Annotated in this window: 328 protein-coding genes, 2 tRNA genes, 15 pseudogenes and 1 riboswitch; of the genes and pseudogenes, 134 read left to right on the forward strand and 211 right to left on the reverse strand. The window is 52.0% G+C overall.

The window, feature by feature from the left end:
* Positions 1-201: 201 nt before the first annotated feature.
* From J4617_RS05690 to J4617_RS05705, 4 genes are all read right to left on the reverse strand, one after another.
* A complete protein-coding gene (locus J4617_RS05690; protein ID WP_077907195.1) occupies positions 202-1,308 on the reverse strand; it encodes a Gfo/Idh/MocA family oxidoreductase in 1,107 nt (368 codons plus the stop codon).
* A 10-nt stretch (positions 1,309-1,318) separates the two neighbouring features.
* Positions 1,319-2,599, reverse strand: coding sequence for an MFS transporter (locus J4617_RS05695; protein WP_000560758.1), 1,281 nt, complete (start codon positions 2,597-2,599; stop codon positions 1,319-1,321).
* 282 nt (positions 2,600-2,881) lie between these two features.
* Positions 2,882-3,574 carry an oligogalacturonate-specific porin KdgM family protein gene (locus J4617_RS05700; RefSeq protein WP_000700610.1) on the reverse strand — a complete coding sequence of 231 codons (693 nt, stop codon included), beginning with the start codon at positions 3,572-3,574 and terminating at the stop codon, positions 2,882-2,884.
* A 45-nt stretch (positions 3,575-3,619) separates the two neighbouring features.
* Entirely contained in the window at positions 3,620-4,780 is a 1,161-nt protein-coding gene (locus tag J4617_RS05705; RefSeq protein ID WP_000525756.1) for an N-acetylneuraminate epimerase, read from the reverse strand.
* A 505-nt stretch (positions 4,781-5,285) separates the two neighbouring features.
* On the opposite strand from J4617_RS05705, the gene J4617_RS05710 reads away from it, so the two are divergent.
* From J4617_RS05710 to J4617_RS05720, 3 genes are all read left to right on the forward strand, one after another.
* Positions 5,286-5,966: an N-acetylmannosamine-6-phosphate 2-epimerase gene (locus J4617_RS05710; RefSeq protein ID WP_000054241.1), complete on the forward strand. Its 681-nt coding sequence runs from the start codon at positions 5,286-5,288 to the stop codon at positions 5,964-5,966.
* Positions 5,967-6,307: 341 nt separating this feature from the next.
* Positions 6,308-7,804: a sodium:solute symporter gene (locus tag J4617_RS05715; protein ID WP_017465803.1), complete on the forward strand. Its 1,497-nt coding sequence runs from the start codon at positions 6,308-6,310 to the stop codon at positions 7,802-7,804.
* A gap of 285 nt (positions 7,805-8,089) precedes the next feature.
* The gene (locus J4617_RS05720) at positions 8,090-8,971 is read left to right on the forward strand and encodes a MurR/RpiR family transcriptional regulator (protein ID WP_000433673.1); all 882 of its coding nucleotides are present in this window, start codon (positions 8,090-8,092) and stop codon (positions 8,969-8,971) included.
* A gap of 105 nt (positions 8,972-9,076) precedes the next feature.
* Here J4617_RS05720 and phoH read toward each other — a convergent pair whose 3' ends face one another.
* The gene (phoH, locus tag J4617_RS05725) at positions 9,077-9,865 is read right to left on the reverse strand and encodes a phosphate starvation-inducible protein PhoH (RefSeq protein WP_000533527.1); all 789 of its coding nucleotides are present in this window, start codon (positions 9,863-9,865) and stop codon (positions 9,077-9,079) included.
* 892 nt (positions 9,866-10,757) lie between these two features.
* Positions 10,758-12,266, reverse strand: a complete 1,509-nt coding sequence (gene putP / locus J4617_RS05730; RefSeq protein WP_001018463.1) for a sodium/proline symporter PutP — start codon at positions 12,264-12,266, stop codon at positions 10,758-10,760.
* A gap of 421 nt (positions 12,267-12,687) precedes the next feature.
* On the opposite strand from putP, the gene putA reads away from it, so the two are divergent.
* Together putA and J4617_RS05740 are read left to right on the forward strand one after the other, a co-directional pair.
* Complete coding sequence (putA, locus tag J4617_RS05735; protein WP_017465802.1) at positions 12,688-16,650, forward strand: trifunctional transcriptional regulator/proline dehydrogenase/L-glutamate gamma-semialdehyde dehydrogenase; 3,963 nt, start codon at positions 12,688-12,690, stop codon at positions 16,648-16,650.
* Positions 16,651-16,708: 58 nt separating this feature from the next.
* Positions 16,709-17,104: a lysozyme inhibitor LprI family protein gene (locus J4617_RS05740; RefSeq protein ID WP_000821064.1), complete on the forward strand. Its 396-nt coding sequence runs from the start codon at positions 16,709-16,711 to the stop codon at positions 17,102-17,104.
* On the opposite strand, the gene rutR is transcribed toward J4617_RS05740, so the two are convergent.
* On the reverse strand, positions 17,101-17,739 hold the full coding sequence (gene rutR, locus J4617_RS05745) for an HTH-type transcriptional regulator RutR (RefSeq protein WP_017465801.1): 639 nt from the start codon (positions 17,737-17,739) through the stop codon (positions 17,101-17,103). The two genes, J4617_RS05740 and rutR, sit on opposite strands and share 4 nt — an antisense overlap.
* Before the next feature lie 136 nt (positions 17,740-17,875).
* Complete coding sequence (locus J4617_RS05750) at positions 17,876-18,043, reverse strand: general stress protein (protein WP_001273663.1); 168 nt, start codon at positions 18,041-18,043, stop codon at positions 17,876-17,878.
* 384 nt (positions 18,044-18,427) lie between these two features.
* Here J4617_RS05750 and wrbA point away from each other — a divergent pair, with 384 nt between their 5' ends.
* Positions 18,428-19,024: an NAD(P)H:quinone oxidoreductase gene (gene wrbA / locus J4617_RS05755; protein WP_001062898.1), complete on the forward strand. Its 597-nt coding sequence runs from the start codon at positions 18,428-18,430 to the stop codon at positions 19,022-19,024.
* Between the two features lie 20 nt (positions 19,025-19,044).
* Positions 19,045-19,272 (forward strand): YccJ family protein, encoded by a 228-nt coding sequence (locus J4617_RS05760; protein ID WP_001143125.1) that lies wholly within the window; start codon positions 19,045-19,047, stop codon positions 19,270-19,272.
* 33 nt (positions 19,273-19,305) lie between these two features.
* Here the strand turns inward: J4617_RS05760 and agp are convergent, their stop codons facing one another.
* The 5 genes from agp to J4617_RS05785 all read right to left on the reverse strand — a co-directional run bounded on the left by agp (position 19,306) and on the right by J4617_RS05785 (position 24,093).
* Positions 19,306-20,547, reverse strand: a complete 1,242-nt coding sequence (gene agp / locus J4617_RS05765) for a bifunctional glucose-1-phosphatase/inositol phosphatase (RefSeq protein ID WP_017465800.1) — start codon at positions 20,545-20,547, stop codon at positions 19,306-19,308.
* Between the two features lie 132 nt (positions 20,548-20,679).
* Complete coding sequence (locus J4617_RS05770; RefSeq protein WP_000729208.1) at positions 20,680-21,186, reverse strand: protein disulfide oxidoreductase; 507 nt, start codon at positions 21,184-21,186, stop codon at positions 20,680-20,682.
* Positions 21,176-21,799, reverse strand: a complete 624-nt coding sequence (locus J4617_RS05775; RefSeq protein ID WP_000876690.1) for a DsbA family protein — start codon at positions 21,797-21,799, stop codon at positions 21,176-21,178. The genes J4617_RS05770 and J4617_RS05775 overlap by 11 nt, the downstream gene beginning before the upstream one ends.
* Positions 21,796-23,682, reverse strand: a complete 1,887-nt coding sequence (locus J4617_RS05780) for a thioredoxin family protein (RefSeq protein ID WP_000972970.1) — start codon at positions 23,680-23,682, stop codon at positions 21,796-21,798. The genes J4617_RS05775 and J4617_RS05780 overlap by 4 nt, the downstream gene beginning before the upstream one ends.
* A 48-nt stretch (positions 23,683-23,730) precedes the next feature.
* The gene (locus tag J4617_RS05785) at positions 23,731-24,093 is read right to left on the reverse strand and encodes a hypothetical protein (RefSeq protein ID WP_017465799.1); all 363 of its coding nucleotides are present in this window, start codon (positions 24,091-24,093) and stop codon (positions 23,731-23,733) included.
* 235 nt (positions 24,094-24,328) lie between these two features.
* Between J4617_RS05785 and cbpA the strand changes: the two genes are divergently transcribed.
* The 3 genes from cbpA to J4617_RS05800 all read left to right on the forward strand — a co-directional run bounded on the left by cbpA (position 24,329) and on the right by J4617_RS05800 (position 26,570).
* Positions 24,329-25,249: a curved DNA-binding protein gene (gene cbpA / locus J4617_RS05790; protein ID WP_000420603.1), complete on the forward strand. Its 921-nt coding sequence runs from the start codon at positions 24,329-24,331 to the stop codon at positions 25,247-25,249.
* Complete coding sequence (cbpM, locus tag J4617_RS05795) at positions 25,249-25,554, forward strand: chaperone modulator CbpM (RefSeq protein WP_001284251.1); 306 nt, start codon at positions 25,249-25,251, stop codon at positions 25,552-25,554. Before cbpA ends, cbpM begins: the two co-directional genes overlap by 1 nt.
* Before the next feature lie 653 nt (positions 25,555-26,207).
* Entirely contained in the window at positions 26,208-26,570 is a 363-nt protein-coding gene (locus J4617_RS05800; RefSeq protein WP_001537781.1) for an anti-adapter protein IraM, read from the forward strand.
* A 407-nt stretch (positions 26,571-26,977) separates the two neighbouring features.
* On the opposite strand, the gene J4617_RS05805 is transcribed toward J4617_RS05800, so the two are convergent.
* The 9 genes from J4617_RS05805 to hpaG all read right to left on the reverse strand — a co-directional run bounded on the left by J4617_RS05805 (position 26,978) and on the right by hpaG (position 36,029).
* The gene (locus J4617_RS05805; RefSeq protein ID WP_000976562.1) at positions 26,978-27,916 is read right to left on the reverse strand and encodes an MBL fold metallo-hydrolase; all 939 of its coding nucleotides are present in this window, start codon (positions 27,914-27,916) and stop codon (positions 26,978-26,980) included.
* A gap of 13 nt (positions 27,917-27,929) precedes the next feature.
* Positions 27,930-28,826, reverse strand: a complete 897-nt coding sequence (hpaA, locus tag J4617_RS05810) for a 4-hydroxyphenylacetate catabolism regulatory protein HpaA (protein WP_000336602.1) — start codon at positions 28,824-28,826, stop codon at positions 27,930-27,932.
* Positions 28,827-28,835: 9 nt separating this feature from the next.
* Entirely contained in the window at positions 28,836-30,212 is a 1,377-nt protein-coding gene (gene hpaX / locus J4617_RS05815; RefSeq protein ID WP_001285795.1) for a 4-hydroxyphenylacetate permease, read from the reverse strand.
* Positions 30,213-30,283: 71 nt separating this feature from the next.
* Positions 30,284-31,075 (reverse strand): 4-hydroxy-2-oxoheptanedioate aldolase, encoded by a 792-nt coding sequence (gene hpaI, locus J4617_RS05820; protein WP_017465798.1) that lies wholly within the window; start codon positions 31,073-31,075, stop codon positions 30,284-30,286.
* A 10-nt stretch (positions 31,076-31,085) separates the two neighbouring features.
* Positions 31,086-31,889 carry a 2-oxo-hept-4-ene-1,7-dioate hydratase gene (gene hpaH / locus J4617_RS05825; RefSeq protein WP_000884795.1) on the reverse strand — a complete coding sequence of 268 codons (804 nt, stop codon included), beginning with the start codon at positions 31,887-31,889 and terminating at the stop codon, positions 31,086-31,088.
* 144 nt (positions 31,890-32,033) lie between these two features.
* On the reverse strand, positions 32,034-32,414 hold the full coding sequence (locus J4617_RS05830; RefSeq protein WP_001119849.1) for a 5-carboxymethyl-2-hydroxymuconate Delta-isomerase: 381 nt from the start codon (positions 32,412-32,414) through the stop codon (positions 32,034-32,036).
* 9 nt (positions 32,415-32,423) lie between these two features.
* Complete coding sequence (gene hpaD, locus J4617_RS05835; protein ID WP_000516978.1) at positions 32,424-33,275, reverse strand: 3,4-dihydroxyphenylacetate 2,3-dioxygenase; 852 nt, start codon at positions 33,273-33,275, stop codon at positions 32,424-32,426.
* A gap of 1 nt (position 33,276) precedes the next feature.
* A complete protein-coding gene (gene hpaE, locus J4617_RS05840) occupies positions 33,277-34,743 on the reverse strand; it encodes a 5-carboxymethyl-2-hydroxymuconate semialdehyde dehydrogenase (RefSeq protein WP_000723524.1) in 1,467 nt (488 codons plus the stop codon).
* Complete coding sequence (hpaG, locus tag J4617_RS05845; RefSeq protein WP_000679210.1) at positions 34,740-36,029, reverse strand: 4-hydroxyphenylacetate degradation bifunctional isomerase/decarboxylase; 1,290 nt, start codon at positions 36,027-36,029, stop codon at positions 34,740-34,742. The genes hpaE and hpaG overlap by 4 nt, the downstream gene beginning before the upstream one ends.
* Before the next feature lie 274 nt (positions 36,030-36,303).
* Between hpaG and hpaR the strand changes: the two genes are divergently transcribed.
* The 3 genes from hpaR to J4617_RS05860 all read left to right on the forward strand — a co-directional run bounded on the left by hpaR (position 36,304) and on the right by J4617_RS05860 (position 39,054).
* Positions 36,304-36,744, forward strand: coding sequence for a homoprotocatechuate degradation operon regulator HpaR (hpaR, locus tag J4617_RS05850; protein ID WP_000543920.1), 441 nt, complete (start codon positions 36,304-36,306; stop codon positions 36,742-36,744).
* Positions 36,745-36,961: 217 nt separating this feature from the next.
* Positions 36,962-38,524: a 4-hydroxyphenylacetate 3-monooxygenase, oxygenase component gene (gene hpaB / locus J4617_RS05855; protein ID WP_000801496.1), complete on the forward strand. Its 1,563-nt coding sequence runs from the start codon at positions 36,962-36,964 to the stop codon at positions 38,522-38,524.
* 17 nt (positions 38,525-38,541) lie between these two features.
* Positions 38,542-39,054, forward strand: a complete 513-nt coding sequence (locus J4617_RS05860) for a 4-hydroxyphenylacetate 3-monooxygenase reductase subunit (RefSeq protein WP_001195556.1) — start codon at positions 38,542-38,544, stop codon at positions 39,052-39,054.
* A gap of 332 nt (positions 39,055-39,386) precedes the next feature.
* Here J4617_RS05860 and hiuH read toward each other — a convergent pair whose 3' ends face one another.
* A complete protein-coding gene (gene hiuH / locus J4617_RS05865) occupies positions 39,387-39,797 on the reverse strand; it encodes a hydroxyisourate hydrolase (RefSeq protein ID WP_000833182.1) in 411 nt (136 codons plus the stop codon).
* Positions 39,798-39,932: 135 nt separating this feature from the next.
* On the opposite strand from hiuH, the gene hprR reads away from it, so the two are divergent.
* The 4 genes from hprR to J4617_RS05885 all read left to right on the forward strand — a co-directional run bounded on the left by hprR (position 39,933) and on the right by J4617_RS05885 (position 43,831).
* Entirely contained in the window at positions 39,933-40,613 is a 681-nt protein-coding gene (hprR, locus tag J4617_RS05870; protein WP_000698205.1) for a response regulator transcription factor HprR, read from the forward strand.
* Positions 40,606-41,970 carry a heavy metal sensor histidine kinase gene (locus tag J4617_RS05875; protein ID WP_017465797.1) on the forward strand — a complete coding sequence of 455 codons (1,365 nt, stop codon included), beginning with the start codon at positions 40,606-40,608 and terminating at the stop codon, positions 41,968-41,970. Before hprR ends, J4617_RS05875 begins: the two co-directional genes overlap by 8 nt.
* Before the next feature lie 172 nt (positions 41,971-42,142).
* Positions 42,143-43,612 (forward strand): C69 family dipeptidase, encoded by a 1,470-nt coding sequence (locus J4617_RS05880; RefSeq protein ID WP_017465796.1) that lies wholly within the window; start codon positions 42,143-42,145, stop codon positions 43,610-43,612.
* 108 nt (positions 43,613-43,720) lie between these two features.
* Entirely contained in the window at positions 43,721-43,831 is a 111-nt protein-coding gene (locus J4617_RS05885; RefSeq protein WP_000174813.1) for a hypothetical protein, read from the forward strand.
* Here the strand turns inward: J4617_RS05885 and J4617_RS05890 are convergent, their stop codons facing one another.
* Positions 43,832-44,002: a YlcI/YnfO family protein gene (locus J4617_RS05890; protein WP_001111006.1), complete on the reverse strand. Its 171-nt coding sequence runs from the start codon at positions 44,000-44,002 to the stop codon at positions 43,832-43,834. It abuts the gene before it with no gap.
* Positions 44,003-44,333: 331 nt separating this feature from the next.
* On the opposite strand from J4617_RS05890, the gene sopB reads away from it, so the two are divergent.
* Together sopB and sigE are read left to right on the forward strand one after the other, a co-directional pair.
* On the forward strand, positions 44,334-46,019 hold the full coding sequence (gene sopB, locus J4617_RS05895) for an SPI-1 type III secretion system effector inositol phosphate phosphatase SopB (RefSeq protein ID WP_001166946.1): 1,686 nt from the start codon (positions 44,334-44,336) through the stop codon (positions 46,017-46,019).
* A 16-nt stretch (positions 46,020-46,035) separates the two neighbouring features.
* The gene (sigE, locus tag J4617_RS05900) at positions 46,036-46,377 is read left to right on the forward strand and encodes a type III secretion system chaperone SigE (protein WP_000444724.1); all 342 of its coding nucleotides are present in this window, start codon (positions 46,036-46,038) and stop codon (positions 46,375-46,377) included.
* A 9-nt stretch (positions 46,378-46,386) separates the two neighbouring features.
* On the opposite strand, the gene J4617_RS05905 is transcribed toward sigE, so the two are convergent.
* Positions 46,387-46,707, reverse strand: a complete 321-nt coding sequence (locus tag J4617_RS05905; RefSeq protein ID WP_010989012.1) for a membrane protein — start codon at positions 46,705-46,707, stop codon at positions 46,387-46,389.
* A gap of 217 nt (positions 46,708-46,924) precedes the next feature.
* On the opposite strand from J4617_RS05905, the gene pipB reads away from it, so the two are divergent.
* Both pipB and pipA read left to right on the forward strand, forming a co-directional pair.
* Positions 46,925-47,800 (forward strand): SPI-2 type III secretion system effector PipB, encoded by an 876-nt coding sequence (pipB, locus tag J4617_RS05910; RefSeq protein ID WP_001123040.1) that lies wholly within the window; start codon positions 46,925-46,927, stop codon positions 47,798-47,800.
* Positions 47,801-48,021: 221 nt separating this feature from the next.
* A complete protein-coding gene (gene pipA / locus J4617_RS05915) occupies positions 48,022-48,702 on the forward strand; it encodes a type III secretion system effector protease PipA (RefSeq protein ID WP_208290676.1) in 681 nt (226 codons plus the stop codon).
* A gap of 136 nt (positions 48,703-48,838) precedes the next feature.
* Here pipA and J4617_RS05920 read toward each other — a convergent pair.
* A tRNA-Ser gene (locus J4617_RS05920) sits at positions 48,839-48,926 on the reverse strand.
* A 394-nt stretch (positions 48,927-49,320) separates the two neighbouring features.
* Here J4617_RS05920 and yccA point away from each other — a divergent pair.
* Entirely contained in the window at positions 49,321-49,980 is a 660-nt protein-coding gene (yccA, locus tag J4617_RS05925; RefSeq protein WP_000374046.1) for an FtsH protease modulator YccA, read from the forward strand.
* An 86-nt stretch (positions 49,981-50,066) separates the two neighbouring features.
* The gene (gene tusE / locus J4617_RS05930) at positions 50,067-50,396 is read left to right on the forward strand and encodes a sulfurtransferase TusE (protein WP_000904446.1); all 330 of its coding nucleotides are present in this window, start codon (positions 50,067-50,069) and stop codon (positions 50,394-50,396) included.
* On the opposite strand, the gene yccX is transcribed toward tusE, so the two are convergent.
* From yccX to J4617_RS05945, 3 genes are read right to left on the reverse strand one after another with little or no spacing between them, the layout of a single operon-like run.
* Complete coding sequence (gene yccX, locus J4617_RS05935; protein ID WP_000072884.1) at positions 50,393-50,674, reverse strand: acylphosphatase; 282 nt, start codon at positions 50,672-50,674, stop codon at positions 50,393-50,395. The genes tusE and yccX overlap by 4 nt on opposite strands.
* 48 nt (positions 50,675-50,722) lie before the next feature.
* Positions 50,723-51,502: an AraC family transcriptional regulator gene (locus J4617_RS05940; protein WP_017465795.1), complete on the reverse strand. Its 780-nt coding sequence runs from the start codon at positions 51,500-51,502 to the stop codon at positions 50,723-50,725.
* 25 nt (positions 51,503-51,527) lie between these two features.
* Positions 51,528-52,076 (reverse strand): YbhB/YbcL family Raf kinase inhibitor-like protein, encoded by a 549-nt coding sequence (locus J4617_RS05945; protein WP_000859416.1) that lies wholly within the window; start codon positions 52,074-52,076, stop codon positions 51,528-51,530.
* A gap of 214 nt (positions 52,077-52,290) precedes the next feature.
* On the opposite strand from J4617_RS05945, the gene rlmI reads away from it, so the two are divergent.
* Both rlmI and hspQ read left to right on the forward strand, forming a co-directional pair.
* Positions 52,291-53,502 carry a 23S rRNA (cytosine(1962)-C(5))-methyltransferase RlmI gene (rlmI, locus tag J4617_RS05950; RefSeq protein ID WP_000140480.1) on the forward strand — a complete coding sequence of 404 codons (1,212 nt, stop codon included), beginning with the start codon at positions 52,291-52,293 and terminating at the stop codon, positions 53,500-53,502.
* 57 nt (positions 53,503-53,559) lie between these two features.
* A complete protein-coding gene (gene hspQ / locus J4617_RS05955; RefSeq protein WP_000561983.1) occupies positions 53,560-53,877 on the forward strand; it encodes a heat shock protein HspQ in 318 nt (105 codons plus the stop codon).
* Between the two features lie 44 nt (positions 53,878-53,921).
* Here the strand turns inward: hspQ and J4617_RS05960 are convergent, their stop codons facing one another.
* Positions 53,922-54,335 (reverse strand): CoA-binding protein, encoded by a 414-nt coding sequence (locus tag J4617_RS05960; protein ID WP_001537782.1) that lies wholly within the window; start codon positions 54,333-54,335, stop codon positions 53,922-53,924.
* Between the two features lie 173 nt (positions 54,336-54,508).
* Between J4617_RS05960 and J4617_RS05965 the strand changes: the two genes are divergently transcribed.
* A complete protein-coding gene (locus J4617_RS05965) occupies positions 54,509-55,171 on the forward strand; it encodes a DUF2057 family protein (RefSeq protein ID WP_000847719.1) in 663 nt (220 codons plus the stop codon).
* Positions 55,172-55,265: 94 nt separating this feature from the next.
* On the forward strand, positions 55,266-55,724 hold the full coding sequence (gene mgsA, locus J4617_RS05970) for a methylglyoxal synthase (protein ID WP_000424187.1): 459 nt from the start codon (positions 55,266-55,268) through the stop codon (positions 55,722-55,724).
* Positions 55,725-55,759: 35 nt separating this feature from the next.
* Here mgsA and helD read toward each other — a convergent pair whose 3' ends face one another.
* Positions 55,760-57,814, reverse strand: coding sequence for a DNA helicase IV (helD, locus tag J4617_RS05975; RefSeq protein WP_017465794.1), 2,055 nt, complete (start codon positions 57,812-57,814; stop codon positions 55,760-55,762).
* A 123-nt stretch (positions 57,815-57,937) separates the two neighbouring features.
* Between helD and J4617_RS05980 the strand changes: the two genes are divergently transcribed.
* The gene (locus tag J4617_RS05980; protein ID WP_001261222.1) at positions 57,938-58,384 is read left to right on the forward strand and encodes a YccF domain-containing protein; all 447 of its coding nucleotides are present in this window, start codon (positions 57,938-57,940) and stop codon (positions 58,382-58,384) included.
* Between the two features lie 18 nt (positions 58,385-58,402).
* Positions 58,403-60,556 (forward strand): YccS family putative transporter, encoded by a 2,154-nt coding sequence (gene yccS / locus J4617_RS05985; RefSeq protein WP_000950861.1) that lies wholly within the window; start codon positions 58,403-58,405, stop codon positions 60,554-60,556.
* Here yccS and J4617_RS05990 read toward each other — a convergent pair.
* Positions 60,543-61,148 (reverse strand): TfoX/Sxy family DNA transformation protein, encoded by a 606-nt coding sequence (locus tag J4617_RS05990; protein WP_001202375.1) that lies wholly within the window; start codon positions 61,146-61,148, stop codon positions 60,543-60,545. The genes yccS and J4617_RS05990 overlap by 14 nt on opposite strands.
* A 216-nt stretch (positions 61,149-61,364) precedes the next feature.
* Here J4617_RS05990 and sulA point away from each other — a divergent pair, with 216 nt between their 5' ends.
* A complete protein-coding gene (gene sulA / locus J4617_RS05995; protein WP_017465793.1) occupies positions 61,365-61,874 on the forward strand; it encodes an SOS-induced cell division inhibitor SulA in 510 nt (169 codons plus the stop codon).
* Positions 61,875-62,231: 357 nt separating this feature from the next.
* Positions 62,232-63,284 carry a porin OmpA gene (gene ompA, locus J4617_RS06000; protein ID WP_001674965.1) on the forward strand — a complete coding sequence of 351 codons (1,053 nt, stop codon included), beginning with the start codon at positions 62,232-62,234 and terminating at the stop codon, positions 63,282-63,284.
* Between the two features lie 71 nt (positions 63,285-63,355).
* Here the strand turns inward: ompA and matP are convergent, their stop codons facing one another.
* On the reverse strand, positions 63,356-63,808 hold the full coding sequence (matP, locus tag J4617_RS06005) for a macrodomain Ter protein MatP (RefSeq protein WP_017465792.1): 453 nt from the start codon (positions 63,806-63,808) through the stop codon (positions 63,356-63,358).
* Positions 63,809-63,993: 185 nt separating this feature from the next.
* Between matP and J4617_RS06010 the strand changes: the two genes are divergently transcribed.
* Both J4617_RS06010 and fabA read left to right on the forward strand, forming a co-directional pair.
* A complete protein-coding gene (locus J4617_RS06010) occupies positions 63,994-65,754 on the forward strand; it encodes a Lon protease family protein (protein ID WP_017465791.1) in 1,761 nt (586 codons plus the stop codon).
* Positions 65,755-65,822: 68 nt separating this feature from the next.
* Positions 65,823-66,341: a bifunctional 3-hydroxydecanoyl-ACP dehydratase/trans-2-decenoyl-ACP isomerase gene (fabA, locus tag J4617_RS06015; protein ID WP_000227928.1), complete on the forward strand. Its 519-nt coding sequence runs from the start codon at positions 65,823-65,825 to the stop codon at positions 66,339-66,341.
* A 99-nt stretch (positions 66,342-66,440) separates the two neighbouring features.
* Here the strand turns inward: fabA and rmf are convergent, their stop codons facing one another.
* The 6 genes from rmf to rlmKL all read right to left on the reverse strand — a co-directional run bounded on the left by rmf (position 66,441) and on the right by rlmKL (position 74,365).
* Entirely contained in the window at positions 66,441-66,608 is a 168-nt protein-coding gene (gene rmf / locus J4617_RS06020) for a ribosome modulation factor (protein WP_001537784.1), read from the reverse strand.
* 255 nt (positions 66,609-66,863) lie between these two features.
* Complete coding sequence (gene pqiC, locus J4617_RS06025) at positions 66,864-67,427, reverse strand: membrane integrity-associated transporter subunit PqiC (protein WP_000759136.1); 564 nt, start codon at positions 67,425-67,427, stop codon at positions 66,864-66,866.
* The gene (pqiB, locus tag J4617_RS06030) at positions 67,424-69,064 is read right to left on the reverse strand and encodes an intermembrane transport protein PqiB (protein WP_017465790.1); all 1,641 of its coding nucleotides are present in this window, start codon (positions 69,062-69,064) and stop codon (positions 67,424-67,426) included. The genes pqiC and pqiB overlap by 4 nt, the downstream gene beginning before the upstream one ends.
* A gap of 4 nt (positions 69,065-69,068) precedes the next feature.
* Complete coding sequence (pqiA, locus tag J4617_RS06035) at positions 69,069-70,322, reverse strand: membrane integrity-associated transporter subunit PqiA (RefSeq protein ID WP_017465789.1); 1,254 nt, start codon at positions 70,320-70,322, stop codon at positions 69,069-69,071.
* A 14-nt stretch (positions 70,323-70,336) separates the two neighbouring features.
* Positions 70,337-72,244 (reverse strand): ABC transporter ATP-binding protein, encoded by a 1,908-nt coding sequence (locus J4617_RS06040; protein WP_000053044.1) that lies wholly within the window; start codon positions 72,242-72,244, stop codon positions 70,337-70,339.
* Positions 72,245-72,256: 12 nt separating this feature from the next.
* Positions 72,257-74,365, reverse strand: a complete 2,109-nt coding sequence (rlmKL, locus tag J4617_RS06045) for a bifunctional 23S rRNA (guanine(2069)-N(7))-methyltransferase RlmK/23S rRNA (guanine(2445)-N(2))-methyltransferase RlmL (protein WP_001086485.1) — start codon at positions 74,363-74,365, stop codon at positions 72,257-72,259.
* 98 nt (positions 74,366-74,463) lie between these two features.
* Between rlmKL and J4617_RS06050 the strand changes: the two genes are divergently transcribed.
* Positions 74,464-75,573 (forward strand): YcbX family protein, encoded by a 1,110-nt coding sequence (locus J4617_RS06050; protein WP_000224072.1) that lies wholly within the window; start codon positions 74,464-74,466, stop codon positions 75,571-75,573.
* Here the strand turns inward: J4617_RS06050 and zapC are convergent.
* The 3 genes from zapC to pepN all read right to left on the reverse strand — a co-directional run bounded on the left by zapC (position 75,570) and on the right by pepN (position 80,108).
* On the reverse strand, positions 75,570-76,112 hold the full coding sequence (gene zapC / locus J4617_RS06055) for a cell division protein ZapC (protein WP_001220671.1): 543 nt from the start codon (positions 76,110-76,112) through the stop codon (positions 75,570-75,572). The two genes, J4617_RS06050 and zapC, sit on opposite strands and share 4 nt — an antisense overlap.
* 165 nt (positions 76,113-76,277) lie before the next feature.
* Complete coding sequence (pyrD, locus tag J4617_RS06060; protein WP_000291723.1) at positions 76,278-77,288, reverse strand: quinone-dependent dihydroorotate dehydrogenase; 1,011 nt, start codon at positions 77,286-77,288, stop codon at positions 76,278-76,280.
* A gap of 207 nt (positions 77,289-77,495) precedes the next feature.
* Positions 77,496-80,108 carry an aminopeptidase N gene (gene pepN, locus J4617_RS06065; protein WP_000193775.1) on the reverse strand — a complete coding sequence of 871 codons (2,613 nt, stop codon included), beginning with the start codon at positions 80,106-80,108 and terminating at the stop codon, positions 77,496-77,498.
* A 426-nt stretch (positions 80,109-80,534) separates the two neighbouring features.
* Between pepN and J4617_RS06070 the strand changes: the two genes are divergently transcribed.
* Positions 80,535-80,741: a DinI-like family protein gene (locus J4617_RS06070; RefSeq protein ID WP_000497440.1), complete on the forward strand. Its 207-nt coding sequence runs from the start codon at positions 80,535-80,537 to the stop codon at positions 80,739-80,741.
* A 475-nt stretch (positions 80,742-81,216) separates the two neighbouring features.
* On the forward strand, positions 81,217-82,017 hold the full coding sequence (locus tag J4617_RS06075; RefSeq protein WP_001536069.1) for a hypothetical protein: 801 nt from the start codon (positions 81,217-81,219) through the stop codon (positions 82,015-82,017).
* A 28-nt stretch (positions 82,018-82,045) separates the two neighbouring features.
* On the opposite strand, the pseudogene J4617_RS06080 reads toward J4617_RS06075, so the two are convergent.
* Together J4617_RS06080 and J4617_RS22920 are read right to left on the reverse strand one after the other, a co-directional pair.
* A pseudogene (locus tag J4617_RS06080) lies at positions 82,046-82,195 on the reverse strand (helix-turn-helix domain-containing protein); the annotation flags it as partial.
* Positions 82,196-82,496: 301 nt separating this feature from the next.
* Positions 82,497-82,595: pseudogene (locus tag J4617_RS22920) on the reverse strand (DUF4113 domain-containing protein); the annotation flags it as partial.
* 69 nt (positions 82,596-82,664) lie between these two features.
* Between J4617_RS22920 and J4617_RS06085 the strand changes: the two are divergent.
* Positions 82,665-83,435 (forward strand): transporter substrate-binding domain-containing protein, encoded by a 771-nt coding sequence (locus J4617_RS06085; protein ID WP_000758584.1) that lies wholly within the window; start codon positions 82,665-82,667, stop codon positions 83,433-83,435.
* Positions 83,431-83,625: pseudogene (locus tag J4617_RS23185) on the forward strand (phage tail protein); the annotation flags it as partial. The gene J4617_RS06085 and the pseudogene J4617_RS23185, both read left to right, overlap by 5 nt.
* 47 nt (positions 83,626-83,672) lie before the next feature.
* Here J4617_RS23185 and J4617_RS22925 read toward each other — a convergent pair.
* The 32 genes and pseudogenes from J4617_RS22925 to J4617_RS06245 all read right to left on the reverse strand — a co-directional run.
* Positions 83,673-83,812 (reverse strand): annotated as a pseudogene (locus J4617_RS22925) (hypothetical protein); the annotation flags it as partial.
* Between the two features lie 400 nt (positions 83,813-84,212).
* On the reverse strand, positions 84,213-84,794 hold the full coding sequence (locus J4617_RS06095; protein ID WP_000143168.1) for a tail fiber assembly protein: 582 nt from the start codon (positions 84,792-84,794) through the stop codon (positions 84,213-84,215).
* A pseudogene (locus tag J4617_RS22930) lies at positions 84,794-85,666 on the reverse strand (phage tail protein); the annotation flags it as partial. The pseudogene J4617_RS22930 and the gene J4617_RS06095, both read right to left, overlap by 1 nt.
* 568 nt (positions 85,667-86,234) lie before the next feature.
* On the reverse strand, positions 86,235-86,837 hold the full coding sequence (locus J4617_RS06105) for a DUF2612 domain-containing protein (protein WP_001181748.1): 603 nt from the start codon (positions 86,835-86,837) through the stop codon (positions 86,235-86,237).
* Position 86,838: 1 nt separating this feature from the next.
* Positions 86,839-88,080: a baseplate J/gp47 family protein gene (locus tag J4617_RS06110; RefSeq protein ID WP_080069453.1), complete on the reverse strand. Its 1,242-nt coding sequence runs from the start codon at positions 88,078-88,080 to the stop codon at positions 86,839-86,841.
* Positions 88,077-88,433 carry a hypothetical protein gene (locus J4617_RS06115; protein WP_001191865.1) on the reverse strand — a complete coding sequence of 119 codons (357 nt, stop codon included), beginning with the start codon at positions 88,431-88,433 and terminating at the stop codon, positions 88,077-88,079. Before J4617_RS06115 ends, J4617_RS06110 begins: the two co-directional genes overlap by 4 nt.
* 12 nt (positions 88,434-88,445) lie before the next feature.
* Positions 88,446-89,123: a Gp138 family membrane-puncturing spike protein gene (locus J4617_RS06120; RefSeq protein ID WP_001534334.1), complete on the reverse strand. Its 678-nt coding sequence runs from the start codon at positions 89,121-89,123 to the stop codon at positions 88,446-88,448.
* Complete coding sequence (locus J4617_RS06125; protein WP_000122818.1) at positions 89,104-89,973, reverse strand: hypothetical protein; 870 nt, start codon at positions 89,971-89,973, stop codon at positions 89,104-89,106. The genes J4617_RS06120 and J4617_RS06125 overlap by 20 nt, the downstream gene beginning before the upstream one ends.
* Positions 89,970-90,272 (reverse strand): hypothetical protein, encoded by a 303-nt coding sequence (locus J4617_RS06130; RefSeq protein WP_001534376.1) that lies wholly within the window; start codon positions 90,270-90,272, stop codon positions 89,970-89,972. Before J4617_RS06130 ends, J4617_RS06125 begins: the two co-directional genes overlap by 4 nt.
* Positions 90,272-90,982, reverse strand: a complete 711-nt coding sequence (locus J4617_RS06135; protein ID WP_001525483.1) for a phage baseplate protein — start codon at positions 90,980-90,982, stop codon at positions 90,272-90,274. Before J4617_RS06135 ends, J4617_RS06130 begins: the two co-directional genes overlap by 1 nt.
* Positions 90,979-93,150, reverse strand: coding sequence for a transglycosylase SLT domain-containing protein (locus J4617_RS06140; protein ID WP_080069454.1), 2,172 nt, complete (start codon positions 93,148-93,150; stop codon positions 90,979-90,981). The genes J4617_RS06135 and J4617_RS06140 overlap by 4 nt, the downstream gene beginning before the upstream one ends.
* On the reverse strand, positions 93,134-93,316 hold the full coding sequence (locus J4617_RS06145; RefSeq protein WP_000228830.1) for a hypothetical protein: 183 nt from the start codon (positions 93,314-93,316) through the stop codon (positions 93,134-93,136). The genes J4617_RS06140 and J4617_RS06145 overlap by 17 nt, the downstream gene beginning before the upstream one ends.
* 41 nt (positions 93,317-93,357) lie before the next feature.
* Positions 93,358-93,762, reverse strand: coding sequence for a hypothetical protein (locus J4617_RS06150; protein WP_001534365.1), 405 nt, complete (start codon positions 93,760-93,762; stop codon positions 93,358-93,360).
* The gene (locus J4617_RS06155; RefSeq protein WP_000016414.1) at positions 93,762-94,208 is read right to left on the reverse strand and encodes a hypothetical protein; all 447 of its coding nucleotides are present in this window, start codon (positions 94,206-94,208) and stop codon (positions 93,762-93,764) included. Before J4617_RS06155 ends, J4617_RS06150 begins: the two co-directional genes overlap by 1 nt.
* Entirely contained in the window at positions 94,209-95,693 is a 1,485-nt protein-coding gene (locus tag J4617_RS06160) for a DUF3383 domain-containing protein (RefSeq protein ID WP_058656921.1), read from the reverse strand.
* Complete coding sequence (locus J4617_RS06165) at positions 95,674-96,219, reverse strand: hypothetical protein (RefSeq protein ID WP_001525438.1); 546 nt, start codon at positions 96,217-96,219, stop codon at positions 95,674-95,676. The genes J4617_RS06160 and J4617_RS06165 overlap by 20 nt, the downstream gene beginning before the upstream one ends.
* Positions 96,204-96,569, reverse strand: a complete 366-nt coding sequence (locus J4617_RS06170) for a hypothetical protein (protein ID WP_058656918.1) — start codon at positions 96,567-96,569, stop codon at positions 96,204-96,206. Before J4617_RS06170 ends, J4617_RS06165 begins: the two co-directional genes overlap by 16 nt.
* Positions 96,566-97,150 carry a hypothetical protein gene (locus J4617_RS06175; protein WP_001534354.1) on the reverse strand — a complete coding sequence of 195 codons (585 nt, stop codon included), beginning with the start codon at positions 97,148-97,150 and terminating at the stop codon, positions 96,566-96,568. Before J4617_RS06175 ends, J4617_RS06170 begins: the two co-directional genes overlap by 4 nt.
* Positions 97,144-97,599 carry a DUF4054 domain-containing protein gene (locus J4617_RS06180; RefSeq protein WP_000537613.1) on the reverse strand — a complete coding sequence of 152 codons (456 nt, stop codon included), beginning with the start codon at positions 97,597-97,599 and terminating at the stop codon, positions 97,144-97,146. Before J4617_RS06180 ends, J4617_RS06175 begins: the two co-directional genes overlap by 7 nt.
* A 6-nt stretch (positions 97,600-97,605) precedes the next feature.
* Positions 97,606-97,953 carry a hypothetical protein gene (locus J4617_RS06185; protein ID WP_001534319.1) on the reverse strand — a complete coding sequence of 116 codons (348 nt, stop codon included), beginning with the start codon at positions 97,951-97,953 and terminating at the stop codon, positions 97,606-97,608.
* Positions 97,954-97,956: 3 nt separating this feature from the next.
* Positions 97,957-98,985 carry a hypothetical protein gene (locus tag J4617_RS06190; protein ID WP_001031913.1) on the reverse strand — a complete coding sequence of 343 codons (1,029 nt, stop codon included), beginning with the start codon at positions 98,983-98,985 and terminating at the stop codon, positions 97,957-97,959.
* Entirely contained in the window at positions 98,985-99,467 is a 483-nt protein-coding gene (locus J4617_RS06195; RefSeq protein WP_001534373.1) for a hypothetical protein, read from the reverse strand. Before J4617_RS06195 ends, J4617_RS06190 begins: the two co-directional genes overlap by 1 nt.
* A 1-nt stretch (position 99,468) precedes the next feature.
* A complete protein-coding gene (locus J4617_RS06200; protein ID WP_080069455.1) occupies positions 99,469-100,815 on the reverse strand; it encodes a DUF2213 domain-containing protein in 1,347 nt (448 codons plus the stop codon).
* Positions 100,812-101,501, reverse strand: a complete 690-nt coding sequence (locus J4617_RS06205; RefSeq protein WP_080069456.1) for a phage minor head protein — start codon at positions 101,499-101,501, stop codon at positions 100,812-100,814. Before J4617_RS06205 ends, J4617_RS06200 begins: the two co-directional genes overlap by 4 nt.
* A 40-nt stretch (positions 101,502-101,541) precedes the next feature.
* Positions 101,542-103,062, reverse strand: a complete 1,521-nt coding sequence (locus tag J4617_RS06210; RefSeq protein WP_080069457.1) for a DUF1073 domain-containing protein — start codon at positions 103,060-103,062, stop codon at positions 101,542-101,544.
* Complete coding sequence (locus J4617_RS06215; protein WP_080069458.1) at positions 103,062-104,681, reverse strand: TerL protein; 1,620 nt, start codon at positions 104,679-104,681, stop codon at positions 103,062-103,064. Before J4617_RS06215 ends, J4617_RS06210 begins: the two co-directional genes overlap by 1 nt.
* A gap of 2 nt (positions 104,682-104,683) precedes the next feature.
* Complete coding sequence (locus J4617_RS06220) at positions 104,684-105,313, reverse strand: hypothetical protein (protein WP_057515247.1); 630 nt, start codon at positions 105,311-105,313, stop codon at positions 104,684-104,686.
* Positions 105,314-105,416: 103 nt separating this feature from the next.
* Positions 105,417-105,623, reverse strand: coding sequence for a hypothetical protein (locus J4617_RS06225; protein WP_000969110.1), 207 nt, complete (start codon positions 105,621-105,623; stop codon positions 105,417-105,419).
* A gap of 107 nt (positions 105,624-105,730) precedes the next feature.
* Positions 105,731-105,964 (reverse strand): DUF826 domain-containing protein, encoded by a 234-nt coding sequence (locus J4617_RS06230; RefSeq protein WP_242413454.1) that lies wholly within the window; start codon positions 105,962-105,964, stop codon positions 105,731-105,733.
* 168 nt (positions 105,965-106,132) lie between these two features.
* Positions 106,133-106,579, reverse strand: a complete 447-nt coding sequence (locus tag J4617_RS06235) for a lysis protein (protein WP_080069464.1) — start codon at positions 106,577-106,579, stop codon at positions 106,133-106,135.
* A 17-nt stretch (positions 106,580-106,596) separates the two neighbouring features.
* Complete coding sequence (locus J4617_RS06240; RefSeq protein ID WP_000984583.1) at positions 106,597-107,049, reverse strand: glycoside hydrolase family protein; 453 nt, start codon at positions 107,047-107,049, stop codon at positions 106,597-106,599.
* Positions 107,033-107,362 carry a phage holin, lambda family gene (locus tag J4617_RS06245; RefSeq protein ID WP_001574216.1) on the reverse strand — a complete coding sequence of 110 codons (330 nt, stop codon included), beginning with the start codon at positions 107,360-107,362 and terminating at the stop codon, positions 107,033-107,035. Before J4617_RS06245 ends, J4617_RS06240 begins: the two co-directional genes overlap by 17 nt.
* Before the next feature lie 275 nt (positions 107,363-107,637).
* Between J4617_RS06245 and gtgA the strand changes: the two are divergent.
* Positions 107,638-108,324 (forward strand): annotated as a pseudogene (gene gtgA / locus J4617_RS06250) (type III secretion system effector protease GtgA).
* A 360-nt stretch (positions 108,325-108,684) separates the two neighbouring features.
* Complete coding sequence (locus J4617_RS06255) at positions 108,685-109,134, forward strand: hypothetical protein (protein ID WP_000798705.1); 450 nt, start codon at positions 108,685-108,687, stop codon at positions 109,132-109,134.
* 135 nt (positions 109,135-109,269) lie between these two features.
* Here J4617_RS06255 and J4617_RS06260 read toward each other — a convergent pair whose 3' ends face one another.
* The 8 genes from J4617_RS06260 to J4617_RS06290 all read right to left on the reverse strand — a co-directional run bounded on the left by J4617_RS06260 (position 109,270) and on the right by J4617_RS06290 (position 112,779).
* Positions 109,270-109,395 carry a hypothetical protein gene (locus J4617_RS06260; protein WP_001534733.1) on the reverse strand — a complete coding sequence of 42 codons (126 nt, stop codon included), beginning with the start codon at positions 109,393-109,395 and terminating at the stop codon, positions 109,270-109,272.
* 398 nt (positions 109,396-109,793) lie between these two features.
* Positions 109,794-110,591: an antitermination protein gene (locus tag J4617_RS06265; RefSeq protein WP_001047630.1), complete on the reverse strand. Its 798-nt coding sequence runs from the start codon at positions 110,589-110,591 to the stop codon at positions 109,794-109,796.
* Complete coding sequence (locus J4617_RS06270) at positions 110,581-110,727, reverse strand: YlcG family protein (protein WP_001617856.1); 147 nt, start codon at positions 110,725-110,727, stop codon at positions 110,581-110,583. Before J4617_RS06270 ends, J4617_RS06265 begins: the two co-directional genes overlap by 11 nt.
* The gene (locus tag J4617_RS06275; RefSeq protein ID WP_058114797.1) at positions 110,724-111,335 is read right to left on the reverse strand and encodes a recombination protein NinG; all 612 of its coding nucleotides are present in this window, start codon (positions 111,333-111,335) and stop codon (positions 110,724-110,726) included. The genes J4617_RS06270 and J4617_RS06275 overlap by 4 nt, the downstream gene beginning before the upstream one ends.
* Before the next feature lie 2 nt (positions 111,336-111,337).
* Positions 111,338-111,544: a hypothetical protein gene (locus J4617_RS22935; RefSeq protein ID WP_001241019.1), complete on the reverse strand. Its 207-nt coding sequence runs from the start codon at positions 111,542-111,544 to the stop codon at positions 111,338-111,340.
* A complete protein-coding gene (locus tag J4617_RS06280) occupies positions 111,544-112,146 on the reverse strand; it encodes a DUF1367 family protein (protein WP_000929790.1) in 603 nt (200 codons plus the stop codon). Before J4617_RS06280 ends, J4617_RS22935 begins: the two co-directional genes overlap by 1 nt.
* Positions 112,147-112,180: 34 nt before the next feature.
* Positions 112,181-112,429 (reverse strand): hypothetical protein, encoded by a 249-nt coding sequence (locus J4617_RS06285; protein WP_014343878.1) that lies wholly within the window; start codon positions 112,427-112,429, stop codon positions 112,181-112,183.
* A gap of 116 nt (positions 112,430-112,545) precedes the next feature.
* Positions 112,546-112,779 carry a DinI-like family protein gene (locus J4617_RS06290; protein ID WP_021000648.1) on the reverse strand — a complete coding sequence of 78 codons (234 nt, stop codon included), beginning with the start codon at positions 112,777-112,779 and terminating at the stop codon, positions 112,546-112,548.
* A 314-nt stretch (positions 112,780-113,093) separates the two neighbouring features.
* Between J4617_RS06290 and J4617_RS06295 the strand changes: the two genes are divergently transcribed.
* Positions 113,094-114,122 (forward strand): P63C domain-containing protein, encoded by a 1,029-nt coding sequence (locus tag J4617_RS06295; RefSeq protein WP_021000649.1) that lies wholly within the window; start codon positions 113,094-113,096, stop codon positions 114,120-114,122.
* Positions 114,123-114,491: 369 nt separating this feature from the next.
* Here J4617_RS06295 and J4617_RS06300 read toward each other — a convergent pair whose 3' ends face one another.
* The 9 genes and pseudogenes from J4617_RS06300 to J4617_RS06340 all read right to left on the reverse strand — a co-directional run bounded on the left by J4617_RS06300 (position 114,492) and on the right by J4617_RS06340 (position 118,579).
* Positions 114,492-114,782: a hypothetical protein gene (locus tag J4617_RS06300; RefSeq protein WP_021000650.1), complete on the reverse strand. Its 291-nt coding sequence runs from the start codon at positions 114,780-114,782 to the stop codon at positions 114,492-114,494.
* A 41-nt stretch (positions 114,783-114,823) separates the two neighbouring features.
* Positions 114,824-115,023, reverse strand: a pseudogene (locus J4617_RS06305) (DNA polymerase III subunit theta).
* Complete coding sequence (locus J4617_RS06310; RefSeq protein ID WP_080069459.1) at positions 115,020-115,334, reverse strand: hypothetical protein; 315 nt, start codon at positions 115,332-115,334, stop codon at positions 115,020-115,022. Before J4617_RS06310 ends, J4617_RS06305 begins: the two are co-directional and overlap by 4 nt.
* 93 nt (positions 115,335-115,427) lie before the next feature.
* Positions 115,428-115,865, reverse strand: a complete 438-nt coding sequence (locus tag J4617_RS06315) for a DUF551 domain-containing protein (protein WP_243770863.1) — start codon at positions 115,863-115,865, stop codon at positions 115,428-115,430.
* Positions 115,862-116,311: a ParB/RepB/Spo0J family partition protein gene (locus J4617_RS06320; protein WP_021000653.1), complete on the reverse strand. Its 450-nt coding sequence runs from the start codon at positions 116,309-116,311 to the stop codon at positions 115,862-115,864. The genes J4617_RS06315 and J4617_RS06320 overlap by 4 nt, the downstream gene beginning before the upstream one ends.
* Positions 116,308-117,009, reverse strand: a complete 702-nt coding sequence (locus J4617_RS06325) for a replication protein P (RefSeq protein WP_000788825.1) — start codon at positions 117,007-117,009, stop codon at positions 116,308-116,310. The genes J4617_RS06320 and J4617_RS06325 overlap by 4 nt, the downstream gene beginning before the upstream one ends.
* Positions 117,006-117,911: a replication protein gene (locus J4617_RS06330; protein ID WP_000024047.1), complete on the reverse strand. Its 906-nt coding sequence runs from the start codon at positions 117,909-117,911 to the stop codon at positions 117,006-117,008. The genes J4617_RS06325 and J4617_RS06330 overlap by 4 nt, the downstream gene beginning before the upstream one ends.
* Before the next feature lie 91 nt (positions 117,912-118,002).
* A complete protein-coding gene (locus J4617_RS06335) occupies positions 118,003-118,377 on the reverse strand; it encodes a CII family transcriptional regulator (RefSeq protein WP_072075336.1) in 375 nt (124 codons plus the stop codon).
* On the reverse strand, positions 118,337-118,579 hold the full coding sequence (locus tag J4617_RS06340; protein WP_080069461.1) for a YdaS family helix-turn-helix protein: 243 nt from the start codon (positions 118,577-118,579) through the stop codon (positions 118,337-118,339). The genes J4617_RS06335 and J4617_RS06340 overlap by 41 nt, the downstream gene beginning before the upstream one ends.
* A 104-nt stretch (positions 118,580-118,683) precedes the next feature.
* Between J4617_RS06340 and J4617_RS06345 the strand changes: the two genes are divergently transcribed.
* Positions 118,684-119,079 carry a helix-turn-helix domain-containing protein gene (locus tag J4617_RS06345; protein WP_044596226.1) on the forward strand — a complete coding sequence of 132 codons (396 nt, stop codon included), beginning with the start codon at positions 118,684-118,686 and terminating at the stop codon, positions 119,077-119,079.
* A 255-nt stretch (positions 119,080-119,334) separates the two neighbouring features.
* Entirely contained in the window at positions 119,335-119,838 is a 504-nt protein-coding gene (locus J4617_RS06350) for a hypothetical protein (RefSeq protein ID WP_023260980.1), read from the forward strand.
* A 28-nt stretch (positions 119,839-119,866) separates the two neighbouring features.
* On the opposite strand, the gene J4617_RS06355 is transcribed toward J4617_RS06350, so the two are convergent.
* Positions 119,867-120,073, reverse strand: coding sequence for a hypothetical protein (locus J4617_RS06355; RefSeq protein WP_176204251.1), 207 nt, complete (start codon positions 120,071-120,073; stop codon positions 119,867-119,869).
* Positions 120,074-120,337: 264 nt separating this feature from the next.
* Between J4617_RS06355 and J4617_RS22940 the strand changes: the two are divergent.
* The 9 genes and pseudogenes from J4617_RS22940 to pncB all read left to right on the forward strand — a co-directional run.
* Positions 120,338-120,491: pseudogene (locus J4617_RS22940) on the forward strand (hypothetical protein); the annotation flags it as partial.
* Complete coding sequence (locus J4617_RS06360; RefSeq protein WP_000917563.1) at positions 120,484-120,642, forward strand: YdaE family protein; 159 nt, start codon at positions 120,484-120,486, stop codon at positions 120,640-120,642. The pseudogene J4617_RS22940 and the gene J4617_RS06360, both read left to right, overlap by 8 nt.
* A gap of 21 nt (positions 120,643-120,663) precedes the next feature.
* The gene (locus J4617_RS06365; RefSeq protein ID WP_080069462.1) at positions 120,664-121,014 is read left to right on the forward strand and encodes a DNA breaking-rejoining protein; all 351 of its coding nucleotides are present in this window, start codon (positions 120,664-120,666) and stop codon (positions 121,012-121,014) included.
* Positions 121,015-121,140: 126 nt separating this feature from the next.
* Positions 121,141-124,341, forward strand: coding sequence for a RecE family exodeoxyribonuclease (locus J4617_RS06370; RefSeq protein WP_080069463.1), 3,201 nt, complete (start codon positions 121,141-121,143; stop codon positions 124,339-124,341).
* Positions 124,304-125,461 carry a RecT family recombinase gene (locus J4617_RS06375; RefSeq protein WP_001539618.1) on the forward strand — a complete coding sequence of 386 codons (1,158 nt, stop codon included), beginning with the start codon at positions 124,304-124,306 and terminating at the stop codon, positions 125,459-125,461. The genes J4617_RS06370 and J4617_RS06375 overlap by 38 nt, the downstream gene beginning before the upstream one ends.
* 42 nt (positions 125,462-125,503) lie before the next feature.
* A complete protein-coding gene (locus J4617_RS06380) occupies positions 125,504-125,743 on the forward strand; it encodes a DUF4060 family protein (protein ID WP_001237031.1) in 240 nt (79 codons plus the stop codon).
* A gap of 40 nt (positions 125,744-125,783) precedes the next feature.
* Positions 125,784-126,032, forward strand: coding sequence for an excisionase family protein (locus tag J4617_RS06385; RefSeq protein WP_000065276.1), 249 nt, complete (start codon positions 125,784-125,786; stop codon positions 126,030-126,032).
* A 44-nt stretch (positions 126,033-126,076) separates the two neighbouring features.
* Complete coding sequence (locus tag J4617_RS06390; protein WP_001262307.1) at positions 126,077-127,369, forward strand: site-specific integrase; 1,293 nt, start codon at positions 126,077-126,079, stop codon at positions 127,367-127,369.
* Between the two features lie 194 nt (positions 127,370-127,563).
* Positions 127,564-128,766, forward strand: coding sequence for a nicotinate phosphoribosyltransferase (pncB, locus tag J4617_RS06395; RefSeq protein WP_017465611.1), 1,203 nt, complete (start codon positions 127,564-127,566; stop codon positions 128,764-128,766).
* 80 nt (positions 128,767-128,846) lie between these two features.
* Here pncB and J4617_RS06400 read toward each other — a convergent pair whose 3' ends face one another.
* On the reverse strand, positions 128,847-130,280 hold the full coding sequence (locus tag J4617_RS06400; RefSeq protein WP_017465610.1) for an amino acid carrier protein: 1,434 nt from the start codon (positions 130,278-130,280) through the stop codon (positions 128,847-128,849).
* A 245-nt stretch (positions 130,281-130,525) separates the two neighbouring features.
* Positions 130,526-131,740, reverse strand: coding sequence for a diaminopropionate ammonia-lyase (gene dpaL / locus J4617_RS06405; RefSeq protein ID WP_021294193.1), 1,215 nt, complete (start codon positions 131,738-131,740; stop codon positions 130,526-130,528).
* 316 nt (positions 131,741-132,056) lie between these two features.
* Between dpaL and J4617_RS06410 the strand changes: the two genes are divergently transcribed.
* The 4 genes from J4617_RS06410 (at position 132,057) to aspC (ending at position 137,191) form a co-directional block, all read left to right on the forward strand.
* Entirely contained in the window at positions 132,057-132,518 is a 462-nt protein-coding gene (locus tag J4617_RS06410; RefSeq protein WP_000762342.1) for an Lrp/AsnC family transcriptional regulator, read from the forward strand.
* A 200-nt stretch (positions 132,519-132,718) separates the two neighbouring features.
* Positions 132,719-134,119, forward strand: a complete 1,401-nt coding sequence (asnS, locus tag J4617_RS06415) for an asparagine--tRNA ligase (RefSeq protein WP_000117867.1) — start codon at positions 132,719-132,721, stop codon at positions 134,117-134,119.
* Between the two features lie 605 nt (positions 134,120-134,724).
* The gene (gene ompF / locus J4617_RS06420; protein WP_000977709.1) at positions 134,725-135,816 is read left to right on the forward strand and encodes a porin OmpF; all 1,092 of its coding nucleotides are present in this window, start codon (positions 134,725-134,727) and stop codon (positions 135,814-135,816) included.
* A gap of 184 nt (positions 135,817-136,000) precedes the next feature.
* Positions 136,001-137,191, forward strand: a complete 1,191-nt coding sequence (gene aspC, locus J4617_RS06425; protein WP_000462653.1) for an aspartate transaminase — start codon at positions 136,001-136,003, stop codon at positions 137,189-137,191.
* Between the two features lie 61 nt (positions 137,192-137,252).
* On the opposite strand, the gene J4617_RS06430 is transcribed toward aspC, so the two are convergent.
* The 7 genes from J4617_RS06430 to cmoM all read right to left on the reverse strand — a co-directional run bounded on the left by J4617_RS06430 (position 137,253) and on the right by cmoM (position 148,195).
* Positions 137,253-137,900: an MBL fold metallo-hydrolase gene (locus J4617_RS06430; protein ID WP_001109471.1), complete on the reverse strand. Its 648-nt coding sequence runs from the start codon at positions 137,898-137,900 to the stop codon at positions 137,253-137,255.
* A gap of 27 nt (positions 137,901-137,927) precedes the next feature.
* Positions 137,928-138,476 (reverse strand): YcbK family protein, encoded by a 549-nt coding sequence (locus tag J4617_RS06435; RefSeq protein WP_000357052.1) that lies wholly within the window; start codon positions 138,474-138,476, stop codon positions 137,928-137,930.
* Positions 138,477-138,733: 257 nt separating this feature from the next.
* On the reverse strand, positions 138,734-140,581 hold the full coding sequence (gene ldtD / locus J4617_RS06440) for a L,D-transpeptidase (protein WP_017465608.1): 1,848 nt from the start codon (positions 140,579-140,581) through the stop codon (positions 138,734-138,736).
* Positions 140,582-140,925: 344 nt separating this feature from the next.
* Complete coding sequence (gene mukB / locus J4617_RS06445; protein ID WP_017465607.1) at positions 140,926-145,392, reverse strand: chromosome partition protein MukB; 4,467 nt, start codon at positions 145,390-145,392, stop codon at positions 140,926-140,928.
* Complete coding sequence (gene mukE / locus J4617_RS06450) at positions 145,392-146,096, reverse strand: chromosome partition protein MukE (RefSeq protein WP_000060025.1); 705 nt, start codon at positions 146,094-146,096, stop codon at positions 145,392-145,394. Before mukE ends, mukB begins: the two co-directional genes overlap by 1 nt.
* Complete coding sequence (gene mukF, locus J4617_RS06455; protein ID WP_001288828.1) at positions 146,077-147,399, reverse strand: chromosome partition protein MukF; 1,323 nt, start codon at positions 147,397-147,399, stop codon at positions 146,077-146,079. The genes mukE and mukF overlap by 20 nt, the downstream gene beginning before the upstream one ends.
* Complete coding sequence (gene cmoM / locus J4617_RS06460; protein ID WP_001154028.1) at positions 147,392-148,195, reverse strand: tRNA uridine 5-oxyacetic acid(34) methyltransferase CmoM; 804 nt, start codon at positions 148,193-148,195, stop codon at positions 147,392-147,394. The genes mukF and cmoM overlap by 8 nt, the downstream gene beginning before the upstream one ends.
* 135 nt (positions 148,196-148,330) lie before the next feature.
* On the opposite strand from cmoM, the gene elyC reads away from it, so the two are divergent.
* The gene (gene elyC, locus J4617_RS06465; protein ID WP_017465606.1) at positions 148,331-149,107 is read left to right on the forward strand and encodes an envelope biogenesis factor ElyC; all 777 of its coding nucleotides are present in this window, start codon (positions 148,331-148,333) and stop codon (positions 149,105-149,107) included.
* On the opposite strand, the gene J4617_RS06470 is transcribed toward elyC, so the two are convergent.
* From J4617_RS06470 to J4617_RS06535, 14 genes are all read right to left on the reverse strand, one after another.
* The gene (locus J4617_RS06470) at positions 149,087-149,980 is read right to left on the reverse strand and encodes a YcbJ family phosphotransferase (protein ID WP_000436889.1); all 894 of its coding nucleotides are present in this window, start codon (positions 149,978-149,980) and stop codon (positions 149,087-149,089) included. The two genes, elyC and J4617_RS06470, sit on opposite strands and share 21 nt — an antisense overlap.
* Positions 149,981-150,190: 210 nt before the next feature.
* Complete coding sequence (gene kdsB, locus J4617_RS06475) at positions 150,191-150,937, reverse strand: 3-deoxy-manno-octulosonate cytidylyltransferase (protein ID WP_000011576.1); 747 nt, start codon at positions 150,935-150,937, stop codon at positions 150,191-150,193.
* Complete coding sequence (gene ycaR / locus J4617_RS06480; protein WP_000350061.1) at positions 150,934-151,116, reverse strand: protein YcaR; 183 nt, start codon at positions 151,114-151,116, stop codon at positions 150,934-150,936. Before ycaR ends, kdsB begins: the two co-directional genes overlap by 4 nt.
* A 51-nt stretch (positions 151,117-151,167) precedes the next feature.
* Positions 151,168-152,400, reverse strand: a complete 1,233-nt coding sequence (locus J4617_RS06485; protein ID WP_017465605.1) for a winged helix-turn-helix domain-containing protein — start codon at positions 152,398-152,400, stop codon at positions 151,168-151,170.
* Between the two features lie 43 nt (positions 152,401-152,443).
* Positions 152,444-153,421: a tetraacyldisaccharide 4'-kinase gene (gene lpxK / locus J4617_RS06490; protein WP_000561681.1), complete on the reverse strand. Its 978-nt coding sequence runs from the start codon at positions 153,419-153,421 to the stop codon at positions 152,444-152,446.
* A complete protein-coding gene (gene msbA / locus J4617_RS06495) occupies positions 153,418-155,166 on the reverse strand; it encodes a lipid A ABC transporter ATP-binding protein/permease MsbA (RefSeq protein WP_000551256.1) in 1,749 nt (582 codons plus the stop codon). Before msbA ends, lpxK begins: the two co-directional genes overlap by 4 nt.
* A gap of 36 nt (positions 155,167-155,202) precedes the next feature.
* Entirely contained in the window at positions 155,203-157,467 is a 2,265-nt protein-coding gene (locus J4617_RS06500) for a ComEC family protein (RefSeq protein WP_017465604.1), read from the reverse strand.
* Between the two features lie 229 nt (positions 157,468-157,696).
* Positions 157,697-157,981 (reverse strand): integration host factor subunit beta, encoded by a 285-nt coding sequence (gene ihfB, locus J4617_RS06505; protein WP_000167332.1) that lies wholly within the window; start codon positions 157,979-157,981, stop codon positions 157,697-157,699.
* A 155-nt stretch (positions 157,982-158,136) separates the two neighbouring features.
* Positions 158,137-159,810, reverse strand: coding sequence for a 30S ribosomal protein S1 (gene rpsA / locus J4617_RS06510; RefSeq protein ID WP_000140324.1), 1,674 nt, complete (start codon positions 159,808-159,810; stop codon positions 158,137-158,139).
* Positions 159,811-159,923: 113 nt separating this feature from the next.
* Positions 159,924-160,607 carry a (d)CMP kinase gene (gene cmk, locus J4617_RS06515; protein WP_000125007.1) on the reverse strand — a complete coding sequence of 228 codons (684 nt, stop codon included), beginning with the start codon at positions 160,605-160,607 and terminating at the stop codon, positions 159,924-159,926.
* A gap of 172 nt (positions 160,608-160,779) precedes the next feature.
* On the reverse strand, positions 160,780-161,541 hold the full coding sequence (locus J4617_RS06520; RefSeq protein WP_000792301.1) for a M48 family metallopeptidase: 762 nt from the start codon (positions 161,539-161,541) through the stop codon (positions 160,780-160,782).
* Between the two features lie 142 nt (positions 161,542-161,683).
* The gene (gene aroA, locus J4617_RS06525; RefSeq protein ID WP_001748320.1) at positions 161,684-162,967 is read right to left on the reverse strand and encodes a 3-phosphoshikimate 1-carboxyvinyltransferase; all 1,284 of its coding nucleotides are present in this window, start codon (positions 162,965-162,967) and stop codon (positions 161,684-161,686) included.
* A 70-nt stretch (positions 162,968-163,037) separates the two neighbouring features.
* Positions 163,038-164,126: a 3-phosphoserine/phosphohydroxythreonine transaminase gene (gene serC, locus J4617_RS06530; protein ID WP_000079591.1), complete on the reverse strand. Its 1,089-nt coding sequence runs from the start codon at positions 164,124-164,126 to the stop codon at positions 163,038-163,040.
* 185 nt (positions 164,127-164,311) lie between these two features.
* Positions 164,312-165,004 (reverse strand): DUF421 domain-containing protein, encoded by a 693-nt coding sequence (locus tag J4617_RS06535; protein WP_000642867.1) that lies wholly within the window; start codon positions 165,002-165,004, stop codon positions 164,312-164,314.
* Positions 165,005-165,140: 136 nt separating this feature from the next.
* On the opposite strand from J4617_RS06535, the gene ycaO reads away from it, so the two are divergent.
* The 3 genes from ycaO to pflB all read left to right on the forward strand — a co-directional run bounded on the left by ycaO (position 165,141) and on the right by pflB (position 170,505).
* Positions 165,141-166,901 (forward strand): 30S ribosomal protein S12 methylthiotransferase accessory factor YcaO, encoded by a 1,761-nt coding sequence (gene ycaO, locus J4617_RS06540; protein WP_023356641.1) that lies wholly within the window; start codon positions 165,141-165,143, stop codon positions 166,899-166,901.
* Between the two features lie 404 nt (positions 166,902-167,305).
* The gene (gene focA, locus J4617_RS06545; RefSeq protein ID WP_000642539.1) at positions 167,306-168,163 is read left to right on the forward strand and encodes a formate transporter FocA; all 858 of its coding nucleotides are present in this window, start codon (positions 167,306-167,308) and stop codon (positions 168,161-168,163) included.
* A gap of 59 nt (positions 168,164-168,222) precedes the next feature.
* Complete coding sequence (pflB, locus tag J4617_RS06550; RefSeq protein WP_001292799.1) at positions 168,223-170,505, forward strand: formate C-acetyltransferase; 2,283 nt, start codon at positions 168,223-168,225, stop codon at positions 170,503-170,505.
* 75 nt (positions 170,506-170,580) lie between these two features.
* Here pflB and sopD2 read toward each other — a convergent pair whose 3' ends face one another.
* Positions 170,581-171,540: an SPI-2 type III secretion system effector SopD2 gene (sopD2, locus tag J4617_RS06555; RefSeq protein WP_001145562.1), complete on the reverse strand. Its 960-nt coding sequence runs from the start codon at positions 171,538-171,540 to the stop codon at positions 170,581-170,583.
* A 130-nt stretch (positions 171,541-171,670) separates the two neighbouring features.
* Here sopD2 and J4617_RS06560 point away from each other — a divergent pair, with 130 nt between their 5' ends.
* Positions 171,671-171,997, forward strand: a complete 327-nt coding sequence (locus tag J4617_RS06560; RefSeq protein WP_012543336.1) for a hypothetical protein — start codon at positions 171,671-171,673, stop codon at positions 171,995-171,997.
* A gap of 118 nt (positions 171,998-172,115) precedes the next feature.
* Positions 172,116-172,913, forward strand: a complete 798-nt coding sequence (pflA, locus tag J4617_RS06565; RefSeq protein ID WP_000067973.1) for a pyruvate formate lyase 1-activating protein — start codon at positions 172,116-172,118, stop codon at positions 172,911-172,913.
* A 292-nt stretch (positions 172,914-173,205) separates the two neighbouring features.
* Here the strand turns inward: pflA and J4617_RS06570 are convergent.
* The 10 genes and pseudogenes from J4617_RS06570 to lrp form a co-directional block, all read right to left on the reverse strand.
* Positions 173,206-174,625: pseudogene (locus J4617_RS06570) on the reverse strand (amino acid permease).
* A gap of 217 nt (positions 174,626-174,842) precedes the next feature.
* Entirely contained in the window at positions 174,843-175,991 is a 1,149-nt protein-coding gene (locus J4617_RS06575; protein WP_000109274.1) for an MFS transporter, read from the reverse strand.
* 349 nt (positions 175,992-176,340) lie between these two features.
* Positions 176,341-177,204: a dimethyl sulfoxide reductase anchor subunit family protein gene (locus J4617_RS06580; RefSeq protein WP_017465602.1), complete on the reverse strand. Its 864-nt coding sequence runs from the start codon at positions 177,202-177,204 to the stop codon at positions 176,341-176,343.
* Position 177,205: 1 nt separating this feature from the next.
* The gene (dmsB, locus tag J4617_RS06585) at positions 177,206-177,823 is read right to left on the reverse strand and encodes a dimethylsulfoxide reductase iron-sulfur subunit DmsB (RefSeq protein ID WP_000213069.1); all 618 of its coding nucleotides are present in this window, start codon (positions 177,821-177,823) and stop codon (positions 177,206-177,208) included.
* A 10-nt stretch (positions 177,824-177,833) separates the two neighbouring features.
* A complete protein-coding gene (gene dmsA, locus J4617_RS06590) occupies positions 177,834-180,278 on the reverse strand; it encodes a dimethylsulfoxide reductase subunit A (protein WP_000850262.1) in 2,445 nt (814 codons plus the stop codon).
* Positions 180,279-180,515: 237 nt separating this feature from the next.
* Entirely contained in the window at positions 180,516-181,808 is a 1,293-nt protein-coding gene (gene serS, locus J4617_RS06595; protein WP_000886697.1) for a serine--tRNA ligase, read from the reverse strand.
* A 258-nt stretch (positions 181,809-182,066) separates the two neighbouring features.
* Entirely contained in the window at positions 182,067-183,410 is a 1,344-nt protein-coding gene (rarA, locus tag J4617_RS06600) for a replication-associated recombination protein RarA (RefSeq protein WP_000067785.1), read from the reverse strand.
* A 9-nt stretch (positions 183,411-183,419) separates the two neighbouring features.
* Positions 183,420-184,031 (reverse strand): outer membrane lipoprotein chaperone LolA, encoded by a 612-nt coding sequence (gene lolA, locus J4617_RS06605; protein WP_001519746.1) that lies wholly within the window; start codon positions 184,029-184,031, stop codon positions 183,420-183,422.
* Between the two features lie 142 nt (positions 184,032-184,173).
* Positions 184,174-188,136, reverse strand: coding sequence for a DNA translocase FtsK (ftsK, locus tag J4617_RS06610; RefSeq protein WP_017465601.1), 3,963 nt, complete (start codon positions 188,134-188,136; stop codon positions 184,174-184,176).
* Positions 188,137-188,270: 134 nt separating this feature from the next.
* Positions 188,271-188,765, reverse strand: coding sequence for a leucine-responsive transcriptional regulator Lrp (lrp, locus tag J4617_RS06615; RefSeq protein ID WP_000228469.1), 495 nt, complete (start codon positions 188,763-188,765; stop codon positions 188,271-188,273).
* A 546-nt stretch (positions 188,766-189,311) separates the two neighbouring features.
* Between lrp and trxB the strand changes: the two genes are divergently transcribed.
* The 6 genes from trxB (at position 189,312) to infA (ending at position 195,161) form a co-directional block, all read left to right on the forward strand.
* Positions 189,312-190,280, forward strand: coding sequence for a thioredoxin-disulfide reductase (gene trxB, locus J4617_RS06620; protein ID WP_017465600.1), 969 nt, complete (start codon positions 189,312-189,314; stop codon positions 190,278-190,280).
* Positions 190,281-190,393: 113 nt separating this feature from the next.
* Positions 190,394-192,160, forward strand: coding sequence for a cysteine/glutathione ABC transporter permease/ATP-binding protein CydD (cydD, locus tag J4617_RS06625; protein WP_017465599.1), 1,767 nt, complete (start codon positions 190,394-190,396; stop codon positions 192,158-192,160).
* A complete protein-coding gene (gene cydC, locus J4617_RS06630; protein ID WP_001202264.1) occupies positions 192,161-193,882 on the forward strand; it encodes a cysteine/glutathione ABC transporter ATP-binding protein/permease CydC in 1,722 nt (573 codons plus the stop codon). It abuts the gene before it with no gap.
* A 44-nt stretch (positions 193,883-193,926) separates the two neighbouring features.
* Positions 193,927-194,631 carry a leucyl/phenylalanyl-tRNA--protein transferase gene (aat, locus tag J4617_RS06635; RefSeq protein WP_001241648.1) on the forward strand — a complete coding sequence of 235 codons (705 nt, stop codon included), beginning with the start codon at positions 193,927-193,929 and terminating at the stop codon, positions 194,629-194,631.
* On the forward strand, positions 194,632-195,015 hold the full coding sequence (locus tag J4617_RS06640; protein WP_001578948.1) for a membrane protein: 384 nt from the start codon (positions 194,632-194,634) through the stop codon (positions 195,013-195,015).
* Positions 194,943-195,161 (forward strand): translation initiation factor IF-1, encoded by a 219-nt coding sequence (gene infA, locus J4617_RS06645; RefSeq protein ID WP_001040187.1) that lies wholly within the window; start codon positions 194,943-194,945, stop codon positions 195,159-195,161. Before J4617_RS06640 ends, infA begins: the two co-directional genes overlap by 73 nt.
* 90 nt (positions 195,162-195,251) lie before the next feature.
* On the opposite strand, the gene J4617_RS06650 is transcribed toward infA, so the two are convergent.
* Positions 195,252-196,163 carry a LysR family transcriptional regulator gene (locus tag J4617_RS06650; protein WP_000597928.1) on the reverse strand — a complete coding sequence of 304 codons (912 nt, stop codon included), beginning with the start codon at positions 196,161-196,163 and terminating at the stop codon, positions 195,252-195,254.
* 108 nt (positions 196,164-196,271) lie between these two features.
* On the opposite strand from J4617_RS06650, the gene J4617_RS06655 reads away from it, so the two are divergent.
* The 3 genes from J4617_RS06655 (at position 196,272) to J4617_RS06665 (ending at position 198,065) form a co-directional block, all read left to right on the forward strand.
* Positions 196,272-197,132, forward strand: a complete 861-nt coding sequence (locus J4617_RS06655; protein ID WP_000809969.1) for a pirin family protein — start codon at positions 196,272-196,274, stop codon at positions 197,130-197,132.
* A 19-nt stretch (positions 197,133-197,151) separates the two neighbouring features.
* Positions 197,152-197,829 (forward strand): hydrolase, encoded by a 678-nt coding sequence (locus tag J4617_RS06660; RefSeq protein WP_000097893.1) that lies wholly within the window; start codon positions 197,152-197,154, stop codon positions 197,827-197,829.
* A gap of 148 nt (positions 197,830-197,977) precedes the next feature.
* Positions 197,978-198,065: transfer RNA gene (locus J4617_RS06665), tRNA-Ser, on the forward strand.
* A gap of 1,059 nt (positions 198,066-199,124) precedes the next feature.
* Here the strand turns inward: J4617_RS06665 and clpA are convergent.
* From clpA to J4617_RS22945, 3 genes are all read right to left on the reverse strand, one after another.
* Positions 199,125-201,401, reverse strand: a complete 2,277-nt coding sequence (clpA, locus tag J4617_RS06670) for an ATP-dependent Clp protease ATP-binding subunit ClpA (RefSeq protein ID WP_000934064.1) — start codon at positions 201,399-201,401, stop codon at positions 199,125-199,127.
* A 30-nt stretch (positions 201,402-201,431) separates the two neighbouring features.
* The gene (clpS, locus tag J4617_RS06675) at positions 201,432-201,752 is read right to left on the reverse strand and encodes an ATP-dependent Clp protease adapter ClpS (RefSeq protein ID WP_000520789.1); all 321 of its coding nucleotides are present in this window, start codon (positions 201,750-201,752) and stop codon (positions 201,432-201,434) included.
* Positions 201,753-201,847: 95 nt separating this feature from the next.
* Positions 201,848-201,925, reverse strand: coding sequence for a hypothetical protein (locus tag J4617_RS22945; RefSeq protein WP_212742690.1), 78 nt, complete (start codon positions 201,923-201,925; stop codon positions 201,848-201,850).
* 150 nt (positions 201,926-202,075) lie between these two features.
* Here J4617_RS22945 and cspD point away from each other — a divergent pair, with 150 nt between their 5' ends.
* Positions 202,076-202,297 (forward strand): cold shock-like protein CspD, encoded by a 222-nt coding sequence (cspD, locus tag J4617_RS06680; protein ID WP_000447499.1) that lies wholly within the window; start codon positions 202,076-202,078, stop codon positions 202,295-202,297.
* Between the two features lie 129 nt (positions 202,298-202,426).
* Here cspD and macB read toward each other — a convergent pair whose 3' ends face one another.
* Complete coding sequence (gene macB / locus J4617_RS06685) at positions 202,427-204,373, reverse strand: macrolide ABC transporter ATP-binding protein/permease MacB (RefSeq protein WP_000125877.1); 1,947 nt, start codon at positions 204,371-204,373, stop codon at positions 202,427-202,429.
* Positions 204,370-205,488: a macrolide transporter subunit MacA gene (gene macA, locus J4617_RS06690; RefSeq protein ID WP_001201751.1), complete on the reverse strand. Its 1,119-nt coding sequence runs from the start codon at positions 205,486-205,488 to the stop codon at positions 204,370-204,372. Before macA ends, macB begins: the two co-directional genes overlap by 4 nt.
* A gap of 145 nt (positions 205,489-205,633) precedes the next feature.
* Here macA and J4617_RS06695 point away from each other — a divergent pair, with 145 nt between their 5' ends.
* Positions 205,634-206,584, forward strand: a complete 951-nt coding sequence (locus tag J4617_RS06695; RefSeq protein ID WP_001519667.1) for a VirK/YbjX family protein — start codon at positions 205,634-205,636, stop codon at positions 206,582-206,584.
* On the opposite strand, the gene J4617_RS06700 is transcribed toward J4617_RS06695, so the two are convergent.
* Complete coding sequence (locus J4617_RS06700) at positions 206,581-208,239, reverse strand: ATP-dependent endonuclease (RefSeq protein WP_000599770.1); 1,659 nt, start codon at positions 208,237-208,239, stop codon at positions 206,581-206,583. The genes J4617_RS06695 and J4617_RS06700 overlap by 4 nt on opposite strands.
* A 201-nt stretch (positions 208,240-208,440) precedes the next feature.
* On the opposite strand from J4617_RS06700, the gene J4617_RS06705 reads away from it, so the two are divergent.
* The 7 genes from J4617_RS06705 (at position 208,441) to J4617_RS06735 (ending at position 217,585) form a co-directional block, all read left to right on the forward strand.
* A complete protein-coding gene (locus J4617_RS06705) occupies positions 208,441-209,340 on the forward strand; it encodes a lysine exporter LysO family protein (RefSeq protein WP_000491118.1) in 900 nt (299 codons plus the stop codon).
* A 143-nt stretch (positions 209,341-209,483) separates the two neighbouring features.
* On the forward strand, positions 209,484-211,136 hold the full coding sequence (gene hcp, locus J4617_RS06710; protein ID WP_000458779.1) for a hydroxylamine reductase: 1,653 nt from the start codon (positions 209,484-209,486) through the stop codon (positions 211,134-211,136).
* 11 nt (positions 211,137-211,147) lie between these two features.
* Positions 211,148-212,116 carry an NADH oxidoreductase gene (hcr, locus tag J4617_RS06715; protein ID WP_000178698.1) on the forward strand — a complete coding sequence of 323 codons (969 nt, stop codon included), beginning with the start codon at positions 211,148-211,150 and terminating at the stop codon, positions 212,114-212,116.
* A gap of 157 nt (positions 212,117-212,273) precedes the next feature.
* Positions 212,274-213,992, forward strand: a complete 1,719-nt coding sequence (poxB, locus tag J4617_RS06720; RefSeq protein WP_000815309.1) for a ubiquinone-dependent pyruvate dehydrogenase — start codon at positions 212,274-212,276, stop codon at positions 213,990-213,992.
* A gap of 38 nt (positions 213,993-214,030) precedes the next feature.
* Positions 214,031-215,032 (forward strand): low-specificity L-threonine aldolase, encoded by a 1,002-nt coding sequence (gene ltaE, locus J4617_RS06725; protein ID WP_000566346.1) that lies wholly within the window; start codon positions 214,031-214,033, stop codon positions 215,030-215,032.
* Positions 215,033-215,042: 10 nt separating this feature from the next.
* Positions 215,043-216,476, forward strand: coding sequence for an SDR family oxidoreductase (locus J4617_RS06730; protein ID WP_017465746.1), 1,434 nt, complete (start codon positions 215,043-215,045; stop codon positions 216,474-216,476).
* A 95-nt stretch (positions 216,477-216,571) separates the two neighbouring features.
* Positions 216,572-217,585, forward strand: a complete 1,014-nt coding sequence (locus tag J4617_RS06735; protein WP_000866905.1) for an NAD(P)-dependent oxidoreductase — start codon at positions 216,572-216,574, stop codon at positions 217,583-217,585.
* On the opposite strand, the gene J4617_RS06740 is transcribed toward J4617_RS06735, so the two are convergent.
* Complete coding sequence (locus tag J4617_RS06740; RefSeq protein WP_000645850.1) at positions 217,582-218,412, reverse strand: N-acetylmuramoyl-L-alanine amidase; 831 nt, start codon at positions 218,410-218,412, stop codon at positions 217,582-217,584. The two genes, J4617_RS06735 and J4617_RS06740, sit on opposite strands and share 4 nt — an antisense overlap.
* The gene (locus tag J4617_RS06745) at positions 218,409-218,732 is read right to left on the reverse strand and encodes a heavy metal-binding domain-containing protein (RefSeq protein ID WP_001160725.1); all 324 of its coding nucleotides are present in this window, start codon (positions 218,730-218,732) and stop codon (positions 218,409-218,411) included. The genes J4617_RS06740 and J4617_RS06745 overlap by 4 nt, the downstream gene beginning before the upstream one ends.
* Before the next feature lie 127 nt (positions 218,733-218,859).
* Between J4617_RS06745 and J4617_RS06750 the strand changes: the two genes are divergently transcribed.
* The 6 genes from J4617_RS06750 to artJ all read left to right on the forward strand — a co-directional run bounded on the left by J4617_RS06750 (position 218,860) and on the right by artJ (position 223,441).
* Positions 218,860-219,375 (forward strand): lipoprotein, encoded by a 516-nt coding sequence (locus J4617_RS06750; RefSeq protein WP_001270724.1) that lies wholly within the window; start codon positions 218,860-218,862, stop codon positions 219,373-219,375.
* 229 nt (positions 219,376-219,604) lie between these two features.
* Positions 219,605-220,333: an arginine ABC transporter ATP-binding protein ArtP gene (gene artP, locus J4617_RS06755; RefSeq protein ID WP_000027186.1), complete on the forward strand. Its 729-nt coding sequence runs from the start codon at positions 219,605-219,607 to the stop codon at positions 220,331-220,333.
* Positions 220,334-220,350: 17 nt separating this feature from the next.
* Entirely contained in the window at positions 220,351-221,082 is a 732-nt protein-coding gene (gene artI, locus J4617_RS06760) for an arginine ABC transporter substrate-binding protein ArtI (protein WP_000756587.1), read from the forward strand.
* 6 nt (positions 221,083-221,088) lie between these two features.
* On the forward strand, positions 221,089-221,805 hold the full coding sequence (gene artQ / locus J4617_RS06765) for an arginine ABC transporter permease ArtQ (protein WP_001001677.1): 717 nt from the start codon (positions 221,089-221,091) through the stop codon (positions 221,803-221,805).
* Positions 221,805-222,473 carry an arginine ABC transporter permease ArtM gene (artM, locus tag J4617_RS06770; protein WP_000895396.1) on the forward strand — a complete coding sequence of 223 codons (669 nt, stop codon included), beginning with the start codon at positions 221,805-221,807 and terminating at the stop codon, positions 222,471-222,473. The genes artQ and artM overlap by 1 nt, the downstream gene beginning before the upstream one ends.
* A gap of 236 nt (positions 222,474-222,709) precedes the next feature.
* Positions 222,710-223,441, forward strand: a complete 732-nt coding sequence (gene artJ / locus J4617_RS06775; protein ID WP_001748301.1) for an arginine ABC transporter substrate-binding protein ArtJ — start codon at positions 222,710-222,712, stop codon at positions 223,439-223,441.
* A gap of 218 nt (positions 223,442-223,659) precedes the next feature.
* On the opposite strand, the gene J4617_RS06780 is transcribed toward artJ, so the two are convergent.
* The 13 genes from J4617_RS06780 to J4617_RS06840 all read right to left on the reverse strand — a co-directional run bounded on the left by J4617_RS06780 (position 223,660) and on the right by J4617_RS06840 (position 235,869).
* On the reverse strand, positions 223,660-225,147 hold the full coding sequence (locus J4617_RS06780; protein ID WP_000644018.1) for a sulfatase: 1,488 nt from the start codon (positions 225,145-225,147) through the stop codon (positions 223,660-223,662).
* 9 nt (positions 225,148-225,156) lie between these two features.
* On the reverse strand, positions 225,157-225,477 hold the full coding sequence (locus tag J4617_RS06785; protein ID WP_000655399.1) for a PTS sugar transporter subunit IIB: 321 nt from the start codon (positions 225,475-225,477) through the stop codon (positions 225,157-225,159).
* A gap of 29 nt (positions 225,478-225,506) precedes the next feature.
* Complete coding sequence (locus tag J4617_RS06790) at positions 225,507-226,850, reverse strand: PTS sugar transporter subunit IIC (RefSeq protein WP_000399323.1); 1,344 nt, start codon at positions 226,848-226,850, stop codon at positions 225,507-225,509.
* A 282-nt stretch (positions 226,851-227,132) separates the two neighbouring features.
* Positions 227,133-228,263, reverse strand: a complete 1,131-nt coding sequence (gene rlmC, locus J4617_RS06795; protein ID WP_017465748.1) for a 23S rRNA (uracil(747)-C(5))-methyltransferase RlmC — start codon at positions 228,261-228,263, stop codon at positions 227,133-227,135.
* Positions 228,264-228,305: 42 nt separating this feature from the next.
* Positions 228,306-228,779: a YbjO family protein gene (locus tag J4617_RS06800; RefSeq protein ID WP_000505788.1), complete on the reverse strand. Its 474-nt coding sequence runs from the start codon at positions 228,777-228,779 to the stop codon at positions 228,306-228,308.
* 73 nt (positions 228,780-228,852) lie between these two features.
* Positions 228,853-229,698: a putrescine ABC transporter permease PotI gene (potI, locus tag J4617_RS06805; protein WP_001061629.1), complete on the reverse strand. Its 846-nt coding sequence runs from the start codon at positions 229,696-229,698 to the stop codon at positions 228,853-228,855.
* Positions 229,695-230,648, reverse strand: a complete 954-nt coding sequence (potH, locus tag J4617_RS06810) for a putrescine ABC transporter permease PotH (RefSeq protein ID WP_017465749.1) — start codon at positions 230,646-230,648, stop codon at positions 229,695-229,697. The genes potI and potH overlap by 4 nt, the downstream gene beginning before the upstream one ends.
* A gap of 9 nt (positions 230,649-230,657) precedes the next feature.
* On the reverse strand, positions 230,658-231,791 hold the full coding sequence (potG, locus tag J4617_RS06815; protein WP_017465750.1) for a putrescine ABC transporter ATP-binding subunit PotG: 1,134 nt from the start codon (positions 231,789-231,791) through the stop codon (positions 230,658-230,660).
* Positions 231,792-231,878: 87 nt separating this feature from the next.
* Complete coding sequence (gene potF / locus J4617_RS06820; protein ID WP_000125769.1) at positions 231,879-232,991, reverse strand: spermidine/putrescine ABC transporter substrate-binding protein PotF; 1,113 nt, start codon at positions 232,989-232,991, stop codon at positions 231,879-231,881.
* A 348-nt stretch (positions 232,992-233,339) separates the two neighbouring features.
* A complete protein-coding gene (locus J4617_RS06825) occupies positions 233,340-233,816 on the reverse strand; it encodes a YbjN domain-containing protein (RefSeq protein ID WP_000624810.1) in 477 nt (158 codons plus the stop codon).
* Between the two features lie 96 nt (positions 233,817-233,912).
* Positions 233,913-234,815, reverse strand: coding sequence for a 30S ribosomal protein S6--L-glutamate ligase (gene rimK, locus J4617_RS06830; RefSeq protein ID WP_000684361.1), 903 nt, complete (start codon positions 234,813-234,815; stop codon positions 233,913-233,915).
* Positions 234,816-234,872: 57 nt separating this feature from the next.
* A complete protein-coding gene (gene nfsA / locus J4617_RS06835) occupies positions 234,873-235,595 on the reverse strand; it encodes a nitroreductase NfsA (RefSeq protein WP_000075300.1) in 723 nt (240 codons plus the stop codon).
* Positions 235,579-235,869, reverse strand: a complete 291-nt coding sequence (locus tag J4617_RS06840) for a YbjC family protein (RefSeq protein ID WP_001259135.1) — start codon at positions 235,867-235,869, stop codon at positions 235,579-235,581. The genes nfsA and J4617_RS06840 overlap by 17 nt, the downstream gene beginning before the upstream one ends.
* Before the next feature lie 169 nt (positions 235,870-236,038).
* Between J4617_RS06840 and J4617_RS06845 the strand changes: the two genes are divergently transcribed.
* Positions 236,039-236,302, forward strand: coding sequence for a GrxA family glutaredoxin (locus J4617_RS06845; protein WP_000495513.1), 264 nt, complete (start codon positions 236,039-236,041; stop codon positions 236,300-236,302).
* Between the two features lie 31 nt (positions 236,303-236,333).
* Here J4617_RS06845 and J4617_RS06850 read toward each other — a convergent pair whose 3' ends face one another.
* On the reverse strand, positions 236,334-236,711 hold the full coding sequence (locus tag J4617_RS06850; RefSeq protein WP_000680850.1) for an inner membrane protein YbjM: 378 nt from the start codon (positions 236,709-236,711) through the stop codon (positions 236,334-236,336).
* A 270-nt stretch (positions 236,712-236,981) separates the two neighbouring features.
* Here J4617_RS06850 and J4617_RS06855 point away from each other — a divergent pair, with 270 nt between their 5' ends.
* Positions 236,982-238,667: an aspartate:alanine antiporter gene (locus J4617_RS06855; protein WP_001024853.1), complete on the forward strand. Its 1,686-nt coding sequence runs from the start codon at positions 236,982-236,984 to the stop codon at positions 238,665-238,667.
* A 116-nt stretch (positions 238,668-238,783) separates the two neighbouring features.
* Here the strand turns inward: J4617_RS06855 and J4617_RS06860 are convergent, their stop codons facing one another.
* Positions 238,784-239,404 carry a TetR/AcrR family transcriptional regulator gene (locus J4617_RS06860; protein ID WP_208290677.1) on the reverse strand — a complete coding sequence of 207 codons (621 nt, stop codon included), beginning with the start codon at positions 239,402-239,404 and terminating at the stop codon, positions 238,784-238,786.
* A 167-nt stretch (positions 239,405-239,571) separates the two neighbouring features.
* Here J4617_RS06860 and J4617_RS06865 point away from each other — a divergent pair, with 167 nt between their 5' ends.
* Together J4617_RS06865 and J4617_RS06870 are read left to right on the forward strand one after the other, a co-directional pair.
* Positions 239,572-240,783 carry an MFS transporter gene (locus J4617_RS06865; RefSeq protein WP_000217420.1) on the forward strand — a complete coding sequence of 404 codons (1,212 nt, stop codon included), beginning with the start codon at positions 239,572-239,574 and terminating at the stop codon, positions 240,781-240,783.
* Complete coding sequence (locus J4617_RS06870) at positions 240,780-241,595, forward strand: Cof-type HAD-IIB family hydrolase (protein WP_000023548.1); 816 nt, start codon at positions 240,780-240,782, stop codon at positions 241,593-241,595. The genes J4617_RS06865 and J4617_RS06870 overlap by 4 nt, the downstream gene beginning before the upstream one ends.
* Before the next feature lie 53 nt (positions 241,596-241,648).
* Here the strand turns inward: J4617_RS06870 and J4617_RS06875 are convergent, their stop codons facing one another.
* Positions 241,649-242,881 (reverse strand): MFS transporter, encoded by a 1,233-nt coding sequence (locus J4617_RS06875; RefSeq protein WP_001181284.1) that lies wholly within the window; start codon positions 242,879-242,881, stop codon positions 241,649-241,651.
* Positions 242,882-243,193: 312 nt separating this feature from the next.
* Here J4617_RS06875 and ybjG point away from each other — a divergent pair, with 312 nt between their 5' ends.
* Complete coding sequence (gene ybjG / locus J4617_RS06880) at positions 243,194-243,802, forward strand: undecaprenyl-diphosphate phosphatase (RefSeq protein ID WP_001738110.1); 609 nt, start codon at positions 243,194-243,196, stop codon at positions 243,800-243,802.
* A 71-nt stretch (positions 243,803-243,873) separates the two neighbouring features.
* Complete coding sequence (gene deoR / locus J4617_RS06885) at positions 243,874-244,632, forward strand: DNA-binding transcriptional repressor DeoR (RefSeq protein ID WP_000450106.1); 759 nt, start codon at positions 243,874-243,876, stop codon at positions 244,630-244,632.
* A gap of 45 nt (positions 244,633-244,677) precedes the next feature.
* Here deoR and dacC read toward each other — a convergent pair whose 3' ends face one another.
* A complete protein-coding gene (gene dacC, locus J4617_RS06890; RefSeq protein ID WP_000195712.1) occupies positions 244,678-245,880 on the reverse strand; it encodes a serine-type D-Ala-D-Ala carboxypeptidase in 1,203 nt (400 codons plus the stop codon).
* Positions 245,881-246,123: 243 nt separating this feature from the next.
* Between dacC and J4617_RS06895 the strand changes: the two genes are divergently transcribed.
* On the forward strand, positions 246,124-246,750 hold the full coding sequence (locus J4617_RS06895; RefSeq protein ID WP_017465779.1) for a glutathione S-transferase family protein: 627 nt from the start codon (positions 246,124-246,126) through the stop codon (positions 246,748-246,750).
* On the opposite strand, the pseudogene J4617_RS06900 reads toward J4617_RS06895, so the two are convergent.
* Positions 246,747-247,247, reverse strand: a pseudogene (locus J4617_RS06900) (PQQ-dependent sugar dehydrogenase); the annotation flags it as partial. The gene J4617_RS06895 and the pseudogene J4617_RS06900 overlap by 4 nt on opposite strands.
* Positions 247,227-247,427, reverse strand: a pseudogene (locus J4617_RS06905) (IS1 family transposase); the annotation flags it as partial. The pseudogenes J4617_RS06900 and J4617_RS06905, both read right to left, overlap by 21 nt.
* A 346-nt stretch (positions 247,428-247,773) precedes the next feature.
* Here J4617_RS06905 and J4617_RS06910 point away from each other — a divergent pair.
* Together J4617_RS06910 and J4617_RS06915 are read left to right on the forward strand one after the other, a co-directional pair.
* Complete coding sequence (locus tag J4617_RS06910; protein ID WP_000287110.1) at positions 247,774-248,199, forward strand: GntP family permease; 426 nt, start codon at positions 247,774-247,776, stop codon at positions 248,197-248,199.
* 264 nt (positions 248,200-248,463) lie between these two features.
* Positions 248,464-249,354 (forward strand): LysR family transcriptional regulator, encoded by an 891-nt coding sequence (locus J4617_RS06915; protein ID WP_000545335.1) that lies wholly within the window; start codon positions 248,464-248,466, stop codon positions 249,352-249,354.
* A gap of 5 nt (positions 249,355-249,359) precedes the next feature.
* Here J4617_RS06915 and J4617_RS06920 read toward each other — a convergent pair whose 3' ends face one another.
* The 8 genes and pseudogenes from J4617_RS06920 to bssR all read right to left on the reverse strand — a co-directional run bounded on the left by J4617_RS06920 (position 249,360) and on the right by bssR (position 256,297).
* A complete protein-coding gene (locus J4617_RS06920) occupies positions 249,360-251,045 on the reverse strand; it encodes an electron transfer flavoprotein-ubiquinone oxidoreductase (protein WP_001000306.1) in 1,686 nt (561 codons plus the stop codon).
* 448 nt (positions 251,046-251,493) lie between these two features.
* Entirely contained in the window at positions 251,494-252,657 is a 1,164-nt protein-coding gene (locus J4617_RS06925; protein WP_000835387.1) for an acyl-CoA dehydrogenase family protein, read from the reverse strand.
* Complete coding sequence (locus tag J4617_RS06930) at positions 252,654-252,917, reverse strand: hypothetical protein (RefSeq protein WP_001528824.1); 264 nt, start codon at positions 252,915-252,917, stop codon at positions 252,654-252,656. The genes J4617_RS06925 and J4617_RS06930 overlap by 4 nt, the downstream gene beginning before the upstream one ends.
* Before the next feature lie 32 nt (positions 252,918-252,949).
* Entirely contained in the window at positions 252,950-253,903 is a 954-nt protein-coding gene (locus J4617_RS06935) for an FAD-binding protein (RefSeq protein ID WP_000157772.1), read from the reverse strand.
* 10 nt (positions 253,904-253,913) lie between these two features.
* Positions 253,914-254,663, reverse strand: a complete 750-nt coding sequence (locus tag J4617_RS06940; protein WP_001521753.1) for an electron transfer flavoprotein subunit beta/FixA family protein — start codon at positions 254,661-254,663, stop codon at positions 253,914-253,916.
* Positions 254,664-254,685: 22 nt separating this feature from the next.
* Positions 254,686-255,201: a CoA ester lyase gene (locus J4617_RS06945; RefSeq protein WP_001521476.1), complete on the reverse strand. Its 516-nt coding sequence runs from the start codon at positions 255,199-255,201 to the stop codon at positions 254,686-254,688.
* Between the two features lie 364 nt (positions 255,202-255,565).
* Positions 255,566-255,812, reverse strand: a pseudogene (locus tag J4617_RS22950) (IS4 family transposase); the annotation flags it as partial.
* A 101-nt stretch (positions 255,813-255,913) separates the two neighbouring features.
* Positions 255,914-256,297 carry a biofilm formation regulator BssR gene (gene bssR / locus J4617_RS06950; RefSeq protein ID WP_000259651.1) on the reverse strand — a complete coding sequence of 128 codons (384 nt, stop codon included), beginning with the start codon at positions 256,295-256,297 and terminating at the stop codon, positions 255,914-255,916.
* 230 nt (positions 256,298-256,527) lie between these two features.
* Here bssR and rimO point away from each other — a divergent pair, with 230 nt between their 5' ends.
* On the forward strand, positions 256,528-257,853 hold the full coding sequence (rimO, locus tag J4617_RS06955; RefSeq protein WP_000073314.1) for a 30S ribosomal protein S12 methylthiotransferase RimO: 1,326 nt from the start codon (positions 256,528-256,530) through the stop codon (positions 257,851-257,853).
* A gap of 90 nt (positions 257,854-257,943) precedes the next feature.
* Here the strand turns inward: rimO and gsiD are convergent, their stop codons facing one another.
* The 5 genes from gsiD to iaaA are packed head-to-tail and all read right to left on the reverse strand — an operon-like array spanning position 257,944 to position 264,233.
* Complete coding sequence (gene gsiD, locus J4617_RS06960; protein WP_001236024.1) at positions 257,944-258,855, reverse strand: glutathione ABC transporter permease GsiD; 912 nt, start codon at positions 258,853-258,855, stop codon at positions 257,944-257,946.
* 2 nt (positions 258,856-258,857) lie between these two features.
* Positions 258,858-259,778, reverse strand: coding sequence for a glutathione ABC transporter permease GsiC (gene gsiC / locus J4617_RS06965; protein WP_208290678.1), 921 nt, complete (start codon positions 259,776-259,778; stop codon positions 258,858-258,860).
* Positions 259,779-259,838: 60 nt separating this feature from the next.
* Entirely contained in the window at positions 259,839-261,377 is a 1,539-nt protein-coding gene (gene gsiB / locus J4617_RS06970) for a glutathione ABC transporter substrate-binding protein GsiB (protein WP_000191440.1), read from the reverse strand.
* A 32-nt stretch (positions 261,378-261,409) separates the two neighbouring features.
* Positions 261,410-263,281, reverse strand: a complete 1,872-nt coding sequence (gene gsiA / locus J4617_RS06975) for a glutathione ABC transporter ATP-binding protein GsiA (protein ID WP_208290679.1) — start codon at positions 263,279-263,281, stop codon at positions 261,410-261,412.
* 10 nt (positions 263,282-263,291) lie between these two features.
* On the reverse strand, positions 263,292-264,233 hold the full coding sequence (gene iaaA / locus J4617_RS06980) for a beta-aspartyl-peptidase (protein WP_001030503.1): 942 nt from the start codon (positions 264,231-264,233) through the stop codon (positions 263,292-263,294).
* A 202-nt stretch (positions 264,234-264,435) separates the two neighbouring features.
* Here iaaA and moeA point away from each other — a divergent pair, with 202 nt between their 5' ends.
* The 4 genes from moeA to J4617_RS07000 all read left to right on the forward strand — a co-directional run bounded on the left by moeA (position 264,436) and on the right by J4617_RS07000 (position 270,035).
* Entirely contained in the window at positions 264,436-265,671 is a 1,236-nt protein-coding gene (gene moeA, locus J4617_RS06985; protein WP_017465718.1) for a molybdopterin molybdotransferase MoeA, read from the forward strand.
* Positions 265,671-266,420 (forward strand): molybdopterin-synthase adenylyltransferase MoeB, encoded by a 750-nt coding sequence (gene moeB, locus J4617_RS06990; protein ID WP_000829278.1) that lies wholly within the window; start codon positions 265,671-265,673, stop codon positions 266,418-266,420. The genes moeA and moeB overlap by 1 nt, the downstream gene beginning before the upstream one ends.
* A 277-nt stretch (positions 266,421-266,697) precedes the next feature.
* Positions 266,698-267,597 (forward strand): glycyl-radical enzyme activating protein, encoded by a 900-nt coding sequence (locus tag J4617_RS06995; protein ID WP_017465719.1) that lies wholly within the window; start codon positions 266,698-266,700, stop codon positions 267,595-267,597.
* 5 nt (positions 267,598-267,602) lie between these two features.
* Positions 267,603-270,035, forward strand: coding sequence for a glycyl radical protein (locus J4617_RS07000; RefSeq protein ID WP_000192655.1), 2,433 nt, complete (start codon positions 267,603-267,605; stop codon positions 270,033-270,035).
* Between the two features lie 77 nt (positions 270,036-270,112).
* Here J4617_RS07000 and J4617_RS07005 read toward each other — a convergent pair whose 3' ends face one another.
* Positions 270,113-270,922 (reverse strand): Cof-type HAD-IIB family hydrolase, encoded by an 810-nt coding sequence (locus J4617_RS07005; RefSeq protein WP_000217910.1) that lies wholly within the window; start codon positions 270,920-270,922, stop codon positions 270,113-270,115.
* Positions 270,923-271,183: 261 nt separating this feature from the next.
* Here J4617_RS07005 and J4617_RS07010 point away from each other — a divergent pair, with 261 nt between their 5' ends.
* Positions 271,184-272,449, forward strand: a complete 1,266-nt coding sequence (locus tag J4617_RS07010) for a DUF1479 domain-containing protein (RefSeq protein ID WP_017465720.1) — start codon at positions 271,184-271,186, stop codon at positions 272,447-272,449.
* A 195-nt stretch (positions 272,450-272,644) separates the two neighbouring features.
* Positions 272,645-273,376 (forward strand): annotated as a pseudogene (locus J4617_RS07015) (Cof-type HAD-IIB family hydrolase); the annotation flags it as partial.
* A gap of 28 nt (positions 273,377-273,404) precedes the next feature.
* On the opposite strand, the gene J4617_RS07020 reads toward J4617_RS07015, so the two are convergent.
* Together J4617_RS07020 and J4617_RS07025 are read right to left on the reverse strand one after the other, a co-directional pair.
* The gene (locus J4617_RS07020; protein ID WP_077907193.1) at positions 273,405-274,148 is read right to left on the reverse strand and encodes a DUF4261 domain-containing protein; all 744 of its coding nucleotides are present in this window, start codon (positions 274,146-274,148) and stop codon (positions 273,405-273,407) included.
* Between the two features lie 608 nt (positions 274,149-274,756).
* Complete coding sequence (locus J4617_RS07025; protein ID WP_000961479.1) at positions 274,757-276,349, reverse strand: ABC-F family ATPase; 1,593 nt, start codon at positions 276,347-276,349, stop codon at positions 274,757-274,759.
* Between the two features lie 218 nt (positions 276,350-276,567).
* Between J4617_RS07025 and ldtB the strand changes: the two genes are divergently transcribed.
* On the forward strand, positions 276,568-277,488 hold the full coding sequence (ldtB, locus tag J4617_RS07030; protein ID WP_017465723.1) for a L,D-transpeptidase: 921 nt from the start codon (positions 276,568-276,570) through the stop codon (positions 277,486-277,488).
* A 43-nt stretch (positions 277,489-277,531) separates the two neighbouring features.
* On the opposite strand, the gene J4617_RS07035 is transcribed toward ldtB, so the two are convergent.
* Positions 277,532-278,644, reverse strand: coding sequence for an anion transporter (locus J4617_RS07035; RefSeq protein ID WP_017465724.1), 1,113 nt, complete (start codon positions 278,642-278,644; stop codon positions 277,532-277,534).
* Positions 278,641-279,114, reverse strand: coding sequence for a manganese-binding transcriptional regulator MntR (gene mntR, locus J4617_RS07040; RefSeq protein WP_000533542.1), 474 nt, complete (start codon positions 279,112-279,114; stop codon positions 278,641-278,643). The genes J4617_RS07035 and mntR overlap by 4 nt, the downstream gene beginning before the upstream one ends.
* Positions 279,115-279,299: 185 nt before the next feature.
* Here mntR and mntS point away from each other — a divergent pair, with 185 nt between their 5' ends.
* Both mntS and J4617_RS07050 read left to right on the forward strand, forming a co-directional pair.
* Positions 279,300-279,428, forward strand: coding sequence for a manganase accumulation protein MntS (gene mntS, locus J4617_RS07045; RefSeq protein ID WP_001001755.1), 129 nt, complete (start codon positions 279,300-279,302; stop codon positions 279,426-279,428).
* Between the two features lie 264 nt (positions 279,429-279,692).
* A complete protein-coding gene (locus tag J4617_RS07050; protein WP_017465725.1) occupies positions 279,693-281,273 on the forward strand; it encodes a phosphoethanolamine transferase in 1,581 nt (526 codons plus the stop codon).
* Between the two features lie 62 nt (positions 281,274-281,335).
* Here J4617_RS07050 and ompX read toward each other — a convergent pair whose 3' ends face one another.
* Entirely contained in the window at positions 281,336-281,851 is a 516-nt protein-coding gene (ompX, locus tag J4617_RS07055; protein WP_000716763.1) for an outer membrane protein OmpX, read from the reverse strand.
* A gap of 353 nt (positions 281,852-282,204) precedes the next feature.
* On the opposite strand from ompX, the gene rhtA reads away from it, so the two are divergent.
* The 6 genes from rhtA (at position 282,205) to ybiO (ending at position 288,984) form a co-directional block, all read left to right on the forward strand.
* Positions 282,205-283,092: a threonine/homoserine exporter RhtA gene (rhtA, locus tag J4617_RS07060; protein WP_001119555.1), complete on the forward strand. Its 888-nt coding sequence runs from the start codon at positions 282,205-282,207 to the stop codon at positions 283,090-283,092.
* Between the two features lie 302 nt (positions 283,093-283,394).
* Positions 283,395-283,898, forward strand: a complete 504-nt coding sequence (dps, locus tag J4617_RS07065; protein ID WP_000100805.1) for a DNA starvation/stationary phase protection protein Dps — start codon at positions 283,395-283,397, stop codon at positions 283,896-283,898.
* Between the two features lie 476 nt (positions 283,899-284,374).
* Positions 284,375-285,121 (forward strand): glutamine ABC transporter substrate-binding protein GlnH, encoded by a 747-nt coding sequence (gene glnH, locus J4617_RS07070; RefSeq protein WP_000838671.1) that lies wholly within the window; start codon positions 284,375-284,377, stop codon positions 285,119-285,121.
* Between the two features lie 143 nt (positions 285,122-285,264).
* Complete coding sequence (gene glnP / locus J4617_RS07075; RefSeq protein ID WP_017465726.1) at positions 285,265-285,924, forward strand: glutamine ABC transporter permease GlnP; 660 nt, start codon at positions 285,265-285,267, stop codon at positions 285,922-285,924.
* The gene (glnQ, locus tag J4617_RS07080) at positions 285,921-286,643 is read left to right on the forward strand and encodes a glutamine ABC transporter ATP-binding protein GlnQ (protein WP_000569093.1); all 723 of its coding nucleotides are present in this window, start codon (positions 285,921-285,923) and stop codon (positions 286,641-286,643) included. The genes glnP and glnQ overlap by 4 nt, the downstream gene beginning before the upstream one ends.
* Before the next feature lie 118 nt (positions 286,644-286,761).
* Positions 286,762-288,984, forward strand: a complete 2,223-nt coding sequence (gene ybiO / locus J4617_RS07085) for a mechanosensitive channel protein (protein WP_017465727.1) — start codon at positions 286,762-286,764, stop codon at positions 288,982-288,984.
* Here ybiO and rlmF read toward each other — a convergent pair.
* Complete coding sequence (gene rlmF, locus J4617_RS07090) at positions 288,981-289,907, reverse strand: 23S rRNA (adenine(1618)-N(6))-methyltransferase RlmF (protein ID WP_001275964.1); 927 nt, start codon at positions 289,905-289,907, stop codon at positions 288,981-288,983. The genes ybiO and rlmF overlap by 4 nt on opposite strands.
* A 204-nt stretch (positions 289,908-290,111) precedes the next feature.
* On the opposite strand from rlmF, the gene J4617_RS07095 reads away from it, so the two are divergent.
* Positions 290,112-290,378: a DksA/TraR family C4-type zinc finger protein gene (locus J4617_RS07095; protein WP_000146330.1), complete on the forward strand. Its 267-nt coding sequence runs from the start codon at positions 290,112-290,114 to the stop codon at positions 290,376-290,378.
* Between the two features lie 284 nt (positions 290,379-290,662).
* Positions 290,663-290,923: a DUF1471 family protein YbiJ gene (gene ybiJ / locus J4617_RS07100; RefSeq protein ID WP_000849089.1), complete on the forward strand. Its 261-nt coding sequence runs from the start codon at positions 290,663-290,665 to the stop codon at positions 290,921-290,923.
* Positions 290,924-291,078: 155 nt separating this feature from the next.
* On the opposite strand, the gene ybiB is transcribed toward ybiJ, so the two are convergent.
* The 3 genes from ybiB to rhlE all read right to left on the reverse strand — a co-directional run bounded on the left by ybiB (position 291,079) and on the right by rhlE (position 295,796).
* Positions 291,079-292,053 carry a DNA-binding protein YbiB gene (ybiB, locus tag J4617_RS07105; RefSeq protein ID WP_017465728.1) on the reverse strand — a complete coding sequence of 325 codons (975 nt, stop codon included), beginning with the start codon at positions 292,051-292,053 and terminating at the stop codon, positions 291,079-291,081.
* A 29-nt stretch (positions 292,054-292,082) separates the two neighbouring features.
* Positions 292,083-294,227: an ATP-dependent DNA helicase DinG gene (gene dinG, locus J4617_RS07110; protein WP_001218630.1), complete on the reverse strand. Its 2,145-nt coding sequence runs from the start codon at positions 294,225-294,227 to the stop codon at positions 292,083-292,085.
* A 207-nt stretch (positions 294,228-294,434) separates the two neighbouring features.
* Positions 294,435-295,796, reverse strand: a complete 1,362-nt coding sequence (gene rhlE / locus J4617_RS07115) for an ATP-dependent RNA helicase RhlE (RefSeq protein ID WP_000007065.1) — start codon at positions 295,794-295,796, stop codon at positions 294,435-294,437.
* 229 nt (positions 295,797-296,025) lie between these two features.
* Between rhlE and cecR the strand changes: the two genes are divergently transcribed.
* The 5 genes from cecR (at position 296,026) to J4617_RS07140 (ending at position 301,769) form a co-directional block, all read left to right on the forward strand.
* Complete coding sequence (gene cecR / locus J4617_RS07120) at positions 296,026-296,700, forward strand: transcriptional regulator CecR (RefSeq protein WP_017465729.1); 675 nt, start codon at positions 296,026-296,028, stop codon at positions 296,698-296,700.
* Positions 296,700-297,695, forward strand: coding sequence for a secretion protein HlyD (hlyD, locus tag J4617_RS07125; protein ID WP_000743436.1), 996 nt, complete (start codon positions 296,700-296,702; stop codon positions 297,693-297,695). Before cecR ends, hlyD begins: the two co-directional genes overlap by 1 nt.
* Positions 297,688-299,424: an ATP-binding cassette domain-containing protein gene (locus J4617_RS07130; RefSeq protein ID WP_001287623.1), complete on the forward strand. Its 1,737-nt coding sequence runs from the start codon at positions 297,688-297,690 to the stop codon at positions 299,422-299,424. The genes hlyD and J4617_RS07130 overlap by 8 nt, the downstream gene beginning before the upstream one ends.
* Positions 299,417-300,547, forward strand: coding sequence for an ABC transporter permease (locus J4617_RS07135; protein ID WP_000045765.1), 1,131 nt, complete (start codon positions 299,417-299,419; stop codon positions 300,545-300,547). Before J4617_RS07130 ends, J4617_RS07135 begins: the two co-directional genes overlap by 8 nt.
* A gap of 115 nt (positions 300,548-300,662) precedes the next feature.
* Entirely contained in the window at positions 300,663-301,769 is a 1,107-nt protein-coding gene (locus J4617_RS07140; RefSeq protein WP_000469050.1) for an ABC transporter permease, read from the forward strand.
* On the opposite strand, the gene J4617_RS07145 is transcribed toward J4617_RS07140, so the two are convergent.
* Complete coding sequence (locus J4617_RS07145; RefSeq protein ID WP_000871970.1) at positions 301,731-302,141, reverse strand: YbhQ family protein; 411 nt, start codon at positions 302,139-302,141, stop codon at positions 301,731-301,733. The two genes, J4617_RS07140 and J4617_RS07145, sit on opposite strands and share 39 nt — an antisense overlap.
* Positions 302,142-302,273: 132 nt before the next feature.
* Between J4617_RS07145 and J4617_RS07150 the strand changes: the two genes are divergently transcribed.
* From J4617_RS07150 to J4617_RS07160, 3 genes are read left to right on the forward strand one after another with little or no spacing between them, the layout of a single operon-like run.
* Positions 302,274-303,032, forward strand: a complete 759-nt coding sequence (locus J4617_RS07150) for an endonuclease/exonuclease/phosphatase family protein (protein ID WP_000192039.1) — start codon at positions 302,274-302,276, stop codon at positions 303,030-303,032.
* Positions 303,029-304,270 carry a cardiolipin synthase ClsB gene (clsB, locus tag J4617_RS07155; protein ID WP_000649639.1) on the forward strand — a complete coding sequence of 414 codons (1,242 nt, stop codon included), beginning with the start codon at positions 303,029-303,031 and terminating at the stop codon, positions 304,268-304,270. The genes J4617_RS07150 and clsB overlap by 4 nt, the downstream gene beginning before the upstream one ends.
* On the forward strand, positions 304,270-305,232 hold the full coding sequence (locus J4617_RS07160) for a YbhN family protein (protein WP_001129817.1): 963 nt from the start codon (positions 304,270-304,272) through the stop codon (positions 305,230-305,232). Before clsB ends, J4617_RS07160 begins: the two co-directional genes overlap by 1 nt.
* Positions 305,233-305,234: 2 nt before the next feature.
* Here the strand turns inward: J4617_RS07160 and J4617_RS07165 are convergent, their stop codons facing one another.
* From J4617_RS07165 to moaA, 9 genes are all read right to left on the reverse strand, one after another.
* On the reverse strand, positions 305,235-305,795 hold the full coding sequence (locus J4617_RS07165; protein WP_001052196.1) for a hypothetical protein: 561 nt from the start codon (positions 305,793-305,795) through the stop codon (positions 305,235-305,237).
* A 7-nt stretch (positions 305,796-305,802) separates the two neighbouring features.
* Positions 305,803-306,411, reverse strand: coding sequence for a hypothetical protein (locus J4617_RS07170; protein ID WP_077905554.1), 609 nt, complete (start codon positions 306,409-306,411; stop codon positions 305,803-305,805).
* Between the two features lie 23 nt (positions 306,412-306,434).
* Positions 306,435-307,142, reverse strand: a complete 708-nt coding sequence (locus tag J4617_RS07175) for a Bax inhibitor-1 family protein (RefSeq protein ID WP_017465730.1) — start codon at positions 307,140-307,142, stop codon at positions 306,435-306,437.
* Between the two features lie 146 nt (positions 307,143-307,288).
* On the reverse strand, positions 307,289-307,993 hold the full coding sequence (locus J4617_RS07180; protein WP_000373611.1) for a Bax inhibitor-1/YccA family protein: 705 nt from the start codon (positions 307,991-307,993) through the stop codon (positions 307,289-307,291).
* Positions 307,994-308,040: 47 nt separating this feature from the next.
* A complete protein-coding gene (moaE, locus tag J4617_RS07185) occupies positions 308,041-308,493 on the reverse strand; it encodes a molybdopterin synthase catalytic subunit MoaE (RefSeq protein WP_017465731.1) in 453 nt (150 codons plus the stop codon).
* Position 308,494: 1 nt separating this feature from the next.
* Positions 308,495-308,740 carry a molybdopterin synthase sulfur carrier subunit gene (moaD, locus tag J4617_RS07190; protein ID WP_000598596.1) on the reverse strand — a complete coding sequence of 82 codons (246 nt, stop codon included), beginning with the start codon at positions 308,738-308,740 and terminating at the stop codon, positions 308,495-308,497.
* The gene (gene moaC / locus J4617_RS07195; RefSeq protein ID WP_000080894.1) at positions 308,733-309,218 is read right to left on the reverse strand and encodes a cyclic pyranopterin monophosphate synthase MoaC; all 486 of its coding nucleotides are present in this window, start codon (positions 309,216-309,218) and stop codon (positions 308,733-308,735) included. Before moaC ends, moaD begins: the two co-directional genes overlap by 8 nt.
* Positions 309,219-309,220: 2 nt before the next feature.
* Entirely contained in the window at positions 309,221-309,733 is a 513-nt protein-coding gene (moaB, locus tag J4617_RS07200) for a molybdenum cofactor biosynthesis protein B (RefSeq protein ID WP_000084604.1), read from the reverse strand.
* A gap of 21 nt (positions 309,734-309,754) precedes the next feature.
* Complete coding sequence (moaA, locus tag J4617_RS07205; RefSeq protein ID WP_017465732.1) at positions 309,755-310,744, reverse strand: GTP 3',8-cyclase MoaA; 990 nt, start codon at positions 310,742-310,744, stop codon at positions 309,755-309,757.
* Positions 310,732-310,876: riboswitch (molybdenum cofactor riboswitch) on the reverse strand. (Overlaps the previous gene by 13 nt.)
* Before the next feature lie 264 nt (positions 310,877-311,140).
* Here moaA and yvcK point away from each other — a divergent pair.
* Positions 311,141-312,049, forward strand: coding sequence for a uridine diphosphate-N-acetylglucosamine-binding protein YvcK (gene yvcK / locus J4617_RS07210; RefSeq protein ID WP_001246033.1), 909 nt, complete (start codon positions 311,141-311,143; stop codon positions 312,047-312,049).
* A 94-nt stretch (positions 312,050-312,143) separates the two neighbouring features.
* Here yvcK and slrP read toward each other — a convergent pair whose 3' ends face one another.
* The 7 genes and pseudogenes from slrP to bioB form a co-directional block, all read right to left on the reverse strand.
* Positions 312,144-314,408: an SPI-1 type III secretion system effector E3 ubiquitin transferase SlrP gene (slrP, locus tag J4617_RS07215; protein WP_017465733.1), complete on the reverse strand. Its 2,265-nt coding sequence runs from the start codon at positions 314,406-314,408 to the stop codon at positions 312,144-312,146.
* A 7-nt stretch (positions 314,409-314,415) separates the two neighbouring features.
* Positions 314,416-314,590: pseudogene (locus J4617_RS22955) on the reverse strand (hypothetical protein).
* 308 nt (positions 314,591-314,898) lie between these two features.
* Positions 314,899-316,920, reverse strand: coding sequence for an excinuclease ABC subunit UvrB (uvrB, locus tag J4617_RS07220; protein ID WP_000042502.1), 2,022 nt, complete (start codon positions 316,918-316,920; stop codon positions 314,899-314,901).
* Between the two features lie 650 nt (positions 316,921-317,570).
* Entirely contained in the window at positions 317,571-318,257 is a 687-nt protein-coding gene (gene bioD / locus J4617_RS07225; RefSeq protein WP_017465734.1) for a dethiobiotin synthase, read from the reverse strand.
* Complete coding sequence (bioC, locus tag J4617_RS07230; RefSeq protein ID WP_000079911.1) at positions 318,250-319,005, reverse strand: malonyl-ACP O-methyltransferase BioC; 756 nt, start codon at positions 319,003-319,005, stop codon at positions 318,250-318,252. The genes bioD and bioC overlap by 8 nt, the downstream gene beginning before the upstream one ends.
* A complete protein-coding gene (gene bioF, locus J4617_RS07235; RefSeq protein ID WP_017465735.1) occupies positions 318,989-320,146 on the reverse strand; it encodes an 8-amino-7-oxononanoate synthase in 1,158 nt (385 codons plus the stop codon). Before bioF ends, bioC begins: the two co-directional genes overlap by 17 nt.
* The gene (gene bioB / locus J4617_RS07240) at positions 320,143-321,183 is read right to left on the reverse strand and encodes a biotin synthase BioB (protein ID WP_001821784.1); all 1,041 of its coding nucleotides are present in this window, start codon (positions 321,181-321,183) and stop codon (positions 320,143-320,145) included. Before bioB ends, bioF begins: the two co-directional genes overlap by 4 nt.
* A gap of 86 nt (positions 321,184-321,269) precedes the next feature.
* Here bioB and bioA point away from each other — a divergent pair, with 86 nt between their 5' ends.
* Together bioA and J4617_RS07250 are read left to right on the forward strand one after the other, a co-directional pair.
* Positions 321,270-322,559: an adenosylmethionine--8-amino-7-oxononanoate transaminase gene (gene bioA, locus J4617_RS07245; RefSeq protein ID WP_017465736.1), complete on the forward strand. Its 1,290-nt coding sequence runs from the start codon at positions 321,270-321,272 to the stop codon at positions 322,557-322,559.
* 57 nt (positions 322,560-322,616) lie between these two features.
* Positions 322,617-323,093: a kinase inhibitor gene (locus J4617_RS07250; protein ID WP_000767403.1), complete on the forward strand. Its 477-nt coding sequence runs from the start codon at positions 322,617-322,619 to the stop codon at positions 323,091-323,093.
* 84 nt (positions 323,094-323,177) lie between these two features.
* Here J4617_RS07250 and hutH read toward each other — a convergent pair whose 3' ends face one another.
* The 5 genes from hutH to hutI form a co-directional block, all read right to left on the reverse strand.
* Positions 323,178-324,698, reverse strand: coding sequence for a histidine ammonia-lyase (gene hutH / locus J4617_RS07255; protein ID WP_017465737.1), 1,521 nt, complete (start codon positions 324,696-324,698; stop codon positions 323,178-323,180).
* Between the two features lies 1 nt (position 324,699).
* Entirely contained in the window at positions 324,700-326,385 is a 1,686-nt protein-coding gene (hutU, locus tag J4617_RS07260; RefSeq protein ID WP_001115217.1) for a urocanate hydratase, read from the reverse strand.
* 195 nt (positions 326,386-326,580) lie between these two features.
* Complete coding sequence (locus J4617_RS07265) at positions 326,581-327,306, reverse strand: histidine utilization repressor (RefSeq protein ID WP_000287416.1); 726 nt, start codon at positions 327,304-327,306, stop codon at positions 326,581-326,583.
* Between the two features lie 44 nt (positions 327,307-327,350).
* Positions 327,351-328,292 carry a formimidoylglutamase gene (gene hutG, locus J4617_RS07270; RefSeq protein ID WP_017465738.1) on the reverse strand — a complete coding sequence of 314 codons (942 nt, stop codon included), beginning with the start codon at positions 328,290-328,292 and terminating at the stop codon, positions 327,351-327,353.
* Positions 328,289-329,512 carry an imidazolonepropionase gene (hutI, locus tag J4617_RS07275; RefSeq protein ID WP_017465739.1) on the reverse strand — a complete coding sequence of 408 codons (1,224 nt, stop codon included), beginning with the start codon at positions 329,510-329,512 and terminating at the stop codon, positions 328,289-328,291. Before hutI ends, hutG begins: the two co-directional genes overlap by 4 nt.
* Before the next feature lie 237 nt (positions 329,513-329,749).
* Here hutI and J4617_RS07280 point away from each other — a divergent pair, with 237 nt between their 5' ends.
* Positions 329,750-331,033, forward strand: a complete 1,284-nt coding sequence (locus tag J4617_RS07280) for a putative acyl-CoA thioester hydrolase (RefSeq protein WP_001094762.1) — start codon at positions 329,750-329,752, stop codon at positions 331,031-331,033.
* A gap of 137 nt (positions 331,034-331,170) precedes the next feature.
* On the opposite strand, the gene pgl is transcribed toward J4617_RS07280, so the two are convergent.
* Positions 331,171-332,166, reverse strand: a complete 996-nt coding sequence (gene pgl, locus J4617_RS07285) for a 6-phosphogluconolactonase (protein WP_017465740.1) — start codon at positions 332,164-332,166, stop codon at positions 331,171-331,173.
* A gap of 163 nt (positions 332,167-332,329) precedes the next feature.
* Here pgl and J4617_RS07290 point away from each other — a divergent pair, with 163 nt between their 5' ends.
* Entirely contained in the window at positions 332,330-333,148 is an 819-nt protein-coding gene (locus tag J4617_RS07290; protein ID WP_208290680.1) for a pyridoxal phosphatase, read from the forward strand.
* Here the strand turns inward: J4617_RS07290 and modC are convergent, their stop codons facing one another.
* The 4 genes from modC to J4617_RS07310 form a co-directional block, all read right to left on the reverse strand.
* Complete coding sequence (gene modC, locus J4617_RS07295) at positions 333,149-334,207, reverse strand: molybdenum ABC transporter ATP-binding protein ModC (RefSeq protein ID WP_000891710.1); 1,059 nt, start codon at positions 334,205-334,207, stop codon at positions 333,149-333,151.
* A gap of 2 nt (positions 334,208-334,209) precedes the next feature.
* Positions 334,210-334,899 (reverse strand): molybdate ABC transporter permease subunit, encoded by a 690-nt coding sequence (gene modB, locus J4617_RS07300; protein ID WP_000604026.1) that lies wholly within the window; start codon positions 334,897-334,899, stop codon positions 334,210-334,212.
* On the reverse strand, positions 334,899-335,672 hold the full coding sequence (modA, locus tag J4617_RS07305; RefSeq protein ID WP_017465741.1) for a molybdate ABC transporter substrate-binding protein: 774 nt from the start codon (positions 335,670-335,672) through the stop codon (positions 334,899-334,901). Before modA ends, modB begins: the two co-directional genes overlap by 1 nt.
* Before the next feature lie 167 nt (positions 335,673-335,839).
* Positions 335,840-335,989: an AcrZ family multidrug efflux pump-associated protein gene (locus J4617_RS07310; protein WP_000891513.1), complete on the reverse strand. Its 150-nt coding sequence runs from the start codon at positions 335,987-335,989 to the stop codon at positions 335,840-335,842.
* 128 nt (positions 335,990-336,117) lie between these two features.
* Here J4617_RS07310 and modE point away from each other — a divergent pair, with 128 nt between their 5' ends.
* The 8 genes and pseudogenes from modE (at position 336,118) to gpmA (ending at position 344,984) form a co-directional block, all read left to right on the forward strand.
* Positions 336,118-336,906, forward strand: a complete 789-nt coding sequence (gene modE / locus J4617_RS07315) for a molybdenum-dependent transcriptional regulator (protein ID WP_001147416.1) — start codon at positions 336,118-336,120, stop codon at positions 336,904-336,906.
* Positions 336,907-336,973: 67 nt separating this feature from the next.
* Positions 336,974-338,449 carry a molybdate ABC transporter ATP-binding protein ModF gene (modF, locus tag J4617_RS07320; protein ID WP_017465742.1) on the forward strand — a complete coding sequence of 492 codons (1,476 nt, stop codon included), beginning with the start codon at positions 336,974-336,976 and terminating at the stop codon, positions 338,447-338,449.
* Positions 338,450-338,619: 170 nt separating this feature from the next.
* Positions 338,620-339,527 (forward strand): annotated as a pseudogene (locus tag J4617_RS07325) (DUF2167 domain-containing protein).
* Between the two features lie 222 nt (positions 339,528-339,749).
* Positions 339,750-340,766 carry a UDP-glucose 4-epimerase GalE gene (galE, locus tag J4617_RS07330; protein ID WP_001265465.1) on the forward strand — a complete coding sequence of 339 codons (1,017 nt, stop codon included), beginning with the start codon at positions 339,750-339,752 and terminating at the stop codon, positions 340,764-340,766.
* Between the two features lie 10 nt (positions 340,767-340,776).
* Positions 340,777-341,823 (forward strand): galactose-1-phosphate uridylyltransferase, encoded by a 1,047-nt coding sequence (gene galT / locus J4617_RS07335; RefSeq protein ID WP_000187473.1) that lies wholly within the window; start codon positions 340,777-340,779, stop codon positions 341,821-341,823.
* 2 nt (positions 341,824-341,825) lie between these two features.
* Positions 341,826-342,974, forward strand: coding sequence for a galactokinase (gene galK / locus J4617_RS07340; protein ID WP_001049366.1), 1,149 nt, complete (start codon positions 341,826-341,828; stop codon positions 342,972-342,974).
* Entirely contained in the window at positions 342,968-344,008 is a 1,041-nt protein-coding gene (galM, locus tag J4617_RS07345; RefSeq protein ID WP_000931428.1) for a galactose-1-epimerase, read from the forward strand. The genes galK and galM overlap by 7 nt, the downstream gene beginning before the upstream one ends.
* Positions 344,009-344,231: 223 nt before the next feature.
* The gene (gene gpmA, locus J4617_RS07350) at positions 344,232-344,984 is read left to right on the forward strand and encodes a 2,3-diphosphoglycerate-dependent phosphoglycerate mutase (protein WP_000301554.1); all 753 of its coding nucleotides are present in this window, start codon (positions 344,232-344,234) and stop codon (positions 344,982-344,984) included.
* A gap of 90 nt (positions 344,985-345,074) precedes the next feature.
* Here gpmA and J4617_RS07355 read toward each other — a convergent pair whose 3' ends face one another.
* From J4617_RS07355 to J4617_RS23130, 5 genes are all read right to left on the reverse strand, one after another.
* Positions 345,075-345,851, reverse strand: coding sequence for an ABC transporter ATP-binding protein (locus J4617_RS07355; protein WP_017465744.1), 777 nt, complete (start codon positions 345,849-345,851; stop codon positions 345,075-345,077).
* The gene (locus J4617_RS07360; protein WP_017465745.1) at positions 345,851-346,930 is read right to left on the reverse strand and encodes an iron ABC transporter permease; all 1,080 of its coding nucleotides are present in this window, start codon (positions 346,928-346,930) and stop codon (positions 345,851-345,853) included. The genes J4617_RS07355 and J4617_RS07360 overlap by 1 nt, the downstream gene beginning before the upstream one ends.
* 379 nt (positions 346,931-347,309) lie before the next feature.
* Positions 347,310-348,008, reverse strand: a complete 699-nt coding sequence (locus tag J4617_RS07365; protein ID WP_001005991.1) for a triphosphoribosyl-dephospho-CoA synthase — start codon at positions 348,006-348,008, stop codon at positions 347,310-347,312.
* A 118-nt stretch (positions 348,009-348,126) separates the two neighbouring features.
* Positions 348,127-349,428, reverse strand: a complete 1,302-nt coding sequence (locus tag J4617_RS07370) for an oxalacetate decarboxylase subunit beta (RefSeq protein WP_000444879.1) — start codon at positions 349,426-349,428, stop codon at positions 348,127-348,129.
* 12 nt (positions 349,429-349,440) lie between these two features.
* Positions 349,441-349,601 (reverse strand): biotin/lipoyl-containing protein (locus J4617_RS23130; protein WP_072268948.1); only part of this gene is annotated, 161 nt, incomplete at its 5' end.

The raw sequence follows: 349,601 nt of genomic DNA on the forward strand, positions 1-349,601 counted from the left end.
AGGAGACTGCCCGAAGGGCGAGCGCAGCGAGTCAATCCCCCCTCACCGCCATATTTAAGAAAGAGCTCGTACGAATGTACGGGCTTTTTTTTACATAATGACCCGTCCATTGCCGGATGGCGGCACAGTTCACGGGCGCCTTATCCGGTCTACATAAGCGCAGCGCCACCGGCCAATAACACCACCATCCGGCTTTCAATTTTAGCCAAGAATTTCAGTGAGTTTTACTTTGCGCCCCTCGTTTGAGGAAAGCGTCGCAGCATCAGCGGTAGCAATGGCATTTGTCGCCGCTTCTCCCGTTAGCAATTTAGCAAACTCCTCGCCTGGCTCCAGACCGTTTATCACATCATGCAAGTACTGCATCTCCAGTTTCATAATTGATGTGAGCCACATCGGCGTACGTTTACCGGGTTTACCATAAGCGATTGCGCCATCCATCTCGCTGGATATGTTACCGTTGCGACGATCATCATCCTCCGCCTGGCTTTCATGCACAAGAAAGTGTGTTTTTTTGCCCGCTTTTATTAGATAACCAGCCGTGTTTTGCATATCAATGAGAATTGCACCTGTCGTGCCCTCAATTAATACATAGTGCTCAGGGTAGTGGAACGATGATCCCCACTGAAGTGTCGCGAAACGACCGCTTTCAAACTCAAGGGTGATTAGGACAACATCATCTTCATCACCAAATTTTTCACCTTTGTGCGCAACATTCCCCGCCGCCATTGAAACCAGGGATGGGGTTTCATCCATGATGAACAGTGTACAATCTAGCTCGTGAATGTGATGATACAGATGCCCACCTGACTTTGCGCGAATCTTCTTCCATGAGATCTCATCCTGCACGTCTTCAAAACCATTACGTTTAGTGTGAACTTGTGTAACTTCACCAATTTCACCAGCTTTGATGAGCGCTTTAGCGTGGCGAACCCCGTGAAAAAAGTTCATAACGTGACCCGCCATAAAGGTAACACCAGCTTCTTTGCAGGCATCAACCATATCCTTACAATCCTGGTAATTTAAGGCGATAGGTTTTTCACAAAACACGTGTTTACCCGCTTTAGCCGCCGCAATGACTGGCGCTTTATGTAAGTAATTTGGTGAAGCAATAATTACGCAATCCACATCAGGATGGGAACAAAGCGCCTCCATCGTTGCAGTGGCGACACAGTTCAACTCTTTCGCTATCGGAGCCGCATTTACCGGATCGTAAATCGCAGTGATTTTCGCCCCTTCAACCTTAGACATAAATCGCGCCAGTTCAGCGCCAAAATAACCTGTACCTACAACACCGTATTTCGTCATCATTTATCCTCTATTAAAATTCTTTTGTTGATTGAAAACTTTCACGACGTGCTTTTAGTCTATCCGGAATGGATAGGCCAATAATGAGTAGAATTGTTGCGGTCCAGAAAGCAACAATGAACGTTAGCGCAGCGCCTAGCCCCATTGTTATTCCAAGCCAGGTCGCCGCCATTGAATTGAATGTGCCTGATGTCGCAGCAAGATTATAAATCAGCCCGGTACCCAAACCACGAACCTCAAGAGGAAAGTAGTCGTAGAGAAATTTGGGAACCAACCCGCCAACACCTACGTTAGTCGCCATTAAACCGAATAAACATGCGCCCAGCAGTAAATAATTATCTTGCGGAATTCTGAATAACGGGAAAATGAATAAAAAGGACATGAGAAGACCAATGCTGAACGTTTTCTTCAAACCAATTCTATCTGCGCACAGCCCCCAAACGATATTTCCCAATACAGTGCCGAATGCCGCCGCCGTCATTAAATTAGAGACCACGCCCGTATCAAAGCCCTCTCCCGCCAAATATGTAGGCAGTAGACCAAAGATCGGCCAGTTTGCGCCGAAAATAGAGAACAGAACAATAAATACACATAATGTCAGTGGAAATTGAGCTCGATTAAATAGCCCTTTCATTGACAAAGAGAAAACTGACCAGGCACTTTGTGAATGCTTTCCGGGACCACTGAGTTTGGCTTCTTCCCACTCTTTAGATTCAGGAGCCCTGGCCCGGATGTAGATTACTAAAAGAACGGGTAGCAAACCGACAAAAAAAGCAGCACGCCAACCATACGCTTCGGCAAATGACGGCATAAAATAGGCTGCTATGATGTTACCAATACCGAAACCTGAAACCAGAAATGCGCTCGCTTTAGATTTTAAATGCTTTGGCCAACTTTCCACGGCATAAGTAGAAGCGCAAGCATACTCCCCCGCCATCCCCATACCGACAATGAAGCGACTAAGCGTCAGCATAATTACACCGGAAGCCAGGCCACTTAACCCTGTACCTACAGAATAGGCAACTATCGACCACATCATTAACGGCTTACGGCCAAATTTGTCTGCCAGCAGACCAAATAGCGCCCCGCCAAATGGTCGCCCAATAAAGGCCGCTGTGGCAAGGAATGCGCCCTCCATATCTGTCAATCCTAAGTCAGCCTTGATCAGATACATAATGTAGAAAATCAGCATAAAGTCGAAGCCATCAAAAACGTAACCCAGCCATGCTGAAAATAAAGCATTTTTTTGTGGACGTGTTATCTCGCTATACCACGGGAAGAATTTTGCTATCACAATAAAACCCTTATTTGCTGTTACCGTCTGAAATGCTTACGGAATTAATTTTTAAGTCATATCAATTGCCGAATAAGACACAATCAACCGGCACTTTCCGACAACCGCCTGAGATCGTAGCTATGTAAGACGTATATTCATTGTTTATCATCCTTATTCGTAGCTACGTTAAGGACGTGAATACTCAAGACAAAGTCTAACGTTCTGTAACGTAGCTACGGGCTATAAGATTATCGATATGAATACTAAGCAAAGATTAGTACAGTAACTCTTTAACCTTTCTCAAAAGTGGTATTGTAATCCAACGCGATAACGGGTCTGTCTCTCATCGGTATTATTTCTCACCGCTACATTTCCGACCTCAACGTATGGTGTAAATGACTTATTCAGTTTCCAGGCTAAAGCCACATTATGTTCATAGTTTGTTTTTTTGTTATCAAATTTAATTTGATCGCTATCCATCCAGGTAAAGTTATATTCTAATTTCAACTCATCAAAAACATAACCTATATAAGTATCAAATCTATTCGTTTTCTCATCATCACTATAGTTAGCTGTCTTCCTTGCATAGTCATAACGGTAACGACCAGCCATATAAACACCAGAATCAAAATTATATTGCCCCCTTAAATAAGGCTTATAAATTGAAGTGTCTGGACCGCTTTCAAATATAAATCCAGGCTGCAAAACAAAATTGTCCGTAACTTTATAATTATAACTTACGCCCAGTTCTATAGCGTTTGCGACGAGATCGCTTAAATGCTTATCCTGCTCACCATCTACTCCTCCCGATTTAACGCTGGCATCGACATAAAAACCAATGCCGTTAGGAAGCTTTTCAATTATAGCAATACGGTCTTTATTAATTCTGGTTCTATCAGCATATTCATGCCGATAATCAAGGGTTGCCGCTTGTAGATATGATGAAAATGCTATAAACGAAACCATACCCAGAAGATATTTGTTGATTTTCATAAAATACTCCGCTCATCAATTAACTTTATTTTTGTATTTAAAAAATTATTTTATTAATAAATTACCATCACGCATGGTAAAGGAGGTTACAGACGAAACAGGTTTCCCTTTAGCATTTTCACCACCAATAAGGAAAACTTCATCACCATAACTTACTGATACACCATAGCCGAGAGGTTGTTTCATTTTACCCATATATTGCCAATGGCCATTAACCAAACCATAGACTTCATCTCGCCATTTTTTATTTATTCCTTCGTGGGAATAAAACTTTCCATTGGTATAATTTTGTTTTGCTCCCGGAAAATTCGCGCCACCACCGACAAGCAGGACACCGTGACTATAGCCCGAAAATGCTCCGGCCAACCCTTCTTGCTGTTGTTCTCCAGGCGATGGCGGTAACTGGCTGTTCTTCAACCATGTTAGCTTGTCGTTATCCCACATGGCGCGGTAAATCACATCGGTACGTAAACCCGGTTTGAGCTCACCATTAATCAGCATCAGGAAATTATTTTCCATTACCGATGACGATCCTGCCGTCCCCGCGTCTGGCAGCTCACCGGCATTCTTCCATGTGTTCTCTTTAGCATTGTAGATAAATACGATTTTATTAAAAAAATAATCTTTGGCAGGTTTATTAAAATAATTATAGATGACTTTATTTTTTTCACTTTCATCCGCAGCCGCAGCCGCTATATCAATAAAATACTTATCAAAGATATGCTCATTAACCCCTCCGGTAATAAGTACCATCGTTTCGTTTAATTTTACTCCCGTATGCCCTGTTAATCCAACTGGAGATATAGTGTCAACTTTTTGCCATGTATTTTTCACCGGTGAGTATTTGTACACATCGCTATAAACCTGCAACGGTGATTCACTGTTTTTTTTCCCTACGCCACCAAAAACATAAAGCTCATCATTTAAAAATACCGACACGGATTGCTCACGAGCTCCACCAGGAAACGACTTTATACGCTCCCAGTCTTTATGTTGCTTTTTAAGATCAATTTTATACCAGGATGTCCCTGCGGTACCTAAGCCGACATAAATCACGCCATTATTATCAATAGCGCCAGTACCATTTTTCAGTGGTTCTGGTATATCAGGAAGCGTCGTTGCATATCCTGATGTGGTGATAGCGACTGATAAACATAGCGCCATTAGCGTCATCATTTTCTTAAAATTTTTCATCTGCATCCCCATGCGAAGAAATACAATTGGAGTAAAGCTTCATCATTAGTGATCTTATGGTGCACAATTTCAACAATGATAATGACAAAATGTGACCAAGCGCTAAAAATAATTACATGGGGTTATCATGTGCGAGGTAAAAGCACACCATGGTGATGTTAGAAGTGATTATGGGTGACCTGTTATGGTCAAACTCATTAGTGATAGCATTCGAATAAATACAACAAGAATTATGTGATGCATTTCATACTGGCTATCCCGTGGCGTATAAGCTCCTTCTGAGCATTTTATCTTTATGCCGGAAGCAGTTAATAAAATACAGCATGCTGTCGTCAGAGTGAATTGTATTTGTCTTGTAGCTTCAGGTTATAGCCTCAAATCCGCTGGCGCAGTAATTGAATAACAAACATACCTTATGACTGTGTTCACATTTTTTTATCTTTTTGCTTGATGCAGCAACACTCCACAACATAACATAAAACGGAGCAAAACTTCAAAATATATAAGGCGGAACTGGATGTCACTATTAGCCAGGCTGGAACAAAGTGTACACGAAAACGGTGGGCTGATTGTCTCATGCCAACCGGTACCAGGCAGCCCTATGGATAAACCTGAAATTGTGGCTGCAATGGCACAGGCAGCGGCTTCGGCGGGTGCGGTCGCTGTGCGCATTGAAGGCATTGAGAATCTGCGGGCTGTTCGTCCCCATCTTTCTGTTCCTATTATTGGGATAATTAAACGTGACCTTACAGGGTCGCCAGTCCGTATCACTCCCTATTTACAGGATGTTGACGCCCTGGCGCAGGCAGGTGCCGATATTATCGCTTTTGATGCCTCATTCCGCTCTCGCCCGGTTGATATTGATAGTTTACTGACACGTATTCGCCTGCATGGATTACTGGCGATGGCAGACTGTTCAACCGTGAATGAAGGCATAAGTTGCCATCAGAAAGGAATCGAATTCATTGGTACAACACTGTCTGGCTATACCGGCCCCATCACGCCGGTTGAGCCAGATTTGGCAATGGTGACACAACTGAGCCATGCAGGTTGTCGTGTTATTGCCGAGGGGCGCTATAACACGCCTGCACTGGCGGCCAATGCTATTGAGCATGGTGCCTGGGCAGTTACCGTTGGTTCCGCTATCACCCGTATCGAGCATATCTGTCAGTGGTTCAGTCACGCAGTAAAACGCTGAACAGGAAAAGAAAATGAACACGCTTACTATTGATATTTATGTCTCAGATAATAATCCGACGTTAATAATGCTATCGGCAAATACGATCCCCAGGCCTGAAGCCTGTTTGAACGCAATATCGGATATCTGCTATTTCAGGTATCCGGCAGGACATACGTCTGGGCATCACCATTGGTGGAGCATAAATGCTCTGCCTTTTACATCTCATGATTACCGTCATTGAGATTAACAAAAACTATTACTTGATCTGAATATCGTATCGTATCGTCTGAATGATGGGAAGATAAAAATACACAGACGATGACCGCAACTCTACTCAAAACCATAAGCAGGAAAGAACTATGATTACACATTCTTTCGGCATCGTTAATTATCTTGTATTATTTGGCTACCTCCTGGCCATGATGTTAGTCGGTGTCTATTTTTCCAGACGGCAAAAAACAGCAGACGATTATTTTCGCGGTGGTGGCCGGGTTCCTGGTTGGGCGGCTGGGGTCAGTGTATTTGCTACTACGTTAAGCTCAATTACATTTATGTCAATTCCTGCCAAAGCGTTTACTTCCAACTGGACGTTTATCATTGGTCAGTATCTGGCTATCGCAATTTTACCGCTGGTTTTTTATTTCTATATTCCGTTTTTTCGGAAATTGAAAGTCACATCAGCCTATGAATATCTCGAAGCACGGTTCGATGTGCGCTGCCGTCTATTCGCCAGCATGTCATTTATGTTGTTTCATATCGGACGTATCGCCATTATCACTTTCCTCACCGTGCTGGCCTTGCGCCCCTTCATCGCTATAGACCCGGTGATTTTGGTACTGTTGATTAGCGTGATGTGTATCATTTATACCTGGATGGGTGGAATTGAAGGAGTAATATGGACTGATGTTATTCAAGGCCTCTTACTTTCTGGCAGCGCGATACTGATTTTTATAGTGATATGTCTCAAAGTCCAGGGCGGCATTGGTGAAATTTTTACGGTGACGCAGCAGGCGGATAAATTCTTTCCGGCTACGCAGTTCCACTGGAGCTGGACGGAAAGCACAGTACCTGTATTGATGATTGGTTTTCTGTTTGCCAATATTCAGCAATTTACTGCCAGTCAGGATGTGGTCCAACGCTATATCGTGACTGACTCCATAGAGGAAACGAAGAAAACATTACTTACAAATGCCAAACTGGTTGCTGTGATCCCTGTTTTCTTTTTTGCTATCGGCTCGGCATTGTTTGTCTACTATCAGCAACATCCACAATTATTACCGGCGGGATTCAACACTGGCGGCATTTTACCCTTATTCGTGGTCACCGAAATGCCAGTCGGCATTGCAGGGTTGATAATCGCCGCTATTTTCGCTGCCGCGCAGTCCAGCATCTCCAGCAGCTTAAACAGCATTTCCAGTTGTTTTAATTCCGATATCTATCAGCGTTTGAGTCATAAAAAAAGAACGCCAGAAAACCGTATGAAAATAGCTAAGTTAGTTATTCTGGTCGCGGGCCTGATAAGTAGCGCGGCCTCGGTATGGCTGGTCATGGCCGATGAATCAGAAATCTGGGATGCATTTAATAGTCTGATAGGTCTGATGGGAGGGCCAATGACCGGTCTGTTCATGCTGGGCATTTTCTTTAAACGAGCAAATGCCGGGAGTGCGGTTTTAGGAATTATTATCAGCGTCATTACCGTGCTGGGCGCACGCTATGCCACTGACCTTAACTTCTTCTTTTATGGGGTCATTGGCTCGCTAAGCGTGGTGATCAGCGGCGTTATTTTCGCCCCGTTATTTGCCCCGGCACCGCCATTGACGCTGGATGAAAAACCTGAGCCAAAGGTGACATTATGATTTCATGATACCACGCTATACCGACACAGCACACGGTGACGCCAACGCCCGGGGCGACAATACCGGGCCAGATATAAACCATCCGACAGATGGCGCGCTATAAACACCGTAAGAGCAAACAGATTACTCTCCAGTGATGTTCTGTCATAAGTTGGCAACGCGATGTAAATATTCCCCCTCCTTTACTTACATCGCGCTTTTTTTCATGCCGCAGACTTGATAGGCTCTGCTCTGTTCGATATTGCAGGCTTTGTGCCGCAATCAGCCCTCAAGAGCAGGAACTATATGGAGCCTCAACCCCCACGTCTTAAACCCGGAAAAATCCTTGACACTCTGGGTGCTATGCAAAAAAGCCTGACACGTGCCTCCCAGCGTATTGCGCAATATATTTTAGCCTTCCCCAGACAGGTGACACAGTCATCTATTGCCGATTTGTCGCGCGACACACAGGCCGGAGAAGCCACGGTTATTCGCTTTTGTCGCACCCTGGGCTATAAAGGTTTTCAGGATTTTAAAATGGACCTGGCCATTGAACTTGCCACTACCGAGTCTGATGACAGTAGTCCTCTACTGGATGCCGAAGTTAGCGAATCCGACGATGCCCACGCCATTGGTTTAAAATTGCAGAACACCATTAGTAATGTATTATCTGAAACGCTAAATCTGCTTGATATGCAACAGGTTCTCGGTGTCGTGGACGCCCTACGTCACTGTCACTCAGTTTATATCTTTGGTGTGGGCTCATCGGGGATCACGGCGCTGGATATGAAACACAAGCTAATGCGTATTGGTTTACGGGGCGATGCGGTAAGCAATAACCATTTTATGTACATGCAGGCTACGCTATTAAAAGCAGGCGATGTCGCGATGGGTGTCAGTCACTCGGGCACATCGCCAGAAACAGTGCATTCACTCCGATTGGCCCGACAGGCTGGCGCCACCACAGTCGCCATTACCCATAATCTGGGTTCTCCATTATGTGAAGAGGCCGATTTTTGCCTGATCAATGGTAATCGGCAAGGAATGTTGCAGGGTGACTCGATCGGTACGAAAGCCGCGCAGCTTTTCGTCTTTGACCTGCTCTATACCCTTCTTGTACAGTCCTCGCCGGAACAGGCCCGAGAAAGCAAATTACGGACAATGAATGCCCTGGACATGACAAAATAATTCCCTTCACGTACAGGCGTCATTTTCCTTTTTTGTCCATGAGTCTGCTGGACGCTTTATAGACAACAAAGCCCGGTCTCCCGGGCTCTGAAAATCAATGCTATATTAGCTGTATGCGTGGAGCGTTCGCTGACAAAGCGCCGAGCGCACGCAGTCGTCTTTGTTGAAATGCACAATCCCTACCATTTCATCTTCTTCAAAGCGTTCCAACGCATCGCTCAATCCGGAACGCACGCCGCGCGGCAGGTCGCATTGCGTAATATCGCCATTGACAATGACCGTGACATTTTCGCCTAGTCGCGTCAAAAACATTTTCATTTGCGCCGCAGTCACATTTTGCGCCTCGTCGAGGATCACGACCGCATTTTCAAAAGTACGCCCACGCATATAGGCGAACGGGGCAATTTCTACCTTACCGATTTCCGGGCGCAAACAATATTGCATAAAGGACGCGCCCAACCGTTTAAGCAGGACATCGTAGACGGGACGAAAATAAGGCGCGAATTTTTCAGCGATATCACCGGGCAAAAAACCAAGATCTTCATCAGCCTGCAATACCGGACGCGTCACAATGATCCTCTCGACGTCCTTATGAATCAATGCTTCTGCCGCCTTTGCCGCACTGATCCATGTTTTTCCGCAGCCGGCTTCGCCGGTCGCAAAAATAAGCTGTTTACTGTCGATAGCGTTCAGATAATGCGCCTGTGCTTCATTTCGCGCCTTAACAGGAGAGGTATCGCGACTATCGCGCGCCATGCCAATGGCTTCTACTCCGCCCATCTGTACCAGTGACGTGACCGATTCTTCTTCACGTTGCTTATGACTACGCGAATCTCGTCTCAACACACGCTTTGCTTCACGACGAGCTTTGATCACTGCTTTTTGTCTTCCCATGGATAGCACCTTGAGTTGTAGGTATACATCACCCGCGTTCTCTTGAACGCGATTATGCGCACACACATCTGAGGGTTGGCTTCCTTGTAAGCCTTAGCTTGCTTTTTGAAACGACGCCACACACGGCTACGCGCACCACATATGACGTCATGGGTATGGACAGTAAGAGAAATGATGAGAGCTTTTAAGGTGACAAGACCACCACCGGAGAGAGAATGTCCGTACAGGGTGTTGTAACTACTGTAAACAATGTGTCCTGGTGCGGACATTACCATTCGCGATCTCCATAGTGAGTGACCATCACTGCCGGGGAACTACCGCTATTACTACTAAGTACAACACAAAACATCAATAATGCAACAATATATTCACCAAGTATTAACCAAACATTATTGCGTCATTGTCAGTCTCTTACAGAAAGATTACACGATTATTTCATCGGCAGGAGACTAAAAAAGATAATCATTAGCTACTGCGGGTATTAATGGTGAAACCACCCATAACCCATTGAATATTCAACATATAAAAGGTTAAAATGGAGTAATTAACGTGTCCTCTCTCCCATCGCTAAAACGGCATTATTTATGCAAAATTTTGTGCGGCATACTTACGCCAGTAACGCTGACTCGTTTTAATTTTTGTCATTACTCTATTGCGTCAAGGCTATTGGTACCATTAACAGGCGATTTCATATATGGCCAGTTAGTGATTACTCGAGACGTATTACGGCCGCGTTAACGGCGCTCAAGGGCTAAAAATAGTTTGAGAGAGCGTCCTCATTTACCTGAACATCTTCAGTCAATCGGTCCGGGACTTATCAGAGGACCAGGCAGGCGTATAACGCCGCCTGGTAAAATATGTCCGATGGCAATAATGCTATCGGACATGTCGGTTATTCCGCCTGTAGCTTCGACGGCGGCGCGGAATGATAATGCGCGTCCGCTTTTGCAAAGCGTTCCTGCATCGCTGCTGTCGGCGCTTTGCCAAGCAGGCTAAAGATTACGATCCCCAGGCTGCCGAAAATGAAGCCAGGGATAATCTCATACAGATCCAGCCAGCCATATTGTTTCCAGACGATAACCGTCACCGCGCCAATAATCATTCCCGCCAGCGCGCCGTTACGTGTCATACGCGACCACATCACAGAAAACAGGACAACAGGTCCAAATGCCGCGCCGAATCCAGCCCAGGCGTAGCTCACCAGTCCCAGCACACGGTTATCGGGATTCGCCGCCAGCGCAATGGCGATCAGCGCTACCACCAGCACCATCACTCGCCCTACCCATACCAGCTCTTGCTGGCTGGCGCTTTTACGCAGAAAAGCCTTATATAAATCTTCCGTAATCGCGCTGGAGCATACCAGCAACTGACAGCTCAACGTCGACATCACCGCCGCCAGGATAGCAGACAGCAAAATACCGGCAATCCACGGGTTAAACAGGATCTGCGCCAGTTCAATAAATACGCGTTCTGAGTTTTGGTTCACCGCCCCGGCCAGCGCGGGGTTATTGTTAAAGTACGCAATGCCAAAGAAGCCCACCGCCACCGCGCCCGCCAGACACAGAATCATCCAGGTCATACTGATACGACGCGCATGAACAATACTGTGATGGGAATCCGCCGCCATAAAGCGCGCCAGGATATGCGGCTGACCGAAGTAACCCAGTCCCCAGCCCATCAGAGAAATAATAGCGACAAAATTCAGCCCCTTGAGCATGTCGACATTCTCGATGCTCTTTTGCTTGATCACTTCCAGCGACTCGCTAAAACCGCCTACGCCGACAATAACCATCACCGGCGTCAGGATTAACGCAAAAATCATCAGGCTGGCCTGAACGGTATCCGTCCAGCTAACGGCAAGAAACCCGCCGATAAAGGTATAAATAATGGTTGCCGCGGCCCCCGCCCACAGTGCGGTTTCATAGCTCATACCGAAGGTGCTTTCGAACAGTCGTGCCCCAGCGACAATACCTGATGCGCAATAGATAGTGAAAAACAGCAGAATGACCAGCGCGGAAATAATACGCAGGACTCGGCTCTTATCTTCAAACCGACCGGTAAAATAGTCCGGTAGCGTGAGCGCGTTATTGTTAAATTCGGTATGCACGCGCAGGCGCCCGGCCACCAGCTTCCAGTTAATCCATGCGCCTAACGTCAGGCCAATGGCGATCCAGCTTTCAGAGATCCCCGACAGAAAGATAGCGCCAGGCAGCCCCATTAACAGCCAGCCGCTCATATCCGACGCGCCGGCTGATAAAGCCGTAACAAACGGCCCCAGGCTGCGACCGCCAAGAATATAGTCATCAAAGTTTTTGGTTGAGCGCCAGGCGATAAACCCAATCAATATCATGCCAAAAATATAGACACAGAATGTCACCAACATCGGTGTGCTAATAGCCATCAAGGTTCTCCAAATTTATTTATTGGCACTACCGTAGCGTGCCGTTTTGTACCCTGCCGGAACGTGGCAAGGGTGTTATGTTTACCAGGGCGACCGTATCCTGCCGGAAGCGGTGGTTATTCACAATCGATTTAACACACCATTTACATCAAATTTGATTGCAGAGGGATACTATTTTTCTCCAGGTTGCACTCTCTCACATTTTTTGCGGTTGCACCTTTTAAAAGTGTTAACTACCGCAGAGAAAATAAATCCAGATGGTTTTCCCAGTCAGACTCCCTCTTTCTTTTTTTAACAATTTATTCATTTTTAAGCTTGCAACGCAGGTCACATTTAACGCGGTTGCACAAAGTTGCAACATAGTGGATATTTTCCGCTAACTATTGGTTAGCAGATAGAGCGAATAACAGGAGTAGAGGGTATGGGAACCACCACGATGGGGGTTAAGCTGGACGACGCCACGCGCGAACGGATCAAAATGGCCGCGTCGCGTATCGATCGCACGCCGCACTGGTTAATAAAACAGGCAATCTTTAGCTATCTGGACAAGGTGGAAAATAGCGATACGCTACCGGAGCTACCTGCGCTGTTTGCCGGCGCGGCAAATGAAAGCGAGGAGCCGGTCGCGCCGCAGGATGAGCCGCATCAGCCCTTTCTGGAGTTTGCCGAACAGATTCTTCCCCAATCCGTCTCTCGCGCCGCCATCACCGCCGCCTGGCGCCGCCCGGAAACCGATGCAGTGTCAATGCTAATGGAACAGGCGCGCCTGTCGCCGCCTGTCGCTGAGCAGGCGCATAAACTGGCGTATCAACTGGCGGAGAAATTGCGCAATCAAAAATCCGCCAGCGGTCGCGCGGGTATGGTGCAAGGCCTGTTGCAGGAGTTTTCCCTCTCTTCGCAAGAAGGCGTTGCGCTGATGTGTCTGGCGGAAGCGCTGCTGCGTATTCCCGACAAAGCTACGCGCGATGCGTTAATTCGCGACAAAATCAGTAATGGCAACTGGCAGTCGCATATTGGCCGTAGCCCGTCGCTGTTTGTAAACGCCGCTACCTGGGGGCTGCTCTTTACCGGCCGACTGGTCTCAACGCATAACGAAGCCAATCTTTCGCGCTCGCTGAACCGCATTATCGGCAAGAGCGGCGAACCGTTAATCCGCAAAGGCGTCGACATGGCGATGCGTTTAATGGGCGAGCAGTTCGTGACTGGCGAAACCATTGCTCAAGCGCTGGCGAATGCCCGAAAACTGGAAGAGAAAGGGTTCCGCTATTCTTACGATATGCTGGGCGAAGCCGCGTTAACCGCCGCCGATGCGCAGGCCTATATGGTCTCTTACCAGCAAGCGATTCATGCCATCGGCAAAGCGTCTAACGGTCGCGGTATTTACGAAGGGCCAGGCATCTCGATTAAGCTGTCCGCCCTGCATCCACGCTATAGTCGCGCGCAATACGATCGGGTAATGGAGGAGCTTTATCCGCGCCTGAAATCACTGACGCTGCTGGCGCGCCAGTATGATATCGGTCTCAATATCGACGCCGAAGAGGCGGATCGTCTGGAGATCTCGCTCGATCTGCTGGAAAAACTCTGCTTCGAACCCGAACTGGCGGGCTGGAACGGCATTGGCTTTGTGATCCAGGCTTACCAGAAACGCTGTCCGCTGGTCATTGATTATTTAGTCGAACTGGCCTCCCGTAGCCGCCGGCGGCTGATGATTCGTCTGGTGAAAGGCGCCTACTGGGATAGCGAAATCAAACGCGCGCAAATGGAAGGGCTGGAGGGCTATCCGGTTTATACTCGCAAAGTGTATACCGATGTCTCTTATCTGGCCTGCGCGAAAAAACTGCTCGCCGTCCCTAATCTGATCTACCCGCAGTTCGCGACCCATAACGCTCACACACTGGCGGCGATTTATCATCTGGCCGGGCAAAATTACTATCCGGGTCAGTACGAATTCCAGTGCCTGCACGGCATGGGCGAACCGCTGTATGAACAGGTCACCGGTAAAGTGGCGGACGGAAAACTTAACCGTCCCTGCCGTATTTACGCGCCGGTGGGAACACACGAAACCCTGCTGGCCTATCTGGTACGACGCCTGCTGGAAAACGGCGCCAACACCTCTTTTGTCAACCGTATCGCCGATGCCACCCTACCGCTCGATGAACTGGTGGCGGACCCGGTCGAGGCCGTGGAAAAACTGGCGCAGCAGGAAGGTCAGGCTGGCATACCGCATCCGAAAATTCCGCTGCCGCGCGATCTGTACGGCGAAGGTCGGATAAACTCCGCCGGACTTGATTTAGCGAATGAACATCGCCTCGCCTCGCTTTCTTCTGCCCTGTTAAGCAACGCCATGCAGAAATGGCAGGCCAAACCTGTGCTGGAACAACCGGTGGCCGACGGTGAGATGACGCCGGTTATCAACCCGGCGGAACCGAAAGATATTGTTGGCTGGGGACGCGAAGCGACAGAAAGCGAGGTTGAACAGGCATTGCAAAACGCGGTCAATCAGGCGCCGGTTTGGTTTGCGACGCCGCCGCAAGAACGCGCCGCTATTTTGCAGCGGGCGGCGGTATTAATGGAAGACCAAATGCAGCAGTTGATTGGCCTGTTGGTGCGTGAAGCGGGGAAAACGTTCAGCAACGCCATTGCCGAAGTGCGCGAAGCGGTAGACTTCCTCCATTATTATGCCGGTCAAGTGCGTGACGATTTCGATAACGAAACGCATCGCCCGTTAGGGCCGGTAGTCTGCATCAGTCCGTGGAACTTCCCGCTGGCCATTTTCACCGGCCAAATCGCCGCCGCGCTGGCGGCAGGTAACAGCGTTCTGGCGAAACCGGCAGAGCAGACATCGCTGATTGCCGCCCAGGGCATTGCCATTTTGCTGGAAGCGGGCGTACCGCCGGGCGTCGTGCAACTGTTGCCGGGACGGGGAGAAACCGTCGGCGCCCAGCTTACCGCCGATACGCGTGTACGCGGCGTGATGTTTACCGGCTCCACGGAGGTCGCGACGTTGTTGCAGCGCAACATCGCCACGCGTCTTGACGCCCAGGGCCGCCCTATTCCGTTGATTGCGGAAACCGGCGGTATGAACGCTATGATTGTCGACTCTTCCGCGCTCACCGAGCAGGTGGTCGTGGATGTGCTGGCTTCCGCTTTCGACAGCGCCGGACAACGCTGTTCCGCGCTCCGCGTGCTGTGTTTGCAGGACGATATCGCCGAACATACGCTGAAAATGTTACGCGGCGCGATGGCGGAGTGTCGGATGGGGAATCCAGGCCGTCTGACGACCGATATCGGGCCGGTGATCGATAGCGAGGCCAAAGCCAACATTGAACGTCACATCCAGACGATGCGCGCCAAAGGCCGCCCGGTTTTCCAGGCCGCACGTGAAAACAGCGATGATGCGCAGGAATGGCAGACCGGTACGTTTGTTATGCCCACGCTTATTGAGCTGGAAAACTTCGCAGAACTGGAAAAAGAGGTCTTCGGGCCCGTGCTGCACGTCGTGCGTTATAACCGTAACCAACTGGCGGAGCTTATCGAACAGATTAACGCTTCCGGCTACGGGCTAACGCTGGGCGTACATACCCGTATTGATGAAACCATTGCGCAAGTCACCGGTTCCGCCCATGTCGGCAACCTGTACGTTAACCGTAATATGGTGGGCGCGGTCGTCGGCGTCCAGCCGTTTGGCGGCGAAGGCCTGTCCGGCACCGGGCCAAAAGCGGGAGGACCGCTCTATCTCTACCGCCTGCTGGCACACCGCCCGCCCAATGCGCTCAATACGACGCTGACTCGTCAGGATGCGCGTTACCCGGTAGATGCGCAGCTTAAAACCACGCTACTCGCGCCGTTGACCGCCCTGACGCAATGGGCGGCGGATCGCCCGGCGCTACAGACGCTCTGCCGACAATTCGCCGATCTGGCGCAGGCCGGCACGCAGCGCCTGCTACCGGGGCCGACCGGCGAGCGCAATACCTGGACGCTGTTGCCGCGTGAACGGGTATTATGCCTGGCTGATGACGAACAGGACGCGTTGACGCAGCTTGCCGCTGTTCTCGCCGTCGGCAGTCAGGCGCTATGGTCAGACGACGCCTTCCACCGCGATCTGGCGAAACGTCTCCCCGCCGCCGTCGCGGCGCGTGTCCAGTTTGCGAAAGCGGAAACGCTGATGGCGCAGCCGTTTGACGCGGTGATTTTCCACGGCGACTCCGACAAGCTGCGAACCGTGTGCGAAGCCGTCGCCGCCCGCGAAGGCGCGATAGTGTCGGTACAGGGTTTCGCCCGCGGCGAAAGCAATATGCTGCTGGAACGGCTCTATATTGAACGTTCGCTGAGCGTAAACACTGCCGCCGCTGGCGGTAATGCCAGCCTGATGACAATTGGCTAATACTGTGGTTAATTAAGGCTCCGTCAATGGAGCCTTTTTACTCGCGTCAGAGGAGCTTATGAAACGAATTTTCCTTACCTGCGCGGCGTTGTTGTTCAGCAGTCAGGCGTTGGCCGATGAGTGTGCCAGCGCCAGTACGCAGCTGGAAATGAACCGCTGCGCCGCCGCGCAATACCAGGCGGCAGATAAAAAGCTGAACGAAACCTATCAAAGCGCGCTTAAGCGTGCGCAACCGCCGCAGCGCGAGCTGTTGCAAAAAGCGCAGGTGGCATGGATTGCCCTGCGGGACGCCGATTGCGCTCTGATTCGCTCAGGTACGGAGGGCGGCAGCGTGCAACCCATGATCGCCAGCCAGTGCCTGACCGATAAAACGAACGAACGCGAAGCGTTTTTAGCCTCGCTGCTGCAATGTGAAGAGGGTGATTTGAGCTGCCCACTGCCGCCAGCCGGTTAACGCACGCGAATCCCTTCAATAATAATGCGCTGAACGCTTTCGACCGTTTGGTTAAAAAAGGCTTCATCGCGAAGCGTCGCGCCGGTTACCGCCTCAACCTGAGGGGCAAAATCGGCGTAATGTTGCGTGGCGGCCCAAATCATGAAGATCAAATGGTGCGGGGAAATGGGCGCCAGTTTCCCGCTGTGCACCCATCCGGCAATCAGCGCGGATTTTTCATCTATCAACGCTTTTAGATCGCCGGTCAGTTCCTCCATTAAGAGCGGCGCGCCCGCCAGCATCTCCATGCAGAAGAGCCGCGACGCCTGCGGATAATCACGCGAAACCTCCAGCTTGAGACAGATATACTCTTTGATGGCCTCCAGAGGGGAAGATTCTGCGCGAAACGCCTTGAGCGGCGCCAACCAGACATCCAGAATCTGTCGCATTACCGCGACATACAGCGCCTCTTTCGAGGGATAATAATAAAGCAGATTGGTTTTGGAGACGCCTGCCCGCTCGGCAACCTGTTCAAGACGCGCGCCATGAATGCCATACTGGGAAAAAACGGCAAGCGCGGCGGTTAAGATAAGCTGCCGTTTTGCACCGGTGGCCTGCGAACGTTTCCCGATTTTTTTCTCTGTGCGTTGCGACATGCGCCCTCTCCTTTTCGTCAGGACGCAAGCATACCAAATCCGGCTTATAAACAAAAAAACCGCCGGAAATCCGGCGGCGGTGGCGCATGACGCTTTTTAGCGCGAAACGCTCAGCGTCTTGCTGTTGTGACGCAGGCTAGCTATTACGGTTACTGCTTTTGCCCCCTTTTTTGCCTGCTTCGGATGCACGCTGCGGGTCATTCTTAAAATTGCCCCCGCTGTGCTGACCACCTTTACGACCTGCTTCTGATGCTCTTTCGCGGTCTTCCGCAAAATTACCGGAACCGCCACGATGGTTTGCCATTACTGACCTCCGTCATAGATTAGACATCATATTGCATAGGTAATGAGGAGTATCTCCTCGCGCCGCGTATGGACGATATCATCAGTAACGCCGCGTAACATTAAGCATAGTGAAAAACGCCGTGGTAGGCCGCTTACCGAAATATTCTGCAACATCAGAAGCCGAATATGCAGAATAATAACAATGAGAAATAAATAAGTTATTCTTATACTTGGAAAAATCAAAGCGCTTAAAAATGTATCATTTTGCAACAAAGGTCGCCAAATTAATTATTGTTATAAATCAAAGAAATGGCGCTGAAATTTGCACTCTTCACAGGAGGGCATATCTTTAAATAGACGTAGCGAATCGCTACACACCTGATTAATCTGAGGAGTAGTACAAATGGCAAAGATTCTGGTGCTCTATTATTCCATGTACGGACACATTGAAACCATGGCGCACGCGGTGGCGGAAGGGGCAAAGAAAGTCGACGGCGCAGAGGTCATTATAAAGCGTGTGCCAGAAACAATGCCGCCTGAAATCTTCGCAAAAGCTGGCGGTAAAACGCAAAACGCACCGGTTGCCACCCCACAGGAGCTGGCGGATTACGATGCCATTATTTTTGGTACGCCAACCCGGTTTGGCAATATGTCAGGCCAGATGCGTACCTTCCTGGATCAAACCGGTGGACTGTGGGCATCCGGCGCGCTATACGGCAAGCTCGGCAGCGTGTTCAGTTCTACCGGAACGGGCGGCGGCCAGGAGCAGACCATCACCTCGACCTGGACTACGCTTGCCCATCATGGGATGGTGATTGTCCCGATAGGCTATGCCGCACAGGAACTGTTTGACGTCTCCCAGGTTCGCGGCGGCACGCCTTACGGCGCAACGACTATCGCCGGAGGCGACGGTTCACGTCAACCAAGCCAGGAGGAACTCTCTATCGCTCGCTATCAGGGGGAATACGTCGCCGGTCTGGCAGTCAAACTCAACGGCTAATCTTCAACAGGAGGATTCGAATGCCAACTCAAGAAGCAAAAGCGCACCGCGTCGGCGAATGGGCAAGCCTGCGTAATACGTCGCCGGAAATTGCCGAAGCCATTTTTGAAGTCGCTCACTATGACGAGAAACTGGCAGAAAAAATATGGGAAGAAGGTAGCGATGAGGTGCTGATCAAAGCCTTTGAGAAAACGGACAAAGACTCGCTCTTCTGGGGCGAACAAATCATCGAACGTAAAAACGTATAACACAAACGCCCCCGCCTGCGCGGGGGCATATGGCTATTTTGCGGCAGTGTTCATGACGTTATCGAACTTATCCAGCGGACAGAAGCCGTTCGCATCCACCGGACATCCTTTCAGTTCCAGGGTTACCCTTTGCGCGGGCGATTTGAGCGTTAACGCTTCCGCGTTACGTAACTGCCGGGAGCTCTGGTAGACATACTCGATTTTCATCAAATCCCGGTTAGCGTTGCCGTCATGCCAGCGTTGGAAGACAAGCTGACCGCCAATCGGCGTTCTCTCATACTGGTCATGGAGCTGATAGGGTTTAAAATCCAACGCCGTCAGCAGCGACGCGATATTGGAATCATGCCCCACCAGCACGGTAACCTTCGGCGCGCTAACGCGATCGGCAACCAGCACCTTATCGATATATTTCACCAGCGGCGCAGCGACATTGCGCGCCACCTTGGGTGAGGTAAACAGGCTGTCCTGATAGCCGTTTTTCAGTTTTGACAGCACCTTCCACTGCCGATCGGTGTGGATCCCGCCCCAGGCGACCTGATCCATCGGAAACCCTTCGTAATATTGCAGGGTAAACGCATCCACCAGCGAGTTCCCTACTTTAAGCGGCCCCTGCACGCCAGGCTCTTGCTGATAGTTCGCGCTGAAGGTATCTTTCGCGTCGATTAGCGAACACTGATGCTTCTCTTTGCAGGACGGCGAGTCCTGATAATGCGTTATCTGCTCAAGCAGTTTATAACTCTCATCAAGATGTAGCTGACTACGCGCCTTTTCCATCGCCTGTACGGCCTGTTGCCGGAACGCGGCGGAATCATCGGTAATTACCGGATTGAAGGTAGGGTCCATAGTGCCCATTTTTTCCTGATGATGAACAGGAATATCACAGCCGGGGAAAGCGCCGGTAATGAAAAATTGCGCGGTGGCGACGGTGCGCTGCAAACTATTCGCATAGGCATATACCGTGTCGGGCGCCGGACATTCTCCCGACGGTATCAGCCCCTGCGCGACCAGCCATTCACGTGTGTAGTGTCCCATATAGACTTCCAGCACGCCGCCTTTCGTCGTCAGTTGCCCGCCGGGAACGTCCCACGCCGGCCAGGCGTTCGGCGTCGACTGCGCCAGTACGCTGCCATTATTCGCCAGCGGCGCCCGCAGATTATGGCGGCTCATCATCAGCACCTGTTGTAATTGATAACCCTCCGGCGTTGTCTGCGCCTGTACGGCGGATGACAACAAAACAGCCCCTGCCACAGCAACAGCGAGTAATGATTTTTTCATCCCTATGACCTCTTGTTGTTATCAAATCGTTCTGAGTGTGACAGAAATGGATCATTTTTCCGGGAACGATTTCGCAAAACGGGGGTTTTTCTTACAGTAAACGCGTTAGCGCCGGGAAACCCCGGCGCATATTCAAAACGTTTTTGCCCACCACAGTCGAAGCTTCATGCCCCAGTAGCTGGTCCAGCCGCTGGTGGTGAACACAACCCGACCTTGTGAAACCACCACCAGCGTTGGCGTCACGCTGATTTCCCATCCAGCGGATAAGGCGCCGTTAGCATCATTGATGACCGGGAAGTCAACGCCCTTGCGCGCCAGCCAGCGGGCAACCTCAGCGTCATCGCCGGAGCGGAGCGCAACGGTCATGACGTTTTCCCCTTCCGCCGCCAGGCGAGCGACCGCAGGCGTAGTAAAGCGGCATACCCCGCACCAGCTGGCCCAAAAATAGAGCAGTACGGGGCGTTCTTCGCTCAATGTCGCCAGAGTTGTCGACTCTCCCGTCAGCGTACGTAATGGTGTCGCGGCAAACGCCGGAGGCGCCTGCGGCGCGCGCCAGACGTCCATGACCACCATTATCGCGATGAGGAGCGCCAGAAAAACCGCGGCTTCACGCAGCCAACGCCGCAGTTTAGCCGCCATTGGCAGCCGCCAGTTTTTCTTTCACCACCGCTTCCAGCGTATCCCAGGGCACCGCGCCCGGAATCAGCTCGTCGCCAATGATCGTCGCTGGCGTTCCTTGCACGCCGACCAGCCTTGCCAACTGCAAATTAGTGCGTATCGTTTCCATGCTTTTTTCATCCAGCGTCACTGGCGTAGCCCCTGCTTTCTGCTGGGCCTGTTTAATACTGTCATCCGTATGGTAACCGCGCTTTTGCATGAGTTTTTCATGTAGCGCGAGGAACTGTTGCGGATGCTCGCGCCAGGTGGTCAGCGCAATACGCGCCGCCAGTACGGAACTCTCTCCTTTGAATGGCAGCGGTTTAATAATGACCGCAACGTCAGGATATTTCTGCACAATCTTTTCCAGCATCGGATCGAGCTGTTTGCAGTACGGGCAGTTGTAATCCGTAAAGTTCACCAGCGTCAGCTTAGGGTGTTTAGCGCCTATCCGCGGGCTGGCAGGATCGTTAAACAACGCCGCATGGATCAGATTTTCAATCTGCTTTTCCTGATCGGGCGTAAAAGGAGCGGTTTCTTGCGCGATGCTCAGCGTTGAAAACAGCGCCAGCAGTAAAACAATCATGTATTTCATTGGGTTATTCCTTTCGCTTTTTTCAACGTTTGTAATACCGCATCGCGGGTCAGCAAAGTGGGCAGTGCCTCCCCTTCCGGCAAGCCGGGGCCATATACCTGATTAAACGGCACGGCGACCTGGCCACGCGTTTTCAGAAAATCTGTAATGGCATCGGACGGCAGCGTCCAGTCTCCCCGCAGCGCCACAACATCCGGCTGTTGCAAGGCGGCCTGCACATCCTCTTTTTGCAGGACGTTGTATTTATTCACTTTACAGGTAATACACCAGTCCGCAGTGACATCGACAAATACCCGCTTATGCTGCGCCAGCGCCGACTGGATTGCCTGTTCACTCAACGGTTGCCACTGAACCGTGTCTTGCGCGCTCTTTGACGCAGTGAAGCCGAAATGCGGCAGGAGTAACGTCGCCAGCCAGATAGCCGACCCCAGCATCATCAGACCGAGGATCCTACGCAGGACATTCATCCAACGCCCGGGGCGCGGTAAACGTAGCGCAAGCCCTGGTCGTATCGCGACCAGTAGCCACGGCGCGCTCATTCCCAGGCCAAGCGCAAGGAACAACCCCCACAGCGTCGGCAACGACGCCGTGAGCGCCACCGCGACCGCCGTGCCCAGAAACGGCGCGCTACAAGGCGTCGCCAGCAGCGTGGCGAATGCCCCCTGCCAGAAATGTCCCGACATACCGTTACCGCCGTAAGTGGCCAGTTTCGTGGTCATAGATGAGGGAAGCCTGAACTCAAAAAGCCCGAACAGGCTGGCGCTAAACAACAACATCACCAGCGCCATAAAACCAATAAACCATGCATTCTGGAACTGGACTCCCCAGGCCAGCGCATGGTTTGACAGGCGAAGGAGGGTCATAAACGCCGCCAGCGCCATAAATGACGCAATGATACCGGCGACCGAAGCCAAAAATTGTCGCCTGATGTGAGAGCGGCTTTTTTCCTCTACCAATAAAATAGAGCCAAGTTTCATGCCCAGAACCGGCAGTACGCAGGGCATTAAATTAAGAATCAGTCCGCCGATCAGCGCCATCATTACAACTTGCCAGAAAGGTAGCGCCGCATTGTCCGGCGTTTGCGCTGGCGCAGCGCCAATGGTTTGCGTGCTCTCCTGGGCGATAGCGCCATCGGCTAACACGAGGGTCAGCGATTTGTTGCGCAAATCGGGCGCCTTTTCGCCCCAACTGTCCGTCACCGGCACCGTCGCCTGTAACCTGTCGCCCTCTACGCGCAGGCGAGGCTTCGCAAAATCGACGTCATCTATGGTGTCAAGATAGAGCCCGGGCGATGACCAGCCCGCCGCTCGCGTAGCAGTGACCACCAGTTCTCCCGGGCGATAGCCGACGTCAAGCGAGTCCGTTAGCCCACTGCGGAGCGGAACTTTACCCATCGCCCGCGCATAGTCATGGGCAAAATCGGCATTCTGCACCGTGGGCGTCACGGAAAAGGGGTAATCGGTCAACAGACAAACATTGCTGCAGGTTGATAACGTCAACACGCCGCTCAAGGTCGCCGGCGGCGTACCGCGCACGATCATCGGAAAGGTCACCTCGTCGTGATATCCCTGGGTGGTGATATTCGCCACATCAAAGCGCGAGGGGGTTGGCCAGAACCAGCTTACCTCAGGCATGTCGCCTTTCCAGGCGATAGAGGGCGCCACGCCCCCTTCCCCCGGCGCGCGCCAGTAGGTTTTCCAGCCGTTTTCCAGTTTGACATCCAGCAACAGCCGGGTCTCACCGTTAGCGGACGTATCGGCACGTAGCCGTATGCTGGCATGGTCGTTATCGGGCGAACGCAGCCAGCCGCTTTCCGCCGCCCAGGAGACGGGCAGCCAAAGCCATAACAGGCAGAACAGTATCCGCCTGAATAAAATCATCATATTTTTTCTCCGTGAATGAGTAATTAACCGTTAGCAATAACCGGTCTGTCATTCACGGAAGACACAAAATCGTAGATGTACCCGTAATGTGGGCGGCGAAATAGCCCGTGGAGGCGAAAACGGCAGGCGCATGACCCGGACAGGCGCCAGTAAGGAAAGCAGTAGACAAAGCGCAAGGATAGCGCCTTCAAAGAGTACCGGAGGCGCCGCCAGCAGCGACTTGGCGCTTAATTCGCAGGGGGTGACCGGCGAGCCGTCATCTGTCGAGGAGGGAGCGCTGATCACCGCAGCAGAGGGCGTCGCCTGCATCTGCAAGGCGTGCAGGCCCGCCATGCGTTGCGCGGTACAAACCATTACCACGACACATGCAAGGCAAAGAAACCACCAGCCCATCCGTTGTTGTTTCGCCATTGCGCCCTCACTGTTTAACGCGAGTTATCTTAGCCACTGGCGCGGTTTTGGCAACCTTTCCCCTGTAAAGTTATGTCGGCGCGCTGCGCAACCTTCTGATAGTCGAACAACGTAATTTATTCTTACTAATGATATAACTGGTGTTTTCATACGCACTTTTCAGGTTTACCCTACACTTAGTGGAGAAACCTTTTTGGGGTCCCTTCTGTATGTATTGATTTAGCGAGATGATGCTATGGAACTTAAGGATTATTACGCCATTATGGGCGTGAAACCGACGGACGATCTCAAGACGATTAAGACCGCCTATCGCCGACTGGCCCGCAAGTACCATCCAGATGTCAGCAAAGAACCCGATGCCGAAGCCCGTTTCAAAGAGGTTGCTGAAGCATGGGAAGTGCTGAGTGATGAGCAACGGCGCGCCGAGTATGACCAGTTATGGCAACACCGTAACGATCCACAATTTAATCGCCAGTTCCAGCAACACGAAGGCCAGCCGTATAACGCCGAAGATTTTGATGATATTTTCTCGTCTATTTTTGGTCAGCACGGTCGCCATTCGCACCACCGCCACGCCGCACGCGGTCATGATATCGAAATTGAAGTGGCGGTATTCCTGGAAGAAACGCTGGAAGAGCACCAGCGTACGATTAGCTATTCCGTCCCCGTTTATAACGCGTTCGGCCTGGTGGAGCGGGAAATTCCCAAAACATTGAATGTGAAAATCCCGGCTGGCGTCAGCAACGGGCAACGAATCAGACTGAAAGGCCAGGGCACGCCGGGGGAAAACGGCGGACCTAATGGCGATTTATGGCTCGTTATCCATATTGCCCCGCATCCGCTCTTTGATATTGTCAATCAGGATCTGGAAGTCGTCCTTCCGCTTGCCCCATGGGAGGCGGCGCTCGGCGCTAAGGTGTCTGTGCCAACGCTTAAAGAGCGTATTTTGCTGACCATTCCCCCCGGTAGCCAGGCAGGTCAGCGGCTGCGTATCAAAGGAAAAGGATTAGCCAGTAAAAAGCACACTGGCGATCTCTATGCCATCATCAAAATCGTTATGCCGCCGAAACCTGACGAGAAAACAGCTGCCCTGTGGCAACAACTGGCGGACGCGCAGTCGTCCTTTGACCCACGCCAGCAATGGGGGAAAGCATAATGGCTAACATCACTGTCACCTTTACCATCACCGAATTTTGTTTGCACACCGGCGTGACGGAAGAGGAGCTAAACGAAATCGTCGGACTTGGCGTAATTGAGCCTTACGAAGACGATAACGCCGACTGGCAATTCGACGATCGCGCAGCGAGCGTGGTACAACGCGCGCTACGCTTACGTGAGGAGCTGGCGCTCGACTGGCCTGGGATCGCGGTCGCGTTAACGCTGCTGGAAGAGAATTCACGGCTGCGCGAAGAAAACCGGTTACTACTGCAACGCCTTTCTCGCTTTATCTCGCATCCCTAATCCACGATAAAGGCAATAAACCGAGGGTGGGCTTTCTGCCCACCCCGGATTTACATGCACCCGGTATAATACCAGAATGCCTCTGACATACTTCCCCCAACGGAAGAAATATAGCCTTTCACCGCGCACAACCCGATCAACGAACCGCCAATGTCAGCCATTAATGCGCCATTGCGAAGATCATCGTTTAAATAAAGACCAGCCACACGTTCACATTTTTTAGATACGTCGGTTATTTTTACACGTTAGCGATCATTTATTGCCTGAAGAATATATTCTTTCACTGTTTTGTACTCTCTGGTTGATACGTACCTTCTCCCTGTCAATGCCGGGTAAAATGTACCGCTGCGCTTACAGGTTGCGGTATTTATAAATAAGAAATACAACAGTCACTTACAGTTTAATAATTGAGCGTTATAACATCCACTACCGCCCAATATTTACACCACGCCTAAAATACAAAAATGTAATAGAATGTAAACAAAATAAGAGCATAAAATAAATAACTTATTAAAAAATCAATATAAATAGAGTGGTCAATAAAAAACGATCGTTTTCAACGAGTTATGTTTCTCAGATTTTCATCTATCCTGAATAGGCTTGCGGAAAATGTAATTTACACCATTGACTATTTCACTTAAAAGGTTTCTGTAATGGAATGGAAGGTCGTTGATACAGTTATAAGTCCCTCTACCGGAGTGTCGTTCTCATGCATACATAGCCTAAAAAATCTTAGATTGACCTTATGGTATCAGGCAGATGTTTACATGCCTCCAGGTAGCATTATCATCCCCTTTAATAAGGGGGTCTTAATAAACGATAAACTTTATCCCGTTACTGTTTACAACGTTACCAGGTTTAATCCTGTTCTATGGAAATCGCTTAAAGAAAATAGCCACTGTCCTGGTAACTGCAATCCTAAACCAGAAGCCTGCAGTTATCCTTTCGAGTGTCTGGTATCCGTTTGTCCATTTGGTTTAACCAGAAATATTCAAATAGATAATAAGAAAGTTTAGGAAATAAAGTATGCATTAGCCATGCTACTGATTAAGTGTATTCGCGCACGTTTGCAGTATTTTGCAGTTAAATATGTTTGATATAAAAATTGTACAGTTCGGATATTTTTTGACTCGTTTAATCTAACCTTCACTTTGGCAACGAGGAGCCGGTACAGAGGATATTACTGATGGCCGGCAGACAAAGAAACGCATTGCTTTTAACACTGTATAAATTCCATCCGTGACATTCTTATTTAGTGATATTTCACCAGAGCAATCATCTTACCTTTATTGTGCATAAAAATCAGCAAGTAGTGTTTAGAAAAAATAATGTTTTAGACAAAAGCTCTGCGCGTCATGCTGATCGCCAAAAGCATAACGGGCTGACATCATGTCAGCCCGTGGGTTTATCCCTGCTCTGATACCTACGGTACGCTTATCGTCATATTGTCATGACCGACAATGACAGGGCCCGGGTAATTTTTCATGGCTTCCTGTTGCCAGACGTCATCCGCAACCGTCGCAGGCACCAGATGACTTAACACCAGTTTTTTCACGTGGGACTCGCGAGCAATCTTACCGACATCTTCAATCGTGGTGTGATGCGACGCAATCGCTTCAGCCAGCGTTTTTCCGTTGCCAATACTATTAGCCAGTTTTGCTACCGAGGGGACATGTACCGCCTCATGTACCAGGATATCCGCCCCCTGGGCAAACGTTGCAAGCGGCGGAAACCAGGACGTATCGCCAGAGAAGACGATTCGCTTACCCTGGGTATCAAAACGGTAAGCAAACGCTTCACCGTCCGGGAAAGGGGAATGAGGCACTTTCAGCGCGCTTATTGTAACCAGTTCATCTTTATAGATGACGCCCTGACCAATATCGGTCGCCTTAACCAGGTTGCGCGGATCGGGTTTCCCCTCTTCTTCCATGCGTAGCGTGATATCCCTGTCAAAGACCTTCCAGCTAGCCTTCGTCATCGCCTGGGTTCCCGGCGGGCCATACACCTGTATGGTATGGTCTTTCAGACCACTTGCCCAGGCATTCATCAGCAAGGAAGGATAATCCAGTATGTGGTCGCTGTGCAGATGGGTGAGCAAAATAGTATTGATGTTGCGCAGTGGAATGCCGTTTTTCACCAGTTGCAGACTGGCGCCGTAGCCGGCATCTATCAGCCATATTTTATCGCCGATAGTGAGCGCCGTCGCTTGCGGTAGTCTGGCTGTATTGAGCAAAGAAGGCCCGCCTTTGGTGCCCAGTAAAACAATGTTGATCTCTTGAGGCGCAGGAGTACCGGCAGCAATGGCAAGGTGGCTTTGCGCCAGCATACAAACCGCCAGCATAGCGACGCTTTTTTTCATCATGTTTTTACTCTTCTTAGTTGAGAAAAGAGGGAACTTCACGTTGGCGAAACTGCGAAGGAGAACAGCCAGCAAGGCGATTAAAGAAACGGGCGAAATAAGCCGGATCTTTAAAACCTAATTGCCAGGCGATCTCGTTGACAGCATTGTCGGAAAAAAGCAGCAGTCGTTTCGCCTCGCGTAATTGCCGATCAAAAATCAGGCGTTTAGGCGGGCGATTAGCAAAACGTCGGCAAATATCGGTCAAACGAGATTCGGTAATATGCAGCTCGCAGGCATAATCGGGCACCGTCCAGTGCTGATGGAAGTGGTTGTCAATTAACAGGGTAAAGCGCTGAAAAAGTTTCAGTTCACCGCGCATCCCGGTTGCGGCGTGATCGTCCAGCTTCGCATTACGCAACAGCAAGGTAAATACCGCCTGCGCCAGTAGCACCAGGGTATGTTCGCAGCCAGCCAGTTGTTCCGTGGACTCCCGCTCAATTAGCTGCCAGTAATGTTTGAGCGCCGCCAGCTCGTTGGGTTTATCCGCCAGCGACAGGCAGATTCCCGGCAGGCCAAAGGCCTCTCTGGTGCCGGGATAAAGCACTTCCAGCAGCGGCCAAACCAGCTCTTCGCGTACCGTCAGAACATGGCCATCGCTATCCGATTCGGTAATAAAAGCATGCGGCACCGAGGGCGGCGTAAGCACAAATAGCGGCGCCTGCACCGAATAGCGATGATCGTCGAGCTGTAGCTCAATCTGCCCGGTATCAAGAAAGTGCATTTGAAAAAACTGGTCGTGGCGATGCGCCTGCATATCACGACCAAAGAAATCCGCCATACGAGCAAACGACTGATAATGCACATCGTTACTGCCCATGCTTTCGTCATACTCTTTGCTGATATCAATATTGGCGATCGCACGTTGGCACATAGTTTCTCCTCAAGGGGTGGCGCGCGGACGCGATGCTTTCATGGGAATAAGCCAGATAATGGCGGCGCCGACGACTAACAGAGAAGCGACAAACCAGAGGCCGCTATTGAAGCTACCGGTGATATCTTTTAGCCAGCCAATCATAAACGGGCTGAGCGCGGAGCCAATATTGCCGGTGGCATTGATGACCGCAATGCCTATCGCCCTGGCGCGTAAACTGATCGACTGATCCGGCGTGGTCCAGAAGATCGCCATCGCGCTAAAGGAACCCGTGGATGCCATCACGATCCCCAGGAGCTGGATCAGGTTATGGTCGGTCGCCGACGCCAGCAGCCAGCCCGCGGCGGCAAACAGGAACGGCAACGCCGTGTGATGTTTACGCTCCTGATGTTTGTCCGAATGGCGGCTCCAGTAAATCATGCCCAGAATAGTACAAATCTGCGGGATCGCCGCCAGCAGGCCGATGGTGATATTGCTGCTGCCTTCATTAAAACTTTTCAGGATTTGCGGCGTCCAGATACTAATGGCGCTAAGCGTATTGGTAAGGCAAAAATAGGCCAGCGTATACATCAGTACAATTGGCGTGAATACTTCGCGCCACAGACTACGCTGCTGCATGGCGTTATGGCTGATGGCCCCCTCCGGCTGAACCAGCGTCAGGCGGTCATTATCCATCATCTCCTGCAAACATTTTTTATCCTCTGCCGTCAGCCATTTGGCTTTTGCCGGGGTATCATCCAGGTAAAACCAGACCATAATGCCTAACAAAACTGACGGAAATCCTTCCAACAGGAATAACCACTGCCATCCATGCAGATTGAATATGCCGTCCAGCGATAAAATATAGCCGGAGACAATCGACCCCAACGCGGTAGTGGCCGGCATGGCAATCATAAATAATGCGTTGGCGCGGGCGCGGAAAAATGCCGGAAACCAGTAAGTTAAATAGAGCAATATTCCTGGCAAAAAGCCCGCTTCGGTAATGCCCACCAGCATTCGCAGCACATACAGGCTTTTCGGTCCCACCGCGAACATCGTGGCGGTAGATGCAATGCCCCATAGCACCATAATGGTCGCAATCCAGCGGCGGGCGCCGACGATGCTCAACATCACGTTGCTGGGAATGCCGAAAATGACGTAGGTGGCGTAAAACAGCGTCGTGGCAAGGCCAAACATGGTGGCGCTTAACCCCAGATCCTGCCCCATCGTCAACCCGGCAAAACCGATGTTGATACGGTCTAAAAACGAGAAGATAAACAACACGAATAAAAATACGATCAGTCGGCGGAACAGTTTATTTATGACGGTTTGTTGACCCGTGCTGAGCGCGTTGTGCGAACGGACAGACTCGGGGCTTTCCGGAAGTGCAGATGATGTGTCGCTCATTTTTTTTCCTCTGATGGGAATTTTGTAGGGTACTACGGTTGCTCGGTAGCGCTACGCTTACCGGGCCAGGCTTAATAGACGCCGGACGCACCGGACAGCTTTTTTTCTGCGCCAAAGCGCGCCGCCAGCGCCTCCGCGCCGCGCGCCAGCAGCGTGGTGTCAACGCCGACGGCGACAAATAGCGCCCCCAGTTCCAGATAACGTTTCGCCAGTGCTTCATTGGCCATCAGAATCCCCGGCGCTTTCCCCGCCGCGCGTATCTGCACGATGGCGTTCTCAATCGCCGCCTGCACTTCCGGGTGCTGCGGATTGCCGGCAAAGCCCATATCGGCGCTGAGGTCCGCCGGACCAATAAACACGCCGTCAATGCCATCCACGTCGAGAATTGACGCCAGATTGCTCATCGCCTCACGCGTTTCAATCTGCACCAGTACGCACATGGCGTCGTTGGCCTGGTGGAGATAGTCCGGAATGCGGTTCCAGCGCGATGCCCGCGCCAGCGCGCTGCCCACGCCGCGAATACCGGCAGGCGGATAACGCGTAGCCGCTACGGCGTTTCGCGCTTCATCGGCATTCTGCACCATCGGTATCAGCAGCGTTTGCGCGCCGACGTCGAGCAGTTGCTTAATCTGTACCGGATCGTTCCACGACGGACGCACCACCGGCTGGCTGGGATAGGGCGCAATCGCCAGCAACTGGGTCAACACCGTCTGCACGTTGTTTGGCGCGTGTTCACCGTCAATCAGTAGCCAGTCGAAGCCGGCGCCCGCTAACAGTTCAGCGCTGTAACTGTTGGCAAGCCCCAGCCACAAACCGATTTGCGGACGCCCCGCTTTTAACGCGTCTTTGAAAGCATTTTTCATCGTTTTTTCCTTACACAAACCGGCAACTGATCGCGCCCATGTTGCCGTAGTCGACATGGAAGGTGTCGCCCTTGCGCGCCGGCACCGGGCGGGTGAACGAGCCGCCGAGGATGATCTGCCCGGCTTCAAGCTGGACATCGTAGGGGGCAAGCTTGTTTGCCAGCCACGCCACGCCGTTGGCCGGATGATTCAGCACGCCTGCGGCGACGCCGGTTTCTTCGATCACGCCGTTGCGATAGAGCAGCGCGGAGATCCAGCGCAGATCCAGCTCGTCTGGTTTGATGGGACGACCACCGAGGATCACCCCGGCGTTGGCGGCGTTGTCGGAAATGGTGTCGAACACTTTGCGCGGGCGCTGGGTTTCCGGGTCGATGTTGTGGCTGCGGGCGTCAATCAGTTCCAGCGCCGGAATCACATAATCCGTGGCGTTGTAGACGTCGAACAGCGTGCAGTGAGGGCCGCGCAGCGGTTTCGCCAGCACAAACGCCAGCTCCACTTCAATACGCGGGACGATAAAACGGTCGGTGGGGATATCGCCGCCGTCATGGAAGAACATATCGTCAAGCAGCGCGCCGTAATCCGGTTCGCTGATTTGCGAGCTGGCCTGCATCGCTTTTGAGGTCAGGCCGATTTTGTGGCCTTTGAGCGTGCGCCCTTCGGCGATCTTGATATTGACCCATTCACGCTGTACGGCATATGCATCTTCAATAGTGATGTTGGGATAATCCAGCGACACTGCGCGAATCTGTTCACGCTGTTTTTCAGCCTGATTAAGTCGCTGAGCGATCAGGGTATGGGTCTGTTTATCGAGCATAGTTGCTTCCTGTTACGTCATTCGGTGCTGCTGCGCCGGGTGGCGACGCGGGTGCGTCTTACCCGGCCTACGGTTCGGTATTGCTTCGTGCATCGTTTTTTTTGTAGGCCCGGTAAGCGCAGCGCCACCGGGCGAAAGAGTGTGCTATTTAAATAACGCGTGTACGTTGTTTTGTTTGTAATTGAGCGTCGGATGTAGCTCGGCAATCTCAAACGACAGCGCCAGATAGCGGTTCTCCATCAGGTCGGCGAAGTGGGCTTTAATCAGCCCAAACAGCATTTCGCCGACTTCCTGACGGCTCTCCAGGCTGCGCCCGGCACCGATTTTCAGCGTCATATGCACAAACGCGTAATCATGCTTACCGTCAGCCATCTGCCAGGTATCCAGCCAGTGGGCGCGACTGCGGATACCGCCGATGGGGAAAATCCCGCTGGCGGCCAGCGCCTCGTTTACCTTGCTGAACAGGCCGGGTAAATCAGCCTGCTCGCGAATATTTTCAGTACATTCAGCAATAAAGTGCGGCATAAACACCCCTTACGCAGGCAGCGGGAAAACAGCGTTCACCTGGCCAGTACCGGAGCTGGCGAACAGGTCGGTGATGAACTCCACCTTGCCGTCGTATTTGTCCCAACCCAGCATTCCCAGCAGCATGACCGTGTCGTGCATGTTGCCTTCGCCGTAGCAGTAGTCGGCGTACTCCGGCAACATGGTGCAAAACTCCTTGAATTTTCCTTCGCGCCACAGCTTGACCACACGCTCGTCCATTTGATGATCGAACTCGCGGGTGTAGCTGTTCATCCCCTCTTCCGCCCGTTGGTCGTCAATAAAACGGTGCGACAGAGAACCACTGGCGAATACCGCTACGGTACCGTCATATTTCTCAATCGCCTTGAGAATGGCTTCGCCCAGTCTGCGGCTGTCGGCAAAATCATGCACAGTGCAGAACGCCGAGATGGAGACCACTTTGAAGTGCTTGTCGCTGTTCATGTAGCGCATCGGTACCAGCGTGCCATACTCCAGCTTCAGGCTCGGGATGTTATGCGCTTTAGCGCGCACGCCCAGTTTGACCGCCTCGTCGGCGATCAGATGGCCGAGCTCCGGATTACCGTCATAGTCATAGGTCATGTCGCGAATAAAGTGCGGCAATTCGTTGCTGGTATAGACGCCCTGGAAATGGTCGGCACAATTAATGTGGTAAGCGCTATTCACCAGCCAGTGGGTGTCGAATACGATAATGGTGTCAACGCCCATTTCGCGGCAACGCTTGCCAATTTCAATATGCCCATCAATGGCTGCCTGACGACAACCGTGATTTTTTCCCGGCAGTTCAGAAAGATACATCGACGGCACGTGGGTAATTTTTGCTGCTAACGCTAACTTGCCCATATCAAACTCCCCATTTTGGGATAGGATGGTCGCCCATTGAGATGCAGACGTTTTTCATTTCCGCAAACACTTCGAAGCTATATTCGCCGCCTTCGCGCCCGGTACCGGAGGCTTTCACGCCGCCGAACGGCTGGCGCAGGTCGCGGACGTTCTGGGTGTTGACGAAGACCATGCCGGCTTCAATCCCACGCGCCAGGCGCAACACTTTGCTCACGTCCTGGGTCCAGATATAAGAGGCCAGACCGTATTCCACGTCGTTCGCCAGGCGTAACCCTTCCGCTTCGTCTTTGAATGGCAGCAGACAAGCGACCGGCCCAAAGATCTCTTCCTGCGCGACGCGCATACGGTTGTCGACATCGGCCAGCACGGTTGGGCGCAGGAAGTTACCGCCTTTCAGATGCGCAGGCAGGTCAGTGGGTTTTTCCGCACCGCCCGCCAGCAGCGTTGCGCCCTCTTCAATGCCGAGGCGAATATAACCGGAGACTTTTTCCCAGTGCTGTTGGCTAATCAGCGCGCCGACCTGGGTATTCGGGTCGGTCGGATCGCCGACACGCAGGCGATTCGCGCGTTCGGCAAAGCGCTTCACGAACTCAGGGTAAATGCTCTGCTGGATAAAGATGCGCGACCCGGCGGTGCAGCGTTCGCCATTGATCGAGAAGATGGTGAACAGCGCGGCGTCCAGCGCGCGCTCAATGTCGGCATCTTCAAAAATCAGCACCGGCGATTTGCCGCCCAGCTCCATCGAGTATTTTTTCAGGCCGGCATTTTTCATGATATTGCGACCGGTGGCGGTACCGCCGGTAAACGACACCGCACGCACGTCATGGTGGCGTACCAGCGCATCGCCCGCCGTCGCGCCGTAGCCCTGCACCACGTTCAGCACGCCTGCCGGAATTCCTGCCTCCAGCGCCAGCTCGCCCAACCTGTCGGCAGTCAACGGCGACAGCTCGGACATTTTGAGCACCGCGGTGTTGCCCAGCGCCAGGCACGGCGCGACTTTCCAGGTCGCGGTCATAAACGGCACGTTCCACGGCGACACCAGCGCGCAGACGCCGACGGGCTGCACCAGCGTATAATTGAGCATTTTATCGTCAACAGGATAGGTCTTGCCGTTCATCTGCTGGCACACTTCGGCGAAGAATTCGAAGTTATGCGAGGCGCGCGGGATCAGCACGTTTTTAGTTTGGTGAATAGGCAGGCCGGTGTCAGCGGTTTCCATCGCCGCGATTTCCGGCACATGCTGGTCAATCAGGTCACCCAAACGACGCATCAGGCGCGCGCGCTCTTTCATCGGTAGGTTGGCCCATTTCGGGAACGCCTCTTTTGCCGCCGCGACAGCCTGGTTCACTTCTGCTTCACCGCCGGAGGCTACTTCCGCCAGCACGTCACCGGTCGCCGGGTTAGTGGTCTGGAAGTAGTCATTACCTGCAACGTTTTTGCCGTTAATCCAATGATTTATTTTCTTCATTTTGCGCTCTCCTCACTGACGATTCGGTTAACCAGGCGGCCCACGCCTTCTACTTCCACGACAACTTCATCCCCCGGCACCACATCGGAAAGCCCTTTCGGCGTACCGGTGGCAATCATGTCGCCCGGTTGCAACGTCATAAATTCGCTCAGATAAGAAATCAGGAACGGGATGCTGAAGATCAGATCGGCGGTCGTCCCTTCCTGCCGCAGCTCACCGTTAACAAAGGTGCGTAACGTCAAGTTGTGCGGATCAGAAACCGCCTCTTTATCCACAATCCACGGGCCTATCGGCGTCAGGCCGTCGCGGCTTTTTACCCGCAGATTCGGACGGTAGTAGTTTTCCAGATAGTCGCGGATCGCGTAGTCGTTACAGACGGTGTAACCGGCCACATACTCCATGGCTTCGGCTTCGCTCACCTTACGCGCCGTTTTGCCAATCACCACGACCAACTCGGCTTCGTAGTGCATATATTCGACGTTGTTCGGGCGCACCGACGTTTGGTGATGTTCGGTAAAGGTGTTTGGCGCTTTGATAAATACCAGCGGCTCTTTCGGCGGCGTAAATGCCAGCTCGCTGGCGTGATCGGCGTAGTTCAACCCCAGCGCAAATAACGTACCCGTCGCTGACAGCGGCCACGTAAACGTCTGGTGGCGGGCGAATTCATCTTCTGCGACAACCGGATTTTCCAGCGCGGGTAAACCTTTCGCCAGAATACGCACCCGATCGCCGGGACGCAGCGCAACGCGATTCTGCGGCGTACCGAGTAAGATCGCATCGCCAGGGTTAAGCGTAGCGAACTCACTTAACGCGCTAAGTAGTTGTGCGGCGCTACGCTGTAAATCGGCAGTATTCCAGTGGTCCGCTTCTCGTCCGTTGATTTCCGTGATAATGGTGAGGTTATCCACATCACTCAGCGGTGCCATTTCACCCAGCGGGCAAAAGCCATCGCGACATTTCGCTTTAATCGCCGGGCGATAAAAGCTCTCTTCCGGCAGGCTGACCTCGTTAGCCAGCGCATACCCGGCGATATAGTCCGCCGCCGCTTCAGGGCGTATCCGGCTGGCGGTTTTCCCCACAATGAGCGCCACTGTCGCGCCGCTCAGTACCTTTTCTCCCTGCGGATAAGGAATGGGTTCGCCGTGACGAATCACCGTATTACGCGGTTTGATGAACCACACTGCGGTTTTAGGCGGCGCATTATAGGGAGGCTGAGAGAAAGCCTCTTGCCAGGCATCAAGCTGACTGCGATGGTTTAACGCAACGGCGAAAACAGTACCCTTCATACATAAACTCCTCAGGCCGATTCAACGGGCTGTGATTTCATTAATATATTAATGATTAGATTTATGCTTTCGCTGTACATTTAGCAAGCTGAAGTAAAGTATTTGTGATGTGATTAACAATATTTTCACAAATTTATTATTAAATGCATACATATCAAAGAGTTAAATAAAACCCCTTGTTTCTGTTAAACTTTGGACATAAAACAGATGTCATAGCTCACATCGGTAAACACGATTATTCAGGTATTAATAATTCTGCAAAAGAGAAACGCTTATGCATGATTCATTAACCATCGCATTGCTTCAGGCGCGCGAAGCGGCAATGACCTATTTCCGCCCCATCGTTAAAAGCCACAATCTGACCGACCAGCAATGGCGCATTGTGCGAATCCTGGCCGATAGCCCCTCTATGGATTTTCACGAGCTGGCCTTTCGTTCCTGCATTTTGCGTCCAAGTCTGACCGGAATATTGACGCGCATGGAGCGAGACGGACTGGTGTTGCGACTCAAGCCGGTTAACGATCAGCGTAAGTTATATGTCATGTTGACGGAGCAGGGACAAACGTTGTACGCCCGTGCCCGAAGCCAGGTAGAAGAGGCTTATCGAAAAATTGAGGCCGATTTCACGCCCGAAAAAACACAGCAATTGATGCTGCTGCTGGACGATCTTATTGCTCTGGGGCGCCAGCATCCTGATAGCGAAGCGGAAGCATAGTATTCTTACCTTCCCACGCCGCCGACACGGGAATCCCCTCCCGCTTACAACGTTGACGGCGATCGCATTTTACTCTTCTTCTTCGACGTTCATCTGAAAAGTACCCGCCGTTGTCCTGAAAGTCTCTTCACAGTTTACGCTTCTGCCTATTCAATTAAACAACAAATAAGAAACATATTATTAACAAAACATTCCGATTAACGAGGAAGAGGCCGCAATGAAACCTGAAGATTTTCGTACTGATAACAAGCGTCCGTTAACGGGCGAAGAGTATTTAAAAAGCCTGCAGGACGGGCGGGAAATTTATATTTACGGCGAACGCGTTAAAGATGTTACGACACATCCGGCATTCCGCAATGCCGCAGCCTCTGTCGCACAACTGTATGACGCATTACATAAACCGTCGATGCAAGATACCCTGTGCTGGAATACCGATACCGGCAGCGGCGGTTATACGCATAAATTTTTCCGCGTGGCGAAAAGCGCAGACGATCTGCGCCAACAGCGTGATGCTATCGCCGAGTGGTCACGCCTGAGTTACGGCTGGATGGGACGCACACCGGATTACAAAGCCGCCTTTGGCTGCGCTCTGGGCGCTAACCCAGCCTTCTACGGCCAGTTTGAGCAGAACGCCCGCAACTGGTACACCCGCATTCAGGAGACCGGCCTGTACTTTAACCATGCTATCGTCAACCCGCCCATTGATCGCCACAAACCTGCCGACGAAGTGAAAGACGTCTATATCAAGCTGGAGAAAGAGACGGACGCCGGGATTATTGTCAGCGGGGCGAAAGTTGTCGCCACTAACTCCGCCCTGACTCACTACAACATGATTGGTTTCGGCTCAGCCCAGGTGATGGGCGAAAACCCGGATTTCGCTCTGATGTTTGTCGCGCCAATGGATGCCGAAGGCGTAAAACTTATTTCGCGCGCCTCGTATGAAATGGTCGCGGGCGCGACGGGCTCGCCGTTTGATTATCCACTCTCCAGCCGCTTTGATGAAAACGATGCCATTCTGGTGATGGACAAGGTGTTGATCCCGTGGGAAAACGTGTTGATTTACCGTGATTTCGATCGTTGCCGTCGCTGGACGATGGAAGGCGGCTTTGCCCGTATGTATCCACTGCAAGCCTGTGTTCGTCTGGCGGTTAAACTTGATTTCATTACCGCGCTGCTGAAAAAATCGCTCGAATGTACGGGTACCGTAGAGTTCCGGGGCGTGCAGGCCGATCTCGGAGAAGTCGTGGCGTGGCGCAATATGTTCTGGGCATTGAGCGATTCTATGTGTTCTGAAGCAACCCCGTGGGTAAACGGCGCCTGGCTACCGGACCACGCCGCGCTGCAAACCTACCGTGTGATGGCCCCAATGGCCTACGCGAAAATTAAAAATATTATTGAACGTAACGTTACCAGCGGCCTGATTTACCTGCCTTCCAGCGCCCGCGATTTGAATAATCCGCAAATCGACCAGTACCTGGCGAAATACGTACGCGGCTCTAACGGAATGGACCATGTTGAACGTATCAAAATTCTTAAATTGATGTGGGATGCCATCGGCAGCGAGTTTGGCGGTCGCCATGAGCTGTACGAGATTAACTACTCGGGCAGCCAGGATGAAATTCGTCTGCAGTGCCTGCGTCAGGCCCAGAGCTCCGGCAATATGGATAAGATGATGGCAATGGTCGATCGCTGCCTCTCCGAATACGATCAGAATGGCTGGACGGTTTCGCATTTGCACAATAACGACGACATCAATCAACTGGATAAGCTGCTGAAATAACGCGGCAGGAGGTTCTCATGCAAGTAGATGAACAACGTCTGCGTTTTCGCGATGCGATGGCAAGTCTGGCGGCAGCGGTCAACATCGTAACCACTGCGGGTCACGCCGGACGCTGCGGTATCACCGCAACAGCGGTCTGCTCCGTCACCGATACGCCGCCCTCCGTAATGGTATGTATTAATGCCAATAGCGCCATGAACCCCGTTTTTCAGGGTAACGGCAGGCTGTGCATTAATGTACTTAACCATGAGCAGGAGCTGATGGCGCGCCACTTTGCCGGTATGACGGGGATGGCGATGGAGGAGCGTTTTCACCAGCCATGTTGGCAAAACGGGCCGCTGGGCCAGCCGGTACTTAACGGCGCGCTGGCCGGTCTTGAAGGCGAGATCAGCGAGGTACAAACCATTGGCACGCATCTGGTGTATCTGGTGGCGATCAAAAATATTATCCTTAGCCAGGATGGGCATGGCCTGATTTATTTCAAACGCCGTTTTCATCCGGTCAGACTTGAGATGGAAGCGCCTGTTTAACCGTCACTCATGCCCACAAGCGGGATAACCACCGCTTGTGGGAGGAGAGTCGATACGCTGAAGATTTTTATTCCCGCCGCGATGTCTGCTCGCCATAAATCGCGGCGATTAATAAAATCTAAGAGCCTGTCCCACCAGGCGTTATTGGCGCTGCCTGTTTGGACACGGACAGCGCGCAAAAACCGGAGCGTACACGTTGTACGTGAGGTTTGACTCGCTACGCTCGCCCTTCGGGCCGCCGCAAGCGGCGTTCAAAACGCTAACGCGTTTTGGCGAGCACTGCCCAGGACCAAAATGGCAAGCAAAATAGCCCTAATGGGATAGGCTCTAAATTAGCTCCCGCGATAGGTTGAATAACCATACTGACTTAATAACAGCGGCACATGATAGTGCTCATTCGTTTTGCTGATATGAAACTCGACGGGAATCTCCGGGAAAAACGTGTCCAGTTTTTTACTTTCAAAATACTGGCCGGTTTTAAAAATAACGCGATAATCCCCCGGCGCGGCAGCTTTTTCGGGCCACAGTGCTTTAATACGTCCATCCTGGTCGGTATGCCCGGTGTTTAATTGCGTCCATCCGTTATCCTTTTTCTGCTCCAGTACCACCTCCACGCCGGGCGCTGGTTTGCCTGTTTGCTGATCGAGAATATGTACGCTGAGAATATTGTTGCCAGCGGCCAGCGCCATTGCCGGGGCTGCAACAAGAGATGCTATCGCGGTAGCCAGTATATATCGTTTCATGCTTCACTCCTTTACGGTATTGATGCAGGAAAATATATCTGGCGCGTCCAGGATTAACCTTACACGGACATGACAATTATGTCATCTTGTTGGAGATTTACGGATTCGCTACCAAGCCTATGGCATACTGCGTTGATGAAGATTTTATTGATTGAAGATAACCAGAAAACCATTGAGTGGGTACGTCAGGGACTCACGGAGGCAGGCTATGTGGTTGATTATGCCTGTGATGGACGAGACGGATTACACCTGGCCCTTCAGGAACATTATTCATTGATTATTCTTGATATTATGTTGCCAGGGCTTGATGGATGGCAGGTTTTACGCGCGTTACGCACTGCGCATCAGTCCCCTGTTATTTGCCTGACGGCGCGCGACTCGGTTGAGGATCGCGTCAAAGGTCTTGAGGCGGGCGCTAATGATTACCTTGTTAAGCCTTTTTCCTTCGCCGAACTGCTGGCCCGGGTGAGAGCTCAACTCAGACAGCATGTCCCTGCCTTTACCCGACTGACGATCAATGGTCTGGACATGGATGCCACAAAGCAATCGGTGTCACGAAATGGCAAACCGATTTCCCTGACCCGCAAAGAATTCCTGCTCCTCTGGTTACTGGCGTCCCGGGCAGGAGAAATCGTGCCCCGAACCGCGATCGCCAGCGAAGTTTGGGGAATTAACTTTGATAGTGAAACCAACACCGTTGATGTCGCGATTCGTCGGCTGCGCGCCAAAGTAGACGATCCATTTGAAAAGAAGCTCATTATGACCGTCCGGGGGATGGGTTATCGATTACAGGCGGAAACGTCGCAGAATGGTTAAGTTATCAATGACGCTGCGCCTGACAATTTCTTTTATCGCCATCCTTATCCTCGCCTGTACCGGCATTAGCTGGACGCTCTATAACGCGCTGAGCAAAGAATTAACGTATCGTGATGATATGACGCTAATAAATCGGGCGGCGCAAATGCAGCAACTGTTACTGGATGGCGCCAAGCCGGAAAATCTGCCGCTCTATTTCAATCGGATGGTGGATACGAAGCAGGATATCTTATTGATCCATTCAGCAACAGGCCACAATGTTGCGATTAATCATAGCGGCATCCCCGACCAACGCTTTAACGAGATTCCGCTGGCTAAAAACATCACCCGCGAAACCTTATTTCGCCAGGCGGTACAAGGCACGGAACTGACCGCGGTACGAGTAAACGCCAGAAGCGGCGATGACCCGCTGACCCTTACTATTGCCAGGCTGGCGACGGAAAGGCGGCAAATGCTGACGCAATATCGCCGCAACAGTTTGCTGATTAGCCTTATCGCGATCCTCGTCTGTTCGGCGCTCAGTCCATTAGTCATCAGAAACGGGCTGCGGGCCATTACGTCGCTCAGCCGACTCACCGCGGCGACAGATAGCGGCACACTTCGCCAGCCGTTGGCGGAACAGGCGTTACCCGTCGAGCTCAGGCCGCTTGGACAAGCGCTAAATACTATGCGCCAGAAGCTTTCCGACGATTTTGAACGCCTGAACCAATTTGCCGACGATCTGGCGCATGAGCTGCGCACGCCGGTTAATATTTTACTGGGGAAGAATCAGGTGATGCTGAGTCAGGAACGCAGCGCCGAAGAGTATCAACAAGCCCTTGTCGATAATATTGAAGAGCTGGAGGGACTGTCGCGACTGACAGAAAATATTCTCTTTCTGGCACGCGCGGAGCACCAGAATATAGCGGTAAAAAAACAGCCTGTTTCGCTCAATGCGTTGGTTGAAAATATGCTGGATTATCTTAGCCTCCTTGCCGAGGAGAAGCGCATCTGTTTTATAAATCAATGTCAGGGAACGGTATGGGCTGACGAAATATTATTACAAAGAGTGCTCTCAAACCTGCTGACGAATGCCATCCGTTATTCTGATGAAAACGCCGTGATACGTATTGAAAGCGCTTATGATGATAACGTTGCAGAAATTCGGGTCGCTAATCCAGGCAGCCACCCCGCCGATGCGGATAAGCTTTTCCGGCGTTTTTGGCGAGGAGATAATGCCCGCCACACTGCCGGTTTCGGCCTGGGGTTATCGTTAGTTAACGCGATTGCTCTATTACACGGTGGCTCGGCATCTTACCGCTATGCCGATGAACATAATATCTTTTCGGTTCGTCTGCCTGATAGTGGTGATAGCTAAGGTCAGGACAGGTTCTGTTCCCCTTCCCTGCCACAGGGCTGTGGTTATCAATACAACCTCAATAAAGAGAAAATAAAGGATGCCGGCAAAGAATATTGCTGGCTCGATCACTTTCTCGGTTTCCAATCCAGGGTCAATTCATCCCATAACGCGTTATTCAGTGGGAACCTTTATGAAAAAGTATCTTGCATTCGCCGTTACGCTGCTGGGTATGGGTAAAGTCATCGCCTGTACTACCCTTTTGGTAGGCAATCAGGCTTCGGCTGACGGCTCCTTCATTATCGCGCGCAACGAAGATGGCTCGGCAAATAACGCCAAGCATAAGGTTATTCATCCCGTCGCGTTTCATCAACAAGGCGAGTATAAAGCACATCGCAACAATTTTAGCTGGCCGCTTCCGGAGACAGCGATGCGCTATACGGCGATTCATGACTTTGATACTAACGATAACGCCATGGGTGAAGCCGGTTTCAATTCGGCGGGCGTCGGAATGAGCGCAACGGAAACCATTTATAACGGCAGAGCGGCGCTGGCTGCCGATCCTTACGTGACAAAAACAGGAATCACGGAAGACGCCATTGAGTCCGTGATCCTGCCAGTGGCGCAATCGGCGCGTCAGGGCGCCAAATTACTGGGAGACATTATTGAACAAAAAGGCGCGGGCGAAGGTTTCGGCGTCGCGTTTATTGATAGCAAAGAGATATGGTATCTGGAGACGGGAAGCGGTCATCAATGGCTGGCAGTACGACTTCCGGCAGATAGCTATTTCGTTTCCGCCAATCAGGGACGTTTACGCCATTACGATCCGAATGATAACGCGAATTATATGGCGTCACCAACGTTAGTAAGCTTTGCGAAAAAGCAGGGATTATATGATCCGGCCCGCGGCGAATTCGACTTTCATCAAGCCTATTCGCAGGATAACAAAAACGATACCACCTATAATTATCCGCGCGTCTGGACGCTACAACACCAGTTTAATCCGCATCTGGATACGGTCGTTAGCGAAGGGGAAACATTTCCTGTTTTTTTAACGCCAATAAAGAAGATCAGCGTGGCGGCAGTAAAAAACGCGTTACGCAATCACTATCAGGGAACGTCGCACGACCCTTATGCCAGTCATAATCCACAAGAACCATGGCGACCTATATCCGTTTTTCGTACCCAGGAGTCACATATTTTACAGGTCAGACCGAAATTACCGCAGGCTATCGGCAACGTAGAATACATCGCCTATGGAATGCCATCTCTTAGCGTCTATCTCCCCTATTATCAGGGGATGCGTCATTATCAACCCGGAGATGATAAAGGAACCGATCGGGCGAGCAACGACTCTACCTACTGGACATTCCGCACGCTGCAAACGCTGGTTATGCAGGACTACAATGCGTTTGCGCCAGATGTGCAACACGCCTGGAAAACATTTGAACAGCAAACAGCTAAGCAGCAGTATAAGATGGAGCAGAGCTATCTGAGATTATATGCGTCGCATCCGAAAGAAGCACAACGCTTACTGCAAAATTTTGAAGATAAAACGATGCAAAATGCGCAGACGCTCGCCCGTCGCCTGACCAATAATATTATTACGACAATGACTTACCGCACAGATATGAAATATCACTTTTCAAGTACGCAACCATAAATTTAATGACAATCTATTAGCCACTCATACACAATAAGATAAAGCGGTACCAGAATTAGCCAGATATAAAAGACAATAATTATTATGGATTCATAGAGAGGATAGTTTATGACACTCCAGGCAAATATCAGCAGAGAGACAAAAGCGGCAAAAACCCAGGAGGTATATAAGCACGTTGTTCTTTTCAAAATGGCCGCCCCCTCTTACATAAGACGATAACTACAGCTTATGTCCCGTGTTACATAACTTTTCCCGACAGGCCTCTTTTACCCATGCTGAAAAATTCCGCGTCTTTTCAGATTTCAACGCGAATTCTATCTGTTCAAGCATGGAATAGGAAAAACGAATATTCTTCGTCACGGTCTTACTTGTCCGGGGCTTTGCTGGCATACACACACCTGTATAACATTTGATGTAACGCCGTTACTTTACGCAGGAGTAAATCGGTGAATTTGATCTGAGTCAAGAAGGTGGGTTTTCAATAAAAGTTGTGCCATAAATTGTGAAGTTTGTAGATTTTATGAACATTTGATGTACCGATCTCCCCCATGATCGCCACTACGTATGGACGTCAGGATACCTCCCCGCCTGATCAGAAGCGTTTCCTCATTAAAAAGGACATTTTTTTAAAGTTCCTGGTGCATAAAAGTCACATCCTTTTAAAGGGTTGTTAACCCTGTTGAATGTTCCCACTCCCCTATTCAGGAATATTAAAAACGCTATGCAAATACAGAGCTTCTATCACTCAGCTTCACTAAAAACCCAGGAGGCTTTTAAAAGCCTACAAAAAACCTTATACAACGGAATGCAGATTCTCTCAGGCCAGGGCAAAGCGCCGGCTAAAGCGCCCGACGCTCGCCCGGAAATTATTGTCCTGCGAGAACCCGGCGCGACATGGGGGAATTATCTACAGCATCAGAAGGCGTCTAACCACTCGCTGCATAACCTCTATAACTTACAGCGCGATCTTCTTACCGTCGCGGCAACCGTTCTGGGTAAACAAGACCCGGTTCTAACGTCAATGGCAAACCAAATGGAGTTAGCCAAAGTTAAAGCGGACCGGCCAGCAACAAAACAAGAAGAAGCCGCGGCAAAAGCATTGAAGAAAAATCTTATCGAACTTATTGCAGCACGCACTCAGCAGCAGGATGGCTTACCTGCAAAAGAAGCTCATCGCTTTGCGGCAGTAGCGTTTAGAGATGCTCAGGTCAAGCAGCTTAATAACCAGCCCTGGCAAACCATAAAAAATACACTCACGCATAACGGGCATCACTATACCAACACGCAGCTCCCTGCAGCAGAGATGAAAATCGGCGCAAAAGATATCTTTCCCAGTGCTTATGAGGGAAAGGGCGTATGCAGTTGGGATACCAAGAATATTCATCACGCCAATAATTTGTGGATGTCCACGGTGAGTGTGCATGAGGACGGTAAAGATAAAACGCTTTTTTGCGGGATACGTCATGGCGTGCTTTCCCCCTATCATGAAAAAGATCCGCTTCTGCGTCACGTCGGCGCTGAAAACAAAGCCAAAGAAGTATTAACTGCGGCACTTTTTAGTAAACCTGAGTTGCTTAACAAAGCCTTAGCGGGCGAGGCGGTAAGCCTGAAACTGGTATCCGTCGGGTTACTCACCGCGTCGAATATTTTCGGCAAAGAGGGAACGATGGTCGAGGACCAAATGCGCGCATGGCAATCGTTGACCCAGCCGGGAAAAATGATTCATTTAAAAATCCGCAATAAAGATGGCGATCTACAGACGGTAAAAATAAAACCGGACGTCGCCGCATTTAATGTGGGTGTTAATGAGCTGGCGCTCAAGCTCGGCTTTGGCCTTAAGGCATCGGATAGCTATAATGCCGAGGCGCTACATCAGTTATTAGGCAATGATTTACGCCCTGAAGCCAGACCAGGTGGCTGGGTTGGCGAATGGCTGGCGCAATACCCGGATAATTATGAGGTCGTCAATACATTAGCGCGCCAGATTAAGGATATATGGAAAAATAACCAACATCATAAAGATGGCGGCGAACCCTATAAACTCGCACAACGCCTTGCCATGTTAGCCCATGAAATTGACGCGGTACCCGCCTGGAATTGTAAAAGCGGCAAAGATCGTACAGGGATGATGGATTCAGAAATCAAGCGAGAGATCATTTCCTTACATCAGACCCATATGTTAAGTGCGCCTGGTAGTCTTCCGGATAGCGGTGGACAGAAAATTTTCCAAAAAGTATTACTGAATAGCGGTAACCTGGAGATTCAGAAACAAAATACGGGCGGGGCGGGAAACAAAGTAATGAAAAATTTATCGCCAGAGGTGCTCAATCTTTCCTATCAAAAACGAGTTGGGGATGAAAATATTTGGCAGTCAGTAAAAGGCATTTCTTCATTAATCACATCTTGAGTCTTGAGGTAACTATATGGAAAGTCTATTAAATCGTTTATATGACGCGTTAGGCCTGGATGCGCCAGAAGATGAGCCACTGCTTATCATTGATGATGGGATACAGGTTTATTTTAATGAATCCGATCATACACTGGAAATGTGCTGTCCCTTTATGCCATTGCCTGACGACATCCTGACTTTGCAGCATTTTTTACGTCTGAACTACACCAGCGCCGTCACTATCGGCGCTGACGCAGACAATACTGCTTTAGTGGCGCTTTATCGCTTGCCGCAAACCAGTACCGAAGAAGAGGCGCTCACTGGTTTTGAATTATTCATTTCAAACGTGAAGCAATTGAAAGAGCATTATGCATAATTTAATACGTCAACATACTTTCTTAATGAGATAAAACGCGATACGTATGCCCTTTACAAGAGACAAGACCAGAATCTTTGGTGGAAATGTAAGGGGCAAACGTTCATCTCTCTCATTTTGCTCTGTTTGCGGGAGCATTTTTAGTGTGTAAGTATTCCTGCTCATCAGGTTTTTACGCCATCTACGCGCATTTATTCTGGTATAAGTTGAAATACTGCAAAAAATATTAGTGCTTATTATTTTTTCTTTAAGTAAATTTTCGCTCAACAAACTTAATTGTTTATTCAATGATGATGAAGCGTAAGCTATGCTGGAAATGAAGGAAGTCAATAGCAAGGATAATCTTATTATTCACGGGTGATATTACTTCTGCTTCACCGTTATGGCAGATATCATCGCCTCTTGTCAGATGCCAGACACCTACTCATACTCAACCAAAGCTCTAAATACAAAAATCACCTTATATCTTTTTTTATTATTCCTTGTATAAATGTGACTTGACTCACACCTATAAGGAGTCGGCTCACTTCCATAAGAAGGAATCAAAATGCCAATAACTAACGCGTCCCCAGAAAATATATTAAGATATTTGCATGCGGCCGGTACCGGTACGAAAGAAGCAATGAAAAGTGCAACTTCACCACGCGGTATACTGGAATGGTTTGTCAATTTTTTTACCTGTGGTGGAGTAAGAAGAAGCAATGAAAGATGCTTTCGGGAGGTAATTGGAAAACTGACCACATCATTATTATATGTAAATAAAAATGCTTTCTTCGATGGTAATAAAATATTTCTGGAGGATGTCAACGGGTGTACTATATGTCTGTCATGTGGAGCAGCATCCGAAAATACGGATCCCATGGTCATTATTGAAGTGAACAAAAATGGAAAAACTGTAACGGATAAAGTTGATAGTGAGAGATTTTGGAATGTATGTCGAATGTTAAAACTGATGAGTAAACATAATATACAACAGCCTGATTCACTTATAACCGAGGATGGTTTTCTGAACCTGCGCGGAGTAAACCTGGCTCATAAAGATTTCCAGGGGGAAGATTTGTCAAAAATAGATGCTTCTAATGCAGATTTCCGTGAAACAACTCTTTCTAATGTAAATTTAGTCGGTGCAAATTTGTGTTGTGCAAATCTACACGCTGTAAATCTAATGGGTTCAAACATGACTAAAGCAAACCTGACTCACGCAGACCTGACTTGCGCTAACATGTCCGGTGTAAACTTAACCGCTGCAATTCTATTCGGCTCAGACTTAACTGACACCAAACTAAATGGTGCGAAATTAGATAAGATAGCTCTAACTTTAGCGAAAGCATTAACAGGAGCCGATCTGACAGGTAGTCAACATACCCCTACTCCACTCCCGGATTACAATGATAGAACTCTTTTCCCCCATCCGATATTTTAGTCGAGATAAAGGGATTTTATAAACAAGAAGTATTCAAACAGAGGCCCCCTTGTTTTATTAAATAAACCCCGCCCCTAAGTTTCATTATAAATAACATTTTCAGCGTATTACTTGTTGGCTTTGTCTGAATCATAGCGTTATCTGTATGTGGCACATTAACTAAAAACACTATTATTGTTTAATTTAAATAATTCATAATTGTAGTCAGGAAATAAGAAGTTATGCTTCCGGTCACCTACAGATTAATACCTCAAAGCGGAGTATCCACATATGGATTAAATACCGCAGATACACCTGTTTTCCCCGATATTCCCGAACATGCACCAAACCCCTCACGGCTACGCCTTGCTCATGACAGCCTTGCCATAAACAGTGAATTCCGTCTGGAGCCAGAGTGTGTGGTGGAGTACCTTATCTCAGGCGCGGGTGGAATAGACCCTGATACAGAAATTGATGACGACACTTATGACGAATGCTACGATGAACTATCCTCCGTACTTCAAAATGCGTATACCCAAAGCGAAACATTCCGCAGACTGATGAATTACGCATATGAAAAAGAACTACATGATGTGGAGCAGCGCTGGCTACTGGGGGCAGGCGAAGCCTTTGAAACTACCGTGGCTCAGGAACACTTCAAACTTTCAGAAGGCAGGAAAGTTATTTGTCTCAATCTGGACGATTCTGATGATTCATATACCGAACATGATGAAAGTAACGAAGGAAGACAACTTTTTGACACAAAACGTTCATTTATTCATGAAGTTGTACATGCACTGACCCATCTTCAGGATAAAGAAGAAAATCATCCAAGAGGCCCTGTTGTCGAATATACCAACATTATTCTGAAAGAGATGGGGCATCCTTCACCTCCCAGAATGGTCTACATCTTCAATAAATAGACACATCAGGAAACGAAAAGAAACTAAAAACCCACGTAGTCCGTTTTTTCGGGAAATGTTCTAGCAGTATTTTCTAACTATATTCTAAGCGCCCAAAAAACAAAGGGGTTACCTTTCGGTAACCCCTTGTTTAATCTGGCGGAAGCGCAGAGATTCGAACTCTGGAACCCTTTCGGGTCGCCGGTTTTCAAGACCGGTGCCTTCAACCGCTCGGCCACACTTCCGGAATGAGGCGCACTATAAACATCCCGGTGCGTCATGTAAAGACCGAATGTGTTCGTTTGCGTGAAAAACAGGCAAATTTTCGTTAATTGCCTGAAATAGCGGCACATTGACCATTTCTTCAACACAAAAACTGGCTTAATACGTGTTGATCGTCCCCACTGTTTTACCGCTGTGATTATCAATTTTTTATCGGTAACGCGTGGTTGGCGCTGCCGCCTGTTTTATGGCGTAGCGCCAGGCATGAGCAGACCGTTTTAACGACGGTAATCACCTGAAATCTCTTAAGGAAACTAAACGTAAACGAATGCGTAAAGATGGGTAAAACCACTGGGTGACAGTGACTGTTTTTATTATTCTCCTTTATTAATTACATCTGTCATAAGAGAGTGACTAATGGATCGTATCATTACATCATCGCGTGATCGTAGCTCGCTACTGAGTACGCACAAAGTACTGCGCAACACCTATTTTCTGTTGAGCCTGACGCTGGCTTTCTCCGCAATTACCGCGACAGCCAGTACGGTACTGATGCTGCCCTCCCCCGGCCTGATTCTGACGCTGGTCGGTATGTATGGGCTGATGTTCCTGACCTATAAAACCGCCAATAAGCCGGTCGGTATCCTGTCTGCTTTTGCGTTTACCGGCTTCCTCGGCTATATCCTGGGCCCGATTCTTAACGCCTATCTGTCAGCAGGCATGGGCGATGTCATTGGCCTGGCGCTGGGTGGTACCGCGTTAGTATTTTTCTGCTGCTCCGCTTACGTTCTGACCACCCGTAAGGATATGTCTTTCCTGGGCGGTATGTTAATGGCCGGGATCGTCGTCGTGCTGATTGGTATGGTGGCGAATATTTTCCTGCAACTGCCTGCATTGCACCTGGCGATTAGCGCGGTGTTTATCCTGATTTCCTCGGGCGCTATCCTGTATGAAACCAGTAACATCATTCACGGCGGTGAAACCAACTATATTCGTGCGACCGTCAGTCTGTACGTTTCGCTGTACAACATCTTTGTCAGCCTGCTCAGCATTCTGGGCTTCGCCAGCCGCGACTAATCGACATTCCCCTCTTCCAGCCCTGCTTATGCAGGGCTTTATTTTTTGCTACACTGCCGTCCGTGTTGATTACGCAGTGAAACGTTATGTTGATCTTTGAAGGTAAAGAAATCAGTACTGATAGCGAAGGCTATCTGAAAGAGACGACGCAGTGGAGTGAAGCGCTGGCAGTCGCTATCGCCGCCAATGAAGGCATTGAGCTCTCTGCGGAACACTGGGAAGTCGTGCGCTTCGTGCGCGAATTTTACCTGGAGTTTAATACCTCTCCCGCCATCCGAATGCTGGTAAAAGCGATGGCGAATAAGTTCGGCGAAGAAAAAGGCAATAGCCGCTATCTGTATCGTCTGTTCCCGAAAGGCCCGGCAAAGCAAGCGACCAAAATCGCCGGTCTGCCCAAACCGGTAAAGTGTATTTAATACCGAATACTGAAGCCTGTTAGCGTCTCGCGAGGGCTGTGCGGTTCAGTGAGGATTTTGTCCACACGAGCAGAGCGCGGCCCGCCCTCTTTCAGCCACTTGATGAGTTTTTCCACCTGCGCCGCGTCGCCACAGGCCACCACTTCTACGCTTCCGTCATCCATATTCTTCGCATAGCCGGTTAACCCCAGCCGCTGCGCCTCATGCTGCGTGGTATAGCGAAACCCTACTCCCTGAACGCGACCATAAACCCAGGCGATAATGCAGACGTTCGACATAATGGTTCTCCTTTCATAATCAGTGGTGGAGGCTCATACAGGACATACTTAACGTACCTGACTGGGCAGACACCCATAATGCTGGCGGAATCTGGCCGTAAATCGCGACCCCGACAGGTAGCCGCACCGTAGCGCTATTTCGCCGATCGGCAGCGTCGTCGATTGCAGTTGAGAAAGCGCGCAGGACATGCGTACCTCTTCAATAATTTGCCGATAACTCTGCGATTCGCGCTGCAAACGCCGACGCAGCGTCGATGTTCCCATAGCAAGACGGCGGGCTATCTCCTGGGCTGTCCATAGCTTAGCAGGTGAGAGCATAATCAGTTGCCGCACCTGCTCCGTGAGGGTGTAACGCCGTTCAATAAGCAGCGGTCCCGCCGCGCCATCATGCAAAAGCGCTAACAGTAACCCCATCGCCTGATGTTCCTGTAGCCCGGCAGGTAAGCCCTGGCGCACAGCATCCAACACGTTCTCCCACATAAATGTCAGGCTACGGCTCATCGGGGTACACAGCGATGTCAGGTTTGCCGGTGGATAATCCTGAACGTACATCGTTTTAAAGCGAGCAATAATCTCCGGTGAAAGTAATAACAGGTCGGAGCGAAAACCGTTCTGCGCAGGCTGATTAATAATCTCCAGCGGCGTGTTCGCCGGGATAATAATCAACTCGCCAGGCCCGGCGACAAGGCGGCTATCATCCTGAATGATGACTTTACTGCCCTGCGTAATATGGCAGATAGCGGCGGAAAAAAGCGTAACACGATGCAAACGGTGCAGATGACTGGAACGCACCTCTGCCGTCGTAAGATCCTGATGTCGAATATGCATCTCCTGCACCGTGCCGTCCTCTGTTTTATCTTCCGTATGTGGCCGTGAATTTTGCTTTCGCAATCACATGCGCGTTAAGCATAAACCCTACCAACGCGCCACTTGACTCACTGTCGAGCGGCAGTGTTGCCGTATTCAGCGCCCACACAGTAAACTGATAGCGATGAGGCTTATCGCCCGGCGGCGGACAGGCGCCGCCAAAGCCAGCATAACCGAAATCATTACGTCCCTGCACCACTCCGGCGGGTAACGTTTTTTTATCAGCCCCCGTGGGCAGGTCGTGAATCTGCGCAGGAATATTCACCATCGTCCAGTGCCACCAGCCGCTTCCGGTGGGCGCATCAGGATCGAAGACGGTAATAGCGTAGCTTTTGGTTCCGGCAGGCGGATTGCGCCAGCTCAGCTGCGGCGAAATATTTTCTCCGCTACAACCAAATCCTTTAAAGACGTGCTGTTGCGTTAAACGAAAATCCGCCGGAATATCCGCGCTACTGAGGCTAAACGCCGACGCGGCAGATACGCCGCCACTCAATGCCATCATTGCGGCTGCGGTCAAAGAGAAGACTGTTTTCATTGTATTTCCTTCTTTATGTAAAGAAATAACACTATAAAAAGCGCCCGCCGAAGAAACTGTGCCTTTACGATTCTATTTTGTGCAGAAACGCTCACCGCCATACGCTGGTGATTGCCCCTCTCATCTGTGCTACCCTACGCGCCATTTCGTTTTCACGGTCCCTGGCTGGAGCTATCATCCGGCTCGCGTCACTGTTTGTGAGAGGTTACTCCGCATGACTGAATCTACATTTCCGCAATATCCCCGTTTAGTCCTCAGCAAAGGGCGAGAAAAATCTTTACTCCGCCGCCACCCATGGGTCTTTTCCGGCGCCGTCTCCCGTCTGGAAGGCAAAGCCAACCTGGGTGAAACTATCGATATCGTCGACCATCAGGGAAAGTGGTTAGCACGCGGCGCCTGGTCGCCAGCCTCCCAGATCCGCGCGCGCGTCTGGACATTTGATAAAGCAGAATCCATTGATATTGCGTTTTTCACCCGCCGCCTGCGCCAGGCGCAGCAGTGGCGCGACTGGCTGGCGAAAAAAGACGGTCTGGATAGCTATCGTCTGATCGCCGGTGAATCCGATGGCCTGCCTGGCGTCACTATCGATCGTTTTGGTCATTTTTTGGTGCTGCAACTGCTCAGCGCCGGGGCCGAATATCAACGCGCCGCATTAATTAGCGCTCTGCAAACATGCTATCCGGATTGCGCTATTTACGATCGCAGCGACGTCGCCGTGCGGAAAAAAGAAGGGATGGCGCTGACGCAGGGCCCGGTCACTGGCGAACTGCCGCCTGCGCTTTTGCCAATTGAAGAACACGGTATGAAATTGCTGGTCGATATCCAGGGCGGCCACAAAACCGGTTATTATCTTGATCAGCGCGACAGTCGTCTGGCGACGCGCCGCTACGTGGAAAATCAGCGGGTACTGAACTGCTTCTCTTATACCGGCGGTTTTGCCGTGTCGGCGTTAATGGGCGGTTGTCGCCAGGTTGTCAGCGTGGATACCTCACAGGATGCGCTGGATATCGCCAGGCAAAACGTTGAACTGAACCAACTGGACTTGAGCAAAGCCGAATTCGTGCGCGACGACGTGTTTAAGTTGCTGCGCGCTTACCGTGAACACGGCGAAAAATTCGACGTCATCATCATGGACCCGCCCAAATTCGTTGAAAATAAAAGCCAGTTAATGGGCGCCTGCCGGGGCTATAAAGACATTAACATGTTAGCGATTCAACTGCTCAATCCGGGCGGCATACTGCTGACATTCTCTTGCTCCGGACTGATGACCAGCGATTTATTTCAGAAAATCATTGCCGATGCCGCAATAGATGCCGGTCGTGATGTACAATTTATAGAGCAGTTCCGTCAGGCCGCCGATCACCCGGTGATCGCCACCTACCCGGAAGGGCTGTATCTGAAAGGGTTTGCCTGTCGCGTCATGTAACTTGAAAAGTGGAATAGTATCCTCATATAAAGGGTATCTATTTCCCGGGAGGTGACTATGATAGCCAGCAAATTCGGTATCGGCCAACAGGTCCGCCATTCCCTGTTAGGTTACCTCGGAGTGGTCGTCGATATCGACCCGGAATATTCGCTTGATGAGCCGTCGCCTGATGAACTGGCGGTTAACGACGAACTTCGCGCCGCTCCGTGGTACCACGTGGTAATGGAAGATGATGATGGTCAGCCAGTGCATACTTATCTGGCCGAGGCCCAGTTGCGAAGCGAAATGCGGGACGAGCATCCAGAACAGCCATCGATGGATGAACTGGCGCGTACCATTCGCAAGCAGCTTCAGGCGCCGCGACTACGTAACTGATTGTATTTAAAAGGCCGGAAAGCGATATCCGGCCATTTAAACTTTTATTTCGCCAGCCCCAGGCGAGGGATCTCAATCGCCGGGCAGCGATCCATCACCACGGTCATGCCTGCATCCCGCGCCAGCACCGCCGCCTGTTCGTTGATCACGCCAAGCTGTAGCCATAGCGTTTTTGCGCCGATGGCGATAGCTTCCTGCGCGACGCCCCATGCAGCTTCAGAGTTGCGAAAAACATCCACCATATCGACTTTTTCGGGAATGTCCGCCAGCGTGGCATACCCCTGTTGCCCCAGCAATGTCTTACCCGCGACTTTTGGCGCAACCGGAATCACATGGTAGCCCTGTTCAAGCAGGTATTTCATTACCCGATAACTTGGACGATCGGGTTTATCGCTCGCACCTACCAGCGCGATAGTGCGAGTGGACGTCAAAACATCAGCAATATCGGTCTCTTTCATCATCTTTCTCCTGGCTGTTTTGCAAAGTGTACGACAAACCTGACATAGCAACCATTCATCCCATACCGATGTATGAGAGCAAAACGCCAAAATATGTCTATATGTTAGTAAACATGATCTAAGAAAAATTTCGATACATTATTAGCCAGACGGCCTTTGGACAGGAGAACCTTATGAAAACCGGCGCGCTAGCCACCTTCCTTGCTCTCTGTTTGCCGGTGACTGTTTTTGCCACAACGCTCCGTTTGTCTAATGAGGTTGATCTGCTGGTGCTGGACGGCAAAAAGGTGTCCAGCTCTTTATTACGCGGCGCAGAGAGCATTGAACTGGAAAACGGGCCGCATCAACTCGTTTTCCGGGTGGAAAAAACCATCCGCCTGCCCGGTAATGAAGAGCGGCTTTATATTTCTCCGCCGCTGGTGATAAGTTTCGATACCCAACTGATAAGTCAGGTCAATTTCCAGCTCCCGCGGCTGGAAAACGAGCGCGAAGCCTCGCATTTTAACGCGGCGCCGCGTCTGGCGCTTTTGGACGGCGACGCCATGCCCATTCCGGTAAAACTCGATATTCTGGCCATTACTTCTACGGCTAAAGTGGTCGATTATGAAATAGAGACCGAGCGTTATAATAAATCGGCGAAACGCGCCTCGCTTCCTCAGTTCGCCACGATGATGGCAGACGACAGCACATTACTTTCCGACGTCTCAGAGCTTGATACCGTACCGCCGCAATCACAAACTCTGACAGAACAGCGGCTGAAATATTGGTTCCGACTGGCCGACCCGCAGACACGCCATCATTTTCTGCAATGGGCGGAAAAACAGCCGCCCTCTTGATATGAGTTGTCCCAGCGCGCAATTTTTTTCTCTTTCTCTTGCAGCATCAAGCGCTTCCAGTAATCTGTAGACAGGTTAACTACGGAATCGAATTATGGAACTGACGACTCGCACCTTGCCGACGCGCAAACATATCGCGTTGGTTGCTCACGACCACTGCAAACAGATGTTAATGAACTGGGTGGAACGCCATCAGCCGTTGCTGGAAAAACACGTTCTTTATGCAACCGGCACCACGGGGAATCTGATCCAGCGCGCAACCGGTATGGACGTTAATGCGATGCTGAGCGGCCCGATGGGCGGCGACCAGCAGGTTGGCGCACTCATTTCAGAAGGGAAAATCGACGTGTTGATTTTCTTCTGGGACCCGCTTAACGCGGTACCGCACGACCCCGATGTCAAAGCGCTACTGCGTCTGGCCACCGTATGGAATATCCCTGTCGCCACTAACGTCTCAACGGCGGACTTTATCATCCAGTCCCCGCATTTTAATGACGCTGTAGATATTCTTATTCCGGATTATGCGCGTTATCTGGCCGAGCGCCTGAAATAAACGCTACGCGGGCGGGATGCTGTACCGCCCGCGCTTTAGGGCTTCCTCGCCACCGGCACATCCAGCTGTTTAAGCGCCTCCACAAAGCGCGAGGGATTATCTTTATTAAAAAGCAGCCAGACCCGCGCACGCGCGCGCGTCAACGCCACATATAACAAACGCCGCTCTTCAGCGTCCGGAAAATCCTCAACCTGAGGAAGAAGCGCACTTTCCATAATGGATTCTCGCGCCGGGGCGGGGAAACCGTCGTTACCCTCCTGCAATCCGACAAGAATCACGTAATCGGCCTGTTGGCCTTTGCTGGCATGGATAGTCATGAAGTCTATCTGTAACTTCGGCCAGCGAGTCGCCGCTTTTTGTAGACTCGCGGGTTTCAGATGGTGATAGCGCGCCAGCACCAGGATACGTTCATCTTCCTTCGCATAGCCGGATAATTTATCCAGTAACGCGTCCAACTGGCTTTCATCCAATAACGTCACCGCTTTTTTATCGCCTGGGGTCAGACTATTTAACGGTTTTTTAAGCTGGTGCGGATTCTGCTGTACAAAGCGATTGGCAATATCGCCAATCCGACTGTTAAAGCGGTACGTGGTGTCCAGGTGGCAATGCTCGCCCTCGCCGAACGTCTGATGAAACGCCGTCGTTAAGGAGAGCTGCGCCCCGCTAAAACGGTAAATCGCCTGCCAGTCATCGCCAACGGCAAACAGCGTAGTCTGGCTATTCTGCTTGCGCAGCGCCTCTAACAGCGCCGCCCGTTGCGGGGAAATATCCTGAAATTCATCGACCAGAATATGCTTCCACGGGCTGATAAAACGCCCTTTTTCGAGGATCACCATTGCCTGATGGATCAGCCCGGAGAAATCAACGGCATTTTCCGCTTTCAACGCGCTTTTCCAGGCCTTTAGCAGCGGCGCCATCAGCTTAATGCGTTTGCCAAACAGCTCGCGGCACTCCTCTGGCGCGCCAGCGATCATTTCTGCCTGCGCGCCGCCGTGCATACGCATCAAACTGACCCAACGATCCAGGCGAGGGGCCAGACGCCGCTGCAATGTCTCATCGTCCCAGAAATTACCTTCCGGCACTACCCACTGCATCTCCTCTTCCAGCCACTGACGCCAGCCTTTGGCCTGCGCTTTTTTCTCGCTACACTGCTGACGCCAGGTGCGCAGAAATAGCTGATGCCGCGCGGTGGCGTCACTTTCCAGCTTACTGATAACCGGCGCTTTTTTACTGCCTTGCTGAATAATATACAGCGCCAGCGAATGGAACGTACGGGCAGTAATCTCTTCCGTATGTAAGCGCTCGCGGATACGCTCATCCATCTCCTCTGCCGCCTTGCGACCAAACGCCAGTAAAAGAATTTGCCCCGCATCTGCTTGTCCGCGCGCCAACAGCCAACCCGCGCGCGCCACCAGCACCGAGGTCTTACCGCTTCCCGCGCCCGCCAGTACCAGTAACGATGATTCGCCGTTAACCACCGCCCTGGCCTGGGAAGGATTAAGCGGAGAAGATTCTATCTGCGTAAAAAAGTCGGCATGCGCTTCCAGCATGGCATCAGCATACGCCTGATTATGCTGCTGCCGACTTCCCTCGCTATCCTGTAACCATGCCAGACACTTACGCCATATCTCGCGACAGTGAGCAAACTCCTCCAGACGTGAGACCGGCAGCGGCAAGGCGGCAAACGTCTGGCGAATTTCGTGTTCCAGCCCCCGAACGCGTTCACGGGTAAGCCATTGGTTTTCGCCCGTTCGCTCACTAATACGCGCCCATTGCTCTTGTAATGCCTGCGCGGCGACATCACTCATCTCCTGGCTCCAGCGACGCCAGTGCGCGTCCAGATAGCGATGGAATTGCTGGGTTTCCGACCACTCGGTACCGTGCAAACGCACGACTTTATCCTCGGGGAGGACAAACTCCAGCTCGCCCCATACCAGCCCACGCTTACAGTGAATCGCCAATAACTGATTGAATGGAATAAGATATTCATGCCTGTCGCCAGACACTTTCACCCCAGCGTTGAGGATCACGGCACGATCATACGGGTGTTGCGCCAGACGTTTTCCAAGAGAAGTTGCTTTCAGTTCCATGACTCAGCGAATCCAGACGTAAAGATGTGCTTATCAGTGTAACCGCCAGAGAAAACGTGCTCCAGTCTAAAAAAACGTTACAATTGCCCGCAGTGATAGAAAACCGGAATGAACTGAGGGTTTATGCGTACCGTTCTGAATATTTTAAACTTTGTACTGGGCGGCTTTGCCACTACGCTGGCCTGGCTGCTGGCGACGCTGGTCAGTATTGTGCTTATTTTTACCCTGCCGTTGACCCGCTCCTGCTGGGAGATAACCAAGCTGTCCCTGTTCCCTTACGGTAATGAAGCCATTCACGTTGACGAACTTAATCCGGCGGCGAAAAGCGTATTAATGAATACTGGCGGTACCTTGCTGAATATTTTCTGGTTACTTTTTTTCGGCTGGTGGCTATGCCTGATGCACATTGCCTCCGGTATCGCGCAGTGTGTCACTATCATCGGGATACCTGTCGGTATTGCGAACTTTAAAATTGCCGCGATTGCGCTTTGGCCTGTCGGTCGCCGCGTCGTCTCTGTAGAAACCGCTCGCGCCGCGCGAGAAGCTAACGCGCGCCGCCGTTTTGAATGATCGGGACAAATAGCCTTTATGTTAAGTCCGTTGATTCGCCGTTATACCTGGAACAGTACCTGGCTGTATTACATCCGCATTTTTATCGCTCTGTGCGGCACCACCGCCCTGCCCTGGTGGCTGGGCGACGTCAAACTGACCATCCCGCTCACGCTCGGTATGGTTGCCGCGGCGCTAACCGATCTCGACGACCGCCTTGCCGGACGCTTGCGTAATTTAATCATTACCTTAATTTGCTTTTTTATCGCGTCGGCTTCTGTGGAGCTGCTCTTTCCCTGGCCGTGGCTATTTGCGTTGGGCTTAACGTTATCCACCAGCGGGTTTATTTTGTTGGGAGGACTGGGGCAACGCTATGCCACCATCGCGTTCGGCGCGTTACTCATTGCGATTTATACGATGCTGGGCGCTTCTTTATATGATCACTGGTATCAGCAACCACTGCTCCTGCTGGCAGGCGCAGTATGGTATAACCTACTGACGCTAACCGGGCATCTGCTATTTCCGATCCGTCCGTTGCAGGATAATCTGGCACGCAGTTACGAACAGTTAGCGCACTATCTGGAACTGAAATCACGTCTGTTTGATCCTGATATTGAAGATGAAAGCCAGGCGCCGCTCTATGATTTAGCGTTAGCGAACGGGCAGTTAATGGCGACGCTGAACCAAACGAAAGTGTCGTTATTGAGTCGCCTGCGCGGCGATCGCGGTCAACGCGGTACGCGCCGCACCCTCCATTACTATTTTGTGGCGCAGGATATTCATGAACGCGCCAGTTCTTCGCATATTCAATACCAGACGCTGCGCGATTATTTTCGCCATAGCGACGTCATGTTCCGCTTTCAGCGTCTGATGTCGATGCAGGCGCAGGCCTGTACGCAGCTGGCGCGCTGTATCTTACTGCGTACGCCGTACCAGCATGATCCGCGTTTTGAACGCGTCTTTACCCACATTGACGCCGCGCTTGAACGTATGCGCGCCAGCGGCGCTTCTTTAGAGCTGTTAAATACGCTTGGATTCTTATTAACCAACCTACGCGCCATTGATGCGCAATTGGCGACGATCGAGTCGGAGCAGGCCCAGGCAATGCCGCGCAATGAGTCAGAAAACCAGTTGGCTGATGATAGCCTGCACGGGTTTAGCGACATCTGGCTGCGTCTGAGCCGTAATTTTACCCCGGAGTCCGCTCTCTTTCGCCATGCGGTACGCATGTCGCTGGTATTGTGCATCGGTTATGCTCTCATCCAAATTACCGGGATGCGCCACGGGTACTGGATATTGCTCACCAGCCTGTTCGTTTGTCAGCCTAACTATAACGCGACCCGCCATCGCCTTGCGCTCAGGATTATCGGTACATTGGTAGGCGTTGCGATCGGCCTCCCGATTTTATGGTTTGTCCCTTCGCTTGAAGGACAGTTAGTTCTGCTGGTGATTACCGGCGTGCTTTTCTTCGCATTCCGTAATGTGCAGTATGCCCATGCGACGATGTTCATCACCCTGCTGGTATTACTCTGCTTTAACCTCCTGGGCGAAGGCTTCGAGGTAGCGTTACCGCGCGTCGTCGACACGTTAATTGGCTGCGCTATCGCCTGGGCTGCGGTCAGCTTTATTTGGCCGGACTGGCGCTTTCGCAACCTTCCCCGGGTACTCCAGCGCGCCACCGATGCTAATTGCCGCTACCTTGATGCGATCCTTGAGCAATATCACCAGGGACGGGATAACCGCCTGGCCTATCGCATTGCCAGACGCGACGCGCACAACCGCGATGCAGAACTGGCATCCGTGGTTTCTAATATGTCGAGCGAACCCGACGTCACGGCTGAAACCCGGGAGGCGGCGTTCAGGCTGCTTTGCCTCAATCACACTTTTACCAGCTATATCTCCGCCCTCGGCGCGCACCGCGAAAAGCTCAGTAATCCGGACGTGTTGGGGCTTCTGGATGACGCGGTCTGCTACGTTGATGATGCGCTTCATCATCAACCTGAAGACGAACAGCGCGTACACCAGGCGCTGGAGGGTTTAAAGCAGCGAGTTCAGTCACTGGAAACACGTCCGGACAGCAAAGAACCTCTGGTTGTTCAACAAATTGGTTTGCTCATTGCCTTACTGCCCGAGATTGGACGCTTGCAACGGCAAATTTCACCGCCGACTTCTACATTAATTACCCAGCCGTAAGCGAATGAGCCCAGTCGGCAAGCTCCTGGCGACGACTCGCCGGGAGCGCCGCTTCATGTACGCCGACAATTGCGCCTTCCAGGGCATACAAAACTTTCACCGTCAGCAAGGGATTGCTTTGTCGCAACCTTAGCCAGCACATTTTCGCGCCCAGTATGCGTAACATATTTTCGTCCTTTATCCCTGACTCATTGAGCAATGTTTCCAGATGGAAGGTCATATTGGGGAGATCTTTGAGTCTGTGCTGTAAAATACGGCTGTGTTTTTCCTTCATTGCCGCGTCAAGAGAATACTTCGATAAACGTACCAGCTGCTGCTGATCGCGCCACAGGCTTTCATCCACCCGGTAATAGTTGAGCATAACGGGACGTCCACATTTCATAAACATGAGCCAGGCGGGAGGATGCTTCACACAGTAGGGTACGCTTTCTTCACAGGCGCGGAGATAAAGCTCGCCATTAGCCACCATCGCAAAGACGGTATCCTCCACGGTCAGACTATAGCTACCGAATAAAGATCGATACTGGATCGTCCCCAAAGAGGCCAAATATTCTTGCGATTTATAGATCCTGTCATAAGAGAGTGCTCTCATAAAATTCCTTTTAAATCATAAAGTAAAAGAATGATTTGCAGTAACGGATCCGTTAATGACGAAAATAGGCAACTTATACTCCGCGAGCAAGATGATTTTTATTTTTGACGCCACTAAGAATAAAAATTGCGAGACAGTTTCCGAAAATAGAGTTGATCTTTCATCGCCACAGGGGTACTGTATGAATATACAGTAACTCACAGGGCTGGATTGATTATGTACACTTCAGGTTATGCAAATCGTTCTTCGTCATTTCCTACCACTACCCACAACGCTGCGCGCACCGCTACGGAAAATGCCGCGGCAGGACTGGTCAGTGAAGTTGTCTACCACGAAGACCAGCCCATGATGGCGCAACTCCTGCTTTTGCCTCTACTCCGTCAGTTAGGCCAACAATCACGCTGGCAACTCTGGCTCACGCCGCAGCAAAAGCTCAGCCGTGAATGGGTACAGTCTTCAGGTTTGCCATTAACGAAAGTGATGCAAATTAGCCAGCTTGCGCCTCGTCATACGCTGGAGTCGATGATCCGCGCTTTGCGTACAGGAAATTACAGCGTGGTAATTGGTTGGATGACTGAAGAACTGACAGAAGAAGAACATTCCAGCCTGGTTGAAGCAGCGAAGGTAGGTAATGCGGTAGGGTTTATCATGCGCCCTGTACGTGCGCATGCTTTACCCAGGAGACAGCATTCCGGGCTAAAAATTCACTCTAATTTGTATCATTAAGTAAAATTAGGATTTATCCTGGACTTTTTTTTACGCGAACGTATCTCCTTTGAGTGCTAACGTTTTTTTTGCGAGAACGCTTGCCAGAAGCGGTTTCCGCAATTTTTGCTGTACGATTTTTCATCCGAAACTGTTAAATGATGTGTATATCCGTCATGTTTTTTTCACATGTCTGACGGAGTTCACACTTGTAAGTTTCCAACTACGTTGTAGACTTTACATCGCCAGGGGTGCTCAGCATAAGCCGTAGATATCGGTAGAGTAACTATTGAGCAGATCCCCCCGGTGAAGGATTTAACCGTGTTATCTCGTTGGAGATATTCATGGCGTATTTTGGATGATAACGAGGCGCAAAAAATGAAAAAGACAGCTATCGCGATTGCAGTGGCACTGGCTGGTTTCGCTACCGTAGCGCAGGCCGCTCCGAAAGATAACACCTGGTACGCTGGTGCTAAACTGGGCTGGTCTCAGTACCATGACACCGGCTTCATTCACAATGATGGCCCGACTCATGAAAACCAACTGGGCGCAGGTGCTTTTGGTGGTTACCAGGTTAACCCGTACGTTGGCTTTGAAATGGGCTACGACTGGTTAGGCCGTATGCCGTACAAAGGCGACAACATCAATGGCGCTTATAAAGCTCAGGGCGTTCAGTTGACCGCTAAACTGGGTTATCCAATCACTGACGATCTGGACGTTTATACCCGTCTGGGTGGTATGGTATGGCGTGCAGACACCAAGTCTAACGTCCCTGGCGGCCCGTCTACTAAAGACCACGACACCGGCGTTTCCCCGGTATTCGCGGGCGGTATCGAGTATGCCATCACCCCTGAAATCGCAACCCGTCTGGAATACCAGTGGACTAACAACATCGGTGATGCCAACACCATCGGCACCCGTCCGGACAACGGCCTGCTGAGCGTAGGTGTTTCCTACCGTTTCGGCCAGCAAGAAGCTGCTCCGGTAGTAGCTCCGGCACCGGCTCCAGCTCCGGAAGTACAGACCAAGCACTTCACTCTGAAGTCTGACGTACTGTTCAACTTCAACAAATCTACCCTGAAGCCGGAAGGCCAGCAGGCTCTGGATCAGCTGTACAGCCAGCTGAGCAACCTGGATCCGAAAGACGGTTCCGTTGTCGTTCTGGGCTTCACTGACCGTATCGGTTCTGACGCTTACAACCAGGGTCTGTCCGAGAAACGTGCTCAGTCTGTTGTTGATTACCTGATCTCCAAAGGTATTCCGTCTGACAAAATCTCCGCACGTGGTATGGGCGAATCTAACCCGGTTACCGGCAACACCTGTGACAACGTGAAACCTCGCGCTGCCCTGATTGATTGCCTGGCTCCGGATCGTCGCGTAGAGATCGAAGTTAAAGGCGTTAAAGACGTGGTAACTCAGCCGCAGGCTTAAGTTTCCGTCTGATAAAAAACCCCGCGTCGCGGGGTTTTTTGCTCTGGTCTGGGTGACAACGCCTTTCAGCGTTACTTCTTGCCTAATAACGCCTGTAAATCCTGCTTTAACGCGGTCATTTGCGTGGCATATTTCTCTTTATGCTCCGCGTCTTCTATCAGTTGCACTATCGTTTCGGATAATGTTTTACCGCGTCGTTGCGCAAGGCCCGCCAGACGCTGCCAGACCATAAACTCTAAATCGATAGATTTTTTGCGCGTATGCTGATGTTCCGCATTGAAGTGTCGTTTGCGTCTTGCCCGAATGGTTTGTTTCATCCGATTAAGCAAGGCAGGATTCATATGCCTGTCTATCCAGACGTTTACCCGCACCGGTTCATTTTCGAGGGCCAACAACAAATTGACGGCTTCCTGGGCAGCACTGGCTTCCACGTAGCGGGTGATCAACTCCCCTTCGCGGTGCTTTTTCACCAGATATTTCCATTTCCAACCGCTTTCAAGATTTTCAAGTTGTTGATATTTCATTGTGATCCCAATGTTACCGTGTAACTGTTATCAGAATATCAGTTTTTTAGCCATCTGAAGAAAAGAATCTCGAACCTGTGAATGGTTACACGTCTTCATATTACTTTGCATTCGCTTTCCGCGTGTGCAGCGTGACGGGTTAGGCTATAATCCCCCCTTTTACAACAGACTAAAAAACCTCAACTTTGACCATTACGAAACTTGCATGGCGTGATCTGGTTCCGGATAGCGAAAGCTATCAGGAGATATTTGCACAGCCACACGCGACTGACGAAAACGACACCTTACTCAGTGATACTCAGCCACGACTGCAATTTGCGCTTGAGCAGCTTATTCAGCCGTGGAGCTCATCCTCTTTTATGCTGACTAAAGCGCCTGAAGAGCAAGAGTATCTCACTTTACTTTCAGATGCCGTCCGCGCTCTGCAAACCGATGCCGGACAATTAACCGGCGGACATTATGACGTTTCCGGGCATACTGTTCATTACCGCGCCGCGCAGAATGCGCAAGACAACTTTGCCACCGTCACACAAGTCGTCAGCGCTGACTGGGTCGAAGCCGAACAGCTCTTTGGTTGCCTGCGGCAGTATAACGGCGACATTACCCTGCAACCGGGACTGGTTCATCAGGCGAACGGCGGCGTGCTGATTATTTCCTTACGAACCCTTCTGGCGCAGCCGTTACTATGGATGCGTCTGAAAGCCATCGTTAGCCGCGAGCGTTTTGACTGGGTGGCCTTTGACGAGTCGCGTCCATTACCGGTCTCCGTGCCATCAATGCCGCTCAAACTGAAGGTGATTCTGGTTGGCGAACGTGAATCACTGGCTGATTTTCAGGAGATGGAACCGGAGCTCGCGGAACAGGCTATCTACAGTGAATTTGAAGACAATTTACAGATAGCGGACGCAGAAGCTATGACCCTGTGGTGTCAATGGGTGACGCGTATCGCTTTACGCGATAATTTTCCGCCCCCGGCACCGGACGCCTGGCCCGTCCTGATACGCGAGGCTGTGCGCTATACCGGCGAACAGGATACGCTGCCTCTTTGCCCACTGTGGATAGCCCGCCAGTTTAAGGAGGCGTCGCCTTTATGCGAAGGCGATACCTGCGGCGCAGAAGCGCTCAGCCTGATGCTTGCCCGACGCGAATGGCGAGAAGGCTTTCTGGCGGAGCGGATGCAGGATGAGATTCTGCAAGAGCAGATCCTGATTGAAACCGAAGGCGAACGCGTTGGACAAATCAATGCGCTTTCCGTCATTGAGTTTCCCGGACATCCGCGCGCCTTTGGCGAACCGTCGCGAATTAGCTGTGTTGTGCATATCGGCGATGGCGAATTTAACGATATTGAGCGCAAGGCCGAACTTGGCGGGAATATCCACGCTAAGGGAATGATGATTATGCAGGCCTTCCTGATGTCGGAGTTGCAGCTGGAGCAACAAATTCCCTTCTCTGCCTCGTTAACCTTTGAGCAGTCCTACAGCGAAGTGGATGGCGATAGCGCCTCAATGGCGGAATTATGTGCGCTCATCAGCGCGCTGGCCAATGTGCCGGTGAATCAAAACATTGCGATTACCGGCTCGGTCGATCAGTTTGGTCGTGCGCAACCGGTGGGTGGGCTAAACGAAAAAATTGAAGGTTTCTTCGCCATCTGCGAGCAGCGGGAATTAAACGGTAAACAGGGCGTGATTATCCCTGCCGCCAATGTCCGCCATCTCAGTCTTAAATCTGAACTGCTGCAAGCGGTTAAAGAAGAGAAGTTCACTATCTGGGCGGTAGACGACGTGACCGACGCCTTACCGCTACTGTTAAATCTGGTGTGGGATGGCGAAGGTCAAACGACGTTGATGCAGACTATCCAGGAGCGTATCGCGCAGGCGACGCAACAGGAAGGCCGTCATCGTTTCCCGTGGCCATTACGTTGGCTGAACGCTTTTATTCCGAACTGATCGGACTTGTTCAGCGTACACGTGTTAGCTATCCTGCGTGCTTCAATAAAATAAGGTTTACATAAAACATGGTAGATAAACGCGAATCCTATACAAAAGAAGACCTTCTTGCCTCTGGTCGTGGTGAACTGTTTGGCGCTAAAGGGCCGCAACTCCCTGCGCCGAACATGCTGATGATGGACCGCGTCGTTAAGATGACCGAAACGGGCGGCAATTTCGACAAAGGCTATGTCGAAGCCGAGCTGGATATCAATCCGGATCTATGGTTCTTCGGATGCCACTTTATCGGCGATCCGGTGATGCCCGGTTGTCTGGGTCTGGATGCTATGTGGCAATTGGTGGGATTCTACCTGGGCTGGTTGGGCGGCGAAGGCAAAGGCCGCGCTCTGGGCGTGGGCGAAGTGAAATTTACCGGCCAGGTTCTGCCGACAGCCAGGAAAGTCACCTATCGTATTCATTTCAAACGTATCGTAAACCGTCGCCTGATCATGGGCCTGGCGGACGGTGAGGTTCTGGTGGATGGTCGTCTGATCTATACCGCACACGATTTGAAAGTCGGTTTGTTCCAGGATACTTCCGCGTTCTAAGTGTTGAATTGATATTCCGCGCTATCGGTATCATGCTTGCAAAGCCCATAAAGGCGAAACCTCCGCACTGCGGAGGTTTCTTTTTCTAAAGAGACAGAATCAGGCCATTACCGCCCTGTCCTCCATGGCTTGTCGCCAACCTCCCAACCAGTATGACCGTTGATTCAGCGTCTGATAGGGACACATTTCTTTTGATCGTCCGGCGATGCCGGCCTGATATCCACGTTGATGTGCCCGTTCCAGGCGATCTCGTTTTTGTCTCTTCATGCCTCGTTTCCCTCATATTTGTATCTGGTGGAAAAGAAAACAGTGATTACAAAATGTGCAATCACACTACACGAATACCTCTAAATGGATCGCCCGTCAATGCGCAAAATTCACACCAATGTCATATTTGTGAGCTATACGGTAAATCATTTGTACAAAAAATGTGAGCCATAACAACTATTTTTCCGGCGTCAAAAATAAAAAAACCGCCTCAGGCGCACGACCTGAAGCGGTTAAATTTACATTACTTTTATCTCAGGGAAGGCGCTTTATCTCATCTGCGATAGCGGCTGCTTCCTGACTCCATGCGCTTGCCAGTACTTTGACCATCTCATCATAGCCATCTTTCTGCTGACTGGCTTCGATATGGAAAGGCCGCTTAATCAGCTGTCCATTGTGGTTTAATAACCACTCCCCGCTGACGATAACCTTACCATCGTAGCGTCCATGGAATCCGGTTACGGTAACGTTTAACGTATCCTGGGTGGTTCCCAACGGCTGGGAAGCGACGACCCAGCCAGGAAGCCGGGCGCTAAGATTCGCCACCAGCGTGTTACGTAATTGCTGGTCCAGCGGGCTGGCCCACAGATTGTTATTGGCAATCACATACTGGACATCACTGGTTTGATACACCACGCCGTTACCTGCCAGATAGTCAGGTACGGAAACCTGCTCTACCCATAAGAGACGGTTGCCCTGGCTTGCGGTACTTTGCACACCGCTTTGCGCTATCGGGAGCTGATAATAGCTTTTATTCTCTCCGCCGGAGCTACATGACGCCAGCCAGAACGCCATTATCACGACTAGCCATTTTTTCATTGTTTCGCCCTCTTAGGCTCAGGATCTTTTTTATCCTTCGCTTCAAATACCAGCGCGTTGCTCTTCTCGTTCAGAGTTTTCAACACCGGTTGTAACTCACGAAGCACCTGATCGAGACGCTGCATATCCGCCACCATTTTGTTATACGCCGCCGATCCAGGCTGGAAGCCTTGCATACTGCGGTTAAGTTCGCGTAACGTCATTTGCATATCCGCCGGAAGCTGCTGCATCGACTGACTGGAGGTAATCTTGTTCATATTATCCAGCGTGGTTTGCAGCCGACGCATAGTACGCTGGCTTTCAGACAGCGTATTGGTCGCTTGTTCAATCATCGGATTCAGCGGCAGGTTGTTGATCTTATCCAACGTTTCCACCAGTCGCTGTTGAATTTGCGCCAGGCCGCTGCTGACGGTGGGAATAATTTCATAACCATCAAATTCGCGTAGCCCGGTAATCGGCGGCTCCTTAGGATAAAAGTCCAGATCGACATACAGCGCCCCGGTCACCAGGTTACCGGTTTTAAGCGAAGCGCGTAAACCGCGCTTAAGCAGTTCCGTCAAATGCGCGCCAACATCCGCATTTTCTCCCAGTTGCGCTTTCAGACGCTCCGGTTCAATGCGCACCAGCACAGGAATACGGTAATCGTCGTTAAACACCTGACGCATATTAGACGCAAAGAAAGGCACTTTGCTTACCGTCCCCAGACGAATACCGCGAAACTCCAGCGGCGCGCCAGGTTGTAATCCGCGCACCGAATCTTTAAAGAACATCAGGTAATCGATATGATCGGTGTACAGCGAATCCTGAATACTTTTTTGATCGTCGTAGAGATTAAACGCCGTTTTTTCGGCGACGGGTTGCCCCTGCTCAAGTCCTTCCGGCACATCAAAACTCACGCCGCCGCCAAACAACGTCGTCAACGATCCCATTTCCACGCGCATTCCCGCCGATGTCAGATCCACAGCGATACCGCTATCTTTCCAGAATCGGACATTACTGGTGACCAACCGATCGTTTGGCGCCTTAATGAACAACTGATAACTCATTGTCCGTTTTTGCGGATCGAAAGAGCTGGTTTCAACGGACCCTACCCGATAGCCCCGGAACAGAACGGGATCGCCAGGACTGAGCTGACCGGCCTTTTTGCTGTCCAGAATCACACGAATACCTTTGGCATCGGGCGGCGCCAACGGCGGTGAGTCAAGAAGCTGATAGCTTTCCGGCTGACTGCCCTTACTTCCTGGTTGTAGTTCAATATACGCACCTGATAGCAGCGTCCCAAGCCCGCTGATGCCTTCACGCCCCACCTGCGGTTTTACCACCCAAAATACCGAGTCTTTATGCAGCAACTTTTCCATACCGGAATGGAGCCGCGCTTTGATTTGTACGTGGGTCAGATCGTCAGTCAGCGTCGCGCTTTCAACCACGCCGACATCCACGCTGCGACTTTTGATCGTCGTTTTTCCGCCTTCAATGCCTTCCGCATTGGTGGTGATTAAGGTAACTTCCGGTCCCTGGTGGCTGTAGTGATAAAACAGAATCCAGGCTCCGATAAGCGCAGTAACAATCGGGAATATCCAGACAGGCGACCAATTTTTCACCTTTTGTACTTTGGCTTCCCCTTTTTTAGGTTCCATGCTATCAGGACTCCTCATGGCCTGGTTCGTACTCACGATCCCACGACAGACGCGGATCAAAGGTCATCGCAGAAAACATTGTCATTATGACGACTAAAGCAAACATCAACGCACCCATCGCAGGATAAATATTCATTAACCCTCCCATACGCACCAGCGCAGAGAGTACGGCAATGACAAAGACATCAATCATTGACCAGCGCCCCACAAACTCCACTACTTCATAAATAAAATGCATCCGTTCACTGTCGCGCTTACCGTGGCCTTTCGCATCCCAACAAAGCCAGGCAATGGCGATCATTTTTAGCGTCGGCACCATAATACTGGCGAGAAAGATAACCGCCGCCACCGGATAAGACCCCTCGCTCCACAGCAAAATCACGCCAGCCAGAATGGTCGACGGCATTTTCGAGCCCAGTAAGTCGGTAATCATAATCGGCAAAATATTGGCGGGCAGATAAAGCATGATCGAGGTAAATAATAACGCCAGCGTCCACTGCAAACTGTTTTTACGCCGGACATAGCCTTTCGTATGGCAACGCGGACAGACGAGACTCTCCGCAGGCAGGATCGCCGTACAGCAGGCGCAAGAACGCAAAGACTGCCGGATACCGGTAATCCCCGGCGTTAACGGCTGCGCCAGTGCAGGCTGCGGGGCGATATCATCCCACAGCCAGCGGCGATCGACACACTGGAACGCCCGCAGTTGAACGAGACAAAATAAGCACCAGGGAATAAAGCTGCTGCCGATGCCGATATCGCCGTAGGCCATCAGCTTAACAAAACTGACCAACACCCCGGTGAGAAATATTTCCGCCATTCCCCACGATTTGAGGAGGAAAAAGATCCTTGCCAGCGTTTTTTTTACCGACAACGGCAGACTGGCGCGGTTGACAAGTAATAGAATAGTCACCAGGCAAAATGCCGGCACCAGTTGGACAAATAATAAAAAGAACGTGCCGAGGCTGGCGTAATCTTCAGAAAACATGACGCCGGGGATTTCCAGAAGCGTGACTTCGCTGGTGACGCCCGCGACATTCATATTCACGAAGGGAAAAAGGTTAGAAAGCAGCAACATAAATAGTGCCGCTAACGCATAGGCGGTAGGACGCTGCCGGGGCGCGTCCCACTCGGTCGTTAACGTTGCGCCGCATCGTGGACATGCTGCTTTTTGCCCATGCGAGAGGCGGGGTAAAGCCACCAGCATGTCACATTGCGGGCACAATATGTGCTTCGCAGCATGGTGATGTTCACACATAGGCGCTCCTTTCGTTATGCCCCGTTTTTCAGGCCTTCAAGATACTCCCAACGTTCGAAGGCTTGCTCAAGTTCTTGCTCCGCCTGACTTAAATCGGCCAGAACTTTCTGCGTTTGCTCATGGGGTTGGCTAAAAAAGGCCGCATCCGCAACCTGCGCCTGTAGCGCTTCCAGCTTCGCTTCCAGGTCTTCAAGCTGACCGGGTAACTGCTCCAGCTCGCGCTGCAGTTTATAGCTTAGTTTGCTACTGCCACGTTTTACAATTTCTGCTTTAGGGGCAATAACTTCCTCATTTTTTTTCGCCATCGGCTGTTTCGTCGCCAGATGCTGCTCTTGCTGCGCACGCGCATCATGGTAGCCGCCGATATAGCGTCCGATTTTGCCGCCGCCCTCGAAAATCCAGCATTCCGTCACGGTATTATCGACAAATTGCCGATCGTGGCTGACCAGTAGTACCGTGCCCTGATAGCCATCAATTAATTCTTCTAATAGTTCCAGCGTTTCGACGTCAAGATCGTTCGTTGGTTCATCGAGAATTAAAAGATTGCTCGGCTTGAGGAACAGTCGCGCCAGCAACAGACGGTTACGTTCGCCGCCGGAAAGCGCGCGAACGGGTGTCATCGCCCGTTTGGGGTGAAACAGGAAGTCCTGCAAATAGCCCAGTACATGGCGCGGCTTACCGTTTACCATCACCTCTTGCTTGCCTTCCGCCAGGTTATCCATCACGGTTTTTTCCGGATCCAGTTCGGCGCGATGCTGATCGAAGTAGGCGACTTCCAGCTTCGTTCCTACGTGGATGCGCCCGCTGTCAGCCTGAAGCTGTCCCAGCATCAGTTTCAGTAGCGTGGTTTTACCGCAGCCGTTCGGGCCAATTAACGCAATCTTGTCGCCGCGCTGTACCTGAGCGGAGAAATCTTTTACCAGTTGTTTTCCTTCTACTTGGTAATCGACATTCTCCATCTCAAAAACGATTTTACCGGAGCGCGTCGCCTCTTCGACCTGCATCTTCGCCGTGCCCATCACTTCCCGGCGCTCGCTGCGTTCACGACGCATCGCTTTTAACGCCCGCACGCGCCCTTCATTACGGGTGCGGCGCGCCTTGATCCCCTGGCGAATCCAGACTTCTTCCTGCGCCAGTTTGCGATCAAATTCCGCGTTTTGTAATTCTTCTACGCGCAGCGCTTCTTCTTTCTCCAGCAGGTATTGATCGTAATTTCCCGGATAGGTGACCAGTTTGCCACGATCGAGATCGACAATGCGGGTTGCCATATTGCGAATAAACGAACGATCGTGAGAGATAAAAATAATCGTTCCGTTAAAGGTTTTCAGAAACCCTTCCAGCCAGTCGATAGTTTCGATATCCAGATGGTTAGTCGGTTCATCCAGTAACAATACGCGCGGATTGCTGACCAGCGCCCGACCCAGTGCGGCTTTACGCAGCCAGCCGCCGGAGAGCGACGACAGCGCGGCGTTAGGATCGAGTCCAAGCTGCGCCAGCACTTCATTAATACGGTTTTCCAGCTGCCAAAGATTATGATGATCGAGCTGTTCCTGTACGCGCGCCATTTCATTGAGGTTTTTCTCGCTGGGATCGGTCATCACCAGACGGGAAATCTCATGATAGCGCTTGAGGTATTCCGCTTGTTCTTCGATACCTTCGGCGACAAAGTCATAGACGCTGCCCGCAATATTACGGGGCGGGTCCTGCTGCAGACGCGCGACGATCAGATCCTGCTCATAAATAATACGCCCATCGTCCAGACCCTGTTCGCGGTTGAGGATCTTCATCAAGGTGGATTTCCCGGCGCCGTTACGCCCCACCAGACAGACGCGTTCGTTATCTTCGATATGCAACTCTGCGTTATCGAGAAGCGGCGCGTCGCTGAACGACAGCCATGCGCCATGCATACTGATTAATGACATTTACTTTTCCTTTCAGGCGGCGCGGATCAGCCAGCAGTTATGAATCTGACGGTTACGGGCAAAATCCGGGGAGAGCGTTTTTTGCGTAATTTCTTGTGCAGTAAGCCCCAGCTCAGCCAGCCCTTCCAGATCCATACGGAATCCGCGCTTATTATTTGAGAACATGATGGTGCCGCCTTTACGCAGCAGACGTTTTAAATCTTTCATTAACGCGACATGATCGCGCTGAACATCAAACGACTCTTCCATACGTTTTGAGTTAGAGAACGTCGGCGGATCGATAAAGATCAAATCGAACTGTTCATTCGCCTCGCGCAGCCAGCCCAGGCAGTCGGCCTGAATCAGGCGATGCGCGCGGCCGCTCAGTCCGTTCAGACGCAAATTACGTTCGGCCCACTCCAGATAGGTGCGGGACATATCCACCGTTGTGGTGCTGCGCGCGCCGCCCAGACCCGCATGTACGCTGGCGCTGCCGGTATAAGAAAAGAGATTCAGGAAATCTTTGCCTTTGCTCATTTCTCCCAGCATTCTGCGGGCAATACGGTGATCGAGGAACAGACCGGTGTCGAGATAATCCGTCAGATTTACCCATAAGCGCGCATTATATTCGCTGACCTCAAGGAACTCGCCCTTCTCGCTCATTTTCTGATACTGGTTTTTTCCTTTTTGCCGTTCACGGGTTTTTAACACCAGTTTATTCGGCGGAATACCGAGCACTGACAAGGTTGCCGCAATAATATCGAACAGACGTTGCCGCGCTTTTTGCGCATCCACCGTTTTCGGCGGCGCATATTCCTGAATCACCGCCCAGTCGCCGTAACGGTCTACCGCCACGTTATATTCCGGCAGGTCGGCATCATACAAGCGATAGCATTCAATCCCTTCCTGGCGCGCCCATTTCTCCAGCTTTTTAAGATTTTTACGCAGGCGATTAGCGTAATCTTCCGCCACCGTCGCCGGCTTACTGTCCGCCGTGGTTTCCGCAATATGATAGTTTTTCTGCACGCAGTCCAGCGGGCCATTCTTGGCTTTAAACTGTTTGTCGGCACGTAATTGCAGGCTGCCCAGCAAATCGGGCGAAGCGCTGAACAGCGACAGGTTCCAGCCGCCAAACTGATTTTTCATGGTACGGCCCAGCAGGCTGTGCAACGCAATCAGCGCCGGTTCGCTGTCCAGACGTTCGCCGTAAGGCGGGTTACTGATCACCGTACCATACGGGCCTTTCGGCAATGGATTACTCAGTTGCGCCACATCTTTCACTTCAAAGGTGATAAGCTCGCCGATACCGGCGCGACGGGCGTTGCTGCGCGCCCGCTCAATGACGCGCGCATCGCTGTCGGAACCGTAGAAATGAGAGGAATACTCCGCCAGTCCCTTACGCGCCCGGGTCTGCGCTTCGGCTTTCACTTCCTGCCAGATAGTTTCGTCATGCTGTGCCCAGCCGCTAAATCCCCAGTGACCACGGTGCAGGCCCGGCGCGCGATCGGTCGCCCACATCGCGGCCTCAATCAACAGTGTCCCCGAACCACACATAGGGTCGAGCAGCGGCGTACCTGGCTGCCAGCCGGAACGCATAACAATCGCTGCCGCCAGCGTCTCTTTAATTGGCGCCAGCCCGGTGCGATCGCGATAACCGCGCAGGTGCAGGCCATCACCACTGAGATCCAGCGCAATGCTGGCAGTTTCTTTATTCAGCCAGACGTTAATACGGAGGTCCGGCGATTCGCGGTCCACATTTGGACGCGGAAGATTTTTCCGCGTAAACGCATCGACAATCGCGTCTTTAACTTTCATCGCGCCATACTGACTATTACGGATGGTGTCGTTCAGGCCGCTGAAATGCACCGCAAACGTCGCGCCAGGATTAAAAATCTCTGTCCAGTTTATCGCCTGAACGCCGAGGTAAAGATCGAGATCGCTGTAGACCTTGCACTCACCCATCGGCAGGATAATACGCGAGGCCAGGCGGCTCCACATCAGGCTCTGGTAAATAAGCCGCGTGTCGCCCTGAAAATGGACCCCACCCTGAACAACCTGACACCCTACGGCGCCCAGTTTTTCCAGTTCAGTTTTTAACAGCTCTTCCAGCCCGCGGGCCGTACTGGCAAACAGAGAATTCATATTGTCACTTTTACGCTAAGAAAATTGTTGCGCATTATAGCTAATCTCACGCCCATGTCATAAAGTTGAAGGCTTATTTTCATTTGAGGGACTGTACGGTGGCGACGTTATCACGGCTCTTTATTCATCCGGTCAAATCCATGCGCGGCATTGGCCTGACTCATGCGCTGGCAGATATCAGCGGCCTGGCTTTTGATCGCATCTTCATGGTGACCGAGCCTGACGGCACATTTATTACCGCCCGCCAGTTTCCACAAATGGTACGTTTTACCCCCTCTCCCTTACACGACGGCCTCCATTTGACCGCGCCAGACGGCAGTAGCGCGCTGGTTCGCTTTACGGATTTCACCCCGCAGGATGCGCCGACCGAGGTCTGGGGAAACCATTTTACCGCTCGCGTCGCCCCGACGGCGATTAATCAATGGTTGAGCGGCTTTTTCTCCCGCGATGTCCAGTTGCGCTGGGTTGGGCCGCAGTTGACACGCCGGGTCAAACGACATAACGCGGTGCCGCTGGGATTTGCCGATGGCTACCCGTATTTATTGACCAACGAAGCCTCGCTGCGCGATCTGCAACAGCGTTGTCCGGCAGGCGTACAAATGGAACAATTTCGCCCAAACTTAGTGGTTTCCGGCGTAGCGGCCTGGGAGGAAGATAGCTGGAAAGTGCTTCGCATTGGCGATGTGATTTTTGACGTCGTGAAGCCCTGTAGCCGCTGTATTTTTACGACCGTCAGCCCTGAAAAGGGGCAAAAACATCCTTCCGGCGAACCGCTGGCGACACTGCAAGCTTTTCGTACCGCCCAGGACAATGGCGATGTGGATTTCGGTCAGAATTTGATTGCCCGCAATAGCGGCGTCATTCGCGTCGGCGATGAGGTGGAGATACTGGCGACAGCGCCGGCAAAAGCTTATGGCGCCACAACGCTCGACGACAGCGTTACGCCAGAGAAACATCCGGACGGGAGTGTAACCATCGACTGGCAGGGGCAAACCTTCTGCGGGAATAATCAACAGGTGCTACTGGAACAGTTGGAGAATCAGGGAATTCGTATTCCGTATTCTTGCCGGGCTGGTATCTGTGGTTGCTGCCGGATACGTTTGCTGGAAGGCGAAGTAAGTCCGCTGAAAAAATCGGCTATGGGTGACGATGGTACGATTCTGAGCTGTAGCTGCGTGCCTAAGACCGCGTTACGACTGGAGAATTAAACCGCTTGTTCAAGGCTGAAACTGTGACAGTGAACCTGCGGTTTCAGCCTGTCGTTCATAATTTTAATCGCATCGCCAAGCTGCATGGTTCGGCCTGCTATCACCACGCCCGGCTGGGCCAGCAGACACAACGCGGCATTTTCTCCCGGCTCAACGACCAGCAAATTAACCTGTTCCGCCGTATCGCTTAACCAGACGCTTGCGGCATCGCCCGTTCCTGGGGTCCACATTTCGCCATGCGCCACAAAATGCCAGCTTTTTGGCATCTGCGGTTTGAGATAGCGAATCGCCACCAGCGCATTCAACACCAGCTCCGCGCGTTGCTCTTTGGTTAATTCGAAATCCCGGCATTTTTCTTCAAAGGAAAAATAGAGCGCAGCGTCATCCACACAAAAACCGGTCGGGCAAAACGCGTCCGGCGTAAGCATTTTACGAGAGAAGCGCGAGCGAAAAAGCATACCATTGGCGAGATCGAGCATCATACGATCGTGCTCTTCATCATAATACCAGCGCCAGTTATCGTCAGGTTTAATTCGCATTACCTCTCTCCCGCTTTTAAGCAACTCGTAACAGCATTGTCCTTTTGCCGCTTCGTTTATTACCCCAATAATAAAAGCCTAAAATGTCTAAATAAGCAACAGTGGAGAAATATAAAACAACCAGCGCCGGAAATAAAGCCCTGGTTGTCTGATAAAGGGTAAAGTTTAGATGTGCGTTACGATTTCTTTAATCAATGGCGGGCCTTTAAAAATAAAGCCGGAATAAATTTGTACCAGCGTAGCTCCTGCCGCTATCTTCTCGCGCGCGGCGATAACTGAGTCAATGCCGCCGACGCCGATAATAGGCAATTGTCCCTTTAACTCCTGGGATAAACGGCGAATAATTTCTGTGCTTTTTAATTGTAATGGCCGGCCACTTAATCCCCCCGTTTGCTGGCAATTTTTCATTCCTTGTACCAGAGAACGATCGAGGGTGGTATTTGTCGCAATCACCCCATCAATATTATGACGAAGCAGGCTATCGGCAACCTGGATCAATTCTTCTTCACAAAGATCCGGCGCGATCTTTACTGCCACCGGCACATATTTATGGTGGATCGCCTGAAGATCGTTTTGCTTATTTTTAATGGCAGTTAACAGATCGTCCAGCGCATCGCCATACTGGAGCGTACGTAGCCCTGGCGTATTCGGCGAAGAAATATTAATGGCGATATAACCCGCATAAGCATAGACTTTTTCCATACAAATCAGGTAGTCATCTTTGCCATTTTCGACAGGCGTATCTTTATTTTTACCGATGTTAATTCCCAGAATACCATCAAAATGGGCTTTTTTAACATTCTCGACCAGGTTATCGACGCCCAGATTATTAAAGCCCATCCGATTGATCAGACCTTCAGCATCCACCAGACGAAAAAGACGCGGCTTATCGTTACCCGGCTGTGGGCGCGGCGTCACGGTGCCGATTTCCAGGGAGCCAAACCCCATCGCGCCTAACGCGTCGATGCACTCCCCGTCTTTATCCAGACCGGCAGCCAGCCCCAGTGGATTTTTAAAGGTAAGTCCCATGCAGGTAACCGGCTTTGTCGGTACTTTCTGGCGTACCAGCGCTTCCAGCGGCGTACCTGTAATGCGGCGTAATTGTTGAAATGTAAATTCATGAGCGCGCTCTGGATCGAGCTGGAAAAGGGCTTTACGAACGAAGGGATAGTACATGAACTCTCCTGGATTCCCGGTGTGCAAACCGGGGGCGTATTATGGGCGATAACAAAGCAAAAGGGAATTGACCTACGGCAATAAATAGCAATCGTTTTCCTTCATTCTCACTTCACGTTTCGCCAGCGAGCGTCATCGTCCGGCAAAAAAATACCCGGCAGCGCTAACGCTTACCGGGCATGTCTTACCTCTTTATAACGGATACTGTCAGGCTAACGCTTTAGTTATCTTCTCGTACAGATCGCCGGAAAGATTCTCCAGTCCTTTTAACTGCTCCAGCGCCGCGCGCATTTTCTCCTGACGCTTATCATCATAACGTTTCAGACGAATCAGCGGTTCAATGAGGCGAGATGCTACCTGCGGGTTACGGCTATTCAGATCGGTCAGCATCTCGACCAGGAACTGGTATCCACTACCGTCTTGCGCATGGAACGCCGCCGGGTTGCTGCCAGCAAACGCGCCAATTAATGAACGGATGCGGTTCGGGTTGCTCATACTGAAAGAACGGTGTTTGAGCAGGCCGCGTACGGTTTCCAGTACATTTTCCGCCGGGCTTGTGGATTGCAGGATAAACCATTTATCCATCACCAGGCCGTCCTGATGCCACTTATCGTCATACTCCTGCATCAGCGTATCGCGGCACGGCAACTGCGCCGCCACCGCAGCAGACAGGGCCGCCAGCGCATCGGTCATATTATTGGCGTCGCGATACTGTTTGCTGACCAGCGTATTAGCCAGCTCCGTCTCGCCGAACGCCAGGAAGCGCAGGCAAGCATTGCGCAGCGTGCGCTTACCGATATCGCCGTGATCAACACGATACTCATCCAGATGATTGGCGTTATAGATAGCTAAGAACTCATCCGCCAGTTCTGCCGCCAGCGTACGCGTTAGCGCTTCACGAACTTGCGCAATGGCGATCGGGTCAATGACCTCAAACAGCTCCGCAATTTCATTGGCCGAAGGCAGAGTTAAAATTTCTGCGGCCAACGCCGGATCGATTTTCTCATCCAACAGTACTGCGCGGAACGCATCAGCGACATGCACCGGAAGCGATAGCGGTTGCCCCTGCTGATGACGCGCCACATTCAGTTTAATGTATGTGGCCAGCAGGCTTTGCGCCGCATCCCAACGGGAGAAATCATTGCGCGCATGGCGCATCAGGAACGTCAACTGCTGATCGCTCCATTTATATTCCAGTTTCACCGGCGCTGAAAACTCGCACAGCAAGGCCGGAACAGGCTGGAAGTAAACATTATCGAAGGTAAATGTCTGCTCCGCCTGCGTGACGTTCAGCACGGCGTTGACCGGATGACCACCTTTTTGCAACGGAATGACGTTGCCTTCGTTATCGTACAGTTCGATGGCGAATGGAATATGCAGCGGCTGCTTCTCCGCCTGATCCGCCGTCGCCGGAGTGCGCTGGCTGATGGTCAACGTGTACTGCTCGGTTTCCGGATTATAATCATCTTTTACCGTTACAATCGGCGTGCCGGACTGACTGTACCAGCGGCGGAAATGGGACAAATCGACATTAGAAGCATCTTCCATCGCCTGTACGAAGTCATCACACGTCGCGGCGCTGCCGTCATGGCGCTCAAAATAAAGCTGCATCCCCTTCTGGAAATTTTCCTCACCCAGCAACGTGTGGATCATGCGAATGACTTCCGCACCCTTTTCATAAACGGTGAGGGTGTAGAAGTTATTCATTTCGATTACTTTATCCGGGCGGATAGGATGCGCCATCGGGCTGGCGTCTTCCGCGAATTGTAAACCGCGCATGGTACGCACGTTACTGATGCGGTTCACCGCGCGTGACCCCAAATCAGAGCTAAACTCCTGATCGCGGAACACGGTTAGCCCCTCTTTCAGGCTCAACTGGAACCAGTCGCGGCAGGTGACGCGGTTGCCGGTCCAGTTGTGGAAATACTCATGACCTATCACGCGCTCAATATCGAGATAATCTTTATCCGTCGCGGTATCGGTTCGCGCCAGCACGTATTTGGAGTTAAAGATATTGAGACCTTTATTCTCCATCGCGCCCATATTAAAGAAATCCACCGCGACAATCATATAGATGTCGAGGTCATATTCGAGCCCAAAACGCGTTTCATCCCATTTCATGGAATTTTTCAGCGAGGTCATTGCCCACGGCGCGCGATCCAGATTGCCACGGTCAACGTACAGTTCTAATGCGACTTCACGCCCGGAGCGGGTGGTAAAGGTATCGCGCAGCACGTCAAAATCACCGGCCACCAGCGCAAACAGATAACACGGTTTCGGGAACGGATCTTGCCACTGAACCCAGTGACGGCCATTCTCCAGTTCACCCTGCGCAACACGGTTGCCATTGGAAAGCAGGAACGGATATTTGCTTTTATCGGCAATAATTTTGGTGGTAAATCGCGCCAGTACGTCCGGGCGGTCAAGATACCAGGTAATATGGCGGAAGCCCTCCGCTTCACACTGGGTACAGAGCGCATCGCCGGACTGGTACAATCCTTCCAGCGCCGTATTCGCCGCCGGACTTATCTCGTTGACAATGCGTAACGTAAAACGCTCTGGCAGGTCGCTGATGATAAGCGCGCCCTCTTCTTCCTTATATGCTGTCCACGGCGCATCGTTGACGTGGATAGATACCAGCGTTAAATCTTCCCCATCAAGGCGAAGAGGCGCATCAGGCGCGCCATGACGAACAGCCTGGCTTATTGCGGTGACCACGGTTTTTTCGGCATCGAGGTCAAAGGTCAAGTCAATATCAGTAATCTGGTAATCCGGCGCGCGATAGTCATGGCGGTATTTGGCTTGTGGCTGTTGTGTCATAAAAAACCTTTCGCATCTTTGTGTAGAGTGTCGACTCCAGTCTATTCCTGTTGCGCAAATCGCGCTACGCAGAATGTTCATCTTTTCAGGCACAAACGGCCTATTTGCTACATTTTTATAATATGTACTCATAGTTTTTAAAATCGATAAAGATCGTCCAGGAGCGCTTTAAACAAGGGATGAGCGAGATCGAGATGAAGCTTGATTAACGAACTTTAACGAACTTCACAGACCACTTTTGCCCCATCCATGCCCCACACATAATTTTAGTCAACGCCAGACCCCATCAGCCCTGCAGGGAAAATCGATAACAAACACGCCCGCAGTATGTTCCCCAAAATTTAAAAACAAGTGGTTCATGCCTTGACAGACAAAACCGCCAAAGCAAAAATACTGTATATACAAACAGTTATTAGCGAAACACGTATGTTCGTAGAACTGGTTTATGACAAGCGTAATGTTGAAGGACTCGAAGGGGCCAGCGAGATCATTCTGGCCGAACTGACGAAGCAGGTGCACCAGATTTTCCCTGATGCCGAAGTGAGGGTGAAGCCGATGCAGGCAAACTGCTTGAATAGTGATGCCAACAAAAGCGATCACGAAAAGTTGAACAGATGCCTGGTTTCAGATTAAACACATTGATTAGCCATTCTTAACCAGTAGAATCCGCCGCGACTGGCAACCATTCAATATTCGCACTATCGAACGATCGCCAGTTTGCCGCAGGCCGTTCCTGCATACGACGTGGCTGCGGCACCGATCATACCGGGCAGTCGTCAAACCTCCAGGATCGCGCATCGTCAACGATGCAGGTGATCGTGAACAAGATATAGTTTTCCACAGTTCGTACAGGATAGGCCTCCTTATTGCTGCCTTCGCAGTGACAGTAACTGTCCCTGTGTTTTCACATCCTAACCTACCATGTCCCCGATAAGTTAAGTATATGAGCGTAGAGGAGCTTTTCGACCATGGGCACAACCTCTAAATCTGAAGGGAGTTCATCAATAGATACAATAATGAACGTTTCTTTAAAGATCTTTGTAGTCAGTCCCTGTTAGGTTGTCGTAACATAAGAATATCGCTTAATTTTGAATACAGGGAAATGTAATTGATTATAAATGTTGGACATGTAGCTACAGAAAAATTCGACACAACTGGAGTGAGCGCCTGTAACAACCAACAGAGTACTTCAGTTGATTTATCCTCCTGTATTATTAATGCTGCTTCAGAATGTACCGTTTTTGTCAGAACAATAATAAAGAAATCGGACAGTTATGATGCTATGCAAATTGACAGGCTTAAAATTGATACGCAGGAAAAATACGACGCTCTTAATTTACAAAGAGAACATCACAAGAAATTTCTGCAAACTATAAAAGCAAACTCTTTTGACAGAGCTATGGCTGAAAGACCAGAAAACCCAATATCTCTGAGTCTAATATATTCTTCCATTGATTCAATAAAATATAACACAGGGAACTGTGCTGATATGTCGCTAATTTTAGGTGCGATTATTGCAAAATATATACCACAAAGACTAACCGGAATAGGATTTTCGAAAAATAATGTATTTGATGCCAGAATAAGCACATCCCTTATGTATAATAGCGCGTCAGGAGGGAATCATGTGGTCGTTTTTTTGACTTTTACTGATTCAAAAGGAATATCGGAATATATACTTGACCCTTGGCTGGATGCGCGCATTTTCAAAAAGGAAGAGTCATATGAAATTTATAAAAACAATAGCAGTGAATATATCAATGAAAATCATTGCTTCGAAGCATACGATAAATACACTGCTATAATGAATAGCGCAGAATATATAGACGCCATAACAAAGACAATAAATCTTTTATATAGAGTTAATCTTGATGAAATTCAATTAACAAATCCATTTAAGTTTATATAATTAACTCTTATGGCTGATTAAAGGAGTGTTATTTTCCCATGAATGGCATCAAAGGCATGTTACTCGCCGGAAATTTTCTGTACAACGTCGAAACGCCAACATCATAAATAATCGCTACCTGCTGTCGCGGTACTCCCGCCCCAATCAGGCGCCCGGCCTGCGCCCATTGTTCCTGTGATTATTATTTAATAACGATTACGAAAACAAAAACTCAACTAACTGAATTAAATAGAATTAAAAAAAGTGACATATAAAAATGTACTTAATTATGTACTTTTGAAATCGTCAGCATACGATCTGCTGATCAACATACGACGTTACATCACAATAGTGAACTGTACGACCTATAAACACGATTACAGTCAGTCCTGACTAAACAGCAGGTAGCCTACCAAGGCATGCTCTTGCAAACAACGTGACTGAGGTAATCCATCACATCAGAAATGTGAAAAATCAGGGTGAAAATTTAATTGAAGCTGTCACTTAACCCGAAGCAGGTCTTCATAGCGGATGGTATATCGTGGCGAGAGGATCTCCCGTTTAATATACCACTATTATTGGATTCCCTGTCCGGTAAAGGTTACCGGCGCAATAGAGAGAAGACAATCTCATCTGTAGTCTACTGATCAAACATTAGGGTAAGAGTAATGAAAAAAGTATATTTTATGTTTGTTATCTTGTTGTCACTTTCAGGTATTCATTCCGCGATGGCAAAACCCTGGCAGGAGATTAAAGAAAGCAAAGAGTTACGTGTGGGGGTGCCTGGTGACTATGCTCCCCTCGCATTTCACAACAGACAAAATAAATTAATCGGTTTTGATATTGATATGGCATATTCACTGGGCAAAGCTCTGCACCTGAATATCCTGTTTGTACCTAGCAGTTGGCCTACGCTGTCAACTGACCTGGCAGCAGACAAATTTGATATTGCAATGGGAGGGATTACAGAAACTCCCGGCAGAAGAAAACAGTTCGCACTTTCTTCTCCGGTACTTAAAAATGGGAAAATAGCGCTGACGCAATGTAACAGGATTAATGACTTCAAATCTCTTGAAGATATTGACCGTAAGGGCGTGCGGATTGTTGTTAATCCAGGTGGTACAAATCAGGACTATGTTGACAAGCATATCAGGTATGCAGATGTTATTCGCGAAAAAGATAATGATGCCACTCTGCAGAGGATTCGTGAACGCAGCGCTGATGTCATGTTTACCGACTTGCTCGAAGGTAATTATTACCAGAACAAAGAGCCAGGTGTCTTCTGCGTATCAACCAGGAGTATCCTCCCCGACACTGCCGGTAATAAAGTCTATATGATGGCGAAGGATAATCAGTATCTTCTTGACGCTGTAAATAGCTGGTTATCTGATGAAAACAGAATCATACTTGCCAGAAAGTGGCAGATAAATCCAGAGTAGCCGCCACAAAGTTTTGACAAGCACCATTGCCGACTGACGAACAGAACTGGCGCGGGGTGAAAGATGTGACGATGATAAAGCCAGCCAGGCTAAATGGATGGCTTATATCAGGGAGCTTAAAACGCTGGATTTAACAGGCGTTTCAGATGAGGCCACCTTCACAGCAATCAGATGGTCTGCATTATCACAGGAGCGATTACTGGTTGTCGGTATTCTTGGTCACCAGATTTTTAGCACATTTATTCTGGTATAAGTTGAAATATTGCAAAAATATTGATGCTTATTATTTTTTCTGTAAGTAAATTCTCGCTCAACAAACTTAATTATTTATTCCACGATGATGAAGCGTGAACTATGCTGGAAATGAAGGAAGTCAACAGTAAGGATAGTCTGAATATTCACGGGTGATATTATGAGACATCGTATATTTTTCCCATTGCTTCTGGTGTTGTCGGCTACAGCCTTTTCGGCATCGGCGATGGCCGCCAGTGATACAAAACCCCCACCAGATAATACAAAATCCGCCTCCAGTGGACTGCCGCCAATACCCGCCCCATTTATTCGTCCCCCCTGGTGTGACAACTGGCCACCAGATATAGAAAAACCACCAGAGTGGTGTCAGATTTGTGGTTGTTAATTTTTTACAGAAGGCTGTAACAACCATATCAGTACTGATGGTATATCTGGTTATTATGCTTCATCAGTTCCTCCTGAACTGAATATTACTTCAGGCTGGTGTATTTTATTAATGCCAGCCTGTTTTTTCACAACGTCATATTACTGGTTTACAGGCACTTCCGGCCAGTCAGGATTTGTGGTATCCACCCGGTTAACCAGTATCCTGTATTTTTTCCATTCGTCGAGCTGCGCTTTCTCATCATCTGTTGCGATATCAAGATCAACAGCATCCTGTAACGGCGCGATTTTTTCAGATGCTATTTGCAGGAGCCTGTTTTTGGTTTCTTCCGCCTGACGAAGCTGCGCTGCTTTTTCAGCCGCTTCGTCTTTTACCCAGACCTTAGCCTTACTATCCCATTTCTGGTATTCACCACCTGGTGAAACTGATGTGACATTTTCGGGCAACGGACCAGGAGCGGAGATATAAACCTGATTGCCGGTTGTTGTGTCGTAAACCATCTCGCCGCGGTGATCCTCATGCAGACTCCATGTCTGGGTTTCAGCGTCAAATATAGCAATATGACTGGCGGGAATATCAGGAGGGGCGATATCAGTACAGTTTGCCGGTAGTCCTGTGTGCGGCGGAATATACGCATCACCTGCACCAATAAATTCGTTAGTATCTGAACGCAGATTGAAAATTTTAATTGTCTGCGCCTGTTCGCTCATTTTAAAAGTCATTATGCCAGCCTCACTATGTAGTTAAATGCAATATTTTTAACCGTGGTTTCCGCATTACCGTCTGCGTCCACAATAACGACGTGACCGTGTGGACCGATATACATGGTGTGCTCGTGTCCTCCGATATAAACTGTATGCGCATGGTCGCCAGCGGCCTGTGTCCATGCACCACCTCCAGGCTGAAATGAGGTGTGATTGGAATCTCCCCAGTATGAATTGATATAACCGCCGAACTGGTGAGTATGATTGCCCGTGGTATTGGTCGATTTCGTGCCGTAATCAAAGGATGAGGTAGATTTTGTCCCTAAGTCAGTATCCTGCGCCCGCGCGGTGTGCGAGTGCGATTTGTTGCCGTCCATTTCTTGCGACAGTACAGCACGTCCACTGATGGGCTTACCCTTTATTGTCCAGCCTCGCATGTCAGGGATAATGCCGGACGGATACGCTATAGCCAGTAACGGGTAAGCAGATTTATCGAAGGACTGCCCCTGCATCAGGGCGTAACCGGCTGGGGTAGCATCAGACGGCCATGCTATCGGCGCCCCTACTGGATGCGAATCCGGAGGTGGGTTTAGTGTGGTGTAGAGCATTGCCCATTCGGACCACTCAGCATCGGCGGTATCTCGATGGCTGCGAATATATGCGGGCGCTGGCGCACCGTTTGTCCCGCTCCAGCCAATGAGGATTTCCCCATCACCGGTTCCGGTCAGACGCAAAATATTTCCGTATTGCGTCGGATAGCCATTGTTGTAGACCTCGCCCATTATCAGGCCGCCATCGCTGCCTCTTGTCGTGCCAGTCAGTGCCGGAAGCGCGCCGCGTGATGCAAGCCTGTTCGCTGCGACAGCCGTACCTGATGCAGGGAGCGCTCCGATATTTTGTACAAACAGCGGCTTTTCCGGAATATCGCCACCGTTCTGGTCTTTGGCGAGGTATTTAATATCCGTCTGCTCCTGACTGTAGACCTGAAGGTTATCCCGTGCTGTTCCTTTATTCTGAAGGTCTGACAGATTGTTTTTCTGCCACAGAAACAGCTTCAGGGGATCTGCCAGCAGGTTTACCCAGCCTGCGCTGTCGGCGCCTTCCGGATCTGTCAGGTTATCGTCAATGGTATTCAGCCAGACCGCTGTTGTTGAGACTCCGGCGAGAATGGCATCTTTTGCATATCCACCAATGGCCCCGGCGAAATCGGCATTATACGTGTACAAACCGCCAGCCTGGACGTACCGTATTGCTGCGGTAATATCGTGCATCAGACCGTTAAAATCCTTGCCGTGTGGCGGTATACCTCCCGCTGAAATCGGGGTCATGGTCACCGGAGGAAAACCCGAATCATACGCCGCGTTACCGCTCTCTTTGGTCTGCTGAGTCGCCTTGTCCGGGATATTATTTTTGTCCCCGGCACTCGCAAAGGGTACTGCCAGTTGACGGGGTTTATCGTTAAGCTTCATTACTGGTCTCCTTTAAAACCACTGAGACATAAACACCCGGCGGGGACGGCAGTGCTCCCGACGACTGGATAATCGCCAGTTCTGCCGACGAGAGAGCAAACTCAAAGATGTAACTCATCCTCAGTCCACCATTATTCAGAACATAAGCCCGGCGGTTTTTTCCGAACATAAACCGCAGCATCCGGTTAATATCCGGCACAGAGCAGTCAGTAATATTCGACATGGCTTTCATCAGTATCAGCCGCCGGTATATCTCATCAGACAGGTCAACGGTCCGGGTAACCGATTTTCCGCTGTAAAACGGTGCCTGATTAAACGGACGCGGGTCATCCATTACCGGGTTGTCCATCCGGGCCTCGCTGAAGCCCAGGTAATTAAAATCGTCCTTTACCGTCAGCCGGCGACTGACGCCCACAATCTTTCCCCAGACATCAAGACCGTACTTTTCTGCGGTATCGATGTTCCAGATAAGGTCATAAAAATCATTGATAAAACTGTCGGGGGAAAGTGCTGCGTTAAAGCTGTTAATGAGGGCATTGAGTCGGGGGCTGGCGGCATACTGTGCAAGCACGGTTGCAGCCACATTCTGCACGTTACGCCTCCTGTAGTTTCACACCGATATTCGACACATCCAGAACCGGGATCTCATCTATCCCGAAAGTGACAGCCGTTGTCCATGATGAACCGTCACGACTCACAGTAAGGCTCAGAATATCGATATTTTCCGGATCGGTTTTGTAAACGCCGGCATAGTAGCGCCCTGCGGAGACAACAGAGGCCACCCTTGCCCGCAGACCACCATCTGTACCGTTAAACGTGGACAACACAGATTGCTGTACCTGTTGGGTAATATCTGAGGGCAGATAGTCACTTTTTTTCAGCGTCACACTGACATGCAGACTGACAGGTTTGAGTGTCTGCCAGGTGATCGCGTATTCAGGATACGGCGGATCGTACTCCTTATCCGCAACGGTGAACGTTGTGTCGCCGTTCATATCAATACCCGGCGGAGCCTTACGCCAGATGGCCACCGCGATATCTGCCGGACTGCCGCCGTACACGCCAACATAAAACGAACCGGGTGTTAACGGATACTGACTGACCCCGGCTTTTTGTTCCGTTTTTTTCGGATTATGGGTGACGTAAACATCCACCACGTTTTCTACCGTAGAGAGTATTTCACCCCGGATGGCTTCCAGAATATTACGGGCATTACGGGCAACTGAATTACGCCGACGATTTTCAAAGTCCGCGCGGGTTTCCTCGTCGCTGCCCGGTACCCCTGCACTGGCGTTAGTGACACCTGACCAGCCGGGTATTGCCTTATAAATTTTATTCAGAGTTCCCGCCGGACAGCCGACAGGCCCGGTGGACAAATTCAGGAATACCACATCAACCTGCCCTGATGCGCCGATTGTAGCGTCTGACAGACTGACGTACTTATAACCGGCCTCATCCTGCGCCATACTGCCCGCCGGGATCAGCGTACCAACCAGCCCGGTGCAGGTTGCCGTTACTGTCGTACCTGTAGCCCCGCGTCGTTCCAGGAAATAAATCTTTCCTATTGCATCCTGAAAGCGTCCACTGGAGAAGTCAGGGTTTACCTGGTTAACGATATACAGCAACTGATCGTTTTTATCCGCGATAATGGCACTTTCGCTTGATGCAAGCTGCCCCTGCGGACTGCTCAGACTGGTACTCATTGCGCCGCCCAGCGCACCAGAAAAATCGCTGAGCCTGCCGCTCAGAATATCCGCTTCATCCGGCACGTTCAGCCCGCTGTCCGTAATACGCACAGCGGGTACTGCGGTAGAAAAAGATTTATTTTCACTCATAGCAGTACCGTAAAAATGTCGTTATTGGTATCTGTAATGCGCAGCACTCCCGTTACTGTCCGGGCTTTATCAACAGTGACCTGGCAAATTGCGGCGCTCACGGTCGGCAGTTTAAGTGCTTCCTGTTGCAGGGTGGCATTCACCAGTTGTGTGCCGGGCCAGTGTCCGAGGATGCGTGACCAGTAAGGTATGCCGGACGTTGAGTCGTACCAGCACTCCCCCAGAAAGGTACTGCACGCACACGCCACATCCTGGGCTACCGCATGGGGATTATCAGTAATGGCAAGATTACCGGTATCATCAAGCAGGATGTCCCATGTCCCGGTGTCGAGAAGAAGCGATCGTGACTGCATATTTTCTCCTGTTTACTGCGGTCCCTGCGTGGTCGAACCGCCGGACTTAACACCACTGTGAACATGGTTTCCAAAATCAATACCGCCAATCTTCGCGCCACCGGAAAGCTCAGACTGTCCGGTAACATTAAGCCCCTGGCTGACGGCAGCATCCCCGTTAAGCGCGATTTTTGGAGAGTTAACAGTGAAACTTTTCGAGGCGTTCACGATGCCTTCCGGCGCAGAAATCTCCACTTTCCAGGGGGAAATAACCCGTATCTGGTTGTCAGCAAATTCCACGAACTGTACGGGCGCACCGTTAAGCACACCACCAAACCAGATGGCATCGGCGTAGTTATGAGTACGTTTTGATCCCGGCATCGCGGCCTGACGCGTGGCTTTTACCGCACTGATATCCCGGTCGCAGATGCCGAGGAAACCAATATCGCCCACATGTGGCGGCATAATCACCGCATTGCTGCCCCCCTGTAGCCGCCATACGGGAAGGTTATAAATCACCTCATGCTCAACCGGGGAACCGTCTGCTGCAACGCCCATTACCATCGGTCGGACATCAATAAACTCCCCCTCCACCGCCACTACCTGCCCCAGAGTGATAAATACGTGTTTCCCGAGAAACTGCCGCAGCATAAAGTCCTGCGCATTGATTTCGCTGTTTACGTCCGTCGGATTACTGAGTGGTTGTGCCATTATCGTTAAGCCTTGTCATGGTACAGTTGGAGCTCCACGGACCGCCCACGGTTCGCGAGGTAATGGTGTGTATCACTCCGGTTAACTGGTAATCGCCTGTCACGTTAGGTAGTGACGATTCCAGATGGACCCGCCGACCGATGAAAAGATCGGGGCAGAATGTCGTGGTGGCGCTGAGGCCGGTCATGGTATAGACCGGATATCCAATAAGCCCGTGGTCCGGCGAAATATGCACAGCCGGAATATCCAGGGCTTTGTCCTTCGGCCAGATGGTGACTTTCTCCGCGTCCCCCAGGTCGATGTTAATATCGGCGGCTGAAGCGGCATCCAGCATTTGTTGTACAAGGTTTCCGGAAAAGTGTGGATTCGACAGGCTGCGACTGACGCCCTGATTTTCAAATTTCAGCCCGGCAGATGACGCCAGCGCACGGATGATATCTGCAACCGGCACATCACCTTTCGCGCTGAAATCGGCCGCTGTCTGATTACGCAGGTTGAAACTAACCTGCCCGGTCAGAATAAGGGGTATATCCGGCGCCTGGTTGTAGTCCGCATACGCATCGGTAATATCTCCCTCGAAAATAAGCCGACCACCAGCCCGTACCCGCATTTCATTGGCCGTACTTTGAGCGGGTCGCCACACGCCCCGATAACTCAGGTCGGCCATATGCGCCGGAGACAGCCCCCAGATATACAGGGTTATCTGCGTTCCGGCAGTTCCGCCATATACCGTGACAGTGGCAAAACATTTAGCTCCTGAAACAGTCAGAATATTACCCTTACCATTGTCGAACGTCCGCCCGTCTGACAGGGTGAACTCCACGGTAATGTCACGCTGTACATAGCTCATGTCAGCTCCTCTGGCGACAGCCAGTAGAGCCGGTACCGTGAACCAAGCCCCCGCCAGTCGGGATCGTGGTTCCCCTCCGTGTCGGAAAAAAACAGATCACCCTGAAACGGCAGGTATCCGTATCGGACAATCCGGTTATTGTTCAGGCACAACACGCCATACAGGCACGGTTCACCGTTAACGGTAATATCGATATACATCCCCGTAGTACGCTGATTCAGGCGAATGATGCAGACCTGAGCACCCAGTGTCACCGTAAACTGCTGGGCTTTGACGGGAGATAAAACAATTTCCAGCATCAGGTGATCCCCCTGTTCGTGACGCTCCGTCTGTCAGCGTCTGACGGTTGTGTCACCGACGCCGTAACTGGCTGAGTTTTAACCGATGCTGCCCCTTTTGCTTTATCGTTGTCCGTGGGAGACTGGTTATCCGTACTTCCCACTGACACCTCTCCTGTATTCATTACCGCCTGGAATACTGCGCTGACCGTCAGTAATGTCGGTCCATTATTACTTCGCGTTCGGTAGTCGTATTTCACCAGGTCGTAGGATGTCCATGTCTTGTCCGGCGTCTCAATATCGTAAAGTCCTGCTGTGGTACGCATCATTTCAAGCGTTTCCAGCACATTCGATCGCGAGGTGGTGGAAAAATTTGTCAGGTTCGGGACGGCCCCGGAAAACGCCGTCCACCCCTCTACAGTGAAAGTCACATGCAGCTCCGGCGGTCGCTGGATTTTATTAAAGGTGGTATAGGCTCCCTGTTCGACGGGGGCGGTGGAAACAGAAGCCTCCGCTCCCACCTCAACGACAACAAAAGAATCCGGGGAGAAAGGCCTCCCGCCCTTCAGGTGAACACCAGCCGGATCATTCCATGCGTAATAAATACCGAATGACGGTGCCAGTACACTGTTAATGAGTCCCAGGACACCGCCGCCACGAACGGCACTCAGTACGTTACTTTCATTGAGCGAAAAGTTATTCAGGGAAAGATTATCGAAAGAGAAACTCATCCTGTTACCCCGCTGGAATAAACTGAAACAAGCGCCGAATTCCTGATACGCCTACGCGCATCATCGGTAATGCCCTTCACATTGTCCGAGGTTGTAGTGACATTCAGCGTCCCGATATGCGTGGTTTCCGTTACGGTGGACTGAGATACAGGCGCCGGATGACGCGAGTGTACGGCCATTGCCGCCCCCGGATGGGGCAGATTCGCCAGAACGCGGGGAATATAGTTACGGGTCTCCTCCGGAGCAGCAGCCAGCCCCTTACGCTGAACATTTCCCTCACCCCAGTTGTATGCCGCCAGAGCCTTAGCCAGATCGCCATGAAAAAACCGCAGCAGGCCACCAAGTTTTCTCGCGGCGGCATCAGCGGATTTTGCAGGATCAAAGGCATCGTTTCCCCTCAGACCAAATTCCTTAGCCGTCTGCGGCATGAACTGAAACAGTCCCATCGCACCAGCGCGTGAGACGGCAAACTGATTACCACCGGATTCGGTGATCGCAACACTGCGCAGCAGTCCGGTCGGCAGGTTATATTTTGCCTCCAGTTGGGACAGTTTCGGTTGCAGCCAGCCTAACAGAGCCTCCCCGGCCTTCGTCGGACGCGGGCGGTTTTGCATGGCATTACCGAGTTTTTCCTGCGTCGCACGCATACCCTGTAGCCAGGATACCCCGGAGGCTGCTCCCCTCCCGGTTGCCAGAGAAGCCTGAGTATCCAGCATTCCCTGCTGCCATACTGTAGGTGATTGTGCATGGGTGATGTTGCCAGGCTTTTCTCCGGCATCCAGTTTTGCCTGGTATTCCTCCATCTCTTTCTTATTGAAAAAGAAAGTCCCGTCTGAAGCCCAGAAAAAACCATGCGAATCCAGCCAGTCCTTATTCTTCCTGCCAACGATGGATGTCATTAACCCGTCAACAACCGGGTAAAGCGCCGTTATCGCAAAAAGAAGGCCGCCGGGACCGTTGAGGGCCTTAGTCAGCCCCAGTACCCATGACGCCACTTTCAGCCCAGTCAGCGTAATAATGACATTCTGCCAGCCCCCCATTTCTCCGGCAGCCTTATTCACCCAGGAGGCCACTGACTCAACTTTATTCAGAAATGTGGTGATAAACTTGTTCACTTCCTCCGGATGTTGCTGCATCCAGTCACCGAGTTTCTCCAGCCATTTGCTGAATTCCGTGGCATACGGCATCAGTGCCGTACCTATAGTCAGACCAATTATTGTCCATACCTGGTCCAGTTCTGCAAGGGCTTCCCGCAATTTGCGGGCTTTCCGGATTTTATCGTCGGAGACCTGCGAACGGGATGTAAAGTCATCCACATCCTGAAGAGCATGGCCTGAGCCAAGAAACTGCTGCCCGGCATAACTGAACCCCAGCGCATTACCGTAGGCTGTCTGTTCTGACTTTGTCAGTCGCGGAAAGACAGACGCCAGCTTGCGCATGATGACTTCGGTACTGTCGGTATTTAAATCAACACTGACACCCGCACGGGCTGCAACCTGAAACAAATCCTGCAACACAGGATCAAAGGACTTTCCGGCTTTGAACGCGGCTTTTGCATCCGTAATCCGGGAAAACGCCCCGGTGAGCTCGCCAGCGTCAGCACCATTCGCCTGCCCTGCGCGTATCCAGCCGTCCAGATGTTTCGCTTTCATGCCAAAGGCATCGGAGGAAATTGACAGCCGGTTAAGATCACCGGCAAACCCCGTGACCAGGCTTTTAATTCCCCCCAGTGTCAGGGTGACGCCTGCCAGCGCCAGTATCTGAGTACGTATGCCGGAAAAAAACGTTGATGCCCGTTTACCTGCTGCCTCCATTCTCTTGGCGGTTTTTTCGGCCTTTTTTCCGGTATTCGCGATGGCATCACCGGTTCGCTTCCCCGCCTGTTCCATACCCGCGGCAGTTTTATCAGCGTCAGAGCCTGTTTTCTTCAGGGCCTTACCCGTGCGCTCACCGGCGGCTTCCGTCTCACGTGCAGCTTTATCCGCATCACTGCCTGTTTTCGCCAGGGCATTACTGGCCTGTTTTTGCCCCAGTTCGAAAACATCCGCCACCCGCTCCATTGCGGCGGTCAGTCGGTCCAGTGCAGCGTGCGCAGCCTGTTCCCCGGCGGTAAAGTCCTTACTTTCTATATCCAGTGCCAGAACCAGCTCATCAAGTACCGCTGCCATTCTGTGTCTCCTGCATCACACGTTCGTTATGGGCGTCCACCTGAATAATCTCAAGCAGATCCCATAAGTCCTGCACACCAAGTACGGAATCCAGTTCGGCTTTTGAAGCCTTACCGGAGGAGATAACGGTCGCAATGGTGCGGGGAACGTTAACGTAATCCACCACCCCGAACGGTCTGTCGGGGCCGGGATAACGCGGGGGAATATCTAGCTGGCGGCGGGACTGAAAAAATCCACATGCAGTCTGAATACCTCCGCACGTAAATTAAGCCTGGTGGTGATTTCCTCTATATCGTCTTCAATAAGAAGTCGCCGTATACCACGATTTTTCGGATCGGGAACAAACTGTATACATTCCATCATTTCATCCAGCAGTGGACGGGCTTCTTCCGGCGGGATTTTTGACAACGCTTTCAGCCCTTCCAGCGCCAGCGCGGCCATCCCCATACTGCGAACATCATCCGGTAACTCCACGCCGCCACGCCCCATCGCCATAATGGCGCGCATCGCCCACCATTCCGCCTGCGAGGCAGACATTTCGGTAAGGTGAAATATCTTGCCGTTATCCCGCCCCTGACCATCAATAGTGATAAATTTCTCTTTACGGGCCATCAGTTAAAAACCTCCGGAGTGATAGTTTCCCACTCGATAACCGCCTGTCCTGGCTGCAATGTACGCGCCGCGTCAGGCAGCGCTTTCCATTGTTTGAGTACGCCATTTACGCAGGTATATTTACGGCCTATCGCCGGAAGCAGCACGACAGCATTACAACGGAATACAGCCCGGCTGGTCCGGGATGTGGTTGACCAGGTATCAAAAATATCCCGGCTGGGTGAGTCCGGCATGATATGAAACGTCTGGATAATGTTACTGTACACAAATCCCGCAGACAGTTTACCGTCAATACCGCGGACGGTTTCCGCCAGTACCAGCGGATCGGTGCCATAAACGTTATCTGCTGCAAATCCCTGAAGTTGTACGCCGGAGGGATACAGGTTATTCACTGTCAGCGTGATAATGGCATCCGCCGCAGTGATGGTGTTGTTGTTACCTGACATTTACTGGATCTCCGTGGATGCAATAACAAGTTTCTGGATACTGCCGCCGTCACAGTACCAGAGCGTACAGGACGGGCTGCTACGGGTTGCCCGCAGAGAGGGAAGCATATCGCCGATATACAGGTAGTAGCCGGTGGCAAACAACGTTGAAGAAACATCCTCCCCCACAACATTGTTGATCTGCTTCTTCTGCGCCTCCGTCAGTGTCACCCCCTCACGGATACCGCCCCAGCGTTTGTACTGCTGGATAACGTCACTCATTGATGCCGCAACCAGCGCCCGCCCTTCATTGTTGTAGGGGATAGTCTGGTTTGACTTGAATAACGAGATCACAGCTCCCTGCAAATTGGCATTCAGCCAGATTTGCCCGCAGAAGCTGTCCATCCATTTAAAATCGCCGGTAATGGTGCCATCAGCCCAGTAATCTTCCACCACACTGTTTTCCGCATATTTTCCGTAGAAGTTGTAACCTGCGGCTATCAGCGCATCGTAATCGCTGCCACTGGTAACATCAGCGGCCAGACCTTCATACTCGCGGAACTTGAACGGCACGCGCCCCTCTGGTCGGACAAAATCAAGGCACGCCGCATACCCCAGTACCGCAGCCGCCCGGTTACCATCAGACGCGAAAACCGGTACAACAGCACTGTAGTTATTGACGGTGATTATCTGGTACGCGATATGACTGGTATCCCCTTTTACTTTGGCCTTACCACTGGTTGTCCATGCCACATAAAAGTAACGCTTGCCCTGCCCGTTTACCCAGGCAGAAAACGCCAGGTGTTGCTCGTCAGTGACTTCAGATACTGTGGAAAACCCCGCCCATTGCTGGGAAGCATCCTTAATGGCTGCCATCGTGTCAGGTACATCAGATACAGGCGCGCCCTGAGATATCACCGCGCCCGTATTACTGGTCATCTTCAGAGGTTCCGCTGCCGATCCACTGCCGAACGTTATCGTGGTGCTCTCCGGTTTCGCCCCGGCGGCAGTAATGACGAAAGCATTCTGTGTGGTATCGAATACCACTGTTGCCACCGCCGCGGTCAGCGCTGTCTGTAGTGCCGTTGCAGCAGCAGCGAAGCTGTTTACGCCGTTAAAATTCACCTCAGCGCTGGCGCTTTTCCCGTTAATACTCAGCGTCAGCGTACCGGAAAGTTTTTGTAGCTGTTCAATAGTCACGCCCTTAAACGAACCACTTCGTAACCAGGCCGCCGATGCGGCAAGATTGAAACGGGAAAACAACAATTGTCCCGGCGTCTTAGTGGCATTTTTGAAGCCCTGAAAATAAAGCTGAGCGCGTGCGTACTCATCGGATAATGCTCCAAAATACGCGGCCACATCATCCGGGGAGGAAAACGGAACCACACCGCCGACCGGGAGTAGTGGATTTCCGGTCAGCAACAGGCCATTAAGATCGACGGCATTACCCGCCACAGCCAGCACACCGGGATTTATCTGTACATCTTTACTGAGTGGGATTGGCATTATCAGCCTCCGTTGTCCGGGTGATCACGTTGTCAAAAAACATCAGGGGTGTTGTGACCACAGGGTTAATCTGCATCTGAATATCAAGCGTCCGGCGCGGTTCATACTGCTGCTGGCCGTTGATGAACGTGGTGTTAAGGGGATCTGAACAATACAGCGGGGAAATCAGCCCGCCGGTCTGCCGGAAAAGCTGTACGGAAAATTCAGACCGAAAAAGCGTTGCCAGCGCCTGCGCGTTATCTGCCGCATGAGGTCCGTAGAAATCAAGCTGGCAACGCCATTTTGTGGTACGAGTAATATGCTGAGAGCCTTCCCCTGCCTGTTCCGGCGCAGAATATGTCACTACCGCAGTGGATAATCCGGTAACATCAATACCTGTCATGGTGATAAAGTCCCCCTGAGGCATCGGAACCCGGTTCTGCTGTGTTCGTTCAATCCCGGCATCAGAAAAAAGCCCCCGGAGATAATCACCGAGGGCCTGATAAAGATCGCTTTCCGTAACGGAGAGGGTCACACCTGAAGACATACAATAACCCTCGTCCAGTCCGGCCAGATTTCCGGTACCTCAACCACCAGCCACGTTTCATCGCCAATAACGAACTTGTCGCCGCCCTGCTGCCGGGTACGGTTAATCCCGCACCAGTTGCCGTCGGTATACAGTGTGGCGAAAACGCCCTGCCGGTTCAGGTTGTCGAGATGGCGTAAATCCGCCTGGGTGACGGCCTGTTTTTGTACCCTGACGGGAACCGGATCTTCATACTCAGGCACGCGGGAATAATCCGCCTGCTGTGTACTCCCGCGCGAGCGATAAACCAGCGCGTCCGTATAAGGATTTACCCGACGTACCGCGCCGGAAACAATACCGTGAAGGTTCATTTTTTGCCCCCGTCAACAGAATAATCGACACTGTTCATCATATGACCGGTTTCAATAAGCGGGTTGTTAAAGCCCTTTTGCCGGACAGTGGATGCGGCGTTGGGCGGCCTTTTCCAGTCGCGAATAAACATCTGCAACTGCCCTTTGATATGCTCCCCCATGTACACCAGAGCGGTCGCGGTATCAAAATCATTCGCCCGTAATAATGTCACCATTTTTTCGCCCCATTCGGGACTTTTATGTTCAATCATCTTACGGAAGAACGGACGGGGTGGAATGGTGACCGTGTGTTCAGGAATAACCACATCCTGAGCAAAATTACCCTTACCGGCTTTGACAAAGCGGTGCCCGATTTCTCCCTTTTTTTCGTTATAGCGAAAGTGAAGCGTCTGCTCGCGAGCGGGTATAATCGCACTACCGCCAAACTCGTTAATGGCGGCGATATACGCCACCGGCGTACCGTCGGGGTAGGTTGCCCCTTCAAGAAAACCCACTTTGAGACTTTTGCCCGATTTAAGGTTATCTGCGGCCTGTTTCAACTTCTGCCTGAACTGTTTGCCGCCCGTGACTTTGTTTACCATCGACGCCCCCTCCCGTATCCCCGGTAATAATGCCCCGGATATCGCGAAGGGGAGCCGCCGGAATGATACTGCATTGAACGGTACGGTGCCGTCGCCTGCCAGTAGTCAGCGCCGTAAGGTGTCTGGAGATACCACCACGACGCATCGTTACTGCCGCTATTGTCCACGGAGACGGAAACAGAACCTTCCGACGCACTGGTGATACGTCCCACCAGCCCCGGTTGCCCGTCACCGCTTTTGCCGAATCCACGCAACGCGCACTGGTGAGCAACCAGCAGGAACAAAAGCTGTTCCCGCTCGTTCAGGTCGGTAACCGGACTGTCGTCCGTATTATCCAGGTACAGCGCGGTCGCTTTACCGAACAGGGCGGCTGCGGCAACCTGACCAACAGCGGAAAACTCCGGGTAAAGGGCCGAAAATGCCTGCCAGTCAAACGTTACCGTACCCATACCGTTTTACTCCTGAGGTTTGTCCATCACTTCATCATCGCGGTTAATGCCCGGAGCCGGATTTTTCTGCGGCAGCGGTTCAAGGCCGGATTTCACGGTTTTCTGCTCCGTAGCCTGCGCGGCAGCGCTGTTCGCCTTGTCCTGCGCAAAAATAACGCCGTTTTTCACATAAGGTTGCTGGCAGTGCTCCGCCAGCCAGGCTTCCCAGAACGCCTTTTCAACCTGCGTCAGGCCATAGCCCCCAACGATTTTAACGGCGTTATTCCGCCAGCCTGCTACCTGAACCCGTTTCTGGCCCACTTCCAGCACTATGCCATTCGGCAGTTTGCAGCCCACAGTTACCATTTCAGCCATGACTCACACCCCCAGCATTTGTGCATACGCCAGCGGCTGGCGAATAATCGCCCCCCAGGTACCGGCAGATTTTTTTTGTTTCCAGGCAGATGATTCAGTCACTACCGCATGGGCGCGCATTTTTTCAGTGAAAGAGCAATAGCCTGTATCCTGTTCCCCCAGACGCTCCGCGATAAGCTGTACCAGCTCGCCAGCGTCAGAGGTGTATTCCACCGCCGTTTCAATGGTCATCGCCGGGAAGTTTTTCGCCAGCAGATCGGACACGTTAACCTTGTACTGGTTAGTCTTGGTGAGGTTCACCTCCGCCAGCGGCGACATGCACAGCTTCATTTTGTCGGTACGCTCAATATGGCCGTTAGTCTGTTTCACCAGTTGTTTAAAGAGCTTCACGACATCGTCATACACGCCCTGTCCGTCCTTGTCGTCCCACTTGAGCTTACCGTCCACGGTATCCGGGGTTATCGGTGCGGATAACGACGGGTCATTCAGCAAACCGTAGTTCGCCAGTCCGGCAATACCATAGAAGTAGGACTTATTCTGGAACTTATTCAGCGTCAGTGCCGATGCCACGTTCAGCTCTGCTGCCCAGCCAATACGGGCTGCGCCGTACATATCCAGCTCTCGCTCGCCCCAGCGGGTAAACGTCTGGAAGTGATAGCTCTGGCGCGGTACCCAGTTGACGTTAGACGTCACAATACCGTTGTTGCTGTAATCCCCGTAGGAACTCACCTCCCCGGCAGATTCTGCAATCGGGAACTGTGCCGACAGTGTCGTCCAGTCACCTTTTTTGGTTTCGCCCAGAATCTGAGAGGCTTTCATCGGCGTCACCAGCACGCGGATCAGTTCTGGCTCAACGTAATTGGTGAAATACGCCGGGATGCCACTGTTAGCCGCTGTAACCAGCGCAGGCTGTGCGTCCATCGCCAGTCCGTAATCGGCAGCGTATTCCGGCGGCAGATACGCCTGAGCACCGGGAAGGATAATCCCGTAGTCGCGGCTTACCGTCGCATAATGCTGTTTAAATTTATTCATCATTTGCTCCAGGTGCTGATCTTAATAACTTCTTTCGCCGCCGCAGCGCTGGCAACGGAAAACCCGGTTTCGACAAAACCCGCCATCGTGGCGCCTGCCGCCCCTGTGGCTATCTCCCCGGTGGTCAGGGAGGCAAAAACTTTCTGCCCGACCGTCGCAGCGGTGGTGGTCAGCGCCCAGAAGTCCCCCGATACCATCAGGGTACATTCACGTCCCGGGTAAATAGTGTTCGAGTCGCCAGCCAGCCATTCCACAACAGAAGCCTGCCCGTCGCGCGGAACAAAACCCGCCGGCGCACCGGTTCCCTCATTGGCGGCAACGCCTTTGGTTACCCAGGCAAACCGGGCAATAACCAGTCCGTCAGGGCCGGTAATCAGCGCGTCTTCTCCCGCCACATACGAGGCGTGAGGGTTATCACTGGCAAATGCCCCCGGAATCCCCGGTGCCGGGTACTGGTTCATGTGTGTCTGAAAAGTATTCATATCAGTAACCTCGTTTCAGTTTTGCACCGGGGAAATCTGCTGCAAACGTCGATGCGCTGGCCTGGTCCATCGCCACGCGTGGACTTTTGGCCGTCTGTTTCTGCTCAACGGCAAACTTCACCATGCTGCGGTACGCGCTGGGGTGAATGCCCTGGATATCGATCCCCGTCTGCTCCAGCGCGGTACGGTAAACCTCTTCGGCGCAGTCCATCGCCACCACATCGCCAATCAGCGGTCGCACTTCGGTTTCAGCCACACGAACGGCGCGGAAATTTTCAGCAGCCCGTTTCGTTGCCTGGTCAGTTGCCAGCCTGATTGCCGCATCCATCGCGGGTTTATCGACTTTCCCATCGTCGGGTTTCACATCAGCCTCTTTTATTTCGGGGTCTTCGTCAGTTGCCGGAGCCAGTGCGGATTTAATTTTTTCCAGCACATCATCAGGAACTTTGCCGGACAGCAACGCCAGTACACTTTCCATCGGGCTGTCGGTATCAAATGCCTTCGGCTCGTCAGTTAACCCGGTATCATCGTCCCCGGCCAGCTCCGGCACGGCTTCTGCTGATTCCATCAGTTGCGCCAGCTCCGCCGGTTCAATATCCATATCCTGTGCCAGCCGTTCGCTGTAAGCAGTTTTTACCGCGCTGGCGATAGCTGCCGGGCGCTTATGCTGCGCCATCAGGCGTAACAAATCCCTGGGAGCTGCATCCTGTGCCAGACGCGGCGCAAGATAGGTTCCCAGCGCGGTAAGCACCGCCACTTCTTTTTTACTCAGTTTCATGCGTTTTAGCTCCTGAGGGAGAGAGTCCATGACAAGACAGTCCGGCCCCGCCCGGCCATCGCCGACCAGCGCCACATGATTTCCCACGATATTCCGCATAACGCCGTCATACGGTTCACCGTCGGGGGTGGTTCCCGGCGTCATATCTGCCACATAGGCATATGACGATGAGATTTCCCGTTGTTCATCCGTTTCTATCCCCGCGATGGCGGAGTTGTCCCAGATGGACATGCCGTTAACCAGATAGGTACCGTCAAACTCGCCGTTGGCATGAGTCGTCCCCACCCGGTACTCGCGCGCGGGCGCGCCCGGATAATCGGGTTTGTGTCGGCACAGGACGGGAATATTGTTGAAGGTTGAAACTGCCTTGCGCAGTTCATCGGGGTCACGGTAAAGCTGATAAAGTTTTTGAGGGTCGAGTCCCAGCGCTTCCGCCCCCGGTATTTCATGCCCGAAATAACCGCAGACGTTAGCCTTGCTGAGATTACTGCGCTCAATCTGGAGGCGACCTACTTTATCGAACTGCCTTACCGATGCCCGGTCAAACGCCAGCATTTCGGTAATAATCATCTTTTCTCCAGTCCGGGAATAACGGCCTCCCAGCCGCACTTGCAGTTGATTTCTTCGCCCGGCAGTACCCACTTACCATCCAGAAACATCCCCTTTCGCAGGTCAAAACGTTTACCGTTCGCCTTCACATGCGACGGGCGCCATGTTTTACCCGCGCGGGAATGCCGCCAGATACCTTCAGTGATGCCCACCGAGCGTTGTCTGGCCGACTGCATTACCGAGGTCGCTTTATTGTTCTGGTCGCGGGCAATCAGCGCCGCGCGCCGTCGTGTGACGCCGTAGCGTTTTTCCAGTTCATCGGTCAGAGTTTTCAGGTCACGCCCCCAGCCAACAGACTGCATGACCAGTGTTTCCACCTGGGTGAGATGTTGCTGCGGGATGGAGCGGATGAGATTCACATTCTCCGTGATGCTGGCCTGAAGTGCGGTGTTCATCTCCGTTGTCATACGGAAAGGAACCGTAAACCCGGCATCACGGAGCGCAGTGGACAGTGACGCATCGCTGTTTTTCAGGACATCACCGGCAAACCGCCTCGCCAGCCGCAGGGCCATTTCGTCAAACTTTTTCTGCCAGCGCCTGGCAAGTTGCTGCATGGCACCACGCATCCGGTTAACGGGGGACGCATCCTGCGCGAGGTCTGTTTTACGGTACTCAGCCCGCAGCCAGTAAAGTACGCTGTTGTGCATCTCACTGACGGCATTATCCAGTTGTCTGCGGTACCAGGCCTCAATCCCCGCGTTGGGTGAAATCCGTCTCAGGGTCTGCGTTCGGGTCTTGCGGCGGATTTTCTTCGGTGTCGTCAATTTCGATTTCTCCGCTCAGGTCAATACCGCTGTACGGGCTGTCCGGCGCAGTAGCCAGCCGTTCGCGTACCTCGTTATTGGTCACCGCTCCGGCGCTCTCGTAAATCTGATCTGTTTCCGCTTCAGTTTTACGGATATTCGCCAGTTGCTCGCGCGTCAGTTCATGCAGGGGTTCAAATTCAAAAGTGATATCAGGATCGATATCGCCGAACTCAGACAACTGAATAATATCCAGTACCTTTTTCAGCGGTTTCTTCAGAAGGCGAGTGGCAAGTGCAGCGATGGTGTCGTAAAACACACGGATTTCACCCTCACTCGACGCGTTCAGTCCCGTAGGACTCAGCCCGGCGAACTTTACTGACGGTATGGCACTGACAAAGAACATGTGTTCCTGTGCCTGCGCCTGAAGGGTGTCGAGGCCGCTCAGAGGGGTGTTGAACTGGAAAAACTCTTCTTTCGTTTTGTCCAGTATCAACAACCCGCGGTTATCACGGGTACGGTTAAACAGCTCCGCGCGTTTTGCGTAATTCGGGTCCCTTTTCCCCGTTAACGCCTGGCTCATGTCCGTCATGATCCCGCTCAGCGAAAACGAATGCAGCATATCGCCCACGCTGTCGCGTGTACGCAGCCAGTTGTTGACGTAAGGTTCGGCAATCTGAACCAGTGACAGGCCGCCAAAGTTATAGGCCGGCTTCAGCATGTCCGGAACCGGGCGAGAAATCAGATCAATCATGCGGCTGGCGTGAACCGTTTTTCCCATTACGTACCATTCGGACGGACGGTAAAAATCATCACTCAGCGGATTATCCGCGTTATACATACCCGGATACGTCCAGACGGGTTCAATAATACGAAGCCCCAGCAGGGAACCTTTCGGGATTTTTTTGTCGGAAATAAACAGCCTGGACTCCAGCTCCGCCGGGTCAGTCCAGGCCGACATACCCGATGGCGAACGCACATCGATATAAATTTGCCCTCGCCCGAAAAAGCCGTCATGCTCCACCGCCAGCCTGAAGGCATCCCGTACGTTATAGCGCTCCAGTGCATCAGTAAGCTGCGCTATGCGCGGCGCGCGGCGGTCGTCCCCTTCCCCGACCGCCTTAACCTTTATCCATTTGCGGGTCATCTCCTCGGCAATCACACTGACCATGCGCCGGTACTCTGGTAACTGCGCCTGAAGTGCCAGATACGGATAGCCCGGAAATCCTCCGTACACAAAATCAGGATACTGGCTGTTCAGTGTATCGTAGGGAGTCGAGTCCATTGCCAGTACAGCATTGCGTATGTCTTCGGGAATGACTCCCGGCGGTGGCTCATAGCGAACAAATTCACGCTGCGGTTTTTGTCCGGCCTCAGCAACCACCTCATCGCTGATCGTCATCGGATGTGGTTCAGGCGGACTTTCTGGCGGTATCACCGTTTTTTTACGTTTAAAAAGCCACATCAAATCCACTCCATAAAATCATCAGAAATTACGACGGGCATTTCCATCGGGGCATAAGCAATCATCACTGAGTCTGCCAGGTTAGGAGATTTCGTCCCGTCAGGTTGCTTATCAACAAGAATTTTTCCGACGGCATTTTTCGACCAGGTGGGTTGTGACAGTTCCATCAAAAGCCTGTCTTTATTTTCCATCGTGCTGCTGATGGAAATAATCTCATCCGGGTCATACTCCATGCCCTTTAGCGCACGAAATGTATTGCGGAATAATTTGCGAAGATGCCACCAGCCCTGAGCTTTGGCATTGGCGAAAAAGTCCTTATTCAGACGTGCCGGTTTGCCGTTATCACCGGGAACAGCTTCATTTTCAGGATAAAAAACGCTTCCACTCCCCCGGAATGGTGTGGCAGTAATTTGATCTGTACCCTCAGCTTCCCGTAGTTCGTTGATAGCGCGTGCATCACCACGAACGCCAGCGCCTAACCCGTCCTCGTCAAAGCGGAACTCATCGGCACCAAAGTCATCGCACAGGCCGAAGACCTTAACCACGGAGTCATAGATGTCACTACCCTTACCCGACCATTCCTGGACATCACTCAACAGGAAGCCGTAACGAAGGGAACAGGCGTTTTTATCCCGCCCCTCGTCGGCGACATCCATTGCACCGAGCCGTTGACCGCTGGGCTGAATCCCCAGTTTGATATGTGCGTCAACCGCAGCCTGTACCCATTCTGATGGGATCAGGATACCCTCTGCCGATGCCTGGTAATTAAGATCCAGCTCCTGAGCAACGATGATCGGGTTATCAATTTTCTCGCACTCCTTGCGGTACCACTCATCATCCTTACGCGGGTCGCTACGCCAGTGAAACGTAAACACAGAGATTTTTCCGCTGTGCCGCTTCTGCGCAAAGGGGTTATTCATGCCGTTAACCGATGAGAGATCGATACGGCAACGAGTTGTCTGGGAAAGCGCGGCATCAATAAGTAATGGCCGCTGGAGAAAGGCGGCCTCATCCACAAAATAAAGCGTAGTACGGTCACCGCGCCCGATATTATCGCCAGCTTCGCCTTTAATTACCGCGCCAGTGTCAGGAAACTCCACGCTCATAAAACGTGAATGCTTTCTCTCGTCCCAGCCTCCCCGAAACTCGGCAGGAAGAGTTGCTATAAATTTGCGTACTTTCCAGAACAGCGCTTTTGGATCAACCGTGCTATCGACATACTCCTCTTTACGGGAACCAAACCCTATAACCATTTCACGGTTAAACAGACATAACGCACTGGCCAGACCGACAGATGTCCAGCTCAACCCCATTTCGCGGCTTTTTTCAGTCAGACCATTCTCATGGTTACGCGAGCGTTCCATAATCCAGTGAATCCACTCTTCCTGTTTCGGGAATAGCAGAAAAGGGATGGTGACCGGCAGGCCATAATCGATATTACGCGGGTCCGTCGTCATACCCCAGTCGATGATGAACTGAGCCGGGTTAGTACGATAAAACTGCTTCAACGCGGGCAGCATCTCAGGATGCTGGCGAATGCGCTGTAAGCGTTCCATCCGCCATTCAAACACCATCTGGTAATCTGGATGTTTGAAATCGAAGGAGAATGGTAACGGCATAATTAACCCATCATTTTTTTGTATAGCTCCGCTGCCTGATCAGTTGTCAGATCAGTATTTTTTCCTGGTAGAGGCGTTTTTTCTGGTTCACTGACAGCACCTATACTCCATGCTTCTCTCTCCAGGCCGATCAACGTTTTCAGGCTGTCGCTCAGATCTTTCAGAGATTTCACACGGGAAGGCAAACTGATGACTTTTTGATAAGTTTCATTGAGCCGGTCACGGCCTTTATCGTCAGGATCGAACATGATGTCACCCAGTTGCTCCAGCGCCACCACATCAGCACACTGCGCACCAAGTTCATCAAAAAGCGTGTTTGTGAGTTCCCGGGCCCGGCGAATATCGCCCCGGTGCTCCATGCGTACCGAGGCTATTACCTCCGCTGTGGCCTCTATCAGTACGCGTTCTGTAAGTTCCGTTTTGGTGCGTACCGTTTTGCGTACTTCCTGTTTGCGTACCAGATCGTCAGCCTTTTGCTGAATCCTGGCGTTAAGATCACGGGACCAGTCATCACGCTTTGCGCGCTTGCGGATAGCACCTTCACTAATACCATGATGTGACGCAATTTCACGGAGGGACATCACTCCGGCCCGGTATGCCGTCTCGATGGCCTCCCAGTCCGGTTTTGCCATGATTATGTTCCTATCATTAGAGCCATAAAAAAGCCACCCGTAGGTAGCTTTTGTCTTAATCTTACTCACATTTAAGGTGAGATAATAAAACTAAAATGAAACGTTATTTACCAATCGTTTCCTGAATAGCATCAGTCAACCGCGGAAGGTATTTTATTGCCTCCTCCAAATCATAAGACACGTTTTTCGCATTGGTAGGGGCAGATACGGCGGCCTTGATAATTTCAAGAGCAGCTTTGGTAGCCACTAAACGCTGGTACTCAGAATCAGATACTCGGTTATCGTTAGATTTAAAATAATTGTCCATCATAAACCATCCATTAGGTAATTGGAGCCTTCAGATTACCCTTCGGATTCATACGAATAAAGCATTATTGTAGCCCCTCACTGAAGGGCTGCTGTAATGCCTGATCTCACCTACTGCATAACCGTATTATCAGCATCACTACCGAGAATATAGGTCAATGCGGTATCGACAGCGGCGTCAATCTGCTGATCCAGAGTGGATTTAATCTGCGTTTTAACTGCGATGGTAACGGCGTCTGATTTGAGGGCGTTTTTCACCATGTCGTCGGTGACGATATCTTTCATATCCGGCATTTCTCTTTGCTCCGTATGGACGAGGCTTTTCAGCCATTGAGTTATTTTCATGAGGTGTACCAGTTTTTAGCGTCTGGTTACGCTGCGTTGATACATGAGGTCTTTTTCTTCAGTACCATGGTATGCGACATATGTCCGTATATCCCCTTATAAGACATTTTGTGCTCTTTATGACACCCTGCAGGCCAGTTCCGTTTTCCCTCCTGCGGGGAATTTTTTTTATTTGCACTGCGTCCGGATGTACTCCTGCAAATACTTCAGTTTTTCCTGGTCGCTGATGATCCCGGCGCGGATATCGAGAACGTTTTGTCCAGCACCTGGAGAGAGTTCGACGGTGGCAGCATTGCCCACGCGGCGGGTACTGGCGGTTTTGGTCTCGGTGGGCACTGAACATCGTCCTTCGACGCGCACCCGGCCACCAGCAGCAAGGCGGCGCTGCAAATCAGTATTCCTGGTCTGTGCATCAGCTAATTCCTTCGTGTATTTTTCATCGAGGGCGGCAACGTCACGCTGGCGCTTCGTCATGTCGGTAATTGTCTCGTTCGCCAGCTTCAGGTTGTGAGTAGCAGTATCACGCTGGTACTTGTAAGTGATAGCGTTATTGCGGTAGTGATTTGCCAGCCGACCGGCAACAATTAGCGAGACGAGCAACAGGCCAACAAACATCGTTTTCCAGTTGAACATCATGACAGGAACAGAGCACGCTCCGCCTCACGCCGACGGGTAAGCCCGTTCAGTACTTTGCCACCAGCCTTATTCCAGCGCAGGAACTCATCAGCGGCGCCGGCGTAATCACCAGCGTTTAGCTTCCGCAGCAGAGTTGATGAGGATAATGTCCGGGCGCCGAGGTTGTACGCGAACGACACCAGCGCATCAAACTGGCCTTGCGTCAACTTGACCTTAACCAGTTTGGACACATCATTTTCATAACCGACTAAACCAGTTTTAAGCAAGCGCTCGGCAGTAGCCTCGTCAATCATCATTCCGGGCTTAACTGGCTTACCGTCAACAGAGTGGGTCCAGCCATAACCAATCGTCCAGGGATCTCCCCCCGTTCCCGGGTCCGGATAAGCTGTCAGGCTACAACCTTCAAACTCTTTGATTAGGGTAATGCCTTTTTCACTGATTCTCATCATTAACCCCTGCACGTTTTTTGAGTGCGCTAATTGCGATTTCGCGCAGCTTGTCCACACCGACAAAGCCAATAATTCCGCCAACGAAAGGCGAAATGGAAACCGGCAGGCCTACCACATCAAGCGCACTGGTGACACATAAGGAAAGAGCGCCACACAGGACGCCCTCAAGCCATTTATTTTTACGGGTGGCGCCGTCGTATATCAGTCGGCCGTAGGCAATGAGTCCGGCCATTAACGCCCCAAGTATCTGGGGCCACGCATTTTTGAGTCCGGTCAAAACCGCAGCCCAGAATTCAGGAGTCTTGTCATTCATTTTCATAAGCCTCACCTCCGATGATTTCGGATGGTAACTAGAGTGAGTGAAATGGTTGGGTTGCAGGGTTTAATATCTTGTAAAACAGGATTGCCTGTGGTTGCAGAATCTGAAAGTAAAATCACGCAGAGTACAATTTTAATGGAGGTGAGGCACAAATACTGCAAATTTAGCTTTTAGCTTAATTGATTGCGTGCTGAGTGAATTCTGTTTGACAAAAACATGCTATTTATAGAATGTTAATTCCATGTAATAAAAAGGATGTGTAACTCATCATGCCAACGGGAATTAAACCAATATTTATCAATAATATGATGTCAACATATGGATTATCCCATCCTCATGACAGCAAGGTATTTCCAGACCTTCCAGAACACCAAGATAATCCTTCTCAATTACGCCTCCAACATGATGGTCTTGCTACCGATGATAAAGCCAGGCTGGAACCAATGTGTCTTGCTGAATACCTTATCTCTGGACCAGGAGGAATGGATCCTGATATCGAAATTGATGATGATACCTATGATGAATGCCGTGAGGTGCTATCACGCATACTTGAAGATGCATACACTCAAAGCGGGACATTCCGCAGACTGATGAATTATGCCTACGACCAGGAATTGCATGATGTAGAATAACGCTGGTTGCTGGGAGCCGGAGAAAACTTTGGTACTACCGTAACTGATGAGGACCTGGAGAGTTCAGAAGGCAGAAAAGTGATTGCCCTCAACCTGGATGATACAGACGATGATTCAATACCAGAGTACTATGAAAGTAATGATGGCCCACAACAATTTGATACAACACGCTCATTTATTCATGAAGTTGTACACGCGTTGACTCACCTTCAGGACAAAGAAGACAGTAATCCAAGAGGCCCGGTAGTCGAGTATACCAATATCATTTTAAAAGAGATGGGTCACACATCACCACCAAGAATCGCCTACGAATTTAGTAATTGACACTCATCAAAAAATGCAAAATCCCACGATGCTACAACACAGTAACCAGTTCAGGTCTGAGCTAATACAGGTCAGCAGTCCATAGACACTGGCTCCTGTCAGGATGCCACCTGCTAACCCAGTACCAGAAATCGATTCGGACATTCATCCCCCTCTGGTTGTGTGGGGCCTCTCAGTTATGAGGGGAAATAATAAATATCCTCCGGCATAGCCGGAGGATATTTATTCATAAAGAACACAATTAAGAATAATACCGATTTAATTAAAATAACTTGATCTCACAGTTGAAGAATGAATAATAGCGAGCCCTGCCAAGGCAGGGCATAGAAATAACCAACGAGAAGAAATAGGTAGGAACTAATGAAAAACACCGCTCTGGGTAAGTTCATTTTTATCGTCGGCACCGCGTTACTGCTCGGTGGCTGTAGTGGCATGGTCATGCCTCCCTATGCCACCCACGGTACATCGGTCGGAATCATTGCGCCGGCGGGAGGCTATAGCGAGTGGCACACGGATAGCCGCAACCACACCACAGGAGACAGTCACAGCCAGTCACAGGGAAACTGCACCCAAAGTGAAGATAGCCAGCTCAACGAAAATGGTCTCACACGGACACACCAAAGCAACTGTAACACCCGTAGTCAAACCCACAGCAGTAGCACCAGCAAAACCCGCTCCAGCAGCGTCGGTTTCAGCGTCGGGGGGCCTGTTGGTGCTAGCATAGGGTTGATTAAGCAGATGGAGTCGATGAACCGTGCGCCAGCCAACGATATGAGTAGTAATGAGATGTTCAAGAATTTCGGTTTCTAGCACATAACGCCACCTGGTACCGTTGTGGTGTCTGGCCCGGCGGCTATCTGTAACGACTCACAATCGAAAAAAGTCAGACTCGCAATCAGCGCAAATTTTGGCTCACAATAACTGCAACTGAAATCGGACGTGGACTCACGCTAAGTGAGAGCGAAATCCGACGCTCAGAGCCAAATGAGAAGTTTTTTCCATTGGCAGTAATTGTGAGCCAGCAAAAATAGATTGTGAGTCCATTGAATGGGGATCGTTGTGCATTTTCATAAGCCTCACCTCCGATAGCTCGGATGGCGCAGTGTGAAGTAGGAAGGCCGCCCGGTGGATTAACGACAAAACTCAGAGGGATTATTCCGGACGGCACAAACAGAAAAGCCCCGGCAATCACCGAGGCTTAAATTGTTGCCGGTTACCGCTCCGGCGCGATCAGCAAAAGCTATCGCGGTATCAGATTGTGGTCCTGCCTGTGTGAGCTTTGCGGTCGGCTGGAACATGTAGACTCCGCATCACTCCCCGCACTTTGTCTTATTGGCGTCGGGAATCCATAAAAGAAAACCCCGCCGAGGCGAGGTTCTTAATTCTTGTAACATCACAGGCATAATAACCCATCGTTGGAATCAGGTTAGCCATTTTCCGTTAAGTTTGCAATAGCTAAATTATTTTGGTCATCGAGTCACGTTTCCCAGAACCTTTTCTGCATACGATTCCTCAATATGGCAATGCTCCACCAGCCGATCGAAAAACAGTTTATAGTTGTACCGCCATACCATTTCCGTTACTCCTAGTGCTTTAAAAATCTCGGTATCTTTGAGACGTGGGTAGCCTCTTCCCTTGCATCTTGGGCATTTTTTATAAACCGGCACGCCCTGCAACTCAGATTTTTTCTTATCGAGAATTTCTCCGCGTCCCCGGCAACGACATTCATTTTTCACATGGCCTTTGCCATCACACGCCTTACACACTACGCGCACCTGCTCACGAACTGATTTCCACACCTCCCAGTCGGACGGAGAAATACCTTTCGTATCTTTTACCCATTTTGGTGGCTTACCATCCGGGTAGGTAACCTTGTTCGTGAAAACCTCAGCATCAATTAATTTAGCACCATGACAGCTACTGCACGTCACCAGGCTGGCCGCGCTGAGGGAATAATCGCGAAATACATAACGCGCCATAGTGTCGAGAAATTTTGAACGCTTACCCTCTTCCATTTTCCGTAATGCCCCATGCCGTTCTGCACGCTGCTCTGCTAATAGCCTGATATAGGCGATGATATTTTCAGAAGATAAAACCCCAGCTTTTGCAAGATACAATTCAATACCCACTGCGGCTTTTGCAGTAAGTAGCCCGAGGGATGCCATTACGTCAGTAATAGTCAGCGTATCAGACGTTATTCCGCATGGTACTGCGCCGGGCATCATGGATTTAGGTGAAAAATATTTCGGTAAGGACTCAAGATTCATTTCGATGCTCCCGTTTTGCTTCAATGCGGACGTAATTACGAAGAATGCGGTATGCCACAGGAAAAGATCCCCGGTATCGATAAATTCGGAGACGTAACCAGCGCATGCGGAGTATCTCGATCAGTTCTGGTTTCATGCGGCCTCCAGCTTTTTTAGCGCACGCAGATCCGCCAGTGCCGCGAGCCTGATTTCCTTCAGCTCCTCGACCGTCCAGCGGTGCGGGGTGTTATTGTTCTCGAGTGCCAGCACCGCCGCCTCCCCGTAACGCTCAACCAGCGCGGCACGATATGCTTCGATGTTCCCTGATTTGTAGACGTTGCAGACATCACACTGAAGATGGATGTTGAAGCGAGTGAAGCGCAGATGCCCCGCGGCGGCCGTAGTCCTGTAATGGCCTGCATGCCATGCGAACGCCGTCTTCGTTCCACAGGAGATGCAACCGAGTCCTTCTGCCAGTTCGGTTTCGCGGCAAATGTCATTTACGGCGCGCTGCGTCAAGTCAATCCAGTGCTTCAGCGGCTTAACCGCGGCTTTCCGCTGGCGCCAGGCGGCGCGTTCTTTTTTCTCAGCGGCGCGCTGAAGGGATTGCGCCTTACGTTGCGCGGCTTCGCGAGCTTTTCTGGTCTGTTCTTTGCCGACGGCGCTGGCGCACTGGTACGAGCAAACGATCTGCCCCTCGCGTATCGGGTGAAACCACTGGCGGCATTCTTTGTTTGCGCACTTACGGCGCGGTAATTTAGCCATGTTCACCCCCAGACCTTTTGGCGTAAGGATTTTGGCGTCCGCACCCGGTGTGCATATTCAGGTAATTTCGCGCTGACAGTCCAGGTAATGAAGTCAGGGTTCAGGCTCTTTTCTGTCCTTACGCCCCGCTTCTGATAATCCGATATCAGCGTGTCGGCCTGCTCGGTTGTGCAGTCGTGATGATGGAACCAGGAGTATTTCATCGCCATCACCCCGCAAAGCTCATGAGCTGGGCGGCGGCGTTCTCGGCCTCGCGCTGAGTACGGAATGTACGTGATAAAATCCAGCGCCAGAGAACATCAAGCGCGGATTTATACAACTGCTGAAATTCGACCTCATCCATGCTGGAAAAAGCGATGCTGCGGGGATGTTTGCGAAGGGTGCCGTCCGGTAACTGGATGGCGTCATAGTGACCAGCCTCAACCGTCACCCATGCGCGGTATGCATCGAAAGATTTACAGAGGCTAATTCCGTTTGTTACCCGGCGGTTTGCAATCTGTTCCAGATACTGTTCAGCCGCATCCAGTAATGCGCTTTCATTCCCGCCATATGCAGCGAGAAACTTTGCATAACCGTTTACCAGTTTGCGCTCATTGGCAGAAATGGCGCCGCCGGTGGGTTCCCAGTATTCAAACCCAAGATTAAGCAACGCGAAAAAGCGGCGATGGAATGCAGGATTCCTCACCTGACGGAACTCAGCCACCAGCACGGCGCCGAGTTTGATTTTTGATTGCAGAATATCACTGGTCTCCGGCGTTGCGGGGATCAGAATTCCAGATGACTGCTTGATGAGTTGTAATTCGTGCGCCATGGTATTCTCCGTGGCGCAGAAGGTTAACGGTTGTTCAGGCCGTTGATTTCATATTATCAGAAGGTGGTGTTACCCGGTAGCCGAGACGGCGAATAAAATGCATAAAACCGTTGGGAGTAAAAACTTCTTCATCATCCAGCAAAGGACGCATAGATACCATGCCATTTACACGATAGATAAGATGCCTGCCTGATGATGGAAAGCTAAACACTACGCAGCCATCAGATCTTCTTACAATGTCATACCAGCTATCTTCTGATTTTTGCAAAGCTGAATTACTCAATTTTTGTTCTCCCTTCAGGCGATGTACAGACGCGGTTAAAAATTGTCGGCAGCAGCATCAAAGGGATACGCAAATTGCGGTATTCTGAAAAATGCGCGCCAGCATTAAGCGCAATGTTAATAAAACCAGTCGTCAGCGCTCTCCCAGGTCTCCTGGAGGATTTTTTCAACTTTCTTTTTGTCGTCCTTTTCAGCGCCATAAACGCTTAGGCCGTCAGACCCGGCGCGACGAATAACCAAGCTGCAACCTTCATACTGATTATTGAGCCTCTTAAGCAGTTCTTTCTCAAGTGCCGCTTCCGCGCCTTCGGGAAGTTTCTTTGTGCGATCAATGGTTAATTCAATTTTCATAGTAGCCCCCATTGCATGCACTGTATTTTTATACAGTATACCTGTACGGAAAAATGATCAACGGTTTAATAGCACTAATTGCTAATTATTATGTCAGCAGGTTAAAAATAAACCCGCCGTAGCGGGTTGAATACTATGGTGTTTTCAGGCAGCGATTTCTTTTGACTGGCAAAGCTCGGGCAAACTGGCGCGCACCAGTACCTCATTCATCAGGGTCATCCGCTAGATAACAAGCAAGCAAAAATTGCAATAATGCTTGCTGATAAATTTTTCTCAAACGATAATTACTTCATCAATTATCCAAGGAGTCCATTATGTCCATTGAAGATGAATCCCCACAAGCTAAGGGTGGAAAAGCTCGTGCAGAAAAAATGACTGCAGATGAACGTAAAGAAGTTGCTCAGTTTGCGGCCAACAAGCGCTGGCAAAGGATCAAAACTAACCTTCCCTCTACCCAGCTCGAAGGTGTTCTAAAAATCAATGACACTGAACTGGAGGTAGCTGTACTCAGCAATGGGAAGCGAATAATATCTCAATCATCCGTTTTTAAAGCATTAGGGCGACCAAGTCGAGGCGTGAGAGCCACGCTGGATGGTGAGATCATACTACCTGCGTTTATGGATGCCGCTAACCTTATTCCATATATTAATCAAGAACTTATGGGGGTGATCAAACGAGAGCGATATTTAGACAATTCAGGATCTGAGCTTGAGGGGTATGATGCTTCAATACTTCCTCTGGTATGCGATGCTTATTTAAAAGCCAGACAGGATGGTGCGCTAAAAGCAAACCAGATGGATACAGCTCAAAAAGCAGAAATCTTAGTCCGTTCACTTGCAAAAGTTGGTATTATCGCCCTAGTTGATGAGGCGACAGGCTATCAAGAAATTCGTCCTAAAGATGCTTTACAAGCCTATTTAGACAAAATAATCAGTAAGGAACTTTCTGCGTGGGCTAAAAAATTTCCTGACGAGTTTTACGAAAATATTTACAAGCTGAAAAATTGGCCTTGGGCTGGTATGAGTAAGAATCGGTTTAGCGTAGTTGCCCATTACACTAGGGATCTTGTGTATGAACGTCTCGGCGACGCTATTCTTCAGGAGCTTGAGAAAAAAACACCAAAACAAATGAATGGACAGCGAAAAAACAAAATGCATCAATGGCTTACTGATGATGTCGGCAACCCTATGCTATCCCAGCATTTGCATTCTTTAATTATGGTTCAGCGATTAGCCATCGCCAATGGGTACGGATGGAACAGGTTTATTAAAATGGTTGATCAAGTCATGCCACGCAAGGGTGGGACTTTTGAGCTTGAACTTAACGATACTTCACTTGATTAATTCTTCCAATATTCACGCCCAAACTGTCATACAAATTGGGCGTTAATGTCCCCCTTAATACTCTTAACGCTTTTTTGTTTAAGGATGATTTCTGATCGGATAAAAGAATGTTTCTTTCATCTGCACAGCATATGTTCATAGTCACCGGAATTATCTCCAACCACTTATGGTTAATGTGATGTTGCAGACGCGGCAGGTGGTTAGCAGGGAGATCAGCGGCGTTCTCAACCTGAGAAAAACCACCTATTCCCCTGCCATTTAGACTGTTTCCAAACCACTACCATTTCGCCCTTATGCCCCCTTCCTGCTGAAACACAATTCAGGCAATAAATAACCCGCACAAGGCGGGCTTGTAAAAGTAACTTGAAATTATTTATAAGTAAAACCGTACCTCATTAATTTCATATACTCTTCGCTAGTTTTTTTGCATTTATCCTTGTCTTTTAACGCCTTCGCGGTGCAGGCTGCTTCTGAATATCCGATACCTGTAGCATTAAGAAGCATAATCTTAATAGACTTCTCACAAAGCTCTTGTGCTTCATGGTTTGCCGGATTGAAACATGTCGACTCAGTCATTCGTTTAAAATCTATTACATCAGAGTTGCTATCCGCAAAAACAGAACAACTGACTATCAAAAGTAACGTACACAAAAACTTCATTTATTCCTTTCCTTTTTATAAACAGGGTTATTCGCTTTTAGTCACTCAAAGCTTTTCCCTCGATAGTATCTGACTCTTTACATAAAATACTCTCGCAGTGTTCTGGTTGCTCTCTCGCTACCTGCTCAGCTACAACCGGCATGTTCAGACGTTCTTTGTAGGCCACTCCGGAGGCAGCAAGGTCAACGTTAGTCCTGTCGCGTTCTTCCTGAGGTAGCCTTGCAATGTTTCTGGCTGTCATACATCACCTTTCTTCTTTCTGTGTGGGATGGAATATGCTGTTTTGGAAAAAGAATTTGTCACAACAAACCCCGGATCGACATAGCGTTCAAATATTTCCATATTCCCTGGGATTGCACTCTCAGGAATGGATTTTCTTTCGATGTCGACCTTCCAGCGCTTAAGCAGCGCCTTAGCCTGTGCTTCTGTTAATGGGATATTGCGTTCCTTAGCAACAGCTATTAACTGCTTAACCGTTGGTAGCTTTATGTGGTCTGGGTTTGTCATTTCGAATTTGCTAGAACCATCTGTTGAGAGCCATGATTTTATCATAGCCCTCTTACTAAATTTTAGTACTTGGCCAGCGTGAACTTAACTGCTGGATTTCATCAGGATATCCTGCTGCGGCGCGTTTGGCAGTGGCATCTATCCGATCACCTCATCCAGATGAAAATCCATTCCCGATGGATCGATAAACCGGTCAGCAATTAATAGCGCTTGCAGAACATTGTCATACACAGTGGCTATCAACACATCGGTCTGAATATCAGGCATTCGCTCACTACAGCTTATCCAGCCACCCGGAATTACCGGAGAGTTGCCAGAAAGCGGGATGTACTTAACTCCCCAGGCCTCTATGTGCTTCTCTGCGGCTTCCAGTCTATTCAGTAGTGCATTAATCGTGCTGGGGGCTTCCAGTGCCAAATCAGTTATTGGTCGTTCAAATTCTATTTCTGTGCCGTTTTCGTTGGTTGAGGTTACAGCGAACAAATCACACTCAATTTCATTGTTAGCGAGTTCATACAGTTGATTTGCGATATCAAATGCGTTTTCAATGCACAGCGCCTGTTTGTCGATGTTCATGCTGCACCGCCAAAAATCCATTGGTTACCTGCGTGCGCCTGGAATTTGCAGGACGTGTCAGGCATAACCAACTCATGAACCACTTCGCCTGTTTCAACAAAGTAGTAGTTGCTGTCTGTAACGTTGTTGATGAAGAATGCCTCGCGCTCGCGCCCTGACATCTCACCGAGAATACGCTGCACCTTTTTGGTGATTGGTCGGTAATCAGGTTCTATGCCAGCAAGTTTTGCCGCCGCGTAGTTGTGGTGGCCATCCATCAGGATGGTGTATTGCTGCCCACGCAGAACTATCGGGTAAACAGATACGATAAAACGCTTAAATCTTGCCGCTCTGTCGTTTACCTTTGCCTTGTCGAGGTAGCGCTGACTGCTGATAAGCGGACCTTTGATGTTGCTCATTGGCCCTTTATCGGTGATTACTTTTTCAATATCTAATGCAGTTATCATGATCTGACTCCCTTTAGTCCGAATTTGGCCCGAATTTCTGCAATCTTCGCGAGGTTTTGCGCGCGGTTTAGTGGTCTGCCACCAAGAACAGGAAGCTGCTTAACTGGCTCCGGGATCACCTCTCCACGGTTTATCCTGGTAACCATGTGGTTGAGTTCTTCGACTGCCTTGCGGCGCAACTCGGTATCACTAAGAGCGTTAGCTCGCATGTTTGAGTACAGTGTGGTGACAAGCCAGTAATGGGCTTTGGATTCCCATGGATATGATTCTGCATCCGGGTATAAACCACGCGTGCGGCAATACTGGTAAACCATATCGACCAGTTCATTGGCATCAGGAAGCCCGGCAGCAGTTGCCAATTCAGCCTTACACCATGCGACGAACTGGCCTGGAGACGGAAGAAACGGACGTTCCTGACGGCGGGCGACACGCATTCCGGCCGCAACTTGCTCCATGGTGGTGATGTCGTTCTCACGGAAAGCCAGAACCCACTGGCGCCGGATTTCGTTCATCTCGGCCTGGCTGCGATTAGCCGTGGTAGCAGGGAACGCGGCCATAAGCTGGCTAAACACGTTGTTGATGACCTTAGCGACCTGCTCAACTTGCGGCTTATCGTCATGCTGTTCCGGCATGTTGTTGGCAATACGGCGCATCTGCTCACGGTCAAAATTAACCATCTGCGCAGCAATGTTTTTCATAGCTCCACTCCGTAAATCCAGTCAGTGTTATTCAGGTCAAGTTTTGGCTTAGAGGCAGTTGTGCCAGTCTGTTGCTTGTTGCGGTTGATATCGAGTTGAGTCCACTTTTCGCGGAGCTTTGCCGGGCTAATGACGTTGCCAGCCCAGAAGCTGTCATGGCACGCCCAGCGAAACAGCACGCACATGTCGCGATGTGTTCGTCCGTCACATTCACGCATCAGGCGTATATCGTTAGCCCATCCTGCCAGGTTAGGTTTTCTGGCTGATGGAGAAATGGTTTTTATCAGGTCAAACATCCACTCGGCAGCAGTTAGGTCTTCAGCAGTTCCCCACTTGTTGCCTCTCTGAATCGCCGCTTCGGGTTTTAGAACATGAGGTTTCTTTCCTGGATTGTCAGAGGATTCGTCAGAATTCTCGGACGTAGATCTTTTAATATTGTCTTTTGTTAGTTTGTCTTTTGTGGTTAGCAACTTCTGCTTAGGTGCGTTAGCAACTTCCGCTAAGGTTTTCTTAGCAGGTTTGGCTAATGTTTTGCAGAATCCGTTATTTTTAGTTTGCCACTCGGAAATATGGATATTCATACCAACCCTGCGGCCTTCCTGAATCAGTACCTTCTTCCTGATCAGACTGTTTTTTGCTGTCGAGCAATGGGTATGATGCTTCTGAATCATCTCCTCTAGCTGCTCGTTGCTGATCCAGTCCATTTTCTTGTTGTATCCATACGTTTTGCGCCATACGGCCATCAGGATGCACAGCTCAGTCTCCGGCAAACCAGAACACATCACGGCATCCAGAAGTTCATTTGCCAGGCGCGTATAGCCATCATCGAGATCTGCCACGCGCGGCTCCTTAGGTGCCACGTCAGGCACAGGAAAATTGATTACTTCGGCAGTGTTTGCCATAATTACTCCTGTGAATTGATCCAGTTAATTCCACCAGAAAGCCGTTGGTGTTCGAGCACCGCGGCTTTCGCCTTTTTGGTTGCTGCCATTTTCAGTCCCACCCCAGCGCATCCGGCCTGGCTCGTTCAGCCTTTAGCCCGGCATCAGCGAGAATCTCTACGGCTGTGAGATAGTTTCTGGATACCAGTACCGCTTCCGGTGGCGCGGCCTGAATCCCAAGAAAAGCCAGCTCTTTCGCCATGTTGCAGAAATATCCCTCAGCTTTACGCCTGCTGACTGTCGACTCGCTGATGCCCATATGCTCGGCGTATGATTTCTGCCCTACTGATGCAAGCCGGTTGAGCAGGACACTCTCTATCTCAATCGGGTTGATTTCTGGTGGGTCTAACTTTCGTGCAATTGCGTTCTCCATGGGTAAATATCCTCTATGGTTGTTTGGCTGATGCCTCTTGGTTTGGTAATCCATCTGTTGGGTTTGGATACATGTCAGGGCGAAGTTCGTGTGGGGTGATGCCAGTTACATGAAAAATAGGGAAAACTCGGCCTTTAGGTACAACACCACCGTAACGTTTTTTCCAGTGACTAATTGTCATTGACGAAACACCGAGCTTTTCTGCCAGCTTTGAAGAATTGCCGGCAACTTGTATGGCTTTTTCTAATGCGTTCATAAACCACTCCTTAGAAGCTACAAACAAAATTAAACATTATGTTTAATATAAAGTCAACATTATGAATGTTGAGGAGATAAACTTTTAGTTTAGAATTTCGATATATGAGAAAAAACACGCACCAAACTGACAATCCGCAGGTTCGGCGGTTAAATGAGATCATTGAGAAGAAGCGCATATCCAAAGCGGATATAGCGAGAATCTGTGGTGTGAGCGCACAATCAGTCAACAACTGGTTTGTCAGAGGAGCGATCGGAAAAAGCTCAGCAATAAAACTTGCCGATGCGCTAGGCGTAAGTCTTGAGTGGGTTCTAGGTCAGGACGTGGATGCTAAGGACGGTTTGAGACACGACGAACGGAGACTATTGGAACTCTATAATCAACTACCAAACGAAGAAGAACAACAGAACATGTTGCGAATCGTATCCCTGCGCCTGAAGGAGCTCGACGAACTGTACGCGAAGTATATGGGGCGGCGGATTAAAGGGGATACGGACTGATTTATGATAACTGGCAGTGAGGGGATAAATGGACTTAAGTTGGATACCTGAGGGTCTTAAACAGGTAAGGCTTTTATGGGAATCAATTTACGATAAATCCCCTACTCTTGCGTACTTTGTTGTTATATCTATATTTTCTTTCCCCTTTTATTGCTTACATACTTGGACTAAATTTAGTGGTAGAGAGCGAGATCTAGATGATAAGGTAGCCTCAGCTTGGAAAAAGTATAAAGAGCGAGAGAGGATGAGAAGAGAATGATGGTTATAGCCGTAGCGGCAACGCTTATTCTTTATGCATACTGGTATACATGCCGGGCGACTGCTCTCGATGAAAAAGAGAAACTGTCAAAAATTACAATTGATTACCTTAATGACGATACTGCCCCAAGCAAAATGAAGGATATGGCTTATTTTTCATATCTAGGTGCCGGAAAATGGTGGTTTTTTCCTACTGTATGCCTCCTTGCCCCTATCGTATTGTTGCTCACAAAGGAAAAACACCCGGCCCCATCAAACCAGTTAATCAACAAAGGTGACAAGGTTAGCTTTCAGGATGTTATGGACTCCGTCGTGTCGGTTAACATGAAGCGTCATCCAGTGATATCAATATGTTTCGCCGCTATTGCCATACTTCTTTCCATAGTAGCGATCCTGACAAAAGTTGCTTTTGGTGGAATCAAAAAAATACCAAGCTTTAGCTCAAGCATTTTGCATGTAATAGACTTCATGCATACATTAGGAAAAAAATCACACTCCTAAATCATACCCGGCCACCGAGCCGGGTTTTTTATTGCCCTTTCCTCACCATAGCAGCCGCGTCCCGCAATACACCTTTGTGAATAACGTTCCCGACTCTCCTCCGCTTCTCCTCCAGACGTTCAACGATCGCATCACGGTTAATCACTACGCCGTCGATTATCAATTCGACCACAGCGCCGCCAATCTCGCCAGCGATGAAAGCTGCACGATCTTCCAATAGCTCATCCCGTTCCATATCCATTCCTAAACCCATAACAACGCCCTCTTTGATGGTTTTATAACCATACAATAGACCTAAAAACATACTACCTGCACCAACCCTCACAACAAAATAAACTTTTTGTTTATATAAAACCACTCATTATGTTGACATAGAAATAAACATTGTGTTTAATTACTCCATCAACACGACCACCCAGGCAGGACGCCCACGAAGTAGCCGTCCGGGGCATACGAAGACCGGAATGAGGTGGAAAAGTTAACGCGCAGAAGGTGATAAACGTTCCGCTGGCCGGCGATAAGGCACGAGGATGAGAATGATTGATTTCGCACGTAAACCAGCTCGACAGCAGGCCGTCCCGCTCAACCGGATTGAGGTTTTAATCCGCCGCCTCTGCTACCTGCTGGCGCAGAAAGGAGATCCGGATGCTTAAACAATGCGGTTACTGCCGCAAATCCATTGATGAAGGCAAAGAAGTAAAAAACACACTTCTCTATCGCAACGGCTCGCAACTGGCGCGCAAAGAAAAGGAATATTGTTCCAGGCAGTGTGCTGAATACGACCAGATGGCGCACGAAAGTTAAATAGTAGATCCGAAATATGAAATGAAAAATTCGCCATTAATTTGGCGTGGCTTCATACACCCTGAATTTAAGACTGGAGAAATTATGGAAATCGTAAAAATCGAAATGAACCTGAAAGCAGTTAATAAGAGCATTGCTTTATTCAATTGCGAAAAGAGAGTCTCAGGCGTTATTCACTCAAATTCAACTGGCGAAACTACTGTGATTCTCGACGGTGGATATGTACTCGGAAAGTTCGACTGTCCTCATTGTGCTGTAGAAGCCATTTCGCTGCTCACAGTCAAGGTAAGTGATGGAGAACAAGCAGGGTTTGGTAATTACCGAAGTTACAAGATTGATTACTCAGAAAAATTTTATCAGACCATCCATTAAGAAAACGCCCACCGAAGCGGGCGTGCCCTGTCCGGTCCAACCGACCAAAGCGAACCGGACCTAACAACCAGATATATCGGGGTGCTGTTAAGGCACCTCCATTCTACACGAATTGAGGACAAAACAATGAGTGGAACTAATCCTGTATTTTTAGTCCGCAAAGCAAAGAAATCATCAGGCCAGAAAGACGCTGTACTCTGGTGCAGTGATGATTTTGAAGCGGCAAATGCAACACTGGATTATCTTCTGATTAAATCCGGTGCGAAGCTGAAAGATTATTTCAAAGCTGTCGCTACTAATTTCCCTGTCGTTAACGAGCTGCCGCCGGAAGGCGAACTGAGCCTCACTTTCTGCGATTACTATCAACTCGCTAAAGACAATATGACCTGGACGCAAATCCCCGGCGTCACCCTGCCATCATCTGAAGCCGCCGCCGCGGCGCGCCAGCATATCGTCGACGGTGTTGATACCGAAACAGGCGAAGTGCTGGAAGACCACAACGAAAATTTTGGTAACGAAAGCAACAGCCCTTCCCCGGCAAAAGCCCCAGCCCCCGAGCTGACTGTTGTCGCAACTATGCCCCTCCGTCACCGCGTTCTTGCTCAGCACATAGGTGAAGGTGAGTATCTTTATCACGTCGACGCCTCCCAGAAAAAAGAAATTCTACGTCTCGAAATGGACACCGATAATTCATATGTCCAGAACCTGATACTCGCCGCAGAAAATGTAGAGCCGTTCAAAAAAGCTATCGAGCACGATATTCACAAAGCAGTGAATGCGTATAAACAGGTATTTCCTGTCGATGGAAAAGTGCCTGAGTTATGCACCACTATTAAGTTTTTTAAGGAATGGTTCAGTGCTGAACACATTAACCGCGGCCTGCTGGTTAAGGAATGGGCTGAACGCCTGAAGAATAAACCTGCACCCGTTAAAAAAACCGGGCCACATAAAGTAATTGTCGACGACGTAAATAAGCCAGAGCGTCCACGCCGTAGCGAAAAACCGACACACAGAACGATTAACTATGAGCTCGCCTGTGGTTTCTGTGAGGAGCTGGATCTGAATAACCTGCGTCCTGCAATGGATTTTGCAAAACGTATCATCGCCGAAGACCGGGAAGACTGGAAGCGAATGTCGATGACAGTGGGCATTATCCCCGACATCAAAGGCTACGACCGACAGACCATTATTGACCTGGTACGCAAAGCGCCAAAGGCCGTACATAACGGTAATCCTGATCTTCGCCGGACGTGGTGCGAAAGCTTTCTTGCCGTTCATGGTGTTCGCGATCCGGACTGGTACGAATATGCGCCTGATAACACCCCAACAACCCATGAAGAAAATGCGGCAAGGCTTCGTCAGGCGGGTAAATGTCTGCGGGATATTGAGGCAGGGAGATTTCAGTGTGATGAAGAAAAACCACAACCGGCAGGCGAACTGGCAGATGAACCAGCAACGCCTGAAGCAGTGGAACAGGACACAACTGAACATCATCCGGACCCGCAGCCGCTGGAGAATGAGCCACCTGTAAGCCAGACAGAAGCAGGCTACCAGAAAATACGGGCAGAACTGTACGAAGCACGTAAAAACATTCCACCCAAAAGCCCGGTTGATGTTGGTAAACAACTGGCAGCCGCACGCGGTGAATACGTCGAGGGCATCAGCGACCCGAACGACCCAAAATGGGTGAAGACCGGGACAAGCCAGCCGACCACCGAACCTGAACTGGTTAAAAATGTTGGCAACGGTATTTTCGACGTGTCCGCTTTAATGCAGAACTCATCAACTCATGGCACAGAAACGAATCCGGAGATCACCAGCAATGTGCAGGTTCAAGAAGCTGACAGTGATGAAAAACAGGCTGGTGATGCGGTGCAGGCAGGCGAAGGCGATCTGGGTACTGGTAAAGAAGCAGTTACCGTAGAGAACCAGAATCAGGCTGAGACGCACCAGAACAACGATTCTGTGAGCCAATCTGAACCTGAGGCGCAACAAAACGTACCGGAATCGCAACAAGAAGAGCCAGAAGCAGCCTGGCCGGAATACTTCGAGCCGGGCCGCTATGAAGGTGTACCAAACGAGGTTTACCACGCCGCCAACGGGATCAGCTCAACTCAGGTGAAAGATGCTCGCGTGTCGCTGATGTACTTTAACGCGCGTCACGTAGAGAAGACTATCGTCAAAGAGCGCTCTCCAGTGCTTGATATGGGCAACCTGGTACATGTTCTGGCTCTACAGCCGGAAAACCTCGAAGCGGAGTTCAGCGTAGAGCCGGAGATCCCTGAGGGTGCTTTCACCACCACCGCCACCCTGCGCGAGTTCATCGACGCGCACAACGCCAGCCTGCCAGCGCTGCTGAGTGCTGACGATATCAAAGCGCTGCTGGAAGAGTACAACGCCACCCTGCCGTCGCAGATGCCGCTTGGAGCTTCGGTAGATGAAACCTATGCATCGTATGAGCAGCTTCCCGAAGAATTCCAGCGCATTGAAAACGGCACCAAACATACAGCCACGGCGATGAAAGCCTGCATCAAAGAGTACAACGCCACCCTGCCCGCGCCGGTTAAAACCAGCGGCAGCCGTGACGCGCTGCTGGAGCAACTGGCAATAATCAACCCTGACCTGGTCGCTCAGGAAGCGCAAAAATCGTCGCCGTTGAAAGTCTCTGGCACGAAGGCCGATCTGATTCAGGCCGTGAAATCAGTCAACCCGGCAGTGGTATTCGCCGACGAATTGCTGGATGCGTGGCGGGAGAACACCGAAGGGAAAGTGCTGGTCACCCGCCAACAGCTCAGCACCGCGCTGAACATTCAGAAAGCCCTGCTGGAGCACCCGACCGCCGGCAAATTGCTGACTCACCCAAGCCGCGCTGTCGAGGTTAGCTATTTTGGGATTGATGAGGAAACCGGGTTGGAAGTTCGGGTACGCCCTGACCTTGAGCTCGATATGGGCGGCCTGCGCATTGGCGCCGACCTGAAAACTATCAGCATGTGGAACATCAAGCAGGAAGGCCTGCGTGCGAAGTTGCACCGGGAAATCATCGATCGGGACTATCACCTGAGCGCGGCCATGTACTGCGAAACTGCGGCGCTGGACCAGTTTTTCTGGATTTTCGTCAACAAAGACGAGAACTACCACTGGGTCGCCATCATTGAGGCGTCTACCGAGTTGCTGGAACTTGGCATGCTGGAATACCGCAAAACAATGCGAGAGATAGCAAACGGCTTCGACACTGGTGAATGGTCAGCGCCTATCACAGAAGACTACACCGACGAACTGAACGATTTTGATGTGCGCCGCCTTGAAGCGTTGCGCGTACAGGCATAAGGGGAAAATCATGGAAAACACAAATATTGTTACCACTGAGCAGCAGGCACCAAACACCATTTCTGCCAGTAACGCAATTTTTAACGTTCAGGCACTGGGTCAGTTAACAGCTTTCGCTAACCTGATGGCAGACTCACAGGTGACGGTACCGGCACACCTTGCAGGGAAACCAGCCGACTGTATGGCTATCGTCATGCAGGCTATGCAATGGGGCATGAACCCTTACGCTGTGGCTCAGAAAACACACCTGGTTAACGGTGTTCTTGGTTACGAGGCACAACTGGTCAACGCAGTAATCGCAAGCTCCAGTGCCATTCATGGCCGTTTTCATTACCGCTATGGGGGTGACTGGGAGCGCTGCACCAGGACACAGGAAATCACACGCGATAAAAACGGTAAAAATGGGAAGTACACCGTCACTGAGCGCGTTCGTGGCTGGACAGATGAGGACGAGATCGGCCTGTTCGTTCAGGTTGGTGCCATTCTGCGAGGTGAATCTGAAATCACCTGGGGAGAACCTCTTTACCTCTCCGGCGTTGTTACCCGCAATTCTCCGCTATGGGTTTCAAACCCTAAACAGCAAATTGCCTATCTGGGCGTTAAATATTGGGCTCGCCTGTACTGCCCGGAAGTGATCCTCGGCGTGTACAGCCCTGATGAGGTTGAGCAACGAGAAGAACGCGAGATTAACCCTGCTCCAGTCCAGCGCATGAGCGTACAGGAAATCACCAGCGAGGTTAGCACCAGGACCAGCGCGCAGGAGTCGGCAGCTAACGTTGATGCTGTTGCCGACGATCTTCGCGAACGCATTGATACAGCAAGTTCCGTTGATCAGGCAAAAGCAATCCGTGCGGATATAGAATCACAGAAAGCGTTGCTGGGTACTGCGCTGTTCACCGAATTAAAAAACAAAGCAGTGAAGCGCTATTACCAGGTCGATGCACAGAACAAAGTCGAGGCAGTGATCAACTCAATTCCAAACCCTGGCGAACCGGAAGCCGCAGAGATGTTTGCTAAAGCTGAAAGCACGCTTGGCGCTGCTAAACGTCATCTTGGCGACGAACTGCACGATAAGTACCGCGTCACCCTGGACGATATGAAACCGGAATACATCGGCTAATTGCATCGGGAGGGGTTACGCCCTCCCGCCTGAGGAGGTTTTATGCGCCTAATAAATCGCAGTAAGCAATCGCCATTGGGCCGTCGCGCATGTGATGTTGCACTGGCGGCGCATCATGAAAAGTTCGGCGATTACGGCAGACAAAAGCACGTTACCAATTACACCGTTGTAGTGGATGGCGTAAAGGTGCCTGTTGAAGTAGTTAACCGGGCCACCAGCTACGTAGCCACCGCAATGATCGGCGTCCGGAAACTTAGAAATCTGCCAGCACAGGCAAACTGAATATTAGCGATGGCCCGCTGCGGGGCCACTGGAGAAAACGATGAGCAACATTATCCAACTGACGCCAAACAAGTGGGTTAGCGAAAAAGTTCTGATTGCGGTTACCGGGCTTAAGCCCGGAACCATTACCCGCGCCAGAAAAGAATCCTGGATGCTGGGCCGCGAGTACCTGCACATTTCACCAGACGGAAATCCGAAGCCTTCGAGCGAATGCATATACAACAGAGAAGCCGTTGATCAGTGGATCGAGGCGCAGAAAAAAAATCAACCAGGTGCGAAGACAACATGAAAAGCAGTACACTCGTCAATGCTCCTGGACGTCAGGAGGGATTAATGGCTAATGCATCATACCCGACAGGCGTCGAAAACCACGGCGGTTCGCTCCGCATCTGGTTTCTGTATAAAGGTAAACGTGTCAGGGAAAACCTTGGTATCCCTGACACTGCAAAAAATCGCAAGATAGCTGGCGAACTGCGTTCTTCGGTTTGTTTTGCGATAAGGATGGGGAATTTTAACTATGTGGAAAAATTCCCAAACTCACCGAACCTTGCCCGGTTCGGTCAGGATAGAAAGGAAATTACTGTGCTGGAGCTTACCGAAAGATGGTCCGAGCTGAAGAGAATGGAGATCAGCTCTAATACCATGAGTAGGTACGAATCTATCATAAAAAACATGCTTCCACTCATCGGCGAAAACAAAATGGTTTCTGCGGTGACTACTGAGGATTTGCTGTATGTCAGGAAGGAGTTGCTGACGGGCTTTCAGGTAATGAAGAAGGATCACCGGACTCAGGTTAAAGGCCGGAAATCGTCCACAGTGAATAATTACATGATGCTGATGGCCGAGATCTTCCAGTTTGGAACAGATAACGGCTATGCAAAGGAAAACCCGTTTAGCGGAATTAACCGTCTCAAGAAAGCGAAAGGGGAACCAGATCCACTCACGACAGACGAGTTCATCAGGTTTATCCAGGCATGCGGACACCAGCAGATGAGAAATCTCTGGTCACTGGCAGTCTATACCGGAATGAGGCATGGGGAGTTGTGCGGTCTGGCCTGGGAAGATATCGATCTGCATGCCGGGACGATCATTGTGAAGCGCAACCTTACCCAGACGGATGAGTTCACCCTGCCAAAAACCGACGCAGGTACTGACAGGGTGATATATCTCATTCAACCAGCTATTGATGCCCTGAGGAATCAGGCCCAGTTGACACGCCTTGGCCGGCAGTTTGAGGTTGAAGTGAAGTTGCGGGAATATGGACAATCTGTCATTCAGCCCTGCACGTTCGTATTCAGCCCTCAATGCGTCAAACGTGGACCTCGCACAGGATATCACTACGCGGTTAATTCCATTAATAAAATTTGGGCCCCGATAATCAAGCGTGCCGGCATTCGTTACCGTAACGCGTATCAGTCACGACATACCTATGCATGCTGGTCATTATCAGCTGGTGCTAACCCAAACTTTATAGCAACGCAGATGGGGCATACCGATGCACAGATGGTTTACAAGGTGTATGGAAAGTGGATGTCAGAGAAGAGCGCAGAACAGGTTTCTCTGCTCAACCAGGCACTTTCCCGCTATGCCCCATCACTGCCCCAAAGCATGGTAGCAGCGCAGTAGAAATCCTTAAATTCAAGGGGTTAGCAGTCGCATCGCTACATTTTTATAACATGGGGCACGAAATGCGCTCGACCCTAAAGACAGCTTATGGTGTGATCGGGGTTCAATAAATCGCTAAACAAGGTATACTCCAGCGGTTTTCTTAGTTGTTTATTGTACTAAACGCTCCCGTGAGAGGACGCAACAGCGCACCTATGACACAATTCGCTTCTCCTGTTCTGCACTCGTTGCTGGATACAGATGCTTATAAGTTGCATATGCAGCAAGCCGTTTTTCACCACTACTATGATGTGCAGGTAGCGGCTGAGTTTCGTTGCCGTGGCGACGACCTGCTGGGTATTTATGCCGATGCTATTCGCGAGCAGGTGGACGCGATGCAGCACCTGCGCCTCCAGGAGGACGAGTTCCAGTGGCTCTCCGGCCTGCCCTTTTTTAAACCGGATTATCTGAACTGGTTACGCGAGTTTCGCTATAACCCAGATCAAGTCTGTGTCACCAACGATAACGGCAAGCTGAATATTCGCTTAACCGGCCCGTGGCGTGAAGTCATTATGTGGGAAGTGCCGCTGCTGGCCGTGATCAGTGAGCTGGTTCATCACTACCGCTCGCCAAACGCGGGCGTTGATCAGGCGCTCGACGCGCTGGAAAGTAAGCTGGTTGATTTCACTGCGTTAACCGCAAATCTCGATATGTCCCGCTTCCACCTGATGGACTTCGGCACCCGCCGCCGTTTCTCTCGTGAAGTGCAGCAGGCGATAGTTAAACGTCTCCAGCAGGAGTCATGGTTCGTCGGCACCAGCAACTATGATCTCGCGCGTCGCCTGGCGCTGACGCCGATGGGCACTCAGGCGCACGAATGGTTCCAGGCGCATCAACAAATCAGTCCGGACCTGGCGACCAGCCAGCGTGCCGCGTTGGCCGCCTGGCTTAACGAATATCCGGACCAGCTTGGTATCGCATTGACAGATTGCATTACAATGGATGCGTTTTTACGCGATTTCGGCATTGAATTCGCCAGCCGTTATCAGGGGTTACGCCACGACTCAGGAGACCCTGTCGCATGGGGCGAAAAGGCGATTGCCCATTATGAAAAGCTGGGGATTGATCCGCTGACAAAAACGCTGGTCTTTTCAGATAACCTTGATCTGCCAAAGGCGGTCGAGCTCTATCGCCATTTCGCCTCTCGCGTGCAGTTAAGCTTCGGCATCGGTACCCGCCTGACCTGCGATATCCCTCAGGTAAAACCGCTCAATATCGTGATTAAGCTCGTGGAATGTAACGGAAAGCCGGTGGCTAAACTTTCCGACAGCCCCGGTAAAACGATCTGTCATGATAAAGCGTTTGTGCGCGCGCTGCGTAAAGCGTTCGATCTCCCGCAGGTGCGTAAAGCAAGTTAACCATGCCTGTGCGAAGCGCCCGGAAAGTGGGCGCTTTGTTACTCTCCTGACCATCTTACCTGTTCTGGCCGCGATGGTGACTATTCTTCCCCTTCACTCTTCGACATATTTACGTGCGTAATTTGCGTTGTTTTTTCAGAATTAGTGTCCCGCTGTGTACGCATTCTGAATAAATTGAATTCGCTAATAAATTCTTTACGCAGCAAGAACAGAGCAATTACGTTGGGGATAACCAGAAAACCGACAGCAATATCAGCCATTAACCAGATTACCGGGATTTCCATATTAACGGCAATCAGTGGCGGCAAAAAATATAGCCATTTAATGATGCGTTCTAGCTTATCGCCAAAAATATAGTTTATCGAAGTGCGAAATTTAATATATGAGCCAAGATAAGAAGTAAACAGAATCAACGCCACACCGAGACAGAGAACCTGAACAATAATCGGATGCCATGTTTCTTTTAAGGCGGCAAAGATAATCTGAATACCTTGATAACTGGCGTCTGTCCACATACCAGAAGCAAGTACAGCAAATGCAGTAAAGTTACAGGTAATCATTGAGACAAAAAAAACTTCCACTGCCCCCCACATTCCCTGACGGAAAGCGTAATCCACGTTGGCAGTAGCATGTACTGTGGCCGAGGTACCCATGCCGGCTTCGTTAGTGAATATTCCGCGACTGGCTCCTTTACTGATGGCCATCATGATGGTTGACCCGACAAAGCCACCGGCTGCTGGCGCAGGGGCAAAGGCATAATAGAAAATACTTTTTATAACCTGTGGGATAGCCTCGATATTCAATACCACTACACCAGCGGCACCAATGAAATAGGCAATGGTGATCGGTGGAAGTGCAATCGTACAGAATTTACCAAGACTGGCGAGTCCTTTTAAAATAACCAACGCGCCTACGATGACAATAAATCCCCCGATGACGCTTGTTGGGATGTCAAACGTATAGTGAATGACCGCCGCCATCGTATTAGTTTGCACAAAACAGGCATCCGTAATAACCAGAATCATTAATGCAAACGCATATAATCCTGCCAGGGGATGCCATTTTTTATTGAGCCCTTTCTTAATATAATGCATTGGGCCGCCATAATATTCGCCATTCTCACCTTTACTTCGGTATTTCACCGCCAGCGTCACTTCAACCATTTTGGTCATCATACCCACGACCGCAATGATCCACATCCAGAAAATTGCCCCAGGTCCGCCAACCGCAATAGCCGCAGCAACACCTGCGATCGTTCCCGCGCCTAATGAGCCGGATAGCACAGTGGCAGCCACCTCTATTGATTTTAAGGATTTTTTAGACGCTGCCTCGCCAGTAGTGTTTTGTTTATTTTTTCCGGCAAGTGTACCAATTGTATTACGGTAAATGTCTTTTAAATTAATAATCTGGAAAAATTTGAGGCGTACTGTAAAATAAAAACCAATGCCGATGACACACAAAAATAATGGGCCACCCCATAGAAATTCAAAGAGTTGTGAAAGTTGCTCTAACATAATGACCTCGGATTTAAATTAATTCGTTCAGTCTCAGAAATAATCTTTCCAGTTCAGCGTAATCCTGAATTTTGCCAACAACACTAAACTGGAAAGTCAGCGGGTAGGAGCATCCCTTACTCACTAAATGCCGTTTTAATGGTATATTGTTATAAAGTCTTGCTTCCTGCATTAGGTTTATTATGCGTATAAAAAACGCATTTTTTACATGCTACCTTTATTATCTAATTTTTTAGTCGTAATGTTTAAGCACTGCGTCCGTTCCAGACTATATCTTCATAAATATCTGGGGACGTATCGCCTTCGGTGCTAATAAGCAGAACATGAGCACTGGCATCAAGCTGTAAGCGATTAGCAAGATCCTGATAATGCATATTGTTCATCAACTCATAAAGTAACCCTACGCCAATAGCTCCGGACTCGCCGGAAATAAAAGGCGTATCCGTACCTGGACGCGGCGCGGCAGAAATACGCATACCCTTAGCCGCCAGACAGTCATCAGCGGAAATAAAACAACTGGTGTTGTCCCGAATAATAGGCCAACTGATAATATTCGGCTCCCCACACGCAAGCCCGGCCATTATCGTCGCCATATCGCCAGTGACGCAGTGAGGTTGACCATCATCCATAACTGCGGATTGATAAAGACAGTTGGCCTGATGCGGCTCAACCACAATAATATTAGGGGTATTTTCCTGCATTTTTTCAACAAAATAACCCATAACACTGCCAGCAAACGATCCCACCCCCGCTTGTAAAATAAGATGGGTTGGCAACGGACTGTTTGTTTCTGCGAGCTGCTCATAAGCTTCAACCGCTAGTGTCATATAGCCTTGCATAATCCACGTTGGGATCTCTTCATACCCTGTCCAGGCTGTATCCTGCAAAAGCACCCAGCCTTTTGTTTGCGCCATTCTATGGGCCAGTCGCACTGCATCATCGTAGTTCAGATCGGTGATGGTGCATTCAGCTCCATGATGACGAATATTCTCTGCCCGGATTAACGATGATCCCTTAGGCATATAAACGACGGCTTTTAGACCTAATTGCTCCGCCGCCCACGCCACACCACGGCCATGATTGCCATCCGTCGCGGTAACAAAAACACAATCTTTAATTTTTTCTTTAATCTCAGGAGTATTAAGGGCAGCAAAACTTAACGAGTTAATATCACATTGCAATTTATCAGCGAGATATTTTCCTACAGCATAAGAGCCGCCCAGACCTTTAAAAGCATTCAGGCCAAAACGCCAGGACTCATCTTTAATATGGATGGACCCTAGTCCAAGCCGCCGGCTTAGATGCGCCAGATTATGTAACGGCGTGACGGCATAATTGGGTAATTTTTTATGAAATGCTAACACCTCATGCCCAACATTTCCGTTAAGCAAACTTAAGGCCGCTCCTGTACCATATTTTTTCCGACGTGTATTAAACTGATATTTAATAAGCTCATGCATAATGATACCTTTTGTTAAAGTTTATTTATTGAAATAATATATTTTTGTCAATTATTGAGTAGAAACAAGCAAAGAACTCGCGTTTTGTGGCTGTAGTAGTGGTTATCCTCACTTTAATAAACGTACTGATAAAAGAGTCGCACAATATCTATTACGTCCTTTTCTTTATTCCACTGATTATGATAGTACTATGCTTATTGCTGTTAAATGGCGCGAAAATGCCCATCGTCGTGCAATTTTCACCTTTTTTTAACGGCCTGGACGCGGCAAAATTGCGCACAGTGATAGTCATCACATTAAAGAGGTTATTTGCGATATGAAGCTTGACGCCTGGGATAAAAACATTCTGACATTATTGCAGCGCGATAATCGTCTTTCTCAGCGGGAAATCGCCGAACAGGTCAATCTTTCACCTTCGGCAGTGAATCGTCGTATCGCGGCACTGGAGGAGGCGGGCATAATTAAAGGCAATGTCAGCCTTATTGATGCTGGCAAAGTGGGACGCCCGGTCACGATTGTGGTGCAGGTGGTGATCGAAAACGAGCGATTCAATTTACTGGAAGAGGCTCGTCAACGGTTTGTCAGTTGCCCGCAGGTGCAGCAGGTCTACTACGTAACGGGCGATTTCGACTTTTTACTGGTGCTCAATGTTCGTGACATGGCGGAATATGAAGCGCTTACCCGTGAGCTTTTCTTTTCCTCAGGCAATATAAAGTCTTTTAAAACGATTGTCGTGATGCAAAACGCCAAGCAAGAGATGCGCGTCCTGATCGAGTAACGTGCGCAAAGCTTGCAAAACCAGCCTAAATTCTCAATGGTTCGCGAGCAGGTGCGAACTTTTTACAGGTTTCTTTCTGAAAACCTGCTTCCAGATGCGATTTCTGCTTGTCTGATTGCAGATGCCAGGTAACATAGGAATACCCCCATTTCGGGTGGACAAGTGTTTATTTTTTCCGACTATTAACTAGAGAGAATATTATGAGCGTTGTGCCTGTAGCCGACGTACTCCAGGGCCGCGTAGCCGTTGACCAAGAAGTCACCGTGCGCGGATGGGTGCGTACCCGCCGAGATTCAAAAGCTGGCATCTCCTTCCTCGCCGTTTATGACGGCTCCTGCTTTGATCCTGTACAGGCTGTCATTAATAATTCTCTGCCCAATTATAATGAAGAAGTATTACACCTGACGACAGGCTGCTCCGTGGTAGTAACAGGTAAGGTTGTCGCGTCGCCGGGACAGGGGCAAAGTTTCGAAATCCAGGCCACGAAAGTAGAAGTCGCAGGCTGGGTGGAAGATCCGGATACCTACCCGATGGCGGCAAAACGCCATAGCATTGAGTATCTGCGTGAAGTCGCGCATCTGCGCCCGCGCACCAACCTGATTGGCGCGGTAGCGCGCGTCCGCCATACTCTGGCGCAGGCGCTGCATCGCTTCTTCGATGAGCAGGGTTTCTTTTGGGTCTCTACCCCGCTGATTACCGCTTCCGATACCGAAGGCGCTGGCGAAATGTTCCGCGTCTCAACGTTGGATCTGGAAAACCTGCCGCGTAACGACCAGGGCAGGGTAGATTTTGACAAAGACTTTTTTGGCAAAGAATCATTCCTGACCGTCTCCGGCCAGCTCAACGGTGAAACCTATGCCTGCGCGCTGTCCAAAATCTATACTTTTGGGCCGACCTTCCGCGCGGAAAATTCTAACACCAGCCGCCACCTGGCGGAGTTCTGGATGCTGGAGCCGGAAGTGGCATTCGCCGATCTGGAAGACAACGCCCGTCTGGCGGAAGCCATGCTGAAATATGTCTTCAAGGCGGTTCTGGAAGAGCGTGCGGATGACATGAAGTTCTTTGCCGAACGCGTGGATAAAGACGCTATCGCTCGTCTGGAGCGTTTTGTCTCTACCGACTTCGCTCAGGTGGATTACACCGATGCGGTCGCCATTCTGGAACGCTGTGGTAAGACATTTGAAAACCCGGTGTTCTGGGGCGTCGACCTCTCTTCCGAACACGAACGTTATCTGGCGGAAGAGCATTTCAAAGCGCCGGTAGTGGTGAAAAACTATCCGAAAGAAATTAAAGCGTTTTACATGCGCCTTAACGAAGATGGCAAAACCGTGGCGGCCATGGATGTGCTGGCGCCGGGAATCGGCGAAATCATCGGTGGTTCCCAGCGTGAAGAGCGTCTGGATGTGCTGGATGCCCGTATGGCCGAAATGGGGCTGAATAAAGAGGATTACTGGTGGTATCGCGACTTGCGTCGCTACGGTACTGTACCGCATTCCGGCTTTGGTCTGGGCTTTGAACGCCTTATCGCTTACGTCACAGGTGTGCAAAACGTGCGCGATGTTATTCCGTTCCCACGGACCCCACGCAACGCCAGCTTCTGATTTTTACGTCACACTCAAGGCCAGCTATGCTGGCCTTTTTTTCGCCTGAATGTCAGTTTTATTCTCAATAAGTAAATAAATTTAATTACAACCCTCTGAATTACCACATCTTGTTACTGTATATTTCACGAAAATATTTACACATAAAAATTAATCCTTAATTTTATTGCGGATTAGATTTTTCTGTTCTAATAGCACAATTTTTAACCACCATTTCAGACATCAAGACTTCCAAATGGCTATTTTTATGAAATAGCTCGCCTGCTGTTTTTTCAGGCACAACGGTGCCACAAGCCAATAATTACAATAAAATCATAGCGATAAAAGAAAAACGATCAAATCAAAGCGAGAACTCAGGGGAAGTTTGACGTTGTTCACAAAGTTCCGCGAAAATAACATTTGTTTACATATTTTTTCCTTTTGAAACTAAATCTTTATATTTGTAGCACTTTCACGGTAGCGAAACGTTAGTTTGAATGGAAAGATGCCTGTCAGACACATAAAGACACCAAACTCTCATCAATATTTCTGTAAAGTTTTATTGACGGAATTTATTGACGGCAGTGGCAGGTGTCATATAAAAAAACCAATGAGGGTAATAAATAATGATGAAGCGCAAAATCCTGGCAGCGGTGATCCCTGCCCTGCTGGCTGCTGCAACCGCAAACGCAGCAGAAATTTATAATAAAGATGGTAATAAGCTGGATCTGTACGGTAAAGCCGTGGGTCGTCACGTATGGACAACGACTGGCGATAGTAAAAATGCCGACCAGACTTATGCCCAGATTGGTTTTAAAGGGGAAACGCAAATTAACACCGATCTGACCGGTTTCGGTCAGTGGGAATACCGTACTAAAGCAGACCGCGCTGAAGGCGAACAGCAGAACTCGAATCTGGTCCGTCTGGCCTTCGCGGGTTTGAAATACGCGGAAGTGGGTTCAATCGATTATGGTCGTAACTACGGTATCGTTTACGATGTTGAATCCTATACCGATATGGCCCCCTACTTCTCCGGCGAAACTTGGGGCGGCGCCTATACTGATAACTACATGACCAGCCGTGCTGGCGGTTTGTTGACCTACCGTAACTCTGACTTCTTTGGTCTGGTGGACGGTCTCTCTTTCGGTATCCAGTATCAGGGTAAAAATCAGGACAACCACAGCATTAACTCTCAGAATGGCGATGGCGTAGGTTACACCATGGCATATGAGTTCGACGGCTTTGGCGTCACCGCAGCGTACAGCAACAGCAAGCGTACTAACGATCAGCAGGATCGCGATGGTAATGGCGATCGCGCAGAATCATGGGCCGTTGGCGCGAAATATGATGCAAACAACGTCTACCTGGCTGCCGTATATGCTGAAACCCGCAATATGAGCATTGTTGAAAATACGGTTACCGATACCGTGGAAATGGCAAACAAAACGCAGAACCTGGAAGTGGTCGCTCAGTACCAGTTTGACTTTGGCCTGCGTCCGGCAATCTCGTATGTGCAGAGTAAAGGTAAGCAGTTGAACGGCGCCGACGGCTCGGCCGATCTGGCGAAATATATTCAGGCGGGCGCGACTTACTACTTCAACAAAAACATGAACGTATGGGTTGACTACCGTTTCAACCTGCTGGACGAAAACGACTACAGCTCCAGCTACGTTGGCACCGACGATCAGGCGGCTGTCGGTATTACTTACCAGTTCTGATCAGCAGACCCCTTTGTTTTATGCCTCAAAAACAGGACTTCGGTCCTGTTTTTTTATCTCTCTTAGAGAAAATGTGCGTCTTTCAAAAACAGGCGGGCTTTTTAGCGCTAACGGTTGGCATTTTGTAAATCTGCCGTTAACCTGATAGCGGATTTCCCTTCTGTAACTATAATGGAACCTCGTCATGTTTGAGAACATAACCGCCGCTCCTGCCGACCCGATTTTGGGCCTGGCCGATCTGTTTCGCGCCGATGACCGTCCAGGGAAAATTAACCTTGGCATTGGCGTATATAAAGATGAAACCGGCAAAACACCGGTGCTCACCAGCGTTAAAAAAGCCGAGCAGTATTTACTGGAAAATGAAACGACGAAAAACTATCTCGGCATTGACGGGATTCCGGAATTTGCTCGCTGCACTCAGGAACTGCTGTTCGGCAAAGGCAGCGCGCTGATTAACGATAAGCGCGCACGCACGGCGCAAACGCCGGGCGGTACCGGCGCGTTACGCATTGCCGCCGACTTTTTGGCAAAAAATACTCCGGTAAAACGGGTGTGGGTGAGCAACCCCAGCTGGCCGAACCACAAAAGCGTGTTTAACGCTGCCGGCCTGGAAGTTCGGGAGTACGCTTACTACGATGCGGAAAATCACACGCTGGATTTTGAAGCGCTACAAGCCAGCCTGAGCGAAGCACAGGCCGGCGATGTGGTTCTGTTCCACGGTTGCTGTCATAACCCAACCGGCATTGACCCTACTCTGGAACAGTGGCAGGTTCTGGCTGAGCTTTCCGTTGAAAAAGGGTGGCTGCCGCTATTCGATTTCGCCTACCAGGGCTTTGCCCGCGGCCTGGAAGAAGATGCGGAAGGTCTGCGCGCCTTTGCCGCGCTGCATAAAGAGCTCATTGTCGCCAGCTCCTACTCCAAAAACTTCGGCTTATATAATGAGCGCGTCGGCGCCTGCACCCTCGTTGCCGCCGATGCGGAAACCGTGGATCGCGCTTTTAGCCAGATGAAATCCGCCATTCGCGCTAACTACTCCAACCCGCCAGCGCACGGCGCGTCCATCGTCGCGACTATCCTGAGTAATGACGCCCTGCGCGCTATCTGGGAACAGGAACTGACGGACATGCGCCAGCGTATCCAGCGTATGCGTCAACTGTTCGTGAATACCTTGCAGGAAAAAGGCGCGAACCGTGACTTCAGCTTTATTATCAAGCAGAACGGGATGTTCTCATTCAGCGGTCTGACCAAAGATCAGGTGCTGCGTCTGCGTGAAGAGTTCGGCGTTTATGCCGTGGCTTCTGGTCGCGTGAACGTGGCGGGCATGACCCCGGATAATATGGCGCCGCTGTGCGAAGCCATTGTCGCGGTACTGTAAAAAGCTGCCGACTGGCGTGACCGATAAAAAAGCCTGCACATTGCAGGCTTTTTCATTCTGCTTACCAGACCGGCATCTCATCTTGCAGGAAGGGATTATGCAGACGCTCGTATCCGAGCGTAGAGAGCGGGCCGTGGCCAGGAATAAAGGTCACATCATCGCCAAGCGGCAATAATTTACGCTTAATGGCGTCAATCAACTGGGTGTGATCGCCGCGAGGAAAATCGCTGCGCCCGACGCCACCTTTGAAAATCACATCGCCGGAGATCAGCAGTTGCGACTGTTCATCAAAGAAAACCACGTGTCCCGGCGTGTGTCCCGGACAATGTAACACCTGTAACGTCACATTCCCCACGCTGACGCGATCGCCGTCGTTCAACCAGCGATCAGGCGTCAGCGGCTGACACTCATCCAGACCAAACATGCGGCTTTGCGCCGGCAGTCCTTGCAGCCAGAACTCATCTTCTTTTTCCGGACCGATAACAGGAACGCCGTAATGCTGCGCCAGTTCACTCGCCGCGCCGACATGATCGAGATGCCCATGCGTGAGTAAAATTTGCATCAACGTCACGCCGCTGGCGTCCACTTCCTGTTTAATTTTTTCCGCGTCGCCGCCCGGATCGACCAGCGCCGCCAGCCGGGTTTGTTCGCACCAGATTAATGAACAGTTCTGGGAGAACGCGGTGACCGGAATAATACGATAGTTCATACTGCTCCTTTGATTAAGCCTCGCTGATTACCAGTGCCGCGCCGGCCCGGTATCAATATGCACAAAGTTACTACGTGGGTAATATCCTACACCACCTGCGCGCATAGATAACGCCGCTTTGCGAATATTGCTCAGTGCCACGCCCTCAATATGAAAATCCATCGCCTGCCCTTTTGTATGGTAGCTTTTTTTCGCTACGCCGCTGCTACGGGCGCGTAATTCATTATTGGTATCAAGAGAACGGTAGCCTGAGATGAGCTGCACAGGTTTACGCGTCCCTAACAGCCCCTGAAGTCGGTAAAGTTGGTCAAACAGGCGGGGATCGATTGATCGGACTTTATTCGCGCGATAGTCACGGAAAAAATGGTTTAACTTTGCTAATTCATCCTGAATGTAGGCTCTTCCATCGAAAAACTCCGCTTTGATTGACTCTCCGGTATGGAGATTGTTTAACGTCAAAATGCGCGGGCGTGGGGTCGAGAGTGTGGCAAACGCTGGCGCGGGCAGGATGGCGGCGCCGAGAGCGACACCACCAAGCGCCAGCAGCTTGCGGCGATTAGCGTCAAATTTGTCCATGATAATCAGGTCTACAGGTCAATGTTATCGTTAATACACTTCTACCTTTAAGCAGACATGATCGGCTGGCACAGACTTCTGAACGGCCCGGTCGACTTAAAGGTTGTTGTATATGCACTTCTGGCGCACGAAAGGCACCTTAACTGCCGATAAAGCCCGCGTCAAGATGGCCCTCCCCCAGCCACAACGGGGGTCTACAGCGAAACGCCCCGTTGAAGCCAAACATTAGGACAACATATTTACCAGAACTTCTTCATTTACCTGATTAATTGTTCAACCTTTGGCACAATTTGTGCGCTGGATCGCGCTGTGAGATCGTAATTGTAAATATCTGTACGATATTGCATACGTCCATCTGCGCCGACAAAGGCGGTCAGATAGTAAAGATTTACTGGAATGTTCTGCCGGATATTGACATACCGCGTGTCGCCTTGCTTCAGGGCGCCAGAGATCCGCGCATCGTTCCAGCCAGCATCCTGCAAGAGCATATTCGCCAGTTCAGAGGCCTTATTGACCCGCACGCAGCCGGAACTTAACGCCCTGGCGTCACGCTGAAAGAGAGTATGGTTAGGCGTATCGTGCAGATAGATCGCATCTGAACTCGGCATATTAAATTTATAACGCCCCAGCGAATTGTGCGCGCCTGGCGCCTGCTGGAAACGGAACGGAAGATTCGATGGCGTAATGGTGGCCCAGTCAACCTGCCACGGATCGATCGCTTCTTTGCTGTTCCAGCCGCGCATCACGGTGTAGCCATGGCGCTCCAGATAGCCTGGGTCATTCCACACCTTCGGTAAAATGTCTTTACGCGCAAGCGTGGGCGGAACGTTCCACGGCGGGTTCACCACCACATTATTCAGCGCGCTGCTCATCATCGGCGTTTTACGATCGGGACGCCCGACGATCACCCTCGAAGCCAGCACCTGGTTGCCATTCTGATAATAGACCAGCGAATAAGCGGGAATGTTTACCATAATACCGGTAGAGAGTTCCGCTGGCAGCAGGCGTAAACGTTGGATATTCAGTGCCAGTACGCCTGCGCGTTGCGCGGGGGTCATATTAAGCCAGTTACGCGTCGCCGGGCCAATAACGCCATCCGCCCCCAGCCCTTGCCATGCCTGAAAACGCTTTACCGCCTCGACCAGCTCACGATCGTAGGCGCGTGCCGCCGGAGCCGGCTTACTACGGCGGGCCGTTGGTTCGTCGACCGGCTGCGCCACCGATGTTTCGTCGACCACGGCGGAGGGGCTGACGACGGCGCTATCAGCAGTGTTATCGCCGGGTAAGGCTATCTTTGGACCGCCATCCAGCATCCCCGTACGCTGTAATATTTCGCGCAGCGCAGGCACATCGTTACTCCATTGCCCCGGGCGCAGCGTCGCGGTATTGGCCAACTGCGGCCACGGGCGAGAGTCCGCCACCAGCTTCAGCAACGCGTCATGCATGGGCGCATACTGTGGGTGCTGCGGCGCCAGGCTGGCGACAAACATCGGCAACTGCCCCTCTTCCAGCGCGATTTGCCACTGGTTAATCACCGAGACTGGCGGCGTCGCCAATGCGTAAGGTTTGTTGCTATATAACCAGCGCTGGCCTTTGACGGGGATATTCGCAATGAAATGGAGATAGCCCATCATGGCGTCTGACAACACAACATCGCGCGCCATACCGTTTACGGCGGGATCGGTCAACAATGCCACCCAGGCGGTAAACTGCGGCTGGAATCCGGCAATCGCCACCTCCGCCAACTGTTGCTGGAAGGCTTTCACCGCATCGCGATTATCCCACATGGGCTTCATGTCGCGCGCGGCATACAGCAATGTCAGCTGGCTCATATAGACCGGCGTATAGCCGGAAGGAAGCTGCGACTGTAAATCAGCCCGGACTTTCTCGGCTGAAACGCCCTCCGGCAGCGGCTGAATCCCGGCCATAATCGCCGTCGCGGCGGATTGCTTCTGCGGCCCAGCCTGATCCGTCGCGGCAACGGCGCTATCGCCAGGTATCATTTCAGGCTCATCGGCCTGCGCATTGAACAGTGGAGCGAATGTTACGGCCAGGCATAAACTGATTGCCGACAGACAACGACCACACATCTTATTAAGCAACATCCCTTGCCCCCTGTTTTCGTTATCATACTCCGCATGACTGCGCTGCCCGCAGCGCGGGTCAACCGCAACCAATGCTTTTGTTTAGTATGACGAGTCAGCCTGCTCACTCGTCAGGCTTAACTCCAGTATATAAAGTTCGTTACGTTTTTGCCTAACCTAATGTAAAGAAGTTTAAAGAAAATGCACTACCCGGAGAGATTTTTCAGATAAAGAAAAAGGCGGCTTTCGCCGCCCCAGGCTAATGATAAAACAGAACTTGTTGTACCGGATGGCGGCGTAACCGATTTATCCGGCCTTGCCTGATAAGCGAGGCGCCATCGGGCACTTCATCGTTTCTGCCGTGTTTAACTCGCTTCTGAAGGCGTATCTTCCGTCTGCGTACCGGGAAGCGTTTCCGGAAGCTGCGGCGCAAAGCCACGCAGCCCGACAACATGAACATGCTCAGTATTCTGAAACACTTTACGCACCAGTTTATAGGTCGTGCCCTTCTCCGGACTGATGTTTTCCGGCGCAGCGATGATGAGCTGCATCTGCAAACGTTCGCATAGTTCAAACAGCGTGGCGATAGAGCGCGCATCCAGACGCGCCGCTTCATCGAGGAACAGCAGGCGACATGGCGAAATATCTTTCCCGCGCAGTCTGCGCGCTTCGTCTTCCCAGCTTTGCACCACCATCACCAGAATTGACATCCCGGTCCCGATAGCTTCCCCCGTTGATAGCGCGCCGGATTCCGCACGCAGCCAGCCGTCGGACCCACGGTTAACTTCAACTTCCATTTCCAGATAGTTACGGTAGTCCAGCAGCTCCTCGCCGATGGTCTGCGGCGTGCGTTGCCCCATATCGATCTGCGGATTCAGACGCTGGTACAGTTTCGCCAGCGCTTCGGAGAAGGTCAGACGATTGCTGTTAAACAGATCCTGGTGCTGCTCCTGCTGTTCTGAAAGCACATCCAGCAAGGTGGCATGCGTTTCACGCACGTTGACGTTTAACCGCACGCTATTCACCTGGCCAAAAGAGACGCTTTGCAACCCCTGGTTCAGCATACGGATACGGTTCTGTTCACGCTGGATAGTCTTGCGGATGATGTTTGCCACGCTGCGGGAACTGATCGCCAGCTTTTGCTCACGCGATGTCAGCTCTTCCGTCAGACGGCTCAGTTCAATCTCCATTTGTTCAATGGCTTCAACCGGATCGTCGGTACGAATAATATCCTGACGAATACGTTCGCGCAGATGCTGGTAAACGGCCACAAAGAACTGGATTTTACGTTCCGGGCGTTTCGGATCTTCCGACAGACGCAATACGTCGCGCAGATGTTCGTTATCCGCGACGGCCAGGCGCAGCGCGCCCAACGCCTTATCCGACATGGAGCGCAGTTCATCCGCCGACAGATAAGCCAGCTCACGACGGTGCAGACGGCGTTCCACGCCATTGTCTTTCACCATCCGCATGACTGCGCACCAGCCGGCTTTCGCGGTCACAACCTGCTCGCGCATTTCATGATAATCGCGCTCCAGCTTGCGCAGCTTACGGGTCAGGTTCTCCATCTCCGCTTCGCAGAAGGTGAGCGCTTTCTCAAGCTGATTGCGACGCGAACGGTTATTGCTCAACTGGGCGTGCAGTTCATCGCGACGCTGGCGGGCGCGCTCTTCCGCCCCGCTGTCGGCGCGAACGCCAATATCCTGTAATTCGCGCTGCAAATCGTTAAGCAGCTCTTTTTTCGTGTCGTAAGAGCTTTTTAGCGAGGCCAGAACCTGGCTGTACTGACTTAACTGCGCGGCATGGCTGCGCAGCGCTTCGCGGGCGCGGGTACGCTCGGCTTCCGCCTGCTCCAGCCGCTGGCGCAGCTTTTCGTTGAGATCGCTGTTGCCGCTCAGCATTTCCGCCGAGTCGGAATAGCTGAAATGCGCCCGACGTTCGACAACTTCAGCCAGAGCAAAAGCCTGCTGGCGCGCGTCGCGCTGCATTTGCTGCGACCATGCATAGTCTTCTTTTAATTGCTCAAACTGTTCCGGATCGCTTTGCAGAACGGAAACTACTGGCTCCAGTTTGGCTAACTGGTTTCCATATTGCTGCACAAATCGCGCCGCTTCCTGCGCCTCATCCAACCGCTCCTGAATTTCATCGACCCGATCGGCCAGCGTTTCATCGGCCAATAAATTCAGCCGCGGCAGCAAACGGTTAAGCGCGGAAACGCCCTCTTTGGCCTGCTCAAACTGAAGGCGCTGCTGCTGGTTGTCGCTTTCATGCGTCGCCAGCGCGCGCTCCAGCTCGACGCGACGCCCGTTCAGTCGGCGAATTTCCGCTTCCGGATCGTCCTCAAAGGCAACAGAAAGGTGGCTACCGATAAAACGGCTGAACGCCTGGTGCAAACGCTGGGTTTTCTGCACGTCAAACGAGAGCGTGGCAAAGCGCTCGGAAAGCACTTCCCGTTCCGCATGGAGACTTTCAATACGGTTCTCGCGCGCCGCACGGCCAAAAATAGGCAGCGACGGAAAACGCGAATAACGCCACTGACGGTCGGCAATTTTCACGACCACCGCCTTTTCCAGCTCGTCAACGCTGAATACGCTGTCATCAAAAGACTGCGGATCGCCTTCGATCAGGTACAGATCTTCCGGGCAGTCGGTCAGACCTTCAAGCTGTTCGGCTATTTGCGATAAATCCGGTACGACGATCGCATGGCGCGACGGACCATACAGTGCGGAAAAGTACGGCGCATCTTCAAGGCTGACATCATCGTAGATTTCCGACAGCAGTACCCCGCCAAAACGCTCCGCCAGCGCATTCAAACGCTGGTCTTCCGCGCCGCCCGGCTGGCTTAAACGTTCGATCTCTTCATCAACCGCATTTTTACGCGCGCCCACTTCGTCGCGTTCGACAATGGCTTCGCGCTCACGCTCCAGTAGCTGTTGCAGGTATTCGGTCACTTCCTGGCTGGACGTAAACTCCTCGCCGCACTGTTCGCTAAGCTGGTTCAGGCTATTCTGCGCCGCCAGCCAGACAGGAGCGCGTTGCATCAGATGCTGGATACGGGATTGCAGCTGTTCCTGTTCCTGACGCAAGGCCATACGCTGTTCGCTGGCTGACGACACGCTCTCAGACAAGGACGCGATGCGGGCTTCCAGCTCCTGATGCAGCGCTTCCAGTTCGTCAATATCAAAATTTTTGCCCTGTCGCTTACAGAACTCAGCCAGCAGACGTTCCGCCTCTTGCTGCTCGCGCAGCCGCTGTTCCAGTTCGCTCAGGCGCATCCGCAGCGGCTGTACCTGTTCCGCCAGATGACGCTGGTTCACGCCGTCCCGTAACAGCTCGCGCGCCACGTCCCAGGCTTCGCTACGCGCCAGCGGGCCGTTGATCGCCGCTACCAGCTGGTAAGCCTGCTCAAACTGGCTGTGCGCGGTTTGCGCCACGCTCATTTTTTGTTCCAACGACAGCAGTTTTTCCGTAGCTTCCTGCTCTTTTGCCTGGAAAGTATCCAGCCATTCGGCGGCGCTTTTCGGCGTTAGATCCGGCAGATGGCAAAGTTCTTTAGCGCGGGCGAGCGCTGATATCGCCTGGTTATACTGAATCGCGCGCGTTTGCTGTACATCCAGCGCCTGCTGGTAATCCGCAAGCTGGCTTTTGAGTTCATCGACTTCCAGCTCGGCGGCTTCGGCACGCGCTTCATTTTCGTCCTGCATTTCGGCGGCTTCCGCCACCACTTCGTTTTGCTCTTCGAGTCGAATCTGCAGCTCTTCAAGATCCGCTTCGTAGCGTTCAATTTTTTCCTGCTGGCGCAGCGCGGTTTGTACCAGATTCAGGTGATCGCTCGCCGCCTGGTAATCCGCCTCAAGAGAACCTTCGGCACCGTTATGTTCGCCCAACTCACGGGCCATATCGACGTGCTTGTACTGCTCCGCCGCCAGTTGTTTGCGCGATGTGTACAGTTCGCGTCGAAACGCCAACGCCTGATCAAGGTGAACCCGACGCTCATTGGCGTGGCGCATATAATCCGCCGCCACATAATCGGTGGCTTCGCTGATCAAATGCTTAAACAGATCGCGATCGGATTGGGTAACACGAATCGCTTCCAGCGTGAGTCGGTTCTCGCGCAGCGCCGCTTCCATATCCTGGAACGCCTTGCGCACGCCGCTGTTTTCCGGCAATAAATAATCGCGTAGCGATCGGGTAATGGCGCTGGAGATCCCGCCGTACAGCGAGGCCTCTATCAAACGATAGAATTTACTACGATCGGAAGCGGAGCGCAGACGACGGGCGATGATCCCTAAGTCAAACATCAGCGAATGATAATCGGTGATGGAGTTAAACTGCTTAAACTGCACGCCTTCCATCTCGTCAAGCTTGTCTTTCAGCTCAGCAAGCGACAGTACGCGCGCCTGACGTTCGTTTAATGTCTCCGTCACCAGTTGTGTCGGCTGTACCGACATTGGCAGCCCCTGGATAGCGAACGGTTTGATGTCCACTTTGCGATCGCGCCCAGCGACCTGCTGCAGACGCACGCCGACCACCACCCGCTGATGGCGGGAATTAATGGTGTCGAGCATGGAGTAACAGACGCCCGCCTTCAGCTTACCGTGCAGACCTTTATCGCGCGAACCGCTGGTGGCGCCGGCTTCCGTGGTGTTACGAAAGTGCAGTAATGTAAGATCCGGGATCAGCGCCGTGACGAACGCCGCCATCGTCGTGGATTTCCCGGCGCCGTTGCCCCCGGATAACGTCGTGACCAGTTCATCCAGGTCAAAAGTACGGGCAAAAAAACCGTTCCAGTTAATCAGCGTTAGCGAGCGAAATTTACCGCGTTCAATCATTATTCTTCCTCTCCACTGTCCGGCTGACTCTCTTCGGTCTCATCATTAAGTTGCAGATGGTTTTCAATGGGCATCGCTTCCCCGTCGCGGATGAGACGACGCTGCGCCTCGCGAGGATCGTCGCCGGCGCGGACATCCGCGCCAAAGCGGAAGACCGATTCGGTAATGCGGAATTTGCTACTGTCGTGGCCCATAAACCATACCATGCCCAAACGACGCAGGCGGTTTAAAGAAGAACGCACCTTTTCCTGCAGTTTCTGACGATCAACATCAGATCCCGTCGAGCGGTTATTCACCAGCTTTAGCAGTTTGGCTTCGTCCGCAAGGGTAAGCAGCTCGTCGTACAACTCCTGCTGAGTAAAGATCCCTTCGTTGGCCAGACGTTCCGGGCTAAGATAGAGGTAGCAGAGAATTTTACCGACCATCATATCCAGTTCGGATAACACCGAGCGCGGGATAAGCGTGGTAGAACGCGGACGCAGGTAGAAGAACCCCTCCGGCGCGCGAATCAGCTCCACGTTATAACGCGCGTAAAACTCTTCCAGGTATTCCTGAAAATCCATCAGAAAGGCATGATTATCCAGTTCGTCCAGCCCGATGTGGCGGCCCGAACGTAATGCGCTATCCAGCGCCGGAAATAACGGATTCGCCAGCGCCTGCGCCAGCTTAACCGGCATCACTTGTTCAATATTTGTCAATGACATGCGCCTGTACCTTGGCTCCGTAATCATTAATCGGCTGCCATTTGGCTGGCAGTCCGGTGAAATCTGCTTGCGCTACGCCAAGACGTACCGCTTGATCGATAACAATACGCGCCACGTCGAAATGACGCGCGCGCGGGTATTGCGCCAGATACTCGCGCACCACCAGCCCAAGATCCAGTGGCGTTTGTCTGGTTTTGTAGATAGCCAGCTGTTCTTCAATGATGGCCGCTAACTGCTCGCGGATCTCGTTAAACTCTTCATATTCCAGATCCGGCGGCAACTCCCCGGTGACTTCATCGTCACGCAACGCCATCTCTTCATCGCGCATATCCAGCAGACGATCGGCATTCGCATAGGTTAGCGCCCATGGATCGTCAAAATAAGTCTGCACTGACTGGCGCAACCGCTGGGCGAAGACACGGTTTTTATCCATATCGATCGCGGTACGGATAAATTTATGCACGTGACGATCGTAGCCGATCCATAAATCAATAGACTGCTGACCCCAACTGATAATGCGGTCGAGTTTACTTTGTAAGTCAAACACCAGCCTGTCGACAAAATGCAGATCGTCGTGCGTCATCGTGGCATCCTGAATGCGCAGCAGGTTAGCCTGCAGCTTATCGCCCGCCGCCTCCAGCGTATCCTGCAACTCGCGCAGCGTACCGGACGTTTCGGAAAGCAGCAGCTCACAGCTGGAAATCGCCGCCCGCCAGTCTTTATTCAGCAGTTGTGCGATATCGTCTTTCACCTGCTGCTGCTGTTCATCCATGATGCGCTGGGTGAGATCGATACTGTCGAAAATCTCCGCCACCGAATATTTCAATGGCGCGTAAACGTTGCGATGCCAGTGGAACTCATCGCCACCCTCCGCTGCCGCATCCGCCGCGCGCTTCAATTCGCCGGCCACAATCGACAACTGCATAGAAAGACGCAGCGTAGAGAATTCGCGTTGACGAATGTAGTAATCGGTGATGCCAATCCCGAGCGGGGTTAATCGGTAAATCGCATTGCCTTCAGCCTGCTCGCTGGTAAAGCGGTTCAGCAGACGTTGACGCACCATATCGTTAATCGCGTTGTTCGCGCGCACGCCGATGGTTTCGCTGGTTTGCTCAAACGCATCACTCACATGGCGGAATGCATCCACCAGCTCGCCTTCACTCATCTCGCCGTCAAGGCGTTCGCCGTTCAACGTGGCGACCGCCAGCAGAAAGGAAAGTCTGTCTACCGGCAGCGAGATGGAAAAGTCGTTTTTTCTGGCCCAGGCAACCAGTTCGGGGACTGTCTGGGAAAATTCACTCATAGGTTATCCTTGCATCTGCGGCTAGCGCCGGGCTTTTAATCGCGGTGACATGAATGTAGCGCCCAAGGCTAATATACGGCTCCTGGCGGCAATAACGCGTTTCCAGTTCGACCAGGGTCTCATAACAGTCACGCTGCTGGTGTTTTTCACGCAGATAATCATGAAACACACGCACGCCGGTTTTACCGGTAATCTGCCAGCCAATCGCCTCCAGCCACTGGTACACCTGCGCGGGGTCGCGCGGGTAGTCAGGCGACAGCGTGCGCTTCTTGCGTTTAGGCATCCCCGCCTGCACGTAGTCAAAATTACCCGCCACCATATTGTGCATCAGCAAACCGTTAGCGTTATAGAACATCAACGACAGCACGCCGCCAGGGCGCAATACTGACCAGAGCGTTTCTAATACGCCGACAGGATCGGCTACCCACTCCAGCACAGCATGAAACAATATCAGATCAACCGGGCTTTCCAAATGCGAAGCGACGTCCTGAGCCGGGCATTGTATAAAATGCATGTCTTTGCTCACACCTTTTGCCTCGGCCGCCTGCCGCGCGCGGGCGATCATTTCGCCAGACAGATCGCATAATGTTACCTGATGGCCGCGTTCCGCCATCTTAATCGCCGTTTGCCCTTCGCCGCCGCCGGCATCCAGTACCCGCAGTTTTCGCCCGCCAATCTCCTCCAGCACGCGATCCAGGTCTTGCCACAGAATGGCTTGCCGCAGTTGTCCTTTGGTCGTGCCGTAAATGTTACGGGAAAACTTTTCAGCAATGTCATCAAAATTGCGATCCTGCATCGGACTCTCCACAGGCTGGCTCAGGCGTTATCTGATAAAACCGCTATTTTGTCACAGCCGCGGCCAGAATGAACCTGTCTGGTGTAATATCACCGTTAATCCTCCGCTATATGGTTAAAAAAGGAACCAAAAAGGATGCTTTTTACGCTAAAGAAAGTGATTGGCAGTATGTTATTGCCGCTTCCGCTGATGTTGCTGATGATTGGCGTCGGCCTGGCGCTGCTCTGGTTTAGCCGCTTTCAGAAGACCGGAAAAGTATTTATCAGCGTAGGTTGGCTGGCGCTATTGCTTTTAAGCCTGCAACCCGTCTCTGACCATCTGCTGCGTCCGATAGAAAACCGCTACCCTACCTGGCAGGGTCCGCAAAAGGTGGAATATATTGTGGTTCTCGGCGGCGGTTATACCTGGAACCCGCAGTGGGCGCCGAGCTCTAATTTAATTAACAACAGCTTGCCGCGGCTGGCGGAAGGCATCCGGCTGTGGCGCGCGAATCCGGGAGCCAGGCTGATTTTTACCGGCGGCGTAGCAAAAACCAATACGGTAAGCACGGCGGAGGTCGGTGCGCGGGTGGCGCAGTCGCTGGGCGTACCGCGTAGCGATATTATTACGCTGGATAAACCAAAAGATACGGAAGAAGAAGCCGCCGCCGTTAAGCAGGCCATCGGCGACGCCCCTTTCCTGTTGGTAACCTCCGCCTCGCATTTGCCGCGTGCGATGATTTTCTTTCAGCATGCCGGGCTGAATCCGCTTCCCGCGCCGGCGAATCAGTTGGCGATCGATTCGCCGCTCAATCCCTGGGAGCGGGCAATTCCGTCCCCGGTCTGGCTGATGCACAGCGATCGCGCTGGGTATGAAACATTAGGGCGACTTTGGCAATGGCTGAAAGGCATATCAGGCAAGCCAGGGGAGTAATGATTTCGCCGCCAGATCAAAATTGGTACGGTTAAAACGTCCGGTATTGACCAATTGCGCAACCTCGTCCCACAGCACATAGAGCCAACGCCGCCAGATGAAGGACTCCGCCACTGGCGCGCGTTGCAGATAATGCCAAAGCAATCCCTCCGCCAATGGATTATCCATCAGGCGAAACAGTTCGAACTCTCTCGGCGCCCACAGCATCAGCCCGGGGCCGACCATCGCCAGAAGCTGATCGCTACGGGCGTCTTTAAGCATACTGCGCAGGCAGAAGTTGCCATGCACCAGTACGCAGTTATCGTTAAACCCTTCAAATAACGAAGGAAGACATTCTCTGGTACGAAACAGAATGCGTCTGTCCTGCATCGTCAGGCCGGTATTGCTGAACTGATTTAGCGTCGTCCACAGCACCTCCACCCGCTGACGATACCAGGAAGGCCAGATATTCTCCTGAGTATGGTCTACGGCGCCAACGCAACCGCGGCTATCCTGCCGATGCCAGGCTAACAGCCCTTCGACAATCTGATCTTTTAGCTGTTCCCAGCGTTCCGGAGTGCGCGCCGGCGCCTCTACCGGTACACCGCGCAGTCGTTCCAGCAGCAGCACATCCGGACCAGGATGCTCTTCATGCGTCAATACGCCATAGATTACCGGCATCCTCACCGTACCGCTACGCGCCAGCATTGAGGTTTTCCAGGCCAGTTGCTGCGCAACGCCGGGAGTGGTAAAACTTCGCGCCATCAGCGGCATCGGAATGCCCTGGCTGTCATATAATGACCACAATGCGGAATCCGCTTTCTCATTCACGCACTCTATACGGCTAAGTTTTTCACCCAACAAATGACTGAGTTCGGCCCGCAACTGTTCCATTCCAGATTACCCCCATTAGTGCTACTGCTTTAATAATGAGCGTCGTATGGACAGATGTCACCCGTATCAGATCAAGGGAAGAAAAGAAAAATGAGGAAAATCGTAACGGTACGAGAAAGCTGCCACTAGTGAGCAGACGTGAGTATTCATCTTTGCGCTACCATACCGCGCTGTTCATGACCGTCTAAGACGATCATGAACAGGATCATGTTAACGCATTTCAGCGCGTACGCGCTCCAGGTCGTCGGCGGTGTCTACGCCCGTACCGGGCACCGCTTTGGCGACGGCGACATGAATTTTTTCGCCGTACCACAGCACACGGAGTTGCTCCAGCATTTCAATATGTTCAAGCGGGCTGGGTTGCCAGCTCACGTAACGGCGGATAAACCCCGCGCGATAGCCATAAATGCCCAGGTGACGAAGGCAAGTATCTCCTACCGTTTCCAGACTTTTTGCAAAGCGGTCGCGATCCCAGGGAATCGTCGCCCGGGAAAAGTAAAGCGCATAGCCTTCAGCATCCAGCACGACTTTTACCGCATTCGGGTTAAACGCTTCTTCGGCGCTGTGAATCGGCACCGCCAACGTCGCCATGCCAACCTGGCGCTGCGCCAGATTTTCCGCGACCTGGCGAATAATAACCGCCGGGATCATCGGCTCATCGCCCTGAACGTTCACAATAACGGTATCGTCGCTGAATCCGCACTTCTCTACCACTTCCGCCAACCGTTCGGTGCCGGACTGGTGATCGGCGCGCGTCATGCACACTTCGCCGCCAGCCGCTTCTACCGCACGAGCCACGTCTTCATGATCGGTCGCGACAATAATGCGTTCCGCGCCAGATTCGCGCGCCCGCTCCAGGACATGAACAATCATGGGCTTACCATTAATATCCACTAATGGTTTGCCTGGCAGTCGGGTAGATGAAAAACGGGCCGGAATGATGACGACGAAACTCATGATTTACTCTCATCAGATGTCAGGGCGCGAGCTTCATTTTCCAGCAATACAGGAATGCCGTCGCGTAACGGGAAAGCGAGATTATCCAGTTTGCAAATTAATTCTTGCTGTTCCTGGTTATACCAGAGTTTGCCGTTACATACCGGGCAGGCGATGATTTCAAGCAGACGATGATCCATAGTTCCTCCAGATGGACCGGATTGTGAATCCTTCAATATTAACATAATCGGTTATGGTGCAGGGTCTATTTCCCAGCCATGACGCATGGCGCTAAACAGGCCTGGCGGACATTGTCCCAGCGTCACGCGCGATGCCCGTTGCCAGGCAGCAAACGCGCTAATGGCCTGCCAGATTCCTTTTTGCAGACTAACGCCAGGGCGGATATCGTCCTCCAGATACAGCGAGATAACCTCAAGTACCCCCGTTTTACGGTGCATTTTGGCGTCCATTCGCCCGACTAAACGGCCATGGTATAATAGCGGCAGCACAAAATAACCGTACTGGCGCTTCGCCGCAGGCGTATAACATTCCAGCCGATAGTTAAATCCGAAAAGCTGCGCTGCCCGCTTGCGATCCCATATCACAGGATCGAAAGGCGACAGCACTGCGCTATGGGTCGCCTTTAAGGCGTTATTTAGCGCCGGTTCAAGCTGCGAAAGAAGATCGGCATGAAGCCACATCCGCCCCAACGTTTCCACCTCGACCGGAATAATCTGCTGCTGTTCCGCCCGGCTCTCCCGCCATCCCTTCAGGTCAGGACGTTTCAGGCGGTAGTAATCCGCCAGCCACTGTTCACGGAAAATCCCCAGACTGCGCGCGCTATTATCCAGCATCAGGCTTTCCGCCTGCGGCTGTGACAGTCCATCGCGTTCATCATCCCAGTGCGGCATCACACGGCGCGTTAAATCATATACACGTTGAAAATTACGCCGCTCAACAACCATGACTTTTCCGGCGGTAAATAAACCCTCAAGGTGGCGTTTATGTGGTTTCCATTCCCACCAGCCGCTGGCGCCTTTCTGCGCATGTTCAAAATCGGCAGATCGCACCGAGCCGTGCTCCTGAATATGCCGCATTAGCTGTTCTATTTCTTCCGCGTGCTCATGCATCCATGCCGCGTGATATTTCCAGCCCATCTTTTCCGGCGACAGCATACGATGGCGGATAAGTTTAAAGTCACGGCGTGGTAAGAAACAGGCCTCATGCGCCCAGTATTCCATTAACTCGCCGCGTCGCAGCGCCTCATCCAGCCAGGCCTGCGGGTACGAGCCGAGACGGCTAAACAGCACCAGATAGGGGCTACGTGCGACAACATTGATGGTATCAATTTGCAGCAACGCCATGCGTGAGATGGCGGCAAGAACATCGCCAGGCAGCGCGTTACGGCGCGGCTTTTTCAATAGCCCCTGCGCAGCAAGGTGAAGACAACGGGCCTGGGAAAGAGAAAGGTACGGCAATGACATTCATGACTCCATAAATTCATCACTGCCGCTGCATTGGGGGACGCTAGCGAACCAGAGAGGTGATATGTTGAAGCAACTTATCAGGCTGCTCACCGGACAAACGCGCATCAACCGGTAAGAACCACCAGTTATCTTCGGCAAAAGCACGGCATTTCACCGCGTCTTTTTCCGTCATTACCAGGGTCTGCCCTTCACCGACCAACGCCTGAACGTCAGCAGGGGCGAGCGTTTGATGATCGGCCAGCGGGACGCACTTTTGCGGATGCGCGCCACAGGCTTCCAGCGTGGCGAAAAAGCGCGGCGGATGACCGATGCCCGCCATCGCCACAATATTGCTCAGTTGCGCCACATCGCAACGCGCTCCCGTACGTAAGTTCACCGCCAGTCCAGGCGCTAGCTGCATGGGGATTTCGCCCGCCCGGGCGACGCCGCCATTCACGATAGCGGCGTCTACGGTTTTCAGGCGACTGGCGCGTTCGCGCATAGGACCGGCAGGAAGCCACCAGCCGTTGCCAAAACGGCGCACGCCGTCAATCACCACAATTTCAATATCTCGCGCGAGTCGGTAATGCTGCAACCCATCGTCGGTGATAATAATCTGCACATTATGCGCTGCCAGAATCGCTTTCACCGCCGCGGCGCGTTCAGGCGCTACCGCGACAGGCGCGCCGGTCCGTTGATAAATCAATACCGGTTCATCTCCCGCTTCTGCGGTTGTCGTCTCCGGCGTCAGGAGCAGCGGATAAGCGGCAGCTTTCCCGCCGTAGCCGCGGGAAACGACCCCCACGCGCACGCCACGCTGTTGCAGCTTTTCCACCAGCCAAATGACTACGGGGGTTTTACCGTTACCGCCAGCCGTAAGATTCCCTACCACAACCACCGGTACCGGCGCTCGCCAGGCGCGTTTAAAACCAAGCTTATAGCTCAGACGAATCGCCCCGCTCACCAGGCCATACAGCCAAGAGAGCGGCAGCAGTAACCGCCATAGCGGGGATTCACCCGACCAGATACGCGCAATCATTGACCAAATTGCATCTTATGCAGCTGGGCGTAAACGCCGTGTTGCGCCAGCAGCTCGCTATGAGTGCCGCGCTCAACGATAATACCGTCTTCGACCACAACGATCTCATCCGCCTGTTCGATGGTGGAGAGACGGTGCGCAATCACCAGAGAGGTACGGTTTTTCTGCAACTCATCTAACGCCGCCTGAATCGCACGTTCAGATTCGGTATCCAGCGCGGACGTAGCTTCATCAAGGATCAGAATCGGGCTGTCGCGCAGTAAGGCGCGGGCAATCGCGATACGCTGGCGCTGACCGCCGGAAAGCAGTACGCCGTTTTCGCCGATGATAGTATCCAGGCCATTATCCATCTTGTTGATAAAGTCCATGGCATAGGCCATGCGCGCCGCCTCTTCAATCTGCTCGCGGCTGTATTCTTCCGTCCGGGCATAAGCAATGTTATTAGCGACCGTGTCGTTAAACAGATGCACGTTTTGCGAAACCAGCGCCACCTGATTACGTAGCGAGGCCAGAGTGTATTCGCGTAGATCGTGACCATCCATCAGGATGTGTCCTTCATCAATATCGTAGAAACGGGTGATCAGACTGGCGATAGTTGATTTACCCGATCCGGAGCGCCCCACCAGCGCCACGGTTTTCCCGGCAGGAATTTTCAAATTGATGTTACGCAATGCCGGCACTTCACGGCCCGGGTAAGTAAACGTCACATTGCGGAATTCGAGATCGCCGGTCGCGCGGTCAATGACACGTTTACCTTCATCTTTCTCCTGTTCGCTGTCCAGAATCGCAAACAACGTCTGACAAGCCGCCATCCCACGCTGGAACTGCGCGTTAACGTTTGTCAGCGATTTTAATGGACGCATCAGCGCGATCATGGAGGAGAACACCACGGTGATGGTCCCTGCCGTCAGGCTATCCATTACGCTTGGGAAGCTCGCAGCATAGAGAACAAACGCCAGCGCCAACGAGGCAATGAGCTGAATGATAGGATCGGAAATTGACGAGGCAGAGACCATTTTCATGCCTTGCAGTCGCATCTTATTGCTGACTTTATCAAAGCGTTTAGTTTCGACTTCCTGACCGCCGAAAATCAGTACCTCTTTGTGTCCTTTCAGCATTTGTTCAGCGCTGGTAGTCACTTGTCCCATCGTGTTCTGCATATTTTTACTGATGCTGCGGAACCGCTTTGAGACAACGCGAATCGCAATCGACACAATCGGCGCTAAAACAACCAGGATGATCGACAACTGCCAGCTGTAATAGAACATCATAATAAACAATCCGATGATCGATGCCCCTTCACGCACCACGGTAATCAGCGCGCCAGATGAAGAAGAGGCAACCTGTTCTGAATCGTATGTAATACGCGACAGCAGCGTACCGGTAGACTGTTTATCAAAGAAGGCGACGGGCATTCCCATCATATGGCCAAACAGGCGACGGCGCATGGTCATTACCACCTTGCCTGACACCCATGAAATACAGTAGCTGGAGATATAGCTAGTGATGCCTCGTAATATCATCAGCCCAATAACCACCAGCGGCATCCACAGCAACACTGAGCGATCCGTTTTACCGAAACCATCATCCAGTAATGGCTTGAGGAGCGATAGCATGAAGGTATCGCTGGCTGCGTTGAGAATTAACGCTACGCCCGCCACGATCAGACCTGCTTTAAAAGGCGCTATGGTTGGCCACAGTCGGCGGAAGGTCTGCCACGTAGAGAGATCTTTATCGTTATGCATTCAAAAAACCAGCATTTGTTGAAATAGCCGCATATTCTACCCGTTATCCTCGGACACGCCAAACCACTGATGATACCAGCGAGGTAAAATTTGATCCCGTAAGCCTTGTATGCGCCAGCCCTGCGGAGAAAACCGCAGCGAAATTTGCCCCTGGTGGGGTGTATCAAACCACTGATACGCCTGTTGCTGGTAGCGCTGTTTTACCTTGCGGGACGGCAGCCGCCATGCGTTATAGCGCGATGCGGACGCCAGCGCCGCTTCACCATGTACGCGCTGAATAAATGGTAACGACGACGACGTATTACTACCATGATGCGGCACCTGGATAAACGTCGCCGCAAGATGTCGCCAGTAACGACTTAGCATTTTTTGTTCAGCGCCCGCTTCAATATCGCCCGTGAGCAGGATGCTATGTACGCCGTCATCCACTTTGACCACACAGGAACGGTTATTTCCTCGATCGGCACTTTCGCGTAACGGCCAGTGCGCCTGAAACGTTAACCCCTGCCATTGCCACTGCTCGCCGCGAAAACAGGGCAAATGTCCCTGCCAGCCTAACGGGCTGCGAATCCACATTGACGGCCAGACCCGCTGTAGCGAACGCAGCCCGCCCCGATGATCCAGATGCTCATGACTCAAAATAACGCCCTCCGGCGTCAGATTATGCCAGCGCAACCAGGGAATAATAACCTGTTGCCCGCTGTCGCCCTCCGGCCATGCCCGACCGGTATCGTAGAGTATTACTTTATCGCCCCTGACGATCGCTATCGCCAGCCCCTGACCGACATCCAGCATATGCACCTGCCATCCACTGGCGTTTATCGGCCGCCAGAGTGGCCAGCTCATCAACAATAACCCGCATAAACAGACCGCCGGCCAGGTACGCCAGACGTTTAATCGCCACGCGATAAGCATTAGCCAGGGCAAAAACGTCAGCCACTGCCAACGGTTATCAATATTCACCCAGCCCTGCGGTAAAGCATTCAACAGGTAAAATAGCGCGGCTAACGCGCGATCGGTCAGGTACCATACCCACTCTTCAAGAAAAAACGGCCCGGTTAAATGCAGAATCATTCCCGCCAGGATGAGCGGAACCGTCACAAATGTGACCCAGGGTACGGCAAAAAGATTCGCCAGCATTGCGGTAACGCTTATGCCATGAAAAAGCGCCACCTGGAGAGGCAAAAGCAGAAGTGTAATGCCTGCCTGTAGGTGAAGCAGGTTAAGCAACCAGCGTAAGCCTCGTGGAAAATTTCCGTTTGGCGCAGGAAACCACTGATACCAGAATAACAGGCCGGCAACCGCAAATGCTGACAGCCAAAGACTTTGTGATATAACCGCCACAGGATCGGCGAAAATAATCGCGGCCAGACAGCAGCACCAGACTTGCCAGCCGCTCCACTGTCGTCCGCTTAATTTTAATCCTCCCCAGACGCTCAGCGCCGCCACCGTGCGCAGCGCAGGCGGTTGTAAGCCGGTAAGCCAGGCATAACATATCGCGCAAAGAATGCCGCCCAGCAATGGCGTCTGCCAACGAATCCATCTGACCGGCAAAAAGAATTGTCCGCCACGGATTAATCCGGCAGCCAATAACGCAGCAAAAGCGATATGCAGGCCGGAAATCGCCATCAAATGGGCAGTCCCCGTATCGCGCATAACGGCCTTCACCTCCTGCGACACCGCTCCCCGCTCCCCCATTCCCAACGCCAGAATAACCTGCTGCCACGGATAAGGCGCAAGCGTAGCGCGAAGCGAAGCAAGATAGCGCCCACGCAAGCTACACTCAGGGTTAATCGCTTTAGCCTGTAGAAAACGCCCGGTCAACGGTTGGTGCTGCGCCAGCGCGTAACGTTGGCTATCAAAACCGCCTTCGTTAAGCTGCCCGTGTACCGCTCTGACCTTCAGCGTCATCGCCCACTGTTTCCCTGCACACACTTCCGTGGGTAAGTACTGGCCATGCAGGACAATCCCTACAGCAGGAAAGAGCGGCTTTCCGCGCAAATGGGTGATTCGCCCATAATGAGTGGTCATATGATCGGTGGCAGTAATGACGACTGTCGCCTCCTGCGTCGCGGCGGGCAGGACGTTTCCCGCCCAGATGGCCTGCCTGGCGGCAAATATCCCCCACATGAAAAAGAGCAAAGTTAATGCCGCGTAGCGCGCATAGTGATGGGGTATGAGGCAAAGCAAACATGCCAGACAAAACAGCACCGCGAGAATCCACGTGTCAGGTAATACTGGCAATATCATGAGCGGAAGTATGCCGCATACTACGCATACGCTGACCGTCGTTATCTTCATAGACACCTCCCTGTGCGGGAAAGTGTGCAGGTTCAGGACGCCATTGTCTGGAGGGGATTTTGTGCTATACGGCGCGGATTCCAGGTTTTTTACCTGATAAATGTAAGACGCAGCAAAAAATGCGAAACGTTTTCCAGTTTTCGGTCGAATAGCGTTTGCGCCTGACGGCGTATAAATGAAAAAAGCACCCTGACGGTGCTTTTTTCGGGTTCAAGTTTTGCGTTAAAACTTAACCGTAAATATTGGCGCGATCGCGCAGTTCTTTACCCGGTTTAAAGTGAGGAACGTATTTTCCTTCCAGTTCCACTTTATCGCCGGTCTTGGGGTTACGTCCGGTACGAGGCGCGCGGTAATGCAAAGAAAAACTGCCGAAACCGCGGATTTCAATACGCTCGCCCTGCGCAAGAGTCGAGGCCATATGCTCCAGCATCTCTTTTACCGCGTCTTCAACCGCCTTAGCGGGAATGTGAGATTGCTGGGTTGCAAGTCTTTCAATCAATTCTGACTTGGTCATAATTCCTCCGGTTCCTTAAAGGCAAATTGGCTGCAGCCGTGAGATTGATTAAGGGCGGCCGTAGCCGCCCTTAGTGCTTGATTACAGGCCGAAACCTGCAATCTGTCAAGTAATCTCGTTATACTTCGGACTAAAAGACCCGAAGTTTCAGAGGATTACTCGCCTTTAGCTGCTTTGAATGCTTCAGCCATTGCGTTGTTAGAGAAGTTTGCATCTTCCTGTTTGTTAACAGTTGCGATGGCATCTTTCTCGTCAGCTTCGTCTTTCGCACGAACAGACAGGCTGATTGCGCGGTTTTTACGATCAACGCCGGTGAATTTAGCTTCAACGTCGTCGCCAACGCTCAGAACCAGAGTCGCATCTTCAACGCGGTCACGGGATGCTTCAGAAGCACGCAGGTAACCTTCAACGCCGTCAGCCAGTTCTACGGTTGCGCCTTTCGCGTCAACTGCAGTGACTTTACCGGTTACGATAGCGCCTTTCTTGTTCAGAGCAACCCAGTTGTTGAACGGATCTTCTGCGAGCTGTTTAACGCCCAGGGAGATACGTTCACGTTCTGCGTCAACCTGCAGAACAACTGCAGCGATTTCGTCGCCTTTTTTGTATTCACGAACTGCTTCTTCGCCTGCAACGTTCCAGGAGATGTCAGACAGGTGAACCAGGCCGTCGATGCCGCCGTCCAGGCCGATGAAGATACCGAAGTCAGTGATAGACTTGATTTTACCTTCAACGCGGTCGCCCTTGTTGTGGGTTTCTGCGAACTGCTGCCACGGGTTAGATTTGCACTGCTTCAGACCCAGGGAGATACGACGACGTTCTTCGTCGATATCCAGAACCATCACTTCCACTACGTCGCCAACGTTAACCACTTTGGACGGGTGGATGTTTTTGTTGGTCCAGTCCATTTCGGAAACGTGAACCAGGCCTTCAACGCCTTCTTCGATTTCAACGAAGCAGCCGTAGTCGGTCAGGTTGGTCACGCGACCGGTCAGTTTGGTACCTTCCGGATAACGTTTAGCGATAGCAACCCACGGATCTTCGCCCAGCTGTTTCAGGCCCAGGGATACACGGGTACGCTCGCGGTCGAATTTCAGCACTTTCACGTTGATTTCGTCGCCAACGTTCACGATTTCGCTCGGATGCTTAACGCGTTTCCATGCCATATCAGTGATGTGCAGCAGGCCGTCAACGCCGCCCAGATCAACGAATGCACCGTAGTCAGTGAGGTTCTTAACGATACCTTTAACTTCCATGCCTTCCTGCAGGTTTTCCAGCAGCTGATCGCGTTCTGCGCTGTTTTCGGATTCGATAACGGCACGACGAGAAACCACAACGTTGTTACGTTTCTGGTCCAGCTTGATTACTTTGAATTCAAGCTCTTTGCCTTCCAGGTGCAGAGTGTCACGCACCGGACGAACGTCTACCAGAGAACCTGGCAGGAACGCGCGAATACCGTTCAGCTCAACAGTGAAGCCACCCTTAACTTTGCCGTTGATAACACCGGTAACAGTTTCAGCATCTTCGTAAGCTTTTTCCAGCGTGATCCATGCTTCGTGACGTTTAGCTTTCTCACGAGAGAGCAGAGTTTCACCGAAGCCGTCTTCTACTGCATCCAGAGCAACGTCAACTTCGTCACCAACCTGGATTTCCAGTTCGCCCTGGGCGTTTTTGAACTGCTCAGCCGGAATGGCAGACTCAGATTTCAGACCGGCGTCAACCAGTACTACGTCTTTGTCGATAGCAACAACAACACCACGAACGATGGAACCCGGGCGGGTTTCGATTTCTTTTAAGGATTCTTCAAAGAGTTGAGCAAAAGATTCAGTCATGTTTAATCTTCAGGTTTCATATTTAACGTCCACCTGGCTCCGTGCCGGATGGGGTTGTTTAACATACCCGCTGTCAATCCTTTGCAACGGGGGTACTACAAATTCGGTCGCATTTAAGCGAGAGCCAATTTTTGGCGCGCATATTGTAACGCTTTTTCAATCACTTGCTCAATGCTTAATCGGGTAGAATCCAAAACTAATGCATCAGCAGCAGGAACTAACGGCGCTACAGCGCGATTACGATCGCGATCGTCGCGTTCCTTGATCTCGGCCAAAAGGCGTTCAAAGTTAACACTAAAGCCATTCTCCTGCAACTGTAGCATACGTCGATGCGCACGTTCCTCCGAGGAGGCGTCAAGGAAAATTTTTACCGGCGCATCCGGGAAGACCACGGTCCCCATATCGCGTCCATCGGCGATTAAACCAGGCGCTTCGCGGAATGCGCGTTGGCGGCGAAGAAGCGCTTCACGCACGCGTGGGAATGCCGCCACCTGGGATGCCGCGTTCGCGACTTCCTGCGTACGGATTTCGCCGCTAACGTCCTCGCCTTCCAGGATAACTTCCAGGTTGCCGTCCGTTGAGACGAAACGCACGTCCAGATGGGACGCCAGCGGCACCAGCGCATCTTCAGAGGCGAGATCGACATGGTGATGCAATGCCGCCAGCGCCAGTACGCGGTATATCGCGCCGGAATCCAGCAGATGCCATTGCAATGCTTCCGCCATTGCTTTGCACAAGGTGCCTTTACCTGCACCGCTTGGGCCATCAATGGTTATTACCGGGGCAATTGCCGTCATCTTTATCTCCTTAAACAGGCGTACCGTTAACGTAAACGCCGCGCATTATACGCGCCAACGCTCGCGACCGTTAACGTTGCGTGCAAAAACCAGTTTTGTCTGTAATCAGATGCGGAATAATTGCGCAATTATAGCGGGCCGGCGAGAAACCAGCCCGAAAGATGACAATGATTTACTTTTTATCTTCGGCAATTCTGTCGCGCATATGCTGCGCGCGATCGGCTGAAGCCGGGTGGGAGTCCATCAATGATTTTGCATGACCTGCGTCCATTGTGGCGAATTTATCGAATGCCGTGACTAAGCCCTGGGTGTTAATCCCGCGTTTTTTCAGCAGATCGTAAGAGAAGTCATCCGCATCCGACTCCTGACTGCGAGAAAACGCCGAATTGATGACGCCTTCCGCCAGATCGCCCAATTGAGACTGGGAAAGCTGCGCTGCGACGCCGCTGGTGGCGGAAATCGCATCGCGAGCCGCCAGCGTGGCATAAGCGGTCTGCATTGCCTTGCGAGAGTGCCCTAAAGAGACATGGCCCAGTTCATGGCCCAGTACGCCTTCAATTTCATTATCGGTCATCAGATCCATCAGGCCGGAGTATACGCGAACGCAACCGTTCGCCATCGCCCATGCGTTGATATCGCTGGTCATATAGACTTTATAGCTAACCGGCGTACCGTCAATGTTGTTACCCAGCGCTTTGGCGATTTTGCTCAGACGTTTGGTGTATTTGCTTTTCGAACCTGCCAGTTGATTCTCGCTGTCCATTTGTTTACAGGCATTATTAGATAATGCCTTAACATCCGCATCGGACAGTGTGGCGGCTTTGTAGGCTGACATGCCTGAACTGGCGATTAAATTGCCATTCACGCCATTTTTACATCCTGCCAGTAGCGTGGCGGAAATCGCCACCGCCAGTAGTAATGATTTATTTTTCATACTAATCTTCCGTTGATAACTATTATAAAAAACACATAAATCAATGTGTTAAATCATCAACAAATTAGCATTAGTCATAATTATAAAAATAGTGCGAATACGGACTCGGCGCGCCAGCCCGTCGACTGGCACAACAGAAGACTTAGGCAGGCGTACTCATTCGCGCCAGTTGTTCGAAATAATCAGGGAACGTTTTTGCGGTACATTTAGGGTCCAGGATCGTAACTGGCGTATCGGACAGTGCGACCAGTGAGAAGCACATCGCCATACGGTGGTCGTTGTACGTGCCAATATCCGCGTGTTGGAGCTTCGCCGGCGGCGTGATACGAATATAGTCGTGCCCTTCTTCGACTTCAGCGCCCACTTTACGTAGCTCGGTCGCCATCGCGAACAGGCGATCGGTTTCTTTCACTCGCCAGTTATAAATATTGCGCAACGTCGTGGTTCCTTTCGCAAACAGCGCCGTGGTGGCAATCGTCATCGCCGCATCCGGAATATGGTTCATATCCATATCTATGGCGTGCAATTCACCGCGCGTGCAGGCAATAAAATCATCGCCCCAGGTAATGGTCGCGCCCATTTTCTCCAGCACATCGGCAAAACGAATATCGCCCTGCATACTTTTGCGGCCAATTCCGGTCACTTTTACCGTGCCGCCTTTTATCGCCCCGGCGGCGAGAAAATAGGACGCTGACGAGGCATCGCCCTCGACCAGATAGCGACCTGGAGAGTGATACTGTTGACCTCCCTTCACGACAAATTGTTGGTAGTGGTGGTTCGCTATCTCCACGCCAAAGGTTTTCATTAAATTTAGCGTGATATCGATGTAAGGTTTTGATACCAGTTCGCCTTTAACGCGAATAATTGTGTCTTTAGGGGCCAGCGGCGCCGTCATCAGCAGAGCGGTCAGGAACTGGCTGGAAACGCTACCATCAACCTCAATGTCGCCGCCGGTAAAACCGCCGCGCAGACGCAGGGGCGGATAGTTTTCCTGCTCCAGGTAATCAATATTCGCCCCGCCCTGACGCAGCGAATCGACCAGATGGCCTATCGGACGCTCTTTCATACGCGGTTCGCCGGTTAACACTATCTCATCTTGCCCCAGACATAGCGCTGCCGCTAACGGACGCATCGCGGTTCCGGCATTACCGAGAAACAGTTCCAGAGCGCCTGGCGCACGTAATGCGCCGCCATTACCCGTGATATCACAGCGGGTGCGATCGGCAGAAAGGGTGTAATTGATCCCCAACGCGCTCAGGGCATTGAGCATATGGCGGACGTCATCGCTATCCAGCAGATTCGTCAGAACGGTTTTACCACAAGCTAAAGCCGCCAGGAGCAAAGCACGGTTTGAAACACTTTTGGAGCCAGGTAAATTAATGGCGCCATCGACCCGCGCGATGGGTTGTAACGTCAGGGATTCCATGAAACTCAACTCTCAAAAAACAGAAATAAAAACCCCACAGACTGGCCGTGGGGATGAAAAAAGAAACGTATTAGCCGTGGCGACGCTCAAAATCGATCATGAAATCGGTCAGCGCTTTTACCCCTTCAATCGGCATGGCGTTATAGATAGAGGCGCGCATACCGCCAACAACACGGTGCCCTTTTAAGGCGTGCAGACCGGCGGCGAAAGACTCTTCCAGAAAGACCTTGTCCAGCGTATTGTCCGCTAACTGGAACGGAACATTCATCCGCGAACGGTTGGCCTGTGCGACATCGTTACGGTAGAAATCGCTGTTATCAATCACACCGTACAGCAACTCCGCTTTTTGCTGATTGATTTTGTGCATCGCCGCCACGCCGCCCTGCGCTTTCAACCATTTGAACACCAGGCCGGAAAGATACCAGGCGAAAGTCGGCGGCGTATTAAACATCGAGTCGTTATCATTCAGGACGGTGTAGTCGAGGATGGACGGGCAGCTCTCATGCGCCTTGCCTAACAGATCCTCCCGGACGATAACCAGCGTCAGTCCTGCCGGACCGATATTCTTCTGCGCGCCAGCATAAATTACGCCATAGCGAGAGACGTCCAGCGGCGCAGACAGGATGGTAGAAGAAAAGTCCGCCGTGACGACCACCTCCGGGCCAAAATCAGGCGTTTCATCGATGGCGATGCCGTCAATGGTCTCATTCGGGCAATAGTGTAAATAAGCGGCGTTATCGGAAAGCTGCCACTCGCGCATCGGTTTTACGGCACGTTTGCCGTCAACGGTGATTTTGGCGTCGATAATCTGCGGCGCACAGTATTTTTTGGCTTCTTTGATGGCGCTCGCCGCCCAGTAACCAGCATCGACATAATCCGCCGTGGTTTTATCGCCCAGCAGATTGAGCGGCACGCCAGCAAACTGCCCGCGACCGCCGCCGTGACAAAATAAAACTTTATAGTTGGAGGGGATATTAAGGAGATCGCGAAAATCCTGCTCCGCCTCTTCAGCGACCTGGATAAACTCTTTGCCTCGATGGCTAATTTCCATTACCGACGTACCAAGACCGTGCCAGTCACGCAGTTCCTGTTGCGCCAGTTTAAGTACTTCCGCCGGTAGCATCGCCGGACCTGAACTAAAATTAAAGACCTGAGCCATTTCCCCTCACCACGCTGCATTGTTTCCTGCCTGACAGACATCAGGCAAACGTTATTCATGTGAATATCGGTTTTATCATTCAGTGACACGCGCCGCAATGGGTAAAACAATGCGAGGAGAAAATGCGGCATGCGTCACACAACAGAATCTTCCGGATTAACCGTATAAATCCGATATTTTCGCTGTTAAACAACGCGTTTAGCCCGGCTTGCCTTCGTCCATTCTGGATTTGCGCAGCGCGGACATAATTGCTTTTCCCCGATATTCATGCGTATCACTTCACTGCAACGTACGCAGGCATAGTCGCCAGCCTCCGGCGCCACGATAAAGCGTGGCGTACAGTGCTCAGGAAGAATGCTTAACCCCGGCTTAACGTCTTTATTTTCAAAGAAATAGACGCTGATTTGTCCGTTTGTCTCCAGGATGGCCAGTCTGACCTGCCCCAGTTGCTCAACGCCATTCAAGCGAAGCTCCATAAAAAACTCAAACTCCGTCATGTTCGAGCGCTGCAGTTTTTCCCACGCCAGTTCGCCGTCTTCAACAATGACCACCGACTTGCCTTCCAGCAGATCTTCCAACTTTTCACTATGCGCCATCAGCCACATGACCAGGCGATAGAGCAGCGCCAGGGTGATGAATACCACCAGAACAGGGAGCATCGGAACGTCATCATAAAACGCGACGTCGCCTGCCGCCGACCCCAATGTCAAAATGATCAGCACTTCAAAAAGCGACATTTGCCGTACGCCGCGTCGTCCTGTCACCTTTAAGAAAAGAAACACCAGAACAAAGGTGTAAAAGCTACGCAGCGCCACTTCCCCCAAAAACGCTACCGGCACGTTATCCAGCGCCATTCGTTGCAAATCAAATGCTTTCATTTTTTATGCTCTTCCTGTGAATGCCAGTGTAAAAGCATAGCCAATACTTTTATTTCCGCCGATGTCCCGGCGAGATAGCGCCCGTCACATAAAACCCGTATCATTGCGCGCTTTCCGTACGACAAAAGTGATTTTCATGACGCAAACATTTATTCCCGGCAAAGACGCCGCGCTGGAAGACTCCATCGCCCGCTTCCAGCAAAAGTTACTCGACCTCGGCTTTCACATCGAAGAGGCCTCCTGGCTGAACCCGGTGCCAAACGTCTGGTCAGTGCATATTCGCGATAAAGAGTGCGCGTTATGCTTTACCAACGGAAAAGGCGCGACCAAAAAAGCGGCGCTGGCCTCGGCGCTGGGCGAATACTTCGAGCGTCTGTCAACCAACTACTTCTTTGCTGATTTCTGGCTTGGCGAAACGATCGCCAACGGGCCATTCGTGCATTATCCGAATGAAAAGTGGTTTCCGCTGACTGAAAATGACGACGTACCGGAAGGCTTGCTTGATGCCCGTCTGCGCGCGTTTTACGATCCGGAAAATGAACTCACCGGAAGCCAGTTAATTGATCTTCAGTCCGGCAATGAAGCTCGCGGCATCTGTGGTCTGCCATTTACCCGTCAGTCCGATAACCAGACCGTGTATATTCCGATGAATATCATCGGCAACCTGTACGTCTCTAACGGAATGTCCGCCGGCAATACGCGTAATGAAGCCCGCGTTCAGGGACTGTCGGAAGTCTTCGAGCGTTATGTGAAAAATCGCATCATTGCGGAAAGTATCAGTCTGCCGGAGATTCCCGCAGAGGTGATGGCGCGTTATCCGGCGGTAATGGAGTCAATCGCCACGCTGGAAGCCGAGGGTTTCCCGATTTTCGCCTATGACGGCTCGCTGGGCGGTAAGTATCCGGTTATCTGCGTCGTGCTGTTCAACCCGGCTAACGGTACCTGCTTTGCTTCTTTTGGCGCCCATCCTGACTTTGGCGTTGCGCTGGAGCGTACAGTGACCGAGCTACTCCAGGGACGCGGTCTGAAAGATCTTGATGTCTTCACGCCACCAACGTTCGATGATGAAGAAGTCGCGGAGCACACTAATCTGGAGACCCACTTCATCGACTCCAGCGGCCTGATTTCCTGGGATCTGTTCAAACAGGACGCCGATTATCCGTTCACGGACTGGACTTTTTCCGGCACTACCGAAGAAGAGTTCGCCACGCTGATGGCCATCTTTGCTGCTGAAGATAAAGAAGTTTACATTGCCGATTACGAGCATCTCGGCGTATACGCCTGTCGTATTATCGTACCGGGAATGTCTGATATTTATCCTGCCGAAGATCTGTGGCTGGCCAACAACAATATGGGTAGCCATCTTCGTGAGACTCTGCTTTCGCTGCCCGGTAGCGCCTGGAATAAAGAAGATTATCTCAATCTGATTGAACAATTGGATGAAGAAGGTTTTGACGATTTCACCCGCGTGCGTGAACTGCTGGGTCTGGCGACCGGAGCGGACAATGGTTGGTATACACTGCGCGTTGGTGAATTAAAAGCAATGCTAGCGTTAGCGGGCGGCGATTTGGAGCAGGCGCTAATCTGGACAGAATGGACGATGGAGTTCAATTCGTCGGTCTTTAGTCCGGCACGCGCAAACTATTACCGTTGCCTGCAAACGCTGCTGCTCCTGTCGCAAGAAGATACGCGTCAGCCACTGCAATATCTCAATGCTTTTATAAAAATGTATGGCGCAGAGGCTGTAGAAGCCGCCAGCGCCGCGCTTAGCGGTGAAGCGGCTTTTTATGGACTACCGGCTGTCGACCACGATCTACAAGCGTTCCCGGCGCATCAGTCCTTGTTAAAAGCGTATGATAAATTACAGCGCGCGAAAGCGGCATACTGGTCAAAATAAGGCCATATGAGTGACTTAGGGTAGGTTTACCCTCTCGGCTGCGTTATATTACGGGGCGCCTTTGCGGCCCCGTTTTATTTATTTTCACTAAACGGCGAAAAATGTAATAACAAGGTTAAATATTGGTTGTTGACATTAAATTAATTGACATAGTGATGTTACTTTATTTGTTGATTACTCCATATTAATTAACCGTGCAGCAGGAGGAGCCAGGAAAAAATTCAACTCTATTTATAATTTTTAAAATTTATTTTTATTAGGATAATCAAAAAGTTACACCGTAATTGCATAAAAGCCATGCGACTTACGGGCCTATAAGCCAGGCGAGATATGATCTATATCAAATTCTCATCTATAATGCTTTGTTAGTATCTCGTCGCCGACTTAATAAAGAGAGAGTTAGTGTGAAAGCTGACAACCCTTTTGACCTTTTACTCCCTGCAGCAATGGCCAAAGTGGCTGAAGAAGCAGGCGTCTATAAAGCAACGAAACATCCGCTTAAGACTTTCTATCTGGCGATTACCGCCGGCGTATTCATTTCAATTGCCTTTGTTTTTTATATTACTGCGACAACCGGTACTGGCGCGATGCCTTATGGCATGGCGAAACTTATCGGGGGTATCTGTTTCTCTTTGGGACTGATTCTCTGTGTTATTTGTGGCGCTGATCTTTTCACCTCTACTGTTCTGATCGTTGTAGCTAAAGCTAGCGGTCGCATCACCTGGGGGCAACTGGCTAAAAACTGGTTAAACGTCTATTTTGGTAACCTGATTGGCGCTCTGCTTTTCGTGTTACTGATGTGGCTTTCCGGCGAGTATATGACTGCCAACGGTCAATGGGGACTTAACGTCCTGCAAACCGCCGACCACAAAATGCACCACACTTTTATTGAAGCTGTCTGCCTCGGTATTCTGGCGAACCTGATGGTTTGTCTGGCCGTGTGGATGAGCTACTCAGGTCGTAGCCTGATGGACAAAGCGTTCATCATGGTACTGCCCGTCGCCATGTTTGTCGCCAGCGGTTTTGAGCACAGTATCGCAAACATGTTTATGATTCCTATGGGTATTGTAATACGCGATTTTGCTACACCGGAGTTTTGGACCGCGGTTGGTTCGTCTCCGGAAAGTTTTTCTCACCTGACCGTGATGAGCTTCATCACTGATAACCTGATTCCGGTCACGATCGGTAATATTATCGGCGGCGGTTTGTTGGTCGGGTTGACATACTGGGTCATTTACCTGCGTGGTAACGAGCATCATTAATCTGTTGATGCCCATTACACGCAGTAAATAAAAAATCCACTTAAGAAGGTAGGTGTTACATGTCCGAGCTTAATGAAAAGTTAGCCACAGCCTGGGAAGGTTTTACCAAAGGTGACTGGCAGAATGAAGTAAACGTCCGTGACTTCATTCAGAAAAACTACACTCCGTATGAGGGTGACGAGTCCTTCCTGGCTGGCGCTACTGACGCGACCACCAAGCTGTGGGACAGCGTAATGGAAGGCGTTAAACAGGAAAACCGCACTCACGCGCCTGTTGACTTTGACACCTCCGTTGCTTCCACCATCACTTCTCACGACGCTGGCTACATCAACAAAGCGCTTGAGAAAATTGTTGGTCTGCAGACTGAAGCTCCGCTGAAGCGTGCGATTATCCCGTTCGGCGGCATCAAAATGGTTGAAGGTTCCTGCAAAGCGTACAATCGCGAGCTGGACCCAATGATCAAAAAAATCTTCACCGAATACCGTAAGACTCACAACCAGGGCGTGTTCGACGTTTATACTCCGGACATCCTGCGTTGCCGTAAATCCGGCGTTCTGACCGGTCTGCCGGATGCGTATGGCCGTGGCCGTATCATCGGTGACTACCGTCGCGTAGCGCTGTACGGTATCGACTACCTGATGAAAGACAAATTCGCACAGTTTACGTCTCTGCAATCCGATCTGGAAAACGGCGTAAATCTGGAAGCGACTATCCGTCTGCGTGAAGAAATCGCTGAACAGCACCGCGCTCTGGGTCAGATCAAAGAAATGGCAGCTAAATACGGCTGCGATATCTCTGGTCCGGCGACTAACGCTCAGGAAGCAATCCAGTGGACTTACTTCGGTTACCTGGCTGCGGTTAAATCTCAGAACGGCGCAGCAATGTCCTTCGGTCGTGTATCCACCTTCCTGGATGCGTACATCGAACGTGACCTGAAAGCAGGCAAAATCACCGAGCAAGACGCACAGGAAATGATTGACCACCTGGTCATGAAACTGCGTATGGTTCGCTTCCTGCGTACTCCTGAATATGATGAACTATTCTCCGGCGACCCGATTTGGGCAACCGAATCTATCGGCGGTATGGGCGTTGATGGCCGTACTCTGGTCACCAAAAACAGCTTCCGTTTCCTGAACACCCTGTACACCATGGGGCCGTCTCCGGAGCCGAACATCACCGTTCTGTGGTCTGAAAAACTGCCGCTGAACTTCAAGAAATTCGCCGCTAAAGTCTCCATCGACACCTCTTCTCTGCAGTACGAGAACGATGACCTGATGCGTCCGGACTTCAACAACGATGACTACGCTATCGCATGCTGCGTAAGCCCGATGATCGTTGGTAAACAAATGCAGTTCTTCGGCGCGCGTGCAAACCTGGCGAAAACCATGCTGTACGCTATCAACGGCGGCGTTGATGAAAAACTGAAAATGCAGGTTGGTCCGAAATCCGAACCGATCAAAGGCGATGTTCTGAACTTCGACGAAGTGATGGATCGCATGGATCACTTCATGGACTGGCTGGCTAAACAGTATGTCACCGCGCTGAACGTTATCCACTACATGCACGACAAGTACAGCTACGAAGCCTCTCTGATGGCGCTGCACGACCGTGACGTTATCCGCACCATGGCGTGTGGTATCGCAGGTCTGTCCGTTGCTGCTGACTCCCTGTCTGCCATCAAATATGCGAAAGTTAAACCGATTCGTGACGAAGATGGTCTGGCTATCGACTTCGAAATCGAAGGCGAATACCCGCAGTTTGGTAACAACGACGCTCGTGTAGATGACATGGCGGTTGACCTGGTAGAACGTTTCATGAAGAAAATTCAGAAACTGACCACCTACCGTGGCGCTATCCCGACGCAGTCTGTTCTGACCATCACTTCTAACGTTGTGTATGGTAAGAAAACCGGTAACACCCCGGATGGTCGTCGCGCTGGCGCGCCGTTCGGACCAGGTGCTAACCCGATGCACGGTCGTGACCAGAAAGGCGCTGTCGCTTCTCTGACCTCCGTTGCTAAACTGCCGTTTGCTTACGCGAAAGATGGTATTTCTTATACCTTCTCTATCGTTCCGAACGCACTGGGTAAAGACGACGAAGTTCGTAAGACTAACCTGGCAGGTCTGATGGATGGTTACTTCCACCACGAAGCGTCCATCGAAGGCGGTCAGCACCTGAACGTCAACGTCATGAACCGTGAAATGCTGCTGGACGCGATGGAACATCCGGAAAAATATCCGCAGCTGACCATCCGTGTATCTGGTTACGCAGTACGTTTTAACTCCCTGACGAAAGAACAGCAGCAGGACGTTATTACTCGTACCTTCACGCAGACCATGTAATGGGTTTGACTGAAATTACGCCATAAAAAGCGTACAAAAAAGGCTCCATATCAGTGGGGCCTTTTTAATGACTTTTTATATAAGCATATTGCGACAACTCGACTTTTCACTTATAAATAAAGTGTTATTATGTGATCTATATATTCTTCTTAGAATAGCATCAATTTCTCTTTTATTATTTTGATAATCATCATAATCCTTATTTAATACATCAGAAAACAGCATGGTGTTAGTTTCTATTAAATCAGATGACAATGACGGTTTATATGCTTGTAGCAGATAGCTAAGTGTTGGATGAACCATATCAAACAGGACTTCCCCCTCTAATTCCCAGTAACCTATTTTAAAAAATTGGGTAGTAATATTAAAAGACCCCATTTGAAGACAGCGTAGTTTATTCTTCTCCTCTTCAGTAAGAGTACCATTCCATTCAACACATTCCATTTTTCGATCTTCTCCAGATCGCATAAGCTTATAAACTTCATCCTTAACGTCATCATCCTCATTAACTGCATCTTTAAGTTTATTAGCAAATCCTTCTAATAATTCTGGATAGCGGGCAATTTTTTCTCCATACTTAATACATACTTTAAAAAACAACTCTTCTTCATCTTCTTCCATCACTTTAAAAATACAGTTTTCTGAAACATTGAGGAGACGATGCAAATTACATTTATCAATAACCTTGCCATCAATCTCAAATAAAACTTGTGTCTGATTCATATCAAAACGCATAACAAAGCGGTCTTGTTGAGATGGATTAGCATATTGTTTTAATTGTGTAAAGGCATGTATCTTCTCCATGCCGGTTATATCAACATTAAGTTCAGCTTGATTTTCACGTTCACATCCATGGATGAGTGTATATAATACCTCCAGCACCTCTTGTTTTTTGTGTGTTCTGAAGCAGTCCTTAAATCTATCCCATACCCCCATGTATAGCGCTTCTTCTTTATCAGGACTCATCAAACGGGCTAGCCGTGAATGATTAATTTCATAGTTATGACGATTACCAAAACTTAACGTAACTGGCATAATAACTCCCTTGATTATTTACCGCGAAAGCAAGATCCAATCCGTTGCTCTCATTTTTTGATTAAAACCACACTCTATTTAAGAGATTGAATCAGCCTGGGTTTAGAAATGACATCAGATTTACACCTGATTGCGCGTTGAATGCGACGCCAGGCGCTGGACAGCGCATAACGTTCTTTGGACACATCTGAATTATGTTGAGAATTATTTTCGTTCTGACCACAACAAAACGGCGCCAACCATTCGAAAAAAGAGGCGGATCATAAACAGCAAAACCAGGACGCTATGGATGATACACTTACAGTATGTATTGCGGTTGAGGCGTTACGAGCTGATGAATGAGCCAGAATTTCTGGCGGTGCGAGTTATGCAGCATAGATTTGCCGTATATTTTATACTGAATAGAGGTAAAATAGCTCCATTGCAGCACATTCTGGAACAGCCACACATTCTGTAGTCCAAAATTTACGCTCGCAGTACCGCTTTTTTACAGGATGCAACCCCCTTACCAGGGTGCTCAACATGCCCGGAATGTGTCCATAAACCCCATGTTATTTAGAGCTAGCCGAAGCGATATGAGTAACTTAACCAATTGTATTACAAATGAAAGTGTTGCAGTAACTGCTGATAAAAAGCCGGTTATTGGTCGCATTCACTCCTTTGAGTCCTGTGGCACCGTTGATGGCCCAGGCATCCGCTTTATTACCTTTTTTCAGGGCTGCCTGATGCGCTGCCTGTATTGCCATAACCGCGACACATGGGATACGCATGGCGGTAAAGAAATCACCGTTGAAGACTTAATGAAAGAGGTGGTGACCTATCGGCATTTTATGAATGCTTCTGGCGGCGGCGTGACGGCATCCGGCGGCGAGGCCATTTTGCAGGCAGAATTTGTACGCGACTGGTTTCGCGCCTGTAAAAAAGAAGGTATCCACACCTGTCTCGACACCAACGGCTTTGTGCGCCGTTATGACCCGGTGATTGATGAACTGTTGGACGTTACCGATCTGGTGATGCTCGATCTCAAGCAGATGAATGATGAGATCCACCAGAATCTGGTCGGTGTCTCTAATCACCGGACGCTGGAATTCGCGCAGTATTTATCAAAGAAAAATGTGAAGGTCTGGATCCGTTACGTTGTCGTTCCCGGCTGGTCTGACGACGATGATTCCGCGCATCGCCTGGGCGAGTTTACCCGCGATATGGGTAATGTCGAAAAAATCGAACTGTTGCCCTATCATGAGCTGGGCAAACATAAATGGGTGGCAATGGGCGAAGAATATAAACTGGATGGCGTGAAGCCGCCTAAAAAAGAGACCATGGAGCGTGTAAAGGGTATTCTTGAGCAGTATGGTCATAAAGTGATGTATTAATCGCCTGCTATCTTACCCGCTTTTAAACGGCTACCCATGACGGTAGCCGTTTTGCTGTCTGGATAACGCTCTTACCGCTAAAATACCCGACCCCGCCATCAGACAGGCATGGTTAACAATATTGCGCTAACCAGGTATTAAATACAGAGTCGCTTATCTGCTGCTGGGTTGAAGGTCTGACAACTATTGCTGCCCCCGGCGCCTGTTAATACCGTGGTCTCCGCCTGGAACCCAGGCACCTGTAACCTTAAAAGGCGCTCGCCTGACAGGAGCGCCGTGGAAAAGAGCGTCGTTATGTGTTTCTACGCGCCAGCAGTGGGAAAATTAATCCCAACCCGACCAGGACAAAAGGCGTCACGATGTTCAACGTCAGCTGGAATGTCCACTCCGGCGTGAACGCCTCCATTTTGGGGAAAATACCGGTAAGGCAGGCAAACGCGGTGAAGGCAAAACACCATATTCCCACAGTTAACGCCAACGCCCGGTTGCGAATAAACACATATTCGGGTTTGTACTTTTGCGCCAGTCGAATGACGGCAATAAAGGCGACAAATACCCACAGATAGCGCAGCGGCATAACGACTGAATTGAGATTAAGCAGCCATTTGTACAGGTTGTTCATATCGCCGATGCCAAGCGTTGGCAACATAATCAAGATAGCGACCAACACTAATGTCAGTAAATAACCGTTAACTGGCGTACCTGAAGCGTTAGTACGGCATAAGCGCTGCGGGATATATTTACTGTCTGCATCACCCAGTAAGACTTTCAGTGGCGCATCAATAGAAAACACCAGAGCGGCGATTTGCCCCAGAGTATTGGCAATGGCATAAATCACCATTAATGAATTACCCATATGGTAATACTCACCCAATTTCTGGAATGCATAATATTGCCCATTAGTCATTAAATCGTCAGGTATATGCCGCGAATCAAACATCATTCCCATCGCCAACGAACCGAGGATAGCGCAGACCGCAACCATGACGGCTAAAAAGAGCATCCCCTTCGGAAATTCTTTTCCTGGATTCCGCGTCTGGTTGACATAAGGCGAGATCTTCTCTGCCCCACCAACCGCAAAGACCAACATAGAGATGGTGGTGATATAGGTAAAATCGATATGAGGAATAAATGACTGCCAGGTGATGTTAGTGGTCGCAATTTCAACGTTTGTAATTGCTGGCGCGGTCACTGCCATCACAACATATAAAATTGACATGATAAACATGGCAATTCCGGCCACAGACCCAACAACCTTTAGCGATTTCATCCCCCGGGAAGCAACCCACATAAAGAAAACAAACAATGCCAGCGTCAGCCCCTGCAAGGCAACGACGGTATATTCTTTTATCAACGAGCCGTCGCCTTTTAAAGCCCATCCCAATGCAATGAGTATCGCCTGCGGTTTGCGCCAGGTAGGGAATATGCACGACCCAATAGGTCCATGCCGCAAGGTAAGCCAACCCCGGCCCCATCGTATGCTTAATCCAGGTACTGACGCCCCCTTTTCCCTCTTTGAAGGTTGAGCCCAGTTGCCCCACGATTAAGGCATAAGGAATAAAATAGAGCGCAAAAATAAACACCCAGGAGAAGACAACCACTAACCCCTGGTTAGCATAGTTATTGACAACATTGCCGAATCCCCAAACGGTAATAAACGACATCAAGGCGATGTTGTACCATCGCAACTGTTTTTCCTGCACATTCGGCATAACGCGATCCTTCGTGAACACAATGCTATTACTATAAATGAAGCGGGGGATTATGCGCGGTAAAGACGAAGAGAGAAAATAGAGGAGCGCAAAATTATAACCTTCGGCACATTTTATTTTTCAGTAAAGCAAGAAAATTATGCAGGTCAATTATTTTACGTAAAACATAAATAAAGAGTATGCAAGACTCACGTCCTGCATACGATTCAGAGAACAGTTAGATGTGGGCGACAGGATTAGGCGTCTGGCCGGCGTTACGTAACAGCATCAGCAGATAAATAAACGATACGCTGGCGATCATAATAAACAGCAGATTATCTGAATAATTCTGCATTAACATCGCAGCAAAAGACGGCCCCAACAGGCTCCCTACCGTATAACTTAACAACAGCGCCTGGTTCATTGCCACAAGCTGGTGATGTTCGACTTTTTCACAGGCCCAGGCCATTGCGACGGGATAAAGCGTAAAACCCGCCGCCCCCAGAATAAACAGAGCTGGCGCCATCGCCGCCTGGGTTAACATGGCAATACTACCGAGTATGACAACGAATACCTGTACGCGTAATACCAGCAAGCGACCAAATTTGTCCGCCAGACGTCCCATTGGCCATTGCCCCAAAATGCCGGCGCTCACCAGCACCGCCATCCAGAAACCGATGCTGGCGTTAGCCATCCCCTGATGCTTCAGATATAACGGCATCAGGCCATATAATGAACCAAGAACAATGCCGGAAATAATGCAACCATTCACGCCAAGACGCGCCTGGCGTAGCTTCAGCATGGCGCTAATAGAAGAGGAATGACGTGTCTGCGTTTGCTGATTTACAATTCGGGTAAAGAGTAGCGGCAGAATTCCCGCCAGAATCATTCCGGTCACCCAGGGAAGGACGTGCAGCAATTCACCAGATACTTTACTGACCAATAATTGTCCAAGGAAGGTCCCCATGTAATAGACCATCATATAGGCAGCCAGCAGGCGCCCGCGATTATGCGAGGTTCCGCTGCACATCAACGCGCTTTCGACAACCACCCAAATCATGGCGCAGCCGATACCGGCAATAAAACGCCAGCTCATCCAGCTCCAGAACCCCACCATCACCCCCAATCCGACACAACCCGCGGCGAAGATCAGCGAGGCAAGATAATAGCTACGGTTAAACCCAATGCGTTTAATTAAATACCCGGTAAATAACGTCCCGACCAGATTGCCGGTAAAATAAGACGAGCTGACCATCCCCACCTGCCAGGTCGGAAGGTTTGCCTGAGCAAGCCACAGCGGCACAAGCGTATTCAGTACCGCAATGGCCAGAGTCAACAAAAGTAGCCCGCACAGCAAAAGCATGACGGGACGGGTATAGGTGGACATGAATAAAAACCGTGAGGAAGTTCAAATTTCATGCGCATCATGCCATCGCCAAAAACATTGTCAATCGGCTCCGCATGGGCGATCCGCAAGTTTTGAGACTATCGATTTGATTTACTTATTCTGCACGTGAATATATTGAAAGGCTAAAAATTCATCCCCTTGTTTTTATTGATCTAACCCGCAAAATCGGCGTTTTGTTCAGTCGAAAAATTTCATGGTTCCTTTAGCTTCGTTTTCTTCTCTATGGATTTATATGCGTCTTCCCCGCCCCGGTTATATTCCTTAGATTGATGGTGGCTAAAGGCGTATTCGGCCTGCACGTTCTGCAGGCCGAATGCGCGTCAACGCGTTAGCTGGCTACCGCCATGCCCACGGTCATATGCAGCCCATAGAATACGCCGCGGCCAATCAATTCCCCCGCCAGCATCAGAATGAAGGCGACAGAGAGTAACGGTACCGCAGGTTGATACCCTTTTAACTGTGGCACAATCCAGCAGCACAACGCCGCCGCAAGCAGCACCATACGCCAGGCCATCAGCGAACCATAATCCGGCACCAGAGCAGACGCCTGCTGAATGGAACTGTGAATCGTCGCCAGTTCCGCGCCCTGCATGGCCACCATAATGGCAATAACCACCAGCGCCAGCACCGAAACCGCAGGCAACAGACGCATCGCCCAACCGTTCACGCCCGCGATGCGCAGCAGCAGATAACCCAGTAGCGGGCCACCCATAAAGAGCGTCAGGAAGAAGCCCAGCGGCGTCCAGACGCTATACCAGGTCGGTACTGTATCGATGCTGTTATAGACGCGTACCATCATCCAGACGAAGACGACGCCCAGTACCATCGTGATAATCAGCCAGAGTGTGCGCAGTGCCGGCGGCAGCTTTTTCAGTACCGCCAGCAGCCAGCCAATCCCGCCCACCGCAAAAAACACCGAGCCGCTGGCAATTTCATTGCTCAGTGCGGAAGCACCCACGCGGTTAAGCGAGTTAAACGCGCGCATCGGCGAGCCCAGATGCAGCATCGAGGCGATAAAGCCAATCCCCATCAGCACCCACAGACCAAACATATAGGCGATCACCCGCTGCTGCGTTTCCGCGCGCAGGTCGCCCTTCATCAGCGCCAAAGCCAGAACAATAAAACCACCGGCCACGCACTGACCAAAGACCGTGAAGATCATCAACGGCCATTCATGCCATCCACTTCCCATCTTATACCTCCTTCGGATTGGCCAGATAACCGGTAGTGTCCCCGGTCGGGCGGCTGTTGGCGTTGGGTTTAATCACAATATTCGGCTTCGTGAAATGCGCGCGCGGCAACGGCGCGACGGCAGCCAGCTCACCGTGTTTTTTGCGCAGTTCGTCTATCGGGCCGAAATCCAGCGCCCGCAGCGGGCAGGATTCGACGCAGATCGGCTTTTTGCCTTCCGCCACCCGGTCATAACAGCCGTCGCACTTGGTCATATGACCTTTGGCCGCGTTGTACTGCGGCGCGCCGTACGGGCAGGCCATGTGGCAGTAGCGGCAGCCGATACAGACCTCTTCGTTCACCACCACAAAACCGTCATCGCGCTTGTGCATCGCGCCGCTCGGACAGACTTTGGTACAGGCCGGGTCTTCGCAGTGGTTACAGGAGATGGAGAGATAGTAGGCAAAGACGTTCTGGTGCCAGACGCCGTTATCTTCCTGCCAGTCGCCACCCGCATACTCATAAATGCGGCGGAAGCTGACATCCGGGGTCAAATCTTTGTAGTCCTTGCAGGCCAGTTCGCAGGTTTTGCAACCGGTGCAACGGCTGGAATCAATAAAAAATCCATACTGGGTTGTCATCGGTTACTCCTTACGCCTTTTCAACCTGAACGAGGTTCGTATGTGACGGGTTCCCCTTCGCCAGCGGAGAAGGACGTTGGGTCGTCAGTACGTTAATACAGCCGCCCTGATCCACGCGTTTTGCATCCGGGTCATACCATGCGCCTTCTCCCAGGGCGACCACGCCCGGCATCATGCGCGGCGTCACTTTAGCCTCGATATGTACTTCGCCGCGATCGTTGAAGATGCGGACTTTATCACCATTGTTGATACCGCGTTTCTGCGCATCCATTGGGTTAATCCACATTTCCTGGCGACAGGCTGCTTTCAGTACGTCTACGTTGCCATAAGTGGAATGCACACGCGCTTTATAGTGGAACCCCGTCAACTGCAGCGGGAATTTATCCGTTAGCGGATCGTTATAGTTTTCAAAACCTGGCGTGTAGATCGGTAATGGATCGATCACGTCGCCTTCCGGCAGCTCCCAGGTGGCGGCGATATCCGCCAACGCCTGTGAATAGATTTCAATCTTGCCCGATGGCGTTGTAAGTGGATTCGCTTGCGGATCTTCGCGGAAGTCTTTATAGGCGACATGGTGGCCTTCGGGGTCGCGCTGTTTGAAGATGCCTTGCTTACGGAACTCCTCAAAGGTGGGCAGATTCGGAATGGATTTACGCGACTGTTCGTACAGATGACGCATCCACTCTTCTTGCGTCCGTCCTTCGGTAAACTGTTGTTCCACGCCAAGACGTTTCGCCAGTTCGCTGGTCATCTCATAAATCGTCTTACACTCGAAGCGCGGTTTAATCGCCTGGTCAGTGAAGATAACGTAAGACATGTTCCCGCAGGAGGCATCCAGCGCAAAGTCCATCTGCTCAGAAGCAGTGCAATCAGGCAACAGAATATCGGCGTATTTTGCCGACGAGGTCATATGACAGTCGATAACGACGATCATTTCGCATTTCTTGTCATCCTGCAGGATTTCGTGGGTGCGGTTAATCTCAGAGTGCTGGTTAATCAAACAGTTGCCAGCATAGTTCCAGATCATTTTGATCGGCACGTCCAGCTTATCTTTCCCCCGCACGCCATCACGCAACGCTGTCATTTCCGGGCCGCGTTCAATGGCATCGGTCCACATAAACATGGAGATGCTGGTTTCAACCGGGTTTTCTAACGTGGGCATACGTTCAAATGGCAGGGCATAAGACCCTTCGCGCGCGCCGCTGTTACCGCCGTTAATCCCAACATTACCCGTCAGGATCGCCAGCATCGAGATGGCGCGCGTGGCGATTTCTCCATTAGCATGACGTTGTGGTCCCCATCCCTGGCAAATATAGGCGGGTTTAGCGCTGCCGATTTCTCGCGCCAGCTTAATAATGCGATCCGCCGGGATACCGGTAATTTGCGCCGCCCACTCCGGCGTCTTCGCGATACCGTCTTTACCCTGGCCCAGAATATAGGCTTTGTAGTGACCGTTTTTCGGCGCGCTGGCAGGCAAGGTTTTTTCGTCATAACCAACGCAATATTTATCCAGGAACGGCTGATCGACCATGTTCTCGGTGATTAAGACATATGCCAGACCATTGACCAGCGCCGCATCGGTACCTGGACGAATCGGAATCCACTCATCTTCGCGACCAGCGCCAGTGTCGGTGTAACGAGGGTCGATAATGATCATCCGCGCGTTTGATTTCTGCCGCGCCTGTTCAAGATAATAGGTTACACCGCCCCCGCTCATGCGGGTTTCGCCAGGGTTATTACCAAACAACACCACCAGCTTACTGTTTTCAATGTCGGATGGACTATTGCCATCCGCCCAGCCGCCATAGGTGTAATTCAGACCCGCTGCGATTTGCGCGGAAGAGTAATCACCGTAGTGGTTCAGATAACCGCCACAGCAGTTCATCAGACGAGCGACCAGCGTTTTTCCTGGCGGCCATGAACGTGTCAAAGTGCCGCCCAGCGTACCCGTGCCATAGTTCAGATAAATGGACTCGTTGCCATACTCTTTGATAAGACGCTGCATATTGGTGGCAATGATATCGTAGGCTTCGTCCCAGCTAATACGCTCAAATTTACCTTCGCCGCGCGCGCCGACGCGCTTCATCGGATACTTGAGCCGATCCGGGTTATAGACGCGACGACGCATAGAACGACCGCGCAGGCAGGCGCGAACCTGATGCAGGCCATCGTAATCATCGTTTCCGGTATTATCCGTTTCTACATATTTGATTTCGCCATCCACAACATGCATACGTAGCGGACAACGGCTGCCACAGTTTACCGTACAGGCGCTCCAGACGACTTTCTCGTCGGTTTTCGTCGGGCTTATCGCCTCTGCGGCGTTAGCGATGCGGGTAAATGGCAGGGTAAATGCGCTACTGGCCATCGCCAGGCCGCCTATCGCGGTGGTTTTGACTAAACCACGACGGCTCACCTCGGCTGCCAGCACGGCATCAGGGATCTTAGTTTTCATAAGGGCTCACTCTGCTGCTCACAATAAAAAAAACAATAAAACGATGTATAGAATTTTATATAGCGATAGCATCGCTATAAAGTCTGATATATATCGAAAAAGTAGAAAAATAGTGTTAAAAACTGACCTTCATTCGAAATCAGTATTACCCCTAATAGGGTAGGGATTATTGTCCGGTATCAAACTGGCATAAAAAAAGCGCCCGAAGGCGCTTTTTAGAAGAGGAGAAAGCGAGGATTAGCCGATATATTCCAGTCCGTTCATGTACGGACGTAATACTTCCGGCACTTCAATGCGGCCATCAGCCTGCTGATAGTTTTCCATCACAGCCACCAGGGTACGACCTACCGCCAGACCAGAACCATTCAGGGTATGGACCAGACGGGTCTTTTTGTCGGACTTGCTGCGACAACGTGCCTGCATACGACGCGCCTGGAAGTCCCAGACGTTAGAGCAGGAAGAGATCTCGCGGTAGGTATTCTGCGCCGGAACCCAGACTTCGAGGTCATAGGTTTTGCAGGCGCCGAAGCCCATATCGCCAGTGCACAGAATGATTTTACGGTACGGCAGTCCCAGTAGCTGGAGCACTTTTTCCGCGTGGCCGGTCATCTCTTCCAACGCAGCCATAGAATCTTCCGGGCGAACGATCTGCACCATTTCCACTTTGTCAAACTGATGCATACGAATCAGGCCACGGGTATCACGACCATAAGAACCTGCTTCAGAACGGAAACAAGGCGTATGCGCCGTCATTTTAATCGGCAGCTGATCTTCGTCGATGATTTCATCGCGTACCAGATTGGTCAGCGGAACCTCCGCCGTCGGGATCAAAGCATAGTTGCTGCTGTCTGCTTCTTCTTCCAGCGGACGGGTATGGAACAAGTCGCCTGCGAATTTCGGCAGTTGACCGGTGCCATACAGCGTGTCGTGGTTAACCAGATACGGCACGTAGTTTTCGCTATAGCCGTGCTGTTCCGTATGCAGATCCAACATGAACTGCGACAATGCGCGATGCATACGCGCAATCTGTCCTTTCATCACCACAAAACGGGAGCCGGTCAGCTTAACCGCGGCGGCAAAGTCGAGGCCGGAGTGCATTTCCCCTAAGGTGACGTGATCGCGGATTTCAAAATCAAACTCACGCGGGGTACCCCAGCGGCTGACTTCAACGTTGTCGTTTTCATCTTTACCTACCGGCACTTCATCCGCAGGCAGGTTTGGGATGGTCAGCGCGATATCGCGGATCTCCGCCAGCAAGGTATCCAGCTCGGCTTTCGCCGCATCCAGCTCTTCGCCCAGTTTATTCACTTCCAGGCGTAAAGGCTCAATATCTTCCCCGCGCGCTTTCGCCTGGCCGATGGATTTCGATCGAGAATTACGCTCCGCCTGCAGGTTTTCCGTGTTGACCTGCAAAACTTTACGACGCTCTTCAAGAGCGCGCAGCTTATCTACATCCAGCTTAAAGCCCCGGCGTGCCAGTTTTTCAGCGACTGCGTCTGGCTCATTACGCAGCAGATTGGGATCGAGCATGCTTATCCTGTGCTTATCGAATAATAAAAGGAAACGCGATCAATTGATGATCGCCTCTGATTGTATTGATGAACGTAAACCGCGTTTACGTAATAGCGACGTTTTCGCCTTACCTGACCGACGACAGCAACAACGCATCCATTGCGCTATACCCGCGGACCTCATAAGCAACGTGCTATCAGGCATAACGAGATTCATCATCAACGCCATGATACCTGGAGCATCATATTTAGAGATAACCTTACCGCAACGTTTACACTAGCGGTAGCGTTTTGTGGGGCTATTTTGATCCTGTTCAGCCAGCCAGGCGAGCTTTTCGCCAATCTTGCCTTCCAGACCACGATTTGTCGGATGATAATAGCGCGTTTGCGCGATTTCCGGCGGGAAGTACACTTCACCCGCAGCATAGGCATTGGGCTCATCGTGGGCATAGCGGTACTCCTGGCCATAGCCCATCTCTTTCATCAGTTTGGTTGGCGCATTACGCAGATGGACAGGAACGTCATAATCAGGACGTTCGCGCGCGTCGGCCAGCGCAGCCTTAAAGGCGGTATAGACGGCGTTGCTCTTCGGCGCGCAGGCGAGATAAACGATAGCCTGCGCGATCGCCCTTTCGCCTTCAGCCGGACCGACGCGGGTGAAACAATCCCATGCGGCAATGGCGACCTGCATCGCGCGCGGATCGGCATTACCCACATCTTCCGAGGCAATCGCCAGGCAGCGACGCGCCACGTACAGCGGATCGCCTCCCGCGGTAATGATACGGGCATACCAATAGAGGGCGGCATCCGGCGCGCTGCCGCGCACTGATTTATGTAAGGCGGAAATAAGATCGTAGAAGCGATCGCCTTTGTTATCAAAACGCGCGCTGCGCTCGCCGGCGATCTCGGTCAACAAGGCGGGCAATAAAACGCGTTTGCCGCTGTCATCCGCCTCCGCCATATCAGCCATCATTTCCAGCGTATTTAAGGCGCGCCGCGCGTCGCCATTGACCAACTCAGCAATCGCTCGCCGTGTCTCATCCGGTAACACGATATCCTGATCGCCGTAACCACGCGTTTTGTCCTGCATCGCCTGGTCCAGTACTTGCTCGATATCGTCAGTGGTCAACGATTTCAGCAGATAGACCCGCGCTCGCGACAATAGCGCCGAGTTCAGCTCAAAAGAGGGATTTTCCGTGGTCGCGCCGATAAAGGTGATAGTGCCATCTTCGATATGCGGTAAAAAGGCGTCCTGCTGGCTTTTGTTAAAGCGATGCACTTCATCGACAAACAGGATGGTACGGCGTCCGGCATTACGATTCTGGCGGGCGCGCTCGATAGCTTCGCGAATCTCTTTTACCCCAGAAGTGACGGCGGAAATACGCTCGACATCGGCGCTGGCGTAGCGGGCGATCACTTCAGCGAGCGTGGTTTTTCCCGTCCCTGGCGGCCCCCATAAAATCATGGAGTGCAGATGCCCGGCCTCAATAGCGCGAGGCAACGGTTTACCTGCGGCCAGCAAATGCTGCTGGCCGATATACTGTGCTAAATTTTCCGGCCGCATTCGCGCGGCCAGCGGTTGAAACGTATTATCAGAAAAATCGAGCGACAGATTGCTCACTCATCGCCTCTACTTACGTTGGTCATCTATCGTTACCCCTTGCGGCGGAGTAAACGTAAATTTTGACGGATCAACAGCGCCGTTTTGCTGGGATTTTAGCTGATAGGCGCTACGCTGATCGTCTTGTTCTACGGCGCTAAACTGGTGGATAGTCCCGTCGCGTCCCACATTGATGGTGAACTGTTTCAGATTGCCGTTGCTGGCTTTCGGCGTCAGCACAAAATTATCGCCATCCTGCTTAATATTATACTGCTGCCAGTCGCTGGCCTGGTTGCGGGCAATCAGCATAAACGGTGTATTTCCGGTGGCATCTTTCAACCACGTGGCGGTAGCCTGTTCTACAAACGGGTTATAGAACCATAACGTTTTGCCGTCAGAAACCAGAATACTCTCGTCAGGTTGCGTCATATGCCAGTTGAATAGATTTGGCCGCTTAACCCATAAATCACCCTGTCCCTCCTGCACCGCGGCACCGCTGCCATCGGTGACTTTTTGAGTAAAGGTGGCATGAAAGCTGCTCACTTTATCCAGACGGCTTTTCAGAGAGCTGGCGGCGTCAGCCCATACGCTGCTGGCTACAACGCTTGAAAGTAATGCACAGGCGATTGCCATTTTTTTCATCATTATTCCTCAGGTTTCGACACTCCCGACCAGGAGCTCCTTTTGCTTTCTATTCCAGGCCAAAAATCAGCATGAGGAAAGAAGAAAATACTGAATTTTGTTGCCGGATGGCAGCCTGCACAGCGCCATCCGGCTTACAGGTTTACTCAAAAGGCGGCGGAGCCAGCACTTCACGATTACCGTTATGCCCCTGAGCGCTGACAATACCCTGCGCTTCCATCTGTTCGATAATACGCGCCGCACGGTTATAGCCGATGCGGAACTGACGCTGAACGCCGGAAATGGACGCTTTACGCTTCTGGGTGACGAAATTAACGGCCTGATCGAATAGCGCATCTAATTCTTCGCCGCCGTCAAAACCGCCACCGCCACCTTCGCTTTCGCTGTCGGAGGTAATGCCATCCACATATTGCGGACGACCGCGCGCTTTCCAGTCCTGCACCACCGCATGGACTTCCTGGTCACGCACAAACGCCCCATGGACACGTACCGGCATGGTGGAGTTTGGTCCGGAATAGAGCATGTCCCCCATTCCCAATAGCGACTCAGCGCCACCCTGATCAAGAATGGTGCGGGAGTCGATCTTACTGGATACGGTAAAAGCGATACGGGTTGGAATGTTGGCTTTAATTAAACCAGTAATCACATCGACCGACGGACGCTGCGTCGCCAGTACCAGGTGAATCCCCGCGGCGCGCGCTTTCTGCGCCAGACGCGCGATCAGCTCTTCAACTTTTTTACCGACGGTCATCATCAGGTCGGCAAATTCATCAACCAGTACCACGATATACGGCAGTTTTTCCAGAACCGGATGCTGAACATCCATACTGTCACCCGGCTTCCAGTACGGGTCCGGAATCGGACGTCCCATGCGGGCCGCTTCGGCGATTTTCTCGTTATACCCAGCCAGATTACGCACGCCGAGCGCGGACATCAGCTTATAGCGACGCTCCATCTCATTGACGCTCCAGCGTAACGCGTTAGCCGCGTCTTTCATGTCGGTAACAACTTCCGTCAGCAGATGCGGTATACCTTCATAGACTGAGAGTTCTAACATTTTCGGGTCGATCATGATAAAGCGAACGTCTTCCGGCTGCGCTTTATACAGCATACTGAGGATCATGGCGTTAACCCCGACCGACTTACCGGAACCGGTCGTACCGGCCACCAGCAGGTGAGGCATTTTCGCCAGATCCGCCACTACCGGATCGCCCGCGATATCCTTACCTAACACCACGGTAAGCGGCGACGGATTCTCGCGGAATTTGGCGTTATCCAACACTTCGCGCAGATAAACGGTTTGCCGTTTCTTGTTCGGCAATTCCAACCCTACGTAAGGTTTGCCTGGAATGACTTCCACAACGCGTACGGCTACCGTTGACAATGAGCGCGCCAGATCCCGGGAAAGGTTGGAGATACGCGCCGCTTTAACGCCCGGGGCCAGATTCAGTTCAAAGCGAGTAATGACCGGGCCTGGCGAATAGTTCACCACATCAGCTTTAATGCGGAAATCCGCCAGACGCGCTTCAACCAGACGCGCCATTTGTTCCAGCGCAAAGGTATCTACCGGTTCAACTTCGCTCGGCGGCGGCGTCAGAAGATCTAACGAAGGCAGCGGCGTCGTCGGACGCTGTAATGGACGACTGTCGCCGTTACGCATCAACAGCGGGTGGATCAGGCTGTCTTGCGGCGCTGTCGGCTGTTGCGGCTGCTGATACTGTGGCTGCGGCGCTACCGGCTGTTGCGGCTGCTGGTACTGCGGCTGCGGCTGCTGATACTGCGGCTGCGGTGCTACCGGCTGCTGCGGCTGCTGATACTGCGGCTGCTGATACTGCGGCTGCGGTGCTACCGGCTGTTGCGGCTGCTGATACTGCGGCTGAGGCGCTACCGGCTGTTGCGGCTGCGGCGCTACAGGTTGCTGAACAGGCGTTGACTCGGGCATGACACCCGGCGTGAACAGCGGTTCGTGCGGACCTTCATCAACCAATACTTTCATTGGCGAGAAATCCAGATCGTCCAGTGAGAACGGCTGCGCGCCAGCGGGTTGCTCGCCGGAATAGCGCTGCTGTTGCGAAGCGGCAAACTGGCGGGCTAATTCAGCTTCCGCAGCGGTATCGTCATCTTCTGCCTGTTGCGTATCATGCTGATACGTCTCACCATAACGATGCTGCTGCGACTGCGCAAACTGACGGGCTAACTCGTCCTGATGCATTGCATCTATTTCTTCATCGGTTAGCTGCGCGCCCGTCTCGTACTGATTGAGCTCCGCCTCGCGGGCTTTTTCTTCTGCAATCCTCTGTGACGGCAGCTTAATACCGTACGATGCCAGTTCCCGTCGGGTCGGCACGCGAACGCGGTTCGGACGCGGCAGTTGCGGACCAATCCCCTCTTTCACCTGCGGACGCGGCGCGCCGCCGGTAGCCAGACTAAATGCAGGCGCAGCGGCCGCGGCGCCAGCTGCCAGGGCGCCACTCTTAATACCTGCGTCAAGCGACGCGGCGGCGGCTACCGCTTCCACTGGCGGTATGGATGGCGCGACAGATACCGTAGGTTTGACCGGCACGTTCTCTTTTACCGGCTCCGGAATCGGTTGATACCATGCCGCCAGTTGTTCGCGCTCACGGGCGCGTTTCTCTTCCACCTCTTCAAAATAGTAAAGCGGAGGACGGGCGGGTCTGGTCTCTTCTGTGTCAGGTTCAGGCTCGGTGGCAACCGGCTGTTCGATAACCGGCGGCGGCATGTGGGAAGGTTCAGCCGCTATCGGCTCCGGCTGATAAACCGGCTCCGGCTGCCAGTGTTGTTCGGCATCCGGCGCCTGCCATTGCGGCTGTGTTTCCTGCGGCGCAAGAGAGTCATATTCTGCTGCGGTCGCTGGCGTCGCGGCGTATTGCGGCGCGGAAGCGACAGGCACAGGTTGCTGCCACGGCGCACTTTGCGCCTCTTGCGGTTGAGCATATTGCGGATGCGGCTGATACCCCTCCGGCGCAGGCGCGATAACCGGTTCGCCGGTTTGCGGCCCCGGTACGGGCTGCCACTCCACGGTCGGTTGCGCGACAACCGGCTCAGCCCCAGGCATGGGCGGCGTTTGCATTATGGGATCGGCGGACGCTGCCCACGTCTGGGTGACGGCAGTTGCAGCCGCAGCGGCGGCGACCGGTTCGGTGACAGAATGGCCGTTTAACAGCGGATCATATTCATCATATTCCGGCTGCGTCGCACGGTTGCCCGAAAACAGAACGTCGTCGGGATCGGCAGCGACGCCGCGCGCGCTATACTGAATGTCCTCGTCATCATCCATCCGTTTGCCGGAAAAGAGCGCGGCATCGGTCTGACGGCCCCGTGGATTGCTGAATTTTTCAGCCAGTCGCTTACGACGCGCCAACGCGCCGCGCAAAATACGCGCCCGGCGAGATTCACGCTGCACGCCGTCGGTTTCTTCATCGTATTCGTCATCATACTCTTCGTCGTCAACCCACGTATCATCACGCCGGGTACGGTTGCTGGCGAAGGTCAGTATATTAAGCAGCCAGCCGCCTAATTTTTCGGCGATACTGACCCAGGACCAGCCGGTAAAGAGCGTCAGCCCGGCAGCCCAAATACAGAGAAGCATTATCGTTCCGCCGCTACTATGCAACAACGGCTGCAGCGTGGTGCTTAACAGGCTGCCAATTACGCCGCCGGAGGCGAAATACCAGATATCGTCGGCATTAATGGCCGCCAGACCGCAGGAAGTGAGAATCAGCGCCAGCACGCCGATAAGGCGTAGCGACACAGCAAAATAGTCGATGTAATCATCCGTAGACTGATGACGCCACGCAAACCAACACCCGCCGACAATAATGACAGGGATGGTGTAGGCCATTACGCCAAAAATAAAGAACAGTGTATCGGCCAGCCACGCGCCCGGCGCGCCGCCTAAATTATGGATGGGTTCATGCCAGGCGGTTTGCGACCAACTGGGGTCCGAAGGGTTAAAGCTCAACAAGGCCGCCATCAACCAGACGGCAAAAAGGGCAATAAGTATCAACAACGCTTCCAGAAGTCGGCGCCCGCTGCTTAACTTCGTCAATGTGACGTCTTTGTCTTCAGTATATTCCTGGCTCAAAAAAGGCTCTCCAGGTTCCGGGCTTTTCCCGCCCGATGCTAAAACGGACAACAGCACCGGGTTGCCCCGGCACTGTTGCTGTATGGATTAACAGGAGTGTAATCAAACTACAGCGATTTTGCACCTGTTCCGTGTTAGCGTGTCTTAATAACCAGACGATTACTCTGTTTTACCTCTTCCATCACTACGTAAGTTCGGGTGTCGTTCACACCTGGCAAGCGCAGCAACGTCTCTCCCAATAGTTTTCGATACGCTGACATATCCGGTACACGGGTTTTCAACAGGTAGTCGAAATCGCCGGAAACCAAATGACACTCCTGAATCTCTTCAAGCTTTTGCACGGCGGCATTAAACTGTTCAAACACATCCGGCGCGCCGCGATTTAAGGTAATCTCAACGAATACCAGAAGTGACGCATCCAGATAATGCGGGTTCAACAGCGCCGTATAGCCCTGGATAAACCCCTGTCGCTCTAGCCGACGCACACGCTCAAGGCAAGGTGTCGGCGAAAGTCCTACTCGTTTAGAAAGCTCGACGTTGGAAATACGCCCATCCTTTTGCAGTTCATTAAGAATGTTACGATCGATACGGTCGAGATCTTTGCCAGGGCGCTTCTTGCTATCTACCATTATTATTGTCTCTCTGTATTCCTTCCCTACTCCTGCCTGACTCTACTCACATCACTGTTCAGAGTCGCTGCCCATCACAATAGACCGAAACCCAGAGGGATTAACGGCGCGCAATGCCTGGTCTATGGTGAGAAGACCGTTGCCTCGCGGCAGCTATCGACATCACGAATGGCGTCTGTCCACGCCATGCGTAGATTTCACTAGCCCGGTAAACATGGTATTTACATGCATGATTATGCAGCACATACATAACACAGTTTTTTTCTTCCTCGAATGTTTTCGCAAAACAGCAGGTGATTGTCAAAGCAAAACATCGATTTTTAGTACAACATGCCAGTTATTCATTAGAGAGGGCGGTAAACTGTCATTTCGTCACCTTATAAGTTACCGATTTTAATTAAAGTTTGTGATGATAACGTCGCTGTCGCGGTCGTTCATCGGTTCATGCTATTACACATATTGTTAACAAAATCGTTATGCTCTTTTTTTACGTCTGTAAATTCCCTACAATTCTGCTCATTGTCTGCCAACAACTATGGGGATCTCATGGGCACGACCAAACACAGTAAGCTGCTTATTCTGGGCTCAGGACCGGCGGGATATACCGCAGCGGTGTATGCCGCGCGCGCAAATTTACAGCCCGTACTTATTACCGGTATGGAAAAAGGCGGTCAACTGACTACCACGACGGAAGTGGAAAACTGGCCCGGCGATCCAAACGATTTGACCGGCCCGCTGCTGATGGAACGCATGCATGAGCATGCGGCAAAATTTGAAACTGAGATAATCTTTGATTACATCAACAACGTGGATCTGCAAAATCGTCCGTTCCGTCTGACAGGTGACAGCGCAGAGTACACTTGTGATGCGTTGATCATTGCGACCGGCGCTTCCGCGCGCTATCTGGGGCTGCCATCGGAAGAAGCCTTTAAAGGGCGCGGCGTTTCCGCCTGCGCAACCTGCGACGGTTTCTTCTACCGCAATCAGAAAGTGGCGGTGATCGGCGGCGGCAACACCGCGGTTGAAGAAGCGCTTTATCTGTCCAACATCGCTTCGGAAGTGCACCTTATCCATCGCCGTGACGGTTTCCGCGCTGAAAAAATCCTCATTAAGCGCCTGATGGATAAAGTTGAAAATGGCAATATCATTCTGCACACCAACCGGACGCTGGAAGAAGTGACCGGCGATCAGATGGGCGTCACCGGTCTGCGCCTTCGCGACACGCAGCAGAGCGATAATATCGAGACGCTGGACATCGCCGGACTTTTCGTAGCCATCGGTCATAGCCCAAACACGGCGCTCTTCGAAGGCCAGCTTGAGCTGGAAAATGGTTATATCAAAGTTCAGTCCGGCACCCATGGCAACGCCACACAAACCAGCATCCCTGGCGTATTCGCGGCGGGTGACGTCATGGATCATATTTACCGTCAGGCGATCACCTCTGCAGGCACGGGTTGTATGGCGGCGCTGGATGCTGAACGCTATCTCGATGGTCTGGCCGACGCGAGTAAATAGTTTTTACAAATCAGTAACAAAAGTAAAAAAGGCGACTATAAGTCGCCTTTATTTTTGCGTCGTTGTAACATTGCCCTGCCTGAAATTCCAATAACTCACCTGCTAAGCGTGCAATGAATAAAACCCGTCAAAAAGAGCTGACCCGCTGGTTAAAACAGCAAAGCGTAATCTCCCAACGGTGGTTGAATATTTCCCGCCTGTTGGGGTTCATGAGTGGCGTATTAATTGTCGCTCAGGCCTGGATCATGGCGCGTATCCTGCAACATATGATCATGGAGAACATTCCACGGGAAGCGCTGTTGCTCCCTTTTATCCTGCTGATACTGATCTTTGTCCTCCGCGCCTGGGTGGTGTGGTTGCGCGAGCGCGTCGGTTTTCATGCCGGACAACATATTCGCTTTGAGATCCGCCGTCAGGTGTTGGATCGTCTGCAGCAAGCCGGCCCAGCCTGGATTCAGGGCAAGCCCGCCGGTAGCTGGGCGACGCTGGTGTTGGAGCAGATTGACGATATGCATGACTATTATGCGCGCTATCTGCCGCAAATGGCGCTTGCCGTTTGCGTACCGCTCTTAATCGTGGCGGCGATTTTCCCGTCAAACTGGGCGGCGGCGCTGATTCTGCTGGGCACCGCCCCGCTCATTCCCCTATTTATGGCGATGGTGGGGATGGGCGCGGCTGACGCCAACCGCCGCAATTTCCTGGCGCTTGCCCGGCTAAGCGGCCATTTTCTTGACCGTCTGCGCGGGATGGAAACGCTGCGAATTTTCGGTCGTGGAGAAGCGGAAACCGAGAGCATTCGCGCAGCATCGCAGGATTTTCGTCAGCGCACGATGGAAGTACTGCGCCTCGCCTTTTTATCTTCCGGCGTGCTGGAATTTTTCACCTCGCTTTCTATTGCGCTGGTCGCCGTTTATTTTGGCTTCTCTTACCTGGGCGAGCTGAACTTTGGTCATTACGGTACCGGTGTGACGCTCGCCGCCGGGTTCCTCGCCTTGATCCTCGCGCCGGAGTTTTTCCAGCCATTACGCGACCTCGGCACGTTTTATCATGCTAAGGCGCAGGCGGTTGGCGCGGCGGATAGTCTGAAGACATTTCTGGAAACACCCCTCGCCCACCCGGCGCGCGGCGAAGTTGAGCTGGCGGAAAACGAACCTGTAACCATTGACGCAGTCAATCTTATTATCACCTCGCCAGAAGGCAAAACGCTTGCCGGGCCGCTGAATTTCTCATTAGCGGCAGGAGAACGCGCCGTCCTGGTAGGACGCAGCGGTTCCGGTAAAAGCTCTCTGTTGAATGTATTATCCGGTTTTCTCTCCTATCAGGGATCTTTGCGTATTAACGGTGTCGAGCTTCGCGATCTCTCGCCGGAATCCTGGCGCCAGCATCTCTCCTGGGTTGGGCAAAACCCGCAATTACCTGCAGCGACGCTACGCGAAAATGTATTACTGGCGCGCCCGGACGCCAGCGAGCAGGAACTTTATGCCGCGCTTGACGCCGCATGGGTAAGCGAGTTTTTACCGCTGCTGCCGCAGGGAGTAGACACCCCGCTCGGCAATCATGCCAGCAGACTTTCCGTCGGCCAGGCACAGCGTGTAGCGGTCGCCCGTGCGCTACTTAATCCCTGTCAACTGCTACTGCTGGATGAACCGGCGGCAAGCCTGGACGCTCACAGCGAGCAACGCGTCATGCAGGCGTTAAAAGCGGCGTCAAAACGCCAGACCACATTAATGGTGACGCATCAGTTGGAAGATCTCGCCGACTGGGACGCTATCTGGGTTATGCAAGATGGCGCGATTGTCGAACAAGGCAGTTATGCTGAACTCAGCGCCGCCAACGGCGCTTTTGCGACGTTATTGGCTCACCGTCAGGAGGATATTTAAATGCGCGCGCTACTCCCTTATCTGACGCTTTATAAACGCCACAAATGGATGCTAACGCTGGGAATTGCGCTGGCAATCCTGACCCTGCTTGCCAGTATCGGGCTGCTGACGCTTTCCGGCTGGTTCCTGTCCGCGTCCGCTATCGCAGGCTTCGCGGGAATTTACAGTTTTAACTATATGCTCCCGGCGGCCGGCGTGCGCGGCGCGGCCATTACCCGTACCGCCGGTCGTTATTTTGAACGTCTGGTAAGTCATGACGCCACGTTCCGCGTGCTGCAACATCTGCGTATTTATACCTTCAGCAAACTTTTACCGCTCTCCCCCGCGGGTCTGGCGCGATATCAGCAAGGTGAACTGCTGAACCGCATCGTTGCCGACGTCGACACGCTGGATCATCTCTATTTGCGCGTCATCTCCCCGCTGGTCGGCGCTTTTGTAGTGATTATGATTGTCACCCTGGGGCTTAGCGTTCTCGACGTGACGCTGGCGATCACGCTGGGCGGCATTATGCTGTTGACGCTGTTTATTATGCCGCCGGTGTTTTATCGCGCCGGCAAAAATACCGGCCAAAATCTGACGCATCTACGAGGTCAGTATCGCCAACAGCTCACGTCATGGTTACAGGGCCAGGCGGAACTCACCATTTTTGGCGCCAGCAAACGCTATCGGGCGCAAATGGAAGCCACCGAATTACAATGGCATGAGGCCCAACGCCGACAGTCTGAACTGACCGCCTTATCGCAGGCGTTAATGCTGCTGATTGGTGCGCTGGCGGTGATGTTAATGTTGTGGATGGCCTCCGGCGGCGTTGGCGGCAATACGCAGCCCGGCGCGCTCATCGCGCTGTTTGTCTTCTGCGCGCTGGCGGCTTTCGAGTCGCTTGCGCCCGTTACCGGCGCATTCCAGCATCTGGGGCAGGTTATCGCCTCTGCGCTTCGTATCACTGAATTAACGGAGCAAAAACCGGAGGTGACCTTTCCGCAAGCAGAAACTCCCGCGCCGGAAAAGGTCACACTCACCCTGCGGGACGTTTCGTTTCGTTATCCCGACCAGCCGATTAATGCGCTCAATGCCCTCTCATTACAGGCTAATCCTGGCGAGCATGTCGCTATTCTGGGGCGTACCGGCTGCGGAAAATCAACGCTGTTGCAGCTACTCACCCGCGCCTGGGACCCGCAACAAGGCGAAATTCTGCTCAACGATCTTCCGCTATCCTCGCTGAGCGAATCCGCCTTACGCCGGACTATCAGCGTGGTGCCGCAGCGTGTCCACCTGTTCAGCGCCACGCTGCGTGATAATTTATTACTGGCGGCGCCCAATGCCAGCGACGAAGCCCTTTCCGACATGCTGCGTCGCGTCGGCCTCGAAAATCTGCTCGAAGATAGTGGGCTTAATAGCTGGCTCGGCGAAGGCGGTCGTCTGCTATCCGGCGGCGAACTTCGTCGCCTGGCCATCGCCCGCGCGCTGTTGCACGATGCCCCGTTGATGCTGTTGGATGAGCCTACTGAGGGGCTGGATGCGACCACCGAGAGCGAAATGCTGGAATTACTTGCCGATGTGATGCGCGAGAAAACCATCCTGATGGTGACTCACCGTTTGCGCGGCCTGGCCCGTTTTGATCAAATCATCGTAATGGACGACGGGCGCATCATTGAGCGAGGCACTCATGCAGAATTGTTAGCCGGACAAGGGCGCTATTATCAGTTTAAACAACGTCTGTAAGCTATTATTGAACGATCCGACTTGCGTACTGGAGTTTCGCCGTCATGCGTCTGGTTCAGCTTTCCCGACATTCTATCGCCTTCCCTTCGCCGGAAGGCGCTTTACGCGAGCCTAACGGTTTACTGGCGCTGGGCGGCGATCTCAGCCCTGCCCGGTTGTTAATGGCCTATCAGCACGGGATTTTCCCGTGGTTTTCGCCGGGCGACCCGATTCTGTGGTGGTCGCCCGATCCGCGCGCCGTGCTGTGGCCTGAAAAGTTTCACCTCAGTCGCAGCATGAAGCGCTTTCACAACGCATCCCCTTACCGCGTGACGCTCAATTACGCTTTCGACCGGGTCATTGATGGATGCGCCAATCACCGTGACGAAGGCACCTGGATAACGCGTGGTATTGAGGAAGCCTATCGCCGATTACATGAATTGGGCCACGCGCACTCCATTGAAGTGTGGCGCGATCGGGAACTGGTCGGCGGGATGTATGGCGTCTCGCAGGGGGCGCTATTTTGCGGCGAATCGATGTTTAGCCGCCAGGAGAATGCCTCTAAAACCGCACTGCTGGTTTTTTGCGCTGAATTTATCCGTCACGGCGGTAAACTTATTGATTGTCAGGTACTTAATAATCATACCGCCTCGCTCGGCGCCATTGAAATTCCACGTCGTGACTACCTCGATCACCTCGCGGCCTTACGCCAACAGCCGCTGGCCTCCCGTTTTTGGGTGCCGCGGACATTATTTTTGCCCCGGAAGTGAATGTTTTCGGCACATTTTTTATTGGGGTGTTATAATTGCTGCCGCAGAATTGGTTTAGCTCATTATCCCGCAGCCCGTTGTCAGGTAACGCCCATCGTTTATTTCACCGTTCCCTTATATGTTGCGCTTATGTCGATACATCAGGCGGTAGTATCAGGGAAAAAGTGTATAACGCGGCGTTGTCGTGTGTCGCGGAATCATGTGCTAAACCTGGTTTGCTGTGTTTTAAACGCACAAATCTTTACTTATCAAAAGAAGTTCGGCATTATCTTGCCGGTTCAAATTATGGTAGTGATACCCCAGAGGATTAGATGGCCAAAGAAGACAATATTGAAATGCAAGGTACCGTTCTCGAAACGTTACCTAATACCATGTTCCGCGTAGAGTTAGAAAACGGTCACGTGGTTACTGCACACATCTCCGGTAAAATGCGTAAGAACTACATCCGCATCCTGACGGGCGACAAAGTGACCGTTGAGCTGACCCCGTACGACCTGAGCAAAGGCCGCATTGTCTTCCGTAGTCGCTAATTGTCTCCTCACGCCCTGAAGGGCGGCTGGATAAAAGGTCGGTTTAACCGGCCTTTTTTGCGTCCATTAAGTTGATGAATGACGAGCAGGTTACTCTTCCACCATTCGCGCATACTCTTCCGTCAAAAAATCGACCAACGCACGTACGGAAGGTAATAATCCTCGCCGGGATGGGAACACAGCATGAATAACCTCCCGCCGGGGCTCCCACTCTTCCAGCACCGCGACCAGTTCACCGGCGGCCAGTTGTTCTTTCACCATTAAGACAGGTAGCTGCACAAGCCCCACGCCCGCCATCGCCGCCTCGCGTAGCGCCAACATGTCTGTAGTAATCATACGCGGGGTAAAATGGACTTCCGCACGCGCGCCCTGCGGGCCGTAAAGTTCCCAGCGGTGGATATGCTTGCCGGATGCAAGACTTAGCCCTGGCCAATGGCTCAACTCCGCCGGCGCGGAAGGGATTCCCATCCGTGCGATAAGATCCGGGCTGGCAAACAGGCGATGCCCTCTGTCAGCCAGGACGCGCATCACCAGGTCGCTATCTTCAAACGGGCGCGGCCTGACGCGAATCGCCACATCCACCCCCTCCCCTACGACGTCCACCCGACGATTGGTCGCTTCAAGCTGTAGCGAAACATCAGGATAACGCGCCATAAATTTCGCCAGCATTGGGCCGATGTGTACATGCAGCAGCGTCACCGGGCAGGTCAGCTTCACGATACCGCGAGGCTCTACCTGCAATGCGGCAATGGCATCCTGCGCCGCCTGAGCTTCCACCAGCATCGCTTTACAGTGCTCATAGAATGTTTGTCCCACTTCGGTAACGTTAAACTGCCGGGTAGTTCGCTGAATCAATCGCACGCCCAGCCGTTCCTCCAGTTGCGCAATACGCCGGCTCAGTTTTGATTTTGGTTCATCAAGCGCACGCCCCGCCGCGGCAAACCCACCCTCTTCGACCACATGCACAAACCACGCAAAATCATTGAGATCCGTTTTTATCATTACATTGTCCTATTAATGGAACGGTATGAGCCATTTTAGCCACTACCGAACCTTTTGTCATGAATATAAGCTTATTCACATCAAGACAACGCCACTGAGGAGAACACCATGAAACAGATTACAGGCGTCTATACCGCACCTCGCCCGCACTGGGTTGGCGATGGATTTCCGGTTCGTTCACTCTTTTCTTATCAGTCACATGCGCAGCAGTTGAGTCCCTTCCTGCTGCTGGATTATGCCGGGCCGCACACATTTACGCCGGGTAATGAAAAACGCGGCGTTGGGGAGCATCCACACCGCGGTTTCGAGACCGTGACGATTGTTTATAGTGGCGAAGTCGAGCATCGGGACTCTACCGGTCGCGGCGGCGTTATCGGCCCGGGCGACGTTCAGTGGATGACCGCAGGCGCAGGCATTTTGCATGAAGAGTTCCATTCCGACGCGTTTACCCGTCGGGGCGGCGAACTGGAAATGGTGCAGTTGTGGGTTAACCTTCCAATGAAGGACAAAATGACCACCCCGGGTTATCAAAGCATTACCCACGATGTTATCCCGACCGTTACGTTACCGGATGACGCCGGAGTCGTGCGGGTCATTGCAGGGCGTTATGAAGAGACAAAAGGCCCGGCGCACACTTTCTCGCCGCTCAATGTCTGGGATATGCGCCTGCAACGCAATCGCCAGCTTACATTGGCACAGCCGGAAGGATGGAGCACCGCGCTGGTGGTACTGAAAGGCAATATCACGGTGAACGGCACGACGCCGGTCAACGAAGCGCAACTGGTGGTATTGAGCCAGCAAGGGAAAACGCTGCACCTTGAGGCCAGCAGCGACGCCAGCGTATTGCTGTTATCAGGCGAGCCGCTGAATGAACCGATTGTGGGTTACGGCCCATTTGTTATGAACACGAAACAAGAGATCGCAGAAGCAGTCCGCGATTTCAACTCCGGCCGTTTTGGCCAAATCTGAAAACATGAAGGAGAACACGATGTCAAGTCCTGCTAATTTTAATGGTTTGCGCCCGGTAATTGATGTTAACGATTCCGTGATGCTTTTAATCGATCATCAAAGCGGTCTTTTCCAGACCGTAGGCGATATGCCAATGCCGGAATTACGCGCTCGCGCCGCGGCGTTGGCGAAGATGGCGACGTTAGCGAAAATGCCGGTCATTACCACGGCATCCGTACCGCAAGGTCCGAACGGCCCGCTGATCCCGGAGATCCACGCTAATGCGCCACATGCGCAGTATATTGCGCGCAAAGGTGAAATTAACGCCTGGGATAACGAAGATTTCGTTAAGGCGGTAAAAGCGACGGGTCGTAAGACGCTGATCATTGCCGGGACGATTACCAGCGTGTGCATGGCATTCCCGGCCATTAGCGCGGTAGCCGAAGGCTATAAGGTATTTGCCGTGATCGACGCATCCGGCACCTACAGTAAGATGGCGCAGGAGATCACCCTGGCGCGTATCGTACAGGCTGGCGTCGTACCGATGGATACTGCCGCAGTCGCCTCTGAGCTGCAAGGCACCTGGAACCGTGAAGACGCAGCCGCGTGGGCCGACGTTTATACTCAGGTATTCCCGGCCTATCAACTGCTGATAGAAAGCTACAGCAAAGCGCAGGATGTGGTGAAAAACAACGAAATGTTGGATTCACAGCGTTAATTTGCCTCCCCGCGCCAGTTTGGGCGGGGATTATGTCTATTGCATGAGCAAACGACAGTGAATATGTAAATTCTGCTTGACCGTTTTAGCGCAACTCCCTATAGTAGCGCCCCGTTGCCCCCCAAGTGGTCAGGCAGCAATACAATATGGTGAGGTGTCCGAGTGGCTGAAGGAGCACGCCTGGAAAGTGTGTATACGGCAACGTATCGGGGGTTCGAATCCCCCCCTCACCGCCATATTTAAGAAAGAGCTCGTACGAAAGTACGGGCTTTTTGCTTATATGTATCCCCCAAACCAAGGGGGGATGAGAACCACCGACCGGGGTTCGACACAAAAACGCCGGGAGCGTTTTTGAACAGAGCTTGCTCTGGCCCCGAAGGGGCGAGGCCCAGGGATGGGCTGAGTAGCGGCGCAGCCAGTTGGACAGACCGGGCGCACAGCGAACGGGCTGCCCCGAAGGGGCGAGCAAAGCGAGTCAATCCCCCCCTTACTGCCATATTCAAGTTGAGAGCCTGTACAGAAGTACGGGCTTTTTGCTTATATGTATCCCCCAAACCAAGGGGGGATGAGAACCACCGACCGGGGTTCGGCACAAAAACGCCGGGAGCGTTTTTGAACAGAGCTTGCTCTGGCCCCGAAGGGGCGAGGCCCAGGGATGGGCTGAGTAGCGGCGCAGCCAGTTGGACAAACGACGAGCCTGCGAGGAGACTGCCCGAAGGGCGAGCGCAGCGAGTCAATCCCCCCCTCACCGCCATATTCAAGAAAGAGCTCGTACGAAAGTACGGGCTTTTTTTTCACATATGACCCGAAGGGGCGAGCAAAGCGAGTCAATCCCTCCCTCACCGCCATATTCAAGTTGAGAGCCTGTACAGAAGTACGGGCTTTTTGCTTATATATATCCCCCCAAACTAAGGGGGGATGAGAACCACCGACCGGGGTTCGACACAAAAACGCCGGGAGCGTTTTTGAACAGAGCTTGCTCTGGCCCCGAAGGGGCGAGGCCCAGGGATGGGCTGAGTAGCGGCGCAGCCAGTTGGACAAACGACGAGCCTGCGAGGAGACTGCCCGAAGGGCGAGCGCAGCGAGTCAATCCCCCCTCACCGCCATATTCAAGAAAGAGTTCGTACGAAAGTACGGACTTTTTTTCGCATTAAACCCCCGTCGATTACCGGATGATGGCGCAATTTACAAGCGCCTTATCCGCCTACCGCGAGCACAACGCCATCAGGCTAACTATTAGCCGGCATAAAAAAACCGGGCGCTAAGGCCCGGTTTGTACGGCAGTGAAACGAAGATTAATGCGCGGCTTCCGGCTTGTGCTTTTGCGCACTCTGGAAGCCATACGTCAACGCATTTTTTTCTTTATCCAGCGCGACGGTGACCTGTCCGCCGTCAACCAGCGATCCAAACAGCAACTCATTGGCCAGCGGTTTTTTCAGGTTATCCTGAATCACACGCGCCATTGGTCGTGCGCCCATCGCCCGGTCATAGCCCTTTTCCGCCAGCCAGTCGCGCGCTTCCTGACTGACTTCCAGGGAGACGCCTTTCTGATCCAACTGAGCCTGCAACTCGACGATAAACTTATCGACAACCTGATGAATCACCTCGCCAGACAGATGATCGAACCAAATAATGTTGTCGAGACGGTTACGGAACTCCGGCGTAAACACTTTCTTGATCTCGCCCATCGCATCGGTACTGTTGTCCTGATGAATAAGACCAATAGATTTACGTTCGGTTTCTCGCACGCCAGCGTTGGTGGTCATCACCAGCACCACGTTGCGGAAATCCGCCTTGCGGCCGTTGTTATCGGTCAGCGTACCGTTATCCATCACCTGCAGCAGCAGGTTAAAGACATCCGGGTGCGCTTTTTCGATCTCATCCAGCAGCAGCACCGCATGAGGATGCTTAATCACCGCATCCGTCAGCAGCCCGCCCTGGTCGAAACCGACGTATCCCGGAGGCGCGCCGATCAAACGGCTCACCGTATGACGCTCCATATATTCGGACATATCGAAGCGCAACAGCTCAATACCCAGCGCTTTTGAAAGCTGTACCGTAACTTCAGTTTTCCCTACGCCAGTTGGCCCGGCGAACAAGAATGAGCCGACAGGTTTATGCTCATGGCCCAGACCCGCACGACTCATCTTAATAGCTTCGGTCAGCGCCTCAATCGCGTTATCCTGGCCGAAGACCAGCATTTTCAGACGATCGCCCAGGTTCTTCAGCGTATCGCGATCGCTCTGCGAGACGCTCTTTTCAGGAATTCGCGCAATTCGCGCCACTACGGACTCAATATCCGCCACGTTGACCGTTTTCTTACGTTTGCTCACCGGCATCAGACGCGCCCGAGCGCCCGCTTCGTCAATCACGTCAATGGCTTTATCCGGCAGATGGCGGTCATTGATATATTTTACCGCCAGCTCGACCGCCGCACGCACCGCTTTCGCGGTATAACGCACGTCGTGGTGCGCTTCGTACTTAGGTTTCAAGCCGTTGATAATTTGCACCGTCTCTTCCACCGAAGGCTCGGTAATATCAATTTTCTGGAAACGGCGCGCTAATGCGCGGTCTTTCTCAAAAATATTGCTGAATTCCTGATAGGTCGTTGAGCCGATCACCCGGATCTTGCCGCTGGAAAGCAGCGGTTTAATCAGATTTGCCGCATCCACCTGTCCGCCCGACGCCGCGCCAGCGCCGATAATGGTATGGATTTCATCGATAAACAGGATGCTGTTGGTATCCTGCTCAAGCTGTTTCAGCAACGCCTTAAACCGTTTTTCAAAATCGCCGCGGTATTTGGTGCCCGCCAGCAGCGAACCGATATCCAGCGAGTAAATGGTGCAATCGGCCATCACTTCCGGCACATCGCCCTGCACGATACGCCAGGCCAGCCCTTCGGCAATCGCCGTTTTGCCGACGCCGGATTCCCCTACCAGCAACGGGTTATTTTTACGGCGACGACACAAGACCTGGATCGCGCGTTCCAGTTCTTTTTCACGACCAATCAGCGGATCGATGCCGCCCACGCGAGCAAGTTGGTTAAGATTCGTCGTGAAGTTTTCCATACGTTCCTCCCCGCCAGCTTGTTCGTCGCCAGTTGGCTGATTGCCGAGATCGGAAGATTGGCTCGGTTCGTCTTTTCGCGTCCCGTGAGAAATAAAGTTCACGATATCCAGACGGCTCACTTCATGCTTGCGCAGCAGATAAGCGGCTTGTGATTCCTGTTCGCTAAAGATAGCCACCAGCACATTCGCGCCAGTCACTTCACTACGCCCGGAAGACTGAACATGGAAGACGGCACGTTGCAGGACACGCTGGAAACTTAACGTCGGCTGCGTATCACGCTCTTCTTCACTGGCAGGCAGTACGGGTGTGGTTTGTTCAATGAAGGCTTCGAGTTCCTGACGGAGCGCCACCAGATCCACGGAGCATGCTTCCAGCGCTTCGCGAGCCGATGGGTTGCTGAGCAGCGCCAGCAACAGATGCTCGACGGTCATAAACTCATGACGGTGCTCGCGCGCTCTGGCGAAAGCCATGTTTAAACTGAGTTCCAGTTCTTGATTGAGCATAGGCACCTCCCCCAATTTTTATACCTGCATTCAGGCTTTTTCCAGCGTACACAGCAACGGATGCTCGTTCTCCCTTGCATACTTGTTCACCATCGCCACTTTGGTTTCCGCCACCTCGGCGGTGAACACGCCGCAGATGGCTTTGCCTTGATAGTGAACTGCAAGCATCAATTGCGTTGCACGTTCTACATCATAAGAAAAGAATTTTTGTAACACGTCAATAACAAACTCCATCGGAGTGTAATCATCATTGACTAATATCACTTTATACATAGATGGCGGTTTTAGCGCGTCGCGCACGCTATCTTCCACCAACTGGTCAAAATCCAGCCAATCGTTCGTCTTACCCATTGTCAGTCGTCATTATCGGTTACGGTTGTCGGCAGGAAAATCTGCCGCTGACCAGAGTCTATGCACACAATCAATCTACCTCAATTGATAGATAACTAACATCTATCAGTACCATCCGCGACATCTGTCACATTCCCGGCAATAGCGTTAACTGCTTCAAATTTTTGATTCATTTTTACCCGATCCCCCCTGCCTGATGCTTGACGCCTCGCCTGATTTCTCTAAATTGTAATGTCGAGAGTTGGTGAGGTTTTGAACAGCCCCCACTCCGTCACCGGTTCATTCCATCTTACTTATATAAGATTTACGAAGGATGTCGAAGCATGGAAACGGGTACTGTAAAGTGGTTCAACAATGCCAAAGGGTTTGGTTTCATCTGCCCTGAAGGCGGCGGCGAGGATATTTTCGCCCATTATTCCACCATTCAAATGGATGGTTACAGAACGCTTAAAGCCGGACAGTCTGTCCGGTTTGATGTCCACCAGGGGCCAAAAGGCAATCACGCCAGCGTCATCGTGCCCATCGAAGCAGAGGCCGTTGCATAGCTCCTCTGTCTCATTGTGTACATCCAGGAGGCAAAATGCCAGCCCGATCGGCTGGCATTTTTATTTAACGCAAGTGCCTGGTGGCGACACTGTTGCATCTTATCAGGCCGACAAATGACGTCAGCAAGATTACTCCCTTGCCAGCGCATCCACCGGGTCCAGTCGCGCCGCGTTTCTCGCCGGTAGCCAGCCAAACAGTATCCCGGTAAACGTCGAACATAAAAACGCGCTCGCCAGCGCAGTCAGTGAAAAACCGATCTCCCAGCCGGGCAGGAAAAGCTGTAGCATAAATGCGATGAACATCGACAAGCTAATCCCCAGCGCTCCACCAACCAGGCAAACCAGCACCGCTTCAATAAGAAACTGCTGTAGCACATCGCTGGCGCGCGCGCCTACCGCCATACGGATGCCGATTTCACGCGTTCGCTCGGTGACGGAAACCAGCATAATATTCATAACACCGATGCCGCCGACAACCAGCGAAATGACGGCCACCAGCGTCAGAAATAACTGAAGAGTATAGGTGGTTTTTTCAGCCGTTTTCAGGACGCTGTCCATATTCCAGGTGAAGAAGTCTTTTTTACCGTGGCGTAAGGTGAGCAGGCGGGTAAGCTGCTGTTCAGCCTGATCGCTATCAACGCCATCTTTCACACGAACGGTGATCGAGTTAAGCCATGACTGACCCATTATGCGATCTGACATCGTGCTATAGGGCAACCAAACTTGCAACAGATTGCTATTGCCGTACATGGACGGTTTCTCTTCCGCCACGCCAATAACAATAACCGGCATATTACCCGCCAGCACCACTTCCCCTACGACATTCGCTTTATTTGGAAATAGCTGGCGTCGCGTGTTGGCATCCAGCACCACCACCTGCGCGCGATCCTGTTGCTGTACAGCATTGAAGGTGTTCCCCTCCCTAAAGGACATGCCGTAAACGTTAAAATAATCGCCACTGACGCCATTAGCATTTACGGCAATATCAATATTGCCATAGCGAAGACGTAAGCTCTTTGAAACGCTGGGCGTCGCAGAGTTAACCCACGGCTGTTTCTGAATAGCCACCAGATCGTCATATTTCAGCGCCTGTCGATACTGCGGGTTGTCGTCGCCAAAATCTTTGCCTGGATGAATATCAATCGTGTTAGTGCCCATAGCGCGGATATCCGCCAGTACCATCTGTTTTGCGGCGTCGCCGACCACCACAATCGACACCACCGACGCAATACCGATAATAATTCCCAGCATGGTCAGTAAAGTACGCATTTTGTTAGCGGCCATCGCTAACCACGCCATTGACAGCGCTTCGCGAAAGCTGCTGGCAAATTGCCGCCAGCCGGGAGCCGTATTAACTACGGCAGCGTCAACGCCCTGTTCGCGTTTCTTTTCCTGCGCGGGCGGATTATGGACAATCTTGCCATCGTGAATTTCAATAATCCGCTCCGCCTGGGCGGCAATCAGCGGATCGTGCGTCACAATGATCACCGTATGTCCGCGATCGCGCAGTTGGCGCAAAATCGCCATCACCTCTTCGCCGGAATGGCTATCCAGCGCGCCAGTCGGCTCATCCGCCAGAATCACCTGTCCGCCGTTCATCAGCGCGCGGGCAATACTGACACGCTGCTGCTGTCCGCCAGAAAGCTGTGAAGGTGGGTAATCGACGCGATCGCTTAATCCCAGCCGCAAAAGCAACTCTCTGGCGCGCGCCTGGCGTTTTTTGCGTTCAATGCCGGCGTAGACGGCGGGGATTTCAACATTTTGCGCTGCCGTTAAATGCGACAACAGATGGTAGCGCTGAAAGATAAAGCCAAAATGCTCACGCCGCAGCTGCGCCAGCGCGTCCGGGTCCAGCGTCGAGACGTCCCGCCCCGCCACCCGATAAGTGCCGCTGGTCGGTTTATCCAGGCACCCGAGGATATTCATCAGCGTTGATTTTCCAGAACCGGAAACGCCGACGATCGCCACCATCTCCCCGGCGTGGATTTGCAGGGAGATATCTTTCAACACCGCCACCTGCTCTTCTCCGGAGGGGTAGCTACGACTCACATTGCACAGTTCAAGCAATGCCGTCATGGCGTCGCTCCTGGCCTGCTTTCGCCGATGATCACCTCATCGCCCGCTTCCAGACCTTTAACCACTTCCACGTCTGTATCGTTACGCTCGCCAATGACCACTTCGCGCTCACGTTTTTCGCCGTTACGCAACAGCGCCACTTTATAACGATTGCCGCCCACCGGTTCGCCAAGCGCGGCGAGAGGAATAATCAGCACATTTTTGACATCCATGAGTTGAATATAAACCTGTGCGGTCATATCAAGACGCAAGATTCTTTTGGGATTCGGCACTTCAAACCGGGCGTAATAAAAAATAGCGTCGTTGATCTTTTCCGGCGTCGGCAGAATATCTTTTAAAACGCCTTCATAGCGCGTTTGCGGATCGCCTGCAATGGTGAACCATGCTTTCTGCCCCGCCCGAAGATGGATCACGTCCGCTTCCGAGACCTGCGCTTTTACCAGCATGGTGCTCATATCCGCCAGCGTCAGAATATTGGGCGCCTGCTGAGCTGCAATCACCGTTTGTCCTTGCAGGGTAGTGATTTGCGTCACTTCCCCCGCCATGGGGGCGACAATACGGGTATATTCCAGGTTGGTTTTCGCGGTGTCCAACGAGGCCCGATTACGTTTGATCTGGGCATCTATGGTGCCAATACGCGCCTGTTTAACCGCCATCTCCGTCGCCGCGGTATCCAGATCCTGTTGCGATACCGCCTGAGTCTTAGCTAACTGCTGCTGGCGCGCCAGCGTAACCCGCGCCAGCTTTAACTCAGCGGCTGCCTGCTGACGCTCCGCGTTCAGCTCCATCAGGGTGGCCTCGACCTCTTTTATCTGGTTCTCCGCCTGATCTGGGTCAATCACGCCGAGTAGCTGATCTTTTTTAACGTTATCGCCAATGGAGACCAGCAGCGTTTTCAACTGGCCGCTCACCTGCGCGCCGACATCCACTTTACGCAACGCGTCCAGTTTTCCAGTCGCCAGTACACTCTGTTCAAGATCGCCTGGCCGCACGATTAATGTCTGATAAGTTGGCAGCGGGGCATTTATCATTCGCCAGCCAGCCATCCCCCCCACTAAAAGAATTAAAATAATGACCAGATAACGCTTTTTAAATTTCTTTCCCTTAGCACGCATAGAAACCCTGACGGCAAAATTTTAACCAGAAAGTAAACCGTATCTAAACAAACCTGACGCAATAAAGATAGCGCCGGCTGTATTGACGATTGGTTAATGTTTCCTGTGGTTCAATCTCGACAATCTTATGTCGCGGATTACGATCATGACACAGCTTACAGATAATACCTGGTACACTTCAGATTACATCTCTCCTTTACAGTTATTTATTCGTCTGACGCGCGGGCAATTACAGCCAGGAAAATTCTGGCGTAAAGCCAGCTTTCGTCGCAAGTTTTTAATCCGCTCATTAGTCATGCCGCGTGCGACCAGCCAATTACTGACCAATCTCACCCAATGGCCGGAGTTAAATACGTTACTTGCTCGTCAGCCGCGTTTGCCTATTCGGCTACATCGTCCTTATATGGCTGTAAATATTAAACGCGATTTCGCCTTAGATGCGCTGTGTTTTCATTATCAACAGATGCGCCAACTTTTATCGCGGGAACAACAAGTTAGCTATTTAAGTCAGTATGGCCTGAATCTTGCTAAATTTGAAACTAAAACCGGCGAGTTGTTTCAACTTGATTTAGTCAGTCTGGTCTCACTGGATAAAGAAGGTGAAAGCACTATTGTTGTTCGCGACGCACAGTTACGTATTCTGGCAGAGATCACATTTACCCTGTGTCGCTTTAACCAACAACGCACACTATTTATCGGCGGATTACAGGGCGCGGCAAACGACGTCCCTCACGAAATTATCCAGCAGGCGACCAAAGCCTGCCATGGTCTTTTTCCCAAACGCATCGTGATGGAGGCTCTCTGTCAGTTTGCGCAAGTCTTTCAGGCAGAAAAGATTATAGCCGTGAGTAACGATGCGCACGTTTATCGTAGCTGGCGATACATGGATAAAAAGACGCAAATGCATGCCGACTATGACGCGTTTTGGGAATCGTTAGGCGGTGAAAGAATTAAAGGGAATTACTATACGCTGCCGCTGGCGATCGCCCGAAAAAGCGAAGCGGAGATCGCCAGTAAAAAACGGGCCGAGTATCGCCGCCGCTATGCATTACTCGATAGCGTCGTCGAACAGGTTCCGGCCACATTCAAACGCTAATCCGCCCGGCCCCGCGCCAGCCAAACCACGCGCGAGAACATCTTTCTGAACAGCGGCGGCACGGCGTCAATTCCGCGCCGCCCGGCTTCCATCGCGACTTCAATCGCCAAATCCGGCTTTGACGAGCGGTGGATAGCTTTAGTGATAATTTTCCGGGTATTCATCGGCACATTAGGCGGAAGTTGCGCAACCCGGTGAAAAACATCGGCAAAGCCCTGACGATACATAAAATGTTCCATATCCAGCGCAGGCAACGCCGTGAGATGTTCGCGTTCTTCTTCCCGATCGTTATTAAGCAGACTGCGGACCGTCGCGGCATATTTTTTCCCCGCTTCGTCGCCATCCACCAGGACATGCCACTCGATTCCCATACGGCGGGCGAACTTCACCAGCGGTTTCAGGCCAGACTGAGCAAACTCAATGACTTTAATGCCCTCCGCATCAAAATGATGTCCACACTGACGCGCCAGCTCATTAATAACCCAGGTTTCCGTCTCGCCTTCCACCAGTAGCCAGCAACGCGCAAACAGCGACGACGCGCGATTAAAGCGGATATGAAAGGCGATGCGCCGTCCATCTTCCGCGCTTAACCCGCCCGGGCCCAGACGCCAGGCGGCGACGCGGGAAGATTCGCGCACCAGCCGTACGACATGTTCCACCGGCGTTAGCGAAAGCAGTTCGCCTGAGTTGGTTGTCGCTATCCGCTGTAGCGGTAACAGATTGAGCAATTGCCAGGCGACTGAAAGCATAATGGGATGTAAACGGGTTTCCGGATCTTCCACCAGCAGTAATGGTCGCGCGTCTTTATGTAACCGCAGCGTCCCTTTCGCCTGTAACAGCGTGGAGAAAAGCCCCAGCAGGATCACCCGATGCGACCGGCTGCCCGGTTTGTCGATCATCCGATTAATAATATCCAGATAGCGCCAGCTACGCTGCTCATTTTGCGAACGTCGGCGCATGAGTCGGTGACGCGCCTGTCCTGCGCCCTGCTCTGAGAAATAGTGTTCAAGCAGTTGCACCATCGCGGACAGTCCCTGGCGAATCTGCCCGTCGGTTAAATTTTGCGGCCGGGTCGCCAGCTCACGCGCCAGAAAATCCAGTTGCCGGGCCGTGACTTCAACATCCGGCACATTGGGCACCGTACCGTTGCGAATACGTCGCATAAAACGCGCATCGCGCAAACGTAGCACTGGCATCAGACGAACCAGGTGGCGCACCTGATCGTTAATATTTTCCACCGGCAATGGCTGCCCATCGCTATTGAGAAAACTGCGCAACGTCATCACGCTGCCATCGGCGCCGCATTCGCCCTCTAGCCGATAAAAAATACGGTGAAAATCATCCTCGCAAGGCGACCAGCATGCTTCCAGCGCTCGATAACGACGTACCCGATGCCGCCCTGGCTGCGTTTCGCGAAAAGTCAGAATAATATGCAGGTGATGCTCGCGTCCTTTTATGTCGCCAGGCGGAAACCAGAAATCCTCACGGACAAAATGGTAGAGATCGAGTTCCGGCGACAATAACAGAGTCAGCGCATCCAGCAGGCTGGATTTGCCCCAGGCGTTTTCCCCAATCAGCACGTTGTTTTGCTCCAGCATCAACGACAGTCGGTTGATACCGCGAAATCCTACTATTTCAACGCGTTCGAGAATCATGCTTCCTCCAGAAAAACGTCATCACTCCATAAAATTCACCGCAGTATAACGGCAAATGCGTCCGCCTGGCGTGATATTCCCCCCCTTTGCCTGGGGCAACTGTCTGATAAATGTACGGCTGACGGTGTCGCTTTACTGATAGTCTGGAATTCGGTAGTGTCATGTACGCTATTCAAACAATAAAAAAGGGCCCGGCTGTTCATGTTTTCAGGACTTTTAATCATTCTGGTTCCACTGATTGTGGGCTATCTCATTCCACTGCGACATAAAGCCGCATTACAACTTATTAACCGGCTACTGAGCTGGATCGTGTACCTTATTCTCTTTTTTATGGGAATAAGCCTGGCGTTTTTGGATAACCTCGCCAGTAATCTGGTGGCGATTTTTCATTATTCCGCCGTCAGTATTACGATTATTTTATTGTGTAATATCGCCGCCTTATTGTGGCTGGAACGTATCCTCCCGTGGCGTCACCATCATCAGCAGGAAAAACTGCCTTCACGTATTGCCATGGCGCTGGAGTCGCTGCAACTGTGCGGCGTAGTGGTATTGGGGTTTGTCATCGGCCTGAGCGGACTCTCTGTTTTACAGCACGCCACCGAAGCCAGTGAATATACGCTGATCTTTTTATTGTTCCTGGTGGGGATTCAGCTACGAAATAGCGGCATGACCTTAAAGCAAATTGTGCTTAACCGCCGGGGAATGATGGTCGCGGTCGTTGTCGTGGCAAGCTCATTACTGGGCGGCGTGATTAATGCGTTTATCCTGGACTTACCGCTAAAAACCGCCCTGGCGATGGCGTCAGGTTTCGGCTGGTACTCTCTTTCCGGTATTTTGCTGACGGAGTCGTTTGGACCGGTTATCGGCAGCGCGGCATTTTTTAACGATCTGGCCCGCGAGCTCTTAGCCATTATGCTTATTCCCGGTCTGGTTCGCCGCAGCCGTTCAACGGCGTTGGGCCTGTGCGGAGCGACTTCAATGGACTTTACGTTGCCGGTATTACAGCGCTCCGGCGGCGTGGAGATTGTTCCGGCGGCTATCGTACATGGCTTTATCCTCAGCCTGCTGGTCCCCCTCTTAATGGCGTTCTTCTCGGCCTGATACCTCTTTGGCGGTAGGCATCTGCCGCCAAAATTGCGCTAAATCAATCTCCTTGCACATTATGGCAGAAATCCCTTTTATCCCTTTGTTCACAGGCATAATCTTAAACATGTATATTAAATATAACTTTAAAAGGTGTGACCATGTTTTGTGTGCAATGTGAACAAACCATCCGTACACCAGCCGGAAACGGCTGCTCCTACGCGCAGGGAATGTGCGGTAAAACGGCTGAAACGTCCGATCTGCAGGATCTGCTGATTGCGGCTTTGCAAGGTTTGTCTGCCTGGGCGGTGAAGGCCCGTGAATATGGCATCATTAATCACGACGTTGATAACTTTGCGCCGCGCGCGTTTTTCTCCACGCTGACCAACGTTAACTTCGACTCTCCGCGTATCGTCGGCTACGCCCGTGAAGCGATTGCCTTGCGTGAAGCGTTGAAAGCGCAGTGCCTGAGCGTGGATGCCAATGCGCATTGCGACAATCCGATGGCCGATCTGCAACTGGTTAGCGACGATCTGGGCGAACTGCAACGTCAGGCGGCGGAATTTACCCCGAATAAAGACAAAGCCGCCATTGGCGAGAACATCCTCGGCCTGCGTCTGCTGTGCCTGTACGGTCTGAAAGGCGCGGCGGCGTATATGGAACACGCGCACGTTCTCGGTCAATACGACAACGACATTTACGCGCAGTACCACAAAATCATGGCCTGGCTGGGCACCTGGCCTGCTGACATGAACGCGCTGCTGGAGTGCGCAATGGAAATCGGCCAGATGAACTTCAAAGTGATGAGCATTCTGGATGCCGGTGAAACCACCAAATACGGTCACCCAACGCCGACTCAGGTCAACGTCAAAGCGACTGAAGGCAAGTGCATTCTGATCTCCGGTCACGATCTGAAAGATCTCTACAACCTGCTGGCGCAGACCGAAGGCACCGGCGTTAACGTCTACACTCACGGTGAAATGCTGCCCGCACATGGCTATCCGGAACTGCGTAAATTCAAGCATCTGGTCGGTAACTACGGCAGCGGCTGGCAGAATCAGCAGGTCGAGTTCGCCCGCTTCCCTGGCCCAATCGTGATGACTTCTAACTGCATTATCGACCCGACCGTGGGCAGCTATGACGACCGTATCTGGACCCGTAGCATCGTCGGCTGGCCGGGCGTTAGCCATCTTGAAGGCGATGACTTCGGGCCGGTCATTGCCCAGGCGCAGCAAATGGCGGGCTTCCCGTATAGCGAAATTCCGCATCTCATCACCGTCGGTTTTGGCCGTCAGACCCTGCTCGGCGCTGCCGATACGCTCATCGATCTGGTCAGCCGTGAAAAACTGCGTCACATCTTCCTGGTCGGCGGCTGTGACGGCGCGCGCGGCGAGCGTAACTACTTTACCGATTTCGCCACCAGCGTGCCGGATGACTGCCTGATCCTGACCCTGGCGTGCGGTAAATACCGTTTCAACAAACTGGAGTTCGGCGACATCGAAGGGCTGCCGCGTCTGGTCGATGCCGGTCAGTGTAACGATGCTTACTCCGCAATTATCCTGGCGGTGACGCTGGCGGAAAAACTGGGCTGCGGCGTCAACGATCTGCCGCTATCGCTGGTGCTCTCCTGGTTTGAGCAGAAAGCGATCGTGATTCTGCTGACGCTGCTGTCATTAGGCGTGAAAAATATTGTCACCGGGCCGACCGCGCCGGGCTTCTTCACGCCGGATCTGCTGGCTATCCTCAACGAGAAGTTCGGTCTGCGTTCCGTGACCACCGTTGAAGAAGACATGAAGCAATTGCTGAGCGCGTAAGGAGGTCAATGATGACGATGCCAACCTCACAATGTCCCTGGCGAATGCAGGTGCATCACATCCGTCAGGAGACGCCGGATGTATGGACAATTGCGCTATTATGCCATGACTACTACCCTTATCGCGCCGGGCAGTATGCGCTGGTGAGCGTGCGTAATTCAGCGGAAACGCTGCGCGCCTACACCCTTTCGTCTACGCCGGGCGTCAGTGAATATATCACGCTGACCGTTCGTCGGATTGAAGATGGCACGGGTTCACAGTGGTTGACCCATGACATCAAGCGCGGTGATTACATCTGGCTGTCTGATGCAATGGGCGATTTTACCTGTGACGATAAAACAGAAGATAAGTTTCTGCTGCTCGCCGCCGGTTGTGGCGTAACGCCAATCATGTCGATGCGTCGCTGGCTGGCAAAATACCGCCCACAGGCCGATGTGCAGGTCATCTTTAACGTCCGTTCGCCGGATGATGTGATTTTTGCCGACGAGTGGCGACAGTATCCGGTCACGCTAGTGGCGGAAAATCATGCCACGGAAGGTTTTGTCGCGGGCCGTCTGACCACGGAATTATTACAGCGCGTACCGGATTTGGCATCGCGCACCATCATGACCTGCGGCCCGGCGCCCTATATGGATTTCGTCGAACAGGGAGTGAAAGCGCTTGGCGTAACGCGCTTCTTTAAAGAGAAGTTCTTCACGCCGGTGGCGGAAACGGCAACCAGCGGCCTGAAATTCACCAAGCTACAGCCAGCGCAGGAATTTTATGCCCCGATCGGTACGACGCTGTTGGAGGCGCTGGAGAGTAATAAAGTACCGGTTGCCGCTGCCTGTCGGGCAGGTGTTTGCGGCTGCTGTAAAACCAAAGTCGTTTCCGGCGACTATACGGTGAGTAGCACCATGACGCTGAGCGAGGCGGAGATTGCCGAAGGTTACGTACTGGCCTGCTCCTGCCATCCGCAGGGCGATCTTGTTCTCGCATAATCAGTAAACGTTCCATCATAGGCCCGGTAAGCGTCAGCGCTACCGGGCGATTTGCCGCTCGCTTCATCCTTTCGCCCCTCTCTTCGCCAAAGAAAAACGTCATCGTCATCTTCAACTAAACTTGTAACCGTTATCACATTTAAGGAGATGGAGAACCATGAAACAAACCGTTGCTGCTTTTATCGCCAAAACGCTGGAACAGGCTGGCGTAAAACAAATCTGGGGCGTCACTGGCGACTCCCTGAACGGCCTGAGCGATAGTCTTAATCGTATGGGAACCATTGAATGGATGCCAACCCGCCACGAAGAGGTCGCCGCTTTCGCCGCCGGCGCACAAGCGCAGCTTACCGGCGAGCTGGCAGTGTGCGCCGGTTCATGTGGACCGGGCAACCTGCACCTGATCAATGGCCTGTTTGATTGCCACCGTAACCACGTCCCTGTTCTGGCGATCGCCGCCCATATTCCGTCCAGTGAAATCGGCAGCGGTTATTTCCAGGAGACCCACCCGCAGGAGTTGTTCCGTGAATGCAGCCACTATTGCGAGTTGGTTTCCAGCCCGGAGCAGATCCCGCAGGTACTCGCCATCGCCATGCGCAAAGCGGTGCTAAACCGCGGCGTCTCCGTGGTCGTACTTCCGGGTGACGTGGCGCTGAAACCTGCGCCTGAAAACGCCGTCACTCATTGGTACCATGCCCCGCACCCCGTCGTCACGCCGGCGGAGGAAGAGCTGAAAAAACTGGCGCAACTGCTGCGCTACTCCAGCAATATCGCATTGATGTGCGGTAGCGGCTGCGCGGGCGCGCATGAGGAGTTGGTCGCGTTGGCGGCAAAACTAAAAGCGCCAATCGTTCATGCCCTGCGCGGCAAAGAGCACGTTGAGTACGATAACCCTTATGATGTGGGAATGACCGGCCTGATTGGCTTTTCTTCTGGCTTCCACACCATGATGAACGCCGATACGCTGATCCTGCTCGGCACCCAGTTCCCCTACCGCGCCTTTTATCCGAGCGATGCCAAAATCATTCAGATTGACATCAACCCGGGCAGTATTGGCGCGCACAGCAAAGTCGACATGGCGCTGGTGGGCGATATTAAAGCCACGCTTCGCGCCCTGCTGCCGCTGGTGGAAGAAAAAAGCAATCGTAAATTCCTCGATAAAGCTCTGGAGCACTATCGGGACGCCCGTAAGGGACTTGATGACTTAGCCAAACTCAGCGATAAAGCCATCCATCCACAATATCTGGCGCAACAAATTAGCCATTTCGCCGCTGACGACGCTATTTTTACCTGCGATGTCGGCACGCCGACCGTCTGGGCGGCCCGCTATCTAAAAATGAACGGCAAGCGCCGCCTGCTGGGCTCGTTTAACCACGGGTCAATGGCCAACGCCATGCCACAGGCGCTCGGCGCTCAGGCCACCGCGCCGGGTCGGCAGGTTATCGCGATGTGCGGTGATGGCGGCTTCAGTATGCTGATGGGCGATTTTCTCTCGGTGGTACAGATGAAGCTGCCGATAAAAATCGTCGTCTTTAATAACAGCGTGCTGGGCTTTGTGGCGATGGAAATGAAAGCCGGCGGCTACCTTACCGACGGTACCGAACTGCACGACACCAATTTCGCGCGTATCGCCGAAGCCTGCGGCATTACCGGTATTCGCGTGGAAAAAGCCGCAGACGTGGACGGTGCGCTACAGCGCGCGTTTTCCATTGACGGCCCGGTACTGGTTGACGTGGTCGTGGCAAAAGAAGAGCTGGCGATCCCGCCGCAGATCAAACTGGAACAAGCGAAAGGCTTTAGCCTGTACATGCTACGCGCCATTATTAGCGGCCGCGGCGATGAAGTGATCGAACTGGCGAAAACGAACTGGCTAAGGTAAAACAGTGCACATCACCTTTTAAAATCCAGGGATGTGCCATGATTGATTTACGCAGTGATACCGTTACCCGACCGGGCCGCGCCATGCTCGAGGCGATGATGACCGCCCCGGTCGGGGACGACGTATACGGCGATGACCCTACTGTTAACGCCCTTCAGCGCTACGCCGCCGACCTTTCCGGTAAAGAAGCGGCGCTTTTTTTACCCACCGGCACCCAGGCCAATCTGGTCGCGCTGCTTAGCCATTGTGAACGCGGCGAAGAGTATATCGTCGGTCAGGGCGCGCATAATTATCTCTATGAAGCTGGCGGCGCGGCGGTGCTCGGCAGCATTCAGCCGCAGCCCATCGACGCCGCCGCGGACGGTACGCTGCCGCTGGAGAACGTGGCGGCGAAGATTAAAGCGGATGACATCCACTTCGCGCGTACGCGCTTGCTCAGTCTGGAAAATACGCATAACGGGAAAGTGCTGCCGCGCGCGTATCTGAAAGACGCCTGGACGTTTACCCGCGAACGTGGGCTGGCGCTGCACGTTGACGGCGCCCGAATTTTTAACGCGGTGGTTGCCTACGGCTGTGAGTTAAAAGAGATTACGCAGTATTGCGACTCTTTTACCATCTGCCTGTCAAAAGGTCTCGGGACGCCGGTCGGTTCGCTGCTGGTCGGCAACCGCGACTACATTAAACGCGCGACGCGCTGGCGTAAAATGGTCGGCGGCGGAATGCGTCAGGCCGGGATTCTGGCAGCGGCCGGACTGTATGCGCTGAAGCATAACGTGGCGCGTCTGCAAGAGGATCATGATAACGCCGCCTGGCTGGCGCAGCAGCTTCGGGAAGCGGGCGCGGAGGTCATGCGCCACGAAACGAATATGCTGTTTGTTCGCGTTGGCGAAGCACAGGCCGCCGCGCTTGGCGACTATTTGCGGGAACGGAATATCCTGATTAACGCCGCGCCGATTGTGCGTCTGGTGACGCATCTGGATGTCTCTCGCGAACAGCTTGCCGACGTCGTCGCCCACTGGCGCGCCTTTTTAGCCCGCTAAGGAGAGCAACGTGGCGCAACGCATTCTGGTTCTCGGCGCCAGCGGCTATATCGGCCAGCACCTGGTCTTTGCGCTAAGTCAGCAAGGGCATCAGGTGCGGGCGGCGGCGCGACGCGTCGAACGTCTGGAAAAACAGCGCCTCGCCAACGTCAGTTGTCATAAGGTCGATCTGCACTGGCCGGAAAATTTACCCGCGCTGCTTCGCGACATTGATACCGTTTACTATCTGGTACACGGCATGGGCGAAGGCGGCGATTTTATCGCCCATGAGCGTCAGGCGGCGCTCAACGTGCGCGACGCGCTGCGCCAGACGCCGGTTAAACAACTTATTTTCCTCAGTTCACTGCAGGCACCGGCGCATGAGCAATCCGATCACCTGCGCGCCCGCCAGCTTACGGCTGACACGCTGCGCGACGCAGGCGTACCGGTGACGGAATTACGCGCCGGGATCATCGTCGGCGCAGGCTCCGCCGCCTTCGAAGTCATGCGCGACATGGTTTACAACCTGCCAATACTCACGCCGCCGCGCTGGGTGCGTTCGCGCACCACGCCCATCGCCCTGGAAAATTTACTCTACTACCTGGTCGGCTTACTGGAGCACCCTGCGCACGAGCATCGTATTCTGGAAGCCGCCGGGCCGCAGGTATTAAGTTATCAGCAGCAGTTTGAACGTTTTATGGCCGTCAGCGGTAAACGGCGTCCGCTGATCCCGGTGCCTTTTCCGACCCGCTGGATTTCGGTCTGGTTTTTAAACGTCATTACCTCCGTGCCGCCAACTACCGCAAAAGCGTTAATCCAGGGATTAAGGCACGATTTGCTGGCCGATGACGCCGCGTTAAAAAAGTTGATCCCCCAAACGCTTATCACCTTTGATGACGCCGTTCGCCGCACGCTGAAAGAAGAAGAAAAACTGGTGAACTCCAGCGACTGGGGCTACGACGCGCTGGCCTTCGCCCGCTGGCGTCCCGAATACGGCTATTTTCCAAAGCAGGCGGGCTTTACCGCGCAGACCCCGGCCAGCCTATCGGCGCTATGGCAGGTCGTAAATCGGCTGGGTGGCAAAGAGGGCTATTTTTTCGGCAATATTTTGTGGCAGACGCGCGCCGCGATGGACCGTCTGGTGGGGCATAAACTGGCGAAAGGCCGCCCGTCGCATACCTTGCTCAAGCCTGGCGATACGGTAGATAGCTGGAAAGTGATCATTGTCGAACCAGAAAAACAGCTCACGCTCTTGTTTGGCATGAAAGCGCCGGGCCTGGGGCGGCTTAGCTTCACGCTGCACGATAAAGGCCGCTACCGCGAAATTGACGTGCGCGCCTGGTGGCATCCACACGGAATGCCGGGCCTGATTTACTGGCTACTGATGATCCCGGCGCACCTGTTTATTTTCCGGGGAATGGCAAGGCGTATTGCCCGACTTGCAGAACAAATCACAGAAAAATGAGAAAAAGTTGCTGTATTCTTTCGTGTTTCCCATTGCATACCGACGTAATTCACGGAAGAATGCGCACGACGGTTTATTAAACACAGTGGATTGATATGAAGGTACTGGTTACCGGCGCCACCAGCGGCTTAGGTCGAAACGCGGTTGAATTTTTGCGCAATAAAGGCATCAGCGTCAGAGCGACGGGTCGCAATGAAGCGATGGGCAAGCTGCTTGAAAAAATGGGCGCGGAATTCGTCCATGCGGATTTAACCGAACTGGTCTCCTCGCAGGCTAAAGTGATGCTCGCCGGGATCGACACGTTGTGGCACTGCTCCAGCTTTACCTCGCCCTGGGGAACCCAACAGGCTTTCGATCTGGCGAATGTTCGCGCCACCCGCCGTCTGGGAGAATGGGCGGTCGCCTGGGGCGTGCGCAATTTTATTCATATCTCCTCTCCCTCGCTCTATTTTGATTACCACCATCACCGTGATATCAAAGAAGATTTCCGCCCGCATCGGTTTGCCAATGAGTTCGCCCGCAGTAAAGCCGCCGGCGAAGAGGTGATTAATCTGTTGGCGCAGGCCAATCCGCAAACACGTTTTACGGTATTGCGTCCACAAAGCCTGTTTGGCCCGCACGATAAAGTATTTATCCCACGTCTGGCGCATATGATGCACCATTACGGTAGCGTCTTATTACCGCACGGGGGCAGCGCGCTGGTCGATATGACCTACTATGAAAATGCGATCCACGCCATGTGGCTGGCCAGCCAGCCGGGCTGCGATCATCTGCCTTCTGGCCGCGCTTATAACATCACTAACGGCGAAAACCGTACCTTACGCAGCATCGTACAAAAGTTAATTGATGAATTGACTATCGATTGCCGCATTCGCTCTGTGCCTTACCCGATGCTGGATATGATCGCCCGCAGTATGGAGCGCTTCGGCAAAAAATCCGCCAAAGAGCCCCCGCTAACGCATTACGGCGTGTCAAAACTGAATTTTGATTTTACGCTCGATACGACTCGCGCGCAGGAAGAGCTGGGCTACCAGCCCATCATCACGCTGGACGAAGGCATTGAGCGCACCGCCGCTTGGCTGCGCGATCACGGAAATTTACCGCGTTAATCCTGGCCGTACTTCTCCAGTAATGCTTCGGCAATCGCCTGCGTTTCGGCATCTGCGATACCGTTCCATTGCGCCGGACGGAAGTGCATCTGGAACGCCATAATCACCCGCTGCTGCTCGCGCGCCGTCATATCGGCTTTGACTTCATAGCCATAGCGCGAGAGTAACGCAAGCACCGTTGCGGTATCGACTGGCGTATACGGCGCGCGTCCAGCCAGATAAAACGCCACACGCTGGGCGTCAGGCCAGGCGCCAATCCCCTGCGCCGCCAGCTCGCGCCACGGGAAGCGCGGGCCGGGATCGTCTTTACGCTGCGGCGCGATATCCGCATGGGCCACCACATTCTGCGGTTTGATGTCATAGCGCGCGATAATGTCCTTCGCTAACGGAATCAATGCCTGAATTTGCGCGGATTCAAACGGCGCGAAAGATTTCACCCCGCCGGACATTCGCCAGCCGCGATTTTCCAGCTCAATGCCAATAGACGTATCATTGAGACGCGTGGCGCCTCGCCAGAAACTGACGCCCGCATGCCAGGCCTGATCCTGTTCCGGCACCAGTTGCCAGATGCGCGGTTTACCGCCATATAATGGCGGGGTTGCGGGAATCAGGTAATGCGAACTGACGTTGCGGCCCGTTAACGTCGCCAGCGAAACGTCAAAGTTTTCCGCCGTATAGTGAATCACCAGGACTTTAATGCGCGGATAGGCCGCCTGCGCCCGATGTCGGGTATCAAGCTGATATCCCTCTTTATCGATAATTCCTTTTTCGCTCGCGCAGCCTGTTAACAGCAACGCGAGACCCACCAGCCACAGTAGCGCTTTCATCGGCGCGTTTTCACCGCCGTTCCGCTGACGCTGACCATTAGCATACTGCCATCCTTGCCGACAGTTTCGTAATCAATATCGATGCCTACCACCGCATCGGCACCCAACGCTTTAGCCTGCTCGCCAAGTTCCTGAAAAGCGATTTCACGCGCTTTACGCAGCTCTTTCTCATACGCGCCGGAACGTCCGCCGACGATATCCCGAATGCCGGCGAAAAAATCGCGGAAAATATTGGCGCCTAAAATGGCTTCGCCCGTTACCACACCGCAATACTCCACGATGCTTTGTCCTTCCAGCGTTGGGGTTGTTGAAAACTGCATAGTGAATCTCCCGGGTTAGCTAAGCACACGATCTCAAACGCATTATCAAGCTGATACGCTATCATTGAAAGGATATAATTGATTATCGTAGATCGGTTTTTGCTCGATCGCCTATAAGGAAATCATCATGCGCTATTCTAAACTCTCTTTGCTCATCCCGTGCGCGCTTCTGCTTAGCGCCTGTACGACCGTCACTCCCGCCTACAAAGATAATGGCCCGCGTATCGGCGCGTGTGTGGAAGGCGGCCCGGACAGCGTGGCTCAACAATTTTACGACTACCGTATTCAACACCACAGCAATGATATCGCCGCGCTTCGCCCCTACTTGAGTGATAACCTGGCGAAATTGTTGACCGACGCCAGCCGCGATACGGAGCACCGCCAGTTGATGAGCGGCGATCTGTTCTCCAGCCGCGCTACGCTGCCGGATAGCGCCAACGTCGCCAGCGCATCAACCATTCCGAACCGAGATGCGCGCAACATTCCTCTGCGGGTGGCGTTAAAACAGGGCGATCAAAGCTGGCAGGATGAAGTGCTTATGATTCACGAAGGCTCATGCTGGGTGATTGACGACGTTCGCTATCTGGGCGGAGATGTCCATGCCCCTGCCGGTACGCTGCGCCAGTCAATAGAAAACCGTTAACAGACAGTATTCCCCCGCTTTTGCACCCATAACCCCGTAAATTGTCTGGCATTCTGCCCGGGATGCCGACAATTCTTCTTACCTACTATTCCTCCTGCTATTTTGTGCTATGTTTAGGGAAGAATGTGGGATATATTTAACTTTTAACGCATAAATATTGCATAACTATTCTGCGAAAGGTACTATCTGCGGCTTCAATAGCTATCAGACTGCCTGTATACGAGTGTCAATGAGTATTCAATTAAACGGCATTAATTGCTTTTACGGCGCGCATCAGGCGCTGTTCGATATCACGCTGGATTGCCCCGAAGGCGAAACGCTGGTGTTGCTTGGCCCAAGCGGGGCGGGTAAAAGTTCGCTGCTGCGTGTACTCAATCTGCTTGAGATGCCGCGCTCCGGCACTCTGACTATCGCCGGGAACCATTTTGACTTTACGAAAACGCCGTCCGATAAGGCGATTCGTGAGCTACGTCAAAATGTCGGAATGGTCTTTCAGCAATATAATCTTTGGCCGCATCTCACCGTTGTGCAGAATCTGATTGAAGCGCCCTGCCGCGTACTGGGTCTGACAAAAGATCAGGCGCTGGCGCGCGCAGAAAAGCTGCTGGAGCGTCTACGTCTGAAGCCCTATAGCGATCGTTATCCGTTGCACCTTTCCGGCGGTCAGCAGCAGCGCGTCGCGATTGCCCGCGCGCTGATGATGGAGCCGCAGGTGCTGCTGTTTGATGAACCGACCGCCGCGCTGGACCCGGAAATTACCGCTCAAATCGTCAGCATTATTCATGAGCTGGCGGAAACGAACATTACTCAGGTGATCGTTACGCATGAAGTCGAAGTGGCGCGTAAGACCGCCAGTCGTGTGATTTATATGGAAAATGGTCACATCGTCGAGCACGGTGATGCGGGTTGCTTTGCCCACCCTCAGACCGAAGCGTTCAAAAACTATCTCTCTCACTAAGATTCGGGACAATGACAATGAAAAAAGTTCTGATTGCCGCGCTAATTGCAGGCTTTAGCCTTTCCGCTACAGCAGCCCAGACCATTCGTTTTGCGACCGAAGCGTCCTATCCGCCGTTCGAATCGATGGATGCTAATAACAAGATTGTCGGCTTTGACGTCGACCTGGCCAACGCGCTATGTAAAGAGATCGACGCCTCCTGTACCTTTACCAATCAGGCGTTCGACAGCCTGATCCCCAGCCTGAAATTCCGCCGCTTCGACGCTGTAATGGCGGGAATGGATATCACGCCGGAACGTGAAAAGCAGGTGCTGTTTACCACGCCATATTACGACAACTCCGCGCTGTTTGTGGGTCAGCAGGGCAAATACACCAGCGTTGATCAACTGAAAGGTAAGAAAGTCGGCGTACAGAACGGTACGACGCACCAGAAATTCATCATGGATAAGCATCCGGAAATCACCACCGTACCGTATGACAGCTATCAGAACGCGAAGCTGGATCTACAAAATGGCCGTATCGACGCTGTTTTCGGCGACACGGCGGTCGTGACCGAATGGCTGAAAGCCAATCCTAAGCTGGTGCCGGTCGGCGATAAAGTCACCGATAAAGATTATTTCGGCACCGGCCTGGGTATCGCGGTACGCCAGGGCAACACCGAGCTGCAGCAGAAATTCAATACTGCGCTGGAAAAAGTGAAGAAAGATGGGACTTACGAGACCATCTATAACAAATGGTTCCAGAAGTAATCTTTGATGAACGAATTTTTTCCTTTAGCAAGCGCCGCCGGGATGACCGTCGGCCTTGCCGTCTGTGCGCTGATCATTGGCCTCGCGTTAGCCATGTTCTTTGCCGTCTGGGAGTCCGTAAAATGGCGCCCGATTGCCTGGATAGGCTCCGCGCTGGTCACTATTTTGCGCGGCCTGCCGGAAATTCTGGTGGTGCTGTTTATCTATTTCGGCTCCTCGCAACTCCTGCTTACGCTGTCTGACGGGTTTACCCTCCATCTCGGCTTTACGCAGATCCCAGTGCAAATGGAGATTGAGAACTTTGACGTCAGTCCGTTCCTGTGCGGCGTGATTGCGTTGTCCCTGCTGTATGCGGCCTATGCGTCGCAGACGCTACGCGGCGCGCTGAAAGCCGTTCCGTCTGGTCAGTGGGAGTCGGGTCAGGCACTGGGATTATCAAAGACGGCGATTTTTTTCCGTCTGGTGATGCCGCAGATGTGGCGTCATGCTCTGCCAGGGCTGGGTAATCAGTGGCTGGTGTTGCTAAAAGATACGGCTCTGGTCAGCCTTATCAGCGTTAACGATCTGATGTTGCAGACCAAAAGTATTGCCACACGCACCCAGGAACCGTTTAACTGGTACATTATTGCGGCGGCTATTTACCTGGTCATTACGCTGATCAGTCAGTACATTCTCAAACGCATAGACCTGCGCGCAACACGTTTTGAGCGGAGGCCGGACTAATGCTTGAGTACTTACCTGAACTGCTAAAAGGGCTACACACCAGCCTGACGCTGACCGTGGCTTCTATTGCCGTCGCTTTGGTGCTGGCGTTAGTTTTTACCATTATCCTGACACTAAAAACGCCGTTCGTGGTGTGGCTGGTGCGCGGCTATATCACGTTGTTTACCGGTACGCCGTTGTTGGTGCAAATTTTCCTGATCTACTACGGACCCGGTCAATTCCCGACACTGCAAGAGTATCCGCTACTCTGGCATCTACTGTCTGAACCGTGGCTGTGCGCACTGATCGCGTTGTCGCTAAACAGCGCCGCTTACACCACGCAGCTATTTTATGGCGCGATTCGCGCGATTCCGGAAGGTCAGTGGCAGTCCTGCGGCGCGCTGGGGATGAGTAAGAAAGATACGCTGGCGATTTTGTTGCCCTATGCGTTTAAACGCGCCCTCTCCTCCTATTCTAATGAGGTGGTACTGGTCTTCAAAAGTACCTCGCTGGCCTATACCATCACCTTGATGGAAGTCATGGGGTACAGTCAGTTGCTCTATGGTCGTACCTACGATGTGGTGGTATTTGGCGCGGCAGGCGTAATTTACCTGGTCGTCAACGGTCTATTGACGCTGATGATGCGTTTGATTGAGCGTAAAGCTCTGGCGTTTGAGCGGCGCAATTAACCAGGCAGGATAAGGCATTCTCGCCGCCGTTCGACAATGGTCAGATGGCGCTGCGCTTATCAAACCTACGATGCATAATATTGAATAAATCCGACGGACAAGTGGTTAACCTGTCCGTCTTTTTTTATCCATTTTAAAATATTTAATCATTTTTATTGCATACAAATTCAATTGATGGCATTGTAAATCTATGCCGCAGACACGGCGCATAATCATAAGATTACGGGAGTGACATCATGAAAAAGTTAGTTCTGGCTGCATTACTCGCCTCTTTCGCCACTGGCAGCATCGCCGCTGAAAAAATCAATTTCGGGGTTTCCGCCACCTATCCCCCGTTTGAATCCCTGGATGCGAGTAATAAAATTGTGGGCTTCGATATCGATCTGGCAACCGCATTATGCAAGCAAATGCAGGCAGAATGTACTTTTACCAATCATGCTTTCGATAGTCTTATCCCGGCGCTGAAATTCAGAAAATATGATGCCGTCATTTCCGGAATGGACATTACCCCGGAGCGCAGTAAGCAGGTCGCCTTTAGCAATCCCTATTATGCGAATTCCGCTCTGGTGATTGCCAAAAAAGACACCTATAAAACCTTTACCGATCTAAAAGGTAAGCGTATCGGTCTGGAAAATGGCACCACGCATCAAAAATATCTCCAGGATAAACATCCGGAGGTCAAAACCGTGGCCTACGACAGCTACCAGAATGCGATTATCGACCTGAAAAATGGCCGTATTGACGGCGTCTTTGGCGATACCGCAGTGGTCAATGAGTGGCTGAAAACGAATCCGCAACTGGGTCCGGCAACAGAGAAAGTGACCGATCCGCAATACTTCGGTACCGGACTTGGCATCGCGGTGCGCCCGGACAATAAGGCGTTGCTGGAAAAACTGAATAATGCGCTGGCCGCCATTAAAGCGGACGGCACTTATCAGAAAATCAGCGATCAGTGGTTCCCGCAGTAAGACGTATGTGATTAGCCCACCGTGTTGCGAAATGGCAGTATAAATACCTTATTCAGCCCACGGGCCGCCATCGGAAACTATCCTGGCCTGATAAGCGCAGCGCCATTGGGCATTCTACAGTTTGTCATCAGTCTCAAACGCCTGCATCAACAGGCGATTCGGACTAATACTTGCCGGGTGACGCTGACGCGTACCCGGCTTACAACATTGTTACGTTTTTAGATAACATCCAGACCCAGACGGCGATACTGCTCCGCCGGAGCGTCATTTTCTTTCATCAAACGGATAAGTAAGTTGATCATCCTTGCTTCGATGGCCTCATCATGAATAGGATGCTGCTGCTGCGGATCGTCTCTGAGATCAAACAAGAGATGACCAAAGCTATTCACACCTTTATATTTTTCCCTGGCCGGAATACGTAATACCTGAAGCCCTTTAGTGAATTTAAACGGAGGCGCCAGAGATAATTTTCCCAGTTCATCCACGTCATAACGCGCATTCATCTTGATCGGCATTAACGTGTAGTTCGCAATGTCATGCTCACGCCCCGGCTGCGCGGCCCGCATATAAACATAGCGGCCGTCGGTAACATTAACATGTCCGCTAAACACGCCAAACAGCGCGCCTTCCCTGACGGGTTCATCACTGGCAATGACTTTCGCCAGCGGTTGGCCCTGCATATCTGCGGGAATAGGTTGCTGAAAATAATCCAGTAGCGTTGGCGCCCAGTCAATCATCTGCACCAGCGACTGCCGTCGCGCTCCGCATACCGCGCTGCGCGGGTCCCAGATAAACAGCGGGTTATTCGCCACCTCGTTATAATAGGGCATTTGATTTTTAGCCCACCAACCGTGCTCCCCCAGCAAGAAGCCGTGATCGGTACCGACAATCAGCATCGTATCGCGCCAGAGATCGTGTTCATCCATCAGATCAAGGATACGTCCCAGATTGCGGTCGCACATGGAAACCAGGGCCCGATAACGACAGCGAATATGCGCTATCGCCTCCTCGCTTTCACTGACTTTGCCGCGCGGCCAGTCATAATGCGGGCCTTGCCACTCATCGTCATAGAGCGATAAATATTCCTCGGTGGTATAAAACGGCTCATGCGGATCAAACGTCTCAACCTGCAATAACCAGTTATCTTCGGCATGATTTTTATGGATAAAATCGCACCCGGCGTCAAAAACTTTCGTCTGGGGAAAATCGGCTTCCTGCTGGATGTATTCGCGGTTCGCCCAGTCATGACGCCATAGCCCGGAAACGCCGCCTCCGGTTTGTTTTTGTGGAACGCGCAGTACTTCCGGAATGGGCGGCTCGCCAACACTTGCCTTCCAGTGATCGCCCTCCTGACCGCGTACTACGTCCCAGGAGCTATAGCGGTTATGGTAGTTACCGCCGCCGTCTTCCCAGTAATGCAGATGATCGCTGATAAGATGGGTGTAGATCCCCGCTTTTTTCAATAATTCCGGCATGGAATCATCAAAGGGTTCCAGCGGCCCCCACTCACGATGCAGGAAATTATAGCGCCCGGTGTGCAGTTCCCGACGGGCTGGCATACAGGGCATACTGCCGACATAACTATTGTCAAAGGTGGCGGCATGTGCCGCCAGGCGTTGAAAGTTAGGCGCTTTCGTTAGCAAATCGCCATAGGGCGGCAAATAGTTTTTATTCAGACTGTCAAACAGCAGAATAATCGCTTTCATGACTCACCCTCATTTGTTGAGCAGGTGCGGAAAATTTTTCTCTACCACATCGTAAATCTGTTTGCCTATTGATTCGCCATCCATGATATTTTCAATGGGAATGAGATATTGTCCGTGTTTAGGATCGAGGCTAACAACATCAAGCAATTTTTTCGAAATCGCATAAATATCTGCCCAGTCGGTAAATCCACCGACCTCTCCCGCTGCCGTATGCTCCATATCAAAAGAGAAGTCATATTTTGCTAACGCTTTTTTAACAACAGTCTGTAACATTACGCTACTGCCTACACCATAACCGCATACGAATAAAATATTTACAGAATCTTTCATAATAAAATCCTTTATATAAACCGAATCAATTAAATGGAATAAGGACCAAGATGGAACGTTGAAGCAATAAATTTCAGTAATTCACAAATCGCAGGCCACAGAGTCGCCCAGTCAAATATTCCCGTCCAGCCCACGCCTTCTTTTGCCAGCCCGGTTAAAGGAATGGCCCATACCGTACCGAAAGTCTGAATAATCCCTAACAGGAAAGTACAAATAATAACGGAACGATATCCCCCCATTCGGTTGGCTAATACGCCGATGGGACCGCCGGAAAAGAAGAGCGGAACAAAACCAGGCAATACCATAATAGGGCTATGGATGAGCAGCAGGATGCCCATGGAAAAAATCGTGCCGAAAGTACAAAAGACGAATCCCAGCGTGGCCGCGTTAGGCGAAAAAGGTAATAAAGCAGCAACATCCACAGCCGGTATGGCGTTAGGAATAAAGCGATCCTGCCATCCTTTAAACGAACCGTTAATTTCACCAACCATCATCCGCACGCCCTGCAGCAAGATGACCATATACATAGAGAATTGCAGGCCCAGATTGATGATATAGATATACCAGGGTTTGCCTTTCGCCATTAACTGTACGTTATCGATCCCTGTCGCCAATAGAAAACCGCCAACGAAGAGCGTCATCACAATGGCGATTGCCGTCACGTTGTGGTTAAAAATGGCTAACCAACCGGGAAGTTTCAGGTTTTCGGCGTCATGCTTTTCCGGATCGCCGAATTTATGCGCGAATTTCGAGAAAAACCACAGTCCCAGCATCTGGTTATGCGCAATGGTAAAACCGGCGTTATTGGTCACTTTGGCGATGGGTTTAACAATAAGCGTAGTTGAAAACGCCCAAAAGACCCCGGTCAATACCCCGGCAATTACAATGGATTGTACCCAACCGAACCCCAGCCAGAAGACGATTAACCACAGTACTGCCTGTGAATGAGAGACCCCGGTATTACCGGTAAGAAATATACCTTTTGCGCCGGTATAACGGCCAAATAAAACTAATAACAGGTTAGTAAAAAACGCCAATACAAAAACGTATCCTACATAGCCGAAATTATCGCCCAGCGCTATTTGCGTCGCGGCTTTCATGGCGTATGAATCCATTAAGTATCCATGCACGCCATAAGCCTTGCTGACTGCCTCTGCAACCGGTTTAAAAGTGGCTGAAAATTGAAAGCCGCCAAATAACACCATCATCAAACCGACCATCGCGCTGATCATACCGGTGATAATTTTTATAGGCGTCTTTTTATCCAGCGCATAGCCAACACCGACTAATATCCCAATTAATATTGCCGGTTCAGTTAAAAACGTTTGAATAACATCTATAAATTTGGCAAACATCGTCTGAACGCCCTCCATAAGCGTGCCTATTCGTTGTCATGATTGACCCCTTTACTGACGTTACGTATTGCTTCGCTGATGCTATTGAAAGTTACCCGATAAACCACCTTGTCTGATTTTGCCTTACACGCACTGTAATAATCAAAAGTAGTCATTAAAAGATTTAAAGTGATTATTTGTGATTTGATTTGCAAAAATAGGATAATATATAAATACAACCAATTGAATTAAATAATCAATTGGTTGTATTTATTATTTTTATGAAATAATTAATGGATAAAAATAAATACTGTGAATATATTATATTGACCTGCGCAGTAACGCTAAAACCTCATAATGCGCGGTATGCGGGAACATATCGAAAAGCTGAACACGTTGAATACGGTAGTTCGGCAGATGACGAATATCCTGCGCCATCGTCTGCGCGTTACAGCTCGAATAAATGATAAAACGCGGCGCCATTTGTGCAAGGTAATCGCACAACGGCTTGCCAATGCCGCGGCGGGGAGGATTCACCAATACCAGGTCGGGCGTTTCGCCTTGTGCGGTGGCGAATTGGGTGGAATCCAGCGCCTGGAAATGAAGGCGGGTCAATCCCAGCTCGGCAGCGGATTGCTTCGCGCAGGCAATCGCCTCCGGCGCGATCTCAATACCGGTTAATTGCATCTGCGACGTCGCGCAGTGCAGGCCGAATCCGCCCACTCCGCAAAAAAGATCCCACATATGGCGTACCGGCAGTTGCCCTACCCAATCGCGCGCCGTTGCATATAATCGGCTGGCGACCGTAGGGTTGGTCTGAAAGAAACTTTGCGGGCGAATCCACAGCGGCACATCGTTAAAACGTTCCACCAGCGCCTGCTGATCCGTCAGGTAGATTTCCGTCTCCCCTTCCATAATCGCCATATGTACCGGCTGGATATTTGCGGTGATCACTCTGAGCTGCGGCAGTTGCGCGCGCAGCCACGGTAACTCCGCGCGCAGTTGCGTAAGTTTGGTTTCTGAACGCAACACGAAGCGTAGCATCATACCGCCATCGAACTGGCTTTCCGTCAGCAACAGGTATTTCAGTTCGCCGCGTTTTCGCGCCACGTTATAAGGCGTGAGTCCGGCACGGGCAATAAAAGGTTTTAGCGCGCTGAATACGGGGGCAAAGGAGGCGGGATACAGCGGGCAGCCGCAAAGATCGACCGGCGTACCGTCGCGATGCAGCATCCCGAAGAGCGGTTTTTCTACACTACCGCTCACGACCATTTTCGCTTTGTTGCGGAAATGCTGTTCCGGGCCGCCAATCGGCGCGCACCACTGTTCAACAGGCAGCCCGGCGAGCAAACGATGTAAATCGGCTGTTTTTGCGGAAAGTTGTTCGTTAACCGACTGCGTAATCCATTGACAGGAACGGCAGCGACCCGCGTCATAGAGTGCGCACTGCATACCAAAAAACCTTCATATTATCCGGGGCGACGATTATACACATTATTGCAGCCGGAAGAACCGACGGCTGGGAGCGGGAATAAACAGCAGAAACAGAATTAAAAGATCGGGGAGTTTTTGCATGACCAGGGAATGCAGGATATCACGCTTCGATTCTCCCGCGATGCTAAACAACTCCGGATACCCGTAGCCTAACGACGCCGCCCACAGATACCCACTTACAATAATTTGTGTCGCCAGGTACACCCAGCGCGCCCAGCTACGGCCTTTCACCAGCGAAAACGCACAATAAATTTCAACAAAGACCAGCACTAAGCTGGCCAGAAAGACCAGGGTTAAGCTCCACGTCTGCACGCTGCGATGAATAAACTCGCCCATCCCGCGTATGCCGAGGGTATTCATAATCATCAGCACATCGAGACCGCGAATCAAAATAATCGCCATAGCCGCAACCTGCACCAGCGTAGGCACATTTAAACGGGCATGTGATGAGGTTGATTGCTTTATAAATCCCAATGAATGTCTTCCCTGAAAATGATGCCGCGACCCGCGCGGCAACGCATTGCCATAGAGGAAGATTTTAGTGGCTTCAGCCGCGTCTTGCACGCTGGATATCGCGAATCCGCTGTTTTTCCGCTCGCGCCATCAGGTACCAGGCAATAAATCCGACGATTCCTACCACGCCGAGGATTAACGTCGCCAGCGCGTTGATTTCCGGGTTCACGCCCATGCGCACGCTGGAGAAAACCAGCATCGGTAGCGTGGTGGCGCCGGGACCGGAAACGAAGCTGGCAATCACCAGATCGTCAAGGGAAAGCGTAAAGGCCAACAGCCAGCCCGAGATCACCGCTGGCATGATCATCGGTAACGTAATGACAAAAAAGACCTTCAACGGCGCCGCGCCAAGATCCATCGCCGCCTCTTCAATCGAACGATCCAGTTCGCGTAATCGCGAAGCGATCACCACTGCCACGTAGGCGGTACAGAAAGTGACATGCGCCAACCAGATGGTCAGCATCCCGCGATCGGAGGGCCAGCCGATAGCATGACCGAGCGCGACAAACAGCAGCAGCAGCGACAGCCCGGTAATCACATCCGGCATCACCAGCGGCGCGGTGATCATAAACGCAAAGCCGTTTGCGCCGCGAAATCGTCCAAATCGCACCATCACCACCGCAGCAATAGTACCGAGCACCACCGCCATCGTCGCCGCACAGGCGGCAATTGTCAGGCTTAGTCCCACTGCGCTCATCATGGCGGTATCCCGAAAGAGCTCGCCATACCAGCGCGTCGACCATCCCGCCCACACCGTCACCAGCTTCGAACTGTTAAACGAGTAAATCACCAACATTAACATCGGCGCATAGAGAAAAGTAAACCCCAGCACCAGAATCAGAATGCGCCAGGGCGAGCGAACGACCGGTAAGTTATTCATCCGTGCTCCCCCACACTTTTTTGCTGATGTTTATGGAACCACATGATCGGGGCTATCAGCAGCAGCAACATAATAATGGCGACCGCAGAAGCCACCGGCCAGTCGCGGTTATTGAAAAACTCCTGCCACAGGACGCGACCAATCATGATACTGTCCGGCCCGCCAAGCAGTTCCGGGATCACGAACTCGCCCACCGCCGGGATAAAAACCAGCATCGAGCCGGCGATGATTCCGCCTTTGGTGAGCGGGACAATGATGCTAAAAAACGTTTTCAGCGGTCGGGCGCCGAGATCCAGCGACGCTTCCACCAGCGAATAATCAATGCGCGTCAATGCGGTATAAATGGGCAGTACCATAAACGGCAGATAAGCATAAACAATGCCGATATAGACGGCCAGGTTAGTGTGCAGGATCGTCAGCGGCTGATCGATAACCCCTAGCCACAGCAACACATTGTTCAGCACACCGTTGTTTTTCAAAATGCCCATCCAGGCATAGACGCGTATTAAAAAAGACGTCCACGAGGGCAGAATCACCAACAGCAGCAGGATATTGCGCGTGGAGGGCTTGCTGTGCGCCACCGCCCACGCCAGCGGGTAGCCCAACAGCAGGCAGCAGATTGTGGAAATACCGGCAATTTGTAACGATTGCAGATAGGCTTCGAAATAGAGCGGATCGTCGGTCAGTTGCAAAAAATTGCCGAGGTTGAGCGTAATCGACAACTGACCGTCAGCCCATTCCAGCAGATCGGTATACGGCGGGATCGCCCGCGCCATTTCCGCCAGGCTTATCTTAAAGACGATAAGAAACGGCAGTAAAAACAGCAGAATGAGCCAAATATAGGGCAAAGCAATAACCAGCTTACGCCCATGTTTCATTTGCATTCGCGCCAACCATAGCGCCGCGCCGCCAGGTTTACTGATGCGTGCCGGAGGTTCAAGTGTGCTCATGTTTCCCCCTTATACCGTCAGGACCACGCAGCTATCCGCTTCCCAGCACAAACGCACTTCATCGCCCCAGGTCGGTAACCCTTTCCGGTAACGGTGCGCATTCTGCAGTTGAGCGCTGATCATCTGCCCGCTTTTTAGCCGCACATGATAAATAGACAGATCGCCGAGATACGCAATATGCGCCACTTCGCCGACGGCGAAATTATAGCCATCGGCAGGCGGCGACTCACACAGAATGATTTTTTCCGGACGTAGCGCCACATATACCGGCACATTATCAACGACAGAGGCATCTGCATCGACTTTTAACGGATGAACCAAACCGGGCGCGTCAATGACCAGACCGTCCTCTTCACGCGCTTTCAGTAAGCCCTCAAAAACATTTACCGATCCGATAAATTCGGCGCTATAGCGGGTTGTCGGATGCTCGTAAATCTCCTCCGGTTCGCCAATTTGCACAAATTTTCCACGGTTCATGATGGCAATGCGCCCCGCCATCGTCATCGCTTCTTCCTGATCGTGCGTCACCATGACGCAGGTCACGCCGACGCGCTCAAGGATATCCACCACTTCAAGCTGCATCCGGTCGCGTAATTTTTTATCCAGCGCGCCCATCGGTTCATCCAACAAGAGCAGCTTAGGACGTTTCGCCAGGCTGCGCGCCAGGGCCACGCGCTGGCGCTGACCGCCGGAAAGCTGATGCGGCTTACGTTTTGCAAACTCCTGCATGTGCACCAGACCCAGCATCTCATTGACGCGGCTGGTAATCTCCGCCTTCGGCAGTTTGTCCTGCTTCAGACCAAAAGCGATGTTCTGCTCTACCGTCATGTGCGGAAACAACGCATAGGACTGAAACATCATATTAATCGGACGCTGATACGGCGGAACATGCGCCAGATCGACGCCGTCGAGCATAATTTGCCCGCTGCTCGGCGGTTCAAAACCTGCCAGCATCCGTAGCAGAGTCGATTTTCCACAACCTGACGCGCCCAGCAGGGCAAAAATCTCGCCTTTATAGATAGTCAGACTGACATCATCGACAGCATGTTGCCCGTCGAATGACTTCGTCAGGTTGCGAATTTCCAGAAGCGGCGTCAGCGCTTTACGGGTTTTCACCTGCGGGCGGTGGGGGACATCATTCACAAGGCGCTCTCCGGCATAACACAATCAAACGATACAAACGGTGGAATGCCCGATAGCGCACGCTTATCAGGCCATACCGTTAATAAATTACTTACCGCTTTTCACCTTCGTCCATGCGCGGGTGCGGACGCGATCAATCTTCGGCTCCTGCACTTTCAGGGTAAACAACTTGGCCCGCACATCCGCCGGCGGATAAATTCCCGGGTTATCGCGCACCTGCTGGCTGACCAGCGCCGTCGCCTCTTTATTCGCATTGGCGTAGAAAACGTGATCGGAAATATGGGCAATCACATCAGGGCGCAGCAGATAATTAAGGAACTGGTAGGCCTCGTCTTTATTTTTGGCGTCAGCCGGCATGGCAAACACATCAAAAAACGCCATTGCCCCCTCTTTGGGGATCGAGAAAGAGATATTGACGCCATTTTTCGCCTCTTTCGCTCGGTTAGCGGCCTGCCAGACATCGCCCGCCCAGCCGATGGCCACACAGGTATCGCCATTAGCCAGATCGTTAATGTATTGCGAGGAATGGAAATAGCGAATGTTTGGCCGTAGCTTCAACAACAGATCGGTTGCCGGGCCGGTGTAGTCATCCGCTTTGCTGCTATTCGGATCTTTACCCAGATAGTTCAGCACAGTGGCAAAAATTTCTTCAGGCGCATCAAGGAAAGAGACGCCGCAGCTTTTTAGCTTCTCCAGATTTTCCGGCTTGAGGACTAAATCCCAGCTATTCACTGGCGCATCATCCCCCAGCACCGCTTTCACTTTATCAACGTTATAGCCAATGCCCGTCGTGGCCCACATGTAGGGCATGGCGTATTTGTTGTCAGGATCGTGCTTCGCTACCAGTTTCAGCAGTTCAGGATCGAGGTTTTTCCAGCCGGGAAGTTTGCTTTTATCCAGCGGCTGAAAAACGCCCGCGGTGAGCTGGCGCTCAAGAAAACTGGCCGATGGCACCACCAGATCGAACCCGGTGCTGCCTGCCATTAACTTGCCTTCCAGCACTTCGTTAGAGTCAAAGACATCATAGATAACGTTAATCCCGGTCTCTTTTTCAAAGTTCGCCACCGTGTCCGGCGCGATATAATCTGACCAGTTATAAATGTGCAGCGTTTTTTGTTCGGCAGCGAGCGTGCCGACAGAGACGACCATCAGAGCACCCGCAACCAGACCCGATAGCCATTTTTTCTTTAAGGCGGTCATCATCGCTTTCCTTCTGAAATCCGTTAACAAATGAACCCATTAGGCGTGGTTTAAAACATGCCTGAAATGTGCATACCTTTTCATTTGATACAAATGAAGAAGAGAGGTCGCCCTCCCTGCCATCAAGCTCGCTATAGAAGCTTCGCAAGAATAACTTTAGCTAAGGTTTGAGGCTATAGCCCAGATTAAAAAACGCCTTTTATCAATTTTTTATGCAGGTTTTGTCTATGTGATAAAGCGAAATGGTCAGAAAGGAGGTGAATAATTCTTTAAATAAAGGTTAATAGCAGCATAAAAAAGTGTAAACAGCAGCCGCGCTGGCAGCGACTGCCTGATTATCGGAAGGGATTAGTGAAGAAAATGGTCAACCGCGCTGGTTTTTTGCGCGTCTTCTTCCGCGTTAAACAGAAGCTGATGCGCCCCGGCCTCAAGGATCACCATAGAAATCTGCTCTTCACTTTGGCGAACAAACCATTCGAACTGTTCGTAGGTGACGCCTTGCATAACGGATAAAGACTGGCACACAACCAGTTTTGGTAGATTATCATCCTGCATATCGAGAAAGGCTTTTACCGTCAACGAACTGGCGTTGATAGCAGAGAGATCGGCCGCCAGCGGCAGCAACGCGGAAGGCCTGACCTCCGCCATCGCGGAAAAAAGAATGGTGTTGTCCACCAAATCGATTTTAGCATCGTAGACGCCGTCAAAATTCTGCATATGCGGCAAATGCAGCGCCTGGCAGGTATCACATTCGAAGAAATTCATGCCCAGGTCGTCGAGCCATTGACGCAACGTATCCAGAGTGGGAACGACCAGTGATATCATAATAATGTGCTACCTCTTACGATGACGATGAAAAAATTACCGGCACAGCTTACGCAAAAAGCGTGCTTCGTACTACGGCGGAATCCACGATTGCGATTAGCCGCCGATTTTAAGGCAAAATTCAGGCGTAGCGTGACGTTCTATCCACTGAATCATTCGCCCCGCGATATCTACGCCCGTAGTCTTTTCGATACCTTCCAGTCCCGGCGAGGCATTCACCTCCATCACCAGCGGCCCGCGCGCGGCGCGTAAAATATCGACACCCGCCACATCCAGCCCCAGCGTTTGTGCGGCTTTGATGGCGATATCCCGTTCACGGGGCGTGATCGTCGCGATGCTGGCCACCCCGCCACGATGAAGATTGGAGCGAAAATCACCGGCTTTCGCGCACCGCTCAATCGCCGCCACAACCTCATTGCCGACGACCAGACAACGAATATCGCATCCTTTAGCTTCGGCAATGTATTCCTGAACCAGGATATGGGCATTGAGCCCCCGAAACGCATCAATAACGCTTTCAGCAGCCTGACGCGTCTCCGCCAATACCACGCCGATCCCTTGCGTGCCTTCTACCAGCTTCACGACCAGCGGCGCCCCGCCAACCATCTTAATAAGATCGCTGGTATCATCCGGCGAATGGGCGATCCCGGTAATGGGAAGATCGATCCCCTGGCGCGCCAGAAGTTGTAGCGATCGCAGCTTATCGCGCGCGCGGGTAATAGCGACGGATTCATTCAGCGGATAGCTACCCAGTAGCTCAAACTGACGTAGCGCAGCGGTACCATAAAAGGTAATGGCCGAACCAATACGGGGAATAACGGCGTCAAAATGGGGCAGACGACGCCCCTTGTAATGGATCGACGACGCAGCCGGATTAATATTCATATAGCAGGAAAGAGGATCGAGTATCTCGACCAGATGGCCGCGCCGCATCGCCGCTTCGCGCAGACGTTTGCAAGAATAGAGCGTTCCATCCCTGGACAATATGGCAATTTTCACCCTGCACCTCGCTGAAAACCCTGACAAGCCCGCGTATCATACACTGGCCCGCAGGTTTTAGCGCGTCGCCCAGCCCTGTTTATGCAAATATTCAAGGATAAATGGGCGATTTTCTTTAATCAGGGTGCGACGGATATGATCGCTCCAGGTATCGCGTCGCGTATTACTGCCGCGGGTCAGATAATACTCAGCCAACTGCTCGTCATAGCGCGCCAGCAGCTTTTCATCAAGCGGTTGATACTGGTTCTCATGAACCACAAGCTCGGCAGGCAGGCGCGGTTTCAGATCCGGATTATCCGCAGGCCATCCCAAACACAGGCCAAAGAGCGGCAATACATGCTTCGGCAATTTTAATAGTTCGGTAACAGACTCAATATTGTTACGGATGCCGCCGATATACACGCCGCCTAATCCCAGTGATTCCGCCGCCGTCAGCGCATTTTGCCCCATCATCGCCGTATCGACGACACCGAGCAGCAGTTGTTCGGCAAGCCCCAACTGCGCGTCAGGACAGATCTGCAAATGACGATTAAAATCGGCGCAAAATACCCAGAACTCAGCGGCCTGCGCCACATGCTTTTGCCCGCCCGTCAGGGGCACTAACGCCTCGCGCAGCGCCCTATCGGTAATACGGATAATAGAGCTGCACTGTAAAAAACTGGAACTGGACGTGCTGCGCGCGGCGGCAATAATGGCCTCTCGCTGCGCGTCAGTCACGGGTTCATCGGTGAAATGGCGAATAGAACGATGGCCACAAAGAAGTTCAATGGTCGGACTCATTATGCTTTTCTCTATCTGAACGGGAAGAAATGTCGGGTGGACGTTTCATCAACTGCGGCGCCAGTAACTGCGCAATACGCCACATCATCGCCACCGCGGCGGGGAGGATCAACACGACGCCGAGGAAAACCATCAATACGCCAGCCAGCGGCGTATTGAACGGCGCGGGCAGCGTAAGGTAATGATTAAGCGATAGCAGAGCAAACGCCAGCAAAATCATACCGAGGTATTCCAGTATCAGTACGCTTTTGGGTAACACGCCAATCGTGCGCATATCAAGCCTCCCGGTTAACTGACGCACAGTGTAGAACGTTCTGGTCCGGCGTGCTTAACAGATATAGCCCTGGGTTATCAAAGGAACAGGCGTAACCTGCTTTTCATCTGCCGTAAATCGCGGCATGATAACACCTGTTCGCCGTCTGGCTTTATGTTCGAGGAGAGATATGTTTACTGTTATTTTTGGCCGCCCAGGGTGCCCTTATTGCGTGCGTGCAAAAGAGTTGGCGGAAAAACTGAGCAAAGAACGCGACGATTTTAACTACCGCTATATTGATATCCATGCTGAAGGCATTACTAAAGCGGATTTGGAAAAAACCGTAGGTAAACCTGTAGAAACCGTACCGCAGATTTTTGTCGATCAAAAACATATCGGCGGCTGTACGGATTTTGAAGCATGGGCAAAAGAAAATCTGAATCTTTTCGCCTGATTGCTCTGGCAACGCCCTCTACCGGAGGGCGCTATCGGCGTTTTTTTCGCCGGTGGCTAAACAGGCTGCTAATAAACAAATAGCAGAGCGCGCCTAACGCACACCAGAATACGGCGCTAAATAACCACGCCAGTTCTTGCCAAAACGATCGGGTAGGCATAAATACCACGCGCATTAACACCAGGCAAAACGGCGCCGCCAGCATCGCCCCGATCAGCGGTCGGATCACCTCGCGCCGGTGAGAACAAAAGCTGGCCACCGCACCAGGCAACGTAAAAAATAACAGTCCAATCTCAGGATGCCCTGCCGCGCGAAAAGCGCCTTGTACATGCATAGTTAATGAAAGACACACCACAATAAAGAGTACAAAGCAGCAGACAACGCTTGCCCACCCGTGTTTATGTTTCAATCGTTCCTCCTGACACTCTCTATCGAACACGCTTTCCGCCGTGAGGCATCCAGTCAGATAAAGTCATGTGGCATTCCATGCCAAAAACACACCTGCACGATTCTTATAGCCGTTAGTACGCAATAAGATTAAACTAGCAGGATATATTGTTGTGTTGTTTTTATTTGGATGCTGTATGCAATACGATTGCACCCTTAATTCATGATAAAAACAGTAGCGTAAATTACCATTTCTTTCAACAGCTTACTCGTAAACAAGAAGTTAGTCTCCGTGAATATAAACGTCGCAGATTTGTTAAATGGGAATTACATCCTGTTATTATTTGTGGTCCTGGCTCTTGGCCTGTGTCTTGGCAAGTTACGTCTGGGTTCAGTCCAACTTGGTAATTCCATTGGCGTTTTAGTGGTCTCTCTATTATTAGGGCAGCAACACTTCAGTATTAACACCGACGCGCTAAATCTGGGATTTATGCTGTTTATTTTTTGTGTCGGCGTCGAGGCTGGCCCCAACTTTTTTTCGATTTTTTTTCGCGACGGTAAAAATTATCTGATGCTTGCCCTGGTCATGGTCGGTAGCGCTCTGCTAATCGCCTTAGGCCTTGGTAAGCTATTCGGCTGGGATATCGGCCTGACGGCCGGTATGCTGGCCGGCTCAATGACCTCCACGCCCGTGCTGGTTGGCGCAGGCGATACCCTGCGACATTCCGGCATCGCCAGCACCCAACTCTCCTCCGCTCTTGATAATCTGAGCCTGGGCTATGCCCTGACCTATCTGATTGGGTTGGTCAGTCTGATCGTGGGCGCGCGCTACTTGCCTAAACTACAGCATCAGGATTTGCAAACCAGCGCCCAGCAAATTGCTCGCGAGCGCGGTCTGGATACCGATGCTAATCGCAAGGTTTATTTGCCGGTTATCCGCGCCTATCGGGTTGGCCCGGAACTGGTGGCCTGGACTGACGGTAAAAACCTGCGCGAGCTGGGTATTTACCGCCAGACAGGCTGCTATATCGAACGTATTCGCCGTAACGGTATTCTGGCGAACCCGGATGGCGATGCGGTGCTGCAAATGGGCGATGAGATTGCGCTGGTCGGCTATCCGGACGCGCACGCCAGGCTCGATCCCAGCTTCCGTAATGGTAAGGAAGTGTTTGATCGCGATCTGCTTGATATGCGCATCGTGACGGAAGAAATTGTGGTGAAAAACCACAATGCGGTCGGTCGCCGCCTCGCTCAGCTCAAGCTGACCGATCATGGCTGCTTCCTTAACCGCGTCATCCGCAGCCAGATCGAAATGCCTATCGACGATAACGTCGTGCTGAATAAAGGCGACGTGTTACAGGTGAGCGGCGACGCCAGACGCGTAAAAACCATCGCCGATCGCATTGGTTTTATTTCGATTCATAGTCAGGTGACGGACCTGCTTGCCTTCTGCGCTTTTTTTATCATCGGGTTAATGATCGGGATGATTACCTTCCAGTTCAGCAATTTTAGTTTCGGTATCGGCAACGCGGCCGGATTGCTGTTCGCCGGGATCATGCTCGGTTTCCTGCGCGCTAACCATCCTACCTTTGGTTATATTCCGCAGGGCGCGCTTAATATGGTGAAAGAATTCGGCTTGATGGTGTTTATGGCAGGCGTTGGTTTAAGCGCCGGCAGCGGTATCAGCAACGGTCTGGGCGCGGTCGGCGGACAAATGCTGATCGCCGGGCTTGTCGTCAGCCTGGTACCGGTGGTGATCTGCTTCTTGTTTGGCGCTTATGTGCTGCGCATGAACCGGGCGCTGCTGTTCGGTGCCATGATGGGCGCGCGTACCTGCGCCCCGGCGATGGAAATCATTAGCGATACGGCGCGCAGTAATATTCCAGCGCTGGGTTATGCGGGGACTTACGCCATCGCCAACGTTCTGCTAACGCTGGCGGGGACGCTTATTGTCATCATCTGGCCGGGGTTAGGATAAAACTGAAGTTTGCCTTTAAGTGAAAAAATTTTGCCAATAGGTCGAACTTTTCGTTAAAGCATCAGTCATACCTATTGCCACTGCTTTTCTTTGATGTCCCCATTTTGTGGAGCCCATCAACCCCGCCATTTCGGTTCAAGGTTGGTGGGTTTTTTGTTGCCTGACGCAGAGTGACACGACATTGACTCTCCGGCGATTCGCTTTACCATCTGTAAAATCGCTTCACGCGCCAGCGGCGTTCGATCCGTTACAAAATGCAGCGTCATCCCCTCGATAAACGCATCCAGCGCGCGGGCGGTCTGCGCGTCAAACCACTGCGCCAGCGTATTCTGGCTACGCTGCATCCAGTTTTGCATGACTATTTTTAACGCTGGCTTATCGCTGGCATAGGCATATAACTGATACATTAACGCCATATTATCCGGCGTCGTAACCTGCGAGCCGCAAATCATTTCCGTTATCGCCTGGCACGCCCCCTCCGCATCCGTCACCTGCGCAAAAAAATCCTGGTATTGACGCGACATGTTCTCGGTGAAAAGTGTAAAAGCTTCACTCAATAACGCATCCATACCGGCAAAATAGTAGGTCATCGAGCCAAGCGGCACCTGAGCGATAGCGGCGATTTTCCGGTGCGTCACGGCATGAACGCCATAGGTCTTTACCGCTTCCAGTGTGGCCTGAATTATTTTTTCCCGTCGCTTAGGATCATTGGCGCGTCTTACGGCATTTTCTTTCATGATGAGTTCCACATCTCATTCAGGATGCAGGCGATAGTAGCCTGCCGCTTACGCTGAAAAAACAGACAGCAAAAACTGTCTGCACAACGAAGTATGACGACGATATGTACAAATGTACACAAGCTTGCTAATGTTTACCTCTCGCTTCTATTTTCTGGCCTGACGCTATGACCGTCCTCTCCTCACGTAACGCCTTAAAACGCCGTACCTGGGCGCTGTTTATGTTCTTCTTTTTACCCGGACTGCTGATGGCCTCCTGGGCAACCCGAACGCCTGCTATTCGGGATATTCTTTCCGTCTCTACCGCGGAAATGGGGGCGGTCTTATTCGGGCTTTCTATCGGTTCAATGAGCGGTATTCTTTGTTCCGCCTGGCTGGTGAAACGATTTGGCACCCGGAAGGTTATTCGCACGACGATGACCTGCGCAGTAGGCGGGATGGTTATTCTTAGCGTCGCGCTGTGGTGCGCCTCGCCGCTGATTTTTGCCCTTGGATTAGCCGTTTTCGGCGCCAGTTTTGGCGCCGCCGAAGTGGCGATTAATGTCGAAGGCGCGGCGGTCGAACGCGAGCTGAATAAAACCGTTCTGCCGATGATGCATGGTTTTTACAGTTTCGGCACGCTGGCGGGCGCTGGTGTCGGCATGGCGTTAACCGCATTAAGCGTCCCGGCTAACATCCATATCATCCTCGCGGCTGCCGTGGCGATCGCGCCCATTTTCATCGCCATTCGGGCGATCCCTGACGGTACGGGTAAAAACGCATCGGAAGATTCTCACCTTCAGGAAAAAGGATTACCTTTTTATCGGGACATCCAGCTTTTGCTTATTGGCGTGGTGGTGCTGGCAATGGCATTCGCCGAAGGATCTGCGAATGACTGGCTACCGCTACTGATGGTAGACGGACACGGTTTTAGCCCAACCTCCGGCTCTCTGATCTACGCCGGTTTCACGCTTGGTATGACCGTTGGCCGCTTTACCGGCGGCTGGTTTATTGACCGCTATAGCCGGGTGACGGTTGTTCGCGCCAGCGCGTTGATGGGAGCGCTGGGCATTGGCCTGATTATTTTTGTCGATAGCGACTGGGTCGCCGGCGTCTCGGTCATTCTTTGGGGCTTAGGCGCTTCGCTCGGCTTCCCGCTGACCATTTCCGCCGCCAGCGATACCGGTCCCGACGCGCCGACGCGCGTGAGCGTTGTCGCCACGACCGGCTATCTGGCGTTTTTGGTCGGGCCGCCGCTGTTGGGCTATCTGGGAGAGCATTATGGATTACGCAGCGCCATGATGGTTGTGCTGGCGCTGGTTATTCTGGCGGCGCTGGTGGCGAAGGCCGTCGCCAAACCTGTATCGACTCCGCAACCGGTGATGGAGCATAACGCATGAGTATCAAATTAATCGCCGTCGACATGGACGGCACGTTTCTGAGCGATCAAAAAACCTATAACCGTGACCGGTTTATGGCGCAGTACCAACAAATGAAGCGGCAAGGCATTCGCTTTGTCGTGGCCAGCGGCAACCAGTATTACCAGTTAATCTCCTTCTTTCCGGAAATTGCGCACGAAATCGCTTTTGTCGCGGAAAACGGCGGCTGGGTGGTCAGCGAAGGCGAGGATATTTTTAACGGCGAGCTGACAAAAGCCGACTTCCAGGCGGTTGTCGAACACCTGCTCACACGCGCCGATGTGGAGATCATCGCCTGTGGAAAAAACAGCGCCTACACGCTGAAACGCTACGACGATGCGTTAAAAGCCGTTGCGGCAATGTATTATCATCGTCTGGAGTTTGTGGATAATTTCAACAATATCAGCGATGTTTTTTTCAAATTCGGCCTTAATATTACCGATGAACGGATACCGGAAGTACAGGCGGCGCTGCACGACGCCATTGGCGATATCATGGTCCCCGTTCATACCGGCTATGGCAGTATTGATTTAATAATTCCCGGCGTGCATAAAGCCAACGGCCTGCGTCTGTTACAGCAGCGCTGGGGCATTCATGATAGTGAAGTGGTGGTATTCGGCGACGGCGGCAACGATATTGAGATGCTGCGTCAGGCCGGGTTTAGTTTTGCCATGTCGCACGCCAGCGAAGCGGTCGCGGCGGCGGCGAAATACCGCGCCGGATCGAACAATCAGGAAGGCGTGCTGGATATCATCGACAGCGTATTAAACAACGAGCCGCCGTTCAACGTCTAGCGGATGCCTCTCTACGCCTGATAACAGAAAGCTTATCAGGCGTAGCCGCTCTCTCAGACTGTTTGCAAATTCCCCGTCCGCTTATCTTTTAAGAAGACCAGCATCAGCAGTAGCCAAAGAATACCGTTTGCCAGATTAAACAGGCTAAATAGCCCATTGCCGCCACTTAACCAGGCGTGTTTACTGACTTCAATGCCAACGGTAAAAATCAGCATTTGTAGCATTCCCATCGCCGCCGAGACCGTTCCTTTACTCATATCGCTGGAAAAGAGCGTCAGACGCACCAGTCCGGCATTCGCCAGCCCAATGCCAAAAGCGTATACGCTTAATCCCGCCGTCATCCATAAATAAGCATGGGATGAAACCACCGTCGCCGCCGCGGCGATGATCAGCCCCGCGACGATAGGCCAGCCGCCCATCACGATCAGCGAGCGAACCGTACGTCGGGAGGTTAAACGCGCCAACACCAGATTACCGGCAATGAGCGCGCCAAAAACGGGCACCTGCAGCAAACCATATTCATAGCTGCTGAGCTGTTCGCCGCTAATGATGATAATCGGCGACTGCGCAATCCAGGCCAACAGCGGCAGGCTGACAAATCCCAGCGCTAACGCCCCTGCGACGAACCGCCGATTTTTTATCACCAGCCGATAATCCCGGCCAAGCGCCTTAAATGACAGCGTTTCGCCCCGCCGCGTGGCGGTCTCCGGCATTGCGCGCTGTAGCCCGAAAAAGGCGATAGCGGCCAGTGCGGCAAATAAAATAAACATCCCCTCCCACGGCAGAACATGCACCCATGCCGCCCCAACCAGTGGTCCCAGTAGCGGCGCGATTAACGCCACGTTCGCCATCAGCGCGGTAATTTTTATACACACCGCCTCCTCAAAGGATTCCTGAATCGCGGCATACCCTACAGCGCCGATAAAACACAGGCTAATCCCTTGCAAAAAACGCAGGAAGGTAAATTGTTCGATGTTTTTCGCCAGTAACGTCGCCAGGCAGGTGACAATAAACCACACGACGCCCGCCAGCATCACGGGACGACGGCCAATCCGGTCAGACAACGGGCCAAGCAGCCACTGTAAGAACATACCGCCCGCCAGATAAGCGGTCATGGACGTCGGAACCCAGTCCAGGCCCGCCTGATACTGCTCAACCACCGCCAGCATACCCGGCTGGATCATGTCGTTGCCAATATAAGTAGAAAACTCGTACAGCACCAGACAGAGAGGAAAAAGCAGCGCCTGACGTCCCAGCCTGCCGCCTGATTGTAAACGATTCTGCATACCATCTCTTCGCCAATAAAAACCGCGCAGAGTGTAATGAAAGTCGGGGAACTGAGATAGCGAATTATGAGGCTGCAAGGGAAATAGCGCACATTTTTACAGAAAGCCGCTTAGCGCTTGCGTACTTTAAGGTTAATTTAAGTTTGCGCCGTTATCATCAACGTTATTTTATGCCATTGTCTTAAATCTCTTCATGTTGCCGCCAAATAAGACAATACTGCTTTTCCTCCCTGTTACGCTGCATTTATGCTCAGTTTGCACGGGGATGAGCTGGCTATCCCTTTTGATTTCATTGCTCCGAGCCTGGATGTTATGCTGGAAAACCTTAACAACTCGCTGTTTTATTTTATTAACGCCACGCCTGATTCCGCGCAGTGGATAATTTCGCTCGCTATCTTTATCGCCAAAGATGTCATCAACATTGTCCCGCTCTTAGCCGTGGTACTCTGGCTGTGGGGGCCCCGCGATCGGGTCTGCGCCCAGCGCCAGCTGATCGTTAAAATCGGCATCGCGCTGATTATCAGTCTGGCGGTCTCCTGGACAATGGGACACCTTTTCCCGCACGACCGTCCGTTTGTCGATCATATCGGCTATAACTTCCTGCATCATGCCGCCGATGACTCGTTCCCCAGCGATCACGGTACAGTGATTTTTACCTTTGCGCTGGCGTTTTTGTTCTGGCACCGCCTCTGGTCAGGCATCGTGATGATGGCGATAGCCATTACCATCGCCTGGTCGCGCGTCTATCTCGGCGTACACTGGCCGTTAGATATGATTGGCGCGCTGCTGGTAGCGATGCTTGGCTGCCTGAGCGCACAGCTGATCTGGCAGTGGTACGGCGCGCCGCTCTACCAGGCGCTGCAACGTTGTTACCGTTTCTGTTTCGCATTGCCCATTCGAAAAGGCTGGGTACGTGACTAAATAGCGAAAAAAAGAGTAATATTAAGCGCTCTGTATGGTGCGGAGCGCTTATTTAACTCTCCAGGGGAACTATGGAAACGCGACGCGACGAGCGTATTGGTCAATTGCTGCAGGCCTTAAAACGCAGCGATAAACTTCACCTTAAAGAAGCCGCGACCCTGTTGGGCGTCTCTGAAATGACCATTCGTCGCGACCTGAACCATAAAAGCGCGCCTGTCGTGTTGCTGGGCGGCTATATCGTACTGGAGCCCCGCAGCGCCAGTCATTATCTGTTAAGCGATCAAAAATCTCGTCTGGTGGAAGAAAAACGCCGAGCCGCTCAGTTGGCTGCGGGCCTGGTACAAGCGCATCAGACGGTATTTATTGACTGCGGCACCACCACGCCGTGGATCATTGAAGCCATTGATAATGACCTTCCCTTTACGGCGGTGTGCTATTCACTTAATACCTTTCTGGCGCTGCAGGACAAACCCCATTGCCGCGCTATCCTCAGCGGCGGGGAGTTTCACGCCAGCAACGCCATTTTCAAACCGCTTGATTTCCATGAAACGTTAAACAATATTTGTCCGGATATCGCGTTTTATTCCGCCGCCGGCGTTCATACCAGTAAAGGCGCTACCTGCTTTAATCTGGAAGAGCTGCCGGTAAAACATTGGGCAATGACAATGGCACAGAGCCATGTACTGGTGGTGGATCACAGTAAATTCGGCAAGGTACGTCCGGCGCGGATGGGGGAATTATCACGCTTTGATACGATTATCAGCGACCGCCGTCCCGATGAGGCCTTTGTGGCCTACGCTAAAGCGCAACAAATTACTCTGATGTATTAACCGCAGGTTTGCCGGATGCGACGCGCACCCGGCAACGGGGTTATTTTACGAGAACCAACTGCCAAACCACTGATGGAGTTTCATCAGCACAAAATCCCACATCCGGCTGAAAAATCCCCCCTCCTCGACGTTTTCCATCACCATTAACGGGCGTTGCTCAATGGATTTTCCGTTAAGCTGGAAATCGATGGTGCCAACAACCTGCCCTTTCTTCAACGGCGCCGTGAGCTGTGGTTCGTTCAACGTAAAGCTGGCCTTCAGGTTTTTAAGCTGCCCACGCGGAATCGTCACAGACCCCGCATCGCCCGCCCCCAAATTGACCTCACGCTTATCGCCAAACCAGACCCGTTGCGTCACGAATGTCGCGTCAGGTTTAATCGGCGTGACCGTTTCAAAGAAGCGGAAACCCCAGGTCAGCAGTTTTTCTGACTCATTAAAACGAATACGGTCCGTTTTCGCCCCCAGCACGACAGAGATCAGGCGCATATCGCCCTGGGTGGCGGAGGCGACAAGGTTATATCCAGCGCCTGCCGTTGTCCCCGTTTTCATGCCGTCGACATGCAGATTGGTACTCCACAACAGGCGGTTGCGGTTTGGCTGACGAATATTATTAAAAGTAAATTCTTTCTCTTTATGAATGGCGTATTCGTCAGGCACGTCGTGAATCAGGGCCTTGCCGAGCAGCGCCATATCGCGAGCGGTACTGAACTGCCCTGGCGCATCAAGACCGTGTACCGTCTGGAAGGTTGTATTGGTTAACCCCAGTCGTTTCGCATAGGCGTTCATCAGGCCGATAAAGGACTCCTGGCTTCCGGCGACGTAGTCGGCAAGCGCGATACAGGCATCATTACCTGACTGAATGATGATGCCTTTATTAAGATCCGCAACCGACACCTGATCGCCTGGCTTGAGAAACATCACCGACGACCCACGTAGCGCCGGGTTCCCCGTCGCCCAGGCATCCTTGCCCACCGTCACCATATCGGTCAGCTTGATTTTCCCTGCCTTCAGCGCCTGGCCCACCACGTAGCTGGTCATAATTTTTGTCAAACTGGCAGGGTCGAGTTTCTCATCGGCGTTGCCTTCCGCCAGTACTTTACCGCTGGCGTAATCCATTAAGATCCAGGCTCGCGCATCAACGCCCGGCGGCGCGATCGTTTGTTCCTCTGCCTTTACAGGCGAAGCGAAAAGGAATAAGAGAACCGAACCTGCCGCGAGGCTACGAAGGGAAGAAGCGTATTGCGTCATAGTACCACCCGAGTATCCATTCCAAAAACACACGTCACACCACCGTGTAATAAGTGCGGTGAGTAATAACGCACTCACGACGTTAAAGAAACCGTAACTTGGTAAAGTTTTTAAAGTTTATGCAATAACATCCCGTTACGCTTCCTTCATAACGATTTTTTTACAGACCATTGTGTAAATGTTAGGTTTATCTCACGGTAGGCCGATTACTGTCATCATCCTGATAAAACGGAAGGGGTTAATATGATTACGCTGTGGGGCCGGAACAACTCGACTAATGTTAAAAAAGTGTTGTGGACGCTTGAAGAGCTGGAACTGCCATACGATCAAATTCTGGCAGGCGGAAAATTCGGCGTTAACCAGGATGCCGACTATCTGGCGATGAATCCTAATGGGCTGGTGCCGCTGCTTAAAGATGATGAAACCGAGCTGTTATTGTGGGAATCCAATGCCATTGTCCGCTATCTGGCGGCGCAATACGGCCAGAACCGGCTATGGGTTGATAATCCGGCGCGGCGTGCGGAGGGCGAAAAATGGATGGACTGGGCGAATCAAACGTTAAGCCCGGCGCACCGCGTGATCCTGATGGGACTGGTCAGAACCCCGCCGGAAAAACGCGACCAGGCGGCAATTGAAGCTGGTATCGAAAAGTGTGATGGCCTGTTTGCGCTTCTTGATGATGCTCTGGCCCGCCAGCCGTGGTTCTCCGGAGATAACTTTGGCACCGGCGATATCGCTATTGCGCCTTTCGTCTATAACCTGCTGAACGTGGGTCTGAAATGGACGCCGCGCCCGAATCTGGAGCGCTGGTATCAGCAGCTTACCGAGCGCCCTGCTTTTCGCAAAGTGGTGATGATCCCGGTGACCTAACGCGTGGCTGCAGGACTTACCTTGAGTAACTGCCCGTCGGACTCATCGGTTAACACATATAAGTAGCCGTCAGGTCCGACACGCACATCCCGAATACGCTGCTTTCTGTCACCCAGAATACGGCCTTCTTCCGTCACCGTATTGCCATCGACGCGCATCACAATGACCTCTTTATCTTTTAGCGCGCCGATAAACAGTTTATGCCGTCACGGCGCAAAAACGTCGCTGGCATAAAAAGCCATCCCGCTGATCGCCGGAGAATCCTTCCAGTAGTAAACCGGTTGCTCCGTTCCCTCAACAATTTCACCTTTGGCTTCCGGCACTTTCAGACCACTATAGTTGACGCCCCATGTGGCCAGCGGCCAGCCATAATTTTTGCCTTTTTCCGGGATGTTAATTTCATCGCCGCCGCGCGGACCGTGTTCATGCAGCCATAGCGCGCCGCTCCAGGGATTGATGGCCAGCCCCTGCGGATTACGAATACCGGCATTGTACATGGCAAGATCAACAACCTGCTCTTTCATGCCGGGCTGACAGGCGCGGTATTCATAGTCGACCTGAAAGCTGCGGCAACATACCTGACAGCGGTAATGCTGGTGCCCTGCACTCCCCGGACCATACTTTTTAACGGATGCCGTTTGCGCGCAAAACGGGCATTTCACATCGACTTTAGCCATCATAAATCCTGCGATAAAAGTCGGTATTCGAAACGATAATCACCGATTGAATACATGATCGTTTTCTGGGGATTTCACTGCATGTCATGATGGTTTACTCCTGCGATGAATAAGAGAACGGCGTTTAACCGTAAAATCAACATGCAGCGGGTCGAGAATAAAGATTATTAACGGAGTGATACCGACTTGAATCCGCCGAGTACTTTTTAGAGTATGTTCCATTCTTCGCGCCGGAATCCCTGAGTAATAGCCTGTCTGATCTAAAATGGAGATCAGAAAAATATGACACAAGCTGTTGCATAACATGGATAAAATGGGTAGTCATGCTAGCGAGATAAGACAATGAATGTATTCATTACTGATGCTGGTCGCTTATCGTGGTTACAGTGTGATCCTTTTTGCTCCGCTGGTAGCACTTGGCGCAGTTCTGTTCACCCGTCCAGTGACGGTCGCCCCGGTTTTCAGTGATATATTTATGGATAAGTTGATCGGTTTTGTAAAACTTTATTTTCCTGTCTTTCTGCTGGGTGCAGTATTTGGCAAGCTGATTGAATTTGCTGGTTTTTACTACTCAATTGTCAGTGCTGTGACCTGTATGGTGGGCCAGAACAAAGCCATGCCGATGATTATTCTTGTATGCGCTTTATTGACCTATGGAGGCGTATCATTGTTTGTGGTGGCGTTTGCCAATCTGTTCTTTACTTGGCTGATTCCACATATTTACGGTGATCAGTTTATGATAAATCTGCCGGGGCTGAAAAAACCGCTGTAAACGGGTTAACCTGATGACCACGGGGAGCAGGTATTAGCATCTACGTTACAACGGTTCCGACAATATGTCTGACCTGACCCCCTGTCAGCGGTCACCAGCGTCCTACCAGATCCGCCCCGGATCATGGTAGGGCGGTGACACCGTCAGCCTACATTTTGTAGTTATCTCGACGTGACAGGAATTCGGATAGGCCGAAATACTCAGTCTGACTGAGCCTATAAAAAAGCAGCACACTGTATTATACGTTAATTATGAGCCACAACGATGCACTTTGATATAAAAGATTTAAAATTATTCCTTGCTATCAGTGAAGAAGGGAGCTTAACACGTGGAGCGGAAAAAACTTACATGTCTGCCGCATCTGGTAGCGTGCGTATACGTAATCTTGAACAGAGTATCAATCTGAGATTGCTGTATCGTAGTAGCAAGGGGATAACGTTATCCTCTGCTGGTGAAACATTTAAACACCACGCCAGCCTTATTGTGAATCAGATGGAAATGTTACGTAGCGATATGCAGGAGCATGTTAAAGGCATCAAAGGACATGTCAGAATATTTTCCAGTATAACTGCTATTGCAGAGTATCTCCCCCCATTGTTGAGCCATTTCCTTACACTATATAACGATGTGAATATTGATCTCAGGGAGTATCCAAGTCCGGAAATTGTACGTTCTGTTATTGAGGGGAAAACTGATCTCGGAATTGTTGCTGGTAATATTACAACAGATAATCTTGAAATACTGCCGTTCCGTACTGATAGGCTAGTGCTTATCACCGCGACAGACCATCCCTTTGCTGACAGAAAAAGCGTGACCTTTCATGAATTAATTCAATATGAACAAATCAGCCTGCCTGAAGGGACAGGAATGTTTGAATTTATCCGAAAAAAGGCAGAACTAGTACCATCTAAACTGAAAATTAGAATACAGGTCGGCAACTTTGAAACATTTTGCCGTATGGTTGAAGCAAAAGTGGGCATTGGTATAATGCCTCACTCTGCTGCATCCCGTTTGCGTCAGTTGCATGAATTTTCGATTATTGATCTTGATGAATTTTGGTCATTAAGAAAATTACAAATCTGCGCCAGAAGCTTTGACAAATTACCCGGCTTCACACAAAAACTGGTTACTATGCTCACAGCTCAGACTGAGTGATAGCGTTACATCCCTGTATAATTTGGTCCGTTGCCACCTTCAGGCGTAGTCCAGGTTATATTTTGTTTAGGATCTTTAATGTCACAAACTTTACAGTGAATACAGTTCTGTGAATTTATTTGCAGACGCATGTTTTGTGTTTCACTATCCTGTAAAAATTCATATACTCCGGCAGGGCAATATCGTTCTTCGGGGCCACCATAAATATCCAGATTAATGGATATAGGGATATTCTGATCACTGATTTTCAAATGTACTGGCTGGTCGTCATCATGCCAGGTGTTACTGAGATAGACGGATGACAAAATATCAAACGTCAGTTTACCGTCAGGTTTGTCGTACAGTTTTTTCTGGCTTTTGTTGGCCGGTTGCAGAGTGATATTGTCCGGTCGGTTATTTTTTACACGCCAGGGGATTTTTTTTATACCCATTCGGGGAAGCAGCCAATGCTCAATGCCAGTCATGATAAAACCTATCACACGCCCTTTTTTAAACCAGGGTTTGAAATTACTACCATTTTCCAGTTCCTGCCAAAGCCAGCTCTGTCGCAGTAATGTTTGATATTCTGTCAGTATGTCGTTTTTCCTGTTGTCCAGCAAAGCATTAAATATAGCGTCAGCCGCTATCATGCCACTTTTGATAGCTGTATGGATGCCCTTGATTCTACTTGCATTGAGCGTACCGGCATTACAACCAATCAGCAGACCACCAGGTAAACAGGGATCAGGCATAGACGCAATCCCGCCGTTATTGATTGCTCTTGCGCCATAACCAATACGCTTACCCCGGTCAATGTATTTGCGTATAGAAGGGTGTGTTTTCAGGCGCTGCATTTCCTGAAAAGGGCTTAACCAGGGATTTGAATAATCAAGTCCCACAACCAAACCTAGTGCAATTTTATTATCATTAAGATGATAGAGAAACCCACCCCCGAACGACTCTTTATCCAGAGGCCAACCTGTGGTGTGAATTACAAGCCCCGGATGGGACTGGTCTGATGGAACCTCCCACAACTCTTTTATGCCTATGCTAAAACTCTGGGGTGCTTTGCCTGTATCAAGATGAAATTTTTTGATCAGTTCTTTAGCCAGACTACCGCGGGCCCCTTCGGCAAAAATTGTATATTTTGCCAGAATTTCTATTCCACTCTGGAACCCCTCTTTCTTGCTGCCATCCCGATGACGTCCCATATCACCAGTTACTACACCGATAATGTTAGTATCCTGATCATACAGTATCTCAGTTGCCGAAAAGCCTGCATAAATATCCACGCCTGACGTTTCTGCCTGACCGGCGAGCCATTTAATGAGATTACCGAGGCTTACGATAAAGTTTCCATGGTTGCGAAAATTATCAGGAATCAATGCATCCGGCAAATTAATACATTTTTCATTCGTCAGTAACAGTAATTTATCCTGAGTAACAGGCTGTTTAATGGGTGCGCCTCTTTCCTGCCAATCAGGAATTAGTTCATTCAGCGCTCGGGGATCCATGACTGCCCCACTGAGAATATGAGAACCAGGCTCAGCTCCTTTATCTAGGACGATAATGGACAGTTCTTTTCCTGCATCATTTGCCTGTAATTTAAGTTTAAGAGCTGCAGATAATCCGGCGGGTCCTGCTCCCACAATAAGAACATCACATTCTATTGTCTCACGTGATTGCTGGGTATTAGAAAGTGTATCGTTCATTATTAACTCCTTAATTTTTCAGCACCGTAGGAACAGCTATATTATGTAAATAAAATTGCATTCATATTGTAACCAATGAAATAAATATCATAGTGATAAAACAGATGAAATGGTATAGGAATGTTCAACCTTAGAAAAAGGTGCCTATAAGACTATATAGCCAGTTATCAACTATTAAAAAAATTTCGGTGATGATGAAGCATTCCATAACATTTATATTTAGCTTTCTCCCTCAGATGAAAAAGAATATACACAAATCATTTTTAAGCCGTTCATCATAATTGCAGGAAAAGTCCCTGTTTTCTTGGCATTCTATTATAGTTACCCGCGAGAAATAATCAGCCAACTGTCGGGTACAGAAGGGAGTGGCAATGACATGTTCAATCGAGACTATAATGACTCCGGACAGAGGTAACTGTTTCATAATATTTTTCCAATTGATTTGACATCAGAATGAACGTGGCATCTCCAGCACATGCTCAGCGATATAGCTCAGGATCAGGTTGGTAGATATGGGAGCAACCTGATATAAACGTGTTTCTCTAAACTTTCGTTCGATATCATACTCACAGGCAAAACCATATCCACCATGAAATTGCAGGCAGGCATTGGCTGCTTCCCAGCTGGCTTTCGCAGCAAGGTATTTCGCCATATTAGCCTGTGCTCCACAATCAAGATGCTGATCAAAAAGCTCGCACGCTTTAAAACGCATCAGATTAGCCGCTTCCACTGCAATAAATGCTTCTGCAATAGGAAACTGCACCCCCTGGTTCTGACCAATGGGACGACCAAAAACCTCACGCTCGCAGGTATAGCGAGTAACACGATCCATAAACCAATATCCATCGCCTATACATTCTGCCGCAATCAAGGTACGCTCTGCATTTAAACCATCAAGTATGTAATGAAAACCCATACCCTCTTCACCAATAAGATTTTCTTCGGGAATTTCCAGGTTGTCAAAAAAGAGCTCGTTGGTTTCATGATTGACCATATTGGGAATAGGTCGTACTGTCATTCCATTTTTCATAGCTTCTTTAATATCAACCATGAAAATAGACATCCCTTCGGATTTACGTTTTACATTTGCAAGCGGAGTAGTTCGAACCAGAAGAATCATCCAGTCTGAATGTTGAACACGTGAAATCCAGACTTTTTGTCCGTTTATCACATACCGGTCTTCTCTTTTTACAGCTGTAGTTTTAATTCTGGTGGTATCTGTACCTGCTGTGGGTTCTGTGACGCCCATCGACTGCAGGCGCCATTCACCAGTAGCTATCCGTGGCAGCCAGAATTCTTTCTGTTTATCGGATCCATGACGTAACAACGTATTCATGTTATACATCTGACCATGGCAGGCTCCAGAGTTTCCACCCGATCTATTGATCTCTTCCATGATAATAGATGCTTCAGTTAAACCAAGCCCTGACCCTCCAAATTCCTCCGGGATGAGCGCAGCCAGCCAACCAGCTTTGGTTAGTTTATTAACAAACTCTTCAGGATAGGCTTTTGCTTCATCTATCTTACGGTGATATTTATCATCAAATTCACTACATAATGAACGAACCGCATCACGAATATCCTGATATTTATCCTTTTCAATACTTTTCATAATTTTTTCCTCAATAAACCAGCGCCAACAGGGGGTAGAAAATGACCTTTTATCGGATGACCATCAGCAGATAGATCTGACTGGCGGTCGACAGGAAGAAAATAGAGCCAGTGCCATAATTCTGGCAGAACGCCCCCCTCTTTAAAGATTTTGATGTCTTTATCCAGAGTGGCGGCCAGCAGCTTAGCGGGACCGGGGTTAAGATAATCGGTGTTGCGCAGAATGCCAGGCTGCCAAATTTGAATATCAGTATATTGCATAAAAGTTACCTTTAAGGAGGAAAAAATATGATTTATAATTTATCGATAAGTTCAGGTACAGCTTTGAAAATATCAGCTACCAAACCATAATCCGCAATAGAAAAGATAGGAGCGTCAGGATCCTTATTAATAGCGACAATGACGCCTGACTCTTTCATCCCGGCAAGATGTTGTATGGCGCCAGAAATTCCCAGAGCAATATAAAGTTGAGGCGCAACGATTTTTCCGGTCTGGCCAATCTGATAATCATTTGGTGCATAACCAGCATCTACAGCAGCCCGGCTTGCCCCCACGGCAGCGCCTAATTTATCTGCCAGGTTATCAACAAGTTCTTTGAATGCCTGTGCACTTCCTACTCCTCGTCCACCTGATACTACAACTCTGGCGGATTGTAAGTCTGGACGGTTACTTTTATTAACATGTTGGCTAATAAATTTTACCTGATCTGAACCAAGAACAACCTCTGTAAATTCAATGGGGGCTTTTCCCTCATCTTCCGCAACCGCAGCCGCAGCCGCAAATGAGGTAGGACGAACAGTTATCACTTTATATTCATCATCACTGTGTACTGTGGCAATAGCGTTACCCGCATAGATTGGACGTTCAAAAGTATGTTGATCAATGACACGCGTAATATCACTAATCTGAGATACATCAAGTTTTGCTGCTAAGCGTGGCGCACAGTTTTTTCCAAAAGAGCTTGCAGGAAAAAGAATGGACTGATAATGATTTTTCCCACTATTCAAAAAATAGCTGATCTGTTTTTCCACATTCTCTGCCAGAAGGTGTTCGAATAGTGGGCTGTCAGCAACAAATACAGTGGATATCCCCTGAATATGACTGGCTTTAACTGCAATACTTTCTATACCATATCCTAACATAAGTATATCTATATCACTATTAATGGCTTTTGCCGCAGTGATAGTACTGAGTGTTGAAGGTAAAAGAGTATTGCCGTTATGTTCAGCAATAACTAAAGAAGCCATATTTTCCTCCTTAAATTACTTTTTCTTCGTTTTTTAATTTATCTAGCAGCGTGTTAATATCTGGAACGATTATGCCTGCTTTCCTTCTTGCTGGCTCATCAACTTTAATAATAGTCAATCTGGATGACGGGTTAATACCAAGTGAATCGAAATCTATCTCCTTAACAGGTTTCTTTTTGGCTTTAATAACATTCGGCAAGCTGATATTCCTCGGTGTATTCAGACGTAGATCTGTAGTGAGTACTGCAGGCAGGGATAAATTTAACGTTTCTAATCCTCCATCAACCTCACGAACAGCAGTTAATGAATTATCAGAAATAGTAATTTCACTAACATTAGTGGCTTGGGGAAGATCGAGTAATGCTGCCAGCATTTGGCCTACCTGATTACAATCATCGTCAATAGCTTGCTTGCCTAATAATATAATATCGGGTTTTTCATTCCGGGTAATAGCGGTGATAGTTTTGGCCACAATTAGTGGTGTAAGAGAGTTTTTTGTTAATATGTGTATTGCCCTGTCTGCCCCTGCTGCCAGTGCTGTACGCAATACATCCCCTACACCTGTGTTTCCTATAGACACTACAACAACCTCACTGATTAATCCCCGTTCTTTTAAACGTACTGCTTCTTCAACTGCAATTTCATCAAATGGATTGATACTGAGTTTTGAATCAGAAATATCAACATCAGAATGATCTCGCTTTATTCTAATTCTAACGTTATGATCGACAACTTGTTTTACACAAACTAAAGCTTTCATTGGTGACTCCTTCATATATTTACTAAATGCTATGAGCCAAAATCCTTTTTGCTTTTTCCAGTAACGGTTTATCCACCATTTGCCCTTCATGACTGAACGCTCCATGGGGATATTGAGCCAGTCGCATAATCTGGGGAACCCACTCGATTTCTTGTTTTAAATAGCTGAATGCTCTGTTTACATGTGAAATTTGTGGAGGGTGAATACATACCTTGCCACTGAACCCCATTTTACAGGAGTGAATAGCATTTTGTATTGTCAACTCGTTTTTCATAAATTCAGTTGTGATACCGTCAACAGAAGGATATGATCCAGCCAGGCGTGAAGTTATTACAATTTTTGCACGTACAGCAATCAGTACTTTTTCATCATTACTCATGAAATTCAGAGCATTTTCTCTGGCAATTATTTTTTTCTCAGATGACACCGCATTTTCTAAATCAAGGATTACGCTATCAGCACAACTGCTATTTGCTTTTTCAAATCGTTCAGGTTGGTCCCCCGTAACGAAAAGAAAAAACCGTTCTAACGTTTGCATTCTCGTCTCTCATTTGAATGGAGCATCTGATAATTCAATATATCTTAAAAACATAATTTTCTGAATTAGCTTTTATCTAACCCCCCATTAAAATTGGTTCAGGTTCGCTGATAACAGAAAGAAACATGTAATTTATTGTTACAATAACAAAGATAAAAATAAAATTTAATTATTTGATATAAATAACGTTTCAGAATAGTAAACGGCCGACATTCCGTACCTGTTTCAGGAGTGAATTCGACTATACCGTTCCCTAAGAACATCAACGATTGTCTGGTGAACCGAATTTAGTCACCTTTGGCGGAAAACAGGCTGGCATATAGGAGAGCATGACAACCCGGGTCATTCCCTCCGTGATTTTTTAGTAACACGCTGAAAAAGTATCTGAAACTTCATTCTGCAAGTGAGACTTTCCCCGAAGTCGATCGATACGTTTTGTCTTGTGCCTGACCGATGCTACTCCTGACAAATCACGCCCAATACTGAATAAGTGTAAGAGATGCACTGTTAATCACTACACTGGTAGCCTCAATCAGAGATTGACGGCGGTAAAGGTGCAAAGGCTCCAGTATATTTTTAAAGGATTTTTGGCATAATGAACGAGCAGGCATAGTGATGATTTCCTTGAAAGTGTTAGCGCAATCAATTAGATCACATAACACTATGCCTGTCTTGGTTTGCTGGGGATTCCTCAGGAGTCGCCTCCCCTTGTTCAGACCTGTGTAAGCGGTGAATGTGCTTTCAGACTCTGAATACTCAGCGTCAAAGTTGTCAGACAGTTTTCAAGTTTATCTGCGTTGACGGCAATAAAGGTCGGACAATCATGGTGTCCGCTCATTAAACAAACGGCGGCGGCTGCAAGCGCGCCTTCGGCACGGCGCAGCGCGTTCCACTCTTCCTGATCGAGATGCAGTCCCTGCCGTAAAGCGTGATCGTGGAGCTCGCGATTCAGTTCAAAAAAATTGTCACGCAGAGTGTCACTTTCGCTGACTGACATATACCCCTTCGCTTTTCGCAATTGCAGATAAGCGGCAAGATCGATACGCGCGTTTATCAGCTTGTTGAGAAGATCGGTTCTCAGTCTGTCAACGACCATACCTTTTTTCCTCCTCTTTTCTACCAGGGTTCAACTTAATAGTATGGTCGTTTTTTAGACAAAGGGGTGTCAGAGATCAAGAATTTTCTTAGAATTGCCCTTTTTCACCTTTTGCTGATAACCACAACGGTTGATGCCGCCGCTCCCGATGAGATTGCGATACAATTTTTGTTCGGATATCTGTAGAATCCCTGCCCTGACCATTCCAATAAATGAACACTTTTTAAGCTATGAGTAATGTAACCCACCAGCCAAAGATCGGCTTCGTTTCCCTGGGCTGTCCGAAAAACCTCGTTGATTCGGAACGAATCCTGACTGAGCTTCGTACCGAAGGCTATGACGTTGTGCCACGCTATGACGATGCGGATATGGTTATCGTTAATACCTGTGGCTTTATTGACAGCGCGGTACAAGAGTCACTGGAAGCCATTGGCGAAGCGCTGAACGAAAACGGTAAGGTAATCGTCACCGGCTGCCTGGGCGCAAAAGAAGATCAGATCCGCGAAGTGCATCCGAAAGTACTGGAAATCACCGGGCCGCATAGCTATGAGCAAGTTCTGCAGCACGTACATCATTACGTACCGAAGCCGAAGCACAATCCATTTTTAAGCCTCGTACCAGAACAGGGTGTAAAACTGACGCCGCGCCATTATGCGTATCTGAAAATTTCTGAAGGCTGTAATCACCGCTGCACGTTCTGCATCATCCCGTCGATGCGCGGGGATCTGGTCAGCCGTCCGATTGGCGACGTATTAAGCGAAGCGAAACGTCTGGTTGATGCCGGGGTCAAAGAGATTCTGGTGATTTCGCAAGATACCTCCGCCTACGGCGTAGATGTGAAGCACCGCACCGGATTCCATAATGGCGAACCGGTGAAAACCAGTATGGTGAGCCTGTGCGAACAGTTATCAAAACTGGGCGTCTGGACACGTCTGCACTACGTCTACCCCTACCCACACGTTGATGATGTGATTCCGCTAATGGCGGAAGGCAAAATCCTGCCTTATCTGGACATTCCGCTGCAACATGCCAGCCCGCGGATTCTTAAACTGATGAAACGTCCCGGTTCCGTTGACCGCCAGCTGGCGCGCATTAAGCAGTGGCGCGAAATCTGCCCGGAACTGACCCTACGCTCCACCTTTATTGTCGGCTTCCCCGGCGAAACGGAAGAAGACTTCCAGATGCTGCTCGACTTCCTGAAAGAGGCGCGCCTCGATCGTGTAGGCTGCTTCAAGTACAGCCCGGTGGAAGGCGCAGGCGCGAATGACCTGCCGGATCAGGTGCCGGAAGAGGTGAAAGAAGAGCGCTGGAACCGCTTTATGCAACTGCAACAGCAAATCTCCGCTGAGCGCTTGCAGGAAAAAGTGGGCCGCGAAATTCTGGTGATCGTCGATGAGGTTGACGAAGAAGGCGCTATCGGGCGTAGCATGGCGGATGCGCCGGAAATTGACGGCGCGGTCTATTTGAACGGCGAAACCAACGTCAAGCCGGGCGATATCGTGCGCGTGAAAGTGGAAAACGCCGACGAATATGATTTGTGGGGCAGTCGGGTTTAACGCCACCTCCCCCGGCGCGGGTGCCGGATGTGTTATCCCGCCTGACGAGCCCGTTCCAGGCCCGCCAGGCGTCAACGCCACCGGGCTGGCTTACCCCTTAATCTTCGGGTCCAGCGCATCGCGCAACCCGTCGCCTAACAGGTTAAACGCCAGCACAGTCAGGAAAATCGCCACCGCCGGGAAGAGCGCTACGTGCGGCGCGATGACCATATCCGCCCGCGCTTCATTGAGCATCGCTCCCCACTCCGGCGTTGGCGGCTGCGCGCCTAATCCGAGAAATGACAGGCTTGCCGCGGAAATAATTGACGTACCGATACGCATCGTAAAGAAAACCACAATTGACGAGACCGTTCCCGGCAATATATGGCTAAACAAAATCGTCGTGTCGCTGGCGCCGATACTGCGGGCAGACTCAATAAACGTCTGCTGTTTTAAGACCAGGGTATTTCCGCGCACCAGACGAGCAAACGCCGGAATAGAGAAAATCGCCACCGCAACGATCACATTAGCAATACCGCTGCCTAACACCGCCACAACGGCAATCGCCAGCAAAATGCCGGGGAAGGCGAACAGCACATCGCAAATGCGCATAATAAAACGATCCCACCAGCCTTCATAATATCCCGCCAGCAATCCCAACACCGTACCGATTATCGCGCCGATAAATACCGCGAACACGCCCGCCGCCAGTGAGATCTGCGCCCCAACGAGAACCCGGCTAAAGATGTCTCTTCCCAGCGAGTCAACGCCAAACCAGTGCTGCAAAGAGGGGCCATTGTTCAGGCTATCGTAGTCAAAATAGTTTTCCGCATCGTAGGGCGTCAGCCAACGGGCAAAAATCGCCACCAGAATTAACGCCAGTACGAATCCCCCGGCGACCAACGCGACATGCTGGCGGCGAAAACGACGCCAGAACTCCCGCCACGGCGTGCGTATCTGGTCGGGTTTTACCACCGGCATAGCATGTAAAATCGCCTGACGGCGCCAGTTAAATAATCGCATCCTTACTTATACCTGATAGCCGGATTAATGGCGGCATAGAGAACATCCACCACTAAGTTGATAAGAATAAATTCCAGAGAAAACAGCAGCACTTCTGCCTGAATCACGGGGTAGTCGCGCATGTCGACGGAGTCGACCAGTAATCGCCCAAGCCCCGGCCAGTTAAACACTTTTTCAACGACGATCGAGCCGCCAAGCAAAAAGCCAAATTGCAGTCCCATCATGGTGACGACCGGGATCATTGCATTGCGCAGGCCATGTTTTAACACCACCCACGTTTCACTGACGCCTTTCGCCCGCGCGGTCCTCATGTAATCCTCGCTCAGGACATCGACAAACGAGGAGCGCGTAAAACGCGCCATGACGGATGCCACCGCCGCGCCAAGCGTCAGGGAGGGTAAAATATAATGTTGCCAGCTATCCGCCCCCACGGTCGGTAGCCAGCCCAGATCCACGGAAAAAATCTGCATTAACAACATTCCCAGCGCAAAAGCCGGAAAAGAAATGCCGGTCACGGCAAGCGTCATTCCTAACCGGTCAGGCCAGCGATTACGCCACACGGCGGCGGCGATGCCGATCGCCATGCCAAACAGCACCGCCCATATCATACTGGTTATCGTCAGCCACAGCGTCGGCAAAAAGCGGCTGGCGAGCTCCTCAGAAACCGGGCGGCGGGAAACCATTGACGTCCCGAAATCGCCTTGTAAAACATGGGTGATGTAATGCCAAAACTGGACATGAAGCGGCTGATCAAGCCCCAGCTGCTGACGAACCAGCGCGATCACCTGCGCGTCGGCTTCCGGTCCGGCTATCAGCCGCGCCGGGTCGCCGGGCAACAAATGAACAAATAAAAACACCAGCACTGCCACAATCAACAGCGTAGGAATTAATCCCAGCAGGCGCTTGAGAACATAGTTAAGCATCACACGAACCTTTTACCGGATGGCGGACAACGCGCGCGCCATCCAGCCCCATCGCATTACTTACTTCAAATCCGCATCGTCAAAGCTGAAACCGGTATCCGGCATAATCCAGAAACCGGTCAAATTTTTACTGTGCGCAGAAACCAATTTCTCCACCACCAACGGTATCCAGGGCGACTCTTTCCAGATAATATCCTGCGCCTCTTTGTACAATCGTGTTTTCTCCTGCGGATCGTTGGTCTTTAAGGCCGCCGCCAAATCGCTGTCGACCTGCTTGTTGCTGTAAAAAGCGGTATTAAACTGCGTCGGCGGCCAGTTTTGTGATGCGAAGAGCGGCGATAACGCCCAGTCAGCTTCGCCCGTCGACGCCGACCAGCCTGTATAGAACATTCGCACGCCGCTCTCTTTTTGCCCTTTGCCCTCGACTTCCGCGGCGCGCTGGCCGGCGTCCATCGCGGTTATCCGGGCTTTAACGCCAATCTGCGCCAGTTGCTGTTGGGTAAACTGCAACACTTTTTGCGCGGTGCTATGGTTGTGCGATGACCACAGCGTGGTACTGAAACCGTCTGGATACCCCGCCTCTTTCAACAGTTCGCGCGCTTTAGCCGGATCATAGGGCCACGGCTGATAGCTTTGCGCATAGGCTATCGACGGCGGCACCACGCCCGTCGCCGGCGTGGCGTATCCGGCAAACGCCACTTTAACCAGCGCCTGACGATTGATAGCGTAATTCAACGCCTCACGCACCTTAGGATTATCAAACGGCTTCTGCGTCACATTCATACTGATATAACGCTGCATAATGGACGGGCTGGCGACCAGTTCGAGGTTTTTATTTTTCGCCAGTAACGCGGCCTGCTCATAAGGGATAGGAAAAGCAAATTGCGCTTCGCCGGTTTGCAGCATCGCCGCGCGGGTATTGTTGTCAGTAACCGGACGCCAGGTAATAGAATCCAGCTTGGGTAAGCCCTGCTGCCAGTAACCGGCGAACTTTTTCACTTTGACAAAGTCGGTCTGATTCCAGGTTTCAAGCTGGTATGGACCGGTACCGACCGGATGAAAACCAATATCCTTGCCATATTTTTCCAGCGCTTGCGGCGAGATCATCGCCGTCGCCGGGTGCGCCAGAATATTAATGAAAGCGGAGAACGGCTGTTTCAGGGTAATTTTTACCGTTGCCGGATCGACAACCTCCGTTTTTGCGATATTTTTATACAGGTTATAACGCTTGAGGTGGTTATCCGGATTGCTGGCGCGATCGAGATTCGCTTTTACCGCCGCCGCATCAAAATCCGCGCCGTCCTGAAATTTCACCCCCTGTCGTAGGGTAATGGTGTAGGTCAGACCGTCATCAGAAACGGTATAGCCTTTCGCCAGGACGTTTTTTACCTTCATGTCTTTATCCAGGCCAAACAGCCCCTGATAAAATGACTTCGCCACCGCCTGCGAGAGTGTATCGTTGGCGTCATACGGATCGAGCGTGGTGAAATTAGACCCTACCGCCACCACCACATCTTTGGCCGCCAGGGCCGGAAAAGCCGCAATGGATGAGGCCAGTCCCAGCGCCGCCAGCCATTTATGCGTAATAAATTGCGTCATGTTGTTCTCCTGAAACCCTGCCTGTCTGAATGTTATAAGCGCGAGAGCGCATTATCCTGCAGCGGCCGCGCAACATAATGTCCCGGCCCGACCAACTGTAATGAAACGGCGGGCGTCTCTTCGCCACGTTTATGAATATTGCTGGGTATATCATCTGATAGCAGAACGCGCCGCGGCCGGTGTCTGGAGGGATCGGCAACCGGCACCGCCGCCATCAATTTACGCGTATAAGGATGCTGCGGATTTTCAAAAACGGCGCGCCGCGGCCCCATCTCAACAATTTGACCAAGATACATCACCGCCACGCGATGGCTAATTCGCTCCACGACCGCCATATCATGCGAAATAAACAGGTAGGCGATCCCCATTTCCCGTTGTAAATCGAGCAGTAAATTAATGATCTGCCCGCGAACGGAAACATCCAGCGCGGAGACTGCCTCATCGGCAATAATCACTTTAGGATTCAATGCCAGCGCGCGAGCTATGCAGATGCGCTGACGTTGACCGCCGGAAAACTCATGCGGATAACGCCAGGCATGTTCAGGACGTAATCCGACACGCTCAAGCAACCAGGCCACGCACTTTGCCGCAGCGTCCCCCTGCCCCAGGCCATGAATCCGTAAAGGTTCCATAATGGAATACCCCACGGTCTGGCGCGGGTCGAGCGAGGCGTAAGGGTCCTGGAAAACGCATTGAATATCGCGGCGCAACGGCTGGAGTTTGCCCGCAGACAGCGAGTCAATGCGCTGGCCGTTAAAGATAATCTCCCCCTGCCGGGATTCAACCAACCGCAGCAACGCGCGTCCGGTCGTCGATTTTCCGCTACCGGACTCGCCCACCAGCGATAACGTTTCGCCGGGCCAGAGATCGAAACTGATATTCTCAACGGCATGAACTTCACGCGTAACGCGGTTAAAGAGACCGCTACGCAGCGGGAATCGCGTCACCAGCCCCCGAACCTGGAGAATAGGTTCGCCTTCCACCACCGTGTCTTGCTCAATCTGCGATTCATAAAGGGCCGGTTCGTCAGCGGAAATCAACGGGAAACGGCGTGGCAGCGAGTGGCCTCGCATCGCGCCAAGCTGAGGGACGGCGGCCAGTAACGTTTGGGTATAAGGATGCGTCGGCGCGTGGAAAATCTGCTCTACGCTGCCGGTTTCCACGGCCTCGCCCTGATACATCACCAGCACGCGATCGGCAATATCCGCCACGACGCCCATGTCGTGGGTGATAAAAATCACGCCCATCGACATCTCTTGCTGCAACACTTTGATAAGTTGCAGAATTTGCGCCTGGATAGTGACATCCAGCGCCGTGGTGGGTTCATCGGCAATCAATACCGCCGGACGGCAGGATAGCGCCATCGCGATCATGACCCGCTGGCGCATCCCGCCGGAAAGCTGATGCGGATAACGCGATAAAATCGCCTGCGACTCCGGGATCCGTACCTGATCGAGCATACGTTTCGCTTCCGCCAGCGCCTCTTCGTGACTGGCGCCCTGATGCAAACGAATAGATTCGGCAATTTGCTCGCCAACGGTAAATACCGGGTTGAGCGAGGTCATTGGCTCCTGGAAAATCATGGCGATATCCGCGCCGCGCACACGCCGCATCTGCGCGTCACTCTGCTCAGACAGCTCAATCACCTGGCGATTACGCCGACGCAACAGCATTTCGCCGCAGCGCACGTTCGCGCCCGACTGCTCAATCAGCCGCATTAACGCCAGCGCCGTCACCGATTTTCCCGATCCCGACTCGCCGACAATCGCCAGAGTCTCTCCACGCTTCAGGCGTAATGACACATTACGCACGGCGTCTACCTGTTGCCCTTCGTGGTGAAACGCGATATTCAGGCCACTGACGGACAGAACATCGCGGCTATCCAGTTCATCGCTGTGCGGCACCTGCGGCTCCTTATTCCCGGTAAATTCCTGTGGTCGGCGTATCCCCGGCATATCCCCAGGCGCGATACATCCCTTCGCTGTTAAACGGCAACGCGACATTACCTTCGTGATCAACGGCGATTAATCCACCGCTGCCGCCCAGCGCCGGTAATTTTTCCATCACCACGCGCTCACAGGCGTCGGCAAGGCTGAGTCCGCCATATTCCATCAATGCGGCGATATCGTAAGCCGCGAGCGTGCGAATAAAGACCTCTCCCGTTCCGGTACAGGAAACGGCGACGCTGGCGTTGTTGGCATAACACCCGGCGCCGACCAGCGGGCTGTCGCCGACGCGCCCGGGCAATTTATTGGTCATCCCGCCGGTAGACGTTGCCGCCGCCAGATTGCCGAATTTATCCCGCGCCACCGCGCCGACTGTACCCATTTTTTTCGTTTCGTCCAGCGGCGCGCCGCTGTGATCGAGCGCCATTTCACCCGCCGCACGCGCCGCCAGCAATTGCTCGTAACGCGCCGGGGTGGAAAAGATATCCGGCGAAACGCGCGCCATCCCCTGTGAAAAGGCAAAGTTTTCCGCCCCTTCCCCCACCATGAGTACATGCGGGCTGCGCTCCATCACCAGCCTGGCAGCGAGCACAGGATGGCGAACATGACTCACGCCCGCGACGGCTCCGGCTTTCAGGGTATTGCCGTCCATCACGCAGGCATCCAGTTCATGAGTCCCGTCTCGGGTATAGACCGCGCCGATACCCGCATTGAAGAGCGGACACGCTTCCAGCAGGCGCACCGCTTCCGTCACTACATCAAGCGCGCTGTCACCCGCTTCCAGCATCTTTTGCCCGCTTTCAACAATCTCTGACAACGCCTGGATATAGCGTAGCTCCTGCTCATGGCTCATTTGCGCGCGAGCAATCGCGCCTGCGCCGCCGTGAATCGCAATCACTGCTTTATTCATTTTTAGGGTCCATTACGGTGGCACACAACTTTTACTATAACTATCAGAATTGTTGTGAGTTATTCATTCGATTTTTGAATATAGAAAGATGCGTAAGGTATGTAAAGGCGCAAGGCCGTCTCTAAGACCGAGGTAGCATACTGCCCGCCACTGTTTTCTGACATAATAGCCGGATTCGATTTTGCCTCGCAGGAGTATGTTCATGGAATTTTCCGCCGGATTGATGCCGCTTGAAACGGCGCTGACCCAGATGCTTTCACGTATTACCCCTCTCACCGCCGTAGAAACGTTGCCGCTGGTGAACTGCTTTGGCCGCATCCTGGCGACCGATATCGTATCTCCCCTCGATGTTCCCGGCTTTGATAATTCAGCTATGGATGGTTATGCGGTACGTGTGGCGGATTTGTCCGCCGATAAGCCGCTGCCCGTCGCCGGCAAAGCATTTGCCGGTCAGCCCTACCAGGGAGAGTGGCCTGCGGGAACCTGCATTCGCATTATGACCGGCGCCCCGGTACCGGCAGGTTGCGAGGCGGTCGTCATGCAAGAGCAGACGGAACAAACCGATGACGGCGTGCGTTTTACCGCCGATGTTCGTTGCGGACAAAACATCCGCCGCCGCGGCGAGGATATTCGCCAGGATGCGGTGGTCTTTCCGGCCGGTACGCGCCTGACTACTGCCGAACTGCCAGTGCTGGCGTCGCTGGGAATTGCCGATGCACAGGTTGTACGTAAAGTGCGCGTAGCGCTGTTCTCGACCGGCGACGAGCTCCAGCTTCCGGGCCAGCCGCTGGAGGCGGGACAAATTTATGACACTAACCGTCTAACTATACATTTGATGCTGCAACAGCTTGGCTGCGAAGTGATCAATTTAGGCATTATTCCTGACGATCCCGGTAAGCTTCGCGCCGCGTTTGTCGACGCCGACAGCCAGGCCGATGTAGTGATAAGCTCCGGCGGCGTCTCGGTTGGTGAAGCGGACTATACCAAAACCATCCTTGAGGAGCTGGGCGAAATCGCCTTCTGGAAGCTGGCTATCAAGCCAGGCAAACCGTTTGCCTTCGGCAAGCTCAGTAATAGCTGGTTCTGTGGCCTGCCGGGGAATCCAGTCTCTGCGGCGCTCACGTTTTATCAACTGGTTCAGCCTTTACTGGCGAAGCTTGGCGGCAACACGGCAAGCGCTGTACCGCCGCGCCAGCGTGTACGCACAACATCTCGCCTGAAGAAAACGCCGGGGCGTCTCGATTTCCAGCGCGGCATTCTGCAACGTAGCGCCAACGGCGAACTGGAGGTCACGACCACCGGACACCAGGGCTCACATATTTTCAGCTCGTTTAGTCTGGGCAACTGCTTTATTGTGCTGGAGCGTGAACGCGGCAATGTTGAGCCGGGAGAATGGGTGGAAGTCGAGCCGTTTAATGCTCTGTTCGGAGGCCTGTAATGGCGGAACTTAGCGACCAGGAGATGCTGCGCTATAACCGACAAATTATTCTGCGCGGCTTCGATTTTGAAGGGCAGGAAGCGTTAAAAGATGCGCGGGTATTAGTGGTCGGGCTGGGCGGACTCGGCTGCGCGGCAACGCAGTATCTGGCCGGCGCTGGCGTCGGGCAACTGACGCTACTCGATTTTGATACCGTTTCCGTTTCCAATCTCCAGCGTCAAACCTTGCACAGCGACGCCACGGTCGGGCAGCCAAAGGTTGAGTCCGCCCGCGACGCGCTGGCGCGAATCAACCCGCATATTACCATTACGCCCGTTAACGCGCGGCTGGACGACGACGCTATGACCAGCCTGATTGCCGGGCATTCGCTGGTACTGGACTGTACTGATAACGTTAGCGTACGTAATCAACTTAACGCCGGGTGCTATACCGCGAAAGTGCCGCTAATCTCCGGCGCGGCAATTCGTATGGAAGGACAAGTTACCGTCTTTACGTATCGGGAAAACGAACCCTGTTACCGCTGCCTGAGCCGTCTGTTTGGCGAAAACGCTCTGACCTGCGTAGAGGCAGGGGTGATGGCGCCACTGATTGGCGTGATCGGTTCGCTACAGGCAATGGAGGCCATTAAGCTGCTGGCGCATTACGGTCAGCCTGCCAGCGGAAAAATCGTCATGTACGATGCGATGACCTGTCAGTTCCGCGAAATGAAGTTGATACGCAACCCCGGCTGTGAAGTCTGCGGACAGTAGCCACTTTACGGATAAACATACCGAAGCACGGTTTATGGCCGTGCTGTATCAACAGATAATTACTGTCATCAGACGCAAAGCCAGCTTACCCAAGCTCCGACTGACGATCGGCTCAAGCAGCGCGGCATCATCTTAAACGCCATACCACAACCTCAAACCGTGATGTTGTACCTCATTTAACGCCTCTTTGTCAGAACCTCTCCATTCGTTGACGCACATCAAGATAACTTTCATTCGAAAGTAATTTAATCTTTATATGAAATAAGAGAGGCCGTTTATGATCTTCAATATTCAGCGCTATTCTACCCACGATGGCCCCGGTATCCGTACCGTAGTATTTCTCAAAGGCTGTTCGTTGGGCTGTCGCTGGTGCCAGAACCCGGAAAGCCGCGCCCGCGCTCAGGATCTGTTATACGACGCGCGGCTGTGTCTTGAAGGATGCGACCTGTGCGCGCAAGCCGCGCCGGACGTCATTGAGCGCGCGCTAAACGGCCTGCTCATCCATCGCGAGAAACTGACCGACGCCCATTTTTCAGTCCTGGCGCATTGCTGCCCCACACAGGCGTTAACCGTGTGCGGCGAAATAAAAAGCGTGGATGAGATCATGGCGACGGTACTGCGCGATAAACCTTTTTACGATCGCAGCGGCGGCGGTCTTACGCTTTCTGGCGGCGAACCGTTTATGCAGCCGGAACTGGCGGCAGAGCTGTTTAAAGCCAGCCATGACGCCGGTATTCATACATCGGTTGAGACCTGTCTGCATGTTCCATGGAAATACATTGCGCCCTCACTGCCTTATATCGATCTGTTTCTGGCTGATTTGAAGCATGTCGCCGACGGGCCGTTTAAGCAGTGGACCGATGGCAGCGCCTCGCGGGTGCTGGAAAATCTCAGGAAACTCGCCGCCGCGGGCAAAAAAATGGTGATTCGCGTCCCGCTGATTCAGGGATTTAATGCCGATGAGGAGACCATTAAAGCCATTACCGACTTTGCCGCCGACGAACTGCACGTCGGGGAAATTCATTTTCTGCCCTACCACACGCTGGGCATCAATAAATACCACTTACTCAGTCAGCCCTATCATGCCCCGGATAAACCACTGGATGCGCCGGCGTTACTTGATTTTGCCCAGAAGTACGCCTGCCAAAAAGGTTTAACCGCGACCCTACGAGGATAATTATCATGACCCAACTGAAACTGGACACGCTCAGTGACCGCATTAAGGCGCACAAAACCGCGCTGGTACATATCGTGAAACCGCCGGTCTGTACCGAGCGCGCGCAGCATTATACCGAAATGTATCAGCAGCATCTGGATAAACCGATTCCGGTACGCCGTGCGCTGGCGCTGGCCCATCACCTGGCGGAACGCACTATCTGGATAAAACACGATGAACTGATCGTCGGCAACCAGGCAAGTGAAGTCCGGGCCGCGCCGATTTTCCCGGAATATACCGTCTCGTGGATTGAAAAAGAGATCGACGACCTGGCGGACCGGCCCGGCGCAGGTTTTTCCGTAAGTGAAGAAAACAAACGTATTCTGCACGACGTCTGTCCGTGGTGGCGCGGTCAAACCGTCCAGGATCGCTGCTACGGCATGTTTACCGATGAACAAAAAGGGCTTCTGGCGACTGGCATTATCAAAGCCGAAGGCAATATGACTTCCGGTGACGCGCACCTGGCGGTGAACTTCCCGCTGCTGCTGGAAAAAGGGCTTGATGGCCTGCGCGATAAAGTCGCCGAGCGCCGCTCACGCATCAACCTGACCGTGCTGGAAGATCTGCATGGCGAGCAGTTCCTGAAGGCGATTGATATAGTGCTGGACGCGGTAAGCCAGCATATCATGCGCTTTGCCGCGCTGGCGCGCCAGATGGCGGGCGAAGAGTCCCGTGAAAGCCGTCGTAAAGAGCTACTCACCATCGCGGAAAACTGCGAGGTGATCGCTCACGAACCGCCGCAGACCTTCTGGCAAGCACTGCAATTGTGCTACTTCATCCAACTGATTCTACAAATTGAGTCTAACGGTCACTCGGTGTCATTTGGTCGTATGGACCAGTATCTTTACCCCTATTATCGTCGCGATGTCGAACTAAACCAGACGCTGGATCGTGAGCACGCCATTGAACTGCTGCACAGCTGCTGGCTGAAACTGCTGGAAGTAAACAAGATCCGTTCCGGTTCGCACTCTAAAGCTTCCGCGGGCAGCCCGCTGTATCAAAACGTCACCATTGGCGGTCAGAATCTCATCAACGGTCAGCCAATGGACGCAGTGAATCCGCTGTCTTACGCCATTCTGGAGTCCTGCGGACGTCTGCGTTCTACCCAGCCCAACCTCAGTGTGCGTTATCACGCCGGAATGAGTAACGATTTCCTTGACGCCTGCGTCCAGGTCATCCGCTGCGGCTTTGGGATGCCGGCGTTTAACAATGATGAAATCGTCATCCCGGAATTTATCAAGTTGGGGATCGAACCGCAGGACGCTTACGATTACGCGGCGATCGGCTGTATCGAAACCGCCGTCGGCGGGAAATGGGGTTATCGCTGCACCGGCATGAGCTTTATTAACTTCGCCCGCGTCATGCTGGCGGCGCTGGAAGGCGGTCGCGACGCCACCAGCGGCAAGGTATTTCTGCCGCAGGAAAAGGCGCTCTCCGCAGGCAACTTTAACAATTTTGACGAAGTGATGGCCGCCTGGGATACCCAAATTCGCTACTACACGCGCAAATCGATCGAAATTGAGTATGTGGTCGACACCATGCTGGAAGAGAACGTCCACGATATTCTCTGCTCAGCGCTGGTAGATGACTGTATTGAGCGAGCGAAGAGTATCAAGCAAGGCGGCGCGAAATATGACTGGGTATCCGGTCTCCAGGTCGGTATCGCCAACCTGGGCAACAGCCTCGCCGCCGTGAAAAAACTGGTCTTCGAACAGGGCGTTATCGGTCAACAGCAGCTTGCCGCCGCGCTGGCCGATGACTTTGACGGGCTGACCCATGAGCAGCTGCGCCAGCGTCTGATTAACGGCGCGCCGAAGTACGGTAACGACGATGACAGTGTCGATACCCTGCTGGCGCGCGCTTATCAGACCTATATTGATGAGCTGAAGCAGTACCATAACCCGCGCTACGGTCGTGGCCCTGTGGGCGGCAACTATTACGCCGGTACGTCCTCTATCTCAGCCAACGTGCCGTTTGGCGCCGCGACTATGGCTACCCCGGATGGTCGCAAAGCGCATACACCGCTGGCGGAAGGCGCAAGCCCTGCATCAGGTACGGATCATCTCGGCCCGACGGCGGTGATTGGTTCCGTAGGCAAATTACCTACCGGTTCCATTCTCGGCGGCGTGCTGCTCAACCAGAAACTGAACCCAACGACGCTGGAAAACGAATCCGACAAACAGAAACTGATGGTTCTGCTACGGACGTTCTTTGAGGTGCATAAAGGCTGGCATATTCAGTATAACATCGTGTCACGCGAAACGCTGCTGGATGCGAAAAAACATCCGGACCAGTACCGCGATCTGGTCGTGCGTGTGGCAGGCTACTCCGCCTTCTTCACCGCGCTGTCGCCGGACGCGCAGGACGATATCATCGCCCGTACCGAACATATGCTGTAATTTGCCCTGGCGCCATCGGCAATATGTCCGAACTGCCTGATGGCGCTACGCTTAACAGGCCTACGCAGGCCTGTTAATCAGAAGGGATCGGTGCCGTCAAGCACGGCCTGAATGACGTTGAGCGCGCCTTGATGGTTATTATCATCAGTGTGATAACGTGAAAGCGCTTTGATATTGTCTGCGGCATTGCCCATGGCAAAAGAGTAATGCGCCATTTTCAACATTTCCGCATCATTACCGCTGTCGCCAATGGCGACGACATTCTGTGGCGACCTGTTCCAGCGCTTTAACAGACGACTGATGCCATTCGCTTTATGCAGTCCCGGGATAATCAGGTCGATAAAACCGAAGCCACTGGTGACGGGCTTCATGATGCCATCCAAAGATACGTGCAGTTTGTCGATAACCAGCGGAATTTGTTCATCGGGCAAATTCAGGGAGAACTTAAACAGGATATCGTCAATGTCGTGATAATCGTTTACCGGCTGCAGGCGGTGATAATGTTTGGCCATCAGCGCCACGAAAGTCTCGGGAGCGTTTTTGCTGACATAAGCGCTTTTCAGACCGCAGGCGACGAAGTTAAGCTGCTTATCCTTCAGCAGTTCGCCAATCACAATCCGCGATTCATGCCGGGTTAGCTCCCCGTGAAACAACTGCTTGCCATGTTCATACACCAGCGCGCCATTTTCTGCGACAAAGGAAATTTCGTCTTTCAGCTCGGGGAAGAAGGAGATCAACTGGTAGTACTGATTACCGCTGGCGACCACAAATTCGATATTACGTTTTTTCAGTTCCTGGTATTGCGCCATGAAGCGTACACGATCGTACTGCTTGGCATCGTCGAGAAAAGTGCCGTCCATATCTGTAACGACAACGTTAACGGTCATACTTAAGCTCCTGGCTGTAACTGCGACCAGAAACATTTTAATAACAATGTGAGCAGAACCACAAATTTATTTCGAATGAAAAGTGGCTGAACGAAAGGAATAGCCGCATAAGACATTAAGGCGTCCTGGCCACCTTACGTTTTCCTCTCGCTTCTCTCCTTGTGCGCTCCTGCAATATTTTAAACTTGCATTAACCTTATTTTAACTTAAAGTATCAGATGTAACTAACTTTACTTTCGAACGAAAGATGATGAGGTTGATATGACGACTCCTTTTACCCACGAAACGCTGCCCGCCGACCCAAAAGCGGCCATTCGTCAGATGAAGCAGGCGCTACGCGCGCAAATCGGCGACGTACAGGCGGTGTTCGACCGTTTGAGCGCCACCATAGCAGCCCGGGTGGCGGAAATTAACGATCTGAAGGCGCAGGGGCAGCCGGTATGGCCAATTATCCCTTTTAGCGAACTGGCGATGGGCAACATTAGCGATGCCACCCGCGCCGAGGTTAAGCGCCGCGGGTGCGCGGTGATTAAAGGTCATTTTCCACGCGAACAGGCGCTGGCATGGGACCAGTCGATGCTCGACTATCTGGACAAGAACCATTTTGACGAGGTGTATAAAGGACCGGGGGATAATTTTTTCGGTACGCTGAGCGCCTCCCGGCCTGAAATCTATCCTGTCTACTGGTCGCAGGCGCAAATGCAGGCCCGCCAAAGTGAAGAGATGGCGCTGGCGCAGTCGTTCCTCAACCGTCTATGGCAGGTAGAGCACGACGGCAAGCGATGGTTTAATCCGGATATCAGCATCATTTACCCGGATCGCATCCGCCGCCGCCCGCCGGGCACCACATCCAAAGGACTGGGGGCGCATACCGACTCCGGTGCGCTGGAGCGCTGGCTGCTGCCAGCCTATCAGCGGGTATTCGCCAGCGTGTTTAACGGCAACGTCGAGCAGTACGATCCGTGGAATGCGGCACACCGTACCGAAGTTGAAGAGTATACGGTGGATAACACCACCAAATGCTCGGTATTTCGCACCTTCCAGGGCTGGACCGCGCTCTCCGATATGCTGCCCGGTCAGGGGTTGCTTCATGTCGTCCCTATCCCGGAGGCGATGGCGTATATTCTGCTGCGCCCGCTGCTGGATGATGTCCCGGAAGATGAATTATGCGGCGTCGCGCCGGGCAGGGTGCTGCCGGTTTCTGAACAGTGGCATCCTTTACTGATGGCGGCGTTAACCAGCATTCCGCCGCTGGAAGCCGGGGATTCCGTATGGTGGCATTGCGATGTCATCCACTCCGTCGCCCCCGTCGAAAATCAGCAGGGCTGGGGCAATGTGATGTACATTCCTGCCGCGCCAATGTGTGAGAAGAATCTGGCCTATGCGCGTAAGGTGAAAGCGGCGCTGGAGACAGGCGCATCACCGGGCGATTTCCCGCGCGAGGACTATGAAACCACCTGGGAAGGGCGCTTCACGCTGCGCGATCTGAATATTCACGGCAAGCGGGCATTAGGTATGGACGTTTGACGGTCGTACCGCCCTTCCCGCTCACCTGCGGTGTGCCCTTTGTCTGGGCGCACCCGTCTTACCGAACCTACGCGCCAGGATACGTAGGCCCGGTAAGCACAGCGCCACCGGGCGTCAGTGTTTAGCTTTCAATCCCTTTACTACGCAGGTAATCGTCGTAGTTGCCGCTGAAGTCCACCACGCGCTCCGGCGTAATTTCAGGAACTGAAAAAGCGCGGCATTGAGTTCGTTGTCGCCAGCGGTAATCAGTATTACCAGCTTATTTCGTTCTTTCCTGAGCTAAAGGATGAGATCTCTTTTGTCGCGGAAAACGGCGCACTGGTTTACGAACATGGCAAGCAACTGTTCCACGGCGAACTGACCCGACATGAATCGCGGATTATTATTGGCGAGTTGCTGAAAGATAAGCAACTTAATTTTGTCGCCTGCGGTCTGCAAAGTGCATATGTCAGCGAAAATGCGCCAGAAGCATTCGTTACCCTGATGGCAAAACACTACCATCGCCTGAAACCCGTAAAAGATTATCAGGAGATTGATGACGTACTGTTCAAGTTTTCGCTCAACCTACCGGATGAACAAATCCCGTTAGTGATCGACAAACTACACGTTACGCTCGATGACATTATGAAGCCCGTCACAAGTGGTTTTGGCTTTATCGATCTGATTATTCCCGGCCTGCATAATAAAGCAAACGGTATTTCGCGGTTACTGAAACGCTGGGATCTGTCGCCACAAAATATGGTAGCGATTGGCGACAGCGGCAATGACGCAGAGATGCTTAAAATGGCGCATTATTCCTTTGCGATGGACAATGCCGCAGAAAACATTAAACAAATCGCCCGTTACGCTACCGATAATAATAAGCATGAAGGCGCACTGAATGTGATTCAGGCTATGCTGGAAAATAAAGTGCCGTTTACACTTTAACGAGAGTCGGGGCAATCGCCCCGATTTCTCAATGAGCATTACACTCATCTTCTTCAATCAGTTCAACCACTAATGTGGTTCCAGGCCCCTGTAAGTAATATTCATCGTCAAGGGGATCGCGCAGTTTCATAAATGTCGTTTTACCGACTTGCATGGTATGCCCGGCAGCCATTTCTGCTCCACTTTCAAGCAGGTAACGCAGAACATTATTGAAAATATCAGAATATTTTTGCCCTTCGTGATGACCTTGTGCGTGTGCTGCGAAATCTGGTAGTCCAAAGCAATCAGCACCATAGGTACGCATCCATACGCCTTCGATACCCTCAACTTCATATTTCACAAATCCACAAAATAGAGAGGTCAGCGGGAAACCTTCACGCAACATTTCCAGACTATGCTTACCCAACTCCTGAGACTTAAATACCCCCGCAGGTAATGAAGTGTGAGCCGATTCATTTAATACAGCGACAGCCCCCATGTTACTTAATGCACCTGCAACCACAGCCAACGCAACATATTGCTCTAAAGGTGAAGTATCATACCCCTTATAATATAAAATAATATTTGCACTGGTTGCCCGTACTTGCTCTTTTACTTCCTGGGGATAATGAGCTGGCGCGACGCATTGTTCGATTGATTCCTGAGGGTAAGGCGTTTTAAATCCAACCATCGATATTACATGTTTACCCCATCCTGCTAAACCAAAAAAATCCAGTTCAGGGACAAGTTCACACGTTGCCTGTTTCATACTGGAGTGATAATTACGCAACAAGCGGGTGAGTTCTTTTGAATTATTTTCCGGGAGAGTATCAAATACAACAACTAAACTTAGTGGGTTATCAATTTCAGCATTCGCTACTAAAACACCTTGTATATTAGATGAGTTTTTTTCTTTACGGCCAAAAAAGCGTTCCAAAATGCTCATATTTATTCCTTTTGTTGAACAATAAAGGAATATAAAATAGCACTTGAATTCTTATAAAGAAAATAACATTACAATATGTTTACCACAAAATATATTCGCAATTTTTATGATAGATCCTCTTCTTTCATTTAATTTTAAAATAGAATATTAAGAGCCTATCCCACCAGGCGTTATTGGCGCAGCCAGTTTGGACACGGACAGCGCGCAAAAACCGGAGCGTACACGTAGTACGTGAGGTTTGACTCGCTACGCTCGCCCTTCGGGCCGCCGCTAGCGGCGTTCAAAACGCTAACGCGTTTTGGCGAGCACTGCCCAGGTCCAAAATGGCAAGTAAAATAGCCCTAATGGGATAGGCTCTAAGAGTATATATAATTTTCACATTGCATTCGGAAAAAATAAAAATTACCTTGTTAACATTCTGTAACCCCGACGCTATCGGGGTTACAGACAATAACTTACTCGATCCCTTTACTACGCAAATAATCGTCGTAGTTGCCGCTGAAGTCCACCACGCGCTCCGGCGTAATTTCAATGACGCGGGTTGCCAGCGAGCTGACGAACTCACGGTCGTGCGAAACAAAGATCAGCGTGCCCTGATACAGTTCCAGCGCCATATTCAGCGATTCGATCGACTCCATATCCAGGTGGTTAGTCGGTTCGTCCATGATCAGGATATTCGGCTTTTGCATCATCAGTTTGCCGAACAGCATACGGCCCTTCTCGCCACCGGAGAGGACTTTCGCAGGCTTTTTGATATCATCCTGGCTAAATAGCAGGCGGCCCAGAATACTGCGCACTGCCTGCTCGTCGTCTCCTTCCTGCTTCCACTGACTCATCCATTCAAACACCGTCAGGTCATTTTCGAATTCATATTCGTGGTCCTGCGCGTAGTAACCAATACGCGCGTTTTCCGACCATTTAACGGTGCCGTGATCGGCGTCCAGATCGCCAACCAGCGTCTTCAGCAGCGTAGATTTACCCACGCCATTGGTGCCGAGTACCGCCAGCTTCTCGCCGACTTCGAGCAGCAAATTGACATTTTTAAACAGCGGACCGTTATCAAAACCTTTCGTCAACGCTTCCACTTCCAGAGCGTTACGGAACAGTTTTTTATCCTGCTCAAAACGGATGAACGGGTTCTGACGGCTGGAGGCTTTCACCTCTTCCAGCTTGATTTTATCAATCTGCCGCGCGCGCGACGTTGCCTGACGCGATTTAGAGGCATTGGCGCTAAAACGGCTAACAAAAGATTGCAGCTCGGCAATTTGCGCTTTTTTCTTCGCATTATCGGCCAACAGACGTTCACGCGCCTGGGTCGCCGCCGTCATATACTCATCATAGTTACCCGGATAGACGCGCAAGTCGCCGTAATCCAGATCCGCCATATGCGTACAAACCATGTTCAGGAAGTGACGGTCGTGCGAAATGATGATCATCGTGCTATCGCGCTCGTTCAGCACCTGCTCCAGCCAACGGATAGTATCAATATCCAGGTTGTTGGTCGGTTCGTCGAGCAACAGGATGTCCGGGTTAGAGAATAACGCCTGCGCCAGCAGCACACGCAATTTCCAGCCTGGCGCGACTTCACTCATCAGACCGTAATGCTGCTCCAGCGGGATGCCCACCCCCAACAGCAGTTCGCCCGCGCGCGCCTCAGCGGAATAACCGTCCATCTCGCCGTATTTTACTTCCAGATCGGCGACTTTATAGCCGTCTTCTTCGCTCATTTCCGGCAAAGCGTAGATACGGTCGCGCTCCTGCTTGACTTCCCACAGTTCGCCATGCCCCATAATGACAGTATCAAGTACGGTGAATGTTTCAAAAGCGAACTGGTCCTGACGCAGCTTACCGATGCGCTCATTCGGATCGAGGGAAACATTGCCCAGCGTCGGCTCCAGGTCGCCGCCGAGGATTTTCATAAAAGTGGACTTTCCGCTACCGTTGGCGCCGATCAGGCCGTAACGGTTGCCGCCGCCAAATTTGACGGAAATGTTTTCGAACAGCGGCTTACTGCCGAACTGCATGGTAACGTTGCTGGAAACTAACACAGGCTTATCCTGAAAAAAGATGTGACAAACCGCTTATTATGCCACAAGTCTGAAATAAGATCGCGCCCTGTACAAAGGGCTACACTGAACCGTAAGGGAAAAAAACGTGATTTCGTACACATCTGAATTCCCTGTTTACTGGAATGCACCTATAATGCGCTCCCAACATGACAGAATTCTCAACCTACTAGCCTGCTTGGCACAGAATCTCGCATAACATGAATATGAAATTAACAACGCTTTTCGCGGCGGCTTTCGCTGTAGTTGGTTTTTGTAAAACAGCCTCAGCAGTCACTTACCCGCTGCCTACCGATGGTAGCCGTTTAATTGGGCAAAATCAGGTCATCACCGTTCCTGAGGGCAATACCCAGCCGCTGGAGTATTTTGCCGCGGAGTATCAGATGGGGCTGTCCAACATGCTGGAAGCCAACCCGGGCGTGGATACCTTCCTGCCGAAGGGCGGTACCGTGCTGAATATTCCGCAGCAGCTGATCCTGCCGGATACCGTACACGAAGGCATTATCATCAATAGCGCGGAAATGCGCCTCTATTACTACCCGAAAGGCACAAACACCGTTATCGTCCTGCCGATTGGGATCGGTCAGTTAGGTAAAGACACGCCTATCAACTGGACGACCAAAGTTGAACGTAAAAAAGCCGGTCCGACCTGGACGCCTACGGCAAAAATGCACGCTGAATATCGCGCCGCCGGCGAGCCGTTGCCTGCGGTCGTGCCTGCGGGCCCGGATAACCCGATGGGCCTGTACGCGCTGTACATCGGTCGCCTGTATGCTATTCACGGCACCAACGCCAACTTCGGCATCGGGCTTCGCGTGAGCCACGGCTGCGTACGTCTGCGCAACGACGATATCAAATTCCTGTTTGAAAATGTGCCGGTCGGTACCCGCGTGCAGTTTATCGATGAACCGGTAAAAGCCACCACCGAGCCGGACGGTAGCCGTTACATTGAGGTGCATAACCCGCTGTCAACGACGGAAGCGCAGTTTGAAGGTAAGGAAGCGGTGCCGATCACGCTTAATAAGAGTATCCTGGCCGTCACCAACGAGCCTGACGTTGATCAGACCGTCGTACAACAGGCAGTTCAGGATCGTTCCGGGATGCCGGTTCGTATGAACTGACAGACTCTGCCTGCGAAGCCCGATAGACACTATCGGGCTTCTCTTACGGCATCAGTTGCAATAATCCATATCCCACCAGCGCCGCCCATGCCAGCATCGGCAGCGAATAGAAATGAAATCGCCACCAGATTCGGCGATCGTTCGCCATCCGTAAAGCAATAAGATTTGCCAGCGACCCCGGCAGCAGACCAAACCCGCCGATATTCACCGCCCACGCCAGCAGCGTCGAGGCCGGTACATAGTTCAGCAGGAGAATGGTACTGGGCACATTACTGATAACCTGCGACAGGCCGATAGCGGTTAGCCAAAGCCCCAGGTGAGACAGTGCGCCAACCTGGTTGAAAACGCCCTGCAACGCCGGCAATTGCGTTAGCAGATGGACATCAATAAACATCGCCATAAATACCAGCAGCAGCGTCCAGTCCACGCTGACTATCACCCTGCGCGCCAGCACAATAAACCCAGCCGCCACCAACACCAGTCCCCATAACTCTTGCCTGAGCTCCAGCGCGGTAAGAAAAACGACATATAATGCCAGGCAACTCCACACCAGACGGGGCTGCCACTGCGGCGAACGCGTACCGGTATGATACTGTAACGCCCTACCCGGAAAACAAAACCAGCACAGGAGCAGTAACGTCAGCATCATCATGACGGCAAGCGGCGCCATTTGCCCGCTAAATTCAGCAAAGGTTAAGCCGGAGCGTCCCCACAACAGAATATTTTGCGGATTACCGACAGGCGTCAGCAGCGAACCGGCGTTCACCGCCAACGCTTCAAAAATAATCAATCGGTTGACCGGAATCGCGCACAGTTTTTTCAACGTTATCGTCAGCGGCACAACGATAAACAGCGCGACATCGTTTGTCAGAAAGGTCGACAGCACCGCCGCAGCCAGCACCAGGAACATCGCCAGTTGCCGCTCGGTATGAAATCGGCGCGTCATCTTGCGTCCCAGCACATCAAAATAGCCGCTCAGCTCAACGCCTTTAGTGAGCAACATTAACCCACTGAGGGTAATAATGGTGTGCCAGTCAATCGCGCCAGGCCAGGCGCGGGGCGCAAAAGGAACAAACAGGCTTAACGCCATCCCCACAATGATCAACAACTGAAAAAAACGGTCACGCCGCAGCGCCCGTAAAAAGGCCAGACTCATTCTGCAGATGTTCCATGCTGTTGCGTGAAGGCCAAAAAGGCATCCAATGTCTCCTGGCTGACATGGTGTTCCATCCCTTCCGCATCACGACGCGCGATTTCCGGACTTACGCCTAATACCAGTAAAAAATTTTCGACAATTTGGTGCCGCTCGCGGCTTTCCTGCGCCAGCTTCTCCCCTTCCGGCGTCAGAAAAACGCCGCGCCAGGGGATCATTTGAATAAATCCTAACGATGCCAGGCGCTTAAGCATTTTGGCCACAGTTGGCTGGGAGACGCCGAGCCGAGCCGCCATATCCACCTGACGCGCTTCCCCTACCTCAATAATTAAATCGGAAATCAGCTCAACGTAATCGTCTATCAACTCACGGCGATGCGCCTCTCTGACCTGACGAAATCCTTCAACGTGTTCTTCTACGTTCACCAATTGCGTCACTTTTTTTGTTGTTGGCGTACCTGCGCGACGACCCATTTTGCTTCCTCGTTTCTGTGACGCGTTAACGCGTCAGCTGACAGAGCGCTCATTGTAAACCAGAGTTGTCCGGGCACAAAAAATTAACGTTTTAGCAATAGCTATAAAACATAGCCTGTGCTATATCTGTATGTAATGCAGACATCCCTCACGGATCGATGGGATAGAAACATCAGGAGGTTTATATGAACGAATTTAAGAGGTGTATACGCGTGTTCAGTCACTCTCCCTTTAAAGTCCGGTTAATGCTGCTCTCTATGTTGTGCGATATGATCAACGGCAAACCGGAGCAGGATAACCCTTCCACGAAATAACGCGGCGGTGCGGTACGCCGCTTTATTTTGCATCCTCAACGGAAATGGCGCCCATTTCCCCTGTTTTTTTGTGGTTTTGCTATTCTCTTCGCAAAACATTTTCTTTCCGGCGGTTGACCTTCTTACCCGCACGCTCTATCTTCTGGCAGCCCTGAATATTTTGCGACTCGCCGTTGCGAACCCAATACCTTTTTTACGCATAATCAGGCAGGTAATGACCCTTCGCGCCAGGGTTAGCACATGGCGTTTTTGCAATAGTGGCATATGAATTCAACCCTTATCGATTCACTTCTCGCCCGTCGTCGGGCTGTAAGCCCGTGGGCGGGCCTCTACTTTTTACAGTCGCTGCTGATTAACCTCGCGCTCGGCTATCCCTTTAGCCTGCTTTATACCGCGGCGTTTACCTGCCTGTTGCTGTTGCTCTGGCGCTACCTGCCCCGCGGACAAAAAGCGCTGCTCGGCATCTGTTCGCTGGTAGCTGCTTGCTATTTTCCCTTTGGCCAGGCTTACGGCGCCCCGAACTTTAATACGCTGCTGGCACTGCACTCCACCAATATGGAAGAGTCGAGCGAAATCCTGACCATCTTCCCGTGGTATAGCTACCTGACCGGACTTTTTATTTTTGCGCTGGGTATTATTGCGCTTCGCCGCCGAAAAGAAGAGGTCAGGCCGCGCTGGAATAGCCTCGACAGCCTGTGCCTGCTGATCAGCGTCGCGGCATTTTTCGTCGCGCCGATACAAAATCTGGCCTGGGGCGGCGTTTTTAAGGTTATTGATACCGGCTATCCGGTTTTTCGCTTCGCCAAAGACGTTATCGTCAATAACAACGAAGTCATTGAAGAGCAGCACCGTATGGCGCAGCTATCCGGCATAAAAGATAGCTGGACGGTTACTGCGGTGAAACCCAGATATCACATCTATGTCGTGGTGATTGGTGAAAGCGCGCGACGGGATGCCATGGGCGCTTTCGGCGGCCACTGGGATAATACCCCCTTCGCCAGCCATGTGAATGGCGACTTCTTTATGGATTACATCGCCGCCAGCGGCTCAACGCAAAAATCGCTCGGTTTAACGCTCAATCGCGTGGTGGATAACAAACCACAGTATCAGGATAATTTCGTCACGCTGGCTAACCGCGCCGGTTTTCAGACATGGTGGTTTTCCAATCAGGGGCAAATCGGCGAATACGACACGGCCATCGCCAGTATCGCCAAACGCGCCGATGAAGCGCATTTCCTGAAAAACGGCGATTTTGAAGCGGATAAAAATACTCGCGACGACGCGCTGTTAACCATGACGGCGCAGGTATTGGCGACAGGACGCACGCAACCGCAGTTGATTGTGTTGCATTTAATGGGATCGCATCCCCAGGCCTGCGACCGTACTCAGGGAAAATACGCGACGTTTGTCCAGTCGAAAGAGACGTCTTGTTATTTATACACCATGACGCAAACCGACAATTTGCTCCGTCAGCTCTATACTCAGCTTCGTCATAGCGGCGACAGTTTTTCGCTCGTCTATTTCTCCGATCACGGGCTGGCGTTTAAAGAACGCGGCAAAGCGGTACAGTACCTGGCGCATGACGACAAATTCCAGCAAAACTTCCAGGTGCCGTTTATGGTGCTATCCAGCGACAGTAAAGCGCATCGGATCATTAAAGCTCGCCGTTCCGCGAACGATTTCCTGAGTTTTTTCTCGCAATGGACAGGAATTAGCGCTAAAGAGATCAAAAATCGCTATCGATTTATTTCGGAACAGAAAGCCGGGCCCGTTTATATCACCAATTTCAAATTACAGAAAGTGGACTATAACCATCTGGGCAGCGATATTTTTTCACTAAAATAATGCACGTTTCAGGCAAAAAAAATCCGCCCCGAAAGGCGGATTTTTCATTTTCACCGACGTGATTAGAAGCGGTAACCCACGCCAGCAATCCAGGTGCCAACGTCAACGCTACGAATACGGCTCTGCTCGTAAGAGAAGTCCAGAGCAACATTTTCCATCGGGTTGAATTGCAGACCAGCGCCATAGGAGAAGCCATAATCGCTGGTGTCATGTTTGTAGGTTGGGTAATCGGTCGTCTGGAATTTACCGTAACCCACACCGACTACACCGTAGATGCTCGCCCAATCGTTCAGACGGTAAGCCGGGCCGGCAGTGATGCCGTAGTACTGACCTTTGTTGTAATCGCCCGCACCGTTAGTACGATCTTTTTCGGTGTAGGTGAAGGAACCGATTACGCCCAGCGGGTTGTCGTCCTGCTCGTAACGATACTTCAGGTTGAAACCGCTCATTTTATTCGCTACGCCCTGCGCGTCGCTCTGAGCGTAACCACCGGTAACGGTAGAAGTAGCAGCTACTGCAGTACCTGCGGAAAAAGCCAGAACAGCGGCCAGTGCTGAAAGACATGCAATTTTTTTCATAACCACCTCAAATGTGCTTCAAGTAAGTCCTAAGTTTTAAATATATCAAAAATTAATGGGAAACTCTTTGCGATTCACGGTGTCTAAGGGCGCCTTTCATGTAACAGAACGTTTCCATATCGCGCTATCTTATTCAATTAACATCACTTTTCCGACTGATTGCACCAATAATGCGCGTGTGGCGCGATACATTCATCCAGATTATTCCTAAACTAACAGTCTATTTATCCATCAATTTAAGTTCATTTTATGGAATCCTGGAAATTTTTTTTCAACGAATCCTCAACCGCCGCGGGGAATTTCCATTACACTGCCACCTTTACTCGTACTGACATTTTTTGACAGGAGAAAGGATGCCGGGGTCAACACGTAAACTACCAGTCTGGTTGCCCATTTTGGTTTTGCTCATTGCCATGTCCTCTATTCAGAGTGGCGCTTCACTGGCGAAATCGTTATTTCCTCTTGTCGGCGCGCCGGGCGTAACGGCGCTTCGTCTGGCGTTGGGAACGCTTATCCTTATCGCCTTTTTCAAACCCTGGCGTTTGCGTTTTGCCAAAGAGCAGCGGCTGCCTTTACTGTTTTATGGTCTGTCGCTGGGCGGGATGAACTATCTATTCTATCTGTCGATTCAGACGGTGCCGTTGGGTATTGCGGTCGCGCTGGAATTTACCGGTCCTCTGGCGGTCGCGCTGTTTTCATCCCGGCGGCCGGTAGATTTTATTTGGGTCGTACTGGCTGTGCTTGGGCTCTGGTTCCTGCTGCCATTAGGGCAAGATATGTCTCACGTCGATCTTACCGGGGCCGCGTTAGCGCTCGGCGCTGGCGCCTGTTGGGCTGTCTATATTCTTACCGGCCAGCGAGCAGGCGCGGAACATGGTCCGGCCACGGTGGCGGTAGGCTCGCTGATTGCCGCCATCATTTTCGTGCCGATTGGCGCAGTTCAGGCTGGCGACGCGCTATGGCACTGGTCGATTCTTCCCTTAGGGTTAGCGGTCGCTGTGCTTTCTACGGCGCTGCCTTATTCACTGGAAATGATTGCGCTGACGCGCCTGCCAACCCGCACCTTCGGTACGCTGATGAGCATGGAACCCGCGCTGGCCGCCGTTTCCGGGATGATTTTTCTGGGCGAAACGCTTACGGGCATACAAATCATGGCCCTGTGCGCCATCATTGCCGCCTCAATGGGTTCTACCCTAACGATTCGACGCGAACCGCAAATTAAACAAGTTGACGTAAAATAGTTTCTTATTCTGCATGATGTGCATAATCATGCAGAATATCACCTCGTTATTCACCTTTTATTATTGTGCTATTACTTCGTCATTTTTTGTCATATTTTTTCTCATTTTTTACATTAAAATGAGAATTATTACCCACCAAACAGCAAACTCGTCTAACCAATTGATTTTTAATCAAAATAAATATTAAATCTTGTCTGTACTATTAAAGTGATAGGTAAATTCAAAAAAGCAAAGTTAAAAACCGGTGCTATACTTATTTTCGTTAATTACCTGGGACACAAACATCAAGAGGATATGAGATTATGAGTACCGCTAAACTGGTAAAAACAAAAGCGTCTAATCTGCTTTATACCCGTAACGATGTATCAGAGAGCGATAAAAAAGCGACGGTTGAGTTGCTTAATCGTCAGGTGATCCAGTTCATTGACCTGTCGCTGATCACGAAACAGGCCCACTGGAACATGCGCGGTGCTAACTTTATTGCCGTTCATGAGATGCTGGATGGCTTCCGTACCGCACTGACCGATCATCTGGATACTATGGCCGAGCGCGCCGTACAGCTTGGCGGTGTGGCGTTAGGCACCACGCAAGTTATCAACAGCAAAACTCCACTGAAAAGCTATCCGCTCGACATCCATAACGTGCAGGATCACTTAAAAGAACTGGCCGATCGCTACGCTGTTGTCGCTAATGATGTTCGCAAAGCTATCGGTGAAGCCAAAGATGAAGACACTGCCGATATCTTTACCGCCGCATCACGCGACCTCGATAAATTCCTGTGGTTTATCGAATCCAACATCGAATAAATCTATCTCTACCCTGAATACTTCGAGTTGCAGGAAGGTACAAACGCAGCGAATCCGCAGAAGCCTGACTTCCGTCGGTCACTGAAGCGAACGCACCTGCAACTTGATGTACACAGGTATATAAGTCATCCCTATACCCCTGCCTGGCACAGGGGTTTTGCACTTAAATAGTGCACACGTCTTGTACTCCCCTCCGATAAAAGTGAATTATTTGTAATAATTACATCACACAGTCGTTAATTAAAGATTGTTTTAACAACAATTTTTACGCTAAATAGACCCTGTATCTCTACTTTGTTATTCATGCACTAAATCAGTGCCCCAAAACGGTGCGGCATACTGGTTTTGCCCGACTTATTGTGCACAGGAATGATTGACGCTTCTGTTAAAACAATGAGTTACATAATTGGCATGATTTTTTCATTACGCTACATGTTCTCGCAGGGGATCGCCCCGTGGATAGAAAAGGAAATGCTATGAAGTCTCTATTAAAAGTTTCACTGGCTGCACTTACCCTGGCTTTTGCGGTGTCTTCGCACGCCGCGGATAAGAAACTCGTTGTGGCAACCGATACGGCGTTCGTTCCGTTTGAATTTAAACAGGGCGACAAATACGTCGGTTTTGATGTTGATCTGTGGGACGCTATCGCGAAAGAACTGAAGCTGGACTACACCCTGAAACCGATGGATTTCAGCGGCATTATTCCGGCATTACAAACCAAAAATATCGATCTGGCGCTGGCGGGTATTACGATTACGGACGAGCGTAAAAAAGCGATCGACTTTTCCGATGGCTATTACAAAAGCGGTCTGCTCGTGATGGTGAAAGCCAACAATAACGATATTAAAAGCGTTAAAGACCTCGATGGCAAAGTCGTTGCCGTGAAGAGCGGAACCGGGTCGGTGGATTACGCGAAAGCGAATATCAAAACCAAAGACCTGCGTCAGTTCCCGAACATTGATAACGCGTACATGGAATTAGGCACCAACCGCGCAGACGCCGTTCTGCACGATACGCCGAACATCCTGTACTTTATCAAAACCGCAGGCAACGGCCAGTTCAAGGCGGTAGGCGAATCGCTGGAAGCACAGCAATACGGAGTTGCCTTCCCGAAAGGCAGCGATGAACTGCGCGAGAAAGTCAACGGCGCGCTGAAAACGCTGCGTGAGAATGGCACCTATAACGAAATCTACAAAAAATGGTTCGGTACAGAACCTAAATAAAACGACCTGATGTTGGCTTGTGGCCCGGTAGTGAGGACGCTCACCGGGCCTACAGCTCTTTCCGTGACGGATAAGACACTTTCCGCCATTTCCGCGCCGGATAGAGCATTTGACTATTTACACCACGGTAACAGGAACGACATATGCAGTTTGACTGGAGCGCCATCTGGCCCGCCATTCCGCTTTTGCTTGAGGGCGCTAAAATGACCCTGTGGATCTCGGTCCTCGGTCTGGCTGGCGGCCTGGTTATTGGACTGGCGGCAGGTTTTGCCCGTACGTTTGGCGGCTGGTTCGTTAACCACATCGCCCTGGTTTTCATTGAAATTATTCGCGGCACGCCCATCGTTGTCCAGGTCATGTTTATCTACTTTGCCCTGCCGATGGCATTTAATGATTTGCGTATTGATCCGTTCAGCGCAGCGGTCGTGACAATTATGATTAACTCCGGCGCTTATATCGCGGAAATTACTCGCGGCGCAGTACTATCCATTCACAAAGGTTTTCGCGAAGCGGGTCTGGCGCTGGGCCTTTCTCGCCGGGAAACCATCCGCCATGTTATTTTACCGCTTGCTCTGCGCCGTATGCTGCCGCCGCTGGGCAACCAGTGGATCATTAGCATCAAAGACACCTCGTTGTTTATTGTTATCGGCGTAGCCGAGCTGACCCGTCAGGGCCAGGAAATTATTGCCGGTAACTTTCGCGCCCTGGAAATCTGGAGCGCCGTGGCCGTCTTCTATTTGATCATTACGCTGGTGCTGAGCTTTATTTTGCGTCGTCTTGAAAGAAGGATGAAAATCCTGTGATTGAATTTAAAAACGTCTCCAAGCACTTTGGCCCCACCCAGGTGCTGCATAACATTGATTTAAACATCCGTCAGGGCGAAGTGGTTGTGATTATCGGCCCTTCCGGTTCGGGTAAATCCACGTTATTACGCTGTATCAATAAACTGGAAGAGATCACCTCCGGCGATCTGATTGTCGATGGTCTGAAAGTCAACGATCCTAAAGTAGACGAACGGCTGATTCGCCAGGAAGCCGGCATGGTGTTTCAACAGTTTTATCTGTTCCCGCATCTGACCGCGCTCGAAAACGTAATGTTCGGTCCTCTGCGCGTACGCGGCGTAAAGAAAGAAGAAGCGGAAAAACAGGCGAAAGCACTATTAGCGAAAGTTGGACTGGCGGAACGGGCGCACCACTACCCCTCCGAGCTTTCCGGCGGTCAACAACAGCGCGTCGCCATTGCCCGAGCGCTGGCAGTGAAGCCGAAAATGATGCTCTTTGACGAGCCAACCTCCGCTCTGGACCCTGAACTGCGCCATGAAGTGCTGAAAGTCATGCAGGATCTGGCGGAAGAAGGCATGACCATGGTCATTGTCACTCACGAAATCGGCTTTGCCGAAAAAGTCGCCTCACGGCTGATTTTCATCGATAAAGGCCGTATTGCCGAAGATGGCAGTCCGCAGGCGTTGATCGAAAACCCGCCAAGCCCACGTTTACAGGAATTTTTACAGCACGTCTCCTGAGATATCGCCCTTCCTGCCCTGCGGCAGGAAGGGCATCATGGAATAGTCCCATTTCATTTTCCCTCCCCTGCGCCATCTATACTTAGTGTTTTGCGTCTCTTTTCTCACTGGAGGAGTCATGCGGTGGACCCTGTTCATCCTTTTTTGTCTACTGGGCGCGCCTGCCCATGCGGTCGCCATACCCGGCGTGACCACGGGGACATCAACCAGCCAGCAAGCAGCGCCAGAGCCCAGTCCTGAACAAAAAAAAGCGGCCTATGCGGCCCTGGCTGACGTACTGGAGAACGAGGCTTCACGTAACGAATTGATAGCGCAACTCCACGAAGCCTCAACCACGCCGCCGACCGAGCCGGCGCCAGCGCTTGTGCCGCCTGCGGCCAAAGATGAGAAAACGGTACTGGAGAACGTCACCACCGTTACCCGTCAGTACGGCGATGCTTTCGCTACCCGTTTCGCCCAGCTTTATCGCAACATCACCGATGCGCCGCACAAGCCATTTAACTCGCAAACCTTCACCAACGCGTTAACCCACTTTTTATTTCTGGCCGCCGCGGTATTTGGTTTTTATAGCGTGATACGGCTTTGCGCCCTGCCGTTATATCGAAAAATGGGCCTGTGGGCGCGCAAGAAAAACCGTGAACGCAGCAACTGGTTACAGCTCCCGGCGATGATCGTCGGCGCGTTTATTATCGACCTGCTGCTACTGGCGCTCACCTTATTTATCGGTCAGATGCTCAGTGATAATTTCCATGCGGGAAGTCGAACTATCGCTTTTCAGCAAAGCCTGTTCCTGAATGCCTTCGCGCTGATAGAGTTCTTTAAAGCGATTCTGCGGCTTATTTTTTGCCCTAATGTACCGGAATTACGCCCATTCGCGATTCAGGATGCGACAGCGCGTTACTGGAATCGCCGTATGAGTTCCCTTAGCAGTTTGATTGGCTATGGGCTAATTGTTGCCGTTCCGATTATTTCCAACCAGGTGAATGTTCAGGTTGGCGCGATGGCTAATGTGGCGATCATGCTCTGCATCACCATCTGGGCGCTGTACCTGATCTTTAAAAACAAAGCGGAGATTACGCAACATTTATTAAGTCTGGCGGAACGATCATTAGCCTTTTTTAGCCTGTTTATCCGCGCCTTTGCGCTGGTGTGGCACTGGCTGGCCAGCGCTTACTTTATCGTGCTGTTTTTCTTCTCGTTATTCGACCCAGGCAATAGCCTGAAGTTTATGATGGGCGCGACCGTGCGCAGTCTGGCGATTATTGGCATCGCGGCGTTTATCTCCGGTATGTTTACCCGCTGGATAGCGAAAACCATCACCCTGTCGCCCCATACGCAGCGCAACTACCCGGAATTACAAAAGCGGCTTAACGGCTGGCTCTCCTCAGCGCTAAAAGTCGCACGCTTTTTGACCGTCTGCGTCGCCGTTATGCTGTTGCTCAACGCCTGGGGGCTATTCGATTTCTGGCACTGGCTACATTATGGCGCGGGGGAAAAGATGGTCGATATCCTTATCCGTATCGCGTTAATCTTATTCTTCTCCGCCGTGGGATGGACGATCCTCGCCAGTCTGATTGAGAATCGTCTGGCCTCCGATATTCATGGCCGCCCGCTACCCAGCGCCCGCACGCGCACGCTGCTGACGCTGTTCCGCAATGCGCTGGCAGTGATTATCAGTACCATAACCATCATGATCGTGTTATCGGAAATCGGCGTCAATATCGCGCCATTGCTGGCTGGCGCGGGCGCGTTAGGTCTGGCTATCTCTTTCGGTTCGCAAACCCTGGTGAAAGATATTATCACCGGCGTCTTTATTCAGTTTGAAAACGGGATGAATACCGGCGACTTAGTCACCATAGGCCCGCTGACGGGGACGGTCGAAAGAATGTCGATTCGTTCCGTCGGCGTGCGGCAGGATACCGGGGCATACCATATTATCCCGTGGTCCTCGATCACCACTTTCGCCAACTTTGTGCGCGGTATCGGCTCTGTTGTCGCCAACTATGACGTGGATCGCCATGAGGATGCGGATAAAGCGAATCAGGCGCTGAAAGACGCGGTAACGGCGCTGATGGAGACGGAGGATATTCGCGGGCTGATTATCGGCGAACCCACGTTCGCCGGTATTGTCGGTTTAACGAACACGGCGTTTACTTTACGCGTGTCGTTCACCACGCTACCGCTCAAGCAGTGGACGGTGCGTTTTGCCCTTGATAGCCAGGTGAAAAAGCATTTTGATCTGGCCAATGTGCGCGCGCCGGTGCAAACGTATCAGGTTCTACCCGCCCCCGCCGGCGGCCCGTCGCCTGATTCACTGCCGCCGCGCGAACCGACGATTTAGCGTTTACGGGTGATAAAACGGCGACGCTGGTCGTCATCCATAAAGGTCCAGGCAATAAAGCGGCTTTGCTTTTGCCCCTGGGCCATCTCTTTTTTCACCACTTTCACCGCGCCAGCCTCCGTCAACGCCCGGTAAAGCGGCGGTAAATTCTCGCCGCGCGACACCAACGTCGTAAACCACAACACCTGACGGCGGAAGGTTTGGCTTTCAGCAATCATTTTTTTAATAAAGGCGACTTCGCCGCCTTCGCACCATAGCTCCTGCTGTTGACCGCCAAAGTTCAGCGCATCATCTTTATTCTGCCCCAAATTGCGGCGCTTACGCTCGCTGCCCGCGCGGGCTGCGGCGGCGGAGTCGTGAAAAGGCGGGTTACAAAGCGTTGCGTCATAAAATTCATTTTTATGAATGATACCGGTAAAAATGGCCGCCGGATCTTTTTGCCGACGCAGACGAATGGCGCGGCTTAACCCCGTATTAGCCTGAATGATAGCCTGCGCGCTGGACATCGCTGCGTCGCTGACTTCACTACCGGTAAATCGCCAGCCATATTCATGGACGCCGATAAGCGGATAAATACAATTGGCGCCCACGCCCACGTCCAGAATAGTTGCCTGCGCCGGAATACTCCCTGTCGTTTCGCCAAGCAGATCCGCCAGATGATGGATATAATCCGCACGACCAGGCACCGGCGGACATAAAAACCCTGGCGGAATGTCCCAGTGTGTGACGGCATAAAAATGCGCCAGCAATGCCTTATTGAGCGCTTTTACCGCTTGCGGATTAGCAAAATCAACGCTCTGTTCACCGGCGGGCGTGCGGATAAGAAAGGACGTCAATTCCGGCGTGGTCTGACACAGTGCGGCGAGATCATAACGGTGTTGATGGCGGTTGCGCGGGTGTAACCCCGGTTTCTGGGCGGACATGGCATTCTCCTTTTAGCAGCGGCGTAAGATACCCGTATAACGCCACGGGGTAAATATACCACCGCGAATTCCCTGCCTCGCTCGTTTGATCGGCTCTCTGAATGACATTGGCTCTGCTCATGGTCTGAAAAGGCCGCGCGATGCGATTTTTTCGCCTGACGGCGCTACACTTAACCTCAGGTACCCTAAAATCAGGAGAGCGTGATGGCATCCGGCTGGGCAAATGACGACGCAGTGAATGAACAAATCAACAATACCATTGAAGATGCCGTTGCCCGCGCTCGCGGCGAACTTCCCCACGGCGAAAGTCGCGATGAATGCGAATCTTGCGGCGATCCTATCCCTGAAGCGCGGCGTAAAGCCGTGCCGGGCGTTCGGTTATGCATAGCCTGCCAACAGGAGAAAGATTTACATAACGCAACATTTTCAGGATATAATCGTAGAGGTTCAAAAGACAGCCAGTTACGCTGACTTTTCTTTACCGAAACCGCCAGTATTATCCATTCCTTTACGCTCATGCTTTTTAGCGTTCTGCGTCGCAGAATGTGCCGTTAACCTCGACTCTGTAAAGCCAGATGACAAGAAAGGTAAATTCAACCGTTGAATTAATTAATAATCAATAGGTTATTTGTCATTCAAAAATTTTGAGCAAGGCAGTCAATTCTATTCGATTTTATCTTTCGCAAAAAACCGTGATACTCATCACATCGACGGAACATCGTCCCATAAACAGAATAACCTGCGAGAGATTAATCATGAAAACCATTAAATATGCTGTTGCAGCCATCGCGCTTTCCACCCTTTCTTTTGGCGCTTTTGCCGCAGAACCGGTTAGCGCGTCTCAGACGCAAAACCTGCATAAAATCGGCGTAGTGTCTGCCGATGGCGCCACCACGCTGGATGGCCTGGAAGCTAAACTGGCTGAAAAAGCCGCCGCTGCTGGCGCAAGCGCTTATAACATCACCTCCGCCGTAGGTAATGACAAAATGAGCGGCACTGCGGTGATTTATAAATAATTTACCTGCCCGCCAGATTTCAGGCTGTAACATCGCTGTTGTTTGAATTCTGACGGGTATTACCCTCGTCTGTTTGCCAACAGACCCACTGCTCCAACCCTCATTAACCCTGTTTGTTACCCTTATTTGCCCGTCCGCCACTGGACGGGCTTTTTTTATTCGCTAAAAGCCTGTTCGACGCGCGCAATTCCGTCTTCTAACGTCGCCGCCTCTCCCGTCGCAACCAGACAACAGGCCATTTGCGTTTTTAATGATTGCGGCACCGGCTCGCGGCCGGCAAGGCAGCGCTCAATCCAGCGCGCGGTGATTTCAGGATCTTTAGTCGCAGGCAGTGAAAGCGGCTCGTCGTGCGTGTCGCTCTGACGCTCATGCAGTACCTGCACGCCACGGCTATCAATCAGGCTGATTTGCGGACAGCGTTGCGGGTTGGCATAGACTTCGCCTTCGGTACCATGCATCAGCAAAGCCCGCCCGCCAATGCGGCTAAAAAAGGTCGCCACACGCGGGACATATTCAGGGTGAGAAACGCTTGATAAACGCAGCGCGGCATCCTCAGCAAATGGCGTCGCCAGCTTGGCCAGTGAATGCGCGCTGTTGCGCACGCCCATCCGCCAGCGCATCGCCAGTTGTTTTTCCAGCGGCGGGCAGAGCGCGCTCACCGGGATAAACACCGGCTGGCGCCCGTCCAGTTTGGCCTGCGCTTGTCCGCCGTGTAGGGTGGGCACAATCCCCATCAGCTCAAATATTGTTTCCGTCAGTACGCGGGTCGGATCTTCACTGACGCCGTGTACTACAACTGGAAAGCCCAATTTATGCAGCAGGATAGCCAGCAACGGCGTTAAATTCGCCTGTTTACGCGCGCCGTTATAGCTGGGAATAACGACCGGCAACGGCCTATCTGCGGGCGGTGTCAGTTTGATGGTATGATTCTGCATGGCCTCATAAAAGCCCAGCATTTCGGCTTCGCCTTCGCCTTTAATACGCAGCGCCATCAATATACTGCCCATTTCCAGGTCGGGGATGTCGCCATTCAGCATTCGGGTATACAAACCGCGCGCGGTATCCAGATCCAGATCGCGGGCGTGATTTTTACCTCGCCCGATCTCTTTGATGATCTTGCGATAATCCATTGAAAGCTCCTTGAAGTGTGCTCACAGCATTAACGCCGTCGGCGGCGTGCAGGTTTTGCTTTTGGTTTTACTATAACGTCTGGCACGGCAGGCTGCTCTATCGGAAAAACAGGTAAGGCATTCAGTAAACGCTGTCCGTAGTTTTTGGTCAACAAACGCTTATCATAAATGACCACTTCTCCCCGACAGGCGTGGCTACGGATCAATCGCCCTACCTGCTGAATTAAATTAAAAGACGCGCTTGGTAAGCTTTGTACCTCAAACGGATAACGATTCAGGCTTTTTAGCCATTCGCCTTCGGTGATCACGACCGGGCTGTCGATCGGCGGAAAGGCAATTTTATGGATATGGACTTGCGTCAGCAGCTCGCCTTTAAGATCCAGCCCTTCGGCAAAAGACTGAAGCCCAACCAGCACGCTACGTTCGCCGCTCTCCACCCGTTTACGGTGCAGCTCCACCAGCCGGTAACGCGGCTGGTCGCCCTGGACCAGGAGGAGTAAGCGCACATCAGCGACATGCTCCAGAAAACGCTGCATCGCCCGCCCGCTGGCGAACAGTACCAGCATACCATGATGTTTTTTGCTCTCCAGTTGCTCACGAAAATAGGCTGCCATTTCGGCAATATGCTGCTCTTCGTTATCAATGGTGGGTTCGTAGCGCATTTGAGGAATCACCAGTTTCCCCTGTTCCACATGATTAAACGGCGAATCCAGCGCCACAAAGCGGTCGCCGGCTTTTTCTTTTAAGCCGCTCATTTCCTGCAGGCGCGAAAAGCTATTGAGCGAGCGCAGTGTCGCCGAGGTGACAATAATGTGCGGTACGCTGCGCCATAACAATCTTTCCAGCTGATCGCTGACGCGGATACCGACACAATGGAACCAGACGTGGAGTTGCCCTTCGCGTATTTCACGCGTCGCCCATTTGGACACCGGCGCGCCTGAAGACTGCGCCATCGAAGCCAGCCGCCATAATTTACTTTGCGCCTCGAACATTCCCAGCGCCCGGTTCATCTGTAAAATCACCCGATGCAAACGCACAATATCGTGCGACCCGGTTTTTTCGCTGAGATCGTTGAGAAAGGATTCCGCCAGCCCACGCAGCGTCTCGGTCAGCTTCGCCAGTCGCTGGCAGATTTCCATGACCTCATCAGGCAACTCACCCATTGCAAAACGGTGCTCCGCCTCCTGCGCTGCGGGCATATACAGATTAAGAATGGCATTGAGCGAGGCGATCAGTTCGTACACCTCCTCGCAATGGGCGTTAAGTCGCTCAGGATTCGCTAACGGCGGCGTGGTTTTAGGGCGAAATTGCTCCATGCAGGTCGCCACCAGTTTGCTGAACAGGTCCAGTTGCAAGCGATACCAGGAGGCGGTAATTTCCGCGCTCATCTCCAGCGCATCGCGCGCGACATCGGGCAGATGATGACCTTCATCCAGTACCAACAGCAGATGCTTTGGTTCCGGCAGTACGGCTTCACTTTCCATCGCCGCCATTACCAGCGCGTGATTCGCCACCACGACTTCCGCTTCCTGTATTTCACGTCGGGCGACAAAGAATGGACATTCGCGGTAATAGTGACAGTTGCGGTTCAGACAACTGGCTTTATCGGTACTTAATCGCCGCCACAGATCGTCGTCAATAGCAATGTCGGTATGATCCCGCAGACCATCCCATTTGTAACCGTCAAGATCCCCTTTCAGCCTGGCGCAGCGCTTTTGCTCTTCCTGGTTGTTAGGCGTCAGTTCATCATCAAGAAAGGCGAGCAGATCCTGCTGCGTAGGCTCGCTACTGGCGAGCGCCGCCAGGTTTCGCGGACACACGTAACGCCCGCGGCCAAAGGCGGCGGTAAAGCGCAGATCGGGGATGATTTTTCGTAGCAGCGGCAAATCCTTGCTAAAGATCTGATCCTGTAACGCCACGTTAGCGGTACTGACCACCAGTGTTTTTTGCTCTTCCCGGGCAATGGCGATACCGGGAATAAGATAGGAGAGGGTTTTCCCGACGCCGGTCGGCGCTTCAATAGCCAGATGTCTCCCTTCTTCCCCGGCCAGCGTTCTGGCGACGTCAGCAATCATCTGCCGCTGCGGCGCACGGGGAATAAAGTCGGGAATCTGGTCCTGAAGCGCCTTATACCAGGCGGCGATTTGCGCTTTCAGCGCAGCGGTCAATGCCATGAGAAAACCTGAAGTACTGTATAAACAGCCACTATTGTGTCACATTTCAGGGGCGGGAAGTACCTTTTTTACCGGTTCTGGAAGGCGGCTCGCAACGCGATGTGTATTTTGCCGGATGGCGGTGCAAGCACCTTATCCGGCCTACGTATTTGCATAGTCCGTAGGCCCGGTAAGCGTCGCGCTACCGGGCATGTTGCCGGATAAAATTTACTGGGCAGGCGTGATTCTGCGCGGGCGACGCGGCGGACGTGCTTTGTCGCCAGCGGGTTTCCCCTCGCCTGTGCGCGGTTTTGGTTTCGCCTTCGCCGCCCCGCTATCCTGACGTCGCGGCTGCTGACTGCGCCCCGCTCCCCCCTGATTTTGTCCGCGTCCACGACCGCCGCCGCCGCGCTGCTGACGACCGTTCTGAATCGGCTCCGCTTTAATCGACGGGTCCGGCTCATAGCCCGGCGTCGTAATGCGTGGGATCTCTTTTTTCAGCAATTTTTCGATATCACGCAACAGTTTATGCTCGTCAACACAGACCAGCGACAGCGCCTCGCCAGTTGCCGCCGCGCGACCGGTACGGCCAATACGGTGTACATAATCTTCCGGCACGTTCGGCAGTTCATAGTTGACCACGTGCGGCAGCTCTTCAATATCCAGACCACGCGCCGCAATATCCGTCGCCACCAGCACGCGAATATCGCCGGATTTAAAATCGGCCAGCGCGCGGGTACGTGCGCCCTGCGATTTATTACCGTGGATCGCCGCGCTGCGAATACCGTCTTTATTAAGCTGTTCCGCCAGATGGTTCGCGCCATGCTTGGTGCGGGTGAAGACCAACACCTGCTGCCAGTTGCCCTGGCCAATCATCTGCGACAGCAGTTCACGTTTGCGTTTTTTATCGACAAAGTGCACGTGCTGCGTCACCTGCTCTGAGGCCGTGTTGCGGCGCGCCACTTCGATTTCCAGCGGGTTGCGCAACAGCTTTTCGGCGAGCGCTTTGATGTCGTCGGAGAACGTGGCGGAGAACAGCAGATTCTGACGCTTCGCCGGCAGTTTCGCCAGCACGCGACGAATGTCGTGAATGAAGCCCATATCCAGCATACGGTCGGCTTCATCCAGTACCAGAATCTCAATCTGATCCAGCTTCACGGCATTTTGATGTTCCAGGTCGAGCAGACGTCCCGGCGTCGCCACCAGCACATCCACGCCGCCGCGCAGTTTCATCATCTGCGGATTGATGCTTACGCCGCCAAATACCACCAGCGAGCGAATGTTGAGATATTTACTGTAATCTCTGACGTTTTCGCCAATTTGCGCCGCCAGCTCGCGGGTTGGCGTGAGGATCAACGCGCGCACCGGGCGACGACCTTTAGCGTGCGGCTGATGGGTAATCAGATGCTGCAACAATGGCAGGGTAAAACCCGCCGTTTTACCGGTTCCGGTCTGAGCGCTGGCCATCAGATCGCGGCCTTCCAGCACGGCGGGAATCGCCTGTTGCTGAATAGGGGTAGGTTCACGGTAACCCTGCTCGGCAATGGCGCGCAGGATATCAGGGTTTAATCCCAGGGAATCAAAAGACATAACTACTCCGGACCGCCCCGACCGTTACCGGTGTAGTTTTCAGGGAGATGCTCAAATTTGGAATGACAAAAACCACAATGTCATGAAGGGGCGGAGTGTAGCAGTTTTTGTGATGCGGCGCATAAATTATCCCGAAAGGTGGCAAAGACAAATTAATCGACCACACTGGACAAGTGCCATTATGAGTCATAATCTTAATCAATCGATTGATTAATAATTAGGGCGTGTGATGAATATCCCCACCACGACCACCAAGGGCGAGCAGGCGAAAAGTCAGCTCATTGCCGCCGCACTGGCGCAGTTTGGCGAGTATGGCCTCCATGCCACCACGCGCGATATCGCTGCGTTGGCGGGGCAAAATATTGCCGCCATTACTTACTATTTCGGCTCAAAAGAGGATTTATACCTCGCCTGCGCCCAGTGGATTGCCGATTTTCTTGGCGAAAAATTTCGCCCCCATGCTGAAAAAGCGGAGCGTCTGTTTAGCCAGCCTGCCCCTGACCGGGACGCCATACGCGAGCTCATTCTGCTCGCCTGCAAAAACATGATTATGCTGCTGACGCAGGAAGACACCGTTAACCTGAGCAAATTTATTTCACGCGAGCAGCTCTCTCCCACGTCGGCCTATCAATTGGTCCATGAACAGGTTATCGATCCGTTGCACACCCATCTGACAAGATTGGTTGCCGCTTATACCGGCTGCGACGCCAATGATACGCGCATGATTTTGCATACCCATGCCTTACTGGGAGAAGTACTGGCGTTTCGTCTCGGCAAAGAAACTATTCTGTTACGTACCGGCTGGCCGCAGTTTGATGAAGAAAAAGCGGCGCTGATTTACCAGACGGTAACCTGCCACATCGATCTTATTCTGCACGGTTTAACGCAAAGGAGTCTGGACTGATGAAAAAACCTGTCGTTATCGGACTGGCAATCGCAGCGATCGTCGCTGTGATTGCCGGTGGAACCTGGTGGTATCAAAGTCGGCAGGACGATGGGCTGACGCTATACGGTAATGTCGATATCCGTACCGTCAATATCAGCTTTCGTGTCGGCGGCAGGCTGGCGTCGCTGAATGTTGATGAAGGCGATACTATCAAAGCCGGACAGGTGCTCGGCGAACTGGATCACGCGCCATACGAAAACGCGCTAATGCAGGCGAAAGCTGGCGTGTCGGTCGCGCAGGCGCAATATGATTTGATGCTGGCAGGCTATCGCGATGAAGAGATAGCCCAGGCCGCCGCCGCCGTCAGACAGGCGCAAGCCGCCTATGACTACGCGCAAAACTTTTATAACCGTCAGCAAGGATTGTGGAAAAGCCGCACCATTTCCGCTAACGATCTGGAAAATGCCCGCTCATCGCGCGATCAGGCGCAGGCGACGCTGAAGTCCGCGCAGGATAAACTGAGCCAGTACCGTACCGGTAATCGTGAACAGGATATCGCCCAGGCGAAAGCCAGTCTGGAACAGGCAAAGGCCCAACTGGCGCAGGCGCAGCTTGATTTGCAGGACACCACGCTTATCGCGCCTGCCAACGGAACCTTGCTCACCCGCGCGGTCGAGCCTGGTAGTATGCTGAACGCCGGCAGCACGGTATTAACACTCTCGCTGACCCGCCCCGTCTGGGTGCGCGCCTATGTTGATGAACGCAACCTCAGTCAGACGCAACCGGGGCGCGACATTCTGTTGTATACCGACGGTCGTCCTGACAAACCTTACCACGGCAAGATTGGTTTCGTTTCCCCCACCGCGGAATTTACGCCGAAAACCGTCGAAACGCCGGATCTGCGTACCGATCTCGTCTATCGCCTGCGCATTATCGTCACCGATGCGGACGATGCGTTACGCCAGGGGATGCCAGTCACGGTGAAATTTAATGACGAGGCACGGCATGAGTGAGGCCGTTATTACGCTGAACGGTCTGACGAAGCGCTTTGCGGGAATGGATAAACCCGCCGTCGCGCCGCTCGACTGTACCATTCATTCCGGTTATGTCACCGGGCTGGTAGGGCCGGACGGCGCAGGAAAAACCACGCTGATGCGTATGCTGGCGGGCCTGCTCAAAGCCGATGGCGGCAGCGCGTCCGTATTGGGCTTCGACCCGATACAAAACGACAGCGAGCTGCACGCGGTTCTGGGCTATATGCCGCAGAAATTCGGTCTGTATGAAGATCTTACCGTCATGGAGAACCTTAATCTCTATGCCGATTTACGCAGCGTTACCGGCGAGATACGGGAAAAGACCTTTGCTCGTTTGTTGGAATTTACCGCCCTCGGCCCTTTCACTGGCCGTCTGGCGGGGAAATTGTCCGGCGGGATGAAGCAAAAACTGGGGCTGGCCTGTACGCTGGTCGGCGAACCGAAAGTGCTGCTGTTGGATGAACCGGGCGTTGGCGTTGACCCGATTTCACGGCGCGAGTTGTGGCAAATGGTCCACGAACTGGCGGGCGACGGGATGCTGATTTTATGGAGTACCTCCTATCTGGATGAAGCCGAACAGTGTCGCGATGTGCTGCTGATGAATGAAGGCGAGCTGCTCTATCAGGGCGAACCTAAAGCGCTGACGCAAACGATGGCCGGACGTAGCTTTCTGATGAGCAGTCCACAGGAAAACAACCGTAAGTTACTACAGAGAGCGCTCAGACTGCCGCAGGTGAGCGACGGCATGATTCAGGGACGTTCGGTACGCCTGATCCTGAAAAAAGAGGCGACCGCAGCAGATATTCGTCAGGCCGAAGGGATGCCGGAAATCACCCTCAATGAGACCGCGCCGCGTTTCGAAGATGCGTTTATCGATCTGCTTGGCGGAGCGGGAACCTCGGAGTCTCCGCTGGGTTCAATCCTGCATACGGTTGAAGGCACTGCCGGCGAAACGGTGATTGAAGCGCAGGAACTGACGAAAAAATTTGGCGATTTCGCGGCCACGGACCATGTTAATTTCGTCGTACAGCGCGGCGAGATTTTTGGCCTGCTCGGCCCGAACGGCGCGGGTAAATCAACCACCTTTAAAATGATGTGCGGCCTGCTGGTGCCGACGTCCGGCAAGGCGCTGGTGCTGGATATGGACCTGAAAGTCAGCTCCGGCAAAGCCCGTCAGCATCTGGGCTATATGGCGCAAAAATTTTCGCTTTACGGCAACCTGACGGTTGAGCAGAACCTGCGTTTTTTCTCCGGCGTCTACGGTTTGCGGGGCCGCGCGCAAAATGAAAAAATTCAGCGCATGAGTGAAGCGTTTGGTCTGAAAAGCATCGCGTCGCATCCCACCGATGCGCTGCCGCTGGGCTTTAAACAGCGACTGGCGCTGGCCTGCTCGCTGATGCACGAACCGGATATTTTATTCCTTGATGAACCAACGTCCGGGGTTGATCCCCTCACCCGCCGTGAATTTTGGCTGCATATTAATAGCATGGTGGAAAAAGGGGTCACGGTAATGGTGACGACCCACTTTATGGATGAGGCGGAATATTGCGATCGCATCGGACTGGTTTATCGCGGGAAGCTTATCGCCAGCGGTACGCCGGACGATCTCAAAGCGCAGGCCGCCGATGAGCAACAGGCCGATCCAACGATGGAGCAGGCCTTTATCACTCTCATCAATGACTGGGATAAGGAGCATACGCATGAGTAAGTCTCTCTCCTGGCGCCGCGTGCGTGCGTTGTGCGTCAAAGAGACGCGCCAGATCGTGCGCGATCCCAGTAGCTGGCTGATTGCGGTGGTGATCCCGCTGCTGTTGCTGTTTATTTTTGGTTACGGCATTAACCTCGACTCCAGCAAACTGCGGGTGGGGATTCTGCTTGAACAACAAAGCCAGGAGGCGCTGGATTTCACTCATGCGATGACCGGTTCACCCTATATCGACGCGACCATTAGCGATAACCGCCATGAATTAATTGAAAAAATGCAGGCCGGACGCATTCGCGGACTGGTGGTGATTCCGGTGGATTTCGCGCAGCAAATGGCGCGCGACGGTGACAGCGCGCCGATTCAGGTGATTACCGACGGCAGCGAGCCAAACACCGCCAACTTCGTTCAGGGTTATGTTGAAGGCATCTGGCAAATCTGGCAACAGCAGCGGGCGGAAGATCGCGGCGACACCTTTGAACCGCTCATCGACGTCCAGACGCGCTACTGGTTTAACCCGGCGGCGATCAGTCAGCATTTTATCATTCCCGGGGCGGTGACCATTATCATGACGGTAATTGGCGCAATCCTCACCTCGCTGGTCGTTGCCCGCGAATGGGAGCGCGGCACGATGGAGGCGCTGCTCTCAACCGAAGTGACGCGTGTTGAACTGCTGCTGTGTAAGCTTATTCCCTATTACTTTCTCGGTATGCTGGCGATGCTGCTCTGTATGCTGGTATCGGTGTTTATTCTCGGCGTGCCGTATCGCGGTTCGCTGGTGATTCTGTTTATCATCACCAGTCTGTTTTTACTGAGTACGCTGGGGATGGGGCTGTTGATTTCCACCATCACTCGCAACCAGTTTAACGCCGCGCAGGTGGCGCTGAACGCCGCCTTTTTACCCTCGATTATGCTGTCCGGATTTATCTTCCAGATAGACAGTATGCCTGCGGTGATCCGCGCGGTGACCTATATTATTCCGGCGCGCTATTTTGTTAGCACCCTGCAAAGTCTGTTTCTGGCCGGCAATATTCCGGTCGTGTTAGGCGTTAACGTACTGTTTTTAATCGCCTCGGCGGTGATGTTTATTGGCCTGACGTGGCTAAAAACCAAACGACGGCTGGATTAACTATGTATATGGATAATTGTCGTCGTAGGCCGGATAAGGCGTTCACGCCGCCATCCGGCATTATGCCTGATGCGCTTTGCTTATCAGGCCTACAAACTGGACTGAGAGGACGGGCATGTTTCATCGTTTATGGACGTTAATTCGCAAAGAACTGCAATCGCTTTTACGCGAACCGCAAACGCGCGCGATCCTGATTCTGCCGGTGCTGATTCAGGTCATCCTGTTTCCGTTCGCCGCGACGCTTGAAGTCACTAACGCGACTATCGCCATCTATAACGAAGATAACGGCAAACATTCGGTAGAACTTACCCAGCGTTTTGCCCGCGCGAAAGCGTTTACCCATGTGCTATTGCTGAACAGTCCGCAGGAGATCCAGCCGACTATCGATACGCAAAAAGCGCTGCTGCTGGTACGCTTCCCGGCGGATTTCTCGCGGAATCTGGATACCTTCCAGCCTGCGCCGATGCAACTCATTCTTGATGGACGTAACTCCAACAGCGCGCAAATCGCCGCCAATTATCTGCAACAGATCGTCAAGGAGTATCAGCAGACATTGATGGACGGCAAGCCAAAGCCCAACAATAGCGAACTGGTGGTACGCAACTGGTATAACCCGAATCTGGACTACAAGTGGTTTGTAGTGCCCTCGCTGATCGCCATGATCACCACTATTGGCGTGATGATCGTCACTTCGCTGTCCGTCGCCCGCGAGCGTGAACAAGGCACTCTGGATCAGCTGCTGGTCTCTCCGCTCACCACCTGGCAGATTTTCGTTGGTAAAGCGGTGCCGGCGCTGATTGTCGCGACCTTCCAGGCCACGATCGTGCTGGCTATCGGCATTTGGGCATACCAAATTCCCTTCGCCGGTTCGTTAGCGCTGTTTTATTTCACGATGGTGATTTACGGGCTGTCGCTGGTAGGCTTTGGCTTGCTGATATCATCGCTTTGCGCCACGCAACAGCAGGCGTTTATCGGCGTCTTTGTCTTTATGATGCCGGCGATTTTGCTCTCGGGTTATGTCTCGCCGGTGGAAAATATGCCAGTCTGGCTGCAAAACCTGACGTGGATAAATCCTATCCGCCACTTTACTGATATTACCAAGCAAATTTATCTTAAGGATGCGAGTCTGGGGATTGTCTGGGGAAGTTTGTGGCCGCTACTGGTGATAGCGGCCACCACGGGTTCAGCGGCGTATGCGATGTTTAGACGCAAAGTGATGTAGCTTTTTATCTTTCGCCAGTAGCGAGACCACGGCGGGCCCGGCCAGGATAGCCAGCCCCGCCAGCGCCAGCAAGACATTGTTTTGCAATACGCGGGATAGCAGCCAGAGGACAATCAGCGCGGTGCCGAAGTACCAGGTGGTAGTCAGCTCTTCCAGCACATCCGCCACATCGCGCCAGCGTTGCTCATGATGGCGCTGCAACGCCAGCATCAGCAGTACCGTCACGCCATAAAGCACGCATAATCCCAGGCCGACGCGCACTAATGTGCCGCTCATCCAGCCTATTACCAGCATCGCCACTACCAGTAAATGCAACATAATCTGCCAACAACCGAGGCCGGTTGCGACACGAACGCGTTGTTGCCACTTCATGGCTTTTCTCCTGAAGCATTTTTCTCTCATTATTCAGAGTACCGAACTTTACGGAAAATTCCGTAAGACCGCATCTTTTTGTGACGACGACTACACTATTTCAATCAGGATAGTGACGCGGACAGGAAGAAAATGACTCAACACACGCGAAATTTTTCATTCAAAGTGCTCACAATTAATACGCACAAAGGTTTTACCGCCTTTAATAAACGCTTCATCCTGCCGGAGCTGCGCGACGCCGTCAGAACGGTCGGCGCCGATATCGTCTGTCTGCAAGAAGTGATGGGCGCGCACGAAGTGCATCCGCTGCATATCGAAAACTGGCCGGACACTACCCACTATGAATTTTTAGCCGACACCATGTGGAGCGATTTCGCCTATGGCCGCAATGCGGTCTATCCGGAAGGCCACCACGGTAACGCGGTTCTTTCTCGTTATCCCATTGAACATTATGAAAATCGCGACGTCTCGGTCGGCGGTAGCGAAAAACGCGGCGTGCTCTATTGCCGCATTACGCCGCCCATGCTCAACCGCCCTATCCACGTCATGTGCGTACATCTCGGCCTGCGGGAGAGTCACCGCCAGGCACAGCTAACCATGCTGGCGGGATGGGTGAATGCCTTGCCGGAATCAGAACCGGTGCTGGTGGCCGGAGACTTTAATGACTGGCGGCAAAAGGCCGGCCCGCCGTTAAACGCGGCCGGGTTGGAGGAGATATTCACCCGTGCCCATGGCCGACCGGCGCGCACATTCCCGGTGAGTATGCCGCTGCTGCGACTCGATCGTATTTACGTCAAGAATGCGAACGCCAGTTCTCCTACGGCGCTGCCGCTGCGGAACTGGCGACATTTATCAGACCATGCCCCCCTTAGCGCGGAGATCCATCTATGAAATGCGGCTGGCGTGAAGGTAATCAAATTCAGCTACTGGAAAACGGCGACCAGTTCTATCCTGCCGTGTTTGAGGCTATCGCTCAGGCACAGCAAAAAATCATTCTGGAAACCTTTATCTTGTTTGAAGATGAGGTGGGTAAAAAACTCCATGCCGCTCTGCTAAAAGCCGCACAGCGCGGCGTAAAAGCCGAAGTATTACTCGACGGCTACGGCTCTCCCGATCTCAGCGACGCGTTTGTCGGCGAATTGACCTCAGCAGGCGTGATTTTTCGCTATTACGACCCCCGCCCGCGTCTACTGGGGTTGCGAACCAATATCTTCCGCCGAATGCACCGCAAAATTGTGGTGATTGATGATCGTATTGCCTTTGTCGGCGGCATTAACTACTCCGCCGAACATATGTCGGATTACGGCCCGCAGGCGAAACAAGACTACGCGGTACGGGTCGAAGGGCCTGTAGTGGCCGATATCCTGCAATTCGAAGTCGAGAATCTGCCGGGGCAAAGCCCCGCGCGCCGCTGGTGGAAGCGCCATCATCAGGCCGAAGAAAACCGCCACCCCGGCGAAGCGCAGGCGCTGTTTGTCTGGCGAGATAACGAAGAGCACCGCGACGATATCGAACGTCATTATCTGAAAATGCTGACCCAGGCAAAGCGTGAGGTGATTATCGCTAACGCCTATTTTTTCCCCGGCTATCGCTTGCTCCACGCAATGCGTAAAGCCGCCCGCCGTGGCGTGAGCGTAAAACTGATTGTCCAGGGGGAACCAGACATGCCGATAGTCAAAGTCGGCGCGCGGTTGCTCTATAACTATCTGGTGAAGGGCGGTGTGCAGGTTTATGAATACCGACGCCGTCCGCTGCATGGCAAAGTGGCGCTGATGGACGATCACTGGGCCACGGTAGGGTCGAGTAATCTCGATCCGCTCAGCCTGTCGCTTAACCTTGAAGCTAACCTGATCATTCACGATCGTACCTTTAACCAGACCCTGCGCGATAATTTACAAGGCATCATCGTGAATGATTGTAAGCAGGTCGATGAGTCTATGCTGCCGAAACGCACCTGGTGGAACCTGACCAAAAGCGTGCTGGCGTTCCACTTTTTACGTCATTTCCCGGCGCTGGTCGGCTGGCTACCTGCGCATACCCCGCATCTGGCGCAGGTTCCCCCGCCTGCCCAGCCAGAAATGGAAACCCAGGATCGCGTTGATCCAGAAAATACAGGAGTGAAGCCCTAATGGCTAAATCGCATCCGCGCTGGCGGCTGGCTAAAAAAGTGCTGACCTGGCTGTTTTTTATTGCGGTCGTCGTTCTGCTGGTGGTTTATGCTAAAAAGGTCGACTGGGGCGATGTCTGGACCGTCATCCGTGACTATAACCGCACGGCGCTTTTAAGCGCTGTAGGACTGGTGATCGTTAGCTATCTTCTGTACGGCTGCTACGACCTGCTTGGACGGCTTTATTGCGGCCATAAACTGGCGAAGCGACAGGTGATGTTGGTATCGTTCGTCTGCTATGCCTTTAACCTGACGCTCAGCACCTGGGTCGGCGGGATCGGGATGCGTTACCGACTGTACTCTCGCCTCGGGTTGCCCGGCAGTACTATCACGCGTATTTTCTCACTCAGCATTACCACTAACTGGCTGGGCTATATTCTGCTTGGTGGCATCATTTTTACCTTCGGCATTGTCCAGCTTCCCGACCACTGGTATATCGATGAAGGCACGCTACGTATTCTCGGTATCGTTTTATTGTTGATTATCGCGGTCTATCTGTGGTTTTGCGCCTTTGCGAAGCGGCGGCATATGACGATTAAAGGGCAGAAACTGGTGCTGCCGTCATGGAAATTCGCACTGGCGCAGATGGCAATCTCCAGCGCGAACTGGATGGCGATGGGCGCCATCATCTGGCTGCTGATGGGTCAGGATGTGAACTATTTCTTTGTACTGGGCGTACTGCTGGTGAGCAGTATCGCGGGCGTCATCGTGCATATTCCGGCAGGCATCGGCGTGCTGGAGGCCGTATTCCTTGCGTTGCTGGCGGGCGAACATACGTCGCAAGGCACGATTATCGCCGCCCTGCTCGCATACCGCGTGCTTTACTATTTTATTCCCCTGTTGCTGGCGCTGGTGTGCTATCTGATCCTGGAGAGCCGGGCGAAGAAGCTGCGGGCGAAAAACGAGCGGGCGATGGCGAAATAAATTTAAGCAGACGCGTTTTCGCTTTCCAGCACAACGCGTTTTATCCGGTAAAAATAAACATATGCTGAGAAAAAAGACGTATTCATCTGTAAGCGGGAAAAAAGCAGCAATGACCAGCTAAACAGCAGCAGGAGCACTTCGTGGAACTCGCCCATGAATACTGATGACAGGGTACAGAACGTTGCCAACGTAACGGAAATAATGGCCAGCAATAGCGCATAGCGGTAAATAATGACCCCGCTCATTCTTCCTTTAAGCAGGAGCTGATTTGACGGGGTAAGAAAAGCGATATAGCCCACGGCCAGGAAGAAGACCAGCTCCAGATGCTTTTTATTGTGCAGCTCAAACTGCGCAATAACCATGTTTATACTGACGATCCATGTCATGGTCATCATAATCGCCGTAAGCCCAATAACGCCTCCGTGAGGAATACCTTGTTCATACCAGTTTTTTTTGTAGTGGCTGGCCGGATACACAGGTAACTTAATTTCTGGCGGGATCAACTGCCCTTTTTTCACCAGCTCCGCCAGTGTTTTTCCTGTTAGCCACGTCATCAGGTTCATGGGCTTATCATTTCCTTGTCTGTGAGGTGAGATATTCTTGTAATGCGACTCGCACTAATCGACGCCCCAGGCAGAAACGAATCATCATCGTAAACGTTTCGCCATTCATCACCCAGCGGCAAAGCACAACCATAATAATAGCGATAATCAGATCACTTTTTAGTTCGCTATTTTGATGGCACAACACGTCAAATAATCCAGTACCACAGAGCATAATATTTAATAAAAACAGTAAAACGCAGAGGCGCAACCCCAGGATAAAACCTTTGGCAATAAGCCATACCTCAGCCATAACACATAGCATCATACCTATAGCACTGCCAAAATAAATAATTATATTTAGTGGCCAATACAGGATAAACTTATCAAAAACAAAATGCGCACTGCACACACCTCCCACAAGAAGCATAAAACTAAACGCGCAAACAGGCGCAGGATTAGGTAATGAATGTTCCCATGACAATCCGGTAATGAAATGAGAAATCAGCGCTGGCGGGCATTTCTTATTAAAATCCTCGCCGCCATTTTTAATGGCGCGAGTGACGTCTTTAGCTTCACAAAACGCTAACCAAAATTGTTTGCCACATAATTTACTCATTATACCCATCATCACCAACCTGAATAAAAAACCTGCAACGCCTACGGCCTGAAAGATAATAGTATTTCCAGAATCATCAAAATGATATAACGACACAGCGTAACCACAGCATTAATAATGCCAAGGTAAAGCGTCAGCGCGCCAAATAAAGCGCAACGAGACAGGGATGAAAACTCGCTGTGATATAACATGCGGGCATAACCATGAAGTGTCGATTTTTCTAGTGCTGTAATCAATGTCCATACCAATACCGTCAGCACACTGACTATCCAGACCATAGTGCTACTGGCCACCAGGCTATTGACAACTATCGCAGCGATGATCCCGCTTACCGCCATGAAGATTAACGGCCTGAATAGACCAGAACTGATATTCAGGTAGAAAATAAATAAGGCATTAAGACTAAACATGATTCCAACAATCACGAAAATGGTCGCGCCACTTGAGAAAAGGTAAGCTAATGACACGCCGGTAAGCGTAATGATGGCAATATATATCAACGTTGCGACAACAGTGCCAAAGCGGGAAAGACAGGTAACGGCCCCATACCCCAGACCAAGCAAAAGTGCTGATATCCACAAAACAACAACAGGTTGAACGTGGGTTATCAAAAAATGAGTATACAACGTTAACCATATAATGCCGGCGGTACACCATAGTCCCAACGCAGTATACCAATAGGTAAGGGATAACATTGTCGCGGGAATAAATGCTATTTGCCGTATACGTATTGCAGCCAGAGGTCCCACTTGTCATTTATCACTCTTCACATGATCACGGTGATAAGAATGGCAAGCGCAGGAAAATATTTCTAAGATGTTTATGCTGTTTCGCCCTAAATATAGTCCTAAAAAAAATCCTGGCGCAGGGCCAGGATTTTAAGAGATCGCTATAATTAGCGGCGATTGCCAAAAATACGCAGTAACATCAGAAACAGGTTGATAAAGTCCAGGTACAGCGTTAACGCGCCGAGAATCGAATATTTACGTAGATTAGCGCTATCGCGGGTATCTATTTGCTCGCCGATATTTTTCAGTTTCTGCGTGTCATAGGCCGTCAGACCGACAAACACCACCACCCCGATATAGGTTACCGCCCACATCAGCGCTTCACTCTTCAGCCAGAAATTGACCAGCGACGCCAGAACGATACCAATAAGCGCCATAAACAGCATATTGCCGAAACCGCTAAGATCGCGTTTAGTGGTGTACCCGTACAGGCTCATGGCGCCAAACATTCCCCCCGTCACCACAAACGTGCTGGCGATAGAGGAGTAGGTGTAAACGATAAAAATACTGGATAACGTCAATCCGGTTAGCGCCGAATAGAGCATAAACAGCGTCGTCGCCATTCCGGCGCTAAGTTTATGCACCAGTCCCGACAGAACAAACACCAGCGCAAGCTGGGCAATAATTAAGCCAAAGAAGGTGATCTTACTGGAAAAGACAAACATCATGACGGCTGGCGTATTAGCCGCATACCACGCGATAAACGCGGTCAGTAACAGTCCGACCGTCATCCAGCCATACACTTGCGCCATATAGGTCTGCAGGCCGGACCGTGCCTGCACTATTGAATCAGATCGTGGAAATCTGTCCATGATGAACTCCTGTGTGGAAATGATACCCTAAAGCGTATCACATTCTGCTACCAACGTTTCGCCAACTGCTGGTCGCTGTCGCGCGCTTCGACCCAGCGATCGCCTTCCGGCGTGGCTTCACGCTTCCAGAACGGCGCACGGGTTTTCAGATAATCCATAATGAACTGGCCGGCGTCGAACGCGCTACTGCGGTGCGCGCTGGTGACGCCGACAAACACAATCTCATCGCCCGGCCATAATTCGCCAACGCGATGAATCACCGTGACCCGCCCCAGCGGCCAGCGGGAACGCGCCTCAACGACGATCTCCGCCAGAGCTTTCTCAGTCATGCCGGGATAATGCTCCAGCGCCAGCGCCTTAACGCTATCGCCCAGGTTATGATTGCGCACTTTTCCGGTAAAGGTGACGACCGCGCCGTCTTCGTCGCGCGCCGCCAGCCAGGAATATTCCTCCCCGACGCTAAACGGCGCAGGGCCGACTACAATTCGCGTTTCGTGCATGTTAGCCCCCCGTGACTGGCGGGAAAAACGCCACTTCATCGCCCGCCGTCAGCGGATGGTCAAAACTTACCAGCGTCTGGTTGACCGCCGCCAACAGCTTACCGTCTTCCAGCGCCAGCGCCCAACGATCGCTCTTTGTCGCCAGATGCTGTCGCAGCGACTCAACGGTGGAAAAATCTGCTGGAAGATCCAGCGCGTCAGTTCCTGTAAGCTCGCGAACCTGGGCGAAGAAAAGCACCTTAATCATGCGCATCCACCTTAAAATCCCCCGATTTGCCGCCGCTTTTCGCCAGCAGGCGCACCGGACCAATTACCATATCTTTTTGTACCGCTTTGCACATGTCGTAGATGGTTAACGCCGCGACGGACGCCGCGGTTAACGCTTCCATTTCGACGCCGGTTTTACCGGTCAGACGGCACAGAGACTCAATACGCACGCGGTTATGCTCCGGCTCGGCCTGAAGCTGAATCTCCACTTTACTTAGCAGTAGCGGGTGGCACAGCGGGATCAGCTCCCAGGTGCGTTTGGCGGCCTGAATACCGGCAATTCGGGCGGTGGCGAAAACATCGCCCTTGTGGTGTTTGCCATCAACAATCATCGCCAGCGTTTCACTACGCATGGTAACGAATGCTTCCGCACGCGCTTCACGAACGGTTTCCGCTTTCGCGGAAACGTCCACCATGTGCGCTTCGCCTGCGGCGTTTATATGGGTTAATTGCGACATCGTTATTTCTTTAAATGAGGGTGAAAATTACATGGGCGTGTACGGGCATCCAGCTGCGGCGCAATGATATTCTCCCATGCGGTTCTGCACGCTTTTGTGGAGCCCGGCATGGCGAAAATCAAGGTGTTATTCGCCACGCCAGCTACCGCGCGCGACTGCAGAGTTGCGGTGCCGATCTCTTCAAACGAGAGCATGCGAAACACTTCGCCAAATCCTTCCACTTCACGATCGAACAGCGGCAACAGCGCTTCCGGCGCCTGATCGCCTTCGGTCAAACCGGTCCCGCCAGTTATCAATACGACCTGCACCTCATCACTGGCGATCCAGGCGGAAACCTGGGCGCGAATCGCGTAACGGTTCTCTTTAACGATGGCTTTCGCCACCACTTCATGCCCGGCCTCCTGCGCCGAATCACGCAGATAATGACCGGAGGTGTCGTCTTCTTCGCCGCGTCGGCTGGAAACAGTAAGAATAGCGATGCGGGTCGGGATAAATTCAGCGCTGACCTGACTCATCTGAAATCTCCTTATTAAGGATTAACCGCCAATGTAAGATAAATTTTGCGTAATACCAGTATTGCTCTGGTGAAGGAAATGGGTCTGCTTTTTCTCCCGCAACGCGTCGGAAATACGTTTCTCAAGCGCGTATTGCTGCGCGTCATCCTGTAACAGGTCGCGTAAACTCACGCCGCCGTCGCCAAACAGACATAAATGCAGCTTACCGACGGACGAAACACGCAGGCGGTTACAGGTGGCGCAGAAATCTTTTTCGTACGGCATAATGAGACCGATCTCACCGGCGTAATCGGGATGACAAAAAACCTGCGCCGGGCCATCGCTACGCTGGCGGAGCTGGTGGATCCAGCCGCGCTTAATCAGCTCGTCGCGTAATACCTGACCCGAAATATGATGTTTGCGGAAGAGATCGCTCCCCTCGCCCGTCTCCATAAGTTCAATGAAGCGTAGCTGAATGGGGCGAGGCTGAATCCAGGCAAGGAAGGTATCCAACTGATGGTGATTCACGTCGCGCATCAGCACGGTGTTGACTTTCACCTTTTCGAAACCGGCGTCAAAGGCGGCATCGATGCCCGCCATCACCTGGCGGAATTTGTCCTGACCGGTAATCGCATGGAACTGACGCGCATCCAGACTATCCACGCTAACATTGACGCCCGTCAGCCCCGCTTCGCGCCAGCTCGCGGCATCGCGCGCCAGTCGATAACCGTTAGTGGTCACCGCGATCTGGCGAATAGCATCATTTTCACCCACGGCGGCAATGATGTCGGTAAAATCGCGGCGTAATGAAGGCTCGCCGCCGGTAAGACGCACCTTCTCCGTGCCAAGACTGGCAAAAGCGCGCGTAACGCGACGAATTTCATCGACGGTAAGGAAACCGTTGTTAGTGACGCCGCCAGGTTTGTAGCCATCCGGCAGGCAGTAGGTGCAACGAAAGTTACACACATCGGTAATCGACAAACGCAAGTAGTAAAACTTACGCGCGAAAGCATCGGTAAGTTGTGAAGCCATGTACACCTTTCCAAATACGGGAGGCGGAGTCATTTCTTCCTGCGCCCTGGTGGCAAACGTTAAACGTTGTCACGGCCAAAGCACCGTATCAAAAATGACCCAGGTGCAGAGGCTAGAGTGTTTACTGTGGTTACGCCGATACTAGCGTGTAAATGACAATTTCGCCATCACGCTTTCGCTATATAAACATATACATAGCGATATGATCGTGCTATTTAGCGACAGAATACGTGAAAATCACACTTTTACATTGATATATATCATTTAGCCGTGGTAACGCCCTCGCTATAAAGGGGTAGTCGGGAATAATTAATTGTCTTTTAGCCGGTCGGCTAATTGCTGAAAACCCGCGACTTGCGCTACTGTAGCGCTGCTTATTTGACTTCAGGAATTTTTATGCGCAATCGTACGCTGGCTGACCTTGATCGTGTCGTTGCCCTCGGCGGAGGGCATGGATTAGGACGCGTCCTCTCCTCGCTTTCTTCATTAGGTTCGCGCCTGACCGGCATTGTGACTACCACAGATAACGGGGGGTCAACTGGCCGTATTCGCCGCTCGGAAGGCGGGATCGCCTGGGGCGATATGCGCAACTGTCTGAATCAGTTAATTACCGAACCCAGCGTCGCATCCGCTATGTTTGAGTACCGTTTTGGCGGTAATGGCGAACTTTCTGGTCATAACCTCGGAAATTTGATGTTAAAGGCGTTAGATCACCTGAGCGTGCGGCCTCTGGAAGCGATTAATTTAATTCGTAATCTGCTTAAAGTGGACGCGCAGCTGATCCCGATGTCGGAGCTACCGGTAGATCTGATGGCGATTGACGATCAGGGGCATGAGATTTATGGCGAGGTGAATATCGATCAGTTAGCGACGCCGCCGCAGGAGATCATGTTAACGCCAAACGTTCCGGCGACGCGGGAAGCGGTACAGGCCATTAATGACGCGGATCTGATTCTGATTGGCCCTGGCAGTTTTTATACCAGCCTGATGCCTTGCCTGCTGCTGGATGAACTGGCGCAGGCGCTGCGGCGCACCCCAGCGCCAATGGTGTATATCGGCAATCTGGGTCGCGAACTGAGTCTGCCCGCCGCCAGTTTAACGCTGGTCGATAAGCTGGCGATGATGGAGCAATATATTGGCAAAAAAGTCATTGACGCAGTAGTGGTTGGGCCGCGAGTTGACGTCAGTGCGGTGAACGATCGGCTGGTGATTCAGGAAGTGCTGGAGGCCAGCGATATCCCCTATCGCCACGATCGTCAGTTATTACACAATGCGCTGGAAAAAGCGCTACAGGCGTTGGGTTAAGCCCGTTTACCGACGACGCTGCGCTTATCAGAAGCCTGTTTACACCGAAGGGTAAACAGGCTCTCTCCCTCTTCTGATAAACTGCGTTCAGCTATCACCAGTAGGCGCTCATGAGCGAGCTCACCTCTTTTTTCAGCAATATATTCTCCATGATCTCAGTAAAGAGGGTCTGATTGATCTCTTCCATTATCCGCATTCCAGCCATGCGCTCTGCGTCAGGATCACCTGCTATTCCTAACGCTTCCAGTTCAGCATTGACCCGGCTCTGATACTCATCCGTTTCAATACACTCAGCCCTTTTGGCCATCATTTCACGCCACTCTTCTGGCGCTATACGCTCCAGCACTTTATGCCACGGCCCCCACAGCGCAAACCATTTGTGAAAATCCCTATTTTCAGCAATTTTTATCCTTATTTCCGCCTCGTCCAGGTCAGACTCAGTGATACCAGAAACGTTATAAAATCGCATATCCTGGGTCATTGTTGTCAGCGACAGCGACTCTCGTAACTGATTCTGAAAACCCAGAAATACTTCGACTTCGTCAATAAAAAACAGCCGTTTTACCTTTTCTCTGGCGAGCGATTCTATTTGCTCCAGCCGAAAGATTTCACGCCCCGCCATAATCAGTTCCGCTAAGTGGCTATCAAAGGCGCCTCTTTCAGCATCATGAACCAACGTCGCTTCCTGCATTTGGTGGTATGCCAGTGTGACCCGATCTTCACAGCTTATCGTTGCACCCATCGCTATAATAAATGCGGTTTCTCTTAGTGCGCTATCTTCAGCCAGGCGCATTAGCCAGGCGGAGACTTGTTCCTTAAAATCCGGGTGTCGGGTGTTCTGCGTATCGCTAAGACGATCCAGAAACATGCTGAAGGCTGCCGCGTTTACTTCCGTCTCAAACGCCCGCCATTGGTTGACGTCTTCCTCCTCGAGACCGGTTAGCCACCCCTGGACAGCTTGATGCAGTGGTCGAGTTACCCGAACAATTGAAAAGTCGCCCATTGCAAACAATACCCGGGGTCCCTGATAATCTACAGAGGACATTAGCCGCTGCATATTCTGTATTGTTCGTTCTGAAAAAGGATTATATTCTACGATTATTCTTGTAGGTTGAGGTCCTTCACCACGAAAATGGGGTAACGACTCCGGGAGACGGACCAGGTGATTGCGAGAGGCCTGCATTATTTGTAATGCCGCCGGGAGGTTTTCTGGTAGATTAATCAAAGCATTACGGGAAACTTCCAGCGTTGTTATCGTGGGAGGTAGTGTTTCAGGCAGAACAGTAATCTGATTTTTACTTACATCCAGGACCTGTAATTCTGGTGGTAACGATGCGGGCAGACTGGTTAAGGCATTTTCGCCGGCCTCCAGAGTCTTCAGGCCCGGCGGCAATGTTTCAGGCAAAGCGGTTAACGAATTACTCTGCACATTCAAATGGGTAATCCCTGACGGAAGATGTGCTGGCAGTGTCCTTATGCTGTTATCATAAACGCTCAGGTACCGAAGTTCCTCAGGTAGATTTTCAGGTAAGCAACTAATTTTATTATGAAAAAGATCCAGCGATTGAAGCGCTGAAGGCAAACGTTCCGGCAATTCAGTAATACGGTTAATGCTCAGCTCCATTTCCTGTATGGTATCCGGTAACGTGGCAGGGATACTGGTTAGCTGATTACTGTTGGCATACAGGGTCTTTATATTTCCCTGTAAATTTTCCGGCAAACTTTTCAGTTCATTGTTATCGAGTATCAGAGTAGTTATCTGCTCAGGAATATAGGCAGGTATAGTGGTAAGTCCTAATATTTTCAGACGAAGTTCCGTCTTATTATTTTTCAGGCAGTCACGCATCCGTTGTACGGCTTCTTCACGATTTGCTGCCTCTTTCGCTGGCGCCTCTTTTACCCACTCAGACCAGATTAACTCATAATTCACAGCATCTTTGGAGCCGGAAGCGCTACTCGCCTGCTCGCTTTCTGTCACACGAGTATAGGTGACTGACTTTCCCCCTCCCTCAACGGTATAGCCCTCTGTATTAAAAACTATAGACAGAATTTCCTGACTATTTTCACTCAAAATACAGTATTGGTCTGCCCCTCCTCTACTATACTGAATATTATCCGCATACGCCGGGAAAGCTAACATCCTTAAACATTCAAACTTGCTTTTGATCTCTTCTGGCGAGGCGGTTTCAGGTGGATGACAAAGATAAGCGATGCAGTTTTGTGCTTCAACCTGATGTTCTGAAGAGAAAAAGGCACTTATTTTATTCCATATCTCTTCTTTTAAAGGCACCTCTGTTGAGGCCTCATTGCTAATACTTTGATGCCTTGCCGTAGATTGTATATTAGTAATATTAAACATATTTTCCCTACCTGATCTGAACGTAACCTAAAGTAACAGATAAGGATATTCTCAACTTTAAATAAGAGGTCACAGTCGTCATTATTTCGGACAAATCATTCAGTATTTGCAGCGCTTGACTTATAAATGCTCACGCTTCTATCACCTCTTTTTTTACGTAGGATGATGTTATCTGTTGCCATGACACGATTTCAACGAACTCACATAAGATTAAAATGACGATCATAAGGATAGCTATACCGATAATACGGGGCGTTTTTTTTCATAGCCGAGGAGAGAGGGAAAATTAGCGTTGAGTTCAGCCTCAACGCTAATTTTCTTCAGTTGTGATTAAACTAGCTACCCCATTGATGTTTTGACTTTTTCGACAATCTCGTTAGTCAAAGCCTGTCACTGTTTTTCATTCCTGACTGACTTAGCCCTTACTATTGAACTGAAATTCTCAAAAGCGAGCCATGGTAACGATGACTCGCTGGCGATCGACACATTGTCAGGACGCCGCGATAAACAACTCGCGTAACTGGTGCAACTGGTCGCGAATTTGCGCGGCTTCTTCAAACTCCAGATTTTGCGCGTGCTGCATCATTTGCCCTTCCAGTTCATGAATTTTCTGCTGCAACGCTTTCGGCGTCATATCCAGTTCGACAATTCCGGCTTTCGCCGTAGAACGGCCCTTGCCTTTCCCCTTCGCTTTGGTTTTCGCAATGTTCTGCCCCAGCGCCAGGATGTCGACCACTTTTTTGTTCAGCCCCTGCGGAGTGATACCGTGCTCTTCGTTGTACTTCTGCTGCTTCTCGCGACGTCGCTCGGTTTCGCCAATCGCCTTCGCCATCGACGGCGTGATTTTATCGCCATACAGAATCGCTTTACCGTTAACGTTACGCGCCGCGCGTCCTATGGTCTGAATCAGGGAGCGCTCGGAGCGCAGGAACCCCTCTTTATCAGCGTCCAGAATCGCCACCAGCGAGACTTCCGGCATATCCAGCCCTTCGCGCAGCAGGTTAATCCCCACCAGAACGTCAAACTCGCCCAGACGCAAATCGCGGATGATTTCCATACGCTCCACGGTATCAATATCTGAGTGCAGGTAACGCACGCGCTCGCCGTGCTCTTCCAGATATTCGGTCAAATCTTCCGCCATCCGTTTGGTGAGCGTAGTGACAAGGACACGCTCATTAATGGCCGCACGCTGACGAATTTCGGACAGCAGATCGTCCACCTGGGTCGCCACCGGACGCACTTCAATAATCGGGTCCAGCAGCCCGGTCGGTCGCACGACCTGATCCACCACCTCATCACCAGATTTTTCCAGCTCATAGTTGCCGGGCGTGGCGGAAACATAGATAGTTTGCGGCGCTAAGGCTTCAAACTCTTCAAACTTCAGCGGACGGTTATCCAGCGCCGAAGGCAGACGGAAGCCATACTCGACCAGCGTCTCTTTGCGCGCCCGGTCGCCGCGGTACATTCCGCCTATCTGCGGGATGGTGACATGAGACTCATCCACCACCAGCAGTCCGTCGGCGGGCAGATAATCGAACAAGGTTGGCGGCGGTTCGCCCGGCCCGCGGCCCGACAGAAAGCGGGAATAGTTTTCAATGCCTGAGCAGTAGCCCAGCTCGTTCATCATCTCTAAATCGAACTGCGTGCGCTGGCTTAATCGCTGCTCTTCAAGCAGCTTATTATTTGCCAGCAAGACCTTACGCCTGTCCGCCAGCTCATCTTTTATCTCTTCCATCGCCTGCAGAATACGCTCGCGCGGCGTCACGTAGTGCGTTTTGGGATAGATAGTATAACGTGGCACCGTTGACTCTACCTGCCCGGTTAACGGGTCGAACAGCGACAGGCGTTCCACTTCTTCATCAAACAGCTCAACGCGTAGCGCGATGTCGTCAGATTCAGCCGGGAAGATGTCGATCACTTCGCCGCGCACGCGAAAAGTACCACGCTGAAAAGCTTGATCGTTACGGGTGTATTGCAATTCTGCCAGCCGACGCAAAATCGCGCGCTGGTCAATCAGCATTCCCACCGTCAGATGCAGCATCATTTTCAGGTAGAGATCCGGATCGCCCAGACCGTAAATCGCGGACACGGAAGCCACCACCACGACATCGCGTCGCTCTAGCAACGCTTTCGTTGCCGACAACCGCATCTGCTCAATATGCTCGTTTACCGAAGCGTCTTTTTCGATAAACGTATCCGAACTTGGCACATACGCTTCCGGCTGATAGTAGTCATAGTAGGAGACGAAATACTCCACCGCGTTTTCCGGGAAAAACTCTTTCATTTCGCCGTAGAGCTGCGCCGCCAGGGTTTTATTGGGCGCAAGCACCATCGTTGGCCGCTGCAAGTCCGCAATGACGTTGGCGATGGTGAATGTCTTCCCGGAGCCGGTCACGCCCAATAACGTCTGATGCGCCAGCCCGTCCTCCAGCCCCTCTTCCAGACGACGTATAGCGTCCGGCTGATCGCCAGAAGGTTTAAAAGCGGAATTCAGTTTGAACGGTTTACTCATGAGCGGCTACCTGAAGGAGTGAGCGGGCAGGGGTGTAATTTTACTCTCGACGGTGAATATTGCCAATAAAAAACACTGGATGAAAAAACAGTAACGCACTAGTGTATAATGGCTATCGGCAGATACCCCACGCTATTTAGAGGTAAAACATAGACAGTCGCGGGGTAAAATTCCAGCAGTGTGCTGGTTATCCCCAGACCAGAGTCTTTTTTAACATTTGTCAAGTCGGATGATGAAAGTTTTATGTCAACGTATCCCCCTTCCTTTACAACCATTGATTTTATATAACTTGCTGTCTGAAAAGGGATATTTTCTCAAGCCGTCTTTCGCGCCAATTTAGTCGCAGGCCGCGTCGCCTCTCGCTTACGTTGTGTTTTCTAACTCTAATACACAAGGTTATCCACAGGAATAGTGGATAACTGCTTCCAGCCCGTATCCCCTGCCGCCTGGCAAAATCAGCCCCTGATGTTTTCGCCGGGCGATAAAAAAAAATTATCGCTATTTTTGGCAGATTATTGGCTAACAAGAAGGGAAAAATTGAGGCGTAGACGCTCACATTTTGCACATTTTTAGCCTGGCGACGTCTGGAGGGTCTGGCGAAAGAACAGCAGGATCGTCTGATCCTGCAAGAAGGCGGTTTTTAAGCGCGGTCAGGCGCGTTCCAGGGGGCTAAGGTCCAGATACTTTCCTGTCGCCGCCTGCGATGGAGAAACGTCCAGCCACGGGATTTCCCCTAACAGCGGGGCCGGTATGACGCGGCGAAGCGTCGCGAGATATTCACCATGACGCGCGCCCGGCGGCTGTATGTCGTTGGCTATCCATCCGACAAGTGGTAATCCGGCCTGTTCTACCGCCAGCGCCGTCAGCATGGCGTGATTAATACAGCCCAGCTTGACGCCAACAACCAGAATCACCGGCAGCTGCTCCGTCTGTACCCAGTCGGCAAACGTCAGCGTGGCAGAGAGCGGTGTAAACCAGCCGCCCGCCCCTTCTGTCAACACCCAGTCTGCCTGCGACTCCAGCGTTCGCAATCCGCGTGATAATACCGCCGCGTCTATCGCCCGGCCTTCGTCGGCGCTAACGATGTGGGGAGAGGTAGGCTCGGCAAAAGTATAAGGATTGATAGCGGAATAAGGTTGCGGCAGGCTGCTGTTACGCTGCAAGGCCAGGGCATCGCTATTGCGTAGCCCGTCGGTTGTCATTTCGCTGCCGGAAGCGACGGGCTTATAGCCTACGGTTTGATAACCTAACTGCGTTGCGGCCTGCAATAAGGCGCAACTGGCAACCGTTTTACCGACTTCAGTATCAGTACCGGTCACAAAATAGCGTTTAGTCACGTTCAATCACTCCCATAAAAAGATGGTACGTCAGCGGATATTTCCCCTGCCGCTGCGGCCATGCCAACTGAATCTGTCTAAGCCGGGCGCGGGTTAATACATCCGACTCCCGCCCTTCATGAAGATGGGTGGCGCCAATGCCTTTAAGCGAGCGCATCGCGCTCAGGGCATCCTCAAACCACAATGTCATCGCCTGAGTATGACGAGACGCCCGCCAGCCGCGTAGCGCGTGGTCAATGGCCTCTTCCGGCAAAAAGCTATTCGCGTGAGCGCGATTATCGACGGCCTGCCATGCCTGACGCAGCTCCGGCAACGACCCCTGGCACAAGGTGGTAAACGCCACCACGCCGCCGGGCCGTACAACCCGATACAACTCGCTCAACGCATCGCGTAAATCGCCGCACCACTGGACCGCCAGGTTGCTCCAGGCCAGGTCAAAAACTTCGGCGTCATGGGGAATCGCTTCGATATCCGCCAGCAAATAGTGATGCGCCGCCTGACGATCGCGCGCCTGTTGCAGCATCGGCAGCGAAAGATCCAGGGCGGTCACTTCGCTCCCCCGCTCTCGCCAGTAACGACTCATACGTCCGGGGCCGCAGCCTGCGTCCAACACACTGGCAAACTGGCGGCCTGTCAACAGCGTCAGCAGCGCATCCGCGCTGTGTTGCTGCAAAGAGGCGTGCTGTTCATATTGCGATGCGGCCCGGCCAAACGCCGCCGCAATAGCCTGCTTATTCACCTGCGCCATGCAGCACCTCCAGCAGACGGTCTATATCGCACGCTTCATGCGCCTGCGTTAACGTTAAGCGCAGGCGCGCCGTACCGACAGGCACCGTCGGCGGGCGAATCGCCGTCGCCCAGCATCCTTGTTGACGCAGCGCCTCCGCCAGGTGCAATGCACGGCTGTTATCGCCCACGATTAACGGCTGGATGGCGCTATGGGCATTCAGTAGCGTAAATCGGGACGCGTTAACGCCGGCCCGAAAGCGCTGAACCAGAGCGGCGAGTTTTTCGCGCCGTTCACCACCTTCATCGCTACGGATCACCGCCAGCGAGGCGCTTAACGCCTGCGCCTGGGCGGGCGGCATACTGGTGCTGTAAACCAGATGACGGGCGAATTGCAGCAGATAATCTGCGACGCTTTCCGAGCAGAGCACCGCTGCGCCGCTGACGCCAAACCCCTTACCGAAAGTCACCACCAGCAACTCAGGCTTCACCCCCCGCAGCCAGCAGGTGCCCCGCCCCTCATCGCCAGTCACGCCGATGCCGTGCGCATCATCAACCAACAGCCAGGCATGATGCCTGCGGGCAATGTGCTGGATTTCCGCCAGCGGCGCGCTGTCGCCGTCCATGCTGTATACACCTTCTGTCACCACCAGTTGCTGACCCACGCAGGGCGATTGCAGTAAACGCGACAGATGCTGCGTATCGTTATGGATAAAGCGGCGAAGCTGCGCCGGACTCAGATTAGCGGCTTCCAGCAGGGAAGCATGACTCAACCTGTCGGCCACAATCCGGTCATTTTTTTTCATTAAGGCGGTAATGACCGCCTGATTCGCCGCAAAGCCAGAGATAAACAGCAGCGCGCGTGGATATCCTAACCATTGCGCCAGTTCCTCCTCTAACGCCTGGTGCGCCACGGAATAACCGCTGATATGACCCGACCCGCCGCTGCCGACGCCAAAACGCGTCGCTGCCTGTTGCCAGGCGCGAATAATCTGCGGGTGTTGACTTAAGCCGAGGTAATCATTGCTGGAAAAGTTAAGATACTGTCGCCCGTTCGCTACCAGCCAGCGTCCGGCGCCCTGCGATACCACATAGCGGCGGCGCAACGTATCCGTCGCCCGACGCGCCGTCAGCGCATCGTCGACGCGTTGTTGCCAACTCATAAGGCTGCCGCGTTGTAATAATCATCGGTGTCAGGCGTCATCAGCGTCTGCTCCAGACGTTGCTGCTGCTCGTTATCGCCCGCCAGCACCCTGGTCTGCTGCGGATTCAGCCCCAGCTTACGGAATAACTGCAGATCCTTGTCCTCTGCCGGATTTGGCGTAGTTAACAATTTGCAGCCATAGAAAATCGAGTTCGCCCCGGCCATAAAGCACATCGCCTGGGTCTGCTCGTTCATCTGTTCACGCCCTGCGGAAAGACGCACGTATGAGGTCGGCATCATGATGCGCGCCACGGCGATAGTACGAATAAAATCAAACGCATCCACGTCATCGTTATCCGCAAGCGGCGTGCCTTTTACCTTCACCAGCATGTTGATTGGCACGCTTTCCGGCGGTGTCGGCAGGTTCGCCAACTGCAACAACAGTCCGGCGCGATCGGTAACCGTTTCGCCCAGACCCACAATGCCGCCGGAGCACACTTTAATCCCTGCTTCACGGACTTTTTCCAGCGTGTCGAGGCGCTCCTGATAGGTACGGGTAGTGATGATATTGCCGTAAAACTCCGGCGAGGTATCGAGGTTGTGGTTGTAGTAATCCAGCCCGGCGTTAGCCAGACGCTGCGCCTGGCTTTCGTTCAACATGCCGAGCGTCATACAGGTTTCCAGCCCCATCGCTTTGACGCCCTGTACAATCTGCTCCAGATAAGGCATATCGCGTTCATGCGGATTCCTCCAGGCCGCCCCCATACAGAAGCGGGTCGAACCAGCGTTTTTCGCTTTACGGGCGGAGTCCAGTACCTGCTCTACTTCCATTAAACGCTCGGCTTCCAGCCCGGTTTTATAGCGCGAGCTCTGCGGGCAGTATTTACAATCCTCCGGGCAGGCGCCGGTTTTGATCGACAGCAGCGTACTAACCTGTACCTGCTGCGGATCGAAATGCTGGCGATGAATTTGCTGCGCTTCAAACAGCAATTCCAGCAGTGGTTTTTCAAATAATTCGGTTACTTGCGACAGTGTCCAGCGTGGGTGGCGAGCCATCGGGCTTCTCCAAAATATGTTGTTTGTTTTTGATATGGTGTAGACTCGTAAACCTAAATCTTTTTAATTTGGTTTACAAGTCGATTATGACAACGGACGATCTGGCCTTCGATAAACGCCATATTTGGCATCCTTACACTTCCATGACCTCGCCGCTGCCGGTATATCCCGTTGAGCGGGCCGAAGGCTGCGAGCTGGTTCTCGCCTCGGGCAAACGCCTGATTGAGGGGATGTCCTCCTGGTGGGCGGCCATTCATGGTTATAACCACCCGCAATTGAACGCGGCGATGAAAGCGCAAATTGACGCCATGTCGCATGTCATGTTCGGCGGCATAACCCATCAACCTGCGGTGAATCTGTGCCGTAAGCTGGTCGCGATAACGCCTGAGCCGCTGGAGTGTGTCTTTCTGGCCGACTCCGGTTCGGTGTCGGTGGAAGTGGCCATGAAGATGGCGCTGCAATACTGGCAGGCGCGCGGCGAATCGCGTCAGCGTTTTCTGACGTTTCGCCACGGTTATCATGGCGACACGTTCGGCGCGATGTCGGTGTGCGATCCGGATAACTCCATGCACAGCCTGTGGAAAGGCTATCTGCCGGAAAATCTGTTCGCGCCGGCGCCGCAAAGCCGGATGGATGGCGAATGGGATGAAAGCGACATCGCGCCATTTGCCCGCCTGATGGCCGCGCATCGCCATGAAATAGCCGCCGTGATTCTGGAACCTATCGTTCAGGGCGCGGGCGGGATGCGCATATATCATCCACAATGGCTCAGGCGTATTCGTAACATGTGCGATCGCGAAGGCATTCTGCTGATTGCCGATGAAATAGCCACCGGGTTTGGCCGTACCGGCAAACTGTTCGCCTGCGAGCATGCCGGGATCGCGCCGGATATTCTGTGTCTCGGCAAAGCGTTAACCGGCGGCACCATGACCCTCTCGGCAACGCTCACGACACGCCAGGTTGCAGAGACTATTAGCAACGGCGAGGCGGGGTGTTTTATGCATGGCCCGACGTTTATGGGGAATCCGCTGGCCTGCGCCGTCGCCTGCGCCAGCCTGACGCTGCTGGAAAGCGGCGAATGGCGTCAGCAGGTGGCGTCTATCGAGTCTCAGTTACGCGCTGAGTTAGCCCCCGCGCAAGGTTCGCCCTGGGTGGCGGATGTGCGGGTGTTGGGCGCGATTGGGGTGGTTGAAACTACGCATCCGGTCAATATGGCGGCGCTTCAACGCTTCTTCGTCGGGCAAGGCGTCTGGATCAGGCCGTTCGGCAAGCTAATCTACCTGATGCCGCCCTATATTATTCGTCCGGATCAACTGCGCCGTTTGACCCAGGCGGTCAATGACGCGGTACACAATGAAACATTTTTTAGCCATTAATCAGCGGTAAGCGATGCTGCTTCTGGCTACACTTCTGGTGAGTCAAAAGGAGAGCGCATGAAACTTATCAGCAACGATTTGCGCGATGGAGATAAACTTCCTCATCGCCACGTTTTTAACGGTATGGGCTATGATGGCGATAATATTTCGCCGCATCTGGCCTGGGACGACGTGCCGATGGGCACCAAAAGTTTTGTCGTGACCTGTTACGATCCCGACGCGCCGACCGGCTCCGGCTGGTGGCACTGGGTGGTGGTGAACCTCCCGGCGGATACGCGCGTACTGACCCAGGGGTTCGGCTCAGGCCTGGTGGCCGTACCAGACGGCGTCATTCAGACGCGTACCGATTTCGGTAAAGCGGGCTACGGCGGCGCGGCGCCGCCTAAAGGGGAAACGCACCGCTATATCTTTACGGTTCACGCGCTGGACGTCGAGCGTCTTGACGTTGATGAAGACGCCAGCGGCGCGATGGTCGGCTTTAACGTGCATTTCCATTCGCTCGCCAGCGCCTCGATCACGGCGATGTTCAGTTAAACGCTGTGCCGGATGGCGGCGTAAACGTCTTACCCTACCAACGGGTTGGGTAAGCCGAATAAGCGCCGCGCCATCCGGCAGCATTCACATAAAGTCCGGCACCAGACGCTGTAACGCGCCTTGCGCCAGCAGCGCCGTCGCACACTCAATATCGGGCGCGAAAAAACGATCCTGCGTATAGTGCGCCACCTGCTCGCGCAGTGTCTGCCGCGCCTGTTCCAGTAACGGGCTGGAGGTTAACCCTTCCCGTAAATCTATCCCCTGACAGGCAGCCAGCCACTCCACGGCAATGATGCCGCGGGTATTCGCCGCCATTTCCCAGAGTCGCCGTCCTGCCGCCGGGGCCATTGAGACATGATCTTCCTGATTCGCCGAGGTCGGCAGGCTATCCACGCTGTGCGGGTGCGCCAGCGCTTTATTCTCGCTGGCGAGCGCCGCGGCGGTGACCTGGGCAATCATAAAACCGGAATTAACGCCGCCATATTTCACCAGGAACGGCGGTAACTGCGACATATGTTTATCCATCATCAGCGCGATGCGCCGCTCCGATAGCGCGCCGATTTCCGCTATCGCCAGCGCCAGATTATCCGCCGCCATGGCAACCGGTTCAGCATGGAAGTTACCGCCGGAGATCACCTCCCCCGCATCGGCAAAGACCAGCGGATTATCGGATACCGCGTTGGCCTCAGCCAGCAGTACCTCTTTCGTCTGACGTAACTGGGTCAGACAAGCGCCCATTACCTGCGGCTGGCAGCGAAGGGAATACGGGTCCTGAACTTTATGACAGTGGTGATGTGATTCAGCAATGGCGCTGGTATCGGTCAGCAGGTGCCGGAACAACCGCGCGACGTCAATTTGCCCCTGTTGTCCGCGCGCGGCATGAATGCGCGCATCAAAAGGACGGCGCGATCCCAGTACGGCTTCGGTAGTCAGCGCGCCGCAGACAACGGCGGAGGCAAATAACTCCTGTGCCTCAAACAAACCGCGCAGCGCGAAGGCCGTTGATGCCTGGGTGCCATTAAGCAGCGCCAGCCCCTCTTTGGCCGCCAGCGCGACAGGCTCCAGTCCGGCCTTTTTTAGCGCCGTCTGCGCCGGAAGCCATTCGCCCTGCCAGCGCGCTTTTCCTTCGCCAAGCAGCGTCAGCGACAGATGCGCCAGCGGCGCTAAGTCGCCCGACGCGCCAACCGAGCCTTTTGCCGGAATCAGCGGATACACGCCGGCATTCACCAGAGCGATGAGCGCCTCTATCACGCTCAACCGAATCCCGGAAAACCCGCGCGCCAGGCTATTGATTTTCAATACCATAATCAGACGCACCATCGCGTCATCCAGTGGGTCGCCTACGCCCGCGGCGTGAGACAACACCAACGATCGCTGTAGATTTTGCAAGTCTTCATCAGCGATGCGCGTCTGCGCCAGCAGGCCGAAACCGGTGTTGATGCCGTAGGCGGTACGCCCTTCGGCAACGATATCATTGACGCACGCGACACTGGCGTTAATGCCGTCAATGGCGCTGGCGTCCAGCCGAAGCTGTACCGGATGACGCCAGACATCGTACAGTTGAGAGAGGCTTAACTGCCCCGGAGTGAGTGTCATGGTGTTCATATCAGCCTTTCCCCTGCGTCGCCGCAACCATCGGTAAATTCAGACCTTGCTCAACAGCGCATTCCACCGCGAGATCATATCCGGCATCGGCATGGCGCATGACGCCCGTCGCCGGATCGTTGTGTAACACGCGGCGAATACGCGCGGCGGCCTCGTCAGTGCCATCACAGACAATCACCATACCGGCGTGTTGCGAAAACCCCATTCCCACCCCGCCGCCATGATGGAGCGATACCCATGTCGCCCCGCTGGCGGTATTCAGCAACGCATTTAACAGCGGCCAGTCGGAAACCGCGTCGGAACCGTCGCGCATCGCTTCGGTTTCACGGTTAGGGCTGGCGACAGAGCCGGAATCCAGGTGATCGCGGCCAATCACAATGGGCGCGGATACCTCGCCGCAACGCACCATTTCGTTGAACGCCAGCCCCAGTTTTTGCCGCCACTCCAGGCCTACCCAGCAGATACGCGCCGGTAACCCCTGAAAATGAATGCGCTCGCGCGCCATATCCAGCCAGTGATGCAGATGTTTATCCTCAGCCACTATCTCTTTGACTTTGGCATCGGTTTTATAGATATCCTGCGGATCGCCGGACAGCGCCACCCAGCGAAACGGCCCGATGCCACGGCAGAACAGCGGACGAATATAGGCTGGCACAAATCCCGGAAAATCAAAGGCGTTTTCCACCCCCATCTCTTTCGCCATCTGACGAATATTGTTGCCATAGTCAAAGGTCGGCACGCCCATTTGACTGAACGCCAGCATCGCCCGAACATGCGCCGCCATGGAACGTTTCGCTGCCTGCATCGTCCCGTGGGGATCGGATTGCGCGTTTTTCTGATACTCCTCCCAGCGCCAGCCGGAGGGTAAATAGCCATGTAGCGGATCGTGGGCGCTGGTCTGATCGGTCACCAGGTCCGGGCGCACGCCGCGATTAACCAGTTCCGGCAGGATATCCGCCGCGTTCGCGCACAGGGCGACGGACACGGCTTTCCCCTCGCGGGTGTAGCGCGTAATGCGGGCCAGCGCGTCATCCAGCGTGGCGGCCTGCTCATCCACGTAACGAGTACGCAGACGAAAATCGATACGGCTTTGCTGGCATTCAATCGTCAGCGAACACGCTCCGGCCAGCGTCGCGGCTAGCGGTTGCGCGCCGCCCATGCCGCCCAGTCCGGCGGTCAGCACCCAGCGTCCCGCCAGCGTGCCGTTATAGTGCTGACGCCCCGCCTCGACAAAGGTTTCGTATGTTCCCTGCACGATTCCCTGACTGCCGATATAGATCCAGCTTCCGGCCGTCATTTGACCGTACATCGCCAGCCCTTTCGCATCCAGTTCGTTAAAGTGTTCCCATGTCGCCCAGTGGGGAACCAGGTTGGAGTTGGCGATTAATACCCGCGGCGCGTTGTCGTGCGTTTTAAATACGCCGACCGGTTTGCCAGACTGAATAAGCAACGTTTCGTCCGCCTCCAGCCGGGTGAGCGCATCAACAATAGCGTCATAGCATTCCCAGTTGCGCGCGGCGCGACCAATCCCGCCGTAGACCACCAGCTCATGCGGATTTTCCGCCACGTCAGGATCGAGATTATTCATTAACATCCGCAGCGGGGCTTCTGTCAGCCAGCTTTTCGCCGTTAATACCGTGCCTCGGGGCGCGCGGATAGTCTGCTGACGATACTTGCTTTCAGGCATAGCAATGACTCCTCATTATTATCGGTCTGCCATCGCCAAATAACGCTAAAACGCCACTATCAGGCACCGCCGCAGACCCACAGATAAGAATCAGACATATACTTGTCTATACAAGTAAGCACAAGAATAGAATTAACAAAAATGATACAATTTTGTTATATTGTGTCAGCAATCACGTTTCCGGCAGCAGTCCGCTCAGGAGATAAATCGTCCCTGTAGCCGGTAGCGCGACCCGGGGAAAAGTAAGCGGGCGTGAGAAACAATCCGCGACGCGGACCAGGTTGTACGACGAATGAGCAGACAAGGCTCATGCTCTTTGATAGTTAACCACGCGCACTCTTGCGCCGTGGCGCGCACCGCCTCCACAATATGTTCCCCTTCCGTTAGCGGCGCGATCCGCGACAAATAAGCGTGCGGCGTGGTCTGACTGTAATCCTGCGTCAGGTAATCCACGGCAATATCCGCATTCACGCAGCGATCTTCAATTTGTACCGGCAGATCGTTTTCATAATGCACCATGATGGAATGGAAAATGACATCGCTCTCATTGACGTTGAGAGCGCTGGCCTGGATGGCGTTTGCCCGCACGCGCTCCAGCGTGAGCACCTCACAACGATGCTGATGACGGCGGGCGGCAATCTCCTCGGCGATACTGCGGACTTCAAACAGCGCGGACTGGCCTTTCGGTTCGGCGACAAACGTCCCCACGCCCTGTAAACGCACCAGCCACCCTTCATCCGTCAGCTCACGCAGCGCCCGATTGATGGTCATTCGGCTAAAGCCATACTGGGCGACCAGTTCTGCTTCCGACGGAATGCGATCGTGCGGCTGCCAGACGCCGCCGGCTATTTTTTTACAGATGTCCTGTTTCACCGTTTCGTAAAAAGGCGCAGGCGCAGAACGGGAGCGGGATGAATACATGCGTGAAGCCTTCCTTATGCGGATAGTGTTTTCCGGATGACAGATTAACGCCACCAGTGCGCGATTTGCCAGCCAAGCCGCGCCGCCACGCGCGCCGCTGCGCCATCTTCATCAAAGCGTGGATTAAATTCAACCAGATCCGCCGCCTGTAATTTTCCGCTGCGGCAAACCGGCTCAATTAAACGCAGAACCTGTATCAGCGGCACGCCCAGCGCTGCGGGAGCGGAGACGGCCGGCATTTCCCAGACAGGCAATACGTCGAGATCGATAGTCAGATAAATTTTATCCACCTTGTCGATAAACTGCGTCATCTGCGCCAGCGCGTCATGGCAGTCCAGATCCTCCACCACGGTAACATTCCGCCACTGCGCTTCCCGCCACAACGCCTGCGTATTCGCCGCACGGCTCACGCCGAAACAGGCATAATGAAACGCGCGGCTCTGCGCGTCGCATAGCTGCGCCAGTTGACGAAACGGCGTCCCGGATGTTGCCTGGTCGGTCTGACGGAGATCCAGATGCGCATCAAGATTAATGATCCCTACGCTTTCCTGCGCAAACGCGTCCAGCACCCCCGCGCCGTGTCCAAACGCGGTTTCATGCCCGCCGCCCAGTACCAGCGTGCGCATCCCGGCCCGCAGACAGCGGCTTACCGCATCGCGCAAGGCCTGCTGCGCGCCTTCCAGATCGGGCGTCGGCGCAACCCAATTGCCTAAATCCACCAGCCGTTCATGTCCCTGGTGGCTGGCCATATTCGCCAGCGCTTTACGCAACGCGTCCGGGGCGCCTGCCGCGCCGGGACGCCCTGCATTGCGTTTTACCCCCTCGTCGCAGGCAAATCCCATTAACGCGATCTTTTGCTGCCAGTTTTCGGGGGAAAAGGTCTCGCTGCGCGTGACGGTCTGAAACAGACGCCGCGCATCCGGCGCTTCTATACTGTCATCGCGCCCCTGCCAGAGCGCCGGAGAAGCCGGATACCATTGCGTCATGAGATTTGTCCTCTGTATACCCGCTGATATAAAGGGTTACGCCCCGGCTCATACACAATCTCTACCGGCTGTTCAGCATCCCACACCACAAAATCCGCCCGGTAGCCGGCCCTGATCTGCCCATGCGTCGCCTGTCTTCCCAGCGCACGAGCGGCATGGCGCGTAACGCCCGCCCATGCCTCTTCCGGCGTCAGACCAAACTGTACGCAGGCCATATTCATCGCCAGATGCAAACTGCAAAACGGGCTGGTGCCGGGATTGAAATCGCTGGCGACGGCGACAGGCACCTGATAGCGGCGCAGCAGTTCTACCGGCGGGCGCTGCGTCTCGCGCAGAAAATAAAACGCGCCGGGCAATAATACGCCGACAGTACCACCGTCACGCATCGCCGCGACGCCCGCTTCATCAAGATATTCGATATGATCCGCCGATAAACCCTGATAACGGCTCAACAACTGCGCGCCGCCCAACAGCGAAAGCTGCTCAACATGGCCTTTAACGGGAATACCTAACGCCTTCGCCGTCTGCAACACGCGCTCACTCTGCGCCACATTAAAGCCGACGCTCTCGCAAAAGAGGTCTACCGCATCAAATAACCCTTTTTGCCAGAGCTGCGGAATCATCGTCTCGCAGACCAGAGTGATGTAGCCGTCCGGGTCGTCACGATACTCCGCTGGCGTAGCATGAGCGGCCAATAGCGTGGGGCTAATGTCGATAGCGTTTTCGGCGGCAAGTTTTGCAGCGACGCGCAGCAGCTTTTCTTCTGTCGCCAGCTCCAGACCATAGCCGGATTTAATCTCCAGCAGCGTAACGCCTTCGCTGGCAAGGCGCATCATGCGTTCGCGCGCCAGCAGGTAGAGCGTCTCCTCCGCACAGGCGCGGGTTGCTGATACCGTCGCGTTAATGCCGCCGCCCTGAGCGCTAATATGCTGGTATGACGCGCCGTTAAGCCGCTGTTCCCACTCTGCGGCGCGGTTACCGGCAAACACCAGATGCGTGTGGCAATCGATAAGTCCCGGGGTTACCAGTCGTCCCTGCATATCATGGAAATTGTCCCCACTGACAGGAAGCTGCGTCTCTGGCACGATATCGCAAATATGCCCTTCGCGTACAATCAGCGCCTGGTTATCCACCAGCCCGTACGGGGCTTGCCGCTGCGGGTCCATTGTCGCCAGCCTGATGTTTCGCCAGACAGTATCGCCCGGTAAAAGTTGCCGCATTCCTGTCGCTCTCTTGCCTGTCATGAGTTGTATAGACATTTATTTTCTTTCTGCTCCGGATTGTCAACTCAAAGCGCGAAAGTTGTTGCTTAATTGTGATAAAACTATCTGATGCTACAGGTGTTTCCAGCCTGAAAAGGAACTTTTTACCTTTTCGCCTTCCCGTTTCGTTCAACTTAGTATAAAAAAGCAGGCTTCAATGGATGTCATTTAACTTTTTCAAGCCCGGAGCAACCTGTGAATACATTATCGGTTTCCCGTCTGGCGCTGGCACTGGCTTTTGGCGTGACGCTGAGCGCCTGTAGCTCTACGCCACCCGATCAGATCCCTTCCGATCAAACCGCGCCTGGCACCGCCTCGCGCCCAATTCTGTCGGCAAATGAAGCGAAAAACTTCGTTGCGGCGCACTATTTTGCCTCCCTGACGCCGAATACCGCCCCGTGGTCGCCGTCGCCGATTACCCTGCCCGCACAGCCTGACTTTGTGGTAGGGCCGGCAGGTACGCCAGGCGTTACGCACACCTCGATTCAGGCCGCGGTCGATGCGGCAATGGTTAAACGCACTAACAAACGCCAGTACATTGCTATTATGCCGGGCGACTATCAGGGGACCGTGTATGTTCCCGCCGCGCCGGGAAGTCTGACCCTGTACGGGACCGGTGAAAAACCGATCGATGTGAAAATTGGGATGGCGATTGATGGTGAAATGAGTGTCGCTGACTGGCGCCGCGCGGTGAATCCCGGCGGGAAATATATGCCTGGTAAACCCGCCTGGTATATGTTCGATAACTGCCAAAGCAAACACGCCGCGACGATCGGTGTGATGTGTTCTGCCGCGTTCTGGTCGCAGAATAACGGTCTGCAGCTACAAAATCTGACCATCGAGAACACGCTGGGCGACAGCGTCGATGCCGGAAACCATCCGGCGGTGGCGTTGCGTACCGATGGCGACAAAGTCCAGATTAACAAGGTCAATATCCTTGGCCGCCAGAACACCTTCTTTGTGACCAACAGCGGCGTGCAGAACCGTCTGCAAACCGATCGCCAGCCGCGTACGCTGGTGACGAACAGCTATATTGAAGGCGATGTGGATATGGTTTCCGGACGCGGCGCCGTGGTGTTCGATAACACCAACTTCCAGGTCGTCAACTCCCGCACACAGCAGGAAGCCTACGTCTTCGCCCCGGCGACGCTGTCCAATATTTACTATGGCTTTTTGGCGATCAACAGCCGCTTTAACGCCTCCGGCGATGGCGTTGCGCAGCTTGGCCGCTCGCTGGATGTCGACGCCAACACCAACGGTCAGGTCGTGATCCGCGACAGCGTGATTAACGAGGGCTTCAACGTTGCCAAACCGTGGGCCGACGCGGTCATCTCGAAACGTCCGTTTGCCGGAAATACGGGAACCGTGGATGACAAAGACGAGGTGCAGCGTAATCTGAACGACACTAACTACAACCGCATGTGGGAATACAACAACCGCGGTGTAGGCAGTAAAGTAGTGGCGGAACCTAAGCAGTAATCGCCGTTCCGGTTCAGGCTTATAAACGGGCCGCCGCAGCAGATGTGGCGGCCCGTGGTTTTACTGCAAGCGATGTTTATTGAAATTAATCAGGCATCCCGCCTTAATGAGCTCCAGCCCTCCGGCACACGGCGTCTTTAGTACGCGTTCACTACAACCCACATTGGCCCCTGGCCGACGGCATAACGGCCTTTTTCCGTCAGCAACCCCTGAGTGCCCGTAATTTCATAGACCGCGATATGATGTGATTTTTGACCCGCAGCAATCAGGTATTTTCCGCTATTGTCGATATTAAAGCCGCGCGGTTGGACTTCCGTCGGCTGGAAGCCTTCAACGCTCAGTACGCTGCCATCTTCGGAGACACTAAAGACGGTAATCAGACTGGCGGTGCGGTCACAGGCATACAGATACCGTCCATCCGGCGTAATATGAATATCCGCCGCCCAACGGGTATCGGAAAAATCGGCGGGCATCATATCCAGGGTTTGTACGCACTCTATCTCGCCATGCGGATTTTTAAGCTGCCAGACATCCACCGAACTGTTCAGTTCATTGACGCAATACGCATATTGTCGATTCGGGTGGAAGACCATATGACGCGGGCCTGACCCTTCAACTGTATTTACTTCCGCCGGCTCCTGGGCCACCAGATGGCCGTCATCGCTTAGCGTAAACAGACAAATGCGATCCTGTTTTAGCGCAGGCACCCACAGGGTACGGTTATCAGGCGTAATATTTGCCGAGTGGCAGCCGTCCAGTCCTTCCACCACATCCACCAGCTCAACCGGCAGGCCATCCTGTAAGCGCGTCACGCTGACATTACCGGCGTTATACGATCCGACAAAGACAAAACGACCATGATGATCGGTAGAAATATGGGTCGGGCTACCCGGCAGGGCGGATTCGGCGGCAAACGTCAGCGCGCCATCATCCGGCGCAATACGATACGCCAGGACACGAAACTCCGGGCGCACGCCGACATAGAGGTAGCGTTTATCCGGACTGACCACCATCGGCTGAACCTGACCGGGCACATCCACGACCTGCACCAGCGTCAGCGTCCCTTCGTGGTTCAGGCTCCAGACGTGAATTTGCTGACTCTCAGGGCTGGCGGTATAGACTGTTTGTTTCATGAATACTCCTTTGCATATGGCATGTAGCTGCAATAACAGGACACAGCTTAACGTAGTCGCTTTTGACGGCGAATGCTGAATTCAGACGCAGAATTTTGTCTGCTTACCGTCCCGGTGTACCATGCCGACAGACGGAATTATTACTCTTAATCTGGAAAAAATTATGACTGCACGCGTGATTGCCCTCGATTTAGACGGAACGTTATTAACCCCGCATAAAACCTTACTCCCCTCCTCGCTTGACGCGCTATCACGCGCCAAAGAGGCGGGCTTTCAACTTATCATTGTCACTGGTCGCCATCACGTTGCTATTCATCCTTTTTATCAGGCGCTGGCGCTGGAAACACCTGCTATTTGCTGCAACGGCACCTATTTGTATGATTATCAAGCGAAAACTGTCCTGGATGCCGATCCTATGCCCGTGGATAAGGCGTTGCAGTTGATTGATTTACTGGATGAGCATCAGATTCACGGCCTGATGTATGTTGATGACGCTATGCTTTACGAACACCCAACCGGCCACGTCGTGCGTACCTCCCGGTGGGCGCACACCTTGCCGCCGGAACAACGTCCGACCTTTACACAGGTCTCTTCGTTAGCGCAGGCGGCGCGCGACGTGAATGCCGTGTGGAAGTTTGCGCTTACCGATGAAGATATTCCCAGGCTACAGCGGTTCGGTCAGCATGTTGAACAGGCGCTTGGCCTGGAGTGCGAATGGTCATGGCACGATCAGGTGGATATCGCGCGCAAAGGCAACAGTAAAGGCAAGCGCCTTACCCAGTGGATAGAAGCGCAGGGAGGGTCAATGAAAAATGTGATCGCTTTCGGCGATAACTACAACGACATCAGTATGCTGGAGGCGGCAGGCACCGGCGTTGCGATGGGCAACGCCGATGAGGCGGTGAAAGCGCGCGCTGACGTCGTGATCGGCGATAACACTACCGATAGCATCGCCAAATTTATTTACACCCACCTGCTATAGTCAGGCGGTGATAGAAACGCTTTTCACCTGCGCGTAAAGCCACAGGCCAGGCTTGATATTCAGCTCATCCCTGGCCCACGGGCTTATTCGCGCCCACAGCGTTCTGCCGCCTATCTCAAGCTGGACTTCCACCTGCCCGTTATCGTCATAACAATTCGCCACTTTTGCCCGCAATACGTTGCGGATACTGGTCTGCTGCGGCGGCTGTAGTACCAGCGAGACATCCGACGCCTGTATACGAATACGCAGTGTGGATTGCAGCGGCTGATTGAGTTTATTTACCCACAGGTGCTGGTCGCCAAGCGCCAGGGCGGTCATGGCATAATGCGGGTGATGCTCCAGCACGCTGACTTTCAGAATACTGCTCTGTTGCTCTTTCGGCAGCCACGGGTGCATAACGCTGCTTCCCCAGACTTCTTCCAGCGGGCCAAACGCTTTAACCTGTCCATCCTCCAGCACCATGACTTTATCCGCCAGGTGGAGAATTTCATCGAGAGAATGGCTGACATACAGCATGGGAATATTGATTTCCCGCGCCAGCCGTTGCAGGTACGGCAGTAATTCGCGTTTACGCGGGATATCCAGCGAGGCCAACGGTTCGTCCAACAGCAGCAACTCCGGGGCGGTGAGCAATGCCCGGCCTATCGCTACGCGCTGTTTTTCTCCGCCGGACAAGCTCCCCGGCAGGCGATCAAGCAACGCTTCAATTCCCAGCAGCGACACCAGCTTATCAAACTGACCGGTCATGCTTTTCGCCATGCCGTAGCGCAAATTGCCGCGTACTTTGTAATGGGGGAACAGGCGCGCATCCTGGAAAACATAACCGATGCGGCGCTTTTCCGGCGTTAAACAGATACCGTTTTCCGCGTCATGCAACACCCGGCCATTCAGCGCGATGCGTCCTTTTTGCGGGCGAGTCAAACCGCTGATGGCATTAATCAGCGAGGTTTTTCCCGCGCCGGAGACGCCAAAGATAGCCGTGATCCCACTGGCTGGCAGCGTTTCGTTGAGGGTTAAACAGTGCGTTCCCAGCGTCTGGGAAAAATTAAGCTCCAGCATGGTTAGCGCCCCGTCCGTTCACGGCTAATCCGCGCCAGCCATTCAGAAATCAACAGCGAAATCAGCGCTAATACAATCGAAATCACGCACAGCCTCGCCGCCGCGCTCTCCCCGCCCGGCGTCTGGATCAAGGTATACATGGCGGAAGGTATGGTGCGGGTTTCGCCCGGAATATTAGAAACAAAGGTAATGGTCGCGCCAAATTCGCCAAGCGAACGGGCAAACGCCAGCACCGTACCGACAATAATGCCCGGCAGGGTAAGCGGTAAAGTGATAGTCAGAAAAACGCGCCAGCGCCCGGCGCCCAGCGTTCTGGCGGCCTGTTCAAGCTTGATATCCACCCCCTCCAGCGCCAGCCGAATGGCCCGCACCATCAGCGGGAAGGACATCACCGCCGCCGCCAGCACGGCGCCGCGCCAGCTAAAGGCAAACGTGAGACCGAACCAGTCATACAGCCACTGGCCAATAAACCCGCGTCGCCCCATCGACACCAGCAGCAGATAGCCGACCACCACCGGCGGCAGCACCAGCGGCAGATGCAGGACGCTATCAAGTAAGGCTTTGCCCGGAAACCGGCATCGTACCAGTAACCAGGCAAAAAAGATCCCAAACGGCAGGCTAAACAGCACGGCCAGGGAAGACACTTTCAGGCTAAGAAGGACAGCCTGCCATTCTGGATCGGTCAGTATCATTACTTCGTCGTAAATCCATAACGTTTAAAGATTGCCGAGGCCTGCGGTCCTTTCAGGTAATCATAGAACGCGCTGACGGTCGCATTTTTATGCCCCTCCACGATAGCGATGGGGTATTCCACTTTTTTATGTGAATCTTCCGGGAACGTCGCCACCACGTTGACCCCCTTGCTGGCAACCGCATCAGAACCGTATACAATGCCCAAAGGCGCTTCGTTACGTTCGACCAGCGCCAACGCGCCGCGCACATCCTCGCCCGGCGCCAGTTTCGGTTCAAGCGTTTGCCATGCGCCCAGCTTTTGCAGCGCTTCTTTGGCATAAATTCCCGCCGGTACGTGTTGCGGATCGCCCACTGCCAGACGCCCGCCGTTCAGCAGACGAATCCAGTCCGTTTTGTTGTCGATGGTAAACGGTTTCTGCTCGCTGGCTTTCGGCGCCACCACCACCAGGCTATTGCCAAGCAATGTTTCGCGCGTCGTGGTATCCACCGCTTTTTTATCGGCTGCGTAATCCATCCATTTCTGGTCAGCAGAGATGAAGAGATCCGCCGGCGCGCCCGCTTCTATCTGGCGCGCCAGCGTTGAAGAGGAGGCGAATGAGGAGACCACATCCACATTTTTCTCTTTTTTATATTCTGCCGCAATGTCTTGCATCGCGTTCGTTAGCGACGCGGCGGCAAATACGGTGATCTTGCCTTCATCCGCCAGCGCATGACCAGCGATGACGAAAGATAATGTCGCCCCTGCGACCAGGCGTAACCAGGAATGCGTCATCTGTAACTCCTTGTGCGTTTCGTTATGTAAACGACAATATAACGATAATCTCAGGGGTTTCCCAGCGGTTATTCATACCCATTAACGATTAAACACAGAAAATATCGGCAGGAAAAGCAGGATCTTGAGTAAACAAAAACGCCCGACTGAGCGGGCGTTTGGGGAAATCAGCGGTTCTGTCTGGACTGGTCTTTCTGACCGATACCGGAAAAAATGTTGAACACCTCACCCAGACCGTAAATCAGACCGAGGATGATGGCCATCACTACCGGTACCATGATGACGGCGAATACCAGACTTTTTAATAACTCTAACATGGGCAACTCCAGATATAGTCCTTTTTGTATTTTAACCGCATCACACAGAAAAGCACTCCCCTTTTGTGCGGTCGGCTTTGCGCTGACGCGCTTTTCAGTCACAATAGTCTTTTTACCAGGAGCTGGTTATGCAGGCCGAAATCCTTCTTACCCTGAAACTTCAGCAAAAGCTTTTTGCCGATCCCCGACGTATCTCTCTGCTGAAACACATTGCGCTTTCCGGCTCTATTAGTCAGGGCGCGAAAGACGCGGGAATCAGCTATAAGAGCGCCTGGGATGCAATAAACGACATGAACCAGCTTAGCGAACATATGCTGGTTGAACGCGCAACGGGCGGCAAAGGCGGCGGCGGCGCGGTATTAACCCGCTATGGCCAGCGTCTGATCCAGCTTTACGATTTGCTGGGTCAAATTCAGCAAAAAGCGTTCGATGTGTTAAGCGACGATGACGCCCTGCCGCTTGACAGTCTGCTGGCCGCTATCTCCCGCTTTTCACTGCAAACCAGCGCCCGAAATCAGTGGTTCGGCACCATTACCGCCCGCGATCGCGATCAGGTGCAACAGCATGTCGATGTGCTGCTGGCCGACGGCAAAACGCGGCTTAAAGTCGCGCTGACGGCGCAAAGCGGCGAGCGTCTCGGCCTGGAGGAAGGTAAAGAAGTGCTGATCCTGCTAAAAGCGCCGTGGGTTGGCATTACCCGGGATGCAGCCGTTGCGCGCGCCGCTGACAATCAGTTGTCGGGAACGATCAGCCATATCGAGCGCGGCGCGGAACAGTGTGAAGTGTTGATGGCGCTGCCGGACGGCCAGACGCTGTGCGCCACGATACCGACTGCGGATGCCGCCACGTTAAAGGAAGGCGATGACGTGATTGCCTGGTTTAATGCGGACAGAGTGATTATTGCAACGTTGTGCTAAGCACATTGACATCCGTTGCCGAAAGACGTATCCCTGTCATTCATCGCTGCAAAAAATGGGATGCAAAATGTCATCGTTGCAAATTTCGCAAGGCACGTTTCGTCTGAGCGATACAAAAACACTTCATCTGGATTCGCTGACGCTCAATGCGGGCGATAGCTGGGCATTCGTTGGGGCTAACGGGAGCGGGAAGTCGGCGCTCGCCCGCGCGCTGGCGGGTGAACTGCCGTTATTAACAGGCGAGCGCCAGTGTCGGTTTACCCGCATTACTCGTCTGTCCTTTGAACAATTGCAAAAGCTGGTCAGCGATGAATGGCAACGTAATAACACCGATATGCTCAGTCCTGGCGAAGACGATACCGGGCGCACTACCGCGGAAATTATTCAGGATGAAGTTCACCATCCTGCCCGCTGTGCGATGCTGGCGCAGCAGTTCGGCATTTCCGCTTTACTCAACAGGCGTTTTAAATACCTTTCTACCGGCGAGACGCGAAAAGCGCTGCTGTGTCAGGCGCTGATGTCTGAGCCGGAGTTATTAATCCTTGATGAACCGTTCGACGGACTTGACGTGACCGCCCGTCAACAACTGGCGCAACGCCTGACGGCGTTGAACCAGGCGGGCATTACCCTGGCGCTGGTACTCAACCGTTTTGATGAAATCCCGGACTTCGTGCAGTTTGCCGGCGTGCTTGCCGACTGTACGCTGGCGGAGACCGGAACGACGACAGAGTTACTGCAACGGGCGTTGGTCGCTCAACTCGCGCACAGCGAGCGTCTGACCGACGTACAATTACCCGAACCGGACGAACCTTCCGCCCGCCATGCGTTACCCGATGGCGAACCACGGATCGTACTTAACGATGGCGTAGTCTCGTATAACGATCGCCCTATCCTCCACCACCTAAGCTGGCGAGTCAATCCGGGCGAACACTGGCAGATCGTCGGTCCTAACGGAGCGGGTAAGTCTACGTTGCTTAGCCTTATTACTGGCGATCATCCGCAAGGCTACAGCAACGATCTCACGCTGTTCGGGCGGCGGCGAGGAAGCGGCGAAACAATCTGGGATATCAAAAAACATATCGGCTACGTCAGCAGCAGTTTACATCTGGATTACCGCGTCAGTACCACGGTGCGCAATGTCATTCTCTCCGGCTATTTCGATTCTATCGGCATTTACCAGGCCGTTTCAGACAGGCAGCGAAAACTGGCGCAACAGTGGCTGGATATTCTGGGAATCGATAAGCGTACGGCGGATGCCCCTTTCCACAGTCTCTCCTGGGGACAGCAGCGGCTGGCGCTGATCGTGCGCGCGCTGGTTAAGCATCCGACAGTGTTGATTCTGGATGAGCCGCTGCAAGGGTTGGACCCGCTGAACCGCCAACTGGTACGCCGTTTTGTAGATGTATTAATTCGCCAGGGAGAGACCCAACTGCTGTTCGTTTCCCATCATGCAGAGGATGCGCCTGCCTGTATTACCCACCGGCTGGAATTTGTACCAGCGGGCGAACGTTATAAGTACGTTTCCGGACGATGCAATAATTAAATGTATTATCAGAATGGCGCCGCGCGCCATTCTGGAACCACTCTCCTTTTATTAAGAATAATAATAACGGTCGATAAGCTTACTATCTCTTGAATCGCTGACCGCCTCATTGTCATAATAATCCTGAAATTTTCGACAATGATGTCGTATGTGAATATAAGGGATTCATTATGGCTTTTCGTTTTCCACAAATAATACTATTTTTACTGGCAGCCATGTTATTTTGCCCCGGCAGTTATGCTGAGCAAAAGCCGACCGCTGCGCAGGAAGCGCGTAAAACCGCCGTTGAGGTCGCTGTTGAAGGCATGAGTCGCGCCGCCGTTGCGGGTCCGACAAAGATTAGTTTAGGTGATAAAGCACGCTTAATCTGCCGGAAGGATTTACCTGGATACCCGCAAAAGAAGCGGCGGTATTTATGCGTGAAATTGGTAACTATGTTGACGATGAATATTTTTACGGTCTCGTATTTAAAAAGGAAATGAATGGATTTATTTCTATCGAATATGATGATTCTGGTTATGTAAAAGATGATGATGCAAAAAATTGGGATGCCGATGAATTAATGGATAACCTGCGCAAAGGCACAAAAGAAGCAAATAAAGATCGTATTGCAAAAGGCATTGAGCCGATAGAAATTATTGGCTGGATCGAGAAGCCTACCTACGATGCAACCAATCATCGTCTGATCTGGTCCGCCGCCATCCAGGATATCGGCACCAACGAACCACTGAATGAACAAGGCGTGAACTACAACACCTATCTGCTGGGACGTGAAGGCTATTTTTCTTTAAATCTGGTGACTGACAGAGGTTCTGTTAACCATGAAATCCCGCTGGCGAAAAGAATTCTCAGTTCCGTCAAGTTCAACGCTGGACAACGCTACGCTGACTTCAACGAATCAACGGACAAAATAGCGGAGTATGGGCTCGCCGCGCTGATTGGCGGTATCGCGGCCAAGAAAGTAGGACTGCTTGCTATGCTCGGTATTGCGTTGCTTAAATTCTGGAAAGTGACCGCCATCGGCGTCGTCGCTGTCGGGGCGCTCGCCAGGAAGCTACTCTCGCGTAAAAAAGACTGACAGCTCCTGCCCCGTCCGTTTCATTCCCAGGCGCGTAACGCGCCTTTTTTTCGGATAAAAAGCAGAAGCATTCTCAAGCCAGATGATTTGTAATCATTTAATTGATATAAATGCGTAAAATCACCAGCGTGTAAACGATTCCACTAATTTATTACATGTCACACTTTTCGCATCTTTGTTATGCTATGGTTATTCCATACCATAGGCTTAACGGAGCGAATTATGAGAGTATTGGTTACAGGTGGTAGCGGTTACATTGGAAGTCATACCTGCGTACAATTGCTGCAAAATGGTCATGACGTCGTCATCCTCGATAACCTCTGCAACAGCAAGCGCAGCGTGCTGCCCGTTATTGAACGTCTGGGCGGTAAGCACCCGACCTTTGTCGAAGGCGATATTCGCAACGAAGCGCTTATAACCGAAATTCTGCACGATCACGCGATTGATACCGTGATTCACTTTGCCGGCCTGAAAGCCGTCGGCGAATCGGTCGCCAGGCCGCTGGAGTACTATGACAACAACGTCAACGGTACGCTACGGTTGGTCAGCGCCATGCGTGCGGCCAACGTTAAAAACCTTATTTTTAGCTCCTCTGCCACCGTTTATGGCGATCAGCCCAAAATTCCTTACGTCGAAAGTTTTCCTACCGGCACGCCGCAAAGCCCCTACGGCAAAAGTAAATTGATGGTAGAACAGATCCTCACCGATCTGCAAAAAGCCCAGCCGGAGTGGAGTATTGCGCTGCTGCGTTATTTCAACCCGGTCGGCGCGCACCCGTCGGGCGACATGGGAGAAGATCCGCAAGGTATTCCGAATAACCTGATGCCCTATATCGCCCAGGTCGCCGTGGGTCGTCGCGAATCGCTCGCCGTTTTCGGCAATGATTACCCGACCGAGGATGGCACCGGCGTACGCGATTACATTCACGTTATGGACTTAGCCGACGGGCACGTCGTGGCAATGGAAAAACTGGCGGACAAATCCGGCGTACATATTTATAACCTCGGCGCGGGTGTCGGCAGTAGCGTCCTGGATGTGGTCAACGCCTTTAGTAAAGCCTGCGGTAAACCCATTAATTACCACTTCGCGCCGCGCCGCGACGGCGATCTCCCGGCGTATTGGGCGGATGCCAGCAAAGCCGATCGCGAGCTGAACTGGCGCGTCACCCGCACGCTTGACGAAATGGCGCAGGACACCTGGCACTGGCAGTCACGCCATCCGCAGGGATACCCAGATTAAGGACGTTGTTATGACCCCATTTAATCCCATCGATCATCCGCATCGCCGTTATAACCCGCTTACCGGCCAGTGGGTTCTGGTTTCGCCGCATCGCGCAAAACGCCCCTGGCAGGGGGCGCAGGAAACGCCGTCTCAGCAAATGCTGCCGGCCCACGATCCGGACTGCTTCTTGTGTGCGGGCAATACGCGTGTCACCGGCGATAAAAATCCCGATTACAAAGGGACTTACGTCTTTACTAACGATTTCGCGGCGCTGATGGCCGATACGCCGGATGCGCCGGACAGCCACGATCCGCTGATGCGCTGTCAGAGCGCGCGCGGCACCAGCCGCGTGATCTGCTTTTCTCCCGATCACAGTAAAACGCTGCCGGAGTTGAGCCTGCCCGCGCTGACGGAAATCGTCAGAACCTGGCAGACGCAGACCGCCGAGTTAGGCAAAACCTATCCGTGGGTGCAGGTCTTTGAAAATAAAGGCGCGGCGATGGGCTGTTCGAACCCGCATCCGCATGGACAGGTCTGGGCCAACAGCTTCCTGCCGAATGAGGCCGAACGCGAAGATCGTTTACAAAAAGCCTATTTCGCCGAACAGCGTTCGCCAATGCTGGTGGATTATGTCCAGCGAGAACTGGCGGACGGCAGCCGCACCGTGGTCGAAACCGAACACTGGCTGGCGGTGGTGCCTTACTGGGCGGCGTGGCCGTTCGAAACGCTACTGTTACCCAAAACGCATGTCCTGCGCATTACCGATTTAAGCGACGAGCAGCGCGACTCTCTGGCGCTGGCGTTGAAAAAGCTGACCAGTCGTTATGACAACCTGTTCCAGTGTTCCTTCCCCTACTCAATGGGCTGGCACGGCGCGCCGTTTAACGGTGAAGAAAACGCACACTGGCAGTTGCACGCACACTTTTATCCGCCGCTGCTGCGCTCTGCGACCGTCCGCAAATTTATGGTCGGCTATGAAATGCTGGCGGAAACCCAGCGTGATTTAACCGCAGAACAAGCGGCTGAACGCCTGCGCGCGGTCAGCGACATCCATTTTCGCGAATCCGGAGTATAAAAATGAATCTGAAAGAGAAAACGCGCGCGCTGTTTGCTGAAATTTTCGGCTACCCTGCTACCCACACGATTCAGGCGCCAGGCCGCGTCAATCTGATCGGCGAGCACACTGATTACAATGATGGTTTTGTTCTGCCCTGCGCTATCGATTACCAGACCGTAATTAGCTGTGCGCCGCGCGACGATCGTACCGTACGGGTGATTGCCGCCGATTACGACAATCAGGTGGACGAATTTTCACTGGATGCGCCGATCGTGACCCACGATAGCCAGCAGTGGTCTAACTATGTGCGCGGCGTAGTGAAACACCTGCAACAGCGTAACAACGCGTTTGGCGGCGTGGATATGGTCATCAGCGGCAATGTGCCGCAGGGCGCCGGGTTAAGCTCCTCCGCCTCGCTGGAAGTGGCGGTGGGCACAGTCTTCCAGCAGCTTTATCACCTGCCGCTGGACGGCGCGCAAATTGCGCTCAACGGACAAGAGGCCGAGAACCAGTTTGTCGGCTGTAACTGCGGCATTATGGATCAGCTCATCTCTGCGCTCGGCAAAAAAGATCATGCGTTGCTGATTGATTGCCGTACGCTCGGTGCCAAAGCGGTTTCCATGCCGAAAGGTGTCGCCGTGGTGATCATCAACAGTAACTTTAAGCGCACGCTGGTAGGCAGCGAGTATAATACCCGTCGTGAACAGTGCGAAACCGGCGCCCGTTTCTTCCAGCAGCCGGCCCTGCGCGATGTCAGCCTTGAGGCGTTCAATGCCGTCGCCAGCGAACTGGACCCGGTAGTCGCAAAACGCGTTCGCCATGTATTGAGCGAAAATGCGCGCACCGTTGAAGCGGCAAGCGCGCTGGAGAAAGGTGATTTGCAACGTATGGGCCAACTGATGGCGGAGTCCCATGCCTCAATGCGCGATGATTTCGAAATTACCGTCCCGCAGATAGACACGCTGGTAGACATCGTCAAAGCGACCATCGGCGATCGAGGCGGCGTGCGCATGACCGGCGGCGGCTTTGGCGGCTGTGTTGTCGCGCTGATCCCGGAAGATCTGGTTCCCGCTGTGCAGCAGGCCGTTGCGCAACAGTACGAAGCGAAAACCGGAATCAAAGAAACCTTTTATGTATGCAAACCGTCACAAGGAGCAGGACAGTGCTAAATGAAACGCCCGCACTGGCCCCCGATGGTCAACCGTACCGCCTGCTAACCCTGCGCAACAGCGCAGGGATGGTGGTAACGCTGATGGACTGGGGAGCCACTCTTCTTTCCGCCCGTATTCCGCTGTCTGACGGCAGCGTTCGGGAAGCATTGCTGGGCTGCGCCAGCCCGGAACACTACCCTGAACAGACGTCATTCCTCGGCGCCTCTATTGGCCGTTACGCGAACCGTATCGCCAATAGCCGCTATACGTTTGCCGGCGAAACCGTACAGTTAAGCCCAAGTCAGGGCGAGAACCAGCTACACGGCGGACCGGAAGGCTTTGACAAGCGCCGCTGGCAAATTGTGAACCAGAACGATCGCCAGGTATTATTCGCGCTCACCTCTGATGACGGCGACCAGGGCTTTCCTGGCCATCTTTGCGCCACGGCGCAATATCGTCTGACCGATGACAATAGAATATCCATCACCTACCGGGCGACGGTCGATAAACCCTGTCCGGTGAATTTGACCAACCACGTCTATTTTAATCTGGACGGCGATCGGACCGACGTGCGCCAACATAAGCTGCAAATTCTGGCGGATGAGTATCTGCCGGTAGATGAATCCGGTATTCCACGCCAGGGGCTAAAATCGGTAGCCAATACCTCGTTTGACTTCCGGATGCCAAAAGTCATTGCCAGTGAATTTCTCGCCGATGACGATCAGCGCAAGGTTAAAGGCTACGATCATGCTTTCCTGCTACAGACGCAGGGTGATGGCAAAAAGCCGGCGGCCCGTCTGTGGTCACAGGATGGAAAGCTACAAATGATGGTTTACACCACCGCCCCGGCGTTGCAGTTTTATTCCGGCAATTATCTGGCGGGTACACCTTCCCGCGGGCCGGAACCTTATGCCGACTGGCAAGGGCTGGCGCTGGAAAGCGAACTGCTGCCGGACAGTCCGAATCATCCTGAATGGCCGCAGCCTGACTGTATCCTTCGCCCTGGCGAGGAGTACGCCAGCCTGACCGAGTATCAGTTTATTCCGTTCTAACGATATGCCGCTACATGCCCGATGACGCAAGCTTATCGGGCCTACGCGCCATTGCCCTGCTCAAACCTCCACCACTTAAAGACAAAATCGCAACTCTGAGTTCACAAGAACCTTACACTGCGCCACTATTTTCGCTATGGTTATGCGTAAGCATTGCCGCCAACACCTCGCGGCAATATAATGAGAATTATTATCATTACATATGATTTATAGGAGTGAGAGTATGGCTGTAACTAAGCTGGTTCTGGTACGTCACGGTGAAAGTCAATGGAACAAAGAGAACCGTTTCACCGGCTGGTATGATGTTGACCTGTCTGAAAAAGGCGTAAGCGAAGCAAAAGCAGCGGGTAAACTGCTAAAAGAAGAAGGTTTCAGCTTTGATTTTGCCTACACTTCCGTACTGAAACGCGCTATCCATACGCTGTGGAACGTACTGGATGAACTGGATCAGGCGTGGCTGCCGGTGGAAAAATCCTGGAAACTCAATGAACGTCACTATGGCGCGTTGCAGGGGCTGAATAAAGCGGAAACGGCCGAAAAATATGGTGACGAGCAGGTTAAGCAGTGGCGCCGCGGTTTTGCCGTGACGCCGCCGGAACTGACCAAAGATGATGAGCGTTATCCGGGTCACGATCCACGTTATGCCAAACTGAGCGAGAAAGAGCTGCCGTTGACCGAAAGTCTGGCGCTGACCATCGACCGCGTTATTCCTTACTGGAACGACACCATCCTGCCGCGTATGAAGAGCGGTGAGCGCGTGATCATCGCCGCTCACGGTAACTCATTGCGTGCGCTGGTGAAATACCTGGATAACATGAGTGAAGATGAGATTCTTGAGTTAAACATCCCGACCGGCGTGCCGCTGGTGTATGAGTTCGACGAAAACTTCAAGCCGATCAAACATTACTATCTGGGCAACGCTGACGAGATCGCTGCGAAAGCGGCTGCCGTGGCGAATCAGGGTAAAGCGAAGTAATCACCTTTGCCGGATGGCGGTATAACTGCCTTATCCGGCCTACGAGCAATGGGTAGGCCGGATAAGCGCAGCGCCATCAGGCAATATGTCTTAAACAGCGATCACGCCGTCCAGCACCACCTGCAATTTCCCCTGCGAACAGCGCTCCACGCGTCCTCGTACCCGGTACACTTCAGCCAGACGCTCCGCAGTAATCACCGTCTCCGGCGCGCCGCTGGCGACCAGCCTGCCGTCTTTTAGCATCAGGACATGGTCACCATGACGCAGTGCAATATTAATGTCATGCGCCACGACTATCGTCACCCTATTTTGCGCCTGGGTATCCCGACGCACGAGATCCATTACGTGAAACTGATAGTTTAAATCCAGCGCGCTGAGCGGCTCATCCAGCAACAGAAGTTCAGGGCGACGAATCAGCGATTGCGCCAGACCCACTAACTGCCGCTGACCGCCGGAAAGCTGGTCGAGATACTGCAACGCCAGATGCGTTATGCCCAATTGCTCAAGGATAGCCAGTATCTGCGCTCTGCCCTGCGCATTGTCTCTGCCGCCTGATGCCCGCAGTACCACGATAATCGACTCCAGTACATGCAGATGTACGCCCTGCGGTAATGACTGCGGCAAAAATACAACTTTCTGCGCCCGCTCGGCAAACGATAACGACATGAGATCTTCGCCATCAAGCAGCGCCTCGCCGTCGGCGTTATTCAGCCCGGCCAGCGAACGTAGTAACGTCGATTTACCACAGCCGTTCGGCCCCAGCAAAATGGTAATTTTCCCGCGCGGCAGTAAGGGAACGTTGAGATCTGCAATAACCGGCTGAGTGGAATAGCTGGCGCTAAATGAGCGGAGCATTAACCCGCGCATCAGAGACTCCCCCGATGTCGCAATACAACGCTTAAAAAGAACGGAACCCCGACCAGCGAGGTGACAATCCCCACCGGCACCATGACGCCCGGAATACTATTTTTCGCCGCAATAGAGGCCAGCGATAACACCAGCCCGCCTATCAGCACGCTGCCCGGAAGGTAGAAACGGTGATCTTCCCCCAAAAGTATTCGCGCAATGTGCGGCGCAACGAGACCAATAAAACCAATCGGCCCGACGAAAGCTACCGTCAGCGCTGATAACAAGCTGATACGCAACAATGACAGCAGGCGTAAACGGCGGACATGAATCCCAAAGCTCATCGCCCTCTCTTCGCCCAGACGTAATGCCGTGAGTTGCCAGGCGCTTCGTAACGCGCACATAAGCACAACAATAAACACCACGGCCAGTACGCCCAATTTTTCCCACGACGCGCGGACCAGGCTCCCCATCGTCCAGAATACCAGCCCCTGCAGCGTATCTTCATCAGCCACAAACTGCATAATGGCGACCAACGCGTTAAAGGTGAATACTAGCGCAATACCGAACAACACCACTCCGGATGCGGCGACGCCTGTCCAACGGGTAATACCGTCCAGGAGTAACGCGGATAAAAGCGCAAAGATGAACGCATTGGCCGGGATAAACCAGGCGGCAGGAATACCGGGAATACCGATCCCCAACACAATCGCCAGCGCAGCGCCAAAAGCCGCCGCGGACGATACGCCGAGGGTAAACGGCGTCGCCAGCGGATTATTTAAAATGGTTTGCATTTCGGCGCCCGCTAACCCTAACGCCATGCCTACCAGCAGCGCCATCAGGGCATAGGGTAAACGAATATCCCAGACAATAACGTGTATGCCCGCATTCACCTTTTCCGGCTGGAAAAGCGCCTGCCACAGCGCACTGAGCGGTAAACCAGAAGACCCACAGGTTACATCCACCATCAGTGAAGCCATCATCGCCAGCGCAATAGCTAACATGAGCACGGCCCGTTTGCGTATGAGCTGGCGATAGCGCGGAATGACGGGCGTGGAAGCGAAACCGGGGGCTAAAAGTGATTTGTCCTGACAGGTCATGGTTCGGGCTACGTTATTAATCAGAGGAGAATTATAGCGCCGAATTATTTCGTTATATATTTATTTATATTTCGATTGATGACACGGTGGGCTATCTCATCGGTTTCCAATAAATATCCTCCGGCATAGCCCTGTCTCTTGATCAGACCTCCTGATCAAGAGACAGGGCCTGGCTGGGGGTTTTCCATAGACAAAAAAAGCGTGGAGCCATCCACGCTTGAGGCTGCTGACAAAATGTAACCAGGTGGCAATGTTCCAACCACGGACCTACAAAAAGTACGTAATCTGTTGATATTCTCATTTCGTAAGTCAGGCAAAGCGCTAGCTGCCTCTCGCAGAAATGCCAACACAATAGATAATTGTCAGCAGTCCTCATTTTTCAGTCAGCAAATATCGGTCCGGCAGGGAATTTCGCCAGAAACCCGGTGACGGCCAGCAGCGACCACAGCCCGGGCCACTCAATCTGGCGCTCCCGCAGTTCATCATCCAGCGTCATAAGCGCAAACTCACCTTTATCGCCCAGCACGCCGCCCTGCCAGAGCAGCCGCTGCGCCTGCTGCCGCGCCCAGGGAGAATCGCTCTTCCAGGCCAGCAGGTGCAGCAGAGCCTGCTGCAGGCAGACACCGTGAGAATGTTGATCCCGCAACAGCCGCCGGTAAACCGGCAGCGATATGCTGCGCACGGTATAAAAACCGCTGCGGGTTTCGCTGTCAACATCTGCCATGCCAGCACAGAACTGACTGGCCAGGTCACATAAACGATTGTGCGTCAGCGGCTGGCGCAGGGCATCCAGACGACCTGCTGCGGCACACAGCAGCCCGCTCCTTTGCCGTTCTTGTGGCAGCGAATCAGGCAAAACCGCTACCGTTTCAGCCGCCCCGGCCTGCGCATGCTGTATGCCCGCGTCATAACAACGGACAAAGAAATCATGGCTGCCACGGACGATTGACGGGTGCGCCAGCAGATTCAGCGCCGGGTGCAGTTGTTCAAGCTCGTCCAGTGACGCCAGCGTGTAATTGACAACCACATCTTTTGTCGATGCCCGGCCTTCCGGACGAAATGCTATGGTTTCATTCATCAAAGTCTCCTTATGGGACATTCCCGGAGGCGATGCTGCGCATCTGTCCGGGCTACAGATCCATGCAATCCGGTAGCCCGGACAGGCGCAACGCGCCGCCTCCGGGAAAGGAACAGATTTACATTGCCAGCACGTATTTCAGCATCACGCCCGCGGCAATGGCCGAGCCAATTACCCCCGCCACGTTCGGGCCCATCGCGTGCATCAGCAGGAAGTTCTGCGGGTCTGATTCCAGCCCCACTTTGTTCGATACGCGGGCCGCCATCGGTACCGCCGACACCCCCGCCGAACCGATAAGCGGGTTGATTTTGTTCTTACTGCACAGGTTCAGCAGCTTCGCCATCAGCACCCCGGCCGCCGTCCCGATACCAAACGCAATCACCCCCAGCAGCAGAATGCCCAGCGTCTGCGGCTGCAGGAACTTGTCCGCCACCAGTTTTGCGCCCACCGACAGCCCGAGGAAGATGGTCACGATATTAATCAGCCCGTTCTGTACCGTGTCGCTCAGACGCTCCACCACGCCGCTTTCACGCATCAGATTGCCAAAGCAGAACATCCCCAGCAGCGGCGCCGCGTCCGGCAGCAGCAGCGCCACCAGTAGTAACAGCACCACCGGAAAGAGGATTTTTTCCCGCTTACTCACCGTGCGCAGCTGCACCATGCGGATTTTCCGCTCCGTCTCCGTGGTCAGCGCTTTCATAATCGGCGGCTGGATTAACGGCACCAGCGCCATATACGAGTACGCCGCCACCGCGATGGCCCCCAGCAGCTCCGGCGCCAGCTTGCCCGACAGATAAATCGCCGTCGGGCCGTCCGCGCCGCCGATAATGCCGATGGCCGCCGCCTGCGGCAGGGTGAAGGAAATCAGGCCGAAGTAGTTCAGCGTCAGCGCCCCCAGCACCGTGGCGAAGATACCGAACTGCGCCGCCGCGCCGAGCAGCAGGGTGCGCGGGTTGGCCAGCAGCGGGCCGAAGTCGGTCATCGCGCCCACGCCCATAAAGATGACCAGCGGCGCGACACCGGAGCCAATCGCCACTTTGTAGAACAACGCCAGCACCCCCGGCGTGTAGCCCATGTCCACCGCCAGGTTCTCCATCTGGCTCTGCACCGACGGCAGCGCCAGCGCTAATGCCTCTTTAATGGCGTGCACGTCCGGCGCGCAGTTAAGCTTCGCGGCAATCACCGCCAGCTGCCCGGCGTCGTGATGCGCCAGCAGGCTCTCCAGCGCGGTCAGCGCCATGCCCGCTTCCGGGATGTTGGAGAGCAGCCCGCCGAAGCCAATCGGCAGCAACAACAACGGCTCGAACTTCTTCGCAATCGCCAGCCACAGCAGCAGCAGGCTCACCAGCAGCATGATGGCCTGGCCTGCGCCAAGGTGCATCAGCCCCATGCCCTGAAGCAGGGCGTTCAGACTTTCCATTTCAGTTCTCCGTTACGCCAGCGTCATCAGGGTGTCGCCGACGGAAACCGCGTCCCCGGACTTCACCGCGATACCGCGGACGGTGCCGGCCTGCGCGGCGCGGATTTCGGTTTCCATCTTCATGGCTTCCAGAATCAGCAGCACATCGCCTTCGGCCACCGTCTGGCCCTCGG

Origin of the sequence: Salmonella sp. 32010601201800023SM, from assembly GCF_017572235.1 — a bacterium.
In the GTDB taxonomy this organism is placed as follows: domain Bacteria; phylum Pseudomonadota; class Gammaproteobacteria; order Enterobacterales; family Enterobacteriaceae; genus Salmonella; species Salmonella enterica.

Coding starts and splice junctions, on each gene's coding strand:
- J4617_RS05690 (WP_077907195.1), bottom strand. CDS start 1,308: ATGATGACGAAATACGGTGTTGTAGGTACAGGTTATTTTGGCGCTGAA.
- J4617_RS05700 (WP_000700610.1), bottom strand. CDS start 3,574: ATGAAAATCAACAAATATCTTCTGGGTATGGTTTCGTTTATAGCATTT.
- J4617_RS05705 (WP_000525756.1), bottom strand. CDS start 4,780: ATGGGGATGCAGATGAAAAATTTTAAGAAAATGATGACGCTAATGGCG.
- J4617_RS05710 (WP_000054241.1), top strand. CDS start 5,286: ATGTCACTATTAGCCAGGCTGGAACAAAGTGTACACGAAAACGGTGGG.
- J4617_RS05715 (WP_017465803.1), top strand. CDS start 6,308: ATGATTACACATTCTTTCGGCATCGTTAATTATCTTGTATTATTTGGC.
- J4617_RS05720 (WP_000433673.1), top strand. CDS start 8,090: ATGGAGCCTCAACCCCCACGTCTTAAACCCGGAAAAATCCTTGACACT.
- phoH (WP_000533527.1), bottom strand. CDS start 9,865: ATGGGAAGACAAAAAGCAGTGATCAAAGCTCGTCGTGAAGCAAAGCGT.
- putP (WP_001018463.1), bottom strand. CDS start 12,266: ATGGCTATTAGCACACCGATGTTGGTGACATTCTGTGTCTATATTTTT.
- putA (WP_017465802.1), top strand. CDS start 12,688: ATGGGAACCACCACGATGGGGGTTAAGCTGGACGACGCCACGCGCGAA.
- J4617_RS05740 (WP_000821064.1), top strand. CDS start 16,709: ATGAAACGAATTTTCCTTACCTGCGCGGCGTTGTTGTTCAGCAGTCAG.
- rutR (WP_017465801.1), bottom strand. CDS start 17,739: ATGTCGCAACGCACAGAGAAAAAAATCGGGAAACGTTCGCAGGCCACC.
- J4617_RS05750 (WP_001273663.1), bottom strand. CDS start 18,043: ATGGCAAACCATCGTGGCGGTTCCGGTAATTTTGCGGAAGACCGCGAA.
- wrbA (WP_001062898.1), top strand. CDS start 18,428: ATGGCAAAGATTCTGGTGCTCTATTATTCCATGTACGGACACATTGAA.
- J4617_RS05760 (WP_001143125.1), top strand. CDS start 19,045: ATGCCAACTCAAGAAGCAAAAGCGCACCGCGTCGGCGAATGGGCAAGC.
- agp (WP_017465800.1), bottom strand. CDS start 20,547: ATGAAAAAATCATTACTCGCTGTTGCTGTGGCAGGGGCTGTTTTGTTG.
- J4617_RS05770 (WP_000729208.1), bottom strand. CDS start 21,186: ATGGCGGCTAAACTGCGGCGTTGGCTGCGTGAAGCCGCGGTTTTTCTG.
- J4617_RS05775 (WP_000876690.1), bottom strand. CDS start 21,799: ATGAAATACATGATTGTTTTACTGCTGGCGCTGTTTTCAACGCTGAGC.
- J4617_RS05780 (WP_000972970.1), bottom strand. CDS start 23,682: ATGATGATTTTATTCAGGCGGATACTGTTCTGCCTGTTATGGCTTTGG.
- J4617_RS05785 (WP_017465799.1), bottom strand. CDS start 24,093: ATGGCGAAACAACAACGGATGGGCTGGTGGTTTCTTTGCCTTGCATGT.
- cbpA (WP_000420603.1), top strand. CDS start 24,329: ATGGAACTTAAGGATTATTACGCCATTATGGGCGTGAAACCGACGGAC.
- cbpM (WP_001284251.1), top strand. CDS start 25,249: ATGGCTAACATCACTGTCACCTTTACCATCACCGAATTTTGTTTGCAC.
- J4617_RS05800 (WP_001537781.1), top strand. CDS start 26,208: ATGGAATGGAAGGTCGTTGATACAGTTATAAGTCCCTCTACCGGAGTG.
- J4617_RS05805 (WP_000976562.1), bottom strand. CDS start 27,916: ATGATGAAAAAAAGCGTCGCTATGCTGGCGGTTTGTATGCTGGCGCAA.
- hpaA (WP_000336602.1), bottom strand. CDS start 28,826: ATGTGCCAACGTGCGATCGCCAATATTGATATCAGCAAAGAGTATGAC.
- hpaX (WP_001285795.1), bottom strand. CDS start 30,212: ATGAGCGACACATCATCTGCACTTCCGGAAAGCCCCGAGTCTGTCCGT.
- hpaI (WP_017465798.1), bottom strand. CDS start 31,075: ATGAAAAATGCTTTCAAAGACGCGTTAAAAGCGGGGCGTCCGCAAATC.
- hpaH (WP_000884795.1), bottom strand. CDS start 31,889: ATGCTCGATAAACAGACCCATACCCTGATCGCTCAGCGACTTAATCAG.
- J4617_RS05830 (WP_001119849.1), bottom strand. CDS start 32,414: ATGCCGCACTTTATTGCTGAATGTACTGAAAATATTCGCGAGCAGGCT.
- hpaD (WP_000516978.1), bottom strand. CDS start 33,275: ATGGGCAAGTTAGCGTTAGCAGCAAAAATTACCCACGTGCCGTCGATG.
- hpaE (WP_000723524.1), bottom strand. CDS start 34,743: ATGAAGAAAATAAATCATTGGATTAACGGCAAAAACGTTGCAGGTAAT.
- hpaG (WP_000679210.1), bottom strand. CDS start 36,029: ATGAAGGGTACTGTTTTCGCCGTTGCGTTAAACCATCGCAGTCAGCTT.
- hpaR (WP_000543920.1), top strand. CDS start 36,304: ATGCATGATTCATTAACCATCGCATTGCTTCAGGCGCGCGAAGCGGCA.
- hpaB (WP_000801496.1), top strand. CDS start 36,962: ATGAAACCTGAAGATTTTCGTACTGATAACAAGCGTCCGTTAACGGGC.
- J4617_RS05860 (WP_001195556.1), top strand. CDS start 38,542: ATGCAAGTAGATGAACAACGTCTGCGTTTTCGCGATGCGATGGCAAGT.
- hiuH (WP_000833182.1), bottom strand. CDS start 39,797: ATGAAACGATATATACTGGCTACCGCGATAGCATCTCTTGTTGCAGCC.
- hprR (WP_000698205.1), top strand. CDS start 39,933: ATGAAGATTTTATTGATTGAAGATAACCAGAAAACCATTGAGTGGGTA.
- J4617_RS05875 (WP_017465797.1), top strand. CDS start 40,606: ATGGTTAAGTTATCAATGACGCTGCGCCTGACAATTTCTTTTATCGCC.
- J4617_RS05880 (WP_017465796.1), top strand. CDS start 42,143: ATGAAAAAGTATCTTGCATTCGCCGTTACGCTGCTGGGTATGGGTAAA.
- J4617_RS05885 (WP_000174813.1), top strand. CDS start 43,721: ATGACACTCCAGGCAAATATCAGCAGAGAGACAAAAGCGGCAAAAACC.
- J4617_RS05890 (WP_001111006.1), bottom strand. CDS start 44,002: ATGCCAGCAAAGCCCCGGACAAGTAAGACCGTGACGAAGAATATTCGT.
- sopB (WP_001166946.1), top strand. CDS start 44,334: ATGCAAATACAGAGCTTCTATCACTCAGCTTCACTAAAAACCCAGGAG.
- sigE (WP_000444724.1), top strand. CDS start 46,036: ATGGAAAGTCTATTAAATCGTTTATATGACGCGTTAGGCCTGGATGCG.
- pipB (WP_001123040.1), top strand. CDS start 46,925: ATGCCAATAACTAACGCGTCCCCAGAAAATATATTAAGATATTTGCAT.
- pipA (WP_208290676.1), top strand. CDS start 48,022: ATGCTTCCGGTCACCTACAGATTAATACCTCAAAGCGGAGTATCCACA.
- yccA (WP_000374046.1), top strand. CDS start 49,321: ATGGATCGTATCATTACATCATCGCGTGATCGTAGCTCGCTACTGAGT.
- tusE (WP_000904446.1), top strand. CDS start 50,067: ATGTTGATCTTTGAAGGTAAAGAAATCAGTACTGATAGCGAAGGCTAT.
- yccX (WP_000072884.1), bottom strand. CDS start 50,674: ATGTCGAACGTCTGCATTATCGCCTGGGTTTATGGTCGCGTTCAGGGA.
- J4617_RS05940 (WP_017465795.1), bottom strand. CDS start 51,502: ATGCATATTCGACATCAGGATCTTACGACGGCAGAGGTGCGTTCCAGT.
- J4617_RS05945 (WP_000859416.1), bottom strand. CDS start 52,076: ATGAAAACAGTCTTCTCTTTGACCGCAGCCGCAATGATGGCATTGAGT.
- rlmI (WP_000140480.1), top strand. CDS start 52,291: ATGACTGAATCTACATTTCCGCAATATCCCCGTTTAGTCCTCAGCAAA.
- hspQ (WP_000561983.1), top strand. CDS start 53,560: ATGATAGCCAGCAAATTCGGTATCGGCCAACAGGTCCGCCATTCCCTG.
- J4617_RS05960 (WP_001537782.1), bottom strand. CDS start 54,335: ATGAAAGAGACCGATATTGCTGATGTTTTGACGTCCACTCGCACTATC.
- J4617_RS05965 (WP_000847719.1), top strand. CDS start 54,509: ATGAAAACCGGCGCGCTAGCCACCTTCCTTGCTCTCTGTTTGCCGGTG.
- mgsA (WP_000424187.1), top strand. CDS start 55,266: ATGGAACTGACGACTCGCACCTTGCCGACGCGCAAACATATCGCGTTG.
- helD (WP_017465794.1), bottom strand. CDS start 57,814: ATGGAACTGAAAGCAACTTCTCTTGGAAAACGTCTGGCGCAACACCCG.
- J4617_RS05980 (WP_001261222.1), top strand. CDS start 57,938: ATGCGTACCGTTCTGAATATTTTAAACTTTGTACTGGGCGGCTTTGCC.
- yccS (WP_000950861.1), top strand. CDS start 58,403: ATGTTAAGTCCGTTGATTCGCCGTTATACCTGGAACAGTACCTGGCTG.
- J4617_RS05990 (WP_001202375.1), bottom strand. CDS start 61,148: ATGAGAGCACTCTCTTATGACAGGATCTATAAATCGCAAGAATATTTG.
- sulA (WP_017465793.1), top strand. CDS start 61,365: ATGTACACTTCAGGTTATGCAAATCGTTCTTCGTCATTTCCTACCACT.
- ompA (WP_001674965.1), top strand. CDS start 62,232: ATGAAAAAGACAGCTATCGCGATTGCAGTGGCACTGGCTGGTTTCGCT.
- matP (WP_017465792.1), bottom strand. CDS start 63,808: ATGAAATATCAACAACTTGAAAATCTTGAAAGCGGTTGGAAATGGAAA.
- fabA (WP_000227928.1), top strand. CDS start 65,823: ATGGTAGATAAACGCGAATCCTATACAAAAGAAGACCTTCTTGCCTCT.
- rmf (WP_001537784.1), bottom strand. CDS start 66,608: ATGAAGAGACAAAAACGAGATCGCCTGGAACGGGCACATCAACGTGGA.
- pqiC (WP_000759136.1), bottom strand. CDS start 67,427: ATGAAAAAATGGCTAGTCGTGATAATGGCGTTCTGGCTGGCGTCATGT.
- pqiB (WP_017465790.1), bottom strand. CDS start 69,064: ATGGAACCTAAAAAAGGGGAAGCCAAAGTACAAAAGGTGAAAAATTGG.
- pqiA (WP_017465789.1), bottom strand. CDS start 70,322: ATGTGTGAACATCACCATGCTGCGAAGCACATATTGTGCCCGCAATGT.
- J4617_RS06040 (WP_000053044.1), bottom strand. CDS start 72,244: ATGTCATTAATCAGTATGCATGGCGCATGGCTGTCGTTCAGCGACGCG.
- rlmKL (WP_001086485.1), bottom strand. CDS start 74,365: ATGAATTCTCTGTTTGCCAGTACGGCCCGCGGGCTGGAAGAGCTGTTA.
- zapC (WP_001220671.1), bottom strand. CDS start 76,112: ATGCGAATTAAACCTGACGATAACTGGCGCTGGTATTATGATGAAGAG.
- pyrD (WP_000291723.1), bottom strand. CDS start 77,288: ATGTACTATCCCTTCGTTCGTAAAGCCCTTTTCCAGCTCGATCCAGAG.
- pepN (WP_000193775.1), bottom strand. CDS start 80,108: ATGACACAACAGCCACAAGCCAAATACCGCCATGACTATCGCGCGCCG.
- J4617_RS06070 (WP_000497440.1), top strand. CDS start 80,535: ATGTTCGTAGAACTGGTTTATGACAAGCGTAATGTTGAAGGACTCGAA.
- J4617_RS06085 (WP_000758584.1), top strand. CDS start 82,665: ATGAAAAAAGTATATTTTATGTTTGTTATCTTGTTGTCACTTTCAGGT.
- J4617_RS06095 (WP_000143168.1), bottom strand. CDS start 84,794: ATGACTTTTAAAATGAGCGAACAGGCGCAGACAATTAAAATTTTCAAT.
- J4617_RS06110 (WP_080069453.1), bottom strand. CDS start 88,080: ATGAGTGAAAATAAATCTTTTTCTACCGCAGTACCCGCTGTGCGTATT.
- J4617_RS06115 (WP_001191865.1), bottom strand. CDS start 88,433: ATGCAGTCACGATCGCTTCTTCTCGACACCGGGACATGGGACATCCTG.
- J4617_RS06120 (WP_001534334.1), bottom strand. CDS start 89,123: ATGGCACAACCACTCAGTAATCCGACGGACGTAAACAGCGAAATCAAT.
- J4617_RS06125 (WP_000122818.1), bottom strand. CDS start 89,973: ATGAGCTATGTACAGCGTGACATTACCGTGGAGTTCACCCTGTCAGAC.
- J4617_RS06130 (WP_001534376.1), bottom strand. CDS start 90,272: ATGCTGGAAATTGTTTTATCTCCCGTCAAAGCCCAGCAGTTTACGGTG.
- J4617_RS06135 (WP_001525483.1), bottom strand. CDS start 90,982: ATGAGTTTCTCTTTCGATAATCTTTCCCTGAATAACTTTTCGCTCAAT.
- J4617_RS06140 (WP_080069454.1), bottom strand. CDS start 93,150: ATGGCAGCGGTACTTGATGAGCTGGTTCTGGCACTGGATATAGAAAGT.
- J4617_RS06150 (WP_001534365.1), bottom strand. CDS start 93,762: ATGGCCCGTAAAGAGAAATTTATCACTATTGATGGTCAGGGGCGGGAT.
- J4617_RS06155 (WP_000016414.1), bottom strand. CDS start 94,208: ATGTCAGGTAACAACAACACCATCACTGCGGCGGATGCCATTATCACG.
- J4617_RS06160 (WP_058656921.1), bottom strand. CDS start 95,693: ATGCCAATCCCACTCAGTAAAGATGTACAGATAAATCCCGGTGTGCTG.
- J4617_RS06165 (WP_001525438.1), bottom strand. CDS start 96,219: ATGTCTTCAGGTGTGACCCTCTCCGTTACGGAAAGCGATCTTTATCAG.
- J4617_RS06170 (WP_058656918.1), bottom strand. CDS start 96,569: ATGAACCTTCACGGTATTGTTTCCGGCGCGGTACGTCGGGTAAATCCT.
- J4617_RS06175 (WP_001534354.1), bottom strand. CDS start 97,150: ATGGTAAACAAAGTCACGGGCGGCAAACAGTTCAGGCAGAAGTTGAAA.
- J4617_RS06180 (WP_000537613.1), bottom strand. CDS start 97,599: ATGGGTACGGTAACGTTTGACTGGCAGGCATTTTCGGCCCTTTACCCG.
- J4617_RS06185 (WP_001534319.1), bottom strand. CDS start 97,953: ATGGCTGAAATGGTAACTGTGGGCTGCAAACTGCCGAATGGCATAGTG.
- J4617_RS06190 (WP_001031913.1), bottom strand. CDS start 98,985: ATGAATAAATTTAAACAGCATTATGCGACGGTAAGCCGCGACTACGGG.
- J4617_RS06195 (WP_001534373.1), bottom strand. CDS start 99,467: ATGAATACTTTTCAGACACACATGAACCAGTACCCGGCACCGGGGATT.
- J4617_RS06200 (WP_080069455.1), bottom strand. CDS start 100,815: ATGATTATTACCGAAATGCTGGCGTTTGACCGGGCATCGGTAAGGCAG.
- J4617_RS06205 (WP_080069456.1), bottom strand. CDS start 101,501: ATGCACAACAGCGTACTTTACTGGCTGCGGGCTGAGTACCGTAAAACA.
- J4617_RS06210 (WP_080069457.1), bottom strand. CDS start 103,062: ATGTGGCTTTTTAAACGTAAAAAAACGGTGATACCGCCAGAAAGTCCG.
- J4617_RS06215 (WP_080069458.1), bottom strand. CDS start 104,681: ATGCCGTTACCATTCTCCTTCGATTTCAAACATCCAGATTACCAGATG.
- J4617_RS06220 (WP_057515247.1), bottom strand. CDS start 105,313: ATGGCAAAACCGGACTGGGAGGCCATCGAGACGGCATACCGGGCCGGA.
- J4617_RS06225 (WP_000969110.1), bottom strand. CDS start 105,623: ATGATGGACAATTATTTTAAATCTAACGATAACCGAGTATCTGATTCT.
- J4617_RS06230 (WP_242413454.1), bottom strand. CDS start 105,964: ATGAAAATAACTCAATGGCTGAAAAGCCTCGTCCATACGGAGCAAAGA.
- J4617_RS06235 (WP_080069464.1), bottom strand. CDS start 106,579: ATGTTTGTTGGCCTGTTGCTCGTCTCGCTAATTGTTGCCGGTCGGCTG.
- J4617_RS06240 (WP_000984583.1), bottom strand. CDS start 107,049: ATGATGAGAATCAGTGAAAAAGGCATTACCCTAATCAAAGAGTTTGAA.
- J4617_RS06245 (WP_001574216.1), bottom strand. CDS start 107,362: ATGAATGACAAGACTCCTGAATTCTGGGCTGCGGTTTTGACCGGACTC.
- J4617_RS06255 (WP_000798705.1), top strand. CDS start 108,685: ATGAAAAACACCGCTCTGGGTAAGTTCATTTTTATCGTCGGCACCGCG.
- J4617_RS06260 (WP_001534733.1), bottom strand. CDS start 109,395: ATGAAAATGCACAACGATCCCCATTCAATGGACTCACAATCTATTTTT.
- J4617_RS06265 (WP_001047630.1), bottom strand. CDS start 110,591: ATGAATCTTGAGTCCTTACCGAAATATTTTTCACCTAAATCCATGATG.
- J4617_RS06270 (WP_001617856.1), bottom strand. CDS start 110,727: ATGAAACCAGAACTGATCGAGATACTCCGCATGCGCTGGTTACGTCTC.
- J4617_RS06275 (WP_058114797.1), bottom strand. CDS start 111,335: ATGGCTAAATTACCGCGCCGTAAGTGCGCAAACAAAGAATGCCGCCAG.
- J4617_RS22935 (WP_001241019.1), bottom strand. CDS start 111,544: ATGGCGATGAAATACTCCTGGTTCCATCATCACGACTGCACAACCGAG.
- J4617_RS06280 (WP_000929790.1), bottom strand. CDS start 112,146: ATGGCGCACGAATTACAACTCATCAAGCAGTCATCTGGAATTCTGATC.
- J4617_RS06290 (WP_021000648.1), bottom strand. CDS start 112,779: ATGAAAATTGAATTAACCATTGATCGCACAAAGAAACTTCCCGAAGGC.
- J4617_RS06295 (WP_021000649.1), top strand. CDS start 113,094: ATGTCCATTGAAGATGAATCCCCACAAGCTAAGGGTGGAAAAGCTCGT.
- J4617_RS06300 (WP_021000650.1), bottom strand. CDS start 114,782: ATGAAGTTTTTGTGTACGTTACTTTTGATAGTCAGTTGTTCTGTTTTT.
- J4617_RS06310 (WP_080069459.1), bottom strand. CDS start 115,334: ATGATAAAATCATGGCTCTCAACAGATGGTTCTAGCAAATTCGAAATG.
- J4617_RS06315 (WP_243770863.1), bottom strand. CDS start 115,865: ATGAACATCGACAAACAGGCGCTGTGCATTGAAAACGCATTTGATATC.
- J4617_RS06320 (WP_021000653.1), bottom strand. CDS start 116,311: ATGATAACTGCATTAGATATTGAAAAAGTAATCACCGATAAAGGGCCA.
- J4617_RS06325 (WP_000788825.1), bottom strand. CDS start 117,009: ATGAAAAACATTGCTGCGCAGATGGTTAATTTTGACCGTGAGCAGATG.
- J4617_RS06330 (WP_000024047.1), bottom strand. CDS start 117,911: ATGGCAAACACTGCCGAAGTAATCAATTTTCCTGTGCCTGACGTGGCA.
- J4617_RS06335 (WP_072075336.1), bottom strand. CDS start 118,377: ATGGATTACCAAACCAAGAGGCATCAGCCAAACAACCATAGAGGATAT.
- J4617_RS06340 (WP_080069461.1), bottom strand. CDS start 118,579: ATGAACGCATTAGAAAAAGCCATACAAGTTGCCGGCAATTCTTCAAAG.
- J4617_RS06345 (WP_044596226.1), top strand. CDS start 118,684: ATGAGAAAAAACACGCACCAAACTGACAATCCGCAGGTTCGGCGGTTA.
- J4617_RS06350 (WP_023260980.1), top strand. CDS start 119,335: ATGATGGTTATAGCCGTAGCGGCAACGCTTATTCTTTATGCATACTGG.
- J4617_RS06355 (WP_176204251.1), bottom strand. CDS start 120,073: ATGGAACGGGATGAGCTATTGGAAGATCGTGCAGCTTTCATCGCTGGC.
- J4617_RS06360 (WP_000917563.1), top strand. CDS start 120,484: ATGCTTAAACAATGCGGTTACTGCCGCAAATCCATTGATGAAGGCAAA.
- J4617_RS06365 (WP_080069462.1), top strand. CDS start 120,664: ATGAAAAATTCGCCATTAATTTGGCGTGGCTTCATACACCCTGAATTT.
- J4617_RS06370 (WP_080069463.1), top strand. CDS start 121,141: ATGAGTGGAACTAATCCTGTATTTTTAGTCCGCAAAGCAAAGAAATCA.
- J4617_RS06375 (WP_001539618.1), top strand. CDS start 124,304: ATGTGCGCCGCCTTGAAGCGTTGCGCGTACAGGCATAAGGGGAAAATC.
- J4617_RS06380 (WP_001237031.1), top strand. CDS start 125,504: ATGCGCCTAATAAATCGCAGTAAGCAATCGCCATTGGGCCGTCGCGCA.
- J4617_RS06385 (WP_000065276.1), top strand. CDS start 125,784: ATGAGCAACATTATCCAACTGACGCCAAACAAGTGGGTTAGCGAAAAA.
- J4617_RS06390 (WP_001262307.1), top strand. CDS start 126,077: ATGGCTAATGCATCATACCCGACAGGCGTCGAAAACCACGGCGGTTCG.
- pncB (WP_017465611.1), top strand. CDS start 127,564: ATGACACAATTCGCTTCTCCTGTTCTGCACTCGTTGCTGGATACAGAT.
- J4617_RS06400 (WP_017465610.1), bottom strand. CDS start 130,280: ATGTTAGAGCAACTTTCACAACTCTTTGAATTTCTATGGGGTGGCCCA.
- dpaL (WP_021294193.1), bottom strand. CDS start 131,740: ATGCATGAGCTTATTAAATATCAGTTTAATACACGTCGGAAAAAATAT.
- J4617_RS06410 (WP_000762342.1), top strand. CDS start 132,057: ATGAAGCTTGACGCCTGGGATAAAAACATTCTGACATTATTGCAGCGC.
- asnS (WP_000117867.1), top strand. CDS start 132,719: ATGAGCGTTGTGCCTGTAGCCGACGTACTCCAGGGCCGCGTAGCCGTT.
- ompF (WP_000977709.1), top strand. CDS start 134,725: ATGATGAAGCGCAAAATCCTGGCAGCGGTGATCCCTGCCCTGCTGGCT.
- aspC (WP_000462653.1), top strand. CDS start 136,001: ATGTTTGAGAACATAACCGCCGCTCCTGCCGACCCGATTTTGGGCCTG.
- J4617_RS06430 (WP_001109471.1), bottom strand. CDS start 137,900: ATGAACTATCGTATTATTCCGGTCACCGCGTTCTCCCAGAACTGTTCA.
- J4617_RS06435 (WP_000357052.1), bottom strand. CDS start 138,476: ATGGACAAATTTGACGCTAATCGCCGCAAGCTGCTGGCGCTTGGTGGT.
- ldtD (WP_017465608.1), bottom strand. CDS start 140,581: ATGTTGCTTAATAAGATGTGTGGTCGTTGTCTGTCGGCAATCAGTTTA.
- mukB (WP_017465607.1), bottom strand. CDS start 145,392: ATGATTGAACGCGGTAAATTTCGCTCGCTAACGCTGATTAACTGGAAC.
- mukE (WP_000060025.1), bottom strand. CDS start 146,096: ATGTCATTGACAAATATTGAACAAGTGATGCCGGTTAAGCTGGCGCAG.
- mukF (WP_001288828.1), bottom strand. CDS start 147,399: ATGAGTGAATTTTCCCAGACAGTCCCCGAACTGGTTGCCTGGGCCAGA.
- cmoM (WP_001154028.1), bottom strand. CDS start 148,195: ATGCAGGATCGCAATTTTGATGACATTGCTGAAAAGTTTTCCCGTAAC.
- elyC (WP_017465606.1), top strand. CDS start 148,331: ATGCTTTTTACGCTAAAGAAAGTGATTGGCAGTATGTTATTGCCGCTT.
- J4617_RS06470 (WP_000436889.1), bottom strand. CDS start 149,980: ATGGAACAGTTGCGGGCCGAACTCAGTCATTTGTTGGGTGAAAAACTT.
- kdsB (WP_000011576.1), bottom strand. CDS start 150,937: ATGAGTTTCGTCGTCATCATTCCGGCCCGTTTTTCATCTACCCGACTG.
- ycaR (WP_000350061.1), bottom strand. CDS start 151,116: ATGGATCATCGTCTGCTTGAAATCATCGCCTGCCCGGTATGTAACGGC.
- J4617_RS06485 (WP_017465605.1), bottom strand. CDS start 152,400: ATGTCATTGCCGTACCTTTCTCTTTCCCAGGCCCGTTGTCTTCACCTT.
- lpxK (WP_000561681.1), bottom strand. CDS start 153,421: ATGATTGCGCGTATCTGGTCGGGTGAATCCCCGCTATGGCGGTTACTG.
- msbA (WP_000551256.1), bottom strand. CDS start 155,166: ATGCATAACGATAAAGATCTCTCTACGTGGCAGACCTTCCGCCGACTG.
- J4617_RS06500 (WP_017465604.1), bottom strand. CDS start 157,467: ATGAAGATAACGACGGTCAGCGTATGCGTAGTATGCGGCATACTTCCG.
- ihfB (WP_000167332.1), bottom strand. CDS start 157,981: ATGACCAAGTCAGAATTGATTGAAAGACTTGCAACCCAGCAATCTCAC.
- rpsA (WP_000140324.1), bottom strand. CDS start 159,810: ATGACTGAATCTTTTGCTCAACTCTTTGAAGAATCCTTAAAAGAAATC.
- cmk (WP_000125007.1), bottom strand. CDS start 160,607: ATGACGGCAATTGCCCCGGTAATAACCATTGATGGCCCAAGCGGTGCA.
- J4617_RS06520 (WP_000792301.1), bottom strand. CDS start 161,541: ATGAAAAATAAATCATTACTACTGGCGGTGGCGATTTCCGCCACGCTA.
- aroA (WP_001748320.1), bottom strand. CDS start 162,967: ATGGAATCCCTGACGTTACAACCCATCGCGCGGGTCGATGGCGCCATT.
- serC (WP_000079591.1), bottom strand. CDS start 164,126: ATGGCTCAGGTCTTTAATTTTAGTTCAGGTCCGGCGATGCTACCGGCG.
- J4617_RS06535 (WP_000642867.1), bottom strand. CDS start 165,004: ATGAAAGCATTTGATTTGCAACGAATGGCGCTGGATAACGTGCCGGTA.
- ycaO (WP_023356641.1), top strand. CDS start 165,141: ATGACGCAAACATTTATTCCCGGCAAAGACGCCGCGCTGGAAGACTCC.
- pflB (WP_001292799.1), top strand. CDS start 168,223: ATGTCCGAGCTTAATGAAAAGTTAGCCACAGCCTGGGAAGGTTTTACC.
- sopD2 (WP_001145562.1), bottom strand. CDS start 171,540: ATGCCAGTTACGTTAAGTTTTGGTAATCGTCATAACTATGAAATTAAT.
- pflA (WP_000067973.1), top strand. CDS start 172,116: ATGAGTAACTTAACCAATTGTATTACAAATGAAAGTGTTGCAGTAACT.
- J4617_RS06575 (WP_000109274.1), bottom strand. CDS start 175,991: ATGTCCACCTATACCCGTCCCGTCATGCTTTTGCTGTGCGGGCTACTT.
- J4617_RS06580 (WP_017465602.1), bottom strand. CDS start 177,204: ATGGGAAGTGGATGGCATGAATGGCCGTTGATGATCTTCACGGTCTTT.
- dmsB (WP_000213069.1), bottom strand. CDS start 177,823: ATGACAACCCAGTATGGATTTTTTATTGATTCCAGCCGTTGCACCGGT.
- dmsA (WP_000850262.1), bottom strand. CDS start 180,278: ATGAAAACTAAGATCCCTGATGCCGTGCTGGCAGCCGAGGTGAGCCGT.
- serS (WP_000886697.1), bottom strand. CDS start 181,808: ATGCTCGATCCCAATCTGCTGCGTAATGAGCCAGACGCAGTCGCTGAA.
- lolA (WP_001519746.1), bottom strand. CDS start 184,031: ATGAAAAAAATGGCAATCGCCTGTGCATTACTTTCAAGCGTTGTAGCC.
- lrp (WP_000228469.1), bottom strand. CDS start 188,765: ATGGTAGATAGCAAGAAGCGCCCTGGCAAAGATCTCGACCGTATCGAT.
- trxB (WP_017465600.1), top strand. CDS start 189,312: ATGGGCACGACCAAACACAGTAAGCTGCTTATTCTGGGCTCAGGACCG.
- cydD (WP_017465599.1), top strand. CDS start 190,394: ATGAATAAAACCCGTCAAAAAGAGCTGACCCGCTGGTTAAAACAGCAA.
- cydC (WP_001202264.1), top strand. CDS start 192,161: ATGCGCGCGCTACTCCCTTATCTGACGCTTTATAAACGCCACAAATGG.
- aat (WP_001241648.1), top strand. CDS start 193,927: ATGCGTCTGGTTCAGCTTTCCCGACATTCTATCGCCTTCCCTTCGCCG.
- J4617_RS06640 (WP_001578948.1), top strand. CDS start 194,632: ATGTTTTCGGCACATTTTTTATTGGGGTGTTATAATTGCTGCCGCAGA.
- infA (WP_001040187.1), top strand. CDS start 194,943: ATGGCCAAAGAAGACAATATTGAAATGCAAGGTACCGTTCTCGAAACG.
- J4617_RS06650 (WP_000597928.1), bottom strand. CDS start 196,163: ATGATAAAAACGGATCTCAATGATTTTGCGTGGTTTGTGCATGTGGTC.
- J4617_RS06655 (WP_000809969.1), top strand. CDS start 196,272: ATGAAACAGATTACAGGCGTCTATACCGCACCTCGCCCGCACTGGGTT.
- J4617_RS06660 (WP_000097893.1), top strand. CDS start 197,152: ATGTCAAGTCCTGCTAATTTTAATGGTTTGCGCCCGGTAATTGATGTT.
- clpA (WP_000934064.1), bottom strand. CDS start 201,401: ATGCTCAATCAAGAACTGGAACTCAGTTTAAACATGGCTTTCGCCAGA.
- clpS (WP_000520789.1), bottom strand. CDS start 201,752: ATGGGTAAGACGAACGATTGGCTGGATTTTGACCAGTTGGTGGAAGAT.
- J4617_RS22945 (WP_212742690.1), bottom strand. CDS start 201,925: ATGAATCAAAAATTTGAAGCAGTTAACGCTATTGCCGGGAATGTGACA.
- cspD (WP_000447499.1), top strand. CDS start 202,076: ATGGAAACGGGTACTGTAAAGTGGTTCAACAATGCCAAAGGGTTTGGT.
- macB (WP_000125877.1), bottom strand. CDS start 204,373: ATGACGGCATTGCTTGAACTGTGCAATGTGAGTCGTAGCTACCCCTCC.
- macA (WP_001201751.1), bottom strand. CDS start 205,488: ATGCGTGCTAAGGGAAAGAAATTTAAAAAGCGTTATCTGGTCATTATT.
- J4617_RS06695 (WP_001519667.1), top strand. CDS start 205,634: ATGACACAGCTTACAGATAATACCTGGTACACTTCAGATTACATCTCT.
- J4617_RS06700 (WP_000599770.1), bottom strand. CDS start 208,239: ATGATTCTCGAACGCGTTGAAATAGTAGGATTTCGCGGTATCAACCGA.
- J4617_RS06705 (WP_000491118.1), top strand. CDS start 208,441: ATGTTTTCAGGACTTTTAATCATTCTGGTTCCACTGATTGTGGGCTAT.
- hcp (WP_000458779.1), top strand. CDS start 209,484: ATGTTTTGTGTGCAATGTGAACAAACCATCCGTACACCAGCCGGAAAC.
- hcr (WP_000178698.1), top strand. CDS start 211,148: ATGACGATGCCAACCTCACAATGTCCCTGGCGAATGCAGGTGCATCAC.
- poxB (WP_000815309.1), top strand. CDS start 212,274: ATGAAACAAACCGTTGCTGCTTTTATCGCCAAAACGCTGGAACAGGCT.
- ltaE (WP_000566346.1), top strand. CDS start 214,031: ATGATTGATTTACGCAGTGATACCGTTACCCGACCGGGCCGCGCCATG.
- J4617_RS06735 (WP_000866905.1), top strand. CDS start 216,572: ATGAAGGTACTGGTTACCGGCGCCACCAGCGGCTTAGGTCGAAACGCG.
- J4617_RS06740 (WP_000645850.1), bottom strand. CDS start 218,412: ATGAAAGCGCTACTGTGGCTGGTGGGTCTCGCGTTGCTGTTAACAGGC.
- J4617_RS06745 (WP_001160725.1), bottom strand. CDS start 218,732: ATGCAGTTTTCAACAACCCCAACGCTGGAAGGACAAAGCATCGTGGAG.
- J4617_RS06750 (WP_001270724.1), top strand. CDS start 218,860: ATGCGCTATTCTAAACTCTCTTTGCTCATCCCGTGCGCGCTTCTGCTT.
- artP (WP_000027186.1), top strand. CDS start 219,605: ATGAGTATTCAATTAAACGGCATTAATTGCTTTTACGGCGCGCATCAG.
- artI (WP_000756587.1), top strand. CDS start 220,351: ATGAAAAAAGTTCTGATTGCCGCGCTAATTGCAGGCTTTAGCCTTTCC.
- artQ (WP_001001677.1), top strand. CDS start 221,089: ATGAACGAATTTTTTCCTTTAGCAAGCGCCGCCGGGATGACCGTCGGC.
- artM (WP_000895396.1), top strand. CDS start 221,805: ATGCTTGAGTACTTACCTGAACTGCTAAAAGGGCTACACACCAGCCTG.
- artJ (WP_001748301.1), top strand. CDS start 222,710: ATGAAAAAGTTAGTTCTGGCTGCATTACTCGCCTCTTTCGCCACTGGC.
- J4617_RS06780 (WP_000644018.1), bottom strand. CDS start 225,147: ATGAAAGCGATTATTCTGCTGTTTGACAGTCTGAATAAAAACTATTTG.
- J4617_RS06785 (WP_000655399.1), bottom strand. CDS start 225,477: ATGAAAGATTCTGTAAATATTTTATTCGTATGCGGTTATGGTGTAGGC.
- J4617_RS06790 (WP_000399323.1), bottom strand. CDS start 226,850: ATGGAGGGCGTTCAGACGATGTTTGCCAAATTTATAGATGTTATTCAA.
- rlmC (WP_017465748.1), bottom strand. CDS start 228,263: ATGCAGTGCGCACTCTATGACGCGGGTCGCTGCCGTTCCTGTCAATGG.
- potI (WP_001061629.1), bottom strand. CDS start 229,698: ATGAATAACTTACCGGTCGTTCGCTCGCCCTGGCGCATTCTGATTCTG.
- potH (WP_017465749.1), bottom strand. CDS start 230,648: ATGAGCACACTTGAACCTCCGGCACGCATCAGTAAACCTGGCGGCGCG.
- potF (WP_000125769.1), bottom strand. CDS start 232,991: ATGACCGCCTTAAAGAAAAAATGGCTATCGGGTCTGGTTGCGGGTGCT.
- J4617_RS06825 (WP_000624810.1), bottom strand. CDS start 233,816: ATGATATCACTGGTCGTTCCCACTCTGGATACGTTGCGTCAATGGCTC.
- nfsA (WP_000075300.1), bottom strand. CDS start 235,595: ATGAGTCCGACCATTGAACTTCTTTGTGGCCATCGTTCTATTCGCCAT.
- J4617_RS06840 (WP_001259135.1), bottom strand. CDS start 235,869: ATGCGCACGATTGGCGTGTTACCCAAAAGCGTACTGATACTGGAATAC.
- J4617_RS06845 (WP_000495513.1), top strand. CDS start 236,039: ATGTTTACTGTTATTTTTGGCCGCCCAGGGTGCCCTTATTGCGTGCGT.
- J4617_RS06860 (WP_208290677.1), bottom strand. CDS start 239,404: ATGAAAGAAAATGCCGTAAGACGCGCCAATGATCCTAAGCGACGGGAA.
- J4617_RS06865 (WP_000217420.1), top strand. CDS start 239,572: ATGACCGTCCTCTCCTCACGTAACGCCTTAAAACGCCGTACCTGGGCG.
- J4617_RS06870 (WP_000023548.1), top strand. CDS start 240,780: ATGAGTATCAAATTAATCGCCGTCGACATGGACGGCACGTTTCTGAGC.
- J4617_RS06875 (WP_001181284.1), bottom strand. CDS start 242,881: ATGCAGAATCGTTTACAATCAGGCGGCAGGCTGGGACGTCAGGCGCTG.
- ybjG (WP_001738110.1), top strand. CDS start 243,194: ATGCTGGAAAACCTTAACAACTCGCTGTTTTATTTTATTAACGCCACG.
- deoR (WP_000450106.1), top strand. CDS start 243,874: ATGGAAACGCGACGCGACGAGCGTATTGGTCAATTGCTGCAGGCCTTA.
- dacC (WP_000195712.1), bottom strand. CDS start 245,880: ATGACGCAATACGCTTCTTCCCTTCGTAGCCTCGCGGCAGGTTCGGTT.
- J4617_RS06895 (WP_017465779.1), top strand. CDS start 246,124: ATGATTACGCTGTGGGGCCGGAACAACTCGACTAATGTTAAAAAAGTG.
- J4617_RS06910 (WP_000287110.1), top strand. CDS start 247,774: ATGTATTCATTACTGATGCTGGTCGCTTATCGTGGTTACAGTGTGATC.
- J4617_RS06915 (WP_000545335.1), top strand. CDS start 248,464: ATGCACTTTGATATAAAAGATTTAAAATTATTCCTTGCTATCAGTGAA.
- J4617_RS06920 (WP_001000306.1), bottom strand. CDS start 251,045: ATGAACGATACACTTTCTAATACCCAGCAATCACGTGAGACAATAGAA.
- J4617_RS06925 (WP_000835387.1), bottom strand. CDS start 252,657: ATGAAAAGTATTGAAAAGGATAAATATCAGGATATTCGTGATGCGGTT.
- J4617_RS06930 (WP_001528824.1), bottom strand. CDS start 252,917: ATGCAATATACTGATATTCAAATTTGGCAGCCTGGCATTCTGCGCAAC.
- J4617_RS06935 (WP_000157772.1), bottom strand. CDS start 253,903: ATGGCTTCTTTAGTTATTGCTGAACATAACGGCAATACTCTTTTACCT.
- J4617_RS06940 (WP_001521753.1), bottom strand. CDS start 254,663: ATGAAAGCTTTAGTTTGTGTAAAACAAGTTGTCGATCATAACGTTAGA.
- J4617_RS06945 (WP_001521476.1), bottom strand. CDS start 255,201: ATGCAAACGTTAGAACGGTTTTTTCTTTTCGTTACGGGGGACCAACCT.
- bssR (WP_000259651.1), bottom strand. CDS start 256,297: ATGGTCGTTGACAGACTGAGAACCGATCTTCTCAACAAGCTGATAAAC.
- rimO (WP_000073314.1), top strand. CDS start 256,528: ATGAGTAATGTAACCCACCAGCCAAAGATCGGCTTCGTTTCCCTGGGC.
- gsiD (WP_001236024.1), bottom strand. CDS start 258,855: ATGCGATTATTTAACTGGCGCCGTCAGGCGATTTTACATGCTATGCCG.
- gsiC (WP_208290678.1), bottom strand. CDS start 259,778: ATGCTTAACTATGTTCTCAAGCGCCTGCTGGGATTAATTCCTACGCTG.
- gsiB (WP_000191440.1), bottom strand. CDS start 261,377: ATGACGCAATTTATTACGCATAAATGGCTGGCGGCGCTGGGACTGGCC.
- iaaA (WP_001030503.1), bottom strand. CDS start 264,233: ATGAATAAAGCAGTGATTGCGATTCACGGCGGCGCAGGCGCGATTGCT.
- moeA (WP_017465718.1), top strand. CDS start 264,436: ATGGAATTTTCCGCCGGATTGATGCCGCTTGAAACGGCGCTGACCCAG.
- moeB (WP_000829278.1), top strand. CDS start 265,671: ATGGCGGAACTTAGCGACCAGGAGATGCTGCGCTATAACCGACAAATT.
- J4617_RS06995 (WP_017465719.1), top strand. CDS start 266,698: ATGATCTTCAATATTCAGCGCTATTCTACCCACGATGGCCCCGGTATC.
- J4617_RS07000 (WP_000192655.1), top strand. CDS start 267,603: ATGACCCAACTGAAACTGGACACGCTCAGTGACCGCATTAAGGCGCAC.
- J4617_RS07005 (WP_000217910.1), bottom strand. CDS start 270,922: ATGACCGTTAACGTTGTCGTTACAGATATGGACGGCACTTTTCTCGAC.
- J4617_RS07010 (WP_017465720.1), top strand. CDS start 271,184: ATGACGACTCCTTTTACCCACGAAACGCTGCCCGCCGACCCAAAAGCG.
- ldtB (WP_017465723.1), top strand. CDS start 276,568: ATGAATATGAAATTAACAACGCTTTTCGCGGCGGCTTTCGCTGTAGTT.
- J4617_RS07035 (WP_017465724.1), bottom strand. CDS start 278,644: ATGAGTCTGGCCTTTTTACGGGCGCTGCGGCGTGACCGTTTTTTTCAG.
- mntR (WP_000533542.1), bottom strand. CDS start 279,114: ATGGGTCGTCGCGCAGGTACGCCAACAACAAAAAAAGTGACGCAATTG.
- mntS (WP_001001755.1), top strand. CDS start 279,300: ATGAACGAATTTAAGAGGTGTATACGCGTGTTCAGTCACTCTCCCTTT.
- J4617_RS07050 (WP_017465725.1), top strand. CDS start 279,693: ATGAATTCAACCCTTATCGATTCACTTCTCGCCCGTCGTCGGGCTGTA.
- ompX (WP_000716763.1), bottom strand. CDS start 281,851: ATGAAAAAAATTGCATGTCTTTCAGCACTGGCCGCTGTTCTGGCTTTT.
- rhtA (WP_001119555.1), top strand. CDS start 282,205: ATGCCGGGGTCAACACGTAAACTACCAGTCTGGTTGCCCATTTTGGTT.
- dps (WP_000100805.1), top strand. CDS start 283,395: ATGAGTACCGCTAAACTGGTAAAAACAAAAGCGTCTAATCTGCTTTAT.
- glnH (WP_000838671.1), top strand. CDS start 284,375: ATGAAGTCTCTATTAAAAGTTTCACTGGCTGCACTTACCCTGGCTTTT.
- glnP (WP_017465726.1), top strand. CDS start 285,265: ATGCAGTTTGACTGGAGCGCCATCTGGCCCGCCATTCCGCTTTTGCTT.
- ybiO (WP_017465727.1), top strand. CDS start 286,762: ATGCGGTGGACCCTGTTCATCCTTTTTTGTCTACTGGGCGCGCCTGCC.
- rlmF (WP_001275964.1), bottom strand. CDS start 289,907: ATGTCCGCCCAGAAACCGGGGTTACACCCGCGCAACCGCCATCAACAC.
- J4617_RS07095 (WP_000146330.1), top strand. CDS start 290,112: ATGGCATCCGGCTGGGCAAATGACGACGCAGTGAATGAACAAATCAAC.
- ybiJ (WP_000849089.1), top strand. CDS start 290,663: ATGAAAACCATTAAATATGCTGTTGCAGCCATCGCGCTTTCCACCCTT.
- ybiB (WP_017465728.1), bottom strand. CDS start 292,053: ATGGATTATCGCAAGATCATCAAAGAGATCGGGCGAGGTAAAAATCAC.
- dinG (WP_001218630.1), bottom strand. CDS start 294,227: ATGGCATTGACCGCTGCGCTGAAAGCGCAAATCGCCGCCTGGTATAAG.
- rhlE (WP_000007065.1), bottom strand. CDS start 295,796: ATGTCTTTTGATTCCCTGGGATTAAACCCTGATATCCTGCGCGCCATT.
- cecR (WP_017465729.1), top strand. CDS start 296,026: ATGAATATCCCCACCACGACCACCAAGGGCGAGCAGGCGAAAAGTCAG.
- hlyD (WP_000743436.1), top strand. CDS start 296,700: ATGAAAAAACCTGTCGTTATCGGACTGGCAATCGCAGCGATCGTCGCT.
- J4617_RS07130 (WP_001287623.1), top strand. CDS start 297,688: ATGAGTGAGGCCGTTATTACGCTGAACGGTCTGACGAAGCGCTTTGCG.
- J4617_RS07135 (WP_000045765.1), top strand. CDS start 299,417: ATGAGTAAGTCTCTCTCCTGGCGCCGCGTGCGTGCGTTGTGCGTCAAA.
- J4617_RS07140 (WP_000469050.1), top strand. CDS start 300,663: ATGTTTCATCGTTTATGGACGTTAATTCGCAAAGAACTGCAATCGCTT.
- J4617_RS07145 (WP_000871970.1), bottom strand. CDS start 302,141: ATGAAGTGGCAACAACGCGTTCGTGTCGCAACCGGCCTCGGTTGTTGG.
- J4617_RS07150 (WP_000192039.1), top strand. CDS start 302,274: ATGACTCAACACACGCGAAATTTTTCATTCAAAGTGCTCACAATTAAT.
- clsB (WP_000649639.1), top strand. CDS start 303,029: ATGAAATGCGGCTGGCGTGAAGGTAATCAAATTCAGCTACTGGAAAAC.
- J4617_RS07160 (WP_001129817.1), top strand. CDS start 304,270: ATGGCTAAATCGCATCCGCGCTGGCGGCTGGCTAAAAAAGTGCTGACC.
- J4617_RS07165 (WP_001052196.1), bottom strand. CDS start 305,795: ATGAACCTGATGACGTGGCTAACAGGAAAAACACTGGCGGAGCTGGTG.
- J4617_RS07180 (WP_000373611.1), bottom strand. CDS start 307,993: ATGGACAGATTTCCACGATCTGATTCAATAGTGCAGGCACGGTCCGGC.
- moaE (WP_017465731.1), bottom strand. CDS start 308,493: ATGCACGAAACGCGAATTGTAGTCGGCCCTGCGCCGTTTAGCGTCGGG.
- moaD (WP_000598596.1), bottom strand. CDS start 308,740: ATGATTAAGGTGCTTTTCTTCGCCCAGGTTCGCGAGCTTACAGGAACT.
- moaC (WP_000080894.1), bottom strand. CDS start 309,218: ATGTCGCAATTAACCCATATAAACGCCGCAGGCGAAGCGCACATGGTG.
- moaB (WP_000084604.1), bottom strand. CDS start 309,733: ATGAGTCAGGTCAGCGCTGAATTTATCCCGACCCGCATCGCTATTCTT.
- moaA (WP_017465732.1), bottom strand. CDS start 310,744: ATGGCTTCACAACTTACCGATGCTTTCGCGCGTAAGTTTTACTACTTG.
- yvcK (WP_001246033.1), top strand. CDS start 311,141: ATGCGCAATCGTACGCTGGCTGACCTTGATCGTGTCGTTGCCCTCGGC.
- slrP (WP_017465733.1), bottom strand. CDS start 314,408: ATGTTTAATATTACTAATATACAATCTACGGCAAGGCATCAAAGTATT.
- uvrB (WP_000042502.1), bottom strand. CDS start 316,920: ATGAGTAAACCGTTCAAACTGAATTCCGCTTTTAAACCTTCTGGCGAT.
- bioC (WP_000079911.1), bottom strand. CDS start 319,005: ATGGCGCAGGTGAATAAGCAGGCTATTGCGGCGGCGTTTGGCCGGGCC.
- bioF (WP_017465735.1), bottom strand. CDS start 320,146: ATGAGTTGGCAACAACGCGTCGACGATGCGCTGACGGCGCGTCGGGCG.
- bioB (WP_001821784.1), bottom strand. CDS start 321,183: ATGGCTCGCCACCCACGCTGGACACTGTCGCAAGTAACCGAATTATTT.
- bioA (WP_017465736.1), top strand. CDS start 321,270: ATGACAACGGACGATCTGGCCTTCGATAAACGCCATATTTGGCATCCT.
- J4617_RS07250 (WP_000767403.1), top strand. CDS start 322,617: ATGAAACTTATCAGCAACGATTTGCGCGATGGAGATAAACTTCCTCAT.
- hutH (WP_017465737.1), bottom strand. CDS start 324,698: ATGAACACCATGACACTCACTCCGGGGCAGTTAAGCCTCTCTCAACTG.
- hutU (WP_001115217.1), bottom strand. CDS start 326,385: ATGCCTGAAAGCAAGTATCGTCAGCAGACTATCCGCGCGCCCCGAGGC.
- J4617_RS07265 (WP_000287416.1), bottom strand. CDS start 327,306: ATGTATTCATCCCGCTCCCGTTCTGCGCCTGCGCCTTTTTACGAAACG.
- hutG (WP_017465738.1), bottom strand. CDS start 328,292: ATGACGCAATGGTATCCGGCTTCTCCGGCGCTCTGGCAGGGGCGCGAT.
- hutI (WP_017465739.1), bottom strand. CDS start 329,512: ATGCGGCAACTTTTACCGGGCGATACTGTCTGGCGAAACATCAGGCTG.
- pgl (WP_017465740.1), bottom strand. CDS start 332,166: ATGAAACAAACAGTCTATACCGCCAGCCCTGAGAGTCAGCAAATTCAC.
- J4617_RS07290 (WP_208290680.1), top strand. CDS start 332,330: ATGACTGCACGCGTGATTGCCCTCGATTTAGACGGAACGTTATTAACC.
- modC (WP_000891710.1), bottom strand. CDS start 334,207: ATGCTGGAGCTTAATTTTTCCCAGACGCTGGGAACGCACTGTTTAACC.
- modB (WP_000604026.1), bottom strand. CDS start 334,899: ATGATACTGACCGATCCAGAATGGCAGGCTGTCCTTCTTAGCCTGAAA.
- modA (WP_017465741.1), bottom strand. CDS start 335,672: ATGACGCATTCCTGGTTACGCCTGGTCGCAGGGGCGACATTATCTTTC.
- J4617_RS07310 (WP_000891513.1), bottom strand. CDS start 335,989: ATGTTAGAGTTATTAAAAAGTCTGGTATTCGCCGTCATCATGGTACCG.
- modE (WP_001147416.1), top strand. CDS start 336,118: ATGCAGGCCGAAATCCTTCTTACCCTGAAACTTCAGCAAAAGCTTTTT.
- modF (WP_017465742.1), top strand. CDS start 336,974: ATGTCATCGTTGCAAATTTCGCAAGGCACGTTTCGTCTGAGCGATACA.
- galE (WP_001265465.1), top strand. CDS start 339,750: ATGAGAGTATTGGTTACAGGTGGTAGCGGTTACATTGGAAGTCATACC.
- galT (WP_000187473.1), top strand. CDS start 340,777: ATGACCCCATTTAATCCCATCGATCATCCGCATCGCCGTTATAACCCG.
- galK (WP_001049366.1), top strand. CDS start 341,826: ATGAATCTGAAAGAGAAAACGCGCGCGCTGTTTGCTGAAATTTTCGGC.
- gpmA (WP_000301554.1), top strand. CDS start 344,232: ATGGCTGTAACTAAGCTGGTTCTGGTACGTCACGGTGAAAGTCAATGG.
- J4617_RS07355 (WP_017465744.1), bottom strand. CDS start 345,851: ATGCGCGGGTTAATGCTCCGCTCATTTAGCGCCAGCTATTCCACTCAG.
- J4617_RS07360 (WP_017465745.1), bottom strand. CDS start 346,930: ATGACCTGTCAGGACAAATCACTTTTAGCCCCCGGTTTCGCTTCCACG.
- J4617_RS07365 (WP_001005991.1), bottom strand. CDS start 348,008: ATGAATGAAACCATAGCATTTCGTCCGGAAGGCCGGGCATCGACAAAA.
- J4617_RS07370 (WP_000444879.1), bottom strand. CDS start 349,428: ATGGAAAGTCTGAACGCCCTGCTTCAGGGCATGGGGCTGATGCACCTT.